Source organism: Nocardioides sambongensis (assembly GCF_006494815.1).
GTDB lineage: Bacteria > Actinomycetota > Actinomycetes > Propionibacteriales > Nocardioidaceae > Nocardioides > Nocardioides sambongensis.
This window is the reverse complement of sequence record NZ_CP041091.1, coordinates 1,745,687-2,117,500: the sequence shown is the minus strand read 5'-3', so window position 1 is coordinate 2,117,500 and position 371,814 is coordinate 1,745,687. Positions and strand designations below refer to the sequence as shown.

Here is a 371,814-nt window from a genome sequence, read left to right as displayed (position 1 = left end):
CTCAAGCCGTCCGCCGAAGCCATGGCATCTACATTGAACCCAGGAGATCTTTGGTCTTCCAGGGGTGTGGATGGGTAGGGGAGCGTCGTGCCACGGGTGAAGCTGCAGAGTGATCTAGTGGTGGATGTGGCACGAGTGAGAATGCAGGCATGAGTAGCGAATCACGGGTGAGAAACCCGTGCGCCGAATGATCAAGGGTTCCAGGGTCAAGCTAATCTGCCCTGGGTAAGTCGGGACCTAAGGCGAGGCCGACAGGCGTAGTCGATGGACAACGGGTTGATATTCCCGTACCGGCGAAGTGGCGCCCATGATGAGCCCGGTGATGCTAACCACCCGAAGCGCAGTTGATTGATCCCTTCGGGGTGAGACGGTTGTGTGGAGCGTGGGACCCGATCCGGTAGTAGTCAAGCGATGGGGTGACGCAGGAAGGTAGCCCAACCACGCCGATGGTTGTGCGTGGGTAAGCATGTAGGGCGGGATCTAGGCAAATCCGGATTCCTGGCTTTGATGCCGAGCTTGAGATGTGATGCCGACCCCGTAGGGGGGAAGTGGGTGATCCTATGCTGTCGAGAAAAACCTCTAGCGAGCCATGAGCCGCCCGTACCCCAAACCGACTCAGGTGATCAGGTAGAGAATACCAAGGCGATCGAGACAACCATGGTTAAGGAACTCGGCAAAATGCCCCCGTAACTTCGGGAGAAGGGGGCCCGGATCGTGATCGGACTTGCTCCGGGAGCGTGAAGGGCCGCAGAGACCAGGCCCAAGCGACTGTTTACTAAAAACACAGGTCCGTGCGAAGTTGTAAGACGATGTATACGGACTGACTCCTGCCCGGTGCTGGAAGGTTAAGAGGACGGGTTAGAGCCTTTCGGGGTTCGAAGCTCAGAATTTAAGCCCCAGTAAACGGCGGTGGTAACTATAACCATCCTAAGGTAGCGAAATTCCTTGTCGGGTAAGTTCCGACCTGCACGAATGGAGTAACGACTTGGGCGCTGTCTCAACCATGGACTCGGCGAAATTGCACTACGAGTAAAGATGCTCGTTACGCGCGGCAGGACGGAAAGACCCCGGGACCTTTACTATAGTTTGGCATTGGTGTTTGGTTCGGCTTGTGTAGGATAGGTGGGAGACTGTGAAGCTCGTCCGCCAGGATGGGTGGAGTCATCGTTGAAATACCACTCTGGTCGTACTAGATGTCTAACCTAGGGCCATGATCTGGTTCAGGGACAGTGCCTGATGGGTAGTTTAACTGGGGCGGTTGCCTCCCAAAATGTAACGGAGGCGCTCAAAGGTTCCCTCAGCCTGGTTGGCAATCAGGTTTTGAGTGTAAGTGCACAAGGGAGCTTGACTGTGAGACAGACATGTCGAGCAGGGACGAAAGTCGGAACTAGTGATCCGGCCACTCCTCGTGGAAGGGTGGTCGCTCAACGGATAAAAGGTACCCCGGGGATAACAGGCTGATCTTCCCCAAGAGTCCATATCGACGGGATGGTTTGGCACCTCGATGTCGGCTCGTCGCATCCTGGGGCTGGAGTAGGTCCCAAGGGTTGGGCTGTTCGCCCATTAAAGCGGCACGCGAGCTGGGTTTAGAACGTCGTGAGACAGTTCGGTCCCTATCCGCCGCGCGCGTTGGAAACTTGAGAAAGGCTGTCCCTAGTACGAGAGGACCGGGATGGACGAACCTCTGGTGTGCCAGTTGTACCGCCAGGTGCAGGGCTGGTTGGCTACGTTCGGAAGTGATAACCGCTGAACGCATCTAAGCGGGAAGCACGTTTCAAGATGAGGTTTCCTACCCCCTTTGAGGGGATAAGGCCCCCAAAAGATGATTGGGTTGATAGGCCGGAGGTGTACAGCAGTAATGCCCAGCCGACCGGTACTAATAGGCCGAAAGCTTGCCACAACAAATCCCCAACACACCCAACAAACAAAAACTGTTTGTTTGGGACATGAAATGGGACACCGCGCAAGACAACAACACTCGCGTCCACACGACCACACGATCACCAGATCACCAGATCACCAGATCACCAGATCACCGGTTGATCAGATGATCAGATGGTGGAGAATCAACAGACCACCCCACCCCCAACCCCACACCCGGCGGACACAAAGGGCACAAAGGGACACAAGCGGGGGAGTGATGGGGTAATAGAGTTACGGCGGCCATAGCGGCAGGGAAACACCCGGTCCCATACCGAACCCGGAAGTTAAGCCTGCCAGCGCCGATGGTACTGCAACCGAGAGGCTGTGGGAGAGTAGGACGCCGCCGGACAAACATTGACGATGGGCCATCACCACCAGGTGATGGCCCATCAGTCTTTTTCCCACACCCCGAGCGGCCGCAGCGGTGTCCGCTCGGGGTGCTGTGCGCTGTTAGGCGCGACCTCGCCCCTGGCCGACGGGGAGGATGTTGTCGGTGAGACCGTCCAACGTGCCGAATCGGTGGGCGGTCATGCTCACCGCCTGCTCGTGGACGAAGGGCAGCAGTTCCACGCGACCCGCCTCGGTGACGGGCTGCGCGTAGATCGCCAGGTCTGGGCGGCCACCGGTGGCTCGTGCCAGGGCTGCGCGGTCGCCGCCGACCAGCCGCACCCGCCCGGCGGGCAAGCCGGAGGCCCGGGTGGTCCACTCGTGCTCGGTCTCGACGGTGACCGCGACCCGGGCGGCGCTGAACGCGGTCTGGACCGCGATCGGCAGGTCCGTCGGTGTGCTGACCGCGACAGACGATCCGGCGACCACCCCTGCGGCCACCACCCGGAGGAGATCGGCCACGGGGCGCTCTCCGTCGTACCGGACGGCGACGGGGACGGGGAGGTGGCGCAGCACGTTGCGCTCGACGGCGATGCCGGTCGGGTCGGTGGTACGGCCGAGGTCGGTCCGCCAGACGTGGGCGTCGCTGCGCAGCGCCCGTTCGAGCCGGGCCACATCGTCGGCCGGGAGATCGGTCGCCGTGGCGGACTCGAGGAACGGACGCTGGGCGGGAGCAACTCGTCGCCCTCCCGGGCTTCGATCGGCTCCCAGTCGACCAGACCGTGCAGGTAGCTGGGCCCGCCGGCCTTGGTGCCGGCGCCGACGGCGGACCGCTTCCAGCCGCCGAACGGCTGCCGCTGCACGATCGCGCCGGTGATCCCGCGGTTGACGTAGAGGTTGCCCGCCTGCACGCGGTCCACCCAGGCGGCGATCTCGTCGGCGTCGAGGGAGTGGATGCCCGCGGTGAGGCCGTAGGCCGGCGCGTTCTGCAGGGCGATCGCCTCGTCGAGCGTCTCGGCCGTCATGATCCCGAGGACCGGCCCGAAGAACTCGGTCAGGTGGGTCCGGGAGTCGGGGGCGACGCCCAGCTTGACCCCGGGGGACCAGAGCCGCCCGGTGTCGTCGAGGGGGTCGGCTCCACCAGCCAGGACTCGCCCTCGTCCAAGGTGGTCAGCGCCTCCAGCAGCTTGCCCCGGGCCGGCTCGATGACCGGGCCGACCTGGCTGGTCGGGTCCGTGGGGTAGCCGACCCGGAGCGACCGGACGGCGTCCGCCAGCTGGTCGCGGAACCGACGGGAGGTCGCCACCGGCCCGACCAGGATCGCCAGTGACGCGGCCGAGCACTTCTGGCCCGCGTGGCCGAACGCGGAGGCGACGACGTCCTTGGCCGCGAGGTCGAGGTCCGCGCTGGGAGTGACCACGATGGCGTTCTTGCCGCTGGTCTCGGCGAGCAGGGGGAGGTCGGGTCGGAAGCTGCGGAAGAGCTCGGCCGTCTCGAACGCCCCGGTGAGGATCAACCGGTCGACCCGGGGGTCGGAGACCAGTCCCCGTCCGAGATCGGACTCCTCGACGTGCGCCAGGTGCAGCACCTCGCGCGGCACACCGGCCGCCCACAGCGCCTCGACCACCACCGACCCGCAGCGCTGGGCCTGTGGCGCGGGCTTGACCACGACCGACGAGCCCGCTGCGAGCGCCGCCAGCATCGACCCGGCCGGGATCGCCACCGGGAAGTTCCAGGGCGGGGTCACCACGGTCAGGCCGACCGGGACCGGACGGGCGCCGTCGGTCTGCTCCAGCCGCTCGGCCGAGCGGGCGTAGTACCGCGCGAAGTCGATCGCCTCGGAGACCTCCGGGTCGGCCTGGTCGAGGGTCTTCCCGCACTCCGCCGCCATCACCTCGACCAGGTCGCCGCGGCGCCGTTCGAGCTCGGCGGCGGCACGCCGGAGCACTGCGGCGCGGCCCGTGCCGCCACGCTCGGCCCATCCGGGCTGGGCGGCGACAGCGCTCACCACGACCTGCTCCAGCGCCTCCGGCGAGCTCACCGTGTGCTCCTCGACCAGGTCCGCGCCGAGCGCGCTGTCCGCGGCACGCCGCAGGATGTCGGCGGCCCAGTCGCGGTTGCCCGGCAGTGCGGGGTCGGTGTCGGGGGTGTTCACGAATCCGTTGCCGGGCACCGGCACCGCATCGGTACGACGGTCCTGGGTGCGGTTCGGATGCGGCACGGCGGGGTCGACGGCGTGCAAGGAGGCCAGGAAACGCTCGCGCTCCCGGGCGAAGAGGCTCTCGTCGCTGCCCAGGTCGAAGACCGCCGACATGAAGTTCTCCTGGCTGGCGCCCTCCTCGAGCCGGCGCACCAGGTAGGCGATCGCGGTGTCGAACTCCGTGGCCCGGACGACCGGCGTGTAGAGGAGCAGGTCGCCGACGGTGCGTCGTACCGCCTCGGCCTGGCCCTGGGCCATCCCGAGCAGCATCTCGAAGTCGACGCCGTCCCGGACGCCGCGGCGGCCGGCCAGGAGCCAGGCGAAGGCGACGTCGAAGAGGTTGTGGCCCGCGACCCCGAGCCGGACGTTGGCCACCCGGTCCGGGTGCAGCGCGTAGTCGAGGATCCGCTTGTAGTGGGTGTCGGTGTCCTGCTTGCTGCCCCAGGTGGCCAGCGGCCAGTCGCGCACGGCGGCCTCGACCGACTCCATCGGCAGGTTCGCGCCCTTGACCAGGCGGACCTTGATGCCGGCGCCACCCCGGGCGCGACGGTCCGCGGCCCACTCCTGCAGGTGCTGCATGGTGGCGAGGGTGTCGGGCAGATAGGCCTGGAGCACGATGCCGGCCTCGAGGTCCTGCAGCTCCGGCTCGTCGAGCAGGCGGGTGAAGACGGCCACGGTCAGGTCGAGGTCGCGGTACTCCTCCATGTCGAGGTTGATGAACTTCCGGGAGGGGGACCGTGCCGCGCGCAGGTAGAGCGGCCGCAGCTGCTCGACGACGTGGGCCACCGTGGCCTCGAACGCCCAGGGCGAGTGCGGTGCCACGGTCGAGGAGACCTTGATGGACACGTAGTCGACGTCGTCGCGGGCGAGCAGGCGGTGGGTGCCCTCGAGCCGCCGGGTGGCCTCGCCCTCGCCGAGGACGGCCTCGCCGAGGAGGTTGACGTTCAACCGCACGCCGGTACGCCGGATGCGGGCGATCGAGCGTCCCAACCGCCGGTCGGATGCGTCGACCACCAGGTGCCCCACCATCCGGCGCAGCACCCGGCGGACCACCGGGATGACCAGCCCGGGCGCGATCCTCGCCGCCAGTGCGCCGACCTTGACCGCCGTCCGGAGGTGCCAGGCCAGGAAGCGGGGGAGGTCCTCGGCGAGCTCGGCGAAGGCCTGCGCCGCCACGCGTGGATCCTCGGGCCGGATCACGCCGTCGACGAAGCCGACGGCGAACGGTAGGCCGGCCGGGTCCTTGAGCACGCCGGCGAGCTGTTCGGCCGAGCTGTCGGCCGGCACCTCGGCCGCGGTGGCGAGCCACTGCCGGACCAGGGCTTCGACCTCGTCGGTGAGCGCCGGGTCGTGCAGGTCGGTCGGGAGGGAGGACGTCGTCACGGGCGGATCCACTTCCGGGAGGGGGTGATCCCGTCAGTCTGATCCGCCGGTTGTCGTCAGGTAAAGTGATGATTGCTGATGCTGATTCATCGCATCTCCTGATGGATCGGATGGGGAGGGGAGCCGTCTTGCTGGACGTACGACGACTGCGGCTGCTCCGCGAGCTGGCCGTACGGGGCACCCTGGCCAGGGTGGCCGAGGCGCTGCACCAGAGTCCATCGTCGGTCTCCCAGCAGCTCACCCAGCTCGAACGCGAGGCCGGTGTCCCGCTGCTGATCAAGGCCGGTCGCGGTGTGAGGCTGACCCCGCAGGCCGAGATCCTGGTGCGGCACGCTGAGCACGTCCTGGCCGGGCTGGAACGTGCCGAGGAGGAGGTCGCCGCCTCGCTGGCCACGCCGTCCGGCTCGTTGCGCGTGGCCGTCTTCCAGTCCGCCGCGCTGGCCCTGCTGCCGGCCGCCCTCACCTGGCTCCGCGACGAGCACCCACAGCTGCGGGTCACCGTCGTGCAGCGCGAGCCGGAGACGGCGCTGGCCGAGACCTGGGCCCGCGACTTCGACCTCGTGGTCGCCGAGGAGTATCCGCACCACGCGTCGCCGCGCCACCCCGGCCTGGATCGGGTGCCGCTCACCACCGACAGCCTGTGGCTCGCGGTCGCCGCGCAGGGTGCCGACCACGCCCACATCCGGACCATCGAGGACGCGGCGGACGTCCCGTGGGTGATGGAGCCGGTCGGGGCGGCCTCCCGTCACTTCGCCGAGCAGACCTGTCGCCGGGCCGGCTTCGAGCCCGACGTCCGGTTCGAGACCGCCGACCTGCAGGCCCACCTGCGCCTGGTGCAGTCCGGGCACGCGGTCGCCCTGCTGCCCGACATCCTGTGGAAGGGCCTGCCCGCCCCGGCACGGCTGTGCGCCCTGCCGGACGCTCCGCAGCGGTCGATCTTCACCTCGGCACGACTCTCCTCCGGGGCGAGCCCCGGCGTCGCCGCCTGCCGCGAGGCACTGGCCCACGCGGCGCGCGCGCCACGCTGACGGCGTACCGGTCGAGGGAGCCCGCAGCAGGGGCGCCCTTGAATTACGACCGCGCCGGCAGCAGGTTGGGGTCATAGCCCACGGACCGGTGGGTACCGACTCCTCGTATCTGCGTGCCCGCGCGAGCACCGCGCGGGCGAGGAAGGACCGTGATGAACGACGACGCCGGGGCACGCCCCGCGACCACGAACGACGCCGGCAATCCCGTTGCCAGTGACGAGTACTCGCTGTCGGTGGGACCCGACGGCCCGCTGCTGCTCCAGGACCACTACCTGATCGAGCAGATGGCGCAGTTCAACCGCGAGCGGATCCCCGAGCGGCAGCCGCACGCCAAGGGTGGTGGTGCGTTCGGTGAGTTCGAGGTGACCGGCGACGTCTCCGCCTATACCCGGGCCGACGTGTTCCAGCCCGGCCGGAGGACCGAGATGCTGGCCCGCTTCTCCACCGTGGCGGGTGAGCGCGGTAGCCCGGACACCTGGCGCGACCCGCGCGGCTTCGCGCTGAAGTTCTACACCGAGGAGGGCAACCTGGACCTCGTCGGCAACAACACCCCGGTCTTCTTCATGCGGGACCCGATGAAGTTCCAGCACTTCATCCGCTCCCAGAAGCGGCGCCTGGACAACAACCTGCGCGACCACGACATGCAGTGGGACTTCTGGACGCTGGTGCCGGAGTCGGCGCACCAGGTCACCTGGTTGATGGGGGACCGTGGCATCCCGCGCAGCTGGCGCCACATGAACGGGTACTCCAGCCACACCTACTCCTGGATCAACGCGGCCGGCGAGGTGTTCTGGGTCAAGTACCACTTCAAGACCGACCAGGGCGTCGAGTGCTTCACCCAGGACGAGGCCGACCAGATGGCCTCGGCCGACACCGACTACCACCAGCGCGACCTCTTCGAGCACATCGAGGCCGGAGAGTTCCCGTCGTGGACCCTGAAGGTGCAGATCATGCCCTTCGAGGACGCCAAGACCTACCGGTACAACCCGTTCGACCTCACCAAGGTCTGGCCCCACGACGACTACCCGCTGCACGAGGTCGGCCGGATGACCCTGAACCGGAACGTGACCGACTATCACACCGAGATCGAGCAAGCGGCGTTCGAGCCCAACAACCTGGTCCCCGGCACCGGGCTGTCCCCGGACAAGATGCTGCTCGCCCGTGGGTTCAGCTACTCCGACGCGCACCGCGCCCGGTTGGGCGGCAACTATCGCCAGATCCCGGTCAACGAGCCGAAGTCACCGGTGCACAGCTATTCGAAGGACGGCGCGATGCGGGTGCGCAACGCGACCGGACCGGTCTACGCGCCCAACTCCTACGGCGGTCCCGCGGCCGACCCGGCGCGGACCGACGACGGGGGCCGTTGGGCGGCCGACGGCGAGATGGTGCGGACGGCGTACACCCTGCGTGAGGCCGACGACGACTGGGGGCAGGCGGGGACCCTGGTGCGGGAGGTGCTGGACGACGCGGCCCGTGACCGACTGGTCGACAACATCGTCGGGCACCTGCTCAACGGGGTGAGCGAGAAGGTGCTGGTGCGCGCCTTCGAGTACTGGCGCAACGTCGACACCGACCTCGGCAAGCGGGTCGAGGACGGCGTCCGGGCGAAGGCGGACGAGAAGGACCCCAAGGCGGGGGAGCAGGGCAACCCTGCGCGCTCCTCCATGCAGGACAAGGCCTGACCGCCGAAACCCCTTCGCGTACGACGAGGCCCACCGGACGTTCGTCTGGTGGGCCTCGTCGTACCGCGGGCCGTCAGGCGCCGAGGATGCGCGCCTTCTCCGCGGCGAACTCCTCGTCGGTGAGCAGCCCCTGCGCCTTGAGCTCGCCGAGCTCGCGGATCTGTGCGATCCGGTCCTCGGCGCCGCCGGCCGCTGCCGCGGCGGTCGGCTGGGGGGCCGCCGGCTGCGGGGTCGGGGCGGCCTGCGGCGGTGCCGCGTACTGGACCTGCTGCTCCGCCTGACGGTTGGCCGCCCGCTGGTACTGCCGGCGCTGCACGCCACCGGACACCGCGGTGGCGGTGCCACTGATCACGGCGGTCCGCGCCATCGTCCCGATCAGGCCGGGTCGGCCGATTCGCCTACGCATCATGGATCCTCTTTCCTTCGCGATGCCGGTTGCCCGGGTTCTCAGTCGTCCTCGAGCGCGGCCACCGCGGCCGCGACGGTCTCCGCCGGGATGCGCTCCTGGACGATCACCTGTCCGCCGGACTCGCGCAGCGCCGTGCTCAGACGGGCCGCCCAGCTGTTCTGCCAGACCAGGACCAGCGCGGCCGAGCCGGGCTCGAGTCCGGCACCCACCTCGGCGAGGTCGACGTCGTTGAGCAGGTCGACGGCGTCGCCGGTCAGCCCCTCGAAGGAGTCCGCGATCGGCGAGTCCTCGATCTCGATCACGGTGACCTCGTCGCCGTCGCGGCGGACCAGCGCGAGGTCGAGGAGCTGCACGGTCCCCGATGCGTGGAGGTCGATGAGCGCCGGGGCGATGTCGCCGTTGAACTCGGGGTTGTCGAAGAGGACGACGGCCAGGTCGACCGGCCCCCACTCCTGCGTTGAGATCTGCATCGACTGCCTCTCGGTTGCGCTGGAACTGCCTGGAAGGTCGGGGACGATCGTGGCACCGTGGGTGGCCGGCGGTCCACTTCGACGTCCAGATCCCGCCTCGCCGATCGGTCCTCGCTCCGCGAGCGCCGGGAGGGTCTACGCTGACCGGCCATGGACAGTTTCTGGGACTTCTTCTGGTTCATCATCTCCTTCTTCCTGCTGATGGCCTACCTGCTCGTGCTGATCCAGGTCATCTCCGACCTGTTCCGCGACCGCAGCACCAGCGGATGGGCGAAGGCCGCGTGGGTCTTCTTCCTGATCCTGGTGCCGATGCTGACCGCGCTGATCTACCTGATCGCGCGGGGCAAGGGGATGACGGAGCGCAACGTCGCCGCAGCGACCGCCGCCCGGGTCGACACCGACGCCTACATCCGCTCCGTGTCGACCGGTGCCGGGTCCCCGGCGGACGAGATCGCCCGGGCCAAGGCGCTGCTCGACGCGGGCTCCATCGACCAGGCCGAGTTCGAGCGGCTGAAGGCGAAGGCACTGCAGTGAGCGCTGCGCGTCAGCGCACCCTCTGGGTGGGGCCGATCGCGTTCGCGGCGGTGATGCTCTGCATCGTCGGCCTCTTCAACGTGGTCACCGGCCTCACCGCCGTCACCTCCGACGAGATCACTCTCGGCACCGAGGACCTGGTGGTGATCCTCGACGTCACCGCCTGGGGCTGGGTCCACCTGCTCCTCGGCGTCCTGCTCTTCCTCACCGGACTGGCCGTCCTGCTCGGCCAGACCTGGGGACGGGTGGTCGCGGTCGCGCTGCTCGCGGTCAACATGGTCACCCAGGTGGTGCTGGTGGAGGCGACGCCGTACGCCAGCCTGGCCGTGATCGGCCTCGAGGTCGTGGTGATCTGGGCCCTGATCGTGCACGGGGACGAGGTGGACCCGAGCTGACCCCCGGGGTCGGCCCGGCAACGACATGACGGTCACCCTCAGCTGGCTGGGCCACTCCACCGTCACCATCGACCTGCCGGGGGCGCGTCTGCTCACCGACCCGCTGCTGCGGCGCCGCGCAGGGCCCCTGGTACGACGCCACCCGGCGCCGCGTCCGGAGAGCTGGCAGTCCCCGGACGCGGTGCTCCTCTCCCACCTGCACCACGACCACTGCGAGCTCTCCTCGCTGCGGATGGTGCCCGAGGCGGCGGTCTACAGCTCGCCGCGGAACGCGCGCTGGCTGCGACGCAGGGGCGTGCCCGCCGCCGGGCTGCCCGACTCCTCCTGGCTGCCGCTGCCGTGCGGCGAGCGGGTGGAGCTGCGCCAGGTGCGGGCCGACCACCGGCACCGGCCGATGCCGCACCGGCCCAACGACGCGCACGGGCACCTGATCCGCACCCCCGACGTCACCGTCTGGGCGGTCGGCGACACCAGCCTCTACGACGAGATGGCCACGGTGCCCGAGCTGCTCGGGCGGCGGCTGGACGTGATCCTGGTGCCGATCTCGGGGTGGGGTCCGCGGCTCTCCGCGGGGCACCTGGACGGACCGCAGGCGGCCCGGGCGTGCGGGCTGGCCCGGGCGCGATGGGCACTGCCGGTGCACTGGGGCACCCTGCACCTACCGGGACAGCAGCAGCGGCCCCGCGGCTGGATGGACCGACCGCGACAGGAGTTCGAGGAGGCGCTGACCGAGCTGGCACCGGACTGCACCCCGATCGACCTCCGACCCGGCGAGAGCTGGTCCCTCCCGGGCTGAGAGGTCTGCGCTGCGCTGCTCGGCCGGCTCGGCTCGGCCGGCCGGCCCGGACAGGCTCAACCGAGCTCGACCGGCAGTCGGGCCCACCCGCGCAGGATCCGGGTGTCCCGCCGCCGCGCCCCCGGCGCGAGGGTGAGGCTCCCGAACCGCTCGTGCAGCGTCCGGAGCGCGACCTCGCCCTCCATCCTGGCCAGCGCGGCACCCAGGCAGTAGTGACGGCCGCCGGAGAACGCCAGGTGGTCGCCGGCGTTCTCGCGGCGGACGTCGAAGGTGTCCGGGTCGGTGAAGACCAGGGGGTCGCGGTTGGCGGCGGCCAGCAGCGCGGTGACCACGCGCCCCTTCCGGATCGGGACGCCCGCGATCTCGGTGTCGCGGACGGCGGTCCGCCCGGTCAGCAGCACCGGCGGATCGAAGCGCAGCGCCTCGTCCACCGCGCGCAGCCACGGGACCTCCCCGGCCACGAGGGCCGCACGCTGCTCGGGATGCTCCGCGAGCAGCGCGGTGGCGTTGCCGATCAGGTTCACCGTCGTCTCGAAGCCGGCGGCGAGGACCAGGCCGGCGGTCGAGATCAGCTCGGCGTCCGAGAGCCGGGCGCCGTCGTCGTCGCGCACCGCGACGAGCTGGCTGAGCAGGTCCTGGCCGGGCGATCGTCGTACCTGCTCGATGTGGTCGCGCAGCCAGGCGTCGAACTCGCGCAGGGTCCGCTCCACCTGGCGGAACCTGACCAGGGGCAGCCCGAGGTCCAGGCTGGGCGCGGCCAGGGTGCCGAAGCGGCGCACCACGTCGCGCTCCTCGAGGGGGACGCCCAGGATCTCGCAGATCACCGTGACCGGGAGGGCGGCGGCGTAGGCGTCGACCAGGTCGACCGGCCCGCCCCGGCGCGTACGGGGCGCCTCGCGGACGAGGTCGTCCAGGAGCTCCTCGGCGACCTGCTCGGTGCGGGCGCGCAGGCCCTCGACCGCGCGCACCGTGAAGACCCGGGTGACCAGCTTGCGCATCCGGGTGTGGTCGGGCGGCTCGGTGACCAGCAGCGACGGCTCGCTGAGCGGCCCCATCGGTGCGGACCGCCCGGCCCAGCCGAGCAGACGCGCGATCGGGCGGTCGTCCTGCAGTCCGATCCCGGCCTGGACGTCCGGGCTGGACAGCACCTCGCGGACCACCGCGTGGTGGGCGGTGACCAGGGCGAAGTGGCCGCGGTAGAAGGGCCCCGCCTCGCGGATCCGGGCGAAGAGCTCGAGCGGGAGCTCCTGGGAGTCGTGGGTGGCCCGGATGACCTGGCCCTGCAGGTCTCCGCGGCGGGCACGGGCCGCGATCGCGGTGCTGGGCAGCGCCTGCCCCAGCGACCATCGGGTGAGGGCCTGCGCCGGATGCTCGACGCGGTCGCGGGCAGCGTGGGCCAGACGGGTCGCGGTGCTCATCACACTCCAGGTGGTCGGCTTCGGGGTTCAGGGCTGCGCCGGAGCCTGCTCCGGCTGGGTCAGGGCGGTCAAGGTCCGGGTCAGCAGCGCCACCCGTTCGTCGGCCGAGGAGGGGTCGGAGACAGCGGTGAGGCAGAGCGACCGCACGCACCGCGCCAGCCACCGGTCCGGCAGCGGGGAGGTGAGGTCGCCGATCTCGCGCCGGTGACGGAGGAAGGAGCTGATCGGCTCGTCGGTGATCGCCAGCCGCGCCGTCTCCTCGACCGAGCTGTCGAGTGCGTTGACCAGTGGGGCGTGCTCCGCGCCGGCGCTGACAGCGGTCCGGGCGAGGTGCTCCCAGGCGGCGGTCAGCGGGAGGTCGGCGATCTCGGCCAACAGCGGGGTCAGCAGGTCGTCAGCGAGCTTCTGGGCGAGCGCCGCGAGCAGGGCGCGACGGTCGGGGAAGTGCCGGTAGACGGTGGCGCGGGTGAGCCCGGCGCGCTGGGCGATCGCGGTGAAGGCGAGGTCGCCGGTCTCGGCCAGGGTGCCGGCGGCCGCGTCGAGGATGGCGGACCGGTTGCGGCGTCCGTCGGCGCGAAGCTCCTCCACGGCGTCGACACTATCTCGCGTCGGCCGAGGGCGGCCCCGGGCGCGCGGTCCAGTCCAAGGTGCGCCCGTGGCCGTGGGTGCGGGCGACCATCCGGCCGTCCACGCCCAGCACGAAGGCCTGCCCCTGGTCGGGGGTCGCCGGACCGGTCGCGGTGACCGAGGGCAGCACCCGCTTCCCCTCGTTGCTGATCCAGTGGCACCGGCCGGCAGCGACCAGGTCCCGCATCATCGTGTCGAAGCGCAGCCGGTCGTCGGGTGGGAGGTAGGCGATCACGGCGCTGTGGAACACCACGACGGTGCCGTACGACGCCGCCCGCTCCACCAGCGCCGGCAGCTCGGTCAGCAGGTCACCGACCACCAGGTGCGGCGGGTCGGCCGCGGCGAGGCCGACGGCGTGCCGCAGCCGTTCGCGCCGCTCGTCCTGCTCCGGCCAGACCAGGGTGGTCAGCCAGTCCATCGCGTCGGCGTCGGTGACGTCGAGCGGATTCAGGTCGATGCCCGCGCGCAGCGAGATGCTCGGCGGCTGGTGCGGCAGCGGCGCAGGACCGGTGACCCGGCACGGCAGCCGCGGTTCCGGTCCGAGGAGCACGTCGTCGGAGTCCGCGCGCTGCCACGCGTAGCCCCAGTGGTCCGGGTAGAGGCAGAGGCCCGCCGACGCGCCCACCTCGACGAGGGCGATCGGGTGTGCGCGGTCGAAGGGGCCGGTCGCCGCGGTCATCGCCGGCAGCAACGTCGCCAGGCGACCCACCTCGTTGGTCTGGGTGGCTCGGGTCAGGATGGTCCGGCGGATCGAGCCGTCGTCGCCGAGCAGGGCGGCGCGCAGGCCCTGGTAGGGGCCGGGCGCCGCGACACCGTGCCAGCGAGCGGCAGCGAAGACGAGGTTGGGCTGCTGCTTGAGGCCGGGGAGGGTGGCGATCCAGGCCAGGAGCTCGGGGTCCTCGGTGACCGCCCGTGCCCAGGAGGTGAAGGTCGGGGAGTCGCCGCTGTAGGCGGCGAACTCGGCGTAGGAGTCGGCGACCGAGGCGTAGGGCTCCATGCGGCCCACGCTAGTCACCTGGCATCGCCCGGAACCAGACAGCGTGGAGCGCGGCCGCAGGGCGCAGCGCGCTATCCGGGGCGTCGGTGTCGCTAGGGTCTGCTGCCATGACCCGCACCGCGGCTCGACCGGCGAGCGGCCGCGCCGTGGGCTCCGTGCGGCGCAGGACGCTGGCGTGGCTCGCCACCGCCGCCGCGTCGCTCGCGCTGTTCGCTCCGGCGGTGGTCCAGGGTTGGGGAGGCACGCCGCACGACGCGCCGGTGCTGTTGGTGGGACCGGACGTCGTGACCGGCCCGCTGGTCGCCGGCGCCGAGCTCGTCGAGGGCCACCTGGACATCGGGACGGGGATCACCGACAGCGACGAGGCGCGGACCGAGGTGGCCGAGGGGCGGGTGATCGGCGCGCTGGTCCTGGACCTGCGGACCACCGAGGACGAGCTCCTGATCCGGGACGACCTGCACCCGCGAGTGCGGGACGCGCTGGTCGCGGACGTGACCGCGGTCGAGCAGCGCTATGGCCGGACCCCGACGGTGCAGGAGGTGCCCGGACGGACCCCGCCGGATCGGGCCCTGCTCTGGGCGGCGGGCCTCTCGGTTCTGGCGGGCTACCTGCTGGCCGTGGCGATCTCCCTGATCTGGGGCCGGTGCCGCGCAGCCTCGGCCGGGGCCTGGTCCGCATCGCCGCCGCGGCCGGGCTCGGTGCACTGGTCACGGTCGCGGCCCTCAGCGCACCCGCCCTGCGACCTTCCGGGGACGTCGCCGCTCCGGTCGCCGCGTCCGTGGTGCTCGGGGTGTCCTGCTTCAGCGCGGCGGTGACCACGGTCGCCCTCGAGGCGCTGCTGCGCCTGCACGGGCTCGCCGTGGCGGCGCTGGTGCTGCTGGTGCTGCCGCTGCCGCTGCTGCTCGCCGGTGGCTCCAGCCTGCTCGGCGGCCTGCCGGCCGCGGTGGTCCCGTGGACCACCGTCGGTGCGACGATCGACGCGGTCGCCGGCGTGGCCGCGGGCGATCCCAGCGCGGTGGTGCCGCTGGTCGCCCTCCTCGCCGGCGTGCTCCTCGCCCTCGTCGTGCTGGCCCTGGCGCGCGTCGCGCTGGTGCGGGAGCGCCGCGCGGGCCAGGCGCCGGCCCCCGCCCCGACCGCCCCGACTGCGACCGCCCCGACCGTGCCGGCACGGTGGCGCCGGGGGATCGGCACGGGGGCCGTGCTGGCGGTGGTCCTCGCCGGCGGCGTGCTGCTGCTGATGCCGACCCCCGACCGGACCCCGCAGGCCCTGCCCAGCCTGGCGGCGAGCACGGAGTGCACCGCGACCGGGGAGATCTCCGGGGCCGAGGACCTCAACCGGGTCACCAGGCTGCGCGGGTCGCCCGAGTTCCAGGGCGGGGACGTCGGCGCCGACGCGCTGCTCCAGGACGGGCGGCGGGTGTGGCTCTTCGGGGACACCATCCGGGCGACGCCCGGCGGTGGCCAGACGCTGGTGCGCAACTCGATGCTCGTCGTCGCCGAGGACTGCCTGCAGGTGGTGCTCCCCGAGGACGGTGGCGCGCTGATCCCGGATCGTGGCGACGTGGGCTACTGGCCGATGTCGCTGACCGTCACCACCCGGCCCGGCTACGACCTGGTCACCGTCTTCGCCCAGCGCACGCGCTCGGGGGAGTCCGAGGACGTCTTCGGGTTCACCATCCTGGGGCCGGCGGTGGCGCGGTTCGTCGTACCGGTGGGGAAGACGCCGCAGCTGCTCTCGGTGACCGACCTGGGCGAGGACGACCCCGACACCACGCGGCCCATGTGGGGCGCGGCGAGCGTGCGGGACGGAGGCTGGCTCTACGCCTACGGCACCGCCCGCGCCGCGGACGCGGAGCCCGTCTCCGGCTTCTCGATGCGGGTCGCGCGGATGCGGACCGACGACGCGACCCGCCCCGGCCGCTGGCGGTACTGGGACGGCACCGCATGGGTGCGGGGCTCGGAGGAGGCCGTCGAGCTGATCGGCGCGGCCGACGGCGTCTCCCAGACGCTGAGCGTCTTCCGTCGCGGGGCGACCTGGTATGCGTTCAGCAAGCGCAACGAGGTGCTCGGCACCGACCTGGTCTTCTGGACCGCGCCCGAGCCCACCGGTCCGTACGTCGCGCAGCCGCCCTCGGCCCAGCTGCCCACCGACGGCCAGACGGGCCAGCTGCGCTACATGCCCCTCGCGCATCCCGACCTGTTCCCGGAGCCGGGGTCGGTGATCGTCTCCTACAGCCGCAACAGCACCGACTTCGGCAAGGTGCTGCGCAACCCCCTGCTCTACCGTCCCCGGTTCCTGCGCCTGGACCTGCCGACGCCCTGAGCCGCGTCGGCCGGTCCGGCCACCGGGCCGTTCGGAGCCAGCGCGGGGGTGCTGGGAGAATCATCCCGGCGCCGAGCACGAAGGGGGAGACCATGGGGGACACCGAGGCGATCCTGCTGGCCTCCCTGATCGGCGGAGCGCTCGCGGCGATGGTCCGGCTGCCTCCGCTGGTGGGCTTCCTGGTCGCGGGGTTCGCCCTCGCGCCCCTCGGCGTGGAGGCCACCGGCACCGTGCAGACCGTCGCCGATCTCGGTGTCACCATCCTGCTCTTCGGCGTGGGCCTGAAGGTGGACCTGCGATCGCTGGCCCGGCGCGAGGTCTGGCTGGCCGCGTCGGTGCACATGGCGGGCAGCGCGGTGCTGGGTGTCGCCCTGCTCGGCGCGATGGCCGTGATCGGCGTCGGCCTCGTCACCGACGCCGGGCCGCAGGGGTGGGCGTTCGTCGGCTTCGCGCTCTCCTTCTCCAGCACGGTGCTGGTGGTCAAGCTGCTCGAGGAGCGCAACGGCACCCGGTCGCTGAGCGGGCGTACCGCGATCGGCGTGCTGGTGATCCAGGATCTGGCCGCCGTCGCCTTCCTCGCGGTCACCGAGGGTCGCGCGCCCAGCCCGTGGGCGTTCCTGCTGCTCGCGCTCGTCCCGGCGGCGCCGCTGCTGCGCTGGGCGCTGGCCCGGCTCGGACACGACGAGCTGCTCCCGCTCTACGGGGTCGCGCTGGCCCTGGTCCCCGGCTACTGGCTCTTCGACGCGTTGGGCGTCAAGGGCGACCTCGGCGCGCTGGTGGTCGGGATGCTCCTGGCGTCGGCCCCGCGGTCGGGTGAGCTCGCCAAGAGCCTGTTCACGCTCAAGGACCTGTTGCTGGTCGGATTCTTCGTCTCGATCGGCCTCGGCGGGCTTCCCGACCCGGGCGAGCTCGGCATCGCCGCAGCCCTGCTCCTGCTGCTCCCGGCCCAGGCACTCGGCTACGCGCTGCTCTTCTGGCTGTGCCGCTTCCGTCGTCGCACGGCGGTGCTGACCTCGACGGTGCTCACCAACTTCTCCGAGTTCGGCCTGATCGTCGTGGTCGCGGCCCCGTCCGGCCTGCTCGGCGAGGAGTGGACCGCGATCCTGGGCACCGCGGTGGCGGTCAGCTTCGTCTTCTCCGCACTGCCCGTCAGCGGCGGCGAGCGGCTGGTCCGGCTGATGCGCCGGGTACTGCCGGACCGGCCCGTGGACCGGATCCATCCCGAGGACCGTCCGCTCGACGCAGGGGACAAGCAGGCCGTGGTGCTCGGCATGGGGCGGGTGGGCCGGGCCGCCTACGAACGGCTGCAGGACACCTACGGGCTGCGGGTGCTGGGCATCGAGACGGACCGGGAGCGCTGCGAGCGCCTCTGCGCCGAGGGCTACCAGGTGGTCGAGGGCGACGCCACCGATCCCGAGCTGTGGTCGGCCGACTCGTTCCGCGGCACCGAGCTGGTGCTGCTCGCCATGCCCTTCCACGGCAGCAACCTGCACGTGTTGGAGCGGCTGCGGGAGAGTGGCTACCCCGGCACGGTCGCGGTCGTCGCCCAGTTCGACGAGGACCTGCGCCAAGCCGGGGAGCGGGGCGCGGACACGGGCTTCCAGCTCTACGACGGGGCGGGCGCCGAGCTCGCCGACCGCGCGGTCACCGCGGCGCGGCCCGGCTCCGGTACGACGACCTGAGCCCGGCCGGGACGCTCAGCGCGACCAGCGTGGCGGCCGTCGCTCGAAGAACGCGGTGACGCCCTCGCGCGCGTCCGGGAGGCCTGCATCCGACCGATCGCGAGCTCGGTCGCGGTCCAGCCCACCGCCTCCGCGGGACCCCGGGCGTCGTGCACCGCGCGCAGCGAGGCGCTGACCGTGTCCGGCGAGTTCCGGTCGATCCGGGCCGCCAGGGCCAGTGCGCCCTCGCGCGCGGCCCCCGGCTCGGTGAGCACGTTGACCAGACCCACCTGGTGGGCGCGGGCTGCCCCGATCGGGTCGCCGGTGAGGGCGAGCTCGGTGGCCAGGTTGGCCGGCAGCCGGTCCGGAGCCCGGAAGAGCCCGGCGCAGGTCGGCACCAGGCCCCGCGCCACCTCGGGGAGCCCGAACCGGGCGGCCTCGCTCGCGACCACCAGGTCGCAGGCGAGCACCAGCTCGAAGCCGCCGCCGAGTGCCGGGCCGTCGACCGCGGCGATCAACGGGGTCGCCCGGGTGCGCCGGATCAGCCCGTACTCACCGCCCCGGTCGGTGCGCGGCCCCGACATCGAGGTGAGATCGGTGCCGGCACAGAACACCGGCCCGTTGCCGGCGATCACACCGACGTGCAGCGACGGATCGTCGTCGAGCCGGTCCAGCGCCGCCGAGAGGGCGTCGCTGAGCTCCTGGTTCAGCGCGTTCCGCTTGGCCGGCCGGTTCAGTGTCATCACCAGCACGGGGCCCTCGCGGTGGACCTCCAGCGGCCCCGGCGGCGTCGCGCCCGGGCCGGTCACGGGCGCTCCACGACGTGCACCACGTCGTCCAGTGCGGCGCGATCGGTGCGGAAGGTGTTGACCGGGTGGTCCTCCGCGGGCCGGCCGAAAGCGACCGCGCACAGCACGATCCGGTCCTCGGGCAGGCCGAGCAGGCGTCGTACCGCTCCGGAGTGGATGCCGATGGCGCCCTGCGCGATGGTGCCGACCCCGCGGTCCAGCGCGGCGTTCATCAGGTTGGTCACGTAGGCGCCGCAGTCCAGGGCGCCGTAGGTGCCCTGGATCCGGTCGGAGGTGACGATCACCGCGTGCGGAGCGTCGAAGAAGTCGTAGTTGCGCAGCATCTGCTCGGCGCGAGCAGCCTTGTCGCCGCGCTCGATGCCGAGGCTCTCGTAGAGCGCATAGCCGGCCGCGCGGCGGCGGTCGTCGTAGACCCCGAGGTAGCCGCCCGGGAGCGGGACGTCGCTGCTGACGCCGAACGGCTCGGCCTCGACCCGGGCCCGCAGCTCCTTGCGGAACCACTCGAGCGCGTCGCCGCCGAGCAGGTGCACCTGCCAGGGCTGGGTGTTGCACCACGACGGGGTGCGCTGCGCGACGGTGAGGATCTCGGTGACCAGCTCGTCCTCGAGCGGCTCGGGCCGGAACGCCCGGCAGCTCCACCGCTGCTCCATCAGGGTGCCGAAGTCCACGCTGTCTCCTTCCGGGCCGCCGCCGCGGGGTCGGCGGGCGGGTGGGCGGCCGACGTCCCGGCCGTTCGCACCCTAGCCAGTCGTCGGGCGCACGCGATGGGTGGATCCTGTGGACGGGAGCCCTCAGTTGCCCCTGCAGGAGCAGCGAGCGAGGTGAGTCCCGGCCGTGCACCGCGGCGTCCTCCGCCCGATGGGGTGAGCCGGCGCGGGAATCCGGCGACCCCGTGATGGGATGTCCACCGTGTCTGGTGCAGAGGCCGTCGGGCCGGTTCGCAAGCGCCGCGTGCGCGACCCCGAGCACACGCGACGGGTGATCATCGAAGCGGTGCTGACCGCGCTGACCGAGGGGACCTGACGCCGACCGCCAAGAACATCGCGGCCCGCGCCGGGGTCTCCGAGCGCAGTGTCTTCGTGCACTTCGCCGACCTGGACGAGCTGCGCCAGGAGGCGGCCGCCGAGCAGGCCCGCCGGATCGACGCGCTGCTCGAGCCGGTGGCACCCGACGGCCCGCTGGAGGTCCGCCTCACCGAGGTGCTGCGCCAGCGTGAGGCGCTCTTCGACGTGCAGGCCGGGATCCGGTCGGCGGAGCTGGTCCACGTGGCGCGGTCCGCGGAGGTCGCGGCGCTGGTGCAGGAGCGGAGATCGGGATTCCGACTCCAGGCAGCGACCGCCTTTGCGCCCGAGCTCGCCTCCCACGAGGACCCGGAGGGTGCGCTCGACCTGCTCGAGGCGCTCCTCGACTGGTCGTTCCGTCGCCAGCTGGTGATGCGGCAGCAGCTGGACCAGCGCCGGGCGACGGCCGTCGTCCGCAGCGCCGTGCTCGCGCTGCTCGCGGGCTGATCGACGGCGTCCCCGGGGCTGGCTCACTCTCCGCGGGTCGCCGGTTCGCCGGACGCCACGGGACACCGAGCCGGACCCACTGTCCAACGCGGCGCCGGGGCCACTAGGTTGTGCGCCATGGATAGCTTCTGGGACTTCTTCTGGTTCACCATCTCCTTCTTCCTCCTGATGGCCTACTTGGTCGTCCTGTTCCAGATCGTGGGTGACCTCTTCCGGGACCACGCCACGAGCGGCTGGAAGAAGGCCGTCTGGGTCTTCTTCCTGATCGTGCTGCCGCTGCTGACCGCGCTGATCTACCTGATCGCGCGCGGCAAGGGCATGACCGAGCGGACCATCGCCTCGGCCCAGGCCGCCCAGGCGGACGCCGAGAGCTACATCCGCACCGTCTCCGCCGGTGCCGGCTCGCCCGCCGACGAGATCGCCCGGGCGAAGAGCCTGCTCGACGCCGGTGCGATCGACCAGGCCGAGTTCGACGCCCTCAAGGCCAAGGCGCTCTCCTGACTTTTCCCCCATCGGGTTCACGACCCCGTCCGACCACGTCGGGCGGGGTCGTGCCCTTTCCAGGGCAGGTCCCCGGATCGTTCCCACCGCCGCAGCCGGCGGCCGATCAGTCGTCGGCGGCGGCCGCGATCTGGGCCAGGCCGTCGGCGTGGGCGCGGCGGGTGGCATCGCCGAGCCACTCGCTGCCGCGATAGACGTGCTCGGGGCCGAGTCGCTCCAGCAGGCCGGCGGCGGTGAGCTGGTGGTCCACGGTCTCCGACCCGATCACCACCTTGAGGGTGGCCCGCTCCGCGGTCAGCGCGTCCGCGTAGCGGCGCAGCACGTCGATCACGGAGAGCCCCACGTGGTCGATCCCGCGCAACCGGAGCACCACCACCGCCCCCTCGCTGGCCGACGTCACGATCGGGAGCATCGCCTCGAAGCCGGGAGCGGAGGCGAAGAAGAGCTGTCCGGTCGGCTGCAGCACCAGCACCTCCCGACCCGGTACGACGCCGGGCGGGTCGACCTCGCGCACCCGGCGCCCGTCCGGCACCAGCGCCCGCAACGTCAGCCGGTTGGACTGCTCGGCAACGAACAGCACGATCGCCAGGCCGACCCCGATCAGCACCGAGTACTGCAGCGGGACGACCAGGGTGAGCACCAGGGTCACCCCCATCACCGCCGTCTGCAACGGGCCGCTGCGGTAGACGTCGACCACCCTGGTCGGTTTGATCGAGCCGAGGCCAACCACGATCAGCAGGGCGGCCAGCGCGGGCATCGCCACCCGGCCGACGACGTCCCCGAGCAGCAGGATCACCGCGGCCATCACCGCCGCGGAGAAGACCAGTGACCAACGGGTCCGGGCGCCGGCGGACTGGACCAGGGCGGTGGCCGACATCGAGCCGCCGACCGGCATCCCGCGGAAGACGCCGGCGACGATGTTGCCGACGCCCTGGCCGATGAAGTCGCGGGAGGGGTCGGAGCGCGAGCCGTCGGGGTTCGGCACGCCGGTGGAGACCGCGGCGCCCTGGACCAGCCCGACGAAGGCCAATGACAGCGCCGGCACCAGCAGGTGCAGCAGCTCGCCGAGCTCGGGCAGGACCGGCGTCGGCAGGCTGGAGGGGATCTCGGCCAGTCCACTGACCAGCGGCACCTCCCAGCCGGTGGCCTCCAGGGGGACCACCAGCGCCGACCCCACCACGATGGCGACGACCATCCCCATCGACTTCAGCCGGGTCCGGTTGAGCAGCACGATCCCGCCGACGGTGACGCAGCCGACCGCGAAGGCGGCCGGGTCGATCCGCCACGGATGGAGCACCAGGTCGAGGGCGCGCAGCACGCGGTTGGCGCCCTCGGCGTCGTACCCGGTGAAGTTGGCGAGCTGTCCCAGGACGATGTTGATGCCGACGGCGGTGACGAAGCCGGTCATCACGGCCGTCGGCACGAAGCGCAGCAGCGTGCCGCCGCGGAGGAGGCCGGCGACGACCATCACCACGCCGGTCAGCATGGCGAGGGTGAACAGGGCGCGGTCCGGGTCGCCGCCGGAGGACAGGTCGGTGTCGGCCACCACCAGCGCCATCGCGCCGGTCGCCTGGACCGCCATCAGGCTGGTGCTGGTGAAGGCGGCCGCTCCGAGCATCCCGAACAGGTAGCCGTAGAGCCCGGAGATCGGGTTCACCCCGGCCAGCAGGCCGCTCGCCAGGCCGTCGGGCACGCTCTCCACGCCGAGGACGAGGCCGGCGTTGGCGTCGCTGCGGGTCGGCCGGGGGACGCGGCGCAGGCCGGGAATCCTGGGCAGGGAGGGCAGTCGCACGTCGCCGCCTCCTGCCTCTCCGAGCCCCGGTCGTGCGGTCGCGGCCGCACCCGACGCGAGCACCGTAGCGCGACCGGACACGGCGCACCGCGCGGGTCGTGCGGCAGGCAGCGCGAGCAGTCGTGCGAGCGGCTGCGCGCGTCGCTCGTCGGTCCGGGTGCGGGGACAGCAGAATGCAGCCATGAACAGGTGGTCCGCTGCGATTCGGGTCAACGGCAGCGACGTCGAGCGGATCTCCGACCGGCTCTTCCTCGCCCGGGGCGACCGGTGGCGCAACCACACCGCGTTCTGGGTGCTGCTGACCCTCTCGGCGGTGATCGCCGCCGCCGGCGTGGTGGCCCAGTCCACCGCGACCGTGATCGGCGCGATGATCGTCGCGCCGCTGATGACCCCGATCCTGGGCACGGCGTTGGCGATCGTCCTCGCCGACCGCCACGCGGTGGCCCGCAGCATCGCCCTGACGGTGGGTGCGTCGGCGGCGGTCGTCGCGATCGGCTACCTGGTCGGGCTCACCATCCAGCTCGACGTCGTCGCGGACACGAACTCGGAGGTGGCCGCGCGGGTCAGTCCGAAGCTGATCGACCTGGTCGCCGCGATCGCCACCGGCCTGGTGGGTGCCTTCGCGGTGGTCCGCTCCGACGTCTCCGACACCCTGCCGGGGGTCGCGATCGCGATCTCCCTGGTGCCGCCGCTGGCCGTGGTCGGGCTGACCGCGGAGTCCGGTGCCTACGACCAGTCGATGGGTGCCCTGCTGCTCTTCGGCACCAACGTCGCGGCGATCATCGCGACCGGGACGGCCGTGCTGCTGGCCGCCCGGGTGCGGGCGTCCGCGCCACTGGTCGGCATCCGGGTCGACCGGCTGCGGGGGCGCAGCCTGGTCACCGTGGCCGCCTCCCTGCTGCTGGTCGCCGCGCCGCTGGCGGGCGGCAGCCTCAGCGTGGCCCGGGAGCAGGCGGCGATCGCCCGCGCCGAGCCGGTCGCCTCCGCATGGGCGGAGGAGCGCGGCTGGGAGGTCACCGACGTCTACCTGCGCGGCGGCACGCTGCACGTGGTCACCCTCGGGCTGCGCCCGCAGTCGAGCGAGCTGGGCGTCCAGGAGCTGCGCGGACGCCTCGACGAGGCCGGGCTGGACGGCCTGGACGTGGAGCTCACCCTGGTCGTGGGCGGGTCGGAGACCGCCACCGCGGAGGATGAGGGCGGGTCCGGGGCCGGCGAGGTGACCGGTGCGGGGAGCCCCGCGGGGTGACGGCCGGCAGGCGCCGTCCGCGCGGTTGCGCCCCAGCGCGCCCGGAGTGCGAGAAGGTGTCAGCGTGAACAGCAACGGAGCACCGGCGCGGCGTGGCCGCTGGCGCTGGGGCGACCTGGTGCGGATGCTCCTCACCTGGGGCTCCAGCGCGACCGCGCTCGGCGTGGCCGCCGCGCTGCTTCCGGGACTGAGCGCGACCAGCCTCTGGGCATGGGCGGCGGCAGCCGTCGCGGCCGGTGTGGTCGGCGCGCTGCTGCGTCCCGCACTGATCTGGGTCGGCGCCGCGGTCGGCTGGGTCGGCGTCCTGGTCATCGCACTGATCGGCCAGGGCGTGGTGATGCAGGCCGCGCTGTGGCTGGTGCCGGGGATCACCGTCGCGTCGTTCGCCACCTCCGTCGCCGCGGCGTGGACCTCGGCGCTGGTCGGGACGCTCTTCGGGTGGTTGTTCACCGCCGGCACCGCCGAGTCGATGGTGTCCACGCTGATCGGCCGCAAGGGCCGTCGGCCGGGGGCACCGCCCACCGTGCCCGACGGGTTGACCGGGATCCTCTTCGTCCAGCTCGACGGCGTGCCGGCGCCGACCCTGCAGTGGGCGCTGGAGGCCGGGCTGATGCCCACCGTGCGGCGACTGGTCGGGGAGACCCACCTGGTCCGCGAGTGGACCGTGCAGCTGCCCTGCACCACCCCGGCCAGCCAGCTGGGCATCCTGCACGGCACCTCCGAGGGGGTGCCGGCCTTCCGCTGGTACGACCGCGAGCTCGGCCGGGTGCTGGTGGCGAACCGAGCCGGGGACGCCCGGATCATCGAGGAGAGGGTCTCCGACGGCCGTGGGCTGCTCGCCGACGACGGCGCCTCGATCTCGAACCTCTTCTCCGGCGACGCCGACCACTGCGCGATGGTCTTCAGCCGGGTCCAGATCGGCCGCGGCCGCTTCGCCACCCGCCGCGCACTGGCCCGCTTCGTGGTCCACCCGGACGGCCTGGCGCGCAGCATCGGGCGGGTGGCGGTCGAGATCAGCCGGGAGCGCTTCCAGTCCCGACGCCAAGTGGCACGCGATGTCCGCCCGCGGGTCGAGCGCCCGTGGATGTTCACCGGGCTGCGGGCCGCCACCAACGGCCTGCTCCGCGACGTCAACCTGGCCGCCGTCGCCGCCGAGCTCCGATCGGGCCGGCGCTCGGTCTACGTCGACTTCGTCGACTACGACGAGGTCGCCCACCACGCCGGCCCGATGCGGTTGGAGGCGCTCGCCGTGCTCACCGAGCTCGACGAGGTGGTGGCGATGCTCGAGCAGATCGCCGCGGCGGCGCCCCGCGACTACGAGATCGTGCTCCTCTCCGACCACGGCCAGTCGCTCGGCACCCCCTTCCGCCACCTGTACGGCGAGGACGCGGGCGCCGTGTGCCGCAGCCTGATGCACGAGCGGGCGAGCTGGGAGGGCGAGGCGGTCGAGGGCTTGGGCCGGGTGGCCGGACTCGCCGACGAGGCGGCCGGGACGGACTCGTTCACCGGGTTGGCCGCGGGCCGGGTCGCGCGCCGGATCAACCGGCGCACCGGCATCCTCGATCCCGCCGCGGCCGAGGCGCCGGACCGGCCCGAGCACCTCGGTGAGCCGGTGGTGCTCGGCTCCGGCAGCCTCGGGCTGCTCTACGCGGGCGGCCCGGACCGTCTCGACCTGGCCGAACTCGGCGAGCGCTGGCCCGAGCTGGTGCCCGGGCTCGCCGAGCACCCGGGGATCGGGCTGGTCGCCGGCCTCGGGCCGGACGGCACGCCCTGGGGCATCGGTGCGGAAGGGCGGATCTCCCTGGACACCGGGGAGGTGACGGGGGTGGATCCGTTGGCGTCGTACCCGGCCCATGCGCGGCGGGTGCTGCGCGAGGCGCTCGCCGGGCCGGCCGCCCCCGACCTCTACCTGATCGGTGGCTACGATCCGAGCACCCGGGAGGTCATCGCGTTCGAGGACCTGGCCGGATCGCACGGCGGTCTGGGCGGCTGGCAGGACCGCGGCGTGCTGGTGGCGCCGAGGGCGCTGTCGGCGTCGATCGGCGACGCGCCGATCGACGGAGCAGCGGCCCTGCACCACATCCTGGTCGCGATGCTGGAACAGTTGGGCCACCGCACCACGCTGCGCGGCGGTGCGCGGAGACAGGAGGAAGCGGGTTGAGCGAGTCGCAGGCGACGTCCGAGATCGATCCCCAGCCCTCGCGGATGCCCTGGATCCGGGTCCTGATCAGCCTGGTCGGGGTGCTGGTCGCCTACTACGCGGCCCCGGTCGAGTTCACCGGGACCAACCTGATCGGACCCGCGGCCGTGACCCTGGTCGGCGTCGGGTTGCTCACCGGCGCGATCGTCGGTCAGCTGCGCCGGCACTGGTTCACCGACAGCGAGGTCCGACTCCCGCTGCTGGTCACCCTGGCACTGCTGGTGGTCGCCGTCTTCGCCTACGGCTACTTCGCGCTGGAGACGGTCCGCCCCGGCCAGATGGCCGACCTGGAGACCCGCACCGACTCGCTCTACTTCACCCTGCAGGTGCTGACCACGGTCGGACTGGGCGACGTCCATGCCGTCGGTCAGACCGCCCGGGCGATGGTGTCCCTGCAGATGGCCTTCGACCTGGTCTTCGTCGCCGCCGGCGGATCGCTGCTGGCGAGCGTCATCCGCAGCCGGATGAACGAGGCGCACACCGCGCGCTCGGAGACCGCCGCGCAGGCCGCGAGCGCGCGCCCGAGCACCACGCCCACCGACAGCCCCACCCCGTCTCCCGCTGAGCCCCCGAAGGAGCAGGCATGAGCCAACCCACCCCCACCCCGGTGACCACAGCCCTGCCACGCGGCGTGATCATCCTGGTCGGCATGGCCGCCGCGGTGGTGACCGTCGCCGGCGTCAAGGCCGTCTCCGGGATCATCGGGCCGGTCTTCCTGGCCCTCATGCTGGCCGTTGCCGCTGACCCGCTGCGCACCTGGGCCACCCGTCGCGGCCTGCCACGCTGGGCCGGCACCATCCTGGCGCTGGTCGTCGTCTACGTGGGACTGCTCGCGCTCTGCGGCTCGCTGGTCATCGCCCTGGCCCGCTTCGCCGCCCTGGTGCCCGAGTACCAGGCCGAGCTCGGCCGCGTGCTGGCCGACGTGCAGGACCTGCTGAACAAGTTCGGGGTCGGCGACACCCAGGTCGCCACCATGCTCAGCGACTTCGACCTCTCCAAGGTGGGCAGCGTGATCGGCTCCATCCTGGGCGCGATCCTCTCCCTGGCCACCAACATCGGCTTCGTGATCGCACTGGTGCTGTTCATCTGCCTCGACGCCGACCCGTTCGTGCGGCACCTGGAGCGGGTGCGGCCCGACCGGACCGCGTTCACCGACGCGATGGAGTCCTTCGCCAAGGGCACTCGCCGCTACCTGGTGGTCTCGACCGCGTTCGGCCTGGTCGTGGCGGTGATCGACACGACGGTGCTCTGGGCGATGGGCGTCCCGGCCGCGCTGCTGTGGGGCCTGCTCGCGTTCATCACCAACTACATCCCCAACATCGGCTTCATCCTCGGGTTGATCCCGCCGGCCGTGCTGGCCCTGCTCGAGGGCGGCCCCGGCCTGATGCTCGGGGTGATCGCCGCCTACTGCGTGATCAACGTGGTGATCCAATCGATCATCCAGCCCAAGCTGGTCGGTGACGCGGTCGGTATCTCGGCCAGCATCACCTTCCTCTCGCTGGTGGTCTGGGCCTGGATCCTCGGCCCGCTGGGCGCGGTGCTGGCGGTCCCGCTGACGCTGCTGGTCAAGACGCTCTTCGTGGACGTGGATCCCAACGCGCGCTGGGTCTCCGGGCTGATCGGAGCGCCGCTCGACCCGCGCAACCAGCCACCGGAGGAGCCTGAAGCCGAGGGGGCGGCCGGATGAGCGACGCCACCCCGAGGTCACCCACGCCCCCGAGCGCTCCCGCTACGAGGCTCACCTGGGCGGGGAGCTGGCCGGGTTCGCCGAGTACCAGCTGGCCAAGGACCTGATCGTCTTCACCCACACCGAGGTCGATCCGGCGTACGAGGGCAAGGGCGTCGGTGGCGCTCTGGCCCGCGCCGCGCTGGACGACGTCCGGTCGGCGGGGGACCGGGCCGTGATGCCGCTGTGCCCGTTCATCAAGTCCTGGATCGAGCGGCACCCCGACTACGCCGACCTGGTCTACGGCTCCTGACTGCGTCGTGCGGCTCCCGGGCCGCGAGGGCGCCGGGGGCCGGCCTCACTGCAGGGCAGCGGTCAGCCGCATCACGTTGTCGACGTACCGGGTGCGGGCGGGGCGGCCGTCCCACTCGTCGAGGGTGAGCTCCTTCGACAGCGCCCGGTAGTTGTCCTCCACGGCCCGCATCTGGGCGACGACGTTGCGGTCCGGCATCATCAGGGTGACCTCGTAGTTGAGGGCGAAGGAGCGCATGTCCATGTTGCTGGAGCCCACCACGGCCATGTCGTCGTCCACGGTGAAGTGCTTGGCGTGCAGCACGAACGGCGCCGGGTAGAGGTAGATCCGGACCCCCGCCTCGAGCAGCGCTCGGTAGTAGGAGGCCTGGGCGTGCCCGACCATGAACTGGTCGGAGACCTCGCTGACGAAGAGCTCGACCTGCACCCCGCGCTGGGCCGCGGTGGTGACCGCGTAGAGCAGGGACTCGTCGGGCACGAAGTAGGGCGAGGTGAGCGAGATCCGCTCGGTGGCGGCATAGATCAGCGAGGTGAACATCCGCAGGTTGTTCTCGGCGACGATGCCCGGCCCGCTCGGCACCACCTGGCACGGCACGTCGAAGATCTCGTCGTCGCGGGCATCGGGCTCGCCCAGGACCGGCACCAGGTCGACCACCTCGCCGGTCTCGACGTACCAGTCGGAGGCGAAGACCGCGTTCAGCGCGCCCACCACGGGACCCTCGAGGCGGACCATCAGCTCCACCCACTCGCGACCGAGGGCGTGGTTCTTGGGCTTGTTGTAGCCGGGCTCGGTCATGTTCAGCGACCCGGTGAAGCCCACGCTGCCGTCGACCACCAGGATCTTGCGGTGGTTGCGCAGGTCGGGCCGCCGGAAGGTGCCCTTGAGCGGGCGGATCGGCAGCATCGGCCGCCACTGGATCTCGGTCTCCTCCAGCTTCGCCAGCATGTCCTGGTAGCCGGGGATGCCGCGCGACCCGAGGTGGTCGAAGAGCAGCCGTACGTCGACGCCGCGGCCGGTGGCCCGGACCAGCGCCGAGAACAGCGGGTCGGTCACCTCGTCCCACGCGGTGATGTAGAACTCGACGTGGACGTGGGCCTGCGCCCGATCGACCTCGGCCGCCATCTCGCGGATCACGCCGGCGTAGTCGGGCCAGAGCTGGACCTCGTTGCCGCCGGTCAGGGGCAGCGCGCCGAGCCGACGGTTGAGGGCGGACACGGTGCGGTGCGAGGGCGGCAGCGTGCTGTCGTCGAAGGTCAGCGGGAGCGCCTCCGCGCGGGCCCGGATGGTGTCGATCGCCTCGCGCTGACGCTTGACCCTGCGGCTCTCGAGGCGGATCCGGCCGAAGAGCAGGAAGACGATGAAGCCGAGGATCGGCTCCACCAGGATCAGCAGCAGCCAGGCCATCCCCGTCGACGGCTTGCGGTTGCCCGGGATCACTCCCAGTGCGACGATCCGCAGCACGAGCTCGAAGAGGACGAACGCCGAACCGATCGCGGCAACGAGGTTCACGTGATCCATGGCGGACACCCTAGGGGTAGGCGGCGAGGCTCACCCCGCGACGCGGCGGTCCGTGGGAACCTCGGTGCGTGAGCAACGAGAACCCGCCGGGCTTCCTCGGCCGCGCCGTCGGCGCGGTGACCGGTCGCGTGGTGGACGCGGTGCCGCCGGAGGTGATCCTGGACCACGTGGACGTCGACGCCCTGCTCGACCACGTCGACGTGAACCACCTGCTCGACCGGGTGGACGCCAACCGGCTGCTGGACCGGATCGACCCGAACCGCCTGCTGGACCGGATCGACGTCGACCGGCTGCTCGCCCGCGCCGACATCGAGGCGCTGCTCGCCGACGTCGACCTGGAGTCGGTGGTGCGCCGCGCCGGCATCCCCGACATCGTCGCCGAGACCACCGGCACCCTCGCCGGGCGCAGCCTGGACGTGGCACGCCGCCAGGTCGTCGGACTCGATGCCGTGGTCGCCGGACTGGTGAACCGGCTGCTGCGCCGCGAGCCGCTGGAGGATCCGGGTCCGGCGCGGCTGGTCCGACCCGCGGGGTCGGCCCCGTGACCGCGCGCTCGACCGTGACCGGCCGCTACGCCGGACCGGTCAGCAGGGGACTCGGCGCCGCCGCCGACATCGGGTTCGTGGTCGGCTCCTACACCCTCGGCGTCGCCCTGGTCGCCTTTCTCTCCCAGGTGCTCATCCACGCCGACCTCGACGACGTCACCGGGCTCCCGGCGACCCTGCTGCTCCTGGGCTGGGGCGCCCTCTACCTGATGGTCGCCATCGCGATCGCCGGACGCACCGTCGGTCAGGCGCTGGTCGGCCTGAAGGTGGTCGACCGCGAGGGCGACTTCCTGCATGGTCGGCAGGCGGTGCTGTGGGTGCTGATGCTGCCGGTCAGCACGGTGTTCGGCATCGGCCTGGTGCTGATCCTGCTGCGTCGCGACCACCGGGCCCTGCACGACCTGGTCGCGCGGACCGCGGTCGTCTACGACTGGGGCGACCGCCCCGCGGAGCTCCCGGCGCCCCTCTCCGCCTACCTCGGGCAGCGCCGCGAGGTGGACACCGAGCACATCGGGTGAGGTCGGACGTCAGTCCCGCAGCTCCGGGATCGGGGTGAGCAGCGGCCGTCCCTGCATCCAGGCGTCCAGGTTGTCCAGGGTGAGTCGTTCCATCGCGGCCCGGGTGACGCGGGTGCCCGACGCGACGTGGGGGAGCAGTACCACGTCGTCGCGGCCGGTGAGGGCCGCCGGCACGTGCGGCTCGTTGCGGTAGACGTCGAGTCCGGCCCCTCGGATCCGGCCGCTCTCGAGCGCGGAGACCAGGGCGTCCTCGTCGACCACCGACCCCGCGCGATGTTGATCAGCACGCCCTCGGGGCCGAGCGCCTCGAGCACCTCGGCGTCGACCAGGCCTGCGGTGGACGGGCCGCCGGGCACCACCACGATCAGCGAGTCCACCGCCGCCGCGAGCTCGGTCACCGAGGCGGCGTAGGGGTAGCGGGTGCCCGGGATCTCGCGGCGGTTGTGGTAGCGCACGGCCGCCCCGAACGCCTCCAGGCGGGTGGCCACGGCGCGCCCGATCCGACCCATGCCGAGGATGCCGACGGTGCTGCCGGCGATCTGGTCGGTCAGCGGGAAGGGACCGTCGGGCCAGCGGCCGGCGCGCACGAAGCGGTCCGCGGCGACGACCTGGCGGCGCACGGCCAGCAGCAGGGCGAGCGCGGTCTCGGCGACCGCGTCGTCCAGCACGTCCGGTGTGTGGGTGACCTGGACGCCTCGGGGGAGTGCCGTCGCCAGGTCGACGTTGTCGTAGCCGACGCCGTGGTTGGCGACGATGCCGAGCCGGGGCAACGACTCGATCAGCTCGGCTGGGATCCGGCCGCCGTTGGTGCACACGATCGCGGTGATCTCCGCGGCGTGCTCGGCGAGCAGCTCGTCACGTCCCTGCTCCGGCCAGCGCACGGTCCGGTACGACGCCTCGACCGCGGCCGCCAGCGCCGGACTGAGCGGCGGCACCAGGAGCACGGTGCCGTGCTCGGCGCCGTCGGTGGGCCGGGTCGGCGGCTGGGTGTCGGGCTGGGTGTTGGCCTGGGTGTCGGGCTGGACGGTGGGCGGGGCGGACGGCTGGTCGGCGGAGGAGGGTGCTGCGCTCACCCGGCCAACCTACGTGGCCGGGTCACCTCACTCGGCCGGGGTGCCGACCCGCAGCATCTCGGCGCGGTCGCCGACCTTGACCCGGGTCCGGCCCTCCGCCTCGCCGAGCGCGATCTCGTGACGGTCCAGCAGCTCCCAGGAGTCGTGCGTGGCGACCAGCACCCCGCGCTCGGCGAAGTAGGCGTCGACGTCGGCGGTCTCCCGCGAGGTCGCGGTCGGCGAGGTCTCGGCGAGCAGGTGGCCGACGGTCTCGGCCGCGTCGCTCTTGGTGTGTCCGATCAGGCCGACCGGGCCGCGCTTGATCCAGCCGGTCACGTAGGTGCCGGCGATCGGCCGTCCGTCCAGGTCGAGCACCCGGCCGCCGTCGTTGGGGATCACCGCGGCGCGCTCGTCGAACGGGAGGCCGGGAAGGGCGCTGCTGCGGTAGCCGACCGCACGGTAGACGGCCTGCACGTCCCAGTCGGTGATCTCGCCGGTGCCCTCGACGGTGCCGTCGGCGTTCGGGGAGTGGGTCCGCTCGGTGCGCAGCGTGGTGACGCCGTCGGGGCCGCCGAGGATCTCGGTCGGCGCCTCGGCGAAGTGCAGGTGGATCCGGTGCGCCTTGCCCTCCGGGTCCCGGCCCACCCAGTTGGCCAGCGTGTTCAGCACCATCTTCTGGGACTTGTGCTGGGCGATGTGTGCCATCCCGTGCTCGTCCACGTCGAAGCCCTCGGGGTGCACGATCACCTCGACGTTGGGGGAGTGGTTGAGCTCGCGCAGCTCCAGCGGGGAGAACTTCGCGTAGGCCGGGCCGCGGCGGGCGAAGACGTGGACGTCGGTGGTGGTCTTGGCGACCAGGCCGGCGTGCACGTGCGGCGGGATGTCGGTGGTGAGCATCTCCTCGCCGGTCTTGGCGAGCACTCGGGCGATGTCCAGGGCGACGTTGCCGACGCCGATCACCGCGACACTGGGCGCGTCGAGGGGCCAGGTGGTCGGCACGTCCGGGTGGGCGTCGTACCAGGAGACGAAGTCGGCGGCGCCGTAGGAGAGCTCCTCGCCGGGGATGCCGAGGTCGCGGTCGGCCATCGCGCCGGTGGCGACGATCACCGCGTCGTAGAACTCGCGCAGGTCCTCGAGCTTGACGTCCACGCCGAACTCGACGTTGCCGAGGAACCGGACTTCGGGCTTGGCGATCACCCGCTGCAGCGCCTTGATGATCTCCTTGATCCGGGGGTGGTCCGGGGCGACGCCGTAGCGGACCAGGCCGAACGGCGCGGGGAGCCGCTCGATCAGGTCGATCGAGACCGGAGTCTCGGACTTGGTGAGGATGTCGGCCGCGTAGATGCCGGCCGGGCCGCCACCCACGATCGCAACGCGAAGTGTCATGTGCACCAGTCTCCGGAGGCGACCGGGGTGCGCGGAACGAGGACAGCCTTGGCAGGTCACAAACTTGTCTTGTGACAAGGTGGGGGCCACAATGCTGGCATGGCACTGGGCTCCCACGTTCCCGAGCTCCGGGCGCTGGAGCTGCTGGTGACGGTGGCCCGCCTGGGCAGCCTCGGCGCCGCCGCCGCCGAGCTCGGCATCAGCCAGCAGGCGGCCTCCTCCCGGCTGCGGACCATGGAGTCGCTGGTGGGCGAGCCGCTGCTGCACCGGAGCGCGCGCGGCTCGGTGCTCACGCCGACCGGCGAGCTGGTGGTGCAGTGGGCGGGCCGGGTGCTCGAGGCCGCCCACGAGCTCGACGCCGGGATCACCGCGTTGCGCTCGGACCGCCGCGGACACCTGGCCGTGGCGGCCAGCCTGACCATCGCCGAGCACCTGCTGCCGGGGTGGCTGGTGGGGTGGCGGGCCCAGCAGATCCGCTCGGGACGCCAGCCGACCGAGGTCACCATGACCGCCACCAACAGCGACAAGGTGGCCGCGATGGTGGCGGCCGGCGAGGCGGTGCTGGGCTTCGTCGAGGGCCCCGACGCCCCGGGTGGCCTCAGCCGTCGACTGGTCGGCACCGACGAGCTCGTCGTGGTGGTGGGCGCCGACCACCCGTGGGTACGACGTCCGCGGCGCCGGGTCACCATCGAGACGCTGGCCGCGACGCCACTGGTGGTCCGCGAGGCCGGCTCCGGCACCCGCAGCGTGCTGGAGCGCGCGCTGGCCGGACGCCCGCAGGTCGCCCCCGCGCTGGAGCTGTCCAGCACGGCGTCGGTGCGCGCCGCGGTCTCGGCCGGGGCCGGCCCGGCCGCGCTCGGCGCCCGAGCGGTCGGTGAGGACCTGGCGATGGGTCGCTTGGTGCGGATCGAGGTGACCGGCCTCGACCTGACCCGGCGCCTGCACGCGGTGTGGAAGGCTGGCGCCCACCCGCCGGAGGGACCGGCGCGGGACCTGGTCGCCTGGGCGGCGGCCAGCAGCACGCGCAGCTGACCGTCCGGTCCTCGCGCGGGAGCAGGAGACAGGGATGGCACGCAGGGGCTCGCGCGGATGGCCGCACGGCGCGTGGGAGGGCTCGGTGCTGGGCTCGCTGTGGCTCGACACCGCCGACCGGCCGGCGCCGCGGCCGACGCTGACCGAGGACGCCGAGGTCGACCTGCTGGTGGTCGGCGCCGGGTTCACCGGGCTGTGGACGGCGCTGCGCGCGGTGGAGCGCGCGCCGGGCACCACCGTCCTGGTGATCGAGGCCGATCGCATCGCCGAGCACGCGACCGGTCGCAACGGAGGATTCTGCGAGGCATCGCTCACCCACGGCGAGGACAACGGTCGCTCGCGCTGGCCCGCGGACTACGACGAGCTGCACCGGCTCGGAGTGGAGAACCTGGACGCCATCGAGGCGACCGTCGCGCGCTACGACATCGACTGCGGCTTCGCCCGCGGCGGCGCGCTGACCGTCGCCACCAGCGAGCACCAGGTCGGATGGCTGGAGCCGGAGACCGAGGGATTCCTCGACGCCGCCGCGGTCCGGGAGATGGTCGACTCGCCGACCTACCTCGGCGGACGCTTCGAACCCGACGAGACCGCCGTGGTCGACCCGGCGCGGCTGGCCTGGGGGCTCGCCCGTGCCGCCGAGGAGCAGGGGGTGCGGATCGCCGAGCGGACCCGGCTCGAGCGGCTGCGCAGGGAGCGGCGTGGGGTGCTCGCAGAGACCGGCGACGGCGTGCGGATCCGGGCTCGCCGGGTGGCGCTGGCGACCAACGTCTTCCCGGGGCCGCTGCGTCGTACCCGATGGTCGGTGGTGCCGGTCTACGACTACGTCCTGGCCACCGAGCCGCTCTCCGAGGAGCAGTTGGCCGCGATCGGCTGGGATCCGGCGCTCGGCGTCGCCGACGCGGGCAACCAGTTCCACTACTACCGGATCACCCCGGACCGGCGGATCCTCTGGGGCGGCTACGACGCGATCTACCACTTCGGCCGCTCGATCGATCCCGACCACGAGGACCGTCCGGCGACCTACCGACGCCTCGCCGAGCACTTCGCCGCCACCTTCCCGCAGCTCGAGGGCGTCCGGTTCACCCACCGCTGGGCTGGCGTGATCGACACCTCCACGCGCTTCTGTGCCTTCTACGGCACCGCGCACCGCGGCCGCACGGCGTATGCGACCGGCTTCACCGGGCTGGGGGTGGGCGCCTCGCGCTTCGCCGGTGACGTGCTGCTGGACCTGCTCGCCGGTAAGCGCACGGAGCGGACCGGGACCGCGATGGTGCGGCAGCGGGTGGTGCCGTTCCCGCCCGAGCCGCTCGCCTGGATCGGCATCCAGGTCACCCGTTGGTCGCTGGCGCGGGAGGACCGCACCGGGCGTCGCAACCTCTGGCTGCGCGTGCTGGACCGCTTCGGGCTCGGATTCGACTCCTGACCCCGCCCGGCGGACCGGACCGGCCGCGGCTCAGGTCTCGGTCGCGGTGAGGAAGGCCGCGATCTCGGTGGCGCCGATCAGCACGACGGCGACGGCGAGGGCGAGCGGCGCCCGCCCGCCGCGCGGACGCGGTCGCAGGCGGCGCCTGGTGGCGTCCTCGTAGCGGCCCCGGCTCTCCAGGAAGACCCATGCGGAGAGCACGGTGGCGATCCCGAGCGGGCCGACCGCCACCAGGCCCAGCCGCCCGAAGGTGAGCCGGCCCATCACCGCTGCGGCCACCATCAGGGAGAGCGCGGTGCGCTGCCAGGCGAGCGCGGTGCGCTCGTTGGAGAGTCCGGTGTCGGTGACCATGCGCGGGTCGGACCGGATCAGAGGCTGGCGAGGAGGAAGACGATGCCGGCGACCACGAGACCGATCGCGACCAGCACGGCGAAGCCGAAGGACGGCAGCGGTCGCCGCTCCCGGATCGAGCGTTCGGAGAGGGCCCACCGCACCCACGACGCGATGGCCGCGACCATGCCCAGGACGGCCAGCAGGGTGACCAGGACGACCTGCATCCCGCGACTGATGTCGAGGTTCACCACGTCGACGGCGACGGCGGCGGCGAGCAGGGCGAGCGCGGTGCGGATCCAGGCCAGGAACGTGCGCTCGTTGGCGAAGCTGAAGCGGTAGTCGGGCTCCTCGCCCGTCGAGTAGACCCAACCTGGCCACCGGGATCGATCGCTCACGGGTCCACCCTGCCCGATCGGGTCCCGGGCTGCACGGCCGGCCCCGGGTCGGTGGACGCGGGCTGGTCGAGCGGCCGGCCGGTGAGCAGGTCGGAGGCCGGTGCGGAGCCGATCAGGATGGTGAGTGCTCGCTTCCAGCGGCGAGCCACCGCCTGGCGCCGGCCGTCGTCGCCGGTCAGCATCGTGGTCATGGTCAGGCCGGTGACCAGGTCGACGGTGAACTCGACCAGCGTCTCCACCCGCTCGTCGGAGGCGTAGGGCTCGCCGAGGGTCTCCCGGTAGAGGCTGTGCAGCGCCGCGAAGAGGCGGGCCTCCTCGGGCAGCAGCGCGCGGCGCAGGTCCGCGTCGGTGCGGGCGGCCACCCACAGCTCCAGGGCGGCGAAGAAGATCGGACTGGTCAGGTCCCGCAGGATCAGGTCGACCACCGCGTGCATCCGGTCCGCCCCCGGGGAGATCCGCGCGGACTCCGCGCGGAACTGCGCGATCCGCACGTCGACGAGGTGGGAGAGGGCGGCGACGAGCAGGTCCGCGCGGGTGGGGAAGTGGTGCTGGATGGTGCCGCGCGCCAGGCCGGTCCGCTGCTGCACCTCGGAGATCGTGGTCGCCTGGTGACCGCGCTCGAGCAGGCAGTCGGCGGTGGCGGTGAGGATCCGGGCGCGGGTGGCGGTGCTGCGCTCGGCCTGGGTCCTCCGGCGGCGCGGCGCGGGGTGGTCGGCTGCCTCGCTCACTCGCCAACCGTACGAAGTGCCGGGATGTTGGTCAATCCAGGTGTCTCGGTCGCGGCCTTGACGGGAGAGCGAGACCTGCGTCACGCTACAAACCGTACGTATCGACGGTTTGTTCAGACAATTGCTTGTGCGGAGGTGCACGTGACCGGGAGCCCGCGGGTGGTCGTGATCGGAGCCGGGTTCGGTGGACTCGCGGCCGCGGTCGAGCTGCTGCGACGCGGCCACGACGATCTGGTCCTGCTGGAGCGGGCCGACGAGGTCGGCGGGGTGTGGCGGGAGAACACCTACCCCGGCGCCGCCTGCGACGTCCCGTCGCCGTTCTACTCCTACTCCTTCCGGCCCAACCCGCGCTGGCCGCACCGGTTCTCCCGGCAGCCGGCGATCCTGGACTACCTGCGCACCGTCGCCGAGGAGTACGACGTGCGCCGCCGGATCCGGTTCGGTGCCGAGGTGGTGGCGGCCCGCTACGACGAGGACGACCGGATCTGGCGGATCGTGCTCGCCGACGGCGAGGAGATCGAGGCCGATGTGCTGGTCTCCGCGGTCGGTCAGCTCTCCCGGCCCGCCTTCCCGGCCCTCCCCGGTCGTGAGGAGTTCGCCGGGCCCTCGTTCCACTCCGCGCAGTGGCGCCACGACGTGGACCTGTCGGGGCGCCGGGTCGCCGTGGTCGGCACCGGCGCCAGCGCGGTCCAGTTCGTGCCGGCGATCGTGGACCGGGTCGGGCACATGGCGGTCTTCCAGCGCTCGGCGCCCTACCTCCTGCTCCGACCGGACCGGGCGTTCTCCCGGCTTCACCACCGGGTCTTCGAGCGGCTGCCGCTGACCCAACGGGCCGAGCGCGGCGCCTGGTACGGGATGGTCGAGCTGCTCTCCGTCGCCTGGGTGTACTCCCGGCTCGTCGCGCTGGTACTCACCCTCTGCTCGCGCCTGCACATGCGGTGGGGGGCTCGCTCGGCGCCGGGCCTGCTGGACCGGATCTGGCCGGACTACCCGATGGGCTGCAAGCGGGTGCTCTTCTCCAACGACTACGTCCCCGCCCTCGCGCGGCCGCACGTGGACGTGGTCACCGACCCGATCACCCGGATCACGCCGACCGGCGTCGTCGTCACCGGGGAGGACGGCCAGGAGCGCCAGCACGAGGTCGACGTACTCATCTGGGGGACCGGGTTCAAGGCGACCGAGTTCCTGGTCCCGCTGCGGATCACCGGCCGCGACGGCCGCGACCTGCACCAGGAGTGGGCGGACGGCGCGCACGCGTACTTCGGGATGACGGTGCCCGGGTTCCCCGGGCTGCACATCATGTACGGCCCCAACACCAACACCGGCGGCGGGTCGATCGTGTACTTCCTGGAGGTCCAGGCGCGCTACCTGGCCGACCTCGTCGACGAGACGGTACGACGCGGCGCGCCGCTCGACGTGCGCAGCGACGTCGCGCGGAGGCACGACGCACGGATCCAGCGCCAGCTGGCCGACAGCGTGTGGACCCGTTGCGACTCCTGGTACCGGGTCGGTGGCACCGGGCGGATCACCACCAACTGGCCGCTGCTGGGGGCGCAGTACCGCCAGCAGGCCAGGTTCGACGCACGCGACTACGAGGCGGTCTCCCGATGAGCACTTCCGAGCACGACTACGACTACGACGTCCTGGTGATCGGGTCCGGCTTCGGTGGCAGCGTCACCGCCCTGCGGCTGACCGAGAAGGGCTACACCGTCGGCGTGCTGGAGGCCGGCCGGCGGTGGGACGCGACCAACCTGCCGCGCACCAACTGGAACCTCCGCAAGTCGGTCTGGGCTCCCCGGCTGGGGATGACCGGGCCGCAGCGGATCAGCGTGCTCGGCAAGTGCGTGGTGTTCAGCGGCGTCGGGGTCGGCGGCGGCTCGCTGGTCTACGGCAACACGCTCTACGAGCCGCTCCCGGAGTTCTACACCGACCCGGCCTGGGGGCACATCACCGACTGGCGCAGCGAGCTCGCCCCGTACTACGACCAGGCGCGGCGGATGCTCGGCGTCACCACCAACCCGCGGACGGGGCCCAAGGACGACGTACTGCTCGAGATCGCCGAGGACCTCGGGGTCGCGGACACCTTCCACCGCACCGACGTCGGCGTCTTCTTCAACGAGGGCGCGGAGGGCGAGGAGGTGGACGACCCCTACTTCGGCGGCGCCGGCCCGAGGCGCCGCGGGTGCATCCACTGTGCCGAGTGCATGACCGGCTGCAAGCACAACGCGAAGAACACGATGACCACCAACTACCTCCATCTCGCCGAGAGCAACGGCGCCGAGGTGCACGAGCTGACCTCGGTGACCTCGGTGCAGCCGGACGGCCGCGGCGGCTACCGGGTGCACACCGAGCGTCCGGACGCCCTGGTACGCCGCCGGCGCCGCACCTTCACCGCACGGCAGGTCGTCTTCGCGGCGGCCGCGCTGGGCACGCAGCGACTGCTGCACGCGCTGCGCGAGGACGGCTCGCTGCCCGGCCTGTCGGCGCGGCTCGGACACCTGACCCGGAGCAACTCCGAGGCGGTGATCGGGGTGACCGCCCGCGAGCGCGACGACTTCTCGCAGGGCGTGGCGATCAGCTCCTCGATCCATCCCGAGCCGCAGACCCACGTCGAGGTGGTCGGCTACGGCAAGGGCCACAACGCGATGTTCCTGCAGAGCGTGCCGATCGTCGACGGCGGCGCCTTCCGGTTCCTGCGCTTCCTCCTGGCGATCCTCGCGCACCCGCTGCGATTCCTGCGCTCCCAGAACGCCTACCGGGCCTCGGAGCGTTCGGTGATCCTGCTGGTGATGCAGTCCCTGGACAACTCGCTGACCTCGTTCCGGCGCCGCGGCCGGCTGTTGACCCGGCACGGTGACGGGGCGCCCAACCCGGACTGGATCCCGGTCGCCCACGACATCGCCCGACGCTGGGAGGAGAAGGTCGACGGCGTGGCCGGCGGGGTGGTCACCGACGTCTTCAACATCCCGGCGACCGCGCACTACATCGGCGGCTGCACCATCGGTGAGTCCGCCGAGCACGGCGTGATCGACCCTTATCAGCGCGTCTTCGGCCATCCCGGTCTGCACGTCGCCGACGGCAGCGCGGTCACCGCGAACCTGGGCGTCAACCCGTCGCTGACCATCACCGCCCAGGCCGAGCGGGCGATGGCACTGTGGCCCAACAAGGGGGAGCGGGACCCGCGCCCGCCGTTGGGCGACCCCTACCGCCGGATCGACCCGGTCGCGCCGCGCCACCCGGTCGTCCCCGCCTCGGCGCCCGGCGCCCTGCGTCTGCCGATCACACCCGTCTGACCTCCGGAGGAGACCGATGACCCCCACCGAGCACCTCGCCGGCCTCGGCGACGCCTGCACCCGCGAGCAGGCGTGGACGCTCTTCGACCGGCTGCCCGGACTGCGTGCTGTCGAGCTGGGCGGCCGTTGGCGCGGCCGCGAGCTGGCCACCGGGCACCCGATGGACGGCCTGCTCGAGGCCACCGGGTGGTACGGCAAGCAGTTCGACGACGTGGACCACGTCCACCCGCTCCTCTTCGCGACGGCGGGCGGGATCGTGCCGGTCGACCCGCGGTGGGCGCCGATGGGTCTCGCGGGCCGGGTGCCGACGTCGGCGGTGGCCAGGGCGCGTCCTGCGATCGACCTGCTCCGGCCGGTGCTGCGCACCCGCCGGCACCGTGCGCGACTCCGCGAGGTGCACCACCGAGGGGTGGTGACCGCGGCGATGGTCTACGACCACCTGCCCATCATCGACACCTTCCGACGGGTCGACGACGACACGCTGCTCGGCGTGATGGACCTGCGGACGCATCCGGAGCCCTACTTCTTCGTGCTGGAACGGGACTGAGTCCAGGCCGAGGCTCACCACCGGTCGTATCGAAGCGACCGGCCACCGCTGCTGGCTCGTCCCGGCTGGTTCCACCCGGGCTGTTCGCTCGGTCAGTGCCCACGCGGCACACAAGTCCCAGAACGGGCCAGGAGCTGCGGACGATCTGTGGAAAACAGGCTCTGACCTGCAAGAACGGTTCCACAAACCTCTCGGCAGGGGTCGAACTGGTGTTCGAGATCACGTAGAATCGGGGCATCTGCTGCACCTGTCTCGGAAGGTTCTCCCGATGTCGCTGACCGGCACCCGCACCCCGCTGGGCGAGGCGGTCGCGGTGTGCCGGGACGCGCTGGGTGAGGTCGCGGAGCGTCAGCCCGGGTTCCTCACCATGCCCGAACGTGAAGCGCTGTTGACCGGGCTGGTCGCGTTGGAGGCGCAGGTGGTGGAGCTGCGGATGCGGGTCCTGGCTGGCTCGGCCGACATCGCGGACGCGCATGGGGCGAGAGATGTCGCGGGGTGGGTGGCGTTGCGGACCGGCGCCGACCCCGGCCGGTTGCGTGCGGAGTCGAAGGTCGCCACCTCGATCGACGAGTCTTGGCCGCGGGTGGGGGTGGCGATGGCCCGCGGAGCGTTGAGTCTGGAGCAGGCCAGGGTGATCACCACCGGGCTGGACGCCCTGCCGGCGCGGATCGACGATGAGGCTCGGACCCGGGCCGAGGTGCATCTGGTCGGGTTGGGGACCGGGGAGCGTGAGGACGCACCCGAGGGTGGGTACGGGCCAAGGCATCTGCGGATGCTGGCCGAGCGGGTCCTCGACGTCGTCGCACCGGAGATCGCCGAGGAGGAGGACGCGAAGCGCCTCGCGGCGTTGGAGGCCGCCGCGCACGCGAAGACCAGCCTGCGGATGCGGCCGATGGGTGAGGGTCTGACTCGGATCACCGCCCTGGTGCCCGACCCGATTGCTGCCCGGTTGGCGACGTATCTGGATGCGTTCACGTCGCCGCGCCAGCACCACGCGGGCGCGGGAGGGAATCCGGATGCGGAGCGGTTGCCGCAGCACCGGGCCCGGGGTCTGGCGTTCGGGGCGTTGTTGGAGCACCTCGACCCCGCGAAGCTGCCGGTGCATGGTGGGGATGCGACCACGGTGATCGTGACGATCGACCACGACCAACTCACCCACCACCTCGGCACCGCTGGCCTGCTCGACCCCGGTCACGACAACGGTGGGGAGCTGCGGATCAGCGCAGACCACGCCCGCAGGTTGGCGTGCACCGCCAAGATCCTGCCCGCCGTCCTCGGCGGCAAGTCCGAAGTCCTCGACCTCGGGCGGGCGCGGCGGTTGTTCACCGCCGCGCAACGCACCGCCCTCGGCCTGCGCGACAAGACGTGCCGCGCCGAAGGCTGCACCATCCCCGCACGCTGGTGCGAAGCCCACCATCTGGACCCCTGGTCGAAAGGCGGCCGCACCGACCTCGCCGACGGCCTACTCCTCTGCAACTTCCACCACCACCGCGAACACGACCCCGCCTCCACCACCACCCGACTGGCCAACGGCGACCGCAGATACCACCGACGAACCTGAGCCGCGGGCGCCTCCTATGCTGGCCCGGTGAGCGTCCGCACCGTCTTCGACCCCGCCGATGCAGGGGTGAACGCCTACCGGCTGTTGACCGCCCTGGTCGTGCCCCGTCCGATCGCCTGGGTCACCTCGCTGTCCGCCGACGGCGTGCTCAACCTGGCGCCGCACTCGTTCTTCACGGTCGCCTCGGCGCGTCCGCCGATCGTGCAGTTCACCTCGGTCGGCCACAAGGACACGTTGCGCAACGTGACGGCGACCGGGGAGTTCGTGGTCAACTTCGCCTCCGAGGCGCAGACCGAGCTGATCAATGCCAGCTCCGCGCCGTATCCGCCGGAGGTGGGGGAGGCGGACGTGCTCGGCATCGAGACCGTGCTCTCCGAGCGGGTGGCACCGCCGCGGGTGGCCGCCTCGCCGGCGTCCATCGAGTGCCGGCTGCACTCCACGGTGCCGCTGGGGGAGTCGACGCTGGTGCTCGGCGACGTCGTGGCGATCGGGGTGGACAGCGAGGTGCTCGACGGAGATCACCCGCGCTTCGACCTGTTGCGACCGATGTCCCGGCTCGGCCGCGACGAGTGGGGACTGCCGCCGGCGACGACCCGGCTCACCCGGCCCACTCGCGCCGACTGACCCACTCGTGCCGGCCGCAGGTTCTCGCCGCGGCGCGCTGTCCGCAGAACACGCGATCTGCGCACGACACTGCTAAGATCGCGGCACGCCGCTCGCTGAGGACCAGCCCTCGCCGGACCAGCAGGCGCTGCAGCACGCAGCGGCAATCGCAAGGGTCGAATGATCCAGCACGTCTGGCGGACCCGCCGCGACGTCGTACGACGTCATCGGGTCGGGCCGCCTCAGGAAGGACACCTGTGGCTCGAGGAGGCCAGCGCTCGTCGCAGCAGCGGCGCAGCCGAGGCGGCAACGCCAACAAGTCGGGGCAGAAGCACCGCAACGAAGAGGGGATCATCCCGGTCCTCGCGCGGGTCGTGCGCGAGGTCGAGTCGGCCGTCCAGCGCCGGTCCACGGTGCTCTCGGTGCGGACCAAGTTCCAGGTCGTCGCCCTCCTGGTGCGCGAGGAGCGCACCAGGGTCAAGTCCGACCCGTCGCTCTCGGACTCCCGTCGCGGCGAGGAGCTCAAGCGGCTCGACGGCATCGCCACGATCCTCGCCCAGACCGCTGCGCGGGACTCCACCCTGTTCACGCTGCTCGGCGAGGACGCCGAGATCTCCGACGACGCCAAGCACCTGCGTCGCGAGCTGTTGGCGAAGGCCGGGATCGAGGTCGCCGAGGAGGAACCCGAGCCGGTGCCGGACGAGGCCACCATCGCCTCGTCCGCCCGCCGTGTGGTCCCGACGTCCGTGGCCGCGCGGCAGCTGGCCAGCCCGTTCCTGGTGCCGGACTTCGACGGTGCCCGCGCGCCCGTCCGGCCTCAGCGCCTGGCCGGCTGGGAGCTGCTCGAGCCGCTGTTCCGGTCCTTCGAGCGGGCCCCGGAGGGGTCGGCCGCGGTGATGGAGCTGCCCGAGCCGACGTCGCTCTACACCGCGTCCGGCCGCGAGCTGATGCACCACCAGGCGCAGCTGGTGGCGTCGGCGAGCGCCGGCCACCGCACCTTCCTGCTGGCCGACGAGCCCGGCCTGGGCAAGACCGCGCAGGCGTTGCTGGCCGCCGAGGCCGCTGACGCGTTTCCGCTGCTGGTCGCCGTGCCGAACGTGGTGAAGACCAACTGGGCGCGCGAGGTCGCGCTCTGGACGCCCCGGCGCAACGTGACCGTGGTCCACGGTGACGGCGAGGACGTCGACGGGTTCGCCGATGTCTTCGTGGTGAACTACGAGATCCTGGACCGCCACATCGGGTGGCTCGGCCGGCACGGCTTCCGCGGAATGATCGTGGACGAGGCGCACTACATCAAGAACAAGACCTCGCAGCGCTCCCAGCACGTGCTGGAGATCGCGGACCGGATTCGGACCCGCACCGTCAACCCGCTGATGATGGCGCTCACCGGCACCCCGCTGATCAACGACATCGAGGACTTCCGCGCGATCTGGCAGTTCCTCGGCTGGATCGACGAGAAGGTCCCGCTCGGGCCCCTGATGGCGGCGCTGGAGGAGACCGGACTGACCCCGGCCGACGCCGGCTTCTATCCCGCGGCGCGCCGGATCGTGGTCGACCAGGGCATCGTGCGACGTCGCAAGATCGACGTGGCCGCAGACATCCCGGCCCGCCGTGTCGCCGACCTCCCGGTCGAGCTCGAGGGTGAGGCCGGTCGCTCGATCCGCAAGGCCGAGGCCGAGCTGGCCCGCCGGATGGTGGAGCGGTACGACGTGGCGCTGGCCACCCGGCGCCAGGGCTCGGTGGTCGAGGGGATCGACCACGACCTGGTCCGTCAGGTCGCCACCTGGGAGCGCGAGGACAACGCCGCCAAGACCGGCGAGAACGTCTTCGAGATGCTCCGCCGGATCGGCCAGGCCAAGGCGGGGCTCGCGGCGGACTACACCGCGCAGCTGGCGCGCAACGTCGGCAAGGTGGTCTTCTTCGCCAAGCACATCGACGTGATGGACGCGGCTGCCGAGACGTTCGCGCAGCGCGGCATCCGCTACGCGTCGGTGCGCGGCGACCAGAGCTCCACGGTGCGTCAGAAGGAGATCGACTCCTTCGTGAACGACCCCGACGTCTCCGTGGTGGTCTGCTCGCTGACGGCCGCGGGGGTCGGCCTGAACCTCCAGGTGGCCTCCAACCTGGTGCTCGCCGAGCTCTCCTGGACCGACGCCGAGCAGACCCAGGCGATCGACCGGGTGCACCGGATCGGTCAGACCGAGCCGGTGACCGCGTGGCGGGTGATCGCGACCCAGACGCTGGACACTCGGATCGCCGAGCTGATCGACCGCAAGGCCGGTCTGGCCGCGCGTGCCCTGGACGGTGCCGGCGAGACGGTGGAGACCTCGATCGACGTCCAGACCGAGGCCCTGGTGGCGCTGCTCACCGACGCGCTGGGTCAGCGCGGCTGACGGTCCCGTCCGGCGCAGCACGAAGGGCAGACCCCGCCCGGCGGGGTCTGCCCTTCGTCGCGGTCGGGGACCGACCGGATCAGGACGCGGCGTACCCGCCGTCGACCAGGTGGTAGCTGCCGGTGATGAAGGTCGCGGCGTCGGAGGCGAGGAAGGCCACCAGCGCGGCCACCTCCTCGCTGGTGCCGAGGCGTCCGGTGGCGTGCTTGTCGGCCAGTGCCTGCTGGGTGTCGGCGTCGAGGTTCGCCTCGAGCAGCGGGGTGCTGATGAACCCGGGACCGACAGCGGTCACCCGCACGCCCGCCGCGCTGTGCTCCAGCGCGGCGTTCTTGGTCAGGCCGAGGAGGCCGTGCTTGGCGGTGACGTAGGCCGAGGAGCCGGCGATGCCCACCGAGCCGAGCACCGAGGCCACGTTGACGACCGCGCCGCCCCCGTTCCCCTCGATCGCGGGGATCTGGGCGCGCATGCCGTAGAAGACGCCGTTGAGGTTGATCTCGATGACCTTCGACCAGCTCTCCAGCGGATACTCGGCGACCGGGGCGTCCGCGCCGCCGATCCCGGCGTTGTTGACCGCGATCCGCAGGGGCGCGAGCTCTTCGGCGGCCGCGACCATCGCCTCGGCCACGGCCGGGTCGCCGACGTCACCGACGAAGGGGGCGGCGCGGCCGCCGTCGTCGACGATCTCGGCGGAGACGCGCTGGGCGGCCGCGGGGTCGATGTCGGCGATCAGGACGGCGGCACCGTTGGCGGCGAGCAGGCGGGCGATCGACTCGCCGATCCCCGAGCCGGCGCCGGTGATGATCGCGGACCGGTCCGCGACGTCGTAGGTGGCCATGGTTCTCCTCCGTTCTCGGCTCCGCTGCGGTGCGGAACCGGATGGTTCTATCCGACAAATGTCGGTTATCTATCTAACCATCAGATGTCGGATAACATTCCGGCGGAGAGGGTGGTGGGATGGACGCACGTCGACGTCGCAGCCGGGACCGGCTGCACCGGGCCGCGCTGGAGCTCGCCGGCAGCAGGCCGCCCGGCGGGCTCACCATGACCGCGATCGCCGCCACCGCCGGAGTGCACCGGACGACGGCGCACGAGCACGCCGCCGCCCCCGGTGAGCTGGTGCGGGCCGCGTTGGCCGAGGAGCTCGATGAGCTGCGCAGTGGTCTGCCGGCCGTCGGGGACGGCCCCGACGAGGTCGCCAGGTCGGTGACCAGGGTGACCCGGGGCGTGGTCGAGCACGTGGCGCGCCACGCCGCGGTCTACCGCGCGGGTCTGAGTGCCGACGAGCCCGCCTACGGCCTCCACGAGATGCTCTCCGAGCACTTCCGTGAGTCCAGCAGGATCCTCCGTGAGGTCGCCGGGGTCCGGGCGCAGGTGGACGTGCCCGGCCAGGACCCGGTCGAGGTGGCTCGCGCGGCCGAACGGTTCATCGCCGACGGCACCGTCGGCCTGCTGGCCGACTGGGTGCAGGGCGAGCGGCTCTCGGTCGAGGAGTTCCTCCGCCGCTACGTCGCGCTGCTCCCGACCTGGTGGCCGCGCGACCTCGCGCTGGTCGCCGGCGCCTCAGGACGACTCGGGTGACGCGGATGCCTCGGGTGGCACCGCAGATCCTGGCCGCCTATCGGCGCACCCCCACCCAGCTGCGGTCGCCGTGGCTGCTGACGCCGTTCGACCTCTCCGGCCCGCGCACACTGCAGCTGCTGCGCCGCCGCACCGCGGTCGGTGGCACCGGCGAGCACGTCGAGGTGGTGCCACCGGGTCGTGCCACCCCGTCGGGCGCGGTGCTCTGGTTTCACGGGGGTGGCCACGTCGCCGGCAGCGCCGAGGCGGATCGCGGCTTCGTGCAGGACCTGGCGGGTCGACTCGACGCGGTCGTGGTGGCGGTCGACTACCGGCTCGCCCCGGAGCACCCGTTCCCGGCGGGCCTGGAGGACGCCTACGCCGCCCTCGACGACCTGGTACGACGCAGCGCCGGCCTCGGCGTCGACCCGGACCGGATCGCGGTGGCCGGTGCCAGCGCCGGGGCCGGCCTGGCGGCCGCGCTGTGCCAGTTGGTCCGGGACCGCGGCGAGCACCGGATCTGCTTCCAGGCGCTGCGCTACCCGATGCTGGACGACCGGACGCGGCCGGCGCGGCGGGGACGGCACTACGTCTGGTCGGCCCGCTCCAACCGCTACGCCTGGGAGTGCTACCTGGGGCGTCGCGGCGACACGGACCCGTTCCCCCGCCCCCGCCGCGCTATGCGGCGCCGGGTCGGATGGACGACCTCGCCGGTCTGCCGGCGGCCTGGATCGGCGTGGGCGACGCCGACCTCTTCCACGGCGAGTGTGTGGCCTACGCCGAGCGGCTGCGTGCGGCCGGTGTGCCGGTGACCCTCGACGTGGTGCCCGGGATGTACCACGGTGCCGACGGTGTGCGGCCGGACGCGCCCCTGGTGCGGGACTTCCTCGGCCGGGAGCGTTCGGCCCTGCGAGCCGCCACCACGCCGTGAGGTCCGCCCGGCCGCGTCGCCGGGGAGCGGTCTATCGGGTGGTGTCGGGTGCGTCGGCCTTGTGACGCAGGTAGTAGCGGGCGACCCGTGTCCGGTTGCCGCAGATGCTCGGCATGCACCACCGCCGGTTGGGGTTGCGGGGGAGGAAGAGCATCACGCAGGCGGGTGCGTCGCAGAGGCGCACCTTCCGGATGTCCGGGGTGGTGACCAGGTCGATCGTCGCCTGGGCGAACGAGGCCGCCAGCAGGGTGGCGAACGGCCCGGTCCGGTGGCTGTCCGCGACGAGGGCGTCACCGTCCCAGCGTGCCTGCGGGGCGGCGGGCGCGGCGCGCAGCGCCCGGTTCAGTCCGGAGAGCGCGGTCCGCGGCGGTCGTTTGCCGTGCCGAGCGGGTTCGACGATGGCGACGGCGTGGTCGCGCACCGCCCTCAGCCGGTCGGCGGCGGCATCGGTGAAGGACGCCTCGGTGACCTCGATGTCCAGTCGCTCGGCGTGCGCGGCCAGCCACGTGGCGCGTTCGTCCGGGTGGTCGAGCAGGTCGACCCAGGTGTCGTCGAAGAACATCCGGGTGTTGACCAGGTCCAGCGCCGGCGGCTCGGTCAGCAGGACCGGCCAGAGCGGGGAGGGTGGCTTCACCTCACTAATGCTACAGACCGCCCAGTCAGTATGTGACTAATGGGTTGATTAGTCCTTGACACATTAGAAATGCCGTGGTGGCGTAGGGCCCCGACAAGCGTGGCGAGCAGGCCCTGGCGCCCCTCGTCCCGCATCCACAGCGCGGCACGCACCCACAGAGAGGCACCGAACGATGAGCGAGACCACCACGAGCCGGGGCCCGCGGGCCCGTCGATCGGCGGGCGCGGGCGCGGCGGCGGCCGGGATGGCCGCTCTGCTCCTCCCGGGGGTCGCCTCAGCGCAACCCGGTGGCGACCGCGACGGCTCGGTCGACGGGGCCGAGCCGTCGCCGTACTCGGTCACCAGCTATGTCGGGTCGGTCGCCGACGATGGCTCCGGCGCGCTGATCATGCGCTGGGACGACGACTTCGACCAGGTCACCCACTACGCCCGGTTCCACTCCTACGGGGAGGAGCTGGTCCTGGAGGACCGGCTCTCCGACGGCCGTGGCCTCCAGGCCGAGGTGCGGATCTACCGCGACATGGACCCGGCCGGCACTCCGGGCCGCCGGATCGACACCGACTCCTTCACGGTCGGGCACCACGGCCGGATGAACATCGGCACCGCGGACCGCCACGGCGACATCGCCGAGGGTGCCTGGGTCGCGGTGCGGATCCGCCCGAGGGAGCCTCGACCTGGTCACCGTGGGCCTACGGCATGGCGTGACCCGGGCACGACGACATCAGGGCAGGGGTCAGTGCCGGCGGGCCAGGGTGAGCGCGAAGTCTCCGGCCGGGTCGGTCCACTGCTCGACCACCCCCAGGTCGACGCTGCCCAGCTCGGCAGCGATCTGGTCCGGGGTGAACTTGGTCGAGATCTCGATCCGGATCTCCTCTCCCGCCGCCAGGTCGAGCTCGAGGTCGGCACCGGGCAGGCGCACCCGCTGCGGCACCTCGGCGCGCAGGCGCAGATCCATCCGCCGCATCCGCGAGTCCCAGAACGGCACGTAGCCGAAGGCGTCGGGGTCGAAGTCGCCGCCGAGCTGGGCGTTGAGCACCAGCAGCGCGTTCTTCACGAACTCCTCGGTCACCCCGGCGCTGTCGTCGTAGGCGGAGATCAGCCGGTCCGCCTCCTTCACCAGGTCGGTGCCGAGCAACAGGTGGTCGCCGGGGGACAGCGCGTCCGACAACGCGCCGAGGAAGGCGGCGCGCTCCTCCAGGTAGAGGTTGCCCAGGGTGCCGCCGAGGAAGGCGACCAGCTTGTTCGGATAGCGGGTCAGGTGGCTCAGGTGCAGGGTGAAGTCGCCGACCACGGCGTCCACGCCGACGCCCGGGTAGCGCTGGGCGATCTGCTCGGCGGCCTCGGTCAGGATCTCCGCGGAGACGTCGACCGGCACGAACCGGTCGAGCTGCCCGGCGCCGGTCAGGGCGTCGAGCAGCAGCCGGGTCTTGTCGCTGGTGCCACTGCCGAGCTCGACCAGGGTGCGGGCTCCGCTCAGCGCGGCGACGGCGTCGGCGCGCTCGGCGAGGATCGAGCGCTCGGCCTCGGTCGGGTAGTACTCCGGCAGGCGGGTGATCCGGTCGAACAGCTGCGAGCCGCGCTCGTCGTAGAGCCACTTCGGGGGCAGCGAACGGGGGACCGTTCCGAGCCCGCGGCGGACGTCGGTGACCAGCGCCTCGGCCGCCCAGTCCGGCTCCAGGAGGACCGCGAGGTGCGGAGTGCGGATCCGCGCGTTCATGCCGCACCGCCCTCGGCGAGCCGCACCCCGGAGAGCGCCCACCGGGCGCCGGGCGGGAAGAAGTTGCGGTAGGTCGCCCGGGCATGGCCGGGTGGGGTCAGCGCGCACCCGCCCCGCAGCACCATCTGTCCGGACATGAACTTGCCGTTGTACTCGCCGATCGCGCCGGACGCCGGCTGGAACCCGGGATAGGGCAGGTAGGCGGAGCCGGTCCACTCCCAGCAGTCGCCGAACATCTGGCGGAGGCCGCCGTGCGCCGCGCCCGCTGCCTGCGGGTGGTAGCCGGTGGCGCGGCCGGTGCCGTCCGGACCGTCGACGGTGCGCGCCGCGTGCTCCCACTCGGCCTCCGTGGGCAGCCGTTTCCCTGCCCAGGTCGCGTAGGCGTCGGCCTCGTAGTGGCTGACGTGGGCCGCCGGGAGTCCCGGGTCGACCGGGAAGGTGCCGTGCAACGTGTGCTCGAACCACACCCCGTCGACCTCGGTCCAGTAGAAGGGCGCACGCCACCCCTCGCCGGTCACCTTCGCCCAGCCGTCGGAGAGCCAGAGCTCGTGGCGGCGGTAGCCCCCGTCGGCCATGAACTCCATCCACTCGCCGTTGGTCACCAACCGGTCGGCCAACCGGTACGGCGCCAGCCACTCCTGGTGCAGCGGGAGCTCGTTGTCGAAGCAGAACGCCGTCCCCTCGCTGCCGATCTCCACCAGGCCGCCGTCGAAGGAGACCCAGCCCAACCGGTCCGGCACGCTGGTCGCGCTCGGACGGCCGGCGTACACCGGTTGCAGCGGGTTGCGCGAGAGCACGTGCTTGATGTCCATCAGCAGCAGCTCCTGGTGCTGCTGCTCGTGGTGGAAGCCGAGCTCGATGGTGTCCGCGAGCTTGGTCAGCGTGCCGTCGTCGAGACCGGTGACCAGGTCGCGCATCCGGTCGTCGACGTTGCGGCGGTAGTCGCCCACCTCGTGCGCTCCGGGCCGGCTGATCACGCCGCGGTCGGGTCGGGAGTAGCGCGGTCCGACGCCCTCGTAGTAGCTGTTGAAGAGGAACCAGTACTTGTCCTGGAACGGGGCGAAGCCCGGCTCGTTGTCGGCGAGCACGAAGGTCTCGAAGAACCAGGTGACGTGGGCGCGGTGCCACTTGGTGGGGGAGACGTCCGGCATCGACTGGACGGTCTGGTCCTCCGGCGAGAGCGGGGCGGCGAGCGCCTCGGTGTGCGCGCGGACCGCGTCGTAGCGGTCGAGCAGGGTGGTCGGATCCCAGTCGGCGCCGGGCGGGGCGGGCGCAGCGGGAGCGTGGGCGGACACGTGCAGGTCGTTCGACATGGGTGCACCTCGTGGTGGGGGAGATCCCGTCCTCGCCAACGTAACCGGCGGCGCCGACACCATGCACGGTCCGACCCGGAACGGTGCTCGTCGCGGGCCGGACCGGACGGCTCAGACGAACCAGCCGGACGGGCTGACCGTGCCACCCATCCGCGGCTGGTACTGCTCCACGAAGACCCGTTGCACGAGCTCGCGCCGCGAGCGCACGCCGGCTTTGTCGAAGACCACCTTGAGGTGGTCCTGGATGGTGTAGGCGGAGAGGTGCAACGTGGCGGCGATCTCCTTGGTGTCGCGTCCCTGCAGCACCAGGCGCGCGACGTCCCGCTCGCGGGGGGTCAGCCCGAACGCCCCCATCACCAGGCTGGCGATCTCGGGAGGGCGGGCCCGCTCGATCGTGATCACCACCTCGCCGGCGTGGCCGGAGGCGGAGCTGAGCGGTCCGGCGTGCAACACCAGCCAGGTCCCTCCGGGAGTCCGGATCCGGCACCGCGGGACCTGGTCGACCTCGCCCCGGCCGTAGCGCCGGGCGGCGCCGACCAGCGCGCTGACCGGCGAGAGCGGGTCGCAGGCGTGCTCACCGGTCAGCCACCCGGCCATCCGGTCCGCCAGCCCGCTGCTCAGCGAGGTGATCTCGTCGTGCGGTCCGACGATGATCACCGCCGGTCCCTCGTCGGTCTCCGGCACCGGCAGCGGCTCCTCGGCCAGCTGGCCGAGGATGCCGGTCCGGACGCCGCGGGCGAGCAGTGGCGCGAGCGAGGCCAGGAACTCGATCTCCGTGGCGTCGAACGGCGGGTCGTCGACGCCGCGGAACAGCGCGAGCCCGCCCCAGGACTGCTCGCCGTCGCGGAACACCACCCGCGCCTCGTCGCCGAAGTCGAAGTGCGGGCGCATGAAGCCCGCCATCCGACCCGAGCGCTCCACGTCCCCGTCGGTGACCAGGTGCACGCCCGCCGCGGGGGACTCGGCGCGGGCGAGCTCGCCGAACGCGGTCGGCTCGACGGTGCCGTACTCGATCAGCCCGAACTGGTGGTCGTGGCTGTTGACCGACTTCAGGTGACCGTACTTGCGGGCGCTGGTGAGCAGCCGGGTGTCCGGGTCGTGGGTGCCGACGCACGCGGCGACCCAGGGCACCGCCCGGCCCACGGACTCCACCGCCTCGCCGATGAAGTCCTCCACGGTCAGGCCGGCGCGCGCGACCACGTCGACGTCCTGGCGGACGCGCCGCTCGGTCAGTGCTCGGGCCACCATCGCAGTCTCCGCCCACGGTGGCCCGGTGGGCATCCCAACTTTCTGGGTTCTTCGGACCCCAGACGTGGGTGCGCCGACTCCCCGGCGCCGCGGGATACCGCCGGGGCCGGCACCGGCGCAGCGTTGTCGCCATGAGTACCGAGACACCCCTGCCCCCGGCGACCGCGGCGCTGCCCGCCGCCGTCGCCGCCCGCCTGCGCGCCGCCTGCCCGGTGCACCTGCCCGAGGATCCGACGTACGACGCCGCGCGGGTCGCCTGGAACCTGGCTGCCGACCAGCGTCCCGCCGCCGTCGCCGTGCCGCGCACGGTCGAGGAGGTCGCCGCGGTGGTCACCGCCGCCGCGACGAGTGGTCTGCGTGTCGCTCCGCAGAGCACCGGCCACGGCGCCGCCGCGCTCGCCGCCCAGGACCTGGACCGGGTGGTCCTGGTCCGCCTCGGCGAGCTCACCGGGGTCAGCGTCGACCCCGGACGCCGGACCGCCCGCGTGCTGGGCGGCACCCAGTGGGGCGAGGCCGTGGCGGCGATGGCGCCGCACGGGCTCACCGCCCTGCACGGCAGCGCGCCGGACGTCGGGGTGGTCGGCTACGTGCTCGGTGGCGGTCTGTCGTTCTACGGCCGCCAGCACGGTGTCGCGGCCAACACGGTGCGCGGCATCGAGGTGGTGCTGCCCGACGGCACCCTGGTCCGGGCCGATGCGGAGCGCAACACCGAGCTGTACTGGGCGCTGCGCGGCGGCGGCGGCAGCTTCGGTGTCGTGGTCGCCGTCGAGCTGGGCCTGCTGTCCCAGCCCGACGTCGTCGCCGGGATGCTGCTGTGGGACCGGGAGCTTGCGGAGAAAGTGGTCCGTCGCTGGGTCGAGTGGAGTCGCACCGCGCCGGAGTCGGTGACCACGTCGCTGCGGGTGATGAGCTTTCCGCCGCTGCCCGAGCTGCCGCCGTTCCTGGCCGGACGGGACCTGGTCGTGATCGACGGAGCGGTGCTGGCCGACGACGCGACGGCGGACTCCGTCCTGGCGCCGCTGCGCGAGCTCGAGCCCGAGATGGACACGTTCGCACGGGTCCCGGCGCCGGTGGTGCTGGGGATCCACATGGACCCGCCCGGGCCCACCCCGGCGGTCGGCGACCATGCCTGCCTCGGTGCACTGGACGACGCCGCGGTCGCGGCGTTCCTGGCCCAGGTCGGACCGGGGACGAGCACCGGCCTGCTCTTCACCGAGCTGCGGCACCTCGGTGGCGCGCTGGGACGGCCGGCCACCGGTGGCGGGGTGGTCTCCAGGCTGCCGGGGGAGTATGCCCTGCACACGGTCGCGGTGGCACCGACCCCGGAGGCGGCGCTGGCCGGGCGTGCGGCGGGCTTCGCCGTACTGCGTGCCCTGGAACCGTGGGCGGTGGACGGGCTGGTGCCCACCTTCGCCGACGGCGTCACCGAGGCGAACCGCTTGCACGGGTCGGGGGACCTGGAGCGGTTGCGGCGCCTGCGCGACCGGATCGATCCGGATCGGGTGATGGTCGCCGCTCATCGTCTGTGACGCTCGGGGGCGCTGATCACGGCCCCGGCGGGCCGTGATCAGCGCGCCGCGGCACGCCTCTACGGCGTCAGCAGGCGCTGCAGGCCGTCGCCGTAGAGGACGGTCACCAGGTCCGGGTCGGCCTCGGTGACGAGCGGGTCCTGCTGGACGAAGAGCATGGTGAGGAATCCGCCGAGCTGCGCGACGGCGAGGGCGACCCGCAGCTCGGCGTCGTCGCCCTCGAGCCGGGGGGCGATCGCGTCGACGAACCGGACCCGTGTGTGCCGATTGAGCTCGGCACGCACCTGCCGGCGGTAGGAGGCCTGGACCAGGCTCGCGTGCCGCTTCCCGATCGCCGAGTTGCGCTGGTCGAGGAAGTAGGCGACGAGGCGGCGCCCGAGCGTCTCGACCGGGCCCTCGATCACCTCGCCGACGCCGAGCGAGGGATCGATGCTGCGCAGGTAGAGCGCCTCCTTGCTGCCGAAGTGCCGGATCACCATCGCCGGGTCGACCCCGGCCTCGGCGGCGATCATCCGCACCGAGACCTCTTCGTAGGTCCGGCTGCCGAACAGGTGCCGCCCGGCCTCCTCGATCGCCGTTCGGGTGGCCCGGCCGGCCGGCCGCAGGTGGCTCTCGTCCAGCGGGACGGTGGGGTGGCTCACAGCCGCCACCGTACGGCACCCGCACACCGGGACCGCGTCGTTGACACCGAGGCGTCAACGACGTTGACTTCCGCGGGTGACCACCGCTCCCCGCCCCGATGTCTCCCGGGCGGCCGAGCCGCCGCCGGAAGAGTTCGCGCGTGCGTGGCTGACCGTGGTGGTGCTCTGCCTCGGTGGCCTGACCGCCGCGGTCACCCAGACCCTGGTGATCCCGATCCAGGGCGAGCTCCCGCTGCTGCTGCACACCAGCGCACCCAACGCCTCCTGGGTGGTCACCGCCTCGCTGGTCGGCGGAGCGGTCGCGATGCCGATCGCCGGCCGGCTGGCCGACCTGCTCGGCAAGCAGCGGGTGCTGATCGGCACCCTCGTCGTCCTCGCCGCGGGCTCGGTGGTGTGCGCCCTCTCCGACGCCCTGCTCCCGATGCTCGCCGGCCGGGTGCTGCAGGGCTGCGCGATGGGCTTCATCCCGGTCGGGATCGCGCTGCTGCGGGAGGTCACCCCACCGCACCTGACCACCACCGCCATCGCCGCGATGAGCGCCACCCTCGGCGTGGGCGGCGCGATCGCGCTACCCGGTGCGGCCTGGGTGGTGCAGGACTTCGACTGGCACGTGCTCTTCTGGGCGACCGCCGCCCTCGCCGTGGCGATGGTGATCGCGGTGCTGGTCGTCGTGCCGCACGTCGAGGACGCGCACGGTGGGCGGGTCGACCTGGTCGGCGCGGTCGGCCTCGCCGTCGGACTCGTCGCGTTCCTGGTCGGCGTCTCCAAGGGCAACGACTGGGGCTGGGCCTCGGTCGGCACGCTGGCCACCATCAGCGGCGGGGTTCTGCTGCTCGCACTCTGGGCGGTCTTCGAGCTCCGGGTCGACGATCCGCTGTGCGACCTGCGGGTCTCCGTGCGGCGACCGGTGCTGCTGACCAACCTCTCGGCGATCGCGTTCGGCTTCGGGATGATGGCGCAGGCCATCGTGGTGCCCCAGCTGCTCTCGCTGTCCACCGCCACCGGCTACGGCCTGGGTCAGACCTTCCTCCAGGCCGGCCTGTGGATGGCCCCCGCCGGACTGACCATGATGGCGTTCGCCCCGGTGGCCAGCCGGCTGATCCGCGCCCTCGGCGCCCGGATCACCCTGATGATCGGCGGGGCGGTGATCGGGGGCGGTTACCTGGTGGCCGTCGGCTACAGCGCGGAGCCCTGGCAGCTGATGGTCGTCTCCTGCATCTCCAGCGCCGGGGTGGGCATCGGGTACGCCGCCATGCCCACCTTGATCCTGGAGTCCGTGCCGATCACCGAGTCCGGGTCGGCGGTCGGGATCAACGGCCTGATGCGGTCGGTGGGCACCAGCATCTCCGCCGCCGTGATGGCCGCGATCCTCACCGCTGCCACGGTCGACCTCGGCGGCTTCCCGGTGCCCGCCGAGTCGCAGTTCCGGATCTGCTTCCTGGTGGGTGCGGTGGCGGCCTTCACCGGAGTCGCGCTGGCCGCGCTCGTTCCGCGTCGTGTGTCCCGGCCCCAGCCGGCTGCGCACTGACCGGCGCGCCGCACGGACCGGCGCCCCGCCCTAGCCCCGCGCTGGGCTCGCATCCTGACCGCGAACCGGGCCCGGTCGTCCAGCGGCTTGCCGTTGCAGGCCCAGGTGGTGACCTGGAAGCAGTCGTAGCGGGCCGAGGCGTTCACTGCGGTGATCACCACCGAGGAGACCGTGCGCGCATCGAAGGGCACGACCAGGCGCGCGGTCCGGTCGGTGACCACGCGGCGGCTGCGGGTCCCGTCGTCGCGGTTCACGGTGATCGCGACCGCGGCCCTGCGGGGGAGGGTGAGGTCCAGGCGCAGGCGCCGGGCGCGGGCGCCGCGCGGCACCCCGTCCGTCCGCGGGCGCACCGCCAGGTGCCGAGCGGCGAGGTGGTCGACGGTGAGGTGTCGTCGCTGCTCCGCTCCGGCCCGCTCCAGCACCACGTGCCGGGCGATCGCCGCGGACGGCCAGTGCCGTCCCTCGGGATAGCTGCGTCCGGGGTCGAGGTTGGCCACCGCGTAGGCGGTGAGCACGTCGCGCAGCGAGCCCGGTCCGGCGGCACGGGTCAGCACCGAGCGGAGGGCGCCGATCGAGGTCTGACCGGGGGCACCCGCGGTGGCGTCGGCCCTGGCCCAGACGCGACGGACGACGTCGCGCCCGTAGCGCTGGCCGAGGAACTCCCAGAACGGCCAGTTCCCGTACTGCGCGTAGCCGGAGTTGGAGAACGTGTCCAGGGAGACGGCGGGCCGGCGCACGCTGCCGTAGCGCAGGTAGCGCCGGCTGTCGTTGGCGGCGTCCGCGAAGGTCTCCTCGACCCAGACGGCCGTGCTCTCCAGGAGCCACGGGTCCTCGCGGAAGTCGTAGCCGAACTGGATGGCGTGGAAGAACTCGTGGGCCGCGGTGACCTGCAGCGAGCGGCGCGGCGGGGCGTCGTACTGCCGGCGGGCGAAGTCGTTGTCGAGGACGCAGTAGCCCGAGGCGGAGCGGCGCTCGCCGCGGACCAGGCGCTCGGGGGTGCAGTAGCCGAACAGACCGCGGTCGCCGACGTCGGCGAGATAGACGTCGAACCTGTCGTCGCCGCCGCGCCGGCCGTCGCTCGGCGGCGCCCGGAAGCCCAGGGTGTCGACCTCGTGGCGCCAGACCCGGTTCATCACGCGCAGGGTGCGGCGCAGCCACCCGGTGCTGGGCGGCGCGTCGGCCCCGTGGCGCGGTGCGTGCACGCACACCTCGGGGCCGCAGCGCCGCATCGAGGAGCGCCGGTAGCCGTCGCCCGCGGGATCCTGGGCGCCGGCCGTCGGTCGGGCCAGGAGGGTGCGCGCCCGGACCCGGTCGAAGAGGCCGAGGTGCGGCTGGTCCATGAACAGGTCGCGCAGCTCGAGCGTGTAGTCGCGGTCGAGGCGCAACGTGGGTCGTGCCGTCGACCCGCCCGCAGCGGCGGAGCCGTCGGCCCCGGGCGTCCGGTCCGCGCCGTGCGCCGGGGGACCGAGCGTCAGAGCGACCGTCGCAGCGCACAGGCAGGCGAGGACGCGCGCCAGCCAGCAGGGCATGCGAGTCTCCAGGGTCCGGGGAAGATGACCGTGACCGAGTACAGCAGCCCGCGGGGCCCGGTGGTGGGACCGCAACGCCGACAGGTCGGGCCTTTCGTCCTGGTCGGGTCCGCCGACCACCCGCGCGTGGGGCGCCGCGTCGCGACACGTCGGGCAGGATGGCGGAGTGAGCGGACCCCTGCTGGAGACCGACGTGACGGCCGACGCCGAACGGAGGCGCGCGCTGCGCCGGATGCGCACGGTGGCGGTAGGGCTCCTGCTCTTCGCCGCCGCGGTCTACGTGCTGACCCTCGACGGCGAGGGGTTCTGGGGCTTCGTCAACGCCGGGGCGGAGGCCTCGATGGTGGGCGCGATCGCCGACTGGTTCGCGGTCACCGCCCTCTTCAAGCACCCGCTGGGCCTCCCGATCCCGCACACGGCGCTGGTGCCGAAGCGGAAGAACGAGCTCGGCAAGAGCCTGGAGCAGTTCGTCGGGGAGAACTTCTTGCGCGAGGAGATCATTCGGGAGCGGGTGCTCGGCGTCGGGATCGCCGGACGTGTGGGCGACTGGCTCGCGGAGCCGGCCAACGCCGAGCGGGTGGTCGAGGAGGCGGCCGAGCTGATCGGGATCGGGTTGGGCAAGGTCCGCGACGAGCACATCGAGGCGCTGGTGACCGAGGCGCTGGTGCCGCGGTTCCGCGAGGAGCCGATCGCGCCGCTGCTCGGCGGTCTGCTGGGCGAGGCGCTCGCCGACGACCTCCACCACGGCGTGGTCGACCTCGCGCTCGACGAGATGCTGGCCTGGCTGGTGGCCAACCCCGACACCGTGCACGAGGTGCTCGGGGAGCGCGCCCCGTGGTGGGCGCCGGAGCGGCTGAACGAGGTGGTGATCACCCGGCTCCACCTGGAGATGGTCCGCTGGGTCGGGGAGATCCGCACCAACCCGGACCACCGGGCGCGCCGGGCCCTGGACTCGCTGCTGGCGAACCTCGCGCGCGACCTGCAGCAGGACCCCGAGACCCAGGAGCGGGCCGAGCGGCTCAAGGAGCGGGTGCTGGACCACCCGGCGGTGATCGCGACCGCCATCTCCCTCTGGGACGCGCTCCGGCGCGCCCTGCGCGGGTCGCTGGCCGACCCCGACGGAGCGGTACGACGCCGGGCGCTCGTCGAGGTCCGGGCCGGTGCCGATCGGCTGCGTGCCGACGCCGCCCTGCGCGAGCGGCTGGACCGGGCGGCCGCGGACTTCGCCGTCTTCGCCGTCGACCGCTACGGCGCCGAGCTGACCGCGGTGATCACCCACACCATCGAGCAGTGGGACGGCAAGGAGGCGGCGCGACGCATCGAGCTGCACGTGGGCCGGGACCTGCAGTTCATCCGGATCAACGGCACCATCGTCGGTGGCCTGGTCGGCGTGCTGATCCACACGGTCGCGCTGGCCGTGGGCTGACGCCGCCCCGCGGCCACGCCCTAGGCTGGGCGGATGGCAGCCCCCTTCGACGTAGGCATCCGCGACGAGTCGATCCGGCTGGGGCAGTTCCTCAAGCTCGCCAACCTGGTGGAGTCCGGCGCCGAGGCCAAGCCGCTGATCGCCGACGGGCTGGTCCGGGTGAACGGCGAGGTGGAGACCCGGCGCGGTCGGCAGCTGCGGGCGGGAGACGTGGTGGAGCTGGCCGGGCAGGCCGCCCGGGTCGCCGAGGGCGACGTACCGGACGACCTGCCCTGGTGAGGGCTGTCGGCCTCAGCCGACGGCGAGCAGGTCGACGACGAAGATCAACGTCTCGCCGCCCTTGATCACACCGCCGGCGCCGCGGTCGCCGTAGCCGAGGTGGGGCGGGATGATCAGCTGGCGACGACCTCCGACCTTCATCCCCTGCACGCCGGTGTCCCACCCGGAGATGACCTGGCCGACGCCGAGCTGGAACTGCAGCGGCGCTCCGCGGTTGTAGGAGGCGTCGAACTCCTCACCGGTGCTGTGCGCGACGCCGACGTAGTGGACGCTGACCCGCTGGCCCGCCTTGGCCTCCTCGCCGTCGCCGATGGTGACGTCGGTGATGACCAGATCGGTGGGCGGGGTGGGGTCGACGAAGTCGATCTCTGGCTTCTCCATGCCGGTCAGCCTACGACCCGTGGGCGGTCGGCACGGGCGGGCCCGTCAGGTCCGGTGCACGTAGCTGTCGAGCTGGTCACGCTCGAACTGCAGCTGGTCGATCTTGTGCTTGACCAGGTCGCCGATGCTGACGATGCCGACCAACTCGTCGTCGGTGACCACCGGGATGTGGCGGAAGCGTCCCTCGGTCATCACCTGCATCACGGCGTCCAGCTCGTCGGCGGGGGAGCAGGTCTGCACGACCGGCGTCATGATCGCGCCCACGTGGTTGTTGATCACGGTGCCGTCGTGGTGCAGGTGGCGGACGACGTCGCGCTCACTCACGATGCCGTCCATCGCGGTGCCGTCGCCGCTGACCACGAGCGCGCCGATGTTGTGCTCGGCGAGGGTGGCGATCAGCTCACGCACCCCGGCCTCGGGGCGGATGGTCACCACGTGGCGGATGGCCTTGGCCTTGAGGACGTCAGCGATGTGCATGTGATGCAGGTTACTCAGTCGGGAGGCTCGCGGTCGAGCATCCGCTGCCGACGGGCGCGCAGGTCGGAGACCGAGCCGGGCAGCGTCCGCGGGTCGTCGGGGTCCGCGGGGGCGTCCGGGTCGTCGAGCACGCTGCCGAGGAAGGAGAGCGCCGCGTCGTGCAGGTGCCCGTTGGAGGCGATCGCGTTGCCGCCCCACGGGCCGTCGGCGCCGTCGAGCGAGGTGAACCGTCCCCCCGCCTCGCGGACGATGATGTCCAGGGCCGCCATGTCGTAGACCTCGAGCTCGGGCTCGGCGGCCAGGTCGACCGCGCCCTCGGCGAGCAGCATGTAGGACCAGAAGTCGCCGTAGGCGCGGGTGCGCCAGCAGCTGCGCATCAGGGCCAGGAAGTCGTCGCCGAGCCCGCGGTCCTCCCACCCCGACAGCGAGGAGTAGGAGAGCGAGGCGTCCTCGAGTCGTCGGATGTCGGAGACCTGGCAGCGGGTGGCCTTCATCAGCGACTTCCCGGTGTGCGCCCCGCCGCCCTTGACCGCCCACCAGCGCCGCTGCAGCTGCGGCGCGGAGACCACGCCGAGCACGACCTCCTCCTCGACGGCCAGGGCGATCAGTGTCGCCCAGACGGGGACGCCCCGGACGAAGTTCTTGGTGCCGTCGATCGGGTCCACGATCCACCGGCGCTGGGAGTGACCGGTGGTGCCCTGCTCCTCGCCGGTCACCGCGTCCCGGCTCCGCGCCCGCGACAAGGTACGACGGATCGACTCCTCGACGCTCTTGTCGGCGTCGGTGACCGGGGTGAGGTCGGGCTTGCTCATCACGTGCAGGTCCAGCGCCCGGAACCTCGACTGGGTCAACGAGTCCGCGTCGTCGGCGAGCAGGTGCGCGAGCCGTAGATCGTCGGTGTAGTCGGGATCAGCCACACGGCTCACCCTAGTGGCCGATCGCGCCCCGGGGGTGGAGGCCTCTCATGGACTTCTCATCCGGGTGATGCAATCTTCAACCCATGGAGATCAACGGCCTCCCGCTGCATCCGCTCGCCGTGCACGGCGCCGTGGTGCTCGCCCCGCTCGCCGCGCTGCTCGCCCTGGCCTACCTGGTGCCGCGCTGGCGCGACCGGCTGCGGTGGCCGATGGTGGTCGGCGCGCTGCTCGCGGTGGCGTCCGTGCTGCTCGCCTACTTCTCCGGGGACAGCTTCCGCGAGGCCAACGACTTCTTCAACGCCGCCGACTCGCCGGTCACCGCCAAGATCGACGACCACGAGCAGCTCGGCGGCCTGCTGCTCTGGGTCACCCTCGGATTCGGCGTGAGCGCGCTGCTCAACGGCGTGCTGCACCCCCGGGTCGCCTGGGCCCGGTGGCTGCTCGGCCTGCTGCTGCTGGTCGACGCGGTGGCGGTGCTGGTGCTCGTCGTGATGACCGGCGACTCCGGCGCCCGTGCCGTGTGGGGCGAGGGCTTCTCCGGCTGATCCCGGCCCGGCCGGGTGGTCGGTCGGATGCGCGGCCGGGGCCGGCGTGATCAGTAGTCGGTCACCGAGCGGGCGGCCAGCAGCCGACGGAACGAGGACACCCGGTCCGGGTCCGCCTCGCCCTCGGCGAGCGCGGTGTCCAGCCCGCACTCGGGCTCGTCCTCGGCGTGGGTGCAGCCGCGCGGGCACTCCTCGGTCATCTCGTCCAGGTCGGGGAACGCCTCGATCAGGTGCTCGGGCTGCACGTGCGCGAGACCGAAGGACCGGATCCCCGGCGTGTCGATGATCCAGCCGTCGCCGCCCGGCAGCGCCAGCATCATCGCCGAGGTCGAGGTGTGCCGGCCGCGGCCGGTGACCGCGTTGACGTGGCCGGTCTCCCGCGCCGCGTCGGGCACCAGCGCGTTGACCAGCGTCGACTTGCCCACCCCGCTGTGGCCGATCAGCACGCTGGCCTGCCCGCGCAGCCGGTCCCGCAGCTCCTCGACGCCGACGACCGCTCCGTCGTCGTCACGGTGCGTGACCACCCACGGCACGCCGAGCGACCGGTAGGTGGAGAGCAGCTCGTCGGGCGGGGTCAGGTCGGCCTTGGTCAGGCAGAGCAGCGGCTTCAGCCCGGCGTCGTACGCAGCGACCAGGGCGCGGTCGATCAGGCGTGGTCGCGGCTCTGGGTCGGCGAGTGCGGTCACCACCACCAGCTGGGTCGCGTTGGCCACGATCACCCGCTCCACCGGGTCGTCGTCGTCGGCGGTCCGGCGCAGCAGCCCGGTGCGCTCGCGCACCTCCACGATCCGGGCCAGGGCGCCCTCGGCGCCGGAGACGTCGCCGACCACCCGCACCCGGTCGCCGACCACGACCCCCTTGCGGCCCAGCGGCCGGGCCTTCATGGCCGTCACCACCGTGTCGCCGACCAGCAGGGTGAACCGGCCGCGGTCCACGGTCACCACGAGGCCGTCGACCGCATCGTCGTGGCTCGGTCGGTCCTTGGTCCGGGGGCGGGTGCGCCGGCGGGGTCGCTCGTAGTGCTCGACGTCGTGCTCGGTGTAGCGCCCCATCCCGGTTGCCGTCTCAGTCCCGGCGCCCGGTGTGGTCCCCGAACAGCCCGCCCCAGAAGCCGGCGAAGTCGGTGAAGGTCTTCGACGTGGTGGCGATGTTCTCCACCCGCACCTCGGGCACCGCGGCACCGACGATCACGCCGGCATGGGCCATCCGGTGGTCGGCGTAGGTGCCGAAGACCCCGCCGTGCAGCGTGGCGGGACGGATCCGGAGGCCGTCGGGGAGCTCCTCGACCGCCGCGCCCAGTGCGTTCAGCTCGTGTGCGAGGGCGGCGAGACGGTCGGTCTCGTGCGCGCGGATGTGGCCGATCCCGGTGAGCAGCGACGGGGTCGAGGCGAGCGCGCAGAGCGCGGCGATCGCCGGTGTCAGCTCGCCCACGTCGTGCAGGTCCACCTCGAGCCCGCGCAGGTCGCGGTGGCCGCCGTCGGGACCGATCACCCGCAGGCCCGCGGGGACCCGCTCCACCGTGCAGCCCATCCGGGACAGCAGATCGCGCAGCGCGTCGCCGGCCTGGGTGGTCTGCTCGGGCCAGTCCTCGACGATCACCGAGCCGCCGGAGACGGCGGCCAGCGCGAGGAACGGAGCGGCGTTGGAGAGGTCGGGCTCGACGGACTCGTCCCGGGCCGCGATCGGCCCGGGGGCGACCGTCCACCTGGTGCTGCCGTCGCCTTCGACGACCACCCCGCGCTCGCGCAGCATCGCCACGGTCATCTCGATGTGGGGGAGGGAGGGGATCGGGTCGCCGTCGTGACGGACCTCGACCCCGTCGGTGAACCGTGCGCCGGCCAGCAGCAGCGCCGAGACGAACTGCGATGAGGCCGAGGCGTCGACCACCACGGCGCCGCCCGCGACCGCGCCCGTGCCGTGCACCACGAACGGCAGCGCGCCGGGGTGCCCGGCTCCGGCGTCGTCGAGGTCGACGCCCAGCCCGCGCAGCGCGGTGAGGACCTCGCCGATCGGCCGGTTGCGCATGTGCGGGTCACCGTCGAAGGCCACGTCCCCGGCGACCAGTCCGGCCAGCGGCGGCACGAAGCGCATCACCGTGCCGGCCAGGCCGCAGTCCACGGCCGCCGGACCGCCGGCGTCGCCGGTGACGCCGGCGCCGACCGACAGCGGGGTGACCCGCCAGTCCTCGCCGGCGGTGTCGACCTCCGCGCCGAGCGTGCGCAGCGCGGCGGCCATCAGCTCGGTGTCGCGGGAGCGCAGCGCCCGTCGCACCACCGAGGGGCCGTCGGCCAGCGCGGCCAGGACCAGCGCCCGGTTGGTGATCGACTTGCTGCCCGGCAGGCGCACCCGGGCCTCGACCGGCGCGGTGGCGGTGGGGGCGGCCCACAGGTCGGACCCGGTCGGGCTGGCGGCGGAGGTCGTGGCGCTCATCTCCCGGTGGAGTCTAGGAGACCGCCGCCGCTGCGCCCTACTGCTCGCGTCCGCGGCACGCGAGCGGTGATACGCCGTGGGTGAGGGCGCCCGGCACTACATTGATCGGCATGTGCGGCCGTTACGCCAGCAGCAGGAGCCCCGAGGACCTCGCCGAGGAGTTCGAGGTGGTCGACCCGCGGCTCGAACGGGCACTTCCCCCGGACTACAACGTCGCGCCGACCAAGGAGGTCTACGCGGTGATGGACCGGGTGCCCCGGGCCGACGGCGAGGGCGCGGGGGAGAGGGCGAGCCGTCGTCCGACCCGGTGCGCCAGCTCCGTGTGCTGCGCTGGGGCCTGGTGCCGTCCTGGGCCAAGGACCCCGGCATCGGCAGCCGGATGATCAACGCCCGGATGGAGACGGTCGCGGAGAAGCCCTCGTTCCGCCGTGCCTTCGCCGCCCGGCGCTGCCTGCTGCCCGCGGACGGCTACTTCGAGTGGTACCCGACCGAGCAGAAGGGGAAGTCGGGCAAGCCGCTCAAGCAGCCCTTCTACATCCATCCCGCGGACGGGGGCGTGATGGCGATGGCCGGCCTCTACGAGGTCTGGAAGGACCCGACCCGCGACGAGGACGACCCCGAGCGGTTCCGCTGGACCTGCACCGTGCTGACCACCGACGCCCCCGACGACCTGGGCCGGATCCACGACCGGATGCCGCTGCTGGTCGCGCCGGAGCGACGCGGGGCCTGGCTCTCCCCGGACACACCCAAGGACGACCTGCCGGGCCTGCTGGAGCTCCTGGAGCCGGCTCAGCAGACCGGGCTGGTGGCGCACCCGGTCTCCACCGCGGTCGGCAACGTCCGCAACAACGGCCCCGAGCTCCTCGAGCCGCTGCCGCTGGAGGAGACCCTGCCGGTCGAGGAGACCCTGCTGTGACCGAGGAGCGCGTGGTCCCCACCGATCGCGGCGACGCGCGGTTGGAGATCCACCGGGCGCGGACCGCGATGCTGACCCTGGTGCTCGGCCACGGAGCGGGCCGGGGCATCGACGCCCCCGACCTGCAGGCCCTGGCGCGGGGGCTGCCGCGCCACGGAGTCAGCGTGGTGCTGCTCGAGCAGCCGTGGGTCGGCCAGGGCCGCAAGGTGGCGCCGCCGCCGGCGGTCCTCGACGAGGTGTTGCACGCGGTGGTCGACAGCCTGCGTCCGCGCAACCCGCTGATGCTCGGCGGCCGCTCGGCCGGCGCCCGGTCGGCGCTCCGCTCGGCCCGCGCGCTCGGGGCGACGGCGACGCTGGCGCTCTCCTTCCCGCTGCACCCGCCCGGCAAGCCGGACCGATCCCGGCTGCCCGAGCTGGCAGGTGTCGGTCTGCCCACCCTGGTCATCCAGGGCGAGCGCGACCCGATGGGCCGGCCCGAGGAGTATCCCGACCCGCTGCCCGAGGGGGTCGACCTGGCCGTCGTACCGGGTGGCGACCACGGGCTCAAGGTGCCCAAGCGTGGCCCGCTCACCCAGGACGAGGCGTGGGAGCTGGTGGTGGAGAGCGCACTGGAGTGGATCGTGCGTGACGTGGCGGGCAGCGCCGGGAATGCGCGTCCCCGATGAGATGTTGTGCCTGGCATGATCGCGGTACTGGAGCGGCCCGTCTCCTCGGGCCCCGTAGGCTGGTCGGCGATGACTGAGACTCCCGACCTGGCCGTCGAGACCGACCTGCCGGGTGCTGACGAGGTCTCGGAGGCCGTGGACCCGGCCACCGAGACGTCCGAGCAGCGCGCGGCCCGCTTCGAGCGGGACGCGCTCCCGTTCCTGGACCAGCTCTACTCGGCGGCCATGCGGATGACCCGCAACCCGGCCGACGCCGAGGACCTGGTGCAGGAGACCTTCGCCAAGGCCTACTCCGCCTTCCACCAGTTCAAGCCCGGCACCAACCTGAAGGCCTGGCTGTACCGGATCCTGACCAACACCTTCATCAACTCCTACCGCAAGAAGCAGCGTCAGCCGCAGCAGGCGCTCGCCGGGGACACCGGTGACGTCGAGGACTGGCAGCTCGCGAGGGCCGAGTCGCACACCTCCTCCGGCCTGAAGTCGGCCGAGATGGAGGCGCTCGAGCACCTGCCCGACAGCCAGGTCAAGGACGCGCTGCAGCGGCTTCCGGAGGAGTTCCGTCTCGCCGTCTACCTGGCCGACGTGGAGGGCTTCGCCTACAAGGAGATCGCCGAGATCATGGAGACGCCGATCGGGACCGTGATGTCCCGTCTGCACCGGGGTCGCCGCCAGCTGCGCGACATGCTGTCCGACTACGTCCGCTCCGGCGGGGACGCGCCGCTCGAGGGAGGTCGCTGATGTCCGGCCAACAGCACGACCACCTGCACCCGGACGTCGAGGACCCGAGCAACGCGGAGTGTGTCGACTTCCTGGAGCGGATCATCCGGCTGATCGACAACGAGCTCGAGGAGGGCGACTGCACCATCGTGCGCGCCCACATCGACTCCTGCAGCCCCTGCCTGGAGCGCTACGACCTGCAGCGCACCGTGAAGTCCGTCGTCGCCCGCTCGTGCTCCGAGACCGCGCCGGCCGAGCTGCGGGAGCGGGTGCGCGTGCAGATCCGCGCGGTGCAGGTCCAGATCACCGAGGGCTGACCGGACCGCCCCCGATTCACGGGTTCACGCCCGTTCCTGCGACACTGACCGCGTATCGCTTCTGAGGAGGAACCATGGGCAAGACCGGCCGCAAGCGCCGCGCGCGTCGCAAGAAGGGCGCGAACCACGGCAAGCGCCCCAACAGCTGAGCACGCCCCCGGCGAAGCTCAGCCGCTGCTCGAACCCCCTGGCCCCGGCTCGGGGGTTCGGTGCTTTTCGACCCCTCGTCGTGGACGGGAGGCCCTGCGTCAGCGCAGTCGGCCCAGGAACCGCTCGGTGTCGACCACGACCCGGGTCACCTCACCCGAGGCGACCAGCTTGCCCGGCGCATCCTCCGGATCGTGCGCAGCGCGGTGACGGGCCGCGACCGCGAAGCGTCGCAGCCGGCCGTCGGCGTAGACGGTGCGCGCGGTGACCTCGACGACGTGACCGACCGGGCTGGCCGCCAGGTGCTCCAGGTCGACCCGGGTGCCGACGCTCGTCCGTCCCTCGTCCAGCACCGGGTCCACGGCGGCGCAGGTGGCCGCCTCGCACCACGCCAGCAGGCGCGGCGTCCCGAGCACCGGGAGGGCGCCCGAGCCGACCGCGACCGCGGTGTCCTCCTCGCCGACGGTGAACCTCAGCGTCGCCGAGCCGTCGCTCGCCTCGGTCATCGGCCGGTCCTCAGATCCCGAAGGTGCTGCGCGGGTAGGCGGCATCGACGTCGGTGATCACGTTGAGCAGGTACGGCGTGTTCGCGGCGAACGCACGATCCAGCGCGGGGCCGATCTGGCGCGGGTCGGTGATCGTCTCCCCGGCCCCGCCGAGCGCGGAGACCACCTGGTCGTAGGCGGTGCGCGGCGCCAGGTCGGCGGCCACGTCGTAGCCGTAGAGCATCTGCATCGGCCCCTTCTCCAGGCCCCAGGCGGAGTTGTTGCCCATCACCATCACCACGGGCAGGTCGTGGCGCACCAGGGTGTCCACGTCCATCAGCGAGAAGCCGGCCGCGCCGTCGCCGAGAAGCAGCACCACCTGCGCGGAGGGACGGGCGATCCGGGCGGCGATCGCGGCGCCCAGCCCTGCCCCAGGCAGCCGTAGGGGCCGGGGTCCAGCCAGCAGCCGGGGCGCTGGGGCTCCACGAACTTGCCGGCGAAGGAGACGAAGTCACCGCCGTCGCCCACCACCACGGCGTCGTCCGCGAGCCGGGGGACCAGCTCCCCGTAGATCCGGGCCGGGTGGATCGGGTCGGCCTCGGCGCGCAGCAGCTCGGCGTCGCGCGCGGTGGCGGCCGCCACAGTGTCGGCCAGGGTGTCCTCCCACTCGCCCCAGGCCGGCGTGACCTCCTCGGCGAACGCCGCCAGCAGGCCGTCGAACACCTGGGTCAGGTCGCCGCTGACCGACGCGGCCAGGTCCGCGTGACCGGAGACCTGGTCCGCGGAGTCGGCGACGTGCACCACGCGGGCCGGCGGCGCGCCGTCCTTGCCCCGAAGACGCCGTAACCCATCCGGAAGTCCAGGGGAGTGCCGACCACGATCACCAGGTCGGCGTTGCCGAGCGCCTGCCCGCGGGCCTTGGTGACCAGCAGCCGGTGACCGCCCGGCAGGAGACCGCGGCCCATGCCGTTGGTCAGCGTGGGGATGCCGGTCTCCTCGACGAACCGGCGGGCGGCCTCCTCGGCCCCGTCGGCCCACACGTCGGTGCCCAGCACCAGGACCGGCCGAGCTGCGGCGGAGAGCAGCGCGGCGATCCGGGCGAGCGCGTCGGAGTCCGGGGTCGCGCCACGACCGGTCCCGGCGCCGATCACCGGGACGACGCCGGCGCCGGTGTTGAAGAACTCGTCCATCGGGACGTCGACGTAGGTCGGCCCGCGGTGCGAGGAGCGTGCCGCGGTGAAGGCCTCGTCGAACCCGCCGGCGACGTCGCCGGCGGTCATCAGGGTGCGGGCCAGCTTGGTCACCGGCTCCACGATCGGCAGGTGGTCGATCTCCTGCAGCGCGCCGGTACCCCACCGGTTGTTGGGGGCACGACCGCCCACCACCACCATCGGGCTGCCGGCGAAGCGCGCCTGCGCCATCGCGCTGACGCCGTTGGTGACACCGGGGCCGGCGGTCAGCACCGCGAGTCCGGGGACCCGGGTCAGCTTGCCGGTCGCCTCGGCGGCGAAGGCCGCGGTCTGCTCGTGGCGGACATCGACCAGCCGCACCGGGCGGTCGGTCTCGGCGGACCTCACCGCGCCGTCGTACATCGGGAAGACGTGGGCGCCGGAGAGCGTGAACATGGTCTCCACGCCGTGAGCAGCCGCCACCCGGACCGCGAGCTCGCCCGCGTGGCCCTCGACCTCCTCGCCGTCGTTCGCGCCGACCGGACCGGGGTGTGCTGCGTCACTCGCTGAGGTCATGGCCGCACGTTACTCAGGCCGGCTCAACCGCGTCAGGGGGTGTCCGGATCAACCGCGGTGAGGACTGTGGTCCTGGCCGCCGAGCAGCTCGGGGTGCAGTTCGCGGAGCACCGCGACCACGGTGAGCAGCAGGTTCGCCCTGATCGCCGGAGGGTCCGGGGCGAGCGCGAGGTTGAGATACATCGCCCGGATGAAGGCATCGGTGTTGATCGCCACCGCGTCGGGCGAGCCGTGCCCGATCCGCCGACCGTAGGACCGGTCGCCGATGGTGGCGATCCACAGCTCCACGTGGTCCAGCGGCAGCGTGCTGCGCTTGAGCAGGCGGGTGGTCGCCGCCGCCAGCTGGTCGGCCTCGTCGGCGGCCCAGTGCGTCCGGGCCGGCGCCGTCACGCGCTCGCCGATCATGTCCAGCAGGATGGAGAGCTCGGCACGCCCGCAGTGCGGGGACCCGGCGACGGCGGCGAGCGCGTCGGCGCCGTGGCTGATCGCGCGGACCCAGCCCTTCTGCTCCGCGTGCGGGCGCAGGTCGCGCTCGGAGAGCAGCCACGTCGCCAGCCGGTCCGCCCAGTCCAGCACCCGGCCGCCGGTCAGCAACGGGACGGCGGTGTCGCGCCGGATGCAGGCGGCGAGGACGCTGGCGGACCGGCTGCGCCGGAACACGCTGTCGTCGTCGCGCCGGCCCAGGCCGTTGTTGAGGCCGGCGGCGATCCCGTCGCCGAGACCGGCCAGGAGGTGGTCGTACACCCCGCGCCGGATCCAGGTCTGCAGGGTGGGGAGCGCGAGTTCGTCCCGCAGCTCCGGGTCGGGGCTTCCCAGCAGGCTGGTCAGCTCGGTGGTCAGGTCCGCAAGGGGAGCGACATTGGGGACCGGGAAGTCGGCAGCGCGCACATGGCGCCAGTCAACCCGAGTCATAGTCGGTCATCTTGCCAAACCATGACGGAGCCCCGAACGGGGGCTACCCGTGAGTCACCTCCAGCCTTGATCGAGGACCCGCCGGGGGTGGGCGCTACCGTTGCTCCGTGCCGTCGCTGCCTGCCGTCGCCCGGGCCCACACCGCGTTGGACGAGGACGACATCGCCTGGCTCCAGCTGCTGCAGGCGGACTGGCAGATCATCGCCGACCTCGCCTTCGCCGACCTGGTGCTCTGGCTGCCGGACCGCTCCGGCGCCGGCCTGTGGGTCGGCGGCCAGGTGCGCCCCACGACCGGCCCGACGGCGTACGTCGACGACCTGGTCGGTACCTACGCGCCCCGGGGAGGCGACAGCTCGTCGAGGCGGCCTTCGAGCTGGGGCGCCTGATGCGCGAGGGCGCCCCGGAGTGGCGCGAGGACGTGCAGGTCCGGGTCGAGGCGATCCCGGTACGTCGGGCCGGGCAGGTGATCGCGGTGATCAGCCGCAACACCAGCGTGCTGGGGATCCGGACCCCGAGCCGGCTCGAGATCAGCTATCTGCAGACCGCGGGCGACCTCGGCGCGATGATCGCCGCCGGGCTGTTCCCGGCGGAGGGACAGCGCAGCGACCACGCGGACTCGCCACGGGTGGGTGACGGGTTCCTCCGGGTCGACGCCGCCGGGCGGGTGGTCTACGCCAGCCCGAACGCGCTCTCGGTCTATCGCAAGCTCGGCCTCACCGGCGACCTGTCCGGCCACAGCCTGGCCGACCTGACCCGGGAGCTGGTGCCGCCGCGCCACCGGCCCGACGAGGAGACGCTCAGCGTGGTGCTCAGCGCCCGGGCGCCGCGGGACAGCGAGCTCGGCGCTCCGGGCGGCAGCGACGGCGTCGCCATCATCGTGCGCTCGATCCCACTGCGGGCGCCCGGCGGAGACCAGATCGGCGGCCTGATCCTGCTGCGCGACGTGACCGACCTGCGCCGGCGTGACCGGGAGCTGGTGACCAAGGACGCCACGATCCGCGAGATCCACCACCGGGTGAAGAACAACCTGCAGACGGTGGCCGCGCTGCTGCGTCTCCAGGCGCGCCGCATCGACGGGACCGAGGCGACGGCAGCCCTCGAGGAGGCGGTACGCCGGGTCGGGTCGATCGCGATCGTGCACGAGACGCTGAGCCAGACCGCGGAGGAGGCCGTCGCCTTCGACGACATCGCCGACCGGCTGGCTCGGCTGGTGACCGACGTCGGCGCCACCACGGCGGCCGTGGAGGTGCGCCGGGAGGGAGCCTTCGGCGAGCTCGACTCCGAGCAGGCGACGCCGCTTGCCATGGTGGTCATGGAGCTGATGCAGAACGCCGCGGAGCACGGGTTCGACCCGGGTCAGGAGGGCCGGATCGTGCTGGCCGCCCAACGCCGCGGTGGCACCCTCGAGGTGACCGTCAGCGACGACGGCCGTGGCCTGCCCGAGGGCTTCGACCTCGACACCTCCAGCAGCCTGGGCCTCTCGATCGTGCGCACCCTGGTGGAGTCCGAGCTCCGGGGGCACCTGACCCTGGGGCACGGACCCGAGGGCGGCACCCGGGCCGACCTGGTCCTCCCGCTCGACTGAGGCGAGGCGGTCGGGCGTGCCGGGAGCCCTGAGGAGACCGGATCAGACCGAGGTGCGGACGCGGGCCCGGGCGTTGCGTCGCTTCAGCGCACGACGCTCGTCCTCGCTCAGGCCACCCCAGACGCCATGGTCCTGTCCTGCCTCCAGCGCCCACGCGAGACACTGCTCGCGCACGTCGCAGCGTCGGCAGACCTGTTTGGCTTCCTCGATCTGGAGGATCGCCGGACCGGTGTTGCCGATCGGGAAGAACAGCTCCGGATCCTCGTCGAGGCATGCGGAACGATGACGCCAATCCATGGGTGGGGATGTCCTCTTTCGTCCGACTTGTGCACCCGGGTTCCGGGCACACCTGAAACCGCAAAAGTGAACGGTTTCACGATCGCTCCGGCTAGGTTTCCAAGGAAACGGTCCCGAATCAAGGGTTGTGACGGGTCTGATGGATCACAGGGGATGATCGCAGGTCACCGGGAATAAGTCACCCGTCGCGGGACCGTCCGGTGTAAGGGGCCCGGGCGGGCCGGAGCCGATGGGCGGGCGCCGCCTAGGCTGGGCCGGTGACCGAGCACGACTCCTCCCCAGCAGCACAGCACCCTCCCGCCCCGTTGGTGGTGGCCGCGTCCCTCGTGGCGGTGCAGGGGATGGCACTGCTGATGGTCGCTGCCCTCGAGGTCGCCGCGACCACCGAGGAGCGCCGGTCGCTGGGACTGTCCACGGCGGTGTTCTTCACCGGCTACGGCGTGCTGCTGCTGGTCGGCGCCGCGGCGCTCTGGCGCCGTGCCGGGTGGGCTCGCGGGCTGGTCCTGCTCACCCAGCTGATCACCCTGGGGTTGGCCTGGACCCTGCGCGACCAGGTGGCGGTCGCGCTCGGTCTCGCTGTGGTCGCCCTGGTCGCGCTGGCGGGGGTGGTGCACCCGGCCACCACCGAGGCGCTCGCGCACGCCGATGCCCACGCCGATGACCGCGCCGATGGTCAGGAGTGACGGCGCGGCCGGTGCCGAGGGCTGAGGAGCGAGGGCGGAGGCGCGGCTACTCCTGCTCCAGGGACTGACGCAACTGCGCCAGGGTGCGGGTGAGCAGCCGGGACACGTGCATCTGCGAGACCCCGATCTCGGCGGCGATCTGCGACTGGGTCATGTTCTTGAAGAAGCGCAGCAGCAGGATCTTCTTCTCGCGCGCCGGCAGGCTCTCCAGGAGCGGCTTGATCGACTCGCGCAGCTCGACGTGCTCGAGGCCCTCGTCGTCGACGCCGAGCGCGTCCAGCATGCTCTGCCCGGCGCCGTCCTCGCCGTCGTCGGTGGCGTCGAGGCTCAGCGTCGAGTAGGCGTTGCTCGACTCCATGCCCTCGACGATCTCCTCCACCGAGCAGCCGATCGCCTCGGCGAGCTCCCGCGGTGTCGGCGACCGGCCCAGGCTCTGGGTCAGCTCCGCGGTGGCGCTGGTGATCTGCATGCGCAGCTCCTGCAGCCGCCGGGGGACCCGGATCGCCCACCCCTTGTCGCGGAAGTAGCGCTTGATCTCGCCGATGATGGTGGGGGTGGCGTAGGTCGAGAACTCGACGCCGCGCTCGGTGTCGAAGCGGTCGATCGACTTGATCAGGCCGATCGTGCCGACCTGGACCAGGTCCTCGAAGGGCTCGCCCCGGTTGCGGAAGCGGCGGGCGCAGTGCTCCACGAGCGGGAGGTGCAGGTGGACGAGCGCCTCGCGGGCGCCGTCGCGCGCGGGCGGAGAGGCGCTCTCGTCACGGAACTCGACGAAGAGCTCCGCGGACCGCGCGCGGGTCCGCTCCAGGGCCGTCGGAGGTGCGCTGTCCCGAGAGGTCTCCGGGGTCATCTCACGCCCCGGCGTCGCGCTCGAGAGCGGACAGCACCGTCGCTCGAACGCTGAACCGACTCGCTGTCGCGTCGATCGACGCCTCCTCGGCGAGCACGGCGAGCACCTGCCAGCCGAAGCTCTCGTAGTCGGCCGAGGCCGGCATCGAGGTCTCCGTGGCGACCTCGAGGCTCAGCCGGTCGGTGTGGCTGAGGTCGAAGGTGCAGGTGAGCACACCGCCCTCGGCGGCGCGCTCGAGGACCAGGGAAGCGGCCTCGCTGACCACCATGCGGAGGTCCTCGATGTCGTCCATCGTGAAGTCCAGGCGGGCCGCCAGGCCGGCGGCGAGGGTGCGGAGCACGGAGGCGTAGGCCCCGTCGGCCGGGAGCCTGAGCTCGACGGTCGGCTGTGCGCCCGCGCCGTGGGCGCCCTCCACGGCGAGGCTGCTCGTCCCGGACATCAGATCCTCCGTGTGGTCGACGACGGGTGGACCGTGGTGGGCCACCGGTGTGCAGAGCCTACGACAGCGGCCGCCGGGTCGAGCCCGGCGGCCGCTGTCGGGTAGGTACTGCAGAGATCAGGTCAGGCTGCCGAGCTCAGCCCCGGCAGACCCGGGAGGCCCGGAAGCTCGGGGAGGCCACTGCCGAGCAGTGCCTCGAGCAGGTCGACCAGGCCCGGGCCGAGCGGTGCGGGCAGGGCGCCGACGATGCCGCTCAGCAGGTCGACCAGCGCGTCGAGGGCCGACGCCGGGTCGGTCGGGTCGGTCTCGAGCAGGGCTGCGAGACCGTCGCAGACCTCCTGCGGCACGCCGTTGTCGCAGAGCAGCTGGATCTGGTCAGCGGGGTTGCCGCCGGGGATCAGCCCGGCCAACGCGTCGCAGAGCGCCTGGGGGATGCCGGCATCGCACAGCGCCTGGATCGGGCTGTCGGTGTTGCCGCCGCCGCCCTGGTGGTTGGCGCGGCACTTGCGCAGGGCCTTCTTGGCCTTGTTGTGGCGCTTCTTGGACTGCTTGACCTTCTTCTGGTTCTTCTTGACCCACTTGCGGTTGTGGTGCCGCTTGGACTTCTTGACCTTCTTCTTGTTCTTGTTGACGGCCTTCTTGGTCCGCTTGACCTTCTGCCGCTGCTTGGCGCACGGGGCGGCCTTCGCCGCCGTCGGCGCAGCGGGCGCGGAGCTGGGGGCCGGCGCCGCCTGGGCCGGACTCGACGCGCCGACGGCGACGAACGAGAGACCGAGCGCGAGCGCCAGGCTGAGCAGGATCTTCATCAGGTTGCGATGCATTGCGGGTTACTCCCTCCAGAGTCGGCCGCCGGTTCCTTGCTCCACGGAGAACGGCGGACCAGTAATCCGAGCGCGTGCTCGACGGTGGCCGCACGCTAGCCCTGAACCGAGGAACCCGAGACCTAGATCACAGAATTCGCGTACGTCCCTCCCAACGCCTGCCGGGCGCCGGGGTTACGAGTCCGCGCGGAGAAATCTCTCCGCCTCGCGCACGGGGGGAGACGCGAGGGAGGGCGGGGCGCGGATCCCGGACCCGAGAAATGCAGAACGCCCCGAGACCCGGGCGGGTCTCGAGGCGTTCGGTGGAGCTGTCAGCTCACTTCTTCGTCTCCCAGAAGATCTCGGCGATCTCGTCGATCTTGGCGAGGAGTTGGTCGGCGGCCTCGGCGTCCATCGTGCCCTTGGTGCCGGCCGCGCCGGCGAGCTTGGTGGCCTCGTTGACGAGGGTGTGCAGCTGCGGGTACTTCTCGAAGTGCGGCGGCTTGAAGTAGTCGGTCCACAGCACCCAGAGGTGGTGCTTGACCAGCTCGGAGCGCTGCTCCTTGATCAGCACGGCACGGGTGCGGAAGTCCGGGTCGTCGCTGTCGGCGGCCTTGGCGATGACGGCCTTGACCGACTCGGCCTCGATCCGGGCCTGGGCCGGGTCGTAGACCCCACAAGGGAGGTCGCAGTGGGCGGAGACGTCGATCGTGCGGGCGAAAAGTCGGGAGAGCATGCCTGATCCTCTCTGGCGATCACCGGGTGGTGACGCGCGTTCTCACGGTTGATTGATGCTGCCTGCGACACTACTCGTCGTGGCGAGACGAGCAACGGCGGACCGGCCCGAAGGCCCGGATCGAGCCGGATCCGGCCCCCTGGAGCGGCGTCTGCCCCGGGTCGGGATGGCGGTCGTGCACGGCGAGTCGATGCGCCCCACGCTGGCCCCCGGCGACCGGCTCCTGGTCCGGTACGACGTCGAGCCCCGCGCCGGCGACGTCGTGGTCGCCCGGTTCCCCGACGGGGCGGTGGTGGTCAAGCGGGCGGTCGAGCGGCGTCGTACCGGGTGGTGGCTGGTGGGCGACGCGGCGCCGGTGGGTGTCGACTCGCGTCACCGCGGGCCGATCCCGGACGAGCGGATCCTCGGAGTGGTGCGCGCGCGTGTCTGGCCGCGGCCGCGCCGTCGGCTGCCGGCACCCTCCGGAACGGCCGGGCGCGACTGATCGGGCGGGACCGGTCGGACCCTCCGGCGGAGGTGGGCCCAGTGGGCGGGACCCGGCGGACCCGCCGAGGACATGTGCCAAACTCGTACCTCGTGGCTGCTGACGTTCCGACCCCTCCCTCCCACCCTCGCGCGGGTGAACCGGTCTTCGACCTCCACGTGGGCGGCAAGCTCGAGACCGTGGCGACGGCCGAGGTGGCGACCAAGGACCAGCTCTCTCTCGCCTACACCCCCGGCGTGGCCGAGGTGTGCGAGGCGATCGCAGCCGATCCCGCGATGACGCAGCACTACACGTGGGTGCCGAACACGGTCGCGATCGTCACCGACGGCACCGCGGTGCTGGGCCTCGGTGACATCGGTCCCGCCGCCGCCATGCCGGTGATGGAGGGCAAGGCCGTCCTCTTCAAGCAGTTCGGCGGCGTCGACGGCGTGCCCATCTGCCTGGCCACCACCGACGTGGACGAGATCATCGAGACGGTCGTGCGGCTCGCGCCGAGCTTCGGCGGCGTCAACCTCGAGGACATCTCCGCCCCGCGGTGCTTCGAGATCGAGGACCGGCTCAAGGAGCGCCTCGACATCCCCGTCTTCCACGACGACCAGCACGGGACCGCCGTGGTCACCCTGGCGGCCCTGGTCAACGCGCTCAAGCTCACCGGGCGCAGCGCCGACCGGACCCGGGTGGTGATCTCCGGAGCCGGCGCCGCCGGTGTCGCGATCGCCAAGATCCTGCTCGCGGCCGGCATCGAGGACATCGTGGTGACCGACCGCAAGGGAGTCGTCTCCTCCGACCGGCACGACCTCACCCCGGTCAAGAAGGAGCTCGCGCAGCTCACCGCGGACCGCACCGGTCGCAGCGGCAGCCTCGCCGACGCGTTCGCCGGCGCCGACGTCTACGTGGGCGTCTCCGGTGGCACGATCCCCGAGGAGATCGTCGCCACGATGGCCGACGACGCGATCATCTTCGCGATGGCGAACCCGAACCCGGAGGTGCACCCGGACGTGGCGCACCGGCACGCGCGGATCGTGGCGACCGGCCGGTCGGACTTCCCGAACCAGATCAACAACGTGCTCGCCTTCCCCGGCATCTTCCGGGGCGCCTTCGACGCGCGGGCCTCCGCGATCACCGAGGGGATGAAGGTCGCCGCCGCCGACGCGCTCGCCGCGCTGGTCGGCGACGACCTCACCGAGGACCTGGTGATCCCCTCGCCGTTCGACCCGCGGGTCGGTCCCGCGGTCGCCGCTGCGGTGGCCGATGCGGCCCGACGTGACGGGGTCGCCCGCGCCTGAGCGGTGCGGGCCCCGGCTACGGCTGTGACCCATCCGACGTCGGCACGCCCACCGGGCGCCGCGTCCGCTCGCTAGTCTCGCGGCCATGTTCGCCGTGTACGCCGAGTCCTTCCACCCCGACGACCCGCTCGCCGGACTGGTGGTCGGCGAGCGCCCGGAGCCCTCCGCGCCGGACGGGTGGACGACGGTGACGGTGAAGGCGGCCTCCCTCAACCACCACGACCTGTGGACCCTGCGCGGGGTCGGGATCAAGGCGGAGCGGCTCCCGATGATCCTGGGCTGCGACGCCTCGGGTCTGGACGAGGACGGCAACGAGGTGATCGTGCACGCGGTCATCTCGGACCCGGACTGGTCCGGCGACGAGACCCTCGACCCCGACCGGTCGCTGCTGACCGAGGTGCATCAGGGCACCTTCGCCGAGAAGGTCGCGGTGCCGCGGCGCAACGTGATCGCCAAGCCGCCGTCGCTGTCGTTCGCGGAGGCGGCTTGCGTGCCGACCGCCTGGCTCACCGCCTACCGGATGCTCTTCGTCCAGGGGCGGATGGTGCCGGGGGAGTCGGTCCTGGTGCAGGGCGCGGGGGGTGGCATGGCGACCGCGCTGATCGTGCTGGCGCGGGCCGGCGGCCTCAAGGTGGTCGCGACCAGCCGCGACGAGGCGAAGCTGGCCCGTGCCGCCGAGCTGGGGGCCCACGAGACCTACCTGTCCGGGACGCGGCTGCCGGCCAAGGTCGACGCGGTGATGGAGACCGTGGGCCGGGCGACCTGGGAGCACTCGGTCCGCTCGCTGCGCCCGGGCGGCCGCCTGGTCACCTCCGGGGCGACCTCCGGCCCGCGGCTCGACGACGCGATGCTCCCGCAGATCTTCTTCAAGCAGCTGAGCGTGATCGGCTCGACGATGGGCACCCGTGGCGAGCTGGCCGCGCTGGTGGCGATGCTGGAGGCGACCGGCACCCGCCCGCTGGTGGACCGGGCACTGCCGATGGACCGGGCCCGGGAGGGACTCGAGGCGATGGCCGCGGGCGACCTCTTCGGCAAGATCGTGCTGACCCGTTGACCGGAGCGGCGACCGACCCCGGTCCCGCATCGTTCGGCCGCGGGTCGATATTCGTTCGCGGGAATACCGCAGCGTCGGTGAGCATTGCTGCTCGTGACCGGGCGCCCGCGTTCGTCGCCCGCGGCAGCAGCCGCGGTGGACCGGTCACCGATGAGGAAGCCCGTCCCGGGCGGTCGTATCGGTGACCCGCCGTTCGTGGCACAGGCGAACCCGTCGACCGACGCCGCCGGCCGTGCACCGGATGCGTCGCGGGCCACGTCGTACCGGGCGATCGGCCCCTGACAGCGAAGAGGACCCAGCATGAGTGCGCCCACCGACCCGACCACCACCTCGCCCCGCCCGGAGCCGGGTGAGCCCGGCGACGCGGACCTGGCCGAGTTCGAGAACGAGTTCGCGCCGTCCGGACGGACGCCGCTGGTGATCGTGCTGCTGGTCGCGGCGACGTTCGTGGTCATCCTCAACGAGACCATCATGGTCAACGCGATTCCGCGGCTGATGGCCGACTTCGGCGTCAGCGAGCGGTCCGCGCAGTGGCTCTCGACGGTCTTCATGCTGACCATGGCCGCGGTGATCCCGGTGACCGGCTGGTTCCTGCAGCGGGTGACGACCCGGGTCGCCTACGGCTCGGCGATGATCACCTTCACCATCGGCACCGCGATCGCCGCGGTTGCGCCCAGCTTCGAGGTTCTCCTGGTCGGCCGCGTCGTCCAGGCCGCCGGCACCGCGGTGATGATGCCGCTGCTGATGACGACGCTGATGACCGTCGTCGCGCCCCAGGACCGCGGGCGGGTGATGGGCAACGTGACGCTGGCGATGTCCTGCGCGCCGGCGATGGGCCCGGCCGTCTCCGGGGTGATCCTGGAACTCGGCTCGTGGCGGCTGATCTTCGTGTTCGTGCTGCCGATCGCCGTCCTGGTCGGGCTGTGGGGGATGCGCCTGCTGGAGAACGTCGGGGAGCCGACCGGGGGAGCCCGTCCTGGCTCAGCGTGGTGCTGGCGGCGGGTGGCTTCAGCAGCCTGGTCTACGGACTGAGCAGGCTGGGCGTCGGCTCGTGGATCCAGCCGGCGGCGTTCATCGGCGTCGGCGTGGCGATGGTCGTGGCGTTCGCCGTCTACCAGGTGGTGCTGCAGCGCACCGACTCGCCACTGCTCGACCTGCGGACCCTCACCCACCGCACCTACGCGCTGTCGCTGGTGCTGATGTCGGCCGGCTTCATGGCGTTCCTCGGCTCGATGATCCTGCTGCCGCTCTACCTGCAGACGCTGCGCGGTCTGAGCGAGCTGGAGGCCGGCCTCCTGGTCATGCCGGGTGGAATCGTGATGGGCCTGCTCGGCCCGCAGGTCGGCAAGCTCTACGACCGGTTCGGCTCGCGGCCGCTGGTGATCCCGGGCTCGATCGGCATGGTGGTCGCGCTCGGGCTGCTGACCCGGCTCGCCCTGGACACCCCGTTCGGCGTGGTCCTGGCGATCCACATGGTCCTGATGATCTGCCTGGCGATGGTCTTCACCCCGGTGTTCACCCTCGGCCTCGGTGACCTCCCGCCGCACCTCTACTCGCACGGCAGCTCCCTGCTGGGCACCCTCCAGCAGGTCGCCGGCGCGATCGGGACCGCGGCACTGATCGTGGTGATGGACAACCGTGCGGACAGCCTGCTGGCCGGCGGGGCGGATCCGGTCGACGCGGCGATGGGAGGCCTGCAGTGGGCCTTCGCCGGGGGCGCGCTGATCGCGGTCGTGGTGGTCGTCACCGCGGTCCTGCTGCCGTCGAAGGTCGAGGCGCCCGAGGGCGTGCCGGCGGCGCACTGACCCGCCGGCCCGGGCGGGGCCGCGGGTCCGATCAGGCCGGGTGCCAGTTGGCGGCGCCGACCAGCGTCATCCGCAGCTGAGCGCGAGCGGTGGCGGCGACGGCGGACTCCGCGGGGGAGCCTGCCTCGGTGCCGACCAGCTTCTCCGCGGTGGTGACCATCGCGGAGACGATCAGGTCGGAGAGGATGCGGAGGTCCTCGGCCGCCCAGGTGTCGGTCCCGGGCAGGTGCGCCAGGTCGGTGGCCAGCTCGCGCTCGAAGAGTCCGATGCCGGTCGCGATGGCGTCCCGTACGGCGGGTGGTCCGGCCATCCGCTCCCGGGCGATGAAGGTGAAGTGGCGCCGCTGGCGTCGTACGTGGTCGACCAGGACGGCCACCGAGGCGTCGATGATCGCGGCGTAGGAGGGCCCCGGTCCGCGCCGCACGTCCCGCAGCACGCCGCGCAGCGTCGCGAGCGACTCCTCGACCAGCGCCAGGCCCAGGTCCTCGATCGAGGCGAAGTGACGGTAGAACGCGGTCGGCACGATGCCGACCTCCTTGGCGACCTGGCGCAGTGAGAGGGCCGCCAGCGGGGCGTCCTCGCAGAGCCCGAGCGCCGCGTCGAGGACGGCGCGGCGGGTGCGCTCCTTCTGCTCGGCGCGGGTCAGCGGGGAGGTGGTCACGCCGGCATCCTACGCCGGTGCACATGTGTGCACTCTCACTGCCGACGGCTGTTGACCGCGACGCGTCGTCGCGGGCATCCTTTGGGTGTACGGATGTTCACCGAAACTCGGTCGAGCATCGTTCGACACCCAGGAGGTGCCATGACGGCCCTGACCGCCGAACCGATCGGACGGGTGCTCCGCTCCCGCCTGGTCGCTGCCCTCACCGCACCGCACGGCGTGGACCGCTACCTCGAGCAGTTCAACCCGATGTGGGCTGCCCACGAGGTGCGGGCGCGCATCGTCGACATCCGCCGGGAGACGTCCGCCGAGGGCGACGCGCCCGTCGCCACCCTGACCCTCCGGCCCACGACGAGCTGGCGCGGACACCGCGCCGGGCAGCACGTCCTCGTCGGCGTCGAGATGCCCGGCGCGGCCAAGCGGCTCACCCGGGCGTTCTCCATCTCCTCGGCGGCGTCCGCGCCCGGTGACGAGTTCACGCTGACCGTCCGCGCGCACGCGGAGGGCCAGGTGTCGTCGTACCTGGTCGAAGGGGCGGAGCCCGGCGAGATCGTGCACCTGAGCCAGGCGCGCGGAGAGTTCACCCTCTCCGAGAGTCCGGCGACCCCCACCAACAACCACCTGCTCTTCATCACCGGCGGCTCCGGGATCACCCCGGCCATGTCCATGCTGCGCACCCTCCTCCGGGACGGGTACGACGGCCACGCCGGCCGCCGAGTGACCTTCCTGCACTACGCGCGCAGCCTCGAGGACCAGATCTTCGCCGACGAGCTGGCTGCGATCGCCGAGGCCGACAACGGGGTCACGGTGCACCTTCGCCACGGCGACCACCGCTTCAGCGAATTCGAGCTGCGCCGTCTGGTGCCCGACTACGCCGACGTCGACACCTGGCTGTGCGGTCCTGCGGGCCTCGTCGAGCTGGTCACCGACGCCTACCGGGACTCGTCGCGGCTGCGGATGGAGTTCTTCAAGCCGTCCGTCGCCCGGGCCGCCGGCGACGAGGACGACGTGGACGGGGTGGTGACCTTCGCGCGCTCGGCGGTGTCGGGCGCGGCGGGCACCGCCACCCTGCTCGAGCAGGCCGAGGAGCTCGGCCTGCGTCCGGAGTTCGGATGCCGGATGGGCATCTGCTTCTCCTGCACCGCGACCAAGACGGCCGGCACCACCCGCAACGTGCTGACCGGCGAGGAGTCCTCGCTGCCGGACGAGGAGATCCGGATCTGCGTGACCCGCCCCGTCGGTGACTGCCAGGTCGACCTCTAGGCGCGCGCTCCGCGATGCGCACTCCCCAGCACACGCTCCCCACCCTTCGAGAGGTGAACCAGATGACCACGAACAGCACAACGACCGCCCGCCGGACCGCCGCGCCGGCGGCGAACGAGGACACTCCGCACAGCCGGATCGCCGCGCGGGTCGGGATGACACCCGAGCAACTGCAGGCCTTCGGCGACGAGATGGACGCGATCCGCCAGCGGGTCATCGCCGACCTCGGCGAGGAGGACGCCACCTACATCCGCAACGTGGTGAAGGCCCAGCGCCGGTTCGAGGTGGCCGGGCGCGCGCTGTTCTACCTGCCGCCCGCCTGGCCGCTCGCGGTGGCGTCGCTGAGCATCTCCAAGATCCTGGACAACATGGAGATCGGCCACAACGTGATGCACGGCCAGTACGACTGGATGGGCGATCCCGCGTTGTCCTCGCGGATGTTCGACTGGGACACGGTCTGCCCGGGCGAGCAGTGGAAGTACAGCCACAACTACATCCACCACACCTTCACCAACATCGTCGGCAAGGACCGCGACGTGGGTTACGGCATCCTGCGGATGGATCCGGACCAGAAGTGGCATCCCTACTACCTGGGCAACCCGGTCTACGCGCTGCTCCTGATGCTGCTCTTCGAGTGGGGCGTGGCCCTGCACGACCTCGAGGTGGAGAACATCGTCGCCGGCCGGCGGTCGCTCGCGGACAACAAGCCGCTCTACCCCGGCCTGATCCGCAAGATCCGGCGCCAGGCGGTCAAGGACTACCTGCTCTTCCCGGCGCTGACCGGTCCGCTGTTCCCGTTGACCTTCGCCGGCAACGCCACGGCGAACCTGATCCGCAACATCTGGGCGTTCAACATCATCTTCTGCGGCCACTTCCCGGCCGGGGTCGCCTCGTTCTCCGTCGAGGAGACCGAGGACGAGAGCCGCGGGCAGTGGTACCTGCGCCAGCTGCTCGGCTCGGCGAACATCACCGGCAGCCGGCTCTTCCACCTGATGTCGGGCAACCTGTCGCACCAGATCGAGCACCACCTCTTCCCCGACCTCCCGGCGCGCCGCTACCCGCAGATCGCCGAGGAGGTGCGCGAGATCTGCGAACGCTACGGCCTGGACTACAACACCGGTCCGCTGCACCGGCAGCTGCTGAGCGTGGCCCGCAAGATCTGCCGGCTCGCCCTGCCCGGGCGCCGCTCCCCGGAGCCGGCGCCCACCCCCGCCGAGCAGCCCCTGGCGGCCTGAGGGCGCACGCGGGAGACTGGTGACATGACCGACGGACGCGACCACCTCAGCCGGGGCGAGATCACCAAGGACGCGTTGCAGGCAGGCGCCCAGGCCGCCTCGCACACGGTGGGGGAGGTCGCCACGATCATCACCCGCGCCGTGGGCGACGTCGCGGCAGCCGTGGGGGGACTGGCGACCGAGCTGTTCGAGATCCGGGACTCCTCACGCCGCGCCTCGTCCGATCACCACGACGCTGGGGGCGACGCTGGGGGCGACGAATGAGGCGCGACCGATGAGGGGCGATTGAGAGCACCGCCCGCGCCCGTGCCAGCACGACGAAGCCGCCGCCGGAGCATCTCCGGCGGCGGCTTCGTGCAGGGTGGGACCCGAGCGCGGCGGGCGATCAGTCCTCGGGGTCGTCCAACCGCGCCAGCCAGGTGGCGAACCGCTCCACCGCGGTCTCGAACTCCGGGTGGGTGTCGGTGAACTCCTGCAGCCGCTCGCCCAGCCACGCCAGGGTGACCTCCTCGTCACCCCGGCGCTTCTGGAGCTCCTCGATCCCGCGATCGGTGAAGTACATCGTCGATCGGGGTGGTCAGGCGAACGCGCGGTTGACCAGGTCCTTCTGCTCCTCCATGTGGCGCTTGGCGGCGCCGACGGAGGGGGAGGAGGACGGGGCGCGGCTGATCAGGTCGACCTGGTGGCCGATCCCCGGGAACACGTTGAGCCCGTAGTAGGGCCACGGGCCCATGTTCGCGGGCTCGTCCTGGACCCAACGGACGTTCTCGAGGTTGGGGAACCGCTTGATCTCGGCGGCGATGTCCTCGGCCGGCTCCGGGTAGAGCTGCTCGACCCGGGCGATCGCGAACCGTCCGCCGTCCTCGCGCTTGTTGCGCTCGACCATCAGGTCCCAGGTGATCCGGCCCGAGCAGAGCAGCAGGGTGTCGACCTGGTCCGCGTCGGCGGCGTCGTCGGTGATCAGCGGCCGGAAGCCGTTCTCGGTGAAGTCGGCCGGCTGCGACGCGGCCTCCTTGCGCCGGAGCATGGACTTCGGCGTGAACACGATCAGGGGCTTGTGCTCGTCGCCGAGGGAGTGACGACGCAGCAGGTGGAAGTGCGATGCCGGGGTGGACGGCTGAGCCACGACCATGGCCTCGTCGGCGCAGAGCGTGAGGAACCGCTCGATCCGTGCCGAGGAGTGGTCCGGACCCTGGCCCTCGTAGCCGTGCGGGAGGAGCAGCACGACACCCGAGTCCTGGCCCCACTTGGTCTTGCCCGAGGAGATGTACTCGTCGATGACGGTCTGGGCGCCGTTGACGAAGTCGCCGAACTGCGCCTCCCAGAGCACCAGCGCGTCCGGACGTGCCACCGAGTAGCCGTACTCGAAGCCGAGGGCGGCGTACTCCGAGAGCAGGCTGTCGTAGACGAAGAACTTCGCCTGGTCGTCGGTCAGGTTGGACAGCGGCGTCCACTCGTCGGCGTTGATCCGGTCGATGATCGTGGCGAACCGCTGCACGAAGGTGCCGCGACGGCTGTCCTGTCCGGCCAGACGCACCGGGCGTCCGTCCATCAGCAGCGAGCCGAAGGCGAGGATCTCGCCGGTGGCCCAGTCGATCGGACCGTCGGTGATCGCGGCGGCACGGCGCTGGAGCTGGGGCATCACCTTCGGGTGCACGGTGAACCCCTCGGGCGGGGTCACGTAGGCGTCGGAGATCCGCTTGAGCACCTCTCGGGTGATCGCGGTCTCGGTGTCGCCGGCCGGCTTCTCCGGGTACTCCGGCACCGTGGTCCACTCCGACGGTGCCGAGGTGGCCTCACGGACCTCGGTGAAGACCCGCTCGAGCTGCTGCTGGTAGTCGCGGAGGACCTGCTCGGCCTCCTCGATGGTGATGTCGCCACGCCCGATCAGGGACTCGGTGTAGAGCTTGCGCACCGAGCGCTTCTGCTCGATCAGGTCGTACATCAGCGGCTGGGTGAAGCTCGGGTCGTCGCCCTCGTTGTGACCGCGCCGGCGGTAGCAGACGAGGTCGATCACGACGTCCTTGTTGAAGGCCTGGCGGTACTCGAAGGCGAGCCGAGCGACGCGGATGCACGCCTCCGGGTCGTCGCCGTTCACGTGGAAGATCGGGGCCTGCACCATCCGGGCCACGTCGGTCGCGTAGAGGGAGGACCGCGAGGAGCCGGGGGAGGTGGTGAACCCGACCTGGTTGTTGATCACCACGTGCACGGTGCCGCCGGTGCGGTAGCCGCGCAGCTGCGAGAGGTTCAGCGTCTCCGCGACCACGCCCTGGCCGGCGAACGCGGCGTCGCCGTGCAGCAGCACGGGCAGCACCGGGAAGCCCTCGCCCTGGTCCAGCACGTCCTGCTTGGCGCGGGCGATGCCCTCCAGCACGGGGTCCACGGTCTCGAGGTGCGAGGGGTTGGCCGCGACGGAGACCTTGATGGTCTCGCCGGTGCCGGCGCTGAACTCGCCCTCCGCGCCGAGGTGGTACTTGACGTCGCCGGAGCCCTGCACCGTCCGCGGGTCGATGTTGCCCTCGAACTCGCGGAAGATCTGGTTGTAGGACTTGCCGACGATGTTGGCCAGCACGTTGAGCCGGCCGCGGTGGGCCATGCCGATCGCGACCTCGTCGAGGCCCTCCTGGGCGGCGGCCTCGGCGATCTCGTCGACCACCGGGATGGTGGTCTCGCCACCCTCGAGCGAGAAGCGCTTCTGGCCGACGAACTTGGTCTGCAGGAAGGTCTCGAACGCCTCGGCCTGGTTCAGCTTGAGCAGGATCCGGAGCTGCTCCTCGCGGGGAGGCTTGGTGTGCGGCTGCTCCACCCGCTCCTGGATCCAGCGGCGCTGCTCCGGGTCCATGATGTGCATGTACTCGATGCCGGTGGTGCGGCAGTAGGAGTCGCGCAGGATGCCGAGGATGTGGCGCAGCTTCATGAAGCGGCGGTCGGAGCCGCCGAAGGAACCGGTCGGGAACTCCCGGTCGAGGTCCCACAGCGTCAGGCCGTGGGACTCGATGCGCAGGTCGGGGTGGCTGCGCTGCTTGTACTCCAGCGGGTCGGTGTCGGCCATCAGGTGACCGCGCACGCGGTAGGCGTGGATCAGCTCGAGGATCCGCGCCTGCTTGTCGATCTCGTCGTCGTGCGAGGTCGCGATGTCGGCGTTCCAGCGGATCGGCTCGTACGGGATCCGCAGGGCGCGGAAGATCTCGTCGTAGAAGCCCTCCTCGCCGAGCAGGAGCTGGTGCACGCGCTTGAGGAACTCACCCGACTGGGCGCCCTGGATGACCCGGTGGTCGTAGGTCGAGGTCATCGTCATGACCTTGCTGATGCCGTTCTTGGCGATCGCCTCCTCCGAGGCGCCCTGCCAGGCGGCGGGGTACTCCATCGCGCCGACGCCGATGATCGCGGCCTGGCCCGCCATCAGCCGGGGGACGGAGTGCACGGTGCCGAGGCCGCCGACGTTGGTCAGGCTCACCGTCGTACCGGAGAAGTCCTCCATGGACAGCTTGTTGCTCTTCGCCTTGCGGATCATGTCCTCGTAGGCGGTCCAGAAGGCGGCGAAGTCCATCGTCTCGCAGCCCTTGATCGAGGGGGCGACGAGCTGGCGGGTGCCGTCCTTCTTCTGCTGGTCGATGGCGAGGCCGAGGTTGATGTGCGCGGGGGCCACCATCGCCGGCTTGCCGTCGACCTCCTGGTAGGAGTTGTTCATCTCCGGCATCGACCTGAGGGCGCGGATCAGCGCGTAGCCGATCATGTGGGTGAACGACACCTTGCCGCCGCGGGCGCGAGCGAGGTGGCTGTTGATGACGATCCGGTTGTCCCAGAGCAGCTTGACCGGGATCTCGCGCACGGAGGTGGCCGTCGGCACGCCGAGCGAGACGTCCATGTTCTTGGCGGTGGCGGCGGGGATGCCGCGCAGCACCGTGACCCGGGGCTCGTCCGTGGCGGAGACCGGCTCGGGACGGGGAGACTCCTTCGGCGTCGGCCGGTCCTCGGTCTTGTTCGCCTCGGCGGCCGGGCTCGTCGCCGGCGCCGGCTTCGCCTTCGGGGCGGGAGCGGAGCTCTGCGGGGCGGCGGGGGCGGCCTTGGTCGTGGTGGCGGCGGGGGCCTTCGCCGGACCCTTCGTGGGGCTCTTCTCGGGAGCCTTCGCCGGGCTGCTGGTGGTGCGCGGCCCGGTCGCCGTCGAGGTGCCGTTGGTGGCCGCCGGCTTCCCGGAGAAGTAGGCGGCCCACGCAGCGTCCACGCTGCCGGGATCGGCTTCGAACCGTGCCCGCATCTCCTCGACGAGCCACTCGTTGGCTCCGAAGTCGCCACCCGTCGGCTCGACCGAGCCGTGGGAGGGAGTGGTGGACTGGTCTGACGACTGCGTCACGACGTGCTTCGCCTCTTCCGATGAACTGACCCGTGGCTTTGGAACGCTGCTGCCCGGGCACGCACACTCGTGATGCCGGGCTCGCCCCACAAGGCTAGACCCATCACCCAGCAAATGCCGCAGGTGAGACGCCGTTTACGGGACGGTGTAACCGAAGAGACAAAAACCGAACCCCAAGGAGGTCCACGCGTGCCATGTCGCAAGCTCCGCCGCGGGCTGATGGTCGCCGTCGGCGTCCTCGCCCTCGGCCCCCTCGCGGCGTGCTCCGACGACGAGGAGCCCGCCGGCCAGCCCGCGCCGTCCGAGGAGCCCACCGTGGCCGCCGAGCTGCAGGTCGAGGCCGAGCTCGGAGAGGTGCGCGGTCGGCTGGACAGGTCCGACCGTCGTGAGCTGCTCGGCTCCGTCGGCTCCGTCGTCGAGCGCTGGTGGCAGGAGGGGTACGTCGTGGTCGGGGACGAGGTCGACACGAAGGCGGCGTTCCGCGGGTTCACCCCCGTCGCGGCCCGGCAGGCGGTGCGCGAGCGCGGGGTGACCACGAACGCGACCGCGAAGGACGCCGAGGAGATGACGGTCCGCCGGAGCGTGGCGACCGTCGACGTCCTGGCGCCCGGCGGCACGCCGCGCGGGGCGACCGCCCGGGTCCGTCTGGTGATGGAGCTGACCGGGGAGGCCGAGCGCACCGAGGTCCTCACCGGCCGGGTCTTCCTCGCCCCGGCGAAGGGGGAGTGGCGGGTGTTCGGATTCGACCTGGACCGACGAGAGCGTGGAGGCAAGGCATGAGTGGTCGGAGCAGTCGCGCGCTGCGCACGCTGGTCCTGGGGCTGGTGCTGGGACTGACGATCCTGCTGATCCCGAACAGCGCGCCGGAGCCGACCCGGTTCACCCTGGTGAAGTTCCAGCACAGTGCGGGGGTCGACGTGGACCAGGAGACGGTGTGGATCCTCGCGGTGGGCTCCGACGCCCGGAAGGGGGAGGATCCGCTGCGGTCGCGCGGGGACGCCCTCCAGTTGGTCGGGATGAACACCCGGACCGGTGCGGCGACGTCGATCGGGATTCCGCGGGACAGCTGGGTGCCGATCCCCGGGGTGGGCTCCAACCGGGTGAACGCCGCGCTCTACTACGGCGGTCCGCAGCTGCTCGGTCAGACCGTCGGCGACCTCGTCGGCGTCGAGCCCGACTACCTCATGGTGACCACGTTCTGGGGGATGCGGGACATGGTGGACGACATCGGCGGGATCACCGTCCGCAACCCGCGCTACTTCTCCGACGAGTACCTGTGGCCGCAGGGCTTCGAGCAGGGCGAGCTGCGGCTCGGCGGCCACGGCGCGACCGCCTTCAGCCGGGTGCGCAAGTCGCTGGCCGGTGGGGACTTCGACCGCTCGGCGAACCAGCAGCGGGTGATGCGGGGAATCCAGGCGCGGGTCGCCCAGCGCGCCGACGAGCCGGGCTTCATCGAGGGCGGGGTCTTCAGCGTCCTGCAGCACCTGGACACCGACGCGGGACCCACCGAGCTCTTCCGGATCGCCCAGGCCGTCGCGCAGGTGGACCCGCGACGGATCACCGGCTGCGTGCTGCCCGGTGGCATCGGCAACGTGGGAGGGGCCAGCGTGGTGATCCCGGACACGGCCACCGCGAAGCGCTACGGCGACGACGCACGGAAGGACGCCTCGATCAAGCGTTGCTGACCTCTCGGCGGTCTTGACGGCCGAGAAAATGCAATTGAGAATCATTCTCATGTTGAGAGTGATGCGTATGCCGCTACCCCTGCGTCCCCCGTCCACCCGGCTCTCCGCCGGCCGCTGCGCTACGCCGTACCGCTCGTCCTCGCCACGGCGGTGCTGACCGCCTGCGGTGGGACCACCGAGCCGGCGGCCGACCCGGAGGAGGTCCCGACCCCGGCAACGCCGCCGGCCACCGAGGTCGACGGCCCCGACCGCGCCTCGCGGTGACCTACGACGGGGGAGTCCTGGTGCTCGACGCGCGGAGCGGGGAGGTGCTCCTCGACGAGGAGCGCGAGGGCTTCCTGCGCCTCAACCCGGCCGGGGACGACCGTCACGTGCTGATCTCCGCGACCGGTGGCTTCGCCGCCCTCGACCTGGCCTCGTGGACCGAGGCGCACGGGGACCACGGTCACTCCTGGACCAGCGCCCCGCGGATGACCGACTTCACCATCGCCGCCGAGGAGCCCGGGCACGTCGTGGTGCACGACGGCATCACCACCACCTTCGACGACGCCACCGGGGTCGCGACGTCGTACGCCGGTGCGGGGCTGGCCGATGCGATCGCCGACGGCCAGGGCCCGGAGACCGCCGTGCACCAGGCGGCCGAGGCGCACCACGGGGTCGCCGTGGTCGACGGGCACGGCAACGTCGCGATGAGCGTCGGCGACGAGGTCGCCCGCAGCGGGCTGGCGCTGACCACCTCGATGGGTGCCGAGCTCGCGGCGAGCGACGCCTGTCCCGGCCTGCACGGCGAGGCGACCGCTGGTGACACGCTCCTGTTCGGCTGCGAGGACGGCGCCCTGATCCTGGACGGGACGACGATCACCAAGGTGGACGCGCCCGGGGACTACGGTCGGATCGGGAACCAGGCCGGCCACGACACGTCGAGGTACGTGCTCGGCGACTTCAAGGTCGACCCGGACGCGGAGCTCGAGCGGCCCCGCCGGGTCAGCGTCGTCGACACGCGCGCGGGCGTTCTCGACCTCGTCGACCTGCCGGCCAGCTACAGCTTCCGGTCGCTGGGCCGCACCCCCGACGGGGACGGGCTGGTGCTGGGCGCCGACGGGGTGCTGCGCAGGATCGACATGGCCCGGGCCGAGGTCGTGCAGACCGTCGCGGTGACCGAGCCCTGGCGCGAGCCGCGCGACTGGCAGCAGCCGCGTCCCACGCTGGCCGTGGTCGGCGACCGCGCCTACGTCACCGATCCGGCGCGCGAGGAGATCCACGTCGTCGACCTGCGGCACTCCGAGGTCGTGGACAGCCTGCCGGTGCCGCAGACGCCCAACGAGATCCTCGGCGTCACCGGCTGACGGACCGCCCGGGAGGTCAGCCGGTGGCCTCCCGGGCCCCGCGTCCGGCCAGCTCGTCGGCACGTTCGTTGCCGGGGTCGCCGGCATGCCCCTTGACCCAGTGCCAGGAGACCTCGTGCTCCGCGGCCGCCGCGACCAGGCGCCGCCAGAGGTCCTCGTTCTTCACCGGCTGCTTCGCGGCCGTCCGCCAGCCGTTGGACTCCCACTTCGCGACCCAGGAGAGGATCCCGTTGCGGACATAGCTGCTGTCCGTGTAGAGGTCCACGCGCGAGCGCCGGTTGAGCGTCTCGAGCGCCTGGATGGCCGCCATCAGCTCCATCCGGTTGTTGGTGGTGGCCGGCTCGCCGCCGTACAGCTCGCGCTCGTGGCCACCGTAGGTCATCAACACCCCCCAACCGCCGGGGCCGGGGTTCCCGTGGCAGGCGCCGTCGGTGTAGACGGTGACGGCGGTGTCGGTCGGCGTGCGGTCGGTGGGAGAGGCATCAGCGGGCACCTGCGGATCGTAGTGGCGGGCCACTCTGGCAGGCTCACCGCGTGCGGTGGACGGGGATCCGGAGTGCCGGGACGACCGGCGTCATGGTGCTCGCCGCGCTGACCGGGTGCGTCGCGGACCCGGCGGAGCCGCCCGAGCCCACTCCCGCCCCGAGGGCTCGCCCGACCCCTCGCCGCCCGCCGGTGACGGTGCATCGGTCCGCGACCGTCCGACGGTCCAGGAGGTCCGACGTGCCGAGCGCGCGCTCGGCCGGCTCGCCGCCGTGGACCGCGACCCGGCCGGTCTTCCGGACTACCAGCGCGAGGCCTTCGGCAGCGACTGGGCCGACGTCGACGGCAACGGCTGCAACCAGCGCGACGACGTCCTGCTGCGCGACGCCGTGCCCGGAACGGTGCGGACCGCCGTGCAGGGCAGCTGCGACCACGACGTGCTGGCCGGGACGTGGGTGGACCCCTACACCGGCGCGCGGCTCGAGTTCGACGACCTCAAGGACCTCTCCCAGGCGCAGGCGATCCAGATCGACCACGTGGTCCCACTGGCCGAGGCGTGGATCTCCGGCGCTGCGGCGTGGACCGAGGACCGCCGGCGCTCGTTCGCGAACGACCTCGGCGTGCTGCTCGCGGTGGACGGGCCCACCAACGCGAGCAAGGGCGCGGACGACCCGGCGGCCTGGCGGCCCCGTGCCGACTTCCAGTGCGCCTACGCCGTCGGATGGATCACGGTCAAGGAGCAGTGGGAGCTGGCCGCCGACGACAGCGAGGTCGCCGCGCTCGACGAGCTGCTGGCGACCTGCCCCGGAGAGCAGTGAGCCCGGTCCCTCGGGGACCGGGCTGTGCTTGCCGTGCTGCTGCAGTGCCGATGTCTCGCGACATCACAAGGGCGCCTCCGGCAGGATTCGAACCTGCGACACCTGGTACCGGAAACCAGTGCTCTATCCCCTGAGCTACGGAGGCATCGCGCCCGAACCGAGTAGGTTCCGGCGCGGAGCCGCACACTACCGGTCGACATCGGTGCGAGGGAAACCGGCACCCGCCGATACGCTTTCCCGGTGACGCCCGCGCAGCTCTCCAGCACCATCGTCGAGACTCTCACCGCACTCGTGGCCGAGGGGGAGCTCGCTCTGCCCGACCCGGTCCCGACCGAGGTCACCATCGAGCGTCCCCGGCAGAAGGGGCACGGCGACTACGCGACCAACGTCGCGCTCCAGCTGGCGAAGAAGGCCGGCACCAACCCCCGCGCGCTCGGCGACCTGCTCGCGACCCGACTCCGGGACCTCGACGGCATCGCCGGGGTGGAGGTCGCCGGCCCGGGCTTCCTGAACATCACCGTCGAGGCCGGTGCGCAGGGCCGGGTGGCCGCGGACATCGTCGCCGCCGGGAGCGCCTACGGGCACACCCGCACCCTGACCGGGGAGCGGGTGAACGTCGAGTTCATCTCCGCCAACCCGACCGGCCCGCTGCACCTCGGGCACACCCGGTGGGCGGTGCTCGGCGACGCGATCGGCCGGGTGCTCAGCGCCGCCGGCGCCGAGGTGACCCGCGAGTTCTACATCAACGACCGCGGCGTCCAGATGAACCACTTCGCCGACTCGATCATCGCCGCGGCGCTGGGTGAGCCTCGCCCCGAGGACGGCTACGCCGGCGCGTACGTCGACGACCTCGCTGCGGCGGTCGGCGCGGCCAGCCCCGGGATCTTCGAGCTCCCGAGCGGCGAGCGGCGCGCCGCCGTACGGGCGAAGGGCTACGAGATCCAGCTCGCCGAGCAGCAGCGGCAGCTGGACGGGTTCAACACGCACTTCGACGTGTGGTTCTCCGAGCTGTCCCTGCACGAGTCGGGGTCGGTGCCCGAGACGCTCGCCCGGCTCAAGGAGCTGGGTCACGTCTACGAGGAGGGCGGCGCGCTGTGGATGCGCACCACCGACTTCGGTGACGACAAGGACCGGGTGCTGATCAAGTCCGACGGCGAGCTGACCTACTTCGCCTCCGACACCGCCTACTACCTGAACAAGCGGGAGCGCGGCTTCGGCCGCTGCATCTACCTGCTCGGCGCCGACCACCACGGGTACGTCGGTCGGTTGCGGGCGATGGCCGCCTGCGTCGGGGACGACCCGGACCAGACGCTCGAGGTGCTGATCGGCCAGCTGGTCAAGATCATGCGCGACGGTGCCGAGCTGAAGCTCTCGAAGCGGGCCGGCACGATCGTCACGCTCAACGAGCTCGCCGAGGAGATCGGCGTGGACGCCCTGCGCTACTCGCTCGCCCGCTATCCGGCCGACTCGCCGCTGACCCTGGACGTCGCCGAGATCACCAAGGCCTCCAACGACAACCCGGTCTACTACGTCCAGTACGCCCACGCCCGCACCTGCCGGATGATGGAGAACGCCCACGACCTGGGCATGGGGACCCCGGCGGAGTTCGACCTGTCCCTGCTCGCCCACGAGCGCGACGGCGAGCTGCTCCGGGCGCTGGCGGAGTTCCCGCGGGTCGTGGCCAGCGCTGCGGAACTGCGTGAGCCGCACCGGATCGCACGCTACCTGGAGGACACCGCGTCGGTGTTCAACAAGTGGTACGACACCAAGGAGTGCCGGATGCTGCCGCAGGGTGACGACCCGGTGACCCCGACCAACGAGGCCCGTCTGCTGCTGGTCATGGCCACCCGCACCGTCTTCGCCAACGGCCTGGACCTGCTCGGCGTCTCGGCCCCCGAGCGCATGTGACCGACCGACCGACCCCACCGACTCGACCGGGCCCGGCCCGCAACGACCTGAAAGGCATCCGATGACCCACGAGGCCGGCTGGGCGCACGCGCCCGGTGCGCTGCGCGGCCCGTCCTGGCTGCGTACCCCCGGTGACGTCAACGCGCTCGTCCCGCAGCTGTGGTCGACCACGGCGCACAAGGCCGGCGGCGACCTCGTCATCGGCGGCGTGGCGCTGGCCGACCTGGTGGCCGAGCACAACACGCCCGCCTACGTCCTCGACGAGGAGGACTTCCGGTCGCGGGCACGTGCCTTCCGCGACGCCTTCGCGGGCTGGGACGTCTACTACGCGGGCAAGGCCTTCCTCTGCACGGCGGTCGCCCGCTGGATCGCCGAGGAGGGCCTCTGCCTCGACGTCTGCTCGGCCGGGGAGCTGACCGTGGCGCTGCGCGCCGGCGTCGACCCCCGTCGGATCGGCTATCACGGCAACAACAAGTCGATCTCGGAGCTGCGCCGCGCCGTCGCCGCCGGGATCGGCCGGATCATCGTCGACTCGGTCACCGAGATCGAGCGTCTCGAGATGATCACCGCCGACACCGGTCTGACCGCCCGCGTGATGCTGCGGGTCACCGCCGGCGTCGAGGCGCACACGCACGAGTACATCGCCACCGCGCACGAGGACCAGAAGTTCGGCCTCTCGATCACCTCCGGCGACGCCTTCGACGCGGTACGCCGCCTGCAGGCCGCCGAGGGCATCGAGATGCTCGGCCTGCACTCGCACATCGGCAGCCAGATCTTCGACGCCTCGGGCTTCGAGGTGGCCGCGCGCCGGGTGCTCGCACTGCACGCCCGGGTCGCCGACGAGCTCGGCGTGGCGATGCCGGAGATGGACCTCGGTGGCGGGTTCGGCATCGCGTACACCACGCAGGACGACCCCAGCGAGCCCGGCCAACTGGCCGCCGAGATGGCCCGGATCGTCGACCACGAGTGCCGGGCGCTGGGGGTCGACCGGCCACGCCTGTCCATCGAGCCCGGACGGGCGATCGTGGGGCCGTCGGTGTGCACCGTCTACACGGTCGGCACCGTGAAGCCGGTCACCCTGGACGCCGGCGCGGTCCGCACCTACGTCAGCGTCGACGGCGGGATGAGCGACAACGTGCGCACCGCGCTCTACGACGCCGACTACTCCTGCACCCTGGCGAACCGGGAGTCGGCGGCCCCGGCCACGCTGGCCCGGGTGGTCGGCAAGCACTGCGAGGCCGGCGACATCGTGGTGCGCGACGAGTTCCTGCCCGCCGACGTCGCGCCCGGCGACCTGGTCGCGGTGCCCGGCACCGGCGCCTACTGCCGCTCGATGGCCTCGAACTACAACCACGCGCTCCGCCCGCCGGTGATCGCGGTTCGGGACGGCGTCGCGCGCGTCGTGGTGAGGCGGGAGACTGAGGACGACCTGTTGGCGACGGATGTGGGCTGAATGAGTGAGGGTGACAAGCGGTCGTCTGTGCGACCGCTGAAGGTGGCGGTGCTCGGCTGCGGATCGGTCGGCTCCCAGGTGGTGCGACTGCTCCGGGAGCAGGCCGGTGACCTGGCGGCACGGGTCGGTGCGCCGGTCGAGCTGGCCGGGGTCGCCGTACGGCGTCTGGACGCCGAGCGCGAGGTGGAGGTCCCCGAGGGCCTGCTGACCACCGACGCTCGGGGCTTGGTGAGCCGCGCGGACATCGACCTGGTGGTCGAGGTGATCGGTGGGATCGAGCCGGCACGAGGGCTGATCCTGGCGGCGCTGGAGAACGGCGCGTCCGTGGTCACCGCCAACAAGGCACTGCTCGCGGAGGACGGCCCGACCCTCTTCGCGGCTGCCGAGAAGGCCGGACGCGACCTCTACTACGAGGCCGCCGTGGCCGGGGCGATCCCGATCCTGCGCCCGCTGCGGGAGTCGCTGGCCGGTGACCGGGTGACCCGGGTCCTCGGCATCGTGAACGGCACCACCAACTTCATCCTGGACAAGATGGACACCGCCGGCAGCGGCTTCGAGGAGTCGTTGGAGGAGGCCCAGGCACTCGGTTACGCCGAGGCGGACCCCACCGCGGACGTGGAGGGCTTCGACGCCGCGGCGAAGGCCGCCATCCTGGCCAGCCTCGCCTTCCACTCGCGGGTCACCGCGGCCGACGTGCACCGGGAGGGGATCACCGAGGTGACCGCCGCCGACGTGCGCTCCGCCCGCGACATGGGTTGCGTGGTGAAGCTGCTGGCCATCGCCGAGCTGAGCAGTGACGAGAACGGCGAGGAGGCCGTCAGCGTCCGGGTGCACCCGGCGATGATCCCGCGATCGCACCCGCTGGCCAGCGTCCGCGAGGCCTACAACGCGGTCTTCGTGGAGTCCGACGCGGCCGGCCAGCTGATGTTCTACGGCCCCGGCGCGGGCGGCTCGCCCACCGCCAGCGCGGTGCTCGGCGACCTGGTCACGGTCGCCCGCAACCTGCGCGAGGGCACCCGGGGGATGGGGGAGTCGGCGTACGCCGACCGCGCCGTGCTGCCGATGGGGATGACCCGGACCCGCTACCACGTGGCGATCGACGTGGACGACCGTGCCGGCGTGCTGGCGGCGGTCGCGAACGCGTTCGCGGCGCACGACGTCTCGATCCAGACCGTGCGCCAGGAGGGCCGCGGCGACGACGCCCAGCTGGTCGTGGTCTCCCACGGGGCGAGCGACGCCCAGCTGTCGGGGACCGTGACCGAGCTGCAGAAGATGGACATCGTCCGCGAGGTCACCTCGGTGATGCGGGTGGAAGGGACCGAGGAATGAGGCCGACCCCGGCGTCCGAGCCGACCACGCACCAGTGGCGCGGCGTGATCGAGGAGTATCGGGCGCTGCTCGACATCCCGGCGGACACGCCGGCGGTGACCCTGCGTGAGGGCGGCACCCCGCTGGTCCACTCCGGGTGGCTCTCCGGACTCACCGGCGCCGAGGTCTGGATCAAGGTCGAGGGGAGCAACCCGACCGGCTCGTTCAAGGACCGGGGCATGACCACCGCGCTCTCCGTGGCCGTGCACGAGGGGGCCAAGGCCGTGGTCTGTGCGTCCACCGGCAACACCTCGGCCTCGATGGCCGCCTACGCCGCGAAGGCCGGGGTGACCCCCATCGTGCTGGTCCCCGAGGGCAAGATCTCGGCGGGGAAGATGGCGCAGGCGGTGCTGCACGGATCGCAGGTGATCCAGGTGCGCGGCAACTTCGACGACTGCCTCCGGATGGCCCGTGAGATGGCCTGGCACTACCCGGTGGCCCTGGTGAACTCGGTCAATCCCGCCCGGTTGGAGGGCCAGAAGACCGCGGCCTTCGAGATCGTGGACTTCCTCGGCGACGCTCCGGACTACCACCTGCTCCCGGTCGGGAACGCCGGCAACATCTCCGCCTACTGGCTCGGCTACACCCAGTACGCCGCCCTCGGCCGCGCCAGCAAGCGGCCGGTGATGCGCGGCTTCCAGGCCGAGGGGGCCGCGCCGCTGGTGACCGGGGAGCCGTTCCCGGACCCGGAGACCAAGGCGACCGCGATCCGGATCGGGAACCCCGCCTCGTGGAAGCTCGCCGAGGCGGCTCGCGACGAGTCCGGCGGTCGGTTCGCCGCCCTCTCCGACGCCCAGATCCTGGCGGCCCAGAAGGAGCTCGCCCGCCACGACGGCATCTTCGTCGAGCCGGCGTCGGCGGCCGGCGTCGCCGGTCTGCTGGCCGAGCTGGCTGCGGGGGAGTCCTACCGGGGAGCGACCGTCGCGATCACGGTGACCGGCCACGGCCTGAAGGACATCAGCACGCCGCTGGAGGATCTGACGCTGCCGGACACGGTGGTGGACGCCGACGTCGACGCGGCCGCCGCCGCAGCCGGGCTCTGAGCGCTCGATGACCTTCGTGCAGGGCCCCGTCGGGGTCTCCGTGCCGGCCACCTCCGCGAACCTCGGTCCGGGCTTCGACACCTTGGGCCTGGCCCTCGACCTGCGCGACCGGCTCGAGGCCGAGGTGGTCGGCGAGGGCCTCGAGGTCCGGGTCGACGGGGTCGGGGCCGGTCAGGTCCCGACCGACGAGCGCCATCTGGTGGTCCGCTCCATGCGCGCCACGTTCGAGCGGATGGGGCTCGAGCCCCCGGGCCTGCGGCTCGCCTGCCACAACGTGATCCCGCACGCCCGCGGCCTGGGCTCCTCCTCCGCCGCGATCGTGGCCGGTGTGTGGCTGGCCCGCGATCTCGTCGCCGGGGGACGCCTGCTGCTCGACGACGCCGCGCTGCTCGATCTCGCGGCGACCATCGAGGGGCATCCGGACAACGTCGCGCCGGCGCTGCTCGGCGGTTTCGTGATCTCCGGTCAGGACGCCGGCGGCGGCTTCTACGCCGTACCAGGATCGGTGGACCCCCGGATCGGCGCGGTGGTCTTCATCCCCGCCGACCCGGTCTCCACCGAAGCCGCGCGGGGCCTGCTGCCGGCCCAGGTGCCGCACGCCGACGCGGCCCGCAACGCTGGCCGGGCCGCCCTCCTGGTCGCCGCGCTGGCGAGCAGCCCGGAGCAGCTGCTGCGAGCCACCGAGGACCGGCTCCACCAGGACTACCGGCGGCCCGCGATGCCGGCCAGCCTGGACCTGGTCGCCGCGCTGCGCGCCGACGGCGTGCCGGCGGTCGTCTCCGGTGCCGGCCCGACGGTCCTCGCCTTCGTCGAGGCGGGGCGGACCGCGCAGACCGAGCGCCTGCGCGCCCGTTGCCCGCAGGGCTGGCAGGCGTTGGTGCTGGCGGTGGACCCGCGCGGGGCGATCGGTCGCTGAGCCGCCGCTCGGGCGACGGACGGCACGCCCGGGAACGGCCACCGCCGCGGGCGGTCGGCCCTGGTGTAGATTGGCGGCGCGCCGTCCGGGTTCTCCGGTCCGGTGCGTGCCCGTGGCCGCCGGCCCGGCCGCCCCAGCTCCTCGCGATGCTGACGCCGACGCCGTGCTCCGGGAGTTCTGTCCAAGTTACCGCCGCACCGTGGCCCGTGGCCGCCAGCGGCTCCCGATCCGTGGGAAAGGGCCTCACGTGACCGACACCCCTCCAGCGACCGACGCCACTGCGCCGGCCGCCCAGGCAGCTCCCGCCAAGAAGCGCGGCGGCCTGAACTCCATGCTGATCGCCGACCTCAAGGCGATGGCCGGTGCGATGGGCATCGCCGGCACCGGCAGCATGAAGAAGGCGCAGCTGGTCGAGGCGATCAAGGACCACCAGGCGCAGCACGCCGCGAGCAAGGCGCGCGCTGAGCAGGCCCCGGATCCCTCGACCACCCAGAAGCCGACGGTCCGGCAACGCGAGAGGTCGGCAGGCTCGGGACGCAACGCCGCTGCGGCGCAGGGCCCGGCCGGCGACACCGCGGGAAAGCAGCCCGCGGGCAGGAGCGAGGGCGGGCCGACCGGCCGCGACCAGCAGACCGACCAGCAGGAAGACAAGCAGGCCGACAAGTCCGCTGAGAAGCCCGCCGACCAGCAGAGTGACGGCAAGCAGCCCCAGGGCAAGCAGCCGCAGGCCAAGCAGCGCGATCGTTCCGGACGCCAGGACGGCAGCCAGGAGCGCACCTCCGACAAGTCCGCCCGGTCTGACCGGCCCGACAAGTCGGACAAGTCGGACAAGTCGGACAACGGTCAGGACCGGGGCAGGGAGAAGCCCCAGAGCAAGGCCCAGGACAAGCCCCAGGACAAGCCCCAGGAAAAGCCCCAGGACAAGCCCCAGGACAAGGCCCAGGACAAGCCCCAGGAGAAGAGCCGCCAGGACGGCGGGAGCCAGGACGGGGCCGGTCAGGACGACGCCGGCGACGACGACGGCAGCAGCCGGCGCAACCGGCGCCGACGTGGCCGGGACCGGAGCACCCGTGGGCGCAACGAGCCGGACACCGAGGTGCGCGAGGACGACGTACTGGTCCCGGCCGCCGGCATCCTGGACGTGCTGGACAACTACGCCTTCGTCCGCACCAGCGGCTACCTGGCCGGCGCCGACGACGTCTACCTCTCGCTGGCCCTGGTCCGCAAGTACGGCCTGCGCCGCGGCGACGCGGTCGCCGGACAGGTCCGTCAGCCCCGCGACGGTGAGCGCCGGGAGAAGTTCAACCCGATGGTGCGGGTGGACACGGTCAACGGGGTCGACCCGGAGCAGTCCAAGAGTCGGCCGGACTTCGACGCGCTCGTCCCGGTCCACCCCGCCGACCGGCTGCGGATGGAGACGGCCGCCGAGGAGACCACCGGCCGGACCATCGACCTGGTCGCCCCGCTGGGCAAGGGCCAGCGGAGCCTGGTGATCGCCCCGGGACGTTCCGGTACGACGTCGCTGCTGCACTCGATCGCCGGTTCGATCACGGCGAACAACCCCGAGTGCCACCTGATGGTCGTCCTCGTCGACGAGCGTCCCGAGGAGGTCACCGACTTCCAGCGCTCGGTCAAGGGCGAGGTCATCTCCAGCACCTTCGACCACCCGGCTGCCGACCACACCAGCCTCGTCGAGCTGGCCGTCGAGCGCGCCAAGCGCCTGGTCGAGCTCGGTCACGACGTGGTGGTGCTGCTGGACGGCCTGACCCGTCTCGGCCGCGCCCACAACATGGCGGCCCCGGCGAACGGCCGAGCCCTGGCCGGCGGGGTCGACGCCTCGGCGCTGCACCAGCCGAAGAAGCTCTTCGGAGCCGCGCGCAACGTGGAGGACGGCGGCTCGCTGACCATCGTCGCCACCGTGCGCGTGGAGTCCGGGTCGGCCACCGACGACGCGATCTTCGAGGAGCTGCAGGGCACCGCCAACCACGAGCTCCGGCTCCGGCGGGACCTCGCCGGGCGCCGCCTCTTCCCGGCCGTCGACGTCGCGGCCTCGGGGACGCGTCACGAGGAGGACCTGGTCGGGGAGCAGGAGGCCTCGATCCTCTGGGTGCTGCGGGGGCGGTTGGACGACCTCGACGCGACCGATGCGCTCAGCGAGGTGCTCCGGCTGGTCGCCGGCTCCCAGAACAACGTCGAGCTGCTCACCCGGGTGCAGCGCAGCTCGGCGTCGTGACGATGACGACCGGTCCGGGGGCTCGCTGAGGCAGCCACCGGACCGGTCTCCGGCCGCCGGACCCCCGCTCGCTCGGCGATTGGTCCGGCCACCACCCGGTGCGTAGAATCATCTGTTGGCTCCGGTTCACGTCCCACAACCCGTGCGGGCGACCCGGAACCCTAGAACCCCCTTGTGAGGACATCCATGAAGAAGGACATCCACCCCGACTACGTGGTGACCACGGTGACCTGCACCTGCGGCGCCAACTTCACCACGCGCAGCACCGCGAACTCCGGCGCGATCCACGCCGACGTCTGCTCGCAGTGCCACCCGTTCTACACCGGCAAGCAGAAGATCCTCGACACCGGCGGTCGCGTCGCCCGCTTCGAGGCCAAGTACGGCAAGGCCGCCAAGAAGTAGCGGCCCCTCGGCGCCGGTCCTGCCCCTCGGGCGGGGCCGGCGTCTCTTTTTCCCGTCGTCCGTACCCGTCGAAGGAGCCGTCAGGTGTTCGAGGCCGTCGAAGGCATGCTCGCCGAGCACCAGGAGCTCGAAGGCCGGCTGGCGCTGCCGGAGACCCACGCGGACGCCCGTCTGGCCCGCACCCTCAACCGGCGCTACGCCGAGCTGGGCGGGATCATCGCGACCTGGCGGGAGTGGCGTCGACTCGGTGAGGACGCCGGCGCCGCCCAGGAGCTCGCCGAGGACGACCCGGCCTTCGCCGAGGAGGTCGTCGGACTCCGGGCCGACCAGGAAGCGGCCGCCGAGCGGCTGCGCCGCCTGCTCGTCCCGCGCGACGAGGCCGATGACAAGGACGCGCTCCTCGAGGTCAAGTCCGGCGAGGGCGGTGAGGAGAGCGCGCTCTTCGCCGGCGACCTGCTGCGGATGTACACCCGGTACGCCGAGCACCGCGGCTGGAAGACCGAGGTGCTGGACGCGACCGAGTCGGACCTGGGCGGCTACAAGTCGGTCACGGTCGCGGTCAAGGGCGGTGCGAGCGAGCCCGGGCAGGCGCCGTACGGCCTACTCAAGTTCGAGGGCGGCGTGCACCGCGTCCAGCGGGTCCCGGTCACCGAGTCGCAGGGGCGGGTGCACACCAGCGCGGCCGGCGTCCTGGTGATGCCGGAGGCCGAGCAGATCGACGTCGAGATCCACGACAACGACCTGCGCATCGACGTCTTCCGCAGCAGCGGACCCGGCGGCCAGAGCGTCAACACCACCGACTCCGCGGTCCGGATCACCCACCTGCCGACCGGGATCGTGGTCAGCTGCCAGAACGAGAAGTCGCAGCTGCAGAACAAGGACCAGGCGATGCGGATCCTGCGGGCCCGTCTGCTGCAGGCCGCCCAGGACGCGGCCGACGCCGAGGCCAGCGACGCCCGTCGGAGCCAGGTGCGGACGGTGGACCGGTCCGAGCGGATCCGGACCTACAACTTCCCGGAGAACCGGATCTCCGACCACCGCACCGGCTACAAGGCCTACAACCTCGACCAGGTGCTCGACGGTGAGCTCGGGCCGGTGCTCGACTCGTGCGTGGAGACCGACCTGGCCGCCCGCCTCGCCGCCCTCGAGAAGTGAACCGGATGGCCACCCGCCGGTCGTTGATCACCGAGGCCAGCGCCGCGCTCGCCGCGGCCGGGGTGCCCAGTCCCGCGTACGACGCGGAGGAGCTGCTCGCCTTCGTGATGGGGATCGGTCGCCAGGAGATCGTCCTCGTGGGCGAGGTCGCGCCCGACGTGACCGAGCGTTTCTGGGCGCTGGTGGCCCGGCGGGTGCGGCGCCAACCGCTCCAGCACCTGATCGGCACCGCCGCCTTCCGCTACGTGGAGCTGGCGGTCGGCCCCGGTGCCTTCGTCCCGCGACCGGAGACCGAGCTGCTCGCCGGGTGGGCGGTCGATCGGGCCCGCGAGCTCGAGTCGCCCGTCGTGGTCGACCTGTGCACCGGGTCCGGTGCGATCGCCCGGTCGCTGGCCGACGAGGTGCCGCAGGCCCGGGTCCACGCCGTCGAGCTGAGCGAGGAGGCGTTCGGGTGGGCGGCGCGCAACCTCGCCGACACCGGGGTCGACCTGCGTCTGGGAGACTTCGCGACCGCGTTCGACGACCTGCTCGGCGCTGTGGACGTCGTCGTCTGCAACCCGCCCTACGTCCCGCTGGAGGCCTGGGAGTCCGTGGCGCCGGAGGCGCGCGACCACGACCCGCACCTGGCGCTCTTCTCCGGCGACGACGGCCTCGACGCCATCCGGGTGCTGGCCGACCGGGGCGCGCGGCTGCTGCGACCCGGCGGAGTGATCGGCGTGGAGCACGCCGACGTCCAGGGCACTGCGGCTCCCGACGTGTTCGCCCGTGCCGGGCACTGGCACGAGATCCGTGACCACCGAGACCTCGCCGACCGGCCGCGGTACCTCACCGCGCGTCGTGTGGCGCGGTGAGAGGATGAGCGACGTGACCGCCGAACGCATGCCCACCGGCACCGCCGAGGAGCGCGACGCCGCCGTCGAGGCGGCCAGTCTCGCGCTGCAGCGCGGTCGTCTGGTGGTGCTCCCCACCGACACCGTCTACGGCATCGCCGCGGACGCGTTCGATCCCGATGCCGTGGCGCGCCTGCTCGCCGCCAAGGGTCGCGGGCGGGAGATGCCGCCGCCGGTGCTGGTCGGCTCCGCGACCACCCTCGACGCGCTCGCCACCCGGGTGCCCGACTACGTGCGGGGCCTGGTCGAGAAGTTCTGGCCCGGTCCGCTGACCGTGGTCTGCCACCAGCAGCCGTCCCTGCAGTGGGACCTCGGGGAGACCCGGGGGACCGTGGGCGTGCGGATGCCGGACCACGCCCTGGCCCGCGAGCTCCTGGACCGCACCGGTCCGCTCGCGGTCAGCTCGGCCAACCTGACCGGTCGGGACGCGGCCACCGACGCCGATGCGGCGATGGAGATGCTCGGTGAGTCGGTCGTGGTCGTCCTCGACGAGGGACCGACCCCGGGACCGACGCCGTCGACCATCGTCGACGCGACCGGCGAGCGACCCCGCCTGCTCCGGCTGGGCGCGATCGCGGTCGCCGAGCTGGACGCCGTGCTCGCCGACTACGAGGTGAGCATCGAGACGGACTCGGGCGCGGACACGGACTCGGGCGCTGGCGCGGGCTCGGACCAGGCCGCGGGCCGGGACGCGGACTCCGGCGACCGGCCGGGGGAGACCGCAGCCGAGAGCGCCGACGGTCGAGCCGCACCGCCGGAAGGGGCGTGAGGCCCGGTGCGGGAGTACCTCCTCGTCTTCCTGGTCGCGGCGGCGGTGACGTACCTGCTCACCGTGGTCGCCCGGGAGGTCGCACTGCGCACCCGCGCGGTGGCGAGGGTGCGCGATCGCGACGTCCACGCTGAGCCGATCCCGTACCTGGGCGGCCTGGCCATGATGGGCGGGCTCGCGGCCGCCTACCTGGTCGCCCGTGAGCTCCCGTTCCTCTCCCGCAGCAACCCGTTCGTCTTCGAGGACGCCGGCTCGGTGCTGATCGCCGGGGCCATGGTGTGTGCGGTCGGGGTGATCGACGACATCTTCGACCTGGACGCGCTCACCAAGTTCGGCGGTCAGGTGCTGGCGGTGGGCTACCTGGTCTACTCCGGCATCCAGTTCAGCTGGTTCTTCCAGTCCGACGGGTCCCAGTTCTCCCTGGACTCGGCGCAGGGCGCGCTGCTCACCGCGCTGATCGTGCTGACCACCGTCAACGCCGTGAACTTCATCGACGGTCTGGACGGCCTGGCCGCCGGCGTGATCGGGATCAGCGCGATGGCGTTCTTCGTGTTCAGCTACTCGCTGCTGGTGCTGAACGACGTGAGCCTGGCAGCCACCGGGGCGGTGCTCTCCGCGGCGTTGGCCGGCGCCTGCATCGGATTCCTCGGCCACAACTTCCACCCGGCGCGCCTCTTCATGGGGGACAGCGGTTCGATGCTGATCGGGCTGGTGCTCTCCTCGACCGCGATCACGGTGACCACCCAGTTCGGGCCCGGCGTGCTGACCAGCGGCGCCGACGGGGTGCGCGCCAGCCTCCTGCCGATGCTGCTCCCGGTGGCCCTGCCGATCCTGATCCTGATCGTGCCGCTGGTGGACCTGGTCCTCGCGGTGGTCCGCCGCACCCGCGCCGGACGCTCGCCGTTCGCACCGGACAAGCAGCACCTGCACCACCGGCTGCTCGAGATCGGGCACTCCCACCGGCGGGCGGTGGTGATCATGTGGCTGTGGGCCGGGCTGATCGCCTTCGGGACCGTGCTGGCCAGCCTGTTCGCCGGACCGGGGCTGTGGGTCGGGCTCGCGGTCGCCACCGCGGTGACCGTCGCGCTCACCTTCCTGCTGCCCGCCGTGCACCCGACCCTGGAGGAGCAGTCGGAGGAGCAGTCGGGGGAGCAGTCGCCGAGCGCTGCTCCTGCCGGTCCGGGCAGCACCGCGGAGGAGGGGGAGCGGGTCGCGATGTCCCTGCCGGCCCACCTCGACGTCGCCCCGATGAGGCTCTCCGGAGCCGCTAGTGATAACTTTCACGAACGCCCGAAAGGGTTGATCGAGACCCCGAAAGAACGGCCGCCGACATGACGACCGAGACCCGCCGAGGCACCACCGGCACCGCCGGGCTGGTGTACGGGGCCGCCGCGGGCGGCTGTGCGGGTCTCGTGCTGGCGCTGTGCGGTCTGGTCCTCGGAGGTTCGGCGGCCGCCGTCGGTGCCCTCGTGGGCGCGGCCCTGGTGGTCGGGATCCTGGCGTTCGGCGCCTTCTCGGTGAACATGATCGCGGGCGTGATGCCGGCGATGTCGTTCGTCGTAGCGCTGATCACCTATGCCGCCCAGTCGGCGACCGGCCTGGTGGTCCTGGTGGCGCTGCACCGCAGCGGTCTCCTCGACGACGGCACGCTGTCGCGGGGGTGGCTCGCAGCGGCCGTCGTGGCCTCGGCGCTGGCCTGGTCCGCAGGGCAGATCGTGGCGCTCAAGCGGGTCCGGATGCCGATCTACACCTTGCCCGGGGCGGGTGCGCGATGACGTCGTACGCCTGCTATCGTCCGGTTCGCGATGGCTCAGCCGAACCACCCGTCGAGCGAACCGGAGGATTCCCCGCGCGGGGACCCCTGGCACGCCTTCGGCTACCTCACCTCCGGGGTGCTCTTCTACGGGGGATCGGCTGGGTCCTCGACGTATGGCTGGGCACCCCTTACCTGGTCGTCGTCGGCATCCTGATCGGTGCGGGCCTGGGGATCTACATGACATTCGCTCGGTTCGGTGGCCTCACCGCGGGCACGACAGATGAGCAGCTAAGGCAGGAGAAAGAGTGAGCCTCACCGCTTCGATCACGGCAACGGCCGTGACCGCCGCCGACGACTCGGGCTTTCACGCCCCGGGGCCGGGCAGCTTCGAGCTGCCCCCCGTCTTCGAGGTAGCAGGGTTCGGCGTCACCAAGCCCATGCTGCTGCTGGTGCTCTCGGCAGTGATCGTGGTCTGGTTCGGGATCGCCACCTCGCGCAACGCGAGCATGGTGCCGGGCCGGCTGCAGTACGTCGGGGAGTCGGCGTACGGATTCATCCGCAACACCATCGGCCGCGACAACATCGGTAGCGAGCACTTCCTCAAGTACGTGCCCTACCTGTTCACGCTGTTCACCTTCATCCTGGTGAACAACTACTTCGGGCTGATCCCGTTCGTGCAGTACCCGACGATGTCGCGTATCGGCTTCGTGGCACCGCTCGCGGTGATCTCCTGGCTGGTCTTCATCGGCAGCGGCATCTGGAAGCACGGCGCGCTGGGCTACCTCAAGCACGCGACCATGCCGTCGGGGATCAAGGGTCCGATCCTGATCGTGCTGATCCCGCTGGAGTTCTTCTCCAACATCCTGGTCCGGCCGTTCACTCTCTCCCTGCGACTGTTCGGCAACATGTTCGCGGGCCACCTCCTGCTCATCCTGTTCGCCACCGGCGGCGCCGCGCTCATCGTCAGCGGCAACGTCTTCTACGGCGGCGTCGGGGTGCTGGCCTACGTGATGGGCATCGGCGTCAGCTTCCTGGAGCTGCTGGTGATGTTCCTGCAGGCCTACGTGTTCACGCTGCTCTCGGCGATGTACATCGGAGAGGCGCTCGCGGACGAGCACTGAGCAGGACCCGGGTCCGCCCGGACCGGTGCCCGCCCGGCGAGTACCACACAGACCACAACACCAATAGGCACAACAAGAGTTTCGCCAACACGCGGCGCCGGAGGACGGCGCCGCCGACGAAAGGAAAAGCCGTGGAAGGCTCCGCAAACTTGATCGGCCTCGGCCTCGCTGCGATCGGACCGGGTGTCGGTATCGGTCTGATCTTCGCCGCGTTCATCAGCGGTGTGGCCCGCCAGCCGGAGGCCCAGAGCCGCCTGCAGTCGATCGCCATCCTGGGATTCGTTCTCGCCGAGGCGCTCTACATCATCACCTTGGCGCTGGCGTTCGTCCTGCCACTCTGACCTGACGTCCCCTGAGGGAGTACACCCATGGACACAGCCGTAATTCTGGCGGCGGAGGAGTCTCACAACCCTCTGCTGCCCGTGCTGTCCGAGGTCATCCTCGCGCTGATCGTCTTCGCCATCATCTTCTTCGTGGTGAAGAAGTACGTGGCACCGAGCTTCGAGAAGACGTTCGCCGCACGCACCGAGGCGATCGAGGGCGGCCTCGCTGCCGCCGAGACCAAGCAGGCCGAGGCCGACGCCAAGCTGGCCGAGCTGGAGAAGCAGCTCGCCGACGCTCGTCACGAGGCCGCTCGGATCCGCGAGGAGGCGCGCGAGCAGGGCGCCGCGATCGTGTCGGAGATGCGGGAGCAGGCCCAGGCCGAGTCGACCCGCATCGTCGACGCCGGCAAGGCGCAGATCGAGGCGGAGCGGCAGCAGGCCGTCACCTCGCTCCGTGCCGAGGTCGGCAACCTCGCCACCGGTCTCGCCGGCCGCATCGTCGGCGAGTCGCTCGAGGACGACGCGCGTCAGTCGCGGGTCGTCGAGCGCTTCCTCGCCGAGCTGGAGACCGCTGAGGCCTCCGACGCGGCCGGGAAGGACGCCTGATGTCGTTCCGGGGTGCATCCGCCGACGCCGCGGCCAACCTGACCGACCAGCTCGGTCAGGTTGCCGGGGCCGACGTCGACGCGGTCGGCCGTGACCTCTACGCGCTGGCCCAGAGCCTGCGCGCCGAGGGGGCCGTTCGCCGGTTCGTCACGGACCAGTCCGCACCCCTGCCGGCACGTCAGGGCCTGGTCACCGAGGTCTTCGGACCGAAGGTGGGCCCGGAGGCGCGTGACCTGCTGGTGGCCGCCGTCGGGCACCGGTGGACCCGGACCCGGGACCTCGCCGACGCCCTGGAGCACCTCAGCGTCGTCGCGCTGGTCCGGTCGGCCGACGACGTGGACCGCTTGGTGGACGAGCTCTTCGCGGTGCGGGGCACGGTGAACAACCACCCCGACCTGCGCAACGCGCTCTCCGACCCGGCGCGCTCGGCGACCGACAAGGAGTCGCTCCTCGACGACCTGCTGGGCGGCAAGGCCCTGCCGGCGACGGTGGCGCTCACCAAGCAGGCCCTCGGTGGCAGCTACCGCACGGTGGTCGCCGCGCTCGAGGACTACGAGAAGACCGCTGCCGCCGTGCAGGGGGAGCGGGTCGCGACGGTCACCGTCGCCCGCGCGCTCTCCGAGGCCGACGAGCAGCGGCTGGGCGGTGCGCTGTCCCGCCAGTACGGCCGCCCGGTGCATCTCAATGTCGTGGTCGACCCCGCCGTGATCGGTGGACTGCGGGTCGAGATCGGCGACGACGTCATCGACGGCACCGTGCTGAGCCGCCTCGACGACGCCCGCCGCAAGATCGCGGGCTGACCCCGCACCCCCTGAGACTTCAAGACGTCAAGAACAAGAGAGAAGGCACTGAGATGACGGAACTCTCCATCCGTCCCGACGAGATTCGCGACGCGCTCGCCAAGTACGTCACGGACTACCAGCCCGCCGCAGCCTCCAAGGAGGAGGTCGGCGCCGTCGCGGCGGCCGCGGACGGCATCGCCCGCGTCAGCGGACTGCCCTCGGCGATGGCCAACGAGCTCCTGGAGTTCGAGGACGGCACGCTCGGCCTCGCGCTGAACCTCGAGGACCGTGAGATCGGTGTCGTCATCCTCGGTGACTTCGACAAGATCGAGGAGGGCCAGACGGTCCGCCGTACCGGCGAGATCCTCTCGGTCCCGGTCGGCGACGGCTACCTCGGTCGCGTGGTCGACCCGCTCGGCAAGCCGATCGACGGTCTCGGCGAGGTCGAGACCACCGGCCGTCGCGCGCTCGAGCTCCAGGCTCCGGGCGTGATGGCGCGCAAGTCGGTGCACGAGCCGCTCGCCACCGGCATCAAGGCGATCGACGCGATGACCCCGATCGGCCGCGGCCAGCGCCAGCTGATCATCGGCGACCGCGCCACCGGCAAGACCACGGTGGCCATCGACACGATCATCAACCAGAAGCAGAACTGGGAGTCGGGCGACCCGGCGAAGCAGGTCCGCTGCATCTACGTCGCCATCGGCCAGAAGGGTTCCACCATCGCCTCGGTGCGCGGTGCCCTCGAGGAGGCCGGCGCGCTGGAGTACACCACCATCGTGGCCGCTCCCGCCTCCGACAGCGCGGGCTTCAAGTACCTCGCCCCGTACACCGGCTCGGCCATCGGCCAGCAGTGGATGTACGACGGCAAGCACGTGCTGATCGTGTTCGACGACCTCACCAAGCAGGCCGAGGCCTACCGCGCGGTGTCGCTGCTGCTGCGTCGTCCGCCGGGCCGCGAGGCCTACCCGGGTGACGTCTTCTACCTGCACTCCCGGCTGCTGGAGCGCTGCGCGAAGCTCTCCGACGAGCTGGGCGCGGGCTCGATGACCGGTCTGCCGATCATCGAGACCAAGGCCAACGACGTCTCGGCGTTCATCCCGACCAATGTCATCTCGATCACCGACGGCCAGATCTTCCTGCAGTCCGACCTGTTCGCGGCGAACCAGCGTCCCGCGATCGACGTCGGTGTGTCGGTCTCCCGCGTGGGTGGTGCCGCGATGACCAAGGCGATGAAGGCCGTCACCGGCTCGCTCAAGGTCGACCTCGCGCAGTACCGCGCGATGGAGGCGTTCGCGATGTTCGCCTCCGACCTGGACGCGGCGTCGAAGCAGCAGCTGGCCCGCGGCCAGCGGCTGATGGCGCTGCTCAAGCAGCCGGCGTACTCGCCGTACCCGCTGGAGGAGATGACCGTCTCGCTCTGGCTCGGCACCAGCGGTCGCCTCGACGCGGTTCCGACCGGCGACGTGCTGCGGTTCGAGGGCGAGTTCCTCGACTACCTGCGACGCTCGCACGACGGCCTGCTCGCCGCGATCCGCGAGACCCAGAAGTTCGAGGACGAGGACGGCCTCGCGGCCGCCTACGACTCGTTCCTCGACCAGTTCGAGACCTCCGAGGGCGGCTCGATCAAGGTCGGCCACGAGGCCGAGGCCGAGGCGCTGGGTGATGACGAGCTCGAGCAGGAGCAGATCGTCAAGCAGAAGCGGGGCTGACGATGGCCGTATCGCTGCGTGAGTACCGCGCGCGGATCAAGTCGACGGAGTCGATGAAGAAGATCACGCGCGCCATGGAGCTCATCGCTGCGTCCCGGATCATCAAGGCGCAGCAGCGGGCATCGGCGGCAGCGCCGTACGCCCGAGAGCTCACCCGTGCGGTGTCGGCGGTGGCGACGTTCTCGAACGTCGACCACCCGCTGACCCGGGAGGAGGAGAACCCGAAGCGTGCCGCGGTGCTGATCATCACCAGCGACCGTGGCCTGGCGGGTGCCTACTCCTCCAGCGTGATCAAGGAGGCCGAGCGGCTCAGCGAGCGCCTGCGCGACGAGGGCAAGGAGATCGACTACTTCCTCGCCGGTCGCAAGGCCGAGGCGTACTTCCGGTTCCGTTCGCGGGACTTCGTCACCTCCTGGACCGGCTTCTCCGACCAGCCGACCTACGACAAGGCGGCGGAGATCGGCCAGGCGCTGATCGATGCGTTCCTCAAGGAGCAGGGTGAGGAGGGCGACGTCGACGAGGTCCACGTCGTCTACACCCGGTTCCGCTCGATGCTCACCCAGGAGCCGACCGCGGTGCGGCTGCTGCCGCTCGAGGTCGTCGAGGGCGAGGAGACCCCGGACGAGGGTGAGCTCCTGCCGCTGTACGAGTTCGAGCCCTCCGCGGAGCAGGTGCTGGACGGTCTGCTCCCGCAGTACGTCCAGAGCCGGATCTTCTACTGCCTGCTGCAGGCGGCCGCCTCCGAGCTGGCCGCCCGCCAGAAGGCGATGAAGTCCGCGACGGACAACGCCGAGGAGCTCATCAAGAAGTTCACCCGGATCGCCAACCAGGCTCGCCAGGCTGGCATCACCCAGGAGATCAGCGAGATCGTCGGCGGCGTGAACGCGCTCGCCGATGCCCAGGCCGCGGCCGACTGACGACCACCAACATTTTCCAGCTCAACGGAGTAAGAAGACATGACTGCAACCGCTGAAGAGACCACCGCCACCGGCGCCGGCTCTGTCGGTCGTATCGCGCGGGTCATCGGCCCGGTCGTCGACATCGAGTTCCCCGTCGACGCGATGCCCGACATCTACAACAAGCTCGAGGCCGACATCACGCTCGGCGACGAGACCACCACCCTCCCCCTGGAGGTGGCCCAGCACATCGGCGACGGCATGGTCCGCGCGATCTCGCTGAAGCCGACCGACGGACTGGTCCGTGGCCAGGCGGTGACCGACACCGGCGCGCCGATCCAGGTCCCCGTCGGCGACGTCACCCTCGGCAAGGTGTTCAACGCGACCGGCGACTTCCTCAACCTCGAGGAGGGCGAGAAGGTCGAGGTCACCGAGCGCTGGGGCATCCACCGCAAGGCGCCGGCGTTCGACCAACTGGAGTCGAAGACCCAGATGTTCGAGACCGGCATCAAGGTGATCGACCTGCTGACGCCGTACGTCACCGGTGGAAAGATCGGTCTGTTCGGTGGCGCCGGTGTGGGCAAGACGGTGCTGATCCAGGAGATGATCGCCCGCGTCGCCAAGAACCACGGCGGTGTGTCGGTGTTCGCCGGTGTCGGTGAGCGCACCCGTGAGGGCAACGACCTGATCGAGGAGATGAAGGACGCCGGCGTCTTCGACAAGGTCGCCCTGGTCTTCGGTCAGATGGACGAGCCGCCGGGCACGCGTCTGCGCGTCGCCCTCTCCGCGCTGACGATGGCGGAGTACTTCCGCGACGTGCAGAGCCAGGACGTGCTGCTCTTCGTCGACAACATCTTCCGGTTCACCCAGGCCGGCTCGGAGGTCTCCACCCTGCTCGGCCGGATGCCGTCCGCGGTGGGCTACCAGCCGAACCTGGCCGACGAGATGGGTGTGCTCCAGGAGCGGATCACCTCGACGCGCGGTCGTTCGATCACCTCGATGCAGGCGATCTACGTGCCGGCGGACGACTACACCGACCCGGCGCCGGCGACCACGTTCGCCCACCTCGACGCCACCACCGAGCTCTCGCGTGAGATCGCTTCGCTCGGTATCTACCCGGCCGTGGACCCGCTGACCTCGACCTCGCGGATCCTGGACCCGCAGTACATCGGTCAGGACCACTACAACTGCGCCATCCGGATCAAGCAGATCCTGCAGCGGAACAAGGAGCTGCAGGACATCATCGCGATCCTCGGTGTCGACGAGCTGTCCGAAGAGGACAAGATCATCGTGTCCCGCGCCCGCCGCATCCAGCGGTTCCTGTCGCAGAACACCTATGTCGCCAAGCAGTTCACCGGCATCGAGGGCTCGACGGTCTCCGTCGGCGACACCATCGAGGCGTTCAACAAGATCGCCGACGGTGAGTACGACCACGTGGCCGAGCAGGCGTTCTTCATGTGCGGTGGCCTCGACGACGTCGAGCGCAACTGGGCCGAGATCCAGAAGAGCCTCTGACATGGCCGCAGACGTCGACTCCCTGCACGTCGAGCTCGTCGCTGCCGACCGGACCGTGTGGTCCGGTGAGGCGGCGATGGTGATCGCGCGCACCACCGAGGGTGATGTCGGTGTGCTGCGGGGTCACGCGCCGATGCTGTCCCTGCTCTCGCAGGCGGTCGTCGAGATCCAGGTGGCCGACACCGACGACGTGGTGATCGCCGCGGTCTCCGGTGGCTTCATCTCGGTGGCCAACGACCGGGTCTCGGTGCTCTCCGAGACCGTCGACCTGGGTGAGGACATCCACGTCGACGCCGTGCTCGCCGAGCTGGAGGAGGCCAAGCACCTGCTGGACTCCAACGACGAGGCCGAGCAGCGCGTGCGCCACGCCGAGGCGCGGCTGCGCGCAGCGGAGCGAGTCTCCTAACCGATGCACTGGTGGGAGTGGCTCATCGACACCGCGGGTGTCGTGCTGCTCCTGGCTCTTGGATACGGCGCCGGGCTGATCGTCCGGCGCCGTTTCCTCGCCCGCGACGGTGGCACCTTCGAGATGAGCCACCGGATCCGCGCCGACAAGCCCGGCCGCGGCTGGGCGCTGGGCCTGGGGCGATACTCCGGCGAACAGCTGGAGTGGTTCCGCGTCTTCAGCCTCTCCCCGCGGCCGAAGGCCCACTGGGCCCGGACCGAGTTGACCTTCGACCGCCAGCGCGACGCCGAGGGCGACGAGCTGACCTCCCTCTTCCCGGATCACCAGGTCATCGTCTGCACGGGTCCGCGGGGGCCGGTGGAGATGGCGATGAGCCCCTCGTCGCTGACCGGTTTCCAAGCCTGGCTCGAGGCGAAGCCCCCGGGCACCGACTGGAACCGCCGACGCTCGGCCCACTAGCTGTAGCCGGCACTCCTGCCGGTCCACGTCTCGGCTGCACCGGGCCGCGGCTCCCGGAGCCGGCGTCGATCAGTCGTCGAAAAGGCTGCGGATGTCGTCCGCGCCGATGCTGCCGCTCATCGCGTCGTCGCCGTCGATGACCTGGGCGAAGAGCTCGGCCTTGTGCGCCTTGAGCTCCATCACCTTCTCCTCGATCGTGTCGGTGGCGACCATCCGGTAGACGTGGACCCGCTCGGTCTGCCCGATCCGGTGGGCACGGTCCACCGCCTGCGCCTCCGCCGCCGGGTTCCACCACGGGTCCAGCACGAATACGTAGTCGGCCTCGGTGAGCGTCAGGCCGACGCCGCCCGCCTTCAGGGAGATCAGGAAGACCGGTTTGTCGCCCTCGCGGAACTCCTCGATCGCCCGCGCCCGGTCCCGGGTGCTGCCGTCCAGGTAGGCGGTGGGGATGCCGACGTCCGCCAGACCCTCGCGGACCCGGCCCAGGAACGAGGTGAACTGGCTGAAGACCAGCGCCCGGTGGCCCTCCTCGGTGAGCTCGGTGAGGTGCTCGAGCAGGACCTCCGTCTTGGCCGACCCGACCCGCTCGTGCTCCGGGTCGACGAGCGCCGGGTCCAGCGCGAGCAGCCGCAGCGTGGTCAGCGCGGAGAAGATGGCGACCCGGTTGCGGTCGAAGTCGTCGAGCAGGCCGAGCAGACGCTGCCTCTCCTTGGCGAGGTGGGTGTCGTAGATCCGGCGGTGCTTGTCGGAGAGCGCCACGTCCAACACCTGCTCCTGCTTCGGCGGCAGGTCCTTGGCCACCAGCTCCTTGGTGCGACGCAGCAGGAACGGCCGGATCCGCCGCCGGAAGCGCGCGAGCACCTGGGCGTCGTGGTCGCGCTCGACCGGACGCACGACCAGTTGCTGGAAGTCGCGCGGTCGGGGGTAGAGGCCGGGGACGCTGATCGACAGCAGCGCCCACAGCTCCATCAGTCGGTTCTCGAAGGGCGTCCCGGTCACCGCGAGGCGGAACGGCGCGGCGACGGAGCGGACCGCGGTGTACGTCTTGGACTGGTGGTTCTTCACGTGCTGCGCCTCGTCGAGGACGAGCCCGGACCACTCCTCGCCGGCGTACGCCTCGCGTGCCAGGCGCAGCAGTGTGTAGGTGGTCACCACGATGTCGTTGTCGCGGGCCAACGCCCCCACGTCGTCGGTACGACGACCAGCCACCCCGACCCGCAGGCCGGGCGCGTGCCGGCGGGCCTCGGTGGCCCAGGCGGTGACGACGCTGGTCGGGGCGACCACCAGGAACGGGGCGTCCTGCGGCCGCTCGGCGCGCGCGTGGGTGATCAGCGCCAGTACCTGCAGCGTCTTGCCGAGCCCCATGTCGTCGGCCAGCACCCCGCCCAGCCCGTGCTGCCAGAGGAAGGCCAGCCACCAGAAGCCCTGCTTCTGGTAGCCGCGCAGCGGGGTGCTCAGGCCGGTCGGCTCGGGTTCGGGGATCTCGGTGAGGTCCCGCAGCGCCCGGGCACGCCGGACCCACTCGGAGGCTTCGGCGTCGACCACGCCCGCCTCGGCCAGCTGCGCCCACAGCCCCAGGTCGTGACGGCCCACGCCGATCCGGTCGCCGTCGCGCTCCCGCAGCTCGCCCGCCGCGGTGACCACCTCGCGGAGCCGGTCGAACTCGGGCCGGTCGGTGGTGATGTAGAGGCCGCTCGGCAGCACCAGGTGGTCCTCGTCGCGGGTGAGTGCGGCCAGCACGTCGGGGAGCGGCACCGGCTCACCCTCCACGGTGACCGCCACCGCCAGGTCGAGCCAGTCGGTGGGGCCGTCCGCGGGGTCGCCGTCCTGGGTCGGCGCGACCAGGTCGAAGCTGATCCGCGGATCACCGGTGGCCTCGCGGAAATCGGGACGCTGATCCTCGACGACCCGGACCTCGGGGAGCGTGCGCAGGTGCGGCAGGTCGTGCAGGCCGAGCGCCAGCGCGTCGCCGTCGAGCAGCTCGTCGGTGCTCAGCAGCCGCGACGGCACGCTCTCCCGGACCTCGGCCTCGGCGCCGGCGTCGCGGAGCCCGCCGAGGTCGTCGGTGCTGTGCAGGCGGCAGCGGCGCTCGGAGGACCCCGTCCCATAGCTCCAGTGCCAGTCGAGCTCGGCCCGGGTGGCGGCGTGCCAGGTCACGGCGAGCTCGAGGACCGGGCGCAGCGGCGCGGGGACGGTGAGCGAGGCATCGGGGGAGCGGACCGGGAGCAGGCGCACCAGCCCCGGCAGCTGGTCGGTGAGCTGGTCGAGCTCGGCCTCCGGCACGGTCAGTGCCGCTCCCTCCAGCAGGTGACGGGCGGCCGGCGGCAGCGGGGTCAGTGTCTCGGCCAGCGTGAGCACCCCGTCGTCGAGGAGCCCGACGCTGCGGGCCGGGTGGCCGATCGGCAGCACCTCGTCCCCGTGCCAGGTCCGCTCGCCGTCGTCGATGGCGACCAGCACCTGGTGGGCCCGGCCACGCTCGGCCGCCGTCACGTCGACGACCAGCTCGACCGGGTCCCGGCGCAGAGCGACCGCGCGCAGCGGAGGCACCGTGAGGAGGGTCACGCCCGACTCCTCCGCGTCGCGGAGCAGGCGGAGGGCGGCCGGGCCGAACTCCTCCAGGGAGGGCTGTTGCGTGCTGTAGTTGCCGACCCGGTGCACGTGCAGCATCGCCTGGAGCGCGCCCATCGCGGCGGACTGGGCGGGGGATGGGCACCAGCCGCGGTGGTGTGGGCGAGATCCGCCCACTCGGCGCCGCCACGGACCCAGGGCTGGCGGTTGCCGGGGCGCAGCGGACGGACCCGCACGGAGCGGGAGCCCGGCCGGTTGCTGCTACGGCGACGGTCCAGGCTGAACTCCAGCGCCAGCGGCACCTGGCTGTGCGCGCCGCTGCTCGACCGGAGCTCCTCGACCAGCCGCCCCAGGCTCTGGCGCCAGCCGGCGGTCTCCGCCCGCGCGCCGACGAAGCCGCGACGGAGGTGCAGCGCGAGCGCGGCGCCGTGCTTGCACAGCGAGCGCACCGGGCAGGTGCAGACGGTGAACAGCCAGCCGCTGCCGCCCGGGGCGCCGATCTCGGCGTGCATCTGCACCTGGTAGGGCTCCGGGCGGGTCCCCGGCACGGTGGCGGTGGCGGTCACCGACCCCTGGCTGAGGGAGTTCAGCTCCACGTCGGTCACGCTGCCGACGTACCCGGCTGCGCGCTCCAGCGTCTCCGGCGCGAAGTGCTCGGAGAGGAAGTCGTCGGTCAGTCCCGCCAGGATGTTCATCGCTGGCTCATCGTGGCACGGAGTCAACCGGTGGCCCGCACCGAGACCGGACCGACGTCCGCGCCGGCGGTGTCGGGCCGAGTGGTGCGTGGTGACCGGGCCGGGCTCAGCCTCCAGGCTCAGTCCGTGGAGCGCTCGCCGCCCGGCACCCACAGCACGTCGCCGCGCTCGCGGTTCGCGTGGCGCGCCAGGATGAAGACCAGGTCGGAGAGCCGGTTCAGGTAGGTGATCGCCAGCGTGTTCATGGTCGCGGCGTGCTCGGCGTGCGCCGCCCACCCGGCGCGCTCGGCGCGCCGCACCACGGTGCGGGCCACGTGCAGGTGGGCCGCCGCCACCGTCCCGCCGTTGAGGATGAAGGAGCGCAGCTTCGGCAGGTGCTCGTTGTACTCGTCGCACCAGCCCTCGAGGCGGTCGACGTACTGCTGCTCGATCCGCAGCGGGGGGTACTCGGGGTCGGCCACGACCGGCGTGCACAGGTCGGCGCCGACGTCGAAGAGGTCGTTCTGCACCCGGGTGAGGACGGTGACCACGTCGTCGTCGAGACCGCCGGTCGCCAGCGCCACCCCGATGTGGGCGTTCGCCTCGTCCACCTCGGCGTACGCGGCCAGACGCAGATCGGTCTTCGTCGTGACGCTCATGTCGCCGAGGCGGGTCTCGCCGGCGTCTCCGGTCCGTGTGTAGATCCGGGTCAGGTTCACCATGGCGCACACCTTAGGACGTGGGACGCAGCGGGTGCGCCGCTGGAGGTCGACGGCCGCGCTTCGCTCGACGCCAAGAGGTGGACACGGAACCTGGAGGACACGCGAAGTTTTCTCGTGCGCGGTGCAACCTTCGGCGGCTTCGGCGCGTCAGTGTAGGTGTGAGCGAGGCCACCCTCGCCGACGACGACGCCAGGGACGAGTGCCAGCGGAAGGGAGTGCGGTTGTGACCAGCGATGTGACCGGCGATGTGACCGGCGATGTGAGCACCGTGCAGATCACCTCCGACGGTCCCACCCTGCTGCTCAGCGGCGACTTCGACGTCCGTTCCACCGCGAGCGTGCGCAATGCGATCTACGACCACCTCTTCTGCTGGGACGGCGACATCGTGGTCGACCTCCACGCCGTGCCTTCGGTCGACCTGACGGCGTTGAAGGTGCTCGGCGCTGCCTGTCGCCGGGCCTCGGTCGAGGGGCAGCACATCGTGGTCCGCGGCGCCACCGGGCAAGTGCTGCGGATGCTCCACCTCACCCACCTGATCCGGGTGATCGAGGTGGAGCGCGAGCCGATCGCCGTCTGATCCACGCCGGACCGAGGGGCGGGGCGCAGCACCGGACGTTGCGGATCCCACAACGGACTCTGTTACCGCCGGGTATCGATCCGTCCTACGCTTCGCACATGAGCACCACTCCTGCGTCTGCCGCCGAGGGTCCGGTCAACCACCCCAAGGATCGTCCGTGGGTGATGCGGACCTACGCGGGGCACTCCACGGCGGAGGCGTCGAACGCCCTCTACCGCAACAACCTCGCCAAGGGGCAGACCGGCCTGTCCGTGGCGTTCGACCTGCCCACGCAGACCGGCTACGACCCGGACAGCCCGCTGTCGCGCGGCGAGGTGGGGAAGGTCGGCGTACCGGTGCCGCACCTGGGGGAGATGCGCAAGCTCTTCGACCAGATCCCGCTCACCGACATGAACACGTCGATGACGATCAACGCACCGGCGATGTGGCTGCTCGCCATGTACCAGGTGGTCGCCGAGGAGCAGAACCCCGACTCCACGCCCGAGCAGGTCGCCGGTCAGCTCGCCGGCACCACCCAGAACGACATCATCAAGGAGTACCTCTCGCGGGGTACCTACGTCTTCGGGCCGGAGCACTCGCTGCGACTGACCGCGGACATGATCGCCTACACGGTCAACAACATCCCGAAGTGGAACCCGATCAACATCTGCAGCTATCACCTGCAGGAGGCGGGTGCGACGCCGACGCAGGAGCTGGCCTACGCGCTGTGCACCGCGATCGCGGTGCTCGACACCGTGAAGAACGCCGGCCAGGTCAGCGACGAGGACTTCGAGAAGGTCGTCGGCCGGATCTCCTTCTTCGTCAACGCCGGCGTCCGCTTCATCGAGGAGACGTGCAAGATGCGCGCCTTCGTGGAACTGTGGGACGAGATCACCCGGGAGCGCTATGGCGTCCAGGACCCCAAGATGCGCCGTTTCCGCTACGGCGTCCAGGTCAACAGCCTCGGCCTGACCGAGGCGCAGCCGGAGAACAACGTCCAGCGGATCGTGCTGGAGATGCTCGGTGTGACGCTGTCGAAGAACGCCCGCGCCCGCGCGGTGCAGCTGCCCGCCTGGAACGAGGCGCTCGGCCTGCCGCGGCCCTGGGACCAGCAGTGGTCCCTGCGCCTGCAGCAGGTGCTCGCCTTCGAGTCCGACCTCCTCGAGTACGACGACATCTTCGACGGCTCGCACGTGATCGAGGCGAAGGTGGCCGAGCTGGTGGCCGGCGCCAAGGCCGAGATCGACCGGGTCCAGGCGATGGGCGGTGCGATCGCCGCGGTCGACTCGGGCTACATGAAGCAGGAGCTGGTCTCCTCGCACGCCGCGCGCCGGGCTCGGATCGAGGCGGGCGACGAGGCGATCGTCGGCGTCAACAGGTTCGAGACCACCGAGCAGAGCCCGCTCACCGCCGACCTCGACGGGGCGATCATGGTCGCCGACCCCGAGGCCGAGCGGGCCGCGCTCGCCTCCGTGGCCGCCTGGAAGGAGCAGCGCGACGCGGGTGAGGTCGAGGCCGCGCTGGCCCGGGTCGCCGAGGATGCCAAGAGCGGAGCGAACCTGATGGAGGCGACGTTGGCCGCGGCCCGCGCCGGGGCCACCACGGGGAGTGGGCCGGCACGCTGCGCGAGGTCTTCGGTGAGTTCCGCGCCCCGACCGGTGTCGGCGGAGCGGTGGGAGTGGCCGAGGCCGGCGCCGAGCTGAGCGCCGTGCGGGAGCGGGTCAGGACGACCGGCGAGGAGCTGGGCGGCCGGCTCCGCCTGCTGATCGGCAAGCCGGGGCTGGACGGGCACTCCAACGGCGCCGAGCAGATCGCCGTACGCGCGCGGGACGCCGGCTTCGAGGTCATCTACCAGGGCATCCGGCTCACCCCCGAGCAGATCGTCGCGGCCGCGGTGGCCGAGGACGTGCACTGCGTCGGCCTGTCGATCCTGTCCGGGTCCCACATGGAGCTGGTGCCGGCCGTGCTCGAGGGCCTGCGGGCCGAAGGCATGAACGACGTGCCGGTGATCGTTGGTGGGATCATTCCCGAGTCCGACGGCCGGCGCCTGGTCGACTCCGGGGTCGCTGCCGTCTACACCCCCAAGGACTTCGGGTTGACCGAGATCATGGGAGGCATCGTCGACGTGATCCGCCGGGCCAACGGGCTGGGGTGAACCCGCCCACGCCGTGAGACGCAGGCCACATCGGTTAGGTCTGCCTAGCCTCACCGTTTACGCTGGTGTCGTGGGCAAGAAGAAGCAGGCGAAGGCGAACGTCAAGCGCCTGCCCAAGACCAAGTGCTGCGTGTCGAAGAAGCGCTGTGATCGCTGCCCCCTGCGCATGCTCAAGGAAGGCACCCTTCCCGAGGGCTACACCGTGAAGAAGCGTGAGCTGGTCCGCGTGGACGGCAAGAAGGTCACCAAGAAGAAGCTGGCCAAGGCCGCCTGACCGGACGACTCCACGGCGAAGCGGAGCCTTGCCTGAGAGGCGACGGCCCGACGATCGCCCTAGGCTGACCGCATGGCTGCCACTCGATTCACCGACCAGCTCAACGTCCAGATCGGCAACGAGTTCGCGGCGCACCACCAGTACCTGGCGTGCGCCGTCTACTACGACGCCCTGACGATGCCGCAGATGGCGGCCCTCTTCTACTCGCAGGCGCTCGAGGAGCGCCAGCACGCGATGATGATGGTGCAGTATCTCCTCGACACCGACGCTCCGGTGAAGATCCCCGGCGTCGAGGCGCCGGTCGCCGAGTTCGCCGACGTCGTGGCGCCCGTCCAGCTCGCACTGGACCAGGAGAAGACCGTCACCGAGCAGATCAACGGCCTGCTGCGCATCGCTCGTGAGGAGAACGACTACGCCTCGGAGCAGTTCATGCAGTGGTTCATCAAGGAGCAGGTCGAGGAGGTCGCCTCGATGAGCGACCTGCTCGCCGTGGTGACCCGCAGCCAGGACGACCTCAACGACATCGAGGACTGGGTCGCCCGGGAGGAGGGCGGCGCCGACGCCGACCCGACCGCACCGCCGGCCGCCGGCGACTGATCCGGCTCGGCTCAGCCGGTGCGTCCGCGCCGGCGGTAGAGCCAGGTGGCCACGACGACGCCCCCCGCGGTGCCCAGCAGACCGGCGATCCCCGGGGTGGCGTCGCCACCGAGGGCGACACCGAGGGCGATGGCGCCGAAGCCGCAGGCGAGGACCAGCAGGATGAGGGCCGCGTTGCGGAACATCTCCGAGAAGTACGTCGCGGTGAAGCTCCGCTCGGTGCTGCCGTCGGCCGATCTCGCCGCCGCCGGTCTCGGTGCCGGCGTCGCTGTCGACCCGGTGGCGTCCGGCGGCTCCGGTGCCAGCGGTCCCGGCAGGTCGAGCACCCGCACCACGGCGTCCACGCGGAGCGGACCGTAGAGGTGCGGGAAGGTGACGCCCGACCCCGGCTCCGCCTCCTCCTCGACGACAGGTACGTCGAGGAGGTCGGTGTCGATCTGGAGCAGGACCAGCGGCTCGGTGACGTCGGCGTAGAACGCGTCGCGCACACCCGTCCACTGGTCGGCGCGGCTGGCGTGGATGAATCCCTCCTCGGCCAGGCTGCGTCCTCGGGTGGAGACCGTGTAGACACCGGCTGCCTGCGCCGCTGCCCAGTCCGAGGAGAGCGCCAGGTGGAAGACGGTGCTCATCGCGCGCTCCGCCGGCCGATCAGAAGAGCCGGTCGGTGGGGTCGTCAATGCCTCGCAGGGCGTCGTAGTCGACGACGGCGCAGCTGATGCCGCGATCGCCGGCGAGGACCCGGGCCTGCGGCTTGATCTCCTGGGCGGCGAAGATGCCGCGCACCGGTGCCAGCAGCGGGTCCCGGTTGAGCAGCTCCAGGTAGCGGGTCAGCTGCTCGACCCCGTCGATCTCACCGCGCCGCTTGATCTCCACGGCCACGCTGACGCCGTCGGCATCACGGCACATCAGGTCGACCGGTCCGATCGCGGTGGGGTACTCGCGTCGTACCAGGCTCAGACCGGGCAGCAGGGTGCCGGGATGCTCGGCGAGCAGCTCCTGGAGGTGCTTCTCGACGCCGTCCTTCTGCAGGCCGGGGTCGATGCCGAGCTCGTGGGAGGAGTCGTGCTGGATCTCCTCGATCAGGATGCGCAGGGTGTCGGGCGCCTGGTTCTTGGTGGCCTTGGCGGTGACGGTCCACTCGACCGTGCCGTCCTCGGTGGTGCCCTCACGCACGGTGCACGGCGGCGACATCCAGTTGAGCGGCTTGTAGGAGCCACCGTCGGAGTGCACCAGCACGGAGCCGTCCGACTTCAGCATCAGCACCCTGGTCGCCATCGGCAGGTGCGCGCTGAGCCGTCCGGCGTAGTCGACCTGGCAGCGTGCGACGACGATCCTCACAGTGCGGCAGGCTACCGGCCCTACCCCAGGGGGCTGCCACGTGAGGTGCGTCCCACATTGTTACCGACGGGTAGTCAGGGTGCCCGCGGGGTGTCACACTCCCTGCCATGACTTCGAGCGAGCAGATCTTCGACACCCTCGTGCTGCCGTACCTCAACCACGCGGTGCGGATGTACGAGGTGGACTACGCCTCGGTGACCGACATCGACGCCGGCATGCGCTTCGGCTGCGGCTACGCCCAGGGACCGCTGGCCGTGATCGACGAGCTGGGTGCGGGTTCGGTCCGCGACCGCCTCGCTGCCCGGTACGCCGAGACCGGCGACCGCCTGCACCAGCCGGCCGAGCTGCTGGAGAAGCTGGCTGCCGAGGGCGGCACGTTCGCGGGACTCTGCGCGGACTCCGGTGCCGCGGCGCCGGAGCTGAAGCGCGACATCGCCACCGTCGGTGTGGTCGGCACCGGCACCATGGCCTCGGGCATCGCCCAGGTCTTCGCGCAGGCCGGCTACGACGTCGTCTACGTCGGCCGCAGCCAGGAGAAGCTCGACGGCGTCGTCGGCTACATCACCAAGAACCTCGACCGCGCGATCGCCAAGGGGAAGTCGACCGAGGACGACAAGACGGCCGTGCTCGGCCGACTGAGCGGCGCCACCTCCCGCGCGGCACTCGCCGAGGCGGACATCGTGGTGGAGGCGATCGCCGAGGACCTCGACGTCAAGCTCGAGCTCTTCGGTGACCTCGACGGCATCTGCAAGCCGGGCGCGATCCTCGCCACCACGACCTCCTCGCTGTCGATCACCCAGCTCGGTGCGGCCACCGACCGGCCCGCCGACGTGATCGGGATGCACTTCTTCAACCCGGCACCGGTGATGAAGCTGGTCGAGGTGGTCACCACCCCGGCCACCGCTGCCGACGTCGACGAGACCGTGAAGGCGCTGTGCGCGAAGGTCGGCAAGGTGGCCGTCTCCTGCGGCGACCGTGCCGGCTTCATCGTCAACTGCCTGCTCTTCCCCTACCTCAACGACGCGGTGCTGCTCCACGAGTCGGGTATCGAGCTGGCCGTCATCGACGCCGCGATCAAGGAGAGCGCCGGCTTCCCGATGGGACCGTTCGAGCTGCTCGACGTGGTCGGCAACGACGTGTCCCTGGCGATCCAGAAGGAGCTGCACGGCGAGTTCGAGGAGGACGGTCTGGCGCCGGCGAGGACGCTGGAGGCGAAGGTCGCCGCCGGTCACCTGGGACGCAAGACCAAGCAGGGGTTCCACAGCTACTGATCCGGCGCACGCCGACGACAGAGGCCCGGACCGTTCGACGGTCCGGGCCTCTGTCATCGCCGATGAGGCGGTGGGTCAGCGCCGTGAGGTGCAGACCCAGGTCCACACCTTGACCCTGCCGGGCCCGCGCACCGCGTTGCGTGCCTTCCGGATCGCCTTCGACTTGGTGAAGGCGGCCCGCCCAGCCCACTCCTGGAGCACCCCGTTGCGGCCGCGCCACGCAACGGCCGCGCATCCGTTCCTCACCCACACAGCCCTCGTGCAGGCGCCCCGGGCATCCGGGTTGCGCTTCTTGCACTTGGTCTGGACGGCGGCGACGGCGCGCTTCTTGGTGCCGTAGTTGTAGCCCCAGACGGCGTCGCCGGTCCTCGGGTTCACCGAGATCGCGCCGTAGCAGCGGGGCACGCGGCAGCCGAGCCGGGCGTTGGCGCGCTCCGGGGTCTGGGCCTCCGCGCCCCGGACGGATGACGGCGTCGCCGGCTCGGCGTTGGCGCTCGGAGCCGCGACCAGCAGCGCCGCGAGCAGGACGCTCGCGACGGCCGCGAGTCCGGTCAGGCGCACGGGGGAGAGAAGCGGTGCATGGGTGTACTCCACGAGTGGTTCTGGTGATGGATGACTGCTCAGGTGTGTTCCCGCTGAGGTCGATGCGAAACAAGCCGACCGATGGCGGATCCGGTGTCGAGGCTTGGGACACTGGGGCGGTGAGCCTCAACACCCTGGACGTCGGCCAGCGCGGCAGCCGGATCCTCTTCCTGCACGGCCTCTTCGGCCAGGGGCGCAACTGGATGACGATCGGCAAGGCGCTCGCCGACGAGCACCGGATCACCATGGTCGACCTCCCCGACCACGGACGGTCACCGTGGACGGAGCGGTTCGACTACCTCACCGTGGCCGACGCCGTCGCCGCGCTGATCGACGCCAGCGATCCGGCGACCGTCGTCGGCCACTCGATGGGCGGCAAGGTCGCCATGCTGCTCGCGCTGCGCCACCCCGACCTGGTACGACGCCTGGTGGTCGCCGACATGTCGCCGGTGCGCTACCGCGAGACCCCCGGCGGTCTGGCGCGCTACGCACGCGCGCTGGACCACCTCGACCTCTCCGCCGTGTCCGGCCGCGAGGACGCCGATCGGCTGCTCCGGGCCGAGGTGGACGACCCGACCGTGCGGTCCTTCCTGCTCCAGAACCTGCGCCGGGACTCCGGCCCGTCCGGGTGGCGCTGGCAGGCGAACCTCGCCCTGCTCGAGCGCGACATGCCGCTGATCGCCGACTGGCCCGAGGACGCGCTGGACGGGGTGGCGCCGTACCAGGGGCCGGTGCTGTGGGTGGCCGGCGGGCGTTCGAGCTATGTCACGGCGGAGTACGAGCCGGCCATGGAGCGGTGGTTCCCTCGCCACCGCAAGCTGGTGATCAAGCAGGCCGGGCACTGGGTGCACTCCGAGCAGCCGGAGATCTTCACCGAAGCGGTGCGCCGCTTCACCAACGGCTGACGCCGGGGTCGCTACCGGGTTTGTGTCGGACGGTCCTGGTGGACTTCGGGGCGTGTCCACCGCAACCCTCGACGCCACAGTGCTTCCGTTGCCTTCGCCGGGGTCGCGCGCGGCCGTGGTGTTGGAGCGTGCGGGTGAGGCGGTGGGCGAGGTGGCCGACCTGCCGGTCGAGGTGCTCGATGAGCGCGGATTGACGGACGCGGTGACGACCGTGGCGCGGTTGCGGTCACAGTTGCAGGCCGTCGAGTTGGCGTTGGCCGCCGAGGCCGAGCAGCGCCGGGTCGCCGCGGATGCGGGGGACACGGGTGCGGATGCGTGGTTGTCACGGTTGACAGGGGAGCGGCGTGAGCAGTTGCGGGGCGGGCTACGGCTGGCGCGTCTGCTGCGTGAGCGCTACCGAGCGACCGCGCGGGCATTGGGGGCCGGCGAGATCCGGCTCGAGCAGGCGCGGGTGATCGTGGAGGGTCTGGAGGTCTCCGCCGACGACGTTCCCGAGACGCTGCGGGTGCAGGCGGAGGAGTTGATGATCGCCAAGGCCACCGGTGCAGCGACCCGGACGGGTGTGCCGATGCCGCCGACGGGTTTGCGGCGTGCGGTGCGGCGGGTCTATGGCCGGCTGGATGCCGACATCGCGGCGATGCACCTACGCCGCAGTGTGCGTCGCAACCACCAGCGTGGTGTCACGAAGACGTGGTTCACCCTGCACGACAACGGCGATGGCACCTGTGCGGGACGGTTCTGTGTGCCGGAGCTGCACGGGCAGGTGCTGCGCACGGTGTTGGAGACGTTGTCGGCTCCGCGGCGCTTCGGCCGCGATGGCACCGGGACGCCGTTGGTGGATGCCTCGGCGGGGACCGAGACGTCGGGGTTGGGGTGGTGCGACAAGCTCGGGCGGGCGTTCTGCGAACTTCTGGAGCATCTGCCCACGGATCGGTTGCCGCGTTCGGTGTTCACGTTGATGGCGACCATCGACCTGGACAGCCTCCGCAGCGGCCTGAACGCCGCCGGGGTCGGGACGAGCACGACGGGTGCGGATCTGGACGCGGGTGAGGTGCGGCGGTTGGCGTGTGAGGCGGGGATCGTGCCCGCGGTGCTGGGTGGGGCGAGTGTGCCGCTGGACCTGGGTCGGACCCGGCGGTTGCACACCGAGAAGCAGCGCCAAGCCCTCGGTCTGGTCCATGACTCGTGTGCGATCGCGTCGTGTGATCGGCCGTTCGCGTGGACCGAGATCCATCACACCCACGCCTGGTCCGCGGGCGGGGCCACTGACCTGGCCAACGCGGTCCCGTTGTGCTGGGCCCACCACCGCGCCGTCCACGACGGCCGCTTCGACCTCATCCGTCACTCCGCGAGCGAATGGGTCCTGCACCGCCGACGACGATGCTGAACCCACGGTGAATCGAGGCGCTCAGTCCTCGCCCGCCTGGCGGGCCCGGTAGGCAGCGACCGCGTTCCGATTGCCGCAGGCGGTCGAGCAGAACCGGCGGGAGCGGTTGCGGGACAGGTCGACGACGACCCCCTCGCACTCCTCGTCGGCGCACACGTCGAGCCGGCTGAGCTCATCGGCGCGGATCACGTCGATCATCGCCATCGCGGTCTCCACGATGATCCGCTCGGCCAGCGGTCGGTCGTCCGCGACCGCGTGCAGGTGCCAGTCGAAGGCGTCGTGGCGGACCAGTTGGGGGAGCGCGCTGTGCTCGGCGAGCATCCGGTTCACGATCTCGACGGCGCCGTCCCGGTCGGCGACCAGGAGGTCGCGCATCGGTGCGCGGGCGGCACGGACCTCCTCCAGCTCGGCAGCGTCCCCGTCGTGGCGACCGGTGTACTCGAACTCCGCCATGAAGGTCGCGAGGTCGGCGACGGTGCTCAGGGTGTCCGGTGGATCGGCACTGTTGACCAGATAGGCGGCCGCCTGCAGGGCGGTGGCGGTGTCATGAGCGAAAACCACTTTGACAGGTTACACGCTCGCCCGTATCGTCATGACCCATGGCGACGATGACTCATGACACGGCGGAGGTGCGCGCGGCGACCACCACCCGAGGACTGACCCTGGCCCTGGTGTCCGCGGCGACCTTCGGCATGTCGGGGGCACTCGCGCGTCCGCTGCTCGACGCCGGTTGGACGCCCGGCGCCGTCGTACTGATCCGGATCCTGATCGGGGCCGCCGTGGTCCTCCCGTTCGGGATCGCGGCGCTGCGCGGTCGGTGGCACCTGCTGCGGAGCAACCTGACCCGCGTCACGCTCTACGGGGTGCTGGCCGTCGCGGGGGCGCAGTTCTGCTACTTCTCCGCCGTGCAGTACATGAAGGTCGGGCCGGCCCTGATGATCGAGTACACCGCGCCGGTGGCCGTCGTCCTCTGGCTGTGGCTGCGCCACGGGCAGCGCCCCGGACCCACCACGCTGGCCGGCGCGGCCGTGGCCGCGCTCGGTCTGCTGCTGGTGCTCGAGGTGTTCTCGGGCGTGGGCGTGGACCCGCTCGGGGTCGCCTGGGCCCTCGGTGCGATGGTCGGCGCGGCGACGTACTTCCTGATCTCGGCCGACGACCGCTCCGGCCTGCCGCCGATGAGCCTGGCCGCCGGCGGCCTGCTGGTCGGTGGGGGCATGCTCGGTCTCCTCGCCCTGCTCGGCGTGCTGCCGATGCACGCCACCACCGCCGCGGTCGAGTACGGCGACCTCGAGCTCACCTGGTGGGTGCCGCTGCTGGCGCTCGGCATCCTGACCGCCGCCGTCTCCTACGTGACCGGCATCGGGGCCGCCCGGGTGCTCGGATCGCGAGTGGCCTCGTTCGTCGCGCTGGGCGAGGTCGTCTTCGCCGTCGGCTGGGCCTGGCTGCTGCTGTCCGAGCTGCCCGGCTGGGGTCAGCTGGTCGGCGGTGTGCTGATCCTCGCGGGAGTGATCGGGGTCAAGATCGGGGAGCGGTCCGTGGTCGACACCGCCGAACCCGTCACGGTCTGAGCGTCCAGGCGAGGGTGCTCCCTCAGCGGACGTCCTGCTGCCGCACCACGACCTCGCGCAGGATCAGCAGGATCGCCGCAGCGACCGGGATCGCGAGAAGGGCGCCGACCACCCCGAGCAGGGCGGCGCCGATCAGCGCCGCGATCACGATCACCGCCCCGGGCAGGTCGACGGACTTGCTCATCACCCGCGGGTAGATCACGTAGTTCTCGAACTGCTGGTAGACGATGTAGAAGATGATGCAGGCGATGCCGCTCTTCAGGTCGGTGGCCAGTGCGATCGCGCTCACCACGACGGCGCCGATGGTGGCCCCGATCATCGGGATCACGTCGAGCAGGGCGACCACGAACGCCAGCGCGACGGCGTACTCGCGCACCTCGGTGAACCACAGGAAGAGCAGCGAGGAGAAGCCGGCGCACAACGCCACCAGGAAGGCGCCGGAGACGTAGCCGCCGATGTTGTGGATGACCTTGTCGCCGAGGCGGGAGACCCGCTCGCGCCGCGACGCGGGCGCCAGCTGGTAGAGGGCGCCGGTGGTGGTCTTCAGCGAGGCGAGGAAGTAGAGCGTCAGGACCACGATGATGAAGCCGTTGAAGACCGCCGAGACGATCTTCATGCCGAACCCGAGCGCCCCGCCGAACAGGGTGGAGATGAAGTCGCCGTCGGTGACGAAGTCCTTCGCCTTGTCGATCAGCTCGTACTCGCTGTTCAGGTCCTGGACCCGCTTGTTCTCCTCGAGCTGGTCCAGCCAGATCGGCACGTTCTTGGTCAGCGCCGCGACCTGGTCGGTGATGACCGGCACGATCGCGACCACGAAGAGGCCGACCAGCACGATGGCCGCCGCGATCACCGCGCCGCAGGCCCAGGAGCGCCGCAGCCCGCGTCGCTCCAGGAACTCCACGGCCGGGTTCAGGCCGGCGGCCAGGAAGAACGACACCACCACCAGCATCAGCACCGACCCGATGCCGACCAGTGCCTGGAAGAGGAAGAAGGCGAGCAGCGCTCCGGTCGCGCCACCGAAGCCGATGAAGAACGGCGAGCGCCGGTTGAACGGTCGTCCGGGGGCGCCGTAGGGAGTGGCGGTCGAGGTCTCGCCGACGGGGGCGGCGGGATCCACCCCGCCGTGGGCCAGCACGGAGTCCGGGGTCAGGTCGTGCTCGGTCGCGGCGGGATCGCCGGCCCCGTCGCCGGTGGGGACCCCGTGCTGGCCGCTGCTCAACTCTCGTCGCCGCCGAAGCCGGAGATGAGCTCGGCGAGGGAGGAGAGCTGGGCCGTGATCGAGTCGCGACGCTTGGTCAGACGGTCGAGCTCGGCGCGGGCCTGGGTGATCTCGCGCTGGACCTCGGCATCCCCGCTGGCGGTCACCGACTCGGCCTGTGCCCGTGCGGAGGCGACGATCTGCTCGGCCTCGCGCCGGGCACGGGCGAGCAGGGCGTCGGACTCCGACTGGGCGGCGGCACGGTTGCTCGCTGCCTGCTTGGTCGCCTCCGACGCGCGCTCCTCGGCCGCGACGGCGCGCTGCTCGGCCTCCTCGACCAGCCGCTTGGTCTCCGCGACGGCGGTGTTGTGGTGGTCGGTCGCCTCGCGGGCGAGCCGCTCCTTCTCCACGGCGAGCGAGCGACGGGCCTCCTGGACCTCGCGGTCCACCGCCGCGCGGGCCTGCTCGGCCTCGCGCAGCGCGCCGGAGCGGAGCTCGTTGGCCTCCTGCTGAGCCGCCAGCCGCAGCTGGTCCGCCTCGCGCTTGGCCGCGGCGAGGGTGTCCTCGGCCTCGCCCTTCGCCAGCGCGCGCTCCTGCTCGGCGTCGGCCAGCAGCCGAGCCCTGTTCTCGTCGAGCTCGCGCAGCTGCACCGAGCGCATGTCGTCGGCCTCGCGCTCGGCCTCGGCCCGGATCGACTTGGCGTCGCGGGTGGCCTGCTCACGGATGTCCAGCGCGTCGGCCTCGGCCCCCGAGCGGATCTCGGACGCCTCCTCCTCGGCCAGGCGGAGCATCGCCGAGGCCCGACCGCCCAGACCCGCGTACGACGGGTTCGCGTTCTCGTCGATCTCCTGCTTGGCACGCTCCAGGGCGGCGTTCAGGGCGGCGACCTGCTTCTCGGACTCGGCGAGGCTGGCGCCGAGACCGGCCTTCTCGCTGGCGAGCTGACGGATCTGGGCGTCGACCGCGGCACGGTCGTAGCCGCCGCGACGGACCACCGGAAGGCTGCTGACGGGCACCGTCCCTCCGGTGCCGCTCGGGGTCGAGGAGGGACGTGCCGTCGCCGGCGCGGCCGACGGTGCCGGAGTGGACTGGGTGGCCGGTGTGGCCGGGGCCGGCGCGGCCGACTGCTTCTTCTCGGCCGGCACCGCCGGCATGACCTGCGTCGGCTGTGAATCGTCGGCGGTCTTCTTGCTCGCCGACGACTTCGCGGCGTCGTCGCCGTCGGTCGGTTCGTCGAAGATGGACAGGCCTTGGTCGCTCATCGAGAGAGGCTCCGTGCGGTGTTGAGAAGAAATGCGGGGACAGGGCCCATGATCCCCGATCGGGCAACCGGATCCCACCCCGGTGCCAGGGTTTCGGCGCGTGTCGTCGTCAGAACGTGACGGACCCCGGTCGTCGGGGACGACCGGGGTCCGGGTGGCGGCTGAGCGCCGGGGTTCAGGTGCCGGGACTCAGGGTGCCGGGACTCAGATCCCGCGGAACAGGTTGATCTTGTCCAGGTGCTTCTCGCGGAGCTCGTGGTCGCGGACCCCGAGGCCCTCCTCGGGGAGAGGCAGAGCACGCCGACCTTGCCCTGGTGCTTGTTGTGGTGCACGTCGAGCGCGGCCTGCCCGGTGTCCTCCAGCGTGTAGGTGCGGGAGAGCGTGGGGTGGATCTTGCCCTGCGCGATGAGGCGGTTGGCCTCCCAGGACTCGCGGTAGTTGGCGAAGTGGCTGGAGATGATCTTCTTGAGGTTCATCCACAGGTAGCGGTTGTCGTACTCGTGCATGTAGCCCGACGTCGACGCGCAGGTGGTGATGGTGCCGCCCTTGCGGGTGACGTAGACGCTGGCGCCGAAGGTCTCGCGGCCGGGGTGTTCGAAGACGATGTCGATGTCCTCGCCGCCGGTGAGTTCGCGGATCGCCTTGCCGAAGCGCTGCCACTCCTTGGGGTTCTGCTGGGTGCCCTCCTCGTTCCAGAACTTCGGGGCGAGCTCGGAGCGGTTGATCACCATCTCGGCGCCCATGTTGCGCACGATCTGGGCCTTCTCCTCGTTGGAGACCACGCAGATCGGGTTGGCGCCGCCGTTGAGGGCGTACTGGGTGGCGAAGCCGCCGAGGCCGCCGGAGGCACCCCAGATGAGCACGTTGTCGCCCTGCTTCATGTTGCCGCCGTTGGCCGAGACCAGCTGGCGGTAGGCGGTGCAGTTGACCAGGCCGGGGGAGGCTGCCTCCTCCCAGGTGAGGTGCTCCGGCTTGGGCATCAGCTGATTGGCCTTGACCATCGCGACGTCGGCGAGCCCGCCGAAGTTGGTCTCGAAGCCCCAGATCCGCTGGGAGGGATCCATCATCGTGTCGTTGTGGCCGTCGGGGGCCTCGAGCTCGACGGAGAGGCAGTGTGCGACCACCCGGTCGCCGGGCTTCCACTTGGTCACGCCGGGGCCGGTGGCCAGCACCACGCCGGAGAGGTCGGACCCGACGATGTGGTACGGCAGGTTGTGCCGCGCGCCGAGGTCGGACTCGCGGCCGTAGCGCTCCAGGAAGCCGAAGGTGGAGACCGGCTCGAAGATCGAGGTCCACACGGTGTTGTAGTTGATCGCGGAGGCCATCACCGCGACGAAGGCCTCGCCGGGGCCGAGGTCGGGCAGGGCGACCTGGTCGACGTGCAGGGACTTGCGGGGGTCCTTGTCGCGGGACGCTACGCCCTCGAACATGTCGACCTCGTCCTTGTGCACGGTCACCGCGCGGTAGGACTCCGGGAGGTCGAGGTTGGCGAAGTCCTCAGCGGAGGTTCCGTCAGCGGTGATGGCGTCGAGGATGTGCTGCACGAGCGTCGTCTCCTAGTGAAGAGGTGGTCGTCGGTCTGGCGCAGTGCGGCCGCCGAGGAAGATACCTGCCAGTAACCTCTGCCGTCCGGGTTCGTGACGGGTGTCTCACTGCCGAGCGCGGAACGTCATGCGTCACGATAGGACGGTGACCTCGCATCCGGGCCGCGATCCGTTGGGCGGGACGGCCGCAGACCGCACCGACGACCGAGCCGACGACCGAGCCGCCGCGCCCCGGGGAGCGAGCCCCCGGCCATCGACCTGAACGCCGATGTGGGGGAGTCGTTCGGGCGCTGGCAGCTCGGCGACGACGCTGCCCTGCTGCCGCACCTGACCAGCGCCAACGTCGCCTGCGGGTTCCACGCCGGTGACCCGGCCACGCTGCGTCGCACGGTGGAGCGCGCCGCCGCCCTGGGCGTCAGCGTCGGAGCCCAGGTCGGCTACCGGGACCTGGCCGGCTTCGGGCGACGGTTCATCGACATCACCCCGGAGGACCTGGCTGCCGACGTGCTCTACCAGATCGGTGCGCTCGACGCCCTGGCCCGCGCGGCCGGGACCCGGGTGGCCTATCTCAAGCCGCACGGCGCGCTCTACCACGCGGTGCGTACCGACCGGGCCCAGGCCGAGGCGGTGGTGCAGGCGGTCGCCGACTTCGGCGGGCTCCCGGTCCTCGGCTTCCCGGGCGCGGTGCTGCTCGAGCTCGCGGCCGCCGCCGGGCTGCCGGTGGTGGCCGAGGGTTTCGCCGACCGCGGGTATCGCTCCGACGGCACGCTGGTCCCTCGGTCCGAGCCCGGCGCGGTGCTGACCGATCCCGACGCGGTCGCCGCGCAGGCGGCCGACCTGGTCGCCACCGGCGCCGTCGGCTCGCTCTGCGTCCACGGCGACTCCCCGGGCGCTCCGGCGCTGGCCGCGGCCGTGCGCCGCGGCCTGGAGGCGGCGGGCGTGCGGATCGCAGCCTTCGCATGACCCCCGCTGGCTCCCGTACGGCGACCGCGGGCTGCTGCTCGAGGTCGACGACACCGACCAGGTGCTGATCGCGGCCCGGGCGCTGCGCGACCTGCCGGTGGTCGCCGACCTGGTGATCGACCTGGTGCCGGCCGCCCGGACGATCCTCCTGGTCACCCTCCCGCACGTCGGCCCGGCTCGGCTGCGGGACCTGCTGCCGGCGGCGGACCGCCTCGTCGCGGCCGGAGCGCCGGCCGCGGAGCGGGCCGCCGAGTCCGCCGCGGGGGCCGTCCGGATCCGGGTGGCCTACGACGGACCCGACCTGGAGGCGGTCGGTGAGCTGACCGGTCTCGGCGTCGCCGGCGTGGTGGCCGCCCACACCACGGGCACCTGGCAGGTTGCGTTCTGTGGTTTCGCCCCCGGCTTCGGCTACCTCGTCGGCGGTGACCCGCGACTGGAGGTGCCCCGGCGCGAGACGCCGCGCCAGAAGGTGCCCACCGGGTCGGTCGGTCTGGCCGGGACGTTCAGCGGGGTCTATCCGCGCTCCTCGCCCGGAGGCTGGCAGCTCATCGGCCACACCGAGCAGGTCCTCTGGGACGTGGAGCGGGAACCGCCGGCGCTGCTGGCCCCCGGGACCCGGGTCCGGTTCATCGACGCCGACGCCGACGCCGACACCGACATCGGCACCGGCACGCCCGAACCTGTCACCGGCATCCCCGAGGCCGACCTGGACCACGCAGGGGACGAGCGGTGACCGCGCTGCGGGTGCGGGCGACCGCGGGGCCGGTGCTGGTCCAGGACGCCGGCCGCCCGGGGCTGGCCGCGCTCGGGGTGGGCGCGGCGGGGGCGGCCGACCGGGCGTCGTACGGGCTGGTGAACCGGCTGCTGGGCAATGCTGCCGGCGCGGCGGCGCTGGAGGTGGTCCTCGGCGGGCTGGAGGTGGAGGCGACGGGGACCTGCTGGGTCTGCGTCACCGGGGCACCGGTGCCGCTGACCGTGGACGGCCGGGCCGAGCCCTCGGGTGCGGTCCTCGCGCTCCGGCCGGGGCAACGACTGCGCCTCGGGCCGCCGGCGAACGGCGTGCGCAGCTATCTCGGCGTGCGGGGAGGGCTCCGGGTCGCTCCCGTGCTCGGGTCGGCGTCCTGGGACACGCTCGCCTCGCTCGGGCCGTCCCCGATCCGGGCGGGCGACCTGCTGGAGGTCGGCGCCGGGACCGACGGCCCGCTGCTGGTGGACGCGGTGCCGCCGGCCGAGTTCGCCGGTCCCGCTGTGCTCGACGTGGTGCGGGGGCCGCGCGAGGACTGGTTCGCCGACCCCCGGGTGCTGGTCGCGAGTGGGTGGACGGTCCAGGCGGACAGCGACCGGGTGGGTGTGCGGCTGGACGGTCCCCGGCTCACCCGGACCGCCGCCGCGGAGCTGCCCAGCGAGGGCGCCCTCCGCGGGGCGATCCAGGTGCCGCCGAGCGGGCGTCCGGTGGTGCTCGGAGCCGACCACCCGGTGACCGGCGGCTACCCGGTGATCGGGGTGGTCCGTGACCGCGACACCGACCGGCTCGCGCAGCTGCGACCGGGGGAGTCGGTGCGGTTCCGGTGGGCCGACTCCTGAGCGCGCTCGGTGCCGCCCGGAATACAGAGTGGGGGCTCAGTGCCCCTCGGCCGCCGGCTCCACCAGCTCGACCAGTACGCCGCCGGCGTCCTTCGGGTGGACGAAGTTGATCCGGCTGTCCGCGGTCCCGCGCTTCGGCTCGGGGTAGAGCAGCCGCACTCCGCGCTCGCGCAGCAGCGCCGACACCCGGTCCAGGTCGGTCACCCGGTAGGCCATCTGCTGGACGCCCGGCCCGCTGCGGTCGAGGAACTTCGCGATCGTCGAGGACTCGTCCAGCGGCGCCAGCAGCTGGATGCAGGAGCCGGAGTCGCCGACCGCCACCATCGCCTCGCGCACCCCCTGCTCCTCGTTGACCTCCTCGTGCACCGTGACCATCCCGAAGGTGTCGCGGTAGAACGCCGTCGCGACGTCCAGGTCGGGCACCGCGATGCCGACGTGGTCGATCGCGGTGAACAGCTGCTCGGGCATGTCCTCAGTGATGCTCATGCGAGCTATTGTGCGCGAGAGGGGCTTGTGACGAGAGCCTCACCGGTCACCCGTGGACGCTCTCGCGGAGGTGTCTACCCCGAGTAGTGTGCCGAGCAGTCCGGTCGGCCGACGAACTCGTGGCCGGCCCCGCCCCAAGTCCATCCCGATGTCGGAGAGCCCTGCCGACGTCCTGCAGTCACGGAGGCACCATGTCCCACTCCGCCAGCCCGAGCGTCATCGTCGCCGGTGCGCGCACCCCGATCGGCCGCCTGCTCGGTGGCCTGAAGACCCTCTCCGCCGCCGACCTCGGCGGCGTGGCGATCAAGGGGGCGCTGGAGAAGGCAGGCGTCTCCGGTGAGCAGGTCGACTACCTGATCATGGGTCAGGTCATCCTCGCCGGTGCCGGGCAGAACCCGGCGCGCAGCGCGGGCATCGCGGCCGGCCTGCCGCTGAGCATGCCCTCCATCACGATCAACAAGGTCTGCCTCTCCGGTCTCAACGCGATCGCCACCGCCGACCAGATGATCCGCGCCGGCGAGGCCGAGGTGATCGTCGCCGGCGGCATGGAGTCGATGACGCAGGCGCCGCACCTCCTGCCGAAGTCCCGTGAGGGCTTCAAGTTCGGCGACACCAAACTGGTCGACTCGATGGCCTACGACGCCCTCTACGACCAGGCGACCCAGCAGGCGATGGGTGGCCTGACCGAGCAGATCAATGCCGAGGGCACCGCCCTGAGCCGTGAGGAGCAGGACGCGTTCGCCGCCGCCTCGCACCAGAAGGCCGCCGCCGCGTGGAAGAACGGCGTCTTCGACGACGAGGTCGTGCCGGTCACCATCCCACAGCGCAAGGGCGACCCGGTCGTGGTCTCCAGCGACGAGGGCGTTCGTGGCGACACCACCGCCGAGTCCCTCGGCAAGCTCCCGCCGGCGTTCGCCAAGTCCGGCACCATCACCGCGGGCTCCGCCTCGCAGATCTCCGACGGTGCCTGCGCGGTGGTCGTGATGAGCAGGGCCAAGGCCGAGGAGCTCGGCCTGACCTGGCTCGCCGAGATCGGTGCCCACGGCATGGTCGCCGGCCCGGACTCCAGCCTGCAGATGCAGCCCGCCAACGCCACCGCCAAGGCGTGCGCGAAGGAGGGCATCACGCCGGCCGACCTCGACCTGGTCGAGTTCAACGAGGCGTTCGCGGCGGTCGGCATCGAGTCGGCCCGCGCCCTCGACCTCCCGGAGGAGAAGGTCAACGTCAACGGCGGCGCGATCGCGCTCGGCCACCCCGTCGGCATGTCCGGCGCCCGGGTCGTGCTGCACCTCGCCCTCGAGCTCCAGCGCCGCGGTGGTGGCGTGGGTGCGGCCGCGCTGTGCGGTGGCGGCGGTCAGGGCGATGCCCTGATCGTGCGCGTCCCGGCCTCCTGAGCCGAGCTGCATGGACCCCAGCACCACCGGAGGCGGCCGCCGCGGACTCACCGCGGCGGCCGTTCCCGATCTGGTGGCGGCGGCGCGCGACGGTCGGTCGCGGGCGGTCGGTCGCCTGCTGAGCCTCGTCGAGGACGAGTCACCGCTGCTGCCGGAGGTGATGCGGACGCTCGCGCCCCATGTCGGGCACGCCCGGATCATCGGGCTCACCGGTGCTCCGGGAGTCGGCAAGTCGACCTCCACCAACGCCCTGGTGGCCGAGCTGCGCCGCCGCGGGGACCGGGTCGCGGTGCTCGCCGTCGACCCGTCCTCCCCGTTCTCCGGCGGCGCACTGCTCGGTGACCGGATCCGGATGTCGGACCACGCGACCGACAGTGGCGTCTTCATCCGCTCGATGGCCGCCCGCGGGCATCTCGGCGGGCTCTCCTGGGCCACGCCCCAGGCGATGCGGGTCCTCGACGGCGCCGGCTTCGACGTGGTGCTGGTGGAGACGGTGGGCGTCGGGCAGAGCGAGGTCGAGGTCGCGGGTCACGCCGACTCGACCGTGGTCCTGCTCGCTCCCGGGATGGGCGACGGCATCCAGGCCGCCAAGGCCGGCATCTTGGAGATCGGCGACCTCTACGTGGTCAACAAGGCCGACCGGGACGGAGCGAGCAAGGTCCGCCGCGACCTGCGCTCGATGCTGGCGCTGGCCGAGCGCCCCGACCAGGCGTGGCGACCGCCGGTGTTGATGACCACCGCGGCCAGCGGCGACGGTGTCGCCGCGGTGGTCGACGCGCTGGCCGAGCACCGGGACTGGCTGACCGCCACCGGAGAGCTCGAGCGGCGTCGCGTCCGCCGGGTCCGGGACGAGATCGAGGCGCTCGCGCTCGGTGCGCTGCGCCGACGCTGGGAGGCGGTGGGCAGCGACGGGCGCCTCGACCGGCTCGCGCGTGCCGTGGTCGCCGGGGAGTCCGATCCCTACGCGGCCGCCGACAGCCTGCTGCCCGACGCCTAGCATCGGTGTGCCTGACACCAGCGTCCGTCTACCCGGGCCCGGTGTCGGCGCCGGCCCCTAGTGTCGGAGCATGCCGACGCTGGAGGACGTACGACGCATCGCGGCCGCACTCCCCGCGGTCACCGAGAGGCCGGCCTGGGGGCAGCCGATGTGGCGCGTCAAGGACCGGGGATTCGTCTGGGAGCGCCCGCTGGGCAAGAAGGACGTCGCCGATCTGGAGTCGCTCGGTCAGGACGTGCCGGACGGGGAGCTGATCGGGCTGCGGGTCGCCGACGAGGCCGACAAGCAGGCGCTGATCGCCAGCGATCCCGACGTCTTCCTCACCATCCCGCACCTCGACGGCTACAGCGCGGTGCTGGTCCGCCTCGATCGTGTCGACCCCATCGAGCTGGACGAGCTGATCGTCGAGGCGTGGCTGCTCCGGGCACCCAAGCGGCTCGCCGCCGACTTCCTCGCCGCCCGCGCCGACTGAGCGCCGAGGCACAGGTGCTGCGAGGATGCCGGGCGTGAGAGACGTCGTCATCCTCGGCTCCACCGGCTCGATCGGCACCCAGGCCCTGGACCTGGTGCGGAGCAACCCGGACCGCTTCCGCGTGGTCGGGCTCACCGCCGGTGGCGGCAACCCGGACCTGTTCGCCGCGCAGGTCGAGGAGTTCGCGCCCGCCTTCCACGGGCTGGGCGAGGACGCCAGCGTCGAGGCCGCCGGGTCCGGGTGCGACGTCGTGCTCAACGGCATCACCGGCGCCGTCGGACTGCGCCCCACCCTGGCCGCCCTCGACGCCGGCAACACGTTGGCGCTGGCCAACAAGGAGTCGCTGGTGATGGGAGGTCCGCTGGTGCTGGAGCGCGCGGCACCCGGCCAGATCGTGCCGGTCGACTCCGAGCACAGCGCGCTGGCCCAGTGCCTGCGCGGCGGCTCCCCGGACGAGGTACGACGCCTGGTGCTCACCGCGAGCGGCGGACCGTTCCGCGGCCGGAGCCGCGCGGAGCTCGCCGCGGTCACGCCCGAGCAGGCCATGGCCCACCCGACCTGGGACATGGGGCCGGTGATCACCATCAACTCCGCGACGCTGGTCAACAAGGGGCTGGAGGTGATCGAGGCGCACCTGCTCTTCGGCATCCCCTACGACCGGATCGAGGTCGTGGTGCACCCGACCAGCGTGGTCCACTCGATGGTGGAGTTCGTCGACGGCTCGACGCTGGTCCAGGCCAGCCCACCGACGATGCTGATCCCGATCGCGCTCGGTCTGGCCTGGCCGGACCGGGTCCCCGACGCCGCGCCGTCGGTGGACTGGACCCGGGCCGAGACCTGGGAGTTCACCCCGCTCGACGACGAGGCGTTCCCGGCCGTCTCGCTGGCCCGGGAGGCGGGGAGGCGGGGCGGCAGCGCGCCGGCGGTCTACAACGCGGCCAACGAGGTGTGCGTCGCGGCCTTCCGCGACGGTGCGCTCGACTTCCCGGGGATCGTCGCCGTTGTGGCGGACGTGGTGACGGCCCACGACGTACGCTCTGGGGAGGAGCTCACCCTGGAAGGTGTGCTCGCTGCCGACCGGTGGGCTCGGGAGACCGCGACCACCCTGATCCACACGCGTTGAAGACCGAGGAAGCCCGATGACCGTCCTGCTCTACATCCTCGGCGTGGTCGTCTTCGTCCTCGCGATCCTGGTCTCCATCGGCCTGCACGAGCTGGGCCACATGATCCCGGCGAAGAGGTTCGGTGCGAAAGTCACCCAGTACTTCATCGGCTTCGGGCCCACCGTGTGGTCCAAGCAGGTGGGGGAGACCGAGTACGGGGTCAAGGCGATCCCGCTCGGCGGTTACGTGAAGATCGTCGGGATGCTCCCGCCGGGCGCGCACGAGCTGGCCGACGAGGTCGAGGAGATCCGCGACGCCGACGGCAGGGTGGTCGAGCACGCGGTCAAGGTGCGCAAGTCCAACACCGGCATGTTCACCCAGCTCATCTCCGACGCCCGCGCGGCCGAGTGGGAGCTGGTCCGTCCGGAGGACCACGACCGCCTCTTCTACAAGCTGCCGTGGTGGAAGAAGGTCATCGTGATGGCCGGCGGGCCGACGGTGAACATCCTGATCGCCTTCTTCATCTTCACCGGCGTCTTCGCCACCTACGGCAACCCCGGCGACCAGACCATCGAGACCACGGTCGCCGAGGTCCAGGGCTGCATCGTGCCGCCGGAGGAGGACGGTCGGGCGTGCACGGCCGAGGAGCTCGAGACCGCTCCGGCACCGGCCGCCGAGGCCGGCATCGAGGTCGGCGACGAGTTCGTCTCGTTCAACGGCGTCGCGGTCACCGACTGGCGCCAGCTCCAGGGGCTGATCCGTGACAACGGCGACGGGAAGGCCACCGTGGTGGTGGACCGGGATGGCGAGCAGGTCACGCTGCAGACCCGCACCACCGTGACGCCGCGGTTCCTGACCGCGGAGGACGAGGAGCCACAACCGGTCGGCTTCCTCGGCGTGCGTCCCGAGGCCCACCGACCACGGGGGCCCGCTCTACACGCTGGACCAGATGGGCACGATGACCGTCGACGTGCTGCACTCGCTGGCCACGCTCCCGGCGAAGGTCTGGGATGTCGCGGAGGCCATCGTCGGCCTGCACGAGCGCGACCCCGAGGGCCCGGTGAGCATCGTCGGCGGCGGCCGGATCGCCGGCGAGACGGCGTCGCACCAGGAGATCCAGGTCACCGAGAAGGTGGTCTCGCTGCTGCTGCTGATCGCCGGCTTCAACTTCTTCATCGGCATGTTCAACTTCATCCCGCTGCTGCCGCTGGACGGCGGTCACATCGCCAGCGCACTGTGGGAGGGGGCTCGCCGCGGCACCGCCCGGCTCCGGCGCCGGCCGGACCCGGGCTACGTGGACGCGGCCAAGCTGCTCCCGGTGGCCTACGTGGTCGGCATGGTGATCATGGTGTTCGGCGTGATCCTGATCGTCGGCGACCTCGTGGTGCCGGTCAGCCTCGACGGCTGACCGGGGGCGCCGGGAGGGCTCGGCGTCGAGTCGTGGTCGTGGCGCGCGCCCGACTACGCTGGCAGCCATGAGCGCGACCACTCCGATCAGTCTCGGGATGCCCTCGGCGCCGGCGCCGGTGCTGGCGCCCCGTCGTCAGACCCGCCAGATCCAGGTCGGCAAGGTGGGAGTGGGCAGCGACCACCCGATCTCGGTGCAGTCGATGACCACGACGCTCACCTCCGACGTCAACGCCACCCTCCAGCAGATCGCCGAGCTCACCGCCTCCGGTTGCGACATCGTCCGGGTCGCCTGCCCGAGCGCCGACGACGCGGAGGCACTGCCGGCGATCGCGCAGAAGGCGCAGATCCCGGTCATCGCCGACATCCACTTCCAGCCGAAGTACGTCTTCGCGGCGATCGAGGCCGGTTGTGCGGCGGTCCGGGTCAACCCGGGCAACATCAAGAAGTTCGACGACCAGGTCAAGGAGATCGCCAAGGCGGCCTCCGACCACGGCACCTCGATCCGGATCGGGGTCAACGCCGGCTCGCTCGACAAGCGACTGCTGGAGAAGTACGGCAAGGCCACCCCGGAGGCGCTGGTCGAGTCGGCGATCTGGGAGGCGAGCCTCTTCGAGGAGCACGGCTTCCGCGACTTCAAGATCTCGGTGAAGCACAACGACCCGGTGGTCATGGTCCGCGCCTACGAGCTGCTCGCCGAGGCCGGCGACTGGCCGCTGCACCTCGGCGTCACCGAGGCCGGTCCGGCCTTCCAGGGCACGATCAAGTCGGCCACGGCGTTCGGCGCGCTGCTGTCCCAGGGCATCGGCGACACCATCCGGGTCTCGCTCTCGGCACCGCCGGTCGAGGAGGTCAAGGTCGGCATCCAGATCCTGGAGAGCCTCAACCTCAAGCCCCGCCGCCTCGAGATCGTCTCGTGCCCCTCCTGCGGGCGCGCCCAGGTGGACGTCTACAAGCTCGCCGACGAGGTGACCGCCGGGCTCGACGGCCTCGAGGTCCCGCTGCGCGTGGCCGTCATGGGCTGCGTCGTGAACGGGCCCGGCGAGGCCCGCGAGGCGGACCTCGGCGTCGCCTCGGGCAACGGCAAGGGCCAGATCTTCGTCAAGGGCGAGGTCATCAAGACGGTGCCGGAGTCGAAGATCGTGGAGACCCTGATCGAGGAGGCGATGCGGATCGCCGAGTCGATGGAGTCCGTGGAGGGCGGCGCGGCCGAGGTCAGCGTCGGCTGATCCCGCCGGTGCATCCAGGCTGACCCCGGTCCGGTTGTGGGTGAGTGCTCAGGCGGAGACGCTCCACATCGCCGCGACGTGTCGTGCGTCGGTGCCGCAGCAGCCGCCGAGCACCTCGATCGCGGGGAAGGCGGTCAGCAGCGGCTCCTGGTCCGCGGCCAGCTGAGCCGGGTCGCCGGCGTCCAGGCTCTCGGCGACGTCCAGCTCGGCGTGGCTCATCGTCGATGCGTTGACCCGCAGGCCGCCGATCCGGTCCCGCCAGGGTCCCTCGTCCAACCCGCGCAGCACGTGCTGGGGGTGGGCGCAGTTCACCAGGAAGTACGTCGGCGGCGCCTCGGCGTCCACCGCCGCCACGGCTGTGGCCAGGCTGGTCCCGTCGGGGAGTCGCCCGTCGGTCTCCACCGTGAAGCCGATGCCGACCGGGAGACCGACGTCGGCCGCCGCCCGGCTGACCCCGATCGCCTCGCCGACCTCGGTCAGGGTGAGCACGGTGGCCCGACCCGCGCCCGCCCCGGCCAGGGCCGCCAGCTGTGGACGGTGATACTCCGCGGCCGCATCGGCGTCGACCGGGCCGTCGCTCGCGTAGCCGTCTCCGCGCGGACCGAGCGTGCCGCCCACGTCCCAGCCGACGAGGTCGTCGGCCCGTTCCTCCGCGATGCCACGGAGGAACTCGACCGCCAGCCGGTTCACCCGGGCCAGGTCGTCCGGGCCGTAGCCCAGCAGGGCCGCGTGGTCGGGGTTGGCCCGCCAGGTGGGGGTCTCCAGCAACAGGGGCGCCTGCGCCCGGACGGCGATCTCGGCATAGGGCAGGAAGTAGTCGCGCAGGGCGGCGCGCCCCTCGTCGGTGTCGAGCAGCGGGAAGGCGGCGAACTCGGGGAGGTCGAAGCCACGTAGGTAGATGAGGTCGGTCTCCAGGCCGCCGTCGGTCACGTGACGAGTGGGCATCCGCGCTCCTGCGCTCGGGGCCGTGGGCCGGCCCGTGCTGCCGTCCTAGCAACGATCGGACCCGGTCGAATCATCTGAATCGATGAAATCGCGCGGCAGCACGCCCGCCGGGCGGTACGGCGGCACCCGCCAGCGCCGGCACCTCGTAGGCTCAGCCCGTGCTGTCCACCCGCCGCGGCATCCGCGCCCTCAGCAGTGCGGATCTGGGGGCCTTCGTCGAGCTCGCCGAGCGTGAGCCGGTGGTCAACGTCTTCGCCCTGCACCGCGCCCGCACCACCAACCTCGAGCCGCGCTGGCTGGGCGGGGAGATGTGGGGGCGGTTCGACGGCGGCGAGCTGGTCGCGGCCTGTCACGTCGCGGCCAACCTGGTGCCGGTGTGCGCCGACCCCGAGTCGGCGGTGGCCTTCGCCGATCGTGCGCTGACCCGGCGTCGTACCGTGTCGACGATCGTGGGGCCGCAGGAGGCGGTGCGCCCGCTGTGGGAGCGGGTCGGGCCGGCCTGGGGCTCCCCGCGGGAGCTGCGGTGGGACCAGCGACACCTGGAGATCGCCCGGGACCCCGAGGTGGAGCCCGACCCCGAGGTCCGGCTCTCGGTGCGCGCCGATCTCGACGTGCTCTACCCCGCCTGCGTCGCGATGTACACCGAGGAGGTCGGGATCTCCCCGGAGGCCGGCGGCGCCGGCGACCTCTATCGGACCCGGGTCGCGCAGCTGATCGGCCGGGGGATGTCGTTCGCCCGCTTCGAGCGCGGCGAGGTGGTGTTCAAGGCCGAGGTGGCCTGCGCCACCACGTCGGCGGCGCAGATCCAGGGCGTGTGGGTGCCGCCCGATCGGCGTGGGCAGGGGTTGGCGGCGGCCGGCATGGCGGCCGTCGTCGGCTACGTGCGCGCCCAGGTCGCTCCCGTGGTCAGCCTCTACGTCAACGACTGGAACCACAGCGCCCGGGCGGTCTACGAACGTGTCGGCTTCGTGGAGACCGACCGGTTCGCCACCGTGATGTTCTGAGGCGGCGCCCGACGCCCTAACCTTGCGGTCATGAGTGAGCGCGTGGCCCGCATGTCGTCCCTGTTCGTTCGCACCCTGCGGGAGGACCCGGCCGACGCCGAGGTGCCCAGCCACAAGCTGCTGGTACGGGCCGGCTACATCCGCCGGGCCGCCCCCGGCATCTACTCCTGGCTGCCGTTGGGGCTGAAGGTGCTGCGCCGGATCGAGGCGATCATCCGCGAGGAGATGGCCGGGATCGGTGCGCAGGAGGTGACCTTCCCGGCCCTGCTGCCGCGCGAGCCCTACGAGGCGTCGGGCCGCTGGACGGAGTACGGCGACGGCATCTTCCGGCTCAAGGACCGCAAGGAGGCCGACTACCTGCTCGGCCCGACCCACGAGGAGATGTTCACCCTCCTGGTCAAAGACCTCTACGGCTCCTACAAGGACCTGCCGCTCGCCATCTACCAGATCCAGAACAAGTACCGCGACGAGGCGCGTCCCCGCGCCGGCCTGCTCCGCGGACGCGAGTTCGTGATGAAGGACTCCTACTCCTTCGACGTCGACGACGCCGGGCTCGAGGCCAGCTATGCGGCCCACCGGGCCGCCTACGTCAAGATCTTCGACCGGCTCGGTTTCGAGTACGTCGTGGTGCAGGCGACCTCGGGTGCGATGGGCGGCTCCGCCTCGGAGGAGTTCCTCGCCAAGGCCGCCGTCGGCGAGGACACCTACGTCCGCTGCACCACCTGCGACTACGGCGCCAACGTGGAGGCGGTCGCCGTCCCCGCGCCGGCCGCGACGTCGTACGACGCCCTGCCGGCGGCGCACGCCGAGCAGACCCCGGCGACGCCGACGATCGCCACGCTGGTGGACCACCTCAACGAGCAGTACCCGCGCCCGGACCGGGCGTGGACCGCCGCGGACACGCTGAAGAACGTGATGGTGGTGCTGGCGCACCCGGACGGCACGCGCGAGCCGCTGGCCATCGGCCTGCCCGGCGACCGCGAGGTCGACGTCAAGCGCCTGGAGGGTCAGCTCGAGCCGATCGCCGTGGAGCCGATGGACGACGCCGAGCTGCGCAAGCACCCGGCGCTGGTCAAGGGCTACATCGGCCCCGAGGTGCTGGGGGAGGAGTCCGCCAGCGGCATCCGCTACCTGGTCGACCCCAGGGTCGTCACCGGGACCGCCTGGGTGACCGGCGCCAACGTCGAGGGCAGCCACGTCCTCGACCTGGTGGCCGGTCGCGACTTCACCCCCGACGGCACCATCGAGGCGGCGGAGGTGCGCGACGGCGACGCCTGCCCGCGCTGCGCGACCGAGGGCCGCGCGGGCACCCTCGAGTCCGCCCGCGGCATCGAGATGGGCCACGTCTTCCAGCTCGGTCGCAAGTACGCCGACGCGCTGGACCTGAAGGTGCTCGACGAGAACGGCAAGCTGGTCACCGTCACCATGGGCTCCTACGGCATCGGCGTGACCCGGGCGGTGGCCGCCATTGCCGAGGACACCCTGGACGAGATCGGCCTGTGCTGGCCGCGCAACGTGGCGCCGTACGACGTGCACGTGGTCGCCACCGGCAAGGACCCGGCCGTCTTCGAGGCGGCGGAGCAGTTGGTCGCGGAGCTCGCCGGCGCCGGGATCGAGGTCCTCTACGACGACCGGCCGAAGGTCAGCCCCGGGGTGAAGTTCAAGGACGCCGAGCTGATCGGCGTGCCCACCATCGTCACCGTGGGCCGCGGTCTGGCCGACGGACAGGTCGAGGTCAAGGACCGGCGTACCGGCGACCGGACGGATGTCGCGGTGGGTGACGCGGCACAGCACCTGACCGAGCTGGTCCGCGGCTGAGACTGTCGGTGGGCGGCCGGGCGGAGGGCGACATGGAGCGGGTGACCTGCCCCGTGCTCGGCCCGCGACGGACGAGCGCCGAGGAGGCCGCCGCCCTGATCCGTCCTGGTGACGTGGTCGGGATCAGCGGCTTCACCGGTGCGGGGTTCCCGAAGGCGGTGCCCGCCGCGCTGGCCCGCCGGATCACCCAGGCGCACGGGCGGGGCGAGGAGTTCCGGATCGGTCTGTGGTCCGGGGCGTCGACCGGTCCGGAGGTCGACGGAGAGCTGGCCCGGGCCGACGGCGTGGCCCGGCGCCTGCCCTACAGCTCGGACCCGGACCTGCGTCGCCTGATCAACGACGGCACCGTCGACTACGTCGACGTCCACCTCTCCCACGCCGCACAGCAGGCGTGGTTCGGCTTCTACGGTCCGCTGGACGTCGCCGTGGTCGAGGTCGCCGCGATCCTGCCCAACGGTCTGCTGGTCCCGGGCACGTCCCTGGGCAACAACAAGACCTGGCTCGAGCTCGCCGACCGGGTGGTGCTCGAGGTCAACCACTGGCTCCCGCGCGACCTCGAGGGCTTCCACGACGTCTACTACGGGACCGCGCGCCCGCCGCACCGGATCCCGATCCAGCTGACCGAGCCGTTGCAGCGCATCGGCGACCCGTACCTCCGGGTCGACCCGGCCAAGGTGGTCGCGGTGGTGGAGACCGATGCGCCGGACCGGAACACGCCGCTGACCCCTCCCGACGCGGCCTCGCGGGCGATGGCCGAGCAGCTGGTGGACTTCCTCCGGCACGAGGTCGGGGCCGGCCGGCTGCCGCCGGAGCTGCTGCCGCTGCAGTCGGGCGTCGGCAACGTGGCCAACGCGGTGATGGCGGGCCTGATGGACGCCGAGTTCGAGCACCTCAGCGCCTTCACCGAGGTGATCCAGGACGGTCTGCTCGACCTGCTGGACGCGGGCCGCCTGACGGCGGTCTCGGCGACCTCGTTCGGCCTCTCGCCCGCCGGCCAGCAGCGCTTCCTCGACAACGTCGGCTCCTACAAGGGGCGGATCCTGCTGCGCAGCCAGGAGATCTCGAACCACCCGGAGCTGGTGCGCCGCCTCGGCGTGATCGCGATCAACGGGATGCTCGAGGCCGACATCTACGGCAACGTCAACTCCACCCATGTGATGGGCAGCGCGATGATGAACGGCATCGGCGGGAGCGGTGACTTCGCCCGCAACGCGTACCTGAACTTCTTCGTCTCGCCCTCGACCGCCAAGGGCGGCGCGATCTCCTCGATCGTGCCGATGGTCAGCCACGTCGACCACACCGAGCACGACGTCCAGGTGCTGGTCACCGAGCAGGGACTCGCCGACCTGCGCGGACTCTCGCCCAGCGACCGAGCGAGCCGGGTGATCGATCACTGCGCCCACCCGGACTTCCGCGACCGGCTGCGGGACTACGTGGAGCGTGCCCGCGCCGCGCGGCCGCAGGCTCGGCACACTCCGCACCTGCTCTCCGAGGCGCTCGGCTGGCACCAGCGCTACCTCGACGACGGCGCGATGTGAGCCTGCCGGCCCGGCCGTCGTCGGGTACTCCGCAGAGGGGGTCCTGCAGAAGTCTGCAAGGTGCCCGCGGACGCCGTCACGAACTGCAGGTTTGTGCAGTGCACATTTCTGAGGATCGCTCGGGGGCGACCTGAGGTACCTCGGTGTTGCATGATCGTGCATGTCGCAGCGGCGAGCCCCACCTCTCCGCTCGATCTCAAGACCGTTGTCCCCGGTCACCGATGGCCCGTGTGGTCTTCGGGGAACATCTCGGGAGTTCCCCGCAGGCGCAACGCACGGGTCATCGGAGTTTTTCCGGCACCTGGTGCGGAGGAGAGCCTCCGCCCGGCTCCGTGGTCAACCCTGGTCGGCGAGTCCGGGAAGGTTCTCCGCCGCGGCGCCGAACGAGCGGGCGCGTACCGCCGCGTCGAGGAGTGCGCCGATCGCATACCGCCGCTGCGCCCCGGTGGCGTTGGCCACCAGGTAGGCGTAGACGTCCTGGCACGAGGTCTCCAGCTGCCCTGCCCGCCGCTCGATCTGCGCCGCGTTCTGCAGGGCGCCGAGCTGGTAGCCCGGCTCGGCGGGTCGGGGACTGGCGCCGGCCGCGCGCACCATCTCCACCAGCGTGTCACGTCGGGCCTGGTGCGTCAGGTAGGCGTCGGTCAGCAGCCCGTACGACGTCGGCGCGGCCGACTGCGAGGTGCGGGCGCCGAGGGCGCCGAGCACGAAGACGGCAGCATGCTCGGCGGCCAGCGCCTCCTGCAGCGCCGGCACGGTCGCGGTACCGCCCGAGGGGACCGAGGGACCCGGGATCTCGACCGCGCCCTCCTGCTGCGCGATGCCGGCCGCCATGGCGGCGAAGAGCTGGGCCAGGCCGCCGCTCCCGGCGTCGAGGGAGGCATCGACGAGGTCGCGCTGCAGCTGCTGCTCGGTCCGCTCGACGGTCGCTGCCGCCTGGCCGCGCCGTACGGTGTCGGCGGGCCGGGGGTCGCCCGCCCACTCCAGCGCGGCGAGGTGCGCGTCGTGCAGCGCGTCCAGGCGTCGGGTCTGCGGCCGCAGGGCCGGTGCCGCAGCGCCCGCGGCCGTCACCACGGCGGCGCTGTCGGCGATCTGTTGCCCGGTGCGCTCCACCAGCTCGGTGTCGGCGTCCACCGGGGAGCCGTCGGTGTCACCGCGCCCTCGGGGCCGGCGCGTCCCCTGCGTCACACCCCGCGGCGCCGACCACGAGCAGGCCCGCGAGGGCCGTCGCCGAGCCGAGCAGACGGCGGCGTCGCAGCAGCGGCGGGCGGACGTCGGGGCGGGGCACCCGGTGACCTTATCCGCAGCCGCTATCGTGTCCTTCTCGACCCTGTTCGCCCGTCCGGGCGTTCGGGGTGGTGAAGACCCACAACAGGACACAGGAGACTCCGATGAGTTCGAACAGAACCTCCGCGGATCGCGACGCAGCGAGGATCGAGTCCCTGATCGGTGGCGAGGACGGTCGTCTCGCCGAGCTGGGTGTGGACGTGGAGGCCGTGGAGATCACCCCGGCCGGCAAGCGCCGTGTGCTGCGCGTCGCCATCGACAAGGACGGTGGGATCACGCTGGACGACGTCGCCACGGCCACCAAGATCATCGATGCGGAGATCGAGGCGACCGACGTGATGGGCGAGCAGCCCTACACCCTCGAGGTGACCTCGCGCGGCGTGGACCGCCCACTCACCCTGGCCCGCCACTGGCGGCGCAACGAGGGACGGATGGTGAAGGCCACCCTCGAGGACGGGCGGACACTGGTCGGCAGGATCGCCGCCAGCGACGATGCGCGGGTGACGTTGCGGGTCGACGGCGTCGAGCAGGTTCTCGACCGGGCCGAGATCACGAAGGCCCTGGTACAGATCGAGTTCAACCGGAAGGACGATCACTGATGGACATCGACCTGAGCATCCTGCGGATGCTGGAGCGCGAGAAGGAGATCAAGTTCGATGTCCTGGTCGAGGCGATCGAGCAGGCGCTGCTGACCGCCTACCACAAGACGCCGGGCGCGCACGAGGACGCCCGGGTCGACCTGGACCGCAAGTCCGGGCACGTCCGGGTGATGGCGGCCGAGCTCGATGCCGAGGGCAACCGGATCGGGGAGTACGACGACACCCCGGACGGCTTCGGCCGGATCGCGGCGACCACGGCGAAGCAGATCATGCTGCAGCGGCTGCGCGACGCCGAGGACGAGATCAAGTTCGGCGAGTTCTCCGGCAAGGAGGGCGACATCCTCTCCGGTGTGATCCAGCAGGGTCGCAACCGCGACGACGTGATGGTCGATCTCGGCAAGCTCGAGGCGCTGCTGCCGGTCGGTGAGCGGGTGCCCGGTGAGGACTACCGGCACGGGACCCGGATCAAGTGCCTGGTGGTGTCGGTGCGCAAGGGCATGCGGGGCCCGCAGGTCACGTTGTCGCGCACCCACCCCAACCTGGTGAAGAAGCTCTTCGCGCTCGAGGTGCCCGAGATCGCGGACGGCTCGGTGGAGATCTCGGCGATCGCCCGGGAGGCCGGGCACCGGACCAAGATCGCGGTCCGCTCGACCGTCTCCGGGCTCAACGCCAAGGGCGCCTGCATCGGTCCGATGGGCCAGCGGGTGCGCAACGTGATGGCCGAGCTCTCGGGCGAGAAGATCGACATCGTCGACTGGTCCGACGACCCGGCCAGGCTGGTCGCGAACGCACTCTCGCCGGCCCAGGTGAAGTCGGTGACCGTCGTCGACGAGGCCGCTCGGTCGGCACGCGTCGTCGTCCCGGACTTCCAGCTGTCCCTGGCGATCGGCAAGGAGGGCCAGAACGCCCGTCTCGCCGCCCGCCTGACCGGGTGGCGCATCGACATCCACTCCGATGAGGAGCCGGTGGACGCGGACTGACGGGCCTGCGGGTTTCACCGGTCGACCGGTGAAACCCGCACGACACGCCGGTGCGCATCGGCGTGTCGTGCGGGTTTCGGCCGACAAGTCCCCCTTGGTGCGGAACCGTGCGCTGGATCCGTTCGTCGAAGCCGCATGCGGATCGGAGCGGTGTGCCTGGCGGTGGCGTTCGGGGTCGGCGTCCTGACCTCCTGCGGCGAGCAGCCCTCCGCGCCGGCGCCGCAGACCGGTGCCGCCCCGGCCGAGCAGCACCTTGTCCTGGACCGCGGTGCGGACTCCCCGCTGGCCGTGGCGGTCCACGGGGACGCCGTACTCGTGCTGACCACCTCCGACGACGGCGTCGTCCGGTCGCAGTTCTCCGACGACGGGGGGCCGTTCCGGCCGGGTGAGGAGCTCGTCACCGGCGTGCGGTGGGCGATGCTCGACGATCCGGTCCGGCTCGCCGACGGCGCCTGGTACGCGCTGGGGACCGGAGGGGTCGAGCGACGTGGCGGCGACGAGGAGCTCGTGCACGAGCCGTTCGCGGTGCGCAGCGACGACGGACTGGTCTGGGAGCGGGTCGAGGTGACCGGGTTCGCCCGGCCCGCCGATGTCAACGACCTCGTCGTCCACGACCAACAGCTGCTCGCCGTCGGCGCCTACCGTACGGCGGACGACCCGTCGATGGGCGGCTTCACGGCGCAGGCGTGGAGCAGCACCGACGGGAGCACCTACGCCGAGGTCGATCTTCCGGACGTGCCCGACTACCGCGGCTACCGGACGGAGTCCGCCGTCGGCGATGCCGTCACGACCGGATCGACGATCGTCCTCGGCGGCCAGGTCGGCCCCCACGCCGCGATCTGGACCAGCGACGACGGTGAGACCTGGCGAGCCTCCGACGACAGCGACCTGGCGGCGGCCCAGCGCGTCGTCGGTCTCGACGCCACGACGAACGGCCCCGTGCTCGCGACGGTCGTCGGTGGTGACCGTCGCGTCGTGCGCTCGGACGATGCAGGCCTCTCCTGGCGCCCGGTCGCGGGTCTCGGTGCCGCCGACGAGGAGGACTGGGCACCCCTCTGGCGCGCCGGCGACCGCTTCCTCACCTGGCAGGCGGCGGCCGGCGGCGAGCCCGACTGGTTCAGCCCGGAGGTCTGCTATGCCGATCTCCGGCAGTGCGGAGCCCAACCCCCACCGGTGGTCGTCGCCGGGGAGGGAGACGGAGCTTGGCGACCGGTCGCCCTCGGCGCGAGCGACGAGCTGGACGCAGTGGTCGGCACCGCCGACGGGCGCGTGCTGGCACTCGGTACGACGGCTCGCGGGGTGCGGGTGCGCACGTGGACCTCCTGGGGCGAGGTCCCCGACGCGTCGTCAGTCGCCGAGCCGGAGACCGTGCAGGTGACGATGCTGGCCGAGGGGGAGGCGCCGGAGATGGGCACCACCTACGCGCACCCGCTCAACACCCACTGCGGGATCGAGCGGGTCTGGTTCGCCGACAGCACCTGGCGTCGCACCGACGACGGCGCGAGGACGTGGCCCGAGGCGTGGTCGGGGGCACCCCGGGGGTGGCCGGTGCCGAAGCGCGACGGCATCCCCTCGGGGAGCGTCTACGGCTTCGCGACGCTGGAGGCCGACGGCTCGATGACCTACACCGACGCCGACGGCGCGGTGCTGGCCACCTACCAGCGGGCCGCGAGACCGTTCTACTGCGACTGACCGGGCATCCCGGTTCGGTGTCGTGCGGGCGAAGCGGTAGAGTTGACGCCGGTGGCCCGCCGACTGCAATCCCATGCCGAAACGGACGGATCTCTCCTCGAGGGACCGGTCCGCACCTGCATCGGTTGTCGTCAACGGGCTTCCCGACGCGAGTTGTTGCGGGTGACCGCCGGCTCGGACCACGACGGTCACCCGATCGTCCGGCCCGATCCCGACGGTTCCGCACCCGGTCGCGGGGCGCACCTGCATCCCACGACCGAGTGTTACGACCTCGCGGTGCGGCGGAGAGCCTTCGCCCGTGCCCTGCGCTTCACGCAGGACGGGGCAGGACTCTCCAGCGTGCCGCTGGCGGACTACCTGACTCGCATCCGTGCCGATCCGACCGACAGAGACTGGAGCAGCAGCTCATGAGCACTCGATGAGTACTTCGCGATGAGCCAGTTCGTTCTGCACCACCCACCAGCGGTCTGAGATCCCCCGATCGGGTCTTGGGCCAGAAGGAGAAACGTGGCCAAGACCCGAGTCCACGAACTCGCCAAGGAGTTCGGAGTCGAGAGCAAGTTCGTTCTCGAGAAGTTCAAGGAGATGGGGGAGTTCGTCAAGTCGGCGAGCTCCACCGTCGAGCTGCCTGCGGAGATGCGCTTCCGCAAGGAGTACGGCGACAAGCTGAAGTCCGGCGGCGACGCCCCGGCGCAGCCGGCTGACAAGCCTGCCGCCAAGCCCGCCGCGAAGAAGGCAGCACCCAAGCCCGGCCCGAAGCCGGCCCCCGCGGCTCCGGTCGCCGAGGCGCCTGCGGCCGAGGCCCAGGCCCCCGCCGCCGAGACCCCGGCCCCGGCGCCGGCGCCGGCCCCGGAGGCGCCGAAGAAGGCAGCGCCGAAGCCCGGCCCCGCCGCGCCCAAGCCCGGCCCTGCCGCGCCCAAGCCCGGTCCCGCCGCGCCCAAGCCGGCCCCCGAGGCCCCGGCAGCCCGCAAGCCCGCACCGCGCCGGGACGGCGGCGCCTCCGCGCCGAAGCCCGGTGCACCCAAGCCCAAGGCTCCGGCGCCGCGTCCGGTCGGCAAGCCCGGCGGTACGCCGCGCCCCGGCAACAACCCGTTCGCCTCGTCACAGGGCATGGGCCGACGGCCCGCCCCGCAGCGTGACACCGGCGGCGGCGACGCCGGCGGCAGCGGTGGCGAGTCCCGTGGACCGCGTCCGGCAGCCCCCGGCGGCCGTCCGGGGATGCCGCGCCCGAACCCGGCGATGATGCCCAAGTCCCCGGCCGCCTTCGGCGCCGGCAACGGTGGCCGAGGTGGTCCCGGTGGACGTGGCGGTGCGCCCGGCCGACCGGGTGCGCCCGGTCGTGGCGGTGCCCCGGGCCGTGGCGGTCCGGGCGGCGGAGCTCCGGGTCGCCCCGGCGGCTTCGGCGGCGGTCGCCCCGGCGGCGGCCGCCCCGGCCAGCGTGGCCAGACCCAGGGCGCCTTCGGGCGTCCGGGTGGTCCGGCGCGTCGCGGACGGAAGTCCAAGCGGGCACGTCGCCAGGAGTTCGAGGCCATGGAGGCCCCGACCATCGGCGGCATGCGGGTCCGCAAGGGCAACGGCGAGACCGTGCGTCTGGCCCGCGGCTCCTCGCTGACCGACTTCGCGGAGAAGATCGGCGTCGACGCGGCCTCGCTGGTGCAGATGCTGTTCCACCTCGGTGAGATGGTCACCGCGACCCAGTCGGTCGGTGACGAGACCCTGGAGCTGCTCGGTGACGAGCTCAACTACAAGGTCGAGGTCGTCTCGCCCGAGGACGAGGACCGCGAGCTGCTCGAGTCGTTCGACATCGAGTTCGGCGCCGACGAGGGCGACGAGGACGACCTGGTCGTCCGGCCGCCGGTGGTGACCGTGATGGGTCACGTCGACCACGGTAAGACCAAGCTGCTCGACGCGCTGCGCAACGCCAACGTCGTCGCGGGTGAGGCCGGTGGCATCACCCAGCACATCGGTGCGTACCAGGTGCACACCGACGTGGACGGCGAGGACCGTCGGATCACCTTCATCGACACCCCGGGTCACGAGGCGTTCACCGCCATGCGTGCCCGTGGTGCGCAGGCGACCGACATCGCGGTGCTGGTGGTCGCGGCCGACGACGGCGTGATGCCGCAGACGATCGAGGCGCTCAACCACGCCAAGGCGGCCGAGGTGCCGATCGTGGTCGCGGTGAACAAGATCGACAAGCCCGACGCCGACCCGGTCAAGGTCCGTGGCGAGCTGTCCGAGTACGGGCTGGTCCCGAGGAGTACGGCGGCGACACCATGTTCGTCGACGTCTCGGCCAAGGCCGGTCAGAACCTCGACAAGCTGCTCGAGTCGATCGTGCTGACCGCCGACGCGTCGCTGGACCTGCGGGCCAACCCCGTGCAGGACGCCCAGGGCCTGGTCGTCGAGGCGCACCTGGACCGCGGTCGCGGTCCGGTCGCCACGATCCTGGTCCAGCGCGGCACCCTGCGCGTCGGTGACTCGATCGTCGCCGGCCCCGCCTACGGTCGGGTGCGTGCCATGCTCGACGAGCACGGCACGGAGATGGCAGAGGCCGACCCGGCTCGTCCGGCGATGGTCCTCGGTCTCTCCTCGGTGCCCGGTGCCGGCCAGAACTTCATCGTGGTCGAGGACGACCGGATGGCGCGCCAGATCGCTGAGAAGCGGGAGGCACGCGAGCGTGCCGCCCAGCAGGCGAAGCGCCGGGTGCGCCGTTCCCTCGAGGACTTCATGGCTTCCATGGAGAAGGGCGAGAGCCAGGAGCTCAACCTCATCCTCAAGGGCGACGTGTCCGGTTCGGTCGAGGCCCTGGAGGACGCACTGGCCCAGATCGACGTCGGCGACGAGGTCAGCCTCCGGGTCATCGACCGCGGTGTCGGTGCGATCACCGAGACCAACGTCGACCTGGCCGCCGCCTCGGACGCCATCATCATCGGCTTCAACGTCCGGCCCCAGGGCAAGGCGGCGCAGATGGCCGACAAGGAAGGCGTCGAGATCCGCTACTACTCGGTCATCTACCAGGCGATCGAGGAGATCGAGGCGGCCCTCAAGGGCATGCTCAAGCCGGAGTACGAAGAGGTCCAGCTCGGCCAGGCCGAGATCCGGGCGATCTTCCGCTCCTCCAAGATCGGCAACATCGCCGGTTGCATGGTCACCAGCGGCCTGATCCGGCGCAACGCCAAGGTGCGTCTGCTCCGCGACGGCGCCGTCATCTCCGACAACCTCGACCTCGCCTCGCTCAAGCGGGAGAAGGACGACGCGTCGGAGGTCAGGGAGGGCTTCGAGTGCGGTCTCGTGCTCAAGAACTTCCAGGACATCAAGGAGGGCGACATCGTCGAGGCCTTCGAGATGAAGGAGATCCCGCGGGCCTGACCCGCACGCGATCCCACCGACCCGGCGCTCCGCACCCACGTGCGGAGCGCCGGGTCTGCGCTGTCGACCGGCGTGCAGGCGTCGGTTCCACGCACCCCCACGTACTGATAGGACATACCCATGAGCAACCCGCGGGCGCGCAAGATCGCCGACCGGATCCAGGTCATCGTCGCCGAGATGCTGGAGCGGCGGATCAAGGACCCGCGCCTCGGATTCGTCACCATCACCGATGTCCGGGTCACCGGTGACAACCAGCAGGCGACGATCTTCTACACCGTCCTCGGCGAGGACGGCGACCAGGCCGCCACCCGCACCGCGCTGGAGTCCGCCAAGGGGCTGCTGCGCTCGGAGGTCGGCAAGCAGCTGGGGATGCGCCACGTCCCGGCGCTCTCCTTCGAGTTCGACGGCATCCCGGAGAACGCGCGCCACCTCGACGAGGTGCTCGCCCGCGCCCGGGCCGCCGACGCCGAGGTCGCCGCGACCAGGGAGGGCAAGGCTCCCGCCGGGGAGGCCGACCCCTACAAGAAGCCGCGCGAGCTCGACGAGGACGAGATCGACCCCGACCTCGACGGGGACGACGAGGAGTGAGCCGGCCCGCTGCGTCGGGCCTGGTCGTCGTCGACAAGCCCGCGGGCATCACCAGCCACGGGGTCGTCGCCCGGGTACGCCGCCTGGCCGGCACCCGCAAGGTGGGTCACGCCGGCACGCTCGACCCGATGGCCACCGGCGTGCTCGTGCTGGGCATCAACCGGGCGACCCGCCTGCTCGGTCACCTGATGCTCACCGACAAGGTCTACCAGGCCACCGTCCGGCTGGGCAGCGTCACCACCACCGACGACGCCGAGGGCGAGCCGGTCTCCAGCACCGACGCCTCCGCCGTGGACGAGGCCGCGATCCGCGCGGCGCTGGCCACCCAGGTGGGGGAGATCGACCAGGTGCCCACCGCCGTCTCGGCGATCAAGGTCGACGGCAAGCGCGCCTACCAGCGGGTCCGCGACGGAGAGGACGTGGAGCTCGCAGCACGCCGGGTCCGGATCGACTCGATCGACGTCGGTCGGGTCGCGCTCGGTGCGGCACCCGAGATCGACATCACCGTCCGCTGCTCCAGCGGCACCTACATCCGCGCCATCGCCCGCGACACCGGGGCGCTGCTCGGAGTCGGGGGGCACCTGACCGCGCTGCGTCGTACCGCGGTCGGGGGGTTCGGGCTCGACGCGGCGCACACCCTGGCCGAGCTCGAGGACGACTTCGCCCTGGTGCCGCTCGCAGCGGCGGCCCGGGCCACCTTCCCGGCCGTGGACCTCTCGGCCGAGCAGGGCCGCGACGTCCGCTACGGCCGGTCCCTCGACCTCCCGCTGACCGGGCTGACCGCCGTCTTCGACGACGGCGAGTTCCTGGCCCTCTACGAGCCGCGCGGTGAGCAGGCCCGCCCGGTGGCGGTCTTCGTGGGCTGAGATCCGCCGGCCCGGGGACGCTCGCGGCCGGCCGCTGAGGCGGTGCGGGTCGGCGACGCTAGAGTCTGCGCGTGCACATCTGGCGTTCCCTGGAGGAGATCCCCACGGATCTGGGGCCGACCGCCGCGATCATCGGCAATTTCGACGGCGTGCATCTCGGTCACCAGCACGTGGTCGAGACCGCGCGCGGACTGGCCGACCGGGACGGTCTGCGTCTGGTCGCGGTCACCTTCGACCCGCACCCGCTGGCCGTGGTGCGCCCCGACCTCGCGCCGGTCCGGCTGACCGACCTGGACCGCCGGGCCCGGCTGCTGCAGGAGGCCGGGGTCGACGACGTCCTGGTGCTGCAGTTCGGTCGCGAGCTGGCGTCGTGGTCGCCGGCCCAGTTCATCGAGCGGGTCCTGGTCCACGGTCTCGACGCGCGCGTGGTCGTGGTGGGTGCCAACTTCCGCTTCGGGCACAAGGCCGCCGGCGACGTGGAGACGCTGCGTGCCGACGGACGCTTCGCCGTGGAGGGGATCGACCTCGACGGCGCGCACGGCGACGTCTGGAGCTCCACCTACGTGCGCGAGCGTCTCGCCGCCGGTGATGTGGCGGCGGCGACCGAGGCGCTGGGCCGTCCCCACGTCGTGAGCGGCTCGGTGGTCCGCGGTGACCAGCGCGGCCGCGACCTGGGCTACCCGACGGCCAACGTGCCCACCGGGGGCGTGGCCGCCCCGGCCGACGGGGTCTACGCGGGCTGGCTGCGCCGCCTCGACGTACCCGGCGAACCGGCCCTGCCCGCGGCGATCAGCGTCGGCACCAACCCCACCTTCGCCGGAGAGCGGGAGCGGCGCGTCGAGGCCTACGTGCTCGACCGCGACGACCTCGACCTCTACGGAGTGCCGGTGGAGATCAGCTTCGTCTCCTGGATCCGCGGGATGCACCGGTTCGAGGGTCTGGACGAGCTGCTGGCCGCGATGGCCGACGACGTACGACGCACCCGCACGCTCCTCGGATGAGCCGGACCCCAGCGGGCGCGGCCGCCGGTGGTCCCGCGACCCGGGCCGCGTGCGAGGCGTGGTTCGTGGCCCACGGCCTGCCCTACTTCGTGGACCGGCACCGCGACGCCGTCGTGCGGGGCCTGCGACGCGGGCGCCTGCTGGTCCTGCTCGCTGTCGGGATGGTGCTCGGCCTGCTGGTCGGCGTCACGGTCGGTGTGCTGGGCACGACCGCCACCGGCCTGGCGGCCGCGATGACCACCCTGGGCCTGGTCGCGGCCGGCTACGCGGTGGCCACGCTGCGAGCCTGGCTGATCCTGACCTGGGCGGTGCGGCGCACGTTCGGGTCGCTCGGCCTGCTGCTGCCCCTGATCACCCGGGCGCTGCCGCTGCTGCTGCTCTTCGTGACCTTCCTGTTCATCAACGCCGAGGTCTGGCAGGTCGCCGCCGGCCTCGACGGCGGTGTTCTCTGGGTGATCGTGCTGCTCTTCGCCGGCATCGCCGTGGGCTTCCTGCTGACCCGGCTGCCCGAGGAGCTCGGCAAGGTCGATCGTTCGGTCGACGGGGCCCGGTTGGTCGCCGCGTGCTCGGGCACGCCGCTGGAGCCGGCGGCCACGGAGCTGGCGGCGCGCTCCGGGGAAGCCATCGTCGTGGCGGAGGTCAACGGCCTGCAGAAGGCGAATCTGCTGCTGGTGCTGCTGGTCGCCCAGGCCCTGCAGGTGCTGTTGCTGTCGCTGGCCGTCTTCGCCTTCTTCATCGTCTTCGGCGTCGTCGCGATCAGTCCCGACGTGGTCGAGTCGTGGACCCAGGGGCGGTGCACCCGGTCGGCACGCCGTGGGGTGAGGCGCTCGGCGGGCGGCTGAGCCTGGAGCTGGTGCGGGTCTCGGTCTTCCTCGCGGCGTTCAGCGGCCTCTACTTCACCGTCTACGCGATCACCGACGACCTCTACCGCCAGGAGTTCTTCACCACCGTGACCCGCGAGCTGGAGCGTGCGGTCAGTGCTCGGGTGGCCTACCGGTGGCTGGTGGACCGCGGCGACCGGTCCTCGCCGAGCGGCGGCTGATCGGTGGTCGACCGTCCCGGCCACGAGCGCCGCGCGGATTGGGAGAGGCTCCGGCCGCGCTGTTAGCCTTGTTCGGTTGCCGTCAGAACGGCCGCGGACAAAGAGAGCTCCAGGATTCCAGGCTGGAGCGCCGCGCAACGAGCACTGTGCCCGTGAGGGCGAGAAGGGGTTCCCATGGCTATCGGTACCGACGCTGAGACCAAGAAGAAGATCATCGCCGAGTACGCCACCACCGAGGGCGACACCGGTTCGCCGGAGGTGCAGATCGCGCTGCTGAGCCACCGCATCGGCCACCTGACCGAGCACCTCAAGCAGCACAAGCACGACCACCACAGCCGCCGCGGCCTCCTGCTGCTGGTCGGTCAGCGTCGTCGTCTGCTCAACTACCTGAAGAAGACCGAGATCGAGCGCTACCGCTCGATTGTCGAGCGGCTCGGCCTGCGCCGCTGATCCGACGCGTTCGCCGCACTCCTGCGGAGCGTCCGCGGCGTTGGCGGGCCTCGACGGCCCGCTTCGCTTGACGGCCGCCTTCGGCCCGCCGCCTTGCGGCCACACGCGCAGGAGCACGGCGTACGCATCGGATTCCACGAACGGGTGCCCTCATCGAGGGCGCCCGTTCTGCATTTCCCTGGTGAGTCGGTACCGTGGGCGGCGACATCAAGTCCAATTCATCGCGGGGCAACGCGTCCCGCACCGCACGAATAAGAGAACACTTTGACTGAACCCGTCATCTCCGCCGTCGAGACCGTTATCGACAACGGGAAGTTCGGCACCCGTACCGTCAAGTTCGAGACCGGGCTGCTCGCCCGGCAGGCCGCCGGCTCGGTGACCGCCTACCTCGACGACGACACCATGCTGCTCTCGGCGACCACCGCCGGGAAGCACCCCAAGGACCACTTCGACTTCTTCCCGCTCACCATCGACGTGGAGGAGCGGATGTACGCCGCGGGCCGGATCCCCGGGTCGTTCTTCCGGTCCGAGGGTCGCCCCGGCGAGGAGGCGATCCTCGCCTGCCGCCTGATCGACCGTCCGCTGCGCCCGACCTTCAAGAAGGGTCTGCGCAACGAGGTCCAGGTCGTCATCACCGTGATGGCGCTCAACCCGGACACCCCCTACGACGTGCTGGCGATCAACGCCGCCTCGCTGTCGACCCAGCTCTCCGGCCTGCCCTTCAGCGGCCCGGTCGGCGGCGTGCGCGTCGCCCTCATCGACGGCCAGTGGGTCGCCTTCCCCTCGCACAGCCAGCTCGAGGGCGCCGTCTTCGACATGGTCGTGGCCGGTCGGGTCACCGAGACCGGTGACGTCGCCATCATGATGGTCGAGGCCGAGGCGACCGAGGAGACCATCGAGCTCGTCCGCGGCGGCGCCCAGGCGCCGACCGAGGAGGTCGTGGCCGGCGGTCTCGAGGCCGCCAAGCCGTTCATCAAGCAGCTCGTCGAGGCGCAGGTCGAGATCGCGAACGTGGCCGCCAAGCCGGTCCAGGAGTTCCCGGTCTTCCTCGACTACGAGGACGACGTCTTCGACGCCGTCGAGGCGCACGTGAAGGGCGACCTCGCCGCCGCGATGAAGATCGCGGACAAGCAGGAGCGCCAGGACCGCACCGACGAGCTCAAGGACCGCGTCCTCGGGCACCTCGAGGAGCAGTTCGCCGGCCGCGAGAAGGAGATCGGCGCGGCCTTCCGCTCGGTCAACAAGGCGGTCGTCCGGGAGAGCATCCTGCGCGACAAGATCCGCATCGACGGCCGCGGCCTCGCCGACATCCGCCCGCTGCACGCCGAGGTCGGCGTGATCCCGCGGGTGCACGGCTCCGCGCTCTTCGAGCGTGGCGAGACCCAGATCCTGGGCGTCACCACGCTGGACATGCTGAAGATGGAGCAGCAGCTCGACACGCTCTCCCCGGAGACGTCGCGTCGCTACATGCACAAGTACATCTTCCCGCCGTTCTCCACCGGTGAGACCGGCCGCGTCGGCTCGCCGAAGCGTCGTGAGGTCGGCCACGGTGCGCTGGCCCGCCGCGCGCTGCTGCCCGTGCTGCCCGACCGCGAGCAGTTCCCCTACGCGATCCGCCAGCTCTCCGAGGCGATGGGCTCCAACGGCTCCACCTCGATGGGCTCGGTCTGCGCCTCCACGCTGTCGCTGCTGCAGGCCGGTGTGCCGCTGAAGGCCCCGGTGGCCGGCATCGCGATGGGTCTGGTCTCGGGCGAGATCGACGGCTCCACGCAGTACGTCGCCCTGACCGACATCCTCGGCGCCGAGGACGCGTTCGGCGACATGGACTTCAAGGTCGCCGGCACCCGTGAGTTCGTCACGGCGCTGCAGCTGGACACCAAGCTCGACGGCATCCCGGCCGAGGTCCTCGCCCAGGCGCTGAACCAGGCCAAGGACGCCCGCCTGGCGATCCTGGACGTGATGGGCGAGGCGATCGACACTCCCGAGGAGATGTCGATCCACGCGCCGCGGATCATCACCGTCAAGGTTCCGGTGGACAAGATCGGCGAGGTGATCGGGCCCAAGGGCAAGGTGATCAACCAGATCCAGGACGACACCGGCGCCAACGTCTCCATCGAGGACGACGGCACCGTCTACATCGGTGCCACCAACGGCGAGGCCGCGGAGGCCGCCCGGTCCGCGATCAACGCGATCGCGAACCCGACCATGCCGGAGGTCGGCGAGCGCTACCTCGGCACCGTCGTCAAGACCACCAACTTCGGTGCCTTCGTCGCGCTGATGCCGGGCAAGGACGGGCTGCTGCACATCAGCAAGCTCCGCGCCCTCGCCGGCGGCAAGCGCGTGGAGAACGTCGACGACGTGGTCTCCGTCGGTCAGAAGCTCCAGGTCGAGATCGCGGAGATCGACGACCGGGGCAAGCTGTCCCTGGTCCCCGTGGTGGAGGAGTCGGAGGGTTCCGCCGACGAGGACGCCACCGACACCGAGGCGTGATCCATTCGTGAGCTCAGCTCCCACGACGGCCGGTCAGCACCACGCTGACCGGCCGTCGGCCTTCCCCGAGCGGCCCGCCGGCGAGCCCGGCGCACGGTCGGCCTCGCGTGCCACCACCAGGACCCTGGAGACGGTCCGGGACTCCCAGGACCGGATCACCTCCCAGGTGCGCCGCACCGTGCTGCCGTCCGGCCTGCGCGTGGTCACCGAAGAGATGGCCGGTGCCCGGTCCGCCTCGATCGGCGTGTGGATCGGGGTCGGCTCCCGCGACGAACGGGCCAGCACGCACGGCGCCAGCCACTTCCTCGAGCACCTGCTGTTCAAGGGCACCCGTGAGCGCTCCGCGTTCGACATCTCGATCGCGCTCGACGCCGTGGGCGGAGAGTTCAACGCGTTCACCGCCAAGGAGTACACCTGCTTCCACGCCCGGGTGCTGGGTGAGGACCTGCCGCTCGCCGTCGACGTGCTCGGCGACATGATCACCGACTCGGTGATCGCGGCGGGCGACGTCGAGGCGGAGCGCGACGTGATCCTGGACGAGATCGCGATGCACGAGGACGACCCCGACGACGTCGTACAGAACCTCTTCGCCGCCTTGGCCTGGGGCGAGACCTCGGCGCTGGGCCGGCCGATCGCCGGCACGGTCGAGTCCATCTCCGCGATGAACCGTGACCAGGTCCGCCGGTTCCACCGCCGTCACTACACCCCGGACAACGTCGTGGTCTCGGTCGCGGGCGCCGTCGACCACACCGAGGTGGTGGCCGCGGTGCGCACCGCCTTCGGCCGCAACGGATTCCTGAGTGGCCGCGCCGCGCCGCGGCCGCCGCGGCTGCTGGTCAAGCGGCCCCGGATCGCCTCCGGTTCGGCCTCGGTGTCGCGGCCGTTCGAGCAGGTCAACCTGGTGCTCGGCACCGAGGGGCCCGCCCGCGAGGACGACAGCAGGTTCGCGCTCGGCGTGCTCAACACGGTGCTCGGCGGCGGCACCTCCAGCCGCCTCTTCCAGGAGGTCCGTGAGGTCCGCGGCCTCGCCTACTCGGTCTACTCCTTCGCCATGCACTACTCCGACTCCGGGCTGGTCGGCGTGGCCGTCGGCTGCCTGCCCGAGCGGACCGAGCAGGTGCTCGCGGTGGTGCGGGGCGAGCTGGCGCGGCTGGCCGAGCAGGGCATCAGCGCCGAGGAGCTGGCGCGTGGCAAGGGCCAGCTGCGCGGTGGCATGGCGTTGGGCCTGGAGGACTCCGGCGCCCGGATGATGCGGCTGGGCAAGGGCGAGCTGGTGCACACCGAGACGCTCGGCATCGACGAGGTGCTGGCGCGGATCGAGGCGGTCACCCTGGACGATGTCCGCGCGGTCGCCGCCGCGGTGCTCAGCGGACCGGAGCTGCTCGCGGTCGTCGGCCCCTCCTAGATCCGTATCCAGCCCTGCCGTCGATGCCCGCCCGTCGAGCGATGTGCGTGGTGGCGTGTGCACCGATAACGTGATGCGGCGTAGTGCCGGTGCACATCCGAACAGAGGAGAGGTATGGCTGCGAACCGCTCGGACGAGGTCGAGGCGCCCGAGGAGCGGATGCCTCCCACCAGGAGTGGTCGCCTGATCGCGGCGCCGCGGGTGTTCATCCCGGCGGCCGGGCTCCTGCTGCTCTTCGTGGTGCTCACCGCCGCGGCTCCGAAGCAGATGGGGGAGTGGATCGGGAAGGCCAACTCCACCGTCGTCGAGGACCTCGGATGGTGGTACATCGCGGTCGTCACGGCCTGCGTCTTCTTCTCCCTGTGGATCGCGTTCTCGCGGATGGGCGACTTCGTGCTCGGCAAGGACGACGAGGACCCGGAGTTCGGCCTGGGCTCCTGGTTCGCGATGCTCTTCGCCGCCGGCATGGGCATCGGGCTCGTCTTCTGGGGCGTGGCCGAGCCGTTGAACCACTACGCGAGCCCGCCGCCCGGCTCCGCCGCGGACACCCCGGCCCAGGCGGCGCGGACCGCGATGGACACGACGTTCCTGCACTGGGGCCTGCACGCCTGGGCGATCTACGTCGTGGTCGGTCTCTCGATCGCCTACTCGGTACACCGGCGGGGCAACCCGATCTCGATCCGCTGGGCACTGGAGCCGCTGCTCGGCAAGCGGATCCGCGGCTTCTGGGGGACGTGATCGACGTGATCGCGGTCCTCGGCACGCTCTTCGGCGTGGCCACCTCCCTCGGTCTCGGCGTCAGCCAGATCGGTGCCGGCCTGGGCTACCTCGGCGCCGTCGACGAGCCCAGCACCTGGTTGCTGATCGGACTGATCATCGTGATCACCGCGATCGCGCTGACCTCCGTGGTCACCGGCGTGGACAAGGGCATCAAGTGGTTGTCGAACATCAACATGGTCGCGGCCGTCATCCTGATGGTGACCGTGCTCGTGCTGGGTCCGACGGTCTTCATCCTCAGCGACTTCGTCACCCAGATCGGCTCCTACGTCCAGAACTTCTTCCAGATGGCGTTCAACGCCCGCCCGTTCCAGGAGGACGGCAAGGAGTGGCTGGGTGGCTGGACGACTTTCTACTGGGGCTGGTGGATGAGCTGGGCACCCTTCGTCGGGGTCTTCATCGCCCGGATCTCGCGTGGTCGCACCGTCCGCGAGTTCATCGTGGGTGTGCTGCTGGTGCCGACCCTGGTGACCTTCCTCTGGTTCTCGGTGATGGGGGGCACCGCCCTCTACGAGGAGCTGTTCGAGGACGGCGGGCTGATCGACCCCGAGAGCGGCGTCTCCACGAACACCGCGCTGTTCCAGATGCTCGACCTGCTGCCGGGTGCCACGGTGCTCAGCGTGCTCGCGATCTTCCTGATCGTGGTCTTCTTCGTGACGAGCTCGGACTCCGGCTCGTTCGTGGTGGACATGCTCTCCTCCGGCGGCGACCCGAACCCGCCCGTGTGGAGCCGTGCGTTCTGGGCGACGATGGAGGGCGCGATCGCCGCGGTCCTGCTCTACGTCGGCACCCAGGCCCAGAAGTCGGATCCGGACGTGGATCCGCTCGAGGCGCTCCAGACGATGGCGATCCTGCTGGCTCTTCCGTTCAGCATCGTGATGGTGCTGATGGCCATCTCCACCGCCAAGGCACTGCTGGCCGAGCAGCGGGCGTGGGTGCGCCGTCAGCGCCGGTGGCTCACCGCCGAGGTCGCCCGGGAGCTGCAGGAAAACGACGTCCTGGCGGTCGGCGAGACCACCGACGGGGCCAGCGACGGGGCCGGGGCCGGGGCCACCGGGCCGGCGGAGCCGCGCGAGGACGGCTGACGACCGTCCGCGACCCGGCGGGCGCCGCAGGTCCCGCCGGGTCGCCGCCGGCCACTCGTGGGTCAGCGGCGACCGATGATGCCGATCACCGGGGGCTGCTTGGAGTCCACGATGTAGACCCGGAACCCGCCCTCGGTGAGCGCAGCGGAGGTCTTGGCGAGGATCTCCGGCACCTGCTCGGGGCGAGTGGTGGAGAAGAAGAGGTTGACCGAGCCGCCGGGCAGGACGCGCTCGTGCAGCAGCGCCACCTCCTCCTTGCAGTCGCGCACCCAGAACAGGTTGACGTCGAACGCGAAGACCTTGGTCAGACGCTTCACCGGCACCCGCAGGGTGGCCAGGTCGATCTGGCGGACGGTGAGGCGCCCGGCGTCGACGTACTCCGCGCACCGCTGCTTGGTGCGGTCCACGCCCGCCTCGGAGCGGTCGATGGCGAACATCTTGCCCTTGCCCTCGAGGCGGCTGCAGATCAGCTCTGCAGCCGCTCCGGATCCGCAGCCGATCTCGAGCACGTGGTCCTGGGGTTGGATGTCCATGAAGTCCACGGCCCAGCGGATCCGGGCAGGAATGGTTTGCACCGCCATGAGGGTCAGCCTGCCAGACGCCGGGGCCCGAGGGCAGACAGGTCTGCCTGATCAGGGCGTGTCCCGGCCGAGGAGCGCGACGCCCTACGCTGGATCCGTGACGGACGAGACGGTGGACGGGGCCCAGGACGTGGGCGGCGGTCGGGCGATCCGGGTGGGCGTGCTCGGTGCACGCGGCAAGGTCGGCTCCGAGGTCGTCGCCGCGATCGAGGCCGCCGAGGGCGTGGTGCTGTCGGCGGCGGTCGATGCCGGCGACCCGATCGAGGACCTGGTCTCCTCCGGCACCCAGGTGATCGTCGACTTCACCCACCCCGACGTGGTGATGGACAACCTGGCCTTCTGCATCGACCACGGCATCCACGCCGTCGTCGGCACCACCGGGTTCGACGAGCAGCGGCTGCAGGCGCTGCGCGACCGGCTGGAGGCACGCCCGGAGACGGGCGTGCTGATCGCCCCCAACTTCTCCGTCGGCGCGATCCTGATGATGCGGTTCGCCGCGCAGGCCGCCGCGTTCTACGAGTCCGTCGAGGTGGTCGAGTTCCACCACCCCACGAAGGCGGACGCCCCCAGCGGCACCGCTCGGCGGACGGCCGAGCTGATCGCCGCCGCCCGCCGCGACGCCGGCCTGGGTGCGGTCCCGGACGCGACCAGTACGTCGCTGGACGGCGCGCGGGGAGCGGACGTGGACGGGGTGCCGGTGCACGCGTTGCGGGTCCGCGGGATGATCGCGCACCAGGAGGTCCTGTTCGGGGGCTGGGGGAGACCCTGACCATCCGGCACGACTCGATGGACAGGGCGTCGTTCACCCCCGGGGTGCTGATCGGTGTGCGCCAGATCGCCGGCCGTCCCGGCCTCACCGTCGGCCTCGAGCACTTCCTGGATCTCGACTGAGCACAGGGGCACGCTGAGGCGCCGATGCCGAGGAAGGCTGCGGCTCGCGCACGCCCCGGACGGGCTCTCGGCGACGGTCGCCGGTCGTTCCCGCAACTTGTTGCAGTGCACGAAATTGCGGGGCCGCATCGCTGGCCCCAGCACGCGGATCGGGTGCAAGGTCGTCCTGACGCCGGGTGACCGGCGGATCGGGCGGCCGCCATCTCGGGTGCGGCCGGCTGATCCCGACTCCTTCCTGGAGGCAGTGCCGGGAAGGGCCGCCGCCTACCGGCGGCATGACCGGGGTCTGCGACGGCTGATGGGGGCGTCGCGGGCCCCGGTTCCGGGGCGGGCCGATCGCTGTTCCGCCGTCCGGCGCAGGTCAGAGTGCCCGCAGCAGCGCGGCCAACGCGGCGGAGCCCACCACGACCACCAGGAACGGTGCGCGGGCCAGCAGCAGCACCACCGCGCAGCCGAGTCCGGCCAGGCGTGCGTCGACGACGAGGACCTGGTCGCCCTGCGCGTCCGTCCCAGCCATCACCTGCACGGCCACCAGCGCCGAGAGCAGCGCCACCGGGATCAGGTCGGCCACCCGGGCCACCCACGGACGCGCCAGCACGGACGCCGGGACGGCGAGCCCGGCCAGCTTCAGCGCGTAGCAGCCGGCGCAGGCCGCCAGGATGGCCCACCAGATCACGGCCGGACCTCGCTCGGCCGCCCGGCGCCCGTCAGCACCCCGATCAGCACGGCCGCCCCGCCCGCCAGCAGCACCGGGAGGCCGGCGGGGGTGAAGGGCACCACGGCCAACGCGAGCACTGCGGCGAGGAGCCCGATGCGGGCGTTCCCGGGCTCCTTCAGCCGCGGCCACACCAGCGCCAGGAACGCCGCGCCCACCGCGGCGTCGAGGCCGTAGTCGCGTGGATCGCCGAGCGTGGTCCCGGCGAGAGCGCCGAGGAGGGTGAAGAGGTTCCACAGGACCAGGACGCTGATGCCGGTGGTGAGGAAGCCCAGCCGGGTGAGCGCGCGGCTGGGACGGTCCAGCGCCATCGCCGTGGACTCGTCGATCAGGATGTGCGCCGCGGCCGCTCGCCGTCCACCGGACCAGCCGAGGAGTGGAGCCATCCGCAGCCCGTAGAGCGTGTTCCGGGCTCCCAGCAGGAGCGCGGTCGCGGTGCCCGCGAACGGGGCTCCGCCGGCGCCGAGGACGCCGACCAGCGCGAACTGAGACGCACCGGTGAACATCAGCAGGGAGAGCGCGCAGGTCTGCAGCACGCTGAGCCCGGACGCCACCGAGACCGCACCGAAGCTGACCCCGTAGAGGCCGGTGGCGATGCCCACGCCAAGGCTGTCGCCGATCACCGCGCGCCGGGCGGCCGCGTCGTCGGCCGGGACCCCGGTCGCGTCGTCCGCCGGTGTCACGACAACGCCGTGTGGAGCCGGACCTGACGCACCTGCGCGGTGCTGGTGCTGGTCCCTTCCTGGCCGGCCAGCTCCCTGCTGGCGCCGTCCGGCCCCCAGCCGGCGCTGGTGAGGAACGTGCGCAGCGGGTCGTCGGTGGTGTCGACCCAGCAGACCGCCCGGGTGAACCGGTCCGCGGCGAGGGTGTCGGCGCAGGCCTGGAGCAGCCGCGACCCGTGGCCCTGACCGACGCGTCCGGGGGCGACGGTGAACTCGGCGACCTCCCCGTCGACGGCGGGATCGGCGTCGGGGTCCGTGCCGGGCACGGTGAGCGCGAACCCGACGACCTCGTCGTGGGCGAGGGCGACCAGCGCCCGGTGCCGGGCCTCGGGCGGGCGGGACAGGGTGCCGCGCCACGCCTCGGCGAGCTCCTCCACGCCGATCGGGGCACCACCCCCGGGGCGGCCGGCGCGGCGTCGTACCGATGGCGCCAGGCCTGCAGCTGGACCGCGGCGATGCCAGGGGCGTCGGCCGGCCAGGCGACTCGGACGGAGACGTCTGCAGCGACCATGGGGCCAGTGTGGCAAGACGACGTCACCGGTCCGTGGCTAGGGTCACCGTCATGGAGAAGCGCACCCTCGGCAACAGCGGTCTCAGGATCTCCTCGATCGCCTACGGCAACTGGCTCACCCACGGCTCCCAGGTCGAGGAGGAGGCGGCGACGGCCTGCGTGCAGCGGGCTCTGGAGGAGGGCATCACCACCTTCGACACCGCCGACGTCTACGCCAACACCGCGGCGGAGTCGGTGCTCGGCCGTGCCCTGGCCGGCGAGCGGCGGGAGGGGCTGGAGATCTTCACCAAGGTGTTCTGGCCCACGGGTCCGGGCCACCACAACGACCACGGGCTCTCCCGCAAGCACATCTTCGAGAGCATCGACGGCTCACTGCGCCGGCTCGGCACCGACTACGTCGACCTCTACCAGGCCCACCGCTACGACCACGAGACGCCGCTGGAGGAGACCATGCTCGCCTTCGCCGACGTGGTGCGGGCCGGGAAGGCGCTCTACATCGGAGTCTCGGAGTGGCGGGCCGAGGAGATCCGGGCGGCCCACGAGCTCGCCCGCGAGCTGCGCGTCCCGCTCATCTCCAACCAGCCCCAGTACTCGATGCTGTGGCGGGTGATCGAGGAGGAGGTGGTGCCCACCTCGCGGGCGCTCGGGCTCTCCCAGATCGTGTGGTCGCCGATAGCGCAGGGCGTGCTGACCGGGAAGTACCTGCCCGGGCAGGCGCCGCCGGCGGGGTCGCGCGCGACCGACGACAAGGGCGGTGCGGACATGGTCAAGCGCTGGCTCGACGACGACGTCCTCGAGCGCGTCCAGCGGCTGCGTCCGATCGCGGAGGAGACGGGGCTGTCGCTGGCGCAGCTCGCCGTCGCGTGGGTGCTGCAGAACGACAACGTGGCCGCCGCGATCATCGGCGCGAGCCGCCCCGAGCAGGTCACCGAGAACGTGAAGGCCGCCGGCGTCCGGCTCGAGCCGGAGGTGATGTCCGCGATCGACGACGTGCTGGAGGGCGTGGTCACCACCGACCCGTCGAAGACGGTGTCACCGCGCCGCTCGGAGCTCTTCGGCTGACGGAGCTCCCCGCGCGGTCAGAGGTCGAAGCGGTAGCGGCTGGTCGGCACCAGGTCGAGCCCGTCGCCTGCGCCGAAACGGGCGCAGCTCTCCATCAGCGTGGCGAACCGTCGCTGGAACTCCGCCTCGTCGCCGCCGCTGCCGTAGAACGCGTGGTGGTCGGTCATCGCCGCCATCGCGAAGAGCTCCTCGACGATGCCGGCTACCGCCGGCGGGTCGGGGGTGAGGGCGGCGACGACGGGGTTCTGGACGTAGCCGAACGTGCCCTGGGTGTCGATCGCCACCTGGGTGTGGCGCTCCAGCCAGTCGGCCGTCCAATCCTCGTGCGACATCGCGTCGGGACGGCGCAGGAGGGCGACGTTGGCCAGGGCGTCCGCCCGCTCGCCGTCCGGGACCTCGGGGCCGGCCAGCGGCACCCGCTCGGTGACCTGCCAGCCGTCCGCCGACCCGTCCAGGCGCCGTACGACGTCCACGACCGGGCCGGGATCGGCATCGGTCCACAGGCTGATCACCGCGGTCACCCGGTCCCCGGGGCCGAAGCGCATGGCGGGTGCGACCGCGTCGTCGTCGACGTTCACCTGGAGGCGTGTGGCCCCGGCGGCGCGCAGTGCGTCCCGGAGCGCGGGGTCCAGCAGCGTGGTGGCGAGGCCCTCGGCGTGCAGGGCGAAGATCAGCTTCACCCCGGCAACCTAGCGGCGATCCGTGCCACGCCGGGACGCCCGCTCCCGGTCAGCGATAGGTGTCGGGGAGCTTCTGCCCGATCTTGCGCTGCGACTTCGGCATCCGCATGAACTTCATCTGCATCGCCCGCATCAGGGCGTACCAGGTGGTGCCCTTCAGGTCCTCGTCGGGGAACCGGCGGGTGAGCTCGCGGCGCAGCCGGAGCCGCAGCACGAACAGGTCCACGATCACGAAGAGCAGGGTCGCCATCAGGATCAGCGAGCTCGCCTGGACCAGGGCAGCCTGGCCGGTGTAGCTGAGCACCATCGAGATGATCAGCAGCGGGATCATCAGCTCGACCACCGAGAAGCGGACATCGACGTAGTCGCGGATGAAGCGGCGGACCGGTCCCTTGTCGCGGGGCAGGAAGTAGCGCTCGTCGCCGGTCTTCATCGCCGAGCGGATCTTCTGGCTCCGCTCGTAGCGCTGGTCCCGCTCGGCCTTGCGCATCTCCTTGCGGTCCCGGGGACCGCGGGCACGGGCGCGGGCCGCGGCCTCGGCCTCCTTGCGCGTCGGAGTCGGGCGACCCTTGCCGCCTTCCTTGATGGTCTGCGGTTCGGTGGGCGTCTCGGACTTGGTCCGCTTGAACATCGTGCTGCTTTCTGGACGGAGCGTGAAGGGGGAGTGGGCGCGTCAGTCGCGGTTCGACTTGCCGGGCAGGTCCAGCATCCGCTGGAGCGCGACCAGCGCCTCTGCCTGGGTCTGCTCGTCGACCTCGATCCGGTTGACCACGCGCCCGGCGACCAGGTTCTCCAGCGCCCACACGAAGTGCGGGAGGTCGATCCGGTTCATCGTCGAGCAGTAGCACACGTTCCGGTCGAGGAACATGATGTTCTTGTCCGGGTGCGCGTTCGCCAGGCGCTGCACCAGGTTGAGCTCGGTGCCGATCGCCCAGCTCGACCCGGCAGGGGCCGCCTCGATGGTCTTGATGATGTATTCGGTCGAGCCCACCTGGTCGGCCTTGAGCACCACCTCGTGCTGGCACTCGGGGTGCACCAACACGTTGAGGTCGGGGACCTTGGCCCGCAGCTCGTCGATGACGTCGGGGGAGAAGCGACCGTGCACCGAGCAGTGGCCCTTCCACAGGATCATCCGGGCGTCGGAGAGCTGCGCGGCATCGAGACCGCCGCCGGGCTTGTGCTGGTTCCAGACCACACAGTCGTCGAGGCCGTAGCCGAGCTGGAGGACCGCGGTGTTGCGACCGAGGTGCTGGTCGGGCAGGAACAGCACCTTGGTGTCGGGACCCTTCTGCTGGAACGCCCACTCCAGGGCCACCTCGGCGTTGGAGGACGTGCACACGACGCCCCCGTTGCGGCCGCAGAAGGCCTTGATCGCCGCGGAGGAGTTCATGTAGGTCACCGGGACCACCTGGTCCCGGACGCCGGCCTCGGCGAGTGCGTCCCAGGCGGCCTCGACCTGGGCGAGCCGAGCCATGTCGGCCATCGAGCACCCGGCGGCCAGGTCGGGGAGGATCACCTGCTGGTCGGGCGAGGTCAGGATGTCGGCCGACTCGGCCATGAAGTGGACGCCGCAGAAGACGATGTACTCCGCGTCCGGTCGCGCGGCCGCGTCACGGGCCAGCTTGAACGAGTCGCCGGTGACGTCGGCGAACCGGATCACCTCGTCACGCTGGTAGTGGTGACCGAGGACGAACAGCTTCTCGCCGAGCGCCGCCTTGGCCGCCTCGGCGCGCGCCACCAGATCCGGGTCCGAGGGCTCGGGCAGGTCTCCGGGACACTCGACGCCCCGCTCGGAGAGCGGGTCGGTGCCTCGGCCCAGCGGCAGCAGCGGGAGGTCGACGGTCGTCATGGCTCGATTCTAGGGCCCGGCGGTGCGCCGGCCGAGTCGGTCCCGCCGTCGGTGGCCCGGCCGGCGACAGAAGCAGACGCACGGGGTGCAGGATGGGCCCATGCGCGTGCTGGTGGCCCCGGACAAGTTCGCCGGCACCCTCTCCGCGGTCGAGGCCGCCGAGGCGATCGCCGAGGGCTGGCGGCGCCGGGCCCCCGGGGACGAGATCGTGCTCGCTCCGATGTCGGACGGCGGCCCGGGTTTCGTCGACGTGCTGCACGCCACGCTCGGCGGCGAGCTGTTGGCCGTGGTCACCCGGGGGCCGCACGGGGAGACGGTCCCGGCGACCGTGCTGGTCGTCGGCGACACCGCCTACGTGGAGAGCGCCCAGGTCTGCGGTGTCCACCTCACCGGTGGCCGCGGCGGCGAGTCCGCGACCACCGCCGGGCTGGCGCCTGTGCTGCGCGCCGCCGCCGCGTCCGGCGTACGTCGCGTCGTGGTCGGCCTCGGCGGGTCCGGGTGCAACGACGGGGGAGCGGGCGTGCTCGGCGCCCTGGGCGCGACCGCCGATGTCCCGCTCGAGCGCGGGGCGCTCGGTCTGGACGGGATCACGACGCTCGACCTGGCGCGGGCGCGCGACGCGCTCGGTGGGGTCGAGCTGATCGCTGCGACGGACGTCGACATCCCGCTGACGGGGCTCTTCGGTGCGACCAAGACCTTCGGAGAGCAGGCGGGCATCGCCGAGGAGCGGCAGGCCGGCGTCGACGGCATCCTCGAGCAGTATGCCGCCCTCGCCGACCGCCGGCGCTCGCTCGACCCGGGAGCGGGCGCGGGTGGCGGGCTCGGCTACGCGCTCCTCCTGCTCGGCGGCACCCGGGTGTCCGGCATCGACCTCGTGTCGGAGGCGGTCGGACTGGCCGATCGGGCGCGCGAAGCAGACCTGGTGGTCACCGGTGAGGGTGCCTTCGACTTCTCCAGCCGGGCCGGCAAGGTGCCCTACGGCGTGGCCGCGGTCGCGGCCGACGCGCTGCGGCCCTGCGTGGCCATCGCCGGCCGGGTCCTGGTCGGGGCGCGGGAGATGCGCGCGCTCGGCATGGACGCGGCCTACTCGCTGGTCGACGTGGTCGGGGAGGAGCGGGCGGTGACCGACCCGGCCGGATCGGTCGCCACGGTCGCCGCTCGGGTCGCGCGGACCTGGAGCGCGTCGGGCTGAGTCGGGCCGGAGCGGCGCCCCGTTCGGGGTGGCACGGTTGGCAGGAGCGAGAACGTGTTCTAGATTCCTCGATCGTGCCCGCCATTCGCAGTGACTTCGATCACCTCCGCTCCGCCGAGCGCGTGGATCCCGCCGCCCTCGCCGCGCTCTGGGAACGGCTGACCCCGGTCCGGGTCGCCGACATCCTCGGACCCTGGCGGGGCGGCGACTTCGCCGCGGGTCACCCCGCCGGCGAGATGTTGACCCGGCTCGGCTGGCACGGCAAGGACTTCACCGACCCGATGGACGCCCAGCCGCTGATCTGTCGTGGCGAGGACGGCGCTCTGTTCTCGAGCCACAAGGCGGCCGGGGGCGGCGCCGCCTCGCTCTGGGAGATCGCCTTCCGCGACGAGGTCACCGCGACCATGGTCTACGACCGGATGCCGGTCTTCGACCACTTCAAGGCGGTCGACGAGGACACCCTCGTCGGCGTGATGAACGGCAAGCTCGAGCCCTACTTCGGAGTCGCCGATCTCTACTGGTTCTGGTTGGAGCGGGACCGCTGACCGCGGCCCGGGGAGGAGACACCATGAAGACGACCGTCGCCCTGATCGCCGAGCCCGGAGGCGGGTTCGACCTCACCGAGGTGGACCTGGAGGAGCCGCGCGCCGACGAGGTGCTGGTGCGCATCGTGGCCACCGGCCTGTGCCACACCGACCTGACCGTGCCGACCATGCTGCCGCCGGAGATGTTCCCGACCGTGATGGGCCACGAGGGCACCGGAGTGGTCGAGGCCGTGGGAGCCGAGGTGAGCGGCATCGAGGCCGGCGACCACGTGGTGCTCTCGTTCCGTTCCTGCCGCGACTGCGAGGCGTGTCGCCGCGGCGACGTCGGCTACTGCGAGCAGTCGCTCCTGCTGAACTACATGGGGATGCGCGCCGACGGGTCGACCACGATGAAGCGCGCGGGAGAGGACGGGCAGAGCCAGACCGTCTTCGGCAACTTCTTCGGCCAGTCCAGCCTGGCGCGTCACGCCCTGGTCTACGCCGACAACTGCGTGGTGGTGGACAAGGCGCTGGACCTGACCAGGCTCGCTCCGTTCGCCTGCGGCTTCCAGACCGGCGCCGGCACGGTGCTCAACGTCCTGGACCCGCAGCCGGGGGAGAGCCTCGCGGTCTTCGGCACCGGGGCCGTCGGCCTGGCCGCCGTCGCCGCTGCCGCCGGTGCCGGTGTGGAGACGATCGTCGCGGTCGACCCGTCGGCGGACCGCCGCTCCGCCGCGGAGCGGTACGGCGCCCTCGCGCTCGACCCGACCGGCGCCGGGACCGACGGGGTGGCGCCGATCGAAGAGCAGGTGAAGGCGGCCACCGGTGGCGGCGCGACGTACTGCATCGACACCACGGCGATCCCGACCGTGGTGCTGCAGGCGCAGCACGCCCTGCGGGCCCAGGGGATGCTGGTGGTGCTCGGCCTGGGAGCCCCGGAGTACACGATCGACGCCATCGACCTGCTGCAGAGCGGCAAGGTGATCCGATCCTCGATCGAGGGCGAGGCGGACCCGCTGACCACGATCCCCGAGCTGATCGAGCTGCGCGCCTCCGGCCGGTTCGACGTCGACCACCTGGTGACCACGTATCCGTTCGCGCGGATCGCCGACGCGGTGGCCGACGCGAGCGCGGGGAGGGTGATCAAGCCGGTCCTGGTGTGGTGAGTCGCGGCGCTGCGGGGAGGCCGCGCGGCGTTCCGTGCCGGCTGCGGGAATAACCGCTCGTGTGCGACCATTGCAACTACTCGACAGGCCGCGTTCTGGCCTGGCACGAGACGTCGAACAACCGGGAGTGAGCATGAGCGACCAGTGCGGCTGCGGCAGCGGCCACAGCCACGAGGCCCCCGGCGCGACCACCACGGTCGCCGCCCCGGTCGAGGTGGACCGCCGTGAGGATCAGATCAACCTCAGCTCGGTGGCAGCCACCAAGGTGAAGAGCCTGCTGGAGCAGGAGGGTCGCGACGACCTCCAGCTGCGGATCTCGGTGCAGCCCGGCGGCTGCTCCGGTCTTCGCTACCAGCTGTTCTTCGACGAGCGCACCCTCGACGGTGACGTCGTCACCGACTTCGACGGTGTCGCGGTGGTCGTCGACCGGATGAGCGTGCCGTACCTCAACGGCGCGATGATCGACTTCGTCGACACCATCGAGAAGCAGGGCTTCACGATCGACAACCCCAACGCGACCGGCTCCTGCGCCTGCGGCGACTCCTTCCACTGAGTCCCCGGGCGCGATCCGCGCGACAGGGTCAGCGCAGCAAACGAGCGGCCGTCCGAGAGGACGGCCGCTCGTTCTGTTTCCCACCTCCGTGCGGCCCGGTGGATCGGCGGGAGGCCGACCCGGGGAGGGAGGGAGGGTCGGGCCGCTCGGCGCGGGGGTCAGTCGAGGTGCAGGTGCAGGGCGTTGGCCAGGCGCTGCGCAGCCTCGGAGATCTCGATGTCGCGCTTGGGGACCTCGCGCGGGTACTCGTCGAAGTGGATGCTGGGGCGGGGCGGACGGCGCGAGCCTCGGCCACGGCGAGACGTCGGTTGACCGCCTCGCAGTCGGCGCGGAGCTGGGCGTGGGGCGCCATCTCCTCGTACTGGGTCATGCCACGACGCTAGGCGTTACCGCCAGGTAGACCCAGAGGTACCGGTCGGTAGTCTCCGATGTCGTGACTCACTCCGACACCGGCCGCCCGGGAGCCCTGCTGATCGCCGGGTCCATCGCCACCGACCACCTGATGACGTTCGCCGGGAGGTTCTCGGACTCGCTGGTCGTGGACCAGCTGGACAAGCTCTCGGTCTCGTTCCTCGTCGACGACCTGGAGATCCGCCGCGGCGGGGTGGCCGCCAACATGTGCTTCGGCCTGGGGCGCCTCGGCCTGCGGCCGGTGCTGGTGGGCGCAGCGGGCGAGGACTTCGCCGACTACCGCTCCTGGCTGGAGCGGCACGGCGTCGACTGCGAGTCGGTCCACATCTCCGACGCGAAGCACACCGCGCGGTTCGTCTGCACCACCGACTCCACGATGGCCCAGTTCGCCTCGTTCTACCCCGGCGCGATGAGCGAGGCGCGGCTGATCGAGCTCGCTCCGATCGCGGCCCGGGTGGGGGACCCGGCGTACGTGCTGATCGGTGCGGACGACCCCGACGCCATGCAGCGGCACACGGCGGAGTGCCGGCAGCGCGGCTACCGGTTCATCGCCGACTGCTCCCAGCAGCTCGCCTTCGGTGACGGCGAGCTGATCCGCGACCTGATCGACGGCGCGGCGATCCTGTTCTCCAACGAGTACGAGTCCCACGTGATCGAGAAGAAGACCGGGTGGAGCGCGGCGGAGGTGCTCGACCGGGTCGGATTCCAGGTGACCACGCTCGGCAAGGACGGGGTGCGCGTGCAGGACCGGGACGGACTCCGGATCGAGGTCGCTGCCGCCAAGGACGTGCCGGCGGTGGAGCCGACCGGGGTGGGCGACGCGTTCCGCGCCGGCTTCCTCGGGGCGCTGAGCTGGGGGACCGGCCTGGAGCGTGCGGCCCAGGTGGGCTGCGTGCTCGCCGCCTACGTGGTCGAGACCGTCGGCACCCAGGAGTACTCCTTCACCCCGGAGGCGTTCGTGGCCCGGGTGCGTGACTCCTACGGCGCCGAGGCCGGCGACGAGATCACCCCGCACCTGCTCGGCTGACCCGCGTCCGGTCACCGGCGCGGCCTCAGCCGCGGCGTCGTACGACGTAGCGCGGCGTGCCGTCCGCGGCCGTCTCCTCGCCCAGGTACTCCTGCTCCCGCATCCGGCACCAGGCCGGCACGTCGTGCCGCGCCGCCGGGTCGCGGGCGAGCACGGCGAGCACACCGCCCACCTCGACCCGGGGCAGCGCTCGGGCGAGCTCGATGATCGGCCGGGGGCACGGCAGATCGGTGCAGTCCAGCTCCAGGTCGATCGGCGCCCGGGCGCTCGGCTCCGGCAGCCCGCTCACAGCAGCCCCTCCCGGAGCCGTCCGAGGGCGTCGGCGACCGCGGCGCAGAACGCGTCCACCTCGGCCTCGCTGGTCGACGCGGTGAGGGAGACCCGCACGTTGCCGTGGGTGAGCGCGCCGATCGCGGCCAGCACGTGGCTGGGCTCCAGGGTGGACGCGGTGCACGCGGAGCCGCTGGCCACGGCGAACCCCTGCCGGTCCAGGGCGGCGACCAGCTCGTCGCCGGGCACGTAGAGGCAGGAGAACGTCACCAGGTGCGGGAGCCGGTCGCTCGGATGACCCACCACCTCGACGTCGGGAAGGGCGGCGACCCGGTCCCGCAGCCGGTCCACCAGCGCGTGCTGGCGGGCGCAGACCGCTGCCTCCTCGGCCCGCACCGCCTGGAGCGCGGCCGCGGCGGCGAGTGCGCCGGGCACGTTGGCGAAGCCGTCGCCCTCCACGGTGTCCTCCCCGGGGAAGGGGCGGCGCCAACGGGTGCCGCGCCGCACCGCGAGCACGCCCACGCCGGCCGGTCCTCCCCACTTGTGCGCCGAGGCCGTCAGCGCGGACCAGCGTCCGGGCAGCGGACCGTGACCGACTGCAGCCGCGGCGTCGACGAAGAGCGGGACCTCGTCGGGCAGGTCGAGCTCGTCGACCGGCTGGCGGGTGCCGATCTCCTGGTTCGCCGCCTGCACGGCGACCGCCGTCACGCCCGGCCGGCGGGCCGCCGCGTCCACCGCGGCGGGGTCCACCCGGCCGGTGCGATCCACGTCGAGGCGGTGGTGGGCACCGCCGGGCAGCCAGTCCACGGCGTGCAGCACCGAGGAGTGCTCGACGGGGGAGTGCACGACGCCGGACGGGCCGCCGCCGGCTCCCCGGCGGGCGTGCACGAGGCCGGACAGGCCCAGGTGCACCGCTTCGGTGCCGGAGCCGGTGAAGCCGACCTCGTCCGGGTGCGCGCCCAGCGCCTCGGCCACCGCCGAGCGGGCGTTGTCGATCAGCAGCCTGGCGTCGCGTCCGGGCCGGTGCAGTCGCCGTGGGTCGGCGTACCCGCGCTCCAGGGCAGCGAGCAGCGTCTCGCGGGCCGCCGGGTGGAGCGGGAGCGAGGAGGCGCTGTCGAGGTACACCGCGCCCGCGCCGGGCCCTGCTGACGAGTCGTGCTGCACCTCGCCGACTCTAGGACCAGAACGACAAACGCCGACCCCGCGGGCCATCGGGGCCTACCTCCGCTAGCATTCGTCAGAGATCTGACCCTCGAGAGGAAGGCTCGTTCGTGGGCTTGTGGCACCCCGAGCGCACGCGAGGAGGTAACCGGCGTCGCCGGTCCCTCACGCTCGCCGGATTCGTCGTACTCGCGCTCGCGCTCTCCGGATGCTCCACCGACTCCCAGTGGGAGCGGTTCGGCATGCCGGAGATCAAGTCCGAGCAGGGCGAGCACATCCTTTCCCTGTGGCAGGGCGCGTGGATCGCGGCCCTGATCACCGGTGTCGTGACCTGGACGCTGATCCTCGGTCCGATTTTCTGGTTCCGCCGTCGTCGTGACGACGAGGTCCCGGTCCAGACGCGATACAACCTGCCGGTCGAGATCTTCTACACGATCTTCCCGATCATCATGGTGATCGCGTTCTTCTCCCACACCGTCCGCGTGCAGAACATCGCGCTCGAGCACATCGAGCCCGACGTGACGGTGAACGTGGTGGGTCAGAAGTGGAGCTGGACGTTCAACCACGAGTACGAGGACGAGACCGTCTTCGTCTCCGGTGACGGCGACGACATCCCGACCCTGGTCATGCCGGTGGACGAGACGGTGCAGTTCAACCTGAACAGCCCCGACGTGATCCACAACTTCGGCATCCCCGCGTTCGCGATGCGGATGGACGTCGTCCCGGGCGAGGACAACTCGTTCCAGATCAAGGCCACCGAGACCGGCACCTACGCCGGCAAGTGCTACGAGCTCTGCGGTGCCTACCACTCGCGGATGCTGTTCAACGTGGACGTCGTCACCGCCGAGGAGTACGACGCCTACCTCGCCGAGCTCGCGGAGGACCCCGACCACGTGGCCGAGGAGCCCGTGCTCGGCGGTGAGTACTCCAAGGAGCCGTACCTCAACGGCGAGAACGAGACCGAGGGAGAGCACGAGTGACTGCCACCGCCGCCCGTTCCGCGGACTTCCCCGAGCGGAAGCCGCTGGGCAAGCTGCTGGTCCGTGCGATGACCACGACCGATCACAAGCTGATCGGCAACATGTACTTCATCACCGCGCTGGCCTGGTTCGTGATCGGTGGCGTGATGGCACTGATCATCCGCTCCGAGCTCGCCTACCCGGGCAGCGACCTGGTGAACGAGGAGCTGTACAACCAGCTCTTCACGATGCACGGCACGATCATGCTGCTGCTCTTCGCGACGCCGCTGTTCTTCGGGTTCGGCAACGCGATCATGCCGCTGCAGATCGGCGCGCCGGACGTGGCGTTCCCGCGTCTGAACATGTTCAGCTACTGGCTGTACCTCTTCGGCGGTCTGATCGCGGCGGCCGGCTTCCTCACCCCGCAGGGTGCGGCCTCCTTCGGCTGGTTCGCCTACACACCGCTCTCGGACTCCGTGAACAGCCCCGGTGCCGGCGGTGACCTGTGGATCATGGGTCTGTGGATGGCCGGTCTGGGCACCATCCTCGGTGGCGTCAACTTCATCACCACGATCGTCTGCATGCGTGCCCCCGGCATGACCATGTTCCGGATGCCGATCTTCACCTGGACGGTGCTGATCACCGCGATCCTGGTGCTGATCGCGTTCCCGATCCTGGCCGGCGCGCTGCTCTCCCTGGAGGCCGACCGCCAGCTCGGCGCCCACGTCTTCGACACCTCGCACGGCGGCGCCATCCTCTGGCAACACCTGTTCTGGTTCTTCGGGCATCCAGAGGTGTACATCATCGCGCTGCCGTTCTTCGGCATCGTCTCCGAGATCCTCCCGGTCTTCAGCCGCAAGCCGATCTTCGGCTACGTCGGTCTGGTCGCCGCAACCCTCGGCATCGCGATCCTCTCGGTGGCGGTGTGGGCGCACCACATGTTCGTCACAGGCCAGGTGAACCTCCCGTTCTTCTCCGGAATGACGTTCCTGATCGCGGTCCCGACCGGCGTGAAGTTCTTCAACTGGATCGGCACGATGTGGGGCGGGTCCATCCGGATGGACACACCGATGCTCTGGTCCATCGGCTTCCTGACGACCTTCCTCTTCGGTGGTCTGACCGGCATCATCCTGGCCAGCCCGCCGCTGGACTTCCACGTCTCCGACTCCTACTTCGTGGTGGCCCACTTCCACTACACGGTGTTCGGCACGGTGGTCTTCGCCATGTTCGCCGGCTTCTACTTCTGGTGGCCCAAGCTCACCGGTCGGATGCTCGACGAGCGCCTCGGCAAGATCCACTTCTGGCTGCTCTTCATCGGCTTCCACCTGACCTTCCTGGTGCAGCACTGGCTGGGCATCGAGGGCATGCCGCGCCGCTACGCCGACTACCTGCCCGGTGACGGCTTCACCACGCTCAACCAGGTGTCCACCGTCGGCGCGTTCGTGCTGGCCTCCTCCATGCTGCCGTTCTTCTACAACGTCTACGTGTCGCGGAACGCGCCGCTGGTCGGGGTGGACGACCCGTGGGGCTGGGGCCGCTCCCTGGAGTGGGCGACCAGCTGCCCGCCGCCGCGCCACAATTTCAACTCGATCCCGCGGATCCGCTCCGAGTCGCCGGCCTTCGACCTGCACCACCCGGAGATCGCCGCGATCGAGATGGACGACAACCCGGCCGAGATGGTCGGTGCGACCGCGGACCTGCCGGACACCGACGGCCGCGCCGAGCACCTGGCCGAGCAGGTCGAGAAGAACAAGGACGGTGACGCCCGATGAAGATCGAAGCCTGGATCTTCGGTCTGACCACGATCTTCCTGGTCCTGGTCTCGCCCGCCTACTGGCTGATCACCGACGCCGGCGACAGCGGGGCGGACTGGACCGGCACCTCGGCGCTGGTGATGACCACCCTGCTGTGCGCGATGGTCACCCTCTACCTCGGCTTCCACGCGAAGCGGATGGACGCCCGGCCCGAGGACCGTAAGGACGGCGAGATCTACGACGGGGCCGGCGAGCTCGGCTTCTTCCCGCCCTACTCGTGGTGGCCGTTCTGGTGCGCCCTGGCCCTGGGCCTGTGCGTGTTCGCGATCGCGATGCTGGCCTGGTGGCTCTTCATCCTCGGCTGCGTGCTGGGTGCCTTGACCATCTGCGGCTGGGTCTTCGAGTACTACCGCGGGGAGCACGCCCACTGAGGCGTGGTCCTCTGCTCACCGATGCCGTCCCGTTCCGGGGCGGCATCGGTGGTTTTCCCGGGCGTTCTCTGGGGGCGTCCGCGGACCCACCACCTCGCGGAGAGGACGTCTCAGCTCCCCGTTCGGTTGCGTCGCACCGGGGTGACGTTCCCGACGGCCGAGGATGCGTGGTATATGACCATGCCGCGGTTATCCTCGTCGGGTGTCCCTGACCTCCCGCGCCCACCGCTCCCGTGGCGCCGCCGCCCTCGCCGTCGTCGCGCTCCTCTTCGCCGGCTGCGACGCAGGCAGCTCCGACGCCTCCGAGGCCGCTGACGCCACCGACACCGCCTCGGGCTCACCGTCCGCCGAGGCACAGCCCGCCGAGGTCTCGGTCAACGTCGCCCGCGGCGCCGCGGACGTGCCGGTCTCCACCGTGGTGAAGGTCGACGCCAGCAACGGGCGCCTGACGAAGGTCAAGGTGACCAGCGCCGAAGGCGAGCTCCCCGGCAAGATCTCCGACGACGGCGCCCGCTGGGCGGCCGAGGACCGGCTCGAGCCAGGCGTCGACTACACCGTGGAGGCGGTCGCCGCGTCGACCAGCGGCGAGCGGACGCGACGTACCTCGTCGTTCACCACGCAGGCCCTCACCCTGGATCAGCAGACCTACCCGTCGGTCGCCCCGCTGGACGGCGAGACCGTCGGCGTCGGCATGCCGGTGATCGTCAGCTTCGACGTCGCGGTGAGCGACCGCGCGGCGATGGAGAAGAACATGACCGTGACCTCGACACCGGCCCAGGCCGGCACGTGGCACTGGATCAGCGACAACGAGGTGCACTGGCGCCCGAAGAAGTACTGGCAGGCCGGCACCGAGGTGCACGTCGAGGCCGACGTCAACGGCGTGGACGCCGGCGGCGGGATCTACGGCCAGGAGGACCGGGTCGTCGACTTCACCATCGGTGACGCGCACATCTACAAGGTGAACGCGCAGACCCACCAGATGAAGGTCTACTCCAACGGCAAGCTGGTCAACACCTTCCCGATCACCACCGGCAAGGAGGGCTTCACCACCCGCTCCGGCACCAAGGTGATCATGGAGAAGTTCGACTCCAAGCGGATGAACTCCGAGACCGTCGGCATCCCGCAGGGCTCCTCGGAGTCCTACGACATCGACAACGTGCAGTGGGCGATGCGGCTGACCAGCTCCGGTGAGTTCATCCACGCCGCCCCGTGGTCGGTCGGCTCGCAGGGCTACGCCAACGTGTCCCACGGCTGCACCGGGATGAGCACCGCCGACGCGGGGTGGCTCTACTCGATGTCGGTGCGCGGCGACGTGGTGGAGTACACCGGCACCGACCGCCCGATGGAGCCGGAGAACGGCTACGGCGACTGGAACATCGGCTACGCCGACTACAAGGCGGGCTCCGCGCTCTGAGGCCGGGCCGGCGGGCGCAGCTGCTCGCCCGCCTCAGCGGCGCCGCCTCGCGCGCGCAGCAGGAAGCACGACCACAGCGCCAGGCCGGCGAGCCCGGCCAGCACCGCCAGCAGGTCGGGGAACGGCCCGTCCACCGGTGAGGTCTGCTGGCGGCTGAACACGTAGTAGTGCTCGAGCCACGCCACCGCGCCGGCCAGCCAGACCAGGAGCACCCCCGCCCAGACGCCGGCGACCCTCCAGTCGCGCCGCTGGGCGGCGACCGTGCCGGGGGCCGCCCGGCGTCGCCACCGCCCGACCTCCAGCATCCCGACGGCGGTGACCGTGGCCAGCAGCGGCATCACCTGCATCAGGTAGCGGTCGTGGAACCCACCGCCGTGTGCCAGGAAAGTGACCACGTTGACCAGCGTGACCAGGGCATGGACGATGAGCAGCACCCAGGCGGCGTCCCAGCGCAGCCGGTGGCGACGCAGCGCCGACACGGCCGCCAGCGGGACCAGCACCAGCGCCGCGGCCAGCACGATCGGGGTGGTCAGCGTCGGCTCGGTGAGGCCCGGGATGTTGTCGATCCGCGCGAACCCGGCCACCGGCGAGCGCCCGAACTTCTCCAGCAGTGCGTCCTGGCCGGTGAAGTCGCCGTACAGCATCCGGTTGCGGATGAAGAACCAGCCGAAGGCGGCGGCCGGCACCCCGCCGACCGTGGCGGCGACCGCGACGCCCCTCCACCCGCGCCGACGGCCCAGGGTGAACAGCAGCGCCACGGTGCACAGGGCGACCAGGAGCACCCCCTGAGCGCGGGTGCCGGCCGCGAGGGTGCCGGCCAGGGTGGCCAGCGCGACGCGGCCCGGAGTGGCCGGACCGCGCATCATCCGGATCGTCATCAGGAGCAGGAGCAGGCCCGAGGCTGACGCCCACCCGTCGTTGATGAAGAAGGCGGAGCGCAGCACGAGCGTCGGGGTCATCGCGACGACGACCGCCAGGGCGGCGACGGCCGGACGACGGGGCACCAGCTCGCGGGCGAGCGCTCCGACCAGGAAGATCCAGACCGCGAAACCCAGCGTGTTCGCGAGCCGCATCGTGATGATCATGCCGCTCTGGTGGTCCGAGGCGAGCCACCACACCGGCACCATGGCCAGGTGGAACAGCGGCGGGTGGTTGGCCGTCCAGATGTCGCCGTGCGGCTCGTCCCACCCGCGGAACTCCTCGGCGGTCCCCGGGAAGCGTGCCGGGTCGTCGACGATGTCGGACTCGATCGTCGGCAGCCGGCCGTCGGCGAGCGCCGCCACGTACCCGGTGTGGGCCGGCTCGTCGTTGCCCCAGCTGGGCACCTTGAACACCAGCGCGATCTGGGTCCCGACGAGAGCGATCAGCACGGCGGCGAGCAGCGGGACGGCGTGCTCGCGTCCGGCCAGGGCGCGAACCCGCCGGACGAGGCCGATCCGGACCTGCAGCAGTCGGGGTCCGGCGCCGGGCGGGGCGGTGGTGAGCACGATCAGTCCCTCTCGTGTACGTCGACCGGGTGGTCTCAGGCGTCCGCGCAGTCGCGGAGGCGGTAGATCTCGACGACCGGCCCCGGACGGCGGTGTGCGGGCGGGTAGTAGTTGAAGCTGAAGTCGTAGGAGAAGTCGGTCGAGGAGTCGTCGGCGAACGGCGTCGCACGGAACACGAGGTCGCTCTCGGCGCGCAGGTGCGCGTAGTAGGCGGCGGCGTCGGCCAGCCCGGCGGCGAGGCCGCGGTCGTGCTGGTGGCCGCTGACCACGACCCAGCAGTAGCCGTCGCTCCGGTAGCCGTCGACCAGGCTCGGCCGCAGGCGCAGCTCGTACTCCTGGAACGGCCGCGGCACCGACGCCAGGGCCAGCCCCGCGTCCCGCAGAGACCGCCGGTAGGAGCCGGGGAAGGCCGGCTCCAGGACCAGGCGCTGCCCGGCCGGGATCTCCCGACGCATCCAGACCAGGGCTGCCTCCCTGGTGTCGGTGCGGGACAGCACCACATCGCTGCGCAGCACGTCGGTCGCGGGCTGGGCGAGACCTACCACCATCACCGCGGCCAGGGCCGCGGGTGCGCCCCGCAGCCGTCCGGTCAGCAGCCGTGCGGTCAGCACCCGCCGGTTCAGCAAACGGGCGTTCAGCAGGTCGGCGGACCGGACGGCGCCGTACCCGGCCAGCACCGCGAGCGCGGGGTAGGCCGGGAGCATCCAGCGGCCGAAGTAGCGGCCCTGCACCGACATCGTCACCAGGAGCACCAGCGGGAACAGCACGAGCAGCAGCGCTCGGCCGCGGTCGGCCCGCCAGCCGAGGACCGCGCCGGCGACCGCCAGCGCCGTCGGCAGGACGCCGAAGCCCCAGAGCAGGCTGGCCGGATAGCCGAGCCAGGCCGAGCCGGTCTGCCCGAGCTTGGCCGTCGCAGCCTGTGCGGACTGGCCGGTGAAGTTGGCCAGGAACTTGTCGAACTCCACCGCCAGGAAGGGGTTGAGCAGCAGCAGCGCGCCGATGCAGACCAGTCCGGCCGCCGCCAGCGGCAGCAGCGCGTGGGAGATCCGGCCGTCCTCGCGGCGCACCCGGATCAGGACCGCCGCGGCGACGACCAGCGCCATCGGCGCCGCCAGGTACTTGATGCCGGCGGCGAGGCCGACCGCCGCGCCCGCCAGCAGCAGGTCCCGTCGCCGGCCACCGTCGAGGTAGCGCAGGCAGGCCGCCAGCGCGACCGCGGTCGGCAGCAGGGTCGGGACGTCGTTGAGCGCCTGGTGGCTGTAGAAGACGGGCAGGTAGGCCAGGCCCAGGAACGCCGCCGCGCACAGACCGACCCGGTGGCCCGCGTAGGCGCGTCCGGCGGCGTACACGGCCGCCACGGCTGCCGTGCCGAGCAGCGCTGCGACCAGGCGCGCGACCACGAGGACGGCGGTCGGATCGTCGACGAGCAGCAGGGTCACGTCCTGGCCGGCGAAGACGACCCGGTAGACGAGGGCCACGAGGTAGGTGAAGCCGCTGGGGTTCTCGAAGTAGCCGGAGTACCAGTCGCCGTCGGCCGCGCGGGTCGCCTGCGGCACGTAGTGGAGCTCCTCGTCGGCGTTGTAGGCGTGCGGGAGACCGTGCCGCAGCGCGACCAGGCGGACCGTGAGCGCGACCAGCAGGATGCAGACCAGCGGCCACGAGGCACGGCGACGGCGCCTCGGTCGCTCGTGGGTGGCGGCGACGGACGCCGGGGTGGTCACGACCACGTCCACCACCCGACCCAGGCGCCGATCCCGGAGCCGCCCCCGGGGTCGGCGCGGGGGTAGCCGACACTCTGCGTGGCGGTGAGCAGCCAGACCACGCCGCACAGGGCGCCCAGAGCGCGCAGCCGACCAGCGGCCGGCGCCGTGCGCGCACCGAGGAGCAGCAGCCACCCCAGCAGCAGCGGCTCGCACCCCCAGCGCAGGTAGGCCTGCCCGCGGTCCCAGACCGGCAGGCAGACCAGCAGTGCCAGGTAGCCGGCCAGCGCCAGCCGCTCGTGCAGCGGCCCGTCCTGTCGGGCGACTCCGGTGCCGGCGATGACCAGCGCGACCAGGGCCGGCGCGAGCAGCACCAGGTTCGCCGCCTCCGGCCCGGGGCGCTGCGCGGCTGCCCCCAGGTAGCCGAGCAGCGCCTCGAGGGGGAGGCGCAGCACGTTGTCCCCCGGAGCCTCCGGTACGACGTCCGCCCAGCGTTGCCGCACCACGAGCCGCCACCCGGCGCAGACCGCGAGCGGCACCGCGCCGACCCACCACGGTGGCACCGAGCTCGATGCCACCGGTCTCGATGCCACCGGTCGTGACGGCACCGATCTCGACACCGTGGTCGACGTACCGCTCCCGCCGGCGGCCCGGCGCACGCCGCCTCGGGTGAGTGCCGCGGCGAGCAGCACCGCCACCGCGACGACGAGTGTGGTCTCGCGGGTGAGTCCGGCGGCGACGAGCGCCAGCGTGGCCGGCGCGGGTCGCCCGCGGCGCAGTGCGAGGAGCGCGGCGAGCAGCAGCGCTCCGGCCAGCGGCTCGGTCAGGTCCTGCCCGACGCCGACCAGGAAGCCGGCCCACAGCGCGGGCACGCCGCCCCACCACGGACTGCGGCCCAGGTCGCGGGCCAGCACCGCCGCGAGCGCCGCGATCGCGGCGACCGCCACCAGGTTGACCGCCAGCATCACCGTCGGCACCAAGGCTGCCCGACCGCCCGCGGACAGCACCCAGACGACGGCCGGATACCCGATCCGGGACTGCCAGTAGGCCGGCCGGGTGAACGCGATGCCGTGCTCGGTGACCTGGTCGGTCCACGGAGCCCGGGACAACCGGTAGTAGGCCTGACCGTCGTAGCCGCTGGTCCCCGGGGTGACCACCAGACCGGCCGGTGCCTCGGTGACGTCGGTGACCAGGTCGCCGGCCGCGACGAAGCCGCTCGGGTCCGCGGCGAAGACCGCCAGGCGGGCGCCGACGAAGAGGAGGTAGGCCACCATCACCGCCGCGACGACGGGTCCGACCCGGCGCGGACGGGTCACGCTCGCCTCAGGCGTCGACCGCACGCGGGGCCTCGTCGGGTCGGGTGCACGATCCGGAGCCGGTCGGCGATCGGCGCACGCGGGGGAGCGCGGCGAGGGCGGCGAGCCCGGCCATCGCGAAGTCGGCGATCGCGTGCACCAGTCGGGAGAGCAGCGCCGCGGCCGCCGCCGGACCCACCCCGACCGCCGGGGACAGGACCGCGATCAACACGCCCTCCCGGGCGCCGAGCCCGGCCGGCGCCAGCACCAGCAGCACCCCGGCCGCGTGGGCCAGGGCGAAGGCGCCGACCGCGACCAGGAGGTCGTCGGGCCGCACCGGTCCGACCGCGCTCAGGAGCACCGCGAGGCCGGCTCCGTAGCAGAGCCACACACAGCACATCAGGCCTCCGGCCAGACCGAGCTCACGTACCCCGAAGACCGTGGCCACCCCTTCTCCGGCCAGCCGGTCGCCCAGCCGCCGGACCACCGGCGGGCACAGCACCGCCGCGCTGCCGACCGCGATGACCACCCACCAGCCCGCGGCGATCGGGGTCGGTAGCACGCCGAGCGCGGCCAGCGCGGACCCGAGCAGGACCCCGGTGAAGGTGTGGACCAGCAGGAACAGTGACGACGCGGTGACGCTGGAGCGCACCGGGACGTGGTGGCGCCGGCCGAGCTGGGCCTGCGCGGCGAAGCTCCACACCGACCCCGGGACGTACTTGCCGAGCTGCCCGACGAAGAAGACCGCGCCCGCCTCGCGTGGGCCGATCGGAGTGCCGAGTGCGATCAGCAGGCCGCGCCAGAGCACGCCGGTCAGGCCCAGCCCGACCGTGGTCAGCAGGGCGGCCCCGAGCAGCCGGGCGACGCCGGTCCGGCCGATGGCGGCGGAGATCTCCGCCCAGCGTCCCTCGAACCCCCACCACGCGAACCCGACGGTGAGCAGGACGAAGAGGATCCGGGCGCCCAGCAGCGCGTGCGCGCGACTCACCTGGTGGTGCCGACCGCCGACGGGTGCAGCAGTGCCGTACGGGTGGGATAGGGCAGGGCCGGTGTCAGTCCGCGGGTCATCGTCGTCGACACCCGGTCCGAGACGGCCTCGATCGCGTCCCGGTAGCGGCGGCGGTCCACGTTGTCGAAGACGACGATCCCGTCGGGCGCGACCCGGGCGAGGGCTCGCTCCAGGCACGCCTCCCGGGCCCGTCCGTCGATCACGACCACGTCGAACTCGCCGTCGACCTCGTCGATCGCGCGCACGTAGTCGGCGAAGTCCAACCCCGCGTGCCCCGGCTTCGCGGACGGCACCGTGGGGCGCCGGGCGCTGGTCGGCTCGACCACCTCCAGGTGCACGTTGCCGGGCAGCTGCGGGGCCAGGCGCAGCGCCCAGCCCGCGTGGTGCTCGACGGCGTGCACCGAGCCCGCCCGCGCGGCCAGCCAGAGGGTGGAGGCGCCGGATCCCCACTCGAAGACCCGGGCGCCGGGTCGGTCCGCCAGGTGTGCGGCCACCAGTTCCGCGGAGTCGAAGGTCCACCAGGGGACGTCGAGGTCGGCCAGCCCCCGCACGTCGTAGATCGCGACGAGCGACAGCAGCCAGGTCGCGGTGCGGGAGCGGGGAGCGCGGCGGCGGAGGAGCGCGAGCACCCCGACGGCGTCGAGCACCGTGCCGACACCGCGCAGCACGCGGACGTAGAACAGCTTCATCACAGCACCCCGGCCGTGTCGGGCACCCGCAGGATGTCGAAGCGGGCGCGCTTGGTGTGCTCGAGATTGGTCTCGATGAGTGCGCGGTTGGTGCGGATCAGGTCCGCGACGATGCCCAGCATCAGGCAGAGCGAGGACATCACCACGAGGGCGGCGCCGACCAGCAGGGACTGCACGTGACCGCCACCGTCCCCGGTCGCCGCCAGTGCCGCGTAGCGGAGGTAGGGCAGCAGTCCCAGCACGCCGAAGAGGGCCGCCATCACGCCGAAGATCACGTAGGGCCGGTACATGATGTAGGCGCGGGTGATCGCGGCGGCCGAGCGGAAGACGTGCTGCCGGGTGGAGGAGAAGAGCCGGGACTCGCGGGTCTTGGCGTTGGTCAGCACCGGCAGGCTGGCGATCGCCAGGTTCTTGTTGCCGGCCTGGATGATCGTCTCCATGCAGTAGGAGAAGCGGGTCACCGTGTTGAGCCGGATCAGGCTCTCCCGCGAGTAGGCGCGGAACCCGCTGGCGGCATCGGGCAGCTCGGTCCGGGCCGCGAGGTTCACCACCCGGCTGCCCCACCGCTGCAGGGCCTTCTTGGCAGGCGAGAAGTGGTCGATCAGCCCCACCTGGCGGTCCGCGATCACGATGTCGGCCTCGCCGCGCAGGATCGGCTGGACCAGGTCGCCGATCCGCTCCTGCGGGTACTGGTTGTCGCCGTCGGTGTTGACCACGATGTCGGCTCCGATCGCCAGGGCGTGGTCCACGCCGTCGGTGAACGAGCGGGCCAGCCCCTGGTTGCGGTGGTGCCGGACGAACTCGGTGACACCGAACGACCGTGCCACCTCGACGGTGCGATCACTGGAGCCGTCGTCGATGACGACGACCACGATCTCGTCGATCCCGGGGATCTGGTGGGGGATCGAGGAGAGGACGAGGGGGAGCGTCTTCTCCTCGTTGAGACAGGGAACCTGGACGACGAGCTTCACGCGGGCCTCACTGCATCGTGCGCTGCTTCTTCGGTCTCGGGGAGCCTAGGAAGGGGCGCGGACCCGGACGGGACGCTCGGGTGACCGGCCGGCGAACACCTGGCGGACGCTGGAGGGACCACCTCGCGTGTCGCCGCAGGGCGGTCGACAATGGCGCGCGTGGCAGCCCCCGACCTCGGCCCCGACCTCGGGCCAGCCGTCCGCCACCCGCGGACCCGCCTGCCGCGGCCTCGCCCGCGGGCCCGGGTGCTGCTGCCGCTGGTGCTGTTCTTGGTCGTCGGCGGCGTCTATGCGCTGACGGTGAGCCGCGACCCGAGCCCGGACGCGTTCACCGCCGACTTCGCCGCCTGGCACATCGCCCGCACCGGTGACCCGGTGCCCGACATCGGCGACTTCCCGCTGCTCGACGACAACATCATCCGGGACACCTGGATCGTGGAGACCGTCGATGGCAGGGAGGCGGTCGGGCGGGCACCCGGGGTGATCGCGGCCGTCGTCCCCGCCTACTGGATCGCCGCGCCGAGCGGGATCAGCGCCGTGCCCGGTGGGATCACCGCCGCCCTGCTCAGCGCCCTTGCGATCACCCTGTTCTTCCTGCTGCTCCGGGACCGGCTGCCGCTGCGCACCGCCCTCGTCGGTACGGGGCTGCTCGCCTTCGGCACTCCGGTGTGGTCGGTCTCCGCGGATGCGATCTGGCCGCACACCCTCACCACGCTGGGGATCCTCGGGATGGCCTGGGCGGCGGACCGGGACCGGTGGTGGCTGGTCGGACTCTTCGGCGGCCTCACCCTCTGGGGCCGTCTCCACGCCGCGCTGATCTGCGCCGTCCTCGGCGCCGGCGTCGCCTGGACCCGACGACGACCCGCGATCGCTCTGCGGGCGGGGGCGGTGGCCGCAGCGATGCTCGCGCTGATGTCCTGCTGGACCCGGTGGATGTACGGCCGCTGGGATCCCACCTCGGGCTACCGCGCGGCCGACTTCGCCGACAACGCGACCGGTCACGCCTTCGACGTGGTCGACCACCTCGGCTTCGTCCTCGCCGCCGACCGTGGCCTGCTCTGGTGGGCGCCGCTCCTGGTGGTGCTCGGGCCCGCCGCCTGGCGCAACCGGCACGAGCTGCCGGACTGGAGTCGCTGGCTGGTGATCGGCGCGGCGTCGTACCTGATCGGTCAGGCGGTGCTGAACCGGTTCAGTGGTGGAGACCAGTTCTACGGGTATCGGACCAGCCTCGAGCTGGTGGTGGCGCTCGCGCCGGCGCTGGCGCTGAGTGCTCACCGGATGGGGGAGCGGGCCCGGCGCTGGTTCCCCGCGGTGGCCGTGCTGCAGGTGGTGCTGATCGCCCCGGGCGCGATCAGGAACGACTTCCACACGTCGGTCGCCGACGTCTGGTGGCGCAATGCCTTCCTCGACGCTCTGGTACGCCGCCCGCTGGAGCTGGTGCCCCTGGTGCTGCTCACGCTCGGGGCGATCGCCGTGGTGCTGGTGATCGCCCGCACCGAGCGGGTCGCCCGGCTGCTCGACCGGGAATGACGAACGGGTCCGCTCCCACCAGGGGAGCGGACCCGTTCGTGTGCGGCCGGGCCGCGGTCGATCAGTGGTCGGCCGGGCCGTGCTTGTTCGGACCGTTGGCGATCTGTGCCTCGAGCTCGTGGAGCTCGTGCTCGGCGTGCTCGGCCGAATCGTCGATCTCCTCGCGGGTCGGCTTCTGCCGGTTGTCCGCGAAGTACAACTTCTGCAACCGCTGACGCAGCCGTGCCTTGCGCAGCTCGCGACCCGACAGCGAGCTGTCCGACTCGTCGATCTCGTCGATCTCCGGGTCGTCGTCGCGAGCGGTGAGCGTGTAAGCCTTCGACTCCGGCAGGGGCAGGTGCTTCTCGGCGTACTTGCCGTCGGGGGAGCGGACCAGCACACCGGACTCGTACCCGTGGAGCAGCTTCTCCTCGTCGTGACGCTGCAGCGAGATGCACCAGCGTCGGGTGATGAAGAAGGCGATCACCGGTCCGATGAACAGCGCACCACGGATGAAGTAGGTGATCTGGTTGATGCTCAGATCCATCTTGATCGCGATGATGTCGTTGCCACCCGCGGCCCAGGCCAGGCCGTAGAAGGTCATCAGCGCGACCATCACCGCGGTCCGGGTCGGCGCGTTGCGCGGACGCTGCAGCAGGTGATGCTCCCGCTTGTCGCCGGTGATCCAGGACTCCAGGAACGGCAGCAGCATCAGGATGATCAGCAGCAGCGGCGGCGCCACCAGGATCGGCAGCATCACGTTCCACGACACGGTGTGGCCCCACAGGTGGGTCTCCCAGGCCGGGATGATCCGGAGCAGGCCGTCCGGCCAGCCCATGTACCAGTCGGGCTGGGAGCCGGCGGTCACCTTCGACGGATCGTAGGGACCGAGCTTCCACACGTTGTTGATCGAGAACAGGCCACCGAGCAGGGCGATGACGCCGAACACGATGAAGAAGAAGCCACCGGCCTTGGCCATGTAGACCGGGAGCATCGGGAAGCCGACGACGTTCTGCTCCGTGCGGCCGGGGCCGGGCCACTGCGTGTGCTTGTGGTAGACGAGCAGCAGCATGTGGGCGGCGATCAGGGCCAGCAGCAGGCCCGGGATCAGCAGGATGTGCATCGCGTAGAACCGCGGGATGATCGAGTCGCCGGGGAACTCGCCGCCGAACAGGAAGAACGACATGTAGGTGCCGATCACCGGGGTGGCCTTCATGAAGCCGTCCGCGGCGCGGACGCCGGTGCCCGAGAGCAGGTCGTCGGGGAGGGAGTAGCCGGTGAAGCCCTCGATGGTGCCCAGCAGCAGGAGCAGGCAGCCGATCAGCCAGTTGACCTCGCGCGGCTTGCGGAACGCGCCGGTCAGGTAGACGCGCAGCAGGTGGATCATCATCGCCGCGATGAAGATGTGCGCCGCCCAGTGGTGCATCTGCCGCATCAGCAGACCACCGCGGACGTCGAAGGAGATGTCCATGGTCGAGGCGAACGCCGAGGAGACGTGCACACCGCGCAACGGGTCGTAGGAGCCGTTGTACTCGACCTCGGCCATGCTCGGGTCGAACCACAGGGTCAGGAAGACGCCGGTCAGCAGCAGCACGACGAAGCTCCACAGAGCGACCTCGCCGAGCATGAAGGACCAGTGGTCGGGGAAGACCTTGCGCAGGTTCTTCTTCATGGCCGTGCCCAGGCCGAGACGCTCGTCGGCCCAGTTGGCGACGGCGCCGGCGCGCTTGCTGCCCTTGCTCGGGGTGGCGGGCTCGGTGCCGTTCGTCGTGGCGACCTTGCTCATGTCACCAACGGTCATAGTAGTCACGCTCCCAGTAGCTCGGGCCGACCGGCTCGTCGAAGTCGCTCTGTGCGACCAGGTAGCCCTCTTCGTCGACCTCCAGCGGCAGCTGGGGCAGCGGCCGTCCGGCCGGGCCGAACACGACCTTGCCGGAGTCGGCGAGGTCGAAGGTGGACTGGTGGCAGGGGCAGAGCAGGTGGTGGGTCGTCCGCTCGTTCAACGAGATCGGGCAGCCGACGTGGGTGCAGATCTTGGAGTAGGCGACGATGCCGTTGACCGACCAGTTCTCGCGGCTGCTGCCGTCGGCCGCCTTGCCGGGCTTGATGTCGCCGGGCTCCATCCGGAGCAGGATCAGCGAGGCCTTGGACTTGTGCACCTGGAGGTTGATCCCCTCCACTTCCTCGGGCTCCACGTAGTAGCGCTCGGGGTTGAACAGCACCTCGGGCTGGGCGTTGACCAGGTCGCCGATCTCCAGGTCCGAGGCGAGGATCGGGGTACCGATCGCGTCGCGGGCGATCCGCATCTTCGGCACCGTCACCTCGGCGCCGTCGACGGTGACCGTCTCGCCGCCGCGGGCCCAGATCGTGCTCTCCAGGGCGTCGCCCGGGAGCGGTCCGAGGTCGCGGAGCATCACCACGGCCGGCAGGCCGAGCAGGCCGACCGCGCCGATCATCGAGTTGCGGATCAGCGGGCGGCGGCCGATGCCGGACTCCGCGAGGCCGTCGCTGAGGGCCTTGAGGGTGCCCTCGCGGTCCTCGTCGGAGGAGCGCGCCGGGTGGCGCATCTCCACGATCTCCTTGTCCGCCATCAGCTTGCGGGCCCAGTGGATGATGCCGATGCCGATGAAGAGCAGGGCCAGGCCGAGGGTGGTGCCGAGGGCCATGGTGGAGGCGCCGAACCCGGCGATGATCGTCCAGTCGTCGTCGATGTCGAAGACGAAGTAGGAGACCAGGAAGAGCACGGTGCAGATCGCGGAGAGCGTGAAGAACCCGACGACCTGGCGCTCGGCGCGCTTCTCAGCGCCGTCGTCGACATCCGTGGGGCGCCACTGGTGCTCCGGCAGCCCCGGGTCCGCGATCGGCCCCGCGGGGACCACCTCGGTCCCGGAGGAGTGGGGGTCGTGTACGTCGGTCACGCTTGCGCCTCGTCCTTCTTCTTGCTCGAGCGAGTGGTGTGGGCTGCGATCCAGACGGCGAATCCGACCAGCGCACCGAGGCCCACGAGCCAGGCGACCAGGCCCTCACTCACCGGTCCGAGGCCGCCGAAGCTGAAGCCGGCGTAGCCGGGCTGCTCGTCGAGCGCCTCCAGGTAGGCGATCACTGCCTTCTTGTCCTCCGGCGGGATGTTGCCGTCGGAGAACGTGTCCATCGACTGCGGGCCGGTCAGCATGGCCTCGTAGATGTGCTTGGAGTCGACCCCGCGGATCTTGGGTGCGAATCCGCCGCGGGGCATGGCGCCGCCCGAGCCCTCGAAGTTGTGGCAGGCGGTGCAGTTGGCGAGGAAGATCTGGCTGCCGCGGGTGACCAGCTCGTTGAGCTCGTCCTCCTCCATGCCCTCGGTGGAGTAGAGCTCCTCGTCGGGGATGGCCGGGCCGGTGCCCAGGGTGGCGACGTAGGCGGCCAGCGCGGCGGTCTCCCGCTCGCTGTAGACGACCTCCTTGCGCGGCGCCTGCGACCCGGGCTGGGCCATCGGCATCCGGCCGGTGCCGACCTGGAAGTCGACGGCGGCGGCGCCGACGTCGGTCAGGGCCGGGCCGTACTGGCTGCCGCCCTGGGTGAGGACGCCCTCGCCGTTCTGGCCGTGGCAGAAGGCGCAGCCGACCAGGAAGAGCTCGCGGCCCTCCTGGACCAGCTCCTCCTGCTCCGCGGCGGTGTCCGCCTGGGCGGGGGAGAGGGCGGCGTACAGGCCGCCGGTGAGCAGCAGGCCGAGCAGCAGCACCACCAGGCCGGCGATCGGGCCGCGGCGGTGCCGCGAGAGGCGACCGGCGGAGCGGTTCAGAAGACGCACGTTCAGTCCTTGCGGGTCCGGGTCGGGTCAGGGCGGTTCATCGTCATCACGTGATCACTTGACGATGTAGATCGTGGCGAACAGGCCGATCCAGACGACGTCGACGAAGTGCCAGTAGTACGACACGACGATCGCGCTGACGGCCTGCTCGTGGGTGAACCGGCGCGCGAGATAGGTGCGGCCGAGCACGAACAGGAAGGCGATCAGACCACCGGTCACGTGGATCCCGTGGAAGCCGGTGGTCAGGTAGAACATGGTCCCGTACGCGTCGTTCGGGATGGTGACGCCCTCGTGGATGAGCTCGGTGTACTCCAGCGCCTGACCGCCGATGAACACGGCGCCCATCACGTAGGTGAGGATGAACCACTCGCGCAGCCCCCACTTGTTGATCTGGAGCAGCCCGCCGGCCCGGCTCACCTGGCCACGCTCGGCCGCGAAGACGCCGAGCTGGCAGGTCAGGGACGACAGCACCAGGATGGTGGTGTTCGCGAGCGCGAACGGGACGTTCAGGAGGTCGGTGTTGGCCGCCCACATGTCCTCGCTGACCGCGCGGATCGTGAAGTACGACGCGAACAGGGCCGCAAAGAACATCAGCTCGCTGGAGAGCCAGATGATCGTGCCGACAGCGACCATGCTGGGTCGGTCGTGCTGGCCGTAGAGCCGCGAGGCAGGAAGGGATGCCGTTGCTGAGGTCGCCACGATTGCCATTATGGCGGTAGTCGACCGAGTCGGCATCCCGACCCCCTCCAAATCGGCGTGCCGGGGGCCGTCTGCGGCGGGGAACGAGGCTCGAGGGAGTCTCGGAGCTGCCGGAGGCATGCAGCCGGAGGTGCTGTCGACGCTACCGGCCACGTGGTCGGCGACCTGTCGGATCGTGGCCGGGAGCGGTGCTGGGTGGCGACCGGACACGACCGGGCGACGACCCGGCGGCCCGAGAGGGGGGTAGCATCCCGCGGGTGTCCTCCGACAAGCCGCTGAAGGTCCTCGTCTACAGCGACGACGTGCACACCCGCGAGCAGGTCATCCTCGCTCTGGGGCGTCGCCCGCACCCCGATCTGCCCGAGCTGGAGTACGTCGAAGTCGCCACGGAGCCGGTGGTGATCCAGAACATGGACGCCGGTGACATCGCGCTCGCCGTGCTCGACGGCGAGGCCGTGCCGGCCGGCGGGATGGGTGTCGCCAAGCAGCTCAAGGACGAGATCGCCCATTGCCCGCCGCTGCTGGTGCTCACCGGACGCCCGCAGGACGCGTGGCTGGCCACCTGGTCCCGCGCCGACGCGGCGCTGCCGCACCCGATCGACCCGCTGCGCCTCGCGGAGGCGGTCATCGCGCTGCTCCGCGGCCGAGTCGCTGCATGAGCGGAGGGCACAGCTGGCCGCAGGTCCTCGACACGCTGGTCTCCGGTCGTGACATCTCCTCGGAGGCCGCCGGGTGGGCGATGGGCGAGATCCTCGCCGGGGAGGCGACGCCGGTGCAGATCGCCGGCTTCGCGGTGGCCATGCGCGCCAAGGGCGAGACCAGTGCGGAGCTCACCGGACTCGTGGAGGCGATGTACGCCACCGCCACCCCGATCAGTGTTCCCGGTCGCACGCTCGACGTGGTGGGCACCGGCGGCGACCGCTCCTTCTCGGTGAACGTCTCGACGATGGCTGCGATCGTGGCGGCCGGTGCCGGCGCGCGGGTGGTCAAGCACGGCAACCGCTCCGCCTCGTCCAAGGCCGGCACCGCCGACGTGCTGGAGACCCTCGGCGTGCGCCTCGACCTGCCGGTCCCGCGGGTGGCCGCGCTGGCCGACGAGGCGGGGATCACGTTCTGCTTCGCGGCCGCGTTCCACCCCGCGCTGCGGCACGCGGCGATCCCGCGCCGCGAGCTCGGGATCGGCACCCTGTTCAACCTGCTGGGTCCGCTGGCCAACCCGGTCAAGCCCGCTGCCCAGGCCATCGGCTGCGCGTTCGAGGGCAAGGCCGAGGTGATGGCCGGCGTGTTCGCCCGCCGCGGCGTGGACGCCTGGGTCTTCCGCGGGGACGACGGCCTCGACGAGCTCACCACCACGACCACCTCGCAGGTGTGGGTCGCCCACCAGGGGCAGATCACCACTGCGACGGTCGATCCTCTGGACTTCGGCATCGCCCGGGCGACCACCGAGGAGCTGCGCGGCGGCGACGTCGACCACAATGCGGACGTCGTCCGGCGGATGCTCGCCGGCGAGGCCGGACCGGTCCGGGAGGCCGTGGTGCTCAATGCGGGCGCTGCCCTGGCCGTCTACGACGCCCCGGGGCGGCCGGTGGCCGAGTCGCTGGCGGCCGGGATCGAACGGGCGACCGAGGCGATCGACAGCGGTGCCGCGCGCGCCACCCTGGATCGGTGGGTCGCGGCCGCTGCGGGCTGAGTGCTATCCGGCCGGCGCCCGCAGGTAGTCCAGCGCATCCGTGTGGTCCACGACGACCCACCCCTCGCGCTGCAGGGCGTAGCCGAGCGCACTGTCCTCGGGCAGCACGGCCACGGTGACGCCGAGGTCGCCGACCGTCGTGTCCCACCCGGGCTCCAGATCCGACATCGCGTCCAGCCGGTCGAGCTCCTCGTCGGTGTAGACGTCGCCGTAGCCGTGGACCGGGATGTCGAGGTCCGGGTCGGTCCACATCAGCGCGGCACCGTAGGACCGGTCGGTGAGCACCGGGGTGCCGGCCGGGAGCCTCGCGAGGCGGTCGGCGAACGGCTCCAGGTCCGCGGCGGCACCCGGTCGGGTGGCTGACCCGGCGAGCGTCGTACCGATGACGACGGCGGCGGCGACGAGCGTCACCAGTCCGATCTCGCGGCGCCCGACCGGTGGCCGCGGGTAGCGGCGTCGACTCCAGAGCTCGGCGGTGATCGGCGCCGCGATGATCACCGCGAGCGGGATGGTGCGCTCGGAGTACAGCGCGAGTCCGCCGGCGAGCACCAGTTGGGCGACGTCGTAGGCGGACAAGGGTGGACGACGGAGCCCGATGAGGAACCCGGAGCCGACGATCACGGCGGCCGGCAGCAGGGTCAGCGTGGCGTAGTCCGGCGCCGCCCACTCCCCGAAGTGATCCGAGCGGCTGTTGACCTCCAGCACGGCGCCGACCAGCGCGGGGCCGACCGGGGTGACCATCGCGACGGCGACCATGCCCGCCGGCACGGCCAGCCATCGAGCGGCGTCGGCGCGTCGTGGTCGCTGGTCGATGATCAGTCCGACGGCGAGGGCGAGGCTGACCACGACCCCGACCACCCAGAGTCCGTGGCACATCGCCCAGACCCACGCCAGAGGGATCAGCCACCACGGTGTGGTGCCGCGCAGCCGGGCGTGATGCCATCCGAGCAGCACCGCGGTCAGCGCGATGAAGCTGACCATCTGCGGGCGCATCGAGATCCACGGCGAGAGCCCGACCGCGGCCAGCAGGGTGATGCCGGCGGCGGGGATCGGGCGGCCGCGGGTCCGTGCCAGCAGGTAGAGGCCCACGAGCAGGGCGCCGGTGAGCGTCAGGAACAGGGCGGAAAATCCGCGGGAGCCGAGATGGTCCCAGGTCCAGGCCAGGGTGATCTGGGACAGCCACTGCGTCGGCACCCAGTCGGCCGATCCGGAGGCGCCGACCTGACCGGGGTCGCGCAGGGTCCAGCCCCCCAGGAACTCGTCACCGAACCGGAGGTGGAAGTAGGTGTCGGTGCTGGCGAACGCCGAGCGCTTCGCGCCGAGGACGAAGGCCACCACCAGCGTCCCGAGCAGGAACGGGAGGACCCGCGTGATCAGGGGGAAGAGCGGCCGCGGCGCGACCGCCGAGGTCTCGGCACGGCCGGCATCGGCGGGATCCGGGCTGCTCACCTGGTCGGGCGTGGGTGGCGTCAGTCGAGACCGATGGAGAAGGCGGACTCCAGGTCGTGCCGGGAGTAGGCGCGGTAGGCGATGTGGGTCTCGGTGTCCACCACCCCGGGCACCTTGTTCAGCTGGTCGGACACGACGCTGGCGATGTCCTCGTGACGACGGACGCGGACCAGGGCGATCAGGTCGATCTGCCCGGTCACCGAATAGACCTCGCTGACGCCGTCCAGCGCTGCGATCGCCTCGGCGACCTCCGGGATCCGGGCCGTCTCGGCGTTCACGAAGACGATGGCGGTGATCATGGCCTCACTCTAGGGGTGATCCGCTCCAGGTGCCGGGCGGCGCCCGTGACCGGGCACGTCCACTCGCCGTCGACGTCGACCAGGCGCACCCCGGGCCGTTCCAGCCAGGCCAGCACCCGCTCGGTCTCCTCCGCGGTGGCCGGGGGCGACGCCGGGTCGGGCAGCACCGTCTCGGCGGACGCCCGGAGCTGGTCGACGTAGCTGCGGGCGTCGGTGCCCGCCGGGATCACGCCGGCGGCGGCGAGCCGGCCGTGCCGGACGACGTGCACCGCCCACCGTCCGTCCTCCTCGCGTCGGGTCGCCACGATCTCCGGACAGGTCAGCAGGGGGCCGAGACGCTGGGCGCGGGTGGCGGCACGGATGAACGCGGCGAGTCGGTCGCGGTGGGCGGCGGCCTGCTCGAACCGCTCCTCCGCGGCCAGCTCGGACATCTTCGCCTCGATCGTGTCCACCACCTCGTCGGGACGGCGGGTGACCGCGTCGCGGACCTGGCGCACGATCGCGCCGTAGGTCAGCTCGTCGACGCTGCCGTCGCAGGGGGCCAGGCACCGCCCCAGCTCGGCGAGGACGCAGGCGGTCCTGGTCGGCTGCACGGGGAGGCGGTCCTTGCACTGTCGGATCGGGAAGACCTCGTGCAGCGCCGCCAGGGTCGACTCGGCGGTGGCCCGCGAGGAGAACGGGCCCAGGTAGTCGGCCAGGTCCTCCTTCGGGCGCGCCACGACCGACAGCCGCGGCCACGCCTCGCGGGTGAGCTTGAGATAGCTCACCTTCTCGGGGAACCGCGAGCGACGGTTGTACGGCGGCTTGTGCTCCGCGATCAGCCGCAGCTCCCGGACCTGTGCCTCGAGCGGGGTCGCGCACGCGATCCCCCGCACGGTGCTGGCGATCTGCACCATCTCGCCGATCCGGCTGCGCGTCTCCGAGGCGGTGAAGTAGGAGCGCACCCGTTTGCGCAGGTCCTTCGAGGTCCCGACATAGAGGACCCGGTCCTGGTCGTCGGTGAACAGGTAGACGCCCGGGGCGTGCGGCAGGTGGTCGGCCAGATGACGCTTGCGCCGCTGCGGTGCCGCGACCTTGGACGAGTAGGTCGCCAGCTCCTCGAAGGTGTGGACACCCAGCCCTCCCAGCCGCTCCAGCATGCCGTGCAGGACGTCGACGGTCGCCCGCGCGTCGGAGAGGGCGCGGTGGTTGGGGGTGGTCGTGGCTCGGAACACCTGCGCCAAGGAGGAGAGCTTGTGGTTGGGCGTCTCCTCGCGGGAGACCACGTGGCGCGCCAGACGCACCGTGTCCAGCACCTCGAAGTCGGGCCAGGTCAGTCCGAGCTCGGCGGTGAAGTGCCGCAGGAACCCGACGTCGAAGCGGGCGTTGTGGGCCACCAGCACGCTGCCGGTGGCGAACTCGAGGAACGCGGGGAGAGCCGAGGAGATGGATGGAGCGTCGGCCACCATCGGGTTGGTGATGCCGGTCAGCACCGCGATGAAGGCGGGGATCGGCTGATCGGGGTTGATCAGCGTCTGGAACTCGCCGAGGACCTCGCCGCCGCGCACCTTGACCGCGCCGATCTCCGTGATCCGGTCGCCGTCGGCGAGCGATCCGCCGGTGGTCTCGAGGTCCACCACACAGAAGGTGATGTCGCGCAGCGGCCGACCGAGGTCGTCGAAGCCCTGCTGCGCCTCCCACCGCGGTCTCGTCTCGGAGGCGGCGCTCGAACCCATGCTCCGGACCGTACGGAACGGTGCCGACACAAACGCCGCGGCGCGCCGTCGTGCCCGGGTGGCCACTCGACCGACTGTGGCGCGGGGAGGATCGCGCGCTAGTGTCCGCCGTGGCGTTACCCATTGCGATCAGACCGGCCCCAGGTCAGGAGGACCCGTGACCCAGCAGCTACCCGACGAGCTTCACAGGTGGCGCTGCGCGGGATGTGGCAACCTGACCCGCTTCGATGTCACCCGGACCCGGCGCACGACGGAGTTCTGGCACCTCGACCTCCCCGGTGAGCCCCGGGTGGAGCAGACCGAGGTGATCGCGGAGACGATCGAGAACGTCCGGTGCCGTTGGTGCGGGCGCGACGACGCGATCGAAGTGGTCATCCGCACCGACGCCTGACCGGGTCCCGACGGACCGCCCCGGATGGTCGTGTCGGCGGTTGTGTCGGACGGGGGCGCGAGGGTGCTCGTCATGACGACGAGGATCGATTGCGACACCTGCGTGGTGCGCGGGCTGGCCTGTCACGACTGCGTCGTGACCGTGTTGCTGGGGCCGCCGCCGGAGCTGATGGTCGAGGACGACGAGCTGGTGGCCCTCGACGCCCTGGCCGAGGGCGGCCTGGTGCCTCCGTTGCGGATGGTGCGGCCGGTGCAGGGACCGGACGTCGAGTCGGCGTGAGCCCGACCCGGACGTCGTGGCCTCCTCCCACCAGCGACGTGACGGATGTGACGAATGGGGCTGGATGGGACTGATGGGGTGAAGGGTGGCCCACAACACGCGCGTCGGGGGTTTGGAGCCCCTTGACCGGGCGCCTATTGTTCTGGCTCAGGTGTCCGTGGAAGTGGGTCGACGATCCGCGCGGGCGCCGCGCTGAGTCCGGATCGGCAACGATCCGGAGCCGGGGAACCACCAGTGTTTGCTCTGGGGTGAATCCCGGCCGAGAGGCAGCAGCGCCGGTCACAGCGATCGGCGGTGCGGTCGGAGGCCGGGTAGGGCGCGTCGTGCCCGAATCCGTCAGCTCACCCGGTAGGCGTACGACACCGAAGGGGACCGCCAGCTCGTGCTGAACGGCCGAAACCGCATCACCGCAGCTCTCGCGACCCTCGCCGTCACCGGCTCCGTCGCGCTCACCGTCACCGGCTCGCAGACACCTGCGCAGGCCGAGCCGGACATCGACACCGTCAAGGAGCGGGTCGAGCGTCTGATGCACGAAGCGGAGCAGGCCTCCGAGCGCTACAACGACGCGCGGATCGAGCTCGACGAGCTGAACACCGAGCTCGACTCCCTCGCCGCCGACCGTGACCGGCAGGGCGACGTCCTCGACGGTGTGCGCTCGGACGTCCGCGACGCGATGATCACCCAGTACCAGGGCCAGAGCCTGGGCACCGCCGGCCGGCTCCTCGAGTCCGACACCGGCCAGTTCCTCACCGAGCTCTCCACCGTGTCGACGGTCAACGACCTGCAGGACTCGCTCCTCACCGAGTACGGCACGGAGCTCGAGGCCTACACCATCCGCCGCGACCAGACCGACAAGCGGCGCGAGAAGGTCTCCGACCTCGAGGGCCAGCTCGAGGAGGAGAAGTCCACGGCGGACGACAAGCTCGCCGAGGCCGAGGAACTGCTCGACGACCTCGAGGCCGAGCAGCGCGAGGAGGTTCTCTCCCGCGGCGACTCGACCCGACCCGTCGACGTCGACGTCTCCGGGCGTGCGTCGGCCGCCGTCAACTACGCGATGGCGCAGCAGGGCAAGGCCTACGTCTACGGCGCCGCCGGCCCGAGCGCCTTCGACTGCTCCGGCCTGACGATGATGGCCTGGGCGCAGGCGGGGGTCTCCCTGCCGCACTCCTCGAGCGCGCAGTACAGCAGCGGCACCCGGATCGCGGAGAGCCAGCTCGCCCCCGGTGACCTGGTCTTCTACTACAGCCCGATCAGCCACGTCGGCATGTACATCGGCAACGGGATGATCGTGCACGCCGCCAACCCCGGTACGGGCGTCGTCGTCTCCGCACTCCACTCCATGCCGTACGTCGGTGCGGTCCGCCCGGGCTGAGTCCTCCCGGCCCGTCCGGGTAGCACTCGGTCTCGCGCTGGTCGCGACACTGACCGCCGGCTGCTCGGACTCCTACCGACCGCCTGCCCCGGGGGCGACCACCGGGGCCTCGCCGGCCGACGTCGAGGCGCGGGCCGTCCGGACGCTCGAGGAGCTCCAGGCGGCGCTGCGCACCGGTGACGGGATCGCCGCGGTCGCGGCCGACGACCGCGCCGCCTCCGCGGTGGCCGCGGCGGCGGACAACGTCGAACGTGCGGACATCGACAAGGTGTCGCTGCGGTTCCTGGACGCCGGGGGGCGTCCTCAGGAGAACGGCAGCTGGGACGCCACCGTCGAGCTCACCTGGCGTTTCCGCGGCTACGACCGCGGGGTCGCCCGGCGTGAGGTGACCGTGACCATGGCCGCCGACGGCGGGACCGTGACGGCGCTGGGCGGGGGAGAGGCCGCGACTCCGCTGTGGCTCGCCCAGCCGCTCGCGGTGCGCCGCGTCCCCGGCGCGCTGGTGCTGGCCGCTCGCTCGACCGACGTCACCGCGCTCGCCGCACGGGCCCGGGACGCCGTCGACCAGGTCGGAGCGGTCCTCGGAGGGTCCGGCAAGATGGTCCTGGAGGCACCCGGCAGCACCGGGGCGCTCCACCGTGCCCTGGACGCCCCGCCGGGTACCTACGACACTGTCGCGGCCGTCACCGCACCGGTGGACGGCGCCCTGACCAGCGATGCGCCGGTGCACGTCTTCCTGAACCCGGCGGTCTACCCGGACCTGGACCCGCTGGCCGCTCAGGTGGTGATCACGCACGAGACGGTGCACGCGGTCACCCGCGCCCCGGTCGCCACCGCGCCGCTGTGGCTGGTCGAAGGGTTCGCCGACTACGTCGCCCTGCGCGACGTCGACCTCCCCTACGCCCGGTCGGCGGGACAGATCATCGACCAGGTGGCGGCTCAGGGCGCACCGCGGAGCCTGCCGTCCGATGCTGCGCTGAACCCGTCGGCCGACGGGCTGGGCGCGCAGTATGAGGCGGCCTGGCTGGCCTGCGTCGCCCTGGCCGACCACGCCGGCGAGCAGGCACTCATCGACCTCTACCGTGCGGTGCTCGGCGGGGCGACGCTCGACGAGGCCCTCGATCAGTACACCGACTGGACGGTCGACGACCTCACCGCCGCCTGGCGTGGTCGGCTCCTGGACCTGGCGGGCGCCCGGTGACCGGGGACGTCGACCTGGTCCGGGCGCGGCGGGTCGCCCTTGCCACGGCCGCGGTCGGCGGCGTGGCGTTCGTGGTGCTGGCGATCCTCCTGGTGCCCTGGCACCCGGTGCCGGGCGGCGCCCCGGACCCGGTGCCGGCCACGGACCTGCTGACCGCGGAGCAGATCGATCGGGCGGAGCAGTTCTCCCGCTGGTCCCGGGTGTGGAGCTGGAGCGCGCTGGCGCTCTCCCTGGCGGTCGCGTGCTGGCTGGGCTTCAGCCGCCGGGCGCGTGACTGGGCGGCGCGCACCCCCGGGCCGTGGTGGCTCCGGGTGTGGCTCCTCGTCCTCGTGGTCACCGTGGTCGGGCGCGTCGTCGTACTGCCGCTCACGGTGGCGCGCCGCCAGCTGCTGCTGGACGCCGGGCTGGCCACCTCCTCGTGGGGCGCATGGACGGTCGATCTCCTGATCGGGGTGGGCGTCGACGTGGTGGCCACGGGCATCGCGCTGACCCTCGTGGTGGCGTGCGCGCGGCGCTTCCGCCGGTGGTGGCCGGCGCTGGTGGCCGGGCTCCTGGCGGCGCTCGTCGCGCTGGGCTCCTTCATCTACCCGGTCGTCATCGAGCCCCTCTTCAACGACTTCGAGCCGCTCCCGCAGGGCTCGCTACGGACCGCGATCCTGCAGATCGCCGACGAGGAGGGCGTGGCGGTCGAGGACGTCCTGGTGGCGGACGCCTCACGGCGCACCAGCACCCTGAACGCCTACGTCTCCGGATTCGGCAGCACCCGACGGGTCGTCCTCTACGACACCCTCGTGGACGACCTCCCCGAGGACCAGACGCTCTCGGTCGTCGCCCACGAGCTGGCGCACGCGGAGAACGACGACGTCCTGGTCGGCACGGCTCTTGGCGCCGCCGGCGTGGTCTTCGGGGTGGGTCTGCTCGGCGCTCTGGTGCTGGCCGGGGAGCGGCGGGGCCGGTGGCGGCTGGCCGACGGTTCGGCGGTGCCGGCGGTGCTCGCCCTGGTCGCCCTGGCGAGCCTGGCGGCGGCCCCGGTGCAGAACGGCATCAGTCGCCTCGTCGAGACCCGCGCGGACGTGGTGGCCCTCCGGGTCACCGAGGACCCCGGCGCGTTCCTCGCCATGCAGCAGCGACTGGCCGAGCGGAGCCTCGCGGACCCGACCCCGCCGGCCTGGTCGCAGTGGTGGTTCGGATCGCACCCGACACTGGTCGAGCGAGCGGCTCTGGCGCTGGACTGACCCTGGTGGCGCGAGGGGGTGGCGCGAGGGCGTTACTCCTGCGAGGTGGCGCTGTCCCAGCTGCTGTTGGCCTCCTCGAAGAGTCCGCTCACCTTGCCGCCGAAGGTGAACACCACCAGGACGATCGCGGCGGCCACGAAGAAGGCGAGCAGGGCATACTCCGTCGCCGTCGCTCCGCGTTGGCAGCGACGGTTGTCCGGGTCGCTCGGGCGCAGGTTAGCCATGGCCTTCGCCGCGAGACCTGTCGGGAGCATGCATGGGTCGGACGGCTCACTTGGGGGTATCGGCGCCGCTGCCGCGGTCCTCGATGCTGTCCGCGGTGTCTTGGAAAGCATCGGAGATCTGGTCGCGCAGTGCGACCACGGCGACGATGATGACGGCGGCGATCAGCGCGACGAGGAGTCCGTACTCGACGGCGGTGGCGCCGCGCTGCTCCGCCCTCGCCATCCGGGCGTTGAGCAGGATCTGCAGGTACTGGACCATGGGGCGGTCTCCTTCGACGAGCATGAAGCGTGTTGTCCCCGGGGCGCATGACCCCGTCGGCGTCAACTCTGGCGGGCGATCGGCGGGAACGGTACGGGAGATCGTCTCGTTCTGCCTAGTTCTTTGTGACTAGATGGCGTGTTGGTCACCGTGCGGGCGGCTGGACGATGGAAAGCAACCCGATCCGCATCGCGGTGACCAGGGCCTGGGCGCGGTTCGCGGCGCCGAGCTTCTGGTAGATCCGGGCGATGTGGGACTTCGTGGTCGACTCCGACAAGTAGAGCTGCTGGCCGATCGCGGCGGCGTTCAGGCCCTCGGCCAGCAGGAGCAGCACCTCGTGCTCACGTTCGGTCAAGGCGGTGGACTCCGCTCCCTGCCGTCGCATCATCGCGCCGACCAGGCCGGCGCAGACGAAGGCCTTGGGGGAGACCGAGGAGTGGCGCGCTGCCTTGATCACCTCGGTCGCGGGAGCGTCCTTCCCGACGAAGCCGGAGGCGCCGGCCTGCATCGCCGCGAAGATCTGGTCGTCGCCGGAGTGCATGGTGAGCACGACCAGGCCCACGTCGTCGCGCTCCTTGCGCAGGGTGCGGACCACGTCGAGGCCGGTGCCGTCCTGGAGCTGGAGGTCGGTGATGACCACGTCGGCCCGGTTCTCCCGCGCCGCGGCGATGCCCTCGCTCACCGTCGCCGCGGTGGCCACGACGTGCATGTCGGACTCCAGGTCGATGACGGCACCGAGGCCGTTGCGGATCAACTCGTGGTCGTCGATCAGCACCAGATTGATGGCGTGGTCACTGCTGATCGGTTGCTCGCTCATCGGGGTGTGGTCTCCTGGCGTTGTTCCGGGGGATCTTCGTGCAACGGTCGGAGCCTGACCGCGACGGTCATGCCCCGGCTGGCATTGTCCCGCACATCGAGCTCTGCGCCGATCAGGCGTGCCCGTTCGCGCATGATCTTCAGCCCGTGCGAGTCGGTGCGGGCGGACTGGAGTCCCACGCCGTCGTCGGTCACCGTGATCGTGGCGGCCGGCGGCGCGACGCGGCACAGCACGTCGATGGTCTGTGCGCGCGAGTGCTTGACGGCGTTGTTGATCGCCTCCTGGGCGATCCGGAACAGCTCGGCCTCGACCTCGGGCCGCAGCCTGGTGGGCTGCTCCTCCAACCGCACCTGGATGGCGATGCCGGAGGCCTCGGAGAGGTGTCGTGCCACGCCCCCGATCGCCGCGCCCAGGCTCTCGCTCTCGCCGATGCTGGTGCGCAGGTTCATCACCGACTGCCGCACCTCGGCCACCACCTTGGTGACCCGGTCGCGCAGAGTGGCGAACGCCTGGGCCTGCTGCTCGTTCGCCGCGCCCGCGGCCAGGGCGTCCACGATGTAGCCGAGCGAGGCGATGTCCTGCGCGACGCCGTCGTGCATCTCCCGGGCCAGCCGCTGCCGCTCGTCGGAGGTGGCCGCATCGCGGAACTGGGTGAACAGCAGCGCCGTGTCCAGGCGTACGGCGGGGGCCGCCACCTGCTCCCGGAGGTCCTCGATCACCGCGGGGTCGAGGTCCACCTCTCCGTCGGGGTCCAGCAGGCCCGCGACCACGGCGTGGTCGCTGACCGCGAAGGCGAACGCCCGCTCCTCGACCACGGCGTCCCCGCGGGACCAGGCCTCCAGGGCTCGGGTCTCGCAGACGGCGGCATCGGACCCCGTGGGCTCCGGGCGCGAGCCGACCGGGGTCAGTCCGTCGCCCCGTGGGACGTAGAGCGTGGCGGCCCGGGTGGGCAGGTGGTCGCCGAGGACGCCGAGCAGCTCTCCGCTGAGCGCGGCCGGGTCGAGCCCGGAGCGCAGGTTGCCGGAGAGGTCGATCAGCTGCCGGATCAGCTCCTGCGCCTCGTGGTAGGGGCGCAGCTCGTCGGCCGCGGCACGGTCGGCGGCGAAGGTGAATCCGCTCGCCAGTCCGAGGCCGACCCCCGCCATCGCCCAGGTCAGGACCGAGACCACCTCCTCGCTGGTGAGCGCGCCCTGCCAGGTGACGCCGACCACGCAGGTGGCGATCACCTCCAGCGCGACGGTCAGCGGGATCGCCTTCAGGCCCTGGGAGAGGGTCGCGAAGAGCGGTGGGACCACCAGTGCGGCCAGGATCGTCGGCGAGGACTCCATGCCGACCGCGCAGACGATGCCGACGGCGACCGCCTCGACCGGGGGAGGGAGCGTCAGGTCCAGGTCGCGCCGGATCGCGGCGACCGTCTGGTAGGTCCAGACCATCGCGATGCCGAGCAGCGCGAGCAGACCCTCGGGTGGGCGGAACCAGAGCGTCGGGGCGCCGATCGCGAGCAGCGCGAAGAGTCGGCCGAGGGCGAGGATCGTGTACGCCTGGTCGTTCGGCATGAACTGTTTCGGCACCCCGGGCTCCTCAGCGGTTGAAGGCGTCCATCGCGCTGAGCACGGCGGGGCCCATGACGACGACGAAGAGGCAGGGGAGAATGAAGAGGATGAGCGGGACCATGATCTTCACCGGGACCTGCTGGGCACGCTCCTCGGCGTACTGGCGCCGCTTGAGCCGGATCTCCGCCGACTGGACGCGCAGCACCTGACCGATCGAGACGCCGAAGGTGTCGGCCTGGACCATGGCGGCGACGAAGGTGTGCAGGTCGTCCACGTTGCTGCGTCCGGCCATGGAGCGCAGCGCCTCCGCGCGGCTCTTGCCGAGCTGCATCTCGCGCAGGGCCCGGGAGAACTCCTCGGCCACCGGTCCGTCGGTGTGCCGTGCCACGTGCTGCACAGCGGCATCGAAACCGAGGCCGGCCTCGACGCTGATGGTGAGCAGGTCGACCGCGTCCGCGAGGTCCTTGCGCACCCGGTCGGCGCGCTTGGAGGCGGCGTTGAACAGGTAGATGTCGGGCACGAAGAAGCCGCCGACGGCACCGACGAGCGCCAGCAGCAGCATCCAGCTGCCCGAGGCGCTGAGCAGCAGCCCGTAGACCACGGCGCAGATCGGGACGACGACGGCGGACATCACCTTCAGCGACACGACACGGTCGACGGACCACTCGCGCGGGTTGCCGGCGAGGTCGAGCTGGTGCCGGATCCGCTCGGTCTTGTCGGCGCCGGTGATCCGGCGGCCGACCGCCAGCGCGCGCCGCTGGAAGGGAGCCAGCACGCGGTCGGCGAACGGCAGGTCGAGCTCGGGCTCGACGTCGGCCGCGGTGTGTCCGGACCTCTCCAGGCTCTGCAGCGCGCGTGCCACCCCCGCGGACGGCCGATCGCGGGTGAAGGCGGCGAGCGCGGCGACGGCGGCCGCCAGGAAGAGGGTGAAGGCGAGCAGGAGCAGCATCGTCACACCTCCACCTTGATCAACCGGGACATCCAGAGCACCCCGAGGGTCAGCCACACCACGCTGCCCACCAGCAGGATCAGGCCGCGGGCGTCGGAGACCAGCGGAGCCAGGTAGTCCGGGTTGGTGACGAGCAGGAACAGGGCGAAGAGCGGCGGCAGCGAGCACAGGATGATCGCGGACATCCGGCCCTCGGCCGAGAGGGTCTGAACCTGGCGGCGCAGGTACTGCCGCTCGCGCATGGTCCCGGCGACCGTGACCAGCAGCTCGGCCAGGTTGCCACCCACCTGACGCTGGATCCGGATCGCCATCACCACCCAGGCGAAGTCGGAGCTGTCGAACCGCTCGGCCACCCCGTCGAAGGCGTCCTCGAGGGAGAGGCCGATCCGGTTCTCCACCAGCACCCGCTTGAACTCCGAGGCGATCGGCTCCGGTCCCTCCCGTACGACGGTGTCGACCGCCTGCGGCAGCGAGAGTCCCGCGGCCAGGGCGCTGGAGAGGATCTGCAGCACTTCGGGCAGGTTGGTCTCGAAGGCCCGTCGGCGCCGCTCGGTGCGCAGCTGCAGGTAGCCGGCCGGAGCGAGCAGTCCCAGCACCAGGAAGACGATGCCCACCAGCAGGTTGCCCTGGCCGACCAGGAGTCCGATCAGCGCGCCCAGCACGGCGCAGCCGGCCTGGAGGACGATCCACTCCGAGGCCTTGAAACCGCTTCCCGCGCTGGTCAGCCGGCGGCTCAGCCGCTCGTCGAGACCGCGGTTGCGGGCCAGCAGGCCGGCGGCGGCGGCCCGCACCGGGGCCAGCACGGATTCGCGCGGCTCCTCGGGGGCCGTGCGTCCGGTGGGCGCCTGCCGCCCGGAGGTGTAGGCGGCGACGCGGTCGGCGACGCTGGCCGGGGCCGGACGTCCGGGGATCAACAGGATGCCGACCAGCAGCAGCGCGGTGCCGACGGTGGTCACCCCCGCGACCAGCACCCAGCGGGGAGCGACCCAGCCCCCGGTCGGGTCTCCTGCCTCGGCCTGGGGCACGGTGCCCGCGTCGTCGACCTGCTGGATCGGGGCGAGGGTGCTCGCGACGAGGTCCTCACCGTCGGTCGGCAGAGTCACCGTCACCTGGGCCGTCGAGGCGTCGAAGCCGGCCGGCAGCGGCGCGGTCACCTGCACCTGCCCCCTCAGCCTCACCGCCTCCTTCCGGAACGCGAGGGTGAGGCTGCGCTCGGTCGCCGGCAGCACCTGGCCGTCGCCCGCGGTCGCCATCGCTTCCAACGCGGCCCGCGCCTCGCCCTGCTGGCCCAGCGACACCACGTCGAGCACGACGTCGGCGTCCCCGATCCGCTCGGTGAGCTCGTCCAGGCCCACCGAGCTGCCGGTGTCGGCGCCGTCGGAGAGGACCAGCAGCGACCGCGAGCCGGCGTCGCCGGCCAGGTCGACCGCCGTCGCCACTCCGTCGTAGAGCAGGGTGTCCCGGCTCAGTCCGAGTCCGCCGACCACGGCCCGGGCGGCCTCCCGGTCGGAGGTCGGCTCGAGCGCCACCTCCACGTCGCTGTCGAAGGTGACGATGCCCACCTCGACGTCGTCGGGGACCACGTCGAGATAGGTCAGCGCCGCCCGCTGGGCCGCGGCGAAGCGGCCGTTGCGGCGCATCGAGTTGCTGGTGTCGATGGCGAGCACCGCGGTCCGCTGGACCTCGCCCTCCTCGCCGGCCGGCGTCGCGGTGACGTCCAGCGGCACGCCGTCCAAGGAGGCGGTGACGCCGTCCAGGTCGGGGGAGGAGCCGGGCGGGACGTCGACCACCACCCGGAGCCGCTCGCCGTCGGAGTCAGCGTGTGCGATCGTCGCCTCCCCGTCGGCGGCGTGGCCGGGGCCGGCGATGAGCACGGCCGCCACGATGAAGCCGATCGCGGCCACCAGGCGGCGGATCACAACGCGCCCGTCCTGAAGACCGTGGGGTCGACCGGCACGTTCGCGTAGCTGAGCTTCTCCAGGAACTTCGGGCGCAGGCCGGTCGGGCGGAGGCGACCGAGCGCGCGGCCGTTCTCGTCGTACCCCGCGGAGCCGTCGAAGACGAAGATGTCCTGGAGGGTGATCACGTCCCCCTCCATCCGCTCGACCTCGGTGATGTGGGTGATCCGGCGGGAGCCGTCCTTGAACCGGTTCTGGTGGACGATCAGGTCCACCGCGGCCGAGATCTGCTCGCGCACCGCCTTGATCGGCAGGTCCATCCCCGCCATCAGCACCATCGTCTCCAGCCGGGAGAGGGTGTCGCGAGGGCCGTTGGAGTGCAGCGTGCAGATCGAGCCGTCGTGCCCGGTGTTCATCGCCTGCAGCATGTCGAGCGCGGAGGCGTCGCGGACCTCGCCGATCACGATCCGGTCGGGCCGCATCCGCAGGCTGTTGCGCACCAGGTCGCGGATCGAGACCTCGCCGCGTCCCTCGATGTTGGACGGACGGGACTCCAGCCGCACCACGTGGTCCTGGGCCAGCTGCAGCTCGGCCGCGTCCTCGATCGTGACGATCCGCTCGTCGGTCGGGATGAACGAGGAGACCGCGTTCAGCGTGGTCGTCTTGCCCGCGCCGGTGCCGCCGGAGACCACGATGTTGAGCCGTCCCCGCACGCAGGCAGCGAGGAAGTCGGCGGTCGCCGTGGTCAGCGACCCGAGGTTGATCAGGTCCTCGATGGTCAGCGCGTCCGCGGCGAACTTGCGGATGGTCAGCGCCGAGCCGTCGATCGCCAGCGGCGGGATCACCGCGTTGACGCGGCTGCCGTCGGGAAGCCGCGCGTCGACCATCGGGCTGGACTCGTCGACCCGGCGCCCGATCCGCGACACGATCTTGTCGATGGTGCGGCGCAGGTGGGCCTCGTCGGTGAAGTGCACGTCGGCCTTGACCAGGCGTCCGCGCCGCTCCAGCCAGATGCTGTCGTAGGCGTTGACCATCACCTCGGAGATCTCCGGGTCGCGCAGCATCGGGTCGATCGGACCGAAGCCGAGGATGTCGTCGGTGATCTCGCTGGTCACCCGGGACCGGTCGGCGTTGCTCAACGGCCGGTCCTGGGCGCCGAGCACGTCGGCGAGCACCGTGCGGACCTGGTCCTCGAGGTCCGACTGCTCCATCTCGGCGTCGTAGAGGCGGGGGCCGAGCTCGCGCAGCAGCTCGGCGTGCACCCGCGCCTTCAGTTCCTCGAGCCGGTCGGTGTCGGCGCTCAGCGCGCGCCGCTGCGCGGACCGCGCCGACGCCCCCGGAGCGGCGGTGGTGGCCGCGGAGCGACTCGCGATCGGGCCGCCGGTCGGCGCCGCGGCGGCGGAGCTGTGCTTCGGGGCTGCCGCCGGCTCCTGCGCCCGCGACTCCGTGCGGTCCTGGCCGCCCGGGTCCTGCCGCTCCGCCTCGCGGCGGGCGGCCTCCAGGCGTTCGGACAGACTGGCCATCAGTTCCTGCCGCGGCGGAACAGGCCGCGGGACCTGCCCTCGTCGGCCGGCTTCGCGTCGGAGCCCTCCACCGGCTGCCCGGTCATCAGGCCCGCCAGGCCGCGGAACGACTGACTCGCCACGTGGTCCGGCGCACCGAGCACGATCGGCGTGCCGGCGTTGGTCGACGCCGCGATCTCGATCGCCGTGGCCACCCGGGCTGCGACCGGCATCCCGAGGATCGACTCGACCTTCTCCACCGAGATCCCGACCGCGTCGTCGGCCCGGTTCAGCAGCAGGTGCCGGTGGCCCCGGGCGATCCGGAGCAGATCCATCGTCTCCAGCGCCACCTTGACGTTCTTCAGCGTGGGTACGTCGAGGGTGGCGACCACCACGCACTCGTCGGTCTCGTCGAGGGCGGTGAGCGTCGCGTCGTCGAACGACGGCGAGGTGTCGACGACGACGTAGTCGAAGCCCTCGCGCAGCGCGCGCAGCGTGCGCGAGATCAGCGCCGGCGTGATCCGCTCGCGGACGTCCGGGTGGGACGGGGCGGCCAGCACCGTCAGCGAGTCCTCGTGCCGGGTCAGCAGGCCCTCGAGGAGCCCGAGGTCGATCGCGCTCTCCGAGCCCACCGCGTGCTCGATGGAGTGGGTCGGGAAGAGCTGCATCGTGATCGCGACGTCCCCGAACGCCAGGTCGAGGTCGACCAGGCACACCTTCCGGGCGCCGCCGTCGGAGAGGGCGAGGGCGAGGTTCACCGAGGCGGTGGTCTTGCCGACCCCGCCCTTGGGGGAGAAGACCGTGACCACGCGCCCGAGCCTGCGGGCGCCGGCGGGGCCGCGCAGCGCCGCGTGGAGCTGGTGAGCCCGCTCGACGGCGAGCGTGAGCGCCTTCTCGTCGTCGCCGCGTACGACGTCGCGCACCCCGGCGTGCATCGCCCGGGTCAGCACGTCGGTGTCGACCGCGTCGCGGACCAGCACCAGGCTCACGGTGGGGCGCTGGATGCGCAGGTCCTCGGCGACGCCGACCGCGGCGTCCAGCGCGATGCTGGGCCCGAGCACGACGACGTACTCGTCCGGGTGCTGGTCCAGCCAGGCGGTGAGCCGGTCCTCGGTGCCGACGGCGTGCGATCCGGTGGGCAGTGCCCGCTGCAGGTCGACGATGGCGGTCGCATCGGGTTCGACGATCACTGGCATGACGCGGTTTCCCTCACTCGAAGACGTTCGAACCGTCGACGCCCTCGTCGGCTCGCACCTTACTCTGGTCGTTGAGCAGGGCGACCGACAGCGAGCCGATGGACTGGGCGAACAGGACCCGCTCGATCTCCCTCTGGGTGAGCGCCACGGTCAGCAGCGAGGTCTCCCCGCCCTGGTCACCGCCGGAGCCCGGAGTCGCGGTCTCCCCGCCCACGGCGAGCACCTGGACCCGCTCGAGCAGCACCTTGCTCGAGCTGCCGTCCTGGGTGAGGAAGACGGCGACATCGGCACCCGGACGGATGAAGTCGCCGACCCGGGCCGCGCCCTCCACGGACACCGACTGGGCCAGCTTGCCGGCCGGGATGATCAGGTCGCTGTCGGCCTCGACCTCGTCCTTGCCGCCGAACTTCTGGGCGATCAGCTGTTCGCCGGGATAGATCCGCACCCGCGCGTAGTCCCCGCCGAGATCGTCGGTGGAGTCGGTCGCGCCGTCCAGTTCCTGCCCCTCCGGCACCGGGAGCAGGTCGACCCGGCCGTTGGCGAGGGACTCCTCGATCGGCTCCCCGGGTGCGATCTCCTCAGTGGCGACCAGCAGCCGGACGGTCCCGTACTCCTCGGCGGCGCGGGTCTCGGCCCCTCGGGCGTAGACGAAGACAGCGGCGACGCCGAGGGCCGCCGCGAGGACGGCGACGAGCAGCAGTACCAACCTGCGGCGCTCCATCAGGTCCCTCCCCAGTCCGTCTGTCGACCCCGCGCTGCCGGGCGAACGATCGTCCGTCCCGCTGCGCGCCCCGGTGGGCGCGGCAGGTTGCAGGGAAGGCCGAGGCTAGCGGCATCGGTGGGGCGAGGACGAGGGACACCCCGAGAATCGGGCGTGCGGGTGCGGCCTCCGGGCGGCGCGCTCAGCGGTAGAGGTCGGCGATCGCCTCACGGAACTCGCGCATCACGACGTTGCGCTTGAGCTTGAGGCTGGGGGTGATCTGGCCGGCTTCCTCGGTCCAGTCCTCGGCCAGGATGGTGAACTTGCGGATCGACTCGGCCTTGGAGACGGCCTCGTTGGCGTCCTCGACCGCGGCCTGGATCTCCGCGCGCAGGTCCGCGTCGTCGACGTTGTCGGCGATGGACCCGCTCTTGCGGTGCCGCTCGGCCCAGTCCGGGAACACCTCGGGATCGATCGTGACCAGAGCGCCGATGAACGGCTGCCCGTCGCCGACGACCAGGCACTGGCTCACCAGGTGGTGAGCGCGCAGCCGGTCCTCGAGCACGGCGGGGGCAACGTTCTTGCCGCCGGCGGTCACCAGGATCTCCTTCTTGCGTCCGGTGATCCGGACGAACCCCTCGTCGTCGATCTCGCCGACGTCGCCGGTGTGGAACCAGCCGCCGTCGGTGAGGGCCTCCGCGGTGGCCTCGTCGTTGCGCCAGTAGCCGGTGAAGACCTGGCCGCCGCGGAACAACAGCTCGCCGTCGTCGCTGACCCGGACGCTGGTGCCCGGCAGCGGGCGGCCCACGGTGCCGACCTTCTGCGCGTCGGGCAGGTTCACGGTCAGTGCGGCGGTGGACTCGGTGAGTCCGTAGCCCTCCAGGACGGTCAGGCCGATCCCGCGGTAGAAGTGACCCAGCCGCTCGCCCAGGGGGGCGCCGCCGGAGACCGCGTGCGTGCAGTTGCCGCCGAGCGCGGTCAGCAGCTTGCCGTAGACCAGCTTGGCGAACAGCGCGTGCTGGGCCCGGACCCGCAGCGGGACGCGGCCGTGGTCGAGCGCGCGCGAGTAGGTGATCGCGACCTCGGCCGCCCGGTTGAAGATCCGCCCCTTGCCCTCGGAGGCGGCCTTCTGGGAGGCGGTGTTGAAGACCTTCTCGAAGACCCGGGGGACGGCCAGGATGAAGGTGGGCTTGAACGCGTCCAGCGAGGGCAGCAGGTTCTTGATGTCGGCGCTGTGCCCGAGCCGGGTGCCGGCCTTGATGCAGCCGACCTGGATGATCCGGGCGAAGACGTGGGCCAGCGGCAGGAAGAGGAGCGTCGAGGCGCCCTCGGTGTCGAAGAGGCGCTGCAGCTCGTGGACGGCGACGGTCAGCTCGGTCTCGAAGTTGCCGTGCGTCAGCATGCAGCCCTTGGGACGCCCCGTGGTGCCCGAGGTGTAGATCAGCGTGGCCAGGTCCGCCGGCCCCGCCTCGGTACGACGCCGCTCGATCTCGTCGTCCTCGACACCGGCCCCGAGCCGGACCAGCTCGCCGACGGCGTCCTCGTCGAAGGCCCAGACATGCTCGAGGCCGGGCAGCCCGTCGCGGACCGACGCGATCCGCTCGAGGTGGGTGGCGTCCTCGGCGACGACCGCACGGGTGCCGGAGTCCTCCAGGATCCAGGAGATCTGCTGGGCCGAGGAGCTCTCGTAGATCGGGACGGTGACCGCACCGGCGAACCAGATCGCGTAGTCCAGCAGGGTCCACTCGTAGCGGGTGCGCGAGAGCAGGGCGACCCGGTCGCCGGTCGCGATCCCGGCGGCGGCCAGCCCCTTGGCCACGGAGACCACCTCGGCGAGGAACTCCGCGGCGGTCACGTCCTGCCACGGGCCGTCGTCGCCGACCGGGCGGCTGAACAGCACCTTCGCCGGGGTGTCCGCGGCATTGCGGACGACGTCGTCGGTCAGGTTCCCGGTGCTGGGGACGGTGACCGTCGGTGGGGTCGAGTACTCGCGCACGTTCACTCCTCGTCGCCGGGCGGGGGCGTCGGCACCGGCCGGCGCCGAACGGCCCGAGGTTACCGCCGGGTCACGGGTGCTCGCCGTACCGACCCCCTCGGTTCGGGTAGCCTGCGGCCATGGCCGAACAGACGTCCTCGTCGATCACCGTCGATGCGCCCGCCGCGGACGTGATGGCCGTCATCGCCGACTTCGGGTCCTACCCCTCCTGGGCCAAGGGCGTGACTGTCGCCGAGATCCAGGAGCGCTACTCCGAGGCGGACCCGGACGCGCGGGGCAGGGCGCGGGAGGTCTTCTTCGCCCTGGACGTCTCCCCGATCAAGGACGAGTACACCCTCGCCTACGAGTGGGACGGCGACCGCTCGGTCACCTGGAGCCTCGTCGAGGGCAAGATGCTGCGCTCGCTCGACGGTGCCTACGTGCTCAGCGAGTCCGGCGGACGCACCGAGGTGACCTACCGACTGGCGCTCGACGTCTCGATCCCGCTGATCGGCATGCTCAAGCGCAAGGGCGAGAAGATCCTGATCGACACCGCGCTCAAGGGCCTCAAGAAGCGCGTCGAGTCCGGCGCCTGAGCGCCCCGGACGCGGGCACACCTGGGGCGACGGTCGGACGCGTGCGCATCATCCTCTTCACCGGCAAGGGCGGCGTCGGCAAGTCCTCGATCGCCGCGGGCACCGCGGCGCTGGCCGCCGCGGCGGGCCGCCGCACGCTGGTGATCTCGACCGATGCCGCGCACTCGCTGGCCGACGCCTACCAGGTGCCGGCCGGCTCGGTGGGCGCCGAGCCGGTGGAGGTCGCGCCGCGCCTGCACCTGCAGCAGGTGGACGCCCAGCTCCGGTTCGAGCAGTCCTGGGCCGACATCCAGCGCTATCTGCTCTCGGTGCTCGACGCGGCCGGGATGGACCCGGTCTTGGCCGAGGAGATGACCGTGATCCCCGGCGCCGAAGAGGTGCTGGCGCTGCTCGAGCTCCGGCTGCAGGCCCGCTCGGGCGCCTGGGACGTCATCGTCGTCGACTGCGCACCGACCGCCGAGACGCTGCGGCTGCTGGCGCTCCCGGAGGCGCTGGGCTGGTACCTGGAGCGTCTCCTGCCGATCCAACGTGGCCTGGTCAGGGCGCTGCGCCCGGTGCTCACCCGGGCATCGGGAGTGCCGATGCCGCGGGACTCGGTCTTCGACGCCGTCACCCGGCTGCACGACGAGCTGGACGAGGTGCGCGGGCTGCTCTCCGGTCCGGATGCCACGGTGCGGCTGGTGCTCACCCCCGAGCAGGTCGTCCTGGCCGAGGCCCGCCGGGCCTACACGAGCCTGTGCCTCTTCGGCTACCGGGTCGACGGCGTGGTCGCCAACCGGGTCTTCCCGGTCGACGACGCCGACCCGTGGCGCGCCGGCTGGGCGGCCGCCCAGTCCGAGGTGCTCGACCAGGTCCGGCAGTCCTTCGCCGGTCTCCCGCTGTGGCGGTCGGAGTACCAGCCCGGCGAGCCGGTCGGGGTGGCGGACCTGCGGGCGCTCGCTGCGGCGCTCTACGGCGACGACGACCCGCTCGCGCTGCCCGGCGGGGCAGGTCCGTTCCGGGTCGCGCGCACCGGTCGCGGCGACGCCGTGGTCCATCTGAGCCTTCCGTTCGTCTCACGTGCCGAGGTCGATCTCGCCCGCAACGGCGACGAGCTCGTCGTCACCGTAGGCTCGGCGCGACGACTGCTGACGCTGCCGGCCGGCCTGTCCCGGATGAAGGTGGCGGGGGCGCGGGTGCTCGACGGCGAGCTGCAAGTCCGGTTCACCCCGGCCAACGAGGAACAGGCGACGAGCCGAGGAGCGCGATGACCGACCACGAGGACGAGGTGGGCAGCGTCGCCGAGGAGGCGGCCAAGCTCTTCGGCGCCTTCGCGGACATGGCCCGCCAGCACGGTGTGGACGCCGCGGGCGGGGTCGGAGGACTCGCCGGTCAGGCGGCGGCGTTCACCCAGGACCTCCACGACCACCTGGCCACCGACGACCCGGAGTGCCGCTACTGCCCCGTCTGCCGAGCCGTGCACGTGGTGCGCAAGGCGTCGCCGGAGGTGCGCGACCACCTGATGTCGGCGGCCTCCTCGCTGCTGCAGGCCGCCGCCGGACTGCTGGAGACCGTGCCGTCGGCCGGCGACCCGGGTGACAGCGCCCCGCGCGGGGCGTGGAGAAGATCGACCTGGACGGCGCACCTGCCGGGACCGGGGACCAGGACGCCACCGGACCCGGTGGCGCCGGAGCGGACGAGGACGAGACCTGGTGACTGAGCAGAACCTTCCCGCCTGCGGGATCGACATCGGCGGCACCAAGATCGCCGGCGCCCTGGTCGCTGCGGACGGCACCATCCTGGCCGAGGACCGGGTCGAGTCGCCGGCCGCCGAGCCGAGCGCCATCGAGACCGCCGTGGCGGGCCTGGTCGGTCGGCTCGCCGACGGGCAGTCGGTGGCCGGGGTGGGGGTGGGCGCCGCCGGCTACGTCGACGCGGCCCGCACCACCGTGCGGTTCGCGCCCAACATCGCCTGGCGCGACGAGCCGCTGGCGGCCGACCTGGGCCGGCTCACCGGTCTGCCGGTGGTCGTCGAGAACGACGCCAACGCCGCGGCCTGGGGCGAGTTCCGGTACGGCGCCGGGCGGGACGTGGACGACCAGCTGATGGTCACCGTCGGCACCGGCGTCGGCGGCGGCGTCATCGTCGGCGGGCGGCTGCTGCGCGGAGCCTTCGGCTCGGCCGCCGAGATCGGCCACGTGGGCGTCGTACCGGACGGCGAGCAGTGCGGCTGCGGCAACCGCGGCTGCCTGGAGCAGTACGGCAGCGGCACCGCCCTGGTGCGGTCCGCCCGGGGCGCGGCGCGCGGCGACGTGATCCGGGCCCGCGCGCTGCTCGACCGCGCCGGCGGCGACCCGGACGCGATCACCGGACAGATGATCACCGCGGCCGCCCACGAGGGCGACCGGTTCGCGGTGGAGCAGTTCGAGCGGCTCGGCTACTGGCTCGGCTACGGGATCGCCTCGATCGGTGCGGTGCTGGACCCGGCGGTGGTGGTGATCGGCGGCGGCGTGAGCGAGGCCGGCCGCCTGCTGCTCGACCCGCTGCGCGACTCCTACCAGAAGGCCCTCTCGGGACGCGGCTACCGGCCGGAGGCCGAGATCCGCCCCGCAGAGCTCGGCAACCGGGCCGGGGTGATCGGCGCGGCCGACCTGAGTCGCGCCTGAGGCCCGGCGATGACGTCGAGCGCGATCCACGTCGGGGTCGACGTGGGAGGGACCAAGATCCTCGCCGTCGCCCTACGAGCGCCGGCGGTGGCGGGCGCCTGGGAGCCGGAGGCGGTGCGGACCGCGACCGTGCCCATGCCCGGACGCCTGGCCCCGACCGCGGAGATCGAGGCCGCGGTGCTCGCGGCCGTCGCCGAGGTCTGTCCCGACGAGCCGGCCGCGGGGGTGGGCCTCTCGGTGGCCGGACTGGTCGACGCCGCCGGCGAGCACCTCCGGTTCGCCGCCCACCTGCCGTGGCGGGCCGCGCCGCTGCGCCGCCGTTTCGCCGAGCTGCTGGGCACCCCCGTCCGGCTGGAGAACGACGCCAACTGCGCGGCGTACGCGGAGATCGTCGCGGGTGCCGCACGCGGGGTCTCCTCGGCCCTGCTGATCGCGGTCGGCACCGGGATCGGCGGTGCCGTGGTGCTCGACGGACGGGTGGTCCGCGGGGCGCAAGGCGGAGCCGGGGAGTTCGGCCACATGCAGGTGGTGCCGGACGGCCTGCCGTGCGAGTGCGGGCTGCGCGGCTGCTGGGAGCAGTACTGCAGCGGACGGGCCCTGGAGCGGGTGATGCGGGTCGCCGTGGGTGCTCACCTCGACGGTCCGGAGGTCGCCGCGCTGGCCCGGTCCGGTGACCGGGTGGCGCGCGAGGCGATCGCCTCGGTCGGCACCTGGCTCGGTGTCGGCGCCGCGGGCCTGGTCTCCGCGTTCGATCCGGAGACCGTGGTGGTTGGTGGCGGCGTCTCCGCCGTCGGGGACCTGCTGCTGGAGCCGGCCCGCCGCGCGCTGCGCGACTCGCTGCAGGGCAAGGACTTCCGCACCGTGCCGGCCCTGGTGCCGGCGAGGTTCGGGCCGGAGGCGGGCGCGATCGGTGCGGCGCTCTACTCCCTGGACGGTCCCGGGACGCCCGCCGGGTGACCGCAGCGCCACCGGTCGGTGCGGCGGCGGATCAGATCCGCGAGCCGTCGTCCCACGGGTCACGCGGAGTGCCCGGTGAGCGGGCCAGCAGGTAGCCGAACCCGCCGATGAAGCCGATCACCATCGCCCAGCCGAGCCAGACCGGGATGGTCAGCGAGGCGACCAGGCAGACCAGCAGCACCGCGGGGGACCCGAAGACGCCGATCCAGGCGAGCAGGCGGTCGAACGGCGGACGCGGCACGGGGGGTGGCGGCGGGGGACGTAGCGCTCCTCGTCGTCCAGCCACTCCGGCTGGTCAGCGGCCTCGCCGGCTGCCTCGCCGGCTGCCTCGCCGTCGGCGTCTCGGACCTCGTGACCCTCGTCGAACCGGTCCTCCGACCCGGCGTCCGCCGGGTCCTCGGCGGCGTCACCGGCGGCGTCGTCCAGCACGGCACGCTCGCCGTAGTTGGCCACGATCGCCTCCCAGGCGGCGTCCTCGGCCGACTCCCTCGGCTCGTCCTCGCGGGGCACGGAACTCAGGTTACTGCGTGCCTCCACTCGCTCCGTCGGCGTCCTCGACGTCCACGGCGTCGGCGGTGGGGCCGGTCGCGGTCACCCGGGCGATGAACGTCGCCGACTCCTCGAAGATGGTCGGCGCGTCGTGGTCGAGGGTGGCCACGTGGTAGGAGTCCGGCAGCGCGACGCGGGAGACGTCGGTGGAGCCGACGCGATCCAGGATCAGCGGTTCGCTGGCCCCGTCCACCACGTTGTCGACGTCCGAGCGCAGGTAGAGCAGCGGCGCGGTGACCCGAGGCAGGTCGTCGACCAGCGGGCGCCAGCCCTGCATCATCGAGTGCGCGGCCCGCAGCGGGGTCTTGGTGTAGCCGGACTCGGTGATGCCCGGCTTCTTGATGTCGCCGGCGATGCCCGGGAAGGAGCCGACGACGTGCTTCAGCACCGGCAGCAGCCGCACGTCCAGCCGCTTGGTCGCCACCGCCGGGTTCACCACCATCACGCCGGCGACCTGGTCGCCGCGGTCCGCGGCCAGCCGCAGCACCAGGGCGCCGCCCATCGACAGCCCGCCGATCACCACCGCGTCGTGCTCGGCGCGGAGCTGGTCGAAGGCGGCGCTCAGCTCGCCGAGCCAGTCCTCCCAGCGCCGGGTGTTCAGGTCCTGCCAGGTGGTGCCGTGGCCGGGCAGTCGCGGCACCACGACGCCGTACCCGAGGGCGGCGAGGTGCTCGCCCCACGGCTTCATCGAGGCCGGTGAGCCGGTGAAGCCGTGGCTGAGCAGCACGCCGATCCGGCGGCCGCCGGTCAGCTCGGGACGGGGTGCGGCGGTGAGCGGCTCGGCGCCGGGCATCAGGTCAGGTGTGGGCACGGGCGTGATTCTGGCACCGCCGGGACGACCGCGGGAGCCGATCGGGGACTACGCTGCTCTCGTCGGCCCGGATCGGGTCGTGGTCGACCCGGCGGTTGTTCGGGGAAAGGTGTGCTCCGTTGCTGTACTGGTTCCTCAAGTTCGTCGCCCTCGGGCCGCTTCTCAAGGTCGTCTTCCGGCCGAAGGCATCGGGCGTCGAGAACGTCCCGGAGGAGGGCCCCGCGATCCTGGCCAGCAACCACCTCTCCTACGCCGACTGGCTGTTCATGCCGCTGGTGGTGCCGCGGATGGTCCGGTTCGTGGCGAAGGCGGAGTACTTCACCTCGCCGGGGCTCAAGGGCTGGGCGCAGAAGACCTTCTTCTCGGGCACCGGCAACATCCCGATCGACCGATCCGGCGCGGACGCGGCCGCGGGCGCACTGATCTCCGCCAAGCGGGTGCTCGGCGAGGGCGGTCTCTTCGGCATCTACCCCGAGGGCACGCGGTCCCACGACGGCCGCCTCTACCGCGGCAAGACCGGCATCGCGCGCCTCGCCCTGGAGACCGGTGTCCCGGTCGTCCCGGTGGCCGTCGTCGGCACCGACCTGGTGGCGCCGCCGGGGAAGAAGTTCGGCCGCTACACCCGCCCGGTCGTCCGCTTCGGCAGGCCGCTGGACTTCTCGCGGTACGCCGGCATGGAGAACGACCGCTACATCCTGCGGTCGATCACCGACGAGATCATGTACGAGATCATGAAGCTGTCCGGTCAGGAGTACGTCGACATGTATGCGACGAAGGCCAAGGAGCTGTCCAAGAAGTCCGACGGCCCCGACCAGCAGAAGCTCGCATCCTGACCAGTTCGCACTCCCCGGCCGGGGCGGGCACCGCGGTGCGGGCCGCGCTCGCGGTCGAGTCGCGGATGTACCGGGCGCTGGCCTGGTTGCGGATCGCGCTCCTGGTCAACACGGTCGGGCTGAACCTCTACCGCGACAACTTCGACCACCCGACGGCCGGGTGGATCAGCGTCGGCGTGATGATCGCGTGGACCGGCTTCGCCCTGACCCGCTACCGGCGACCCGAGCAGCGGACCCCGGCGCTGTTGGTCGCCGACCTCGCGGTGGCGGCCGCGCTGATGGCGTGCACGCCGCTGGTCAAGGGACCCTGGTTCTCCGCCACCATCCCGGGCTTCTGGGTCGCCGGGGCGTTGTTCGCGTGGGGCATCCGGTACGGCTGGCGGGGCGGGCTGTTCGCCGGTGCGCTCCTCGCCACCATCGATCTCGTCGCGCGCGAGCACATCGAGCAGAAGGACTACAGCCTGGTCTTCCTGATGGTGCTGGGTGGAGCCACCGTCGGCTACCTGTGCGGGTCGCTCCAGGAGATGGCCGCCGAGCGCGACCTGGCCCAGCGGCGCGCCGCCGCCGAAGCCGAGCGCACCCGTCTCGGGCGGGCGGTCCACGACGGCGTGCTCCAGGTCCTGGCCCTGGTCCAGCGGCGTGGCGCCGAGCTCGGCGGGACGGGGCAGGAGCTCTCCCGGCTGGCGGCCGAGCAGGAGGAGGCGCTGCGCGCGCTGATCCGGGCCCAGGGGGCGGTCGAGACCGAGTGGCCGGTCGCGGCCGGCCCCGGCGAACCCGTCGAGGTGGACCTGGCCTCCGCACTCGGCGCTCTGGCCGCTCGGCGCCGGGTCGAGGCGGCGCTGCCGGGACGACCCGTGATGCTGCCCTCGGAGCCGGCAGGGGAGCTGCTCGCCGCGGTGGGAGCCTGCCTGGACAACGTCGCCCGCCACGTCGGCGAGGACGCACCCGCCTGGATCCTGCTGGAGGACCTCGGTGCCGAGGTCGTGGTCACCGTGCGGGACGAGGGCCCGGGGATCCCGGAGGGCCGGCTCGACGCGGCCGAGGCGGACGGTCGGCTGGGTGTCTCGGGATCGATCCGCGGTCGGCTGCGCGACCTCGGCGGCGAGGCACGTCTGGACACCGGTGGGCACGGCACCGAGTGGGAGCTGGTGCTGCCGCGCGGGGAGCCGGCGAGCGAGCGAGGAGCACGACGGCAGTGACCATCCACAGCGAGCACCCGTTCGCGGACCCGAACCCCGACCCGGCCCGGCGGCTGCGCGGTCGGCTCGGTGGCGCGGTGACCCTCTGGACCGCGGGCAGCGGCGCCACCCGGGCCGGGCTCACCGTCTCCTCCCTGCTCGTCGCGCTCGGCCCGAGCCCCCGGCTGCTGGCCCTGCTCGATCCGGACTCCGACCTGCTCGACGAGCTGGAGGACGCCGGCACCGGAGTGGTCCAGCTGCTCAGCTGGTCCGACCGTCAGCTCGCCGAGGTGTTCGCCGGTACGGCGCCCGCACCCGGCGGGCCTTTCCGGCAGGCCGAGTGGGTGCAGACCGAGCACGGGCCGCGCCTGGCGTCGGCGACGACCTGGGTCGCGGTGCGCCTGGTCGACCGGCGGGAGGTCGGCTGGTCCGTCGAGGTCACCGTGGAGGTCGAGGCGATCGAGGTCGGTGAGGAGGAGCCGGGTGGCGATCGCGCCACGCTGACCCATCGCCGCGGCCGGTTCGGGCGCGCCGACTGAGGTCGTGCACGGTGGTCCGCGGAGCTTCGCACTAAGGTCGCGGTATGGCTGATCCCACGCCGGCCGCGGATGCTCCCGACCCGCCGATCCGGGTGATGGTCGTCGACGACCACCCGATGTGGCGGGACGCGGTCGAGCGCGACCTGGTCGCCGCCGGGCTCGAGGTGGTCGCCACCGCGGCCACCGGCGCCGAGGCCGTGGCGCGGTTCCCGGCGGCACGGCCGGCGGTCGTCGTACTGGACCTGCAGATCCCGGCGCCGAACGGGGTCGAGGTGACCCGGACCGTGCTGGCCCACGACCCGTCGGCGCGGGTGCTGATCCTCTCCGCGTCCGGCGAGCAGGAGGACGTGCTGGAGGCGGTCAAGGCGGGCGCCACCGGCTACCTGGTCAAGTCGGCCTCCAGCAAGGAGCTGGTCGAGGCGGTACGACGGGTGGCCGGTGGCGACAGCGTCTTCACCCCGGGCCTGGCCGGCCTGGTGCTCGGCGAGTTCCGGCGCCTGGACCAGGCCGGCACCGAGCCGCAGGCGCCGCCGGGGGAGAGGCTCACCGAGCGGGAGACCGAGATCCTGAAGATGGTCGCCAAGGGACTCTCCTACCGGCAGATCGCCGAGCGCCTGGTGATCTCGCACCGGACCGTGCAGAACCACGTGCAGAACACGCTGCGCAAGCTGCAGATGCACAACCGGGTCCAGCTGACCCGCTACGCGATCGAGCAGGGGCTCGACGAGACCGACGGGGCCGACGGGGCCGGTGGGGTCCCATGACCCCGGAGCGTTGTCGCCGATGCTCCTCGGCCGACGGCACGGTCCGCCCCGTGCAGCCGGCGTCCTGAGGATGACGCTGTTCCCGGAGTTGTGCTGGGCGATGCTCCTCCACATCGTCGCTGCGCTCAGAGGTCGCCTCGGGCCGGGTGCGGCTTCCCGCCGCCCGGCGAGGCGTCGACCAGGTCGTGCGCGACGCCCCAGTCCCGGCGCAGCCGGGCCTCCTGCTCGACCTCGAAGATCTTCCCGCGCGCGGTCCGCCGCTGCAGCGAGCGGGTGGAGCGGTCCCGCAGCCGGTTCACCGCGCTGAGCGCGGGCCCGCCGGCGCGGATCACCGCGACCAGCGGGGTGCGCGGGATGTCGAGGTCGTCGGCGACCTCGTCGCCGAGGAAGATCCGCTCCAGAGCGCTCACCGCCGCCGGGGCGTGCCGGTGCAGCGGCCGTGGCAGCACCCCCTCGAGCTCGGGCACCAGGAACTCGGCGTTGATGCTGGCGACCAGGGAGCGGCAGTAGTCGTCGACCTCGGGGCGGGTGAGCAGGTAGATCTCCTCGAGCCGCTCCTGCTCCGCCGCGTCCCGGGGGAGCAGGGTCTCCTCGATGCCGAGCAGGTGTCCGATGTAGCGCCACCGGGCGTAGGCGGCGGCCTGCTCGGTCGGCAGGTAGGGCGCGCCGATCCGCTCCATCGCCCGCAGCGGGATCAGGGTGAACTCGACCAGCGTGTAGCCGAGGTAGGCCTGGCAGATCGGCTCGCCCCAGGCCGCCCGGTCCCAGTCCGGCCGCTCCCGCAGCGCGGCCCGGACCAGGGCGTGGATGATCCGCACCCGGACGGTCAGCTCGAACCCCTGGCCGAAGCGGGTGAGCCCGCCCGGCTCGCCGACCTGCTTGAGCCAGGAGCCGACCTCGATGGTGCGCGCGCCCGCGCTCTCGATGTAGCGACCGGTCATCTCCAGCGGGCGGGAGGCCGCGGAGTTCGCGTACCCGCTGACCAGGGAGGCGGCCCCGAGGGCGATGCCGGAGGCCCGGGAGTAGCGCGAGGTGTAGCGGGTGGCGTCCTCGATCGCCGGCAGGTCGAACCACTCCGGCACCGCGTCCAGCTCGTCGAACAGCGCGCGCAACGAGGCGGGTGCGTCCGGCACCTCGTCGATGCCCCGGCGGCAGGCGGTGCGCAGCATCCGCATCGCGCGTCCGTGGCCGAGCGCGGCGAAGTCGGCGACGAACGCGTCGGCGAGCGGGTCGCCGCGCCACATCGCGGCGAGGTAGTCGTCGGTGAAGGGACCGAACCGGGCCCGGGCCTCCTCGACCCGGCGCACGCTGGTCGGGTGCTGTGTCGGGTGCGCGGTCGGGCTTTCGGTCGGGCCCGCGGGCGGGACGGTGGGGCCACCCCCGCCCACCCCTCCGGTACGACGGATGCCGGCGTCTGCCTCGAGGCTCATGCCGTCGAGGCTAAAGTGAGGCGCTCTCACCTTCTACTCACTTCTGTTGCCGACCTGACGGGAGGGAGTCGCCGTGGCCCAGCGTGAACGCGCCCGTCCGCAGCAGGACCGCGCCGTGCACACCCGCGCTCTGTTGATGGCGACCGCGGTGACGATCCTGGAGACCGAGGGCGCCGACCGGCTGAGCACGGCCGCGGTGAGCCGTCGGGCCCACCTCAGCAGCGGGACGTTCTACCGCTACTTCAACGATCGCTCCGACCTGCTCGCCGCGCTGCGCGAGCAGATGGTCGCGGCGATCAAGGACGACCTGATGGAAGCCGTGGTGGAGGCGCTCGACCTGGACGTCGAACCCGCGCTGCGGCTGGTGGTCACCACGCTGGTCGACGGGTTCGAGGAGCACCGGGGCGTCCTGCTGGCACTGGTCGACCAGGCGCCCGCCGGCACCAACGCCAACCTGCTCCCCGAGATCGAGCGGGACCTGCGTCGCCTCGCCGCGCTGCTGCCGCGGCGCCACCTGCGCGACCTGCCCGCGGACCAGCTCGACGGCGTCGTCTTCATGCTGATGGGAGTGCTGGTGTCCACCTGCCTCCGGATCGCGCTCACCCCGCCGCCCGGCGTCTCCCGGGAGCGTCTGGTCGACCTGGCGGTGGCGATGGTCGGCGCCGGCTTCCGGTCCTGACCCCGCCGGTCGGGTCGGTGCCTATGCTGTCCGGGGTGGACGAGCGTGCGCTGCTGGAGATGGCCGACGACCTCTACGGGCGACCCCTCCCGGAGTTCACGGCGGCGCGCGACCGGCGCGCCAAGGAGCTGAAGGCGGACGGCAGCGACGACCTCGCTGCTGCCGTCAAGCGGTTGCGCAAGCCCAGCACGGCGGCCTGGGTCGTCGACCTGCTGGTGCGTCGCGACCGGGACCAGGTCGACCAGGTCCTCTCGGTGGGGGCCGCCCTGCGCGAGGCCCAGGCCGCGATGGAGGCCGGCGAGCTGCGCGCCCTGACCCGGCAGCGCCGGCAGGTCACCGCGGCGCTGGCCACCCAGGCGCGCTCCCGAGCCGCCGAGGAGGGTCTGCGGGTGACCGCGGCCGTCGCCGACCAGGTCGAGGCGACGCTGACCGCCGGCATGGTCGACGAGCTGTGCGGCCGGGCGCTGCGCAGCGGCCTGCTGGTCGCCGCGCTGGCCACCACCGGGGTCGACCCGATGGCGGAGGCCGATGTCGCGGCGGCGCTCGCCCTCCCGGAGGCACTGGGCTTCAGCGCCACCCCCCGCGAGGCACCGGAGCCGGGCAGGCCCGACCTGCGCGTGGTGCCGGACCCGGATGCCGCGCAGAAGGCCGTGTCGTCCGCACAGGAGCGGGTCACGGAGGCGGAGGCGGACCGCGCGGAGGCCACCGAGGCCCTGGCCGAACTCGACGCGGAGCGCTCCCGGCTGGAGGCCCGCACCCTGCAGCTGCAGGCCGAGCTGGAGGAGCTGCGGCGTCGTACCGGTGACGTGGAGGCGGAGTGCGAGGAGGTCGAGGAGGAGGCCGCGATCGTGGAGGAGGAACGCGACGAGGCCGCCGCCCGGGTGCGCCGGGCCGACGCCGACCTGGCCACCGCCCAGGAGGCGCTGGAGCGGGCCAGCGCGCGATCCTGAGACCGCTCCCGCGTCCCGGCCGCCGGCGCGGACCGTGACCCGGGTCACACTTCGCCGCTAGGGTCGAGAGGTCGCCTTGCGACGAACCTCACCCATCGAGCCAACCAGGGGTCTGCATGCGGGTCGGAGTGCTCACCGGAGGCGGGGACTGCCCCGGCCTGAACGCCGTCATCCGAGCAGTGGTGCGCAAGGGGGTGAACACCTACGGGTTCGAGTTCGTCGGGTTCCGCGACGGTTGGCGAGGTCCGCTCGAAGGGGTCACCGTCCCGCTCGGCATCGAGCAGTGCCGGGGGATCCTGCCGCGGGGCGGCACCATCCTCGGCTCCTCACGGACCAACCCGTTCGCCACCGAGGACGGCCCCGAGCGGATCGTGGCCAACCTCGCCGCCGCCGGGGTCGACGCGCTGGTCGCGATCGGCGGCGAGGACACGCTGGGGGTCGCCACCCGCCTGGCCGAGCAGGGGGTGGCCGTGGTGGGCGTGCCGAAGACGATCGACAACGACCTCTCCGGCACCGACTTCACGTTCGGCTTCGACACCGCGGTCAACATCGCCACCGACGCGATCGACCGGCTGCACACGACCGCGGAGAGCCACCACCGCGTGCTGGTGGTGGAGGTGATGGGTCGCCACGCCGGCTGGATCGCGCTGCACAGCGGCATCGCCGGCGGCGCATCGGCGGTGCTGATCCCCGAGGTGCCCTTCGACATCGCCCGGGTCTGCGACCACGTGGAGACCCGGTTCCGCAGCGAGTACGCCCCGATCATCGTGGTCTCCGAGGGCGCCGTCCCCGCCGACGGCAGCGGGATGACGCTGCAGAGCGGGGAGAAGGACGCGTTCGGCCACGTGCGCCTCGGCGGCATCGGCGACCGCCTGGCCAGCGAGATCGAGCATCGCACCGGCAAGGAGGCCCGTGCGGTGGTGCTCGGGCACATCCAGCGCGGCGGCACGCCCACCGCCTTCGACCGTTGGCTGGCCACCAGGTTCGGCCTCCAGGCGATCGACGCCGTCGCCGACGGAGAGACCGGGGTGATGGTGGCCCTGCGCGGGACCGCGGTGATCCGGGTCCCTCTCGCGGAGGGCACGGAGAAGCTCAAGGTGGTCAGCCCGGCGGAGTATGCGGAGGCCCAGGTCTTCTTCGGTTGATCCGCAGGGACGATCGGGGAGCGTCGGAATTCGCGGCGTCGTACGGCGGCGGGGCTGCTGGGCAACCCGGTCGGCCGGTGGCAGGGTGAGCACGACCGCCACCACACCAGTTCCGGTGGCGTCCTCGGACCACCCAGGAGGGCACCATGGCGAGTGAGAATCCGGGCCCGGCCCAGGTCGACGGAGGCGAGCAGCCCGAGGACCTGAAGCGGGTCCTCGGTCCCGGCCTGCTGCTCCTCTTCATCGTCGGCGACATCCTCGGCACCGGCGTCTACGCGGTCACCGGTCGGCTCGCCGGTGAGGTCGGTGGGATCGCCTGGCTGCCCTTCCTGGTCGCCTTCGCGATCGCCACGCTGACCGCGTTCAGCTATCTGGAGCTGGTCACCAAGTATCCGCAGGCCGCCGGCGCGGCGCTCTACGCGCACAAGGCCTTCGGGGTGCACTTCGTGACCTTCCTGGTCGCCTTCACCGTGGTGTGCTCCGGGATCACCAGCGCCTCCACGTCCTCGGGGCTGCTCGCCTCCAACCTGCTGATCGGCCTCGACGAGCTGCTGCCGGGCATTCCGACCGGGGACACCGCGAGCCTGCTGACGGCGCTCGCGTTCATGTGCCTGCTGGCCCTGATCAACCTGCGCGGGGTGGGGGAGAGCGTCAAGTTCAACGTGGTGCTCACCCTTGTCGAGATCGCCGCGCTCGCCATCGTGATCGCGATCGGGATGATCGCCATCGGCTCCGGCGACGGCAACCTCGACCGGATCACCGTCTTCGAGAACCCCGACGACAAGGGGCTCTTCATGGCGGTCACCGTGGCGACGGCGATCGCCTTCTTCTCGATGGTGGGCTTCGAGGACTCGGTCAACATGGTCGAGGAGACCAAGGACCCCGAGCGGATCTTCCCGAAGATGATGTTCACCGGGCTCGGCATCGCGGTGGTGATCTACATGCTCGTCGCCATCTCGGTGGTCGCGGTGATCCCGCCCGGCGACATCGCGACCCCGCAGAACGAGGACGCCGGCATCCTGCTGGACGTGGTCCGGGTCGGAGCGCCCGACATCCCGGTCGACAAGCTGTTCCCGTTCCTCACCGTCTTCGCGGTCGCCAACACCGCGCTGATCAACATGCTGATGGCCAGCCGGCTGATCTACGGGATGTCGCGGCAGCAGGTGCTCCCGCCGGTGCTCGGCAAGGTGCTGCCGCACCGGCGCTCACCGTGGGCCGCGATCATCTTCACCACCGTGCTGGCCCTGGGCCTGATCGTGGTGGTCCGGCTGCAGGCGGAGACCAGCATCGTCAAGGCGCTCTCCGGCACCACCGCGCTGCTGCTGCTCTCGGTCTTCGCCCTGGTCAACGTGTGCGTGCTGATCCTGCGCCGCGACCCGCCGGGCCGGTTCCGGGCGCCCACCGTGGTCCCCGTGCTGGGCGCGATCTGCTGCCTCTACCTGCTCGGGCCCTGGGCCCGGCTGGAGGAGGACATGATCCAGTACAAGATCGCCGCCGGCCTGCTCGCGATCGGGGTGCTGCTGTGGCTGCTGACGGTGACCTTCTACCGGCCCGAGGGCGGTCACTTCCAGGACATCGACCACATGGACGGCGACCCGAGCGACGACACCAGCACCGACGCCGGGCGGTGACCGGGCGCTGAGTCGGGGCGGGGACGGGCGCTCGGCGGTGTCCGCGGTTCGCCGCCGAGTCGGTCCGGAGGGTTGCGGCGCCGTACTCTGGTGCGGTGAGTGCCATCCCCAGTCTCGAGCAGTTGCACGCCCTCGGTGCCGCCCAGCAGCCGTCGTACGACGACGTTGCGGAGGTCGACCGGGTCGTGGGCCGGTTGCGCACCATGCCGCCGCTGGTCTTCGCCGGTGAGTGCGACGACCTGACCTCGCGGCTGGCCGCCGTCACCCGGGGCGAGGCGTTCCTGCTCCAGGGTGGCGACTGCGCCGAGACCCTGGCCGGCGTCAGCGCCGACAACGTGCGCAACAAGCTGCGGGTGCTGCTGCAGATGGCCGTGGTGCTGACCTACGCCGGCTCGGTGCCGGTGGTGAAGGTGGGCCGCCTCGCCGGCCAGTACGCCAAGCCGCGCTCGAAGGACACCGAGACCCGGACCACCCCCGAGGGCGACGTCACCCTCCCGGCCTACCGGGGCGACGCGGTCAACGGGTTCGAGTTCACCCCCGAGGCCCGGCGGCCCGACCCGCAGCGGATGCTCGACGTCTACAACGCCTCCTCGGCGACGCTGAACCTGATCCGCGCCTTCACCACCGGCGGCTACGCGGACCTGCGCGAGGTGCACACCTGGAACACCGACTTCGTGAGCGGCTCCCTGTTCGGTCAACGCTACGAGAAGCTCGCCGCCGAGATCGACAAGGCGATGCAGTTCATGCAGGCGATCGGCGTCGACGCCGAGGAGCTCAAGCGGGTCGACTTCCACTCCTCGCACGAGGCGCTGGTGCTCGAGTACGAGCACGCGATGACCCGGATCGACTCCCGCACGCAGGCGCCGTACGACGTCTCCGGCCACTTCGTGTGGATCGGGGAGAGGACCCGCCAGATCGACGGGGCCCACGTCGAGCTGCTCAGCAAGATCCGCAACCCGATCGGGGTGAAGCTCGGCCCGACCACCACCGCCGACGACGCGATCGCGCTGGCCGCCAAGCTCAACCCGGCCAACGAGGCCGGCCGGCTGACCTTCATCACCCGGTTCGGTGCGCAGAAGATCCGCGACGGCCTGCCGGACCTGATCGAGAAGGTCACCGCGTCCGGGCTGCAGGTCGCCTGGGTGTGCGACCCGATGCACGGCAACACCTTCGAGGCCTCGTCCGGCTACAAGACGCGGCGCTTCGACGACGTGATCGACGAGGTGCAGGGCTTCTTCGACGTGCACCGCGCCCTCGGCACCTGGCCCGGCGGCATCCACGTCGAGCTGACCGGTGACGACGTCACCGAGTGCATCGGGGGAGGCGAGGAGCTCACCGACGACGACCTGGCCAACCGCTACGAGTCGGTCTGCGACCCCCGGCTGAACCGGGTGCAGAGCCTGGAGATGGCCTTCCTCGTCGCCGAGATGCTGCGCCGCGCCTGAGCGACGCCCGGCACGCACGCTGGCCGCGTTCGGCGCCGCTCGACGACCGCTCCGCCTCCAAGGTCGCCTTCGCGGCGCCGCCTTGCCATCGCACGCACCGGACGCCGCTCAGGTGGGTGCGACGCCCGGCACGCACGCTGGCTTCGTTGGTGCCGCTCGACGACCGCTCCGCCTCCAAGGTCGCCTTCGCGGCGCCGCCTTGCCATCGCACGCACCGGACGCCGCTCATTCCTGCGCGTCGGTGACTGACCCGTCGCAGGTGCGGAGCGCGGTGTCGCCCATGATGGTCCCGTGATCGATCTGCGCTCCGACACCGTCACCCGCCCGACCCAGGCGATGCGCGCCGCGATGGCCCGGGCGGAGGTGGGCGACGACGTCTACGGGGAGGACCCGACCGTCAACGCGCTCGAGGAGCGGGTGGCCCAGATGTTCGGCCACGAGGCGGCGCTGTTCACCCCCACCGGGTCGCTGGCCAACGTGCTCGCGGTCGCCGCGGTGGTCCAGCCCGGCCAGGAGGTGCTCTGCGAGGCCCGGGCGCACATCGCCCGCGCCGAGCTCGGCGTCCACGGTGCCGTCTCCGGGCTGACCATGCGGACCTGGAGCCATCCCACCGGTGGCGTCGACCCGTCCGTGCTCGCCGACCTGATCGCACCGGATCTGGGGCCGTTCTTCGTGCGGACCGCGGCCGTCTCGGTGGAGAACACCCACAACTTCGCGGGCGGCACGGTGCTGCCGATCGCCGACCTGCGTGCGGTGCGTGCGGTGGCCGACGAGGCCGGCATCGCGGTCCACCTGGACGGCGCCCGGATCTGGAACGCCCACGTCGCCACCGGGACGCCGCTGATCGAGTACGGCGGGTGCGCCGACGTCCTCGCCGTCTGCCTGTCCAAGGGACTCGGGGCGCCGGTCGGCTCGCTGATGGTGGGCGGTGCGGACGCGGTCGCGGAGGCGAGGGTGCGTCGCAAGCGGCTCGGCGGTGGGATGCGGCAGGCCGGCATCCTGGCCGCTGCCGGACTGCACGCCCTGGACCACCACGTCGAGCGCCTCGCCGAGGACCACGAACACGCCCGCGTGCTGGCGAAGGCGTGCGGCACCGATCCGGACCGGGTGGCCACCAACATCGTCACCTTCGACCACCCCGACGCCGCCGGCGTCGTCGCCCGCGCCCGGGAGGCCGGGGTGGCCGTCGGGCTGGTCGGTGCGCGGACGGTCCGGCTGACCACGCACCTGGACCTCGACGCCGATCAGGTACGACGTGCGGCCGGCGTGCTCGCGAGGCTGGTGGGCTGAGCAAGCTGAGCCTGAGTCCACCCGGACGCCCCACCCGGAGGCGTCGTCCGGATGCCCGTCCGGAGACGCCGTCTCACCCGGTGACGCCGCCGAACCGAAGCTCGGAGATCGCGGTGAAGTCCTTCCCGCTCGGTCCCTTGCCCGGGGCGCTCACCTCGACCAGGGTCAGACGGACCTGCTCGGTGGTCACCGACTCGATCGGCGTGACCTGCATGGACTCCTGCTCGGTGAGGTCCTGGTCGACGCTGCTCCCGTCGTCGAACGTCCAGGTCACCGCCAGGACCCGTCGGTTGACCTGATATCCGTCGTAGCCGGGATAGGACTTCGCGTAGCCGTTGATCAACCCGATCTCGCGCAGCTCGACCGGTGCTCCGAAGTCGATCACCAGCTCGGATCCGGTGGCGTCCCCGGCCACCCGCCATGCGGTGCTGGGGTCGTCGTCGGTGAGGTTCTGCGAGCCGAAGGTGACGCGGTCACCGGTGCGGGCGTCGGTGCTGTCCGGGGCCGTGCCGGGGACCTCCACCGCGGAGACCTGACCGGTCAGGTCCTCGGTGGGCCGGTTGCCCGCGTCGACGGACTCCCCGTCCTCGTCCGGTGCGGCGGACCGGTCGGTCGGCCGGTCCTCGGCCACCGTGTCGTCGTCGATGACCCACACCACCGTCAGCACGGAGGCCGCCACCACGAGCAGCGTGAGGACGCCGATCACCGCCGGCCACAGCCAGCGGCGTCCGGCAGCGGGCCGCGGGTCGGCGCGCCGGTCGGTGGGCTGCGGGGCCGGAGCGCTCGGCGGCGCAGGCGCCGGCGGCGTCGGGGCACCGCTCTGCGTCGGGGCACCGCTCTGCGTCGGGGCACCGCTCTGCGTCGGGGCACCGCTCTGCGTCGGGGCACCGCTCTGCGGCGGCGCGCTCGGCGGCGGCCCCAGCGGCGGGGTGTCGGCGTACAGCGGATAGCGGGCCGCGGGCGGGTGCTGGCCGGAGGGGAGCGGCACCACCGGGCGCGGCCGTTCGGCGGTGTCGGTCAGGCGGTCGTCGCCGTGGTCGGTCGGGGTCGCAGGGTCGGTCACGGCGGGCCGCGCATCCACCTGCGCGCCGCAGTTGGTGCAGAATCGCCCCGTTCCGCGGCGGTGTCCGCAGTGCGTGCAGTACGACATCTCACTCCTGGGTGACGGCCCGGCCACCACGATCGGCTTCGGCTCGCGACCGGCCGATCGTGGGAGCCCGACGGGCCGGTCGAGGGGCCAGTTTGCCTCAGGCGACCACGTTCGCCACGATCGCGGACCTCAGTTGGACACGCCCCCGGCGGCCGCCGGCACCCGACCCACCAGGGGCGGCAGCTGCCGTGCGGCCTGGGCGAGGGCGCGGAGCTCGGTGCCGAGCAGGGCCTGCGGGCCGTCGCACAGCGCGGCCTCCGGATGGGGGTGGACGTCGACGATCACCCCGTCCGCGCCGACCGCGATCGCCGCACGCGACAGTGGCACGACGAGGTCCTTGCGCCCGGCCGCGTGCGACGGGTCGACGATGATCGGCAGGTGGCTCGCGGCCTGCACGACCGGGACCGCCGCGATGTCCAGGGTGTTGCGGGTGGCGGGCTCGAAGGTGCGGATGCCGCGCTCGCAGAGCACCACGTCCAGGTTGCCGCGCTGCGCGATGTACTCCGCCGCCAGCAGCCACTCCTCGATGGTGGAGCTGAACCCACGCTTGAGGAGCACCGGCTTCCCGGTGTCGCCGGCGGCCTGCAGCAGCCCGAAGTTCTGGGCGTTGCGGGTGCCGATCTGGAGCATGTCGGCGTGCTCGGCGACCGTCTCGGCGTCCCGGGCGTCGACCACCTCGGTGACCACCGGCAGACCCAGCTCGGAGCCGACGGTCGCCAGGATCCGCAGGCCCTCGGCGCCGAGCCCCTGGAACGCGTACGGCGACGTCCGCGGCTTGAACGCTCCGCCGCGCAGGATGGTGGCGCCGGCGGCCTTTGCCATCGTCGCCGCCTCCAGGGTCTGCTCCGGTGACTCGACCGCGCACGGCCCGGCCAGCAGCGTGAAGGTCGCCGGTCCGATCGGGACTCGGGCGGCGCCCTGGCCCACCCACACCGTCGACCGGTCCGGGTGGTGCTGCCGGCTGACCAGCTTGTAGGGGTCGGAGATGCGGTGCACGTCGGCCACGCCGGCGAGCGCGCGGAGGTTGAGTCCGTGGAAGGCATCGATGTCGCCGACCAGGCCGATGATGGTGCGGCTGACCCCTTGGGAGACGTTCGCCGTCCCGCCGGCGGACTCGACCCGCTCGACGACGCGGGCGACGTCCTCCGCTGTGGCGTTGGGTGCCATGACGACGACCATGTTCTTCTCCGTCTCTGTGCTGATCCCCGCCGAGCGGGGAGGTGGGGTGGGATCCGGTCACCGGTCCCGACAGCACGACGCCCCGGGCAGGTGCCGGGGCGTTGGAAGGTGCGGGGTCTAGCGCAGCAGCGGACCCACGCACCGGGTGTCGCCCGGCGCGTCGGTAAACCACGAGGTGCGCTGCATGTCGAGGAACCTAACGCACGATCCGGGATCGTCGTCGGCGTCGCCGGATGCCGGACACGCGGCCCGGGAACCTGCCCCGAGGCTCCCGGGAGGGCGACCCGGGCTCAGCGGACCGGCGCCTCGCTGCGCAGCTGCTTGAGCAGGGCGATGTCGGGGTCGTCGGCGTCCCGGGAGCCCGGTGTCTCCAGGATGAACGGGACCCCGTCGGTGGCCGGGTGGGCGAACAGCTCGGCGAACGCCTGCGTGCCGATGTGCCCGGCACCGATCTTCTCGTGCCGGTCCTTGAACGCTCCCCGGACGTCCTTGGAGTCGTTGGCGTGGATCAGGCGCAGCCGGCCCGGGCCGGCGATCTCCACGATCCGGTCCACGGTGGCGGTCGCGCCGCCGGGCTCGTCCAGCGGGGCGCCGGCGGCGAACACGTGGCAGGTGTCCAGGCAGATCCCGGCCCGCGGATGGCGCTCGACCGCGTCCAGGTAGGCACCGAGGTCGTCCACGCCGGCACACAGCGAGCGCCCCTGCCCGGCGGTCGGCTCCAGGAGCAGCCAGGGCGCCTGGTCGCCGAGTCCGTCGAGCGACTCCAGGGTCGGCAGCAGGCCGTCGTGCACCTGGCGCATCGCCGCCGCGTGCCGCTCCTCGCCGCCGTCGGGGTCGACGTAGGAGCCGGTGTGCACGACGACGCCCTCCGCACCGATCTCCACCGCGCGGCGCAGGTTGTGGGCCACCATCGCCACCGACCTCTCGTACGTCGCCGCGGTCGGCGAGCCGAGGTTGACGAGGTAGGGGGTGTGGATGAACGTCCGCATCCCGATCTCGGCGGCCTGGGCGCGGAACCGCTCGTCGACCTGGGGCCTGCCGGCCGACAGTGCCCAGCCGCGCGGGTTGCCGACGAAGACCTGGACCGCCTCGCAGCCCAGCTCGACGGCGTTGCGCAGGGCGCCGTCCGCGAGGTTCTTGCCGACCGGGACGTGGGTGCCGACGGGGCGGGTGGAGCTGCTCATCTCGCGAGAACCGTAGCCGGTGCCGTCCAGGCTCAGACCACGTAGACGGTGACCGTGCTCCCCTTGCGCACCTTCGACCCTGCCGGCGGGTCGGTGGAGTAGGCCAGCGATCCGTTGAAGTAGATGGCCGCGCGCTTGGTGACCACCTCGAGGCCGAGGGCCTCGAGCTTCTCCACGGCGTCGTCCGCGCTGTCGTAGAAGACCGAGGGGATCTCGACCAGCTCCGGCCCCTTGGACTCGGTGACGGTGACGGTGTCGCCGCGATAGAGGGTGCCGCGCGCCGGGTCCTGCGCGATGATCGCGCCCTCGGCGACGGTGTCGGAGTATTCGCTGGCCTCGACGTCGACCTCGAGACCCTTGCCCTCCCAGTACGCGGTCGCCTCCTCGACGTCCTCGCCGACCCAGTCCTTGACCTTGATCGGCTGGCGGCCCTTGCTGACGATCAGCCGGACCGCGGAGTCGACGGGGAGCTGCTTCGCCTTCGGCGTACCGAAGCGGGGGTCGGTGCGGATCACGTCGCCGTCGGGGACGGTCTCCGAGAACTGCTGCACGACGCGACCGACCACGAGCTTGGCCTCGGCGAGCCGGTCGCGCGCCTCGTCCTCGCCCATCCCGGCGACGTCGGGGACGTCGTGGAGCTCGGGCCCGCGGGACACGGTGAGGGTGACGGTGCCGCCGGAGAGGACCCGGTCACCGGCGCCGGGGTCGCTGCTGACCACGTCGCCCTTCGGGACCGAGTCGGAGTAGACCGGGTCGGTGTGCTCGACGGTGAAGCCGGCCTTCTCCAGGTCGGCGGTGGCGCTGGCGTCGCTCATCCCGACCACGCCGGGCGCGGAGGTGTAGCGGCCCCACCCGAACCAGTAGGCGCCGCCGCCGATCGCCAGCACGAGCAGCAGCACCAGCAGCAGCTTCACCGGCCGTCGCCGGCGCGGCGGTGCCGGCGGCACGTCGGGGTGGGAGATCACCTGAGTGCTCTCCGGTGCCGGAGGCGGCGGGCGGTCGTCGGGACGGGCAGCGGTCGTGGGCGGTCCGAAGAGCGCCTCGACCTCGCGCTCGTCCCAGAGCTCCTCGACGGCCTCCGGTGTGGTGTCGTCGGTGACCTCGACCACGGCCCGGGGCTGCGGCAGCAGGTCGGCGACCAGCTCGGGATCGTCGACGAGCCCGTCCCGCAACGCGGCCTGGACCCGGCGCACGTGGTGCAGCAGCACCCCGGCGTCGGCGGGTCGCAGGGTGTGGTCGCGGCTGGTCGCCCGGGCCACCAGCGCGTCGACGTACGGCGGAAGGCCGGGCACCCGCGCGGACGGCGCGGGGACGTCGTGGTGCACGTGGCGGTAGGCGACCTGGATGGGGGACTCGCCGGTGTGCGGCTTCACCCCGGTGAGCAGCTCGTAGAGCAGCACCCCGACGGCGTACACGTCGGCGCGCGGGTCCGCGGTCCCGTCCACCACGAGCTCGGGCGCGAGGTAGGAGACGGTGCCGATGAGCACCCCGGCGGTGGCGGTGTGCTGGGTGTCGGCGCTGACCGCCTTGGCCAGCCCGAAGTCGGCGACCTTGATCCGTCCGTCGTCGGCGATCAGGACGTTCTCGGGCTTGATGTCGCGGTGGATGAGGCCGGCGCGGTGTGCGCTGGCGAGTGCGGAGAGCACCGGGTCGAGCAGGGCCAGGGCCCGCTCCGGAGCCATCGGGGCCTCCTTGGTGATGGTGTCGCGCAGGGTGTGCCCCGGGACCAGCTCCATCACGATGAACAGGGTGCCGTCGCCGCCGGAGGGGTCCGCGTCCTGGCCCTGGTCGTAGATCGAGACCACGTTGGGGTGCGAGAGACGGGCGGCGGCACGGGCCTCGCGGACGAACCGGGTGGCGAAGGCGTCGTCGTCGGAGGCCGGGTCGCCCAGGCCGCTGTGCATGATCTTGACCGCGACGGTCCGGTCCAACCGAAGGTCGGTGGCCTCGTAGACGCTGGCCATCCCGCCGCGCGCGATCCGGGCACCGATCCGGTAGCGACCGTCGAGCACCCGGCCCGTGTTGGGGTCGCGGGCGGCCGCGGGCGCCTGGGCGTCGCGGTCGTCAGGTTCGTGCACAGCGACCTCCTGTGCGCGTGCGGGAGCCCCGGCGGGGAAGTGGCCGGGCGTCCCTCATCGTACGGCGTGGCCTGCGGCGACGACGGAGCCACGCCGCTGCGCGGGGGCGCGCCGGTGGGCCGGTGGCAGGGCCGCGGGCGTGCGGATCCGAGCACCGGTGGGGGAGGATGCACCCATGAGCGAACAGCGACTCGCCGACCACGACCTCGCCGTCCTCGTCGAGGACTGGCTGGACTGGGACCAGACCGCGGAACTGGTCGGGGTGACCCCGGCGAAGGTGCGGACCATGGTGCGTGACCACGAGCTGGCGTCGGCCGTGCCGGTGCCGGGTCGGGGACCCAAGGTCCCGGCGCTCTTCCTCGATGAGGAGGGCCTGCCGGTCAAGGGCCTGCCCGGGCTGCTCACCGTGCTCCACGACGCCGGTTTCGAGGACCGTGAGTGCATCGCGTGGATCTTCCTCGACGCCGACCTGCCGGGTCGCCCGATCGACGCGCTGCGCGAGAACCGCGGCTCCGAGGTCAAGCGGCGGGCGCAGGCCCTCGGCTTCTGAGGCGGCCCGGGGAGTCCGCCTCCCGCTCTCCGAACCTGCCCGGGCCCGACTCCGTCGGTGACCGGGCGGCAGGTGACCGGTGGGCGGGTGAGGGGTCAGTAGGTGCGCTGGGTCGCCGCTGCCGCGAGCTGCTCCAGCACCCCGCAGGCCCGCTCGTCCCAGCCGGCCTCGTCCCGGCCCGCGTGCAGGGCGGTCAGCGCCTGTCCGCTCAGCTCCTCGATGGTCCGCTCGACCCGCTGCCGTGCGCCGCTGCGCTCGATGATGCCGCGCAGCTCGTCGATCTCGTCCGCGGTCAGCGGACCGCCCAGGGCCGCGTCCAGGCGTCGGGCCTCCGCCGCCGGTGCCGCCGCCAGCGCGTGGGCGACGAGCACGGTGCGCTTGCCCTCGACCAGATCGTCCCCGGCCGGCTTGCCGGTGGTGGCCGGGTCGCCGAACACGCCGAGCATGTCGTCACGCAGCTGGAAGGCCTCACCCAGCGGGAGACCGAACCCGGTGAGCCGGTCCAGCGTCGAGAGGTCCGCGCCGGCGAGAGCGGCGCCGACGTGCAGCGGGCGCTCGATCGAGTACTTCGCGGACTTGTAGCGCAGCACGGTCATCGCCGCCTCCACGTCGGCATGCCCGCGGGCCTGGACGGAGACGTCGAGGAACTGGCCGGCGATCACCTCCGAGCGGCACAGGTCGAAGACGTCCCCGGCGGACGCGGTGCGCGCCGGCCTGAAGCCGGAACGGCGCAGCAGCTCGTCCGCCCAGGTCAGCAGCAGGTCGCCGAGCAGGATCGCCGCGGCGGCGCCGTACTGCTCGGGGTCACCGCGCCAGCCGTCGGCGCGGTGCTCGGCCTCGAAGCCGCGGTGCGTGGCCGGTCGTCCGCGGCGGGTGTCCGAGGCGTCCATCAGGTCGTCGTGCACCAGGGCCGAAGCGTGCAGGAGCTCGAGTGCCGCCGACGCGCGGCGCAGCGCCCGGGCGTCCTCGCCGTCGGGTACGCCGGCCACGGCGGCGAACCCCCAGTGGCAGAACGCCGCGCGGAACCGCTTGCCGCCGGACACCACGGCGGCGGCCTCGGTCAGGAGCCGTTCGGCGTCGGGTCCCAGCGCCGCCAGGCGAGCGGCCTGGAGGCTCAGGAAGTGGTCCAGCTCACTTTGGATCCCGGCACGGAAACCGGCCGGATCCCAACCCTCGTCCGTCACGTCGGGCAAGCCTAGTGGGCCACCTACACTCGGCCGCATGGCAACCGGTCCGGGGCATTCGTTGGGCGAGCTGATCGGCTCGGGCAACCGCTCCTTCTCCTTCGAGTTCTTCCCGCCCAAGGACGAGGCGGGCGAGGAGCAGCTCTGGGCGGCGATCCAGGCGCTGGAGCCCTACCGGCCGACCTTCGTCTCGGTCACCTACGGCGCCGGTGGCAGCACCCGTGACAAGACGGTCGCGATCACCGGCCGCATCGCCCGGGAGACCTCGCTCACCCCGATGGCGCACCTCACCTGCGTCGGCCACACCCGTGCCGAGCTGGAGGGCATCCTCGACTCCTACGTCGCCGAGGGCGTCAACCACGTGATGGCGCTGCGCGGCGACCCGCAGGAAGGCCCCCGCGCGGCGTGGGTGTCGACCGACGGCGGCCTCAACCACGCGGTGGACCTGGTCGAGCTGGCCCGCTCGCGCGGCGACTTCCGGGTCGGCGTCGCCGCGTTCCCCGAGGGGCACCCCTCGGCCGCCTCGCTCGACGCGGACGCCGACGTGCTGGTGGCCAAGGCCCGGGCGGGGGCCGAGTTCGCGGTCACCCAGATGTTCTTCCGGGCCACCGACTACTTCGCACTGGTCGATCGGGTCCGCGACCGAGGCGTCGACATCCCGATCCTCCCCGGCATCATGCCGATCCTGAACCTCGCTGCGATCCGCCGTCAGGGCGAGCTGATCGGCACCAGCGTCCCCGAGGACGTCGTGGCCCGGATCGCCGGTGCCGGCGACGCGCCGGGTGCCATCCGATCGGCCGGCATCGCGGTCGCGGCCGAGCTGTGCGAGGAGCTCCTCGCCGGTGGCGCTCCCGGCCTGCACTTCTACACGCTCAACCGGTCGAAGGCGACGCTGGAGATCTTCGAGGCGCTGCGGATCACTGTCTGACCCCGTCCCCGTCCCCGGCGTCGGCTCCGGTCTCAGGCCTTGCCGATGACCTCGGCGACCAGGGCGCCGGACTGGGTGGCGAACGGCACGCCCGCGCCGGGTGCGCCGTGGGCTCCGGCCACGAGCAGACCTTCGACGGGCGTGGTCGGCCCGAGCCGGCGTCGTACCGTGCCGCGGCCCTGCCAGAGCACCCCGTGCGGCGAGCCGCCCCACTGCTCGACGAGCTCGCGCGGGGTGCGGTCGACCCGGGTCACCACCTGGTCGCGTACGTCGAGCCGGTGGCGGGCCAGTGCGGTGAGCAGGTCCTCGGCGATCTTGCCGCGGCCGAACACCGTCCACGCGGTGCCGCCGTCGGGTGCCCGGACTCCCGGACGCACCACCAGCAGCGGGTCGGCGTGGAACACGACCTCGTGGTCGAGGTCGGGCACCGGCCCGGCGAGCCCGACGTGCGCCATCACCGGGGGATGGCCGGCATGGTCCGCGCGACCAGCGGCGCCAGCGTGGGGAGCCGCCGGGGATCGACGGCGACCACCACGTGGTCCGCGTCGATCTCACCCTCCGGTGTCCGTACGGCGACGGCGCGACCGGCCCGGACCACGACGTCGCTCGCCTCGGTGCCGGTCAGCACGGTCACCTTCCGGGTCGCCATCCGGGCGCCGAGAAGCTCGGCGATCCGCCCCATGCCGCCGACGGGGCGCCAGGCGCCGAAACACTGCTCGAGGTAGCGATCCACGCCGACCCAGGACGGCACGTTGCGCAGGTCGTGACCGTCGGCGACGGCCGGGTGCCCGGCCACCATGGCGAGCCGTTCGTCCCTGAAGTCGCGCCGCAGTCGCTTGTGCAGGGTCTCGCGGAGGTCGAAGAGGTCGCCCAGCTCGCGGGGCGTGGCGCTCTTGGTCACCGGGTCCCAGGGCACCTCGACGTAGTGGCGCCGCAGCACCTCCCAGACCGGGGCGTAGCGGTCGACGTGCCGGGCCCAGGTCTCGCCGAGCCCGGGAGCGAGGGCGTCGAAGGCGGCGACCTGGCCGGCGCGCGAGCCGCCGGGCAGCGAGACCGCGGTGCCGTCCTCGAAGCGGTGCTCCCGGATCACCGGCAGCGGCTCGAGGTCGGCACCGAGCTCGTTCTCCAACGGGCGGCCGGACTTGCGGAAGAGGTCGCGCAGGGCGGCGGGGAGGAGGGTGGCGCGCGGGCCGGCGTCCCAGGCGTAGCCGTCCTGCTCGACCGGCAGGAGCGCGCCGCCGACCCGGTCAGCCGCCTCGACCAGGGCGACCTGGTGGCCCAGCTTGGCCAGGCGCGCCGCGGCGGCGAGTCCGCCGATGCCGCCGCCGACCACGACGACCCTGCTCACGCCACCTCCAGCGGGGTGCCGCCGGTGAGGGCGAGCAGCTCGGCGTGGGTGGTCGAGAACACGGCCGCGGGGTGTCCGGCGGCCGCCCAGACGGTGTCGTGCCGCTCCAGCCACGGGTCGAGGTAGGTCGGGATCGGTGCCGGGTGCGCGATCGGCGACACGCCTCCGATCACCTGGCCGGTGTGCGTGCGGACGAACTCCGGCTTCGCCCGGCGCAGCCGCGCGCCGCCGAGGGCGGCACCCACCCGGTCCACGTCGACCCGGTGGGCGCCGGAGGTCAGGATCAGCACCGGCGCGCCGTCGGCCTCGAACAGCAGACTGTTGGCGATGGCGCCCACCTCGCACCCGAGCGCCTCGGCGGCGAGTGCGGCCGTGTGCACGCTGTCGGGCAGAATGACGATCCGGCCAGTGCCTCCGCGTCGGCGGTGCTCGGTGCGGAAATGACTGATCGAGGGGTGGTCCACCGACATGGGGCCGACCCTATCCGGCACGATCCCGCGCTCCGCGGGATGCACGAGGAGGAACGATGTCGCAACGACCGCTCACCGTCCGGGTCGCCACCTGGCTCCTGTGGCTGCTCATCGCGGGCGGCCTGGTCGTCTCGGTGCTGGTGGTGGTCTTCCGCGATGACCTCGACGCGGTCTGGTCCCCGATCTCGGCGGGGGACAGCACGGTCCAGCCCACCGACTTCGTCCCCGTCATCCTGGTGCTCTACGTCGTCATCGCGGTCACCATGATGACGATGATCACCCTCTTCCGCGGGCGGCACCTCTGGGCCCAGCAGGGTCTGGCGATGATCTCGCTCGGCATCCTCGTCGGCGCGCTCGGGATGATGCGCACCGAGTCGCCGCTGATGGTGCGACTGGCTGCCGTGGCGGCCGGAGTCGTGGCGGCGGTGGCGGTGGTCTTCCTCTGGCACCCCGAGACGACCCGCTTCGTCCGCGGCACCGGCCCCGCCGCGGACGGTGGGGAGGACGCCGACCCGGGCTCCGGCACCGGCCCCGGGGCGCCCGCCGACACCAGCGCGTCACCCGCCGGTTCCTGACCGTCGAACCCGATCCGGCGCCGGTCGTCGCGGGGCCGCGAGAGCCGCTCTTGACGTTGTGACGGGGCGGAGGTGTACCTTCGAGGTGTTCGAACATCTGTTCGAACACCTTCGGTCGGGGATGCCTCGAGCCCATCCTCGCCGGAGGCCCCGACGAAGGGAGTCCCCATGGCGAGCCAGACCACCACCAGCCGTTCCGCCGCAGCACCCGAGTCCGACGACTGGCAGCCGCACACCCTGCCGGCCACCACCCACTCCTACCTGCTGCGCGCCGCGGGCTCCCTCAGCGAGGCGGTGACGGCCACCGACGCCCCGACCCGTTACGCCTGCGCCCACGTCGCGGCCCTGCGCGCCGCGGCGGCCCTCCTCGCCGCCCGGGCGCGACCCCAGGTCCGTCCCTCCCGTCGCCAGCAGAACGCCTGGGTCCTGCTCACCCAGGTCGCCCCGGAGCTGGGGGAGTGGGCCACGTTCTTCGCGGCCGGCGCCGCCAAGCGCGCCGCGGCGGAGGCCGGCTCGAGCCGGGCCGTCACCGAGCGCGAGGCGGACGACCTGGTCCGCGACGCGGACCGGTTCCTCGCCGTCGTGGAGGCAGCACTCGGGCTCACCCCGCACCCGTCCGTGGGCGATCAGCTCGTCGGGCGCGTCGCCGGCTGACCGACCGGCACGGGGGAGGCCGTAGTGTTCGGTTCATGGCGCTGCGCAGACCGACCGGCCCGTCCACCGCGTCGCCCCGCACCGCGGTGGTGTGGGACGTCCTCGACGCCGCACTCCGGGGCGAGCCGCGGCGGATCGTGGACATCGGCGGCGGCACCGGGGGTTCTGCGGTGCGTCTGGCTGCGGCCGGCCACCAGGTGTCGGTCGTCGACCCCAGCCCGGACGCCCTGGCCGCCCTCGCCCGGCGCGCCGGCGACCTGGGTGTCGAGGTGGACGGCCGTCAGGGCGACGTCGCGAGCCTGGTCGAGCTGGTCGGCGCGGAGTCGGCGGACGTGGTGCTGTGCCACGGCGTCCTCGAGGTCGTCGACGGGTCGGCAGCCCTGGCCGCGATCCGCAGCGTGCTCCGGCCCGGCGGCATGCTCAGTCTCCTGGTTGCGCAGCGCGATGCGGCCGTGCTCGCCCGCGCCATGGCGGGCCACTTCCAGCAGGCGATCGCCCTGCTGGACGACGGGTCCGCGGGCGACGGGCGCCGTGGGCGTCGCTACACCGCCGACGAGATCGTCGCGCTGGTCTCCGGCGCCGGCTTCACCGTCGAGCAGACCCACGGCATCCGGGTCTTCGCCGACCACGTGCCGGCCGCCCTGCTCGATCTCGAGCCCGGCGCGTCCGCGTCGCTGGTCGAGCTCGAGCGTGCCGCTGCCGCTCGGCCGGACTTCCACTCGCTGGCCACCCAGCTGCACCTGCTCTGCGTGCGCGCCTGACCTCCGTGCCGCCCGGGTCACCGGGACCTGCCGGTGAGCGGACCGGCGGCGAGCGGACCGACCTGCTTCCTGCTGCACGTCGACATGGACGCGTTCTACGCCTCGGTGATGACCCGCGACCGCCCGGACCTGCAGCAGGTGCCGGTCATCGTCGGCGGTGGTCATCGTGGGGTGGTGCTCGCCGCCAACTACCCGGCCCGCCGCTACGGGATCCGCTCCGGGATGTCCGGCGTGGAGGCGCACCGGCTCTGTCCGACCGCGGTCCGGCTGGCGCCGGACTTCGACGTCCTGGTGCCGACCTCGCGAGCGATCATGGCGACCTTCCGCACGTTCACCCCCGTGGTCGAGGTGATGTCGCTGGACGAGGCGTTCCTCGACGTCCGCGGGGCCCGTCGCCTGCTGGGTGAGCCGGTGGAGATCGCGGCCGCCATCCGCGCCCGGATCCGGGACGAGCAGGGCATCCCGTGCTCGGTCGGGATCGCGGCGACGGTCTCGGTCGCCAAGCTCGCCAGCCGCCGGGCCAAGCCCGACGGCGTCGCCGAGATCCCGCCCGACCGGTTCGCCGAGCTGGTGCACCCCCTGGACGTCGGCGAGCTCTACGGCGTGGGCCCGGCGACCCGCGAGCGACTGCACCGGATCGGGCTGATCACCGTGGGCGACGTCGCCGCGGTCGCTCGCGAGGACCTGCGGCGGATGATCGGGCAGCACGCTGGAGCACACCTCCACGAGCTCGTGCACGGGACGGACCGACGCGAGCTGCGGCCCGGCGGCGCCGGCGTCTTCGGCTTCGGCGAGGGGGCGCCCGAGGGCAGCATGGGCGCCCAGCACACCTTGGCCGTCGACGTCACCGACCGGGACCGGCTGGCGCGGGAGGTGCTCTCGCTCGCCGCGCGGGTGGCGGCGCGCGCCCGGGCGGCCGACAAGGTGGCGCGCACCGTGGCCGTCACCGTCCGGTTCAGTGACTTCACCACGCTGTCCCACTCCCGCACCTCGCCCGAGCCGACCGACGTGACCCAGGAGATCTACGGCATCGCACTCGCCCTGGTGCTCGGTGTGGTCCGAGCGCACCCGGCCCGTGCCGTGCGGCTCCTGGGAGTGCGTGTCGAGGGCCTGCAGCGCCGGCGCCCCGGGGATGGTCGCCAGCTCTTCCTGGGAGAGCGCGATCCCGGGTGGCCGGACGCCGACCGTGCCGTCGACCGGGTCAGCGCCCGCTTCGGTCGCAGGGCGGTGCGTCGGGCGAGCACGCTGTGAGGGCCCCTGCGGCCTGCCCCGGGGTGTCCGAGCGCATTGAATTGTGACGTCGGTCTACCAGTACTCGGAACGCCTGCCTACACTTGCACCAGGGACCGGCGGAGGCCGGACAGCACGTGTGGAGGACCAGGTGCCACTTTCCGAAGAGGAGCTCCGACTGCTCGAGCAGATGGAGCGCGCCCTCGTCGAGGAGGACCCCAAGTTCGCCTCGACCCTGCGCGGGACCACGATGCGCCGCGCGGCGCGTCGCAGAGCGATCCTGGCCGGGCTCGGATTCGCCGTCGGCGTCGCCGTCCTGATGGGCGGCGCGATCAGCGGATACTGGCAGATCGGCATCGTCGGCTTCGTGATCATGCTCGGTGCCGCGACCGTCGGCCTCGGCGCCCTCCGCGGCCAGCGCGTCTCCGGTGCCCCCGAAGCATCGATGAGCGCCCACCCGTCCGGGTTCCGCGTGGTCGAGGGTGGACGCACCAAGCGGCGCACCTCGCGCCGCGGCTCCGACTCCGGATTCATGGACACGCTTCGCGCCCGCTGGCGCCGTCGGCGCGACGAGCGCGGCTACTGATCCCTCCTCGCGCGATCCGCTCAGCGCCGCGTGATCCGCAGCGCCGCGTGATCCGCTCAGCCTCCGCGCCGAGGTCGTCCGTGGTGCGGACCGACGGTCAGCGCTCGTTCCACAACGACCGGGGCAGCCAGGCGGCCCGTCGCCGCTGACGACCGGTGGCTGCTGCTCGCACGGCCGCGATCACCGTCTCCGCGGCGGTGCGCGCGGGACCACGGCGACGGCCAGGCCGCCGGTCGACGTGGGGCGTGCGTACCGGTCCTGCTCGACGGCGAGGACGAGCTCGTCCAGCGCAATGGTGACCGACCGCGGACGGGTGCCGTCCGTGGCGTCCACCGGGAGCTCCGTGCCGTGCAGCCGGCCACGAAGGACGGTCGCGATCTCTCGCGGTGAGCGTCCCTCGGGCCACGTCGTCCCCAGGTCGATCACCGTGGCGCGCACCTCGCTCCACAGCGCCTCGGCGTCCCCGTCCAGTCGCTGGTCGCGGCGCCGGCGGCGCAGCACGTGCGGCAGCGCCGCGAGCACGAGGAGCAGCACCGTCCCGGCGCCGATGCCGAGCCACACCAGCAGCGCCGGCGTACCGGAGTCGGCGGACGAGCCGTCCTGGTCGGCGTCGGCGTTCACCGGGTCGTCGGGTACCTCGGTCGGTGCGGGCTGCTGGCCGGGGCCGGTGGCGTCAGTGGGCTCGGGCTGCGGCTGGCCGGAGGGATCGACCTGCGGCGCCGTGCGCACCGGGACGGTCGAGTAGTTGGGGGCGCTCTCCGCCCGACTGTCGGGGGTGGGCTCGAAGCGCACCCAGCCGGCGCCGCTGAAGTACAGCTCGGGCCAGGCGTGCAGGTCGTGGGAGCTGTACTCGTACTCCCCGTCGCCGATCGCCGTCGAGTCCAAGAACCCCACCGCCACCCGGGCCGGGATGCCGACCATCCGGGCCATGATCGCCATCGACGCCGCGAACTGCTCGCAGTAGCCGATCCGGCCGCCGGGCTGGTCGGAGAGGAACTGCTCCAGGGTCTGCCCGAAGCTGCCCTTGGGAGCCTTCTGCAGGTTGTACTCGAAGCCGCCCTCGGTGCGGAACCACGCCTGCAGCATGCGGGCCCGTTCGTAGTCGCTCACCGCGCCCTCGGTGACCTCCTGGGCGTAGCCGCGGACCACCGACGGGATCCCGCCGGGCACCTCGAGCACCTCGGGGTCCACGTCGGAGGCGGGGGAGTTGGCGAACCACCGGCCGTCGGTGCCGTAGTCCGGCTCGATCGCCGTCATCGTGTACGACGATCCCGCCGCGTTCTCGTCGTCGACCGCGAGGAAGTCCATCGTGTCGGCGTCGTAGCGCCACCCGTCGCCGGCGTGGATCTCGTTGATCGGGAACTGGGTCGGCAGCCACGTCGAGTCGAACTGGTCGGTGATCTCGACCTGGTACTGGTGGGTGGTGCGGGGCACGTCGGGGGAGAGACCGTCGGGTGGCGGGAGCTCCCGGTCGCTGTTCTGCTCGGGGGAGACGTCGCGGTCACCGCTGCTCCACTCGTTGCCGGTGAACCGGTTGAGCACGGCGACCCGGAGGTAGCTCGGGTTCAGCTGGTCGGTGGTCACCCGGATCAGCGGGATGTCCAGCCCGCGCTCGAGGTCGCGGCGGAGGTCGGCGCGCGGGTTGCGGATGGTGATCTCGCCCCCGCCCGCGCCGGTGCCCACGCCGAGCAGGGTGGTGTCCAGCATCGGGATGAACGGGGGAAGGACCAGTGCGAGCGCGATGGCGGCCACGGCGATCTGGCCGAAACCACTCCGCACCGCCGACGCTACGGTCCGCGCCGGTCGCCGCGGGGCGCTCGAGCCCGCCGGCAGCTGCTCCGGATCGGTCTCCTCCAGCGGCTGCCCCCACCCCTGTGCCCGGTGCCGCGCGTCGAGCTGGAGCAGCACCAGGAAGCCGAGCGCCGCGCCCGCGAACGAGACCCAGCTCGGTCCCGCCGCGGCCAGGCCGGAGGGGACGGAGTAGATCGCCAGCAGGCCGAGTCCGGCCAGCGCGGCCCGGTGCAGGGTGCAAACGAGGGTGTCCATCAGGACCAGGAAGAACGCGGAGCCGAGCAGCAGCAGCGGGGTCACCGGCGGCACCTGGTCGCTGACCGGCGCCGCGTAGGTGCGTGCCGACACCAGGGCCACGTCGAGGGCGTCGGCCAGCTCGTCGAACCCGGTGAGCGACCCGGTGACCTGCCAGGTCAGCGCGACGCAGCCGACCCCCAGCTGCGCCGCGACCACCACGATCCTCGGTGTGCCGACCCAGCGGAGAAGGGAGCCGCTCACCACCAGCACGCAGGCCAGGACGGTGGTCGGCAGCAGGAACTCCTCGGGCGACATCAGGAAGTCCCGCCAGGAGCTGAGCGCGATCCAGGTGGTGGCTGCCGTGACCAGCGCGACGAGCAGGCCGTGCGCTGGTGGGAGGCGTCGTCCGCTCATCGGGCGCTCACGTCCCGACCTCCGTGCGGTCGGCCCGGTCGCCGTCCTGCTCGGTTGCGGACGGGCGCACCGCGCCGTGGGCGCGGTGACGGGACCGCCCCAGCTCGCGCCAGGCGACGTCCAGCCGGTCCCGCGGCCCGATGGTCACCGCACGCCACCCCAGCGACCCGGCGCGCGGCCCGTGCGGCGCGGCGCTGGACTGACGAGCCGAAGCCCACGCGGACACATCGAGCTCGATGGCGAACGCTGCGCCGGAGTCATGCCGGATCCGGCGCAGCGCAGGGGCGTCGTCGTGGCCGGAGTCGCCGAGCACGGCGATCACCAGCCCACCGCGCGAGGTGTCACGGGACCAGGCCGCATCGAGGCGGGGGCGCGGCGTGGGCTGGATCAGCGCCAGCCGCTCCAGGATCACGGTGAGCGTCTCGCCCTGGGGGATCGAGGTGCCGTCCGAGGTCACCAGCTGCACCGTGTAGCCGTGCTGGTCGAGGTGCGCCGCCACCGACGCGGCGGCGCTCACCGCCGCCTCGAAGCTCGAGGCCATGCCCCGGCCGCGGTGCGCCGACCGACGCGTGTCGAGCAGGACCACGGCGCGCGCCTCCCAGGGCTGCTCCTCGCGGCGCACCATCAGCTCCCCGACCCGGGCCGAGCTGCGCCAGTGCACCCGGCGCAGCTCGTCGCCGCGGCGGTACTCGCGCACGCTCACGTCCTCGGCGCTACCGCTGGCGAAGGACTGCGGTCGGTGGTCGCCGGTGCCGCTCCAACCGCCGGCGAGCCCGATCGGCGGCAGCGGGACCGTCCGCGGCGTCACCGTCAACGACTGGCTGCCGGGGTGGAGGCGCTGCACCTCGACCAGGCCGAAGGGATCGGTCGAGCGGCTGGTGACCGGACCGATCTCGAACTGACCGCGCACGTCGGAGCGCACCTGGTAGGCCAGGTGACGGCGCCAGCCCCGGGTCAGCCCGGTCAGCACGTAGCGGGTGCGGCTGCCGAGCGCATACGGGATCTGGTCCTCCACCAGCAGCGTGCCGGCTCGGCCACGCCCGGCCTCGGCGAGCGTCAGACGCACCGTGGCGGCCTGGCCCGCGGTGACCAGGCGCGGGGCCACCTCCCGCTGCACCTCGATCTCGTGACGTCGCCACCCCACCAGGGCCGCGCTCAGCAGCGGTAGCGCGATGATCAGCACCCCGATCCGCGCCAGGGACGTCTGGCCCAGCAGCACCGAGCACACCACGGCGGTGACCCCGGCCGCCAGGAAGGCCCGGCCCCGCAGGGTCAGCCCGCTCAACCCGTCGCGCACGTGTCCTCCGGGTTCAGGGACGGGGGTCGGGGACCGGCACCTTGGCGGCCAGCCGCTCCAGGATCGACCCCGCTCCGCGGCCGCCGACGGCGGCCTCGGCGCTCGGAAGCAGGCGGTGCGCCAGCACCGGGTGGACCAGCGATCGCACATCGTCGGGGAGCACGTAGTCGCGTTCGTGCAGCGCCGCGTAGGCCTTGGCGGCGCGGACCAGGTGGAGGGTGGCGCGAGGGGAGGCCCCGAGCAGCAGATCGGGGGTGTCCCGGGTCGCCGTGACCAGCGCGACGGCGTACCGCTGCACCGACTCCGCGACATGCACCTGCCCCACGATTCCGCACAGCTTGCGCACCTCTGCGCCGTCGGTGACGGGCTCGAGATCGTCGAGGGGGTTCAGGGCGGTGTGGGCGTCGAGCATCGCGATCTCCGCGGTCGGCACCGGGTAGCCGATCGAGACCCGCGCCATGAACCGGTCCCGCTGGGCCTCCGGCAGGGGATAGGTCCCCTCCATCTCCACCGGGTTCTGCGTCGCGATCACCATGAACGGCGCTTCGAGGTGGTACGTCGAGGCGTCCACGGTGACCTGACGCTCCTCCATGCACTCCAGCAGCGCGGACTGCGTCTTGGGGGATGCCCGGTTGATCTCGTCCCCGATCACCACGTTGGCGAAGACCCCGCCCGGCCGGAACTCGAACTCCCGCGTCGACTGGTTGAACACGGAGACGCCGGTGACGTCGGAGGGGAGCAGGTCCGGGGTGAACTGGATCCGGCGCACCGAGGAGTCGATGCTGCGCGCCAGCGCCTTGCTGAGCATCGTCTTCCCCACGCCGGGGACGTCCTCGAGCAGCAGGTGGCCCTCGGCGAAGAGCACCACCAGCGCCGCCGTGACGACCTCGCTCTTGCCTTCGATGGTCCGCTCGACGTTGGCCCGGATCCGGGCGCCCACCCGCGCCACCGAGGTGACGTCGGCGGCGTCGGCCGAGGAGCGCGGGGCGGCGGCGGGCGGCGCCGGCCGCGCTGGATTCTGATCCACGTCTCGGTCTCCCTCGGGTTGCGTCATCCTGCGTCGTCACGGTGTGGCGGCGTGATGCAGGTAACCGTACGTCGCGAGGTGAACTCCACTCTAGGAACCTCCCCGCGCACCACCCGGGGACCTCTGCGGCGCGGGTACCGGCCGACTTCCCCCACATTTCCCTCCACCACGCCCCACCACCCTCCCCACCACCGTCCCCACCGGGCTCCCCACCGCGCCCCCGGTCGGCCGTCGGCCGAGCACCGTCCCGCTCCACCGGCCCCCGGGTGCAGCGGAATCGTCCCGTCCCACGCCGCTGACCTGGGGTTTTCCCGCGTGTTCGCCCCGGTTCGCCGTACCCCGCCTCGGCTGAGGGTCCGTGACCGGTGCGGGGTCGGAGCGGGGTCAGGGGCGAGGGCGCCGCCGCTCCGAGGCTCGCCCAGGCGGCTCGACGCGCCACCGTGGTGGTTGACGGTGGGGGAAAGTGGAGTACTGTGGGGGAAAGTGGAGGATGAAGGAGTGGAGGGGATGTCCCGATGCTCTTCATGGGCACGTACACCCCGAAGCTCGACGACAAAGGTCGGGTCTTCCTCCCCGCGAAGTTCAGGGATCGACTGGCGGAGGGCCTCGTGGTGACGCAGGGACAGGAGAACTGCCTCGTGGTCTGGCCTGCCGACGTCTTCGCCGACGAGGCCGAGCGGGCCGCGTCGCGTCCGATGACCAGTCGCTCGGCCCGTCGCTACGCACGTGTTCTGTTTGCCGGTGGTGACGAGGGCAAGCCCGACAAGCAGGGCCGGATCGGGATCCCGACCCACCTGCGCGAGTACGCGTCGCTGGACAAGGACGTCGTGATCATCGGCGTCCGCGACCGCCTGGAGATCTGGAACCCGCAGCGCTGGCGCGAGTTCCAGGCCGAGGCACTGGCCGACTTCGCCGACCTGGACGAGGACGACGAGGACTGAGCCCACCCGCGCCACTCGGGGCGCCGACACAACACAACAGCGGATCCGTAGGACCAGGTCTCAGCCCGCTCCCGGGCGCTGCGACCCACCTGGAGCACCTTCCCCGGCCCCAGGCGGACGCGAACCATCTCCTGGGGCACCTTCCCCGGCACCAGGCGGTGGCGCCGCCGGAGCGGGCGGGGACCTGGCTCTACGGATCCGAGGCGTGGGGTGGCTGCGGCCGCGACCACCGCCGACAGCCACCGAACCACCGCCCGGTCGGCAGCCGGGCTCGAGCACCAAGGGTCGAATCCATGAGCCATCTGCGGATCTCCTCGCCGGACCTGTCCGGCGACCGGATCCCGGCCGCAGCGCGGGACCGGGAGCCCCGGGTCCGCGACCGCGCCCGCGAGGCGGTGGTCCTGATGGTCTTCTCCGCCGGCGTCTCGGTGGCCCTGACCCTGGTGGTCCTGCTCGGCTCCGGACTCGGGCGCTGAGCCGGATGAGCGCCGCCCGCCACGTCCCGGTCCTGCTCGACCGGGTCGTGGACCTCCTGGCCCCGCCCTCGAGCAGGACGGGTCGATCCTCGTCGACGCCACCCTCGGTCTCGGCGGGCACAGCGAGGCGGTGCTGCAGCGGTGCCAGCAGGCGCGGGTGGTCGGCATCGACCGCGACCCGGAGGCGCTCGCGCGCTCCCGGGAGCGCCTGGCACCCTTCGGAGACCGCTTCACCGGCGTCCACGCCGTGTACGACGAGATCCCGGACGCGTTGGTCGGCCTCGGCGTCCCCGAGGTCGACGGAGTCCTCTTCGACCTCGGTGTCTCCTCGATGCAGCTCGACCTCCCCGAGCGCGGGTTCGCCTACGCGGTGGACGCTCCGCTGGACATGCGGATGAACCCGACCGCCGGCCTCACCGCCGCCGACGTGCTCAACGACTACAGCGCCGCCGAGCTGACCCGGATCCTGCGCGACTACGGGGAGGAGCGGTTCGCCCGTCGGATCGCCGACGCGGTGGTCGCCGAGCGGGCACGCGAGCCGTTCACCGACTCCGCCCGACTGGTGGCACTGCTCTACGACGCGATCCCGGCGCCGGCGCGCCGTACCGGAGGGCACCCCGCCAAGCGCACCTTCCAGGCGCTGCGGATGGAGGTCAACGACGAGCTCCGGGTGCTCGAGCGGGCGCTTCCGGCCGCGCTGGGGGTGGTCTCCGTCGGCGGACGGGTGGTGGTCGAGTCCTACCACTCCCTGGAGGACCGGATGGTCAAGCGGGCCTTCACCCGGGTGACCCGGTCCGAGGTGCCCGAGGACCTCCCGTTCGTCCCCGAGGGCCAGGAGCCGCCCTTCCGGCTGCTCACCCGCGGCGCCGAGCAGGCGCCCGAGGAGGAACGCGTCGACAACCCGCGAGCCGCCTCGGTCCGGCTGCGGGCCGTCGAGCGCACCCGCCGCACGTCCACCGACCACACCCACCGGACCCGACGAGGAGCAACCCGATGAGCACCACCGCCGCCCAGCTCCGCAGCCGTCTGCCACGGGTGTCACCGCGCGCCGCCCAGGCCGCCGTGCAGCGGGCCCGTCTCACCGTCGTCCCCCGGGTCCGCAGCCGTGCGCCCCGGGTCCCGTTCGTCACCCTGATCAGCATGCTGCTGCTGGGCGGCGTGATCGGGCTGCTCCTCTTCAACACCTCGATGCAGCAGGCCTCGTTCCAGGCGACGGCCCTGGAGCGTCAGGCCAGCGACCTCGGAGCGCGGCAGGAGGCCCTCGAGCTCGACCTGCAGGGGCTGCGCGAGCCGGCCCGGATCGCGCAGGCCGCCCAGCGCCAGGGGATGGTGATCCCGGCGACCGCCGGCGTCCTCGACCTCGGCAGCGGCAAGGTCACCGGTGACGCTGCCGCCGCCGACGGCGAGCCGCTGCCGATCTCGCCGCCCGCGCCGACCCGACCCGAGGTGCTCGCCCCGGTCACGGTCCAGGAGTCCCCGAAGCAGGGGGAGCGGGGCGAGCGACGCCGTGACGGACGCGACGGCGAGCCTGCCGCCGGACGATGAGTCCGACCACCTAGGTTGGTCCGGTGACCCGCCTCAGCCGTCTCCGCCCGGGCCGGCCCGGCCGCGTGCCGGCCCGCCGCGGCTCGTCGCACCGCCGGATCGGCATCGGGTTCCTGGCGATCGCGTTCGTGCTGTCGATGTTCGCGGCCCGGCTGGTGCAGCTCCAGGGCATCGACCCCGGCTCGTACGCCGCACTGGCCGCGGCCGAGGGCACCGAGGACGTGGTGCTGCCCGCGGCACGGGGCGACATCACCGACCGCAACGGCGACCCCCTGGCCGCCTCGGTGGCGGGCACGATGATCGTCGCCGACCCGGCCCTGACCTCCGACGACGCGGCCGACCTGGCCGGCTTCCTGGCGCGCCGCCTCGACGTCGACTACCAGGAGACGCTGCAGCGGCTGCGGGCCGAGGACAGCCGCTTCCAGTACATCGCCCGCCAGGTCCCGACGTACCGTGCCGAGGACGTGGTCGCGGACGCCGAGGAGAAGGGCTTCAGCGGGCTGTTCACCGAGAACGACCCGCTGCGGACCTACCCCAACGGTGACCTCGCGGCCAACCTGGTCGGGTTCCTGGGCACCCCGGAGGACGACGGCAGCGCGGTGGCGCTGGCCGGCCTGGAGGACTCCTTCAACTCCTACCTCTCCGGCACCGACGGGGAGGCGCGCTACCAGATGGGCGCCGGCAACCAGATCCCGCTCGGCGACAACACGGTGACCCCCGCGCAGGACGGCAGCGACCTGCAGACCACGATCGACCAGGACCTGCAGTGGTACACCCAGCAGGTGCTCCAGCAGACCGTGGAGAGCGCGGGCGGCGAGTCCGGCATCGCCGTGGTGATGGACAGTCGCACCGGGCAGCTGCTCTCCCTGGCCGACTACCCGACGTACGACGCCGCCGACCCGCAGGAGTCCCCGGAGGACCTCTACAAGTCCAGTGCGCTCACCGACGTCTACGAGCCCGGGTCGGTGGAGAAGGCGCTGACCATGGCCGGCCTCCTCGACGCCGGGCTGGCCACGCCCCGCACCAGGTTGACCGTCCCTGGCGAGCTGAACCGGCAGGACCGGCCGATCGGCGACTACTGGGACCACGGCACGCTGCGCCTCACCCTGGCCGGTGTGCTGGCCAAGTCGTCCAACATCGGCACGGTGCTGGCCTCCGACGAGTTCGGTCGTGGCCAGCTACGCCGCTACCTGAGCAGCTTCGGCCTCGGCAAGCGCACCGACGTCGGCCTCGGCGGCGAGACGAAGGGCATCCTGAAGTCGGTGGCCGTCACCACCGACCAGGAGGAGGACCGGATCTCGTTCGGTCAGTCGCTCTCGGTCAACGCGGTGCAGATGACCGCCGCGATCAACGCGATCGCCAACGGCGGCGTGCGGATCGACCCCAGCCTGGTCCTCGGGTCGGCCCGGGCCGACGACGGCACCGAGGTCGGCACCGACCAGGTCACCGAGCACCGGGTGGTCTCCGAGCAGGCGGCCCACCAGACGATGCTGATGATGGAGCGGGTGATCGACCCCGACGCCGGCGTCGCCCCCGCCGCCGCGGTCCCCGGCTACCGGGTGGCCGGCAAGACCGGCACCGCCCAGCGGGTCGGGGAGGAGTGCGGCTGCTACGACGGCACCACGACCGTCTCCTTCGCCGGGTTCGCCCCGGCCGACGACCCCCGGTTCACCGTGTACGTGGTGGTGCACGCCCCGTCGAACGGCGGCGGCGGTGGCTCCGTGGCCGGACCGGCGTTCGCCAAGCTGATGAGCTATGCCCTCCGTCGCTACGGCGTGGCGCCGACCGACACCCAGCCCAGCCGACTTCCCGTGGAGTGGTGACCATCGACCCCGCCGTCCCCGACGGACCCACCGCACGCCCGCAACACGTGGAGCCGGTGCCGCTGGCCACCGTCGCCGGCTGGCTCGCCGACGGGCAGCTGCGCCCCGCCCCGGCGCCCCCGAGCCGACGATCACCGGCCCAGCGGTCACCGGCGTCTGCCTGGACTCCCGCCGGGTGCGTCCGGGCGACCTCTACGCCGCGCTGCCGGGCGCCAGCGTGCACGGCGCCCGGTTCGTGCCCCAGGCCGCGGCAGCCGGCGCCGCGGCGGTGCTCACCGACGCCGACGGCGCCGCCGCCGCCGAGGGCGCCGGGCTCCCGGCGCTCGTCGTACCGCACCCGCGGGGAGCGCTCGGCCGGGTCTCCGCCGGCGTGTACGGCGACCCCGCCGAGGCCCTGCGGACCGTGGGGGTCACCGGTACCCAGGGCAAGACCACGGTCACCCGACTGCTGGACAACGGTCTGGCCGCCGCGGGGGTCCGGGCGGCGGTGATCGGCACGGTCGGCACCCGGATCGCGGGCACCGAGGTCCGCACCGCGCTCACCACCCCCGAGGCCCCCGACCTGCACGGTCTCTTCGCGGCGATGCGGGAGCAGGCGGTGGACACCTGCGCGATGGAGGTCTCCAGCCACGCCCTGGTGCTGGGCCGCGTCGACGGGGTGGTCTTCGACGTCGCGGTCTTCTTGAACCTCGGCCGCGACCACCTCGACTTCCACGCCGACGTCGAGGACTACTACCGGGCCAAGGCATCACTGTTCACCCCCGCGCGGGCGCGCGCGGCGCTGATCGACATCGACGACGAGCACGGGCGGCGACTCGCCGCGGAGACGATCCTCCCGGTGCGCACGGTCTCGGCCCGGGGGAGCGCGGCGGACTGGACGGCGGCGGACGTCGCGCTCGGCCCGGACGGGTCGACCTTCACCGTGCACGGCCCGGACGGCCGCAGGTTCGCCGCCGGGGTGCCGCTCGCCGGGGACTTCAACGTCGCGAACGCGCTCGCCGCGATCGCCGCCGCCGGCGAGGTCGGCCTCGATGCCGCCGCCGTCGCGGCCGGCATCGCCTCCGGAGCCGGCGTGCCCGGCCGGCTGGAGCGGGTCCGCGCGGAGCCCGACCCCGGGTTCCCGGTGCTGGTCGACTACGCCCACAAGCCCGACGCGGTCGAAGCGGTGCTGAGCACGCTCCGGCCGGTGACCGCCGGGCGCCTGATCATCGTGCTCGGCGCCGGCGGGGACCGGGACACCGGGAAGCGTCCACTGATGGGCGAGCTCGCCGCGCGCGGTGCCGACCTGGTGGTGGTCACCGACGACAACCCCCGCTCGGAGGACCCGGCCGCGATCCGGGCGGCGGTGCTGGCCGGGGCGACCGGTGCCGGGGCCGCCGCCGAGGTTCTCGAGGTGGAAGGTCGGCGGGACGCGATCGCCACCGCCCTGGACCGCGCCCGACCCGGTGACGTCGTGGTGGTGGCGGGCAAGGGCCACGAGACCGGGCAGGAGATCGCCGGCGTGGTGCACCCCTTCGACGACCGCCTCGTGGTCGCCGAGCTGCTCGCGGAGCGGCCCGGACGTCCGGACGGCGGCCGATGATCCCGATGACCCTGGCCGAGATCGCCGACGCGGTCGGCGGGACGTTGGCCACCCCGGAGCACGCCGACGTACTGGTCACCGGCGAGGCCTACCTGGACAGCCGCGCGCCGGTGCCGGCGGGGCTCTTCGTGGCCGTCGCCGGCGAGCACGTCGACGGCCACGACTACGCCGCCGCCGCGCACGCCGTGCTCGGATCGCGTCCCACCGACGCCCCCACCGTCGTCGTCTCCGACCCGGTGGCCGCGCTCGGCCGGCTGGCGCGTCACGTGCTGGACCGGCTGGACGCCGTCGTGATCGCGCTGACCGGCTCGCAGGGCAAGACCGGGACCAAGGACTACCTGGCCGGGGTGCTGGCCGCCGTGGCCGGCGCGGAGGCCGTGGTGGCCACCGCCGGCAACCACAACAACGAGCTCGGCGTGCCGCTCACCGTGCTGCGCGCCACCGCCGCCACCCGCTACCTGGTGGTGGAGATGGGGGCCCGGGGCGTCGGCCACATCGCCTACCTCTGCCGCATCGCGCCACCCAGGGTCGCTGCCGTGCTCAACGTCGGGACGGCCCACATCGGGGAGTTCGGCAGCCGGGAGGCGATCGCGCTCGCCAAGGGGGAGATCGTCGAGGCGCTGCCGGCCGACGGCGTCGCGGTGCTCAACGCCGACGACGACCTCACCGCCGCGATGGCGACCCGTACGCCGGCACGGGTGGTCACCTTCGGCAGCCGGGCCGGGGCGGACCTGCTCTGGAGCGGGGTCCGGACCGACCCGCTCGGGCGTCCCACGTTCCAGCTCTCCGGCCCGGGGGTGAGCAGTTCACCGTCGAGCTGCACCAGCCCGGTGGGCACCAGGTCGCCAACGCGGCCGCCGCGGCGGCGCTCGCGGCCGGCGCCGGACTCGGCCTGGACGCGGTCGCGCCGGCGTTGACGCAGGTCACGGCCTCGTCGCGGTGGCGGATGGAGCTGTCCGAGCGTGCCGACGGGCTGGTCGTGGTGAACGACGCCTACAACGCCAACCCCGAGTCGATGCGGGCGGCGCTGGAGGCGCTCGCCTCGATCGGCGCCGGCAGCGGTCGTCGTACCGTCGCTGTGCTGGGGGAGATGAAGGAGCTCGGTGACGCCCACGAGGACGGCCATCGCTCGGTGGGCCGGGCGGCGGCCGAGCTGGGCATCGACGTGCTCGTCGTGGTCGGCCCGGGGGCGGCCGCGATCGCGGACGGCGCCGGCCCACCCGACGGGGTGAGTGAGGTGGTCCTCACGGAGGGGCATGGCGAAACCATCGCGTGGTTGCGGCAGAATGCCGGAGCGGAGGACGTCGTCCTCGTGAAGGCGTCACGTGGCGCCGCGTTGGAACGGGTCGCCGAAGCGGTGGCCCACGGAACCCAGGAGGAGAAGACGACGTGAGAGCGATCCTGCTCGCGGGGGGCATCGCTCTGCTGATCTCCCTGCTCGGCACCCGGACCGCGATCACCGCCTTCACCCGGTGGGGCTATGGCCAGGAGATCCGCGAGGACGGCCCGACCAGCCACCACACCAAGCGCGGCACGCCCACCATGGGCGGCGTGGTGATCATCCTCGCCGCCGTGATCGGCTACTTCGCGGCGAAGCTGATCACCCTGAGCACCCCGAGCGCCTCGGCGCTGCTGCTGCTCTTCCTCTTCGTGGGGATGGGCGTGGTCGGCTTCCTCGACGACTTCATCAAGATCTACAAGCAGCGCAACCTCGGCCTGCGCAGCAAGGCCAAGATGATCGGCCAGACGCTGATCGCGGTGGTCTTCGGACTCCTCGCGCTCTCACCGTGGCTGGAGGACGAGAACGGCCGCACCCCCGCGTCCCACAAGCTCTCGTTCCTGCGCGAGCTGGACTGGCTGGTGCTGCCGACCATCCTGGCGCTGCTGCTGATCTGGGTCTTCGTCACCGGGTTCAGCAACGCGGTCAACCTGACCGACGGGCTCGACGGGCTGGCCGCCGGTGCCTCGGTGATGGTGTTCGGCGCCTACACGCTGGTCAACATCTGGCAGAACAACCAGTTCTGCCAGGGGGAGCCGAGCTCGACCTGCTACAACGTGCGAGATCCGCTCGACCTCGCCATCATCGCCTCCGCGATCACCGGCGCCTGCTTCGGCTTCCTGTGGTGGAACGCGGCGCCGGCGGCGATCTTCATGGGCGACACCGGGTCGTTGGCCCTGGGCAGCGCGCTGGCCGGCTTCGCGATCCTGACCCGCACCGAGCTGCTGCTGATCATCCTCGGCGGGCTCTTCGTCCTGGAGACCCTCTCGGTGATGCTGCAGGTCGGCTTCTTCAAGATCACCAAGGGCAAGCGGATCTTCCGGATGGCACCGATCCACCACCACTTCGAGATGCTCGGCTGGGAACAGGTGACGGTCGTGATCCGGTTCTGGATCATCACCGGGCTGTGCGTGGCGACCGGTCTGGGCATCTTCTACGCCGAGTGGGTCTCCCGGCTGTGAGCGACGCCGTACCTCCCCGTCCGGACCCCACCGCCCTCGGCCGGCACGACTCCTGGGCCGGCGTGCGCGCGGTCGTCGCCGGCTTCGGCACGAGTGGTGCCGCGGCCGTCGACAACCTGCTCCACCTCGGCGCCGAGGTGACCGCCCTCGCCGAGGGCGCGGCGCCGTCCATCCTGGAGCGGGCCGAGCTGCTCGAGGTGCTCGGAGCGCGGATCGAGCTGCACACCGGCGCCACGTCCGCCCTGCCCGACGACACCGACCTGCTGGTCGTCTCGCCCGGCTTCCCGCCGGACGCCCCGCTGCTGGTCCAGGCCCGCGCGCGTGCGGTGCCGGTCTGGGGCGAGGTCGAGCTGGCCTGGCGGCTGCGCGACCCGGACCACCCCGCGCCCTGGCTCTGCGTCACCGGCACCAACGGCAAGACGACCACCGTGCAGATGCTCGACAGCATCCTGCGCGCCGCCGGGCTGCGCAGCGTCGCCGCCGGGAACGTCGGGCTGCCGCTGACCGAGGCGGTGATGGACCCCGAGCCCTACGACGTGATCGCGGTGGAGCTGTCCAGCTTCCAGCTGCACTACACCGACTCGATGTCCGCCGAGTCCGCGGTCGTCCTGAACGTCGCCGAGGACCATCTCGACTGGTACGACGAGGCGGCCGGCCGCGGCGGGATGGACGCCTACGCCGCGGACAAGGGCCGGATCTACGAGCGCGTCTCCCGCGCCTGCGTCTACAACGTGGCCGATCCGACCACCGAGCACCTGGTCCGCGAGGCCGACGTGATCGAGGGCGCGCGGGCCATCGGGTTCACCCTCGGCACGCCGGGCGTCGGGATGCTCGGCGTGGTCGACGACATCCTCGCCGATCGCGCCTTCGTGGAGCAGCGCCGGGACAGTGCCGCCGAGCTGTGCACGATCGAGGACCTGGCCTCGCCGGCACCGCACTTCGTGGCGAACGCCCTGGCCGCCGCCGCCCTGGCCCGCGCGCACGGGATCAGCGCCCGTGCCGTGCGCGACGGGCTGCGCTCGTTCCGGCCGGACGGTCACCGGATCGCCACCGTGGCGGTCCACGACGAGGTCACCTGGGTGGACGACTCCAAGGCCACCAACCCGCACGCCGCCGCCTCCTCGCTCTCCGCCTTCGAGCCCGTGGTGTGGGTGGCCGGCGGACTGGCCAAGGGAGCACGCTTCGAGGACCTGGTCCGCAGCTGGGGTGGACGCCTGCGCGGAGCGGTGCTGATCGGCCGCGACCGCGATGTGATCGCCGACGCGCTTTCGCGACACGCTCCGGATGTGCCGGTGATCCTCGTCGACTCCGGTGAGACTGACGGTGTAGATGGTGCTGACCGGACGGACCCCGAGGACCTGATGGACCGCGTCGTCGCCGCGGCGGCCGAGCTGGCGCGGGCGGGCGACACGGTGCTGCTGGCCCCCGGGTGTGCCTCGATGGACCAGTTCGCCAACTACGGGGCACGTGGTGACGCCTTCGCGGCAGCGGTGCGGGCCCGGATCGCCGGCCAGGAGGCCTGACCGGCCCCACGAGGGACCGAAGCCGTCAGGAGGGTTCGCCATCACCACCGCGCATCCCGACGCCGCGACACGGGCGAGCGCCACGCAGCCCGGCCCAGTCCCCTCCGGCACGCCATCGGGCGGCTCGGCCCGATCCACCCGGATCTCCTGGGGCGCCAGCGTCCGCGACGCACTGGACCGCCCGCTGACCACCTACTACCTGCTGGTCGGCGCGGTCGCACTGCTGCTCACCATCGGCCTGGTGATGGTGCTGAGCGCCTCCAGCGTCTACGCCTACGAGCGGCTCGGTGACTCCTACGCGATCATCCGACGGCAGATGATCTGGGTGGTGCTGGGCGTCCCGGCCGCCTGGCTCGCCTCCCGGGTCTCGCCACGCTTCATCCGCAGCCTGGCCTACCCGGCGTTCTCGATCTCGCTGCTGCTGCTCGGGGCGACCGCGATCTTCGGAGTCGAGCGCAACGGCAACACGAACTGGCTGGCGCTCGGCCCGATCCAGATCCAGCCCTCGGAGATCGCCAAGCTCTCGCTGATCATCTGGGCGGCGCACATCTACGCCAACAAGGAGCGCAGGCTCGACCGGCTGCACGAGCTGCTGGTACCGGTGGTGCCGGGGATGGTGATGGCGACCGCGCTGGTGGTGGTCGGACGTGACCTCGGCACCGCCCTGGTCTTCTTCGCGATCCTGATCGGCATGCTCTGGGTGGTGGGCGCCCCGGGACGCCTCTTCTTCATCGCCCTGATGGTGGTGGGGTCGATCGCCCTGGCGCTGGCCGCCACCGACACCGAGCGACTGACCCGCATCGCGAACTTCGCCGATCCGTTCAAGGACTACCACGGTGCCGGCTGGCAGCCGGCCCACGGTCTCTACGCGATGGCCAGCGGCGGCATCGCCGGTGAGGGCATCGGCGCGAGCCAGCAGAAGTGGGGACAGCTCCCCGAGGCGCACACCGACTTCATCTTCGCCGTGCTCGGCGAGGAGCTCGGCCTGATCGGCACGCTGCTGGTGATCAGCCTGTTCCTGGTGATCGCCTACGCGATCATCCGGGTCGCCCGCCAGACCACCGACCCGTTCATCCGCTACGCCAGCTTCGGCGTGGCCGTGTGGCTGCTCGGCCAGATGATCATCAACGTCGGTATGGTGCTCGCGCTGCTGCCGGTGATCGGCATCCCGCTCCCGCTCGTCTCCTACGGCGGATCCAGCCTGGTGCCGGCGCTGGCGGCGCTCGGCATGGTGATCGGGTTCGCCCGGCGGGAGCCGGCGGCGGCCCGCGCCCTCGCGCAGCGCAGGCGTGCCCGCTCCGCCGGGTTGTCGGCCCGCCGGTAGCGTCGTCCCCACCACCGACCACCGGTGGCCGTTCCGACGACGAGGTGCCGTCGGTCAGCAGCGAGCAGGAGGCAGGAAGCGTTGTCGATGAAGGTGTTGTTGGCAGGTGGCGGGACCGCCGGGCACACGTCGCCCTTGCTGGCGACCGCCGATGCGCTGCGGCGCCACGACCCCGACGTCGCCATCACCTGCCTCGGCACGCCCCGCGGCCTGGAGAACCGGGTCGTCCCCGAAGCGGGCTATCCGCTCGAGCTGATCCCACCGGTGCCCCTGCCGCGCAAGCCGGGCAAGGACCTGGCCCTGGTGCCGGCGCGGCTGCGCGGTGCGGTCAAGGCGGCCGGAGAGGTGATCGACCGGCTCCGGCCCGACGTGGTGGTCGGCTACGGCGGCTACGTCTCGATGCCGGTCTACCTGGCGGCCCGTCGCCGCAAGCTGCCGCTGGTGGTGCACGAGCAGAACGCCCTCCCGGGCATCGCCAACAAGGTCGGCGCACGGTTCGCCACCCGGGTCGCGGTCAGCTTCCCCGACACGCCCCTGCGCAAGGCCGAGTACGTCGGCCTCCCGCTGCGCCCGATGATCGCCGGTCTCGACCGCGTAGCCCTGCGGGGCGAGGCGCGAGAGTTCTTCGGCCTCGACCCCGCCCTGCCCACGCTGGTGGTGACCGGCGGCTCCCAGGGAGCCCGCCGGCTGAACCGGTCGGTCACCGGTGCCGCCGCCGCGCTCGGGGCACGGGGGATCCAGGTGCTGCACGTGGTCGGTCCCAAGGGCCGCGACGACGCCAGCTGGAACGACCCGGTGGAGACCGGGCGGCCCTACGTCGTGCTGCCCTTCGTGGACCGGATGGACTACGCGCTGGCCGCCGCCGACCTGATGATCTGCCGCTCCGGGGCCAACAGCGTGGTGGAGGCCGCCGCGAGCGGCGTGCCGAGCATCTTCGTGCCGCTCCCGATCGGAAACGGTGAGCAGGCGCTCAACGCGCGCCCCGTGGTCGACGCCGGGGGAGCCCTGCTGGTGCCGGACGGGGACCTGACCGCCGACTACGTCGCCGACACCGTGCCGGACCTGATCGGGGACCCGGAGCGGTTGGCCGCGATGGGCGCTGCCGCCGCGCGGCTGATCCCCAAGGACGCCGACGACAAGCTCGCCGCGCTGATCCGCGAGGTCGCCGGAGGGGCCCGATGAGGCTGCCCGTCCCGGACGCGATCGCCCGGGCCGAGGACCTGGGGAGGGTCCACTTCGTCGGCATCGGGGGCGCCGGTCTGTCCGGGATCGCCCGGATCATGGCCCGCCGCGGGGTCCCGGTCACCGGCAGCGACGACAACGACACCGCGTTCCTCCGCCCGCTGCGCGAGCTCGGCGTGGACATCCACCTCGGGTACGACGCCGCCCACGTGGGCCCGGCCGACACCCTGGTGGTCACCACCGCCGCGCGCGAGGACAACCCGGAGGTGGTCGCCGCGCGCGAGGCCGGTCTCCGGCTGCTGCCGCGCTCGGCCGGACTGGCCTCGGTGATGCACGACCAGCGGGTGCTCGCCGTGGCCGGCACCCACGGCAAGACCACCACCACCTCGCTGCTCGCCGTGGCGCTGATCCACGCGGGGGCCGACCCCTCCTACGCGGTGGGTGGCGTCCTGAACGCGACCGGTCGCAACGCCGACCTGGGCTCCGGGGCCCACTTCGTGGCCGAGGCGGACGAGAGCGACGGCGCGTTCCTGGTCTACGACACCCACGCCGCGATCGTGCTCAACGTGGACGCGGACCACCTCGACGTCTGGGGCACCCCCGAGGCCTACGCCGCGGCGTTCGACGAGTTCGCGAACGGCATCGACCCCGACGGGTTCCTGGTCTGCGCGGTCGACGACGAGGGCAGCGCACGTCTGGCCGCCGCACAGCGGGCGTCCGGCCGACGGGTGCTCACCGTCGCCGTGGACGCCCCGGCCGACCTGCGGGCGGTCGACCTCCGCGTCGCCGGCGGCGGCACCACGTTCGCCGTGGTCCGGGTCGACGACGGCGGGGTCGAGCGGCTCGGCGAGGTCGCGCTGCGGATCCCCGGCCGCCACTACGTCGTCGACGCGCTGGCGGCGCTGGCGATGGGACTCGAGCTCGGGCTCCCGTTCGAGGCGCTGGCCCAGGGCCTGGGGACCTTCGTCGGCACCGGCCGCCGGATGGAGCTGGTCGGCACCGCCGGCCAGGGGTCCGACGCGGTCCGGGTCTACGACAGCTACGCCCACCACCCCAGCGAGATCGCCGGCGACCTGGAGGCCGCTCGTTCGCTGGTCGCGGACGGCGGCCGGGTGGTCGCCTGCTTCCAGCCGCACCTGGTCTCCCGGACCCGCCTCTTCGGCGCCCAGATGGGGCACGAGCTCGGCGCCGCCGACGAGGTGGTGGTGCTCGACGTCTACGTGGCCCGCGAGGACCCGGACCCGTCGGTGACCGGCGCGATGGTCGCCGCCGCGGTCCCGCTGCCCGCCGAGCGGGTGGCGTTCGTGGCCGACCGGGCCGGCGTCGTACCGGAGGTGGTGGGGCGTGCGCGCCCGGGTGACGTGGTGATCACACTCGGCGCGGGGGACGTGACGGCAGTGGCGCCGCAGGTGCTCGCCGCGCTGCAGGAGCGTGCCGATGGCTGACGGTCGGTCGCGGACCGACGGGCTGCAGAAGGCCCGTCGTCGTTTCGCCCGCCGTCAGTGGGCCCGGCGCTGGTTGACCTGGCGCTACGTGCTGGTCGCGGCGCTGCTGGTGGGCCTGCTCGGTCTCGGCGTCTACGGGGTGTACTTCTCTCCCTGGCTGCGGGCCGAGGAGGTCAGCGTGACCGGCACGGACATGCTCACCACCGACGAGGTTCTCGCCGCCGCCGACGTCGAGACGGGGGAGCCCTCGCCTCGGTCGACCTCCAGGGGATCGAGCGCAGGATCGCCGGCAACCTCACCACGGTGGAGAGTGTGGACGTCGCCAGGGTCTGGCCGCACGAGGTGTCGATCCTGATCCAGGAGCGCACGCCCGTCGCGGTCTTCGACGCCGGCACCGGCCTGCAGTACGTCGACGCGACCGGCGCACGGTTCGGCAGCCTGAAGCGGCTGCCGGAGGACCTGCCACTGATCGTCGGCACCGCCGACGTCGACAACCTGGCACTGAACGAGGCGGCGGCGGTGGTCGCTGCGCTGTCGCCGCAGGTGGCCGGGATGGTGGACCGGATCGAGGTGGCCACCGTCGACCAGATCGAGCTCCGGCTGCGCGACGGGCGCGTCGTGCGCTGGGGGAGCGCGGAGCGTTCCGAGGACAAGGCCGAGGTGCTGCTGGCCCTGATGGACCAGGACGCCGAGGTGTACGACGTCTCGGTGCCCGGCCGGCCGACGACCCGCTGACGGATCCGCGGGCCCGGCTCGGAAATCGGATCCGCCGCGCGACATCGCGGCGTGTCTGCGGTGATTCGCCGATCCGGCTCCCTACTGTCGTCAGCACGTCGAGGTTGACATAACTATAACCCTCAGGCTGAGGGTCAGGGTTGAGGCCTGACGAGATCACCGCCGCCGGTGCACCTGCACCCCCGGCCCCAACCGCTCAACCACCCACACGCATCGCAAGACTCGAGAGGTGAAGCCGCCGTGGCAGCTGCACAGAACTATCTGGCCATCATCAAGGTGGTGGGGATCGGTGGCGGCGGCGTCAACGCCGTCAACCGGATGATCGAGGTCGGCCTCAAGGGGGTCGAGTTCATCGCGATCAACACCGACGCCCAGGCGCTCCTGATGAGCGACGCCGACGTCAAGCTCGACATCGGCCGCGAGCTGACCCGCGGCCTCGGTGCCGGCGCCAACCCGGACGTGGGGGCCCGGGCGGCCGAGGACCACGCCGAGGAGATCGAGGAGGTGCTCAAGGGCGCCGACATGGTCTTCGTCACCGCCGGCGAGGGCGGCGGCACCGGCACCGGCGGCGCGCCCGTCGTCGCCCGGATCGCACGCTCCCTCGGCGCGCTGACCATCGGTGTGGTCACCCGCCCGTTCCAGTTCGAGGGCGCCCGCCGCAAGAAGTCGGCCGACGAGGGCATCGAGCGGCTCCGCGAGGAGGTCGACACCCTCATCGTGATCCCGAACGACCGGCTGCTGCAGATCTCCGACCGCAACGTCTCGGTGATGGACGCGTTCCGCCAGGCCGACCAGGTGCTGCTGCAGGGCGTCTCCGGGATCACCGACCTGATCACCACACCCGGCCTGATCAACGTCGACTTCGCCGACGTCAAGGCCGTGATGAGCAACGCCGGTTCGGCGCTGATGGGCATCGGGTCGGCGCGCGGTGAGGACCGGGCGGTCGCCGCGGCCGAGATGGCGGTGAGCAGTCCGCTGCTCGAGGCCTCCATCGACGGTGCGCACGGGGTGCTGCTGTCCATCGCCGGTGGGTCGGACCTCGGCATCTTCGAGATCAACGAGGCCGCGGCCATGGTGGCCGACGCGGTGCACGAAGAGGCCAACATCATCTTCGGCACGATCATCGACGACGCGCTCGGCGACGAGGTGCGGATCACCGTCATCGCCGCGGGCTTCGACGGTGGCGCGCCGAAGCGGCGGGAGGAGAGCTCGCTGCGACGCGACGCCGCGCGGAACTCCGCCCCTCCGAGGACAACCGGAGCACCGCCGGAGCCGTCGCGACCCGTCGTGACGAGGCGCCGCGCCGCACCGAGCAGCCGGCGCCCACCGGTGGCGGTGCCGAGCGGACCGAGCGCGCCCCCGAGCGCACCGCGGAGCGCACCGCCGAGCGGACGGAGCGGACGGAGCGGCCCACCGTGGCGACCCGTCCGACGCCCACCCCGATGCAGTTCGACGACGACGACCTCGACGTCCCGGACTTCCTGAAGTAGACGGCACCGACCCCGCGACGTGTTCGTCTTCCGTGACCACCTCGATCTCGACCCGGGAGCCTCCCGGGTCGAGATCGGCTTCACCGACGCCAGCCTCGACCTGCAGGGCGGCGACGACAGGCCGGCCTTCGCCGGCGACCTGGCGCGGGTGGTCGAGGAGGCCGGAGTGCCGTTCGCCCGGCTCAGCCAGGTGCACGGGGCGGAGGTGGTCGAGGTCGTCGACGAGCCGCCCCGCGGCCCGGCGGAGGTGCCCTCGGCCGACGGCCTGGTCACCGTCCGGCCGCGGACCGGCCTGATGATCCGCACGGCCGACTGCGTGCCGGTGCTGCTGGCCGACGCGGTGAGCGGGGTCATCGGCGCCGCACACGCCGGCCGGGCCGGGACCGCGCTCGGCGTCGTACCACGGACGGCGGCGCGGATGCGGGAGCTGGGAGCGCAGAGGCTGCACGCGTGGATCGGGCCGCACGTGTGCGGCCGGTGCTACGAGGTGCCGGCGCAGATGCGTGCGGAGGTCGCGGCCGTCGTGCCGCAGACGTTCAGCGAGACCCACGCCGGGACGCCCGCGCTCGATCTCGGCGCCGGGGTCCGCGCCCAGCTCGAGGCGGAGCAGGTGAGCGTGGTCGAGGTGCCCGGTTGCACCCTGGAGGACGGGGCGCTGCACTCCTACCGCCGCGACGGCGCCGCGGCCGGGCGGTTGGCGGGGCTGGTGTGGAGACGATGACCGCGAACGACGTACGGCGCTCCGAGCTCGCCGACAACCTGGCTGCTGTGCGCGAGCGGATCGACGCGGCGACCCGTGCGGCCGGCCGCACCGACGAGGTCGCGCTGACCGTGGTCACCAAGTTCTTCCCCGCCGACGACGTGGCGGCCCTCGCCTCGCTCGGTGTGGTCGACGTCGGGGAGAACCGCCACCAGGAGGCCGAGGGCAAGCACGCCGCGTGCCTGGAGGCGGGGGTCGGCGGGCTGCGCTGGCACTTCATCGGCGGGCTGCAGAGCAACAAGGCGGCCGCGGTGGCGCGCTGGGCGGACGTGGTGGAGTCGATCGACCGTCCCAAGCTGGTCGGCGCGCTGGACCGTGGCGCCGCCGAGCGCGACGCGCCCCTCGACGTCCTCCTCCAGGTCAGCCTCGATCCACCGGGACGCGATCAGCGCGCCGGCGTGGAGGCCGCCGACCTGGCCGGGCTCGCCGCGCGGGTCGAGGCCGCCGAGCACCTGCGACTGCGCGGCCTGATGGCGGTCGCGCCGCTCGGGGAGGAGCCCGAGCCGGCCTTCGGGCGGCTCGCCACGATCCGCTCCGAATTCCTCGCCGACCACCCCGGTGCCGACCTCCTGTCGGCCGGCATGAGCGGCGATCTCGAGGCGGCCATCGCCCACGGCGCGACACACGTGCGCGTCGGAACCGCGGTCCTCGGTTCGAGGCCGGGAGTCCAGTAGTGTCCAGATCACGATCAACGGCCCGTGCGGCCCAGATGCGGAGGCAAGTCCCATGAGCGGTGCGATGCGCAGGATCGGTGAATACCTCGGCCTGCTCGAGGACACCAGCTACGACGAGTACGACGACACCGCCGCGGAGGAGCCTGCCGGTCAGCGCCAGGCCCGCCCGGTCCGTGACGCCTCCGTCGCCGATCTCAACGAACGCCGCCGCACCGTGGCCGCCGCGACGGCTCCTGCGTCGTCGGCGTCGGTCGTCGCCGAGCTCTCCCGGATCACCACGCTCCACCCGCGCACGTACAACGAGGCGCGGACCGTGGGGGAGCAGTATCGCGACGGCACGCCGGTGATCATGAACCTCTCCGAGATGGACGACGCCGACGCGAAGCGGCTCGTCGACTTCGCGGCGGGCCTGATCTTCGCCACCCGCGGCAGCATCGAGCGGGTCACCAACAAGGTGTTCCTGCTCTCTCCGCCGAACGTCACCGTCGCCGCGGAGGACAAGCAGCGGATCGCCGACGGCGGCTTCTTCAACCAGAGCTAGTCCGGCGCCCCGAAACCCCGGTGCGCCACGGGCCTGGGGTGCCCCGATAGGTTGTGGCCGTGACAACCGTCGGCTGGGTGATCGAAGGCATCCTCTTCGCCTTCATCGGCTTCCTGTGGGTCCGTTTCATCGCTGACTGGGTGCAGGTGTTCGCCCGGTCCTGGGAGCCCTCGGGCGTGATCCTGGTCTTCCTCGAGATCGCCTACACGGTCACCGATCCGCCGATCAGGCTCCTGCGCCGGATCATCAAGCCGATCCGGATCGGCAACTTCGCCCTCGACCTGAGCTTCATCCTGGTCATGATCGCGGCGTACGTGCTGCTCGCGGTCAACCGTTCGACGCTGCTGGTCTGACCGCCGGTCAGGCGTGACCGGACTCGCCCGGAACCCTCTGTGACGGTCGGCGACTCACGGTGCGTGTGTGGCAGGCGCTAAGGTTCGCAGAGACAGTTTGTCCCGGCTCCGAAAAGTAAGGTGAGGTCATGCCGCTGACGCCCGAGGACGTGAGCAACAAGCGCTTTACCCCGGTTCGGCTCCGCGAGGGCTACGACATGGGTGAGGTCGACCAGTTCTTGGACGAGGTCGAGGCTGAACTGGCCCGCCTCACCCAGGAGAACGACGACCTCCGAGCGAAGCTTGCTGCGGCCCAGTCCGGTTCGCCGGCTCAGTACGAGGCGCCCACCTTGGCGCCGGTGCCCGAGCCCGAACCCGAGCCTGAGCCCGAGCCCGTACCGACCCCCGCGCCCGCTCCGGTGGTGCAGGCCCCGGCACCCGTCGTGTCCGGTGGCGTCGAGACCATCCGCGTCGAGACGGTGCCCGAGGCATCGAACGCGGCTGCTCGACTGCTCGAGATCGCCACGCGCAACGCTGACGAGCTCGTGGAGGACGCGAAGAACGAGGCCGACAAGATCGTCGGCGAGGCCCGTACCAAGGCCGAGCGACTCGAGATGGAGTCGAAGGGTCGCGCCGACCGGCTCGAGTCCGACGCCCGTACGCGCGCCGAGATGCTCGACAGCGAGACGGCCGAGCGCCGTACCCAGCTGTTCGGGGAGCTCGAGAAGGAGCGGGACAAGCTCGGCGTGGAGGTCGAGAACCTCCGCTCGTTCGAGCGTGAGTACCGCTCGCGTCTCAAGAGCTACTTCAACCAGCAGCTCGAGGCGCTGAAGACGCCCGGCGACACGGTGGCACCGGCAGAGGATGCTCCGGCCCCGAAGCGTCTGCGTTCGATCCTCGGCGAGGAAGAGCGTCGCTGAGCTGATCGTCTCTCTCAGATCGGTCCACACCGGCCGGCCCGTCTCGGGCCGGCCGGTGTGCCGTCTTGGTGGTGCAAAACACACCGGCTAACCTCCGCACCAGCCGCCGTGATCCCCGGCGGGAGTGCTCGAGGAGACATGCGATGGCTCGTACACCCAAGAAGTCGTTGGCCGGTCAGGCCGCGTCTGCAGCACGACGGATCATCCGCACACGTCCCAAGGACGACGCCGAGCCCGCCGACGAGTCGGCTCCGGCGAAGAAGACTGCTTCGGCGAAGAAGACTGCTTCGGCCAAGAAGGCCGCGCCGGCCAAGAAGGCCGCGCCGGCCAAGAAGGCCGCGCCTGCCAAGAAGGCCGCGCCTGCCAAGAAGGCCGCGCCTGCCAAGAAGGCCGCGCCTGCCAAGAAGGCCGCGCCCGCGAAGAAGGCCGCGCCCGCGAAGAAGGCCGCGCCCGCGAAGAAGGCCGCGCCTGCGAAGAAGGCCGCGCCTGCCAAGAAGGCCGCGCCTGCCAAGAAGGCCGCGCCTGCCAAGAAGGCCGCGCCTGCCAAGAAGGCCGCGCCCGCGAAGAAGGCCGCGCCCGCGAAGAAGGCCGCGCCGGCCAAGAAGGCCGCGCCGGCCAAGAAGTCGACCAAGAAGGCCGCGCCGTCCGAGCTCGTCGTGCTCGCCGGCGAGGAGGCCTGGTCGAGCGACGAGCTCGCCGAGGTGCTCGCCGAGCTCAACGAGCAGCGCACCCACAGCCTCGAGCTGATCGAGGCCCAGGAGGAGGACCTCAACGGGCTGCTGCGCGATGCCGGCGACGGCGCCGGGCAGGACCAGGCGGACGTCGGCGCGACGAGCTTCGAGCGTGACCACGAGCTCACCGTGCTCAACCACGAGCGGGAGAAGCTGGCGCAGATCGACCGGGCCCTGGCGCGCATCGACGACGGCACCTACGGGGTGTGCGAGTCGTGCGGGGAGCCGATCGGGAAGATGCGGTTGATGGCGTTTCCCCGTGCCACACTGTGCATGACATGCAAGCAGCGCGAGGAACGTCGATAGGCGACCCGGACGGCGTTCCCGGCGCCGGAGGAACGCCCGAGAAGAACAGCCGGAGTCGGTGGCGGGCGTGGTGGATCTTCGCCGCGGTGGCGCTGACCTGCTTCGGGTTGGACCAGTACACCAAGCACCTGGCGGTCGAGCACCTCACCGGGCAGCCCGACAAGCAGCTGATCGGCGACGTCCTGCAGCTGCGACTGGCCTACAACCCGGGCGCGGCGTTCAGCCTGGGCACCGAGTTCACCGTCGCGATCACCTGCCTGGCCATCGTCGCCACCGTCGTGGTGCTGGTGCTCAGCCTGCGTCTGCGGCACTGGGCCTGGGCGGTCGCCCTGGGCTTCCTGCTGGCCGGCATCGACGGCAACCTCTTCGACCGGCTCTTCCGCGACCCGCAGGCCTTCCACGGCCACGTCGTCGACTTCCTGATGCTGCCGAACTGGCCGATCTTCAACGTGGCCGACATCTGCATCAACATCGGCGCCGTGCTGATCCTGATCCTGGTCTTCCGCGGCATCGGCCTCGACGGCACCCGGATCGACGCCGACCGGGATGACGCCGACCTGGACGACGCCGACCTGGATGACGCCGACCTGGACGACGCCGACCTGGATGACGCCGACCAGGTCGCCGATGACCGGGTTGACGCAGGTCGGGAAGACACGGACGGTGGCACCGGCGCGGACGCTGATGGCCCCCCGACCACCACCGCCGACGCGCCGGGCGAGAAGGAAGGGGACGAGTCGTGACGACCAGCGACCACCGCAGCCTGGCGGTTCCCGAGAGCCTCGACGGTGAGCGCCTCGACGTCGCCATGGCGCAGCTCTTCGGCGTCTCCCGGAGCCGGGCCGCCGATCTGATCGCCTCGGGCCTGGTCCGCCTCGACGGCGCCGGCGTCGCCAAGAGCGAGCGGGTGCTGGGCGGTGCGATCCTCGACGTCGAGCTCCCGCAGGAGACCGATCCGCTCGCGGTGGTGCCCGAGATCGTCGAGGGGATCGGGATCATCCACGACGACGAGTCGATCGTCGTCATCGACAAGCCGGTCGGCGTCGCGGTGCACCCGTCCCCGGGGTGGCGCGGACCGACGGTGGTCGGTCACCTCGCCGGCGCGGGCTTCCGGATCTCCACCTCCGGCGCCAAGGAGCGTGAGGGGATCGTCCAGCGCCTCGACGTCGGCACGTCCGGGGTGATGGTGGTCTGCAAGTCCGAGCACGCCTACTCGGTGCTGAAGAACGCGTTCCGCCGGCGCACCGTGGACAAGACCTACCACGCGCTGGTGCAGGGCCACCCCGACCCACTCGCCGGCACCGTGGATGCACCCATCGGTCGACACCCGGGCGCCGACTACAAGTTCGCCGTCCTCGACGGGGGCCGGCCGAGCGTGACCCACTACGAGACCCTCGAGGCGCACCGCTTCGCCAGCCTGCTCGAGGTCCACCTCGAGACCGGACGCACCCATCAGATCCGGGTGCACATGTCCGCCCTGAAGCACCCGTGCGCCGGCGACCTCACCTACGGCGCGGACCCGGTGCTCGCCCGTCGCCTGGACCTGACCCGGCAGTGGCTGCATGCGGTCCGCCTCGGCTTCGAGCACCCGGACACGGGCAAGTACGTCGAGTACGAGTCGGCGTACCCCGCCGACCTCCAGCACGCACTCGACGTGGTGCGCGAGATCCACTGATGGACCTGCGGTCCGACCTGCTCGTCCGCCCGGCGACGGAGGAGGACCTGCCCGGGCTGGCCGACCTGTTCTGGGCGGCCCGCGCCGCCGCCGCGCCCTGGATGCCGCCGTCGGTCCACGGGTTCGACGAGGTCCGCGCGCACTACCTCGACCTGCCGCAGCACGGCCGTGAGGCGTGGCTGGCCGAGGACGGGCGCGGAACGGTCGGCTTCGTCACCCTGAAGGACGACTGGCTCGAGGACCTCTACGTGCGCCCCGACGCGCAACGGGACGGGGTCGGTGCGACGTTGCTCGACCTGGTCAAGGCGGTGCGTCCGGCGGGGTTCGCGCTGTGGGTCTTCGAGTCGAACGGTCCGGCTCGTGCGTTCTACGCGCGCCACGGCCTCGTCGAGCGCGAGCACACCGACGGCAGCGACAACGACGAGCGCGCTCCCGACCTCCGGATGTCCTGGTCCGGCGGCGCTCGGCGGTTCGTGCGCCGGGCCTTCTCCTCGCCCGACTGACGCGGGGCGGGCACAAGGCTGAGAGGGTGCTCCCAGCGACTCCGACGGCGGTGGCTGGCGCAATCGGTCGGACCGGTCACGTAGGCTGATGGCCTTCCCCCGTTGAGCAGTCGGACCGGCCCCGTGCCGGTCCGAACGACTGCGGAACGCCCCCTTGCTGAGCCAGTTCCACCCCGTCACCAGCCTTTGAGGAGCCAGTACCAGCCGATGGCAGCAGTCGGATCGGGCGGAGCGGACTTCGCCCACCTCCACGTCCACACCGAGTACTCGATGCTCGACGGTGCCTCCCTGCTGGACGGTCTGTTCCAACGGGTCAACGAGCTGGGCATGTCGTCCATCGCGATGACCGACCACGGCAACCTGCACGGTGCCTACGACTTCTGGTCGAAGGCCCGCAAGCACGGTGTCCGGCCGATCATCGGCATCGAGGCCTACCTGACGCCGCAGACGCACCGCTCCGAGCGGCGGCGGGTTCGCTGGGGCAAGGGCGACGCGGCGGAGGAGGGCGGCAACGACGTCGCCGGTGGCGGGGCCTACACCCACATGACGATGTGGGCGCAGACCACCGAGGGGATGCACAACCTCTTCCGGCTGTCCTCGAAGTCCAGCCTCGAGGGCTACTACTACAAGCCGCGGGCCGACCGAGAGCTGCTCAACCAGTACGGCAAGGGCCTGATCGCCACCACCGGCTGCCCCTCCGGAGAGGTGCAGACCCGGCTCCGGCTGGGGCAGTACGACGAGGCGCGCCGCTCGGCCGCCGAGTTCCAGGACATCTTCGGCAAGGAGAACTTCTTCCTGGAGCTGATGGACCACGGGATCGACATCGAGAAGCGGGTCCGCGACGACCTGCTCCGCCTGGGCAAGGACCTGGACATCCCGCCGGTCGCCACCAACGACTCGCACTACAACAACCCCGGTGACGCCGAGGCCCACGACGCCCTGATCTGCGTCGCCTCCGGCAAGCGGCTCTCCGACCCCAACCGGCTGAAGTTCGACGGCGGCGGCTACTACATCAAGTCGGCGGCCGAGATGCGCGAGCTCTGGGCGGACCGGTTCGGCATGCCCGAGGCCTGCGACAACACGCTGGCCATCGCCGAGCGCTGCGACGTCGAGTTCACCGAGTCCACCGGCGGCTACATGGCGCGCGCCGACGTGCCGGCCAGCGAGACCGAGGAGTCCTGGTTCGTCAAGGAGGTCTGGCGCGGCATCGAGGCGCGCTACCCCGGTGACAAGCTGACCCCGGAGGTCAAGGCGCGCGTCGAGATGGAGCTCGACGTCGTCGCCACCAAGGGCTACTGCGGCTACTACCTGGTGGTCGCCGACTTCATCCAGTGGGCCAAGGACAACGGCATCCGCGTCGGACCGGGTCGTGGCTCGGGTGCCGGCTCGATCGCCGCCTACGCGCTGCGGATCACCGACCTGTGCCCTTTGGAGCACGGCCTGATCTTCGAGCGGTTCCTCAACCCCGAGCGCCCCTCGATGCCCGACTTCGACATCGACTTCGACGAGCGTCGGCGCTCCGAGGTGATCCAGTACGTCTCCCGCAAGTACGGCAACGAGCGGGTCGCCTACATCGCCACCTTCGGCCGGATCAAGGCCAAGCAGGCGATCAAGGACGCGGCGCGGGTGCTGGACCACGGGTTCGCGATCTCGGACAAGATCACCAAGGCGCTGCCGCCCGACATCATGGGCAAGGGCGTGCCCCTGAAGGACATCTTCGACGCCGACCACAAGCGCTACTCCGACGGCGGCGAGTTCCGGTCGCTCTACGAGTCCGACGCCGAGGTCCGCACGATCTACCAGACGGGCCTCGGCCTGGAGGGCCAGATCCGGCAGTGGGGCGTCCACGCCGCCGGCGTGATCATGTCCAGCGAGCCGCTGATCGACGTGGTGCCGATCATGAAGCGCGAGCAGGACGGCGCGATCATCACCCAGTTCGACTACCCGATGTGCGAGTCGCTCGGGCTGGTCAAGATGGACTTCCTGGGCCTGCGGAACCTGACCGTCCTCGACGACGCGCTGGCCAACATCAAGATGAACCGGGACGTCGAGGTGGTCCTCGAGGACCTGCCTTTCGACGACCCCGCCACCTACGAGCTGCTCTCCCGTGGTGACACCCTCGGCGTCTTCCAGCTCGACGGCGGCCCGATGCGCGCCCTGCTGCGCAGCATGCGCCCCGACAAGTTCGAGGACATCTCCGCGGTCGGCGCGCTCTACCGCCCCGGTCCGATGGGCGCGGACTCGCACAACAAGTACGCCCGCCGCAAGAACGGGCGCGAGCCGATCGACCCGATCCACCCCGAGCTCGCCGAGGCCCTCGAGCCGGTGCTGGGGGAGACCTACGGCCTGATCGTCTACCAGGAGCAGGTGATGGCGATCGCCCAGGTCCTGGCCGGCTTCACGCTCGGACAGGCGGACATGCTGCGCCGCGCCATGGGCAAGAAGAAGAAGGAGGAGCTGGACAAGCAGTACGCCGGCTTCCAGCAGGGCATGCTCGACCGCGGTTTCTCGCAGGCGGCGATCACCACGCTGTGGGAGATCCTGCTCCCGTTCTCCGACTACGCGTTCAACAAGGCCCACTCGGCGGCGTACGGGGTGGTGTCCTACTGGACCGCCTACCTGAAGGCGAACTACCCGACCGAGTACATGGCGGCGCTGCTCACCAGCACCAAGGACGACAAGGAGCGTCGCCCGGTCTACCTCAACGAGTGCCGTCGGATGGGCATCCAGGTGCTGCCTCCCGACGTGAACGAGTCGGCGCACAACTTCACCCCGGTCGGCAAGGACATCCGCTTCGGGCTGACCGCCGTGCGCAACGTCGGCGCCAACGTCGTCGACGGCATCGCGCAGGCGCGCCAGCACAAGGGCCGCTTCCTGGACTTCAACGACTTCCTCTCCAAGGTGCCCGCGCACGTGTGCAACAAGCGGGTGATGGACTCGCTGATCAAGGCCGGCGCCTTCGACGAGATGAAGCACCTGCGTCGCTCCCTGGTCGCGATCCACGAGACCGCCGTCGACCAGTACGTCGACATCAAGCGCAACGAGGCGATCGGTCAGGACTCCCTCTTCGCGGGGCTGGGCGACGATGACGACGACGGCGGGTTCGGGGTCAGCGTGGCGATCCCCGAGCTGGACGAGTGGGACAAGATGACGCTGCTCGGCCACGAGCGCGACATGCTCGGCCTCTACGTGTCCGACCACCCGCTGCTCGGTCTCGAGCACGTGCTCTCCACCGGCACCGACTGCACCATCGGTCAGCTGGTCACCGACGAGGAGCGGGCGCACGGGTCGACCGTCACCGTGTGCGGACTGGTGACCTCCGTGCAGCGCAAGATCACCAAGAACGGCGACCCGTGGGCGACGGTGACGCTGGAGGACCTCGAGGGTGCGGTGGACGTGCTGCTCTTCCCGAGCAGCTACCGCTTCGCGGCGCCGTACCTGACCGAGGACGCCATCATCCGGGTCCGCGGCCAGCTCGACACCGACCGCGACTCCGTGCAGATGCGCGGGCAGGAGGTGACGGTCCCGGACCTCGACATGGCCGGTGACGGGCCGGTGGTGATCAGCCTCCCCGCCACCCGGTGCACGGGTCCGGTGATCGCCCAGCTGCGCGACGTGCTGTCCACCCACCCCGGGTTGACCGAGGTGCGGCTGAGGCTGCTGACCAGGGAGAACACGCGTCTGATGAAGCTCGACGACCGACTCCGGGTGACCCCGAGCTCGTCACTCTTCGCCGACCTGAAGGCACTGCTGGGGCCGGGATGCCTGACGTGACCGACCCGGCTCGCACGGACGTGACGACGGAGCAGACCCCGCACGGAGGACGCCGCTGGGCGCTCGCCGCGGTGCTGACGATGCTCGCCTCGGCCGCGCTCGGCGCGCTCGGCGGCTGGGCCTGGTGGTCGTGGTGGTCGCCCGGCTTCGACGGCACCGTCTACGAGACGACCGAGGGCGCGCTGTGGCTGCCCGAGCCGTTCGACCCCGGCTTCGCCGACGCCTTCACCGGCACCGCGCAGTATGCGCTGCTCGGCGCCGGCTTCGGCCTCGTGCTGGGGCTGGTCGGCGCGCTGCTGCTCCGCCGTCGCCCGGTCACCGGGCTGGTGGTGGTGTTGGCCGGCAGCGCGGTGGCGGCCGCGGTGATGGCCGTGGCGGGCACCGCCCCGAGCCCGCCGGACCCGCAGACGCTCGCATCGGCCGACACCGTGGGCCGGTCCTTCCCGGCGCACCTCGAGGTGACCAGCTGGACGCCGTACCTGGTGTGGCCGGTGGGCGCGATGTTCGGCTACGGCACCTTCATGGTGACCACCGCCGGCGCGCTCCGCATCCGCGACCGGGAGGACGATCCGGACTGGCTGCAGGCCGGCGCCACCCGTGCCGAGCCCGAGGCGGACGTCACCCCTTCCGGATCGGACCTTCCGCCGCCCCGGTGAGCCGGACCAGGTCGGCGGCCGCCAGCTCGACCTCGAGCCCCCGTCGGCCCGCCGACACGAAGATGGTCGGGTGCTCACCGGCGGAGCTGTCCACCACGGTGGGCAGTCGGCGCTTCTGGCCCAACGGCGAGATGCCGCCGACCACGTAGCCGGTGGCGCGCTCGGCGGCGGCCGGGTCGGCCATCGCGGCCCTCCGGCCGCCGGCGACCTTCGCCAGCGCCTTCAGGTCGAGCTGCCCGGCGACCGGGACCACCGCCACGGTCAGCCCACCGTCGACGTCGGCCAGGAGCGTCTTGAACACCCGGTCGACCGGGAGCCCGAGCACCTCGGCGGCCTCCTCGCCGAACGAGGTGCGGCGCGGGTCGTGGTCATAGCTGTGCACGGTGAACGGCGCGCCGTCCCGGGTGAGTGCATCGATCGCCGGTGTCCCCCCGGCCGTCCTCCGCTTCGCCACCTCGGTGCCTCAGTTGGGGGACCAGCGGGTCCGGGCGACCTCGGTGGCCGGGAGCGAGGCGATCACGTTCATCGCCTCCAGCTCGGTCCGCAGCAGCTCGGTGACGTCGATCAGGCGCTCGTCGGCGCCCTCGGCCTCGAGCAGGCCTTGCCGCTCGGCCATCGGCAGCGGGGCGCACGCGGCGAGGGTCCAGCCGAGGTAGATCGGGTCGGTGGGGAGGGTCCCGGAGAAGGGGTCGCCGGCGATCTCGCTGAGCACCGCGCGGTAGGCGGTGAACGTGGCGCGGGCGCGCTCGGCGACCCCGTCGGTGACGTCGTCGACCGGCTCCGGCAGCACCTCCACCGTGCCCACCGCGTACTCGCCGCCGTGGCGCACCTCGTTGAGCCGGATCCGATCCCGCCCGACGGCGACCACGTCGAAGGTGCCGTCGTCGTTGCGCTCCACCTCGGTCAGCTGCATCAGCACCCCCACGCGGAAGAGCGACTGCGCGCCGTGGTCGCCGACCTCGTAGCCCTCGCGGATGGCGACCGTGCCGAAGACCCGTTGAGCGGGGTCGTCGATCTGCAGCAGGTCGCGGACGAGCGCCCGGTACCGGTCCTCGAACACGTGCAGCGGCACCGTCACTCCGGGGAACACCACCGTGTTGAGTGGGAACAGCGGCAGCTCGTCGGTCACACGACGACCCTACGGCGGTCCGCCCTGCGTCGCCGACACAGGGCGGTGGCCCGGCGCGCCGTAGAATCGGCGCCATGACGACCCCAGGATCGACCCGGCGGATGCGACGCATCGACCTGCGGGGATCCGGGCACCACGTCGACTACCGCGCCGCGGTCCCGAGGGCCGACTTCGACGTCGAGGCGGCGGTGCCCGCGGTGCGCGAGATCTGCGAGGCGGTCCGCACCGGGGGAGTGGACGCGATCCTCGACCTCGGTGAGCGCTTCGACGGTGTCCGGCTCGACGACATCCGGGTGCCCGCCGGTGCGGCGCAGGACGCCCTGGACCGACTCGACCCCGACATCCGCGCCGGCCTGGAGGAGTCGATCCGACGCCTGCGCGCGACCTGCGCCGCCGAGCTCGAGGCCGACGCCGTCACCGATCTCGCCCCGGGTGCCCGGGTGACCCACCGCAAGGTGCCGGTCGACCGGGTGGGCCTCTACGTGCCCGGTGGGCTCGCTCCGCTGGTCTCCAGCGTGCTGATGAACGTGGTGCCCGCGCAGGTCGCCGGCGTCCGCTCGATCGCGCTGGCGAGCCCGCCCCAGAAGGACTTCGGCGGCTCGATCCACCCGACCGTGCTGGCCGCGTGCGCGCTGCTCGGTGTGGAGGAGATCTACGCCGTGGGTGGTGCCCAGGCGATCGCGATGTTCGCCTACGGCACCGGCCCGTGCCGCCGGGTCGACCTGGTCACCGGGCCCGGCAACATCTGGGTGGTGACCGCCAAGCGGATCCTCAAGGGACAGGTCGGCATCGACTCCGAGGCCGGGCCCACCGAGATCGCCATCCTCGCCGACGACACCGCCGACCCGGCCTTCGTCGCCGCCGACCTGATCAGCCAGGCCGAGCACGACCCGTTGGCCGCCGCGGTGCTGGTCACCCCGTCGACCGCACTCGCCGAGGCGGTGGACGTCGAGCTGGAGACGCAGGTGGCCGCCACCAAGCACAGCGAGCGGATCGGGATCTCACTGGCCGGCAAGCAGTCGGGCGTGGTGCTCGTCGACGACCTGGACCAGGGGCTCGACGTGGTCAACGCCTACGCCGCCGAGCACCTGGAGATCCACACGGCCGACGCCGCCGACCGCGCCGCTCGGGTCCGCAACGCGGGAGCGGTCTTCGTCGGTCCCTACGCGCCGGTCAGCCTCGGCGACTACTGCGCCGGCTCCAACCACGTGCTGCCCACCGGTGGCTGCGCCTGCCACTCCTCGGGTCTCTCGGTGCGTGCGTTCACCAAGTCGGTCCACGTCGTGGAGTACAGCCGGGAGGCGCTCGACGAGGTCGCCGGCCACGTCGTCACCCTCGCCGAGGCCGAGGACCTCCCCGGTCACGGTGCCGCGGTCGCGGTGCGGATGCAGCGATGAGCGCCGAGGAGGCGGCGGCCTGGCCGCCGCTGCGCGAGGAGCTGCGCGGGATCGAGCCGTACGGCGCGCCGCAGCTCGACGTGCCCGTCCAGCTCAACGTCAACGAGAACCCCTACGGTCCCTCGCCGGAGTGCGCGGCGGACATCGCCGCCGCCGCCGGGCGGGCCGCGGTGACCCTGAACCGCTACCCCGATCGAGAGTTCACCGCCCTGCGGGTGGCGCTGGCGTCGTACCTGGGGAAGGACGCGGGCGCCGGGGACGTCACGCCCGAGATGGTGTGGGCGGCCAACGGGTCCAACGAGGTGATGCTGCAGTTGCTGCAGGCCTTCGGCGGTCCGGGACGCACCGCGATCAGCTTCGCGCCGACGTACTCGATGTATCCGGAGTACGCCCGCGACACCCACACCCGGTGGGTCGCCGGGCGTCGCGCGAGCGACTTCGCGATCGACTTGGACGCCGCACGGGACCTGGTCGCGCGGGAGCGGCCCAGCGTGGTGCTGCTGCCCAGCCCGAACAACCCGACCGGTACCGCGCTGCCGCCGGACGCGGTGAGCGCGCTGTGCCAGGCGGTCGGTGACCACGGGATCGTGGTGGTCGACGAGGCGTACGGGGAGTTCCGTCGCGAGGGTGTCCCCAGCGCGCTGGAGCTGCTCGGCACCCACCGCAACCTGGTGGTCACCCGCACGATGAGCAAGGCGTTCGCCGGTGCCGGGCTCCGCCTGGGCTACCTGGCCGCAGACCCGGCGATCACCGCGGCGATCCGCGTGGTGCGCCTGCCCTACCACCTGTCCGCGGTCACCCAGGCGGTGGCGCTGGCGGCGCTCGACCACGCCCCCGAGCTGCTCGGCAGGGTCGACGAGCTGCGCCGCGAGCGGGACGCGCTGGTCGACCACCTCCGGGCGGAGGGCTACCAGGTGGCCGACTCGGACGCGAACTTCGTGCTGTTCGGCCGGTTCGCGGACCGCCACGCGGTCTGGCAGGGTCTGCTGGACCGCGGGGTGCTGATCCGCGAGACCGGCCCGGCGGGCTGGCTGCGGGTCTCGGTCGGCACCGCCGAGGAGACGGCCGCCTTCCGCACGGCGTTGAGCGACGTACAGAGAGAACCGATCGGAGAACGAGCATGAGCGGCACCGGCAAGCGCACCGCCCGGATCGAGCGGCAGACGAGCGAGTCGAAGGTCCTCGTCGAGGTCGACCTCGACGGCACCGGGCGCCACGACATCTCCACCGGGGTCGGCTTCTACGACCACATGCTGACCGCGTTCGCCCGTCACGCGCTGGTCGACCTGACCGTGCAGAGCTCGGGCGACGTGCACATCGACGCCCACCACACCACCGAGGACACCGCGATCGTGCTCGGCCAGGCGCTCCGCCACGCGCTCGGGGACAAGAAGGGCATCCGCCGGTTCGGCGACGCCACGGTGCCGCTGGACGAGGCGCTGGTCCAAGCCGTCGTCGATGTCTCCGGCCGGCCCTACTGCGTGCACACCGGCGAGCCGGAGGGACAGCAGTACGTCGCCCTGGGCGGCTCGGGCGTCTCCTACCTGGGGTCGCTGACCCAGCACGTCTTCGAGACGCTCGCCTTCCACGGCCACTTCGCCCTGCACGTCCGGGTGCTCGCCGGCCGGGAGCCGCACCACATCGTGGAGACCCAGTTCAAGGCGTTCGCGCGTGCGTTCCGGGACGCGATCGTCCTGGACCCGCGCGAGACCGGGATCCCGTCCACGAAGGGCGCGCTGTGACGACCCACGACGTCCCCGGTCGTCTCGCGCCTGCGGTGGCCACCACCGCGGGGACCCCGTCGCGCCGTGGCTAGCGGGCGTCGCCCGTCCGTGGTCGTCCTCGACTACGGCTCCGGGAACCTGCGCTCCGCGGTGCGGGCGGTCGAGCGCGCCGGCGCCGAGGTGACCCTCACCGGCGACCTCGACGCCGCGCTGGCGGCCGACGGTCTGCTGGTGCCCGGTGTCGGCGCCTACGAGGCCTGCATGCGCGGGCTGCGCGCGATCCGCGGCGAGCGGATCATCGCCCGCCGCCTCTCCGGGGGGCGCCCGGTGCTGGGCATCTGTGTCGGGATGCAGATCCTCTTCGACCGCGGGATCGAGCACGGTGTGGAGACCCAGGGGTGTGGCGAGTGGCCGGGCGTCGTCGAGCGCCTCCAGGCGCCGATCGTGCCGCACATGGGCTGGAACACCGTCGACGTGACCGATGGGACGAGCCTCTTCGCCGGCATCGAGGACGAGCGGTTCTACTTCGTGCACTCCTACGGCGTGCGCGACTGGACCCTGGTGACCAACGACCGGACCCCGGAATCGCACCAACCGCGGGTGACCTGGGCCGAGCACGGCGGCGACCGGTTCGTCGCGGCGGTCGAGAACGGGCCGCTGTGCGCGACCCAGTTCCACCCCGAGAAGTCCGGCGACGCCGGCGCTGCGCTGCTGCGCAACTGGGTCCAGACCCTGTGAGACGTGACGGCGGTCCCGTGGCGGACCCCGTCGAGCACGACCGAGACGAGGAGTACGTGGTGAGCGAGTACCTGGAGCTGTTGCCGGCCGTCGACATCAAGGGCGGTCAGGCGGTCCAGTTGGTGCAGGGCGTGGACGGGTCCGAGAAGCGGTTCGGCGACCCGATCGAGGCGGCACTCCGGTGGCAGGAGGCCGGCGCGGAGTGGATCCACCTGGTGGACCTGGACGCCGCCTTCGGGCACGGCGACAACCGCGAGCTGCAGGCCCAGATCGTCGGCCGCCTCGACATCAAGGTCGAGATGAGCGGCGGGATCCGGGACGACGAGTCGCTGGAGGCGGCGATGGCGACGGGTTGTCGCCGGGTCAACATCGGCACCGCCGCCCTGGAGCAGCCGGAGTGGTGCGCCAAGGCGATCGCCGCCTACGGCGACCGGGTGGCCGTCGGACTGGACGTCCGCGGTCGCACGCTCGCCGCGCGCGGCTGGACGCGGGACGGCGGCGACCTGTACGAGACCCTGGCTCGCCTCGACTCGGAGGGCTGCGCCCGCTACGTCGTCACCGACGTCAACAAGGACGGGATGCTGCAGGGCCCGAACCTGCAGCTGCTGCGCGACGTCGCCGCCGCCACGGACCGGCCCCTGGTGGCCTCGGGTGGCGTCACCACCCTGGACGACATCCGCGCACTGATGGGGCTGGTCGGCATCGGCGTCGAGGGCGCGATCGCCGGCACCGCGCTCTACACCGGGCAGTTCACCCTGGAGGAGGCCCTCGCGCTGACCCTCCCGGGTGGCGCGTCCGCGAAGGCCTGAGCCGATGAGCCTCGCGGTCCGCGTCATCCCGTGCCTGGACGTGGATGCCGGCCGGGTGGTCAAGGGGATCAACTTCAAGGAGTTGCGCGACGCCGGCGACCCGGTCGAGCTGGCCCGCACCTACGACGCCGAGGGCGCCGACGAGCTGACCTTCCTGGACATCTCCGCCTCGCACGAGGGCCGGGCCACCACGCTGGAGATCGTCTCGGCCACCGCCGAGCAGGTCTTCATCCCGCTCACCGTCGGCGGCGGCATCCGGTCGGTCGAGGACGTGGACCGGATGCTGCGCGCCGGGGCCGACAAGATCGCGGTGAACACCGCCGCCCTCGACCGCCCCGAGCTGATCGCCGAGATCGCTGACCGCTTCGGCAACCAGGTGCTGGTGCTCTCCGTCGACGCCCGCCGGGTGCACGGGGAGAGCCGGACGGACTCCGGCTTCGAGGTCACCACCCACGGTGGCCGCCGGTCGGCCGGGGTGGACGCGATCGAGTGGGCGGTCCGGGCCGCCGAGCTCGGCGCGGGCGAGATCCTGCTGAACGCGATGGACGCCGACGGCACCACGGACGGCTTCGACCTGGAGCTGATCCGCGCGGTGCGCGCCGAGGTCAGCATCCCGGTGATCGCCTCGGGTGGCGCCGGTGCGGTCGAGCACTTCCCGCCCGCGGTCGAGGCGGGTGCCGACGCGGTGCTCGCCGCCACCGTCTTCCACTTCGGCACGCTCCGGATCGGCGAGGTCAAGGACGCGCTGGACGCCGCGGGACTGCCGGTCCGCTGACCCCCGGGACTTCTCTCAGTCGGGGTCGACCAGGGTCGGGCTCGCCTCGATCGCGCGCAGGCTCTGCGCCGCCCCGGCCACCGTGTGAGTGCCGGGGATCTGCTGCCAGGGCCCGTTGCCGACGCGGTAGCGGCCGCCGTAGGTGGTGTCCAGGCTGGGACGGTAGCGGCCCGTGGTCAGGTAGCGGTGGGTGATGGTCAGCTCCGGGTAGGCCGCGCCCGGCTCCTCGGTGGTCAGGCTCGCGCCGTCGTCGAAGTGCCAGTGGTACTGGACCGGGGTGGCCTCGATCGTGATCGGGCGGCCGAGCAGGCGCACGGTCTGCGTGATCGGCTCGGTGTCGGTCGTGTAGAAGTTCGTGTCGAAGTTGACCAGGGTGCGGCCGTTGGTGGGTTGGATGACGAGGGTGGAGGCCGGCCAGGTGAGGCGGCGGAAGGCCCTCGCCACCATGCTCGGGTGAACTGATTGGGGAACGATTTCGTCCTCGTCCCCAAGGCAAAAGGTGCCTGCTGGTCTGCCATCCACCCAAACTTGGTACCTGTAACTGATGTCGCCCTCGGTGTTCTCACACAGTGCTGGCGCCTGACACCAACCGTCGACATACATGCCGCAGATCGGCTTGGTCTCGACTCTTGGCGGCTGACCTTCGCTTCCTTCGTTGCCTAGCGGGGAGCCGGTCGGCGGTCCGTCCTCAGGGCACACCTGGGTGACGCCGTGGAGGTTTGCGTTCGCGTCAGGGCATGTGGGGCTACTAGCTGCCTGGAAAGGTGCACCAACGACGACTGCAGCGCTGAGAACTGCGGCGGCGCAGACAGAAGTCAGTTTCACCCGACCGTCTCCGATTCGGCGACGATCCAGTTTCCATCGACTTCCACGACGAAGACTCTCGACTTGAGCACGCCGCCGTCGAGCGTCTTAGTCGGGCCATCCGACTTCTCCGTGTAACGGGTTGGCTCTGCCTCGACAGTCACGAGCCACTGATATGGCTTTTCTCTGGCAATGCTCCGGACGGTTTCTGTCCCACCAGAAATTGAGCCTCCGGCGGCATAAATCTCCTTGACCGACCGAGCGAACTGGTGGCATGACACACAATCGGGACCTGAGATTGCAAGGTAGGACTCGGTATCACCAGTGGACTGCATCCGGTTGATCAGCGCGACCCACCGCCGAAGAAACTCCCGCGCCGTCTCGTCCTCGGGCGCCACCAGCGGGTCGTCGCCGGTCGCTGCGGAGGTGGGGGCGCTGGTCGCGTCACTGGTCGGCGCCGGTGCGACCGTGGGCTCGTCCTCGGTGTCACCGCAGGCGGTCAGGGCGCAGGTGAGGGTGAGGGTGGCGGCGAGTGCGCGCAGCCGGTGCATGGGTCCTCCCGAGAAAGTCGTGCGCCGGACCGGGCGCGCATCGAAACTAGCCGAGTGTCTCGGCGGGCGCGACCAGCCCGTGTCGTTCTGTGGACAACCCGCGCGGCGCCGTACCCGGCGGGTGTCGGTGCGTCCACGAGCGGGAAGATGCGGGCCATGACGGACTACGAGGTCTACGGCGGCGACCAGTCCCCGACACCGCGCTACGGCGGTCCGGGAGAGGGGCCGTGGCGGGTGGTGATCGAGTACGCGAACGGGGGACAGGCCAAGCCGCCGACCGTGGTCAAGGTCGGGCGCAGCGTCTTCGTCGAGCGTGCGGAGGCATGGCAGGCGGCGCGCAAGGCGGCGTTCGAGTTCAAGCCGCCCGACCCGTGGTCGCCGTCCGGGCGGGAGGTCTTCCAGGACGGGCCGGACGGTTTCCTGGTCGTCATCCAGGGTGCCAGCACCAAGCAGTTCCACATGACCGTCCGGCTGGTCCAGCCGATCGATCGGCCCTGATCTTGGATTCACCGATTCTCGGCTACTGCGCGCACCCGTCTGGTGACGCTCGCTACGCCGACCATCGGTGAATCCAAGCTGATCGGAGGTCAGGCGTCCCAGCCCTCCGGTCGTCGGGACTTCGGCAGCTTCTCGACCACGGCGCGGTAGGAGTCGTCCACCGCTTCGAGCAGCTCGTCGTCGGGGATCGCGCCGCCCAGGCGCAGGTCGTTCCACCCCGACCGCCCGATGTAGGCCATCACGGAGGCGTCGTCGGGATAGCGCTGCAGCCACTCGTCGGCGACCTCGCGGGTGGCGCCGGCCTTCACGCCCACCTTCTCCCGGCCGAGGAAGGCGAAGATCTTCCCGCGATCGCCCTCACCGACCTTGACCACCGGATACTCGTGGTCCCACGGGTGGTCGGGCCACGCGCCGGGCTTGGCCAGGCAGTGGGCCTGCAGCGTCTCCACGTCCATGGCACGACGTTAGCCACCCGGGGAGCCACCTGGGGAGAGCCCCGGTCACCGGCGCGCACCCTTACGGAACGATGACGGATCCACCGTCGCCGGGGGATCCGGCGCAGCGGGTGGAACAGTGGGGGACATGCCTGCAGCGCACGCGGACGTCGCCGTCATCGGCGGCACCGGCTTCTACTCGTTCCTCTCCGGCGGTGTCGACCACGACGTGCCGACCCCGTACGGCGACCCCTCGGCGCCGATCTCGATCGGGGAGATCGAGGGGCGCGCCGTCGCCTTCCTGCCCCGCCACGGACCGGAGCACCGTCACCCCGCCCACGCGATCAACTACCGGGCCAACCTGTGGGCGCTGCGTTCGCTCGGCGTCCGTCAGATCATCGCCCCCTGCGCGGTGGGTGGACTGAGCGACGCCGTCGCCCCGGGGACGTGGTGGTGCCGGACCAGCTCGTCGACCGCACGGTCAACCGTCGGCAGACCTACGTGGAGACGGGCGCGGTGCACGTGCCGTTCGGCGACCCCTATTGCGCCGGCGTACGGTCCGCGCTGCTCGGGACCGCGGACGACGTCGTCGACGGCGGGACGATGGTGGTGATCGAGGGCCCGCGGTTCTCCACCCGCGCCGAGTCGCGGCAGCACGCGGCGGCCGGCGGCACCCTGATCAACATGACCGGGCAGCCCGAGGCGGTGCTCGCCCGCGAGATGCGCACCTGCTACGCACCGCTGGCGCTGGTGACGGACATGGACGCCGGAGCCGAGGCGGGGAGCGGCGTCGGCCAGGCCGAGGTCTTCGCCCGCTTCGAGGCGAATCTCGCGCGGCTCGGTCAGCTCCTCACCGCCGCGATCGGCCGTCTCGGCGATCCGGCCGGCTGCGCCTGCAGCAGTTGGGCGGACGACCTGACCCTCACCTACGACGTCCCGGGCTGAGCCGTGCGAGTCCTGCTCACCGGCTCCGCCGGCTTCATCGGCTCCGCCATCGACAGCGCCCTGGACGCGGAGGGCCACGAGGTGGTCCGGGTCGACGCGATGCTCCCCGCCGCCCACCAGGGCGCGGCGGCGCCCCCACACACCGAGGTCCTCGACGTCCGCGACGCCGACGGCTGGCAGCACCTGCTCACCGGGGTGGACGTGGTCTGCCACCAGGCGGCCGTCGTCGGTGCCGGCGCCAGCACCGCCGACCTCCCGCTCTACGCCGCCCACAACGACCTGGGCACCGCGGCCCTGCTCGCGGCGGCCGCCGGAGCCGGCGTACGGCGTCTGGTGCTCGCGTCGTCGATGGTCGTCTACGGGGAGGGCGCCTACGCCTGCCCGACGCACGGGGAGGTGTCGCCCGGTCCGCGCGAGCGCGCGGCGCTGGACGCGGGGGACTTCGAGGTGCACTGCCCCGCCTGCGGGGCCGCGCTGGAGTCGCTGCTGGTCGATGAGTCCGCACCGCTGGACCCGCGCAACGCCTACGCGGCGAGCAAGGTGGCCCAGGAGCACTACGCCGCCGCCTGGGCACGCCAGGCGGGCGGATCCGTGGTGGCCCTGCGCTACCACAACGTCTACGGCCCCCGGATGCCTCGTGACACCCCCTACTCCGGTGTGGCGGCGATGTTCCGCTCCTCCCTCGAGCGCGGCGAGGCGCCGCGGGTTTTCGAGGACGGGCGGCAGCGGCGGGACTTCGTCCACGTCGACGACGTGGCCCGGGCCAACGTGGTCGCCGCGGCGGCGGTGGCCGGGGCCGCGCCGGGGTCGTTCGCGGCCTACAACGTGGCCTCGGGCCTGCCCACCACGATCGCCGAGGTGGCCGGCCTGGTGGCGCGCGGCGCCGCGCACCCGATCGAGCCGGCGATCACCGGGGACTATCGCCTCGGCGACGTGCGGCACGTGGTCGCCTCGCCGGCGCGTGCGGCGGCCGAGCTGGGGTTCCGTGCCGAGGTCACCCCGGAGGTGGGCCTGCCCGCGTTCGCCACCGCGCCCCTGCGCGGCTGAGCATTGGCGCCTCTGCGCGGCTGAGCGGTAGCCAAACGAGCCGGTCCGGTCACCAGCTGGTGTAGAGCAGGTGCTGCACCAGCAGCGCGGCCACCACCTGCAGCGCGAGGGCCGGCTGCCGCCACGAGCGCGGCAACATCGCCGCCCCGAGCATCAGCCACGGCACGAACGGCAGCCAGATCCGCTCCACCTCGGCCTTCGACATGCCCGAGAGGTCAGCCAACGCGACCGCCGTGACGGCCGCACCCACCAGCAGCACCGGCACCCGTTCGGTACGACGAGAGGCCCACGCCGCGCCCAGCGAGGCCCCGACCACGGGGCCGGCGCTGATCACCAGCGCCGCCAGGTTGCCCCACCACCAGTAGGAGGCGGGCCGGTCCGTGGCGATGCCGTCCCAGTACCGCTCCCGTAGTACCGGCAGGGCCTCCCACCAAGCGAACCCGCCGGCCGCCATCAGCAGCGCCACGAGCAGGGCGGCGGCGGCGGCCACGGGCAGCGGCCACCACCGACCGGCGGCGACGAGCACCGCGAGCGCGAGCACGCCGGCCAGCGGCATGCCGTAGGACATCATCACCGAGGTGCCCAGGAGGAGGCCGGCCAGCGTCGCCCAGGCCAGCCGGCCGGGGGAGGGACCACCCCGCGCGGCGAGGGCGAGCGCGGCCAGCCCCCAGGCGACGACGGTGGCGATCACCGCGTCCGCGGAGACGGCGAGGAAGATCGCGGCCGGGCTCACCGCGAGGAACGGCGCGACCCCGCGCGCGGTGTCCACCCGTCCCAGGGCACGCAGGGTCACCAGCACGGCGATCGGCAGGGTGGACGCGACCAGCGTCACCACCAGTCCGGCCGCCAGGTCGCCGCCGAGGCCGACCTTCGCGAGCAGCACGAAGAAGAGCAGCATCCCCGGGGGATGCCCGGCGACGTGGATCGGCCAGTTGTCGGGGCGTCCTCGGGGATCCGGTCGACGTACCCGGCGAGCAGGTCGGGCACCGAGGTGACCGCGCGTGCCGTCTCCAGGTATTCGTGCGGGTTGCCGAGGACCCGGCTCAGCCCGGCGCCGCCGTCGACCAGGGCCAGGCCGAGCAGCCAGCCCAGCCCGGCCAGCCAGGTCACCAGCAGGAGACGGCCCCAGCCCAGCCGCTCGGCCAGGGCCGGTCCGAGGGCGACCGTGGCGACGCCGATCAACACCGCCACGGGCGTGCCCGGGCCGACCTTGACCTGGACGAACCCGTGCAGGGGCGGCACCCCGGCGATGTCGTCGGCCCGCTCGTGCACCTCCCACCCGAGCAACGGTGGGGCGATCAGTGCGGCGAGGACCAGCAGGCCGGCGGCGACCAGCCCGATGACCGCCGCGCGCCGGACGGCGTGGTCGAGGTCGCGGGCCATGCTCCGACCCTAGGTCGCGTTCCTGCGGTCGCCCGGCGGCGCGGGGTGGCGTCACCGGACCGTAAGGATTGGGGCGCCGCCGGAGCCGCGCAGGTGCCTACGTTGGAGTGGTGACCGACTGCCAGCTGGTGTTGCCCTGCCGTGACGAGGAGGCGGCGCTGCGCGCCCTCCTGCCCCGGGTGCCCGACGGCCTCGGCGTGATCGTGGTGGACAACGGCTCCTCGGACCGGACCGCCGAGGTCGCCCGGAGCGCCGGAGCGACCGTGGTCGTCGAGAGCACGCCCGGCTACGGCGCGGCGGTCCAGGCCGGGATCGAGGCGGCCGGCACGACCTACGTCGCGGTGATGGACGGGGACGGCTCGTTCGATCCGGACGACGTGCTGCCGCTGCTGGCACTGGTGCGCGACGGACGGGCCGACCTCGCGATGGGCCGGCGGGTGCCCGCCCCCGAGGCCCGCCCGCCGTGGCCCGCCCGGGTGGGGAACGCGCTGGTGCTCGCGGTGCTGCGCCGTCGCACCGGGGTGGCGCTGCACGACCTGGGTCCGTTGCGGGTGGCCAGACGCGCCGACCTGCTCGGCCTCGGCGTCCAGGACCGCCGCTTCGGCTATCCGGTCGAGCTGGTGCAGCGTGCGGCGGACGCGAAGTGGCGGATCGTCGAGCGCGACGTCGCCTACCACCCGCGCACGCCGGGGACGCGGTCGAAGGTCTCCGGCTCGCTGCGCGGCACGGTGTTGGCGGCCCGCGACTTCCTGCGCGTCCTGCGCGTCACCCGGAGGGCCCGCTCGTGACCGCCGATCCCACGGTGCTGGTGGTGGCCAAGGCGCCCGTGCCGGGTCGGGTGAAGACCCGGCTGGCGGCGACGGTCGGGGACGCCGCCGCCGCCCGGGTCGCGGCCGCCTCCCTGCTCGACACCCTCGACGCCTGCACCGGCGCCGTCGGTCCGGACCGCTGCCGGCTGGCGCTGGCCGGCGACCTCGACGACGCGGTCGAGGCCGCGGCCCTGCGGAGCGCACTGGCGGGGTGGTCGGTGGCGCCCCAGCGTGGCAGCGGTCTGGGCGCCCGGATCGCTGCCGCGTTCGAGGAGTCCGGAGCCCCGACGATCCAGATCGGGATGGACACCCCGCAGGTCACCCCTGCGCTGCTGCACCAGGCGGCGGCCCGGCTGGCGGACCACGACGCGGTGCTGGGGGCGGCCGAGGATGGCGGGTGGTGGCTCCTCGGTCTCACCGATCCCGCCGCCGCCGCTGCGGTGGCCGGGGTGCCGATGTCGACCGAGGAGACGGGACGGCTGACCCACCGGGCGCTGACCGAGGCGGGACTGCAGGTCGGCACCGCACCCGTGCTGCGCGACATCGACGAGGTCGCCGATCTGGCTGCCGTGGCCGCGCTGGTCGGCGGCAGCCGCACCGCTCGCGCCGCCGAGGCGGTGCTCCGGTGACGGCCGCGATCCCGGACGCCGGCTCTCTCACCTCGGAGACCGTCTTCGCCCACGCGCTCCAGGGAGAGCCGTGCAGCGTTCAGATCGCCGACCAGGCGCCGGTCAGGCTGCCGGTCCAGGACTGGACCCGGGCGGCGGACCCGGCCGACCACCTGCTGTTGCGGCACTGTGCCGGACCCACGCTCGACGTGGGCTGCGGTCCGGGGCGGCTCACCGCCGAGCTCGCCAGCGGTGGTCACCTCTCCCTCGGCATCGACGTCGTGGCCGAGGCGGTCCGCCAGACCCGCGCGCGGGGCGCCTCGGCGTTGCGCCGGGACGTCTTCACGCGGGTGCCGGCGGAAGGCCGCTGGGGCACGGCGCTGCTCGCCGACGGCAACATCGGCATCGGCGGCGACCCGGCCGCGCTGCTGCGCCGACTCCGCGACGTGATCGCCCCCGACGGCCGGATCGTGGTCGAGGTCGGGGCACCCGGGACACCGAGCGGCACCCGAGCCACGCGCCTGGCCTGTGCCTGCGCCACCAGTGCGCCCTTCCGGTGGGCCTGGCTCGGGGTCGACGCGCTTCCGGAGGTGGCCGATCGGGCCGGGATGGTGGCTCGCGCGGTCGAGCACTACGGCGGACGCTGGTGCGCGGTGCTGGGGGTGGCGCCGTGAGCCCGGCGTCGCTGCACCCGCCGCGGGAGGCGGACTTCAGCTCACGACTGCGCAGCGCGGCCGTCGCCGCGCGGGTCGGGATGTGGCTCGGCGTCTGTTTCGCGGTGGCCTTCCTCACCGGGCTGGTCAGCCACTACGCGCAGCTCGACCGGCCGCCGGTGCCGTTCCCGACCGATCCGTCGTGGGGCTACCGGGTCAACCAGGCACTGCACGTGCTGGCCGGCACCGCCGCCGTCCCGCTGCTGCTGGTCAAGCTCTGGACGGTCTACCCGCTGCTCTTCGCACGGATGCCGCGGCCCGGCCGGGCGCTGGTGCGCGTCGTCCTCGAGCGGGGGTCGATCGCCGTGCTGGTCGGCGCGGCGCTGTTCCAGATCTCCACCGGGCTGGCCAACGTCACCCAGTGGTACCCGTGGAGCTTCTCCTTCCGGGGATCGCACTACGCCATCGCCTGGGTCGCGATCGGGGCCCTGCTCGTCCACATCGGCATCAAGCTGCCGCTGATCCGGGAGGTGCTCGGCCGTGACGTCGACGCGAGCGATGCCGACCGGCCCGCCGCCGTCGCCCCGGGGATGGTGAGCCGCCGCGGACTGCTGCGCACCACCTGGCTGGCCGCCGCTGTCGCCGCGGTCGCCTCGGCGGGCGGCACGCTGCCGGTGCTGGACCGCTTCGCGGTGCTCGCGGCACGCCGATCCGGCGGCCCGGGCGGCGTCCCGGTCAACCGCACCGCCGAGTCCGCCGGCGTCGAGGAGGCCGCCACCGCGACCGACTGGACCTGCGAGATCCGGTACGGCGACCGGTCGGTCCGGCTCGGCCGCGCCGACCTGGAGCGGATGAGCCAGCACACGGTCGACCTGCCGATCGCCTGCGTCGAGGGTTGGAGTGCGTCGGCCACCTGGACCGGCGTCCGGGTCCGCGACCTGGTCGCGCTGGTCGGCGCACCCGCCGCGGCGGAGGTGGCGGTCTCCTCGCTGCAGCGCAGCGGCGGCAGCCGCTCCAGCGTGCTGCCGCCGAACTTCACCGCTGACGAGCGCACGCTGCTGGCGCTGACGCTGAACGGGAGCACCCTCTCGCTCGACCACGGCTACCCGGCGCGGGTGATCGCGCCCAACCGACCCGGCGTCCTGCAGACCAAGTGGGTCGACCGGCTGGAGGTGACCGGGTGAGCCGGCTGCTGGTCCTCCTGGGCGTCCTGGTCGCGGGCTACGGGGGCTGGCTGCTGCTCACCACCCAGGACGGCGCCGCGGTCCGCGCGACGGTGGTCTGGGCGGCCGTGGCCGTGCTCGTGCACGACGCGGTGCTGGCTCCGATCGCGATCGGGCTGGGCTGGGGGGCGCGTGCGGTGGTTCGTCGTACCGGTGTGCCGCGCCGGCCGGCGGCGGCCGCCGCGGTGGTCCTGGTGGTGCTCGGCACGGTCACCCTGGTGGCGGTGCCGGTGCTGGGAGGGTTCGGCGAGGAGCCGACCAACGACACCCTGCTGCCGGGCGACTACGGCATCGGCTGGGTCCTGGTGGCGGCCTTCTCGTTGCTCGCCGCCACGCTTCTCGCACTCACCGGGCTAGTCTCCGAAGAACGTCCCGGAAGGAGTGATGGTGGCCCGGGTGCTCGTCGTCGACGATGACCTCACCGTGCGTGAGGTGCTCACCTCCTACCTGCGCGCCCGAGGGCACGCCGTGGTCGAGACCGACAACGGGCTGGAGGCGATCAAGGCGGTCCGCGAGGACCGCGCCGACCTCGTCGTCCTGGACGTGATGCTGCCCGGACTGGACGGACGCGAGGTGTGCCGCCGGCTGCGGTCGATGAGCGACATCCCGATCATCATGCTCACCGCGCTCGGTCACGAGACCGACCGGGTGCACGGGCTCGAGCTCGGCGCCGACGACTACGTGGGCAAGCCGTTCAGCCCCCGCGAGCTCACCCTCCGGGTGGACTCGCTGCTGCGTCGTACCCACCGGGACGGCGCGGCGCCGACGCTGCTGTGCGACGGTGACCTGGTGGTGGACGGAGCCCGGCGCGTCGCCACCCGCGGCGGCGAGGATCTCGCCCTGACCACCCGGGAGTTCGAGCTGCTGAGCTTCCTGCTCGCCCACCCGGGCACCGCCTTCACCCGTGAGGACCTGCTCCGCCAGGTCTGGGGATGGACCGTGGGGGACCAGTCCACCGTCACCGTGCACGTACGTCGTCTGCGGGAGAAGATCGAGCCGGACCCGCGACGTCCGATCAGCCTGGTCACCGTCTGGGGCGTCGGCTACCGCTGGGAGACGGCGGCGGAGGCGACGGCATGACCTTCTCGGACGTGGTCACCATCGTCGCGGTCGCGGCGTCGGCGGCGCTGCTGGTCGGAGCACTGGGCCTGCTGGCCGGGCGGCTGCTGCGCCGCCGGTCGATCCGCTGGCAGCTGGCGCTGGTCGCCACCATCGGGGTCGCCGGCGCCTACCTCGGGGCCACCGCGGTCGCCCGGCTGATGTTCATCTCGCCGCACGACCTGCTGGTGATGTCGGTGGTGAGCTCGGCGGCGGCGGTGGTGGCGATCGGGGTGGCGCTGGTCGTCGCCGCGATGATCGCCCGCTGGTCCGAGGCGCTGCACGCCCAGGTGCGCGCCTTCGGCGACGGAGTGACTGACGCGCCCGGAGCCGGGTCGGTGGGCGGCAGCGCCGCGGACGCTCCGCCGGCGGAGCTGGCCGCGCTGGCCACCGAGCTCTCCGCGACCCGGGAACGGCTGCGCGAGGCCTCGGAGCGGGAACGGCGTGCGGAGGAGGCGCGCCGCGAGCTGGTCTCCTGGGTCTCCCACGACCTGCGGACGCCGCTGGCGGGCCTGCGTGCGATGTCTGAGGCCCTGGAGGACGGTCTGGCGCCGGATCCGGCGGGATACCAGCGCCGGATCCGGGCCGAGGTGGACCGGATGTCCGGCATGGTCGACGATCTCTTCGAGCTCTCCCGGATCCACGCCGGCGTGCTCACCCTGATGCCCGAGCCGGTGCTGGTCGCGGACCTGGTCAGCGAGGCGATCGCGGGTGCCGACCCGGTGGCCCGCGCCCGCGGCATCCGGCTGACCGGCGAGGTGGACCGCGAGGTCGAGCTGCACGCCGACCCGGCCGGCATCGCCCGGGTGCTCGACAACCTCGTCTCCAACGCGGTCCGGCACACCCGGCCGGGCGGAGCGGTCGAGGTCCGCGGACGCCGGCTGGACGGGCAGGAGGCGGGCGTCGAGATCAGCGTCAGCGACGGCTGCGGGGGCCTGCCGCCCACCGAGATGGTCCGGGTCTTCGACGTCGCGTGGCGCGCGGCCCCGGCCCGGACGCCGCAACCCGACGAGAGTCGCGGGGCCGGCCTGGGCCTGGCGATCGTGAAGGGCATCGTCGAGGCCCACCAGGGGGCGGTGGCGGTGGAGAACCGCGAGGACCGCAGTGGCTGCTGCTTCCGGGTCACCTTGCCAGCGTCCGCACCGTCCGGCTGACCCGCCGCTGCGCCGGGGGCCTGTCACGATGGGCGCATGGACTCCGAGGTGCACTCGTACACGACCGGTGGCGTCGAGGTCGTCCTCGACCTGACCCGGGATGTCGCCGCCTTCGCCGCGGGGCGCGGCGACGGCCTGCTGCACGTCTTCGTCCCGCACGCCACCGCCGGCCTGGCGATCCTGGAGACCGGCGCCGGCAGCGACGACGACCTGCTCGCCGCGCTGGGCGACCTGCTGCCCGCCGACGACCGCTGGCGCCACCGCCACGGGAGCCCCGGTCACGGTCGCTCGCACGTGATGCCCGCGCTGGTCCCGCCGTACGCGACGGTGCCGGTCCTCGACGGCCGGCTGGCCCTGGGCACCTGGCAGAGCATCTGCCTGGTCGACCTCAACGTGGACAACGCGGTGCGTGAGGTGCGGTTCAGCTTCGTGGCGGGCTGATCGGCCGGGAATACCGCGATCGCACTGCGGGGTTGGGACTGGTTGTGCAGGTGAGAGGACGAGGGACGACGGCAGCCGGTTTCGGGGTCCTCTGGGTCGCGATCAAGCGGGAGCCCTGGATCTTCACCCTCTCCACCCTGGGCAGCGTGCTCTTCGGAGCGCTCACCGTCGCCGACGCCTGGGTGCTCGGCTGGTCCACCGACAACGTGGTGCTGCCGGCGTTCCGCGACGGCGAGATCGGCGCCGACATGCTGTGGGCGGTGCTCGGCCTGTTCGTGGGCGTCGCGATCCTGCGCGCCGTGGGCATCGTCGCCCGCCGCCTCGGCGCCGGCGTGATGCAGTACCGGATGCAGGCGCACAGCCGCCGTGCAGTCACCCGGCAGTACCTCGGCCTGCCGATGTCGTGGCACCAGAAGCACCCGACCGGCGAGCTGCTGTCCAACGCGAACGCCGACGTCGAGGCGGCCTGGGGGCCGATCGCGCCGCTCCCGATGGCCGTCGGGACGCTGGCGATGATGGTGATCGCGGTCGTGCAGATGCTGCTGGCCGACCTGGTCCTCGCCGCGGTGGGCCTGCTGGTCTTCCCGCTGGTGATCGTGACCAACGTGGTCTACCAACGACTGGCGTCGGGTTGGGCCACCCGGGCCCAGCAGCTGCGGGCCGAGCTCTCCGAGATCGCGCACGAGTCCTTCGACGGCGCGATGGTGGTCAAGACCCTGGGGCGCGAGCCCGAGGAGACCGCCCGGTTCGCCGCGAAGGCGGACGAGCTGCGCGAGGCGAACCTCCGGGTGGGCCGGATCCGGGCGGCCTTCGACCCGGCGCTCGCCGCGCTCCCCAACCTCGCGGTGCTGGTGGTGCTGGTCATCGGCGTGCAGCGGGTGGTCTCCGGCGCCACCGATGCCGGAGACGTGGTCACCATCGCCTACCTGCTCACCGTGGTCTCCTTCCCGATCCGCTCGATCGGCTGGCTGCTGGGCGACTTCCCGCGCAGCGTGGTCGGCTTCCGCCGGGTCTCCTCGGTGCTCGCCGCCACCGGCGCCATGCCGTACGGCGACCAGCGGCTGCCGGCGGACCCCGCGGCGCCCGGCGCCCGGCTGGAGGTCGACGCGGTCGACTTCGGCTACGAGCCCGACCGGCCGCTGCTGCGGGACCTGACCTTCGCCGTCGAGCCCGGCCGCACGGTCGCCCTGGTCGGCGCGACCGCGTCCGGCAAGAGCACCCTGACCACCCTGCTGACCCGGCTGGTCGACGTCGGCGACGGCGCCATCCGCATCGACGGGGTGGACCTGCGCGACCTGCGGCGCGGCGAGCTGGCCGACGCCCTGGCCGTGGTGCCGCAGACCGCCTTCCTCTTCGACGACACCGTCCGCGGCAACATCACGCTCGGTGCCGAGGTGAGCGACGAGGAGATCTGGAGCTCCCTGCGCACCGCGCAGGCCGACGGCTTCGTGGCGGCGCTGCCGCACGGCCTGGACACCCGCCTGGGGGAGCGCGGCACCTCGCTCTCGGGCGGTCAGCGGCAGCGGATCTCACTCGCCCGTGCCCTGGTCCGCACCCCGCGCCTGCTGCTGCTCGACGACGCCACCTCGGCGGTCGACCCCGACGTCGAGGCGCGGATCCTCGCCGCGCTGCGCGAGCGCCCCGACGGCGCCGGCGCCACCCTGCTCGTGGTCGCCTACCGCAAGGCCACGATCGGGCTCGCGGACGAGGTCCTCTTCCTGGTGGACGGCGCCATCGCGGACCGGGGGACCCACGCCGACCTGGTCGCCCGCAACGCCGACTACGCGCGCCTGGTCAACGCCTACGAGACCGAGGAGGTGACCGCATGAATGCCACCACATCCGCCGGAGCGACCGACACCGCCGAGGCCTCGGCCGGCACCGCCCTGCACACCGGGGAGGACATCGGCGCCTGGCAGACGATCCGGCGCGGTGTGCGGCACTCGCCCGAGCTCGTCGACGGGATCTGGGTGACCCTCGGGCTGGCGGTGCTGGCCTCGCTGGGCCAGATCGTGGTGCCGGTCGCGGTGCAGCAGACCATCGACCACGGACTCCAGGCGGAGCAGGGGCCGGACGCCTCCTTCACCACGCTGATGGCGACGCTCGCCGGGCTCGGCCTGCTGATCACCAGCTGGGCGTCGTACAAGATGACGGCGCGGTTGTTCGACACCTCCGAGCGCGGCCTCGCCACGCTCCGGGTCAAGGCGTTCCGGCACGTGCACGACCTGCCGCTGCTCACCCAGAACACCGAGCGGCGCGGGGCGCTGGTCTCCCGGGTGACCAGCGACGTCGACCAGGTCAGCCAGTTCCTCGTCTTCGGCGGGCTGCTGGCGGTGGTCAGCGTGGGGCAGGTGCTGATCGCGACCATCGTGATGATCGTCTACAGCTGGCAGCTCGCCCTCGTGGTGTGGCTCTGCTTCGCCCCGCTCTTCCTGAGCCTGCGGTTCTTCCAGCGTCGGCTGTCCGCCGCCTACGGCACCGTACGACGCCAGGTCGGCGTCCTGCTCTCGGCCGTCTCCGAGCCCGTGGTCGGTGCCGCGGTGGTCCGGTCCTACGCCATCGAGGAGCGCACCCAGGAGCGGATCGACACCGCGATCGACGCCCACAAGGCCGCCAGCACCCGGGCCCAGGGGTTCACCGCGTTCTCCTTCTCCCTCGGCGGCATCTCCGCCGGGCTGGCCAACGCAGGGGTCCTCATCGTGGGGATCTGGCTCGGCCAGGGCCGGGTCTGGGGGAGCGAGGAGGGCAGCATCACCGCGGGTCAGGTGCTCGCCTTCGCGTTCCTGGTGACCCTGTTCGTCGGCCCGGTGCAGATGGGCACCCAGATCCTCACCGACGCCCAGAACGCGATCGCCGGGTGGCGCAGGGTGATCGGCATCCTGGACACCCCGGCCGACCTCGTCGACCCCGGTCCGGACGGGGTGCGGCTGCCGCACCGCCCGGTGGACGTGCTGTTCGAGGACGTCCGGTTCGCCTACCCCGGCGGCCGGCCGGTGCTGCGCGACATCGACCTCAGCATCCCGGCGGGACGTCGGGTCGCGGTGGTCGGCGAGACCGGCTCGGGCAAGTCGACGCTGGCCAAGCTGCTGACCCGGTTGATGGACCCCAGCGGCGGGCGGGTGCTGATCGACGGCACCGACCTGCGCGAGATCGCCGAGGACAGCCTGCGCGCCCGGGTGGTGCTGGTGCCGCAGGAGGGCTTCCTCTTCGACGACACCGTCGCCGCCAACGTGCGCTACGGGCGGGCCGGCGCGACCGACGCGGAGATCACCGCGGCCGCCGAGGCCCTCGGGCTGGGCGACTGGCTGCGCGGCCTGCCCGACGGCCTGGCCACCGAGGTGGGCCAGCGCGGGGAGTCGCTATCGGCCGGTGAGCGCCAGTTGGTCGCCCTGCTGCGCGCCCAGCTGGCCGACCCGGACCTGTTGGTGCTGGACGAGGCGACCAGCGCGGTCGACCCCGAGCTGGAGATGCGGATCGGTCGCGCCCTCGAGCGGCTGATGGCGGGCCGGACCTCGGTCACGATCGCGCACCGGCTCTCCACCGCGGAGGCGGCCGACGAGGTGGTCGTGGTGGACGCCGGGCGGATCGTCCAGCAGGGGCCGCACGCCCTGCTCGTCGCCGAGCCCGACAGTGCCTACGGTCGGCTGTACCGGTCCTGGGTCGCCCAACACGGCACACCTATCATCGAGCCGTGACCACGCCCGACCCACGCCCAGGCTCCGCACTCGCGCCGGCGCTCGCCGACCGACTCAAGCGGAACGCCGACGGACTGGTGCCGGCGGTGGTGCAGCAGCACGACACCGGCGAGGTGCTGATGCTGGCCTGGATGGACGACGAGGCGCTGCACCGCACCCTGGCCACCGGACGGGCGACCTACTACAGCCGCTCCCGTCAGGAGTACTGGGTGAAGGGGGAGACCTCCGGCAACCCGCAGCGCGTGGTCGAGGTCCGGCTGGACTGCGACGGCGACACCCTCCTGGTGAAGGTGGACCAGGTCGGCGTGGCCTGCCACACCGGGGCGCGGACCTGCTTCGACGACGGGCTCGTCGATGGCTGAGGAGAGCCGCCCGAGCGGCGCCCACGACGACGCCCACGACGACGCCCACGACGACGTGGGCGACCCCATCGGCCACGACGGCCACGACGGCAGGCGATCGCGACGTCGTACGTTCGGTCCGGCGGTGCTGGTCGGCCTGGCCGGCTCCGGGCTGGCCGCGGTGGGTGGGCACCGCGCGATGCTCGAGGTGCCGGCCGCCTACTGGTCCTCGATCGGGTCGACGATGTTCGCCGGCGAGGCCTATGCCGACATCAACCGGGTGGAGTTCCCGCTGGCCGGCGCGCTCGCCCTGGTCTCGCTGGCCTGCTGGGGAGTGATCCTGGTGGCCCGGGGACGGTTCCGCCGCCTGGTCGCCGTCCTGGCCGCGCTCGCCTCGCTCGGCATCGTGGCCGTGGTCGTGGTCGGCGGGTTCGTCCAGGACGAGGACGCCGCGGGCGACATCGCCGAACGGATCGGCGCCTCGGGACTGAGCCGGATCGACCTCGAACCGACCACCTGGCTGTGGGCCACCCTGGCCGGCGGCCTGCTCGGCCTGGCCGCCTCCGCCGCGGCCGTCGCCTGGGCGCCGCAGTGGCCGGAGATGGGGTCGCGCTACGACGCGCCGACGGCCGCCGGCAGCACCGCCACCACCGTCACGGAGCCGATCGAGGAGCGCAGCCACCTCGACGTGTGGAAGTCCCTCGACGAGGGACAGGACCCGACTGCGTAGAATCCCTGCTGCCGCCGTCGGCGGCTCAGTTTCGTTCCCTGACTCTGGAGGAGCCCTCACCATGGCCGACAACCACGGCAACACCCCCGCGGCCTGGACCGCCGTCCTGATCGCCCTGGTGGGATTCGTGGTCGGCGGTGTCGGCATGTCGCTCTCGCCGGTCAACTACCCGCTGTTCTGGGTCGGCGTCGCGCTGGTCGTGGTCGCCGGGGTCGCCTTCGTGGTGATGGCCAAGATGGGGCTGCACGAGTCCGGTCACTGAGTCGGTCGGGCCGAGATGACCACCGCGCCGACGCCCCCCGTCGCGGCGAGGGCCGCGCAGCCCCGCTGGCTGCGGATGGCGCCGCCGGCGATGGTGGCGGGTGTGCTCGGCGCGATGACCGTCGCGCTGCACGTGCGCGACCCGCACTCCCAGGGCTCGTGGGGACTGTGCCCGAGTGCGGCCGTCGGGTTCTGGTGCCCGGGCTGCGGGGGACTCCGGGCGGTCAACGACCTGACCGACCTCCGGATCCTCGACGCCGCCTCCAGCAACCTGCTCTTCGTGGCCTCGATCCCGATCCTGGCCTACATCTTCTACCGGTGGGCGGCCGGGCGGTGGACCGACCGCCGCTGGGACCCCTCGGAGCGTTCGACGAACTTCTCCGCGGTGGCGCTGATCGTGCTGATGGTGCTCTTCGCCGTCGTCAGGAACACGACGGCGGGGTCCTGGCTCGCGCCCTGACCCCGCCGTCGGCAGTCGCTGTGCGACCGCGTGGTGCCTACCGTTCAGCGACTCACAGGTCGCTGTAGTAGTTGAAGGACGCGTTGTCGCTGGCGATCAGGATCACCCAGAGCACGACGCCGATCACGATGCCGACGATGCCCAGGATCAGACCGGCCATCGCCATGCCGCGGCCGGTCTTCTTGCCCTCGTCGATCTCCTTCTTGGCGAGGAAGCCGAGCACGGTGGCGGCGATGCTGAAGATGAACCAGGTGCAGCAGAAGATGCCGAGGATTCCGGTGACCAGCGAGATGATGCCCAGCACCGAGGTCTGCTGCGGCTGACCGCCGTAGCCGGGCTGACCGGGCATCCCCGGGCCCGGGGCGGCGGCGGAGTTCCGTAGTTCGGCGGCTCGTTGTAGCTCACGATGGTGCCTTTCGATGCTGGGTTCGACGTGGTCGCGGCCCGGCCGAGGGCCGGGCAGTGTCGTCGACACTAACGGGCGCGTGCCACACTCGACACCACCTGTCGGTGTGTTGGATCGACGGGTTCGCACGGCCGGTGCGCCCCGCGCACCGGGCACGAGATCAACGGAGGCAGCAGATGTCGGCGCAGTCGGCGCACACGTCCGTGCTCGACGACATCGTCGCCGGGGTCCGCGAGGACCTGGCGGCTCGCGAGGCGGCGGTCCCCCTGGTCGAGCTGCGGGCCGCGCTCGCCGACGCACCCCCGCCCCGGGACCCGATGCCGCACTTCCGCTCGCCGGGCTCGAGCGTGATCGCCGAGGTCAAGCGGCGCAGCCCCAGCAAGGGCGACCTGGCCGACATCCCGGACCCCGCCGCACTGGCCGCGGAGTACACCGCCGGTGGCGCCGCCGCGATCAGCGTGCTCACCGAGCAGCGTCGGTTCAACGGGAGCCTGGCCGACCTGCGCGCGGTGCGCGCCGCGGTGGACACCCCGATCCTGCGCAAGGACTTCATCGTCGCCGAGTACCAGCTGGTCGAGGCCCGGGCCGCCGGCGCCGACCTGGCGCTGTTGATCGTCGCCTCGCTGCCCGGCGACCGGCTGCAGCGGCTGTACGACGCCGCGCGGGACCTGGGGCTCACCGTGCTGGTCGAGGTCCACGACGAGGCGGAGACCGAGCGGGCGGTCGAGCTGGGCGCCGAGCTGGTCGGCGTCAACGCGCGCAACCTGAAGACCCTCGCGGTGGATCCGGGCACCTTCGCTCGCCTGGCCCCGCTGGTCCCCGAGGACCGGGTGCTGGTCGCCGAGTCCGGGATCGGCGGCCGTCCGGACGTGGAGCGTTTCGTGCGCGAGGGGGCCCGCGCCGTACTGGTGGGGGAGGCCTTGGTGAAGGACGGAGCACCGCGTGCGGCGGTCGCCTCGATGACGGGAGTGGGAGCGTGACCGAGCAGGGACAGAGCGCCGGCAGCCACGACGCGGACGAGCGCGGTTGGTACGGCGGGGACGGGGCGTTCGGCGGCCGGTTCATGCCGGAGGCGCTGATCGCCGCCCTCGACGAGCTGGACGTGGCCTGGCGTGGGGCGATGGCCGACCCCGACTTCACCGGCGAGTTCGACCGCCTGCTGCGCGAGTACGCCGGAGTCCCCAGCATGCTCTACGACGCCACCAGGCTCTCCGAGCAGGCCGGTGCCCGGATCCTGCTCAAGCGCGAGGACCTGAACCACACCGGCGCCCACAAGATCCGCAACGTGCTCGGCCAGGCGCTGCTCACCAAGCGGATGGGCAAGAAGCGGGTGATCGCGGAGACCGGGGCGGGGCAGCACGGCGTCGCCTCGGCAACCGCCGCGGCCTACCTCGGGCTGGACTGCACGGTCTACATGGGACGCGTCGACACCGAGCGCCAGGCGCTCAACGTCGCCCGGATGCAGCTGCTCGGCGCCGAGGTGGTCCCGGTCGAGTCCGGCAGCGCCACTCTGAAGGACGCGATCAACGAGGCACTGCGCGACTGGGTCGCCACGGTCGACCACACGGCGTACCTCTTCGGCACCGCTGCCGGGCCGCACCCGTTCCCCAGCCTGGTCCTCGCCTTCGTCCGCGGGATCGGCGACGAGGCCCGGGCCCAGTGCCTGGAGCAGTACGGCGCCCTGCCGGACGCGGTCGCCGCGTGCGTCGGCGGGGGCTCGAACGCGATCGGACTCTTCGCCGGCTTCATCGACGACGCCGACGTCGCGATCTACGGGTTCGAGGCCGGGGGAGACGGTGTCGAGACCGAGCGGCACGCCGCCACCATCCACGCCGGCAAGGTCGGCGTGCTGCACGGCGCGCGCACCTACGTGCTGCAGGACGAGGACGGGCAGACCGTCGAGTCGCACTCGATCTCCGCGGGCCTCGACTACCCCGGGGTGGGGCCGCAGCACGCCCACCTGGCCGCCTCCGGCCGGGCCAGCTATCTCCCGGTGACCGACGCCGAGGCGATGGACGCGATGGCCCTGCTGGCACGCACCGAGGGGATCATCCCCGCGATCGAGTCGGCCCACGCCGTCGCCGGCGCGCTCCGGGTCGCCCGGGAGCGCCCGGGACAGACGATCCTGGTCAACCTCTCCGGCCGCGGCGACAAGGACATGGGCACCGCGTTGGACTACTTCGAGCTCGGCAAGGCAGGCACGGCATGAGCACCAGCAACGCCGCGGACATCGGCAACGCTCGGGGCACCGCGCGCGCGTTCGCCAAGGCCCGGGCCGAGGGTCGCGCGGCACTGGTCGGCTACCTGCCGGCGGGCTACCCGGACGTCGACGGCGGGATCGAGGCGCTCCGTGCGCTGGTCGCCGCGGGCTGCGACATCATCGAGATCGGCCTGCCCTACAGCGACCCGGTGATGGACGGACCGACCATCCAGGCGGCGGTGCAGCAGGCGCTGGACAACGGCGCGCGCACCGAGGACGTCTTCCGCACCGTCGAGGCGGTCGCCGCCACCGGCACCCCGACCCTGGTGATGACCGCCTGGAACCCGGTGGAGGCCTACGGGGTCGACCGGTTCGCGCAGCGACTGGCCGACGCCGGAGGAGCTGGCCTGATCACCCCCGACATCACGCCGGACTACGCGCCGGAGTGGATCGCCGCGGCGGACGCGCGCGACCTGGACAAGGTGTTCCTGGTCGCGCCGTCCTCGACCGACGAGCGGATCGCGATGACCACCGCGGCCTGCCGCGGGTTCGTCTACGCCACCGCGGTGATGGGCGTGACCGGCGCCCGCGCCACCACCAGTGACCTCGCCGAGCCGCTGGTGGCCCGCACCAAGGCGACCACCGACCTGCCGGTCGGGGTCGGCCTCGGGGTCAGCAACGGCGCCCAGGCCGCGGAGATCGCGGGCTACGCCGACGCCGTGATCGTCGGCTCCGCCTTCGTCCGCGCCATCGCCGACGCCGGCGCCGACCGCGGGGCCGGCCTCTCGGCACTCACCGCCCTCACCGAGGACCTGGCCGCCGGCGTCGCCGGTGGTGCTGCCCGGTGAGGGCCCGCCGCGGCCTCCGGGCCGTCCTCGCCCTGCCCCTGGCGCTGGTGCTCGCGGTCAGCCTGGCCGCCTGCGGCGGTGAGGAGGACTCCCAGGACTTCACCGGGCGTCGCCTGGAGAACCACTGGCAGGTGCCGGATGTGTCCCTGACCGCGACCGACGGGTCGCCGTACAGCCTGGCCGAGGACGCGGACGACCCGATCACCCTGGTCTTCTTCGGCTACACCAACTGCCCGGACATCTGCCCGCTGGTGATGAACAACATCGCGGCGTCGATGAACCGGCTCACCGACGCCGACCGGGAGCAGGTCGGGATGGTCTTCGTGACCACCGACCCCGCGCGCGACGACGAGAAGACGCTGCGCCGCTACCTGGACGGCTACGACGACTCGTTCGTCGGCCTGACCGGGGACCTCGACGACATCATCGCCCTGGGGGAGCCGCTCAACGTCTACGTCAGCGACGGCAAGAAGCTGCCGACGGGCGGATACGATCTCGGCGGCCACTCGACCTTCGTCCTCGCCGTCGAGGACGACGAGGCGATGGTGATCTGGAACGAGGAGACCTCCGCGACGGAGTTCGCCACCGACATCCACACCCTCCTGGAAGAGGACTGAGACCATGCTCGACCTGATCGTGGCCACCATCCCCAGTCCCGACCAGGGAGTGTGGAACCTCGGGCCGGTCCCGATCCGGGGCTATGCGCTGTGCATCATCCTCGGCATCGTCGCCGCCATCTGGATCGGCGAGCGCCGCTGGCAGGCCCGGGGCGGACAGTACGGCGACGTGCAGGACGTCGCGCTCTGGGCGGTCCCGTTCGGCATCGTGGGCGCTCGGCTCTACCACGTGGCCACCGACTGGGAGAAGTACTTCGGCGAGGGCAAGGACCCGATCAGCGCGCTCTACGTCTGGAAGGGCGGCCTCGGCATCTGGGGCGGCATCGCGCTCGGCGCGCTCGGTGCCTACATCGGGGCCCGCCGCAAGGGCATCCGGTTCCTGCCGTTCATGGACGCGCTGGCCCCGGGCCTGCTCATCGCGCAGGCGATCGGCCGCTGGGGCAACTGGTTCAACCAGGAGCTCTACGGCAAGCCGACCGACCTTCCGTGGGGGCTCGAGATCGACCCGGCCAACTGGCCGACCACCTGCGACTACCCGCCCGGGTCGGGCACCTGCACCTTCGAGGTCGGCACCACCTTCCACCCGACGTTCCTCTACGAGAGCCTGTGGAACATCGCGGCCTTCGCGCTGATCATCTGGCTCGAGCGTCGCTTCCGCCTCGGCTACGGCCGGGTGATGGCGCTCTACGTGATGGCCTACACGCTGGGGCGCGGCTGGATCGAGGCCCTGCGCATCGACGACGTACAGCTCAACAACGTGCTCGGTCTGCGGTTCAACGTGTGGACCTCGATCGTGCTCTTCGTGGTCGCCGCGATCGCCTTCGAGTACTCCCGCCGCACCCACCCGGGGCGGGAGGCCGACGTCTACCTGCCCGGCCGCGGACCGTCGGCGGCGGAGACCGACCCTGAGTCCGACGCTGAGTCCGACGTGGAGACCGACGCGGGGACCGACACCGGGTCGGACGAGGAGCCCACCGCAGGGACCGATCCGGCGCCCGGCGGGTCCGACGAGACGGACGACACGTCCGCGGAGCGTTCCACCAACGAGTAGCGGCGGATCAGCACCCTTCACACGGTGGTAACCTGAGGCCTCCGCCGCGTGGGCCAGTGACGTCCCTTGCGCCCCACCTTCTGGGGACTCATCATGCGATGAGCCCCCAGACGTAGTCGACGGGAGAACTCTGGTGCCCTATTCGCACGCCTTCCCGGCACCGGTTGGCCTCTACGACCCCAGCCACGAGCGTGACGCCTGTGGTGTGGCGTTCGTGGCCACGCTGACCGGAGAGGCCAGTCACGACATCGTGGCCAAGGCACTCACCGCCCTGCGCAACCTGGACCACCGCGGCGCCGCCGGCGCCGAGGTGAACTCCGGCGACGGCGCGGGCATCCTGATGCAGGTCCCGGACGCCTTCCTGCGAGCCGTGACCGCCGAGGCCGGTCTCGAGCTGCCCGCCGCCGGCACCTACGCCGTCGGTACGGCGTTCCTGCCCGGCGACACCGAGCAGGTCGCCAAGACCCGCGGCCGCATCCAGGAGATCGCCGCCGAGGAGGGCCTGCAGGTCCTCGGGTGGCGCGAGGTCCCGGTCGAGCCGGAGATCCTGGGCACGATGGCCCTCAGCGTGATGCCGACCTTCACCCAGCTCTTCGTGACCACCGAGGGTCAGCAGAGCACCGGGATGGACCTCGAGCGTCTGGCGTTCTGCCTGCGCAAGCGCGCCGAGCGTGAGACCGACGTGTACTTCCCGTCGCTCTCCTCGCGGACGCTCGCCTACAAGGGCATGCTGACCACCGACCAGCTGGACAACTTCTTCCCGGACCTGGTCGACGAGCGGATGGCCTCCGCGCTGGCCGTGGTGCACTCGCGCTTCTCGACCAACACCTTCCCGAGCTGGCCGCTGTCCCACCCGTTCCGGTTCATCGCCCACAACGGTGAGATCAACACCGTCAAGGGCAACCGGAACTGGATGCGCGCCCGCGAGGCGCTGCTGCACTCCGACCAGATCCCCGGCGACCTGGAGCGGCTCTACCCGATCTGCACCCCGGAGGCGTCGGACTCGGCCTCCTTCGACGAGGTGCTCGAGCTGCTGCACATGGGCGGCCGCAGCCTGCCGCACTCGGTGCTGATGATGATCCCCGAGGCGTGGGAGAACCACGGCGAGATGGACGAGAAGCGGCGCGACTTCTACCGCTTCCACTCCGCGATGATGGAGCCGTGGGACGGCCCGGCCTGCGTGGTGTTCACCGACGGCGCCCAGATCGGCGCCGTGCTGGACCGCAACGGGCTGCGTCCGTCCCGCTTCTGGGTCACCGACGACGGCCTCGTCGTGCTGGCCTCGGAGGTCGGCGTGCTCGACCTCGACCCGGCCACCGTGGTCCGCAAGGGCCGGCTGCAGCCGGGCCGGATGTTCCTGGTCGACACCGAGGAGCACCGGATCATCGAGGACGAGGAGGTGAAGTCCGAGCTCGCCGCCGAGCACCCCTACGGGGAGTGGCTGCACGCCGGTCTGATCCACCTCGACGACGTCCCGGACCGCGAGCACATCGTGCACACCCACGCGTCGGTGACCCGCCGCCAGCAGATCTTCGGCTACACCGAGGAGGAGCTGCGGGTCCTGCTGACCCCGATGGCGAACAGCGGTGCCGAGCCGATCGGATCGATGGGCACCGACACCCCCATCGCCGCGCTCAGCGACAAGCCCAGGCTGCTGTTCGACTACTTCAGCCAGCTGTTCGCGCAGGTCACCAACCCGCCGCTGGACGCCATCCGCGAGGAGCTCGTCACCTCGCTCAACGGCACCATCGGCCCGGAGTCCAACCTGCTCGAGCCGGCGCCCGCCTCGTGCCGCCAGGTGGTGCTCCCGTTCCCGGTGATCTCCAACGACGACCTGGCCAAGATCCGTCACATCAACCGTGACGGGAACATGCCCGGCTTCATCACCCACGTCTCCCGCGGCCTCTACTCGGTCGAGGGGGGCGGCGCGGCGATGGCGCAGCGGATCGACGAGATCTGCCGCGAGGTCTCCGACGCGATCGCTGACGGCGCGCGCGTGATCGTGCTCTCCGACCGGCACTCCACCGCCGAGCTCGCGCCGATCCCGTCGCTGCTGCTCACCGGCGCGGTGCACCACCACCTGGTCCGGGAGAAGACCCGCACCCAGGTCGGTCTGCTGATCGAGGCCGGCGACGTCCGCGAGGTCCACCACGTGGCCCTGCTGGTCGGCTACGGCGCGGCCGCGGTCAACCCGTACCTGGCCATGGAGACCGTCGAGGACCTCGCTCGCGAGGGCTACTACGTCACCTCCGACCCGGAGCAGGCGGTGAAGAACCTGATCAAGGCCCTGGGCAAGGGCGTGGTCAAGGTGATGAGCAAGATCGGTGTCTCCACGGTCGCCTCCTACACCGGCGCGCAGATCTTCGAGTGCGTCGGCCTCTCCCAGACGGTGGTGGACAAGTACTTCACCGGCACCACCTCCAAGCTGGGCGGTATCGAGCTCGACACCGTCGCCGAGGAGGTCGCCAAGCGGCACGCGACGGCGTACCCCCGCGGCGGCATCGCTCCGGCGCACCGCGAGCTCGAGATCGGCGGCGAGTACCAGTGGCGCCGTGAGGGTGAGCCGCACCTGTTCAACCCGGAGACGGTCTTCCGCCTCCAGCACTCGACCCGGACCGGCCGCTACGACATCTTCAAGCAGTACACGAAGGCCGTCGACGAGCAGTCCGAGAAGCTGATGACCCTGCGCGGTCTGTTCCGCTTCAAGGACGCCGGGGACTCCGGTCGGGCCCCGATCCCGATCGAGGAGGTCGAGCCGGTCTCGGAGATCGTGAAGCGCTTCTCCACCGGCGCGATGTCCTACGGATCGATCAGCCGCGAGGCGCACGAGACCCTGGCGATCGCGATGAACCGGCTGGGCGGCAAGTCCAACACCGGTGAGGGTGGCGAGGACGCGGACCGTCTCTACGACCCGGAGCGACGCAGCTCGATCAAGCAGGTCGCCTCCGGCCGGTTCGGCGTCACCAGCGAGTACCTGACCAACGCCGACGACATCCAGATCAAGATGGCCCAGGGCGCCAAGCCCGGCGAGGGCGGTCAGCTGCCGGGCAACAAGGTCTATCCGTGGGTGGCCAAGACCCGGCACTCCACGCCCGGCGTGGGGCTGATCAGCCCGCCGCCGCACCACGACATCTACTCGATCGAGGACCTGGCCCAGCTGATCCACGACCTGAAGAACGCGAACCCGGCCGCCCGGGTGCACGTGAAGCTGGTCTCGGAGGTCGGCGTCGGCACGGTCGCCGCGGGTGTGTCCAAGGCGCACGCCGACGTGGTGCTGATCTCCGGCCACGACGGGGGCACCGGCGCGTCGCCGCTGACCTCGCTCAAGCACGCCGGCGGTCCCTGGGAGCTCGGCCTCGCCGAGACCCAGCAGACCCTGCTGCTCAACGGTCTGCGGGACCGGATCGTGGTGCAGACCGACGGTCAGCTCAAGACCGGCCGCGACGTGGTCATCGCCGCGCTGCTCGGCGCGGAGGAGTTCGGCTTCGCGACGGCGCCGCTCGTGGTCTCGGGCTGCATCCTGATGCGCGTGTGCCACCTGGACACCTGCCCGGTGGGTGTGGCCACGCAGAACCCGGTGCTGCGCTCGCGGTACTCCGGGCAGGCCGACTACGTGGTGAACTTCTTCGAGTTCATCGCCGAGGAGGTCCGCGAGCTGCTCGCCGAGCTCGGCTTCCGCAGCATCGAGGAGGCCGTCGGTCAGGTGCAGCACCTCGACGTGGTCGAGGCGATCGAGCACTGGAAGGCCTCCGGCCTCGACCTGCGCCCGATCCTGCACAAGATCGACGTGGCGCAGACGCACTTCCCGGACCAGGACGTCCACAACACCCAGGGCCAGGACCACGGCCTGGAGAAGTCGCTGGACGTCACCGAGCTCGTTCCCCTGGCCCAGGCCGCTCTGGAGAACGGCGAGCCGGTCCGGGCGCAGCTGCCGATCCGCAACGTGAACCGCACCGTCGGCACGATCCTGGGCCACGAGGTGACCAAGAAGTACGGCGGCGAGGGGCTCCCCGAGGGCACCATCGACCTCACCTTCACCGGCTCCGCGGGACAGTCGCTGGGTGCGTTCCTGCCCAAGGGCATCACCCTGCGGCTGGAGGGCGACGCCAACGACTACGTCGGCAAGGGGCTCTCCGGCGGCCGGATCGTGATCCGCCCGGACCGCACTGCGCCGTTCAAGTCCGACGAGCACATCATCGCCGGCAACACGATCGCCTACGGCGCGACCGCGGGAGAGATCTTCATCCGCGGCGGCGTGGGGGAGCGGTGCTGCGTGCGCAACTCCGGTGCCCGGGTGGTCACCGAGGGCGTCGGCGACCACGGCTGCGAGTACATGACCGGCGGCCGGGTCGCGGTCCTCGGCAAGACCGGCCGCAACTTCGCGGCCGGTATGTCCGGCGGCATCGCCTGGGTGCTCGATCTCAAGGAGTTCCGGGTCAACCCGGAGCTGGTCGAGCTGCGCCCGGTGAGCGAGGAGTACGCCGCCGAGCTGGAGCAGATGGTGCGGTCGCACCACGAGGAGACCGGTTCCAAGGTCGCCGAGGCGCTGCTGGCCGACTGGGACGCCGCACTGGCGCGGTTCACCGAGGTCATGCCGCGCGACTACGCGAAGGTCCTGGCGGTCCAGGCCGAGGCGGAGGCCGACGGCCTCGACGCCGAGCAGGCCGCCAACAAGGTGATGGAGGTCCTCTATGGCTGAGGTCCGACCCAAGTACGGCATCCGGTCTGCTCGTCAGGCCGTGGAGAAGGGAGCGCACCATGGCTGACCCGAAGGGCTTCCTCAAGGCCGGTCGCGAGGGCGCGACCCGGCGCCCGGTCGACGAGCGCGTGCAGGACTGGAACGAGGTCTACCCCGACGGGGTGGGCCGCGCGCTGCTGCCGATCATCAACGTGCAGTCCAGCCGTTGCATGGACTGCGGCATCCCGTTCTGCCACCAGGGCTGCCCGCTGGGCAACATCATCCCCGAGTGGAACGACCTGGTCTGGCGCGACGACTGGGAGGGTGCGATCGAGCGCCTGCACGCGACCAACAACTTCCCGGAGTTCACCGGGCGGCTGTGCCCGCGCCGTGCGAGACCGCCTGCGTGCTGGGCATCAACCAGGACCCGGTGACGATCAAGAACATCGAGGTCTCGATCATCGACCGCGCCTGGGACTCCGGGAACGTCCGGCCGCAGCCGCCGGAGTGGCTCTCCGGCAAGACCATCGCCGTGGTCGGCTCCGGGCCGGCCGGCCTGGCCACCGCCCAGCAGCTGACCCGCGCCGGTCACACGGTCGCGGTCTACGAGCGGGCCGACGAGCCCGGCGGGCTGCTGCGCTACGGCATCCCCGAGTTCAAGATGGAGAAGGTGCACCTGGAGCGCCGTCTGGACCAGATGCGCCGCGAGGGCACGGTCTTCCGCGCCGGCGTCGAGGTCGGGGTGGGCAAGCTCACCGGCGACCAGCTGCGTGACCGGTACGACGCCGTCGTGCTCGCCATCGGCTCCACCGTGCCGCGGGACCTGCCGGTCCCCGGGCGCGAGCTCGGCGGGATCCACCAGGCGATGGAGTTCCTGCCCCAGGCCAACCGGGTCGCGCTCGGCCAGGAGGTCGAGGGCCAGGTCCGCGCCGACGGCAAGCACGTGGTGATCATCGGCGGCGGTGACACCGGTGCGGACTGCCTGGGCACCTCGATCCGTCAGGGTGCGGCGTCGATCACGCAGCTGGAGATCATGCCCCAGCCGGGTGAGGAGCGTCCGGCCGGCCAGCCGTGGCCGACGTACCCGATGATCTTCCGGGTCTCCTCGGCCCACGAGGAGGGCGGTGACCGGGTGTACGCGGTCTCCACCAAGGAGTTCATCGGCAACGAGGACGGCAACGTCAAGTCGCTGCGCCTGGTCGGCGTCGAGTTCGTCGACGGCAAGCTGACCGAGGTCGAGGGCACCGAGCGCGAGATCCCGGCCGACCTGGTGCTGTTCGCGATGGGCTTCGTCGGCCCGGAGCAGCCCGGCCTGGTCGAGCAGCTCGGCGTGGAGCTCGACGAGCGCGGCAACGTGCGACGTGACAGCGACTACCAGTCGTCGGTCCCCGGCGTCTTCGTGGCCGGTGACGCCGGCCGCGGCCAGTCGCTGATCGTCTGGGCGATCGCCGAGGGACGTGCTGCGGCCTCCGCCGTGGACGAGTACCTCACCGGCTCGACGACGCTGCCCGCCCCGATCCCGCCGACCGCCCGTCCCGTGGTGGCCTGAGGGTCGCGCGACGGCGTCAGCACGAGCCGGCAGGAGCCCCCGTTCGCGGTGGTGCTCCTGCCGGCTCGTCCGTTCACCGGGTGGTCACCGCAGCGACGGCGCGGCTGGTGTGAACGTTCCAAGGCCCGGGGACTAGGCTGCACGGGTGCGGAGAGCCAAGATCGTGTGCACCCTGGGACCGGCGACCAACACCGAGCGCCGGATCCGCGAGCTCGTCTATGCCGGGATGGACATCGCCCGGATGAACATGAGCCACGGCACCCACGCCGAGCACGAGTCGGTCTACGAGCTGGTGCGCTCGGCCGCCGAGGCCAGCGGCCGCGGTGTGGGCATCTTCGCCGACCTGCAGGGGCCCAAGATCCGCCTGGACACCTTCGCCGAGGGCCCGGTCGTGCTCAAGCGCGGCCAGCGCTGGACGATCACCACGCGCGAGGTGGCCGGCGACGCGGAGATCTGCGGCACGACGTACAAGGGTCTGCCCGGTGACGTGCACCCCGGTGACCCGATCCTGATCGACGACGGCAAGGTGCGGCTCCGGGTCGTCGAGGTCGCCGACACCGACGTGGTGACCGAGGTGCTGGTCGGGGACCGGTCAGCAACCACAAGGGCATCAACCTGCCGGGCGTCGCGGTCTCGGTGCCGGCGCTGTCGGAGAAGGACGAGGAGGACCTGCGCTTCGCGCTGCGGCTCGGGGTCGACTTCATCGCGCTCAGCTTCGTCCGCAACGCCGACGACGCCGAGGACGTGCGCAAGGTGATGCGCGAGGAGGACATCCTCGTTCCGGTCATCGCCAAGATCGAGAAGCCGCAGGCCATCGAGCACCTCGACGAGATCGTCAAGGCCTTCGACGGGTTCATGGTGGCCCGCGGCGACCTGGGCGTGGAGTGCCCGCTCGAGGAGGTCCCCGTGCTGCAGAAGCAGGTGATCGAGAAGGCGCGGCGCAACGCGAAGCCGGTGATCGTGGCCACCCAGATGCTGGAGTCGATGGTCACCAACCCCGCTCCCACCCGGGCCGAGGCCAGCGACGTGGCCAACGCCGTGCTCGACGGGGCGGATGCGGTGATGCTGTCGGGCGAGACGAGTGTGGGCGACCACCCGATCCACACGGTGGAGACGATGGCCCGGATCATCACCGCCACCGAGAAGCACGCCTTCGAAGGGTCGTTCCCGGAGCGCTTCGGCCGGATCCGGTGGGAGCCGCGCACCCGCTCCGGCGTGATCACCAAGGCGGCCGAGGAGGTCGCCCACCGGGTCGACGCCAAGTACGTCGTCGCGTTCACCCAGAGCGGTGACTCCGCGCGCCGACTCTCCCGGCTGCGCAGCCGGATCCCGGTCCTCGCCTTCACCCCGTTGGACAAGGTGCGTTCCCAGCTCGCCCTGAGCTGGGGCGTGGAGACCTACCGGACCGGCGAGGTCGAGCACACCGACGAGATGGTGCGCCAGGTCGACGAGAACCTGCTGCGCTCGGGTCGCGTCGCCGAGGGCGACCTGGTGGTGATCGTGGCGGGCAGCCCGCCCGGCATCCCCGGGTCCACCAACGCGCTGCGGGTCCACCGGATGGGCGATGCGATCAACGAGGTCGCCCCCGCCTACCGGCGGCGCTGAGGCGGGTCCCGCAGGCCTCACCGGGTCCAGGCGGTGGTGGCGGCGACCGCCTGCACGTCGCACGGCTGGTCGGGCGGGTTCACCAGCACCTGCTGGCGGAGGATGATGTCGTCCGGGCCGGCCCCGGTGTCCTGGGTGAGCATCACCCCGGTGAGGCGGCCCGGCTCCTCGGGGTCGGTGAGCCGGATGGCGACCAACACGGCCTGCTGGCCGTCACCGCGCCCGAGGGTGGTCCCGACCAGCGGGCGTCGCGTCGGCCAGGCTCCCATCGACCCGACCATCCCGGCGTCCTTGAGCGGCGGGTAGTTCAGCGCGATGCCGGTGACCTGCGAGGTGCCGTCGTACCGGACGATCGCCCGCTCCACCACGCTGAGGTTCTCGGCATCGGTCAGGTCGGCGGCGAGCAGCAGCGTGGGGACCGTGGCCGAGACCGAGCCCGGGTGGAGCATCACCTCGCCCTCCGGGTCGGCCGCGACGCAGCGGGCCAGCACCGGAGTCCTGCGGGTCGGGTCGGTGGCGGTGACGAAGGGCTCGTCGGTGTCGGTGCCCGACCCCGACCCCGGGGTGGAGCATCCGTGCAGGACGCCGAGCGCGGTGGCGGCGGCCAAGGTCGCCGCCCATCGGCCGGGTGTCGCCTGGAGCACCCGCATGCAGCAACACTACGCCGCAGTGCCCCGGGTGAGATTCGAACTCACACTGGATGGTGTTTGAGACCACTGCCTCTGCCGTTGGGCTACCGGGGCGGCTTTCGCGCGGGGACACGTTATCCGACCCGACGGGCGCCGCTCACGCCGGTGTCGGGGTCACCGCGGCGACCCGGGGCACCCGAGCGGTGGGATGAGCCGCGGCTCACGTCCTGCCCGAGCCCTCCGGCGGCTAGCCTGGTGCCGTGAACGACGCAGTCGCCGACGGCAAACCCGCAGCAACCCGCACCGTGGTCATCGCCGAGGACGAGACCCTGATCCGGATGGACCTGGCCGAGATGCTGGCCGAGGAGGGCTACCAGGTGCTGGGCCAGGCCGCGGACGGGGCGAAGGCGATCGAGCTGGCCGAGGAGCTGCGCCCGGACCTGGTGATCCTGGACGTGAAGATGCCCGTGCTCGACGGGATCGCGGCGGCCGAGGCGATCGCCGGGAAGCGGATCGCCCCCGTCGTCATGCTCACCGCCTTCTCCCAGCGCGAGCTGGTCGAGCGGGCTCGCGAGGCCGGCGCGATGTCCTACCTGGTCAAGCCGTTCAGCCAGTCCGACCTGGTGCCCGCGATCGAGATGGCGGTCAGCCGGTACGCCGAGATCGCCCAGCTCGAGGCCGAGGTCAGCGACCTGAAGGAGCGCCTGGACACCCGCAAGGCGGTGGACCGCGCCAAGGGCATCCTGCAGGAGCAGCTCTCGCTCAGCGAGCCCGAGGCGTTCCGCTGGATCCAGAAGACCGCGATGGACCTGCGGATGTCGATGCGCGAGGTCGCCGAGGGCGTGGTCTCCCACGGGGTCCCCGGCGCCGGGGCCTGACGCTGCGGTCCTGCCGCCGGGCCCCATGGTCACAACTTGACAACGAGGCGTACCAGGCGGGGATCAGGGGGCCAGTTGCGGTCTACCTTGTGGGGATCGTCGTTTAGACGGTGGTCGGAATCACATCGGCAGCGTCGCCGCAGGTGACCGACCGACAGGGAACAACTGACGGAGGCTTGATGAACCGCACTTCCAAGCTCGTGCGCCTCGGCGCGCTGGGGCTGGCCGCGTCGCTGGCGCTGACCGCATGCGGCGGCGACGACACCGACGACAACGCGGGCAGCAGCGACAACGCGTCGTCCGGCCCGGAGGGCACGCAGTGGTACTTCGTGGACGGGAACACCGCTGACTACTCGGCCGACTTCGACGCCGGCACCCTCGCCGGCACCAAGGCGACCTACCCGGGTCCGGAACTGGCCGATGACTTCAAGGATCGCCTGCTCGGCGTCAACGGCAAGCTGAAGGACTTCACCTACGGTCCGGAGTCCTACGACGCCACCATCGCCGCGGCGCTGGCAGCGCTGGCCGCCGGCGACGACTCGGGCACCGCGGTCGGCAGCCAGATGCAGGCGGTCACCTCGGAAGGTGAGAAGTGCACCGACTTCGCCACCTGCGCCGACCTGCTCGCCGACGGCGAGGACATCGACTACGACGGCGTCTCCGGCCCGATCGACCTCAACTCGACCGGTAGCCCGTCGGCCGCGACGATCGGCGTCTTCGAGTACGCCGACGACAACACCTACGCGCCGGTCGACTACGTCACCGGTGAGATCCCGGACGTCGACAGCGTCGGCGCCAAGCAGAAGATCGGCAAGGTCGAGAAGGGCGACGGCACCCTCAACATCGGCGGCCTGCTGCCGACCTCGGGTGACCTCGCGTTCCTCGGCCCCCCGGAGATCGCGGGTGTCGAGCTGGCGATCCAGGAGATCGACGAGGCCGGGACCGACCTCAAGGTCAACTTCCTCGGCAACGCCGACTCCGGTGACGGCACGCCCAACATCGCGCCGTCCAGCGTCGACAGCCTGCTGGCCAAGAACGTCGACGTGATCGTCGGCGCCGCGTCCTCGTCGGTGTCGCTGAGCGTCATCGACCGGATCACCGGTGCCGGTGTCGCGCAGATCTCGCCGGCGAACACCTCGACCGCGTTCGACTCCTACGCCGACAGCGGGCTGTACTTCCGTACCGCGCCGTCCGACGTGCTGCAGGGCTCGGTGATGGCCTCGACCCTGCTGGGCGACGGTCACCAGAACGTGGCGATCCTGGCCCGCCAGGACTCCTACGGTGAGGCGCTGGCGGACAACGTGGAGAAGTTCTTCACCGAGGCCGGCGGCACCATCGTCTCCAAGACGCTGTACTCGCCGGAGGCCGCGACCTACACCGCGGAGATCGACGAGCTCGCCTCGACCGACCCCGACGCCATCGTGCTGATCGCCTTCGACGAGACGAAGAAGATCGTGCCCGAGCTGGTCAAGGCCGGTCTGGTCCTGGAGTGACCCGCACCGGGTAGACGAACAACGAAGAAGCCCCGACCGCCGAGAGGCGGTCGGGGCTTCCTCGTTCTCCGGGTCAGTCCCGCTTGGCCAGGGTGCCCAGGTAGAGCTCGATGACCTTGGGGTCGTTGGCGAGCTGGGTGCCGGTCGCGGTGTAGGCGTTGCGGCCGTGGTCCAGCACGTAGCCGCGGTCGCAGATCTGCAGGCAGCGCGCCGCGTTCTGCTCGACCATGACGACCGAGACGCCGGCCTTGTTGATCTCCCTGGTCTGCAGGAACACCTCGTCCTGCAACGCGGGGGAGAGACCCGCCGAGGGCTCGTCCAGCAGCAGCACCGACGGGTCCATCATCAACGCACGGCCCATCGCCACCATCTGCCGCTCACCGCCGGAGAGCGAGCCCGCACGCTGCGAGCGGCGCTCCCCGAGAGCCGGGAAGATCCCGGTGACGAAGTCGAACCGCTCGGAGAACTTCGAGGGCGCCTGGTAGCAGCCCATCTGCAGGTTCTCGGCGATGGTCAGGCTCGGGAAGACGTTGTTCGTCTGCGGCACGAAGCCGATGCCGAGCGTGACCAGGCTGTCCGCGCGCTTGTTGGTGATCTCCTCGCCACGGAGCGTGACCGTGCCCTCGTGGATCTTGACCAGCCCGAAGAGCGCCTTGAGCAGGGTCGACTTGCCGGCACCGTTCGGGCCGATGATGCCGACCAGCTCGCCGGGGTGGCAGTAGAGGTCGGTCCCGTTGAGGATGTTCACGCCGGGCAGGTAGCCGGCGATGAGGTTGTCGGCCCGCAGGATCGCGCCGTCGGCCGCGGCCAGGTGCTGCGCGCGCGCCGCCTCGGCCCGGGCCTCGGCGTCGTTGTCGCTCGGGGTCACGGGGTTGCTCATGGCTGCTCCTCCTCACGCAGCTCGGCCTCGGCCTCGGCCATGACCTCGTCCGCGTCGAGCTCGGTGATGTCGGTGTCGTGGTGGGCGCCGAGGTAGGCGTCGATCACGCGCTGGTCGGACATGATCGAGTCCGGCGGTCCCTCGGCGATCACCCGTCCGGCGGCCATCACGATCACCCAGTCGGAGATGTCGCGGACCATGTCCATGTCGTGCTCGACGAAGAGCACGGTCATGCCCTCCTCCCGCAGCGACTTCACGTGACCCAGCAGCGACTGCTTCAGGGCCGGGTTGACGCCGGCCATCGGCTCGTCGAGCATCACCAGCTCGGGCTCGACCATCAGCGCGCGCGCCATCTCGAGCAGCTTGCGCTGACCGCCGGAGAGCGAGCCGGCGAAGTCCGCCTCCTTCTCGTCCAGCTTGAACCGGGCGAGCAGGTCCCGGGCGCGGGCGGTGTTCGCCGCCTCCTGGCCGCGCCAGAGGAACGGGAAGATGCCGGCCCAGAAACGCTCGCCGACCTGCCCGGTCGCGCCGAGGCGCATGTTCTCCAGCACGGTCAGCTTGGAGAGGACCTTGGTCAGCTGGAAGGTGCGGACCATGCCCATCCGAGCGATCCGGGACGCCGAGACCCGCTTCAGCGAGCGACCGTTGAAGGTCCGGTCGCCGCTGTCGGGGGTGTCGAACCCGGTGAGCAGGTTGAAGAAGGTCGTCTTGCCGGCACCGTTGGGTCCGATCAGCGCGGTGATCACGCCTCGCTGGACCTCCACGTGGCTGACGTCGACGGCCTTCAGGCCCCCGAACTGACGGGTGATCCCGGAGGCCACCACGATCGGGTCGGGCTTGGCGACGCCGGGCTCGTTGGCGAGGCCGGCCAGACCGGCGCGACCGGTCTTGACGTCCCCGGCGCTCGCGCCCGGCTCGGCGGTCTGGTTCTGCGTGGTCTCAGCGGGCATCGATGGCCAGCTCCTTCTTGTCGCCGAAGATTCCCTGCGGTCGGTAGATCATCAGCAGCATCAATGACAGGCCGACCACCATGAAGCGGACGTTGCCGATCTGCTCGCTGTTGAGGATCGACTCCGGGATCACGCCCCACTCGCCGATCAGCTTGGAGAGCAGCGTCTGGAGGAACGAGAGGAGCCCCCAGAACAGGACCGCTCCCACCACCGGGGACAGCACCCGGGCCGCACCACCGAGGATCAGCATGGTGAAGGCGATGAAGGTGAAGTCGAGGTTGTAGCTGTCCGGCTGCACCGAGGCCAGGCCGAGGGCGCCGATGAAGCCGCCGAAGGCTCCGATCACACCACCGAGCATCAGCGCCTGCAGCTTGTAGTAGTAGACGTTCTTGCCCAGCGACCGTACGGCGTCCTCGTCCTCACGGATGCTCTTGAGCACCCGGCCCCACGGGCTGCGCACCAGCAGCCAGGTGAGCAGGCAGAAGAACGCCACCAGCGCCCAGCCGACCGTCATCACCCAGAGGTCGTTGCGGCTGAAGCCGAGCGCTCCGGAGCCATAGGGATTGACGTCGCGGAAGCCGCCGGTGAAGCCGCTCACCCCGTCGCGGGCGTGGAAGTACTCCTTGTAGGAGGTGGTGAAGAAGAGCCGCAGCACCTCGGCCACCGCGATCGTCACGATGGCGAGGTAGTCCGCTCGCAGCCGCAGCGTCGGGATACCCATCAGCAACGCGAGCAGGATCGAGAAGAGCACACCGAGGACCACCGCGAGGAGGAACGGGATGTCGAACGAGGCGATCGAGACACCCATCGCGTAGGCACCGACCGCGGCGAAGCCCGCCTGGCCGAAGTTGAGCAGCCCGGTGTAGCCGTAGTGGATGTTGAGGCCCATCGCGGCCAGGACGAAGGAGATCGCCAGCGGCGCGAAGGCGTCGTGCAGGGGGATTGTCAGCAGGTCCATGTCGTTCCTTCCTCAGCCGATCCGCTCGCGTCGGCCCAGGATGCCTTGGGGCCGGACCAGGAGGATCACGATGAGCAGTGCGAGGGCACCCGCGTTCTTGAGGTCGGTGGGGATCACCAGGGTGGAGAGCTCGATCAGCACGCCGATGATCAGGCTGCCGATCAGGGCACCCCACACGGACCCGAGACCACCCACGGTCACCGCCGCGAAGAGCAGCAGCAGCACGAGCTGGCCGATCTGGTAGGTGATGCCGAGCTGGAAGGCCAGGAAGGCCCCGGCCAGCGCGGCGAGCGCTGTGCCGACGATCCACACGATGGAGACCACCCGGTCCACGTTGATGCCGCTGGAGGCGGCCAGCGCCGGGTTGTCCGCGACCGCTCGGGTGGCCCGGCCGAGCCGGGTGTAGGAGAGGGCCAGGAGGACCACGGTCAGCACCGCGATGCTCACCGCCGCCACCGCGATGTCGCGGCCGGTGTAGGTGAACAGGCCGGCGAAGTCCTTGCCCGACGGCGAGGTGAAGTCGTCGTAGAGCTCGGTGCGCGAGCCGGTGATGTAGGCGAAGAAGTTCCGCATCAGGAACTGCAGGCCGATGGTCACGATCATCATCGCGATCAGGCCGGTGCCGCGGTGTCGCAGCGGCGCCCAGAGGATCCGGTTCTGGAACCAGCCGAAGCCGAGTGCCACGACGACGGTCATCGGCACCGCCAGCAGGAACGGGATGCCGGCCGCCACGTTGAGCAGGTAGGTGCAGACCGCTCCGAGCGTGACGAGCTCGCCGTGGGCGAAGTTCGTCAACCCGGTGGTGCCGAAGATCATCGAGAGACCCAGCGCCGCCATCGCCATCACCAGGCCGAACAGCAGGCCGTTGTAGATGGCGCCGGGGATCCGGTCGAGCTTGGTCTGGACGTCGCGGTTGTCCGGTCCGATCGCGAAGTCGACGCTGATCGTGCTCAGCGTCGAGGAGACGGTCAGCGTGGTCTTGGTGCCCGGCCGGAGCTTGGCGCCCTCGGGGAGCGTCTCCTCGTCCAGGAAGACCCGGACCGGTTCGCCGGCGGGGCTGGTGAAGGTGATCTCGACCAGGCCGTCGGCGTCCGTGGTGCCGGTGAACTCGTCGCCGTCGGCGGTGGTGACGGTGATCTCCACCCCCTCGACGGGTGTGTTGCCGGAGGCCGAGTCCTCCAGTTGCGCAGTGAGCGTGCGCTCGGACTCGTCCTCGTCATCGGCTCGTGCGGGGCTTGCCCCCACCGCGAGGCCGAGGGTGAGGACGGCCACCAGCAGCGCCGCGAGGACGGCCAGGGGGCGACTCTTGACCATGGGTCTCCTGTCGTAACGGTCAGCGCGCGGCGGTGGCCGGGCATGACACGTTGTGCATTCGAACGTGAACAAGGGCACGTTACGGCTCATCGGTGCGGTGCGCCGCTCCCTTCGGGTAACGACCTGAGAACAAATTTCTTTCGGAAGCGGCGTGAGGTTCCCCTGTCAACCATCGATCGCCGGGCGTATCCTCGCCGGTTGGGGGAGAGGCGCTGCGGAGGGAAAGGTCGGTCGGACGTGGGTAGGACATGGTGAGGAACGCGATCTCCATCAGGAGCGCGACGCGGGAGGACGCGCCCGATCTCGTCGAGCTGTGGAGCGAGAGTCTGCGTCGCGCGGACCGCTCCGAGCAGATCGCCGACCTGGAGCTGGTGATCAAACAGGCCGCGGCCTCCCCGGACCAGCGCCTGATCGTGGTGGAGTGCAACGGCGCGTTCGCCGGCGCGGTGCTGCTCCGGCTGCTCACCCTCTCCCCGGTCAACCTCGAGCCGTGCGTGCAGTCGATCCAGCCGCGGGTGCTCGCCCGCTTCGGGCGCCAGGGCGTCGGCCGCGCCATGATGGAGGCCGCCGCCTCCTTCGCCGAGGAGAACGGCGTGCTGGTGATGAGTACGTCGGTCCCGGCCTCGGACCGCGACGCGAACCGGTTCATGGCCCGGCTGGGCTTCAACTCCGCCTACGTGTGGCGGGTCGCGCCGACGGCGGTGGTGCGCTCCCGTCTGGACCCCGCGCCCAGCCAGCGGCGGAGCAACGTCAGCCGGAGCCGGGTGATGGCGGCTCGCCGGTCGGCGCGTCGTCGTACCACCGAGCCGGTGGAGCTGGACGGCCTCGCCGACTGAACCCGGGCCCGGCGGGTCGCGTCAGCGCGGGTCGAGCAGCGAGCAGGTGATCCGCGCGGTGCACACCCGGCGACCCTGCTCGTCGGAGATGACCACCTCGTAGCAGGCGCTGGAGCGGCCGAGATGGATCGGCGTGGCCACGCCGGTCACGGTGCCGCTGGTGGCGGACCGGTGGTGGGTGGCGTTGATGTCGACCCCGACCGCGATCTTCTCCGGATAGGCGTGCAGCGCGGAGCCGACCGAGCCGAGGGACTCGGCCAGGACCACGGACGCGCCGCCGTGCAGCAGGCCGTAGGGCTGGGTGTTGCCCTCGACCGGCATCGTGGCGACGATGCGCTCGGCGCTCGCCTCGAGGATCTCCACGCCCATCTTCTCGTTCAACGCACCGAGCATCCCGTGGGGCATCGACTCGGACAACTCCTGCACGCTCACCATGGGCACCAAACTAGTGCCGCCGGTCCGGGCCGGCGGGCGCGGGTCACGCACCGGTCGCGGTGTCCGTGACGATGGATAGAGTCGCGGCGTGCCTGGAACCGAATCCCCCGTGCGTCCCCGGTTGCTGCTGCTCGACGGCCACTCCCTGGCCTACCGGGCGTTCTTCGCGTTGCCGGTGGAGAACTTCTCGACCACCACCGGCCAGCACACCAACGCCGTCTACGGCTTCACCTCGATGCTGATCAACGTCCTCCGTGACGAGCAGCCGACCCACGTCGGTGTGGCCTTCGACGTCTCGCGCACCACGTTCCGCACCGAGGAGTACGCCGAGTACAAGGCCAAGCGCAACAAGACGCCGGGTGAGTTCTCCAGCCAGCTCCCGCTGATCGAGGACGTGCTCGACGCGCTGCGCATCCCGTACCTGAAGAAGCCCGGCTTCGAGGCGGACGACATCATCGCCACCACCGTGACCCGGGCGTTGGCCGAGGATCCGGAGATGGAGGTCCTGATCCTCACCGGCGACCGCGACGCGCTGCAGCTGGTCACCGATCGCTCGACCGTGCTCTACCCGATGCGCGGCGTCTCGGACCTGGCCCGGATGACCCCGGCCGCCGTCGAGGACAAGTACGGCGTCCCCCCGGACCGGTATCCCGAGCTGGCCGCGATCGTGGGGGAGACCTCCGACAACCTTCCTGGCGTGCCCGGCGTCGGCCAGGGCTTCGCCGCGAAGTGGATCAACACCTACGACGGGCTGGACAACGTGATCGCCCGCGCCGACGAGATCGGTGGCAAGAAGGGCGAGTCGTTCCGCGAGCACCTCGGCGACGTGATGCGCAACCGCCGGCTCAACGCCCTGGTCCGCGACCTCGACCTCGACCTCGCGCCCAGCGACATGCTGGTGCGCCCGTGGGACCGCCAGGAGGTGCACACCCTCTTCGACAGCCTCGAGTTCCGGGTGCTGCGCGACCGTCTCTTCGAGAGCCTGAGCTCGGAGGAGGAGGTGGACGGGAGCGGCTTCCAGCTGGAGACCGCGGTCCTGGGCGCGGGCGAGGTCGCGGCGTGGCTCGACGGGATCGGCTCCGAGCGGGTCGGCGTGCACGTGCGCGGCGCCTGGGGCGCCGGCACCGGCCGCGTCGACGGGCTGGCGATCGCGCTGGGCGACGACCGGGCGGCGTACCTCTCCGCCGAGACGCTGACGCCGGAGGACGACGCGGCGCTGGCCGGCTGGCTCGCCGACCCGGCGCGGCCCAAGGTGCTGCACGACGCGAAGGGCCCAGCCCTCGCCCTCGCCGCGCACGGCTGGGAGCTGCGCGGGCTGGCCAGTGACACCGCGCTGGCGGCCTACCTGGTCCGCCCCGACCAGCGCTCCTACGACCTGGCCGACCTGACCCTGCGCTACCTGAAGCGCGAGCTGCGCGCCGAGGAGGAGGCGGACCAGGGGTCGTTGTTCTCCGACGTCGACGACCCGGCCTCGGACTCCGCGGTGGGCCCGCTCGCCGCCCTCTACGCGCGTGCGGTGCTCGACCTCGCCGGGGCGCTCGACGAGGCCGTGGCCGACCACGGCGGAAGCGCCCTGCTCGCCGACGTCGAGCTGCCGCTGCTCTCGCTGCTGCGGGAGATGGAGCAGACCGGCATCGGGGTCGACTCCGACCAGCTGAGCGGCTTGGAGCAGCACTTCGCCGACGAGGTCCGCGACGCGGCCGAGGAGGCCTACGCGGTGATCGGCAAGGAGATCAACCTCGGCTCGCCCAAGCAGCTGCAGGTGGTGCTCTTCGACGAGCTCGGGATGCCGAAGACCAAGCGGACCAAGACCGGCTACACCACCGACGCCGACGCGCTGCAGAGCCTCTTCGTCAAGACCGAGCACCCGTTCCTGCTGCACCTGCTGCGGCACCGCGACGTGGCCCGGCTGCGGCAGACCATCGAGGGGCTGCTCAAGACGGTCGCCCCCGACGGACGCATCCACACCACCTTCAACCAGACGATCGCGGCGACCGGACGCCTGTCCAGCACCGAGCCGAACCTGCAGAACATCCCCGTCCGCACCGAGGAGGGCCGGCGGATCCGTGAGGGATTCGTGGTGGGCGAGGGCTGGGACACGCTGATGACCGCGGACTACAGCCAGATCGAGATGCGGATCATGGCCCACCTCTCCGAGGACGAGGTGCTGATCGAGGCGTTCCGCTCCGGGCGCGACTTCCACTCGACCACCGCGGCCCGGGTGTTCGGGGTGGCCGAGGACGAGGTCAGCAGCGAGCACCGGGCCAAGATCAAGGCGATGAACTACGGGTTGGCCTACGGCCTGTCCGCGTTCGGACTCTCCCAGCAGCTCGCCATCGAGCCGGCGGAGGCGCGGGAGCTGATGGAGGAGTACTTCGAGACCTTCGGCGGCATCCGGGACTACCTCTCCGGTGTGGTCGAGGAGGCCCGGCGCACCGGGTTCACCGAGACGATCATGGGTCGGCGCCGCTACCTGCCCGACCTGACCAGCGACAACCGGCAGCGTCGGGAGATGGCGGAGCGGATGGCGCTCAACGCCCCGATCCAGGGCTCGGCCGCCGACATCATCAAGGTCGCGATGCTGCGCACCCATGCTGCCCTCGGCGAGGCGGGTCTGCGGTCCCGGCTGTTGCTCCAGGTGCACGACGAGCTCGTGCTCGAGGTGGCTCCCGGCGAGCGGGAGCCGGTGGAGGAGCTGGTCCGCGCCCAGATGGGCGGTGCCGCCGAGCTCGCGGTGCCGTTGGACGTCTCGGTGGGCACCGGGCACAGCTGGCACGATGCCGCGCACTGACCCGAGGCGGGATCGCGGATGAGTGACGTGCTGCCCTCCGTCGACCGGGTACGCCGGGTGGTCGGCCTCTACGGAGACCCGTCGGTGTCCTGGTCCATCGCGCTCGAGGTCGAGATCGCCGACCCGCCCGACGAGGCCACCCTGATCCGTCGTGCCGCCGAGATCGTCGCGGCCCACCCCCACCTGGGCATCGCACCGACCGTGGACGAGCACCGTGGCGCCGCCACCCTGCAGGACTTCGGCGACCGGCTGTACGGCGACCGCGACCCCCTGGTGCGGATCGCGGTCGGCGCCGACCGGCTGCTGGTCGCCGCCCACCACGGAGCGATCGACGGACTCGGTCTGATCGGTCTGATCGGCCTGCTCACCGACCGCCCCCTCGGCTGCTCCGCGACCGGTGTCTCGCGCACCGGCGCGGAGCCGGGCTTCCTCCGCGGCAACCTGCAGCGCGTCGGTGAGGCGCTGTGGCGCCCGCCCACCCGCTTCCAGGCCACCGCCGCGGAGCGCGGTGCGGTCGGCGACGTGTACGCCGCGGTCGCGGTGCCCGCCTTCCGCGGTGGCACCGCGGCGCTCGCCTGGGCCTCCACCCGCGCGCTGGCCGAGTGGAACCGCGGCTCGGCCCAGGAGCGACGGCGCACCCAGCCGGTGGTGGCGCTGGGAGTCTCGCGTCGCAGTGGTGCGGTGCCGCTGGCCCCGGACCGGGACACCGCCTACACCCGGATCCGGGCCCGCGGGGTCGACTCCCCGGCGGCGATGACCGAGGTGCTGCGGGCCACCCCGCCGGAGCCCGACTTCCCGCTGGCCGAGCCGCGCCGGGTGGACCCGGTCCGGATGGTCACCCGCGCCCTGGGCGGGCGGCTGGGCTCGACCCTGCTGGTCTCCAACCTCGGTCTCCTGCGACCGGCCGAGAGCGGGGTCACCGCGGCGCGGATCTGGCCTGCTCCGGCCGGGCCGAACGGAGTGGCGGTCGGTCTGACCTCCGCGTCGGCCGGCGAGGGGGTGCAGACGCAGCTGACGGTGCGGATGCGGCGCGGCTGGTTCGCCCCGGACGCCTCGCAGCGCCTGGCCGACCTGCTCCTGGATGGCCTGGGGCGTCAGCTGCCCAGGTAGACGGCCCCGGCGGCGAACAGCACCCAGGCGGTCGCCAGCACCTGCAGCACCCGGTCCCGCAGCGCGATGTCCTCGGGCTCGCCGGCCGCGTGGGCGTCCACGGCGTAGCCGTAGCGCAGCACCGCCAGCACGAACGGCGCGATGGAGATCACCGTGAGCGGTGATCCGTCACCGGCGGCGTCGATCTCGAACGCCCAGAGGCTGTAGGACATGATCAGCAGGCCCGCGGACATCGTCCACACGAAGCGCAGGTAGGTGGCCGTGTAGCGGGTGAGCGAGCGTCGTACCTCACCGGGGGAGGTGCTCTCCAGGTGGATCTCCGCGTAGCGCTTGCCGGCCGCCATGAAGAGCGACCCGAAGGTGGCGCAGAGCAGGTACCACTGGGAGAGCGGGATGCCCGTCGCCACACCGCCGGCGACCGCGCGCAGCAGGAAGCCGGCGGCGATGATCGCGATGTCGATCACCGGCTCGTGCTTGAGAGCCAGCGAGTAGCCCAGGAACAGCACCACGTAGATCGCGACCACGGCGGCGAGCTCCCAGGTGGCGGCGAACCCGATCCCGACCGCCAGGACCTGCAGGAGCACGCCGCAGACCAGCGCGGTGCGCGTGCTCAGCGCGCCCGAGGCGACGGGGCGCAGCCGCTTGCGCGGGTGGGCGCGGTCGGCCTCGACGTCGAGCACGTCGTTGACCAGGTAGATCCCGGAGGCCGCCGCGCAGAACGCGACGAAGGCCAGCGCGGTGGCGATCGCCACGGAGCCCTCGCCGAGGCGGCCGGCCATCAGCGGTGCGCCGACGACCAGGATGTTCTTGGTCCACTGCCGAGGGCGCAGCGACCGGAGGAGCGCGGTCAACGGCTCAGTAGGGGTCGTACGGCGAGTCGTGGCCGAGCAGCCGGGCGACCGGGCGCAGCCGGAGCCGGAGCAGCACCTTCAGGAAGACGTTGCGGATCCACCACGGCATCTCACCGAGGATCCGCAACCGGTCCCGCAGCCGCGGGCGTCGCTTGACGAAGAGCGCCAGCGACCCGGCTCGACGCTCGTAGGCGAGGTCGTTGCCGAACAGCACGTGCAGCAGGATGCCGAGGGTGACGCCGATCGAGGAGTAGCAGTCGTGGATGAGGACGGCCCCGCCGGGCGTCAGGAACTCGTGCCACTTGAGGTCGTCGCTGAGCGTCCAGACGTCGTGCTTGCCGTCGATGTAGAGGTAGTCGATCGGCTCGGTCCACCCGGGACGGGCCTTGGTCGAGTACTCCTCGACCAGGCGCACCACGTCCGGCGTGGGTGACCCGGCGACGTTGGCGAGGAACTTCGTCCTCGTCGGGGTGCCGCCGAAGAGCCGGCCCTCCACGAAGGGGTCGACGGCGATCACCTGTCCGCCGACCCGTCGCGCGACGTCGCCGAGGACCACCGTCGAGCGTCCCTGGTGACTCCCGATCTCCACGAGCACCGCGCCCTCGCCGAGGTTCCCGGCGGAGTCGTGGAGGAGACGCCCCTGGTCCTCGGTCAGCCAACCCGGGATCGTGTCGGCGTACTTCCAGACCTCGGCGAAGTCCTCTGGGTGCGTTGGGGACGGACGGCCTATGATCACCAGCGCACAGTACCGGGGAGTAGCCAGCTGCTGCAGCGGGGTGAGAGACCCGGCTGGGCGCGCCGTACGGGTGGAGGGGAATCATCGTCGCGATGCGGTCGGTCGTCCGACGCTGGGCTGACCGGATCCTCGAGTCCTGGTACGTCCCCGTCACCTGGCTGTGGCTGCTCGCGATGGCGTTCGCCCAGCGGGTCGGCCGCACCACCTTCGACACCAAGTTCGACCTGACCGCCGACCCTGGTGGGTTCCTGGAGCGCAGTCTGTCGCTGTGGAACCCGGCCTCCTCCTTCGGCGAGCTCCAGAACCAGGCGTACGGGTACCTGTTCCCGCAGGGCGGCTTCTTCCTGGCCGCCGATGTGGTCGGACTGCCGGACTGGGTCGCTCAGCGGCTGTGGACCGGGCTGCTGCTGATCGTCGCCTTCGAGGGTTGTCGACGGCTCGCCCGCGCCATGATCGGCGGCGACATCGTCTGGGCGTCCTGGCTGGCCGGCTTCGCCTACGCGACCGCGCCGCGGTTCCTGGGCAGCGTGGGCGTGCTCTCCGGGGAGGCCCCGCCCGTCGCACTGCTGCCGTGGGCGATCCTGCCGATCGTCCTGGCCCAGCAGGGACGGATCGGACCCCGCACCGGTGCGCTGCTCTCCGGCGTCGCGATGCTCGGCTTCGGCGGGGTCAACGCGGTCGGCAACCTCGCCACGCTGCCGGTGATCCTCTTCATCCTGCTCGGCTCGGTACGACGCGAGGGTGGCCGCACGCTCCTCGGCTGGTGGTGCGGGGCCACCGCCCTGGCGAGCGCGTGGTGGATGCTGCCGTTGCTCGTCTTCGGCCGGTACAGCCCCCGTTCCTCGACTACATCGAGACCTCCGGCGCGGTCGAGCAGCCGCTGGGCTGGACCAACGTCACCCGCGGCGCCGACCACTGGCTGGCCTTCTTCAGCATGGGTGGGGATCCGTGGTGGCCGGGCGCGTACTCGCTCGCCACCGCGCCGCTGCTGGTGGCGGCGACGTCGGTCGTCGCAGCGCTCGGCATGGTCGGTCTCACCCGCCGCTCGATGCCGGCGCGGCGGGCTCTGCTGGGCAGCCTGGTGCTCGGCGCCGTCTGCCTGACGGTGGCCCGGGCCGGTGACCTCGCCTCGCCGCTGCAGGCGGAGTTCCAGGCCCTGCTCGACGGACCGCTGGCGATGCTCCGCAACGTGCACAAGGTGGACCCGCTGCTGCGGCTGCCCCTGGCGCTCGGGCTCGCCCACCTGGTCCGGTGCGCGGCGCAGGCGCGGACCCGCTCCGGCGTGGACCGCGGCGTGCTGCGGGTGGTGGTGACCTCGTCGGTGGCGGTGCTGCTGCTGGTGACCTCGGTGCCGCTGTGGACGGGCCAGCTGCGGCAGAACGGCTGGGAGGAGATCCCGCAGGCCTGGGTGGACGCGGGGCGCTACCTGGACCAGAACGCGGACGGCGGCACCACCCTGCTGCTGCCCGGTGCCGGGTTCGGGCAGCAGACCTGGGGGTGGACGATCGACGAGCCGCTCCAGGGCCTGACCGATGCCGCCTGGGTGAGCCGCAGCCAGGTGCCGCTCGCGCCCGGTCCGACCATCCGCTACCTCGACGCGATCCAGGAGCGGATCGCGGACGGCCGCGGCTCCGAGCAGCTCGCGACGATGCTGGCGCGCTCCGGCGTCAGCCACGTCCTGGTCCGCCGCGACCTCGACCTGCGCTCCTCCGGGGCGCCTGACCAGGGCCGGGTGGACCTCGCCATCAGCCGGACCCCGGGGTTGACCTCGGTGGCCGAGTTCGGCACCAGCACGCTGGGGGACCGGTCCCTGATCGAGATCTACCAGGTCGACGACGCCGCGCGCCGGGTCTCGGCGGTGGCCACCGACGACGTCGAGACGCTCGCCGGCAGCTCCGAGGACGTGCTGGCGGCGGTGGAGGGTGGTGCGCTGGACGCGGACACCCCCACGGTCGTGCTCGGCGAGCAGAACTGGCCGGCGGAGTCGGCCGACCTGGTCGGTGACGGCTATCGCCGGGTGGACCGCGGCTTCGGCTCCTTGGACGCGGTCGGACCGGTGATGTCGGAGGACGAGGAGTACCGCTACCGCCGGGCCGCCCACGACTACCCCGGCCCCGAGCCGACCGAGCCCGCCTACGCCGACTACGGACCGGTGGTGGCCTCCGTGGTCGCCTCGTCCTCGGCCGCCTACAGCGACAGCCTCGCGGCCGCTCAGCCCGACAACGCGCCGTACAACGCGATGGACGGCGACCCGGCCACCCGGTGGGCGGCGGCGCCGCTGCTCGACCCGGTCGGCCAGTGGCTGGAGATCCGCTTCGACCAGCGGGTGTACTTCCCCAGCCTGACCCTGCAGACCTACGCCCCGAGGGGCTCGGTGCCGGCATCCGACGGCTGCGGATCACCGCCGGCGACACGGACCGGGTGATCCAGGTCGACCCGGAGACCGGGCGGGCGGCCACGCCGCTCGACGGCTCCTACTCCCGGTTGCGGATCACGGTCGAGGCCGTCGACGAGACCGTCACCGACAGCTCCGCGCTGGTCGGGATCGACGAGATCGGTCTCCCCGGCCTCACCGTGGACCGGACCATCGTGCTGCCCGGCCAGGGCGCCGACGAGGGCTCCAGCTTCGTCTTCACCGCGCGCGGACGGCGGCCGACCTGCATCGACAGCGGGGTCGGCACCAGCTGCGGCGTCTTCTCCACCGCTCGCGCCAGCGAGGAGGAGTCCGGCATCGTCCGGCGCTTCGAGCTCGCCGGCTCGGGTGGGTGGACCGGCACCGGCGCGGTCCTGGCGCGACCCGGGAGGGAGACCCAGCGCCTGTTCGAGCCGGTCTTCGGACAGGTCCGGGTGCGGGCGTCGACGACCTACCTCGAGGAGGCGAGCGTCGCGCCGCAGTTCGCCTACGACGGGGACGGCCGGACCTTCTGGTCCTCCCAGATCGGGGACTCCGCACCGACGTTGCGCCTGGAGTGGGGCGAACGGCGTCGGATCCGCACGATCTCCGTGGCCTCCGCACCGGGCGGCGCGCAGCCGCCCACGACGGCGACCCTGATCGCCGGCGCAGAGAGCCGGACGGTCGACCTCTCCACCGGGACGGCGCGGTTCGCGCCGCTGGAGACACGACGGCTGGCCATCCGGTTCGACGTACCCGAGGGGTGGAGCGGTCGCCTGGGCGTGGCCGAGCTGTCGATCCCGGGACTGGACGACCTTCGATTCAGCATCGACCGCGACCAGGTCACCGGCTCGGTCTGCGGGCTCGGCCCCGAGCTCGCGATCAACGGGACGGTGCACCCGACCAGGGTGAGCGGCACCCTCGGCGACATCATCGACGGGACGCCGCTGGACCTGGAGGCGTGCGAGCCGTCGGTCCCGATGCAGTCGGGCCGGGTGGACGTCGGCCTGCGGTCGACCACCATCTTCGCGCCGACGCGTCTGGTGCTCGAGCCCGTCACCGACGCCGCCGCCACCGACCAGGGCGTCACCGAACGGCAGGTGAGCGAGGACCGGTGGGAGGCCACCCACCGCGAGATCACCGTCGCCGCGGGGCCCGAGGCGCTGCTCGTGGTGAACGAGAACTTCAACGCCGGATGGTCGGCGAGCCTGGGGGAGACGTCGCTCGACCCGGTCCGCGTCGACGGCTGGAAGCAGGGATTCATCGTGCCCGAGGGCGAGGGCGGCGACGTCGTCCTCAGCTTCGGCCCGGACCGCTGGTACAAAGTGGCGTTGGTGCTCGGTGGGCTGGCCGCGCTGCTCCTCCTCGTCGGCGCGGTCGTGGTCGCGCGCCGCGAGAAGCAGCGGATGACCGCTCCGGCGCAGCCCGGTGCCGGCCCCGAGCGGCCCGGCCCGGTCTGGGTCCGCATCGCCGTGGCCGTCCCGTTCGGCCTGATGGGTGGCCCGGCGCTGCTGGCCGGCTATCTGGTCGGCGCCTTCCTCCGGCGACCGCGGATCGACACCGGACTGATCGGCGCGATCGCGGTGGGGGCGGCCGGCGTCCTCGCCGCGACGGTCGCCGACAGCGCGTCCTCGCCACCGGTCTGGTGCGACGCACTGGCCGCCGTCGGCCTCGGCATGGTCGGCGCGGTCATCGTCCTCGGCCGGGCTCCCGACACGGAGGGGGATCAGCGTGACGATCACTGACCGACCGACGCCGACGAGCGTTGCGCCGCCGAGCGTGCGTCAGCGCGTCAGGGGTCTGGGGCGCCGCGCGGGTGCCCGACTCCCCGCTCCTTGGCGCGGCCGGATGGGTGCCGCGGCGGCCGCGCTCATCGTGCTGCAGACCGTCCTGCGCGGAGCGATCCTGGCGCGCGGCTACCTGACCCAGGACGACTTCAACATGACCCGGCTCGGCTCGGCGCCGATGTCGACCGACCTGCTGCTCCAGGAGTACGCCGGCCACATCTGGCCGGGCAACTTCCTCTCCGCCTGGGTCCACGCGCGCACCGGTCCACTGGAGTGGTGGCAGTTCGTCGCCGAGATCCTGGTGCTCCAGCTGGTCGCGGCCGCGATGGCGTGGCTGGTGCTGTGCCGGCTGATCCCCGGGGCGCCGGCCCGCCTGCCGCTGCTCGCGCTGGCCCTCTTCTCCCCGCTGACCTGGTGGCCGACGGCCTGGTGGGCGGCGGCGATCGGCTTCCTGCCGCTGACCATCGCGCTCTTCACCGCGGTCTGGGCGTTCCTGGTCTACCTGCAGGACGGGCGCGCCTGGGCGCCGTACGCGGTGATGGGCGCGGTGGTGGTCGGCCTGCAGTTCCAGGAGCGGGCCGTGCTGATCTGCCTGGTGCTCGGCTTCGTCGCCGTCGCCCTCCACCCTGCGCGCGGCCTGCGCGCCGTGCGTGGCGCGCTGCGCGACGACTGGCCGTTGTGGACCGGGTTGGTGCTGATCCTCGGCTGCTACCTGGTGGCACACCGGGAGCTCGCGCCGGGTGGCGGTTCTGAGATCGGGTCGGTGCAGGAGGGCGCTCGCCTCTTCGGGAACCTGATCGGTCGGACGATCATCCCGGGCCTCGTCGGCGGTCCATGGCGTCCGGCAGGTCAACTCGGCGTGATCATCGAACCCTCGGCCTCAGCTGTCGTCGCGGGGTGGCTCGTCGTCATCCTCGTCTGCGCGTGGTCGGTGCGGCGCGGCGGCCCCGCAGTGCTGTGGGGTTGGGGACTGATTGCTGCGTTCATGGTCGTCGACGCCCTGATGCTCGCCATCGGACGGACCGGCACCGCGCTGACTGATCTGATCGGTCTCTCGCCGCGCTATGGCGCCGACGTGGTGCCGGTGGCGGCCATCGCGCTCGCGCTCGTGGTCCGTGCCGTCCGATCGCGGGAGCGGCCCCCCGCGGCCGGCAGCCGCCGGCGGGCACGATGGGCGCTCGGCGTGACCGTCGTCTACCTGGCCTCCTCGAGCGTGACGATGGCCTACATCGCGGACAACACGTTGAACCGCACCGACCGGGAGTACGTCGCCAACCTGCGCTCGGACCTGCGTGCCGACCCCGACGTCACCCTCGTGGACACGAGCCCGCCGCAGGACATCATGACGTTCCTGTTCGAGTCCGACGCCCGGGTCTCGACCCTGATCGGGCTGGCCCCCGAGGAGCCGGTCTTCGACCAGCCCTCCTACGACCTGCGGATCGCGGGGCAGGACGGCCACCTCCGCCCGGTCGACCTGCTGACGCCGGAGACGGCGGTCCCTCCCGCCGGGAGGCCGTGCGGTTTCCAGGTCACCGCGCTCGGTACGACGATCCCGCTCCCGGCGAGCATCGAGGGCGACCCGCTGGTCGTGGACCTCGACTACTTCACCAGCGTCACCGGATCGGTCCGGATCGAGGCGGGCGACACCACGGCGGTGGCGCCGCTGCGCGACGCCGCTCGTCTGCAGGTGGTCGTCCGCGGTGACGTGGACGGGGTCCGGCTCACCCTCGAGCAGGAGCTCGGGGACACCTCGGCGGAGGCGACCGGCGTGGTGTGCGCGACCGGAGTCGCGGTCGGCTATCCGGTGCCGGAGGCGGAGGTCACCGACTGAGCGCGAGGGCCCGGGCGACCCGCTCGGTCGTCGCGTCCCAGGTCAGCTCGGTGGCTCGGATCTGCGCCTTCTCGCCGAGGGTGCGCCGCTCGTCCTGGTCGGTGAGCAGCCGGTCGACCTGGGCGGCGAGGGCGGAGGGGGTCTCCTCGCCCGCGAGCAGCCCGGTGACGCCGTCCAGGATCGACTCCGACACCCCTCCGGCCGCGGAGTAGGCCACCGAGGGGACACCCACCTGGGCGGCCTCGATGATGGCCAGGCCCCAGCCCTCCTTGAGGGAGGGCAGCAGGTGCACCCAGGCCGTGGAGAGCAGGCGATACTTCTCCTCCTCGCTGACGTGACCGGCGAACGTGACCCGGTCGTCGAGGCCGAGCGCGGCGCGGCGGGCGAGCAGCTGGTCCTGCCACCAGCCCGACCCCATCACGGTCAGCCGGAGGCCGGGGTGGCGTGACCGGAGCAGCGCCACCGTCTCCATGGCGTGCTCCACCCGCTTGTGCGGGACGAGCCTCGCCACCACCACCAGGTGCGGCGTCGGCGAGGTGGGCTCGGCGGCGAAGTCCGGCATCGCCGGGGCGCCGTTCCAGGCGATGTCGATGTCGCCGGCGGTCACGCCGAGGTCGACGAGCTCGCTGCGGGTGACCTCACTGACCGCGATGTAGCGCAGTCCCCGGTTGACCCGCACCGCGACCCGGGACTCCATGAACCAGCCGAAGCGGGCGACCAGCGGCCCGAAGATGCTCCACTGCTCCCGGTGCACGTGGTGCACCAGGACGGTGACCGGCGCGGCGGAGAACAGCCGGGCCAGGAACGGCATGCCGTTCTGCACCTCCAGCACCCGGTCCACGCCGCGGAAGGAGCCGACGCCGACGCGCGCGAGGGTCAGCAGCAGGGCGGCCCAGAGGTAGACGGTCAGGTGGCCTCCGCGTCGTACGTAGCGCACCCCGTCGCGCACCTCCTGCGCGGCCGCGTCGTCGTACCGGGCGCAGAAGACGGTCACGCGGTGGCCGGATGCCTGCAGGCGTCGGTTCACCTCGGAGACGTAGAGCTCCGAGCCGCCGCCCTCCGGGTGCCACACGTCGCGCCAGTTCAGGACGACGATGTGCCGGGGGCCGTCGGACGCCGTGCTGCTGCCGTGCTCCCGCGGCGTTGAGGCAGGCCGATTCGCTTCGCTCACGCGTTTCCCTCCCAAGAACGGCGTGTGAAGTGATCAGGCTAACACCTTGTTACCCCTCGGTACGGAATTGCGGATCAGCGCACTCTGATACTGCGCACCGCGATGGCGAGGAGGATCGCGGTGAGGACGGCGTTGACGATCACGACCGTGATCACCAACCCGGTGACCGTGGTGGCCATGCTGCCGGTGACGGTGATCGCCACCACCGCCAGCCAGGGCAGCCAGGTGACCAGGCGCGCCTCGGTCGCCAGCACCGCGTAGACCAGCATCTGGATCAGCGCGAGCAGCAGGCCGAGCACGGCGAAGAGCCAGAGGTCGCCCTGGATCTCGGCGTAGTCGTCGCCGCCGACGAAGATCAGCGCCACCGAGGAGAGCACGCTGACCCCGATGATGGTGGCGACCCCGCAGAGCGTGATCAGACCGAGTCCGCGGATCAGCGCTCGCCGTCGCTCGTGCGCGGTCGACAGCGACGGGAACGCGATCACGACCACGAACTGCGGCAGGAAGAGCACCGCCTTGGTCAGGATCAGGCCGGCGGCGTACTGGCCGGCGTCGTGCTCGTCGAGGACGTTGCGGGCGATGATCAGGTCCACGTTGCAGAGGGCGACGAACGCGAGCAGGGCCAGCGCCTTGTGGCCGGCCTCGGCGGCCAGCCCGGGCAGGCGTGGGGTCGGAGTCGCCCCGGTACCGCGGGGGCGACGGAGCGCGACCGCGCCGACGGCGACCGGTACCAGTGCGCCCAGACCCACCCCGACGAGGGCGGCGAACGGCTCGGGGCGGATCGCGATCATCAGACCGCCGAGCACCAGGCGTGGAACGCCCGCCGACAGGTAGAGCAGTGCGAGGGGGCGCCAGCGCCGCTCGCCCTGGAGGACGCCGGCCTGGCCGCCCAGGACGGTGTGCGGCACGGCGATCACGGCCAGCAGGGCTGCCATCGCGAGGTTGTCCAGGCGCAGCAGCGCGTTCACCGCGGGCGCGAGGACGAGCATCGCCAGGCCGAGGGCGAGGCTCGACCGGTAGGTCAGCCGCAGGGTGGCCCGTTCGATGCCGCGGACCTCGCCGGGCGCCGCGCTGATCCGGCGGGCCGCGGTGGCCTGGAGCGCGAGCTGGCCGACGCCGATCAGCAGGAGCATGTTCATCACGGCCGCGAAGGCCCCGAAGGACGCCGGACCGAGCGTGCGTGAGGCGAGGATCTGGAAGCCGTAGGTGGCGATGTTCATGACGCCCATCGCCACCGCGAGGATGCCCGGCTCGGCGGCGCTCGCGCGCAGCTTGTCCGCGGGGCTCGTTCCGGTGGGCTCGCTGGCGACCCTCTCTCGAACCACCGGGCGAGCCTAGGGCATGGGTGGGTGAGCGCCGGTGCGGACGGCCGCGTGGTTGGATGCGGCGCGATGGGTGAGCAACGAGGGGTCCCGGCGCGCGCACGGCTGGCCGCGCTGCTGCGCCGTCGGCGCGACGCACTGGTCGCCGACCGCTGGGTGGCGGCGTGGTCGCTGCTGCTCGCCCTGCTCCTGCTGGGACCGAGCCTGGCTCCCGGCTACGTGCTGTCCTACGACATGGTCTGGGTGCCGGACCTCTCGCTGCGGCCCGACTTCCTGGGCGTGGGCAGCGCCCTGCCGCGTGCGGTGCCCTCCGATGCCGTGGTCTCCGTCCTGGACGAGGTGCTGCCGGGATGGATGCTGCAGAAGGTGGTGCTCCTCGGCGCCGTGGTCGGCGGCGGCTGGGGGACCGCCACGCTGTTGCGCGGCGCACCGCTGGTCGCGCGGCTGGTCGCGGTCGGCGTCTACCAGTGGAGTCCGTTCCTGGCCGAGCGACTGGTGCTGGGGCACTGGCCGGTGCTGCTCGGCTATGCGGTGCTGCCCTGGATCGTGCTGCTCACCGCGCGGTGGCGCGAGGAGGGACGGCTCCCGCTCGCGCTCGGGCCCTTGCTGCTGGTCGGCTCGCTGTCGGCGACCACCGGGATCGCGACCGGGTTCGCCGTCCTGGTCGGCGTCGCGGGACGTCGTACGACGCGCAACGTGCAGGCCCTCGCCCTGGTCGCCGCCGCCAATGCGCCCTGGCTGGTGTCCGGTCTGCTGCACGCCGCCTCCGGCACGTCGGACCCGGCCGGGGCTCGGGTGTTCGCGCTCGCGGGGGAGGGGACCCAACCCGCGCCGCTGACCGCGCTCACCCTGGGCGGCGTGTGGAACGCCGAGGTGGTGCCCGCGTCGCGGGACACGTTCCTGGTCTGGGTCGGCCTGGCGTTCGTCCTGGTCCTGGGCGCGCTGGGCGTGCGGGAGGCCCGGCGGCTGCTGCCCGGCCGCACGCTGCTGACGCTGGTGCTGCTCTGGACCGCCGGGCTGCTGCTGGCGCTGTGGTCGTGGGCCCTGCCCGACACGGTCGCGGTCATCGCCGAGCACGTACCCGGCGGTGGCCTGTTGCGGGACGGCTCCCGGCTCCTGGCGCTGTGCGCCCCGCTGCTCGCCTGCCTGGTCGGGCTGGGCGCCGGGCGGGTCGCCGCGGTCGAGGGGCTCGCCGAGGCGCGGGGAATGGTCGCCGGCGGTCTGGTCCTGCTGCCGCTGCTGCTGATGCCGGACGCGGCGTGGGGTGCCGGCGGCCGACTGGCCGCCGTCGATTACCCCGACTCCTACGCGGAGGCACGGGCGCTGCTCGTGTCGGAGGCCTCGCCGCGGGGAGACGTCCTGCTGCTGCCGCTGAGCAGCTATCGGCGGCCGTCGTGGAACGGGGAGCGCAAGGTGCTCGATCCGACCGGTCGCTACCTGCCCCGGGACTTCGTCACCAGTGACGAGCTGGTCGTCTCGCAGCGCGCCCTCGCCGGTGAGGACCCGCGGGTGGCGGCGGTGGCCGGTGCGCTGGCGGCCGACGATCCCGCCGAGCGGGCAGCGGGGTTGGTCGACGAGGGGATCGGCGTGGTGGCGATCGACACCGACCACCCGGTCGACGTCCCCGAGGTGGAGGGCGAGGTGCTCCTCGACTCGCCCGAGCTCACGCTGGTCGGTCTGGCCGGGGCCGATCCGCCGGTGCCGTCGCGCGGCTGGGTCGTCGCGATGGTGCTGGCGTGGGTGGCGTTCCTGCTGGTTCCGGTCGGCGCGTCCGGGGCCCGCGCGCTGGGCGCGTTGGGCCGGCGGGTCAGGCGCGGCGAGCACGGCCCAGAACTGCGCTGAGATCTTCAGTGTGGTGCAGGTCGCACTGTGCCCTACTCGTTGGTATGGTGACCCGCAGTTTCTAGGGAGGGACTGTCTGTGACCACTAGTGGAATCGCCGCGCTCATCGCCACCATCCTCGTGGGTGGCGCCGTCGGAGCCGCATCCGTCGTCGGCCTCGTCAACAGCCAGACGGGAGCCTCGGGCGAGTCGCCGGCCAACGTCGAGCAGCCCGTCGTCGACTACGGCACGCAGAGCTGACGCTGTCTCGCCCGGCGCGCGCGACCCGTCGCCGCGCCACACTTCGCCGTTCCGTTCGGCTGTTCCGGGAGTTCCGCTACGAACAGCCAGACCCTGCCCGGTTCTACTCGGCACTGGCGTCCGACTCGGCCGCTCAGCTCGCCGAGTACGCGCCGATGTCGGGCGCCCGTCTGCTCGACGTCGGCGGCGGGCCGGGGTATTTCCGTGACGCGTTCGAAGCGGCCGGCGCGCGCTACATCGCGCTGGAGGCGGACGTCGGGGAGCTCGCAGGTCTGCGCGAGCTCGGCGACATCGCCGGCCCGACCGTACTCGGCAGCGGCATGGATCTGCCGTTCGCCGACGCCTGCGTCGACGTCTGCTACTCCTCCAACGTGCTCGAGCACGTCGAGGACCCGTGGCGGATGGCGGAGGAGATGGTGCGGGTCACCCGACCCGGCGGCACCGTCTACCTGAGCTGGACGGTCTGGTACGGACCCTGGGGCGGGCACGAGACGGCCCCGTGGCACTACCTCGGCGGTGCCCGCGCCCGCCGGCGCTACCGGCGCCGGCACGGCACCGAGCCGAAGAACAGGTTCGGCGAGTCGCTGTTCGCGGTCACCGTCCGCGACGGGCTCGCATGGGCGCGACGCCAGCAGGGCGCCGACGTGGTCGCGATCCGGCCGCGCTACAACCCGTGGTGGTCCTGGTGGCTGCTGCGGGTCCCGCTGCTGCGGGAGCTGGTCACCTGGAACCTGGTGATCGTGCTCCGGCGGCGCTGAACCCGACCCGGGTTCACACCTGTCAAAAACGCACGTCGAGGCGGGTTACCAGTTGGTAGGACGCCGCGCAGCCGTTGCGCTACAGTGCGCGGAATCACACACTCCAGGGAGGGAACGTGAGGAAGAAGCTAGGCCTGCCGCTCATTGGTTTGGGCGCAGTGCTGCTGTTGGTGGGAATCACCTGTTTGGTCTATGCGCCGGGGGTCGTGAAGAAGACTCCGCTCGACGTCGACACCACGACGCGCCTCGAGGGCACGGCGGCCAAACTCGACACGGGGACCGGGGAACTCGTCGAGAACCCGGTCAAGGCCACGAGTCTCACCCGCACCGACACCGACGTCAGCGATGACGACGTGGTCGCGTGGGTGCAGGTCAGCTGCCTGATGATCGACGAGGGCGATCTGCCCGACTGTCTCGACGACAGCGATCCCCGGACCGTCAACGTCAGCACCGATGTCTTCGCCACCGACCGGGTGACGGCCGAGGCCGTCGACGGCGACGGATACCTCCCCGACGACGCGGTGCCGCACGAGGGCCTGGTGAACAAGTGGCCCTTCGACTCGGAGAAGAAGGACTACCAGTACTGGGACGGCTTCGTCGGTGAGTCCGTGACGGCCGCCTACCAGGGCACCGAGGAGATCGAGGGCGTGGAGACCTACGTCTACAAGATCGAGATCACCGGTGCCGAGATCGAGGTGTCCGAAGGCATCCCGGGCACCTACGACACGGTCAAGACGATCTACGTCGAGCCCAAGACCGGCGCGATCATCAACCAGACCGAGGACCAGCAGCGGACCCTGGAGGACGGCACCCCCGCCCTGGACCTGAACCTCGGCTTCACCGAGGACCAGATCAGCGGTAACGCGGAGGACGCGAAGTCCAACATCAGCTCGCTGAACCTGCTGCTGAAGTGGTTGCCGATCATCGGTCTCGTCGGCGGCGTGGTCCTCGCCGGCCTGGGCGCCTTCTTCATGTTCGGAAGCAGCAAGGGCGACCGGAAGGCCTGAGCGCCGTGGCGCGGCGGCACCGCCCCCGTGAGGGAGTGGTGCCGCCGTTCCTCATTTCCCCGCGCCGGCAGGCGCGGTCACTACCCGGAGGAAGCTGATGGCCGAGACCCCCGTGGTCGGTGCGCCGCCCGAGACGCTGGACGACGCCCGGGCCGCTGAGTTCCGCTCCGTCTTCGAGGAGCTGGCCGGCAACATCGAGCGCGCTGTGCTGGGCAAGGGCCGGGTCGTCCGACTCGCCCTGACCTGCCTCGTCTCCGGCGGGCACCTGCTGCTCGAGGACGTCCCGGGCACGGGCAAGACGATGCTGGCCCGGGCGCTGGCAGCCTCGCTGTCGAGCAGCCATGCCCGCGTGCAGTTCACCCCGGACCTGCTGCCCACCGACGTCACCGGTGTGACCGTCTACGACCAGCACCGGGGCAGCTTCGACTTCCACCCCGGCCCGATCTTCCACCACCTGGTGCTGGCCGACGAGATCAACCGTGCCTCGCCCAAGACCCAGTCCGCGCTGCTCGAGGTGATGGAGGAGGGACAGGTCACCGTCGACGGCGTCACCCATGCGGTGCCCCAGCCGTTCATGGTGATCGCCACCCAGAACCCGATCGAGCAGGCGGGCACCTACCGGCTCCCCGAGGCGCAGCTGGACCGGTTCTTGATGAAGACGTCGCTCGGCTATCCCGACGCCGCCTCGACCGAGGCGCTGCTCCTCGACTCCCGGGTGCGCGACCGTGCCGCGGCGCTCGGCCCGGTCGCCGACGCCGCGACGGTGACCGCGCTGCGCGACCTCAGCGACCGGGTGTACGTCGACCGCTCGATCGCCGCCTACATCCGCCGGCTCGCCGAGGCCTCCCGCGAGATCGACGAGGTCAAGCTGGGGCTCTCGGCCCGCGGCGCTCTGGCCTACGTACGGGTGGCCAAGACCTGGGCGGTGGCGCACGGCCGCACCCACGTGGTCCCGGCCGACATCGTCGACCTGGCCCAGCCGGTGCTCGGCCACCGGCTGCTGCTCAGCGCGGAGGCGTCGTTCAACCAGGTCACCGTCGAGCGGGTGGTCGAGGAGCTGATGGCCTCCGTGCCTCCACCGGAATCACGGGCCTGAGCGTGCCCGCTCCGGGGCGTCGCCGCGCGTGGCTCTCGCGGCGTTTCGGCGAGATCACCGCGACCGGCTGGTTCGCGGTGGTCCTCGGCGCCGGATCGCTGGTCGCCGCGGCGGCGATGCACTGGACCGAGCTCTACGTGCTGGGCGTCGCCCTGCTGGGCACGTTGCTCCTCGCGCTGCTGCTCGTCCGCCTCCCCAGCCGTGCCCGGTACGACGTCGCCGCCCGCCCCGCGCGCACCTCGGTCGGCGGCGCGGTGCAGGCCGAGGTCGAGGTGACCGCCGGGCTGATGCCGCTGCTCAGCCCGGAGATCCGGGTGCCGGTCGGTGAGCGCGTGGTGCGCCTCCGGTTGCCGGTGCTCGGCCCTCGTCGGCGGCACCGCGAGGCCCTCACCATCACCACCGACCGTCGTGGGGTGCATCCGGTCGGCCCGGTCACCGAGGTGCGGGCGGACCCGATCGGGCTGGTCCGCCTGCGTCGTCCGCGCACCGGCGCCCGCGAGGTGTTCGTGCGCCCCCGCACGGTCGCGCTGGACTCGCTCTCGCCGGGCGTGGTCAACGACCTGGAGGGCGTGCCGAGCGACCAGCTGTCGGTGAGCGACCTGGCCTTCCACGCGCTGCGCGAGTACGTCCGCGGCGACGACCTGCGCCACGTGCACTGGAGGTCCAGCGCCAGCGCGGACCGACTCCTGGTCCGGCAGTACCAGGAGACCCGGCGGGCCAGCGCCGCGGTGCTGGTCGACGTCGACAGCGATGCCTACGCGACCGAGGAGGACTTCGAGCTGGCCGCGTCGGTGGCCGCCTCGGTGATCATCCGTGCCCTGCAGGACGACTTCGACGTGGTGGTGGGCTGGGGCGAGGAGACGGTCGGCTCCGACGCCGGGCACCCCGATCCGCTGCTCGACGCCACCTGCCGCCTCGAGCGGCGGCCCGCCGCCGACGGGGCGCGCGACCTGCGGCGTCACGCCGCCCGGCTCGCCGGCGTGGCGGCCGCGGCCGGGGTCGTCGTACTGATCTCGGGCGGGCGGCGGGAGTCACGCCTGCTGCCGGCGGCCGCGCAGGCGTTCGGCAGCGGCCCGATGCGGCTGACGGTGCAGGTGGACGCCGCGGCACGCAGCGCGGTGCACGAGCTGGGCGGGATGCGGATGCTGACCCTGAGCCGGTTGGAGCACCTGCCCGCCCTGATGCCGCGGGGGCGTGAGATGTCCCGCCACCCGGTCGGCTGGGCGCTGGGCAACGCCGCGTTCGTGGTGGTGCTGACGCTGCTCGCGCTCTTCACGTTCGACCGCAGCTTCGCCGACCGGACGTATCTCGTCGTCGGGGCGATCGGGATGGCCGTGCCGCTGTCGCTCGCGGTCCTGCTGCACCTCTCGGGGATGTTGGTGGGCCGGTTCACGCTGCTCGTCTACGCGATCTTCCTGCCGCTGGCCGCCCTGTGCGTCTTCGGCGGGCCGTCGTTGGCGGCGCTGCTGGAGGTGATGCGGGCGACGGTGGAGGCGCCCCAGATCCTGCTGACCACGATCCCACCGGCGAACGCCGAGGGCCGGTGCTGGTGCTGCCCTTCACGCTGGGCTACCTCGGCGGCGCGGCCGGCACCTGGCTCGCGCTGCGCTCCCGACGCGCGGCCACGCCGGTGGTGCCGCTCTTCCTGGTCCTCGTGCTCTGTGTGCTGTTCGGCACCGAGGACACCGCCGCGGTGCTGCTGAAGTCCCTGTTCTTCGTCGCCGTCGCGCTGTGGTGGATCGCGATCCGGGCGGGGGAGAACCCGGCCGTCGACCACGCCCACCGCGGTGCCGTGGCGCGTGCCACGGTGAGCGCGGCGGTGGTCGGCTCGGTGGTGGTGCTGGCCACGGTCGCGGTCGGCGACGTGGCCGACCGCCTGGTACTGCGCGGCATGCTCGGCACGGGGTACGACGTCGGCCGGCTGGACAACCCGTTGACGGACTTCGGCCAGTTCCGCGACGACGACGCCGACAAGAGCATGGCGCTGAAGCCGCTGCTGACCCTGCGCGGGCTGCCGCGCCGGGTGCCGATCCGGTTCCTGGTGCTCGACACCTACGACGGCGTCGAGTGGAGCCCGGGCAACGACACCGTGCTCGGCACCCGCGAAGACCGCTTCCAGCAGCTGGGGGAGCGGGTCGGGACCTCGGCGGTGGGGCGGGAGATCGCGGTCCGGGTGGACCTGCGCAAGCTGTGGAACAGCGACTGGCTCCCGCTCGCCGGCTACCTCACGTCGCTGGACTTCGACGGTCCCGACGCCCGGTCCCCGCTGGCCGACGTGCGCTACAACCCGGCGACCGGGTCGGCCGCGGTGGCCGGCGAGCTGGGGCGCGCCGACGACTACCGGTTCACCGCGGTGGTGCCGCCGACCCGGCTGCCGCGGGACGCGGAGCCGTTCGCCCACCCGGGCGACCTGCAGCCGGAGGGTGAGTTCCTCGACGACTACCTCGAGCCGTGGCGGCGCGAGCCGGTCACCCCGATCGAACGGGTGCTGCTGCTCGCCGAGTACCTCAAGGTCACCGGCTACTACAGCGACGGAGCCGCGATCGGGGAGACCGAGGTGCCCCGCGGCCACTCCAAGGAGGCGCTGGCCGCGTTCGCGTTCGCCCCGGTCGGCAACGACGAGCAGTACGCCGCCTTCCTCGCCCTCGCGGCGAACCGGCTCGGTGTGCCCGCGCGGGTGGTGGTCGGCGCCTACCAGGGTGAGCGCCGCCAGGTGCGGGCCGCCGACGTCGAGGCCTGGGTGGAGGTGCAGATCGCGGACGGCACGTGGCGGGTCGTCCCGGCCCACGCGTTCATCGGCACCCAGGACCCCGCCCTCGCCGCACAGACCCCCGAGGAGTTCCTGGAGCGCAAGAAGAAGGAGCGCGAGCGCGAGGAGCCCGAGCCGGAGCAGGAGGCGGACCGGGCGGCCGACGGGGACGGCGATCTCGGCTGGGTACCCGCCGCCGGGGCCGGCGCCGCTCTGCTGCTGGTGGCGGCCGTCCCGCTGACGAAGTGGCTGCGGCGGCGCCGGCGTCGGTCCCGCGCGGGGGTGGCCGCCGTGGTCGGCGGGTGGCGCGAGCTGGTCGACTCCGCCCGCGACCTGGGCTACGACGTACCGGTCGCGGCGCCTCGGCCCGACCAGGCCCGGGCGTGGGCGGGCGCCGAACCGGCCGCGGTCGCGCTGGCCGAGCGCACCGACGCGCTGACCTTCGGGCCGCTCGCCCCCGACCGTGCGGTGACCGACGACTACTGGGACCGGGTGCGCCGGGAGCGCCGCCTGCTCGCCGCCGACCGCTCGGCGCTGCGTCGGCTGCGGGCGCGCTGGAGCCTGGCCTCGCTGCGCGGGCGCGGCGACCGTGCCCGCCGGGCCGGGAGGCCGGACCGGCTCAGGAGGTGAGGTCGCACCCGAAGATCGCGGTGCCGGGGGTGAGCAGGCCGCGGGTGCGCGACCAGCCTCCCCAGAGCCGGTCGTTCCCCTCGGGCCACTGCGGCTCGAGCAGCGTGGTCAGCCGGAACCCGGCCGAGGCGAGCAGGCCGACCCAGTCGCCCAGCGTCCGGTGGTGCTCGACATAGCTGGTCGCACCCGTCTCGTCGTCCACCTCGACGTAGGGCGTGCGGTCCCAGTAGGACTGGCTCGCGGTCAGCCCCTCCTCGCCGGGATCGTCGGGGAACATCCAACGCGTCGGGTGCGTGATCGAGAAGGCGTAGCGACCACCGGGGCGCAGCACCCGTGCCGTCTCGGCCACCGCCGCGGAGATGTCGGCGACGAACTGGAGCGCCCCGAAGGAGGAGAAGACCGCGTCGAAGGAGTCGTCCGCGAACGGCAGGTGCGTCGCCGTCCCCAGCACACTCGGTACGACGACCCCGCTGGCCTCGTCGATGCGCCGGGAGTGCTGCAGCTGCCGGTGGGAGAGGTCCAGGCCGATCGCCCGTCCGCCCCGGGCGCGCACCCAGCGCGAGCACTGACCCGCGCCGGAGCCCACCTCGAGGACGTCCTTGCCGGCGACCTCGCCGAGCACCTTCGCCTCGTCCTCGGTCAGCCCCTCCGGTCCCCAGAGGAAGCCGAGGTCGCCGAGGTAGGGGCCGTGGGTGGCCTGGTACTCGTCGGCGTAGCGGTCCCAGTCGGCGCCGTTCGCGCGCCGGGACTCCAGCTCGGAGGTGTCTCGGCGGTGAGCCGTCACGGGGGATGCGGCCACTGCTGCACGATGGCGAGCCTAGCGCCCGCCGGTCCGAGCCCCGCCGACCGCGGTGCCTCCGGTCGGTCCGGCCCGCTCAGTTGGACGGCACACCGCACGCGCGCGTAGGCTGGTTCATCGTGCCCACAACCGTGGACACGTGTCACTTCTACTTCTGCCCACCCAAGGATCTATCCCTCCTCATGACGAGCATTCTCTCGACTCCCCTCGGCTACGACGACGACGCGCCGCAGGTCGCCATCAACGACATCGGTTCCGAGGCTGACTTCCTGGCCGCGATCGACCAGACCATCAAGTACTTCAACGACGGCGACATCGTCGACGGCACCATCGTGAAGGTCGACCGTGACGAGGTCCTCCTCGACATCGGCTACAAGACCGAGGGCGTCATCCCCTCGCGCGAGCTGTCCATCAAGCACGACGTCGACCCCTCCGAGGTCGTCGAGGTCGGCGACAAGGTCGAGGCCCTCGTCCTCCAGAAGGAGGACAAGGAAGGCCGTCTGATCCTGTCCAAGAAGCGCGCCCAGTACGAGCGCGCCTGGGGCACGATCGAGGAGGTCAAGGAGGCCGACGGCGTCGTCGAGGGCAACGTCATCGAGGTCGTCAAGGGCGGCCTGATCCTCGACATCGGCCTGCGCGGCTTCCTGCCCGCGTCGCTGGTGGAGATGCGCCGGGTGCGCGACCTCCAGCCCTACGTGGGTCAGACCCTCGAGGCGAAGATCATCGAGCTGGACAAGAACCGCAACAACGTGGTCCTGTCCCGCCGCGCCTGGCTCGAGCAGACGCAGTCCGAGGTCCGCCACGGCTTCCTCACCCAGCTGCAGAAGGGCCAGATCCGCAAGGGTGTCGTGTCCTCGATCGTCAACTTCGGTGCGTTCGTCGACCTGGGTGGCGTGGACGGCCTGGTGCACGTCTCCGAGCTCTCCTGGAAGCACATCGACCACCCGTCCGAGGTCGTCACCGTGGGCGACGAGGTCACCGTCGAGGTCCTCGACGTCGACATGGACCGCGAGCGTGTCTCCCTGTCGCTGAAGGCGACCCAGGAGGACCCGTGGCAGCACTTCGCCCGCACCCACCAGATCGGTCAGATCGTGCCGGGCAAGGTCACCAAGCTGGTGCCGTTCGGTTCCTTCGTCCGCGTCGAGGAGGGCATCGAGGGCCTGGTGCACATCTCCGAGCTGGCCGAGCGCCACGTGGAGATCCCGGAGCAGGTCGTCCAGGTCAACGACGACGTCATGGTCAAGATCATCGACATCGACCTCGAGCGTCGCCGGATCTCGCTCTCGCTGAAGCAGGCGAACGAGACCGCCGTCGCCACCGACGTCGAGGAGTTCGACCCGACCCTCTACGGCATGCCGGCCACCTACGACGACCAGGGCAACTACGTCTACCCCGACGGCTTCGACCCGGAGACCGGCGAGTGGCTCGAGGGCTTCGAGGAGCAGCGCGCCACCTGGGAGGACCAGTACGCCAAGGCGCACGCCCGCTGGGAGGCGCACGTCAAGCAGCAGGCCGAGGCCCAGAAGGCCGAGATCGAGGCCGGCGAGGCGTCGTCGTACTCGTCCGGCGCGGCCGAGCGCACCGAGGAGACCGGCGGCTCGCTGGCCTCCGACGAGGCGCTGCAGGCGCTGCGGGAGAAGCTGACCGGCGGCAACTGACCGCCCGTCGCTCCGCGACTGCACGAGGCCCGTCCCACCGCATGGTGGGGCGGGCCTCGTCGTTCTCGTCGAAACCCGGACGGGCCGAGCGCCGGCGGCGTACGGTGCTCCGGTCATGTCAGCCGTGCTCCGGGCTCTCATGCTCGTCGTCGTCTCCGCGATGGCAGCGGGTGCGCTCGGCAGCGCCCGGGCGCAGGGCGCCACTGCCGAGGCAGGGTCGACGGGGTCGACCCGGATCATGATCGTCGGGGACTCGATCACCCACGGCTCCACCGGTGACTACACCTGGCGCTACCGGCTGTGGCAGCACCTGAGGTCGGCGGGGGAGGACGTGGACCTGGTCGGTCCGCGCACCGACTTGTGGAACTACCTGCGGTCGCGTCCCGGCGACCAGCGCTACGCCGTCCGTGGCTTCGATCGGGACCACCGGGCGCGCTGGGGCGACTCCTACACCCGGCTCGCCCCGGAGATCCGGGGCATGGTGGCCGCCCACCAGCCCGACTACCTGGTGGTGGAGCTCGGCTTCAACGACCTGCTCTGGTGCTGCTCGCCCGAGCGCACGCTGGAGCTGCTGCGGGCGTTCCTGGACGAGGTGTACGCGGCGTCGCCGGGCGTGGTCACGATCGTGACCACCGTGCCGTCCACCCGGCTGGCCGCCGCGCCGGCCTTCAACGACCTGCTCCTGGCCTCCGAGCCCGACCTGCGCTCGGAGCACCCGGGTGTCATCGTCGCCGACACCGCCGCGGGCTTCCGCACCCGGCGGCACACGTTCGACGGCACCCATCCGAATGCGAACGGCGAGCTGGTCATCGCCGCCGGCGTGGCGGACGCGCTGGCCGAGGTCGGCGTCGGGACGCCGGCGCAGCGACCGCTGCCGGTGCTGCCGGTGGGCCCGTCGGTCGCCTCGGTGCTGCGGGTGCGCGCCGGCGACCGGGAGGCGATCCTGCGATGGCGGCCGGCGCCGGGCGCCACGCGCCACTTCGTGTGGGTGCGCGGGCCCGGCGGTCGGCGGTGGACGAGGTTGCCGCACGCCGTCACCGGCCGCAGTCGGACGATCGGCGGTCTGGTCAACGGGCGCCGCTACACCTTCCGGGTGCAGGCGGCCAAGGTCCGAGCGGTCTCGCCGCTGCGGTCGCTACCGGTGCGCGTCGTGCCGCACCGGTGAGCGGGTCACTGCGTTGCGCCACCCGGCGGGAGGAAGGCGGGATCGGCGGTGTGCGAGGCGGGCGGGGTGACGTGGGGACGGGCGTCGCGCAGAACCATCTGGAGCGTGCCGGCGACGACGGCGAGCCCCAGGAGAAGCAGCAACAAGGTCATGGCAGTAATCATGCGCCGGTCGAAGATCTGCCAGAAGTGGCAGGAATGACGGCCTCCGTTGATTTGCTGCCAACATCGTGCCAGGATGCCGAGCATGCTGAGCAACGTGGCAGTCCTGGCGTTCGAGGGCGTCGCGCCGTTCGAGCTCGGAGTGCTCTGCGAGTCGTTCGGGCTGGACCGGTCCGAGCACGGCGTGCCCAAGCTCGACTTCGCGGTCTGCGCGCACACCCGCGCGCCGATCCGCACGTCCATGGGCTTCTCCATCCAGGTCGACGCCGACCTCGGTCGCGCGGCCGAGGCCGACCTGATCGCGGTCCCGGCGATGCCCCGTGGCGGCACCCCGCCGGACGAGGTGGTCACCGTCCTCCAAGACGCCCACGAGCGTGGAGCACGGATCCTCTCCGTCTGCAGCGGGGCGTTCACCCTCGGGTCGGCCGGCCTGCTCGACGGACGCGAGTGCACCACACACTGGATGTACACCGCCGAGCTGCAGGAGCGGTTCCCGCTGGCCCGGGTGGTGCCCGAGGTCCTGTACGTCGACGCCGGCCAGGTGGTGACCAGCGCCGGCACCGCCGCCGGGCTGGACGCCTGCCTGCACATCTGGCGCCAGGAGCACGGCGCGGCGGTGGCGAGCATGATCGCGCGCCGTGCGGTCGTCCCGCCGCACCGCGACGGCGGCCAGGCGCAGTTCATCGCACGACCGGTGACCGACTGCGACGCCGAGACGCTGCGTCCGGTGCTCACCTGGGTGCTGGAGAACCTCGCGGAGAACCACAGCGTCGACTCGCTCGCCCAGCGTGCGCACATGTCGGCCCGCACCTTCGCCCGGCGCTTCCGCGACGAGACCGGCACCACCCCGCACACCTGGGTCACCCAGCAGCGGATCGCCGCCGCCGAGGAGCTGCTGGAGCGGACCAACCAGCCGGTGGAGCGGATCGCCGCGAGCGTGGGGTTCGCGAACCCGGCCACGCTGCGGCACCACTTCACCCGGGTGCGCGGGGTCAGCCCGCAGGCCTACCGCCGCCAGTTCGCCTGCTGATCCTGAGGTACCCGCTGCTGTGCCTGCCGTGATTGCGCGGCGGCAGCCGACGGGTCGGGTTACGCTACGGGGGTTGTGCGTCGTACCGCTTGCTCCCTCCTCGTCCTCGTCACCGCCCTCGCGATCGTCGTGGTCGCGCCCTCGTCGCCGGCGGGTGCCGCATCCCGCCCTGCCCTGCACCTCTCACCGGCCCGGCCGCTGCTGGCCGAACCGGTGCGGGTCGCCACGCGGCTGCCCGGACGCGGGGTGAGACCCGTCGTCCTGCAGCGGGCCCGGGGTCACCGCTGGGTGCGCCTGGCCCGCTCCAGGACCGACCGGGCCGGACGTGTCCGGATCACCATCCGCGCGACCGCGCCGACCACCCGGCTGCGGGTCCTCGCGCCGCGGCACCGCAGCGGCGGCCGCACCCACCGCCAGGTGGTCTCCGCGGTGCGCACGCTGCGGGCCCGACCGGGGGCGCTGACCTTCTCCAGCGCGCTGGACGGCGACCGGGTCGACGTGACGGTGACGTCGACGAACGTGCTGGCCGGCAGACCGGTGCGCTACCAGGCCGCCGACGCCGACGGCCGGTGGCGGACGCTCGGCAGCGGCCGCATCCGGGGCACCGGCACCACCCGCCTGGACGACGTCGCCCCCGCGGCCGACGTGCGCGACCACACCCTGCGGGTCGTGGCACCACGATTCAAGGGTGCGCCCGCGGTCGTGTCGCCGACCCGAGGACCGGCGACGGCCGAGGTCACGGCGACCGTGGACGGACAACAGGTCCGGATCACCGCGACCGCGCGGGGCAACGTCGACGCGGTGCGGTTCTACGGGGACGGCGAGCTCCTCGCCGTGGACCGGACCGCCCCTTGGGAGACCACCTGGACCCCCACCATCGGCGAGCACGACGTGACCGCCCGCGTCGTCGGCCAGCTGCAGAGCACCCTGGTGCCCGGTGTCGCGGTCGAGACCACCGGCACCGCGATCGGCATCGACTCCGGTGTCGCCGAGGGATTCGTGCTGGAGCCCGTGCAGAGCGGCCTCGACCTGCCCACCAGTGCCGCGACGCTGCCGACGGGCGCCGTGCTGGTCACCGAGAAGGCGGGCACGGTGCAGGTCGTGGAGCCGACGGGCGAGTCGGGCTGGTCGTTGCCGCGTGAGGTCCTCGACCTGACCGACGTGGTCTACGACGGCGGGGACGCCGGTCTGATCGGGATCGCCGCGGACCCCGAGTTCGCCGTCAACGGCCACGTCTACCTCAGCTATGTGCGTGACGAGACCGTCGCCGGAGACCGGCGCAGCCAGCAGGTCACCCGGTACACCTGGGACGGGGACCGGCTGGTGCCCGGCTCGGGCACGGTGGTGCTGGGATCGGCGACCGGGGAGGACTGCGCGCCTGAGGCGGCGATCCGCACGCCCGACTGCCTGCCGATGATCGGTGCGGCGCACACGGTCGGCGACCTGCACTTCGACGAGCAGGGCAATCTGCTGGTCGGGGTGGGCGATGGCGCGCTCGAGCTCACCGGCGGGGGCCTGCGCGGCCGGGAGGCGACGCTGCGGGCGCAGGACCCCGACGTCCTGGCCGGCAAGGTGCTGCGGGTCGATCCCACGACGGGAAACGGCGTGCCCGGCAACCCGCTGTACCGGGGCGACGGGACGGACAACGCCTCGCGGGTGGTCGCACTCGGCCTCCGCAACCCGTTCCGGTTCTCCGTCCACGACGACCTGCTGATCATCGGTGACGTCGGCGAAGCCGCGGTGGAGGAGATCGACGTCGTCGACCTGGCCGCGTCCCTCGACCGGCCGGAGAACTTCGGCTGGCCCTGCCGGGAGGGCGACGCACCCACCGACGTCGGCGACGTGGCGGACCCGGACGACCCGTGGCACGTGTGCGCGGCGGTTCGCGAGGACGGCGCGGCCGCCGGTCCGGCGTACTCCTATCCGCATCGCGACACCGGTGGCTCCGTCTCCGCCGGCACCTTCCTCGACTCCGCGGCCTACCCGTCCTCGATGCGGGGCCGCTACGTGTTCGGCGACTACGCGCAGAACTTCATCCGGACCGCCGACGTCGACCACCACGGGACCGTCACGGCGGTCGCCCCGTTCGCCGACGCCAGCGCCGCCGGCGGGCCGGTGAAGTTCTTCACCGGGCCGGACGACCTGGTCTGGTCGGTCTCCATCGCGACGGGCTCGCTGGTCCGGCTGCGCTGGACGGGGGAGGACTCCGGCGACCAGTGCGAGGTCGGGACGTTCCGCAGGACCTTCCACGACCTCGACGGACCCGACTCCGTCTTCGACCGGGAGTTCCCCGACGACGAGTGGAGGTGGCTCTACCCCTACGCCGCCGCCCAGCTCCCCGCCGAGCGGCTCGGCGACACCGCCTGCACCACCGGGATCAGCCTGTCCACCGACGGCTCGCCCTGGCTGGCGGAGGGGGAGAGCGACCAGCGGGACCACCCGGGTGACCGGTTCGGCACCGCGTGGCGGGGGAGCATCACCGTCTCCCCGGGCACGTACCGGTTCCAGGTCGTGGGCAGCGAGTGGATGCGCCTGTGGGTCGACGACCAGCTGCTGCACGACTTCTATGCGAGCGAGTTCTGGGAGCCGTCGGTCCGGACCGCTGAGATCGTGTTGGGACGGGGCCAGCACGTGGTGCGCGCGGAGCACGTCCACGGCGATGAGACCCTCGCCGCCGCCGACGTCGGTTGGGAGCGGGTCGGCGAGCCGCCGACCGTCGAGCTGACCGCGCCGGCCAACGGTGTGGTGACCTCCGACGGACGGGTGGCCTGGCAGGTCGCGCTCAGCGATCCCGACGGGGAGGACCCGGCCCAGCTGGCGGCCGGCGTCGTGCTGGAGGTGGACTTCCTGCACTTCACCGGCGGCTCCGACGGCACCTTCCACTCCCACCCGTCGCGGCGGATCTCCGGAGAGCTCTCCGGGACGCTGGAGGTCGACGACGCGCACGCGCCCGGCAACGGCATCGTCCGGCTGCGGGCGGTGGCCACCGACGCGAGCGGGGCCCGCGGGGTGAGTGCCCCGGTCTACGTCTGCTTCCCCGACGGCGACGTCGGACCCTGCTGGCCCTGATCCTCACCGTCGCCGGGGTGGAGCGGGTCACCCGCGACGAGCTCGGTACGACGTACCTTGCCGGTCAGCGTGCGGGGCAGCGCCGGCCAGTCCTGATACTGCTTGGGCCGCTTCGGCGGGGCCAGGTGGGCCCGGGCGTAGTCGCGCAGCACGTCGGTCTCGACCTCGCCGACCACGGCGGCGCAGACCCGCTGCCCCCAGGTGGGGTCGGGGGCGCCGTACACCGCGATGTCGGTGACGCCGGGACACCGGCCGAGGACCTGCTCGACCTCGGTCGGGTAGACGTTGACGCCGCCGCTGATGATGAGGTCCTCCCGGCGGCCGTCGAGGTAGAGGTAGCCGTCGGCGTCGATGCGTCCGTGGTCACCGACGGTGAACGCCGGACCCTCAGGTGTCTCCCGCCAGGCGGCCGCCGTCTTCTCCTCGTCGCCGAAGTAGCTGAACCGGGCGTACGGCGGGACCACGCACCACAGGGTGCCGTCGGGGTCGGCGCTGAGCCGGCGTCCGGGGCGGGCGCGGCCGACGGTGCCCGGGCGCTCCCGCCACTCCTCGCTGCGGCAGGCGGTGAACTGGCCCTCGGTGGAGCCGTAGAACTCCCAGGTGGTGCCCGCGGGGAAGGTGGCGAGCAGCCGCTCCTTGACGTCGACCGGACACGGCGCCCCGGCATGGGCGACCAGCCGGAAGCTGGACAGGTCCGGCGTACCCGTGCGGTCCCAGTGGGCGAACAGCCGTTGCAGGTGGGCCGGCACGCAGAACATCGTGGTCGGCCGCTGCTGCTCGATCGCCTCGCTCACCCGTGCCGGGTCGAACGGTCCCGGCAGCACCACGCGACCCCCGGCCAGCCGGGTGCCGAGGGCGAAGCGCAGCGGGGCGGAGTGGTAGAGCGGGCTCAGCACGAGGTTGACGTCGTCGTCGGCGAAGCCCCACAACGCCGCCTCCTCCTCCACCAGGGCCCGTGCGTCAGCCGGGGCGAGCAGGCCCGAGTACACGCCCTTCGGCGTGCCCGTCGTGCCGCTGGTGCAGTGCATCGGACGGGCCAGGGGGAGCCCGGGCGGCGGGAGGGTGCCGCGCAGGTCCTCGAGCGCTTGCTGGTCGGCGATCACCCGGTCGGGGCGGACCACCTCGAAGATCCGACCGCACTCGCCGGCGGTCAGCCGCGGGTCCAGCGGGACCGGTAGGACCCCGGCCGTGAGCAGCCGGTGGACGGCGTCCAGGTAGTCCTCGGAGCCGGGTACGAGAAGCGCGACGCGGCTGCCGGGCTCGAGTGGTGCGGACACCCGCACAGTCTTCCATCCGCCGGTCGTAGCCTTGCTGCCATGCGGGTTGGACTCACCGGCGGCGTTGCGTCGGGCAAGAGCACGGTCTCCTCGATCCTCGCCGAGCTGGGCGCTGTCGTCATCGACGCCGACCAGCTCGCCCGTGAGGTGGTCGAGCCGGGCACCCCCGGTCTCGCCGCCGTGGTGGCGGCCTTCGGGGACGAGGTGCTCACCGAGGACGGGGCGCTGGACCGCGCCAAGGTCGGCCAGATCGTCTTCAACGACACCGAGCAGCGTCGCCGGCTGGAGTCGATCGTGCATCCCCTGGTCTTCGAGCGCTACGCCGAGCTGGAGGCGGCGGCGCCGGCCGGGGCCGTGGTCGTGCACGACATCCCGCTGCTGGCCGAGTCGGGGCGGCACGAGGACTTCGACGCGGTGATCGTGGTGGACGCGCCCCGGGAGCTGCAGATCGACCGGATGCTCGTCGAACGCGGCTGGACCCAGCAGGACGCCGAGGGGCGGATCGGTGCCCAGGCGACGCGCGAGCAGCGCAACGCGATCGCGACGCACCTGATCGACAACACCGGCTCGCTGGCGGACCTGCGAGCCCGGGTCCACGAGGTCTTCGACCGGCTGACCGCCAACTGACCCCTCGCGGGGCGCTGGGTGACCCCTCGCGGGGGCCCGGGTGACCCCTCGCGGGGCCCCGGGTGACCCCTCGGCGGGCGGTGGACTCAGGCGGCCATGTCGGGGTCGCCGATCCGACGCAGCTTCTGCAGCGCCTCGCGCTCCAGCTGCCGGACGCGCTCGGCGGAGATGCCGTGCTTGGTGCCGATGTCGGCCAGCTTGTGCTGGCGACCGTCGGCGAGCCCGTAGCGGGCGCGGATGATGTCCGCGGCCCGCGGGTCGAGCTGGTCGACCAGCAGGTTGAGCCGCTCGCGGGACTCGGTGTCCAGGACGGTCAGGTCCGGGCCGGGGGCCGTCTCCTGGGCCATCAGGTCGCCGAGGGAGGTGTCACCGTCCTCGTCGACCGGGGTGTCCAGGCTGATGTGCTCGCGACCCCACGACATCAGGTCGAGCACGCGGTCGACCTCCATGCCGAGCTCGGTCGCGATCTCCTCCGGCTCGGGCGTGCGGCCCAGCTGGCGCTCCAGGGTGCGGCGCGCGCCGCCCACCTGGTTGAGCTCCTCGACCACGTGCACGGGGAGTCGGACCACCCGGGCCTGCTGCGCGATGCCGCGGGTGATCGCCTGCCGCACCCACCAGGTCGCATAGGTGGAGAACTTGTAGCCCTTCGCGTAGTCGAACTTCTCGACCGCGCGGATCAGGCCGGTGTTGCCCTCCTGGATCAGGTCGAGCATCGGCATCTGCGCCCGGCCGTACTTGCGGGCGATCGAGACCACCAGGCGCAGGTTCGCGGTGATGAACTCGTCGACGGCCTTGTCGCCCTCCTCGGCCAGCCACTCCAGCTCCTCGCGGCTGGGGCGACCCTTCGGGGCGCCCTTGCGACGGCCGTAACGGCCCTCGGCCAGGAGGCTGCGGGCGTAGAGCCCGGCCTCGATCGTCTTGGCGAGCTCGACCTCTCGGGCCGCGTCCAGCAACGGGGTGCGGGCGATCTCGTCGAGGTAGAGCCCGACGCTGTCACGCCCCTCGATCTCGCGTCCGGTGCTTCGCCGAGTCCCCGCCGTGGTGGGCTGGGTTGCAGTCGCCATCGCAAACCTCCTTCGCCGCCCGGGCCGATCGGGCCCGGTACTGGATCCAACGCACCGGGTACGTACCCGATTCCCGGATTCGTAGCGGTGCTCTCATCTCCTACGACGTGTGGCGGCGCGCAGAAGTTGCCGTCGGTGGCGACTCTCAGAAAGTTCTCAAGTAGTGACGGAACCGGCCGTGGAACCGGCCGCGGCGGCGTCCAGGGCGCCGGCCGGAGCACTTGCCGGACGGACCCCGGCGATCCCCAGCCGGTCCATCACCCAGGCGAGGCTGAACGCGACCTCCTCCCAGGCGCGGTAGCGGCCGGAGACGCCACCGTGGCCGGCGGCCATCTCGGTGCGCAGCAGGACGTCCGCCCCGGGCGCCACGGCGCGGAGCCGGGCCACCCACTTGGCCGGCTCCACGTAGAGGACCCGGGTGTCGTTGAGCGAGGTGATCGCCAGGATCGGCGGGTAGGGCAGGTCCGCGAGGTTGTCGTAGGGCGCGTAGCCGGCGATCCGGTCGTACGCCGCCGGGTCGCCGTCGGGGTTGCCCCACTCGTCGTACTCGCCGACGGTCAGGGGCAGCGTCGCGTCCAGCATCGTGGTCAGGGTGTCCACGAACGGGACTTCCGCGAGGATGCCGCCGAAGGCGTCGGGGGCCTGATTGGCGACGGCGCCCATCAGCAGCCCGCCGGCGCTGCCGCCCTGCGCGACGATCCGGTCGGCGGTGGTCCAGCCGGTGTCGACCAGGTGGCGCGCGCAGGCGATGAAGTCGTCAAAGGTGTGCTGCTTGTGCTCGAGCTTGCCGTCGTCGTACCAGTGGCGTCCCATCTCACCGCCGCCGCGCACGTGCGCGATCACGAAGGCCGCGCCACGGTCCAGCAGCGAGAGCCGGGGCACCGAGAAGTAGGGGTCCATCGAGGCCTCGTAGGAGCCGTAGCCGTAGAGCACCACCGGCACCGTGCCGGTGCCGTCGGCACCGCGGGCGTCGCGGCGCACGACCAGCGACATCGGCACCTGGGTGCCGTCCGGAGCCGTCGCCCACAGCCGGTGCTCCTGGTAGTCGTCGGCGTCGTAGCCGCCCAGCACCGGTGCCTGCTTGAGCAGGCGGGCCTCGAGGCTGACCAGGTCGACGTCGTAGACCGATGACGGCTGGCTCATGCTCGTCATCCCCACCCGGAAGACCGGCTGGTCGAAGGAGGGGCTGCTGCCGGCGCCGACGGTGGCCAGCTCGCCACCGAGGTCGAGGAGCCGGTCCTCGACGACCGGGGAGTCCGGGTCGGAGCCCAGGCCGAGCACCCGCAGCCGGGTCCGCCCCTCACTGCGCTGGGAGACCACCACGTGCCCCGCGAAGGCGTCGACGTCCTCGAGCCGGACGGCGCTGTCGTGGGCGAGCAGCGGAGCCCAGTCCTCCACCGTGCTGGGCACACTGCCGGTCAACCCCAGCTCGAACTCGGGCCCGGCGGCGTTGTGCAGCACCAGGAAGCGGTCCTCCCCGGCGACCAGGATGTGGTCGAGGGAGTATTCGACCCCGTCGCGTCGCGTGGCGAAGCAGGTCGGCGCCGCGGAGGCGTCTCGGGCGTCGAGCAGGTGGTACTCGGTGGTGGTCCGGGACCCGGCCGCGACCACCACGTAGCGCTGGCTGCGGGTGCGGCCCACGCCGACGGTGTAGCGGGCGTCGGTCTCGTGGAAGACCAGCTCGTCGTCGCTCTGCGGGGTGCCGAGCCGGTGCCGCCACACCTTGTCCGGTCGCCACGCGTCGTCGACCGTGGAGTAGTAGCAGTGGTCCGGTGTGCCGCCCCAGGTGACCCCGCCGAGGACACCCTCGAGCCGGTCCTCGAGCAGGTCGCCGCTGCCGAGATCGAGGAAGCGGACCGTGTAGCGCTCGTCGCCGACGACGTCGGTGGCGTAGGCCAGCATCGCGTCGTCGGGGCTGACCGCCGAGCCGCCGAGCGAGAAGAAGTCGTGGCCCTCGGCGAGCTCGTTGAGGTCGAGCAGCACCTGCTCGCCGGGCAGTGCCGGCTGGTCCGGGTCGGCGTCCTCGGCCGGCTGCGGGGGAGTCCAGTCCTCCGGTCCGGCGACGGGCACCCGGCAGCTGGCGCCGTACTGCCGGCCCTCGAAGGAGCGGCCGTAGTACCAGTACCCGCGCACCCGGGTGGGCACCGAGAGGTCGGTCTCCCGGGTGCGGGCCTTGATCTCGGCGAAGATCGTGGCGCGCAGGTCGGAGAGGTGGGCGGTACGGGTCCGGGTCCACTCGTTCTCGGCCTCCAGGTGCGCCAGCACCGCCGGGTCGTCCTTGGCGCGCAGCCAGTCGTACTCGTCGGTGCGCTCACGCCCGTGGTGGGTGGTGGTCACCGGGCGGCGCTCGGCGACGGGCGGGGCGAGGGGGATCGGTACGGCGGAGCCAGCGTCGGACATGTGTCGAACGCTAGTGCCTGGGCGGTGACTCCGGCTCGGGCGGCCTCCACCGGGACAGCTCGGGGTCGTCGGTGCGGAACGAGCGCACCGGCCCCGGTGCCGTCGCGGCGGTCTCGAAGCGGACGGTGACCACGCCGCGTCCCGACCCCCACACCCAGCCGCGGCCGTGCTCGGTGTGCACCACGTCGGCCCCCGGCGGCCACGGGCGCGGCGCTCGCACCCCGGCCTCGGCCAGTGGGTCCGGCTCGGCTGCGAGGCCCTCCGGCGGGTCGTGGTCGGGCTCGTGACCCGACCCGGTGGGCTCCTCCCCGGTCGTGGTGAAGAGCTCGTCCTGGACCCAGTCGGCGAGCCCGGCCACTCCGACCCCCAGCAAGCGGACGCCGCCGGAGGTGTCCAGGTTCTCCAGCAGGCTGCGCGCGGTGCGGGCGATGGTCGCCGCCTCGTCGGTGGGGGAGGCGAGGGTGGAGGAGCGGCTCAGCGTGGTGAAGTCGTAGAGGCGCACCTTGATGCTGACCGTGCGGCCGGACAGTCCGCCCTCCGCCAGCCGCCGGGCGACGTCACCCGCCTGCCGGGTGAGGATCGCGTCGAGCTGGCGGCGGTCGGTCAGGTCGTGCTCGTAGGTCGCCTCCACGCTGACCGACTTGGTCTCCCGCTCGGGCACCACGGGACGGTCGTCGTCGGCGCGGGCCAGGGCGTGCAGGGACTGGCCGTGGGCCTGGCCGAGCACCCGGACCAGCTCGTCGCGGCTGATCCGCTCCAGGTCGGCGACGGTGTGCACGCCGACCCGGCGCAGCCGCTCGACCGTGGCCGGGCCGACGCCGGGGATCACGCCCACCTTCATCGGGCGCAGCAGCTCCCGCTCGGTCCCCGGCGGCACCACGACCAGGCCGTCGGGCTTGTCGAGGTCGCTGGCGATCTTGGCGATGAACTTGGAGGTGCCGATCCCGATCGACGCGGTGAGCCCGCCGGTCACCTCGGCGACCCGGGCGCGCAGGCGCTCCGCGTAGGCGGTGACCGTCCCGATCTCGAGGTCCGTGATGTCCTCGGCCGAGGCCAGGTCGACGAAGGCCTCGTCCAGGGAGAGCGGCTCGACCAGCGGTGAGCAGGCGCGCAACACCTCCATCACCGCCCTGCTGGTCGTCCGGTAGGCCTCGAAGCGACCCGAGAGGAACGCGGCGTGAGGGCAGCGGGCGCGCGCCTCGCGGGTGGACATGGCCGAGCGCACCCCGAACGCCCGCGCCTCGTAGGACGCGGTGGCCACCACGCCACGGCCGCCCACTCCACCGACCACCACGGGCTTGCCGCGCAGCGAGGGCTTGTCCCGCTGCTCGACCGCGGCGAAGAAGGCGTCCAGATCCAGATGGAGCACCGACGCCTGGGACCGCACGGAGGGAACGCTAGTTCGCGCCGGCGACACCCGCCCCATCCGCCCCTGGTCGGCCCACCCGGCCGCGGTCCGCGCTCGGCCGCGGTCCTTCCTCCACAGCCACGGACCGGGCGGTGCCCCCGACCGGGCCGGCGCGACGAGGGTGACGACATGAGCGACACCGCCGACGACCTGGCCCCGCCCCTGCACCTGACCGCCCGCTCCGACGAGGACCTGGTGGCGCTGGCTCCGGTGCTGCTCGGCTTCTGGCCGGACCAGGACATCGTGATGCTCACCTTCGGCGCCGCACACCCCTTCCACGCCCGCGTCGACCTGCCGCCGGCGGCCGCGCAGTCCTCGGACTGCCTGGCCGCGCTCTCCGCGTCCCTGCTGGTGCCGGCAGTGCGGCACGGCGTGCAGGCGGTGGTCCTCCTCTGCCACACCGAGGAGCCGGCCGACCTGATCCGGCTGTGGCCGGCGCTGGCCGACGGCGCCGCTGCCGCCGGGATTCCGGTGCTGCGGGCGCTGGCGCTGGACGGCACCCGGATGCGGCGCCTCGACGGCCGCCCCGACGCCTCCCGCCCCGCCCGCGCCGTCCGGTACGACGTCAGCGCCCACCCGTTCGTGGTCCGGGCCATGGTGGAGGGGCGGATCGGCTACCGCTCGCGCGCCGAGATGGTCCGGGCCCTCGCGGCCGACCCGGCGGCGACCGCGCGGGTCGCCGCGGAGCTGGCGGACCTGGAGGCCGCCGGCGACCTCGCACCGGTGACCGCCACCGGGTCCCAGCCGTGGACCCGGGGCACCCGGACACCCTCCGATCGCGAGGTCGCCGAGCTGCTGCTCCGGCTGCGGGCCGAGGGTGGCGCCGGCGCGCAGCAGCGCGCGGCCCATCCGTCCCGGGGAGCGGCCGTGGCCGAGCGCCGGTTCTGGGCCACGGTGCTGCCGCGCACCCCGGAGCCGGACGTGGTGGGGGTGGCCACCGCGCTGGCGCTCGCGGCTTGGCGCAGCGGCGACGGGGCGATGGCGTGGGTCGCGCTCGACCGGGCGCTGGAGGTCGACCCCGACCACGAGCCCGCGCTCGTCCTGACCGAGCTCCTGGAGCGCGCGGTCCCACCTCAGGCGGGCTGATCGCAGCCCGCAGCCGCCGCGGTCCTCTAGTCTCCCTCCATGGGCGACCACGTGGACCCCAGGAGTTCAGCCGCGCCGACCGCACCCGACACCGGGAGAAGGTCCGTCGCTGCCTGGACGTGTTCGAGCGGATGCTGGCCGAGGCCGCGTTCGACACCGACGACCCGATGACCGGCCTCGAGGTGGAGCTCAACCTGGTCGACGAGGTGGGCGACCCGGCGCTGCGCAACGCCGAGGCCCTGGCGGTGATCGAGGACCCCGACTTCCAGACCGAGCTAGGGCAGTTCAACATCGAGATGAACGTCGCGCCCGGACACCTGCGCGACGGGGGACTCGCCCGTTACGAGGCCGGGCTGCGGCGCAGCCTCAACCAGGCCGAGCAGCGGTCCAGCACGGTCGGCGCGCACCTGGTGATGATCGGCATCCTGCCGACGCTGGACAGCGGGCACCTCGGCAACGAGGTGATCAGCGCGAACCCGCGCTACCGGCTGCTCGGCGAGCAGATCCTCAACGCGCGCGGCGAGGACATCCGCATCGACATCCAGGGCGGCGAGCGGCTGCGCACGACCGCGGACTCGATCATGCCGGAGGCGGCGTGCACCAGCACCCAGCTGCACGTGCAGACCTCCCCGGAGAAGTTCGCCGCCTACTGGAACGCCTCCCAGGCGATCGCCGGCATCCAGCTCGCCCTGGCCGCCAACGCGCCCTACCTGCTCGGTCGACGCCTGTGGGCCGAGACCCGCATCCCGCTCTTCGAGCAGGCCACCGACACCCGCAGCGAGGAGCTCAAGGCGCAGGGGGTGCGGCCCCGGGTGTGGTTCGGCGAGCGGTGGATCACCTCGGTGTTCGACCTGTTCGAGGAGAACGTGCGCTACTTCCCGGCCCTGCTGCCGGTGACCGACGACGAGGACCCGCTCACCGTCCTCGAGGCCGGCGGCACCCCCAACCTCTCCGAGCTGCGCCTGCACAACGGCACCGTCTACCGGTGGAACCGGCCGGTCTACGACATCGCCGGGGGAGTCCCGCACCTACGGGTGGAGAACCGGGTGCTGGCCGCCGGGCCGACCGTGGTGGACACCATCGCGAACGCGGCGTTCTACTTCGGGCTGACCCGGGCGCTCGCGGAGAGCGACCGCCCGCTCTGGTCGCAGATGTCCTTCAGCGCGGCCGAGGAGAACTTCCACGTCGCCGCCCGCGACGGCATCGACGCGCAGGTCTACTGGCCCGGCGTCGGACGGGTCCGCGCCACCGAGCTGGTGCTGCGACGGCTGCTGCCGCTGGCGGCGGAGGGCCTGCACGGCTGGGGCGTCTCCTCGGCCGAGGCCGACCACTACCTCGGGATCATCGAGCAGCGGTGCCTGACCGGGCGCAACGGCGCGGAGTGGTTCGTGCGGCGGATGCGGGAGGTGGGCTCGCCCGACGACGACGCGCAGCGCAGGTTCGCCGCCCTGCGCACGGTGCTGCGCGAGTATCGCCAGGGCATGCACGCCAACCAGCCCGTGCACTCCTGGTGACGCCCGGACGACCCGGCGGCGGGACGGCGGCGGGACCGCGGGGCGGCCTCAGCGCCGCCGGATCGCCCGCTGCCAGGTGCGCCCCACGCCGGTCCTCGGGTCGCGCCACGACCGCCGGGTGACCACCACGAAGCCCAGGTCGGCGCCGAGCTCGCCGGCTGCGGACCCGACCGCGGACGCCCAGGCCAGGTCGTCGTGCCCGTCGCAGACGTAGGGCCGGGTCAGCCACACCAGCGGCACCCGCCCCTCGGCGAGGAACGGCGCGGCCATCGCCTGCACGACCTCCGTGCGCAGGGAGTGGTCCCAGCCGGTGGCGCTGAGCTCGAGACGGCGCTGCTCCACCGGAGACGTCGGGAAGCCCACCACCAGACCCTGCGGATAGCTGCGCCGTGACTCGCTCCGGACGTGGGCCAGCACCGCGTGACGCAGCACCCGCTCCAGCGCGCGCGGGACCGGGTCGGTGATCCGACCTGCAGGGTGAGGCACACCCACCACGGTGCCCCAGCCGGCCGCTCCGCGCCGCACTCCTCCACAGGACGCCGCACCGACCCGGGGCCGGGTCGGTGGGACTAGGTTCGTGCCGTGCACCCGATCATCCACGTGGAGGACCTCCACGCCGCCCGGGGCGCGGGGGCGGTCACGCTCCTCGACGTCCGCTACCGGATGGGAGGCCCGGACGGCCCGCCCGAGTTCGCCGCCGGACACATCCCGGGTGCGCGCTACGTCGACCTCGATGCCGCGCTGGCCGCGCCGGCGGTCCGGATCGACGGACGAACGCCGCGCGGCCGGCACCCGCTGCCCGATCCGGAGGTCTTCGGCGCCGCCATGCGCGCCGCCGGCGTGCACGCCGACGCCCCGGTGGTCGTGTACGACGACTGGTCCGGTCACGCCGCCGCCCGCTGCTGGTGGTTGCTGCGGCACCACGGGCACCCGGACGTCCGGGTGCTCGACGGTGGCTGGGCCGCCTGGACCGCCTCCGGCGGAGGCGTGGAGACCGGAGGACCGGACGACCCGGTCGCCTCCGGTGACTTCGTGGCGCGGCCCGGGGGCATGCCGGTGGTGGAGGCCGACGGGGTCGGCGACCTGCCGGTGCTGCTCGACGCCCGGGCGCCGGCCCGCTACGCCGGGCTCACCGAGCCGCTGGACCCCGTCGCGGGGCACATCCCCGGCGCGCTGAACTTCCCCTCCACCGACAACCTCGACGAGGCCGGGCGGTTCCGCCCGGTCGCACAGCTGCGTGCCGCGTACGCCGACCTCGGCGTCGTACCGGGGGTGGAGGTGGGGGTCTACTGCGGCTCGGGAGTGACGGCCGCGCTCGACGTGCTCGCGCTGGAGCTGATCGGGGTGCGGGCGGCCCTCTACCCGGGGAGCTGGAGCGAGTGGGTGGCCGACCCCGACCGGCCCGCGGTCACTGGTCCCCGCCGCCGAACATGATCTCGTCCCAGCTGGGCACCGACGCCCGACCGCGCTTCTTCTGAACCGGTCGGCGCGGGCGGCCGCGCTGCTCGTCGGCGGTGGGGTCGAGCGCCGGCTCCTCGGAGCCGGGCTCGCTGGGGGCCTCGGCGGCAGGCTGCTCGGGCTGCTCGTGCTCGGGCTGCTGCGGCGCCTCCGCCGGGACGGGCTCGGCGGCAGCGGGCGCGTTCGGTGTGGTCGGGGGTGCGGTGACCAGGTCGATCGCGTCGTCACCGAGCGGCAGATCGCCGGGGATCGCGGAGAGACGACGCTGCCGGGCGGCCTGCAGGTCGTCGCGCGGCGTCTCCGTGGACTCGACCAGGTCACCGACCAGCCAACGGGCGTCGTCGTTGTCGGCCAGCGCGTAGTTGCCGGGCGGGTCGAAGACGAACCGGGCGGTGCCCGACCGCGGGGTCGCGGTGAAGTCCCCGGTCAGCATCCAGCGGCCGGTCTCCTGCCGGAAGGCGTCCCAGACCACCGTGGTCGGGTCCGCACCGACCGCGCGCAGGTGCACGGCCACGGTCTCCCCGAGCACCCGCAGGCCCGACGGCCCGGACTCGCCGGGACCGCGGCGCAGCGAGGCACGCTGGGCGCGCTCGGCGACGTGCTGACGCTCGGCGACCACGGGTACGACGTACGGCATGATCGCCTGCACGGTCGTGCCCGCCGCATCGGCGACCGCCTCCGGCGACTCTCCGGCTCGGATCCGGATCTGGATCTCGCGGGGACGGAGGCTTGAGTTCATCTGGATCTCCAACTGGCCGAGGCGTGAGGTGTCGCCGCGCAGAGCTGCGCGCAGTGCGGGATTGATGTCGAGGGTGAACTCGACGCCCTTCTCGCTCACCAGGAGCAGGCGACGACCGTCCGCCGAGAGACCGGCGAGGGTGAGGTGCGCCATCGGTCTGCTGCCTGCTTCCTGTCCGCGGTGTCGCCACCGCACCCGGCGGATTCCGCCGGTCCGGGTGAGCCTACGCCTCGAACCTCGGCGGATCGTGCGGCGCGCCCGACGCGGGTTGATGTGTCGACATTCGGGCCGTTCCCGGCCGCACGAGGCGGCTGAGTCCCGGCCCGGTCCGGCCCTCACCCCGGGCTCAGCCCCGGCCGGTCACGGGTGCATCCGGCCGCGCAGGTAGACCCAGCGGCCCGCGCGGCGGGTGAACCGGCTGGTCTCGTGCAGGCGGCCGAGCACCGCTCCGCCGGCGCCCAGGTCGGTGCGGTGGTGCGCGACGAACTCCACCACGCCCTTGTCGTCGTCGGCTCCGCCGGCCTCGGTGGCGATCACCTCGAGCCCGGTCCAGGTGGTCGTCGGGTCGTGATCGATCCGGTCCGGTCGGGTGGCCGGGTGCCAGGTGTCGAGCAGGTAGGCGTGGTCACCGACGGCGAACGCGCTGTAGCGTGAGCGCATCAGCTGCTCGGCGGTGGCCGGCGTCGCCCGGTGCGCGTGGAAGGCCTCACAGCAGTCGCGGTAGGTGGCCCCCGACCCGCAGGGGCAGGTCGCCCGGCGTGCCATCGCTCAGAGCTCGCTGACCACGACGTCGAGCTGCGTGCCGCGCCGGCCGGGCGACCCGACCTCGACCGTCCAGCCGAGACGCTCCAGGGTCTCGGCGAGGGCCGCCGGGCTGCGCGGGTCGGCGCCGTCCTCGAGCAGCGCGCGGACGATCCGTCCCTTGGTCGCCTTGTTGAAGTGGCTGACCACCTGCAGGCGGCCGTTGGCCTCGTGCAGCACCCGGACCGTCGCCACGCGCTCGGCGAGCTCGGGGCCGGGGCGCCAGAAGCCGGCGTACATGCTCGACCGGAGGTCGACCAGGAGGCCGCGACCGAGCGCGTCGGTGACCGCCGGGCCGAGCGTCTCGCGCCACAGGCCGGCCACCGACCCGACGCCGGGGACGGTGGCGTCGCCGGAGAGCCGGTAGGCCGGGATCCGGTCGCCGAACCGGACCAGGCCGAACAGGCTGGAGGTGACCGCGACCCGCGTCGCCGCACGCCGCTTGGCGGACGGGGAGAGGGTGGCCACGTCGAGGGCGTCGTAGAGCACGCCGGTGTAGATGCGGTCCGCGCGGGCCGTGGGGGCCTCGGTCAGCAGTGCGTTCCGCTCGACCAGGTCGAGCTGGGTGCGGGAGAGCCCCAGCACGCTCGCCGCGCGGTCCGGGTCGTCGCGGCAGAGGGCGACCAGCGCCCCGAGCATCCGCTCCCGGGACGGCGACAGCCCGGGCAGCGACAGCCCCTCCATCCGCAGGGACGCACCGCGGTTCGGGGCGGACTTGCCTTCGCTCGGCGGCAGCAGGATCAGCACGGAGCCCAAGGATAGGGTCGGGCCCATGCCGAGCAACGTCGCGGTCCGGGTCAGGGCGCGCTCCGAGGTGCTGACCGACGGGCTCCGGCGGATCCGTGAGGAGCTGGAGCTGCCGGGGGAGTTCCCGGGCGAGGTCACCGCCGCCGCCGAGGAGGCGCTGAGGGCGGTCGTGCTGCCGGCGCGGGACGCCACCGACCTGCCGCTGATCACCATCGATCCCGAGGGGTCGATGGACCTCGACCAGGCGTTGCACCTGACCCGCACCGGCGCCGGGTTCCGGGTGCACTACGCGATCGCCGACGTCGCCGCGTTCGTGCCGGCCGGTGGTCCGGTGGACGCGGAGGCACGCACCCGCGGCGAGACCCTCTACGGCGCCGGTGACCGGATCCCACTGCATCCGCCGGCGCTGTCGGAGGGCGGTGCCTCGCTGCTGCCCGAGCAGGTGCGCCCGGCCCTGCTCTGGACCATCGACCTGGACGCCGACGGTGCCACCGCGGCGGTGCACGTGGAGCGCGCCGCGGTGCGCTCCCGCGAGCGGTGGTCCTACGCGGCGGCCCAGCGCGCCGTCGACACCGGGCAGGCGCCGGAGGTGCTCGGGCTGCTGCGGGAGATCGGCCGCCTGCTGATCGCCCAGGAGGCTGCCCGGGGCGGTGTCTCGCTGCCGCTGCCCGAGCAGGAGGTCGAGGAGGACGACCGGGGGCACTTCACTTTGACCTTCCGGGACCCGCTGCCGGTCGAGGAGTGGAACGCCCAGATCTCCCTGCTCACCGGGATGGCCGCGGCCCAGCTGATGCTCCAGGCCGGTGTCGGTCTGCTGCGCACCCTGCCGCCGGCCGACCCCCGCGACGTCGCCCGACTGCGCCGGGTCGCGGCCGGGCTGGGGATCGACTGGCCCGACGATGTCGCCTACCCCGATTTCGTACGACGCCTCGACCCGTCGCAGCCCGCCCACCAGGCGATGACGGTGGCCTGCACCCGGCTGCTCCGGGGCAGCGGTCACGCCGCCTTCGACGGGGCGCCGCCCGACCAGCCGCTGCACGCGGCGATCGCCGCGCCCTATGCGCACGTCACGGCACCCCTGCGTCGGCTCGGCGATCGGTTCGCCGGCGAGGTCTGCCTCGCCGCCTGTGCCGGCACCGAGGTGCCGCCCTGGGTCCGCGAAGCGCTGCCCACGCTCCCGGAGCTGCTGGCCGACTCCGCACGCCGCGCCGGCGCCTACGAGCGGGCGGTGCTGGACCTGATCGAGGCCGGCACCCTGGTCGGCCGGGTCGGAGAGGAGTTCACCGGGGTGATCACCAGCGTCGAGGAGGAGCGGCCCGAGCGCGGAGTCGTCCTGGTCACCGCGATCGGGGTGGAGGCACGGGTCACCTCCGAGCGACCGCTCCCGCTCGGCACCGAGGTCACCGTCCGGCTGGCCGAGGCCGACCCGGCGACCAGGAAGGTGCTGTTCACCCGATGAGAGGGGTCGTGCAGCCCAGTCCTGTACTGGTCACCGGTGGCGTGCGCTCCGGCAAGTCCCGCCACGCTGAGGCTCTGCTGGCCGACGTCGAGGCAGTCACCTACGTCGCCGCCGGACCCACCTACGACGACGCCGACTGGGCCGCCCGGGTGGCCGCGCACCGGGAACGCCGGCCGGCCAGCTGGACCACCGTGGAGACCCTCGACGTCGCAGCTGCGGTGCGCGCGGCCGACCGCGGCGGACGGGCGGTGCTGGTCGACTGCCTCGGCACCTGGATCACCGGGCTGGTCGACCGGGCCGAGGCATGGGAGGCGCCGATCGCAGACGTCGGAGAAGCGGTCGCCACCGAGGCTGCCTCGCTCGTCGGGGCGCTCCGGGAGGCTGCCGTGCCGGTGGTGGTGGTGAGCAACGAGGTCGGTCTCGGGGTGGTGCCCGAGCACCGGTCCGGGCGACTCTTCCGGGACCTGCTCGGCACGGTGAACCAGCAGGTCGGGGCCGCCTGCGCCGAGGTGCACCTGGTGGTCGCCGGACGAGTGCTGCGGATCTGAGCCGCTCCGGGGTCAGAAGGTCGTCGCGCCGACCAGCAGCACCGCGAGCGCCACCTCGACGCAGGCGCCGAACACGTCGCCGGTGACACCGCCGAACCGGCGCACCGCGCGCCGCAGCACCAGGGCGACCGCCAGCGCTGCCACCAGGACGGTGAGCGGTCCGCGCACCGGATCGACGAGCGCCGCAGCGATTCCGATCGCGATCCACCCGAGCAGCGCGACCGCGGCCGGCACGCTCCCGGTGAAGCTGACCCCCAGACCGTCCGGCCGCGCCGGCGGGACGATGCTGGCCGCCGCCAGCCACAGTGCGGCGCGGGAGACGATCACCGCCGCTGCGGCGAGCAGCGCGACGTCGAGATCGCCACTGAGCGCCGCGAACGCCGCGGCCTGGGCGCCGAGCACGACCACCAGTGCGGCGACGCCGGCCGGACCCGCCGTACCGCCCTTCATCACCGCCAGGGAACGCTCGCGGTCGTAGGAGGCGGTCAGCCCGTCCACGGTGTCGGAGAGGCCGTCGAGATGCAGCGCCCGGGAGCCGGCGGCGAGGGCACCGACCGCGACGAAGCCGATCACCAGCGGCGGCAGCCCGAGAGCGTCGCCGCCGCGCAGCACCCCGACCACCAGCGCCGCCAGCGGCACCGCGGCCAGGGGTGCGCAGAGCATCGCGCTGCGCGCCACCGCCGGCGTCAGCCGGAGCACCGCCGGGACCGGGAGGGCGGTCAGCATGCCGACCGCGAGACCGAGACCCCGCAGCGGCGCCGAGTGGCTCATGGTGTCGGCGGCATCAGGTCGGCCAGGAGCGCGACCTCGCGCAGCAGGGCATCGGCCGACCGGAGCACGGGTACGGCGGCGACCGCCCCCGACCCCTCGCCCAGGCGGAGCCCGAGATCGAGCAGCGCCTCGAGGCCGAGCTCCACCAGGGCCAGGGACTGCGCGGGCTCGGTCGAGCGGTGCCCGGCCAGGTACCACGCGGCGGCGCCGGGG

At 72.2% G+C, this 371,814-nt stretch carries 354 protein-coding genes, 2 tRNA genes, 2 rRNA genes, 15 pseudogenes and 1 riboswitch (2 of these 374 only partly in view); of the genes and pseudogenes, 237 read left to right on the top strand and 136 right to left on the bottom strand.

From position 1 onward, the window contains the following. Both FIV43_RS09895 and rrf read left to right on the top strand, forming a co-directional pair. A 23S ribosomal RNA gene (locus FIV43_RS09895) occupies positions 1 to 1,900 on the top strand (it extends 1,255 nt beyond the left edge of the window). Between the two features lie 255 nt (positions 1,901 to 2,155). Continuing rightward, positions 2,156 to 2,272: ribosomal RNA gene (rrf, locus tag FIV43_RS09890) — 5S ribosomal RNA — on the top strand. Between the two features lie 101 nt (positions 2,273 to 2,373). Here rrf and FIV43_RS22295 read toward each other — a convergent pair. From FIV43_RS22295 to FIV43_RS09885, 3 genes and pseudogenes are all read right to left on the bottom strand, one after another. Continuing rightward, positions 2,374 to 2,925 (bottom strand): hypothetical protein, encoded by a 552-nt coding sequence (locus FIV43_RS22295; protein ID WP_231123898.1) that lies wholly within the window; start codon positions 2,923 to 2,925, stop codon positions 2,374 to 2,376. 170 nt (positions 2,926 to 3,095) lie between these two features. Further along, positions 3,096 to 3,398 (bottom strand): annotated as a pseudogene (locus FIV43_RS23140) (aldehyde dehydrogenase family protein); the annotation flags it as partial. After that, positions 3,305 to 5,833 (bottom strand): proline dehydrogenase family protein, encoded by a 2,529-nt coding sequence (locus tag FIV43_RS09885; RefSeq protein WP_231123897.1) that lies wholly within the window; start codon positions 5,831 to 5,833, stop codon positions 3,305 to 3,307. The pseudogene FIV43_RS23140 and the gene FIV43_RS09885, both read right to left, overlap by 94 nt. Before the next feature lie 101 nt (positions 5,834 to 5,934). Between FIV43_RS09885 and FIV43_RS09880 the strand changes: the two genes are divergently transcribed. Both FIV43_RS09880 and FIV43_RS09875 read left to right on the top strand, forming a co-directional pair. Beyond that, complete coding sequence (locus FIV43_RS09880; protein ID WP_231123896.1) at positions 5,935 to 6,861, top strand: LysR family transcriptional regulator; 927 nt, start codon at positions 5,935 to 5,937, stop codon at positions 6,859 to 6,861. Between the two features lie 152 nt (positions 6,862 to 7,013). Continuing rightward, positions 7,014 to 8,543, top strand: coding sequence for a catalase (locus FIV43_RS09875; protein WP_141013994.1), 1,530 nt, complete (start codon positions 7,014 to 7,016; stop codon positions 8,541 to 8,543). A gap of 73 nt (positions 8,544 to 8,616) precedes the next feature. On the opposite strand, the gene FIV43_RS09870 is transcribed toward FIV43_RS09875, so the two are convergent. After that, complete coding sequence (locus FIV43_RS09870) at positions 8,617 to 8,952, bottom strand: SHOCT domain-containing protein (RefSeq protein ID WP_196781032.1); 336 nt, start codon at positions 8,950 to 8,952, stop codon at positions 8,617 to 8,619. A 38-nt stretch (positions 8,953 to 8,990) separates the two neighbouring features. After that, positions 8,991 to 9,422, bottom strand: a complete 432-nt coding sequence (locus FIV43_RS09865) for a DUF6325 family protein (protein ID WP_141013993.1) — start codon at positions 9,420 to 9,422, stop codon at positions 8,991 to 8,993. 150 nt (positions 9,423 to 9,572) lie between these two features. Between FIV43_RS09865 and FIV43_RS09860 the strand changes: the two genes are divergently transcribed. From FIV43_RS09860 to FIV43_RS09850, 3 genes are read left to right on the top strand one after another with little or no spacing between them, the layout of a single operon-like run. Beyond that, positions 9,573 to 9,956 (top strand): SHOCT domain-containing protein, encoded by a 384-nt coding sequence (locus tag FIV43_RS09860; RefSeq protein WP_141013992.1) that lies wholly within the window; start codon positions 9,573 to 9,575, stop codon positions 9,954 to 9,956. Further along, positions 9,953 to 10,351, top strand: coding sequence for a DUF7144 family membrane protein (locus tag FIV43_RS09855; RefSeq protein ID WP_196781031.1), 399 nt, complete (start codon positions 9,953 to 9,955; stop codon positions 10,349 to 10,351). Before FIV43_RS09860 ends, FIV43_RS09855 begins: the two co-directional genes overlap by 4 nt. A 25-nt stretch (positions 10,352 to 10,376) precedes the next feature. Next, entirely contained in the window at positions 10,377 to 11,147 is a 771-nt protein-coding gene (locus tag FIV43_RS09850; protein WP_141013991.1) for an MBL fold metallo-hydrolase, read from the top strand. Positions 11,148 to 11,203: 56 nt separating this feature from the next. Here FIV43_RS09850 and FIV43_RS09845 read toward each other — a convergent pair whose 3' ends face one another. The 3 genes from FIV43_RS09845 to FIV43_RS09835 are packed head-to-tail and all read right to left on the bottom strand — an operon-like array spanning position 11,204 to position 14,189. Further along, positions 11,204 to 12,565 carry a cytochrome P450 gene (locus FIV43_RS09845; protein WP_141013990.1) on the bottom strand — a complete coding sequence of 454 codons (1,362 nt, stop codon included), beginning with the start codon at positions 12,563 to 12,565 and terminating at the stop codon, positions 11,204 to 11,206. Between the two features lie 27 nt (positions 12,566 to 12,592). Continuing rightward, complete coding sequence (locus FIV43_RS09840) at positions 12,593 to 13,153, bottom strand: TetR/AcrR family transcriptional regulator (protein ID WP_141013989.1); 561 nt, start codon at positions 13,151 to 13,153, stop codon at positions 12,593 to 12,595. 10 nt (positions 13,154 to 13,163) lie between these two features. After that, positions 13,164 to 14,189, bottom strand: coding sequence for a DUF2332 domain-containing protein (locus tag FIV43_RS09835; RefSeq protein WP_141013988.1), 1,026 nt, complete (start codon positions 14,187 to 14,189; stop codon positions 13,164 to 13,166). A 107-nt stretch (positions 14,190 to 14,296) separates the two neighbouring features. Here FIV43_RS09835 and FIV43_RS09830 point away from each other — a divergent pair, with 107 nt between their 5' ends. The 3 genes from FIV43_RS09830 (at position 14,297) to FIV43_RS09820 (ending at position 18,194) form a co-directional block, all read left to right on the top strand. Next, on the top strand, positions 14,297 to 15,004 hold the full coding sequence (locus FIV43_RS09830) for a hypothetical protein (RefSeq protein WP_141013987.1): 708 nt from the start codon (positions 14,297 to 14,299) through the stop codon (positions 15,002 to 15,004). Next, positions 14,980 to 16,512 carry a DUF4185 domain-containing protein gene (locus FIV43_RS09825; RefSeq protein WP_141013986.1) on the top strand — a complete coding sequence of 511 codons (1,533 nt, stop codon included), beginning with the start codon at positions 14,980 to 14,982 and terminating at the stop codon, positions 16,510 to 16,512. Before FIV43_RS09830 ends, FIV43_RS09825 begins: the two co-directional genes overlap by 25 nt. 92 nt (positions 16,513 to 16,604) lie before the next feature. Then, positions 16,605 to 18,194 (top strand): cation:proton antiporter family protein, encoded by a 1,590-nt coding sequence (locus FIV43_RS09820; protein ID WP_141013985.1) that lies wholly within the window; start codon positions 16,605 to 16,607, stop codon positions 18,192 to 18,194. On the opposite strand, the gene FIV43_RS09815 is transcribed toward FIV43_RS09820, so the two are convergent. Next, positions 18,119 to 18,982: an enoyl-CoA hydratase-related protein gene (locus FIV43_RS09815; RefSeq protein WP_196781030.1), complete on the bottom strand. Its 864-nt coding sequence runs from the start codon at positions 18,980 to 18,982 to the stop codon at positions 18,119 to 18,121. The two genes, FIV43_RS09820 and FIV43_RS09815, sit on opposite strands and share 76 nt — an antisense overlap. Beyond that, positions 18,979 to 19,650, bottom strand: a complete 672-nt coding sequence (locus FIV43_RS09810; RefSeq protein WP_231123895.1) for a nitroreductase — start codon at positions 19,648 to 19,650, stop codon at positions 18,979 to 18,981. The genes FIV43_RS09815 and FIV43_RS09810 overlap by 4 nt, the downstream gene beginning before the upstream one ends. Before the next feature lie 411 nt (positions 19,651 to 20,061). Here FIV43_RS09810 and FIV43_RS09805 point away from each other — a divergent pair, with 411 nt between their 5' ends. After that, the gene (locus FIV43_RS09805; RefSeq protein WP_141013984.1) at positions 20,062 to 20,490 is read left to right on the top strand and encodes a hypothetical protein; all 429 of its coding nucleotides are present in this window, start codon (positions 20,062 to 20,064) and stop codon (positions 20,488 to 20,490) included. A 117-nt stretch (positions 20,491 to 20,607) separates the two neighbouring features. Further along, positions 20,608 to 20,991 carry an SHOCT domain-containing protein gene (locus tag FIV43_RS09800; protein ID WP_141013983.1) on the top strand — a complete coding sequence of 128 codons (384 nt, stop codon included), beginning with the start codon at positions 20,608 to 20,610 and terminating at the stop codon, positions 20,989 to 20,991. Between the two features lie 106 nt (positions 20,992 to 21,097). Here FIV43_RS09800 and FIV43_RS09795 read toward each other — a convergent pair whose 3' ends face one another. Beyond that, positions 21,098 to 22,783 carry a SulP family inorganic anion transporter gene (locus FIV43_RS09795; RefSeq protein ID WP_196781029.1) on the bottom strand — a complete coding sequence of 562 codons (1,686 nt, stop codon included), beginning with the start codon at positions 22,781 to 22,783 and terminating at the stop codon, positions 21,098 to 21,100. A 181-nt stretch (positions 22,784 to 22,964) separates the two neighbouring features. Between FIV43_RS09795 and FIV43_RS09790 the strand changes: the two genes are divergently transcribed. From FIV43_RS09790 to FIV43_RS09770, 5 genes are all read left to right on the top strand, one after another. After that, positions 22,965 to 24,029 (top strand): DUF389 domain-containing protein, encoded by a 1,065-nt coding sequence (locus tag FIV43_RS09790; RefSeq protein ID WP_141013981.1) that lies wholly within the window; start codon positions 22,965 to 22,967, stop codon positions 24,027 to 24,029. 64 nt (positions 24,030 to 24,093) lie between these two features. Continuing rightward, positions 24,094 to 26,190 (top strand): phage holin family protein, encoded by a 2,097-nt coding sequence (locus FIV43_RS09785; protein WP_141013980.1) that lies wholly within the window; start codon positions 24,094 to 24,096, stop codon positions 26,188 to 26,190. Then, positions 26,187 to 26,816: a potassium channel family protein gene (locus FIV43_RS09780; protein WP_196781028.1), complete on the top strand. Its 630-nt coding sequence runs from the start codon at positions 26,187 to 26,189 to the stop codon at positions 26,814 to 26,816. Before FIV43_RS09785 ends, FIV43_RS09780 begins: the two co-directional genes overlap by 4 nt. After that, a complete protein-coding gene (locus FIV43_RS09775) occupies positions 26,813 to 27,916 on the top strand; it encodes an AI-2E family transporter (RefSeq protein WP_141013979.1) in 1,104 nt (367 codons plus the stop codon). The genes FIV43_RS09780 and FIV43_RS09775 overlap by 4 nt, the downstream gene beginning before the upstream one ends. Then, the gene (locus FIV43_RS09770) at positions 27,891 to 28,208 is read left to right on the top strand and encodes a GNAT family N-acetyltransferase (protein WP_141015855.1); all 318 of its coding nucleotides are present in this window, start codon (positions 27,891 to 27,893) and stop codon (positions 28,206 to 28,208) included. Before FIV43_RS09775 ends, FIV43_RS09770 begins: the two co-directional genes overlap by 26 nt. Positions 28,209 to 28,253: 45 nt before the next feature. On the opposite strand, the gene cls is transcribed toward FIV43_RS09770, so the two are convergent. After that, a complete protein-coding gene (cls, locus tag FIV43_RS09765; RefSeq protein WP_141013978.1) occupies positions 28,254 to 29,726 on the bottom strand; it encodes a cardiolipin synthase in 1,473 nt (490 codons plus the stop codon). A 68-nt stretch (positions 29,727 to 29,794) separates the two neighbouring features. On the opposite strand from cls, the gene FIV43_RS20955 reads away from it, so the two are divergent. Further along, on the top strand, positions 29,795 to 30,271 hold the full coding sequence (locus FIV43_RS20955; protein ID WP_181407744.1) for a hypothetical protein: 477 nt from the start codon (positions 29,795 to 29,797) through the stop codon (positions 30,269 to 30,271). Continuing rightward, the gene (locus tag FIV43_RS20950) at positions 30,268 to 30,789 is read left to right on the top strand and encodes an RDD family protein (RefSeq protein WP_181407743.1); all 522 of its coding nucleotides are present in this window, start codon (positions 30,268 to 30,270) and stop codon (positions 30,787 to 30,789) included. Before FIV43_RS20955 ends, FIV43_RS20950 begins: the two co-directional genes overlap by 4 nt. Positions 30,790 to 30,798: 9 nt before the next feature. Here FIV43_RS20950 and FIV43_RS09755 read toward each other — a convergent pair. Both FIV43_RS09755 and FIV43_RS09750 read right to left on the bottom strand, forming a co-directional pair. Next, a pseudogene (locus FIV43_RS09755) lies at positions 30,799 to 31,670 on the bottom strand (2-hydroxyacid dehydrogenase). A gap of 219 nt (positions 31,671 to 31,889) precedes the next feature. Next, positions 31,890 to 33,227, bottom strand: coding sequence for an FAD-dependent oxidoreductase (locus FIV43_RS09750; RefSeq protein ID WP_141013976.1), 1,338 nt, complete (start codon positions 33,225 to 33,227; stop codon positions 31,890 to 31,892). A 99-nt stretch (positions 33,228 to 33,326) separates the two neighbouring features. Here FIV43_RS09750 and FIV43_RS09745 point away from each other — a divergent pair, with 99 nt between their 5' ends. Continuing rightward, entirely contained in the window at positions 33,327 to 34,259 is a 933-nt protein-coding gene (locus tag FIV43_RS09745; RefSeq protein WP_141013975.1) for a LysR family transcriptional regulator, read from the top strand. A 34-nt stretch (positions 34,260 to 34,293) separates the two neighbouring features. Further along, positions 34,294 to 35,682, top strand: a complete 1,389-nt coding sequence (locus FIV43_RS09740; protein ID WP_141013974.1) for an NAD(P)/FAD-dependent oxidoreductase — start codon at positions 34,294 to 34,296, stop codon at positions 35,680 to 35,682. Between the two features lie 30 nt (positions 35,683 to 35,712). On the opposite strand, the gene FIV43_RS09735 is transcribed toward FIV43_RS09740, so the two are convergent. Genes FIV43_RS09735 through FIV43_RS09725 form a run of 3 tightly spaced genes read right to left on the bottom strand, consistent with a single transcriptional unit; the run spans position 35,713 to position 37,138 of the window. Then, on the bottom strand, positions 35,713 to 36,033 hold the full coding sequence (locus FIV43_RS09735; protein WP_141013973.1) for a DUF202 domain-containing protein: 321 nt from the start codon (positions 36,031 to 36,033) through the stop codon (positions 35,713 to 35,715). Between the two features lie 17 nt (positions 36,034 to 36,050). Beyond that, positions 36,051 to 36,410: a YidH family protein gene (locus FIV43_RS09730; protein WP_141013972.1), complete on the bottom strand. Its 360-nt coding sequence runs from the start codon at positions 36,408 to 36,410 to the stop codon at positions 36,051 to 36,053. Then, positions 36,407 to 37,138, bottom strand: coding sequence for a TetR/AcrR family transcriptional regulator (locus FIV43_RS09725; RefSeq protein WP_141013971.1), 732 nt, complete (start codon positions 37,136 to 37,138; stop codon positions 36,407 to 36,409). The genes FIV43_RS09730 and FIV43_RS09725 overlap by 4 nt, the downstream gene beginning before the upstream one ends. Before the next feature lie 141 nt (positions 37,139 to 37,279). Between FIV43_RS09725 and FIV43_RS09720 the strand changes: the two genes are divergently transcribed. The 6 genes from FIV43_RS09720 (at position 37,280) to FIV43_RS09695 (ending at position 45,535) form a co-directional block, all read left to right on the top strand. Then, complete coding sequence (locus FIV43_RS09720; RefSeq protein WP_231123894.1) at positions 37,280 to 38,749, top strand: flavin-containing monooxygenase; 1,470 nt, start codon at positions 37,280 to 37,282, stop codon at positions 38,747 to 38,749. After that, complete coding sequence (locus FIV43_RS09715) at positions 38,746 to 40,431, top strand: GMC oxidoreductase (protein ID WP_141013969.1); 1,686 nt, start codon at positions 38,746 to 38,748, stop codon at positions 40,429 to 40,431. Before FIV43_RS09720 ends, FIV43_RS09715 begins: the two co-directional genes overlap by 4 nt. A 16-nt stretch (positions 40,432 to 40,447) precedes the next feature. Then, positions 40,448 to 40,978, top strand: a complete 531-nt coding sequence (locus FIV43_RS09710) for a DUF4334 domain-containing protein (RefSeq protein WP_141013968.1) — start codon at positions 40,448 to 40,450, stop codon at positions 40,976 to 40,978. Between the two features lie 268 nt (positions 40,979 to 41,246). After that, the gene (locus tag FIV43_RS09705; protein ID WP_141013967.1) at positions 41,247 to 42,539 is read left to right on the top strand and encodes an HNH endonuclease signature motif containing protein; all 1,293 of its coding nucleotides are present in this window, start codon (positions 41,247 to 41,249) and stop codon (positions 42,537 to 42,539) included. 27 nt (positions 42,540 to 42,566) lie between these two features. Further along, positions 42,567 to 43,163: a flavin reductase family protein gene (locus FIV43_RS09700; RefSeq protein WP_196781027.1), complete on the top strand. Its 597-nt coding sequence runs from the start codon at positions 42,567 to 42,569 to the stop codon at positions 43,161 to 43,163. 236 nt (positions 43,164 to 43,399) lie between these two features. Then, positions 43,400 to 45,535 (top strand): DEAD/DEAH box helicase, encoded by a 2,136-nt coding sequence (locus tag FIV43_RS09695; RefSeq protein WP_141013966.1) that lies wholly within the window; start codon positions 43,400 to 43,402, stop codon positions 45,533 to 45,535. Between the two features lie 79 nt (positions 45,536 to 45,614). Here FIV43_RS09695 and FIV43_RS09690 read toward each other — a convergent pair whose 3' ends face one another. Further along, the gene (locus tag FIV43_RS09690; protein ID WP_141013965.1) at positions 45,615 to 46,370 is read right to left on the bottom strand and encodes an SDR family NAD(P)-dependent oxidoreductase; all 756 of its coding nucleotides are present in this window, start codon (positions 46,368 to 46,370) and stop codon (positions 45,615 to 45,617) included. Positions 46,371 to 46,489: 119 nt separating this feature from the next. Between FIV43_RS09690 and FIV43_RS09685 the strand changes: the two genes are divergently transcribed. From FIV43_RS09685 to FIV43_RS22290, 3 genes are read left to right on the top strand one after another with little or no spacing between them, the layout of a single operon-like run. Next, positions 46,490 to 47,113, top strand: a complete 624-nt coding sequence (locus FIV43_RS09685; RefSeq protein WP_141013964.1) for a TetR/AcrR family transcriptional regulator — start codon at positions 46,490 to 46,492, stop codon at positions 47,111 to 47,113. Between the two features lie 14 nt (positions 47,114 to 47,127). Further along, a complete protein-coding gene (locus tag FIV43_RS09680) occupies positions 47,128 to 47,904 on the top strand; it encodes an alpha/beta hydrolase fold domain-containing protein (RefSeq protein WP_196781026.1) in 777 nt (258 codons plus the stop codon). Beyond that, positions 47,829 to 48,023 carry an alpha/beta hydrolase fold domain-containing protein gene (locus FIV43_RS22290; protein ID WP_231123893.1) on the top strand — a complete coding sequence of 65 codons (195 nt, stop codon included), beginning with the start codon at positions 47,829 to 47,831 and terminating at the stop codon, positions 48,021 to 48,023. Before FIV43_RS09680 ends, FIV43_RS22290 begins: the two co-directional genes overlap by 76 nt. Positions 48,024 to 48,054: 31 nt before the next feature. On the opposite strand, the gene FIV43_RS09675 is transcribed toward FIV43_RS22290, so the two are convergent. From FIV43_RS09675 to FIV43_RS09660, 4 genes are all read right to left on the bottom strand, one after another. Beyond that, positions 48,055 to 48,657 (bottom strand): CGNR zinc finger domain-containing protein, encoded by a 603-nt coding sequence (locus tag FIV43_RS09675; protein ID WP_141013963.1) that lies wholly within the window; start codon positions 48,655 to 48,657, stop codon positions 48,055 to 48,057. 733 nt (positions 48,658 to 49,390) lie between these two features. After that, entirely contained in the window at positions 49,391 to 50,374 is a 984-nt protein-coding gene (gene egtD / locus FIV43_RS09670; RefSeq protein ID WP_141013962.1) for an L-histidine N(alpha)-methyltransferase, read from the bottom strand. Beyond that, the gene (gene egtB / locus FIV43_RS09665) at positions 50,371 to 51,687 is read right to left on the bottom strand and encodes an ergothioneine biosynthesis protein EgtB (protein ID WP_141013961.1); all 1,317 of its coding nucleotides are present in this window, start codon (positions 51,685 to 51,687) and stop codon (positions 50,371 to 50,373) included. Before egtB ends, egtD begins: the two co-directional genes overlap by 4 nt. Positions 51,688 to 51,798: 111 nt before the next feature. Then, positions 51,799 to 52,932: a helix-turn-helix transcriptional regulator gene (locus FIV43_RS09660; RefSeq protein ID WP_141013960.1), complete on the bottom strand. Its 1,134-nt coding sequence runs from the start codon at positions 52,930 to 52,932 to the stop codon at positions 51,799 to 51,801. Between the two features lie 134 nt (positions 52,933 to 53,066). On the opposite strand from FIV43_RS09660, the gene FIV43_RS09655 reads away from it, so the two are divergent. Further along, a complete protein-coding gene (locus tag FIV43_RS09655; protein ID WP_141013959.1) occupies positions 53,067 to 54,464 on the top strand; it encodes an FAD-binding protein in 1,398 nt (465 codons plus the stop codon). Positions 54,465 to 54,523: 59 nt separating this feature from the next. Here the strand turns inward: FIV43_RS09655 and FIV43_RS09650 are convergent, their stop codons facing one another. Next, positions 54,524 to 55,105: a TetR/AcrR family transcriptional regulator gene (locus FIV43_RS09650; protein ID WP_181407742.1), complete on the bottom strand. Its 582-nt coding sequence runs from the start codon at positions 55,103 to 55,105 to the stop codon at positions 54,524 to 54,526. A 76-nt stretch (positions 55,106 to 55,181) separates the two neighbouring features. On the opposite strand from FIV43_RS09650, the gene FIV43_RS09645 reads away from it, so the two are divergent. Then, positions 55,182 to 56,633, top strand: coding sequence for an MFS transporter (locus FIV43_RS09645; RefSeq protein WP_141013957.1), 1,452 nt, complete (start codon positions 55,182 to 55,184; stop codon positions 56,631 to 56,633). A gap of 407 nt (positions 56,634 to 57,040) precedes the next feature. Here the strand turns inward: FIV43_RS09645 and FIV43_RS23515 are convergent. Further along, positions 57,041 to 57,862, bottom strand: a pseudogene (locus tag FIV43_RS23515) (MXAN_6640 family putative metalloprotease); the annotation flags it as partial. 466 nt (positions 57,863 to 58,328) lie between these two features. Here FIV43_RS23515 and FIV43_RS09640 point away from each other — a divergent pair. Together FIV43_RS09640 and FIV43_RS09635 are read left to right on the top strand one after the other, a co-directional pair. Then, entirely contained in the window at positions 58,329 to 59,588 is a 1,260-nt protein-coding gene (locus tag FIV43_RS09640; protein ID WP_231123892.1) for a DUF445 domain-containing protein, read from the top strand. A 33-nt stretch (positions 59,589 to 59,621) separates the two neighbouring features. Further along, a complete protein-coding gene (locus FIV43_RS09635) occupies positions 59,622 to 59,867 on the top strand; it encodes an RNA-binding S4 domain-containing protein (protein WP_141013956.1) in 246 nt (81 codons plus the stop codon). A gap of 12 nt (positions 59,868 to 59,879) precedes the next feature. On the opposite strand, the gene FIV43_RS09630 is transcribed toward FIV43_RS09635, so the two are convergent. From FIV43_RS09630 to hisN, 3 genes are read right to left on the bottom strand one after another with little or no spacing between them, the layout of a single operon-like run. Continuing rightward, a complete protein-coding gene (locus FIV43_RS09630) occupies positions 59,880 to 60,248 on the bottom strand; it encodes an FKBP-type peptidyl-prolyl cis-trans isomerase (protein WP_181407741.1) in 369 nt (122 codons plus the stop codon). A gap of 45 nt (positions 60,249 to 60,293) precedes the next feature. Then, positions 60,294 to 60,725 (bottom strand): CBS domain-containing protein, encoded by a 432-nt coding sequence (locus FIV43_RS09625; protein WP_141013954.1) that lies wholly within the window; start codon positions 60,723 to 60,725, stop codon positions 60,294 to 60,296. A 14-nt stretch (positions 60,726 to 60,739) separates the two neighbouring features. Then, positions 60,740 to 61,642 carry a histidinol-phosphatase gene (hisN, locus tag FIV43_RS09620; protein WP_141013953.1) on the bottom strand — a complete coding sequence of 301 codons (903 nt, stop codon included), beginning with the start codon at positions 61,640 to 61,642 and terminating at the stop codon, positions 60,740 to 60,742. An 83-nt stretch (positions 61,643 to 61,725) separates the two neighbouring features. Between hisN and FIV43_RS09615 the strand changes: the two genes are divergently transcribed. Further along, a complete protein-coding gene (locus FIV43_RS09615) occupies positions 61,726 to 62,187 on the top strand; it encodes a DUF2231 domain-containing protein (protein WP_141013952.1) in 462 nt (153 codons plus the stop codon). A 50-nt stretch (positions 62,188 to 62,237) separates the two neighbouring features. Here FIV43_RS09615 and rsgA read toward each other — a convergent pair whose 3' ends face one another. Next, positions 62,238 to 63,239: a ribosome small subunit-dependent GTPase A gene (gene rsgA / locus FIV43_RS09610; RefSeq protein ID WP_141013951.1), complete on the bottom strand. Its 1,002-nt coding sequence runs from the start codon at positions 63,237 to 63,239 to the stop codon at positions 62,238 to 62,240. Between the two features lie 13 nt (positions 63,240 to 63,252). Then, a complete protein-coding gene (gene aroA, locus FIV43_RS09605; protein ID WP_141013950.1) occupies positions 63,253 to 64,617 on the bottom strand; it encodes a 3-phosphoshikimate 1-carboxyvinyltransferase in 1,365 nt (454 codons plus the stop codon). Positions 64,618 to 64,727: 110 nt separating this feature from the next. Between aroA and FIV43_RS23510 the strand changes: the two genes are divergently transcribed. From FIV43_RS23510 to FIV43_RS23770, 6 genes are all read left to right on the top strand, one after another. After that, positions 64,728 to 65,000 (top strand): SOS response-associated peptidase family protein, encoded by a 273-nt coding sequence (locus FIV43_RS23510; protein WP_331251060.1) that lies wholly within the window; start codon positions 64,728 to 64,730, stop codon positions 64,998 to 65,000. After that, on the top strand, positions 64,925 to 65,533 hold the full coding sequence (locus FIV43_RS09600) for an SOS response-associated peptidase (RefSeq protein ID WP_331251059.1): 609 nt from the start codon (positions 64,925 to 64,927) through the stop codon (positions 65,531 to 65,533). The genes FIV43_RS23510 and FIV43_RS09600 overlap by 76 nt, the downstream gene beginning before the upstream one ends. Then, positions 65,530 to 66,198 (top strand): alpha/beta hydrolase family protein, encoded by a 669-nt coding sequence (locus FIV43_RS09595; protein ID WP_141013949.1) that lies wholly within the window; start codon positions 65,530 to 65,532, stop codon positions 66,196 to 66,198. The genes FIV43_RS09600 and FIV43_RS09595 overlap by 4 nt, the downstream gene beginning before the upstream one ends. Positions 66,199 to 66,267: 69 nt before the next feature. Next, a complete protein-coding gene (locus FIV43_RS09590) occupies positions 66,268 to 66,936 on the top strand; it encodes a sigma-70 family RNA polymerase sigma factor (protein ID WP_231123891.1) in 669 nt (222 codons plus the stop codon). Then, positions 66,936 to 67,232, top strand: coding sequence for a mycothiol system anti-sigma-R factor (gene rsrA, locus FIV43_RS09585; protein WP_141013948.1), 297 nt, complete (start codon positions 66,936 to 66,938; stop codon positions 67,230 to 67,232). Before FIV43_RS09590 ends, rsrA begins: the two co-directional genes overlap by 1 nt. A 74-nt stretch (positions 67,233 to 67,306) precedes the next feature. Then, positions 67,307 to 67,381, top strand: a complete 75-nt coding sequence (locus FIV43_RS23770; RefSeq protein ID WP_370249596.1) for a 50S ribosomal protein bL37 — start codon at positions 67,307 to 67,309, stop codon at positions 67,379 to 67,381. 99 nt (positions 67,382 to 67,480) lie between these two features. On the opposite strand, the gene FIV43_RS09580 is transcribed toward FIV43_RS23770, so the two are convergent. Genes FIV43_RS09580 through FIV43_RS09570 form a run of 5 tightly spaced genes read right to left on the bottom strand, consistent with a single transcriptional unit; the run spans position 67,481 to position 70,497 of the window. Beyond that, positions 67,481 to 67,885 carry a thioesterase family protein gene (locus FIV43_RS09580; RefSeq protein WP_141013947.1) on the bottom strand — a complete coding sequence of 135 codons (405 nt, stop codon included), beginning with the start codon at positions 67,883 to 67,885 and terminating at the stop codon, positions 67,481 to 67,483. Positions 67,886 to 67,895: 10 nt separating this feature from the next. Beyond that, a complete protein-coding gene (locus FIV43_RS22285) occupies positions 67,896 to 68,243 on the bottom strand; it encodes a thiamine pyrophosphate-dependent enzyme (protein WP_231123890.1) in 348 nt (115 codons plus the stop codon). After that, a complete protein-coding gene (locus FIV43_RS22280) occupies positions 68,201 to 68,665 on the bottom strand; it encodes a hypothetical protein (RefSeq protein WP_231123889.1) in 465 nt (154 codons plus the stop codon). Before FIV43_RS22280 ends, FIV43_RS22285 begins: the two co-directional genes overlap by 43 nt. Beyond that, positions 68,593 to 69,609, bottom strand: coding sequence for a thiamine pyrophosphate-binding protein (locus tag FIV43_RS22275; protein ID WP_231123888.1), 1,017 nt, complete (start codon positions 69,607 to 69,609; stop codon positions 68,593 to 68,595). Before FIV43_RS22275 ends, FIV43_RS22280 begins: the two co-directional genes overlap by 73 nt. Before the next feature lie 48 nt (positions 69,610 to 69,657). Further along, entirely contained in the window at positions 69,658 to 70,497 is an 840-nt protein-coding gene (locus tag FIV43_RS09570) for a DUF2785 domain-containing protein (protein ID WP_231123887.1), read from the bottom strand. A 131-nt stretch (positions 70,498 to 70,628) separates the two neighbouring features. Between FIV43_RS09570 and FIV43_RS23505 the strand changes: the two are divergent. Beyond that, a pseudogene (locus FIV43_RS23505) lies at positions 70,629 to 71,008 on the top strand (histidine kinase N-terminal domain-containing protein); the annotation flags it as partial. A 75-nt stretch (positions 71,009 to 71,083) separates the two neighbouring features. Next, a complete protein-coding gene (locus tag FIV43_RS09565; RefSeq protein WP_407938890.1) occupies positions 71,084 to 72,106 on the top strand; it encodes a sensor histidine kinase in 1,023 nt (340 codons plus the stop codon). A gap of 42 nt (positions 72,107 to 72,148) precedes the next feature. Here FIV43_RS09565 and FIV43_RS09560 read toward each other — a convergent pair whose 3' ends face one another. Next, positions 72,149 to 72,403 carry a WhiB family transcriptional regulator gene (locus FIV43_RS09560; RefSeq protein ID WP_141013945.1) on the bottom strand — a complete coding sequence of 85 codons (255 nt, stop codon included), beginning with the start codon at positions 72,401 to 72,403 and terminating at the stop codon, positions 72,149 to 72,151. A gap of 257 nt (positions 72,404 to 72,660) precedes the next feature. Here FIV43_RS09560 and FIV43_RS09555 point away from each other — a divergent pair, with 257 nt between their 5' ends. Then, the gene (locus FIV43_RS09555; protein WP_141013944.1) at positions 72,661 to 73,086 is read left to right on the top strand and encodes a hypothetical protein; all 426 of its coding nucleotides are present in this window, start codon (positions 72,661 to 72,663) and stop codon (positions 73,084 to 73,086) included. A gap of 46 nt (positions 73,087 to 73,132) precedes the next feature. Here the strand turns inward: FIV43_RS09555 and FIV43_RS09550 are convergent, their stop codons facing one another. The 4 genes from FIV43_RS09550 to sodN all read right to left on the bottom strand — a co-directional run bounded on the left by FIV43_RS09550 (position 73,133) and on the right by sodN (position 75,911). After that, positions 73,133 to 73,936 (bottom strand): RNA polymerase sigma factor SigF, encoded by an 804-nt coding sequence (locus tag FIV43_RS09550; RefSeq protein ID WP_141013943.1) that lies wholly within the window; start codon positions 73,934 to 73,936, stop codon positions 73,133 to 73,135. 1 nt (position 73,937) lies between these two features. After that, positions 73,938 to 74,375, bottom strand: coding sequence for an ATP-binding protein (locus FIV43_RS09545; protein WP_141013942.1), 438 nt, complete (start codon positions 74,373 to 74,375; stop codon positions 73,938 to 73,940). 122 nt (positions 74,376 to 74,497) lie between these two features. Beyond that, positions 74,498 to 75,196 (bottom strand): hypothetical protein, encoded by a 699-nt coding sequence (locus tag FIV43_RS09540; protein ID WP_141013941.1) that lies wholly within the window; start codon positions 75,194 to 75,196, stop codon positions 74,498 to 74,500. 316 nt (positions 75,197 to 75,512) lie between these two features. Continuing rightward, a complete protein-coding gene (gene sodN, locus FIV43_RS09535; protein ID WP_141013940.1) occupies positions 75,513 to 75,911 on the bottom strand; it encodes a superoxide dismutase, Ni in 399 nt (132 codons plus the stop codon). Positions 75,912 to 75,990: 79 nt separating this feature from the next. Between sodN and sodX the strand changes: the two genes are divergently transcribed. The 5 genes from sodX (at position 75,991) to FIV43_RS22265 (ending at position 80,540) form a co-directional block, all read left to right on the top strand. Beyond that, positions 75,991 to 76,395, top strand: a complete 405-nt coding sequence (gene sodX / locus FIV43_RS09530; RefSeq protein ID WP_231123886.1) for a nickel-type superoxide dismutase maturation protease — start codon at positions 75,991 to 75,993, stop codon at positions 76,393 to 76,395. Between the two features lie 158 nt (positions 76,396 to 76,553). Continuing rightward, positions 76,554 to 77,681 (top strand): NAD(P)-dependent malic enzyme, encoded by a 1,128-nt coding sequence (locus FIV43_RS09525; RefSeq protein ID WP_196781024.1) that lies wholly within the window; start codon positions 76,554 to 76,556, stop codon positions 77,679 to 77,681. An 85-nt stretch (positions 77,682 to 77,766) separates the two neighbouring features. Then, positions 77,767 to 78,735, top strand: a complete 969-nt coding sequence (locus FIV43_RS09520; protein ID WP_141013937.1) for a zinc-binding dehydrogenase — start codon at positions 77,767 to 77,769, stop codon at positions 78,733 to 78,735. A 300-nt stretch (positions 78,736 to 79,035) separates the two neighbouring features. Next, a complete protein-coding gene (locus tag FIV43_RS22270; protein WP_231123885.1) occupies positions 79,036 to 79,767 on the top strand; it encodes an MFS transporter in 732 nt (243 codons plus the stop codon). Next, complete coding sequence (locus FIV43_RS22265; protein WP_231123884.1) at positions 79,722 to 80,540, top strand: MFS transporter; 819 nt, start codon at positions 79,722 to 79,724, stop codon at positions 80,538 to 80,540. The genes FIV43_RS22270 and FIV43_RS22265 overlap by 46 nt, the downstream gene beginning before the upstream one ends. 31 nt (positions 80,541 to 80,571) lie before the next feature. Here the strand turns inward: FIV43_RS22265 and FIV43_RS09510 are convergent, their stop codons facing one another. Next, the gene (locus FIV43_RS09510) at positions 80,572 to 81,201 is read right to left on the bottom strand and encodes a TetR family transcriptional regulator (RefSeq protein ID WP_141013936.1); all 630 of its coding nucleotides are present in this window, start codon (positions 81,199 to 81,201) and stop codon (positions 80,572 to 80,574) included. A 141-nt stretch (positions 81,202 to 81,342) separates the two neighbouring features. Here FIV43_RS09510 and FIV43_RS09505 point away from each other — a divergent pair, with 141 nt between their 5' ends. The 3 genes from FIV43_RS09505 (at position 81,343) to FIV43_RS09495 (ending at position 83,963) form a co-directional block, all read left to right on the top strand. Beyond that, complete coding sequence (locus FIV43_RS09505; protein ID WP_141013935.1) at positions 81,343 to 82,464, top strand: ferredoxin reductase; 1,122 nt, start codon at positions 81,343 to 81,345, stop codon at positions 82,462 to 82,464. Between the two features lie 62 nt (positions 82,465 to 82,526). Beyond that, the gene (locus tag FIV43_RS09500) at positions 82,527 to 83,699 is read left to right on the top strand and encodes a fatty acid desaturase family protein (RefSeq protein WP_141013934.1); all 1,173 of its coding nucleotides are present in this window, start codon (positions 82,527 to 82,529) and stop codon (positions 83,697 to 83,699) included. A 24-nt stretch (positions 83,700 to 83,723) separates the two neighbouring features. After that, complete coding sequence (locus FIV43_RS09495; RefSeq protein WP_141013933.1) at positions 83,724 to 83,963, top strand: hypothetical protein; 240 nt, start codon at positions 83,724 to 83,726, stop codon at positions 83,961 to 83,963. Between the two features lie 121 nt (positions 83,964 to 84,084). Here FIV43_RS09495 and FIV43_RS20945 read toward each other — a convergent pair whose 3' ends face one another. After that, positions 84,085 to 84,261, bottom strand: coding sequence for a DUF6104 family protein (locus tag FIV43_RS20945; protein ID WP_181407740.1), 177 nt, complete (start codon positions 84,259 to 84,261; stop codon positions 84,085 to 84,087). Positions 84,262 to 84,276: 15 nt separating this feature from the next. Beyond that, a complete protein-coding gene (locus FIV43_RS09490; protein ID WP_141013932.1) occupies positions 84,277 to 88,053 on the bottom strand; it encodes a multifunctional oxoglutarate decarboxylase/oxoglutarate dehydrogenase thiamine pyrophosphate-binding subunit/dihydrolipoyllysine-residue succinyltransferase subunit in 3,777 nt (1,258 codons plus the stop codon). Between the two features lie 189 nt (positions 88,054 to 88,242). Here FIV43_RS09490 and FIV43_RS09485 point away from each other — a divergent pair, with 189 nt between their 5' ends. From FIV43_RS09485 to FIV43_RS09475, 3 genes are all read left to right on the top strand, one after another. Beyond that, positions 88,243 to 88,833 (top strand): hypothetical protein, encoded by a 591-nt coding sequence (locus FIV43_RS09485; protein WP_141013931.1) that lies wholly within the window; start codon positions 88,243 to 88,245, stop codon positions 88,831 to 88,833. Further along, positions 88,830 to 89,738, top strand: coding sequence for an LCP family protein (locus FIV43_RS09480; RefSeq protein WP_141013930.1), 909 nt, complete (start codon positions 88,830 to 88,832; stop codon positions 89,736 to 89,738). Before FIV43_RS09485 ends, FIV43_RS09480 begins: the two co-directional genes overlap by 4 nt. 260 nt (positions 89,739 to 89,998) lie before the next feature. Continuing rightward, a complete protein-coding gene (locus FIV43_RS09475) occupies positions 89,999 to 91,084 on the top strand; it encodes a hypothetical protein (protein ID WP_141013929.1) in 1,086 nt (361 codons plus the stop codon). A gap of 16 nt (positions 91,085 to 91,100) precedes the next feature. Here FIV43_RS09475 and rnhA read toward each other — a convergent pair whose 3' ends face one another. Then, complete coding sequence (gene rnhA / locus FIV43_RS09470) at positions 91,101 to 91,577, bottom strand: ribonuclease HI (protein WP_141013928.1); 477 nt, start codon at positions 91,575 to 91,577, stop codon at positions 91,101 to 91,103. A 106-nt stretch (positions 91,578 to 91,683) separates the two neighbouring features. On the opposite strand from rnhA, the gene FIV43_RS09465 reads away from it, so the two are divergent. Then, on the top strand, positions 91,684 to 92,385 hold the full coding sequence (locus FIV43_RS09465; RefSeq protein ID WP_181407739.1) for an HNH endonuclease family protein: 702 nt from the start codon (positions 91,684 to 91,686) through the stop codon (positions 92,383 to 92,385). A gap of 72 nt (positions 92,386 to 92,457) precedes the next feature. Here the strand turns inward: FIV43_RS09465 and FIV43_RS09460 are convergent. Beyond that, a tRNA-Arg gene (locus tag FIV43_RS09460) sits at positions 92,458 to 92,530 on the bottom strand. A 95-nt stretch (positions 92,531 to 92,625) separates the two neighbouring features. Between FIV43_RS09460 and argS the strand changes: the two genes are divergently transcribed. From argS to FIV43_RS09355, 21 genes are all read left to right on the top strand, one after another. Further along, positions 92,626 to 94,293: an arginine--tRNA ligase gene (gene argS, locus FIV43_RS09455; protein WP_141013926.1), complete on the top strand. Its 1,668-nt coding sequence runs from the start codon at positions 92,626 to 92,628 to the stop codon at positions 94,291 to 94,293. Positions 94,294 to 94,354: 61 nt separating this feature from the next. Beyond that, the gene (gene lysA / locus FIV43_RS09450) at positions 94,355 to 95,746 is read left to right on the top strand and encodes a diaminopimelate decarboxylase (RefSeq protein WP_141013925.1); all 1,392 of its coding nucleotides are present in this window, start codon (positions 94,355 to 94,357) and stop codon (positions 95,744 to 95,746) included. Continuing rightward, on the top strand, positions 95,747 to 97,075 hold the full coding sequence (locus FIV43_RS09445; RefSeq protein ID WP_141013924.1) for a homoserine dehydrogenase: 1,329 nt from the start codon (positions 95,747 to 95,749) through the stop codon (positions 97,073 to 97,075). Continuing rightward, on the top strand, positions 97,072 to 98,157 hold the full coding sequence (gene thrC / locus FIV43_RS09440; RefSeq protein WP_141013923.1) for a threonine synthase: 1,086 nt from the start codon (positions 97,072 to 97,074) through the stop codon (positions 98,155 to 98,157). Before FIV43_RS09445 ends, thrC begins: the two co-directional genes overlap by 4 nt. Before the next feature lie 7 nt (positions 98,158 to 98,164). Then, positions 98,165 to 99,073, top strand: coding sequence for a homoserine kinase (gene thrB, locus FIV43_RS09435; protein WP_141013922.1), 909 nt, complete (start codon positions 98,165 to 98,167; stop codon positions 99,071 to 99,073). 247 nt (positions 99,074 to 99,320) lie between these two features. Then, positions 99,321 to 101,306, top strand: a complete 1,986-nt coding sequence (gene rho, locus FIV43_RS09430; protein WP_141013921.1) for a transcription termination factor Rho — start codon at positions 99,321 to 99,323, stop codon at positions 101,304 to 101,306. A 186-nt stretch (positions 101,307 to 101,492) separates the two neighbouring features. Further along, positions 101,493 to 101,708, top strand: a complete 216-nt coding sequence (gene rpmE / locus FIV43_RS09425; RefSeq protein ID WP_141013920.1) for a 50S ribosomal protein L31 — start codon at positions 101,493 to 101,495, stop codon at positions 101,706 to 101,708. 84 nt (positions 101,709 to 101,792) lie between these two features. After that, positions 101,793 to 102,863 (top strand): peptide chain release factor 1, encoded by a 1,071-nt coding sequence (gene prfA, locus FIV43_RS09420; protein WP_141013919.1) that lies wholly within the window; start codon positions 101,793 to 101,795, stop codon positions 102,861 to 102,863. Between the two features lie 5 nt (positions 102,864 to 102,868). Continuing rightward, positions 102,869 to 103,714 (top strand): peptide chain release factor N(5)-glutamine methyltransferase, encoded by an 846-nt coding sequence (gene prmC, locus FIV43_RS09415; protein WP_141013918.1) that lies wholly within the window; start codon positions 102,869 to 102,871, stop codon positions 103,712 to 103,714. A 13-nt stretch (positions 103,715 to 103,727) separates the two neighbouring features. Beyond that, a complete protein-coding gene (locus tag FIV43_RS09410; protein WP_269204076.1) occupies positions 103,728 to 104,522 on the top strand; it encodes an L-threonylcarbamoyladenylate synthase in 795 nt (264 codons plus the stop codon). A 6-nt stretch (positions 104,523 to 104,528) separates the two neighbouring features. After that, positions 104,529 to 105,857 (top strand): glycosyltransferase family 4 protein, encoded by a 1,329-nt coding sequence (locus FIV43_RS09405; protein WP_141013917.1) that lies wholly within the window; start codon positions 104,529 to 104,531, stop codon positions 105,855 to 105,857. Continuing rightward, entirely contained in the window at positions 105,854 to 106,297 is a 444-nt protein-coding gene (locus FIV43_RS09400) for a hypothetical protein (RefSeq protein WP_141013916.1), read from the top strand. Before FIV43_RS09405 ends, FIV43_RS09400 begins: the two co-directional genes overlap by 4 nt. Positions 106,298 to 106,583: 286 nt before the next feature. After that, positions 106,584 to 107,399, top strand: a complete 816-nt coding sequence (gene atpB / locus FIV43_RS09395; RefSeq protein WP_141013915.1) for a F0F1 ATP synthase subunit A — start codon at positions 106,584 to 106,586, stop codon at positions 107,397 to 107,399. A 131-nt stretch (positions 107,400 to 107,530) separates the two neighbouring features. Beyond that, positions 107,531 to 107,740 (top strand): ATP synthase F0 subunit C, encoded by a 210-nt coding sequence (atpE, locus tag FIV43_RS09390; protein WP_141013914.1) that lies wholly within the window; start codon positions 107,531 to 107,533, stop codon positions 107,738 to 107,740. A gap of 27 nt (positions 107,741 to 107,767) precedes the next feature. Further along, positions 107,768 to 108,328: a F0F1 ATP synthase subunit B gene (locus FIV43_RS09385; protein ID WP_141013913.1), complete on the top strand. Its 561-nt coding sequence runs from the start codon at positions 107,768 to 107,770 to the stop codon at positions 108,326 to 108,328. Continuing rightward, entirely contained in the window at positions 108,328 to 109,128 is an 801-nt protein-coding gene (locus FIV43_RS09380) for a F0F1 ATP synthase subunit delta (RefSeq protein ID WP_141013912.1), read from the top strand. The genes FIV43_RS09385 and FIV43_RS09380 overlap by 1 nt, the downstream gene beginning before the upstream one ends. 53 nt (positions 109,129 to 109,181) lie before the next feature. Then, a complete protein-coding gene (gene atpA, locus FIV43_RS09375; protein ID WP_141013911.1) occupies positions 109,182 to 110,819 on the top strand; it encodes a F0F1 ATP synthase subunit alpha in 1,638 nt (545 codons plus the stop codon). A 2-nt stretch (positions 110,820 to 110,821) separates the two neighbouring features. Further along, complete coding sequence (locus FIV43_RS09370; RefSeq protein ID WP_141013910.1) at positions 110,822 to 111,736, top strand: F0F1 ATP synthase subunit gamma; 915 nt, start codon at positions 110,822 to 110,824, stop codon at positions 111,734 to 111,736. A 39-nt stretch (positions 111,737 to 111,775) separates the two neighbouring features. Then, a complete protein-coding gene (atpD, locus tag FIV43_RS09365) occupies positions 111,776 to 113,230 on the top strand; it encodes a F0F1 ATP synthase subunit beta (RefSeq protein WP_141013909.1) in 1,455 nt (484 codons plus the stop codon). 1 nt (position 113,231) lies between these two features. Continuing rightward, positions 113,232 to 113,636 carry a F0F1 ATP synthase subunit epsilon gene (locus FIV43_RS09360; RefSeq protein WP_141013908.1) on the top strand — a complete coding sequence of 135 codons (405 nt, stop codon included), beginning with the start codon at positions 113,232 to 113,234 and terminating at the stop codon, positions 113,634 to 113,636. A gap of 3 nt (positions 113,637 to 113,639) precedes the next feature. After that, on the top strand, positions 113,640 to 114,095 hold the full coding sequence (locus FIV43_RS09355; protein WP_141013907.1) for a DUF2550 domain-containing protein: 456 nt from the start codon (positions 113,640 to 113,642) through the stop codon (positions 114,093 to 114,095). 69 nt (positions 114,096 to 114,164) lie between these two features. On the opposite strand, the gene FIV43_RS23500 is transcribed toward FIV43_RS09355, so the two are convergent. The 3 genes from FIV43_RS23500 to FIV43_RS09345 all read right to left on the bottom strand — a co-directional run bounded on the left by FIV43_RS23500 (position 114,165) and on the right by FIV43_RS09345 (position 118,059). Continuing rightward, positions 114,165 to 116,762: a DEAD/DEAH box helicase gene (locus tag FIV43_RS23500; protein ID WP_331251071.1), complete on the bottom strand. Its 2,598-nt coding sequence runs from the start codon at positions 116,760 to 116,762 to the stop codon at positions 114,165 to 114,167. Continuing rightward, complete coding sequence (locus tag FIV43_RS22255) at positions 116,654 to 117,358, bottom strand: SWIM zinc finger family protein (RefSeq protein WP_231123883.1); 705 nt, start codon at positions 117,356 to 117,358, stop codon at positions 116,654 to 116,656. The genes FIV43_RS23500 and FIV43_RS22255 overlap by 109 nt, the downstream gene beginning before the upstream one ends. Before the next feature lie 119 nt (positions 117,359 to 117,477). Continuing rightward, complete coding sequence (locus FIV43_RS09345) at positions 117,478 to 118,059, bottom strand: cob(I)yrinic acid a,c-diamide adenosyltransferase (RefSeq protein WP_141013905.1); 582 nt, start codon at positions 118,057 to 118,059, stop codon at positions 117,478 to 117,480. 223 nt (positions 118,060 to 118,282) lie between these two features. On the opposite strand from FIV43_RS09345, the gene FIV43_RS09340 reads away from it, so the two are divergent. The 5 genes from FIV43_RS09340 (at position 118,283) to FIV43_RS09325 (ending at position 121,641) form a co-directional block, all read left to right on the top strand. Beyond that, on the top strand, positions 118,283 to 118,636 hold the full coding sequence (locus FIV43_RS09340) for an STAS domain-containing protein (RefSeq protein ID WP_231123882.1): 354 nt from the start codon (positions 118,283 to 118,285) through the stop codon (positions 118,634 to 118,636). 98 nt (positions 118,637 to 118,734) lie between these two features. Then, positions 118,735 to 120,318, top strand: a complete 1,584-nt coding sequence (locus tag FIV43_RS09335; protein WP_231123881.1) for a methylmalonyl-CoA mutase family protein — start codon at positions 118,735 to 118,737, stop codon at positions 120,316 to 120,318. Beyond that, positions 120,294 to 120,770, top strand: a complete 477-nt coding sequence (locus tag FIV43_RS22250; protein ID WP_231123880.1) for a cobalamin B12-binding domain-containing protein — start codon at positions 120,294 to 120,296, stop codon at positions 120,768 to 120,770. The genes FIV43_RS09335 and FIV43_RS22250 overlap by 25 nt, the downstream gene beginning before the upstream one ends. 70 nt (positions 120,771 to 120,840) lie before the next feature. Continuing rightward, complete coding sequence (locus FIV43_RS09330) at positions 120,841 to 121,044, top strand: hypothetical protein (RefSeq protein ID WP_141013904.1); 204 nt, start codon at positions 120,841 to 120,843, stop codon at positions 121,042 to 121,044. Between the two features lie 72 nt (positions 121,045 to 121,116). Beyond that, positions 121,117 to 121,641, top strand: a complete 525-nt coding sequence (locus FIV43_RS09325; protein WP_141013903.1) for a ferritin — start codon at positions 121,117 to 121,119, stop codon at positions 121,639 to 121,641. Positions 121,642 to 121,652: 11 nt separating this feature from the next. Here the strand turns inward: FIV43_RS09325 and FIV43_RS21420 are convergent, their stop codons facing one another. Both FIV43_RS21420 and nucS read right to left on the bottom strand, forming a co-directional pair. Continuing rightward, entirely contained in the window at positions 121,653 to 122,270 is a 618-nt protein-coding gene (locus FIV43_RS21420; RefSeq protein ID WP_196781023.1) for a DUF952 domain-containing protein, read from the bottom strand. A gap of 19 nt (positions 122,271 to 122,289) precedes the next feature. Next, on the bottom strand, positions 122,290 to 122,979 hold the full coding sequence (gene nucS, locus FIV43_RS09315) for an endonuclease NucS (protein WP_141013902.1): 690 nt from the start codon (positions 122,977 to 122,979) through the stop codon (positions 122,290 to 122,292). Positions 122,980 to 123,086: 107 nt separating this feature from the next. On the opposite strand from nucS, the gene FIV43_RS09310 reads away from it, so the two are divergent. Then, positions 123,087 to 124,250, top strand: a complete 1,164-nt coding sequence (locus tag FIV43_RS09310; RefSeq protein WP_141013901.1) for a 3-hydroxyacyl-CoA dehydrogenase family protein — start codon at positions 123,087 to 123,089, stop codon at positions 124,248 to 124,250. 75 nt (positions 124,251 to 124,325) lie between these two features. On the opposite strand, the gene FIV43_RS09305 is transcribed toward FIV43_RS09310, so the two are convergent. Continuing rightward, positions 124,326 to 124,844, bottom strand: coding sequence for a DUF4189 domain-containing protein (locus FIV43_RS09305; protein WP_181407738.1), 519 nt, complete (start codon positions 124,842 to 124,844; stop codon positions 124,326 to 124,328). 107 nt (positions 124,845 to 124,951) lie between these two features. Here FIV43_RS09305 and FIV43_RS09300 point away from each other — a divergent pair, with 107 nt between their 5' ends. Next, a complete protein-coding gene (locus FIV43_RS09300) occupies positions 124,952 to 125,737 on the top strand; it encodes an alpha/beta fold hydrolase (RefSeq protein ID WP_231123879.1) in 786 nt (261 codons plus the stop codon). 52 nt (positions 125,738 to 125,789) lie between these two features. Further along, complete coding sequence (locus FIV43_RS09295; RefSeq protein ID WP_181407737.1) at positions 125,790 to 127,124, top strand: HNH endonuclease signature motif containing protein; 1,335 nt, start codon at positions 125,790 to 125,792, stop codon at positions 127,122 to 127,124. A gap of 21 nt (positions 127,125 to 127,145) precedes the next feature. Here FIV43_RS09295 and FIV43_RS09290 read toward each other — a convergent pair whose 3' ends face one another. Continuing rightward, entirely contained in the window at positions 127,146 to 127,685 is a 540-nt protein-coding gene (locus FIV43_RS09290; RefSeq protein ID WP_141013897.1) for a CGNR zinc finger domain-containing protein, read from the bottom strand. Between the two features lie 38 nt (positions 127,686 to 127,723). On the opposite strand from FIV43_RS09290, the gene FIV43_RS09285 reads away from it, so the two are divergent. Beyond that, positions 127,724 to 128,692 carry an EamA family transporter gene (locus FIV43_RS09285; protein ID WP_141013896.1) on the top strand — a complete coding sequence of 323 codons (969 nt, stop codon included), beginning with the start codon at positions 127,724 to 127,726 and terminating at the stop codon, positions 128,690 to 128,692. A gap of 22 nt (positions 128,693 to 128,714) precedes the next feature. On the opposite strand, the gene FIV43_RS09280 is transcribed toward FIV43_RS09285, so the two are convergent. The 3 genes from FIV43_RS09280 to ccrA are packed head-to-tail and all read right to left on the bottom strand — an operon-like array spanning position 128,715 to position 132,696. Beyond that, positions 128,715 to 129,911: an AI-2E family transporter gene (locus FIV43_RS09280; RefSeq protein WP_231123878.1), complete on the bottom strand. Its 1,197-nt coding sequence runs from the start codon at positions 129,909 to 129,911 to the stop codon at positions 128,715 to 128,717. Continuing rightward, the gene (locus tag FIV43_RS09275; protein ID WP_141013895.1) at positions 129,908 to 131,152 is read right to left on the bottom strand and encodes a coiled-coil domain-containing protein; all 1,245 of its coding nucleotides are present in this window, start codon (positions 131,150 to 131,152) and stop codon (positions 129,908 to 129,910) included. The genes FIV43_RS09280 and FIV43_RS09275 overlap by 4 nt, the downstream gene beginning before the upstream one ends. Next, positions 131,149 to 132,696, bottom strand: a complete 1,548-nt coding sequence (gene ccrA / locus FIV43_RS09270) for a crotonyl-CoA carboxylase/reductase (RefSeq protein ID WP_231123877.1) — start codon at positions 132,694 to 132,696, stop codon at positions 131,149 to 131,151. The genes FIV43_RS09275 and ccrA overlap by 4 nt, the downstream gene beginning before the upstream one ends. 270 nt (positions 132,697 to 132,966) lie before the next feature. On the opposite strand from ccrA, the gene FIV43_RS09265 reads away from it, so the two are divergent. The 3 genes from FIV43_RS09265 to FIV43_RS09255 all read left to right on the top strand — a co-directional run bounded on the left by FIV43_RS09265 (position 132,967) and on the right by FIV43_RS09255 (position 135,243). Beyond that, positions 132,967 to 133,659 (top strand): LamB/YcsF family protein, encoded by a 693-nt coding sequence (locus FIV43_RS09265; RefSeq protein WP_407938877.1) that lies wholly within the window; start codon positions 132,967 to 132,969, stop codon positions 133,657 to 133,659. Positions 133,660 to 133,720: 61 nt separating this feature from the next. Continuing rightward, on the top strand, positions 133,721 to 134,392 hold the full coding sequence (locus FIV43_RS09260; RefSeq protein ID WP_231123876.1) for a 5-oxoprolinase subunit B family protein: 672 nt from the start codon (positions 133,721 to 133,723) through the stop codon (positions 134,390 to 134,392). Then, complete coding sequence (locus FIV43_RS09255) at positions 134,389 to 135,243, top strand: 5-oxoprolinase subunit C family protein (RefSeq protein ID WP_196781022.1); 855 nt, start codon at positions 134,389 to 134,391, stop codon at positions 135,241 to 135,243. The genes FIV43_RS09260 and FIV43_RS09255 overlap by 4 nt, the downstream gene beginning before the upstream one ends. Before the next feature lie 36 nt (positions 135,244 to 135,279). On the opposite strand, the gene mce is transcribed toward FIV43_RS09255, so the two are convergent. Further along, positions 135,280 to 135,729, bottom strand: coding sequence for a methylmalonyl-CoA epimerase (gene mce, locus FIV43_RS09250; RefSeq protein WP_141013892.1), 450 nt, complete (start codon positions 135,727 to 135,729; stop codon positions 135,280 to 135,282). A 191-nt stretch (positions 135,730 to 135,920) separates the two neighbouring features. On the opposite strand from mce, the gene FIV43_RS09245 reads away from it, so the two are divergent. The 7 genes and pseudogenes from FIV43_RS09245 to ispG all read left to right on the top strand — a co-directional run bounded on the left by FIV43_RS09245 (position 135,921) and on the right by ispG (position 142,331). After that, positions 135,921 to 137,123 (top strand): acetyl-CoA C-acetyltransferase, encoded by a 1,203-nt coding sequence (locus tag FIV43_RS09245; protein WP_141013891.1) that lies wholly within the window; start codon positions 135,921 to 135,923, stop codon positions 137,121 to 137,123. A gap of 10 nt (positions 137,124 to 137,133) precedes the next feature. After that, positions 137,134 to 138,120, top strand: a complete 987-nt coding sequence (gene meaB / locus FIV43_RS09240) for a methylmalonyl Co-A mutase-associated GTPase MeaB (RefSeq protein WP_141013890.1) — start codon at positions 137,134 to 137,136, stop codon at positions 138,118 to 138,120. A 70-nt stretch (positions 138,121 to 138,190) separates the two neighbouring features. Next, positions 138,191 to 138,592: an MmcQ/YjbR family DNA-binding protein gene (locus FIV43_RS09235; RefSeq protein ID WP_141013889.1), complete on the top strand. Its 402-nt coding sequence runs from the start codon at positions 138,191 to 138,193 to the stop codon at positions 138,590 to 138,592. 25 nt (positions 138,593 to 138,617) lie between these two features. Beyond that, positions 138,618 to 139,715, top strand: a complete 1,098-nt coding sequence (locus FIV43_RS09230) for a 1-deoxy-D-xylulose-5-phosphate reductoisomerase (RefSeq protein WP_141013888.1) — start codon at positions 138,618 to 138,620, stop codon at positions 139,713 to 139,715. Positions 139,716 to 139,731: 16 nt separating this feature from the next. Next, positions 139,732 to 140,436, top strand: a pseudogene (locus FIV43_RS23495) (site-2 protease family protein); the annotation flags it as partial. A 208-nt stretch (positions 140,437 to 140,644) separates the two neighbouring features. Further along, positions 140,645 to 141,103 carry a site-2 protease family protein gene (locus tag FIV43_RS23490; protein ID WP_231123874.1) on the top strand — a complete coding sequence of 153 codons (459 nt, stop codon included), beginning with the start codon at positions 140,645 to 140,647 and terminating at the stop codon, positions 141,101 to 141,103. Between the two features lie 67 nt (positions 141,104 to 141,170). After that, a complete protein-coding gene (gene ispG / locus FIV43_RS09220) occupies positions 141,171 to 142,331 on the top strand; it encodes a flavodoxin-dependent (E)-4-hydroxy-3-methylbut-2-enyl-diphosphate synthase (protein WP_141013887.1) in 1,161 nt (386 codons plus the stop codon). Positions 142,332 to 142,379: 48 nt separating this feature from the next. Here the strand turns inward: ispG and FIV43_RS09215 are convergent, their stop codons facing one another. Continuing rightward, a complete protein-coding gene (locus tag FIV43_RS09215) occupies positions 142,380 to 143,276 on the bottom strand; it encodes a homocysteine S-methyltransferase family protein (RefSeq protein ID WP_141013886.1) in 897 nt (298 codons plus the stop codon). 158 nt (positions 143,277 to 143,434) lie between these two features. Between FIV43_RS09215 and FIV43_RS09210 the strand changes: the two genes are divergently transcribed. Genes FIV43_RS09210 through FIV43_RS09200 form a run of 3 tightly spaced genes read left to right on the top strand, consistent with a single transcriptional unit; the run spans position 143,435 to position 147,636 of the window. Next, the gene (locus tag FIV43_RS09210; RefSeq protein ID WP_141013885.1) at positions 143,435 to 144,280 is read left to right on the top strand and encodes a GNAT family N-acetyltransferase; all 846 of its coding nucleotides are present in this window, start codon (positions 143,435 to 143,437) and stop codon (positions 144,278 to 144,280) included. A 30-nt stretch (positions 144,281 to 144,310) separates the two neighbouring features. Next, positions 144,311 to 146,098 carry a proline--tRNA ligase gene (locus tag FIV43_RS09205; RefSeq protein ID WP_231123873.1) on the top strand — a complete coding sequence of 596 codons (1,788 nt, stop codon included), beginning with the start codon at positions 144,311 to 144,313 and terminating at the stop codon, positions 146,096 to 146,098. A gap of 32 nt (positions 146,099 to 146,130) precedes the next feature. After that, complete coding sequence (locus tag FIV43_RS09200; RefSeq protein WP_141013884.1) at positions 146,131 to 147,636, top strand: acetyl-CoA hydrolase/transferase family protein; 1,506 nt, start codon at positions 146,131 to 146,133, stop codon at positions 147,634 to 147,636. A gap of 336 nt (positions 147,637 to 147,972) precedes the next feature. Here FIV43_RS09200 and FIV43_RS09195 read toward each other — a convergent pair whose 3' ends face one another. Both FIV43_RS09195 and FIV43_RS20940 read right to left on the bottom strand, forming a co-directional pair. Beyond that, positions 147,973 to 148,767, bottom strand: coding sequence for a ferritin-like domain-containing protein (locus tag FIV43_RS09195; protein ID WP_141013883.1), 795 nt, complete (start codon positions 148,765 to 148,767; stop codon positions 147,973 to 147,975). 16 nt (positions 148,768 to 148,783) lie between these two features. Further along, complete coding sequence (locus tag FIV43_RS20940) at positions 148,784 to 148,921, bottom strand: hypothetical protein (protein WP_181407736.1); 138 nt, start codon at positions 148,919 to 148,921, stop codon at positions 148,784 to 148,786. A 103-nt stretch (positions 148,922 to 149,024) separates the two neighbouring features. Here FIV43_RS20940 and rimP point away from each other — a divergent pair, with 103 nt between their 5' ends. The 14 genes and pseudogenes from rimP to FIV43_RS23765 all read left to right on the top strand — a co-directional run bounded on the left by rimP (position 149,025) and on the right by FIV43_RS23765 (position 165,266). After that, complete coding sequence (rimP, locus tag FIV43_RS09190) at positions 149,025 to 149,519, top strand: ribosome maturation factor RimP (RefSeq protein ID WP_141013882.1); 495 nt, start codon at positions 149,025 to 149,027, stop codon at positions 149,517 to 149,519. After that, complete coding sequence (gene nusA, locus FIV43_RS09185; RefSeq protein WP_141013881.1) at positions 149,519 to 150,499, top strand: transcription termination factor NusA; 981 nt, start codon at positions 149,519 to 149,521, stop codon at positions 150,497 to 150,499. The genes rimP and nusA overlap by 1 nt, the downstream gene beginning before the upstream one ends. A gap of 135 nt (positions 150,500 to 150,634) precedes the next feature. Next, positions 150,635 to 152,191, top strand: coding sequence for a sialidase/neuraminidase family protein (locus FIV43_RS09180; protein ID WP_141013880.1), 1,557 nt, complete (start codon positions 150,635 to 150,637; stop codon positions 152,189 to 152,191). 51 nt (positions 152,192 to 152,242) lie between these two features. Next, complete coding sequence (locus FIV43_RS09175) at positions 152,243 to 152,602, top strand: YlxR family protein (RefSeq protein WP_231123872.1); 360 nt, start codon at positions 152,243 to 152,245, stop codon at positions 152,600 to 152,602. A gap of 96 nt (positions 152,603 to 152,698) precedes the next feature. After that, positions 152,699 to 155,562, top strand: a pseudogene (gene infB / locus FIV43_RS09170) (translation initiation factor IF-2). A gap of 120 nt (positions 155,563 to 155,682) precedes the next feature. Continuing rightward, positions 155,683 to 156,150: a 30S ribosome-binding factor RbfA gene (rbfA, locus tag FIV43_RS09165; protein ID WP_141013879.1), complete on the top strand. Its 468-nt coding sequence runs from the start codon at positions 155,683 to 155,685 to the stop codon at positions 156,148 to 156,150. Then, positions 156,147 to 157,016 (top strand): tRNA pseudouridine(55) synthase TruB, encoded by an 870-nt coding sequence (gene truB / locus FIV43_RS09160; RefSeq protein WP_141013878.1) that lies wholly within the window; start codon positions 156,147 to 156,149, stop codon positions 157,014 to 157,016. Before rbfA ends, truB begins: the two co-directional genes overlap by 4 nt. A 71-nt stretch (positions 157,017 to 157,087) precedes the next feature. After that, the gene (locus FIV43_RS09155; RefSeq protein ID WP_141013877.1) at positions 157,088 to 158,017 is read left to right on the top strand and encodes a bifunctional riboflavin kinase/FAD synthetase; all 930 of its coding nucleotides are present in this window, start codon (positions 157,088 to 157,090) and stop codon (positions 158,015 to 158,017) included. Beyond that, positions 158,014 to 158,859, top strand: coding sequence for a hypothetical protein (locus FIV43_RS09150; protein WP_141013876.1), 846 nt, complete (start codon positions 158,014 to 158,016; stop codon positions 158,857 to 158,859). Before FIV43_RS09155 ends, FIV43_RS09150 begins: the two co-directional genes overlap by 4 nt. Next, positions 158,811 to 159,059, top strand: a complete 249-nt coding sequence (locus tag FIV43_RS09145; protein WP_181407735.1) for a hypothetical protein — start codon at positions 158,811 to 158,813, stop codon at positions 159,057 to 159,059. Before FIV43_RS09150 ends, FIV43_RS09145 begins: the two co-directional genes overlap by 49 nt. Before the next feature lie 174 nt (positions 159,060 to 159,233). Next, complete coding sequence (gene rpsO / locus FIV43_RS09140; protein ID WP_141013874.1) at positions 159,234 to 159,509, top strand: 30S ribosomal protein S15; 276 nt, start codon at positions 159,234 to 159,236, stop codon at positions 159,507 to 159,509. Positions 159,510 to 159,773: 264 nt separating this feature from the next. Then, positions 159,774 to 161,999, top strand: a complete 2,226-nt coding sequence (locus FIV43_RS09135; protein ID WP_141013873.1) for a polyribonucleotide nucleotidyltransferase — start codon at positions 159,774 to 159,776, stop codon at positions 161,997 to 161,999. 7 nt (positions 162,000 to 162,006) lie between these two features. Next, positions 162,007 to 163,404: a M16 family metallopeptidase gene (locus FIV43_RS09130; RefSeq protein WP_141013872.1), complete on the top strand. Its 1,398-nt coding sequence runs from the start codon at positions 162,007 to 162,009 to the stop codon at positions 163,402 to 163,404. A gap of 114 nt (positions 163,405 to 163,518) precedes the next feature. Further along, positions 163,519 to 165,266, top strand: a pseudogene (locus tag FIV43_RS23765) (BCCT family transporter). A 62-nt stretch (positions 165,267 to 165,328) separates the two neighbouring features. Here the strand turns inward: FIV43_RS23765 and FIV43_RS09120 are convergent. Then, positions 165,329 to 165,847: a class I SAM-dependent methyltransferase gene (locus FIV43_RS09120; RefSeq protein ID WP_141013871.1), complete on the bottom strand. Its 519-nt coding sequence runs from the start codon at positions 165,845 to 165,847 to the stop codon at positions 165,329 to 165,331. Between the two features lie 148 nt (positions 165,848 to 165,995). On the opposite strand from FIV43_RS09120, the pseudogene dapB reads away from it, so the two are divergent. Next, positions 165,996 to 166,738, top strand: a pseudogene (dapB, locus tag FIV43_RS09115) (4-hydroxy-tetrahydrodipicolinate reductase). 361 nt (positions 166,739 to 167,099) lie between these two features. On the opposite strand, the gene FIV43_RS09110 reads toward dapB, so the two are convergent. The 3 genes from FIV43_RS09110 to FIV43_RS09100 are packed head-to-tail and all read right to left on the bottom strand — an operon-like array spanning position 167,100 to position 168,552. Beyond that, entirely contained in the window at positions 167,100 to 167,414 is a 315-nt protein-coding gene (locus tag FIV43_RS09110) for an AzlD domain-containing protein (protein ID WP_141013870.1), read from the bottom strand. After that, a complete protein-coding gene (locus FIV43_RS09105) occupies positions 167,411 to 168,136 on the bottom strand; it encodes an AzlC family ABC transporter permease (RefSeq protein WP_141013869.1) in 726 nt (241 codons plus the stop codon). The genes FIV43_RS09110 and FIV43_RS09105 overlap by 4 nt, the downstream gene beginning before the upstream one ends. Then, on the bottom strand, positions 168,133 to 168,552 hold the full coding sequence (locus tag FIV43_RS09100; protein ID WP_231123871.1) for a GNAT family N-acetyltransferase: 420 nt from the start codon (positions 168,550 to 168,552) through the stop codon (positions 168,133 to 168,135). The genes FIV43_RS09105 and FIV43_RS09100 overlap by 4 nt, the downstream gene beginning before the upstream one ends. Before the next feature lie 185 nt (positions 168,553 to 168,737). Here FIV43_RS09100 and FIV43_RS09095 point away from each other — a divergent pair, with 185 nt between their 5' ends. Then, positions 168,738 to 169,748, top strand: coding sequence for an aldo/keto reductase family protein (locus tag FIV43_RS09095; protein ID WP_141013868.1), 1,011 nt, complete (start codon positions 168,738 to 168,740; stop codon positions 169,746 to 169,748). A 17-nt stretch (positions 169,749 to 169,765) separates the two neighbouring features. On the opposite strand, the gene FIV43_RS09090 is transcribed toward FIV43_RS09095, so the two are convergent. Genes FIV43_RS09090 through nadA form a run of 3 tightly spaced genes read right to left on the bottom strand, consistent with a single transcriptional unit; the run spans position 169,766 to position 172,277 of the window. Continuing rightward, a complete protein-coding gene (locus FIV43_RS09090) occupies positions 169,766 to 170,428 on the bottom strand; it encodes an EthD domain-containing protein (RefSeq protein ID WP_141013867.1) in 663 nt (220 codons plus the stop codon). A gap of 49 nt (positions 170,429 to 170,477) precedes the next feature. Next, positions 170,478 to 171,059: a DUF3043 domain-containing protein gene (locus FIV43_RS09085; RefSeq protein WP_141013866.1), complete on the bottom strand. Its 582-nt coding sequence runs from the start codon at positions 171,057 to 171,059 to the stop codon at positions 170,478 to 170,480. Positions 171,060 to 171,101: 42 nt separating this feature from the next. Further along, positions 171,102 to 172,277 carry a quinolinate synthase NadA gene (gene nadA / locus FIV43_RS09080; RefSeq protein ID WP_141013865.1) on the bottom strand — a complete coding sequence of 392 codons (1,176 nt, stop codon included), beginning with the start codon at positions 172,275 to 172,277 and terminating at the stop codon, positions 171,102 to 171,104. 100 nt (positions 172,278 to 172,377) lie between these two features. Here nadA and FIV43_RS09075 point away from each other — a divergent pair, with 100 nt between their 5' ends. The 5 genes from FIV43_RS09075 (at position 172,378) to FIV43_RS09055 (ending at position 177,150) form a co-directional block, all read left to right on the top strand. Further along, positions 172,378 to 173,469, top strand: coding sequence for a glycerate kinase family protein (locus tag FIV43_RS09075; RefSeq protein WP_141013864.1), 1,092 nt, complete (start codon positions 172,378 to 172,380; stop codon positions 173,467 to 173,469). A 74-nt stretch (positions 173,470 to 173,543) separates the two neighbouring features. After that, the gene (locus FIV43_RS09070) at positions 173,544 to 174,014 is read left to right on the top strand and encodes a DUF4334 domain-containing protein (protein WP_196781019.1); all 471 of its coding nucleotides are present in this window, start codon (positions 173,544 to 173,546) and stop codon (positions 174,012 to 174,014) included. Between the two features lie 23 nt (positions 174,015 to 174,037). Next, positions 174,038 to 175,159, top strand: a complete 1,122-nt coding sequence (locus FIV43_RS09065) for an NAD(P)-dependent alcohol dehydrogenase (protein ID WP_141013863.1) — start codon at positions 174,038 to 174,040, stop codon at positions 175,157 to 175,159. A gap of 133 nt (positions 175,160 to 175,292) precedes the next feature. Then, the gene (erpA, locus tag FIV43_RS09060) at positions 175,293 to 175,712 is read left to right on the top strand and encodes an iron-sulfur cluster insertion protein ErpA (RefSeq protein WP_231123870.1); all 420 of its coding nucleotides are present in this window, start codon (positions 175,293 to 175,295) and stop codon (positions 175,710 to 175,712) included. Between the two features lie 502 nt (positions 175,713 to 176,214). Next, positions 176,215 to 177,150, top strand: coding sequence for a carbohydrate kinase family protein (locus FIV43_RS09055; protein WP_141015843.1), 936 nt, complete (start codon positions 176,215 to 176,217; stop codon positions 177,148 to 177,150). Between the two features lie 25 nt (positions 177,151 to 177,175). Here the strand turns inward: FIV43_RS09055 and FIV43_RS20935 are convergent, their stop codons facing one another. Together FIV43_RS20935 and FIV43_RS09050 are read right to left on the bottom strand one after the other, a co-directional pair. Next, positions 177,176 to 177,439: a sulfurtransferase TusA family protein gene (locus tag FIV43_RS20935; protein WP_231123869.1), complete on the bottom strand. Its 264-nt coding sequence runs from the start codon at positions 177,437 to 177,439 to the stop codon at positions 177,176 to 177,178. Then, entirely contained in the window at positions 177,436 to 178,584 is a 1,149-nt protein-coding gene (locus FIV43_RS09050) for a cysteine desulfurase family protein (protein WP_231123868.1), read from the bottom strand. Before FIV43_RS09050 ends, FIV43_RS20935 begins: the two co-directional genes overlap by 4 nt. A 107-nt stretch (positions 178,585 to 178,691) precedes the next feature. Here FIV43_RS09050 and ctaC point away from each other — a divergent pair, with 107 nt between their 5' ends. From ctaC to FIV43_RS09030, 4 genes are all read left to right on the top strand, one after another. Continuing rightward, positions 178,692 to 179,561, top strand: coding sequence for an aa3-type cytochrome oxidase subunit II (ctaC, locus tag FIV43_RS09045; protein ID WP_231123867.1), 870 nt, complete (start codon positions 178,692 to 178,694; stop codon positions 179,559 to 179,561). Further along, entirely contained in the window at positions 179,558 to 181,312 is a 1,755-nt protein-coding gene (gene ctaD / locus FIV43_RS09040; RefSeq protein WP_456237759.1) for an aa3-type cytochrome oxidase subunit I, read from the top strand. The genes ctaC and ctaD overlap by 4 nt, the downstream gene beginning before the upstream one ends. Next, on the top strand, positions 181,309 to 181,725 hold the full coding sequence (locus FIV43_RS09035) for a cytochrome c oxidase subunit 4 (protein WP_141013862.1): 417 nt from the start codon (positions 181,309 to 181,311) through the stop codon (positions 181,723 to 181,725). The genes ctaD and FIV43_RS09035 overlap by 4 nt, the downstream gene beginning before the upstream one ends. 202 nt (positions 181,726 to 181,927) lie before the next feature. Then, positions 181,928 to 183,139: a L,D-transpeptidase gene (locus tag FIV43_RS09030; protein WP_231123866.1), complete on the top strand. Its 1,212-nt coding sequence runs from the start codon at positions 181,928 to 181,930 to the stop codon at positions 183,137 to 183,139. Here the strand turns inward: FIV43_RS09030 and FIV43_RS09025 are convergent. The 6 genes from FIV43_RS09025 to FIV43_RS09000 are packed head-to-tail and all read right to left on the bottom strand — an operon-like array spanning position 183,115 to position 190,290. Then, entirely contained in the window at positions 183,115 to 184,626 is a 1,512-nt protein-coding gene (locus tag FIV43_RS09025) for a class-II aminoacyl-tRNA synthetase family protein (RefSeq protein WP_141013861.1), read from the bottom strand. The genes FIV43_RS09030 and FIV43_RS09025 overlap by 25 nt on opposite strands. Before the next feature lie 35 nt (positions 184,627 to 184,661). Continuing rightward, positions 184,662 to 186,347, bottom strand: coding sequence for an ArnT family glycosyltransferase (locus tag FIV43_RS09020; protein WP_141013860.1), 1,686 nt, complete (start codon positions 186,345 to 186,347; stop codon positions 184,662 to 184,664). Then, complete coding sequence (locus FIV43_RS09015) at positions 186,344 to 187,666, bottom strand: hypothetical protein (protein ID WP_141013859.1); 1,323 nt, start codon at positions 187,664 to 187,666, stop codon at positions 186,344 to 186,346. Before FIV43_RS09015 ends, FIV43_RS09020 begins: the two co-directional genes overlap by 4 nt. Beyond that, the gene (locus FIV43_RS09010) at positions 187,650 to 188,609 is read right to left on the bottom strand and encodes a lysylphosphatidylglycerol synthase transmembrane domain-containing protein (RefSeq protein WP_141013858.1); all 960 of its coding nucleotides are present in this window, start codon (positions 188,607 to 188,609) and stop codon (positions 187,650 to 187,652) included. The genes FIV43_RS09015 and FIV43_RS09010 overlap by 17 nt, the downstream gene beginning before the upstream one ends. Beyond that, a complete protein-coding gene (locus tag FIV43_RS09005; protein ID WP_141013857.1) occupies positions 188,606 to 189,319 on the bottom strand; it encodes a class I SAM-dependent methyltransferase in 714 nt (237 codons plus the stop codon). The genes FIV43_RS09010 and FIV43_RS09005 overlap by 4 nt, the downstream gene beginning before the upstream one ends. Further along, a complete protein-coding gene (locus FIV43_RS09000) occupies positions 189,319 to 190,290 on the bottom strand; it encodes a glycosyltransferase family 2 protein (protein WP_141013856.1) in 972 nt (323 codons plus the stop codon). The genes FIV43_RS09005 and FIV43_RS09000 overlap by 1 nt, the downstream gene beginning before the upstream one ends. 159 nt (positions 190,291 to 190,449) lie before the next feature. On the opposite strand from FIV43_RS09000, the gene FIV43_RS08995 reads away from it, so the two are divergent. Next, positions 190,450 to 191,820, top strand: coding sequence for a hypothetical protein (locus tag FIV43_RS08995; RefSeq protein ID WP_141013855.1), 1,371 nt, complete (start codon positions 190,450 to 190,452; stop codon positions 191,818 to 191,820). A gap of 61 nt (positions 191,821 to 191,881) precedes the next feature. Here FIV43_RS08995 and qcrB read toward each other — a convergent pair whose 3' ends face one another. From qcrB to ctaE, 4 genes are read right to left on the bottom strand one after another with little or no spacing between them, the layout of a single operon-like run. Further along, positions 191,882 to 193,585 (bottom strand): cytochrome bc1 complex cytochrome b subunit, encoded by a 1,704-nt coding sequence (gene qcrB, locus FIV43_RS08990; RefSeq protein ID WP_231123865.1) that lies wholly within the window; start codon positions 193,583 to 193,585, stop codon positions 191,882 to 191,884. 1 nt (position 193,586) lies between these two features. Continuing rightward, positions 193,587 to 194,717, bottom strand: coding sequence for a cytochrome bc1 complex Rieske iron-sulfur subunit (gene qcrA, locus FIV43_RS08985; protein WP_141013853.1), 1,131 nt, complete (start codon positions 194,715 to 194,717; stop codon positions 193,587 to 193,589). Continuing rightward, positions 194,714 to 195,589 carry a cytochrome bc1 complex diheme cytochrome c subunit gene (qcrC, locus tag FIV43_RS08980; protein WP_141013852.1) on the bottom strand — a complete coding sequence of 292 codons (876 nt, stop codon included), beginning with the start codon at positions 195,587 to 195,589 and terminating at the stop codon, positions 194,714 to 194,716. The genes qcrA and qcrC overlap by 4 nt, the downstream gene beginning before the upstream one ends. Before the next feature lie 54 nt (positions 195,590 to 195,643). Beyond that, a complete protein-coding gene (gene ctaE, locus FIV43_RS08975; protein ID WP_141013851.1) occupies positions 195,644 to 196,297 on the bottom strand; it encodes an aa3-type cytochrome oxidase subunit III in 654 nt (217 codons plus the stop codon). A 248-nt stretch (positions 196,298 to 196,545) separates the two neighbouring features. Between ctaE and FIV43_RS08970 the strand changes: the two genes are divergently transcribed. Continuing rightward, a complete protein-coding gene (locus FIV43_RS08970) occupies positions 196,546 to 196,947 on the top strand; it encodes an Rv3143 family two-component system response regulator (RefSeq protein WP_196781018.1) in 402 nt (133 codons plus the stop codon). After that, the gene (gene trpD, locus FIV43_RS08965; protein WP_141013850.1) at positions 196,944 to 197,978 is read left to right on the top strand and encodes an anthranilate phosphoribosyltransferase; all 1,035 of its coding nucleotides are present in this window, start codon (positions 196,944 to 196,946) and stop codon (positions 197,976 to 197,978) included. The genes FIV43_RS08970 and trpD overlap by 4 nt, the downstream gene beginning before the upstream one ends. A gap of 3 nt (positions 197,979 to 197,981) precedes the next feature. Here the strand turns inward: trpD and FIV43_RS08960 are convergent, their stop codons facing one another. The 3 genes from FIV43_RS08960 to FIV43_RS08950 are packed head-to-tail and all read right to left on the bottom strand — an operon-like array spanning position 197,982 to position 201,441. Continuing rightward, on the bottom strand, positions 197,982 to 199,427 hold the full coding sequence (locus FIV43_RS08960; protein ID WP_141013849.1) for a hypothetical protein: 1,446 nt from the start codon (positions 199,425 to 199,427) through the stop codon (positions 197,982 to 197,984). Between the two features lie 20 nt (positions 199,428 to 199,447). After that, entirely contained in the window at positions 199,448 to 199,726 is a 279-nt protein-coding gene (locus FIV43_RS08955) for an Lrp/AsnC family transcriptional regulator (RefSeq protein WP_141013848.1), read from the bottom strand. Continuing rightward, the gene (locus FIV43_RS08950) at positions 199,723 to 201,441 is read right to left on the bottom strand and encodes a DEDD exonuclease domain-containing protein (RefSeq protein ID WP_141013847.1); all 1,719 of its coding nucleotides are present in this window, start codon (positions 201,439 to 201,441) and stop codon (positions 199,723 to 199,725) included. The genes FIV43_RS08955 and FIV43_RS08950 overlap by 4 nt, the downstream gene beginning before the upstream one ends. A gap of 157 nt (positions 201,442 to 201,598) precedes the next feature. Here FIV43_RS08950 and FIV43_RS08945 point away from each other — a divergent pair, with 157 nt between their 5' ends. The 5 genes from FIV43_RS08945 to FIV43_RS08925 all read left to right on the top strand — a co-directional run bounded on the left by FIV43_RS08945 (position 201,599) and on the right by FIV43_RS08925 (position 205,919). Beyond that, positions 201,599 to 201,832, top strand: a complete 234-nt coding sequence (locus FIV43_RS08945; RefSeq protein WP_141013846.1) for a hypothetical protein — start codon at positions 201,599 to 201,601, stop codon at positions 201,830 to 201,832. Between the two features lie 72 nt (positions 201,833 to 201,904). Further along, positions 201,905 to 202,111 (top strand): hypothetical protein, encoded by a 207-nt coding sequence (locus FIV43_RS08940; protein WP_141013845.1) that lies wholly within the window; start codon positions 201,905 to 201,907, stop codon positions 202,109 to 202,111. Between the two features lie 190 nt (positions 202,112 to 202,301). Beyond that, positions 202,302 to 202,468, top strand: a riboswitch (cyclic di-AMP (ydaO/yuaA leader). Between the two features lie 25 nt (positions 202,469 to 202,493). Further along, the gene (locus FIV43_RS08935) at positions 202,494 to 203,483 is read left to right on the top strand and encodes a C40 family peptidase (protein WP_231123864.1); all 990 of its coding nucleotides are present in this window, start codon (positions 202,494 to 202,496) and stop codon (positions 203,481 to 203,483) included. Then, positions 203,464 to 204,684, top strand: a complete 1,221-nt coding sequence (locus FIV43_RS08930) for a gluzincin family metallopeptidase (RefSeq protein ID WP_141013844.1) — start codon at positions 203,464 to 203,466, stop codon at positions 204,682 to 204,684. The genes FIV43_RS08935 and FIV43_RS08930 overlap by 20 nt, the downstream gene beginning before the upstream one ends. Further along, positions 204,681 to 205,919 (top strand): M48 family metalloprotease, encoded by a 1,239-nt coding sequence (locus FIV43_RS08925; protein ID WP_231123863.1) that lies wholly within the window; start codon positions 204,681 to 204,683, stop codon positions 205,917 to 205,919. Before FIV43_RS08930 ends, FIV43_RS08925 begins: the two co-directional genes overlap by 4 nt. A gap of 32 nt (positions 205,920 to 205,951) precedes the next feature. Here the strand turns inward: FIV43_RS08925 and FIV43_RS08920 are convergent, their stop codons facing one another. The 10 genes from FIV43_RS08920 to FIV43_RS08875 form a co-directional block, all read right to left on the bottom strand. Then, positions 205,952 to 206,143, bottom strand: coding sequence for a Flp family type IVb pilin (locus tag FIV43_RS08920; RefSeq protein WP_141013843.1), 192 nt, complete (start codon positions 206,141 to 206,143; stop codon positions 205,952 to 205,954). 46 nt (positions 206,144 to 206,189) lie between these two features. Beyond that, positions 206,190 to 206,402, bottom strand: a complete 213-nt coding sequence (locus FIV43_RS08915) for a Flp family type IVb pilin (protein WP_141013842.1) — start codon at positions 206,400 to 206,402, stop codon at positions 206,190 to 206,192. Positions 206,403 to 206,547: 145 nt separating this feature from the next. Next, on the bottom strand, positions 206,548 to 207,219 hold the full coding sequence (locus tag FIV43_RS08910; protein ID WP_141013841.1) for a response regulator transcription factor: 672 nt from the start codon (positions 207,217 to 207,219) through the stop codon (positions 206,548 to 206,550). Next, positions 207,216 to 208,790 carry a sensor histidine kinase gene (locus FIV43_RS08905; protein WP_141013840.1) on the bottom strand — a complete coding sequence of 525 codons (1,575 nt, stop codon included), beginning with the start codon at positions 208,788 to 208,790 and terminating at the stop codon, positions 207,216 to 207,218. Before FIV43_RS08905 ends, FIV43_RS08910 begins: the two co-directional genes overlap by 4 nt. Before the next feature lie 10 nt (positions 208,791 to 208,800). Beyond that, positions 208,801 to 209,721, bottom strand: coding sequence for a type II secretion system F family protein (locus tag FIV43_RS08900; RefSeq protein WP_231123946.1), 921 nt, complete (start codon positions 209,719 to 209,721; stop codon positions 208,801 to 208,803). 2 nt (positions 209,722 to 209,723) lie between these two features. After that, a complete protein-coding gene (locus FIV43_RS08895; protein WP_141013838.1) occupies positions 209,724 to 211,640 on the bottom strand; it encodes a type II secretion system F family protein in 1,917 nt (638 codons plus the stop codon). Then, entirely contained in the window at positions 211,637 to 213,142 is a 1,506-nt protein-coding gene (locus FIV43_RS08890) for a CpaF family protein (protein ID WP_141013837.1), read from the bottom strand. The genes FIV43_RS08895 and FIV43_RS08890 overlap by 4 nt, the downstream gene beginning before the upstream one ends. Then, positions 213,142 to 214,317, bottom strand: a complete 1,176-nt coding sequence (locus FIV43_RS08885; protein WP_141013836.1) for an AAA family ATPase — start codon at positions 214,315 to 214,317, stop codon at positions 213,142 to 213,144. The genes FIV43_RS08890 and FIV43_RS08885 overlap by 1 nt, the downstream gene beginning before the upstream one ends. Before the next feature lie 13 nt (positions 214,318 to 214,330). Next, positions 214,331 to 215,038, bottom strand: a complete 708-nt coding sequence (gene cpaB, locus FIV43_RS08880; protein WP_141013835.1) for a Flp pilus assembly protein CpaB — start codon at positions 215,036 to 215,038, stop codon at positions 214,331 to 214,333. Between the two features lie 181 nt (positions 215,039 to 215,219). Beyond that, positions 215,220 to 217,013 carry an AMP-dependent synthetase/ligase gene (locus tag FIV43_RS08875; protein WP_141013834.1) on the bottom strand — a complete coding sequence of 598 codons (1,794 nt, stop codon included), beginning with the start codon at positions 217,011 to 217,013 and terminating at the stop codon, positions 215,220 to 215,222. 119 nt (positions 217,014 to 217,132) lie between these two features. Between FIV43_RS08875 and FIV43_RS08870 the strand changes: the two genes are divergently transcribed. The 5 genes from FIV43_RS08870 to FIV43_RS08850 are packed head-to-tail and all read left to right on the top strand — an operon-like array spanning position 217,133 to position 221,190. Next, positions 217,133 to 217,588, top strand: coding sequence for an SRPBCC family protein (locus FIV43_RS08870; protein WP_141013833.1), 456 nt, complete (start codon positions 217,133 to 217,135; stop codon positions 217,586 to 217,588). Between the two features lie 41 nt (positions 217,589 to 217,629). Further along, entirely contained in the window at positions 217,630 to 218,838 is a 1,209-nt protein-coding gene (locus FIV43_RS08865; RefSeq protein WP_141013832.1) for an ArsA family ATPase, read from the top strand. Beyond that, complete coding sequence (locus FIV43_RS08860; RefSeq protein WP_141013831.1) at positions 218,835 to 219,287, top strand: hypothetical protein; 453 nt, start codon at positions 218,835 to 218,837, stop codon at positions 219,285 to 219,287. Before FIV43_RS08865 ends, FIV43_RS08860 begins: the two co-directional genes overlap by 4 nt. After that, positions 219,280 to 220,233 carry an ROK family glucokinase gene (locus FIV43_RS08855; protein WP_231123862.1) on the top strand — a complete coding sequence of 318 codons (954 nt, stop codon included), beginning with the start codon at positions 219,280 to 219,282 and terminating at the stop codon, positions 220,231 to 220,233. The genes FIV43_RS08860 and FIV43_RS08855 overlap by 8 nt, the downstream gene beginning before the upstream one ends. A 9-nt stretch (positions 220,234 to 220,242) precedes the next feature. Next, complete coding sequence (locus tag FIV43_RS08850) at positions 220,243 to 221,190, top strand: ROK family protein (protein ID WP_141013830.1); 948 nt, start codon at positions 220,243 to 220,245, stop codon at positions 221,188 to 221,190. 31 nt (positions 221,191 to 221,221) lie between these two features. Here FIV43_RS08850 and FIV43_RS20930 read toward each other — a convergent pair whose 3' ends face one another. The 3 genes from FIV43_RS20930 to FIV43_RS08840 are packed head-to-tail and all read right to left on the bottom strand — an operon-like array spanning position 221,222 to position 222,550. Further along, positions 221,222 to 221,371, bottom strand: coding sequence for a hypothetical protein (locus tag FIV43_RS20930; RefSeq protein WP_181407733.1), 150 nt, complete (start codon positions 221,369 to 221,371; stop codon positions 221,222 to 221,224). Continuing rightward, positions 221,341 to 221,700, bottom strand: coding sequence for a hypothetical protein (locus FIV43_RS08845; protein WP_141013829.1), 360 nt, complete (start codon positions 221,698 to 221,700; stop codon positions 221,341 to 221,343). Before FIV43_RS08845 ends, FIV43_RS20930 begins: the two co-directional genes overlap by 31 nt. A 10-nt stretch (positions 221,701 to 221,710) precedes the next feature. Continuing rightward, complete coding sequence (locus tag FIV43_RS08840) at positions 221,711 to 222,550, bottom strand: alpha/beta hydrolase (RefSeq protein WP_231123861.1); 840 nt, start codon at positions 222,548 to 222,550, stop codon at positions 221,711 to 221,713. Between the two features lie 119 nt (positions 222,551 to 222,669). On the opposite strand from FIV43_RS08840, the gene FIV43_RS08835 reads away from it, so the two are divergent. From FIV43_RS08835 to FIV43_RS08820, 4 genes are read left to right on the top strand one after another with little or no spacing between them, the layout of a single operon-like run. After that, on the top strand, positions 222,670 to 223,383 hold the full coding sequence (locus FIV43_RS08835; protein ID WP_141013828.1) for a lysophospholipid acyltransferase family protein: 714 nt from the start codon (positions 222,670 to 222,672) through the stop codon (positions 223,381 to 223,383). 35 nt (positions 223,384 to 223,418) lie between these two features. Continuing rightward, positions 223,419 to 224,582: a MacS family sensor histidine kinase gene (macS, locus tag FIV43_RS08830; RefSeq protein ID WP_231123860.1), complete on the top strand. Its 1,164-nt coding sequence runs from the start codon at positions 223,419 to 223,421 to the stop codon at positions 224,580 to 224,582. After that, entirely contained in the window at positions 224,579 to 225,100 is a 522-nt protein-coding gene (locus tag FIV43_RS08825; RefSeq protein ID WP_141013827.1) for a flavin reductase family protein, read from the top strand. The genes macS and FIV43_RS08825 overlap by 4 nt, the downstream gene beginning before the upstream one ends. Positions 225,101 to 225,144: 44 nt before the next feature. Next, positions 225,145 to 225,864 (top strand): response regulator, encoded by a 720-nt coding sequence (locus FIV43_RS08820; RefSeq protein WP_141013826.1) that lies wholly within the window; start codon positions 225,145 to 225,147, stop codon positions 225,862 to 225,864. 125 nt (positions 225,865 to 225,989) lie between these two features. Here the strand turns inward: FIV43_RS08820 and FIV43_RS08815 are convergent, their stop codons facing one another. After that, entirely contained in the window at positions 225,990 to 227,294 is a 1,305-nt protein-coding gene (locus FIV43_RS08815; RefSeq protein ID WP_141013825.1) for an oxygenase MpaB family protein, read from the bottom strand. A gap of 73 nt (positions 227,295 to 227,367) precedes the next feature. On the opposite strand from FIV43_RS08815, the gene FIV43_RS08810 reads away from it, so the two are divergent. The 6 genes from FIV43_RS08810 (at position 227,368) to FIV43_RS08785 (ending at position 234,434) form a co-directional block, all read left to right on the top strand. Then, positions 227,368 to 227,973, top strand: a complete 606-nt coding sequence (locus FIV43_RS08810) for a TetR/AcrR family transcriptional regulator (RefSeq protein WP_141013824.1) — start codon at positions 227,368 to 227,370, stop codon at positions 227,971 to 227,973. A gap of 35 nt (positions 227,974 to 228,008) precedes the next feature. Continuing rightward, positions 228,009 to 228,923, top strand: a complete 915-nt coding sequence (locus FIV43_RS08805) for a hypothetical protein (RefSeq protein ID WP_231123859.1) — start codon at positions 228,009 to 228,011, stop codon at positions 228,921 to 228,923. 116 nt (positions 228,924 to 229,039) lie between these two features. Then, positions 229,040 to 230,068 (top strand): 6-phosphofructokinase, encoded by a 1,029-nt coding sequence (locus FIV43_RS08800; RefSeq protein ID WP_141013822.1) that lies wholly within the window; start codon positions 229,040 to 229,042, stop codon positions 230,066 to 230,068. Positions 230,069 to 230,214: 146 nt separating this feature from the next. Further along, positions 230,215 to 231,699, top strand: a complete 1,485-nt coding sequence (locus tag FIV43_RS08795) for an APC family permease (protein WP_141013821.1) — start codon at positions 230,215 to 230,217, stop codon at positions 231,697 to 231,699. Positions 231,700 to 231,794: 95 nt separating this feature from the next. Beyond that, on the top strand, positions 231,795 to 233,144 hold the full coding sequence (locus tag FIV43_RS08790; RefSeq protein ID WP_141013820.1) for a class II 3-deoxy-7-phosphoheptulonate synthase: 1,350 nt from the start codon (positions 231,795 to 231,797) through the stop codon (positions 233,142 to 233,144). Positions 233,145 to 233,435: 291 nt separating this feature from the next. Next, entirely contained in the window at positions 233,436 to 234,434 is a 999-nt protein-coding gene (locus FIV43_RS08785; protein WP_141013819.1) for a threonine aldolase family protein, read from the top strand. Between the two features lie 73 nt (positions 234,435 to 234,507). On the opposite strand, the gene FIV43_RS08780 is transcribed toward FIV43_RS08785, so the two are convergent. From FIV43_RS08780 to pknB, 4 genes are all read right to left on the bottom strand, one after another. Continuing rightward, positions 234,508 to 235,497: a discoidin domain-containing protein gene (locus FIV43_RS08780; protein WP_141013818.1), complete on the bottom strand. Its 990-nt coding sequence runs from the start codon at positions 235,495 to 235,497 to the stop codon at positions 234,508 to 234,510. Between the two features lie 216 nt (positions 235,498 to 235,713). After that, positions 235,714 to 236,751, bottom strand: coding sequence for a 3-deoxy-7-phosphoheptulonate synthase (gene aroF, locus FIV43_RS08775; protein ID WP_231123858.1), 1,038 nt, complete (start codon positions 236,749 to 236,751; stop codon positions 235,714 to 235,716). Between the two features lie 302 nt (positions 236,752 to 237,053). Continuing rightward, positions 237,054 to 237,947 carry a deoxyribonuclease IV gene (locus FIV43_RS08770; protein WP_141013816.1) on the bottom strand — a complete coding sequence of 298 codons (894 nt, stop codon included), beginning with the start codon at positions 237,945 to 237,947 and terminating at the stop codon, positions 237,054 to 237,056. Between the two features lie 32 nt (positions 237,948 to 237,979). Further along, entirely contained in the window at positions 237,980 to 240,025 is a 2,046-nt protein-coding gene (pknB, locus tag FIV43_RS08765) for a Stk1 family PASTA domain-containing Ser/Thr kinase (protein ID WP_141013815.1), read from the bottom strand. Between the two features lie 175 nt (positions 240,026 to 240,200). Here pknB and FIV43_RS08760 point away from each other — a divergent pair, with 175 nt between their 5' ends. After that, a complete protein-coding gene (locus FIV43_RS08760) occupies positions 240,201 to 240,575 on the top strand; it encodes an Rv2175c family DNA-binding protein (protein ID WP_141013814.1) in 375 nt (124 codons plus the stop codon). A 95-nt stretch (positions 240,576 to 240,670) separates the two neighbouring features. Here FIV43_RS08760 and FIV43_RS08755 read toward each other — a convergent pair whose 3' ends face one another. Then, on the bottom strand, positions 240,671 to 241,759 hold the full coding sequence (locus tag FIV43_RS08755; protein ID WP_231123857.1) for a polyprenyl synthetase family protein: 1,089 nt from the start codon (positions 241,757 to 241,759) through the stop codon (positions 240,671 to 240,673). Between the two features lie 37 nt (positions 241,760 to 241,796). On the opposite strand from FIV43_RS08755, the gene metF reads away from it, so the two are divergent. Beyond that, complete coding sequence (gene metF, locus FIV43_RS08750; RefSeq protein WP_141013812.1) at positions 241,797 to 242,687, top strand: methylenetetrahydrofolate reductase [NAD(P)H]; 891 nt, start codon at positions 241,797 to 241,799, stop codon at positions 242,685 to 242,687. Positions 242,688 to 242,719: 32 nt separating this feature from the next. Here the strand turns inward: metF and FIV43_RS22230 are convergent, their stop codons facing one another. From FIV43_RS22230 to FIV43_RS08740, 3 genes are read right to left on the bottom strand one after another with little or no spacing between them, the layout of a single operon-like run. Then, entirely contained in the window at positions 242,720 to 243,142 is a 423-nt protein-coding gene (locus tag FIV43_RS22230; protein WP_231123856.1) for a hypothetical protein, read from the bottom strand. Then, positions 243,142 to 244,035: a phytoene desaturase family protein gene (locus tag FIV43_RS08745; protein WP_231123855.1), complete on the bottom strand. Its 894-nt coding sequence runs from the start codon at positions 244,033 to 244,035 to the stop codon at positions 243,142 to 243,144. Before FIV43_RS08745 ends, FIV43_RS22230 begins: the two co-directional genes overlap by 1 nt. Further along, positions 244,032 to 244,505 (bottom strand): YbaK/EbsC family protein, encoded by a 474-nt coding sequence (locus FIV43_RS08740; RefSeq protein WP_141013811.1) that lies wholly within the window; start codon positions 244,503 to 244,505, stop codon positions 244,032 to 244,034. Before FIV43_RS08740 ends, FIV43_RS08745 begins: the two co-directional genes overlap by 4 nt. Positions 244,506 to 244,561: 56 nt before the next feature. Between FIV43_RS08740 and FIV43_RS08735 the strand changes: the two genes are divergently transcribed. The 5 genes from FIV43_RS08735 to FIV43_RS08715 all read left to right on the top strand — a co-directional run bounded on the left by FIV43_RS08735 (position 244,562) and on the right by FIV43_RS08715 (position 248,311). Then, positions 244,562 to 245,080: a hypothetical protein gene (locus tag FIV43_RS08735; protein WP_141013810.1), complete on the top strand. Its 519-nt coding sequence runs from the start codon at positions 244,562 to 244,564 to the stop codon at positions 245,078 to 245,080. A 168-nt stretch (positions 245,081 to 245,248) separates the two neighbouring features. After that, the gene (locus tag FIV43_RS08730; RefSeq protein WP_181407732.1) at positions 245,249 to 245,734 is read left to right on the top strand and encodes an SAV_6107 family HEPN domain-containing protein; all 486 of its coding nucleotides are present in this window, start codon (positions 245,249 to 245,251) and stop codon (positions 245,732 to 245,734) included. Between the two features lie 35 nt (positions 245,735 to 245,769). Then, on the top strand, positions 245,770 to 246,495 hold the full coding sequence (locus FIV43_RS08725; RefSeq protein WP_141013809.1) for a methyltransferase domain-containing protein: 726 nt from the start codon (positions 245,770 to 245,772) through the stop codon (positions 246,493 to 246,495). A 33-nt stretch (positions 246,496 to 246,528) separates the two neighbouring features. Next, positions 246,529 to 247,746: a DNA polymerase IV gene (gene dinB / locus FIV43_RS08720; protein WP_231123854.1), complete on the top strand. Its 1,218-nt coding sequence runs from the start codon at positions 246,529 to 246,531 to the stop codon at positions 247,744 to 247,746. A 130-nt stretch (positions 247,747 to 247,876) separates the two neighbouring features. Then, on the top strand, positions 247,877 to 248,311 hold the full coding sequence (locus FIV43_RS08715; RefSeq protein WP_141013808.1) for a DUF3040 domain-containing protein: 435 nt from the start codon (positions 247,877 to 247,879) through the stop codon (positions 248,309 to 248,311). A gap of 180 nt (positions 248,312 to 248,491) precedes the next feature. Here FIV43_RS08715 and FIV43_RS08710 read toward each other — a convergent pair whose 3' ends face one another. Genes FIV43_RS08710 through FIV43_RS08700 form a run of 3 tightly spaced genes read right to left on the bottom strand, consistent with a single transcriptional unit; the run spans position 248,492 to position 253,077 of the window. Then, a complete protein-coding gene (locus FIV43_RS08710; RefSeq protein ID WP_141013807.1) occupies positions 248,492 to 250,753 on the bottom strand; it encodes a transglutaminase family protein in 2,262 nt (753 codons plus the stop codon). A 7-nt stretch (positions 250,754 to 250,760) separates the two neighbouring features. After that, positions 250,761 to 252,050 carry a DUF58 domain-containing protein gene (locus FIV43_RS08705; RefSeq protein WP_141013806.1) on the bottom strand — a complete coding sequence of 430 codons (1,290 nt, stop codon included), beginning with the start codon at positions 252,048 to 252,050 and terminating at the stop codon, positions 250,761 to 250,763. A gap of 13 nt (positions 252,051 to 252,063) precedes the next feature. Next, positions 252,064 to 253,077: an AAA family ATPase gene (locus FIV43_RS08700; protein ID WP_407938876.1), complete on the bottom strand. Its 1,014-nt coding sequence runs from the start codon at positions 253,075 to 253,077 to the stop codon at positions 252,064 to 252,066. Positions 253,078 to 253,592: 515 nt separating this feature from the next. Here FIV43_RS08700 and mraZ point away from each other — a divergent pair. The 27 genes and pseudogenes from mraZ to FIV43_RS08575 all read left to right on the top strand — a co-directional run bounded on the left by mraZ (position 253,593) and on the right by FIV43_RS08575 (position 280,475). Next, complete coding sequence (gene mraZ / locus FIV43_RS08695; RefSeq protein ID WP_141013804.1) at positions 253,593 to 254,018, top strand: division/cell wall cluster transcriptional repressor MraZ; 426 nt, start codon at positions 253,593 to 253,595, stop codon at positions 254,016 to 254,018. A gap of 293 nt (positions 254,019 to 254,311) precedes the next feature. Beyond that, entirely contained in the window at positions 254,312 to 254,494 is a 183-nt protein-coding gene (locus FIV43_RS20925; RefSeq protein WP_181407731.1) for a hypothetical protein, read from the top strand. A gap of 5 nt (positions 254,495 to 254,499) precedes the next feature. Next, positions 254,500 to 255,491: pseudogene (gene rsmH / locus FIV43_RS08690) on the top strand (16S rRNA (cytosine(1402)-N(4))-methyltransferase RsmH). Further along, a complete protein-coding gene (locus FIV43_RS08685; protein WP_141013803.1) occupies positions 255,488 to 256,039 on the top strand; it encodes a hypothetical protein in 552 nt (183 codons plus the stop codon). The pseudogene rsmH and the gene FIV43_RS08685 overlap by 4 nt, the downstream one beginning before the upstream one ends. Positions 256,040 to 256,062: 23 nt before the next feature. After that, the gene (locus tag FIV43_RS08680; protein WP_231123853.1) at positions 256,063 to 257,862 is read left to right on the top strand and encodes a peptidoglycan D,D-transpeptidase FtsI family protein; all 1,800 of its coding nucleotides are present in this window, start codon (positions 256,063 to 256,065) and stop codon (positions 257,860 to 257,862) included. A gap of 175 nt (positions 257,863 to 258,037) precedes the next feature. Next, positions 258,038 to 259,444, top strand: a complete 1,407-nt coding sequence (locus FIV43_RS08675; RefSeq protein WP_231123852.1) for a UDP-N-acetylmuramoyl-L-alanyl-D-glutamate--2,6-diaminopimelate ligase — start codon at positions 258,038 to 258,040, stop codon at positions 259,442 to 259,444. Next, the gene (locus tag FIV43_RS08670) at positions 259,441 to 260,361 is read left to right on the top strand and encodes a UDP-N-acetylmuramoyl-tripeptide--D-alanyl-D-alanine ligase (protein ID WP_231123851.1); all 921 of its coding nucleotides are present in this window, start codon (positions 259,441 to 259,443) and stop codon (positions 260,359 to 260,361) included. Before FIV43_RS08675 ends, FIV43_RS08670 begins: the two co-directional genes overlap by 4 nt. A gap of 29 nt (positions 260,362 to 260,390) precedes the next feature. Further along, positions 260,391 to 260,837: a glutamate ligase domain-containing protein gene (locus FIV43_RS22225; protein ID WP_231123850.1), complete on the top strand. Its 447-nt coding sequence runs from the start codon at positions 260,391 to 260,393 to the stop codon at positions 260,835 to 260,837. Next, positions 260,834 to 261,904 carry a phospho-N-acetylmuramoyl-pentapeptide-transferase gene (gene mraY, locus FIV43_RS08665; RefSeq protein WP_141013801.1) on the top strand — a complete coding sequence of 357 codons (1,071 nt, stop codon included), beginning with the start codon at positions 260,834 to 260,836 and terminating at the stop codon, positions 261,902 to 261,904. Before FIV43_RS22225 ends, mraY begins: the two co-directional genes overlap by 4 nt. Beyond that, positions 261,901 to 263,427, top strand: coding sequence for a UDP-N-acetylmuramoyl-L-alanine--D-glutamate ligase (gene murD / locus FIV43_RS08660; protein ID WP_141013800.1), 1,527 nt, complete (start codon positions 261,901 to 261,903; stop codon positions 263,425 to 263,427). Before mraY ends, murD begins: the two co-directional genes overlap by 4 nt. Next, on the top strand, positions 263,375 to 264,751 hold the full coding sequence (ftsW, locus tag FIV43_RS08655) for a putative lipid II flippase FtsW (RefSeq protein ID WP_231123849.1): 1,377 nt from the start codon (positions 263,375 to 263,377) through the stop codon (positions 264,749 to 264,751). The genes murD and ftsW overlap by 53 nt, the downstream gene beginning before the upstream one ends. Positions 264,752 to 264,838: 87 nt before the next feature. Further along, on the top strand, positions 264,839 to 265,933 hold the full coding sequence (gene murG / locus FIV43_RS08650; RefSeq protein ID WP_141013799.1) for an undecaprenyldiphospho-muramoylpentapeptide beta-N-acetylglucosaminyltransferase: 1,095 nt from the start codon (positions 264,839 to 264,841) through the stop codon (positions 265,931 to 265,933). Continuing rightward, the gene (gene murC, locus FIV43_RS08645) at positions 265,930 to 267,378 is read left to right on the top strand and encodes a UDP-N-acetylmuramate--L-alanine ligase (RefSeq protein ID WP_141013798.1); all 1,449 of its coding nucleotides are present in this window, start codon (positions 265,930 to 265,932) and stop codon (positions 267,376 to 267,378) included. Before murG ends, murC begins: the two co-directional genes overlap by 4 nt. Next, positions 267,371 to 267,733, top strand: coding sequence for a hypothetical protein (locus tag FIV43_RS22220; protein ID WP_231123848.1), 363 nt, complete (start codon positions 267,371 to 267,373; stop codon positions 267,731 to 267,733). The genes murC and FIV43_RS22220 overlap by 8 nt, the downstream gene beginning before the upstream one ends. Continuing rightward, entirely contained in the window at positions 267,649 to 268,113 is a 465-nt protein-coding gene (locus FIV43_RS22215) for a cell division protein FtsQ/DivIB (RefSeq protein ID WP_407938889.1), read from the top strand. The genes FIV43_RS22220 and FIV43_RS22215 overlap by 85 nt, the downstream gene beginning before the upstream one ends. A gap of 240 nt (positions 268,114 to 268,353) precedes the next feature. Next, positions 268,354 to 269,603: pseudogene (gene ftsZ / locus FIV43_RS08635) on the top strand (cell division protein FtsZ). A gap of 19 nt (positions 269,604 to 269,622) precedes the next feature. Continuing rightward, complete coding sequence (locus FIV43_RS08630; RefSeq protein WP_141013795.1) at positions 269,623 to 270,324, top strand: polyphenol oxidase family protein; 702 nt, start codon at positions 269,623 to 269,625, stop codon at positions 270,322 to 270,324. Continuing rightward, complete coding sequence (locus tag FIV43_RS08625; RefSeq protein WP_141013794.1) at positions 270,321 to 271,037, top strand: YggS family pyridoxal phosphate-dependent enzyme; 717 nt, start codon at positions 270,321 to 270,323, stop codon at positions 271,035 to 271,037. Before FIV43_RS08630 ends, FIV43_RS08625 begins: the two co-directional genes overlap by 4 nt. Before the next feature lie 52 nt (positions 271,038 to 271,089). Next, on the top strand, positions 271,090 to 271,578 hold the full coding sequence (locus FIV43_RS08620; RefSeq protein WP_141013793.1) for a cell division protein SepF: 489 nt from the start codon (positions 271,090 to 271,092) through the stop codon (positions 271,576 to 271,578). A gap of 59 nt (positions 271,579 to 271,637) precedes the next feature. After that, complete coding sequence (locus FIV43_RS08615; protein WP_141013792.1) at positions 271,638 to 271,931, top strand: YggT family protein; 294 nt, start codon at positions 271,638 to 271,640, stop codon at positions 271,929 to 271,931. Positions 271,932 to 272,059: 128 nt separating this feature from the next. Then, entirely contained in the window at positions 272,060 to 272,830 is a 771-nt protein-coding gene (locus FIV43_RS08610) for a DivIVA domain-containing protein (protein WP_141013791.1), read from the top strand. Positions 272,831 to 272,973: 143 nt separating this feature from the next. After that, positions 272,974 to 273,867, top strand: a complete 894-nt coding sequence (locus tag FIV43_RS20920; protein WP_181407730.1) for a TraR/DksA family transcriptional regulator — start codon at positions 272,974 to 272,976, stop codon at positions 273,865 to 273,867. Continuing rightward, the gene (lspA, locus tag FIV43_RS08595; RefSeq protein ID WP_231123846.1) at positions 273,840 to 274,610 is read left to right on the top strand and encodes a signal peptidase II; all 771 of its coding nucleotides are present in this window, start codon (positions 273,840 to 273,842) and stop codon (positions 274,608 to 274,610) included. Before FIV43_RS20920 ends, lspA begins: the two co-directional genes overlap by 28 nt. Continuing rightward, positions 274,607 to 275,542: an RluA family pseudouridine synthase gene (locus FIV43_RS08590; protein WP_269204075.1), complete on the top strand. Its 936-nt coding sequence runs from the start codon at positions 274,607 to 274,609 to the stop codon at positions 275,540 to 275,542. The genes lspA and FIV43_RS08590 overlap by 4 nt, the downstream gene beginning before the upstream one ends. After that, positions 275,542 to 276,045 carry a GNAT family N-acetyltransferase gene (locus FIV43_RS08585; protein WP_141013789.1) on the top strand — a complete coding sequence of 168 codons (504 nt, stop codon included), beginning with the start codon at positions 275,542 to 275,544 and terminating at the stop codon, positions 276,043 to 276,045. Before FIV43_RS08590 ends, FIV43_RS08585 begins: the two co-directional genes overlap by 1 nt. A 207-nt stretch (positions 276,046 to 276,252) precedes the next feature. Next, complete coding sequence (gene dnaE, locus FIV43_RS08580; protein ID WP_141013788.1) at positions 276,253 to 279,819, top strand: DNA polymerase III subunit alpha; 3,567 nt, start codon at positions 276,253 to 276,255, stop codon at positions 279,817 to 279,819. After that, positions 279,816 to 280,475, top strand: coding sequence for a hypothetical protein (locus FIV43_RS08575; protein ID WP_141013787.1), 660 nt, complete (start codon positions 279,816 to 279,818; stop codon positions 280,473 to 280,475). The genes dnaE and FIV43_RS08575 overlap by 4 nt, the downstream gene beginning before the upstream one ends. Here the strand turns inward: FIV43_RS08575 and ybaK are convergent. Together ybaK and FIV43_RS08565 are read right to left on the bottom strand one after the other, a co-directional pair. Further along, positions 280,438 to 280,929: a Cys-tRNA(Pro) deacylase gene (ybaK, locus tag FIV43_RS08570; RefSeq protein WP_141013786.1), complete on the bottom strand. Its 492-nt coding sequence runs from the start codon at positions 280,927 to 280,929 to the stop codon at positions 280,438 to 280,440. The genes FIV43_RS08575 and ybaK overlap by 38 nt on opposite strands. Before the next feature lie 9 nt (positions 280,930 to 280,938). Next, positions 280,939 to 281,604, bottom strand: coding sequence for an LON peptidase substrate-binding domain-containing protein (locus FIV43_RS08565; RefSeq protein WP_141013785.1), 666 nt, complete (start codon positions 281,602 to 281,604; stop codon positions 280,939 to 280,941). A gap of 101 nt (positions 281,605 to 281,705) precedes the next feature. Here FIV43_RS08565 and hisD point away from each other — a divergent pair, with 101 nt between their 5' ends. From hisD to hisF, 6 genes are all read left to right on the top strand, one after another. Next, on the top strand, positions 281,706 to 283,001 hold the full coding sequence (gene hisD, locus FIV43_RS08560) for a histidinol dehydrogenase (RefSeq protein WP_141015827.1): 1,296 nt from the start codon (positions 281,706 to 281,708) through the stop codon (positions 282,999 to 283,001). Next, a complete protein-coding gene (locus tag FIV43_RS08555) occupies positions 282,998 to 284,125 on the top strand; it encodes a histidinol-phosphate transaminase (protein WP_141013784.1) in 1,128 nt (375 codons plus the stop codon). Before hisD ends, FIV43_RS08555 begins: the two co-directional genes overlap by 4 nt. After that, positions 284,122 to 284,742, top strand: coding sequence for an imidazoleglycerol-phosphate dehydratase HisB (hisB, locus tag FIV43_RS08550; RefSeq protein ID WP_141013783.1), 621 nt, complete (start codon positions 284,122 to 284,124; stop codon positions 284,740 to 284,742). The genes FIV43_RS08555 and hisB overlap by 4 nt, the downstream gene beginning before the upstream one ends. A gap of 66 nt (positions 284,743 to 284,808) precedes the next feature. Beyond that, positions 284,809 to 285,462 (top strand): imidazole glycerol phosphate synthase subunit HisH, encoded by a 654-nt coding sequence (gene hisH / locus FIV43_RS08545; RefSeq protein WP_231123845.1) that lies wholly within the window; start codon positions 284,809 to 284,811, stop codon positions 285,460 to 285,462. A gap of 59 nt (positions 285,463 to 285,521) precedes the next feature. Next, positions 285,522 to 286,271 (top strand): bifunctional 1-(5-phosphoribosyl)-5-((5-phosphoribosylamino)methylideneamino)imidazole-4-carboxamide isomerase/phosphoribosylanthranilate isomerase PriA, encoded by a 750-nt coding sequence (priA, locus tag FIV43_RS08540; RefSeq protein ID WP_141015825.1) that lies wholly within the window; start codon positions 285,522 to 285,524, stop codon positions 286,269 to 286,271. 4 nt (positions 286,272 to 286,275) lie between these two features. After that, entirely contained in the window at positions 286,276 to 287,046 is a 771-nt protein-coding gene (gene hisF / locus FIV43_RS08535; RefSeq protein WP_141013782.1) for an imidazole glycerol phosphate synthase subunit HisF, read from the top strand. A gap of 15 nt (positions 287,047 to 287,061) precedes the next feature. Here the strand turns inward: hisF and FIV43_RS08530 are convergent, their stop codons facing one another. Continuing rightward, a complete protein-coding gene (locus FIV43_RS08530; RefSeq protein WP_141013781.1) occupies positions 287,062 to 287,493 on the bottom strand; it encodes a PKD domain-containing protein in 432 nt (143 codons plus the stop codon). A 374-nt stretch (positions 287,494 to 287,867) separates the two neighbouring features. Continuing rightward, a complete protein-coding gene (locus tag FIV43_RS08525) occupies positions 287,868 to 288,401 on the bottom strand; it encodes a DUF6318 family protein (protein WP_141013780.1) in 534 nt (177 codons plus the stop codon). Between the two features lie 156 nt (positions 288,402 to 288,557). Here FIV43_RS08525 and FIV43_RS08520 point away from each other — a divergent pair, with 156 nt between their 5' ends. Continuing rightward, positions 288,558 to 288,899, top strand: coding sequence for a hypothetical protein (locus tag FIV43_RS08520; RefSeq protein WP_141013779.1), 342 nt, complete (start codon positions 288,558 to 288,560; stop codon positions 288,897 to 288,899). Between the two features lie 89 nt (positions 288,900 to 288,988). Here the strand turns inward: FIV43_RS08520 and FIV43_RS08515 are convergent, their stop codons facing one another. Then, the gene (locus FIV43_RS08515) at positions 288,989 to 289,354 is read right to left on the bottom strand and encodes an MmcQ/YjbR family DNA-binding protein (protein WP_141013778.1); all 366 of its coding nucleotides are present in this window, start codon (positions 289,352 to 289,354) and stop codon (positions 288,989 to 288,991) included. Between the two features lie 127 nt (positions 289,355 to 289,481). Here FIV43_RS08515 and FIV43_RS23760 point away from each other — a divergent pair. After that, positions 289,482 to 290,278, top strand: a pseudogene (locus FIV43_RS23760) (S-methyl-5'-thioadenosine phosphorylase). 3 nt (positions 290,279 to 290,281) lie between these two features. Beyond that, the gene (locus FIV43_RS08505; protein ID WP_141013777.1) at positions 290,282 to 291,325 is read left to right on the top strand and encodes an NAD-dependent epimerase/dehydratase family protein; all 1,044 of its coding nucleotides are present in this window, start codon (positions 290,282 to 290,284) and stop codon (positions 291,323 to 291,325) included. A 49-nt stretch (positions 291,326 to 291,374) separates the two neighbouring features. On the opposite strand, the gene FIV43_RS22200 is transcribed toward FIV43_RS08505, so the two are convergent. Continuing rightward, complete coding sequence (locus tag FIV43_RS22200; RefSeq protein WP_231123843.1) at positions 291,375 to 292,223, bottom strand: hypothetical protein; 849 nt, start codon at positions 292,221 to 292,223, stop codon at positions 291,375 to 291,377. Further along, positions 292,154 to 292,708: a hypothetical protein gene (locus FIV43_RS22195; protein WP_231123842.1), complete on the bottom strand. Its 555-nt coding sequence runs from the start codon at positions 292,706 to 292,708 to the stop codon at positions 292,154 to 292,156. Before FIV43_RS22195 ends, FIV43_RS22200 begins: the two co-directional genes overlap by 70 nt. Before the next feature lie 110 nt (positions 292,709 to 292,818). Here FIV43_RS22195 and FIV43_RS08495 point away from each other — a divergent pair, with 110 nt between their 5' ends. The 14 genes from FIV43_RS08495 to FIV43_RS08430 all read left to right on the top strand — a co-directional run bounded on the left by FIV43_RS08495 (position 292,819) and on the right by FIV43_RS08430 (position 304,180). Beyond that, positions 292,819 to 293,496, top strand: coding sequence for a glycosyltransferase family 2 protein (locus FIV43_RS08495; protein WP_141013776.1), 678 nt, complete (start codon positions 292,819 to 292,821; stop codon positions 293,494 to 293,496). After that, positions 293,493 to 294,146: a TIGR04282 family arsenosugar biosynthesis glycosyltransferase gene (locus FIV43_RS08490; RefSeq protein WP_141013775.1), complete on the top strand. Its 654-nt coding sequence runs from the start codon at positions 293,493 to 293,495 to the stop codon at positions 294,144 to 294,146. The genes FIV43_RS08495 and FIV43_RS08490 overlap by 4 nt, the downstream gene beginning before the upstream one ends. Beyond that, positions 294,143 to 294,799 (top strand): class I SAM-dependent methyltransferase, encoded by a 657-nt coding sequence (locus FIV43_RS08485; RefSeq protein ID WP_181407729.1) that lies wholly within the window; start codon positions 294,143 to 294,145, stop codon positions 294,797 to 294,799. Before FIV43_RS08490 ends, FIV43_RS08485 begins: the two co-directional genes overlap by 4 nt. Beyond that, entirely contained in the window at positions 294,796 to 295,962 is a 1,167-nt protein-coding gene (locus FIV43_RS08480) for a molybdopterin-dependent oxidoreductase (RefSeq protein ID WP_231123841.1), read from the top strand. Before FIV43_RS08485 ends, FIV43_RS08480 begins: the two co-directional genes overlap by 4 nt. Then, a complete protein-coding gene (locus tag FIV43_RS08475; protein WP_141013774.1) occupies positions 295,959 to 296,417 on the top strand; it encodes a hypothetical protein in 459 nt (152 codons plus the stop codon). Before FIV43_RS08480 ends, FIV43_RS08475 begins: the two co-directional genes overlap by 4 nt. Continuing rightward, positions 296,386 to 297,081 carry a response regulator transcription factor gene (locus tag FIV43_RS08470; protein WP_141013773.1) on the top strand — a complete coding sequence of 232 codons (696 nt, stop codon included), beginning with the start codon at positions 296,386 to 296,388 and terminating at the stop codon, positions 297,079 to 297,081. The genes FIV43_RS08475 and FIV43_RS08470 overlap by 32 nt, the downstream gene beginning before the upstream one ends. After that, positions 297,078 to 298,253, top strand: a complete 1,176-nt coding sequence (locus FIV43_RS08465; RefSeq protein ID WP_141013772.1) for a sensor histidine kinase — start codon at positions 297,078 to 297,080, stop codon at positions 298,251 to 298,253. Before FIV43_RS08470 ends, FIV43_RS08465 begins: the two co-directional genes overlap by 4 nt. Before the next feature lie 36 nt (positions 298,254 to 298,289). After that, positions 298,290 to 298,694, top strand: a complete 405-nt coding sequence (locus tag FIV43_RS08460) for a YjbQ family protein (RefSeq protein WP_141013771.1) — start codon at positions 298,290 to 298,292, stop codon at positions 298,692 to 298,694. Between the two features lie 50 nt (positions 298,695 to 298,744). Then, positions 298,745 to 300,523, top strand: coding sequence for an ABC transporter ATP-binding protein (locus tag FIV43_RS08455; protein WP_231123840.1), 1,779 nt, complete (start codon positions 298,745 to 298,747; stop codon positions 300,521 to 300,523). Further along, positions 300,520 to 302,388: an ABC transporter ATP-binding protein gene (locus FIV43_RS08450; RefSeq protein WP_141013770.1), complete on the top strand. Its 1,869-nt coding sequence runs from the start codon at positions 300,520 to 300,522 to the stop codon at positions 302,386 to 302,388. The genes FIV43_RS08455 and FIV43_RS08450 overlap by 4 nt, the downstream gene beginning before the upstream one ends. After that, positions 302,385 to 302,750, top strand: coding sequence for a phosphoribosyl-AMP cyclohydrolase (gene hisI, locus FIV43_RS08445; protein WP_141013769.1), 366 nt, complete (start codon positions 302,385 to 302,387; stop codon positions 302,748 to 302,750). The genes FIV43_RS08450 and hisI overlap by 4 nt, the downstream gene beginning before the upstream one ends. Then, positions 302,743 to 303,459 (top strand): Trp biosynthesis-associated membrane protein, encoded by a 717-nt coding sequence (locus tag FIV43_RS08440; protein WP_141013768.1) that lies wholly within the window; start codon positions 302,743 to 302,745, stop codon positions 303,457 to 303,459. Before hisI ends, FIV43_RS08440 begins: the two co-directional genes overlap by 8 nt. A 61-nt stretch (positions 303,460 to 303,520) precedes the next feature. Beyond that, positions 303,521 to 303,721 carry an HGxxPAAW family protein gene (locus FIV43_RS08435; protein ID WP_141013767.1) on the top strand — a complete coding sequence of 67 codons (201 nt, stop codon included), beginning with the start codon at positions 303,521 to 303,523 and terminating at the stop codon, positions 303,719 to 303,721. 15 nt (positions 303,722 to 303,736) lie between these two features. Further along, positions 303,737 to 304,180 (top strand): DUF2752 domain-containing protein, encoded by a 444-nt coding sequence (locus tag FIV43_RS08430; RefSeq protein ID WP_141013766.1) that lies wholly within the window; start codon positions 303,737 to 303,739, stop codon positions 304,178 to 304,180. Positions 304,181 to 304,232: 52 nt separating this feature from the next. On the opposite strand, the gene FIV43_RS08425 is transcribed toward FIV43_RS08430, so the two are convergent. Further along, positions 304,233 to 304,529 carry a DUF4190 domain-containing protein gene (locus FIV43_RS08425; protein ID WP_141013765.1) on the bottom strand — a complete coding sequence of 99 codons (297 nt, stop codon included), beginning with the start codon at positions 304,527 to 304,529 and terminating at the stop codon, positions 304,233 to 304,235. 233 nt (positions 304,530 to 304,762) lie between these two features. On the opposite strand from FIV43_RS08425, the gene trpC reads away from it, so the two are divergent. The 8 genes and pseudogenes from trpC (at position 304,763) to pyk (ending at position 317,134) form a co-directional block, all read left to right on the top strand. Continuing rightward, the gene (gene trpC, locus FIV43_RS08420; protein WP_141013764.1) at positions 304,763 to 305,566 is read left to right on the top strand and encodes an indole-3-glycerol phosphate synthase TrpC; all 804 of its coding nucleotides are present in this window, start codon (positions 304,763 to 304,765) and stop codon (positions 305,564 to 305,566) included. An 83-nt stretch (positions 305,567 to 305,649) separates the two neighbouring features. Further along, on the top strand, positions 305,650 to 306,795 hold the full coding sequence (trpB, locus tag FIV43_RS08415; protein WP_231123943.1) for a tryptophan synthase subunit beta: 1,146 nt from the start codon (positions 305,650 to 305,652) through the stop codon (positions 306,793 to 306,795). Then, positions 306,792 to 307,634 carry a tryptophan synthase subunit alpha gene (trpA, locus tag FIV43_RS08410; RefSeq protein WP_141013762.1) on the top strand — a complete coding sequence of 281 codons (843 nt, stop codon included), beginning with the start codon at positions 306,792 to 306,794 and terminating at the stop codon, positions 307,632 to 307,634. The genes trpB and trpA overlap by 4 nt, the downstream gene beginning before the upstream one ends. Next, positions 307,631 to 308,251 carry an SCO family protein gene (locus FIV43_RS08405; RefSeq protein ID WP_141013761.1) on the top strand — a complete coding sequence of 207 codons (621 nt, stop codon included), beginning with the start codon at positions 307,631 to 307,633 and terminating at the stop codon, positions 308,249 to 308,251. Before trpA ends, FIV43_RS08405 begins: the two co-directional genes overlap by 4 nt. A 4-nt stretch (positions 308,252 to 308,255) precedes the next feature. Then, on the top strand, positions 308,256 to 309,302 hold the full coding sequence (gene lgt, locus FIV43_RS08400; protein WP_141013760.1) for a prolipoprotein diacylglyceryl transferase: 1,047 nt from the start codon (positions 308,256 to 308,258) through the stop codon (positions 309,300 to 309,302). Between the two features lie 133 nt (positions 309,303 to 309,435). Then, positions 309,436 to 314,001 carry a glutamate synthase large subunit gene (gene gltB, locus FIV43_RS08395; RefSeq protein WP_141013759.1) on the top strand — a complete coding sequence of 1,522 codons (4,566 nt, stop codon included), beginning with the start codon at positions 309,436 to 309,438 and terminating at the stop codon, positions 313,999 to 314,001. A gap of 59 nt (positions 314,002 to 314,060) precedes the next feature. Continuing rightward, positions 314,061 to 315,529, top strand: a pseudogene (locus FIV43_RS08390) (glutamate synthase subunit beta). Positions 315,530 to 315,674: 145 nt separating this feature from the next. Beyond that, positions 315,675 to 317,134 (top strand): annotated as a pseudogene (gene pyk / locus FIV43_RS08385) (pyruvate kinase). A gap of 17 nt (positions 317,135 to 317,151) precedes the next feature. On the opposite strand, the gene FIV43_RS08380 reads toward pyk, so the two are convergent. Continuing rightward, positions 317,152 to 317,784: a hypothetical protein gene (locus tag FIV43_RS08380; protein WP_141013758.1), complete on the bottom strand. Its 633-nt coding sequence runs from the start codon at positions 317,782 to 317,784 to the stop codon at positions 317,152 to 317,154. Positions 317,785 to 317,804: 20 nt separating this feature from the next. Next, a tRNA-Leu gene (locus FIV43_RS08375) sits at positions 317,805 to 317,877 on the bottom strand. Positions 317,878 to 318,101: 224 nt separating this feature from the next. Between FIV43_RS08375 and FIV43_RS08370 the strand changes: the two genes are divergently transcribed. Then, positions 318,102 to 318,641, top strand: a complete 540-nt coding sequence (locus FIV43_RS08370) for an ANTAR domain-containing response regulator (RefSeq protein ID WP_141015822.1) — start codon at positions 318,102 to 318,104, stop codon at positions 318,639 to 318,641. 179 nt (positions 318,642 to 318,820) lie between these two features. Then, positions 318,821 to 320,134: an ABC transporter substrate-binding protein gene (locus FIV43_RS22190; RefSeq protein WP_231123839.1), complete on the top strand. Its 1,314-nt coding sequence runs from the start codon at positions 318,821 to 318,823 to the stop codon at positions 320,132 to 320,134. A gap of 73 nt (positions 320,135 to 320,207) precedes the next feature. Here FIV43_RS22190 and FIV43_RS08360 read toward each other — a convergent pair whose 3' ends face one another. From FIV43_RS08360 to FIV43_RS08345, 4 genes are read right to left on the bottom strand one after another with little or no spacing between them, the layout of a single operon-like run. Beyond that, positions 320,208 to 321,014 (bottom strand): ABC transporter ATP-binding protein, encoded by an 807-nt coding sequence (locus FIV43_RS08360; protein WP_141013757.1) that lies wholly within the window; start codon positions 321,012 to 321,014, stop codon positions 320,208 to 320,210. After that, the gene (locus tag FIV43_RS08355) at positions 321,011 to 321,964 is read right to left on the bottom strand and encodes an ABC transporter ATP-binding protein (protein WP_141013756.1); all 954 of its coding nucleotides are present in this window, start codon (positions 321,962 to 321,964) and stop codon (positions 321,011 to 321,013) included. Before FIV43_RS08355 ends, FIV43_RS08360 begins: the two co-directional genes overlap by 4 nt. Continuing rightward, the gene (locus FIV43_RS08350) at positions 321,954 to 322,922 is read right to left on the bottom strand and encodes a branched-chain amino acid ABC transporter permease (protein ID WP_141013755.1); all 969 of its coding nucleotides are present in this window, start codon (positions 322,920 to 322,922) and stop codon (positions 321,954 to 321,956) included. The genes FIV43_RS08355 and FIV43_RS08350 overlap by 11 nt, the downstream gene beginning before the upstream one ends. Before the next feature lie 12 nt (positions 322,923 to 322,934). Next, entirely contained in the window at positions 322,935 to 324,236 is a 1,302-nt protein-coding gene (locus tag FIV43_RS08345) for an ABC transporter permease subunit (RefSeq protein ID WP_141013754.1), read from the bottom strand. 248 nt (positions 324,237 to 324,484) lie between these two features. Here FIV43_RS08345 and FIV43_RS08340 point away from each other — a divergent pair, with 248 nt between their 5' ends. Then, positions 324,485 to 325,072: a GNAT family N-acetyltransferase gene (locus tag FIV43_RS08340; RefSeq protein WP_231123838.1), complete on the top strand. Its 588-nt coding sequence runs from the start codon at positions 324,485 to 324,487 to the stop codon at positions 325,070 to 325,072. A gap of 21 nt (positions 325,073 to 325,093) precedes the next feature. Here the strand turns inward: FIV43_RS08340 and FIV43_RS08335 are convergent, their stop codons facing one another. After that, positions 325,094 to 325,507, bottom strand: a complete 414-nt coding sequence (locus FIV43_RS08335; protein WP_141013753.1) for a hotdog fold thioesterase — start codon at positions 325,505 to 325,507, stop codon at positions 325,094 to 325,096. Positions 325,508 to 325,595: 88 nt separating this feature from the next. Here FIV43_RS08335 and polA point away from each other — a divergent pair, with 88 nt between their 5' ends. Next, positions 325,596 to 328,298 (top strand): DNA polymerase I, encoded by a 2,703-nt coding sequence (gene polA / locus FIV43_RS08330; protein WP_141013752.1) that lies wholly within the window; start codon positions 325,596 to 325,598, stop codon positions 328,296 to 328,298. Between the two features lie 18 nt (positions 328,299 to 328,316). Then, on the top strand, positions 328,317 to 329,408 hold the full coding sequence (locus FIV43_RS08325; RefSeq protein ID WP_141013751.1) for a hypothetical protein: 1,092 nt from the start codon (positions 328,317 to 328,319) through the stop codon (positions 329,406 to 329,408). Here the strand turns inward: FIV43_RS08325 and FIV43_RS08320 are convergent. Both FIV43_RS08320 and FIV43_RS08315 read right to left on the bottom strand, forming a co-directional pair. Next, positions 329,393 to 330,259 carry a decaprenyl-phosphate phosphoribosyltransferase gene (locus tag FIV43_RS08320; protein ID WP_141013750.1) on the bottom strand — a complete coding sequence of 289 codons (867 nt, stop codon included), beginning with the start codon at positions 330,257 to 330,259 and terminating at the stop codon, positions 329,393 to 329,395. The genes FIV43_RS08325 and FIV43_RS08320 overlap by 16 nt on opposite strands. 4 nt (positions 330,260 to 330,263) lie before the next feature. After that, positions 330,264 to 330,995: a class I SAM-dependent methyltransferase gene (locus FIV43_RS08315; RefSeq protein WP_196781015.1), complete on the bottom strand. Its 732-nt coding sequence runs from the start codon at positions 330,993 to 330,995 to the stop codon at positions 330,264 to 330,266. 92 nt (positions 330,996 to 331,087) lie between these two features. On the opposite strand from FIV43_RS08315, the pseudogene FIV43_RS08310 reads away from it, so the two are divergent. The 3 genes and pseudogenes from FIV43_RS08310 (at position 331,088) to FIV43_RS20915 (ending at position 337,005) form a co-directional block, all read left to right on the top strand. Continuing rightward, positions 331,088 to 333,420 (top strand): annotated as a pseudogene (locus FIV43_RS08310) (alpha-(1->3)-arabinofuranosyltransferase domain-containing protein). Beyond that, positions 333,417 to 335,132, top strand: coding sequence for a hypothetical protein (locus tag FIV43_RS08305; RefSeq protein WP_141013748.1), 1,716 nt, complete (start codon positions 333,417 to 333,419; stop codon positions 335,130 to 335,132). The pseudogene FIV43_RS08310 and the gene FIV43_RS08305 overlap by 4 nt, the downstream one beginning before the upstream one ends. A gap of 103 nt (positions 335,133 to 335,235) precedes the next feature. Next, positions 335,236 to 337,005 (top strand): hypothetical protein, encoded by a 1,770-nt coding sequence (locus FIV43_RS20915; protein ID WP_181407726.1) that lies wholly within the window; start codon positions 335,236 to 335,238, stop codon positions 337,003 to 337,005. On the opposite strand, the gene FIV43_RS08295 is transcribed toward FIV43_RS20915, so the two are convergent. Both FIV43_RS08295 and FIV43_RS08290 read right to left on the bottom strand, forming a co-directional pair. Further along, the gene (locus tag FIV43_RS08295; protein WP_181407725.1) at positions 336,995 to 338,176 is read right to left on the bottom strand and encodes a glycosyltransferase family 4 protein; all 1,182 of its coding nucleotides are present in this window, start codon (positions 338,174 to 338,176) and stop codon (positions 336,995 to 336,997) included. The genes FIV43_RS20915 and FIV43_RS08295 overlap by 11 nt on opposite strands. Positions 338,177 to 338,250: 74 nt before the next feature. After that, positions 338,251 to 339,501 carry a lipopolysaccharide biosynthesis protein gene (locus FIV43_RS08290; protein WP_231123837.1) on the bottom strand — a complete coding sequence of 417 codons (1,251 nt, stop codon included), beginning with the start codon at positions 339,499 to 339,501 and terminating at the stop codon, positions 338,251 to 338,253. Between the two features lie 66 nt (positions 339,502 to 339,567). Here FIV43_RS08290 and FIV43_RS08285 point away from each other — a divergent pair, with 66 nt between their 5' ends. The 7 genes and pseudogenes from FIV43_RS08285 (at position 339,568) to FIV43_RS08260 (ending at position 347,820) form a co-directional block, all read left to right on the top strand. Beyond that, entirely contained in the window at positions 339,568 to 341,340 is a 1,773-nt protein-coding gene (locus tag FIV43_RS08285) for a hypothetical protein (protein WP_141013746.1), read from the top strand. A 78-nt stretch (positions 341,341 to 341,418) separates the two neighbouring features. Then, complete coding sequence (locus tag FIV43_RS20910) at positions 341,419 to 341,580, top strand: hypothetical protein (RefSeq protein ID WP_181407724.1); 162 nt, start codon at positions 341,419 to 341,421, stop codon at positions 341,578 to 341,580. Positions 341,581 to 341,735: 155 nt separating this feature from the next. Continuing rightward, positions 341,736 to 342,338: a class I SAM-dependent methyltransferase gene (locus FIV43_RS08280; RefSeq protein WP_231123836.1), complete on the top strand. Its 603-nt coding sequence runs from the start codon at positions 341,736 to 341,738 to the stop codon at positions 342,336 to 342,338. Between the two features lie 116 nt (positions 342,339 to 342,454). Then, positions 342,455 to 343,345 (top strand): DUF3068 domain-containing protein, encoded by an 891-nt coding sequence (locus tag FIV43_RS08275; RefSeq protein ID WP_269204072.1) that lies wholly within the window; start codon positions 342,455 to 342,457, stop codon positions 343,343 to 343,345. A gap of 97 nt (positions 343,346 to 343,442) precedes the next feature. Beyond that, the gene (locus tag FIV43_RS08270) at positions 343,443 to 344,441 is read left to right on the top strand and encodes an AAA family ATPase (RefSeq protein WP_141013743.1); all 999 of its coding nucleotides are present in this window, start codon (positions 343,443 to 343,445) and stop codon (positions 344,439 to 344,441) included. A 116-nt stretch (positions 344,442 to 344,557) separates the two neighbouring features. Further along, positions 344,558 to 345,259, top strand: a pseudogene (locus FIV43_RS22180) (DUF58 domain-containing protein); the annotation flags it as partial. 725 nt (positions 345,260 to 345,984) lie between these two features. Further along, the gene (locus FIV43_RS08260; protein ID WP_141013741.1) at positions 345,985 to 347,820 is read left to right on the top strand and encodes a transglutaminase-like domain-containing protein; all 1,836 of its coding nucleotides are present in this window, start codon (positions 345,985 to 345,987) and stop codon (positions 347,818 to 347,820) included. On the opposite strand, the gene FIV43_RS08255 is transcribed toward FIV43_RS08260, so the two are convergent. Continuing rightward, the gene (locus tag FIV43_RS08255) at positions 347,810 to 348,619 is read right to left on the bottom strand and encodes a class I SAM-dependent methyltransferase (RefSeq protein WP_231123835.1); all 810 of its coding nucleotides are present in this window, start codon (positions 348,617 to 348,619) and stop codon (positions 347,810 to 347,812) included. The genes FIV43_RS08260 and FIV43_RS08255 overlap by 11 nt on opposite strands. 182 nt (positions 348,620 to 348,801) lie before the next feature. On the opposite strand from FIV43_RS08255, the gene rpsA reads away from it, so the two are divergent. Both rpsA and FIV43_RS08245 read left to right on the top strand, forming a co-directional pair. Further along, positions 348,802 to 350,277, top strand: coding sequence for a 30S ribosomal protein S1 (rpsA, locus tag FIV43_RS08250; protein WP_141013740.1), 1,476 nt, complete (start codon positions 348,802 to 348,804; stop codon positions 350,275 to 350,277). A 115-nt stretch (positions 350,278 to 350,392) separates the two neighbouring features. Further along, positions 350,393 to 351,442 (top strand): GDSL-type esterase/lipase family protein, encoded by a 1,050-nt coding sequence (locus FIV43_RS08245; protein ID WP_141013739.1) that lies wholly within the window; start codon positions 350,393 to 350,395, stop codon positions 351,440 to 351,442. Positions 351,443 to 351,447: 5 nt separating this feature from the next. Here the strand turns inward: FIV43_RS08245 and FIV43_RS08240 are convergent, their stop codons facing one another. Beyond that, a complete protein-coding gene (locus FIV43_RS08240) occupies positions 351,448 to 351,690 on the bottom strand; it encodes a hypothetical protein (RefSeq protein WP_141013738.1) in 243 nt (80 codons plus the stop codon). On the opposite strand from FIV43_RS08240, the gene FIV43_RS08235 reads away from it, so the two are divergent. Together FIV43_RS08235 and FIV43_RS08230 are read left to right on the top strand one after the other, a co-directional pair. Next, positions 351,689 to 352,633, top strand: a complete 945-nt coding sequence (locus FIV43_RS08235) for a helix-turn-helix domain-containing protein (protein ID WP_141013737.1) — start codon at positions 351,689 to 351,691, stop codon at positions 352,631 to 352,633. The two genes, FIV43_RS08240 and FIV43_RS08235, sit on opposite strands and share 2 nt — an antisense overlap. A gap of 75 nt (positions 352,634 to 352,708) precedes the next feature. Further along, entirely contained in the window at positions 352,709 to 355,702 is a 2,994-nt protein-coding gene (locus tag FIV43_RS08230) for a PQQ-dependent sugar dehydrogenase (RefSeq protein WP_141013736.1), read from the top strand. Here the strand turns inward: FIV43_RS08230 and FIV43_RS08225 are convergent. Then, the gene (locus FIV43_RS08225) at positions 355,657 to 356,979 is read right to left on the bottom strand and encodes a class I adenylate-forming enzyme family protein (protein ID WP_231123834.1); all 1,323 of its coding nucleotides are present in this window, start codon (positions 356,977 to 356,979) and stop codon (positions 355,657 to 355,659) included. The two genes, FIV43_RS08230 and FIV43_RS08225, sit on opposite strands and share 46 nt — an antisense overlap. Before the next feature lie 39 nt (positions 356,980 to 357,018). Here FIV43_RS08225 and coaE point away from each other — a divergent pair, with 39 nt between their 5' ends. Continuing rightward, positions 357,019 to 357,606, top strand: coding sequence for a dephospho-CoA kinase (coaE, locus tag FIV43_RS08220; RefSeq protein ID WP_141013734.1), 588 nt, complete (start codon positions 357,019 to 357,021; stop codon positions 357,604 to 357,606). Positions 357,607 to 357,692: 86 nt separating this feature from the next. Here the strand turns inward: coaE and FIV43_RS08215 are convergent, their stop codons facing one another. From FIV43_RS08215 to FIV43_RS08205, 3 genes are all read right to left on the bottom strand, one after another. Continuing rightward, a complete protein-coding gene (locus tag FIV43_RS08215; RefSeq protein ID WP_141013733.1) occupies positions 357,693 to 358,670 on the bottom strand; it encodes a sigma-70 family RNA polymerase sigma factor in 978 nt (325 codons plus the stop codon). Between the two features lie 156 nt (positions 358,671 to 358,826). After that, entirely contained in the window at positions 358,827 to 361,070 is a 2,244-nt protein-coding gene (locus FIV43_RS08210) for a S9 family peptidase (protein WP_141013732.1), read from the bottom strand. A 10-nt stretch (positions 361,071 to 361,080) separates the two neighbouring features. Then, positions 361,081 to 362,457 (bottom strand): DNA polymerase IV, encoded by a 1,377-nt coding sequence (locus tag FIV43_RS08205; protein WP_141013731.1) that lies wholly within the window; start codon positions 362,455 to 362,457, stop codon positions 361,081 to 361,083. 150 nt (positions 362,458 to 362,607) lie between these two features. Between FIV43_RS08205 and FIV43_RS08200 the strand changes: the two genes are divergently transcribed. Beyond that, positions 362,608 to 363,564 (top strand): DUF4192 family protein, encoded by a 957-nt coding sequence (locus FIV43_RS08200; RefSeq protein ID WP_181407722.1) that lies wholly within the window; start codon positions 362,608 to 362,610, stop codon positions 363,562 to 363,564. A 119-nt stretch (positions 363,565 to 363,683) separates the two neighbouring features. Continuing rightward, entirely contained in the window at positions 363,684 to 365,078 is a 1,395-nt protein-coding gene (locus FIV43_RS08195; protein WP_231123833.1) for a glutamate--cysteine ligase family protein, read from the top strand. A gap of 48 nt (positions 365,079 to 365,126) precedes the next feature. Here FIV43_RS08195 and FIV43_RS08190 read toward each other — a convergent pair whose 3' ends face one another. Further along, positions 365,127 to 365,564 carry a hypothetical protein gene (locus tag FIV43_RS08190; protein ID WP_141013729.1) on the bottom strand — a complete coding sequence of 146 codons (438 nt, stop codon included), beginning with the start codon at positions 365,562 to 365,564 and terminating at the stop codon, positions 365,127 to 365,129. 96 nt (positions 365,565 to 365,660) lie between these two features. On the opposite strand from FIV43_RS08190, the gene FIV43_RS08185 reads away from it, so the two are divergent. Next, on the top strand, positions 365,661 to 366,512 hold the full coding sequence (locus tag FIV43_RS08185) for a sulfurtransferase (protein ID WP_141013728.1): 852 nt from the start codon (positions 365,661 to 365,663) through the stop codon (positions 366,510 to 366,512). Here FIV43_RS08185 and sepH read toward each other — a convergent pair. The 3 genes from sepH to yaaA form a co-directional block, all read right to left on the bottom strand. Next, positions 366,487 to 367,428, bottom strand: a complete 942-nt coding sequence (gene sepH, locus FIV43_RS08180) for a septation protein SepH (protein ID WP_141013727.1) — start codon at positions 367,426 to 367,428, stop codon at positions 366,487 to 366,489. The two genes, FIV43_RS08185 and sepH, sit on opposite strands and share 26 nt — an antisense overlap. Before the next feature lie 207 nt (positions 367,429 to 367,635). After that, positions 367,636 to 368,040, bottom strand: coding sequence for a YchJ family protein (locus FIV43_RS08175; protein ID WP_141013726.1), 405 nt, complete (start codon positions 368,038 to 368,040; stop codon positions 367,636 to 367,638). A 3-nt stretch (positions 368,041 to 368,043) separates the two neighbouring features. After that, on the bottom strand, positions 368,044 to 368,823 hold the full coding sequence (yaaA, locus tag FIV43_RS08170; protein ID WP_141013725.1) for a peroxide stress protein YaaA: 780 nt from the start codon (positions 368,821 to 368,823) through the stop codon (positions 368,044 to 368,046). A gap of 25 nt (positions 368,824 to 368,848) precedes the next feature. On the opposite strand from yaaA, the gene FIV43_RS08165 reads away from it, so the two are divergent. Together FIV43_RS08165 and cobU are read left to right on the top strand one after the other, a co-directional pair. Continuing rightward, complete coding sequence (locus FIV43_RS08165; protein ID WP_141013724.1) at positions 368,849 to 370,282, top strand: RNB domain-containing ribonuclease; 1,434 nt, start codon at positions 368,849 to 368,851, stop codon at positions 370,280 to 370,282. Between the two features lie 8 nt (positions 370,283 to 370,290). Beyond that, positions 370,291 to 370,830, top strand: a complete 540-nt coding sequence (gene cobU / locus FIV43_RS08160) for a bifunctional adenosylcobinamide kinase/adenosylcobinamide-phosphate guanylyltransferase (RefSeq protein ID WP_231123832.1) — start codon at positions 370,291 to 370,293, stop codon at positions 370,828 to 370,830. A gap of 12 nt (positions 370,831 to 370,842) precedes the next feature. On the opposite strand, the gene FIV43_RS08155 is transcribed toward cobU, so the two are convergent. Both FIV43_RS08155 and cobT read right to left on the bottom strand, forming a co-directional pair. Beyond that, positions 370,843 to 371,601, bottom strand: a complete 759-nt coding sequence (locus FIV43_RS08155; protein ID WP_141013722.1) for an adenosylcobinamide-GDP ribazoletransferase — start codon at positions 371,599 to 371,601, stop codon at positions 370,843 to 370,845. Then, positions 371,598 to 371,814, bottom strand: the 3' portion of a protein-coding gene (gene cobT / locus FIV43_RS08150) for a nicotinate-nucleotide--dimethylbenzimidazole phosphoribosyltransferase (protein ID WP_141013721.1). Its footprint extends 842 nt past the window's final position; the window shows 217 of its 1,059 coding nt (coding positions 843-1,059); its start codon lies beyond the right edge, outside the window; it ends in the stop codon at positions 371,598 to 371,600. Before cobT ends, FIV43_RS08155 begins: the two co-directional genes overlap by 4 nt.

Bases quoted from the DNA above. Each gene is read 5' to 3' on its own strand.
- FIV43_RS09745 (WP_141013975.1), top strand. From the start codon at position 33,327: ATGGCACTGGGCTCCCACGTTCCCGAGCTCCGGGCGCTGGAGCTGCTG.
- FIV43_RS09055 (WP_141015843.1), top strand. From the start codon at position 176,215: ATGACGTTCGCCGGGAGGTTCTCGGACTCGCTGGTCGTGGACCAGCTG.
- FIV43_RS23500 (WP_331251071.1), bottom strand. From the start codon at position 116,762: ATGCTGCACGTGCACCGGGTCGGCAACTACAGCACGCAACAGCCCTCC.
- FIV43_RS08915 (WP_141013842.1), bottom strand. From the start codon at position 206,402: ATGGTCCAGTACCTGCAGATCCTGCTCAACGCCCGGATGGCGAGGGCG.
- FIV43_RS09655 (WP_141013959.1), top strand. From the start codon at position 53,067: ATGAGTACCGAGACACCCCTGCCCCCGGCGACCGCGGCGCTGCCCGCC.
- rpsO (WP_141013874.1), top strand. From the start codon at position 159,234: ATGGCTATCGGTACCGACGCTGAGACCAAGAAGAAGATCATCGCCGAG.
- FIV43_RS22200 (WP_231123843.1), bottom strand. From the start codon at position 292,223: ATGCTGCTCTTCTTCGTGCTGCTCGCGAAGGTCGGCCTCGGCGGCGAC.
- FIV43_RS09625 (WP_141013954.1), bottom strand. From the start codon at position 60,725: ATGCACATCGCTGACGTCCTCAAGGCCAAGGCCATCCGCCACGTGGTG.
- ctaE (WP_141013851.1), bottom strand. From the start codon at position 196,297: ATGGCAATCGTGGCGACCTCAGCAACGGCATCCCTTCCTGCCTCGCGG.
- trpA (WP_141013762.1), top strand. From the start codon at position 306,792: ATGAGCACCAGCAACGCCGCGGACATCGGCAACGCTCGGGGCACCGCG.
- FIV43_RS20920 (WP_181407730.1), top strand. From the start codon at position 272,974: ATGGCTCGTACACCCAAGAAGTCGTTGGCCGGTCAGGCCGCGTCTGCA.
- FIV43_RS23510 (WP_331251060.1), top strand. From the start codon at position 64,728: ATGTGCGGCCGTTACGCCAGCAGCAGGAGCCCCGAGGACCTCGCCGAG.
- FIV43_RS08470 (WP_141013773.1), top strand. From the start codon at position 296,386: ATGGTGGCCCGGGTGCTCGTCGTCGACGATGACCTCACCGTGCGTGAG.
- FIV43_RS09275 (WP_141013895.1), bottom strand. From the start codon at position 131,152: ATGAGCGACCAAGGCCTGTCCATCTTCGACGAACCGACCGACGGCGAC.
- FIV43_RS20915 (WP_181407726.1), top strand. From the start codon at position 335,236: ATGGGTGCCGCGGCGGCCGCGCTCATCGTGCTGCAGACCGTCCTGCGC.
- FIV43_RS21420 (WP_196781023.1), bottom strand. From the start codon at position 122,270: ATGAGCACCGTCTTCCACCTGGCGCTCTCCTCGGACTGGGCAGCGGCG.
- FIV43_RS09230 (WP_141013888.1), top strand. From the start codon at position 138,618: ATGCCGGGCGTGAGAGACGTCGTCATCCTCGGCTCCACCGGCTCGATC.
- FIV43_RS08795 (WP_141013821.1), top strand. From the start codon at position 230,215: ATGGCGAGTGAGAATCCGGGCCCGGCCCAGGTCGACGGAGGCGAGCAG.
- FIV43_RS09495 (WP_141013933.1), top strand. From the start codon at position 83,724: ATGACCGACGGACGCGACCACCTCAGCCGGGGCGAGATCACCAAGGAC.
- FIV43_RS08335 (WP_141013753.1), bottom strand. From the start codon at position 325,507: ATGGTGAGCGTGCAGGAGTTGTCCGAGTCGATGCCCCACGGGATGCTC.
- FIV43_RS09500 (WP_141013934.1), top strand. From the start codon at position 82,527: ATGACCACGAACAGCACAACGACCGCCCGCCGGACCGCCGCGCCGGCG.
- sepH (WP_141013727.1), bottom strand. From the start codon at position 367,428: ATGGCGCACCTCACCCTCGCCGGTCTCTCGGCGGACGGTCGTCGCCTG.
- FIV43_RS09750 (WP_141013976.1), bottom strand. From the start codon at position 33,227: ATGACACTTCGCGTTGCGATCGTGGGTGGCGGCCCGGCCGGCATCTAC.
- FIV43_RS08440 (WP_141013768.1), top strand. From the start codon at position 302,743: ATGGCTGAGGAGAGCCGCCCGAGCGGCGCCCACGACGACGCCCACGAC.
- FIV43_RS08850 (WP_141013830.1), top strand. From the start codon at position 220,243: ATGACGTCGAGCGCGATCCACGTCGGGGTCGACGTGGGAGGGACCAAG.
- FIV43_RS09790 (WP_141013981.1), top strand. From the start codon at position 22,965: ATGAACAGGTGGTCCGCTGCGATTCGGGTCAACGGCAGCGACGTCGAG.
- FIV43_RS09590 (WP_231123891.1), top strand. From the start codon at position 66,268: ATGACTGAGACTCCCGACCTGGCCGTCGAGACCGACCTGCCGGGTGCT.
- FIV43_RS09120 (WP_141013871.1), bottom strand. From the start codon at position 165,847: ATGGCGGTGCAAACCATTCCTGCCCGGATCCGCTGGGCCGTGGACTTC.
- metF (WP_141013812.1), top strand. From the start codon at position 241,797: ATGGCAACCGGTCCGGGGCATTCGTTGGGCGAGCTGATCGGCTCGGGC.
- cls (WP_141013978.1), bottom strand. From the start codon at position 29,726: ATGGATCACGTGAACCTCGTTGCCGCGATCGGTTCGGCGTTCGTCCTC.
- cpaB (WP_141013835.1), bottom strand. From the start codon at position 215,038: ATGGAGCGCCGCAGGTTGGTACTGCTGCTCGTCGCCGTCCTCGCGGCG.
- FIV43_RS09685 (WP_141013964.1), top strand. From the start codon at position 46,490: ATGGACGCACGTCGACGTCGCAGCCGGGACCGGCTGCACCGGGCCGCG.
- FIV43_RS08340 (WP_231123838.1), top strand. From the start codon at position 324,485: ATGGTGAGGAACGCGATCTCCATCAGGAGCGCGACGCGGGAGGACGCG.
- FIV43_RS09710 (WP_141013968.1), top strand. From the start codon at position 40,448: ATGACCCCCACCGAGCACCTCGCCGGCCTCGGCGACGCCTGCACCCGC.
- FIV43_RS09735 (WP_141013973.1), bottom strand. From the start codon at position 36,033: ATGGTCACCGACACCGGACTCTCCAACGAGCGCACCGCGCTCGCCTGG.
- FIV43_RS09820 (WP_141013985.1), top strand. From the start codon at position 16,605: ATGGGGGACACCGAGGCGATCCTGCTGGCCTCCCTGATCGGCGGAGCG.
- FIV43_RS08460 (WP_141013771.1), top strand. From the start codon at position 298,290: ATGGACTCCGAGGTGCACTCGTACACGACCGGTGGCGTCGAGGTCGTC.
- FIV43_RS09715 (WP_141013969.1), top strand. From the start codon at position 38,746: ATGAGCACTTCCGAGCACGACTACGACTACGACGTCCTGGTGATCGGG.
- FIV43_RS08350 (WP_141013755.1), bottom strand. From the start codon at position 322,922: ATGGACCTGCTGACAATCCCCCTGCACGACGCCTTCGCGCCGCTGGCG.
- FIV43_RS09235 (WP_141013889.1), top strand. From the start codon at position 138,191: ATGCCGACGCTGGAGGACGTACGACGCATCGCGGCCGCACTCCCCGCG.
- FIV43_RS08465 (WP_141013772.1), top strand. From the start codon at position 297,078: ATGACCTTCTCGGACGTGGTCACCATCGTCGCGGTCGCGGCGTCGGCG.
- rpmE (WP_141013920.1), top strand. From the start codon at position 101,493: ATGAAGAAGGACATCCACCCCGACTACGTGGTGACCACGGTGACCTGC.
- FIV43_RS09505 (WP_141013935.1), top strand. From the start codon at position 81,343: ATGACGGCCCTGACCGCCGAACCGATCGGACGGGTGCTCCGCTCCCGC.
- erpA (WP_231123870.1), top strand. From the start codon at position 175,293: ATGAGCGACCAGTGCGGCTGCGGCAGCGGCCACAGCCACGAGGCCCCC.
- FIV43_RS09180 (WP_141013880.1), top strand. From the start codon at position 150,635: ATGCGGATCGGAGCGGTGTGCCTGGCGGTGGCGTTCGGGGTCGGCGTC.
- FIV43_RS09005 (WP_141013857.1), bottom strand. From the start codon at position 189,319: ATGAAGCTGTTCTACGTCCGCGTGCTGCGCGGTGTCGGCACGGTGCTC.
- FIV43_RS08950 (WP_141013847.1), bottom strand. From the start codon at position 201,441: ATGGGTTCGAGCGCCGCCTCCGAGACGAGACCGCGGTGGGAGGCGCAG.
- thrC (WP_141013923.1), top strand. From the start codon at position 97,072: ATGAGGCCGACCCCGGCGTCCGAGCCGACCACGCACCAGTGGCGCGGC.
- FIV43_RS09385 (WP_141013913.1), top strand. From the start codon at position 107,768: ATGGACACAGCCGTAATTCTGGCGGCGGAGGAGTCTCACAACCCTCTG.
- prmC (WP_141013918.1), top strand. From the start codon at position 102,869: ATGGCCACCCGCCGGTCGTTGATCACCGAGGCCAGCGCCGCGCTCGCC.
- FIV43_RS08430 (WP_141013766.1), top strand. From the start codon at position 303,737: ATGACCACCGCGCCGACGCCCCCCGTCGCGGCGAGGGCCGCGCAGCCC.
- lgt (WP_141013760.1), top strand. From the start codon at position 308,256: ATGCTCGACCTGATCGTGGCCACCATCCCCAGTCCCGACCAGGGAGTG.
- lspA (WP_231123846.1), top strand. From the start codon at position 273,840: ATGCAAGCAGCGCGAGGAACGTCGATAGGCGACCCGGACGGCGTTCCC.
- atpD (WP_141013909.1), top strand. From the start codon at position 111,776: ATGACTGCAACCGCTGAAGAGACCACCGCCACCGGCGCCGGCTCTGTC.
- FIV43_RS09615 (WP_141013952.1), top strand. From the start codon at position 61,726: ATGGAGATCAACGGCCTCCCGCTGCATCCGCTCGCCGTGCACGGCGCC.
- FIV43_RS08920 (WP_141013843.1), bottom strand. From the start codon at position 206,143: ATGGCTAACCTGCGCCCGAGCGACCCGGACAACCGTCGCTGCCAACGC.
- nadA (WP_141013865.1), bottom strand. From the start codon at position 172,277: ATGACGACCGTCGACCTCCCGCTGCTGCCGCTGGGCCGAGGCACCGAC.
- FIV43_RS08165 (WP_141013724.1), top strand. From the start codon at position 368,849: ATGCCGAGCAACGTCGCGGTCCGGGTCAGGGCGCGCTCCGAGGTGCTG.
- FIV43_RS08380 (WP_141013758.1), bottom strand. From the start codon at position 317,784: ATGCGGGTGCTCCAGGCGACACCCGGCCGATGGGCGGCGACCTTGGCC.
- FIV43_RS09865 (WP_141013993.1), bottom strand. From the start codon at position 9,422: ATGCAGATCTCAACGCAGGAGTGGGGGCCGGTCGACCTGGCCGTCGTC.
- FIV43_RS09630 (WP_181407741.1), bottom strand. From the start codon at position 60,248: ATGGAGAAGCCAGAGATCGACTTCGTCGACCCCACCCCGCCCACCGAT.
- FIV43_RS09540 (WP_141013941.1), bottom strand. From the start codon at position 75,196: ATGCATCGCAACCTGATGAAGATCCTGCTCAGCCTGGCGCTCGCGCTC.
- mce (WP_141013892.1), bottom strand. From the start codon at position 135,729: ATGAGCATCACTGAGGACATGCCCGAGCAGCTGTTCACCGCGATCGAC.
- FIV43_RS09545 (WP_141013942.1), bottom strand. From the start codon at position 74,375: ATGTCCGGGACGAGCAGCCTCGCCGTGGAGGGCGCCCACGGCGCGGGC.
- FIV43_RS20925 (WP_181407731.1), top strand. From the start codon at position 254,312: ATGAGCCATCTGCGGATCTCCTCGCCGGACCTGTCCGGCGACCGGATC.
- FIV43_RS09445 (WP_141013924.1), top strand. From the start codon at position 95,747: ATGAGTGAGGGTGACAAGCGGTCGTCTGTGCGACCGCTGAAGGTGGCG.
- FIV43_RS08360 (WP_141013757.1), bottom strand. From the start codon at position 321,014: ATGAGCAACCCCGTGACCCCGAGCGACAACGACGCCGAGGCCCGGGCC.
- FIV43_RS08425 (WP_141013765.1), bottom strand. From the start codon at position 304,529: ATGCCCGGTCAGCCCGGCTACGGCGGTCAGCCGCAGCAGACCTCGGTG.
- FIV43_RS09550 (WP_141013943.1), bottom strand. From the start codon at position 73,936: ATGACCCCGGAGACCTCTCGGGACAGCGCACCTCCGACGGCCCTGGAG.
- rpsA (WP_141013740.1), top strand. From the start codon at position 348,802: ATGACGAGCATTCTCTCGACTCCCCTCGGCTACGACGACGACGCGCCG.
- FIV43_RS08730 (WP_181407732.1), top strand. From the start codon at position 245,249: ATGGCGAGCCAGACCACCACCAGCCGTTCCGCCGCAGCACCCGAGTCC.
- FIV43_RS22255 (WP_231123883.1), bottom strand. From the start codon at position 117,358: ATGAACATCCTGGCGGGACTGACCGACGACTTCCTCTCCGAGCACTTC.
- FIV43_RS08175 (WP_141013726.1), bottom strand. From the start codon at position 368,040: ATGGCACGCCGGGCGACCTGCCCCTGCGGGTCGGGGGCCACCTACCGC.
- dnaE (WP_141013788.1), top strand. From the start codon at position 276,253: ATGGCAGCAGTCGGATCGGGCGGAGCGGACTTCGCCCACCTCCACGTC.
- FIV43_RS08280 (WP_231123836.1), top strand. From the start codon at position 341,736: ATGTCGGGCGCCCGTCTGCTCGACGTCGGCGGCGGGCCGGGGTATTTC.
- FIV43_RS08585 (WP_141013789.1), top strand. From the start codon at position 275,542: ATGGACCTGCGGTCCGACCTGCTCGTCCGCCCGGCGACGGAGGAGGAC.
- egtD (WP_141013962.1), bottom strand. From the start codon at position 50,374: ATGAACGCGCGGATCCGCACTCCGCACCTCGCGGTCCTCCTGGAGCCG.
- FIV43_RS09085 (WP_141013866.1), bottom strand. From the start codon at position 171,059: ATGTTCAAGCGGACCAAGTCCGAGACGCCCACCGAACCGCAGACCATC.
- FIV43_RS08625 (WP_141013794.1), top strand. From the start codon at position 270,321: ATGACCGCGAACGACGTACGGCGCTCCGAGCTCGCCGACAACCTGGCT.
- FIV43_RS09205 (WP_231123873.1), top strand. From the start codon at position 144,311: ATGAGTGAGCGCGTGGCCCGCATGTCGTCCCTGTTCGTTCGCACCCTG.
- FIV43_RS08740 (WP_141013811.1), bottom strand. From the start codon at position 244,505: ATGTCGGTGGACCACCCCTCGATCAGTCATTTCCGCACCGAGCACCGC.
- FIV43_RS08555 (WP_141013784.1), top strand. From the start codon at position 282,998: ATGAGCGCCGAGGAGGCGGCGGCCTGGCCGCCGCTGCGCGAGGAGCTG.
- FIV43_RS08515 (WP_141013778.1), bottom strand. From the start codon at position 289,354: ATGGACGTGGAGACGCTGCAGGCCCACTGCCTGGCCAAGCCCGGCGCG.
- FIV43_RS09565 (WP_407938890.1), top strand. From the start codon at position 71,084: ATGATCGCCGCCGGGCTGTTCCCGGCGGAGGGACAGCGCAGCGACCAC.
- FIV43_RS09830 (WP_141013987.1), top strand. From the start codon at position 14,297: ATGACCCGCACCGCGGCTCGACCGGCGAGCGGCCGCGCCGTGGGCTCC.
- FIV43_RS20945 (WP_181407740.1), bottom strand. From the start codon at position 84,261: ATGTACTTCACCGATCGCGGGATCGAGGAGCTCCAGAAGCGCCGGGGT.
- hisD (WP_141015827.1), top strand. From the start codon at position 281,706: ATGCGACGCATCGACCTGCGGGGATCCGGGCACCACGTCGACTACCGC.
- murC (WP_141013798.1), top strand. From the start codon at position 265,930: ATGAGGCTGCCCGTCCCGGACGCGATCGCCCGGGCCGAGGACCTGGGG.
- qcrB (WP_231123865.1), bottom strand. From the start codon at position 193,585: ATGAGCAAGGTCGCCACGACGAACGGCACCGAGCCCGCCACCCCGAGC.
- FIV43_RS08770 (WP_141013816.1), bottom strand. From the start codon at position 237,947: ATGAGCAGCTCCACCCGCCCCGTCGGCACCCACGTCCCGGTCGGCAAG.
- FIV43_RS09035 (WP_141013862.1), top strand. From the start codon at position 181,309: ATGAAGATCGAAGCCTGGATCTTCGGTCTGACCACGATCTTCCTGGTC.
- rsgA (WP_141013951.1), bottom strand. From the start codon at position 63,239: ATGGGGCGCTACACCGAGCACGACGTCGAGCACTACGAGCGACCCCGC.
- FIV43_RS09480 (WP_141013930.1), top strand. From the start codon at position 88,830: ATGAGTGGTCGGAGCAGTCGCGCGCTGCGCACGCTGGTCCTGGGGCTG.
- atpA (WP_141013911.1), top strand. From the start codon at position 109,182: ATGACGGAACTCTCCATCCGTCCCGACGAGATTCGCGACGCGCTCGCC.
- FIV43_RS09870 (WP_196781032.1), bottom strand. From the start codon at position 8,952: ATGATGCGTAGGCGAATCGGCCGACCCGGCCTGATCGGGACGATGGCG.
- FIV43_RS08520 (WP_141013779.1), top strand. From the start codon at position 288,558: ATGACGGACTACGAGGTCTACGGCGGCGACCAGTCCCCGACACCGCGC.
- FIV43_RS23490 (WP_231123874.1), top strand. From the start codon at position 140,645: ATGGGCACGATGACCGTCGACGTGCTGCACTCGCTGGCCACGCTCCCG.
- FIV43_RS09800 (WP_141013983.1), top strand. From the start codon at position 20,608: ATGGATAGCTTCTGGGACTTCTTCTGGTTCACCATCTCCTTCTTCCTC.
- trpC (WP_141013764.1), top strand. From the start codon at position 304,763: ATGTCGGCGCAGTCGGCGCACACGTCCGTGCTCGACGACATCGTCGCC.
- FIV43_RS08735 (WP_141013810.1), top strand. From the start codon at position 244,562: ATGTCGCAACGACCGCTCACCGTCCGGGTCGCCACCTGGCTCCTGTGG.
- rbfA (WP_141013879.1), top strand. From the start codon at position 155,683: ATGAGCAACCCGCGGGCGCGCAAGATCGCCGACCGGATCCAGGTCATC.
- FIV43_RS08435 (WP_141013767.1), top strand. From the start codon at position 303,521: ATGGCCGACAACCACGGCAACACCCCCGCGGCCTGGACCGCCGTCCTG.
- FIV43_RS08685 (WP_141013803.1), top strand. From the start codon at position 255,488: ATGAGCACCACCGCCGCCCAGCTCCGCAGCCGTCTGCCACGGGTGTCA.
- trpD (WP_141013850.1), top strand. From the start codon at position 196,944: ATGAGCGGAGGGCACAGCTGGCCGCAGGTCCTCGACACGCTGGTCTCC.
- FIV43_RS09880 (WP_231123896.1), top strand. From the start codon at position 5,935: ATGGATCGGATGGGGAGGGGAGCCGTCTTGCTGGACGTACGACGACTG.
- thrB (WP_141013922.1), top strand. From the start codon at position 98,165: ATGACCTTCGTGCAGGGCCCCGTCGGGGTCTCCGTGCCGGCCACCTCC.
- FIV43_RS09345 (WP_141013905.1), bottom strand. From the start codon at position 118,059: ATGGTGAACCTGACCCGGATCTACACACGGACCGGAGACGCCGGCGAG.
- FIV43_RS08155 (WP_141013722.1), bottom strand. From the start codon at position 371,601: ATGAGCCACTCGGCGCCGCTGCGGGGTCTCGGTCTCGCGGTCGGCATG.
- FIV43_RS08900 (WP_231123946.1), bottom strand. From the start codon at position 209,721: ATGCTGCTCCTGCTCGCCTTCACCCTCTTCCTGGCGGCCGCCGTCGCC.
- FIV43_RS08670 (WP_231123851.1), top strand. From the start codon at position 259,441: ATGATCCCGATGACCCTGGCCGAGATCGCCGACGCGGTCGGCGGGACG.
- FIV43_RS09370 (WP_141013910.1), top strand. From the start codon at position 110,822: ATGGCCGTATCGCTGCGTGAGTACCGCGCGCGGATCAAGTCGACGGAG.
- FIV43_RS09845 (WP_141013990.1), bottom strand. From the start codon at position 12,565: ATGAGCACCGCGACCCGTCTGGCCCACGCTGCCCGCGACCGCGTCGAG.
- murG (WP_141013799.1), top strand. From the start codon at position 264,839: ATGAAGGTGTTGTTGGCAGGTGGCGGGACCGCCGGGCACACGTCGCCC.
- FIV43_RS09215 (WP_141013886.1), bottom strand. From the start codon at position 143,276: ATGCCCACTCGTCACGTGACCGACGGCGGCCTGGAGACCGACCTCATC.
- FIV43_RS09065 (WP_141013863.1), top strand. From the start codon at position 174,038: ATGAAGACGACCGTCGCCCTGATCGCCGAGCCCGGAGGCGGGTTCGAC.
- FIV43_RS08885 (WP_141013836.1), bottom strand. From the start codon at position 214,317: ATGCCAGTGATCGTCGAACCCGATGCGACCGCCATCGTCGACCTGCAG.
- FIV43_RS09690 (WP_141013965.1), bottom strand. From the start codon at position 46,370: ATGGCCACCTACGACGTCGCGGACCGGTCCGCGATCATCACCGGCGCC.
- FIV43_RS09335 (WP_231123881.1), top strand. From the start codon at position 118,735: ATGAGCACCACTCCTGCGTCTGCCGCCGAGGGTCCGGTCAACCACCCC.
- FIV43_RS08610 (WP_141013791.1), top strand. From the start codon at position 272,060: ATGCCGCTGACGCCCGAGGACGTGAGCAACAAGCGCTTTACCCCGGTT.
- FIV43_RS08860 (WP_141013831.1), top strand. From the start codon at position 218,835: ATGACCGACCACGAGGACGAGGTGGGCAGCGTCGCCGAGGAGGCGGCC.
- FIV43_RS08210 (WP_141013732.1), bottom strand. From the start codon at position 361,070: ATGTCCGACGCTGGCTCCGCCGTACCGATCCCCCTCGCCCCGCCCGTC.
- FIV43_RS08710 (WP_141013807.1), bottom strand. From the start codon at position 250,753: ATGAGCGGACGACGCCTCCCACCAGCGCACGGCCTGCTCGTCGCGCTG.
- FIV43_RS09285 (WP_141013896.1), top strand. From the start codon at position 127,724: ATGGCGACGATGACTCATGACACGGCGGAGGTGCGCGCGGCGACCACC.
- FIV43_RS22270 (WP_231123885.1), top strand. From the start codon at position 79,036: ATGAGTGCGCCCACCGACCCGACCACCACCTCGCCCCGCCCGGAGCCG.
- FIV43_RS22225 (WP_231123850.1), top strand. From the start codon at position 260,391: ATGGAGCTGTCCGAGCGTGCCGACGGGCTGGTCGTGGTGAACGACGCC.
- FIV43_RS22190 (WP_231123839.1), top strand. From the start codon at position 318,821: ATGAACCGCACTTCCAAGCTCGTGCGCCTCGGCGCGCTGGGGCTGGCC.
- lysA (WP_141013925.1), top strand. From the start codon at position 94,355: ATGACCCACGAGGCCGGCTGGGCGCACGCGCCCGGTGCGCTGCGCGGC.
- FIV43_RS09380 (WP_141013912.1), top strand. From the start codon at position 108,328: ATGTCGTTCCGGGGTGCATCCGCCGACGCCGCGGCCAACCTGACCGAC.
- FIV43_RS09740 (WP_141013974.1), top strand. From the start codon at position 34,294: ATGGCACGCAGGGGCTCGCGCGGATGGCCGCACGGCGCGTGGGAGGGC.
- FIV43_RS08325 (WP_141013751.1), top strand. From the start codon at position 328,317: ATGAGTGACGTGCTGCCCTCCGTCGACCGGGTACGCCGGGTGGTCGGC.
- rimP (WP_141013882.1), top strand. From the start codon at position 149,025: ATGAGTTCGAACAGAACCTCCGCGGATCGCGACGCAGCGAGGATCGAG.
- FIV43_RS08870 (WP_141013833.1), top strand. From the start codon at position 217,133: ATGGCCGAACAGACGTCCTCGTCGATCACCGTCGATGCGCCCGCCGCG.
- coaE (WP_141013734.1), top strand. From the start codon at position 357,019: ATGCGGGTTGGACTCACCGGCGGCGTTGCGTCGGGCAAGAGCACGGTC.
- FIV43_RS09245 (WP_141013891.1), top strand. From the start codon at position 135,921: ATGTCCCACTCCGCCAGCCCGAGCGTCATCGTCGCCGGTGCGCGCACC.
- FIV43_RS08725 (WP_141013809.1), top strand. From the start codon at position 245,770: ATGGCGCTGCGCAGACCGACCGGCCCGTCCACCGCGTCGCCCCGCACC.
- FIV43_RS09850 (WP_141013991.1), top strand. From the start codon at position 10,377: ATGACGGTCACCCTCAGCTGGCTGGGCCACTCCACCGTCACCATCGAC.
- FIV43_RS09360 (WP_141013908.1), top strand. From the start codon at position 113,232: ATGGCCGCAGACGTCGACTCCCTGCACGTCGAGCTCGTCGCTGCCGAC.
- FIV43_RS22195 (WP_231123842.1), bottom strand. From the start codon at position 292,708: ATGGCCCGCGACCTCGACCACGCCGTCCGGCGCGCGGCGGTCATCGGG.
- FIV43_RS08345 (WP_141013754.1), bottom strand. From the start codon at position 324,236: ATGGTCAAGAGTCGCCCCCTGGCCGTCCTCGCGGCGCTGCTGGTGGCC.
- FIV43_RS08890 (WP_141013837.1), bottom strand. From the start codon at position 213,142: ATGGCCAGTCTGTCCGAACGCCTGGAGGCCGCCCGCCGCGAGGCGGAG.
- FIV43_RS09775 (WP_141013979.1), top strand. From the start codon at position 26,813: ATGAGCCAACCCACCCCCACCCCGGTGACCACAGCCCTGCCACGCGGC.
- FIV43_RS09835 (WP_141013988.1), bottom strand. From the start codon at position 14,189: ATGGAGCCCTACGCCTCGGTCGCCGACTCCTACGCCGAGTTCGCCGCC.
- FIV43_RS08910 (WP_141013841.1), bottom strand. From the start codon at position 207,219: ATGAGCGAGCAACCGATCAGCAGTGACCACGCCATCAATCTGGTGCTG.
- FIV43_RS09635 (WP_141013956.1), top strand. From the start codon at position 59,622: ATGGCAGCCCCCTTCGACGTAGGCATCCGCGACGAGTCGATCCGGCTG.
- FIV43_RS09860 (WP_141013992.1), top strand. From the start codon at position 9,573: ATGGACAGTTTCTGGGACTTCTTCTGGTTCATCATCTCCTTCTTCCTG.
- FIV43_RS09200 (WP_141013884.1), top strand. From the start codon at position 146,131: ATGGAGCGGGTGACCTGCCCCGTGCTCGGCCCGCGACGGACGAGCGCC.
- FIV43_RS08525 (WP_141013780.1), bottom strand. From the start codon at position 288,401: ATGCACCGGCTGCGCGCACTCGCCGCCACCCTCACCCTCACCTGCGCC.
- FIV43_RS08270 (WP_141013743.1), top strand. From the start codon at position 343,443: ATGGCCGAGACCCCCGTGGTCGGTGCGCCGCCCGAGACGCTGGACGAC.
- FIV43_RS08215 (WP_141013733.1), bottom strand. From the start codon at position 358,670: ATGGCGACTGCAACCCAGCCCACCACGGCGGGGACTCGGCGAAGCACC.
- FIV43_RS08530 (WP_141013781.1), bottom strand. From the start codon at position 287,493: ATGGTGGCGAGGGCCTTCCGCCGCCTCACCTGGCCGGCCTCCACCCTC.
- FIV43_RS09705 (WP_141013967.1), top strand. From the start codon at position 41,247: ATGTCGCTGACCGGCACCCGCACCCCGCTGGGCGAGGCGGTCGCGGTG.
- FIV43_RS08355 (WP_141013756.1), bottom strand. From the start codon at position 321,964: ATGCCCGCTGAGACCACGCAGAACCAGACCGCCGAGCCGGGCGCGAGC.
- egtB (WP_141013961.1), bottom strand. From the start codon at position 51,687: ATGTCGAACGACCTGCACGTGTCCGCCCACGCTCCCGCTGCGCCCGCC.
- FIV43_RS08370 (WP_141015822.1), top strand. From the start codon at position 318,102: ATGGACCTGGCCGAGATGCTGGCCGAGGAGGGCTACCAGGTGCTGGGC.
- ispG (WP_141013887.1), top strand. From the start codon at position 141,171: ATGAGCGCGACCACTCCGATCAGTCTCGGGATGCCCTCGGCGCCGGCG.
- FIV43_RS22275 (WP_231123888.1), bottom strand. From the start codon at position 69,609: ATGACCTCAGCGAGTGACGCAGCACACCCCGGTCCGGTCGGCGCGAAC.
- FIV43_RS08235 (WP_141013737.1), top strand. From the start codon at position 351,689: ATGCTGAGCAACGTGGCAGTCCTGGCGTTCGAGGGCGTCGCGCCGTTC.
- FIV43_RS09075 (WP_141013864.1), top strand. From the start codon at position 172,378: ATGCGCGTGCTGGTGGCCCCGGACAAGTTCGCCGGCACCCTCTCCGCG.
- FIV43_RS08940 (WP_141013845.1), top strand. From the start codon at position 201,905: ATGACGACGAGGATCGATTGCGACACCTGCGTGGTGCGCGGGCTGGCC.
- FIV43_RS08285 (WP_141013746.1), top strand. From the start codon at position 339,568: ATGGGTGAGCAACGAGGGGTCCCGGCGCGCGCACGGCTGGCCGCGCTG.
- FIV43_RS08200 (WP_181407722.1), top strand. From the start codon at position 362,608: ATGAGCGACACCGCCGACGACCTGGCCCCGCCCCTGCACCTGACCGCC.
- hisF (WP_141013782.1), top strand. From the start codon at position 286,276: ATGAGCCTCGCGGTCCGCGTCATCCCGTGCCTGGACGTGGATGCCGGC.
- FIV43_RS08620 (WP_141013793.1), top strand. From the start codon at position 271,090: ATGAGCGGTGCGATGCGCAGGATCGGTGAATACCTCGGCCTGCTCGAG.
- FIV43_RS09875 (WP_141013994.1), top strand. From the start codon at position 7,014: ATGAACGACGACGCCGGGGCACGCCCCGCGACCACGAACGACGCCGGC.
- meaB (WP_141013890.1), top strand. From the start codon at position 137,134: ATGGACCCCAGCACCACCGGAGGCGGCCGCCGCGGACTCACCGCGGCG.
- trpB (WP_231123943.1), top strand. From the start codon at position 305,650: ATGCCGGAGGCGCTGATCGCCGCCCTCGACGAGCTGGACGTGGCCTGG.
- FIV43_RS22230 (WP_231123856.1), bottom strand. From the start codon at position 243,142: ATGGCGCACGTCGGGCTCGCCGGGCCGGTGCCCGACCTCGACCACGAG.
- aroA (WP_141013950.1), bottom strand. From the start codon at position 64,617: ATGAGCGCCACGACCTCCGCCGCCAGCCCGACCGGGTCCGACCTGTGG.
- nusA (WP_141013881.1), top strand. From the start codon at position 149,519: ATGGACATCGACCTGAGCATCCTGCGGATGCTGGAGCGCGAGAAGGAG.
- FIV43_RS08800 (WP_141013822.1), top strand. From the start codon at position 229,040: ATGCGGGTCGGAGTGCTCACCGGAGGCGGGGACTGCCCCGGCCTGAAC.
- FIV43_RS09325 (WP_141013903.1), top strand. From the start codon at position 121,117: ATGGCTGCCACTCGATTCACCGACCAGCTCAACGTCCAGATCGGCAAC.
- FIV43_RS09310 (WP_141013901.1), top strand. From the start codon at position 123,087: ATGACTTCGAGCGAGCAGATCTTCGACACCCTCGTGCTGCCGTACCTC.
- FIV43_RS08760 (WP_141013814.1), top strand. From the start codon at position 240,201: ATGAGCGAACAGCGACTCGCCGACCACGACCTCGCCGTCCTCGTCGAG.
- FIV43_RS09095 (WP_141013868.1), top strand. From the start codon at position 168,738: ATGGAGAAGCGCACCCTCGGCAACAGCGGTCTCAGGATCTCCTCGATC.
- FIV43_RS08815 (WP_141013825.1), bottom strand. From the start codon at position 227,294: ATGAGCCTCGAGGCAGACGCCGGCATCCGTCGTACCGGAGGGGTGGGC.
- FIV43_RS09580 (WP_141013947.1), bottom strand. From the start codon at position 67,885: ATGACCGAGGCGAGCGACGGCTCGGCGACGCTGAGGTTCACCGTCGGC.
- FIV43_RS09400 (WP_141013916.1), top strand. From the start codon at position 105,854: ATGACGACCGAGACCCGCCGAGGCACCACCGGCACCGCCGGGCTGGTG.
- FIV43_RS22220 (WP_231123848.1), top strand. From the start codon at position 267,371: ATGGCTGACGGTCGGTCGCGGACCGACGGGCTGCAGAAGGCCCGTCGT.
- FIV43_RS09520 (WP_141013937.1), top strand. From the start codon at position 77,767: ATGTTCGCCGTGTACGCCGAGTCCTTCCACCCCGACGACCCGCTCGCC.
- FIV43_RS09355 (WP_141013907.1), top strand. From the start codon at position 113,640: ATGCACTGGTGGGAGTGGCTCATCGACACCGCGGGTGTCGTGCTGCTC.
- hisB (WP_141013783.1), top strand. From the start codon at position 284,122: ATGAGCGGCACCGGCAAGCGCACCGCCCGGATCGAGCGGCAGACGAGC.
- FIV43_RS08245 (WP_141013739.1), top strand. From the start codon at position 350,393: ATGTCAGCCGTGCTCCGGGCTCTCATGCTCGTCGTCGTCTCCGCGATG.
- aroF (WP_231123858.1), bottom strand. From the start codon at position 236,751: ATGGCACCCAACGCCACAGCGGAGGACGTCGCCCGCGTCGTCGAGCGG.
- FIV43_RS09150 (WP_141013876.1), top strand. From the start codon at position 158,014: ATGAGCCGGACCCCAGCGGGCGCGGCCGCCGGTGGTCCCGCGACCCGG.
- rsrA (WP_141013948.1), top strand. From the start codon at position 66,936: ATGTCCGGCCAACAGCACGACCACCTGCACCCGGACGTCGAGGACCCG.
- FIV43_RS08240 (WP_141013738.1), bottom strand. From the start codon at position 351,690: ATGCTCGGCATCCTGGCACGATGTTGGCAGCAAATCAACGGAGGCCGT.
- sodN (WP_141013940.1), bottom strand. From the start codon at position 75,911: ATGCTCTCCCGACTTTTCGCCCGCACGATCGACGTCTCCGCCCACTGC.
- FIV43_RS08820 (WP_141013826.1), top strand. From the start codon at position 225,145: ATGGCTGATCCCACGCCGGCCGCGGATGCTCCCGACCCGCCGATCCGG.
- FIV43_RS08955 (WP_141013848.1), bottom strand. From the start codon at position 199,726: ATGATCACCGCCATCGTCTTCGTGAACGCCGAGACGGCCCGGATCCCG.
- FIV43_RS09560 (WP_141013945.1), bottom strand. From the start codon at position 72,403: ATGGATTGGCGTCATCGTTCCGCATGCCTCGACGAGGATCCGGAGCTG.
- mraZ (WP_141013804.1), top strand. From the start codon at position 253,593: ATGCTCTTCATGGGCACGTACACCCCGAAGCTCGACGACAAAGGTCGG.
- FIV43_RS08450 (WP_141013770.1), top strand. From the start codon at position 300,520: ATGAATGCCACCACATCCGCCGGAGCGACCGACACCGCCGAGGCCTCG.